Raw genomic sequence first — 436,577 nt, 5'->3', positions numbered from 1 at the left:
GCTCGAGCCGCTCCCACTCTGCGTTGGTTAAGTCACCTCGACCCATAGGCCCATCGTGACTGTCCAGGCACGATCAGTCAGCAGATCTAAGAAACAGCACCTAGTCGAGCGGCCCGGTGACCGACTCCGCCGCGGCCACGACGCCGCCCTCGGCCACCAGGCGCACGGCGGACTCGATCTCCGGCGCGAGGAAGCGGTCGGGGCCCGGCGCGGGCACGTTCTCGCGCAGCGCCCTGACCACGGCGGCGGTCGCCGGCGCGGGCTCCAGGGGGGCGCGCAGGTCGAGCGCGCGGGCCGCGGTGAGCACCTCGACGGCCAGCACCCGCGTCAGCCCGTCGACCGACCTGCGCAGCTTGCGCGCGGCCGACCAGCCCATGGACACGTGGTCCTCCTGCATGGCCGAGCTGGGGATCGAGTCGACGCTCGCGGGCACGGCCAGCCGCTTCAGCTCCGAGACGATCGCGGCCTGCGTGTACTGGGCGATCATGTGGCCGGAGTCCACGCCGGGGTCGTCGGCGAGGAACGCCGGCAGGCCGTGGTTGCGCGCCACGTCGAGGAAGCGGTCGGTACGGCGTTCGGACATCGAGGCCAGGTCGGCGGCCACGACGGCGAGGAAGTCGAGCACGTAGCCGACGGGCGCGCCGTGGAAGTTGCCGTTGGACTCCACCCGGCCGTCGTCGAGCACGGCCGGGTTGTCCACGGCGCTGGCCAGCTCCCACCCGGCCACGGTGGCGGCGTGCGCGATGGTGTCACGGGCGGCGCCGGCGACCTGCGGGGCGCAGCGCAGCGAGTACGCGTCCTGGACGCGGGTGCACGCCTGCGGGTCGCGGTGGCTGGCCATGACGCCGGAGCCGGCGAGGATTCTGGTCATGTTGGCGGCCGAACGGGCCAGGCCCGGGTGCGGGCGCAGGGCCTGGAGCTCCGGCATGAAGACGCGGTCGGTGCCGAGCAGCGCCTCCACGCTCATCGCCGCGCTGATGTCGGCGGTCCTGACCAGCCTGGTGAGGTCGGAGATGGCCAGGATGAGCATGCCGAGCATGCCGTCGGTGCCGTTGATCAGCGCCAGGCCCTCCTTGGCGGCCAGCTCGACGGGCTCGATGCCGGCCTGCTTGAGCGCCTCCCCGGCGGGCTGGAGCGCGCCCTCGGCGTCGCGTACGACGCCCTCGCCCATCAGCGTCAGCGCGACGTGGGCCAGCGGCGCCAGGTCGCCGGAGCAGCCGAGGCTGCCGTACTCGTGCACGACCGGGGTGATGCCGGCGCTGAGCAGGGCGGCCAAAGTCTTGGCGGTGGCCGGCCTGATGCCGGTGTGCCCGGTGGCCAGGGTGTGCAGGCGCAGCAGCATGAGCGCGCGCACCACCTCGGTCTCCACCTCCGGGCCGCTGCCCGCCGCGTGCGAGCGCACCAGCGAACGCTGGAGCTGGGCGCGCAGCGCGGGGTCGATGTGCCGGGTGGCGAGGGCGCCGAACCCGGTGGAGACGCCGTAGGCGGGAACGGGGCTCTCGGCCAGTTCGTCAACCCGCTGGCGGGCGGCCGCCATGGCGGCCACCGCGTCGTCGGTGAGCTGCACGGGTGCGCCCTGGCGGGCCACCCTGATGACGTCGTCGAAGCTCAGAGGCTCAGGGCCGACGTTCACGACTCCGCTGTCGCGCATGATCGTCTCTCTCGCTTAGGTAACCGGCGTACCCGATGTTAGCTCCTTACTCGGGAACGTCGCCGCCAGCCCTGCCCTGCCCTCCTCGGTGAGGACCACCGCGCGTGGCACCGACCCCCGCCGGTACCAGCCGCGTTCGAACAGGACGTCGGTGATCGCGGCGCCGAGCGCGCCGCCGAGATGCGACCGGCGCTCGGTCCAGTCGAGGCATTCCGGGGCGAAACGCCGCCTGGTCCCGCGGGCGCCCTCGACGTCCACGCCCAGGCCCGTCAGCAGGCGCTCCCCGGCCGGAGTGAGGTCCTGGCGGTCGTAGTAGCCGCCGTCCCTGAGCCGGTCGAGCAGGGCGACGCCGGCGCGGCCGGCCAGGTGGTCGTAGCAGGTGCGGGCTTCCTCCAGCAGGCGCGCCTGCCGGGACTGGCGCAGGGAGCGCACCGGCGGGCGGGCGCTCACCCTGGCCAGCGTCTCCAGGACCTCGGCGATCTCGTGCCCGGCCAGCCGGTAGTAGCGGTGGCGGCCCTGCCGGACGACGTCGACCAGGCCGCCGTCCAGCAGCCGGGCCAGGTGGGCGCTGGCGGTGGCGGCGCTCACCCCGGCGACACTGGCCAGCTCGCCGGCGGCCAGGGCGCGGCCGCCGAGCAGCGCCGTCAGCATGGCGGCCCTGGTGGCGTCCGCGATGAGCGCGGCCACGGGCGCGATGTCGGCGTCTCGGGCGATGTACTCCATGCTCACGACGCTAATACACCGACATTTCGCCCGGGGACGAAGTGTCAGCTCAGAGCCTTCCTGATGATCTCGCGGGCCCGGTCCATCAGCGCGAGGGGCGTGCCCAGCAGGACGTTCTTGGTCGCCGACTCCACGCCGGGACGCGGGCGCAGGGGCGCGACCGCCTCGGCCGCCCGTACCGCCGCCGCCATGGCCCGGCGTTCCAGGACGGACGTCCTGCCGCGGAGCTGGGCGAACTCGTAGCGCTCCTCGCTGCGGGCGTGCAGCGTCACGGCGGTACGCAACTCGGCCAGCTTGTCCCAGAAGTCCGGGTGGTCCACGCCCGCCTCGTCGATCTCGACGAGCAGGCGCTTGGCCCGGTTCTCCTCGGCCAGCCGGTCGGACACCACGCCCTGCCCGCCGTCCACCTTCATGCGGGCGTAGGGGTGGACGATCTCCTCCTCGGCGGTCTCGTGCACCGCCAGCAGGCGCGTCAGCCGTCCGAAGACCTCTTCCAGCCGTTCCGGCGGGGCCTGCTCGACCTCGTCGAACAGGTCTCTGATCTGGCCGTGCTGGGCCATCAGCACGTCGATGACATCGTGTTCAGCCACGTCCAGCGGCCTACCCGGGCACCGGCCGGACACGCGCCTCCTTACCGAACGCGGGCCGTTCGGCGACGCAACGCGGAGGTTGCCCGACCGGCCCGCGGGTAGGCGCAGCGACATGGCCTTCGACCCACTCCAGGAGCGGGGCATCCCGCTGGACGAGCAGCTGCGCGACTGGCGGGAGCTCAACGTCACGCCCATCGATCCCGACCACGCCGATCCCTACACCCGGTGCCGGATCATCACCATGAACGGCATCGAGTCCGAGGCGATCCAGTTCAGTCACCAGCTCGCCCGCCACTGCACCGACATGGAGCTCAAGCGGCAGCTCGCCCGCGTGCGCCACATCGAGGCGCAGCAGCAGAAGGCGGTCAACTGGCTGCTGCCCGGCGTCTCGTCGGTGCTGGAGACCACGATCGCCTACGAGCAGGTCGCCGTGGACCTGACGGCGTGGGTGGCCCGGATGGAGCCCGACCCGTACCTGACGAAGGCGTACGAGTTCGGCGTGCTGGAGGACTTCGACCACCTCTACCGGTACGCCAACCTGTACGAGATGATCGAGCACCGCAAGGCCGAGAAGATCGTCGACCAGCTCACCGAGGTCATGCCGGGGCGGCCGACGTACCTGCAGCACCGGGACCCGGTCGACAACGTGCGCGAGCCGTACGACCGGCACCACACCGAGCCGCTGTCCAAGCTGCACGCGCTGACCGTCATGGCCACCGAGCAGCAGACCATGAACTTCTACATGAACGTCGGGCCGCTGGCCATGGAGCCGATCGCGCGCCGCCTCTACCAGGAGATCGCCATGGTGGAGGAGGAGCACGTCACCCACTACGAGTCGCTGGTCGACCCGGGCGAGAGCTGGTGGGAGATGTTGCTCAACCACGAGTACAACGAGTGCTACCTGTACCACTCGTTCATGGAGACCGAGTCCGAGCCCAGGGTGAAGGCCGTCTGGGAGCTGCACCTGAACATGGAGATCGAGCACCTGCGGCTGGCCTCGGAGCTGTTCAAGCGGTTCGACGGGCGCGATCCCGACCAGGTGCTGGCTCCCGAGCTGCCGCCGCCGGTGACGTTCGAGCCGAACAAGGCGTACCTGCGCGACCTGCTCGCCACCCAGATCGACTGGACCACCCTCGGCACCGGGTACGTGCAGGAGGCGCACGAACGCTTCTCGCGGATGCAGGAGGCGGTCATGGGCGGGGACAAGCCCGCGTCGGAGCAGGTCATCGACGACAACCGGGCGGTGTCGGGCCGGGAGTACCGCCTGGAGACGGAGGGGCCGCATCCGGCGGGCCTGCAACTCGGCCGCTGACCTGAACGGCGATCTCGTGGCCACCCGCTCGCACGCGGCCCGCTCGGGGCGGGGTTCGAGCGCGCGGCATGGGCGTCGCCCTCGTCACCGGAGGGGTTAGAGTGCGCGGCATGAGTGTCGCCCTCGTCACCGGTGCCTCGCGCGGCCTGGGAGCCGTGATCGCACGCCGCCTGGCCGCCGACGGCCTGACCGTGGCCGTCAACTACCACTCCGAACGGACCGGCGCGGAGAAGGTGGTCGCCGAGATCCGGGCCGAGGGCGGCACGGCGGAGGCGTTCGGCGCCGACGTCACGGACGAGGGGCAGGTCGCCGCCCTGGCCGCCCGGGTCGCCGAGCGGCTCGGGCCGGTCGAGGTGCTGGTGGTCAACGCCACCGGGCCGCAGCCGTCGGTGCCGGTCGAGGAGCTGACCTGGCAGGACCACCTCGACCAGCTCCTGTTCTTCGTCAAGAGCCCCACGCTGCTGGTTCAGGCCGTACTGCCCGGCATGCGCGAACGGGGACGCGGCCGGGTGATCCAGATCGGCTCCGACGTCGTCGACCGCAGGCTGCCCGGCATGTCGGCCTACATCGCGGCCAAGGGCGCCCAGCACGCCCTGGCGCAGACGTGGGCCCGCGAGCTCGGCCCGTACGGGATCACCGTGAACGTCGTCGCGCCCGGCTGGATCCCGGTGGAGCGGCACGCGGGCGTCGACGAGGCCGATTACCTGGCCGAGGTGCCGCTCGGCCGTATGGGCACCCCGGCCGACGTGGCCGCCGCGGTGTCCTTCCTCGCCTCGGACGGCGGCGCGTTCGTGACCGGGCAGCGGGTGACGGTCAACGGCGGTCACACCTAGGGCGACCTGCGTGGAAGCGTTCCGGTTTGGGGACTCGCCGAGGATTCGCTAGAGTTCTCTCGTCGCCCGGCACGAGCGGGGCGCACGCGGAAGTGGCTCAGTGGTAGAGCATCACCTTGCCAAGGTGAGGGTCGCGGGTTCGAATCCCGTCTTCCGCTCGGAGCTCCCGGCTCGGTGGCGTGGCCGAGAGGCGAGGCAGCGGCCTGCAAAGCCGTCCACACGGGTTCAAATCCCGTCGCCACCTCTGCAAGGACGATTAGCTCAGCGGGAGAGCGCTTCCCTGACACGGAAGAGGTCACTGGTTCAATCCCAGTATCGTCCACCAGCTCCGACAGCCAGGCCCTCGGGCCTGGCTGTCGGCGTTTGCGGCGGTGCTGACGTTTCTGGCCGTTCGGGCGCAGCGGCCCGGTTGTTCGCGTTGCGGCGGTTCGCGCGGCGGGGCTGGTGTTTGTAGCAAGCGTTTGGTTCGATCAGGGCATGGACGCTCAGGAGATCGCCGACCGCCTGGAGATCGCCGACCTGCTGGCCCGCTACTCGCGGGCCATCGACTCCGGCGAATGGGACCTGCTCGACGAGGTGTTCAGCCCCGGCGCGATCATCGACTACCGGTCGGCGGGCGGCATCAGGGGCGGGCGGGCGGAGGTCAAGGCCTGGCTCGCCGAGGTGCTCCCGCACTGGCCGGGGCGCCTGCACCTGATCGGCGCCGCGCGGATCGTCCTCACCGGCGACCAGGCGCGGGTCAGCGCCCCCTTCACCGACACCCTCGCCCCCACCAGGGACATGGCCGCTGCCGACGCCAAGGGGTTCCTGCACGGCGGCGGCTGGTACCACCACCACATGCGGCGCACGCCGGACGGCTGGCGCAGCGACGAACTGGTGGAGGAACAGAGCTGGCGCACGGCCCACTGAGACAACGCGCCCAGAGGCCCGCCGAGGCGGCACGCCCAAAGGCCCCAGAGGCCCAGTGGAACGAGAACCTGCGGAAGCGAGCTCGTTCAGGGGGTGTGGGTGGTGGCGAAGGGCAGGAGTGCGGTGGCGGTGCGCTGAGGGTCCTCCAGGATGGGGGTGTGGCCGAGGCCGGGCAGCAGGACGACCTCCGCGCCCGGGACGACCCGGTAGTCGGCGGCGGACGAGGACCGCCATCTGCGGTCGTCCTCACCGAAGATCACCAGGAGCGGCTTGCCGAGGGGCGCCAGCCGGTCCGGGAGCGGCCGTTCCGCCAGGTACTCGCGGGTGCCCTGCATCGTGGCGGTGAGCGTGTGGACGGTCATGCAGCGCACCTCGTCCAGGAGCTCGTCCGGGATCCGGTAGCCGGCGCGGCTGAAGCCGGTGCTCGCGAACCCGCGGATCTGCTCGTCGGTCGGCGGCCACTGCGAAGGCGCGAACGAGCCCGAGGCCGGGGCGAGGAAGGCGTCCAGGGAGGGGCCGGTGTTGACGAGGACGAGCGCGCCCACCAGCTCGGGACGCTGTTCGGCGAGGGCGGTGGCGACCACGCCACCGCTGGAGTGGCCGGCGACCACCGCGCGGCCGACGCCGAGCCGGTCCAGCGCCTCGCCGACCCGGCGGGCCTGCTCAGGAGTGGAGTAGCCGCGGTCGTCCGGTTTGGCGGAGCGGCCGTGCCCGAGCAGGTCGATCCGTACGACGCGATGGGAGCCCGTGAGCAGCGGGACCAGCTGGTCCCAGGAACGGGTCGAGGAGGCCGACCCGTGGACGAGCAGGAGGACGGGGGCGTCGCGGGGGCCGTCCTGGCACACGTGGAGGTCGCCGTCGTCCAGGGACAGGATCGTGTCGTCGCTCAGCCGCGGTCCGCTGTTGGAAAGGGTCATGAGGCCACTGTCGCGGCCGGTCCGCGCCTCTGGATTGGACGAATGTTCCCTCGGCCGGCTCCCCGGAACGAAGGTCAGGGGGGTGGGAGGGGGCAGCGAGTGGTGTCCTCGGCGTAGGACAGCAGCAGGTCGCGGGCCGTTCCCGGGTCGAACGGCTGGACGGCGTCCAGCAGGTGCAGGCCCAGACCGTCCTCCAGCGCCACCAGGTTCCTGGCGATCGTCATGGCGTCCCTCGTCAGCGCGAAGACGCCGGTCGCCGAGCCCGCCTCCAGGATGGCCGCGTACAGGGCGACCTGGCGCTCGTAGAGCCTGATGTGCTGGGCCGCGTACGCGGGGTCGCGCCGGGCGTGCGCGCCCAGCTCGTACAGCAGCACGCACAGCTCGTCGCCGGGCCCGGCGGGCAGCCCGCTGCCGATGGTCGTGACCAGGCGGCGCCGCAGGTCGGGCTCGCGGGCGGCGGCGGCCTCGCGGGCGGCGCAGAATCGGTCGACCGCCTCGCGCTGCACCTCCTGGAGCAGGTCGGCCATGCTCGGGAAGTAGTACAGCACCGACCCGGCCGACATGCTGGCGAGCTCGGCGACGTCCCGCAGCCGCAGGTCGAGGATGCCGCGTTCGAGCACCGCCCGGCGGGCGGCGGTGACGAGTTCGGCCCGCTTCTCCCGGGCCCGGCTGGGTCGCGCCATGGCGGCGATTCTTCATAGGGGCTTCAAAAAACGCAAGCCCTCCTTGACGAACGCCCCCGATAGTTCTTTGATACTCGCTCAAGGAACCCCCCAAGGAGGCGTCGTGGCAACAACGGCCGCCCATCCACACCTGCACCGGGGACTCAAGCTCCTCGGCACCCTCCTCCTCACCCTGTCCGCCATCACCCCCGCGTCCTCGGTGTTCATCATCGCCCCCGGCGTGATCTCCCAGGCCGGCAGCGGCGCGATCCTCAGCTACCTGGCCGGCGCCGTCGTGGGCGTGTTCATGGCCTTCGTCTACGCCGAGCTGGGCTCGGCGTTCCCGCTGACCGGCGGCGAGTACGCCATCACCGCCCGCACGCTCGGCCGGCTGCCCGGGTTCGTGGTGCTCGGGCTGATCCTCATCACGCAGTTGCTCATCATCGCCGTGATCGCGCTCGGCGTGGGCGCGTACCTGTCGGTCGTCTTCCCCGGTCTGGACGGGCCGCTGGTGGCGGCGGTGACGTGCCTGCTCACCACGGTCGTCGCGGTCTTCGACATCAAGCTGAACGCCTGGGTGACCGGGGTGTTCCTGGCCATCGAGATGATCGCGCTGGTGGTCGTGTCCGCGCTCGGCCTGTTCCGGCCGCAGCGCTCGCCGGTCGAGCTGATCACCCATCCCGTGGTCGCCGGGGACGGCGGCGCGCTGGTGCCCGCCTCGCTCGGGCTGATCGGCGCCGCGACCGCCGTCGCGATCTTCTCCTACAACGGGTACGGCTCGGCCGTCTACTTCGGCGAAGAGGTGCACGACGCGCCGAAGAGCATCGCCAAGACCGTGTTGTGGGCGCTCGGCGTCACCGTCGCGGCCGAGCTGGTGCCGGTGACGGCGGTGCTGATGGGCGCGCCGTCGTTGCCCGGCCTGTTCGGCGCGGAGAACATGATGCAGTACTTCGTCACCGCCCGCGCCGGGTCGGCGGTCAACACGGTGATCTCCCTGGCCGTCGCGCTGGCCATCCTCAACGCCGTGCTGGCCATCATCCTCATCACCTCGCGCATGTTGTTCAGCACCGGCCGGGACCGTGCCTGGCCCGCGCCGGTCAGCCGCCTGCTGTCGTCGATCCACACCCGGTACGGCTCCCCGTGGGTGGCCACGGTGCTGACCGGCGTGGTCAGCGCGGCCTGCTGCTTCATCGACGAACGTTTCCTGCTGGTGGTGACCGGCACCTCGATCGTGGCGGTGTACGCGGCGCTGTGCCTGGGGGCGATCGCCGGGCGGCGCAACGGCTCGACGGGCCACGCGGCGTACCGGATGCCGTGGTTCCCGCTCGCGCCGGTGCTGGCGCTGGCCGCGCTGGCGTACGTGATCTACCTCAACGCCCTGGACCCGGTGATCGGCCGGCCGAGCCTGTACGTGACGGCCGGGATCGCTGTGGTGTCGGCGGCGTACTATCTGGGGGTGCTGCGGCGGCGCGGCGGGTGGGATCTGGCTGAACCATGAGAGTGATCATCTTCGGGGCGACCGGCATGGTCGGGCGCGGCGTGCTCAGGGAGTGTCTGCTCGACGAGCGCGTGACGGCCGTACTCACGGTCGGCCGGTCGCCCACGGGGACGGTCCACGGCAAGCTGCGCGAGATCACCCACGCCGACCTGTCGGACCTGTCCCCCGTCGAGGGCGAGCTGGCCGGCTACGACGCGTGCTTCTTCTGCCTCGGCGTGTCCGCGGCGGGCATGAGCGAGCAGGACTACCGGCGGGTCACCTACGACTACACGCTGGCGGCCGGCACCACGCTGGCCCGGCTCAACCCGTCCTCGACCTTCGTCTACGTCTCGGGCGCCGGCACCGACGAGCACGGCCGCGCGATGTGGGCGAGGGTGAAGGGCGCGACCGAGAACGCGTTGCTGGCGCTGCCGTTCCGGGCCTACATGTTCCGTCCCGGCTACATCCAGCCGATGCACGGCGTCACCTCGCGCACTCGCTGGTACCGGCTGGCCTACGTGGTGGCCGCGCCGCTCTACCCGCTGCTGCGGCGGCTGTTCCCGTCCTCGGTGACGACGACCGAGCGCATCGGACAGGCGATGATCAACGTGGCCGAGCGCGGCGCGCCCGAGCGGATCCTCGGCCCGGCGGCGATCAACGCCCTGTGAGGGCCTGCCTCGGCACCAGCGGCACGGCCAGCAGCGCGGCGAACGCGGCCAGCCCCCACACCGCCTCCCACGAGGCGACGGCGAGCACCACGGGGACGAGCAGCGGGGTCAGGAAGCCCGAGGCGAAGCAGGCGGTGCCCTCCAGTCCGAGCGCGGTGCCCGCCCTGGCCGCGCCCGCCAGGGCGGCGATCTCGGTGTAGGCGATGCCGTGCCAGGAGTTGGCCAGCAGGCCGCCGGCCGCCAGGGCGGCGACGGTGACCGGCGTGGGCGCGTGCGTGAGCACCGCGGCGGCGGCCATCACGACACCGGACAGTGCGCCGATGGCCCGGATCCAGGTGCGGCGCCCGCCGCGCCGGTCGGTGCGCCTGCCGGTCCAGATGCGCGCCGCGCCGCCGCCGAGCTGGGCGATCAGCACCGTGAGGCTGGCCAGGGCGGCGCCCGCCCCCTTGACGTCGTGCAGGAACACGGCGGTGAAGGACAACACGGCGAACTGCGGCACGGTGAGCAGCCCGCTGGCCAGGGCTACGCGCCACACGTCCCAGCGCCGCAGCGGCGAGGGGCCGGGCTCGGGCGCCGCGGTGGCGGCCTCCGGGCCCGGCCCGTGCAGCCAGCGCCAGGTGGCCGCCGCCGCCAGCAGGCAGAAGACCGCCGGTACGGCGTAGACGGCGCGGAAGCCGTACCGCTCGGCGAGCCAGGGCAGCAGGGCGACCCCGACCGCGCCGCCGATGGGGATCGCGGTCTGGCGCACGCTCATCGCCAGCCCCCGCTCGCCGTCGGCGAACCAGGTCATGACGGCCCGCCCGGAGGCGCCGTTCACGCTGCCGCCCAGCGCCCCGGCGGCCAGCAGGCACACCGCCAGCAGGGCCACGCCCGCGTGCTCGGACGGTGTGACCGCCACGGCCATCACCGCCAGCAGCGCGCCCGTGGCGGTCAGCCCGAGGAGCAGCACGCGGCGGTCGCCCCACCGGTCGGTCAGCACGCCCCAGGCGATGTCCGAGGCGGCCACGCCCAGCCCCAGGCAGGACAGGACCAGGCCGAGCGAGCCCAGGGACAGGTGGTAGCCCGAGCGCATGGAGACCGCGGTGACCGGGATGCCGGAGAACATGGCCGAGAAGGACGCCTGGGCGCCGACGCCCACGGACAACACGGTCCATCGGTGCCGTGCGCCGTACCGGCGGGTCCCGCCGCGAGTGGTGATGAGTGTCGTCACAACGCCCCCAAATAACCGGACTTAGTGGTTAGTCACTCTGAGGGCGCCGGAAGTAACTTGTCAATACGGTTACTATCGGAGTCGTGGACTTCACCTTCGTCAGCGGCAACCTCGGCCTCGACCTCGCCGGCACCATCGGCCACCGGCGCGGCGCGCGTATCGACCTGCTGCCCACCCCCGCCGACCTGGCCCGCTGGACGGTCCGCGCCGGTCTGCTCGACGGGCCGCCCGAGGTCGGCGCGGACGACCTGGCGCGCGCGGCGGCCCTGCGCGAGGCGATCTACCGGCTGGCCACGGCGGCCCGCGAGGGCGTCCCGTACGGGAAGGGCGACCGCGACGTGCTCAACGAGTTCGCCGGGCGCCCGCCCGCGGACGTCGCGCTCGCCGAGCGCGGCCTGCGGCGGGACGGCGGCCTGCCCGGCGCGCTGTCCACGACCGCGCGCGCGGCGATCGAGCTGCTCGGCGGCCCGCAGGCGGGGCTGATCCGCGAGTGCGAGGCCGCACCCTGCACCCGCCTGTACGTCGACGCCTCCCACCGCCGCACCCGCCGCTGGTGCGACATGCGCGGCTGCGGCAACCGCGCCAAGGCGGCCGCCTTCCGCGCCCGCACCGGCGCCTGACCCGGACGCCCAGGGACACCCCACAAGGGACGCCTCACCCGGGATGATGGAATAACCGCACGCGGCCGGACGCTACGGTACCTGTCAAAGATTCAACAGTCATGGATGGTGACTAAAGTGCAGTTCGGAATCTTCAGTGTGGGCGACGTGACCACCGACCCCACCACCGGCAGGACCCCGACCGAGCACGAGCGGATCAAGGCGATGGTGGCGATCGCGCTCAAGGCCGAGGAGGTCGGGCTCGACGTGTTCGCGACGGGCGAGCACCACAACCCGCCGTTCGTGCCGTCCTCGCCGACCACCATGCTCGGCTACATCGCGGCCAGGACCGAGCGGCTGATCCTGTCCACCGCCACGACGTTGATCACCACGAACGACCCGGTCAAGATCGCCGAGGACTTCGCCATGCTTCAGCACCTGGCCGACGGCCGGGTGGACCTGATGCTGGGCCGCGGCAACACCGGGCCGGTCTACCCGTGGTTCGGGCAGGACATCCGCCAGGGCATCCCGCTGGCCGTCGAGAACTACGCGCTGCTGCACCAGCTCTGGCGCGAGGACGTCGTCGACTGGGAGGGCCGCTTCCGTACCCCGCTGCAGGGGTTCACCAGCACGCCGCGCCCGCTCGACGGGGTGCCGCCGTTCGTGTGGCACGGCTCGATCCGCAGCCCAGAGATCGCCGAGCAGGCCGCCTACTACGGCGACGGCTTCTTCGCCAACAACATCTTCTGGCCCAAGGAGCACTTCATCCGCCTGATCAACCTCTACCGCCAGCGGTACGCCCACTACGGGCACGGCACGCCCGAGCAGGCGATCGTCGGCCTGGGCGGCCAGGTGTTCATGCGGAAGAACTCCCAGGACGCGGTACGCGAGTTCCGCCCCTACTTCGACAACGCCCCCGTGTACGGCCACGGGCCCTCGCTGGAGGAGTTCACCGCCGAGACCCCGCTCACCGTGGGCAGCCCGCAGCAGGTCATCGACCGGACGCTGGAGTTCCGCGAGTTCTTCGGCGACTACCAGCGGCAGCTGTTCCTCATGGACCACGCCGGTCTGCCGCTGAAGACCGTGCTGGAGCAGCTCGACATCCTCGGTGAGGAGGTCGTGCCGGTGCTGCGCAAGGAGCTCGCCAAGGACCGCCCGGCCGGCGTCCCTGACGCTCCGACGCACGCGTCGCTGCTGGAGGCCCGTACGTCCCAGGCCGTCGAGGTCTGACCCCTCCGAGAAAGGGAGATCCCCCATGAAGCTCGTCGTCGTCACGGCCGGTCTGACCCAGCCCTCCTCCACCCGCCTGCTCGCCGACCGCCTGGCCGAGGCCACGCGGCGGCGGCTGGACGAGGAGGCCGAGGGGACCGAGGTGCGCGTGGTCGAACTGCGCGACCTGGCCGTGGACATCGCCAACAACCTGGTGACCGGCTTCCCCGGCGCCCGGCTGCGCGAGGTGGTCGAGGCCGTGACGGAGGCCGACGGGCTCATCGCGGTCACGCCGACGTTCAGCGCGTCCTACAGCGGCCTGTTCAAGTCGTTCTTCGACGTGCTCGACAACACGGCGCTGACGGGCAAGCCGGTGCTGGTCGCCGCCACGGGCGGCACGCCGCGCCACTCGCTCGCGCTGGAGCACGCGCTGCGCCCGCTGTTCGCCTACCTGCGGGCCGTGGTCGTGCCGACGGCCGTCTACGCCGCCGCGGAGGACTGGGGCGGCGGCGGGGACGCCTTCACCGACGGTCTCGGCGAGCGCATCGACCGGGCCGCCGGCGAGCTGGCCGGACTGCTGCTGAACCGGGCTCCGCGGCAGGCCGCGGCCGAGGACGAGGTCGTCCCGTTCGCGGAGCAGCTCGCGGCTTTGCGCCCGCTGCGCTAGTTTGCAGCGGTGCTGACCGCTATGTTCCTCTCGCTGTCCCTCGTCCTCACACCCGCCTCCCCGGCCGGTCTCGACGAACCACACAAGAAGGACATCGCCATGCGGCTGGTGTCCAGCGCGGAGAACTCGTCACTGGACTGGAAGGCGCAGTACGGCTACATCGAGGACATCAAGGACGAGCGGGGCTACACCGCGGGCATCATCGGCTTCTGCTCCGGCACCGGCGACATGCTGAAGCTGGTCGAGCTGTACACCCGGCGCAGGCCCTCGAACGTGCTGGCCAAGTACCTGCCCGCGCTGCGCAGGGTCAACGGCAGCGACTCCCACAAGGGCCTCGGGAAGCCGTTCGTCAGGGACTGGAAGAAGGCCGCCGCCGACCCCGCCTTCCGGCGCGCGCAGGACGCCGAGCGCGACCGCGTCTACTTCGACCCGGCCGTCCGCCGCGCCAAGAAGGACGGCCTGCGGGCCCTGGGCCAGTTCGCCTACTACGACGCCATGGTCATGCACGGCCCCGGCGCCGACAAGCTGAGCTTCGGCGGCATCAGGAAGGCCGCCCTGGCCAAGGCCGCGCCGCCGGCCCGGGGCGGCGACGAGGTCGCCTACCTCAACGCGTTCCTCGACGCCAGGAAGGCGGCGATGAAGGCGGAGGACGCCCACGACGACACCACCCGGGTCGACACCATGCAGCGTGTCTTCCTCAGGAAGGGCAACCTCGACCTCACCCCGCCGCTGACCTGGAAGGTGTACGGGGACAAGTACACCATCAAGCGCTGATCAGGCGATCACGGTAGGTTGGTGAGCCAGCCAAACAAACGGGGTTAATCATGTCCAACGGTGCCCGTCATGGTCTGGGAGTGGTCGCGGGCCTGCTCCTTCCTCCCCTGATCGCCGCCTGCCTCATGTACGGCATCGGCGAGATCAGCCTCACAATGGCCACGCGCTTCACCGTCTCCTGGCTGGGGCTCGGCGTGGTCGCGGTCGCCGGGGCCGGGCTCGCGTTCCTGGCCGGCTCGCGCCTGTCGCCGATCGCCTCGCTCCTCGGCGGCCTCGCCTTCACCGCGCTCGGCGTGGTGCCCGCGGTGGAGATGAACGCCGGCTTCCGTGTGATCCCGGACGGGCTGGTCACCGGGAGCCTCTTCACCGGGTTGCAGACCGTCATGTACTCGGGCGTCCTGCTGTTCCTCGGCGTGGCCCTGCTGGTCGTGTCGTTCTTCCCGTCGCGCTGGCGCTCCCGGGAGCGGCCGTCGGTCTACACCTCCGACTACGGCGCGACGGGGTCGCCGTACCTGCCGCCGGGCATGTCCCAGGACGTCACAAGGCCGATGCACCGCGAGTGAGCCGTACCGGGCCTGGCAGAATGCGGCCATGCGCGACTCGAAGATCGTCGACTTCCTGGCCGAGCTGGCCGACAAGGTGCCCGCGCCCGGCGGCGGGGCCACCGCCGCGCTGCACGCGGCGCAGTCCGCCGCGCTGCTCGGCATGGTGGCCCGTTACACCACCGGCGAGCGGTACGCCGAACACGCCGAGACCGTCGTAGGAGTGATCGGCGAGACCGACGCCCTGCGGGCCCGGGCTCTGCGGCTGGCCGAGGAGGACGCGGCCGCGTTCACCGCGGTCTCCGACGCCTACCGGCTGCCCAAGGGCGAGGAGCGCAGCGCGTCCATCGCCCGCGCGCTGGCCGGCGCGGCCGAGCCGCCCGCCAGGGTGGTGGAGACCGCCACGCGGCTGGTCGAGCTGTGCGAGCTGCTGCTGCCGATCGGCAACCGCAACGTCGTCACCGACGTCGCCGCCGCCGCCGACGCGGCGCGCGCCGCGCTCACCACGGCCCGGCTGAACGTCGAGATCAACCTGCGCGGCATCAAGGACGAGCGGGTACGCGAGGAGCTGGACTCCCGCCTGGCCGACGTCGAGGCCGCCGTCGCCAGGGCGGACCGGGTCACCGCCGAGGTACGCGAGGAGATCACCCGTTGAAGACGCTGACCGGCCGCGACCTGGCCGCCGCCATCAGGGACCAGACCCAGACCGAGGCCGCCGCCGGGCCGCAGCCCAGGCTGGCCGTCGTGGTGGCCACGGCCGACGAGGCGAGCCTGTGGTACGTGCGTTCGATCGCCAAGGCCGCCGCGGGCGTCGGCGTCGCCTGCGACATCGTCGACCTCGGGCCCACCGCCGACCCCGGCAGGATCCAGGAGACGCTGGCCGGGCTCAGCGCCGACGACGCCGTCCACGGGGTCATGTTGCAGACCCCGCTGCCCGCCGGCGCCTCGGCCCAGGAGCTGGCCACCGCCATCGACCCGCGTAAGGACGTCGACGGCGCGAGCCCGCTCTCGCTCGGCCGCCTGGCCGCCGGGCTGCCCGCGTTCCCGCCGGCCACGGCCGCGGCCGTCATGGCCCTGCTCGACCACCACGAGGTGCCGCTCGAAGGGCGGCGGGCGGTGGTCGTCGGCCGCTCGACCGTGGTCGGCAAGCCGCTGGCCCACCTGCTGCTCGACCGGCACGCCACGGTCACCGTCTGCCACTCGCGCACCCGCGACCTGGCCGCGGTGACCTCGGCGGCCGACGTGCTCGTGGCCGCCGTCGGCCGGGCCGGGCTGATCGGCGCCGCGCACGTCGCGCCGGGCGCGGTGGTGATCGACGTGGGCACCAACCCGACCGACGACGGCGGGCTGACCGGCGACGTCGACTTCGCGGCGGTGTCGGAGGTGGCCGGCGCGCTGACCCCGGTGCCCGGCGGCGTCGGCCCGGTGACCACCGCGCTGCTGCTGCGCCACACCGCCCGCGCGGCGAACCTGCCCTGACCCCCGACGTCTGGAAAGTGGAGGCCCGTGATGGGTGACGTCCTGATCGTGCAGAACAGCAGGAGCGGCGGTCCGAGCCGGTTCGGCGGCTGGCTGGAGGAGGCCGGGCTGCGGCTCGACGTGGTGCTCGCGCACGACGGCGCCCCGCTGCCCGACCGGCTCGACCGGCACGACGCCATGATCATGCTCGGCGGCGGCTACCTGCCCTCCGAGGACGACCGGGCGCCGTGGCTGGCCGGCGCCCGGCGGCTGGTGGGCCAGGCCGTGGCCGAGGGCGTGCCGCTGTTCGGCATCTGCCTGGGCGGCCAGATGCTGGCCGAGGTGGCCGGGGGCGAGGTGACCGGCGACACCGGCGCGCCGGAGAACGGCAGCCTGCCGGTCACGATGCGTCCCGAGGCGGCCGGCGACCCGCTGTTCCACGGGCTGCCGCCGGTGGTGCCCGCGATCGAGCACCACAAGGACGCCGTCACCCGGCTGCCCGAGGGCGCGGTGTGGCTGGCCGAGACGCGTGCCTGCCCCTACCAGGCGTTCCGGGTGGGCGAGCTGGCGTGGGGGGTGCAGTTCCATCCCGAGGTGCTGCCCTCGCGGGTGCGCGAGTGGACGCCCGACGGCTTCGACCCCGAGGAGGTCTACGCCGGGGCGGTGGCCGACGAGCCGGTCTCCACGCCGGTCTGGCGGGAGGTGGCGCTGCGCTTCGCCAAGGTCGTCAGCGCCCGTACGCCTGCCAGCCGAGCGTGACGGCCACGGCCAGCCCGCAGGCGGCGGCCAGGTAGCGCAGGCTGTTGCCGGGCATCCGGCGAACGATCTTGGGCCCGAGCCAGCCCCCGATCAGGAACCCGGCCGCCAGCGGCGCGGCCGCGCCCCAGTCCACCGGCCCGAACAGCGCGAACCCGGTCGCCGCCACCGCGTTGGCCAGCCCGGACAACACGTTCTTCATGGCGTTCAGCTTGGCCGGGCCGTGGTCGATCATGGCCGACAACACGGCGAACATCAGGATGCCGCCGGCCGCGCCGAAGTAGCCCACGTAGACCGCCACGCAGAACAGCGCGACCCGGACCGCCGGGCCGCGCTCGCCGCGCGGGTGCGCCGACGGCGGGCGGACCAGCAGCAGCGAGGCCATCGCGATCAGCCAGGGCGCGATCAGCTCGAACGTGCTCGACGGCGTCACCAGCAGCAACAGCGCGCCCGTCGCGCCGCCGAGCGCGGACACCGGGCCGAGCCTGAGCACCCGGCCGCCCTGCCCGGCCAGCTCGGGGCGCGACCCGGCCGCCGCGCCGACGCCGGTGAAGACGAGGGCGACGGTGTTGGTGACGTTCGCGGTCAGCGGGGGCAGGCCGAAGGCCAGCAGCGCCGGGTAGGAGACGATCGACGCCAGGCTCACCACGGTGCTCACCACGCCGGCGGCCACACCCGCGCCGAGCAGGCCGAGGACATCTGCGACGATCACCCGGCCATGCTACGGCCCGTCCATTTTGTCCCCACATGTGCCCCTTCCTCGTACGGCGGCGCGGCGCCCTGTCCGACGCGGCCAGGGGCGAAAAGCCCTACCTTTGGGCAGGTGCGGGTAAACAGACTTCACCCCTGGCCGGACGACGCCGCCGAGGCCGAGGCGATCCAGGACCGGCTGCGCGGGCGCGTCGAGCTCACCGGGCCCACGGCGTTCTCCCTGGTGGCGGGCCTCGACGTGCACTACCACGGGGACGACGACGTGACGGCGGCGGTGGTCGTGCTCGACGCGGCGACCCTGGAACCGGTCGAGCGGGCGGTGGCCCACGGCAAGGCGGCCTTCCCGTACGTGCCCGGCCTGTTCGCCTTCCGCGAGCTGCCCACCCTCGTCGAGGCACTGGAACGCCTGGCCGTCACCCCCGACCTGCTGGTCTGCGACGGCCACGGCCTGGCGCACCCGCGCGGCTTCGGGCTGGCCTGCCACCTCGGCGTGCTGACCGGCCTGCCGGCGCTCGGCGTGGCCAAGACCCCGTTCGTGGGCGTGCACGAGACCCCCGGACCGGAGCGCGGGGCCTGGACGCCGATCGTCCACGAGGGCCTCACCGTGGGCAGGGCGCTGCGCACGCGGCGGGACACGAAGCCGGTCTACGTCTCGCCGGGCCATCGCATCAGCCTGGAGACGGCCACGTCCCAGGCCCTGCTGCTCACGCCCCGGTACCGGCTGCCGGAGCCGGTGCGCCAGGCCGACCACCTGGCCCGCCACCCGTCCGGCATGTGAGCACCCACCCGGACGGGCCGTGAGCGCCCGTCCGGGCGGGGTCAGCGCCGCCAGACCCAGACGACCAGCCACACGCTGAGCCCGAAGATCGTCATGCCGAGCGGCACGTGCGCGGCCACCGCCCCCGACCCGCCGAGCATCGACTGCAGGAACCCGAGCAGCAGCACCCCCAGGCTGACCAGCGCGGGCCAGCCGGCGCCGCGCCCCGGCCGCCACAGCAGCACGGCCGCCACGAGCTGGAGCAGCCCGAGCAGGTGGACGGCGCCGGCCCCCGCGCCGTGCAGTCCGGCGCCGGCCCCGCTCATGAGCTGACCCGCCGTGACGGCCTGCAGCAGCACCGACAACATGCTGAGCGTGGCGAGGGCCTTGAACGCGGTCAGGTACCCGCTCCCCTTGACGACCTGGGTGACCACTTGACTCTCCTTCGAGCTCGGACGAACGCCTCCAGGATCGCGCCGCCGCCCGGCCCGGGGCATCCGCCGCCCGTCGTCATCCTCGCTACACCCCACGTCGTACGCTCAGGACGGCAGGTGCGCCCCCGAGCCCGCCAGCGGGGGCAGGATCGCCTGGGCGTCCGCGCCGCCGAACCACAGTCCGATCACGAACGCGGCCGTCGCCTCCAGCTGCGCCGCCCAGTCGAGCCCGCCGCCGTCCAGCGGGGTGCAGCCGAGGTCGCGGACCAGCTCGCGGACCAGCCCGAGCGCCGTGGCGTCGTCGCCGCACAGGGGCACCGCCAGCGGGCGTCCGGCGAACACGGGCGGCCGCATCCGCCACACGTCCACGTGGCACAGGTTGAACGCCTTCACCACATGGCCGCCTGTGAGGTCGGCGATGAGCCGGGCGAGCGGACGCGCGGGGTCATGCCGGTCGGGGCCGGCGTTCGTGACATCGATGAGCGGCTTGCCGCGCAGCGCCGTACCGGTGGCGCCGAGCACGTCGGCCAGCCCCTCCGCCCGTACGCCCACCATCGCGACCTCGCCGAACCCGGCCGCCTCCGCCCAGCTCCCCGCCCGCGCCCCCCAGGACGCCGGCCTGGGCGTTCATGCTCTCGGCCCGGCTCCGGGCCCGTACGGGGTCGCGGCCGCTGACCATCACCTCGTGCCCGGCCCTGATCCACTGCGTGCCGAGCGCGTCGGCCATGCCGCCGGCCCCCAGGATCCCGATCTTCATGGTCGTCCTCCGTGTTGTGAACGGGCTTTACTAGTAGAAGGACTCTAGAAATCTCGTCACACACCATTTGGTGCCTAACGGAGGCGTTCAGTTGTTCATCGCCGACTGCCAGGCCAGGCTGGCCTTCGACCTGGTCGCCAACACCTGGAACGCGGTCGTCGTCTGGTCGCTGCGCCACGGCCCGCGCCGTCCCGGGCAGCTCCGCGCGGAGATCGGCGGGATCAGCGCCAAGGTGCTCACCGAGACGCTGCGCCGCCTGGAGTTCAACGGGCTGGTCGTCCGCCGCTCCTACGCCGAGGCCCCGCCCCGCGTCGAGTACGAGCTGACCGACCTGGGCCGCACCCTGCTGGGCCCGATCGAGGCGTTCGGCGAATGGGCCCACGCCCACGGCGAGGAGGTCATGGACGCCCAGGACAGGTGGACGGGCCGAGCCCCCGTTGACACCTCTCCATGAGGATTCTTTCACAATGCGTTACCGAATGATTACCCTGGGTAGCTAGACGGTGGTTGTCCGACACCGTTCCCAGGAGGTTTCCATGCCTGCCGTCCACCGCCGCGCCGCCGTCCTGACCGGCGGCCTGGTCCTGTCCGCGGCTCTGTCCGCCGTGCTGACCGGAGCCCTGTCCGGCGCACTGTCCACCACCCTGTTCACCCCGCCCGCGCACGCCGTCGTCGACCCCGCGCACGCGGTCCCCTGCGCCGCCGAGGCCGCCACCGGCCTGACCACCCTGATCGATCCGACGGCCCCGCAGGCGCCGAGCGAGATCCCGGCCGCGGGCTGCCTGCACCCCTGACCGGCCACCACGATCCACCGGCATCGGCGGTACGGCGGACCACGCCGTACCGCCGATCTCGGCCCTCCTCCGTCCGGCAGCGCGATTCCCATGCCCGAACAGCAGCAGTCGAGGAGTCCCCATTGAAATTCCGAATCCTGATCAGCGCAGCGGCCCTCGCTCTGGCGGCGGCGGCCGCCGTTCCCCCAATCGCCCTCGGGTCAGGGGGCCGAAACGAACCGGGGAACATCAATGTCCAGGCCATCGTCGACCGGGTCAACATCTTCACGTCGTAGTGAGGCCCCCACAGTTGACCGTGGCCGAGCCTGCTCCCCGGCCGCGGGGCACGCTGGAGCACATCGGCTACGTCATGTTCCTCAGCCGATGGATACAGGCGCCGCTCTACCTCGGGCTGATCGTCGCCCAGGTCGTCTACGTGTGGCGGTTCATGGTCGAACTCGCCCACCTGGTCCAACTCGGGTTCGGCGGCAACCCCCCGGAAACCACGATCATGTTGATCGTCCTCGGGCTCGTCGACGTCGTGATGGTCTCCAACCTGCTCATCATGGTCATCATCGGCGGCTACGAGACCTTCGTCTCGCGGCTGCGCATCGACGGGCATCCCGATCAGCCCGAGTGGTTGTCCCATGTCAACGCAAACGTCCTCAAAGTCAAGCTGGCCATGGCGATCATCGGGATCTCGGGGGTGCATCTCCTGCAGATCTTCATCAACGCCGCCCGGCCGGCCATCACCGACAGGGAACTCGTATGGAAGACACTGATCCATCTCACGTTCGTGGTCTCGGCGCTGGCGCTGGCCGTGATGGATCGGATCATGGCCGGTGGCCGGCACGGCCAGCAGGCGCACGCGCACCGGGAGCAGCAGCCCGGCGGCGTCACCCAGGAACGCGTCGCCGCCGCCTAGCAGCGGCGCCGCCGGTCGGCGCCCGGCTGATCGTCGGCGCGGCGCTGCTGGCCGGTGCGGCGTTGGTGGCGGTCGGGGCGCCCGCGTACGCCTCGACCGCCCCGACCCCGGCGGCGGCGGAGGCGGAGGCGCCGGAGGCGTCCGACGCGGGCCCTGCGCGGGGGCCGCGGCCGCTCATCGGTGACGTGATCGTCTTCAACGACGAGATCGTCGAGCCGGTGTCGCTTCCGGTGAGCACCTGCGGCGGCCTGCTGCCGGTGCTGAGCCGCGCGCCCGCCGGGTGCGAGGGCACGTCCCGGGTGTCGGACGACGACGCCTGAAGTTCCCGGCGCCCGCCCGCGGGGGCGGGCGGGCGCCGGATCCCGGCCGGTCAGCCGTAGAGGCGTTCCAGGACCTCGGCCACGCCGTCCTCGTCGTTGGAGGACGTACGGTGCCGGGCCGCGGCCAGCACCAGCGGGTGCGCGTTGGCCATCGCGTACCCGGCCCCGGCGAAGGCCAGCGCGGGCAGGTCGTTGGGCATGTCGCCGAACGCCACCACCTCGGCGGGCTCGACGCCCCGCTCCCGGCAGAGCTCCGCCAGCATGGCCGCCTTGGTCACGCCCGGCGCGCTGACCTCCAGGAGCCCCGGCACGCCGGAATGCGTGACCTCGGCCAGCCCTCCGATCGCCGCCGCCGCGACGGCGTTCATCTCGTCGGTGGTGTGCGCGGGCGAGAGCACCAGCAGCTTGACGATCGGCTCGCCCGCCTCGCACGCCGAGGCCACCTCGCGGTAGTTCTGCACGTCGTGCGCGACCCGCCTGGTGTAACCGGCCTCGGTGAGCACGCCCGTACCGGTCTCGACGGCGAAGGCCACCCCGGGCAGGGCCGCGGCCAGGCTGTCGGCGACCCGTCTGGCGGCCCGCGGCTCGATCGTGCGGCTGGCTACGGCCTTCTCGGTGGCCAGGTCGTACAGGACGGCGCCGTTGCTGCAGATCGCCAGGCCGGTCAGGCCCGTCCGGCCGGCGAGCAGGCGGACGGAGCGCGGCGGGCGGGCGGTGACGAAGACGATCTCCGCGCCCGCCGAGCGGGCCAGGCGCATGGCCTGGTCGGTACGGGGGGAGATGGCGCCGGATGAGGTCAGGAGGGTGCCGTCCAGGTCGGTGGCCACGATGCGGGGCGGGATGATGGAGGTCACGTCACATACCGTAGGTCCTGGTCCGGCGGTGTTCACGGAGTAGGGTGCCCTTCGTGGTTTCACCTTCCGGTCGTTTCGCCCGGTCCGGTCCTCGTCCGGACGATCGGGTCGCCTCTGTCTTCCGCTTCGCCTCGGAGCTGGCCGCCTGGGTCGCGGCGCCGTGGGCGCTCGCCCCGCGGTCGGTGCCGCTGGCCGTGTTGTCGGTGGTGGTGCTGATCGGGCTGCCGACGGTGTTCGCCACGCCCGGTGACAAGCGGGGCGTGCTGGTCGCCGCGCCGGGGTTCGTGACGGTCGCCCTGGTGGGCCTGCAACTGGTGGTCGCGGTGGCGGCGGCGTGGGTGGCCTGGCACGCGGTCGTGGCCGCGCTGGTCACGGTGCTGGCGGTGGTGACGGTGGTGCTGGAACTGCCGCGCTGGCGCTGGCTCCTGACGGGCTGACCCGGCGTCGGCGGCGCGTACTCGGAGGGAATCCGGGGGCGGAGGGTCAGAGGCGTAGTTCAGGGGGGAGGCGGGTGGCGGCGTTGAGGAGTTCCAGGCCGATCAGCTCGCCCGCGCTGCCGTAGTCGAGGACGACGTCCTCCGAGACGGTCTGCCGGACCGCCTCGCCGGGCACAATCTCATGCTTCATCGCGATATAAGCGATATCTCGTTCTTTGTCCCAGTTGACGTACACGGTCCGGGTGCGCTGGAGGTCCGGCGGGGTGTCGTCCCAGCTCAGCAGGCCCTCTTTGGCCTCGTGCGAGCCGGCCAGCGCCGCCCGTACCATGGCCAGCGCCAGCTCGACGGCCCGCAGCGAGTCGGGCCCGGTCGCCCTGCGCTCGTGCTCCCACCCGGCCAGCCCGTCGATCCGGTACGGGCACGACCACTCCCCCGTCGTCTCCTCGTACGGCACGCCGACGGTGACGGCCACCTCGCGCGGCGGCACGGTGTCGAGCGTCAGCACCCGCTGGGCGATCTCGTACATGTCCGGTGATCTACCCCCACGCCCGCGGCCGGACCCATATCTTCCGCGACCGATGCGTTCCTGCCCGGGCCGCGGCGAGTTAGTGTGCGTTAGGGTCGCAAGGGGGCCTACATGAACGACTCGTTCGGCACACGCCTGCGTGGCAGGCTCGACAAATTCGGCCCGCTCTGTGTGGGCATCGATCCGAGCCCGGCGCTGCTCGACGCCTGGGGCCTCGACGACTCACCGAGCGGCCTTGAGCACTTCAGCCGCACGGTGGTCGACACGATCTGCGACGTGGCCGCCGTGGTCAAGCCGCAGTCGGCCTTCTACGAGCGCTGGGGCAGCCGCGGCGTCGCCGTCCTGGAACGCACCATCGCCGATCTTCGCGAGGCCGGCACGCTGGTGCTGCTCGACGTCAAGCGTGGCGACGTCGACACCACGATGGCCGCCTACGCCGAGGCCTACCTCGACCGGGGCAGCCCGCTGGCCGCCGACGCGGTGACGTTGAGCCCCTACCTGGGGTTCGGCTCGCTGGAGGTGGCGATCACCTCGGCGGTGGCCAACGACGCCGGCGTGTTCGTGCTGGCCCGCACCTCCAACCCGGCGGCGGCCGGGCTGCAGCAGCGGGTGGCCGACCTGGTGATCGCCGGGGCCGCCGCGGCGAACGCGGGCCATCGGCCGTTCGGGCCGGTGGGAGTGGTCATGGGGGCCACGCTGCCCACGCTCGACCACTCCCTGGCCGGTCTCAACGGCCCGATCCTGGCTCCCGGGCTCGGCGCGCAGGGCGCCTCCCCCGCCGACCTGGCCCGGCTGTTCGCCCCGGTACGCGGCTCCGTCGTGCCGTCGGTCTCCCGGGCCGTCCTGGCCGACCCGAAGCGGCTGCGGTCGATGACCATGCGTTACCGGGACGAATGCGTCACGTACCTGACGGACTGAGGCGGTTGACGGCGGCCAGCACCGCGCGCACCGACGCGGTGAGCACAGAGGTGTCCTGACCCGCGCCCCAGCCGGTCACGCCGCCCACGTTCGCCTCCACGTACGCGACGGCGCTGCTGCCCGTGCCCTCGTCCATCGCGTGCTCGGCGTAGTGCAGGACGTCGACCTCGACGCCGTCCCCGGCGAGCGCGGCGGCCAGCGCGGACAGCGGCCCGTTGCCGGTGCCGCGCAGCACCCGCCCCGACTCCAGCACGCCCTCGAACTCGTGCGCCCCCGGCGCGGTCTCGGCCGTGCGCCACGAGGCGAACCCGCCGCGCTCGCCCGGTGCGATGTAGGTGGCGTGGAAGAGCTCCCACAGCGACTCGGCGGTGATCTCCGCGCCGCTGTCGTCCGTGGCCCGCTGGACCACCGCAGAGAAGTCGATCTGCAGGCGGCGCGGCAGGTCGAGGCCGTGGCGGGCCCCCAGCAGGTACGCGATGCCGCCCTTGCCCGACTGGCTGTTGACCCGGATGACCGCCTGGTAGTCGCGCCCCACGTCGGCCGGGTCGATGGGCAGGTACGGCACCTCCCACGGCGCCCGCTCCGGCGGCACGCCCAGCTCGGCGGCCCGCGCGGCGTGGTGGGCCAGGCCCTTGCCGATGGCGTCCTGGTGGGTGCCGGAGAAGGCGGTGTAGACCAGGTCGCCGGCGTAGGGGTGGCGGTCGGGCACGGGCAGGCGGTTGCAGTGCTCGACGACCCGCCTGATCCCGTCGATGTCGGACAGGTCGAGCATCGGGTCGACGCCCTGGGAGTGCAGGTTGAGCGCGAGCGTGACCAGGTCGACGTTGCCGGTGCGCTCCCCGTTGCCGAACAGGCAGCCCTCCACCCGCTGCGCCCCGGCGAGCACGGCCAGCTCGGCGCAGGCCACGCCGGTGCCGCGGTCGTTGTGCGGGTGCACCGACAGGATCACCGAGTCGCGGCGGTCGAGGTGGCGGTGCATGTACTCGATCTGGTCGGCGTACACGTTGGGGGTGGAGATCTCGACGGTCGCCGGGAGGTTGTGGATCACCGGGCGGTCCGGGGAGGCGTCCCAGAGGGCGGTCAGGTCGTTGCAGACCTCCAGCACGTAGTCGGGCTCGGTGAGGTTGAACACCTCGGGCGAGAACTCGAAGCGCACCGGCAGGCCCTCGGCCAGGCGGGCCACCTGGCCGGCCGCGTCCAGGATGAGCTTGCGCAGGTCGTCCCGGTCGTGGCCGAGGACCACGTTCCGCCAGGTGGGGGCGGTCGCGGTGTAGAGGTGCACGACGACGTCGGGCAGGCCCCTGATCGACTCGAAGGTGCGCTCGATCAGGTCGCTCCGGGCGGCGGTGAAGGCCACCACGGTCACGTCGCCGGGCACGACGCCGGGCTCGGCCAGCTCCCTGAGGAAGTCGAAGTCGAGCCTGCTGGCCGAGGGGTAGCCGACCTCGATCTCCTTGAAGCCCATCCGCACCTGGAGGTCGAACAGGCGGCGTTTGCGCGCCGGGTCCATCGGCTCGGCCAGCGCCTGGTTGCCGTCGCGCAGGTCCACGGGGACCCAGAGGGGGGCGCGGGTGATGCGGCGCGAGGGCCAGGCGCGTTCGCCGGTCCGCGGCACCTCGACCCGCTCGTGGGCGGGCCGGTAGCGGTGGTGGGGCATCACGCTCGGGCGTTGCCGGTTCCATGCGTACATGTCGGGTTCCTTCTCGGTGGTCGGGTCGACCGGCAGCACCTCGCACGCCGCGGCGGGGTGCCGGTCCGGTCAGGCCCCGCCGCGGCGGCCGAGAAGAAGGAGACCGTACGACGACATGGCGGCTACACTAACCACAACACAGGTCCTCAGACAACCTGAGAGGTACGCATGCCGCTCGGCGCCCTCCGCCCCAGCCCCCTGGTCGACCAGGCCGTCCAGCATCTGCGCGAGCAGATCACCGGGGGCCACTGGCCGGTCGGCACCCGCCTGCCGGGCGAGAACGCCCTGGCCAAGACGCTCGGGGTGGGCCGTTCCACGGTCCGCGAGGCGCTGCGGGCGCTGGCCGGGGCGGGGCTGGTGCAGGCGCGTCAGGGTTCGGGCGTGTTCGTGATCGCCAGTGAGCCGGTCCAGGACTGGGCCACGCGGCTGCGGCGGGCCGCGATCAGCGACGTCTACGAGGTGCGCATGATGGTCGAGACGCAGGCGGCCCGGCTGGCGGCGGCGCGGCGTACGGACGAGGACGTGGCGGCGATGGAGGCGGCGCTCCAGGCCCGCGAGCGGGCGGCGGACGCGGACGACGCCGCGTTCGTGGACGCCGACATCGCGCTGCACGCGGCGATCGTGGCGGCGGCGGGCAACCCGGTGCTCACGGACCTGTTCGCCGAGTTCGCTCCGGCGTTGCGGGAGAAGCTGATCGACATGGTGGAGCTGCTGGGGCTGCGCGAGCACGACCGCAACCCGGGGCACGACACGCACGCCGCGCTGGTGGCGGCGGTCCGCGACGGTGACGCGCGGGCGGCCAGCGACCTCCTTCAGGCCGAGCTGGACCAGACACTCGCCCACCTGCACGACGGCACCCCGGGCTCCCGCTGACGGCGGTGCTGCCCGGGGCCGGTGGGTCAGCCGGTGGGGCCGGCGTCGGGGCGGACGACGGTGCCGGGGGCCGTGTGCTCGTCGTCCGTCTCGGCGGGGTCGGGGTCCTGCTGCTTCTCCGGCCGGTCGGCGGAGACCGGGCGGCGGGCTCTGGGCGTGCCCGAGGCGGAGCGTTCGGCGACGACGTCGCTCTCCCCGTCCACGCCCCTCACCGCCTCGGGCAGCTCCTCGGGTTTGTCGCTCATGGCCCCCAGCCTGCCCGTCCCGGCCTCCCTTGACGCCCGTCCGGACGTCAAGGGACGGGCCTAGGGCAGCTCCCGCAGCGCGTCCTCGATCTCGCCCCGGAACGGCATCGACGTGCTGGCGCCCGCCCGCTGCACGGACAGCGCCGCCGCCATCGAGGCGAAGCGCAGCGCTTCCTCCGGCGGCGTCCCCTCGGCCCGCGCCACCGCCAGCGCGCCGACGAACGTGTCACCGGCGGCCGTGGTGTCCACCGCCTTCACGGTGATCGCGGGCACCCGCAGCCGCTCGCCCGAGCGCGCGCCGTAGAGCGCGCCGCGCGAGCCGAGCGTGATCACGGCCTCCTCGACCCGTTCGAGCAGCGCGTCGATCGCGGCGTCGGGGTCGTCGTGGCCGGTGATGTCGGCGGCCTCGTGCTCGTTCGGGACGATCATCGTGACCGCGTCGAGCAGTTCGTCGGGCAGCGGCTGGGCGGGCGCCGGCGTGAGGACGGCGGGCACCCCCGAGACGCGGGCCGCCTGGGCGGCGGCCACGACGGCCTCCATGGGCAGTTCGAGCTGGAGCAGCAGGGCCTGCGAGCCGGCGATCGTGGCCAGGTCGCCGCCGGACGGGCCGGTCACGGTGCCGTTCGCGCCGGGCACGACGATGATCGAGTTGCCGCCGGCGTCGTCGACCACGATGTGCGCGATGCCGCTCGGGCCGGGCACCTGGCGCAGGCCGTGCACGTCCACCCCGGCCTCGGCCAGGGTCGAACGCATCTCCGCCCCGAAGCCGTCGTCGCCGACCGCGCCGAGGAAGGCCACCTGCGCACCGGCGCGGGCCGCGGCGATGGCCTGGTTGGCGCCCTTGCCGCCGGGCACGGTACGGAACCGGTGACCGGTGACCGTCTCACCCCGTTTGGGGGCTTCAGATACGTACGCGACGAGGTCCATGTTCGCGCTGCCGAAAACCGAGATCATGACGCCATCATCTCCTGAGTACGCCGGGCCAGTTCGCCGAGCCCCACCCCGTCGAAGCCGGTCAGGCTGCTGGCCAGGCTGTCGCGCATGAGCCAGCGGTCCGGCATGCCGCCGTTCAGCGCGCCCGCGACGGACCCCGCCGTGGCTCCGGCCGAGTCGGTGTCCCAGCCGCCGGCGACCGCGCCCGCGATCGTGGCGGTGAAGTCGCCCCGGCCGTGGATCAGGGTGGCGGCGACGAGAGCGGCGTTGTTGATCGTGTGCACCCAGTGCAGCGTGCCATGACGCCGGTGCAGCAGGTCGATGACACGCTCGAAGTCCGGCTCGCGGGCGGCGTCGGCGGCGGCCAGGCGGACCGCCTCGTGCAGGCGCGAGGTGCTCGGCACGACCGACAGGCCCGCCTCGACGACCTCCTCCGGCGAGCCGGCGACCAGGGAGGCGGCGCACATGGCCGCGACGAACATCGCGCCGTAGATCCCGTTGGCCGTGTGGGTGAGCCGGGCGTCGCGCCAGGCCAGTTCGGCGGCCGTCGCCGGGTCGCCGGGGTTGGCCCAGCCGTAGACGTCGGTCCTGATCAGGGCGCCGATCCACTCGCGGAACGGGTTCCTGCGGGTGGCCGTCTGCGGGGGCTCGTACCCGTCGAGCAGGTTGCGGTAGGCGACCCGCTCGGCGGTGAACGTACGGCCGGCCGGGAGCTCGTCCAGCCACAGCTTGGCGACGTCCTCGGTGGTGAAGCCGCGGCCGTGGCGCTCCAGGACGGACAGGGCCAGCAGCGGGTAGTTGAGGTCGTCGTCCTCGGGGATGCCGTCGATGTTCTCGGCCAGGGAGTTGACGGCGCTGCGCCGGTTCCACGGCCAGCGGCGCGCGATGTCGTCCGGCAGGCCCTTCGCGGTGAACCAGCCGGTGACGGGCCAGTTGCCGGTGGCCTCGGCGATCTGCCTGATGCCCTCGCGCGGGATCTTCTCCACCGGCTTGCCCAGCACGCACCCGGCCGCCCGTCCCTGCCAGGCGCCCAGCAGGCGGGCCGGGTCCGCCTTCGCGGCCGTGCCTGCCGACGGCCAGCCGGGGCAGGCGGCGACGATGGCGTCCAGGTCGGAGGGCTCCGCCAGCGGCGAGGGGATCGCGGCCAGCTCGTCCAGCAGGCTCTCGGCCAGGGGCCGCAGCCGGGCGGCGGCGGCCTCCGAGGCGCCCGCGCGGGGCGGCGCGTCGTGGCCGCCCGCCGCGTGCCAGCGCGCGGTGATCTCGGCCACCTGCGGCAGGTCGCCCCTGCCGTCCTCGCCTGCCTGGCGCAGCTCGTGGCCCACCAGGTCCTCCGGCTGGACCCAGGTGAGCCTGATCATCGTGCGTCCAGCTCGGCGAAGGCGGCCTCGTGGGCGCGCCGCCGCGCCAGGTCGGCGGCGTGCACCCCGCGCGCCACCTCGGCGATGGCCAGGCCGGGCGCCACCAGGTCGGTACGGCTCGCCGCCCCCACCTGCTCGATCCACTCGGCGGGCACCGCGGACAGCCCCCCGAGGGCGCCCGCGATCGCTCCGCCCATGGAGGCGATCGAGTCGGCGTCGCGGCCGTAGTTCACGCCGCCGAGCACGGTGTCGCGGAAGTCGCCCTTGGCCGCCACCAGGAACCCCAGGGCGAGCGGCAGCTCCTCGATGCTGTGCACCCGGCTCGGCCGGCGAGCGCCGAGGCCCTGGTCGCGGTAGGTGTCGGCGACCGTGTCGAAGGGCCGTACGGCCGCGCGCAGCGTCTCGAACGAGCCCTCCCAGTGGCCGACCCCGGCGGCGGCCTCGCACACCGCCTCGATGGCGGCGCGGGTGCCGTCCTTGGCCAGGCGCAGGCAGGCGGCGACCACGGAGTCGACGGTGGCGCCCGGCCGCATGGCCTCGGCGACGGCGGCGGCCATCACCCCGGCGGCCTCGCGGCCGTAGCTGGACTGGTGAGCCCCGGTCAGGTCCACGGCCTCGGCGTAGGCGGCGTCGGGGTCGGCGGCGTTGACGATGCCGACGGGCGCGACGTACATGGCCGCGCCGCAGTTGACGATGTTGCCGACGCCGGCCTCGCGCGGGTCGACGTGCCCGTAGTGGAGGCGGGCCACGATCCACTTCTCGGCCAGGAAGATCCGCTGCAGCGGCAGCGCGTCCGCCTCCAGCTCGGGGATCCACTGCCGCTGCCCCATGAGCTCCGGCACGAAGTGGTCGGCCATCGCGTACGCGCCCAGGTGCCCCCCGGCCTTCTCGTACACGCGGATCAGGGCGTGCGTCATGAGGGTGTCGTCGGTGATGTGCCCGTCGCCCTTGTGGTACGGCGCGATCGGCCGGGCGTTGCGCCAGTCCTCGTTGTACGGCGGCACGATGCCCTCGACCCGGCCGCCGTACCGTTCCACGATCTGTTCAGGAGTCCAGCCCTCGGTGGCGCCGCCCAGCGCGTCCCCGACCGCCGCCCCCGCCACGCAGCCAGTGGCCCTGTCCTCAAGCGGCGTCATGCGATTCCTTTCGTCAGTTCGATGAGATCCTTGCCCGCCAGCGACGGCAGGCAGCAGCCCGCCAGCGCGCGGGCCGGCGCGAGCCACCCCTCCGGGATCGCGCCGTACCCACTGGCGGCCCCGGCCAGCGCGCCGGTCAGCGCGGGCGCCGAGTCGGCCAGCGCGGACAGGCAGGCGGCGGCCGGGACGGCGCGGGCCAGGTCGCCCTCCGCCGCCTCGGCCAGCGCCAGGGCGACGGGCACCGTCTGCGCGGCGCCCACGCCGTAGCTGTAGACGTGGTCGAGCAGCGCGGCGTCCAGCGCGGGCACCGCGCCGAACGCGTCTCCCGCCTGCCGCGCCGCCGCCAGGGCCACCCGGGCGTTGTGCCCGATGGCGGTGTCCTCGGGCAGGACGGCGAGCGCCGCCTCCACGGCCTCGCGCACCGACCCCGACGCGACCGCCGCGGCCACGGCGGCGGCCATGGCCTGGGCGCCGAGCACGCCGTCGCCCGCGTTGGTCACCTGGGCGTCGGCCGTGGGGTCCCTCCCCAGGGCCCCGAACGCGACCGCCCGTACGGCGGCGGCGTCGTCGAAGTGGTGCGGGTTGTCGTGCCCCGAGGCAGGCGGCTCGACGCCTTTGGCCAGGTTGTCCAGCGCCGTGGCCACCGAGATGCGGGCCCGGACGCCGGTCAGCTCACGGAACGCCTCGGCCCGCGGCCGGTCGATCGTCAGCAGCGTCCAGGCCAGCCATTCGGCGTCGTCGGACGGCCCGACGGCCAGCGGCGCGACCGGCTGGTTGAGCGCGAACGGCACCGGCAGCGTGGTGACGCGGTGCTCCTCGGCGAAGGCGTCCAGCTCGCGGTGCAGGCGCCGGCTCCAGGGCGCGTGCAGAGCGGCGCGGTGCCTGGCCGCGGGCCAGCCGGCGGCGTCGCCCACGGCGAGCCCGATGAAGGCCCCCCTGATTCTGTCCCCCGACATGATGATCTACAGTCCTTCCGCCAGTTCGTCGGCGACGTCCAGCACATGTCTTCCGGCCACGACGGGCAGGCACTTCCCGCTCACCGGGCCGATCCGGGCGGCCCAGCGCGCGGGCACGCCGTCCTCGCCCTGGACGGCTCCGGCGACCGAGCCGGCGATGGCGCCGATCGTGTCGGCGTCCCTGCCCAGGCTGACCCCGAACGTCACCGTCGTCTCCACGTCGCCGCCGCCCGCCAGGACGGCGGCCAGGGCCAGCGCGACGGCCTCGGGCGCGAGGTCGGTCCACGGGTAGTGCCGGACGACGACGGCCTCGTGCAGCGCCTCGACGAGGGCGAGCTCGTCGGCCGTTCCCTCGGCGACCACGTCGCGCGCCCGGACGACGGCGCGGGCCGTCCACGAGTCGGCGGGGATCACCGACAGCGCGGCCTCCACCGCCTCGCCGGGCGTCGCGCCCGCCATGGCGGCGGCCACGGCCCCGGCGACCGCCCGGCCGCCGAATATGCCCTCGCCCGACCCGCTGACCAGCCCGTCCTGCTCGATCAGGCGGGCCGCCTCGGCGGGGTCACCGGGGCAGAAGATCCCGTACGGCGCCGCCCGCATGGCCAGCCCGTCGGACCAGCCGTGCTGGTGCACCCGCCCGGTCAGCGGCGGTTCCAGCCCGCGGCGCAGCGCTTCGATGGTGCCCAGCTCGGAGAAGCCCGCGCCGCGCATGGGCCCGGTCACCGACGGGATGATCTCCCGCCGGTACGCCTCGGCCACGTCGGCCGAGGTCAGGGCGTGCCCGTGGCGTACCAGGAGCGAGGCGGCGAAGATGGCGTACTCGGTGTCGTCGGTGCCGCCGCCCTCGACCTCGGTGAGGCGGCCCCACCGCCGCCGGATCTCCGACGGCGACAGATTCTCGGCCGGGGCCCCGAGGGCGTCGCCGGCCGCGAGGCCGAGCAGGCTCCCTCGGGCCCTCATGCGATGAGTCACTGCTGGTACCGCTCCAAGACCTTGTTGCCGTCCTCGACGAGCCGCTTGGCCGCGTCGTCGATGGTGATCTTATTGGCGAAGTACTCCTGGAGGACCGGCGTGGCGACCTTGCTCTTCCACTCGTCGAAGCCGTTCACCTTGAGGAACGGGGCCACGACCAGGTTCTTGGCGGAGGCGGTCGCGACGTCCCAGCCGTTCTCCTGCGTGGTCATCGCCGGGTCGGCGGCGGCGGTCTGCGAGGTCGGCAGCAGCCAGTCGCCCTTGGCGAGCTTGGCCTGGTTGGCGCCGTTGAGGAAGAACGAGATGAACTTCATCGCCTCGTCGGCGTGCTTGCTGTCCTGGGCGATCGACAACGTCTGCGAGACCGCGCCCTGCTGGGCGCTGGTGCCCTTCGGCGCGGGCAGCGTCACCCACTCGAAGTCCTCGGGGGCCTGCTCGACGACCTGCTGGCGCAGGTAGACGCCGGCCGGGAGCAGCGCGAACTTGCCCTTGTAGAAGGCGGGCAGCGGGTCGGCGGTGCCCTGGCCGAGCGCGGCCGGGTCGGCGGACTTGTCCTTGTAGAGCTGGTCGTGGATGCGCTGCAGCACCTCACGCTCCTCCGGGCCGACCTTGACCGTGGTCTTGCCGTCGGTGGTCTGGAAGAACGTGCCGCCGAAGTTGAGCGCCAGGTTGAGCGTCTTGTTGACCGGCGACTTCATCGGCCAGGCCACGCCGTACGCGCCGCTCTTCTTGGCGGAGTCGGAGGACTCGTCCCAGGTCGACGGGTTGTCCGAGGTCATCTTCTTGGCGGCCTCGGAGAACTCGTCCCAGGTCCACGGGTTGTCCGCGGTCGGGATGCGCACCTTGGCGGCGTCCAGGAGCTTCTTGTTGGCGATGATGACCTGCGACTCCTGCAGGAACGGCACGCCGTAGATCCCCTGCTCGCCCTTGCCGCCGTTGAAGGTGACGGTGTCCCAGGCGGACTGCGGGATGTCGCTCTTGAGCTCGGCGGGCAGCTTGCTCGTCAGGTCGAGCAGGTAGCCGTCGGAGGCGAACCCGGCCAGGGCCGGCGAGTCGTTGTGGATCACGTCGGGCGCGGTGCCGCCGGCGAACTGGGTGACGAGCTGGTCGTTGACGTTGTCCCAGCTCCCCTGCACGTAGGTGACCTGGATCTTCGGGTTGGCCTTGTTCCACTCGTCGACGAGCTGGTTGTTGGCCGCGACGGACTCCTTCTGCCAGGCCAGGCTGAGGAAGTTGAGCTTCACCGGCTCGCCGGACGAGGCGGCCTCTCCACCGCCTCCTCCTCCGCTGCCACACGCGGCGGCGAACGCGACGACGGCCGCCGCCGCCAATGCGGACTTGATTCGCATATGAGCCTCCTACTAGCCCTTCACGGCGCCGGCCATCAGGCCGGACTTCAGTCGCCGCTGAATGATTGCGAAGAAGATCAGACTCGGGATCGTCGCCATGAGCGACGCCGCGGCCAGCGGGCCGAGCCTGGCCACCCCCTCGGGGCCGGTGAACCTCACCAGCGTGAGCGGGAGTGTCATCACGTCGGGGTCCTGGAGGATCACGAGCGCGAACAGGAACTCGTTCCACGACGAGATGAAAGAGAACAGCAGCGTGGCCACCACGCCGGGCGCGAGCAGCGGGGCCACCACGCTGGCGATCGAGCGCAGCCGGGTCGCGCCGTCCACGGCCGCGGCCTCCTCCAGCTCGCGCGGCACGGCCCGCACGTAGCCCTGGAGCATCCACAACGCGAACGGCAGCGTGAACGTCACGTGCACGACGACGAGCCCCGGCAGGGTGTTCACCAGCTCCAGGTCCCGCAGGATCATGAAGAGCGGGATGATGATCAGGATGAACGGGAACACCTGGCTGACCAGCACCCACCCGATCGCGACCTTGTTGAGCAGGCTGCGGTAGCGGGCCATCGCGTACGAGGCCGGCAACGAGATCAGCACCGTGATCACGCTGCTGAACAGCGCCACGACCAGGCTGCGGCCGGCCGCGCCGAGCAGGTCCTGCTCGCCGAAGGCGTCGGCGAAGTTGGCCAGGGTCGGCTCGCGCGGGATCCACGTCGGGTCCGCCAGGGCCATCTCCTGGGGCGTCTTCAGCGCGGTCGACAACAGCCAGAACAGCGGGAACGCCAGGAAGACGATGTACGCGGCCAGCGCGACGTACTGCGGGGCGCGTCTCATCGGGTCTCCCTCATCTGGCGCCACAGGTACAGGCCGAGCACCGTGAGCACGACGATCGCCATGGCCAGGCCGAGCATCGAGGCGTAACCGGCCATCCGGTAGCGGAACGCCTCCTCGTAGGCGAACAGCATCGGCAGCCGGGTCTGGCCGCCGGGCCCGCCCTGGGTGAGCACGTAGACCAGGCCGAACTGGTTGATGTTCCACACGAAGTCGAGCGAGGTGATCGACACGATGACCGGCCGCAGCTGCGGGAGCGTAATGCTCCAGAACCGCCGCCACCGGCTCGCGCCGTCGACCTCGCCGGCCTCGTACAGCTCCCTCGGGATGCCCTGGAGGCCGGCGAGCAGGACCACGGTGGTCTGCGGCATGCCGGTCCAGATGCCGACCACGATGATCGCGGGCAGCGCGAGCGAGAAGTCGGCCAGCCAGTTGATGTGCGTGCCGAGCAGGCTGTTCAGGATGCCGGCGTCGGGGTGGTAGACGAGCTTCCACATCAGGCCGACGACCACCGGCGGCATCGCCCACGGAACGACCGCGAGCACCCGGGCCACGGTCCTGAAACGCAGGTTCTGGTTGAGCAGCACGGCCAGGCCGAGCGCGGCCAGGAACTGCAGCACGGTCACCGAGACCGACCAGATCGCGCCGATCCTGAACGAGGCCCAGAAGTCGCCGTCGGTCAGCAGCCGGCCGAAGTTCTCCAGGCCGACGAAGCTGGTCTCGTGGTTGCGCGTGTTGCGGGCGTCGGTGAAGGCCAGGCCGATGCCGTACAGGAGCGGGCCGATGCTGAACAGCGCGACGGGAACCAGCGCGGGCAGCATGAGCAGCCACATCTCGCGGTTCCTGCGCGATTTCGGGCGCCGCCGGGAAGGCGGGCGCCGGGGCGGTGCCGTCGCCGTCACGGTCGCGGTCACGTCCTGCCTCCCTCATGTCCGTAGGTCTCGCCCGCCGTCGAGGCCCGCACCACCAGGCGCGGCGGCACGGTGATCACGCGCGGCGCGGCGTCGTCGCCGTTCAGCCGGTCGAGCAGCAGCTCGGCGGCGGCCTTGCCGCGCTCGGCCGAGCCGAGCGAGACGCTCGACAACGACGGCCAGGACGCGGCGGCCAGGTCGGTGTCGTCCATGCCGACCACCGCCACGTCGTCGGGCACCCGGCGGCCGGCCGCGCGCAGCACGTCCAGCGCGCCGAGCGCGATCAGGTCGTTGGCGCACATCAGCGCGTCCACGTCGGGTGCCCGTTCCAGCAGCTCGGCCACCGCGCGGCCCCCTTGCGCGCGGTAGAAGTCGCCTATCTGGACGAGGTCGTCGTCGTAGGGCAGTCCGAGCTGCTCCAGCGCCTCCCGGTAGGCGGCGCCCCGCGAGGCGCCGGGCCAGGTGTCGGGCGGGCCGTTGACCAGTGCGATGCGGCGGCGTCCGAGCGAGTGCAGGTGGTCGACGGCGAGCCTGACGCCGGTACGCGAGTCGGCCCGTACGTTGTCCACCGGCGTGCCCTCGGGCACCGTGCCGATGATCACGACGGGCGCCCTGGCCGCGGCCAGCATCTGCAGGTGGGCGTCGGTGACCCGCAGCGGGCTCATGATCAGCCCGTCCACGTACCGCTCGCCGAGGCTGTGCAGCACGTCGATCTCGTCGGCCACGACGGCGTCGGTCGAGTGCAGCACGAGCCGGTAGCCGGCCGCCTTGAGCACGGGCTGGATCTGGCGCAACATCGCCAGGTAGGCGGGGTTGCCGACGTCGGCCATGGCGAAGGCGACCTGGTGGGTGCGCCGCGACTTGAGCGACCTGGCCACGGCATTGCGCACGTAACCCAGCTCGTCGGCGGCGGCCATCACCTTGCGCACGGTCTCCTGCCTGGTCGGCAGGCCGTTGAGGACCCGCGAGACGGAGGCGATCGAGACACCGGCGCGCTCGGCGATCGTGGTGATCGTGGGTCCGTCGGCCAAGGCTGTCCTTCCAAGAACGTAAACGTTTACGGAAAGCGGCTGTAAACGTTTACCGTGTTTCGCACATGAAACCGGGCCGTAACTTCTGGGTCAAGTCACGATCCAATAACGCCAGGTCAGAGGGCATACGGGCAACGAGGGGCCGCTCGCCCGCGAGCCGCGTTCCACAGATCCGCGTCGAGAACGCGAGAAGGCGGGAGCCGCCGACACGGCTCCCGCCCTCCGGAACAGGTGATCGCTAGGCCGGGTTCTCGGCGGGAACCGGCGCCGGACGTCCCGTGAGCGAGCGGATCGCCGGGGCGCCGCTCAACGCGACGACGGCGGCCAGCACGGCCGGGATGATCAACGCCACGGGCAACGACTTCGTGGCCTCGGCCACGTACCCGAGGACCGCCGGGCCGAGCAGCAGCCCGCTGTAGCCGAACGCCGTCACCATGGCCAGGGCCCGGCCCACCGGCCCGCCCGCCGCGCCGACCGCGCTGAACAACACCGGCACGACGGTCGCCAGCCCCACGCCGGCCAGCGCCCAGCCGGTCCACGCGCACACCACGCTCAGTGGCCCGTCGAACACCGGGGCGGCGAGCACCAGGACGTACCCGAGGGTGGCGAAGCCGCCGGCGAGCTGGATCGTGCGCACCGAGCCGAGCCTGGCCCTGATCGGGTCGCCGAGCAGGCGGATCGTCGTCATCGCGACCGAGAAGATCGTGTACGCGAGCGGCGCGGCGGCCGGGTCGGTGTGCAGCACCCAGCGGGCGTGCAGCGCGGCCCAGTCGATGGCGGCGCCCTCGCTCAGGTGCCCGGCGAAGGCCGCCACCCCGAGCAGCGCGATCAGCGCCCACTTCAGCGAGCCGGTGCCCGTGCCGCCCTCGGCCTCCTCCTCGGCCTGCCGCAGCTCGTCGGGCAGCAGCACGCGTACGGCCGGGAAGTACAGGAACGGGACCACGAGCGCCCCCGCCACCAGCAGCGCCTGGGGGTCGAGCCCGGACCGCAGGACGAGGGACGTCAGCGCGCCCCCGGCGGCCCCGCCGAGGCTCCACGTGCCATGGAAGGCCGAGATGATCGGACGGCCGTAGACCCGCTCGACCTCGACGGAGTGGGCGTTGATGGCGACCTCGGTCACCCCCAGGCCCATCCCGAACAGCAGCGCCAGCGCCATCAGCGACGCGTACGAGGGGGCCAGCGCGGGCCCGAGCAGGGCCAGGCCCGACAGCGGCCCGCCGATCCAGCACACCCGCCGGCTCGACCACCTGTCCACCAGCCGCCCGGCCACCAGCATCGACACCAGCGCGCCGCTGGAGATCATCAGCAGGACGGTGCCCAGCCTGGCCGCGCCGAGGTCGAGCCGGTCGTTCAACGAGGGCAGCCCGGCCGCCCACAGGCCCATCACGAATCCACTGAGGGTGAAAAGTCCGAACACTCCAACACGTGCACGTTTGGCAGCAATGAGGGTTTTGTTCACGGCAAGAGCATAAACTGAGAGTTGTGAAGAGTGCTACGACCAGCGGCGAACTCCGCGCGCACAACCGGGTCCGGTTGCTGCGCGCCGTGCACGACTGCGCGGCGACCCGGACGAGATCGCAGCTCACCCGCGACCTGAACCTCGCCAGAGGCACGGCGTCGGTGCTCGTCGCGGGCCTGGCCGAGGACGCCCTGCTGCACGAGGAGCCCGCCTCCGGCCACGCCAGGGGACGTCCCACGCAGGTGCCCGGCCCCCATCCGCTGGGCCCGCTGGCCCTCGCCGCCGACGTGCGCGAGGACGCCTGGGAGCTGGCGGCGTGCGAGCTGGGCGGCCGAGTGACCGTGCTGGAGGTCCGGCCGCACGACGGCACCCCGGAAGGCGCCCTGGCCTCCCTGGGCCGGGCGGTGGCCGGCCACCTGTCGCGGCGGGTCGTGGGCGTCGGGGTGGCGCTCGCCGGCCCGGTACGGCACGACGGGCTGGTGGACATCGCCCACCTGGGCTGGCGTTCGGTGGACGTACCGCGGCTGCTCGGCCTGGGATCGGCGGACGTGCCGCACGGGCTCGGCCCGGACCAGGTCGCAGTGGGCAACGACACGGCCCTGGCCGCGCTGGCCGAGGCCCGGCGGGGACGGCTGCGCGGCGTACGGGTGGGCCTGCACCTGCACGTGGACTTCGACCTCGGCGGCGTCCTCGTCGTGGACGGCCGGCCGCTGGCCGGCGCGAGCGGTGTGGGGGCGGAGTTCGGCCACATGCCGCTGGGCGGCGGCGACCGGCCGTGCGCGTGCGGCGCGACCGGCTGCTGGGGCCAGGAGGTCGGCGCGAACGCGCTGCTGCGCCACGTGGGCCTGGCCTACGGGGGCGGGCGGGGCCGCCGTCAGGCCGAGGAGGTGCTGGCCACCAGCCGGGAGGCGGTCGAGGCCGGGGCCCGCGCGCTCGGCCTGGGCGTCGCCGCCCTCGTCAACGCCCACGATCCCGAGGTCGTCACGCTCTCGGGGCTCGGCGCCGAGTTCTGGGAGCGCGCGGGCGGGGCCCTGATGGAGTCCTGCGGGCCCGCGCTGATGGCCATCCGCCGTGAGCGTCCGCCCCGGATCGAGGCCGGCGCCCTGGGCTGGCGCGGCGCGCTGCTGGGCGCCATGGAGTCCGTCTTCGACGCCTTCCTCACCCCCGAAGGGCTGGAGAGATGGCGCGAAACCCGCCCCGACCAGGGCGCCGACACGCCCGAATCACGAAATGTGACGCATTACACGCTCTAGCGGAAAATCCTGCAACATCCACCGCCGTCCGAGCGCCGACCAGGCGATCTTGCACCCCCCGTCCCCGGCGCTGTACGCATGGAGGGGCCCGACACGCTCAAGATCATCAACGGGGGTGGGTACGCGTGGATCTCGAACTCGCGCTCCGCATGACCGAGGCCGCCCTGAAGCAGGCCGCCCGGGAGGGCGCGCTGGTCTCCGTGGCGGTCGTGGACGGAGGCGGCCATCTGGTGTCTTTCCAGCGTATGACGGGTGCGGAGATCGCGGGGCCGGTGCTCGCGCCGGGCAAGGCGTACACCTCGGTGGCCCATCGCATGGCCACTGCCGAGCTCGCCCCGCTGGTGGCGCCGGGCGGGGAACTGTTCGGTCTGGCAGGCGACCGGTACGTCTGTTTCGGAGGGGGTGTCCCCCTCTGGGCGGACTACGGCGAGGGAGAACGGGTGGTCGGCGGCGTAGGGGTCAGCGGAGGCACGGTCGCCCAGGACGTGGCGTGCGCCGAAGCGGCCGCACTGGTGTGGCGGACACGTTGAGCGGGCGCTTTCCGCAACACGAACCGCTGGTATCCGCCATGATTAGCCACTGCACCACGGGAAACACTTTCCCGAACCCAACTCCCCGAGGAGAAGACGAGATGGCACTTCCCACTCTCACCCCCGAGCAGCGTCAGGCGGCTCTGGCGAAGGCGGCCGAGGCCCGCGCGGCCCGTACGGCCCTGCTCGCCAAGGTCAAGGCGGGCGAGCTGACCTTCGCCCAGCTCCTTGAGCGTGACGACGACATCGCCAAGAAGATCAAGGTGTCCCAGGCCCTGCGCGCCGTCAAGGGCGTCGGCCCGGCCAAGGCCACCGCGCTGATGGAGGAGGCCGGCGTCGACGAGAAGCGCCGTCTCGGCGGCCTGGGCGCCCAGCAGCGCAAGAAGCTGGTCGACGCGCTCGGCTAGACACCCGGGCGGCCGGCTCCGCGCGCGACGCCGCGCGGACCGGCCGGCGACCCCTCGTGGGCCAGGAGGGACCGGAGAGCGGCGAGCGCCGCTCCGGCGGGCCCGGCCGAGGGGTCAGGACCTCAGGTACGTCAGCACGGCGAGCACGCGGCGGTGCTGGTCGCTGTCGTCGGCGTAGAGGCCGAGCTTGTTGAAGATGCTCCTGATGTGCTTCTCCACGGCGCCGTCACTGATCACGAGCTGCCGTCCGATGGCCGGGTTCGACCTGCCCTCGGCCATGAGCCCGAGCACCTCGCGCTCGCGCGGCGTGAGCTGCGCCAGCGGGTCGTCCTTGCGTCTGCGCACCATCAACTGGGACACCACCTGCGGATCGAAGACGGTGCCTCCCGCCGCCACCCGCCGCAGGCCCTCCAGGAACTCGTCGACGTCGACGACCCGGTCCTTCAGCAGGTAACCCACCGCGCCGCGGGCGTCGGCCAGCAGGTCGTCGGCGTAGGAGACCTCGACGTACTGCGACAGGATGAGCACCGGGGCGCCGGGCACCCTGTTCCGGGCCTCGACCGCCGCCCTGAGCCCCTCGTCGGTGAACGACGGCGGCATGCGCACGTCGACCACCGACACGTCCGGTCTGTGCTCGACGACCGCCTCGACGAGGGCGTCGCCGTCCCCCACGGTGGCGACCACCTCGCAGCCGAACTCCTCGAGCAGCCTGACCAGGCCCTCCCTGATCAGAACCGCGTCATCGGCCACGACTACGCGCACGGCACCTCCGCCACGATCACTGTCGGCCCGCCGTCCGGCGACCGTACGGTGAGCTCCCCGTCAACGGCGCGGAGCCGGTCGGCCAGACCGGCCAGGCCGTGTCCCTTGGCGACGTGTGCGCCGCCCACCCCATCATCCCCGATCGTGAGCATGAGGATGTCACCGATGCGGACGAGCTGAACGGTGCAGATCGTGGCGCGGCTGTGTTTGGCCACGTTCGTGAGGGTCTCGGCGCAGACGAAGTAGATCGCGTTCTCGACGGCGGCCTGGAAGCGGCCCACGGTCTGCACGTCGAGGTCGACCGGCACCGTGCAGCGGCCCGCCAGGGCGGCCAGGGCGGGCGCGAGGCCGCGGTCGGACAGGATGGGCGGCGCGATGCCGCGCGAGAGCGCGCGCAGCTCGTCGAGCGTCTCACGGGTGGCGCTGATCGCCGAGCTGATCGTGTCCGAGGCGGCCTGCGGGTCCTTGGCGAGCTGCCGCTGCGCCCTGGACAGCTCCATGGCCAGCGAGACCAGGCGCTGCTGCGGGCCGTCGTGGATGTCGCGCTCCAGCTTGCGCAGCGCGTTGGCCTCGGCCGAGACGGCCGCCGCGCGGCCCTCGGCCAGGTCGTCGATGCGCTCCTGGAGCTCGGCGACGCCGGTCAGCAGCGCCCGGCCCAGCCCGGCCCTGACCAGCGCGGCCCCGCGCACCATGAACGGCATCAGCAGCGCGAAGAGCAGGCCGAGCGAGACGTAGAAGATCGCGTTGACCGTGTAGCCGGTGCCGATCCCGAGCAGCTCGGGCAGCTCGACGTTGCCGGGGATGCGCGAGGTGATGATGCCGTAGAGCGGGTACGTCAGCCCGGCGATCGGGATCGCCCAGAACACCACGGTCAGCACGAACGCCAGGATCGCGAACGGGAAGTTCAGGATGCCGTGCAGCAGGTCGAGCCACGACTGACCGTTGGTCAGCGGGTTCACGATCCGGCGGAAGCGGCCCGCGCCCTCGGGCGCCGGACGGTACCGCGGCCGTACGGGCGGCCTCTTGAGCACGTCCGACAACCAGCCGCGCTCGGCGTCGGCGAAGCCCCGCGCGACGAGGAGCGTGCCGGCCAGCAGCGGCACGCCGATCCACACCACCGCGGTGCCGACCCCGGCGGCGAAACCGGCGATCATGAGCACGAAGCCGATGACGGCCGTCGGGAATCCGACCAGCGTGTAGCGGGTGTCGAGGAGGACACGCCTCATGAGGGAGCGCATGCAGCCAGGCTAAGTCCCCCGGCAGAGCGGGACGAGCAGGTACGCAGGCATGTGGAGGTAGGGCCAGCCCTACCCCCGGGGGTGGTGTGATCTCGACCTCAACAGGGTGGTCCGCGGCAATGTGCGCGGGCGGCCGGGACGGAAGCCTTGAGTCATCCGCTCCCCGCCGAAACGAGGCTCCCCATGACCGTCCTGCTCGACCGTCCCGCGCCGGTTGCGGCGCCGCGTACGACGGGAAGGGACCCGTTCATCGACCTGTTGCGGGTGCTGGGCATGGCGCTCATCGTGCTCCAGCACTGGACGATCCCCGTCCTGTCCTACGAGGGCGGGCGGCTGACCACGGGCAACGCGTTGTCCACCCCGGGGGTGTGGGTGGTGACGTGGCTCAGCCAGGTCATGCCGCTGGTGTTCTTCGCCGGCGGCGCGGCCAACGCGATCAGCCGGGGGCGGTCGGCGAAGAGCGACCAGGAGTGGCTGGCCGGGCGGTTGCGGAGGCTCGCCTGGCCGTTGCTCCCCCTTGCGGCGGTCTGGATCCCGCTCCCCCACGTGCTGCTCACGCTGGGGGTGCCGGACCAGCCGCTGGAGGTGGGCGCGAAGCTGACCGGGCAGTTGTTGTGGTTCCTGGCCGTGTACCTGATCGCGGTCACGGTCACGCCGTACGCGCTGCGCCTGCACCGCCGGTACGGCGTGCTCGTCCCGGTCGTGCTGGCGGCCGGGGCGGCGCTGACCGACCTGGCGCGCTTCTCGACCGGCGTGGAGGCGGCCGGTTACCTGAACATCGTCTTCGTGTGGCTGGCGGTGCACCAGATCGGCTTCTTCTACGCCGAGGGACGGGTGCGGCTGCCCGCGCTGATGGCGGCCGGCGGGTTCGGCGCGGCGGCGCTGCTGGTGGGGTTCGGCCCCTACCCCGGCAGCATGATCGGACTGCCCGGCGCCGAGATGTCGAACATGGCCCCGCCCACGCTGGCCATCCTGGCCGTCGGCATCGGCCAGATCGGCCTGGCCACGCTGCTGCGTCCCCGGCTGGTCCGGTTGCCGCTGCGCCGGGTGCTGGACTGGGCCGGGCCGCGCATCATGACGGTCTACCTGTGGCACATGCCCGCACTGTTCGCCGTGACCGGCGTGGTCGTGGTCCTGCTCGGCGTCGAGACGCCCGAGCCGGGCAGCCTGTTCTGGTTCGCCGGGTGGCCGGTCTGGTTCGGCATGTTGTGCCTGGTCATGTCGGGGCTGGTACGGCTGTTCGCCCGGTTCGAGACGCCGCCCTCGCTGCCGTACGGGAACGCCGGTCCGCGGGCCATGCTGGTGGCCGCCGGGCTGGTCGGGGCCGGGCTGCTGACGCTGACCGTGGGCGGGTTCGCCCCGGGCGGCGGCCCGTTCCTGGCGGTGCTGGCGCTGCTCGGCGGCCTGCTGATGACCGCGCCCAAGGCCCGCGTGTAACACCGGCGACATCTGCCCCGGGCCACAATCGGAGGCCATGACGATGATTCGCGCCCTCGCCGGGGACGACGTGCCCGCCGTGACCGCCATCTACGCCCATTACGTGACCGGCGGCGTGGCCACGTTCGACGAGACGCCGCCGGGGGACGCCGAGTGGCGGGCCAAGGCGGTGGCCGTCGCGGCGGCGGGGCTGCCGTTCCTGGTGGCCGAGGCGGACGGCGTGGTCGCCGGGTACGCCTACGTCAGCCAGTACCGGCCCAAGCCCGCCTACCGCCACAGCCTGGAGGACTCGATCTACCTCGCTCCCGGGCACACCGGCCGCGGGCTCGGCCGCCTGCTGCTGGGCGAGCTGATCCGGCGTACGTCGGCGACCGAGGCGCGCTCCCTGATCGCGGTGATCGCCGACGGCGGCGACCCGGCCTCGCGGCGGCTGCACGCCGCCTTCGGCTTCGAGGAGGCGGGACGGCTGAGGAACGTGGGGTTCAAACACGGCCGCTGGATCGACACCTTGCTGATGCAACTTGACCTGAGATGAGGGTGCCGGGTTCGACCACACGGCAAACTTCGGCAGGATAGACACCGTGAGCCTTCTCGTTGACCGCCTGCCCGAGGACATCGACGCCGACCCCGACGCCATCTTCGACGCGTTCGTCGCCTGGAACGCCGAACGGGGGCTCACGCTCTATCCCGCCCAGGAGGAGGCCCTCATCGAGGTCGTCTCCGGCAGCAACCTGATCCTCGCGACGCCGACCGGCTCGGGAAAGTCGCTGGTGGCCGCCGGGGCGCACTTCGCCGCGCTGACCCGTGACGTGCGCACGTTCTACACCGCGCCGATCAAGGCGCTGGTGTCGGAGAAGTTCTTCGACCTGTGCGCCGTCTTCGGCACCGCGAACGTCGGCATGATGACCGGCGACGCCAGCGTCAACCCGGGCGCGCCGATCATCTGCTGCACCGCCGAGATCCTGGCCAACGTGGCCCTGCGCGACGGCGCGGCGGCCGACATCGGCCAGGTCGTCATGGACGAGTTCCACTTCTACGCCGAGCCCGACCGCGGGTGGGCCTGGCAGGTGCCGCTGCTGGAGCTGCCCGACGTGCAGTTCGTGCTGATGTCGGCGACGCTCGGCGACGTGTCGATGTTCGAGCGCGACCTGACCAGGCGCACCGGCCGGCCGACGTCGGTGGTCAAGCACGCCGAGCGGCCGGTGCCGCTGGTGTACTCGTACCGGATGACGCCGCTGCACGAGTCGCTGGAGGAGATGCTCACCACCGGGCAGGCCCCCGTCTACGTCGTGCACTTCACGCAGGCCGCGGCCATGGAGCGGGCCCAGGCGCTGATGTCGATCAACATGGCGACCAAGGCCGAGAAGGAGGCCATCGCCGCGATGATCGGCGGCTTCCGGTTCACCACCCGGTTCGGCCGGGCGCTGTCGCGGCTGGTCAAGCACGGCATCGGCGTCCACCACGCGGGCATGCTGCCCAAATACCGGCGGCTGGTGGAGCGGCTGGCCCAGGCCGGGCTGCTGAAGGTCATCTGCGGCACCGACACGCTCGGCGTCGGCGTCAACGTGCCGATCCGCACGGTCCTGTTCACCGCCCTGTCCAAGTACGACGGCAACAAGGTGCGCCGGCTGCGCGCCCGCGAGTTCCACCAGATCGCCGGCCGGGCCGGCCGCGCGGGCTTCGACACCATCGGCTACGTCGCCTGCCAGGCCCCCGAGCACGACATCGAGAACGCCAAGGCCCTGGCCAAGATCGGCGACGATCCCAAGCGGCGGCGCGGCTACGCGCGCAAGAAGCCGCCGGAGGGGTTCGTCGGGTGGAGCGAGGAGACGTTCGAGAAGCTCCAGCAGGCCGAGCCCGAGCCGCTCAACTCGCGTTTCAAGGTGAGCAACGCGATGTTGCTGGCCGTGATCAACCGGCCGGGCGACTGCTTCCAGGCGATGAAACACCTGCTGACCGACAACCACGAAGACCGCAAGTGGCAGCGGCGGCACATCAGCCAGGCCATCGCGATCTACCGCTCGCTGCTGGCCGGCGGCATCGTCGAGCAGTTCGCCGAGCCCGACGAGCAGGGCCGCCGGGCCCGGCTGACGATCGAGCTGCAGGAGGACTTCGCGCTCAACCAGGCGCTGTCGACGTTCGCGCTGGCCGCCTTCGACCTGCTCGACCGCGAGTCGCCCTCCTACGCGCTCGACATGGTCTCCATCGTCGAGTCCATCCTCGACGACCCCCGCCAGATCCTGTCGGCCCAGCTGAAGAAGGCGCGCGGCGAGGCGGTCGCCCAGATGAAGGCCGACGGCCTCGAGTACGAAGAGCGTATGGAGGCGCTCGCCGAGGTCATGTACCCGATGCCGCTCGACGCCCTGCTGCTCGGCGCGTACGAGACCTACCGGCGCGGCCACCCGTGGGTCGGCGACTACACCGTCAGCCCGAAGTCGGTGGTGCGCGACATGTTCGAGCGGGCCATGACGTTCGGCGAGTACATCCAGTTCTACGAGCTGGCCCGCTCCGAGGGCACGGTGCTGCGCTACCTGGCCGACGCCTACCGCACGTTGTCGCGTACCGTGCCCGAGCACCTGAAGACCGAGGACCTGGTCGACCTCATCGAGTGGCTGGGCGAGCTGGTCCGGCAGGTCGACTCCTCGCTGATCGACGAGTGGGAGAAGCTCACCAACCCCGAGGAGGCGCTGGAGCGCCAGGCGCAGCTGGAGACCAAGGTGCGGCCGGTCACGGCCAACCCGCGGGCCTTCCGGGTGCTGGTGCGCAACGCCATGTTCCGGCTGGTCGAGCTGTGCGCCGTCGAGAAGGAGGACGAGCTGGAGGAGCTGGCCCCCGACGTCGACTGGGGCGCGGCGCTCGACGCCTACTACGCCGACCACGAGGAGATCTTCACCGACGCCGACGCGCGCGGGCCCGCGCTGCTGCGGATCGAGGAGGAGAGCGGCCTGTGGCGGGTACGCCAGACGATCAAGGATCCGGCCGGCGACGCCGACTGGGGCATCGACGCCCAGGTCGACCTGACCGCCTCCGACGAGGAGGGCCGGGCCGTGCTGCACGTGCTCGGGCTCAACCGGCTCTGACATGAGAACAAGCCGTGTGCCGGAACGGACTGGCAAGGGCGTTCCGGCACAGGCTTGTCGAATCATTCTCGGGTCGGGAAGTTAGGCGCTGGGTCATGACGATGTCTCAAGATCGAGACATTCAGCACTCCGCCAGTTCGCAGATCTTGGCGAGCATCGTGCCCGCGTCCTTGCGCTGCCGGCTGAAGTCGGCCTTGGCGGGTTTGCCCCACTCGCCGGCGACCGTGTAGAGGATCAGGGCGTTCGCCCGGCGGGCCACGACCGCCCGCTCGCCGCCGACCGCCGGCTTGCCGTGGTCGTAGGCCTGGCCGGTGACCAGCACGGCCTCGTCGCCGAGCGCGACCTTGGCCTGGCTGTAGCGGTAGCCCGCGGTGCCGCAGGTCCGTACGGCGGTCCGCAGCTCGCCGACCGCCTTGGCCGCGGCCTCCGGCGAGGAGTAGAGGATCACCTGCTCGGACTTCGAGTAGTCGGGCACGGCCGTGTAGACGATCGTCCTGGCCGCCGTCCGTCCGGCCAGGCCCAGCCTGGCCTTCTGGCACGGGTCCACGACGAGCTGGGCGGTCTTCTTGCCCGAGACGTTCCAGCTGTGCTCCGGGTTGGGGTCCTTCTTGGCGGCGGCCTTCTCGTAGAGCAGGAAGTTGCCCGGCACAGCGAGACTGGCGGCGACGAACAGTGCTGCGATCATGGGACAAAATGGTACGGGTGAGCGAAGAAGACCTCAGACGCGTGCTCGGGCTGCTCTACCAGGAGGACACGCTGCGCGTGTTCGCGTCCCTGGTGCTCGGCGACACCGGCGGCCTGTCCCCCAAGGCCCTCGACCGTCTGGCCAGCGGCGGCCTGGCCGAGCCCGGTGACGACGGCGAGTGGCGGGCGCGTCCGGAACGTTTCCGCGAGCTGCTGCGGCAGCGGGCCGAGCCCCCGGAGGAGCTGAGCGCCGAGGAGCGGGTGCTGCGCACGTTCCTGGTCGACGGCCGGTTGACGACCACGGTCATGCGCCGCGACAAGCGGCTGGTCGTGCTGCGCTACATCTCGCGGGTGTTCGAGCCGGGCGTGCGTTACCCGGAGAGCGACGTCAACGTGGCGCTGCGGGCCTTCCACGACGACTTCGCGGCGCTGCGGCGCTACCTGGTGGACGAGGGGATGTTGTCCAGGGAGGGCAACGTCTACTGGCGCAGCGGCGGCCCGGTCGAGGTGTGAGGCCGGTCAGGGGCGCAGGCGGGCGCGGTGGTCGCGGGGTGGGAGGCCGTACTCGCGCCTGAAGGCGCGGCTGAAGTGGAACGGGCTGACGAAGCCCGAGGCGGCGGCCACCTGGCCGACGTCCAGGTCGGTCACCTCCAGCAGGCTCGCGGCGTGCCGCACCCGTGCCCGGCGTACGGCGGCCATCGGGGTCTGGCCGGTGCCGGCCGCGAACAGGTGGGCGAACCTGGAGGGCGACAGGGCCACGGCGCGGGCCAGCGAGGCGACCGAGTGCGGCGCGCCCGGCTCGGCGGCGATGAGGTCGAGCGCGTGACGCACCCGCTCGTCGCCGCCCCCGGCCTCCCCTCCGGACCGGGCCGCCCCGGTGGAGGCCGTGGCCAGCACCAGCACCTCCTCCACCGCGCCCAGCACCAGCTCACGGGCCGGGCTCGACATCACCACCGCCGGCACGGGCGCGTTGCCGGGCGTCGGGGGGCCGGGGGTGGGGTGGCCGGGGAGCCGGCGGGCGTCCTGGAGCGCGCGTTCGAAGGCCCGGCCGACGCGCTCGCGTACCCCGGCCGGTACGTCCTCGACCAGGTGGCAGCCGGCGGCCGGCGCGTACGGGGCCAGCCAGGCCGTCCAGGCGGGACGCGGCTGGAAGTGCACCCACCAGAACCGCCACCGCCCCGCCCCCGGCGCCACCCGGTAACGCTGCGCCGCGCCCGGCCCGAGCACCGCCAGATCCCCCTCCCGTACGGCGAACGACACCCCCGCCTGCTCGACCCGCCCCTCCCCCGCCTGCGTCCACAGCAGGAGCCGGCTCGGCGACCCGTGGGGACGGCGCGTACCGTCGCACGAGCCTGGTGCCTACCGTGAAGGGCATGAGGCTGAACGACTTCCACGACCGCGGCTACGTGCTCGTCCCCGCGCTGCTGGCCCCCGAGGAGGTGGCCGAGCTGCGCGAGGAGTTCATGACCCTGCACGCCGGCGGCCCGGTCCCCGGCCATTTCACGCCCCGCCCCCAGGACCCGGACGCGCCGTACGACGTCCTGCGCGACTACCCGCGTGTCATGCACCCCCACCAGGTGAACGACGTCGCCCTGCGCTACCTGCTCGACGCCCGCTTCGCCGCGATCCTGCGCGAGCTGCTGGACGAGGAGCCGATAGCAGCCCAGAGCATGTTCTACTTCAAGCCGCCGGGCGCGCGCGGGCAGGCGTTGCACCAGGACAACTTCTATCTGCGCGTCGAACCGGGCACGTGCGTGGCGGCGTGGGTGGCGCTCGACCGCGTCGACCGCGCCAACGGCGGCCTCGAAGTGGTCCCCGGCACCCACCTGATGGACCTGTTCTGCCCCGAGGAGGCCGACCGCGACCTCTCCTTCACCCGCGAGTACGTCCCCCCGCCGCCCGGCCTGGAGCGGGTGGCCGTGGACATGGAACCCGGGGACGTGTTGTTCTTCAACGGCAGCCTGGTGCACGGATCGGAGCCCAACACCACGGCCGACCGGTTCAGGCGCAGCTTCATCTGCCACTACACCGGCCGCTCGGCCGAGCGCATCTCGGCGTACTACGAGACGCTGACCATGGACGGCGAGCGCGTGCGCCTGGACCCGGCCACCGGCGGCGGCCCCTGCGGCACCGAGGCCCCCGGCCCCCACTGACCAGCACCGGCCCCAACCGGCGCGCCCGAGTCCCGCACCGGGCCGCCCGCGCTGGCGACGCGGCGTCAGCCGCCCGACACGTCCGACTCCGCCTCGTGCGGGACCACGCAGTCCCACGGATCGTCGAGCCACCCGTCAGGCAGCTGCACCTTCTGACGTTCGCCCGACTTCCCCCGGGGCGTGTCGGTGTTCGGCGGCCAGGGCTGGTCGTGCTCCAGCTTGGCCAGCCCCTCCCGGAGCCCGTCGAGCGACTCGGCCGTGGCCAGCTCCCGCCGCAGCACGCTCCCGACCTCGAACCCCTTCAGATACCACCCGACGTGCTTGCGGAAGTCCGCGATCGCGTACCGCTCGATGTCGAAGCATTCGGTGAGGCCGGCCGCGTGGCGCTCCATCATCCCGGCCACCTCGCCGAGCGTCGGCCTGGCCCGCTCGGGGTTGCCGTTGAAGGCGTTCTCCAGGTCCCTGAACAACCACGGCCGCCCGAGGCACCCCCGCCCGACCACGACGCCGTCGCAGCCGGTGCGCGCCACCATCCGCAGCGCGTCGTCGGCGGACCAGATGTCGCCGTTGCCCAGCACCGGGATCTCCGGCACGGCCTCCTTCAGCCGCGCGATCGACTCCCAGTCGGCCACGCCGCCGTAGTGCTGCTTCGCGGTGCGCGCGTGCAGCGCGATCGCCGCGACGCCCTCCTCGGCCGCGATGCGGCCCGCGTCGAGGTAGGTCAGGTGGTCGTCGTCGATGCCCTTGCGCATCTTCATCGTCACCGGCAGCGCCCCCGCGTTCGCGACCGCCGCCTTCAGGATCCGCCGCAGCAGATTCCTCTTGTACGGCAGCGCCGACCCGCCCCCGCGCCTGGTCACTTTGGGCACCGGGCAGCCGAAGTTGAGATCGACGTGGTCGGCGAGGTCCTCCTCGGAGATCATCCTGACCGCCCGCCCGACCACGTCGGGATCGACCCCGTAGAGCTGAAGGCTCCTCGGCCGCTCGGACTCGGCGAACCTGATCATCCGCAACGTCTTGGGATTGCGCTCGACCAGCGCCCGCGTCGTGATCATCTCGCACACGAACAGCCCGGCGCCCTGTTCCCGGCACAACACCCTGAACGCCGCGTTCGTGATGCCTGCCATGGGCGCGAGCACCACGGGCGGCCACGCCTCAATCGGCCCAATCTTCACTCCGTCAGTTGTAGCGCAGCTCAGGCCGTGAGCGGTATTCGCCGATAGGCTGAGACGCCGTCCCAGGGGAGGGATCGATGCTTCTTCGCGTGCGTGTGGCGCTGCCCGATCGTCCGGGATCTCTGGCCCAGGTCACCAAGGCCCTGGGCACGGCGGGGGCCGACATCACCCAGGTCACCGTCCTCGACCGGGGCGCGGGCACGGCGATCGACGACATCACCGTCTTCTGCCCCGAGAGCACCCCCAGACAGCTGCTGGTCAAGAGCCTGGAGAGCGTCGAGGACGTACGCGTGGAAGGCGTCTGGCCCACCCGCGAGACCGCCGGCACCTACCCCGAGCTGGAGATCCTCAAGTACATCACCACGGCGGGCGACCGGGCGCTGACCACGCTCGTCGACTCCCTGCCCGTGTTGTTCAGCGCCGACTGGGCCGCCACCGCCTCCGAGCGAGGCGCGGTCTACGCGAGCTGGCGAGCCCCGCAGGGTCTGATCGTCCCCGTACCGGCCCCGCCGCGCCCGGCCGCGCTGACCCTGGAGGGCGGCGTGCACGCCATCCACGCCCCGCTGCCGCCGCTCGCGCTCACCCTCCTGCTGGCCCGGTCCGAGGGTCCGGCCTTCCACCGCATCGAGGTCCACCGGCTCACCCGGATCCTGGAGATCTTCCTGAGCCTGCCGGCCACCGAACACGGTGTCGCCCGCCAACTCCGCCGCCAGCGGTGAGCATCTGCTCCGAAAAGGCGCTAGAGTTAGGCAGGCGACAGCGCGGAAGTGGCTCAGTGGTAGAGCATCACCTTGCCAAGGTGAGGGTCGCGGGTTCGAATCCCGTCTTCCGCTCGGAATGGTTCGACTCGGTGGAGTGGCCGAGAGGCGAGGCAGCGGCCTGCAAAGCCGTCCACACGGGTTCAAATCCCGTCTCCACCTCCAAGGACGATTAGCTCAGCGGGAGAGCGCTTCCCTGACACGGAAGAGGTCACTGGTTCAATCCCAGTATCGTCCACCACATCGAAGGCCAGATCCCGGCTCACGGGGTCTGGCCTTTCGCTTGCCTTCTTCTCCTTGAGCGCCGGACGTTCACCCGTGAGCTGCGGGCCCGGCGCCTTTACATTGTAGATTTCGTTTTCGGCGGTCCCGTGGCGGGCGGAAGCGGACCGGGCGGCCCACCGCCGAGTTGCCGGAGGCGCCCTGCCCCGAGTCGCATTCCCTCCCCCCTGTGCAGCGTGCTCCTGGCCTGCGGCGGCTCCCCGCCACCCGCCTGTCGGTCTTGTACGTGGCGCACTGATGAGCTGACGGCGGCCTTGTAGTTGAAGCTTCAACTTGTTACCGTGAAACGGATGCGCATCGGTCAGAGCCCCACCCGTTCGGCTGGAAGGACTTGAGATGAGCGTCGCTCTCGTGCGCAACCCCGGCGACGGCCCGGTCTACCGCTACTACCAGGAGAAGATCGAACAGGTCGTCTCGACCGCCGAGACGGACGGAGTGGTCACCGTCTCGCGCCTGACCATGAGCCGCGCCGGCGCCCCGCCCCTGCACTCCCACAGCAGGGAGGACGAGAGCTGGATCGTCCTGTCGGGCCGCGTACGGTTCTGGGTCGGATCGACCTCGCTCGACACCTGCGACACGTACGACGCCGAAGCCGGCGCCTACGTCTACGGCCCCCGGCTGGTGCCCCACACGCTCCAGCCGATCACCTCCACCGCCGAGATCCTCGTCATCAACAACCCCGGAGCGGTCGAAGGCTACTTCCGGGCGGTCGGGGCCGCCGAAGCGCGGCACGACGCGGACAACCTCGACCTTCTGGCGGAGTACGGCGTGGCGATCCTCGACGGGCCGCCCGCGGCCTGACGTCCCCGCTCCCCCGGCCGGTGCCGCAACGGCCGGGGGAGCGTTCCGGTCATCGGCCGGGGGGCGTTCCGGTCATCGGGCCGCCTCGCGGGAAGGGCATCCCCATGGACATCGAACGTGCCCGTACCGCGCCGGCCGCCGCCTACCGCGAGTTCACCGCCACGGTGAACGGGACGGACCTGCTCAGGCCCACCAGATGCGCCGGTTGGGCCGGGGTCGACCTGCTGTTCCACGTGTTGTGCGACGTCCAGCGAGCCCTCGTCGCCCTCGCCACCCCCGTGGACGGCCCGCCCGACGTGGACCACGTCACCTACTGGAGCTCCGTCAAACCCGGCCCGGACGGCCCGGACGGCCCGGACGGCCCGGACGCGCACGCCTGGTGGGTGCGCAGGTCGGCCTCCGCCTTCACGCGGCCCTCCGGCGTCCTGCGGGTGTGGGAGGACACCGCGCCCGCGGCGGTGCGGGCGGCGTACGCGGCCGATCCGGCGGGGTTCGTCGCGACGCAGGGCCACGTGCTCGCCGTACCCGACTTCCTGGCCACCCTCGCCACCGAGGCCGCCGTCCACCACCTAGACCTCCGCTCCGAACGCCCACCGGCCCGGGAGGCGCTGGAACTGGCGGGCACGACCCTCGACGGCCTCCTCGGCACACCCCGCCCGCCCCGCCTGGACCTCCCGGCCTACGTCCTCGAAGCCACCGGCCGCATCCCCCCGTCCGACCCCCGCTTCCCCCTCCTGACCTGACGCGGGTATGTCGTGGCGAGCAGGTGGCGGCCGTAGGATCGGGCGGCCCAGCCGGCCGCCGCGCCGACGGCGATCCCGGCGATGACGTCGCCCGGGTAGTGCGCGCCCACGTACACGCGGGAGGCGGCCACCCCGGCGGCGAGGAGTGTGACCGGGGCGGCGACCGGGAGCGGCGCGTCCCTGGCGACCGCCACGGCGAAGGCGACCGCGGAGGCGCTGTGCCCCGAGGGCAGCGAGGAGGACGTCGGCACCCGGCGGCGCCGGATCACCGGGATGAGGTCGGTCAGCGGGCGCGGCCTGCGGAACGCCTGCTTGGCGACCATGCTGGTCAGCGGGCTGGCCAGCGAGATCGCCAGCAGCCCGCGCAGTCCGGCCCGCTGCAGCCGCGGCCGGCCCGTCATCATCAGGACGCCCGCGACCAGCCCCCACAGGACCGAGTTGTCGGCGGCCGACGACAGGTGCGGCAGCAGGGCGTCGAGCAGCGGCAGGTCGGCGCGGGCGATCCGGTCGAAGACCTGTTTGTCCCAGGCGTCGAAACGTTTGAGCAGCAACATCTAGCCGATCGCCTCCTCGATGTGCCCCGCCTCTGCCCGCCGGCGACGCCGGTCATGCTCAGGACGGCCTGGCGCCGGTGCTCTCCCTGACCACGAGCTCGGGCTCGACCAGCCGGCGCGGCTCGGGCTCGTGGCCGGCCATGAAGTCGAGCAGCAGGTGGAAGGCGTGCCTGCCGACCTCGCCGAAGTCCTGCCGCACGGTGGTCAGCGGCGGCCAGAAGTAGGCCGACTCGGGGATGTCGTCGAAGCCGGCCACGCTGACGTCCTCGGGGACGCGCCTGCCGGCCTCGCGCAGCGCGCGCAGCACGCCGAGCGCCATCTGGTCGTTGGCCACGAACACGGCCGTGACGTCGGGGTTGTCGCCCAGCCGGCGGCCGAGCCGGTAGCCCGAGCGGGCGCTCCAGTCGCCGCGCAGCACCTCGGGCACCTCCCGGCCGGCGGCCTCCAGCACACCGCGCCAGCCCTCGATGCGGCCGTTGGCGTCGAGCCAGTCGGCCGGGCCCGCGACGTGCCAGACCGTCTCGTGGCCGAGGCTGAGCAGGTGACGGGTGACCCGCCTGGCCCCCGCCTGCTGGTCGACCTTGGCCACCGGTACGGGGATGTCGTCGCCGGCGTCGACGGCCACCACCGGCATCTCCGGCGGCAGGTGGCGCAGGCCGTCGGCGGCCGACTCGTGCGGCGCGACGATGATCACGCCGTCGACCGCCTGGGCGCGCAGCCGCTGGATGCCTTCCTCCATCGACCGGCGGCTGAGCGAGGGCAGGCTGGCGATGCTGACGTTGAAGCCGGCCCGCCTGGCCGCCTGCTCGATGTAGTAGAGCGTGGAGGCCGGGCCGTAGAGGGTGGTGTCGATGCTGACCACGCCGAGCACGCCGGACCTGCCGGTGACGAGCTGGCGGGCGGCCTGGTTGGGCCGGTAGTCGAGCTCGCGCACCGCGGCCATGACACGCGCTCTGGTCTCCGCGCGGACCCGGTCGGGCGCGTTGAGCACACGCGAGACCGTCATGGCCGAGACGCCGGCGCGTACGGCCACGTCCATGAGCACCGCCGGCCTGTCGCCCTTCGCTTTCACCTCGGCTCACCTCCCTGTCAGCGGTAACGCTAACAGGCGTACGGGGAGATCGTGCGACGGCGAGGAGCGGCCGGAACGACCCGCCGGGAACGGCGGAGCGCTGGTCGGGGGCATGACGTTGCCAGGTAACTGCCAGGAACGCTAGGTAATGTCCCTCGCCATGAACTGGCAGCGGCACGTCAACAAGGCGCTGGTCAGGTTCACCGGATTCCAGATCGAACGGGCCGAGGGCCAGCCCTCTCCCCCGCCCGCTCCCGAGATCAGACCGCCCGCGGATCCGCTAACCGACCGGCTGCTCGAATCCCCCGTCTTCCTCCTGTCGCCGGTACGGTCCGGCTCCACGCTCCTGCGCGCGATCCTGAACGCCCACCCCGACCTGCACGCCCCGCACGAGCTGCACGTACGGCGGCTGCGGGTGCAGTTCGACACGGCGCTGGCGGCCAAGGCCATGGACGCGCTCGGGCACAACCAGGCCGACCTGGAACACCTGCTGTGGGACCGGGTGCTCCACCGGGAGCTGGTACGCAGCGGCAAGCGGTACATCGTGGACAAGACCCCCGCCAACGCCTTCGCCCACCAGCGCATCGCCACCTGCTGGCCGGACGCCCGGTTCGTCTTCCTGCTGCGCCACCCCGCCTCCATCGCCACCTCCTGGCACGAGGCCAGCCCCGACCGGCGTACCCCGGAGGAGGCCGCGCTCGACGCCCTGCGGTACATGAAGGCCGTGCAGAAGGCCAGGTCCGCGCTGCCCGGACTGACCGTCAGGTACGAGGAGCTGAGCGCCGAGCCCGAGCGCGTCACCCGCGAGATCTGCGCGTACCTGCGCCTGGACTGGGAACCCCGGATGCTCTCCTACGGCGAGCAGCGGGTGCTGGAGAAGGGGCTCGGCGACTGGCGGGACAAGATCAGGACGGGCACCGTCCAGCCGGCCCGCGAGCTGCCCGCCCCCGAGCAGATCCCCGACCCCCTCAAGCCCATCTCCCGGACCTGGGGGTATCTGACGTGAAGATCCGCTACCTGATGCTGCACGCGTACGGGATGGGCGGGACGATCCGCACGGTGGTCAACCAGGCGAACGCGATGGCCGCGGCCGGGCACGACGTCGAGCTGGTCAGCCTGGTACGGCGGCGGGACGCGCCGCAGTTCGCGATCGACCCGCGGATCACCCTCACGACGCTGGTGGACCAGCGCGAGGGCCGGCGCCCCGACTCCATCGGCCGCAGGGCGTGGCGGCGGGTACGCGGGAAGATCGTGCCGAGGGGCGAGTTCGCGGCCGACTACTTCACCGAGCGGGTCGAACGGGCCGCGATGGACTACGTCTCCGGCCTGAGCGGCGGCATCCTGGTGACGACCAGGCCCGCGCTGAACCTGATCTCCGCCCGCCGCACCCCCGCGGACGTGGTCAAGGTGGCCCAGGAGCACATGAACCTGTCCGCCTACCCCGACACGATCCGGCGGGAGATCGCCCGCCACTACGGCGGGTTCGCCGCGGTGACCGTGCTGACCAGGACCAACAAGCTCGAATACCAGCGCCTGCTGCCTAACACGCCGGTCGTGGTGATCCCGAACGCCGTCCACCGGGTGGACCAGGAGCGGTCCCGGCAGGCCGAGCCCGTCGTGGTGGCGGCCGGGCGGCTGGTGCCGCAGAAGGGGTTCGACCTGCTCATCGAGGCGTTCGCGCAGGTCGTACGGGTGCATCCGGAGTGGCGGCTGCGGGTCTTCGGCACGGGGCCGCGCCGGAGCCAGCTCACCGGGCTGGTCGCGCAGCACGGGCTGACCGAGCACGTGACGCTGCCCGGCCGTACCGAGCGGCTGGAGCGGGAGCTGGCCCAGGCGTCGGTGTACGCGCTCAGCTCCCGGTTCGAGGGCCTGCCCATGGTCATGATCGAGGCCATGACGCACGCGCTGCCCGTGGTGGCCTTCGACTGCCCGACCGGCCCGCGTGACGTGCTGACCGACGGCGTGGACGGCGTGCTGGTGCCGCCCAGGGACGTGGACGGGCTGGCCGAGGCGCTGATCCGGGTGATCGGCGACCGGAAGCTGCGGGTGCGGATGGGCGAGGCGGCGGCGGCTACGTCGCGGGCGTACGGGCCGGATCTGGTGATGCCGATGTGGGAGGACCTGTTCGCCGAGCTGGCACACGGGGAGCGGGTGGCGGACAACTTCTGGACCGGTCGCTGAGCGGGTGGCGGACAGCCTCTCGACGGGCCGCTGACCGGGTGGTGGACGACTTCCGAACGGGCCGCTGAGCGGTCCGGCCGGGAAAGATCTACCTCGCGGATACCCCGGCGGCGTCGGCGTTCTTAACGATTAGGTCACGAAATTTCGCCCATTTCGTTACAAGCACCCCAAAACGGACGGCAGCCTGGGATGCATGCGTAACCGGAAAGCTCGACTGACCGCGTTCGCAGGCGCCGTCGCCCTGGTCACAGGGCTGGGCGTGCCCGCGTACGCACAGGCCGCCGTGGCCCCGGCCCCCGCCGTGGTGGCCGACGCCGGCGCCCCCGCCGTGTACGGCCGCGCCGCCTACCTGATGGACGCCGCGTCCGGCGCCGCCCTGTACGGCAAGGACGCCACGACCCGCATGCCGATCGCCAGCCTGACCAAGACGATGACCGCGTACGTCGTGCTGGACTCCGCCAAGCCCACGGACATGGTGGAGATCACCGCGCAGGACGCCCGATACGCCGAGGACGGCGGCGGCACCACCGCCGACCTGCGGCCCGGCGACCGGCTCCCGGTCAGCGAGCTGCTGTACGCGCTCATGCTGCCCTCGGGCGCCGACGCCGCCCACGCGCTGGCCCGTACGTACGGGCCCGGTGTGCCCGGCTTCGTCGCCAAGATGAACGCCACCGCCCGCTCGCTCGGCATGAACGACACCCACTACGTCAACGCCGACGGCCTGCCCACCCCGGCGGGCGACGGCTGGTCCACGGCCCGCGACCAGGCCGTACTGGGCGCCAAGGCCCTTCAGGTGCCGCTGATCGAGCAGGTGGCCGGCACCCGCTACCACACGGTGGCCGCGACCGGCGAGCACGGCTCGTACGGCTGGCGCAACACCAACCGCCTGCTCAGCGAGCCGGGCGCGATCGGCCTGAAGACCGGGTTCACCCGGGCGGCCGGATACAGCCTGGCGTTCGCCGGCGAGCAGGAGGGACACCGGCTCGTGGGCGTCATCCTGGGCGAGTCGGTCTCCAGCCGCCGCTTCTCCACGGCCGAGTCCCTCCTCACCTGGGGCGCCGCCCGCACGACCCCCTGAGCCCGCGCCGCCCGTACCCCCGCCTGGGTGCCGCGCCTCCCCCCAGCCTCGCGCCGCCGCGGCCCTCACCCCCGCCCGAGGGCCGCGGCGTGCAGGGTCCGCGCGCTCATGGACGCTTGTGATCTGTTGGGTTAGTTTGCCCGACATGAACGTTCGCATCGCGATGAGCGTGATGTCCGCGGCGCTCGTGCTCGCCGCCCCCCTCCCCGCCCGCGCGGGCACCCCCGGGCTCGGCTGGGACCTCAAGGAGACCGGCGTGACCGCCCGCTTCCGCGGCCTCGCGCCCGTGAGCAGGGACGTCGTGTGGGCCGCCGGCACCGGCGGCACCGTCCTGCGCACCGTGAACGGCGGCCGGACCTGGCAGAACGTCTCCCCGCCCGGCACCGAGGCCCTCCAGTTCCGCGACGTGGAGGCGTTCGACGCGCGCCGCGCCCTCGTCCTGTCGATCGGCCAGGGCACGGACGGCCGCGTCTACCGCACCGAGGACGGCGGCCGCACCTGGACCGAGACCTTCAGGAACGACGAACCGGCCGCGTTCTACGACTGCATGGCCTTCTTCGACCAGCGGCACGGCCTGGCCATGAGCGACCCGGTGGACGGCAGGTTCCGCGTCCTGGCCACCGACGACGGCGGGCGGAGCTGGCGGGTGCGGCCCTCCGGCGGCATGCCGGACGCGCTGCCCGGCGAGGCGGGGTTCGCGGCCAGCGGGCAGTGCCTGGTGACCTCGGGCGGGCGCGACGCCTGGATCGCCACCGGCGGGGCCGAGCGGTCGCGGGTGTTCCACTCCGCCGACCGCGGACTCACATGGACCGTCGCCGAGACCCCCGTGCCGGCCGCCGACCCGGCCAAGGGCGTCTTCGCGCTGGCCTTCCGCGACCGGCACCGCGGGATCGCGGTCGGCGGCGACTACCAGGCCGGCAACCCCTCGCCCGACGCCGGCGCGGTCACCAGGGACGGCGGCGCCACCTGGCAGGCCGCCGCGACCCCGCCGCCGGCGTACCGGTCGGGGGTGACGTGGCTGCCGCACCTGCCGTTCGCGGCCGTGGCCGTCGGGCCCACGGGCAGCGACGTGACCTACTCGGCGGGGGCCCGCTGGGAGACGTTCGACGGCGGGTCGTTCGACACGGTCTCGTGCGCCCCGGACCTGTCCTGCTGGGCGTCGGGCGAGCAGGGCCGCATCGCCCGCCTCCGCCTGCGCTGACCGGACGGCGGACCTCAGGACCCTCGGGGCCGCAGGGCCGCAGGGGCCCTGAGGTCAGCGCACGCCGCGGGGCCGGAACTGCACGCTGATGCGCGGCCCCGCCGGCCGGGCGGTCTTCGGGATCGCGTGCTCCCATGTGCGCTGGCAACTTCCGCCCATCACGATCAGGTCGCCGTGGCCGAGGTCGCGGCGGATCGAGGGGCCGCCGCCGCGCGGACGCAGCAGGAGCGGGCGCGGGCTGCCCACCGAGACGATCGCGACCATGGTGTCCTCGGTGCCGCCGCGGCCGATCGTGTCGCCGTGCCAGGCCACGCTGTCGCGGCCGTCGCGGTAGAAGCACAGGCCCGCCGTGCGGAAGGACTCGCCCAGCTCCTCGCCGTAATGCTCGTCGAGCGCGGCCCTGGCCTCGTCGAGGACCGGGTCGGGCAGGGTCTCCCCCTCGTCGTAGAACTTCAGCAGGCGCGGGACCTCGACGACCCGGTCGTACATGCGGCGCCGCTCCGCGCGCCAGGGCACCGTCTCGGCCAGCCGCCCGAACAGGGTGTCGGCCCCGGTCAGCCAGCCCGGCCGCAGGTCGATCCAGGCGCCGTCGCCGAGATGGGTGCGCCGGACCGTGGCGCCGAGCCGCCCGAGGCCCAGCTCCTCGTCGAGACCCAGCAGAGATGCTTGGAACGCGGCTTTCATGGCAGCGATACTACGCCATCGTTCAAACACGTTTTCGATTGGGCCTGCGGCGCGACACGAAGACGCCCGGCCTGTACGGCACGCAGCCCGTACAGGCCGGGCGTATCGCCCAGGACGGACCCGCGGCCCGCCCAGGACGATCACCGGAGCTCCTTCCCGCCCACACGCCCCTCTAACACAGGGATCATGTAACGTCTCGCTCGTGTTGACACGTTACATGGCCGGGGTGGTCGCGGCCCGTACCGGCGACGAGATGTCCGGGCCCGCCCTCCTGGTCGCCGGGCTCGCCGCCACCGGGTCCCCGCTGCTGGGGGCGTCGCTGCTGGCCGGGCTGACCGTCTCGGCGGCCGTCGGCGGGCCGCTGCTCGGGGTGCTGCTGGACCGCGCGCGCCGCCCCGGCCGGTTGCTCGCGGGGTGCCTGCTCGGGTACGCGGGCGGCCTGCTGCTGGTGGCGTACGGGGTGGGCCGGGCGCCCGGGGCGGTCCTGGTGGCGCTGGCCGCGGTGACCGGGCTGGCCGGACCCGCGCTGACCGGCGGCTGGACGGGACAGCTCCCCCTGGTGTCGGGCCCGGACGCGCGGCGGCTGACCAGGGCCACCACCCTCGACGCGATGAGCTACAACGTGGCCGGGCTGGCCGGTCCGGCGGCGGTGGGCGTGGTGGCGGCCGTCGGCGGGGGGACGGCGGCCGTGCCGGTCTCCGTGGCCCTGCTCCTGATCGCCCTCCCCGCGGCCTGGACCCTGCCCGCCCACGACGTGCCCGCCACCGCCGCCGCGCCGCCGCCCGTGCTGGACGGTGTCCGGGTGGTGCTGCGGAACCGGGTGTTGCGGCGGGCGACCGCCGGGTCGATGGTCTCGTGCGCGGGGGCGGGCATGTTCGTGGTGTCGGCGCCGATGCTCGGGCTGGAGCTCGCCGGGGACAGCGGGCGCGGCACACTGCTGCTGGCCGTCACGGCGGCGGCCGGGCTGGCCGCGAACGGCCTCCTGGCCTGGCGCGGCGGCCCCCGGCGGTGGGACACGACCCTGGTACGGTCCACGGCGCTGATCGGCCTGGGCATGGCGGCGGCGGCCGGGGCGGGGGCGTTCGCCGGGGCGTACTGGATGGCCGTGGTCGCGGCGGCGATGGTGGGGGCGGGCGAGGGGCCGCAACTGACGGCGCTGTTCGCCGTACGGCAGCGCGAGGCGCCCGCCGGGCTGCGGAGCCAGGTGTTCACGACCGGGGCCAGCCTCAAGATCACGTCCTTCGCCGCCGGGTCGGCGCTGGCCGGGCCACTGAGCGCCCATGCGGCGGGCGCCGCGCTGCTGGCCGGCGCGGCGCTCCAGGCCGTGGCCGTCGCCGTGTTCTTCCACCGTGCCGGCCGATGAACGTGGCGACCGGTGAACGCGGCGGCCGACGACCATGGCGGCCGATGAACGCGGCGGGTCAGCGGGGGGTGCGGGAGCGGTGGGCGGCGACGCGCTCGCGGGTGGCGCAGCGGGCGCTGCAGTAGCGGCGCGGGCTGCCCCCGCCCAGGTCGAGGTACGGCCGCCCGCACCCCGCCGACGCGCACAACCCGCCCGGCACGCGCTGGTGGTCGGCGACCAGCACGGCCAGGGCCATCGCCGAGGAGGCCAGGAACCACTCGCCCCACGAGGCGTCGTCGCCGCTGTCGACGTGCAGGTGCCAGGACGTCGTGCCCCGGTGACTGGTCAGTCTGGGCGGCCGGGCCGCTTCGGACAGCAGCCCGTTGAGCAGGCCCGCCGCCGCCCCGGCGTCGCCGGCGCCCAGCACGTCGCGCAGCCGGGCCGCCGCCGCCCGCATCGCGGCCACGTCGGAGTCGTCGAGGCCCAGGTCGCCGTGTTCGCCGTGGCGGCGCAGGACCTCCGTCACCGAGGAGACCGTCGGCTGTTCGTGCAGCAGCGCCACGCACAGCTCGACGGCCCTGACGGCCATCGCCCTGGTCGAGTGAACCTCCACGACGGCAAGCGTATCCACGACGGGGCTCCCCCGGCCCCGCCGTGGACGCGACCCGGTCAGCCGCCGCAGGCGGCGAAGACGAAGGTGTCCTTGAGCAGGGTGTACCGGTCCCTGATCCGGACGGCGCCCGTTTCGGTGTCGATCTGGACGATGGTCATCCTGGACGACCCGGACACGAGATGCAGTGTCACCTGCGTGTCGCCGGTCCAGTCGATCATGCTGAGCTCGCCGGCCGGGAGCTTGATCTTCTTGCGGCCGGTGACCTCGTCCGTGGCGAGGTCGTAGGTGAGCAGCTCGGTCCTGCTCCCGCGGACGACGACGGCCACGGTGTGCGCGTCGGCGGCCAGCGCCTGCGGGCCGTTGGCGGCCACGACCTGCGGCGGCGTGGCCCGTGCGAGCTGCTCGCCGGTGTCGTCGCGGGAGACCAGGTCGATGACGGAGTCGTCGGACTCGATCGTGGACAGCACCTCGTCGCCGTCGCCGCTGAGGCCCACGACGGTCTCGTCCGCGGGCACGGTGCCGCGCAGGGCGCCGGTGGTGGTGTCGAAGATCCTGGTCCGGGCGGGCTTGTCGCTCTGGATGGCGACGGCCAGCCGGGCGCCGTCGTCCGAGAGGCGCAGGGTCACCTCGTACTGGGCGACGCGTGGCAGCGCGTCCTTGGGCAGCAGCCGTACGCCGCCGTCGAGGGTGCGCACGGCCAGCCGCCCGGCCCTGGTGAAGTACGCCACGCGCTGCCCGTCGCCGCTGACCGCGATCGGCGCGGGCGAGGTGAGGCTCGACCGGCCCTTGGCGTCGAGCGCGACGACCTGCGCGTCGGGCAGCGTCCGGCGGCCGCCGTCGTGCATGACCAGCCGCCACTGGCCGCACGGCCTGAGCGCGCCGTCCTTGTCCGGGCAGCCCTTGACGGAGGCGTACCGGATGCTGTCGTGGCCGTGGTGCGGCGCGGCCTGGGCGGCGGCGGGCACGGCGGTGAGGGTGAGCAGGGCTGCGGTCAGCAGAGGAACGATTCTCACGGTGGTCACTCCCCCGGGAACACGATGGTGTGGTGGCCGGCCCCCGCCTTGTACGTGTCCGTACGGCGGGCCTGGCCCGAAGAGGGGTCGACGGTGAGCACCCGTACCACCGGCGACTTCGTGGAGTCACTGTCATAGGCGTAGGCGAGCAGGCGCCCGTCAGGGGTCCAGCGCGCGTGGGAGGGCGGGGTCCGGCTGGTGAGCGGGAGGTCCACGCCGTCGGAGAGCCGCCCGGTCTCCAGGTCGTACGTGCGCAGCCGGGGCGGCCTGCGGTCCTGGTTGCCGTAGCTGAACGCGGCCACGGTGTGCCCGTCGGGGGACAGCGCCACGGTGTAGGCGTTGGCCACGAACTGGGGGGCCGACGCCTTCACCGTACGGCCGTCGAGGGCGTAGGCGTAGAGCCATTTGGTGCCGTCGCTCAGGCCGCGGGTGGTGAGGACCTCGTCCCCGTCGCCGCTGAAGCCCGCCGGGTCGCCCTTGACCGTCAGGCGGGCGATCCGGCCGGTGGCCAGGGTGAGCACGTCGGCGTGGCCCCGGCGGCCGACGAGGACCCGGTCGCCCGCCGCCGACAGGTGGAGGGTGGTGTCCTCGCCGCCGGCCGGCAGGGACGTGGGCAGTCGCCTGACCGGGCCGCCGGCCGCGGCCCGTACGACGAGGCGGTGGTCGCGGGCCCGCTGGTAGGCGATCGTGCGGCCGTCGCCGCTGAGGGCGAACAGGCCGGTCGCGCGGCCCTTGGCACGGGCGGCGGTGTCGCCAACGGTGATCGTGCGGCCGTCCCGCATGATCAGGCGCCAGGGACCGCACGGGGAGGTCCCGTCGTCGCAGGAGGAGACCCAGGCGGCGCGGGCCTGCGGCGGCCCGGTGGACGCGGGGGCGGCGGCGGCCGGGAGCGCCGGCCCGCCGATGACCGCCGGCGCGAGGAGCGCCGCGGCCACTGAGGATTGCCTCATGAGTGGTGATCCTTTCGCTCACCTGGTTAGACCCATGGGCACGGTGGCGAGTTGGTCACATGTGGGCCACGCTTCAGGGCAGCGGACGGCGCCCCGGGAAACCCAGATCCGTGCGGTGATACCAGGCGAGCTCGGGCTCCCCCTCGATCCAGCACAGCCGCACCGAGACGCCGTCGAGCTGGGCGGGGAAGTCGATCAGCAGCGGCGCGATGCCCTTGACCTCGATGCCCTGATCGCCCCACCGGCTCAGGGTCTCCTGGATGCGGGCCTCGATCGCCTTGATCTCGGGCAGCCCGCCGAGCCGCGACCCGCCGGCGGCCTCGCGGTCGAAGGCGATCTCGGCCAGGTCGGCGCGGCCCGCGACGATCTCCCGCGCCTCGGCGATGATGCCGGGCAGCAGTGCGCGCGCCTCGTCGAGGGTGAAGATCCGGTCCATGCGGAAACGCTACCCGTTCGGCTGGTAGGCGTGGATGAGAAGCCGCTCGGCCTCGTCGAAGTAGTCGTCGAGATACGCCGCCGCCTCCTCGGCGCGGCCGGCCGCCAGCAGGCCGAGCAGCGCCCGGTTGCGGTCGAGGAACGGCTCGTGGAAGGCGCGCGGGTTCTTCATCACGTGGAAGACCAGGCGCAGCTCGGCCAGCAGTTGCCGCATGGTCTCGTCGAGGCGTGGGCTGCCGTGCAGGCTGACCAGGGCCTGGTGGTAGCGGATGTTGGCGGTGCCGACGCCCTGCCAGTCGTCCAGGGCGGCGGCCCGCTCGGCGTCGCGCACGGCCTCCTCGATGAGCGCGAGCGCCCGCGGCGACGCCTCGCGCCGGACCGCGGCCCCTTCGAGGACCCGCCGCATCGTGTAGAGGTCGGAGACGTCCTCCACGGACGGCAGCCGGACGAAGACGCCCCTGTTGAGCCGGTGGTCGAGCAGGCGTTCGTGGCCGAGCAGGCGGAACGCCTCGCGCAGCGTGTTGCGCGAGACCCCGAGGCCCTCGGAGATGGCCTCCTCCGACAGCCGCTCACCCGGAGGGAAGGCACCCTCGATGATGTTGTCGCGGAGGATGTCGGCCACGCGCTCGGCCGTGCTGCTGCGGCTCAGTCTCGATCGGTGCCGGGCAAGGTCCGCGACCACGTCTTCCACGTTCGACAGCGAATCATGGAGCAAACCTCTTGTCGAATTGTTCAACAATCCTTACGTTGAATCTATCCCCTCGACAATCTGGGAGCATCCGATGTCAAGCTCCGCACAACAGACCCGCCGGGTGATCCTCGCCAGCCTCATCGGCACGTCCCTGGAGTGGTACGACTTCTTCCTCTACACCACGGCCGCGACGCTGGTCTTCGGCAAGCTGTTCTTCCCGACGCTCGACCCGCTCAACGCGACGCTGGCGGCCCTGACCACCAACGCCGTCGCGTTCGTCGCCCGGCCGCTCGGCGGGGTGGTGTTCGGCCACTTCGGCGACCGGGCGGGCCGCAAGACCGTGCTGGTGGTGACGCTGCTGGTGATGGGCGTCTCGACGTTCCTCATCGGCGTGCTCCCCGGCTACGCGAGCGTGGGGGTGGCCGCGCCGATCCTGCTGGCCGTGCTCCGCTTCGTCCAGGGCCTCGGGCTCGGGGGCGAGTGGGGCGGCGCGGTGATCATGTCGCTGGAGCACGGCGACAGCAGGCGGCGCGGCTTCAACGCGAGCTGGCCGCAGGTCGGCGTGCCCGCCGGATACGTGCTGGCCACCGGCCTGCTCGCGATCCTGTCCTTCACCCTGTCGGACGCGGCGTTCCAGTCGTGGGGGTGGCGGGTGCCGTTCCTGCTGTCGGGCGTGCTGGTGTTCGTGGGCCTGTGGGTACGGCTGCGGATCACCGAGTCGCCGCTGTTCTCCCAGGTCGAGCAGCACGGCGGCACGGCCAGGATGCCGCTGGTCGAGGTGCTGCGCACGCATCCGCGCGCCCTGCTGTCGGCCTTCACCGCGCGGATCGGGGTGGACGTGGCGTTCTACACCTTCACCGCGTACATCATCGTCTACCTCACCGGGCCGCTGAAGCTGGAGCGGTCGGTGGCGCTGAACGCGGTGCTCATCGGCTCGGCGCTGCAACTCGCGCTGATCCCTCTGTTCGGCGCACTGTCGGACCGGCTGGGCCGAAGGCCGGTCTACCTCGCGGGCGTACTGGGCGCGGCCGTGTGGGTGTTCGCGTTCTTCCCGCTGCTGGACACGCGGTCGTTCCCGCTGATCGTGCTGGCGGCCGTGGTCGCGCTGGTGACCCACGCCGCCATGTACGGCCCCCAGGCGGCCTTCATCGCCGAGCTGTTCAGCACCCGCCTGCGCTACAGCGGCGCCTCCATGGGCTACCAGGTCGCCGGGATCGTCGGCGGCGCGCTGGCCCCGATCATCGCGCTCAAGCTCTTCGACCTGTACGGCACCACTCTCGCCGTGTCCCTGTACGTGGTTGTCGCGCTGGCCGTCACCGCCGTAGGTTTGGCCATCGCCCCGGAAACCCGCGACCTGGACGTCGCCGCCGGCGAGAGCGGCACCCCCAGGAGGCTGCCCGGCCAGGTGGGCCCCTTCGCCTGAGGCGGGCGGAGGGCGGGATCGCCGCGAATGCGTGGGCGGCGGCTGCCACCGCCGCCCACGGGGGCCGTACAGGCGGTCCGGTCAGGCCACGGTCTCGGGGGCGGCCACCGTCCGGCGCCTGCGCCAGTCGCCCTTGAACGCCGCCATCGAGGCCAGGAACACGACCTGGCCGGCGAGCGCCACGCCGAGCCAGGTGCCCCAGCCGCCGGCGTCCACCACCATGGGCGAGACGACCAGGAGCACCACGATCATCACGCGGACGACCATGCCCCAGATGCCGAGTGCCGAGCCCTGCAGGCGGGACTCGACGTCCTCGGCGTTCTCGGAGAAGTTGGCCATCCACGGCACGTACGCGATGCCCATGAACAGGAACAGCAGCGCGTACACGGCGGTGACGTGGCCCGGCGCGACGCCCGGCCCGACCATGCTGATGAAGTAGGCCAGGGCGAGCACGGTCAGCACGGTGCCCACGGCCGTGAACGGCTTGCGCAGCCGCAGCCGGTCCGACATCCGTCCCACGACGACCACGGCCACCGCGTTGAGCACGATGCCGAGCGCCACGACCCGGTTGGCGGCGGCCGGCTCCAGGCCGAACGCCTCCACCAGGATGGTCTGCCCGAAGATCGCGAACGTCCAGTAGAGCACCTGCCAGCCGGTGTTGCCGAGGACGTGGGCCCACAGGTGGGGATGCCTGAACAGCTCGCGCACCCGGCCCGCGTCGACCTTCTCCTCGGCGGCGACGGCCTCCTCGGCGTCGAGGACCTGGGCCCGCAGCGCCGCGGACGGCTCGGCGATCTTCCAGACGATGACCGCGCACATGGCCAGCGAGACGACGCCCATGATGATCGCCTGCGACTGCCAGGCGTTGTCGAACAGCGGCAGCGTGAACCCGGCGATGAACGAGGCCAGGAAGGACGCCCCCACCGGCCCCCACGTCCAGAACGCGAACGCCTGGGCGCGGCCGAGACGCGGGGAGAAGTCGCGTACGAGCGAGGCGGTGATGGTGATCCCGGCGCCCTCGATGAACAACATCAGGCAGCGCACCCAGAACAGGCCCGCCACGGTGTCCACGGTGGCGAGCAGGAAGTTGCAGGCCGCGGTGACGGTGAGCGTGGGCACCAGGAGCGTGACCCGTCCCCACCGGTCGGACAGGATGCCGCCGACGCCGGCCGACAGGCCGCCGATCAGGACCGATCCCGCGGCGAGAAGGCCGTAGACCGTGAGCGACATGCCCAGGTCCTTCATCAGCAGCGGCAGGATCGTGGCGAGCGTGGTCTCGAAGTTGGCCACCAGGCTCGCCAGCACGGCTATCGCCAGCAGGAAGATCCGCCGGCGACCGACCGGGTAGACGCTCAGCTCGCGGACATAGAACGGCTTCATTCCCATCCTCCGGGGACGGTGTGTGACGGTCGCTCTAGAACGCGTTTCTAGTTGCCTCAGAGTTTCCCTTTTCAGGATGTTCGTCAACGGCGACAGCGGTCACGATGTGATCTCGATCACAGCCCTTCCCTGTTGTGACGGATTCGCTCCCGATTCACAGAACAACCTCCCCCGAATAGGCATAAAATGCGCGCCTGTGAGCCTGCCTGTACGTGAACGTTCCCCCCGGCCCGGCGGCGGCCGGCACCGCCGCCCCGTGCCCACGTCCCTGCCGCCGGACGCGCCCATGCTCGTGCTGGCCACCCCCGGCGGCACCGGCGGCGTGGCCGAAGAGATCACGGCCGTGGTCCGGGTCGACAACCCGCAGATCGAGGTGCGGCTGACCAGCGTCGCCGACCTGGCAGACTCGCTGCCCGCGGACCGCGAAGCCGTCGTGGTGCCCCTGCTCACCTGGGACGACCCGGTCGTCATGGCCGAGATCGGCAAGGCCATCGCGGCCGGCGGCTCCGGCGCGGTCGCCACCGAGGCGCTCGGCCCCCACCCCCTGCTCGCCGAGGCCCTGCACATCAGGCTGGCCGAGCGCGGCCTGGCCAGGGCCGACCGGGTGCGCCTGCTCAACGTCTCCAGCCCGGTCGACGCCGTCATCCTCGGCACGGTGGGCGGCGAGCGGGCGGTGCACGCCGTGCAGGCCACCGCCGTGCTGCTGGCCTCCAGGCTCACGCTGCCGGTCGTCGCCGCCTCGCTCGACAGCGAGCCCGGCGTGGACGTCGCCGCCCAGCGCCTGCGTGCCGCCGGGGCCGAGCGGCTGGCCATCGCGCCGTGCATGATCGGCCACGAGGCGCCCGTAGAGATCGTCGAGCGCGCCGCCGCCGCCGTCGGCGCCGGTCACGCCGACCCGCTCGGCGCCCACAGCGCCGTCGCCGAACTCGTCGCGCGGGCCTACGGCAGCCAACTGGCGACGTGACGCCCTTGTAGAGATCACCGCCGCCGCGTTACCTTCTGCGCATGCGGCGCGTGTCGGTCACCGGTGAGCGAATCGGCCTCCGCGACGTCACGCGGGCCGACGTCGAGGCGTTGCACACCATCTACGGCGATCCCGAGGCCACGCAGCACATGCCGTTCGCGCCGCGCAGCGTGGCGGAGGTGTGCGGCCTGGTCGACCAGGCCATGGAGGCGGCCGCCGCCGAGCCGCGCCGCCTCTACGCGCTGGCCGTCGTGGACGCCGACCGGCGGCACGTGATCGGCGTGGCCCGCCTGCGCGTCGACCCCGACCTGCCCCACAGCGCCGAGATCGGCTTCGGCCTCCATCCCGACCAGTGGGGCCGGGGCATCGGCACCGACCTCGTACGGCTGCTGCTGTCGTTCGGGTTCAAGCAGCTCGGGCTGCACCGCGTGTGGGGCGCCAGGTCCCCGGCCAACCTGCCCGCCCAGCTCGCCATGCTGACGGCCGGCATGGTCGAGGAGGGACGGATCCGGCACCACATGCACACCCCGCACGGATGGCGCGACTCCATCGTGCACGCCGCGATCCAGGACGAGTGGACCGAACGCTAGCCCGTACCGGCCGCCCTCAGCCGCCGGGCCGAGTGGCGGACGGCGGGATTGTCGGTGGCACGTCCTACGATGAGCCTCCTCACGGAGGGATAGCCGCATGCCTGACTCGCTGATCGTGCCCCTGTTCGTCACCACCGACCTGCCGCCGTGGGCGGACCTGGCCGAGTTCGGTGAGCTGCTGGCCCGCACGGCGCGGGTGCTCGGCGCCGGCGACGGCCACGAGGCGTCCCTGACCGGCAAGGTGTTCTGGCTCGACCGGCCCGTGCTGCCCGAGCAGCGGCCCGCCGCCGAGGGCGAGCTGCGCTTCGCCGGGATGCTCGGCCACCTCACCGTGTCCGGGGCGGACCACACCGTGCGCGACGTGGTGTCCGGCGTGCGGCGGGCGATCGGCGCGGCGGTGACCGAGCACTACGGCGACGTCGGCGTGGTCCCCGCCGTGTTCGCGATCCGCGACCGCGACGTGCGCGAGCGCACCCCCGACTCGGCGTTCTCCGTCGAGGTCCGGGAGGCTGCCGCCGAGCTGGTCGGCGCGGCGCCGCACGCGGGCCGGTGAGGCGACCCCGGTTGCGGGGTAGTCCGGAGGCATGCTCTATGGCAAGGAACACGTGCAGCGCTATCAGGCCACCGACGGGGCGGAGGGGCACGACTGGAACAACACCACCGTCCTCCTGCTGACCACCAAGGGCCGTAACTCCGGCAAGTCGTACACCACGCCGCTGATCTACCAGCGGTTCGGTGACGACTTCCTCGTGGTCGCCTCCAAGGGCGGCGACCCCGAACACCCGCAGTGGTACAAGAATCTGGTGGCCCACCCCGACGTCGAGGTGCAGGTCAAGGGCGACAGGTTCCGGGCCCGCGCCCGCACCGCCTCCGAGGAGGAGAAGCCCGAGATGTGGCGGACGATGGCCAGGACCTGGCCCGACTACGACGACTACCAGACGAAGACCGACCGCCCGATCCCGGTGGTCGTGCTCGAACGCGCCGGATAGGCGTCAGGCGCTCGCCAGGGCCTCGTCGGCCTCGGGAAGCCAGGAGCCCGGCGGGCGGCGCAGCCAGTCGCGGGCCCGGCCCAGCTCGGCCACGGCGGCGAGCAGCGCGGCGAGTCCCGGGTGACGCAGCCCCTTGGGGTGCACGAGGTTCTTCAGCCCCAGCGGCACGGGCTCGGTCAGCGGCCTGGTCACCGCGCCCGGGATGCCCCCGATCCCCTCGGTCGCCAGTACGGGCTCGCGGTGCCGCCGCAGGTAGTGCCCCATCTCCCCGGCCCCGACCGGCGGGGCGTGCGGCCGGGCCAGCCGCAGCCCGAACGCGGCGGCCAGCCGTTCCCCCAGGTCGGTCCACTCCCGCGTGCCGGGGTTCCCGGCCATGACGTCCAGCGGGAAGCCGGCCAGCGCGGCGAGCGGCACCTCGGCCGATCCGGCCAGCGGATGGTCGTCCGGCACCAGCACGGCCAGCGGGTGCAGGCGTACCGGGATCTGGGACAGCCGGGCGCGTACGTCGGCGGGCAGCCCGGCGAAGCGCCCGAACGACACATCGAGCCGCCCGTCCAGCATCGCCGCCGCGCCCGCGGCGAGCCCGCCGTGGAAGCGGGCCAGCATCTCGACCCCGGGGGCCAGTTCTCTGGCTCTGACCAGCGGCTCGGGCAGCTCGTGCCCCTGCATGTTGACGTCCACGAGCAGCGGGCGGTCATCGCCGAGCACGTCGGCGACGACCTCGTCGTGCAGCGCCAGCAGCCGCCGCGCGGCGGGCAGCAGCCGGGCACCGGCGGGGGTCAGCTCGACCCGGCGGGTGGAGCGCACGAACAGCGGCGTGCCGAGCCGGTTCTCCAGGCTGCGCACGTCCCGGCTGAGTGCCTGCTGGGCCAGGAAGAGCCGCGTGGCGGCCCGTCCGAAGTGCAGCTCCTCGGCGACGGCGACGAAGACGCGCAGCAGCCGGGGGTGCAGATCCACCCCGCAAGATTAACCACAAAAGCGGGTTAATCACGAAATTTCTGGTGTTGGACCCGGCGGTCGCGTCACCGCGACGCTGAGCAGCATGATCCGTACCTTCCTGACCCGCCTGCTGCGCCCCACGCCGCCCCCGCCGACGCAGGTCCGCGCCCTGTTCGGCCTGCCCCGGCCACCCGGCGCCTGCCGGTGCCTGCTCGACCTCCCGCACGACCCGGCCGCCCATCCGGCGGGCCGCCCCTGAACCGGGCATGGAACGCGGAAGGCCGTCCGGTTCGTTGACCGGACATGGCTGACATCCCCTACGACCGCAAAGAGCAGCTCAGGCAGATCGAGAGCGGCCTGCTCCCCGGGGAGCAGATCATCGCCGTCTACGACGCCATCGGCGCGGGCACCGGGTTCCTGGGGCTCACGGACCGGCGGGTGATCGTGCAGGACAAGTCCTTCGTGGGCAAGCGGATCGCGATCACCAGCATCCCGTACGCCAAGATCTCGGCGGTGAGCGTCGTGAGCAACAAGTCCCTGGCCGGGGGTTTCTTCTCCTCGGGCGCCATCGCGATCCACGTCGGCACGCACACCTACGAGGTGGACTTCCGGGGCGACAACAAGGCCCACCACGTGCACAACGTCATCCTCCACTACATCTCCCAGACCTGACCCGCGTCGCGCGCGGCCCTCTGGGCAGGGTGACCCGTATCCTGCGGGTGATCGTGAAGGAGGGCCGGGGTGAGGCGTTCCGTACGGGCCCGCGCGGCGGGCCTCGGCCTGCTGGCGGCGCTCTCGGCCTGCGCCGGGCCGCCGGGTGACGGTGTGCCGGCGAGCGCCACCGCGCGGGCGGGCCCGGCGCGCTGCCCGGCGCCCGGGGCCGACGACCTGCGCGCCGAGCCCGTACGGTCGCCCTTCCGGGCGCTCCGGGCGGGCGAGGGGCACGGCACGCTCGACCTGCTCGCGGTCTCCGGTGACGGAGTGGTGTGGGCGACGCGGTCCGTCCAGCGTGTGACGGCCGCCGGGATGGAGACGACGTCCGGCGGGCTGAGCCGGTGGGACGGTGACCGGCGGCAGGCGTACGCGCTGCCGTCCGGGATGCGGGTCGCCGCGATCGGGGCGCTCTCCGGCGCGCGGGCGTGGGCGTTCGGGAGCGGCGGCGACGGACGTCCCGGCCTGGTCGCCGGCGTCGCGGACGGCGCGGTGACCACCTCCGCCGTCCCTGAGGACGGCGCCGCCTCGATCGGCCTGTACGGGACCGCCGCGCGCGGGCCGTGGGCGGTGTCCGGACGCGACGCGCTGCGCTGGGACGGCTCGGGGTGGCGGGCGTACCGGCTGCCGGCCCCGGCGCGGGCGCTGGGCGGCGAGGGCGCGGACCTGTGGACGGTCGGCGCCACCCCGAGCGAGCCCGCCGCCCGCTGGGACGGAACCGCGTGGCAGGCGGTGCCGCTGCCCGAGCCGGGCGCGCCCGCGGGCGCGCGGTCCCCCAGGACGCGGCTCGGCGACGTGGCCGTGCTCGGCCCGGACGACGTGTGGGTGGTGGGCGGGCTGTCCTGGCTCCCGCCCGGCGAGTACGACGAGCAGGGCGAGCCGCTGGAACGCCGTCGCCCGCTGGCGCTGCACTGGGACGGCTCGTCCTGGCGCTGCCTCTGGGGCCCGGAGGGCGCGGCCTTCACCGAGGCCGAGCCCGACGGCCGGGCGGGCATGTGGGTGCTGGACTCGACCCGCTCGCGCCTGCACCACTACGCGGCCGGCCGCTGGACGACGACCAGCGTCGCCGACACGGTCACCGCGCTGGCCCACCGCCCGGGCTCGGCCGAGGTGTACGCGGCCGGCTGGACCGGCCGCGAGGGCGGCCCGACCACCCCCGCCCTCTGGCGCACCCCGTGACCTCGGGCGCACCCCGTTACCCCCTCGGTCCGCGAGGCCGGCGGCGCCTTCTACGCGCAGGTGAAGCCGTCGGGCGCCGCGCGGCAGAAGTCCTCCAGGAGCGCCAGGGCCGGGCGCCGGTTCCACGCGTTCACGTCGATGCGTCCGCCCTCGGGGGTCTCCAGTGTCCAGCCCATGAGCTCAGGGGCGGCCGAGCGAGGCGTACAGGTCGAGGGTGCGGCGGGCGATGCGCTCCCAGGAGAAGTGCTCGACGGCCCTGACCCGCCCCGCGCGGCCCATCGCGGCCGCCCGCGCCGGGTCGGCCAGCAGCGTGTTGACCCGTTCGGCCAGGTCGGCGGCGAACGCCTCGGGGTCGTGCGGGGTGCCGTCGGGGCCCTGGTCGATCGGCACCAGCAGGCCCGTCTCGCCGTCGGCCACGACCTCGGGGATGCCGCCGGTCGCGGTCGCCACCACCGCCGTCTCGCAGGCCATGGCCTCCAGGTTGACGATGCCCATCGGCTCGTAGACCGACGGGCACACGAACACCGAGGCGTGCGTGAGGAGCTGGATGACCTCGGGCTTGGGCAACATCTCCGAGATCCAGAACACGCCGTCGCGGTCGAGGCCGCGTACCAGCCCGGTCACCTCGGCGGCGATCTCCGGCGTGTCCGGCGCCCCGGCGCACAGGACGAGCTGGGCGTCCGGGTCGAAGGCGCGGGCGGCGTGCAGGAGGTGTACCAGGCCCTTCTGCCGGGTGATGCGGCCGACGAAGATCACGTAAGGCCGGTCGGGGTCGACGCCGTGCTTCTTCAGCACGTCGAGGCCGGGGTCGGGGGCGTACTCGGCGGTGTCGATGCCGTTGTGGATGACGGTGACCTTGCCGGGCGGGATCTCGGGATAGGCGGCCAGCACGTCGCGCCGCATGCCCTCGGAGACCGCGATCACCGCGTCGGCGGCGGCCAGGGCGGTGCGCTCGGCCCAGGAGGAGACCGTGTAGCCGCCGCCGAGCTGCTCGGCCTTCCACGGGCGCAGCGGCTCCAGGCTGTGCGTGGTGACGACGTGCGGCATGCCGTGGAGCATCTTGGCGACATGCCCGGCGAAGTTGGCGTACCAGGTGTGGGAGTGGACGACGTCCGCGCCCTCGCAGGCGGCGGCCATCTCCAGGTCGACGCCGAGCACCTGGAGGGCCGCGTTGGCCCGCTCCAGGCCGCCGGGCACCCGGTAGGCCGAAACACCTGGCTCCTCGCGGTCGGCCCCGAAGCAGCGCACCCGGACGTCGGCCAGCTCGCGCAGCTCCCTGGCCAGGTACTCCATGTGCACCCCGGCGCCCCCGTAGACGTCCGGCGGGTACTCCCTGCTGAGCAGATCAACACGCATGACCACGACCTTACGACGGGCCGGGCCCGGCGACCGCGCGCGAGCGGCAAGTTTTGCGCCGACGATCAACTCAGGCACCGCACTTGTGAACCGACGTAGGCATGGAGAACACATCGATACAACCCAATGTCGGTAAGTCCGCCCCGTCCTCTAGCAGGAAAAATCCGGACACAAGAGCACAGCACAGTGCGGGGTTTCGTCGATAGATCGGCCATTTGAGGGTAGCGTCCTGGACATGAGGTCCCGGAGGGTGCTTGCGGTTGTGCTGGCAGGTGGAGAGGGCAAGAGGCTCATGCCGCTCACGGCGGATCGGGCCAAACCGGCGGTGCCGTTCGGGGGGATGTATCGGCTGATCGACTTCGTGCTGTCGAACCTCGCGAACGGCGGCTTCCTGAAGATCGTCGTACTGACCCAGTACAAGAACCACAGCCTCGACAGGCACGTCTCCCGTACCTGGCGGTTGTCGGCGATGCTGGGCAACTACGTGACCCCCGTGCCCGCCCAGCAGCGGCTGGGGCCGCGCTGGTTCTCCGGTTCTGCGGACGCGCTGTTCCAGAACCTGAACCTGATCTACGACGAGATGCCCGAGCACGTGATCGTGTTCGGCGCCGACCACATCTACCGCATGGATCCGCGGCAGATGGTCGAGCAGCACGAGGACTCCGGCTCGGACGTGACGGTCGCGGCGATCCGCCAGCCGCTGTCGCTGGCCGACCAGTTCGGCGTGATCGAGACCGACCCCGAGGGCCGCCGCATCGTGGCCTTCCGGGAGAAGCCGAAGGACGCGGTGGGCCTGGCCGACTCCCCCGACGAGGTCTACGCCTCGATGGGCAACTACGTCTTCAAGACCCAGGCCATGATCGACGCCCTGCGCGAGGACGCCCTCGACCCGACCAGCAAGCACGACCTGGGCGGCAACATCATCCCAATGCTGGTCAAGTCCGGCGGCGCGGACGTCTACGACTTCAAGAACAACATCGTGCCCGGCTCCAGCGAGCGCGACCGCGGCTACTGGCGCGACGTGGGGACCCTCGACGCCTACTACGAGGCCCACATGGACCTCATCTCCGCCCACCCGATCTTCAACCTGTACAACGACAAGTGGCCGATCTTCACCGGCCACGACCCGCTGCCCCCGGCCAAGTTCGTGCACAACGACGGCGACCGGGTGGGCCGGGCGATCGACTCGCTGGTGTCCCCCGGCGTGATCGTCTCGGGCGGCATGGCGATGCGCTCGATCCTGTCGCCGAAGGTCGTGCTCCACTCGCACTCGCTGGTGGAGGACTCCGTGCTGATGGAGAACGTCAAGGTCGGCCGGGGCGCGATCGTGCGCAAGGCGATCATCGACAAGAACGTGGTGATCCCCGACGGCGCGCGCATCGGCTTCGACCTCGACTACGACCGCACCCGCTTCGCACTGACCCGCGGCGGCGTCGTGGTCATCGGCAAGAACGAGATCGTCGACCGCTAGGGCCGACCGGGCCGGGGCGGGTGCTCACCACGTTCGTGGGCGCGCGGGCGTCGTTGTCCTGGCGGGGATTCGCCCACCGGGGCGGTGGGCCGGCGCTCATGGGGGCATGGAGCGCCGGGTACAACGGGCGCGGCGAGCCCGCCGCCACCGGCTCCCGGCAACGCAGGATCCCGGGCCACGCGCGGCGCGGCCCGGGCTCAGGAGGCACGGCCTCAGACGCCGCCCCAGGCGCCCGCCCAGATGCCCGGCCAGTACGAGCGGCCCGGCCAGTAGCCGTAGTTGAAGCCGTGGTGGTAGGGACGCGCGTGCTCCCTGTGCTCACAGTCGTCGTCGTCGTGATGGGTGGCGGACACACCCCACGGCGTGATGTGGAGCCCGGTCGAGTCGTCGGACGCGCTCCACCCGCACTTCTCCGAGTGGTCCTCGACGTTGGCGTTGGCCGCCCCCGCCATCCCGAACAGCGCGGCTACGGCGAAGCCGCCGGCCACGATGAGGTTGGCTTTCATGATTCCCCCTGGATCACGAACTGACATCGCTGCTCACTGTACGTAATCGCCCTCGTATCGCCGTGTAGCGCCACGCCAGGAAACGTCTCACCGCTTTCCGGTGCTAGCCGCCGATGTCACGCCTTCTCATGGCACTCCGGTAACCATCACCCTCCAGGCGCCTACGCCGGCCGTCGGGGCCGTTCGACTAGTCTGCTCCGGACGGCCGCCCCGGCTCGGCGGGAGTCGCCGTGACCTGCCCGGAGAGGACCTCATGCCGCCCACGCCGCCCGGCCCGTTCACCGGCCGTTCCCTCACCGACCTGGCCCGGGACCTGCGTGCCGGCCGCACCACCGCCGCCGAGCTGGCCCGGCGGGCGCTCGACGCGATCGCCGGGCTGGATCCCGCGCTCGGCGCCTTCGTCACCGTGGACCCGGCGGGCGCGCGGGCCGCCGCGCGGCGCGCGGACGAGGAGCTGGCCTCGGGCGCCGACCGCGGCTCGCTGCACGGCGTGCCGGTCGCCGTGAAGGACCTCATCGACGTCGCCGGCCTGCCCTGCACCATGGGCTCGCGGCACTTCGCCGGCCACGTGGCCGAGGCCGACGCCGCGTGCGTGACGCTGCTGCGCGAGGCCGGGGCGGTGATCGTCGGCAAGACCACGACCCACGAGTTCGCGTACGGCCCCACCGGCGACCGCTCCGCCAACGGCCCCTCGCGCAACCCGCGTGACCCCGGGCGTATGTCGGGCGGGTCGAGCGGCGGCAGCGCGGCGGCGGTGGCGGCCGGCCTGGTGCCCCTCGCGCTCGGCACCGACACCGGCGGCTCGGTCCGCATCCCGGCCGCTTTGTGCGGGATCGCCGGGTTCAAGCCCGCCTACGACGCGATCCCCGCGGGCGGTGTCTTCCCGCTGTCCCGGAGCTTCGACCACGTCGGCGTGCTGGCCGCCGACCCGTACGACTGCCTCGTCGCCTACCGCCACCTGGCCGCCGGCGGACCGCCGCCCGCCGGGAGCGGCGGCGGGGAGGCGGAGGACGTGCGGGTGGCGTGGCTCGATCCCACCGCGCTGTCGGTCTGCGACCCGCGCGTCGTCCAGGTCGCGCGGGCGGCGGCCGGGGTCGTGACTGAGGAACTGCGGCTGCCCGGCGGGCTGGCCGAGGAACTGCGGGAGACGTACGCGGCGATCCAGCGCGCGGAGGCGGCCGCCGTGCACGCCGACCGGGTGGCCGAAGCGCCCGAGCTGTTCGACCCCGAGGTGCTCGACCGGCTGCGGGCGGCCATGCGGGTGCCGGCCTGGGCGTACGTCAGGGCCGTGGAGGGGCGGCCCGCGCTGGCCAAGACGGTGGAGGCGTTGTTCGACGGCCACGACGTACTGGCGCTGCCGACCGTGCCGCTCGTCGCGCCGCCGCTGGACCGGCGCGAGATCGAGCTGGACGGCCGGACCGTCGCCGTACGGGCCGCGCTGCTGGCCCTGACCAGCCCGTGGAACGTGCTCGGGCTGCCCGCGCTGACCGTGCCCGCGGGCTCGGTGGACGGCCTGCCGGTCGGGCTTCAGCTCGTCTGCCGTCCGGGCCGGGAGGACCTGCTGTTCCGCCTGGCCGCCCGGTGAGAGCGCGGACGGCGGGCTGCGGGAAAGGCTGATGAGCCCCGGGATGGGCTGGCGTGGGCCGTGCCCGGGGCGGGGTCTCGTGTCCGGCCGGGGGGCGCCATTCCCATCGGCCAGGCCGAAGCCCGCGGCCCTTTTCTTTCAGGGCCGCCGTCCGAGTGGCAGGATTCGAACCTGCGATGCTCCTGCTCCCAAGGCAGGTGGGCTGACCTGACTGCCCCACACCCGGTCGTGAAATCGAGGAAGCCGCCCCGGCGAAGGCTCGGGACGGCTTTCCAAAAGTTTCTCACTACATCATCTGGAAAGCCTTTGCCGCAGTTCAGGGCCACTGGCTGACGGCCTGACGCGCCGAGGTCCGCACATGGCCGCCGCCTTTCTCCTCGTTTTCCGAAATGTCGTCCTGACGAGCTCCACGATAAACCGGAATTATCCGCGGTCGCCACGGATTTATCGTCCGTCCCGATCGTGGTCGCCGGTCCAGGAGACGCCCACACGCGTTTCAGGGGTCTCGACGCGGAAGCGGGGCAGGGCGTCCGGGTAGTTGTCGCGGACGAAATTGACGAGGAATTCGCGTACGTCGCACTTGAGGTCCCAGGAGGAGGGCGAGTCGGCGGCGCTCATCAGGGCGCGCAGCTCGACGAGCCCGTTGGGCAGCACGTCGGTGACCTGGAGCGTCCAGTCCTTCTGGTCCCAGAGCGGGTTGCCCTGGAGGAACTCGTACAGCGCGTCGCGCAGTTTCGGCACCGGCACGGCCCAGTCGACACGCAGGAACACCACCGCGAGCACGCGGCTGCCGTGCCTGGTCCAGTTCTCGAACGGGTTCGTGGTGAAGTAGGAGACGGGCAGCACCAACCGCCGCTCGTCCCACAGGCGCAGCACCACGTACGTGAGCGTGAGCTCCTCGATCCGGCCCCACTCCTTCTCCACCACGACCACGTCGTCCAGCCGGAGCGCGTCGCTGAAGGCGAGTTGCAGTCCGGCCAGCATGTTGCCGATGGTCGGCTGGGCGGCGATGCCGACGACGGCGCCGGCGATGCCGGCCGAGGCCAGCAGCCCGGCGCCGAGCGCCCGTACCTGCGGGAAGGAGAACAGCATGGCGCCGAGCGCGATCACGATGATGACCGCGGCGGCGATGCGGCGCACCAGCGCGATCTGCGTCCTGATCCGCCGCGCGCGGCGGTTGCGCTCCCCCTCGACGAGCACCAGCCGGTCGAGCACGACGTCCGTCATCGCGTACGTCGCCTGGATGATCAGCCAGGTCACCGTGCCGATGGTGAGCAGCGCGATGACCCGGTCGACCGTCTGGGCCAGGCTGCGCTCGCCGGCGCTCTCGCCGAAGAACCCGGGCGCGAACACCAGGTTGCAGGCGACCGTGACGGCCACGAAGAACGCCGGCCATGTGCAGTGTTCGACCAGGTGACGGGCCAGGGCCCATTTTCGTCCGACCCGTGACAACACCCGGCGGACCACCTCCACCAGGAGCACCGCTCCGACCACCGAGATGACGAGGATCGGCCAGGCTTCCGGTGACTGCACGCTTCGCGCCCCCTATGTTCTAGAACGTTTCGTCAAAGGTCACATTTCCCTCAACCGCCACTTGATACGCAGAGACACGCCGCTCGAAGAAATTGGCCAGTTCCTGCACGTCCTGCAACTCCATGAACGCGAACGGGTTCGCCGTGCCGTACCGGCGGGGCAGGCCCAGCCTGGCCAGCCGCCGGTCGGCGACGTACTCCAGGTACTCGCGCATCGGCGCGGCGCCCATGCCGGGCATGCCGTCGCCGCACAGGTCGGCGGCGAAGGCCAGCTCGGCGGCCACGGCCTCCTCCAGCATGCGGGTGACCTGCGCGCCCAGCTCGTCGTCGAACAGCTCCGGCTCCTCGGCCCGTACGGTGTCCACGACGCTGAAGGCGAACTCCATGTGCATGGACTCGTCCCTGAACACCCAGTTCGTCCCGGTGGCCAGGCCGCCGAGCAGGCCGCGGGAACGGAACCAGTAGACGTAGGCGAACGCGCCGTGGAAGAACAGGCCCTCGACGCAGGCGGCGAAGCAGATGAGGTTGAGCAGGAACCGGCGGCGCTCGGCACCGGTCTCCAGCCGCCGCAGCTCGTTGATCGAGTCCATCCACCGGAAGCAGAACGCGGCCTTGTCCCTGATGGACGGGATGTGCTCGACCGCGGCGAACGCCGTGGCCCGCTCGCCCGGATCGGGCAGGTAGGTGTCCAGCAGCGTCAGGTAGAACTGCACGTGGACGGCCTCCTCGAAGAGCTGCCTGCTCAGGTACAGGCGGGCCTCGGGGGCGTTGACGTGCTGGTACAGGTTGAGCACGAGGTTGTTGGCCACGATCGAGTCGCCGGTGGCGAAGAAGGCGACCAGCCGGTTGATCAGGTGCCGTTCCTGCGGCGTCATCCTGGCCAGGTCCGCCAGGTCGGTGTGCAGGTCCACCTCCTCGACCGTCCAGGTGTTGCGGATGGCGGCGCGGTAGCGCTCGTAGAAGCCGGGGTAGCGCATGGGCCGCAGGGTCAGGTCCATGCCGGGGTCCAGCAACATCGGGGGGCTCCTCACTGGCAGGCTTCGCAGACGTCGGGGTTCTCCAGGGAGCAGGCGACCACCTCCGGGTCGGCCTGGACCGTGGTCTGGGTGATCCGGGTCGCCGGGCGCGAGCGCAGGTAGTACGTCGTCTTCAGGCCCCGCCGCCAGGCGTAGGCGTACATCGAGGAGAGCTTGCCGATCGTGGGGGCGGCCATGAACAGGTTGAGCGACTGCGACTGGTCCACGTACGGCTGGCGCGCGGCGGCCAGGTCGATCAGCGCCTTCTGCGGCAGCTCCCACGCCGTGCGGTAGAGCGCCTTGAGGTCGTCGGGCAGGCCGGGGAGCGCCTGGACCGAGCCGTCGGCCCGCTTGATCGCGTCGCGCGTCCGCGGCGTCCACAACCCGCGCGCCTGGAGGTCGGCCACCAGGTAGCGGTTGACCTGGAGGAACTCGCCCGACATGGTCTCCCGTTTGAACACGTTGGACACCTGCGGCTCGACGCACTCGTAGCAGCCGGCGATGGAGGCGATCGCGGCCGTCGGCGCGATCGCGACCAGGAGCGAGTTGCGCAGCCCGGTACACGCGATCCGGTCCCTGACCGCGTCCCAGCGCGGGGTGCTCGGGACGAAGTGGTCGGGGTGCAGCACTCCCCCGGCGGCCCGGGTGTCGGGGTAGGCGGGGTGCCGCCCGCGCTCGGCGGCCAGGTCGGCCGACGTCTCGTGGGCGGCCAGCGCGATCTCCTCGGCGATCCGCGTGGACAGCTCCAGCGCCCGCGGCGAGTCGAACGGCAGCCGCAGCACGAAGAACACGTCGGCCAGGCCCATCACGCCGAGCCCGATCGGCCGCCACCGCCGGTTGGCCGCCTCGGCCTGCGGCGTCGGGTAGAAGCCCAGGTCGATGCTGCGGTCGAGGAAGCGCACGGCCGTGCGCACGGTCGCGCGCAGCCGCTCCCAGTCCATGTCCCCGTCCATGTCCCCGCCATCGGAGGCCAGGTGGGCGGCCAGGTTGACCGAGCCCAGGTTGCACACGGCGGTCTCGGCGTCGCTGGTCACCTCCAGGATCTCGGTGCACAGGTTCGACAGGTGGATGACGTTGCCGGGGCGGCCGGTCTGGTTGGAGGCGCGGTTGGCGGCGTCCTTAAAGGTCATCCAGCCGTTGCCGGTCTGCGCGAGGGTGCGCATCATCCGGCCGTAGAGCGCGCGGGCCGGGACCTGGCGGGCGTACCGGCCCTGCTCCTCGTACGCGCGGTAGGCCCGGGTGAAGTCGTCGCCGTACAGGTCGGGCAGGTCGGGCACCTCGTCCGGGTCGAACAGCGACCACACGCCGTCGGCCTCGACGCGGCGCATGAACTCGTCGGGGATCCAGTTGGCCAGGTTGAGGTTGTGGGTGCGGCGGGCGTCCTCGCCGGTGTTGTCGCGCAGTTCGAGGAACTCCTCGATGTCGGCGTGCCACGTCTCCAGGTAGACGCAGGCCGCGCCCTTGCGCCGGCCACCCTGGTTGACCGCGGCGACCGAGGCGTCCAGGGTGCGCAACCACGGGACGATGCCGTCGGTGTGGCCGTTGGTGCCCCTGATCAGGCTGCCCCGCGACCGCACCCGGGTCCACGAGACGCCGATGCCGCCCGCGTACTTCGACAGGCGGGCCACCTGGCCGTACCGCTCGTAGATCGAGTCCAGGTCGTCGCGGGGCGAGTCCAGCAGGAAGCACGAGGACAGCTGCGGCCGGCGCGTGCCGGAGCTGAACAGCGTGGGCGTGCCGGGCAGGTACGACAGCGTGGACATCAGCGTGTACAACTCGGCGGCCTCGGCGACCGTCTCGGACAGGCCGCACGCCACGCGCAGGAAGAAGTGCTGGGGACGTTCCAGCACGGCCCGGGTGCGCGGGTGGCGCAGCAGGTAACGGTCGTGGACCGTACGCAGGCCGAAGTACTCGAACCGGTCGTCGGCCTCGTGCGTGACCAGCGCGTCCAGCTCGGCGGCGTGCGCGGCGACGAAGGCGGCCAGGCCGTCCTGGATCAGCCCGGCCGCGTGGCTCGCCGCGATCGACTCCGGGAACGTGCGCACCCCCTGACCGGCCGCCTCCTCGGCGATCTCCTCGGCCAGCAGCCGCGCGGCGACCCGGGAGCCGGTGGGATCGGCGATCACGCGGGCGGCGGCCTCCTCGATGGCCAGGCGGCGATCGGCCCTCCCGGGCCCACGGACGGACTCGGCGATCTGCGTCACGTGCGTCTCCTCGCGTTCGTCCCGGTGGGGGCGCGCGGGCGGGTGAGGGCCTGGTGCGGACCGCCGCTTTTCCCGGGTCTGTCCAGCGCACATGACGGCGGTCGTGCCCGATCACCGCTGCGGGGCGGCCCCTGAATGGCACCGGGTTCCCAGTTGCTCCGCCTCCGTGGAGGCGAACCAGCGACGACCTGGATCGTACATCTAGTGGCCGTTCCCGCAACTACCCCAGCATGTTGTGGCTCTGCTACTGGCGAGCAGCCCAAGATCACGCAGTACGGCCTGGGTGCGCTCGACCTCGGAGGTGAGCCACACCTTGAAGTCGTCCCCGCTGAGCGGGATCGAGATCCACCCCGCGGCCCGGCACGCCCGCCGCCACGAGGGCGAGGAGGTCACCTCGTCGCACATGCGCACGGCCGACTCGCGGCCGTCCTCCGTCATGTCCTCGGGCCCGACGGCCGCGGCCCAGTCCGCGAAGTCCACGCGTACGCCGGACTCCAGCAGGGTCGGCACGTCGAGCCCCGGCACCCGCCGGGCGCACGACACCGCCAGCGCCCTGACCCGGCCGGCGTCGATGGCCGCTCGCCAGTCGCCGAGCAGGCCCGCCGCGGCCGCCGCCTTGCCGCCGAGCAGCGCCGAGACGGCCTCGTCGCTGCTGGGGTAGCCGGTGTAGTCGATCTGCCTGGTGTCGGCGCCGAGCCCCTTGGCGATCAGGCCGAACAGCAGGTGGTCGGGCTCGCCCTGCGGGCCGCCGGCCAGCATCGTACGGCTCGGTTCGGCGCGCAGGTGGGCGCCGAAGTCGTCGAAGTCCTTGAAGAGGGAGTTGACCGGCACGACGACGACCTCGACGTCGCCGGTCAGCCTGGACAGCGGGGTCGCGGTGTCGAGCAGGGTCTGGCCGTTGTTCAGCTCCGAGGCCGCCAGCGCGGGCAGCCCGGTCACGGTGATCTTCGTACCGGTGGGGCTCGTGCCGACGCCGGAGGCGCGCGCGGCGGCGGCGAACGCCTGGCCGACCCGGGCCCAGCGGCTGCCGTCCGCGCGGATCGAGAACCGGGCCGTGCCGCCGGTGACATGCTCGCTCCCGCAGCCGGCGGCGCACGCCGCCGCGCCCAGGGTCCACGCCAGGAACCGCCGACGGCGCATCCGCCCTCCCCCGAGCTACGCGAGTACCGTCATTACCTAAAGTTATTGACACTTCACTCGCTGTTACACATCGGGGTACAGTTACCCGAAATTTCGGCGTATACCGGTGTCAGTCCGGCTTCTTGGCCACCCCGGCCATCAGGGACGACGGCAGCGACCAGTCACCCACCAGCTTGGGCCGGTCCGGCCGCCAGTCCACGGCCTGCACCAGACCGGGCGGATCGAGCACGAAGCCGCCGAAGAAGCCGCGGATCTCGGCGGGGCTGCGGTCGGCCCCGCCCGAGCGCGACGAGCCGCGGTAGACGCCCCGCGTCTCCTCCTCGTCGGACAGGCGGGCCATCGAGGTGGCGTGGGAGATCACGAGGTGGCTGCCGGGCGCGACCGCCTCGCGCAGCGCGGCCACCGCGTCCTGCGGGCCGGCCGCGTCGGGCAGGAAGTGCAGGATCGACACCAGCACGATCGCGACCGGCCGCGACAGGTCCAGGAACCGGCCCGCGTGGGCCAGCACCTCGCCGTGGTCGAGCAGGTCGGCTTCGAGGAAGGCGGCCCTGCCCGATCCGGCGAGCAGGGCCCTGGCGTGGGCGGCGACGACCGGGTCGTTGTCGACGTAGACGACCCGGGCCTCCGGCGCGACCTCGTGCACGCTGCCCTGCGTCGGCAGGCCGCTGCCGAGGTCGAGGAACTGGGTGACCCCGGCGGCGCTCACGTAACGCACGGCACGCTGCAGGAAGGCCCGGTTCGCCCGGGCCAGCGGGACCGCCTCCGGGACCAGCTCGGCGAGCTGCTCGATGGCCAGGCGGTCGACCGCGAAGTTGTCCTTCCCGCCGAGCATGTAGTCGTACATGCGTGCGAGATTGGGCGTGTGGGGGTCGGACTGCCGCACACTATCGAATTTATGTGGTGTGCAGCCGGATAACACTACCTTGAGGGAATTGTGGCTGAATTTATTCGACAGTAACGCTCTTGGCGAGATTGCGAGGCTTGTCCACGTCCCTGCCGAGGGCGACCGCCGCGTGGTAGGCCAGCAGTTGGAGCGGGATCGTCAGCAACATCGGGTCGAGCTCGATCTCGTTCTTCGGGATCACGATCACGTCGTCGGCCAGCTTGCCGCCGGGCTCGCGGTGGCCGACCATGAGCACCTGGCCGCCCCGCGCGCGGATCTCACCGAGCGTGGTGAGGTTCTTGTCGAGCAGCTCGTCGTCGGGGACGACCGCGACCGTCGGCATGTCGGGGCCGATCAGCGCGAGCGGCCCGTGCTTGAGCTCGCTGGCCGGGTACGCCTCGGCGTGCACGTACGAGATCTCCTTGAGCTTCTGCGCGCCCTCGCGGGCCACGGGGTAGCCCCTGACCCGGCCGACGAACATCATGCTCGGGTGCTTGGCGTACTTCTGCGCCAGCTCGGCGATCTTGTCGCCCTGGGCGAGGATCTCCTCGATCTGGCCGGGCAGCCGGCGCAGGCCCTCCACGATGCGCCGCCCGTCGGCCGGCGACAGGTCGCGCACCCGGCCCAGGTGCAGCGCGAGCAGCGCGAAGGCGACGGAGGTCGAGGTGAACGCCTTGGTCGAGGCGACCGACACCTCGGGCCCGGCGTGCAGGTAGATGCCGCCGTCGACCTCGCGGGCGATGGCGCTGCCCACGGCGTTGACGATGCCGATCACCCGGCCGCCCTTGCGCTTGAGCTCCTGGACGGCGGCGAGGGTGTCGTAGGTCTCGCCCGACTGGCTGATCGCGACGTAGAGGGTGTCGGGGTCGACGACGGGGTTGCGGTAGCGGAACTCGCTGGCCGGCTCGGCGTCGGCGGGGATGCGCGCCAGCTCCTCGATGAGCTGCGCGCCGATCTGCCCGGAGTAGTACGCCGACCCGCAGCCGATGATCTTCACCCGGCGGAACGAGCGGGTCTCGCGGGCGTCCATGTTCAGGCCGCCGAGGTGGGCGACGTGGAAACGCTCGTCGAGGCGGCCGCTCATCGTACGGGTGATCGTCTCGGGCTGCTCGGAGATCTCCTTGAGCAGGTAGTGCTCGTAGCCGCCGGTGTCGTAGTGGCCGGCGTCCCAGTCGACGGTCAGCGGCTCCTTGGCGGTCTCGCGGGCGTCGCCGGTGAAGGTGTGGAAGCCGTCGGCCTTGAGCACGGCCAGCTCGCCGTCCTCCAGGTGCACGACCTGGCGGGTGTAGCGGACCAGGGCGGCGACGTCGGAGGCGGCGAACATCTCCTTCTCGCCGATGCCGATCACGATCGGGCTGCCGTTGCGCGCCACGACCACCTCGCCCGGCCGCTCGGCGTCGATCACGGCGATCCCGTACGTGCCGACGATGGTCTTGAGCGTCTTCCTGACCGCCTCCTCCAGCGTGTCGTTCTCGTCGGCGGCGCGAGCGATCAGGTGGGCCAGGACCTCGGTGTCGGTCTCGGACAGGAACTCGACGCCGTCGGCCACGAGCTTGGCGCGCAGCTCGCCGGCGTTCTCGATGATGCCGTTGTGCACGACGGCGATGCGCTGGTCGGCCGACAGGTGCGGGTGGGCGTTCTCGTCGCTGGGGACGCCGTGGGTGGCCCAGCGGGTGTGGCCGATGCCGTGGTTGCCCTTGAACCGGACCGGCACGACCTTGGCCAGGTCGGCGACCCGGCCCTTGACCTTGCGTACCTTGAGCCCCTTGTTCGACACCACCACGCCGGCCGAGTCGTAGCCCCGGTATTCGAGCCGCTGCAGCCCTTCGAGCAGGATGGGCGCCGCGTCCTTGGGGCCCACGTAGGCCACGATTCCGCACATCGAGGTCTCCTCTTATCCGTAAACGATCCTGCGGAGCTGCCGCAGCGACAGCTCTGGTGCCGCTACCCGGCGTGCGGGTAACTCGGCGGCGATCCGGGGGAAGATCTCGTCGTTGGTGAGGCCGCGGGCCTTCAGCTCGCCGTGACGGCGGCGTACGAACTCCTCGACCGGCTCGGAGAAGTACGCCAGCACGTCGGCGACCACGCGGGCCGCCTCGCCCGGGTCGAGCGCGCTCGTCCGGGTGAGGTGGTCGATGAGGTCTTCGTAGGGATGCCGCGCCGTTGACACAAGCGAGGACACTACGCACATGGAGCGAGACACGCCAACATCCTGCCCGGAATCGGGCAGGATTTAACTCCAGAGCGGTTCTCCGGCTTCCCATTCCTTGCCGAACCCCATGGATCTCATCCGTATCATCCGGCCCGTCTGACACATCCCTTTCTGGGAATGGTTACGGTCGGTAGTCCTGTAACGCCGTTCCGTGGGGAGATGTCATGCAGCTCCGGCTCGCCGCCGTCCTGGCGGCCAGCGTGTTCACCACCGTCGGCGGCCCGGCGGCCACCGGCGTCACCGCCGTCACCGCCGTCCCCGGTGTCCGGGAGCAGGGGCGGCAGGCCGACTTCACGGCCGCGGCCGCGGAGTTCGGGGTGCCGGTGAGCGTGCTGCTCGGGGTGTCGTACCTGGAGTCGAGATGGGACGCCAACGGCGGCCGGCCCAGCACGGCCGGGGGCTACGGCCCGATGCACCTGGTGGACGCCGTACCGGCCGGGCAGGCGGACGGCGGCGAGGGCTTCGCGCCCGGCGACGCCAGGGGCGACGACGCCCGCCCGATGCCCCGGCGGGCGATCCGGCACGCGGCGGCGTACCGCAAGTCGGCGGTGCCGGAGTCCGAGGAGACCCTCGCGCCGGCCGGACGCCTGGCCGGGCTCGCGCCGCGCACGCTGCGCGCGGACCCGCGCGCCAACATCAGGGCCGGCGCCGCCCTGCTCGCCTCCTACCAGCGCCGCCCCAGCCCGGACCCGGCCGACTGGTACGAGGCGGTCGCCCGGTACTCGGGCACCCGCGACCCGCTCGCCGCGCGGGCCTTCGCCGACGAGGTGTTCGCGGTGATGGGCGAGGGGATGTCGCGGCGTACCGACGACGGCTTCGACGTGCGCCTGGAGGCGGTGCCCGGCCTGCGCCGGCCGCCACCGGCCAAGAGCGGCGCGGACGACGACTGGGACGGCGACGGGGAGGGAGGCTGGGACGGCGACGGCTACGACGACGATGACGACGCGTTCTTCTTCCCCGACATGGAGACCGAGGGCGATGACGACTCGGAGTCGGCCGCCGAGTCCGACTGGGACGTGCCCGCGCCGGAGGAGATGCCGCTGACCGCCGCGAACCCCCAGGCGGAGTGCCCGAACACGCTCAGGTGCGAGTGGATGCCCGCCGCCTACAAGCGGTACGGCAAGAAGAAGGACCACGACTACGGCAACCACGACCGGGTCGAGGGCCGCCGGCAGGTCGACTACATCGTCATCCACGACACCGAGGGCACCTTCCAGGGCATCCCGTCGATGGTGCGCAACCCGAGGTACGTGAGCTGGCACTACACGATCCGCTCCCGCGACGGCCACGTCGCCCAGCACGTGCCGACGAAGGACATCGCCTGGCACGCCGGCAACTGGGACGTCAACGCCCGCTCGATCGGCATCGAGCACGAGGGCTACCTGGCCAAGGGCGCCTGGTACACCGAGGCGATGTACCGCTCGTCGGCCAGGCTGGTGCGCTACCTCGCCGGCCGGTACGGCATCCCGCTCGATCGCGCCCACATCCTCGGCCACGACAACGTGCCGGGGGCCACGGCGGAGGCGGTCTCGGGCATGCACGAGGACCCCGGGCCGTACTGGGACTGGGCGCACTACTTCGAGCTGATGCGCCACCCGATCAAGGGCGACGGCTCGGGCTCGTCGGTGATCATCCGCCCCTCCTACGACGCCAACCAGGCGTACTTCACCGGCTGCGCCAGCACCAAGCCCGGCCGGCGGTGCCCCGCGCACGGCGCGGCCAGCGTGTGGCTGCGCAGCGCGCCGAGCCCGACCGCCCCGCTGGTCACCGACCTCGGCAAGCACCCCGGGCCCAAGCCCAGCACGTACAGCGTCTACGACCACAGCGCCCGCGCCTCGACCGGGCAGCGGTTCGCGGTGGCCGGGCGGGAGGGGGACTGGACGGCGATCTGGTACCTGGGCCAGCGGGCCTGGTTCTACAACCCGGCGTCGGCGCCGACGGCCGTGCCCGCCAAGGGCCCGCTGGTCACGCCGCTGGCCGCCGGCACCAGGGTGTACGGCCGCGCCTATCCGGAGAGGTCGGCGTACCAGGGGGCGGCGGTCCAGCCGCTGACGCCGCTCAAGTACCGGATCGGGCCGGAGCAGTCGTACTCGCTGGGCGGCACGGTCACCGGCTCCTACTACGCCGCCAACGCCTTCAACCCGGCCAGGCACGTACGGGTCACGGGGTCCGTCCGGTACCACCAGATCCAGCTCGGGCACCGGATCATGTTCGTCCAGGCCAAGGATGTGCGCGTCATCCGCTGAATTTCGCCCCACGGGGCTCAGGCTGCGCACGGGCACTCCGGGAAGACGATATGGTTTTCCCGTGGCCCCGCGAGTTCGCGGGGGATTCACGCGGAAGTGGCTCAGTGGTAGAGCATCACCTTGCCAAGGTGAGGGTCGCGGGTTCGAATCCCGTCTTCCGCTCGGAGTCATACTCCTGGTGGAGTGGCCGAGAGGCGAGGCAGCGGCCTGCAAAGCCGTCTACACGGGTTCAAATCCCGTCTCCACCTCGGTGGTACAACGGAGTCCTCGGGTTCCGGTAAAGTAAGTGCGCCATGCGGAAGTGGCTCAGTGGTAGAGCATCACCTTGCCAAGGTGAGGGTCGCGGGTTCGAATCCCGTCTTCCGCTCTGAGTGACAACTCAACAAGGACGATTAGCTCAGCGGGAGAGCGCTTCCCTGACACGGAAGAGGTCACTGGTTCAATCCCAGTATCGTCCACACACTCCCTTCGGGAGTCAGGCCGGGTTTCGGTCCGGTCCGGACGGCAGTCAAGCCCCAGCGCACGGCAGCAGCCGTACGACTGGGGCTTTTCGCTGTCCGGCCTCACAGCTCCTCACTGTCCGTCTTGCGGCTTTTCGCTGTCCGGCTCACAGCTTCTCGTGGCCGGCGGGTCACAGGAACTCGTGCGGGCCTGTGGGGACGGGCTCGCCGGGCCGGAGGTCGGCGCGGTCGTCGTCGGACAGGCCGGTGAGGATCACGGCGAGCTCGGCGCGGGTGTGGATGCCGAGCTTGCGGTAGATGCGGGCCAGGTGGGTGTCCACGGTGCGCTTGCTGATCGACAACGTCGTCGCCACCTCCAGGTTGCTCATCCCGCGCAGCACCAGGTCGGTGACCCGGCGTTCGCCGACGGTCAGCACGTGGTCGTCCTGGCCGGGCACGAGGACTGCGGCGCGCGCCGGGGCGGTGGCGGCGCGGTGCTTGTCGGCGAGGGCGGCCAGGCGGACCGCGCCGCAGTCGGCGGCCAGCCGCAGCGCCAGGGCCAGCGTCTCGTGCGCCTTCCCGTCGTCGCCGGCCTGCCGCTGGGCGATGCCGAGGCGCAGCAGGGCCCTGGCGTGTTCGAGCCGGGCGCCCCGGTTGGCCAGCAGGGCGACGGCCTCGTGCAGCATGTCGAGCCGGACCTCGCCCTCGTGGGCGATGCTGCCCGCGCTGAGCGCGCGGGCGACGACGGTCGGCGCGCCCCAGGCGCGGGCCAGCTCCAGTTCGCGTTCGGCCACCATGCGGGCCGCCGAGCGTTCCCCTGACAACACGTACGCCAGGATCGAGTTCGTGCCCCAGGGCACGCAGGCCGGGTTCGTGATGCCGGCGGCGGTCAGGCGGCGTCCGCACTCCAGCAGGGTCAGCAGGCCGTCGCGCGGGCGGCCCTGGGCGAGGCGGACGCGGCCCAGGGCGTCGAGGGCCTGCCCGGAGATCATCGGGTGCCAGTCGCCGTACGGGGCCACGGACTTCAGCGCGGACTCGGCCGCCTCCAGGTCGCCGAACTCCACCAGCACCCGCGCCGCGCAGGCGGCGGCGGCCACGTGGAAGCCCTCCGCCTGGCACTCGCGGGAACTGGCGACGGCGGCCTCGGCGTCGGCCAGCCCCGCCTCCAGGCTGCCGAGCTGGTAACGCACCTCGGCCCTGGTCAGCAGCGCCAGCGCCAGGCCGGTGCCGGAGCCGGCGTCCCGGGTCTCGCTGACCAGCCGTTCGGCCCAGTAGGAGGCCTCGTCGAGGCGGTCGCCCCACACCAGCGGCAACACGGCGGCCACCGGCACGGCGCCCTGGCCGTCGAGGCAGCGCCGGGTCTGGGCGAGCATGCGCGACATGCTGCGGCCCCGCGCGCCGGTGGCCAGGGCGAGCACGCTGAGGAACTCCCTGGCCGCCGGGCTGACCAGCGTGCCGAGGGAACGGCCGAGCTGGCGCAGGCCGAGCCGCCCGGCCGAGCGGCCCCACAACAGCGCCTGGGCGGCGAACACCAGCAGCAGGTCCGTGCCGGCGAGCGACGGGGTGGCCGCGGCGGTCTCGGCCGCGCCGGCGAAGACCTCGGCGGCCTCGGCGGAGTTCGCGGTGACCAGGATGTCGGCGAACGGCGCCAGCGACATGAGGGCGTGCGGGGCCAGCCGGACCCGGCCGTAGACGGTGCGCAGGTGCCGCAGGCAGGCGGGCAGGTCGCGGTGCTTCTCGACGGCGCCCAGCTCGGCGGTGACCTCCAGCACGGTGTCGGGGTCGTCGGTCTCGGCCAGCGCGCGGTGCAGGTAGCCGGTCGCGTCCTCCCACGAGTGCTTGGCGGCGGCCTCGCCGGCCGCCTCGCGCAGCACGGTGACGGTGAGCGGGTCGCCGGTCGGGCCGGCCGACATCAGGTGCCGGGCCGAACGCCTCAGCGGCGCGCCGAGCCGGTACAGCAGCGACGCGGTACGGCGGTGCAGCCGGTCGCGCTCGCCCGGGTCCATCCCGGCCAGCACGGCCTGCTGGATGCGCGGGTGGGCGAAGCGGTCGGGCGGCGTGCCCGTGACGAGCCCGGCGCGGCGCAGCGTCTCCCCCGCCGCCCTGGCGGTGTCCTGGCCGTGCCCGGCGATCATGGAGGCGACCTCCATGCCGTCCTCGGGCGCGACGATGGCCAGGCTGCGCAGCAGGTCCACGCCGGCCGCGTCCACGCCTGAGCCGCTGCCGGACAACCAGCCGAGCGCGGTCTCCGTCAGCGCCAGCGCGCCGATCTCCAGCACCCGGGGCAGCTCGGCGCTCACCGGGCGCACGCCGGACCTGGCCAGCCGCCCGGCCAGCTCCCGCAGCAGCAGCGGGTTTCCCTGGGTGAGCCGGTGGCAGGCGAGCGCGATCTCCTCGCCGACCGGCTCCTCCGTGCCGAGCACGGACTCCATGAGCAGTCCCGCGCAGGTGGCGCACAGAGGCGCGGGACGCAGCAGCCGCGTGTAGGGCAGGGCGGCCAGGTCTCTGGCCAGGTCGTCGGGGCCGCCGGTGTCGGCGGTGGTCAGGACCATCGCGATGGGCAGCCCGTCGAGCCGCCTGGCGATGTAGGAGCACCACTGGGAGGACTGCGGGTCGGTGTGGTGCACGTCGTCGACGGCGATGATCAGCGGCCGGTCGCCGGTGAAGGAGCGGGTGGCGCGGTAGAGACCGTGCAGCAGGTCGGGCGTGACGGGACGCCCCCGATCGAGCCCGCCGCCGAGCCCACCGCCCAGATCGGAGCCCAGGTCGGAGCCCAGGTCCGGGCCGGCGGCGGCGCCCCCTGGACCCGCGCCGGGCGGGACGGTCGGCGGCGCGCGGCCGGCGCTCATGAGCGGTTCGAAGAGCCGGCGGACCACGCCGAACGGGTGGTCGCGCTCGGTCGGGTGCCCCCGGGCCATCAGCAGCAGCGCCCCGGTCTCCACCCTGGCCGCCAGGGCGGCGTTGAGCAGGGTGGTCTTGCCCATGCCACGAGATCCCTGGATCAGGAGCACGGAGGGGCCGCCGGCACGGACCCTCGACAGCGCCTCTCGGATCGCCTCGGTCTCGACGTCACGGTGTAGCAGCGGCTGCCCCGAAGACATCGCTACTCCCCACAGTCTGGCCCCCCTGAAACTGTCCACCAGGATCATGCCGCCTCGGGCGGGCGGGCTGTCAATACCTACGCTCACAAATCCGACTAATCCGGACTATTGGCAGCTGGTGCAACTGGACCCGCCCGCGGCGGCCGCATGCGCATTCCCGACGGACCAATACGTATTTTCGCCCTCCGTACCGCTGAAATGCGTACGCCGGAATTACGTCTTTACACCGGATCCGGCCCGGTGCGACTCTGCGATCAACCGATATGGACCCGATACGGGGAGGGTCATGGACCGCCCACGTCTCAAGGCGCACTTCACGCCTCAGGTGATCGACGGGTCGAAGGTGTTTCTCCTGGCCGAGGGTCAGCACTACCTCGTCCAGGCGGCGGGGGCCGGGAAACTCCTTCCCTACCTGGACGGACGGCGTACCGTCGCCGAGATCGCGAGCGCGCTGAGCGAGGAGGTGCCGCTCCCGCAGACGCTCATCGCCATTCGTAAATTCGCCGCATTCGGCCATCTCGCCAATGGCCGTCCCGATTGGCCGGACGCCACGCTGGCATTCTGGGACGCGCAGGGAATTGACCCCGTGCACGCCCACGACGCGCTCTCGCGTACCGAATTCACGGTCGTGGCCTGCGAAGGGGCCGACGCCGCGCCGGTGGTACCGGTATTGCGTGAGCACGGATTGCGTATACGTACGAGGAGCGTGGAGGAGGAGGCGGCCGGGCCCGGGGGCACGCTGTCGGTCGTGGTGGCCGGGGACTACCTCGACCCGGCGCTCGACCGGCTCAACGCCGCCTACCTGGCCGCCGGGCACCCGTGGGCGCTGGTCAAGCCGGGCGGGATCACGCTCTGGGTGGGGCCGGTGTTCCAGCCCGGACGTACCGGCTGCTGGGCCTGCCTGGCGCAGCGGCTGGCCGGGAACCGGCAGGTCGAACGGTACCTGGCGGGCAAGCGCGGCGGCGGGGTGCCGTACCACCCGGCGCGCGAGTCGGCGCCGGCCGGACCGGCCGTGGCGGGCGGCCTGCTGGCCGTGGAGCTGGCGCGGATCGCCGCGGGGGCGGCCTCCTCGCGGCTCGAAGGCCGGATGACCACGATCGACCTGCGCACGCTCGGCGTGGCCGAGCACACCATGGTCCGGCTGCCGCAGTGCCCGGCCTGCGGCGACCCCACCCTGATCAGCGAGCGCAGTCCCAAGATCGCCCTGTCGGCGCGCAGCGCCCGGCACGTCACCGACGGCGGCTACCGCATCGAGCCGCCCGCGCGTACGTACGCCCGGCTGGAGAAGCACATCAGCCCGCTGATCGGGGCGGTCACGCGGCTGCACACCTTCGCCGACCAGGACAACGGCGTCACCTACAGCTTCACCGCCGGCCACAACTTCGCCATGATCGGCGACAACATGGACCTGCTGCGGCGCAACCTGCGCGGGCAGAGCGGCGGCAAGGGCCGTACCGAGGTGCAGGCCAGGGTGAGCGCGCTGTGCGAGGCCATCGAGCGTTACTCGGGCGTGTGGCGGGGCGAGGAGCCGGTCACCGAGGCCGCCTACGCCGACCTCGACCCCGAGGTGGCCGTGCATCCGGAGTCGCTGCTGCACTTCTCTCAGGCCCAGTACGCCGGCCGCGAGGAGTGGAACAAGGACCCCGCCCACCGGCTGCACCTGGTGCCCGAACGGTTCCGTACGGACCTGCCGATCGACTGGTCGCCCGCCTGGTCGCTGACCGAGGAGCGGGAGCGGCTGGTGCCCGCCGGGTACGCCTGGTACGGCCACCCCGACCTGGAACGCCACTTCTACTGCGTGGGCGACTCCAACGGCAACGCCTCGGGCAACTCCGTCGAGGAGGCCGTCCTCCAGGGCTTCTGCGAGCTGGTCGAGCGCGACGCGGTGGCCCTGTGGTGGTACAACCGGGCCCGGCGGCCGGCCTTCGACCTGGACTCGCTGCGCGACCCGTACGTCGACACCGTGCGCGAGTTCTACCGGGGCATGGACCGCGACCTGTGGCTGCTCGACATCACGACCGACCTCGGCATCCCGGCGTTCGTGGGGGTCTCGCACCGTACCGGGCATCCGGTCGAGGACGTCATCGTCGGGTTCGGCGCGCACCTCGACCCGCGGATCGCCGCCATCAGGACGCTGACCGAGGTCAACCAGTTCCTGCCCTCGGTGGAGCGGCGCGACGAGCGGGGCGAGACCCTCTACCTGGACGACGACGTCGCCACGCTGGCCTGGTGGAAGGAGACGAAGCTGGCCGAGCAGCCGTGGCTGGTGCCCGACCCGGCCCTGCCTGCCCGCACGCTGGGCGACTACGCGCGATCGGACGGCGGCGACCTGGCCGGTGACGTGCAGACCTGCGTGGCCAGGGCCGCCGCGGCCGGGATCGAGGTCATCGCGCTCGACCAGAGCCGTCCCGACCTGGAGCTGAGCGTGGTCCGGGTGATCGCGCCCGGCATGCGGCACTTCTGGCGGCGGCTCGGCCCCGGCCGGCTGTACGACGTGCCGGTCTCGCTCGGCTGGGTCCCCGAGCCCCGCGCCGAGGACGACCTCAACCCGACCAGCGTCTTCTTCTGACCGGTTCGCGGGTCCTTGGACGTACGGAGAGGAGCGGGCCATGGACGAGACCAAGCTGCGGCTGCGGCGGGACGCGGAGCTGAACGAGACGGACGGCGAGGTGCGGATCTCCGCGCCGGCCGGCTCGCTCGGGCTGCGCGGCCTCGACGCCGGGACCGCGGCCGCCCTGCGGGTCCTGGCCGCCGGCGACGCGGGCGAGACCGCGCTGGCCGCGACGGTGGGCGAGGCCGGGCTGCTGCGCTGGAACCTGCTGGTCCGCCGCCTGTCCGCGGCCGGCCTGCTGGAGTACGCGGCGGGCGGGGCCCGGCTGCGGCCGGTCGGGGCCGGCCGGGTGGAGCCCGCCCCCGCGCCGGCGGCGGGCACGCCGGTCCGGATGTCGCGTTTCGCGGTCGTCACCGCCGGGGACGGCGTGCTGACCGTACGCTCCCCGCGCAGCCCGGCGGTGGTGGAGCTGTCGCCCGCCGCCTGCGGGCTGCTCGGCGCGCTGGCCACCTGGACCACCCCTGAGGACCTGGCCGCGCACGCCCCCGCGCAGGCGCTGCGGTTCCTGGCGGCGGCGGGCGTGCTGGCCACCGGCCCCGAGGACGGCGACCTGTCCTCGGCGCAGTGGCACCCGCGCGACCTGTGGCTGCACGCCCACAGCCGCGGCCCCCGCTACACCGGCCGCTACGGCGGCACCTACGCCTTCTCCTCCCGCTTCGGCCCGATGCCCGCCGATCCCCCGCCGTTCGCCGGCGAGCGGATCGAGCTGCCGCGCCCCGACCTGGAACTGCTGGCCAAGACCGACCCGAGCCTGACCGACACGCTGGAGCGCCGCCGTTCCCTGCGCGAGCACGACCAGGACGCGCCCATCACGCTCGCCCAGCTCGGCGAGCTGCTCTACCGGTCGATGCGGCGGCGGGCGGTGTTCACCTCGCCCGACGGGCAGGAGCTGGCCGACCGGCCCTACCCCTCCGGCGGCTCGGTCCACGAGCTGGAGGTCTACCCCCTGATCGTGTCCTGCCGGGGCGTCGAGCCGGGTTTGTGGCACTACGACACCGCCGGGCACGCCCTGGAACTGGTCTCGCCACCCTCGCCCGCCGTACGGGCGCTGGTCGAACGGGCGAAGTCGGCGGCCCAGCTCACCCGGGATCCGCAGGTGGTGCTGACCGTCACCGCCCGCTTCGGCCGGGTGATGTGGAAGTACGAGACCATCGGCTACTCGCTGGTGCTCAAGCACGTGGGCGTCTTGTACCAGACGCTCTACCTGGCCGGAACGGCCATGGACCTGGCCGTGTGCGCGCTGGGCGGCGGGGACGCCGCCGACTTCGCGCTGGCCAGCGGACTGGACTACCTGACCGAGGGCAGCGTCGGCGAGCTGATCGTCGGCAGCCGGGGGTGAGGCGCACATGACGGCACGACGGCAGGCGGGGACGGCGCGATGAAGTTCCGGTTCAAGGCGTTGCAGCGGATGCGGGAGCCCGACGAGCTCGACTCGCCGACGTTGCTGGCCTCCCCGCGCGGGTGGATCGCCACGTTCGTGGTGCTGATCATCGTGGTGGCGGCGGGGGTGTGGTTCTTCGCCGGGCGGTTGCCGATCACCGTGCCCGCCGTGGGCCTGCTGACCCATCCGGGGGGCACGGCCCGGTTGCAGAGCCCGTACGGCGGGACCGTGCGTTCGATGTTGCTCCAGCCGGCCGACGCGGTGCGGGAGGGCCAGGCGGTGGCGGTCATCGCCGCCGACGGCGGCACGGACCGGGTGGTGCGCAGCCCGTTCACCGGGCGGGTGGTCGCCGGTTCCGCCGTGGCCGGGCACGTGGTGCGGGAGGGCGAGGAGTTGCTGCTCGTCGAGCGTACGGACGCGCCGGGCGACCGGCTGGTGGCCATGTTGTTCGTGCCGGTGGACCGGGCGATGGGCGTGGTGCCGGGCAAGCCGGTCGATCTGTCGGTCTCCTCGGCGCCGCCCGGCGCGTACGGGCTGCTGCGCGGCCGGGTCCAGTCGGTCAGCGCGTACCCGGTGATGACAGAGCAGGCGGCCGACCTGGTGGGCGGCGAGGACCCGGCGCGCGGCTACCTGCGGAACACGCCGTCCAGGCTGGTGATCGTCGATCTCGTACGGGATCCGGCGACGCCGTCCGGCTACGCCTGGTCGACCAGGAAGGGGCCGCCGGTGGGCCTGCAGTCGCAGGTCTCCGTCAGCGGCGCGATCGGGCTGGGCAGCCAGACGCTGTTCGACCTGCTGCTCGGGCGCTGAGGTGAGCCGCGTGACCGCCCCCGCTCCCCGGCCGAAGGAGGGATGCGTGACCACGACCAGCGCCCCCGGGAGGGACGTGTGACCACCACCGGCGTCCCCGAGCAGGGGCATGCGGACCCGGCCCCCGGGAAGACCCCGGGAAAGGGCCCAGGGAAGGGGGGCGCGTCCGCTTCCCCGGCGGCCCCCGTACGGCGGCGGTGGAGATGGCGGCGGCGCACGCCGACGGTGATCCAGATGGAGGCCGTGGAGTGCGGGGCCGCCTCGCTGGCGATGATCCTGGGCTACCACGGCAAGTTCGTGCCGCTGGAGGAGCTGCGCTCGGCCTGCGGCGTCTCCCGCGACGGCGCGAAGGCGTCCAGCGTGGTGGCCGCCGCCCGCCGCTACGGGCTGATCGCCCGGGGTTTCCAGATGGAGGCGGACGACCTGCGCTCGCTGAGCGAGCCGGCCATCGTGTTCTGGGCGTTCCAGCACTTCATGGTCCTGGAGGGGGTGCGCAGCCGGTTCGGCAGGAAGGCCGTCGCGGTCAACGACCCGGCGGGCGGACCCCGGATGATCGACTGGGACGACTTCGACTCCGGGTTCACCGGCGTGGTGCTGACGTTCGAGCCTGGCCCGGACTTCCGGCCGGGCGGGCGGCCCACCCGGGTCGGCCAGGCCCTGCTGGCGCGGCGCATGCCGTCGGGGCGCGCGCTGCCGCTGGTGCTGCTGGCCAGCCTGCTGCTGGTAGTGCCGGGCATCATCGGGCCGGCGTTCAGCCGGGTGTTCATCGATCGGATCCTGACCGGGCGCGATCCGGGTTACCTGGTGCCGCTGCTGTTCGCGATGGGGGTCACCGCGGTCGTGGTGTTCGTGCTGACCTCGGTGCAGCGGCACTACCTGCTGCGCCTGGAGATACGGCTCAGCCTGGTCAGCTCGGCCCGCTTCTTCCGCCATCTGCTGCGACTGCCCGTGGAGTTCTTCCTCCAGCGGCGTCCGGCCGAGGTGGCCAAGCGGGTGCAGGCCAACGACGGCGTCGCCGAGATCCTCTCCCGCGACCTGGCCGTCACCCTGGTGAACCTCGTCCTGGTGCTGTTCTACGCGGCCGTGCTCATCCGGTACGACCTGCTGCTCGGGCTCGTCGGGGTGTCGATGGCGCTGCTGAACATCCTGGTGTTGCGGCAGGTGTCGCGGGCGCGTACCGACGCGGTGGCGGCGTTGCGGGCCGACCTGGGGAACCTGACCTCGACGACGTTCAACACGTTGCAGCTCGTGGAGACGGTCAAGGCGACCGGGGCGGAGCCGACGGCGTTCCAGCGGTGGGCGGGGTTCCTGGCCAAGGCGGTCACCGCCAAGCAGCGGCTGGGCGTGGCCACGGCCACGCTGACCGTCGTGCCGCCGCTGCTGGCCGGGATCAACAGCGGGCTCATCCTGCTGATCGGCGGGCTGCGGGTGGTGGACGGCGTGATCAGCGTCGGCATGCTGGTGGCCTTCCAGACGTTGCTCAACGCCCTGTCCAGGCCCGTCACGCAGCTCACCAACCTCGGCGGCCAGCTCCAGGACATCTCGGCCGACATCTGCCGCCTGTACGACGTCGAGAAGTACCCCATGGCCAGGACGTTCGAGCGGCGCGAGACCGCCGGGGCCGCCGAGCCCGACCTGAACGGCCGCCTGGACGGACGGCTGGAGTTCGCGGCGGTGACCTTCGGCTACAACACGCTCGCCGCCCCCGTCATCAGGGACCTGTCGTTCACCGTGGTGCCCGGCCGCCGCGTCGCGATCGTCGGCAACTCGGGCAGCGGCAAGTCGACCGCGGGCAAGCTGGCCGCCGGCCTGTACGTGCCGACCGCCGGCCAGGTGCTGCTGGACGACCGGCCGCGCGACGACCTGCCGAGGGCCGTGGTCGCCGCCTCCGTCGCATACGTGGACCAGGACATCACTCTGTTCGAGGGCACCGTGCGGGACAACCTGACGTTGTGGAGCGACGACGTGCCCGACGAGGTGGCGGTCTCCGCGCTGCGGGACGCGGCACTGTTCGACCTGATCGCGGCCCGGCCCGGCGGCCTCAACAGCCGGGTGCTGGAGGGCGGCAGGAACCTCAGCGGCGGCCAGCGGCAGCGCCTGGAGCTGGCGCGGGCGTTGTCGGTCCGGCCCACGCTGCTGATCCTGGACGAGGCGACCAGCGCCCTGGACCCGGAGACCGAGCGGATCATCGCCGACAACCTGCGCAGGCGCGGCTGCGGCTGCCTGATCATCGCGCACCGGCTGTCCACGGTCCGCGACGCCGACGAGATCATCGTGCTCGACCGCGGCGAGGTGGTCGAGCGCGGCCGGCACGCCGAGTTGCTGGCGCTCGACGGCCACTACGCCGAGCTGCTCAGAAGCTCACGCAAGAACGGCGACGCGACATGAGGGCGCACGACGACGGCGCGGCGTCGTGCGCGTGGTCGTGCACGGGGTCGGCGCGATGACGACGGAGGATGACGCAGTGCTGAAGGTGGCCGGATTCTCCCCGTTCTTCACCGACGCCGCCACACCGGTGGACTACTCGGCGGAGAACCTGTTCGTGTTGTCGGGCGTGCGCGAGGTGCTGCTGGTGGAGGAGGGCGCGGTCGACCTGTTCGCGGTGCGCCTGGACGGCGGCCGCCCGGTCGGCCGCTGGCACTACCTGTGCCGGGTGCGGCAGGGCACACTGCTGCCCGGCTCGCCCAGGGGGCCGAAGCACGGCATCGTGGGCCGTCCGGTGCTCGGCACGCGGGTGTCGAGCATCCCGCTGGCCAGGCTGGGCGAGCTGTCGGGCACCAGCCGCTCGGCCACCATGTCGACCGCCGAGTACGGCCTGGCCGTGCGGCAGTTCGTCCGCGGGCTGGAGGCCGGGATGATCGCGCTGGCCACCGCCCTGCGGGACGCGCTGCCGCCGCGCGAGTTCGTCCCGCTGCTGCCCGACGCGGTCACCGGGCTGGCCGCCGGGCGCGCGGCCCGGTCGGTGGACGGCGTACGGTGGATCACGGTCGAGGAGGGCGCGGTCGAGATGCCCGACGGCGTGGCGGGCGTGCTGACCGCGGGCGCCGAGCTGGCCGTGACCGAGCGGGACTGGCTGGTCGCCGACGCCCCCGCCCGCGTGCGTGCCCGTTCCACCTGGCAGCTCCTGGCCGACGAGACGATCTGGGCCCGCTGGGTCGAGCACGCCATCCGGTTCCTCTACACGGTGGACCGCCGGGTCGAGCGGCGGCGCGCGCAGGAGCTGGAGGCTCTGCGGCGGCGCAAGGAACGCGAGTCCGGCGCCACGCGGGCGGCCCGCCGCAGCTTCGACACGCTGGTCCGCGACACCGAGGCCAAGGTGCGCCTGGCCGACGTCACCGCCGATCCGCCGGCGCTGGCCGCGGCCAGGCTGGTGGCCTCGCACGGCGGGTTCACCGTGACCGCGCCGCCGCCGGGCCAGGCGCGGGGCGCCGACCCGCTGCAGGCCGTCGCGCTGGCGTCGGGGGTGCGTACGCGCTCGGTCCGGCTGGACGACGGCTGGTGGAAACACGACATCGGGCCCATGGTGGGCTACCGGGCCGACGACGGGACGCCGGTGGCGCTGCTGCCGATCGGCTCGCGGTACGTGGTCGCCCAGCCCGGCCACAGCCGCGTCACGCCGGTCACCAAGGCGGTGGCCGCCACGCTGAGCGGCAAGGCCGAGGTGTTGTACCAGCCGCTGCCGCGCGAGGTGCGGACCGTGGCCGGGCTGCTGCGCTTCGGGCTGGCCCGCAACGGCCGCGACCTGTGGGTGCTGGCCTCCCTGGGCACGCTGGTGGCGGTCATCGGGCTGCTCGTGCCCGCGATGACGGGGCTGGTGCTGGGGACGTTCGTGCAGCGGGCCGAGCGCGACCTCATCGTGCAGGGCGCGGCGCTGGTGATCGGCGGCGCGCTGGTGGCGGGGGCGCTGTCGATCGTGCAGAACGTCGCCGCCCTGCGCATCGAGGGCCGTTCGTCGGCCCGCGTGCAGGCCGGGGCGTGGACGCGGCTGCTGTCGCTGCCCGTCACGTTCTTCGGCCGCTACTCCACCGGCGAGCTGGGCACGACCGTGCTGGGCGTGAGCACGGCCCAGGAGACGTTGTCGGGCGTGATGACCACCGCGACGCTGGGGCTGTTCGGCGGGCTGGCCAACCTGGCGCTGGTGTACGTCTACGACGTCGGCCTGGCGCTGCTGGCGACCCTGCTGGTGCTGGCCGGCGTGCTGGTGTGCGCGGTCGCCGGCTTCTTCGAGGTACGCCTGCAACGCCGCCTGTACGAGCAGGAGCAGCGGCTGTCCTCGCGGGTGTTCCAGCTCCTGTCGGCGGTGCCCAAGCTGCGCGTGGCCGCCGCGGAGGACCAGGCGTTCGGCGTGTGGACGCGGGACTTCATGGCGACCAGGACGACCTCGGCCTCGGCCCGGCGGCTGCAGAACGTGGTCACCACCTTCAACGCCGGGTTCCCGCTGGTCTGCTCGGTGGTGATCTTCGCCGTGGCGGCCGGGCCGCTGCGCGGGCAGCTCCCGATCAGCGCGTTCCTGGCCTTCTTCGCCGCGTTCAACCTGCTCATCGCCTCGGTGTTGCAGTTCACCGGCGCGGCGATCACGGCCATGGGCGTCGTGCCGATGCTGGAGAAGCTGGCCCCGGTGCTGGAGGCCGAGCCGGAGGACCACGCGGGCAAGGCCGACCCCGGCGACCTGTCGGGCCGCGTCAGCCTGTCCCGGGTCTCCTTCCGGTACGGCGAGGACGGCCCCGCGGTGCTCACCGACATCGACCTGTCGATCGAGCCCGGCGAGTTCGTCGCGATCGTGGGCCCGACCGGCAGCGGGAAGTCCACGGTCCTGCGCCTGCTGCTCGGCTTCGAGCAGCCCGACGTCGGCTCGGTCCTGTACGACGGCCAGGACCTGGGCGAGCTGGACCTCGGCGCGGTGCGCCGGCAGTGCGGCGTGGTGCTGCAGAACGGCGCGCTGCTGGCCGGCGACATCAGGCAGAACATCGTCGGCAGCACGAACCACACGATCGACGACGCCTGGGACGCCGCCGCGATGGCCGGCATCGCCGACGACATCACGGCCATGCCGATGGGCATGCACACCGTCCTGTCGGAGGGCACGAACACGCTCTCCGGCGGCCAGCGCCAGCGCATCATGATCGCCAGGGCGCTGGTCTCGCGCCCCCGCATCGTCTTCTTCGACGAGGCGACCAGCGCCCTGGACAACCCCGCCCAGAACGTCATCGCCGAGAGCACCCGCCGGCTCAACGCCACCCGCGTGGTCATCGCCCACCGGCTGTCCACCGTCCGGGACGCCGACAAGATCCTGGTGCTCGACGGCGGCCGCATCGTCCAGCAGGGGACGTACGACGAGCTGCTGACCGACGAGCAGGGGCTGTTCGCGCGGCTGGCGCGGCGGCAGATGTGAGCGCACGGGAGGAGCCGTCATGGAGTTCGCGCTGCTGATCCACGGGCCGGAACGGGCCTGGGCGGAGCTGTCGGAGCAGGACCGCACCGCGTTGTACTCCGCCTACCTCGACTTCGGGCGGGAGCTGCGGGAGGCCGGGGTCACGGTGGTGTTCGGCGCCCGGCTGGCCCGCCCGGACGCGGCGAAGGGCGATCCGCGCGAGGACGGCCGTCCCGAGCTGGGCGGCATGTGGATCCTGGACCTGCCGTCGGAGGAGGCGGCGCTGGAGTGGGCCGGGCGCCTGCCGGCCGGGCCGGGCGACCGGGTCGAGTTACGGCGCTGCGACCGTGGAAGGATGTCACGATAGTGCCAACCGGGGCTCTGCCCGCGCCCCACCACGCCTTTGGGGCAGAACCCACAGGGAGGTAGACGACTCATGGACTTCGTGCTGCTGATCCACGGCGACGAGATGCTCTGGGACGCCTTCAGCGAGAGCGAGCGGGAGCGGATGGCCGAGGCCCATCGCCAGTTCGGCCGGGCGATGGCGATGGCGGGGGTCAAGGTCAAGTACGGCGCCGGGCTGACCAGGTCGCGGGAGGGCAAGCTGGTCAGGCCCGACGGGCCCGCCGTCGCGGGGCCGTACGCGGTCGGGCGGGAGCAGATCGGCGGCATCTGGGTCATCGAGGTCCAGTCCGCCGAGGAGGCCGAGTCGTGGGCGCGCAAGATGCCGTACGCGCCCGGCGACATCGTCGAGGTGCGGCCCTGTGACCCGGCCTCCTGAGGCCGTCTCCCGTGGGTTCCTTCAGTAGCGGGCTCTGCGGCTGAGCAGCACGCCGACGGCCAGGAACAGCAGCCCGGCGGCGCCGTAGACGATGGCCAGCGAGGTCGCGGGGGGCTTCTCGCTGGCGTTCACGACGGCCAGGCCGAGGCCGACGATCGCGCTGATGTAGCTGAAGATCGCGATGAAGATCTTCCAGAACGGACTCATGACGTGCTTCCTTCCGGTGAGTGCTGAGCCGGGCCGTACGGTGCGGTCCCGGCGACGACGAAGCCGAGCAGCATGACCCAGGCGTCCGGGTCGGCCAGGAAACGCCGCCAGCGGTCGGCCGCCAGGGCGAGGCCCGACATCGGCAGCGCGCCCGAGGCGACGAGCGGCGCCAGGCGTTCGGGCCCCAGGTGCGGGGCGAAGGCCGCGGTGGGATGGGTGTCGTTGGTGGTGGCGAACGGGCGCAGCACCACGTCGTCGAACCCGCCGCCGCGCAGCAGCCGGGTGAGCTTCCTGCCGATCTGGCGGTCTCCCCCGGCGCCGCGCTGGGCCTGGGCCATGGTCGCGTGGACGGAGGCGAGCTCGGGGTACATCGGATCGGCCAGGCCCCAGAGCATGCTGTCGACCTCGACGACCACGATCCGGCCCCCGGGACGCAGCACGCGCAGCGCCTCGGCCAGGACGGGCGCCGGGTCGCGCACGTGCTGGAGTACGTACCGCAGCAGTACGCCGCCCACGCTGCCGGTACGCAACGGCAGCCGGGCACCGTCGGCGGTGACCAGCGGGGCGCCGCAGCCGCCCGCGTTGCGCAGCAGCCCGGCGTCCACGTCGAGGGCGATGACCGGCAGCCGCGGCTCGGCGGCGCGCAGCCTGCGGGTGACCGCGCCGGAGCCGGCGCCCAGCTCCAGCAGCGGGCCCTCGCGGGTCAGCCCGAGGTCGCGCATGATGCGCAGTTCCTCCTCGAAGGAGAGCGCCGCCTGGGCCTCCAGCCGGGCCAGCTCGCCGGCCACGCCGCCCCACGTGGTGTTCGCGACGTCGTAGGAGCCGGTGGCCGCCGCGCTCGTCGGGGCGCTCACCGGGGCCTCGGGATCATCATCAGGCCGTGCCTGGGCCGCAGCGTGACCAGCGCCTCGGGCTCGACGGGGAAGCCCGCCACCAGCTCCATACGCAGCCCGCGCAGGATGACGGCGAGCACGAGCGTGGCCTCCACCAGCGCGAAGTGCCGCCCGACGCAGATGCGCGGCCCGCCGCCGAAGGGCAGGTACTGGTGGCTGAGCAGCCGCGCGGCCCGGTCGGGGTCGAACCGTTCGGGCCGGTACGCATCCGGCTCCGCCCAATACCTCGGATCCCGGTGCAACACCCACGGGCTGACGCACACCAGCGACCCGGCCGGTACGTCGTACCCGTCCAGCACGTCGTCGGCCGTCCCGCGCCGCGAGATCAGCCAGACCGGCGGGTAGAGCCGCATGGCCTCCTGGACGGCCTGCCGGCACCGGCGCAACCTCGGCAGGTCGGCGGCGGTCGGCGACCGGCCCTCCAGCACCTCGTCGATCTCGGCGTGCACGGCCCGCGCCGCCTCCGGGTTCCGGTCGAGCAGGTAGAGCGTCCAGGTCAGCGACTTGGCGGTGGTCTCGTGCCCGGCCATGATGATCGTCAGCACCTGGTCGCGCAGGTCGGCGTCGGACATCGTGTGCCCCTCGGCCAGCATCGCGCCGAGCAGGTCGTCGCCCGCGCCGCCGGCCCGGCGGGCGGCGATGATGACCCTGGTGACCCGGTCGAGGAAGGTCCGCGCCCGGTGGAAGCCGGCGTAGCGCGCGGCCGTGTCCGCCGGGTCGGGGTCGTCGCTGGGTACGTAGTGGCCGATGAAGCGGTTGACCGCGTCCACGGCGCGGCCGAAGCCCTCGCCCGCGACGCCGATGTCGGTGCCCAGCATGGCCTTCACGATCACGGTCAGGGTGAGCGAGGTCAGGTCGTGGTCGACGCGTACGGGCCGGCCGCCGTCCCAGTGCGCCACCAGGTGCTCGGCCGCCTCCACGATGACCCGGTCGAACCGGTCCACCTCGGCCGGTCTGAACGCCGGGGCGCACATCCGCCGCTGGGCCGCCCATTCGGCGCCGTTGCTGGTCAGCAGGCCGTTGCCGAGCAGTGGGCGGAGCATGTCGTCGTCCGGTGTGCGGTCCTTGGTGTAGGCGGCGCCGTTCTCCTTCAGCACGTGCCTGGCCAGGTCGGGGCGGTGCAGCATGTAGACCGGCTCGCCGTCCGCGTCGTGGCGGGTGACGTCGCCGTGGGCGGCCATCGCGGTGACGAACTCCAGCGGAGCGTCGCGCATGGCCCTCAGGCTCTGGGTTCCGGCCGGTCCCGGCGGCACCCGGGGGGATACGTACGTCCCGGACATGGGTTCTCCCGATGGCTTACGCAAACGAATATTCCGATACGCATTTCCGGCCACCGAATACGTATATCGCTTCGTATTGTTCCGGTCGGCGTATTTGCAGAGTACCTTTTAAGCAGAGGGCTCTCAATACTTAATCCGGAGCCCCGGAAATTAAGTCTAGGCACTCCGAATTCGGCTGTGTAAGACTCCGTTCCGAGACGGCGCACCGCGCCGAAGGGGAAAAGCTCCAGGAGGACACAATGGCCCTGAACCCCAGAGAGCGGACCGAATTCGTCAACGCCTACACGCGAGTCCTGATCACCGCGTGGTCGAGCGAGGAATTCTCGGCGAAGCTCGACAGCAACCCGCGCGAGGCGCTGGCCGAGGCCGGCCTGGAGGTTCCCGCGGGCGCCCAGATCGCCCTCGTGCGCAACGTCCCCGACGGCCACCACGACACCAACCTCGACGTGCAGGTCTCGCTGTGGGAGCGCGGCCTGGAGACGGGCACGTTCGAGTTCCACATCCCCGAGACGCCGCAGATCGACATGGCGGAGCTGAGCGAGGGCGACCTCGACTCGATCGCGGCCGGCGACGTCAACTGCTGCTGCTGCCCCTGCTGCTGCTGCACCTGACGCCGGGAGCCACGCACGCCCAAGAGGAGGTAGAGGAGATCATGTCCGACGACCAGGCGAACCCCATCCACGTACGGGGGCTGCGCAAGCAGTACGGTCCCAGTCTCATCCTTCAGAGTGTGGACCTGGATGTTCGTCCCGGAGAGGTGTTCGCCTTACTCGGCCCCAACGGCGCGGGCAAGACGACCACGGTCGAGATCCTCGAAGGCGTGCGCAGGCGTTCGGGCGGCGACGTGCGGGTCCTCGGCCGTGACCCGGCCGAGGACGCCCCGCGATGGCGGGCGCGGCTCGGCATCGTGCCGCAGACGACGGGCGCCTACGCGGACCTGACCGTCCGCGAGGTCGTCGAGCACTTCGCCGCCTTCTACCCCGCGCCGCTGCCCGCGGCGCAGGTCATCGACATGGTGGGCCTCGGCGCGCAGGAGTGCAAGCAGGCCCAGACGCTCTCGGGCGGCCAGTTGCGCCGCCTGGACGTGGCCGTCGGCGTCGTCGGCGACCCCGACCTGATCTTTCTGGACGAGCCGACCACCGGGCTGGACCCGGAGGCCCGGATGGAGGCGTGGGACCTGGTCCGCTTCTTCGCCGACCAGGGCAAGACGACCGTGCTGACCACCCACTACCTGGACGAGGTGGAGGCCCTGGCGCAGCGGGCGGCGGTGATCGTGGCCGGCCGCATCGTCGAGACCGGGCCCGTGAGCGAGCTGGGCGGCCGGCGTGACACACCCGCCACGGTGAGCTTCACCCTGACCGCCGAGCTGAGCGCGGCCGAGCTGCCGGACCTGCCGCCGGGCACCGCGCTCGACCCGTCGGGCGTTCCCGGGGTGCCCGGCGGCACGCTGACGCTGCTGAGCCACACGCCGACGCGGGTCCTGGCCGCGCTGCTGCCGTGGGCGGCGGACGCGGGCGCGGGCGAGCTGCCCGACCTGCGCGTCCACCGGCCCACGCTGGAGGACGTCTATCTCAAGCTGATCCGCGAGAACCAGGGGGCCCAGTCATGACCAGCTCGAACGCGATCGTGGCCGGTCAGGGCCGTCCCGTACGTGCCTCCGGCGGCGGCTCGGGACTGTGGCGGGCCTCGGCGGCCCGCTCGTCGGTGGAGCTGAAGTCGTTCTTCCGCAACCGGCAGTCGCTGTTCTTCACGCTGCTGCTGCCGATCGTGTTGCTGCTGGTGCTCGGCTCGATCTTCTCCGGCACGGTCCCCGGCACGCACACCGACTTCAAGCAGATGTTCGTGGCCGGGATCATCGCCTGCGGCATCATGAGCGTCAGCTTCAACGGCCTGGCGATCAACATCGCGATCGAGCGGGACAACGGCATGATCCGCCGCCTGGCCTCCTCGCCGATGCCGAAGACGGCCTACTTCGTCGGCAAGATCGTCCGGGTGGTGGTGACCGGGATCCTGGAGGCGGCGATCCTGCTGGCCGTCGGCGTCGCGCTGTTCCGCCTGCCGCTGCCGCCGGACGCCGGCCACTGGCTCACGTTCGCGTGGGTGCTGCTGCTCGGGGCTACGTCCTGCTCGCTGCTGGCGGTGGCCTTCAGCGCGATCATCCCGAACGCCCGCTCGGCCGCGGCGATCGTCACGCTGCCGTTCCTGGTGCTGCAGTTCATCTCCGGGGTGTTCTTCCCCTACAGCGAGCTGCCGGCCTGGATGCAGAGCCTGGCGGCGTTCTTCCCGCTGAAGTGGATGACGCAGGGCCTGCGCTCGGTGTTCCTGCCGGCCGACTTCGCGGTGGTGGAGCCCGCGGGCACGTGGGAGCTGGGCCGTACCGCCGCGGTGCTGGGCGCCTGGTGCCTGGCGGCGCTGGTGCTGAGCCTGCTGACCTTCCGCTGGCGCGGCGCCAACGTCCGCTAGCCGGGGAGGGGCTCAGATGGCGAGGGTGAAGCCGGTCAGCCGCCTGGGCACCAGGCCCGGGGCCCACGTGGGCGGCTCGCCCGCCGGGCGCAGCCCGGGATACCGGCCGAGCAGCCCGCTCAGCAGCAGCCCGCCGGCCTGTCTGACCAGCGGCGCGCCCAGGCACAGGTGGGTGCCCGCGCCGAAGGCCAGATGGGGGTTGGGCGAGCGGGTGACCAGCAGCTCGTCGGGCCCGTCGAACACGGCGGGGTCGCGGTTGGCCGCCCCGACCAGGGCCAGCACCCTCGCGCCCGCCGGGATCACGCCGCCGTCCAGGGTGACCGCCTCGGTGGTCACCCTGGCCGTGAACGGGATCGGCGACTCCAGCCGCAACAGCTCGTCCACGGCCGATACGGCCACCTCCTGGCCGCCGTGCCTGATCAGGTCGGCGGCCTCCTTGCGCGGCAGCAGCCAGTGGAGCGCGTTTCCCACCATCTCGGCCAGCGGCTTCCATCCGCCGACGACCGTGAGCGCGGCGATGCCGAGCGTCTCGGCCCTGGTCAGCCGGTCGTCGGCGGCCAGCCGTCCGAAGGGCGAGCCGCCCGGCTCGTTCGCGGTGGCGGCGGCGGCGTCGGCACGCTCGCCGAGGAAGCGGGTGAGCTCGCCCATGGCGGCCCGCCCGGCCGCGGCGGCCTGCGCCCCGGCCAGCGGGTCGAGGTTGACCGAGACGCGGTCGGCCAGCGCGGCGAAGGCGGGCACGTCGGCGGGCGGCAACCCGAACAGCCTGGCCAGCACGCCGGTGGCCAGCGGCTCGCCGAGGTCGGCCGTGGCCTCGATCATGCCCCCGCCCGCGGACCCGCTCGCGTTCGCGGCGTCGCCCGCGGGCCCGTTCGCGGCGCGGGTGGCCAGGCCGTCGAGCACCGCGTCGATCTCGGCCTCGATGCCGGCGGCGATGCCGCGGATCGCGGCCGGGCCCATCAGCAGGGCGCCGGGCGAGCGCAGGCGCTGGTGCTCGGGGGGATCGGTGGTCAGCATCGAGGGCGGCAGCTCGTCGTCCCTGACCCGCTCGCGCTGCCCGAGGGCGGCCGAGAAGCGCGGGTCGCGCAGGGCGAGCGCGCAGTCGGCGTGCGCGGTCAGCAACCACATGCGCGAGGTGACGTCGAAGTGCACGGGGTCGTTCTCGCGCAGCCAGCGGTACGCCGGATACGGGTCGAGCCGCCCGCGAGGAGAGAACGGGTGTGCTAAGTGGCCGGGCAGCGTGCGGGGTGCCGTCATCGCGTCTCCTCATGATCAGGCCGAGGACAAACTACTACAGAGGATGTGCCGGTGGCAGAGCTTGATGTCGTCGTGATCGGCGCCGGGGTGAGCGGGCTGGCGGCGGCCGCGCGCCTGGCCGGGGCCGGGCTGGCGGTCACGGTGCTGGAGGCGAGGGAGCGGGTGGGCGGCCGGATCCGTACCCATCGGCCCTCCTTGCTGGAGCTGGGCGCGCAGGTGATCCACGGCGACCGCAACCCCGTCGCGGCGCTGCCCGGCCTGGGCGCGCCCGTGCCGGTGCCCCGGCGCGCGGCCCGGGTGTTGCTGGCGGACGGGCCGCGCCCGCTGAGCGCGCTGCGGCCCACACCGCCGCTGCTGGAGGAGCGGCTGGCGTCGGGCGCGGCCGCGCCGCTGCTGCGCCGCCTGGCCGGGGCGAACCCCTGGGACGTGCCGGTCGCGGCGTGGCTCAAGGAGGAGACCGTACGCTGCCCGGAGGTGCTGGAGCCGACGGCGGAGTGGTTCCGGCAGAACTGGGCGGGCGAGCCCGAGGCGCTGAGCGCGGCGGCGCTGGCCGCGCTGCGGCGGGCCGACCGCGCGGGACGGGGTGAGTTCGCGCTGCCCGGCGGCTTCGACCGGCTGCCCGCGCGGCTGGCCGAGGGCCTGCGGGTACGCCTCGGCGACGAGGTCGTCCGCCTGTCCTGGTCGCCGGGCCGGGTACGGGCGCACACCGCGTCGGGGCACGCCGAGAGCGCCGCCGCCGCCGTGGTCACCGTGCCGCCGCCGATGGTCGCCGAGGGCCGGCTCGTGATCGACGACCTGCCGGTACGCAAGCAGGCGGCGGCGTACGAGCTGCGGCCCGGCGACGCCTGGTGCGGGCTGGTCGGCTATCCGGAGCCGGCTCCGGAGTCCGTCGTGGTCTTCGACGCCGGGGGCCGGCTGGGGTTCGTCAGCACGACGGCCGGGCGGCCGGAGGTGCTGGTGATGGCCAAGTCCCGCGCCGCCGCCGCGGCCCGCGCCGCCTGGGCCGAGCCGGGCGCCCTGGCCGCGCTGCTGGCCAGGGCCCTGCCGTGGACGCGGGGGCTGGGCCCGGAGCGGGTGGTGGTGGCCGACTGGGGCGCCGACCCGTGGGCGGGCGGGGCGTACACGTACCCGGGAGTGGGGGCGCTGTGGGCGTCCCCGGCCTGGGCCGAGCCGCTGGGCGGGACGGTCTTCTTCGCCGGGGAGGCCACCGTGGGCCTGTCCGGCCCGCCCATGGCGCACATGGCGATGGCCAGCGGGGAGCGCGCGGCCACAGAGGTGATTGGGGCGCTGGAGAGATGACGGCTGGCAACGGGGAGCTCCACGGCGGGTGGTTCCTGCTCGCCCTCGACGACGAGATCGGCCAGGGCGTCACGCCGCTGCTGCTGGGCGGCGCGCGGCTGATGGCCGTACGCGACGGCGAACGTATCCGGGTGTTCGAGGCCACCTGCCCGCACCGCGGCGCCCACCTCGGGTACGGCGGCAAGCTGGACGGCGACCGCGTGATCTGCCCCTTCCACGGCAAACGCATCTCGCTGGGCGAGAGCGGGCGGCGCTGGTCGGTGGGCGAGCTGCGGACGCTGCGGGCCGGCGCCGCGCTGTTCGCCCGGCTGTCCGGCGATCCCGGCGACGACCGGGGCTTCGAGCAGGCGATCAAGCAGGCGGCGCAGGACCTGGTGATCGTGGCGGCGGTTCGGCGGCCGGTGACGGTCCCGGCCGAGTACGTCGTCGAGAACGCCTTCGACGCCCAGCACTTCAGCACCGTCCACCTGGTGCCCTCGGTGCGCGGCATGCGGGTCAGCATGGGCGAGCACGACGAGCTGGTCATCGAGGGCGAGTTCCGTACCAAGGCGCCGCCGTGGGAGAAGGAGCGGCGGCTGGACTTCGCCTCCCGCTTCGTGGCCCGCGCCTACAGCCCGCACCTCGTGGTCACCGAGCTGGGCGCCGGGGAGGCGCCGTACACGATCGTCACGGGCGCGGTGCCGGACGGGACGGGCTGCGTCGGGCGGGTCGCCATCGGCGTACGGCCGGACCGGACCGACTCGCTGCCCGCGCTCGTCCACGGCGCGCGCTACGCCTTCGACCAGGACTGCGTGGTCTGGGACCACCTGGACACCCGCGCCCCGCAGCGGCTGGACGCCGGCGACACGCCGGTGATCGCCTTCCGCCGCTTCTGCGAGGGTTTCGCCGCCGTCCCCTCCGCCCCGGGAGCCTGCTCATGAGCCTGTACGTGCGCTCGACCGGCGAGGGCCGGTCGGTGTTGTGGATCCACGGCTACACCATGGACGCCTCGGTGTGGGAACCGCTGTGGGGCATGTTGCCCGGCTGGCGGCACGTCGGCGTGGACTTGCCGGGCCACGGGCGTTCCGGGCCGCTGCGGCCGGGCACGTCGCTGCCCGCGCTGGCGGCCGAGCTGGCCGAGCTGGCCAGGGCCGAGTCGGCGACGCTGGTGGTGGCCGAGTCGATCGGCTCGATGATCGCCCTGCAACTGGCCATCGACCACGCCGGGGACGTGCGCGGCCTGATCGTCGGCTCGCCGACCGTCGCGGGCGCGCCCGCCGAGCCGGGGACCGCCGAGCGCTACCGGGCCCTGGCCGGGCTGGCCAGGATGGGCGCGGAGGGCGAGCAGCTCGCCGACCTGTGGATGTCCTCGCCGCCGGACATCTTCCTGGGCACCGAGGACCATCCCGAGCTGCGGGCCCGGCTGCGCGCGATCGTGGCCGGGCACTCGTGGCGGGAGCTGCGCGACGGCGCGATGCACGGGCTGAGCAGGCACGTCCACACGGTCGGGGACCTGCGCGGCATCCGGGCCCGCACGCTGGTCGTCGTGGGCGAGCGCGACATGCCGACGTTCCGTGCGAGCGCCGGGCTGCTGCGCGCGTCGGTCCCGCGGTGCCGTACGGTCACCGTCCCCGGCGCCGGGCACCTGTGCATGATCGAGCGGCCCGCGGCCGTGGCGCCGGTCATCGCCGAGCACCTGCGGTTGTCGGCCCTGGAAGCGGAGGAGGAGGCCGGTCGTGCCGATTCACGAGCAGTATGAGCCGGGCGAGCCGTGCTGGGTGGACTACGGGGCGCTCGACCCGGCCGGGGCGCGGGCGTTCTACGGGGAGCTGTTCGGCTGGACCTTCCGCGAGGAGGCCGGCTACTCCTTCGTCGAGCTGGGCGGCCAGGTCGTGGGCGGTTTCGGCCGGGTGCCGGCGGGCCTGCCCGCCTCGTGGAACACCTACCTGGCGGCCCAGGACGTGGACGCGGTGGCCGTACGGGTCAAGGAGCTGGGCGGCGGCGTCGTCTTCGGCCCGATGGCGGCCGGCGAGGACGGGCGGGTGCTGTTCGCGGCCGACTCGTCGGGAGCGGCCGTCGGCTTCTGGGAGGGGCACCGCCCGGCCGGGATCGTGCTGGCCGGCGAGCCGGGGACGTGGTGCGCGCACGAGTTGTGGTCCGCCGATGCCACGTTCTACCGCGACCTGTTCGGCGACCGGTTCGGCGAGCCGCCGGGTGGCGGGCTCGCGGTGCGGGACCGGACGGGCGCGCGTCCGCAGTGGGTGACGTTCTTCGCGGTCGCCGACCGCGCCGCGTCGGCCGCGACGGCGGTCCGGCTGGGCGCCACGATCGCCCCCGGGTATCCCCGGGCGACGATCGTGCGCGACCCGTGGGGCGCCCTATTCGCGCTGGCGTGACCGGCCGGACAGGACGAAGAACAGGGCCACGAGGACGGCGCCGGCGATGACGACCACCGAGCCGACCGCCTTGCCGATCAGGAAGGCCACGACCACCGCGGCGGCGTAGACCAGGGGAACGACCAGCCGGAGGTTCACTCCCATGCGCGCTCCTTGACAAAGACGGGAAACAGAACTCAACACGCATCATCGACCAGGCCGGGCCGGCGGTCCAGAATAACGCCGCAATATACGTATCGGCCTACGTATTGGGCCTGCGCATCCGGGCCCGCGACTGCGTATTACGTAACGATTATCGGAAGGGCTCGCGATGACCAAGGTATTAGTGATCGGCGGCGGCCCGGCGGGTTCGATCGCCGCGACACTGCTGGCCCGCAACGGAATGGACGTCCGCCTTCTGGAACGCGAACGTTTCCCGCGTTACCACATCGGCGAATCCGTCTCGCCGTCCTGCCGGACCATCATCGATTACGCCGGGGCGCACGAGAAGATCGAGGAACGCGGCTACCCGGTCAAGGAGGGCCTGCTGCTGCGCTGGGGGGCCGAACGCGACTGGACGGTGAACTGGGCGGCCACGTTCGGCCCGGAGGTGCGTTCCTGGCAGGTGGACCGCGACGACTTCGACCAGGTGCTGCTGGACCACGCCGCCTCCCAGGGCGTCGAGGTGATCCAGCGGGCCCGGGTCAGGCGCGTGCTGTTCGAGGACGGCCGGGCCTGCGCCGCCGAGTGGGACGGCGGCCTGGAGCGCTTCGACTACGTGGTCGACGCCTCCGGGCGGGCCGGAGTACTGTCGGCGCAGCACTTCCGTGATCGGCAACCGCACGACGTCTTCAGGAACGTCGCGATCTGGGGCTACTACCAGGGCGGCGACCTCCTTCCCGACACGCCGGGCGGCGGCATCAACGTCATCTCCTCGCCGGAAGGGTGGTATTGGGTGATCCCGCTGCGCGGCGAGGTGTTCAGCGTCGGTTTCGTCACCCACCAGACGCGCTTCCTTGAGCGGCGGCCCCACTACGGCTCGCCGGAGGAGATGTTCCACGCGGTGGTGGCCGAGTCGCCGACCGTGGCGGGGCTGGTCGGCAGGTTCACCGGCCCGGTGCGCATCGAGCAGGACTTCTCCTACGTCGCGGGCTCCTTCTGCGGCCCCGGCTACCGCATCGCCGGGGACGCCGCCTGCTTCCTCGACCCGCTGCTGTCGACCGGCGTGCACCTGGCCATGTACAGCGCCCTGCTGGCCGCCGCCTCGATCACCGCCGCCGAGCGCGGCGAGGTGAGCGAGCTGGAGGCCCAGGGTTTCTACGAGTCCCTCTACCGCAACGCCTACCAGCGGCTGCTGACCATGGTCTCCTCGGTCTACCGGCAGTACCGCGGCCGGGCCAGCTACTTCTGGCTGGCCCAGCACCTGGTCAGGGGCGAGCGTTCCGGCCACGCGTTCGCGGCGATCACGGCGGGGCTGTCCGACCTGACCGACGCGACCACCGCCGGCGGCACCGCGCCGATGAGCGAGCTGGTGACCGCCGCCCACGACGCGGGGCTGCGCGCGCTGCGCAACGTCACCCCCGCCGGCAACACCATGGCCCCCATGCGCATGGACGCCAACGACCTGTACGACGCCGCCACCGGTCTCTACCTGACCGCGCACCCCCGGCTCGGTATCAGCCGCACACTGACGAGGACGCCTCTATGAAGTCATTGGTCCGCCTGCTCCTGCCGCTCGCTTTACTCGCGGCCCTGCTCTCCCCCGGCCCGGCGACGGCCGCCCGAACCTCCTCCGCCCAGGCCGGGGCGCTCGACGGCCAGGCCGAGGCCATGCGGCGGCTCTCGTTCATGATCGGCACCTGGGCGGGGCCGGGCTGGACCGTCACGCCCTCGGGGACGCGGCAGGAGTTCCTGCAGACCGAACGGGTGCGCCGGCAGGCGGGCGACCTGGTGATCTCGGTCGAGGGGCAGGGCCGTGACAAGGCCGACCCGCGGACGATCGTGGACAGCGCCCTCGCGGTGATCAACTACAACGAGTCGACCGGCCAGTACCGCTGGGAGGCGTTCTCCCGCGGGTACGTCACCACGGTCGTGCCGGTGGTCGGCGACGGCACCTTCCAGTGGAGCCTGCAGACGCCCGCCTACACCAGCCGCTACACCCTGACGTTCACCCCCACGACCTGGCACGAGATCGGCGAGACCACCGTCGACGGCGGCCAGACCTGGCACCAGAACTTCCAGATGGACCTGCGCCGCCTCGCCTGATGCCCGCGGACCCGCCTTCAGACATATGTAGCAGTGTGCGAACTTTTGGTGTCCCTGAGTGCATGGTCCGTTTTTGGGCGGGTAGCGCGATTCCATTGGCTCCTCGTCCTGGAGGAAACCGTGGACATCAATATCGGCCAGGGTCTGACGGACGCCTGGCGGCAGGTCGCGACGTTCGTGCCCAGGTTCGTCGCGTTCGTGGTGATCCTGATCATCGGGTGGATCGTGGCGAAGGCGCTGCAGAAACTCGTGGACAAGATCCTTGAGCGGGTGGGGTTCGACCGCGCGGTGCAGCGCAGCGGCGTTCAGCGCTGGCTGGAACGCAGCCGGTACGACGCCAGCACCCTGCTGGCCAAGCTCGTCTACTACGCGATCCTGCTGATCACCCTGCAGATCGCCTTCAGCGTCTTCGGGCCCAACCCGATCTCGGCGCTGCTGACCGGAGTGGTGGCCTGGCTGCCCAGGGCCGTGGTCGCCATCGTGATCATCGTGATCGCCGGGGCGATCGCCCGGGCCGTCAGGGACCTGATCGACGGCGCGCTCGGCGGTCTGTCCTACGGCCGCTGGCTGAGCATCGCAGCCGCCGTGTTCATCTGGGCGCTCGGCATCATCGCCGCGCTCAACCAGATCGGCGTCGCCACGACCGTCACGACCCCGGTGCTCATCACCGTGCTCGCCACCATCGGCGCGATCCTCGCCATCGGACTCGGCGGCGGGCTCGTACGTCCGATGCAGCAGCGCTGGGAACGCTGGATCGGCCGGATCGAGGCGGAGGCGCCGCAGGCCAGGGCGCACGCCGAGGCGTACCAGCGGGGACGTGAGGACGCCCGCACGATGACCGGGCCGTCCGAGACCCGGCCGTCCGAGCCGACGCAGCCGGTGCGGACGACGCCCGGCGGCGCGACCCGTGCGGACAACCCGCCGGAGTCGACCTGAGCTCCGTGTGGCCGGGACGAGCGCCCGGTCACGCGGACCCCGCCACGGCCGGTCACGCGCCCGCAGAGCGCGTGGTCCGGCCGGGAGCGCGGGATCAGGCCGGTTCGGCCAGGAAGCCCTGTTCGCGGGCCAGCCAGCAGACCGCCGTCAGGCGCAGCGCGGGCGCGTCGTGGTCGCCGCTGAAGATCCAGCCGCGGTGGCGCAGCTCGTCGAGGAAACCCAGCAGGTAGTCGCCCAGGGACTCGCGGTCGAGCGGGATCGCGTCACGCAGCACGGCCGCGTGCTGATCCACGGCCGCGACCAGCGCGGGCTCGGCCTCCATCCTGGCGAGCTGGGCATGGCCCAGCGTGTCCATCAACCACCGCAGGGGCGAAAGCGCCCAGCCCTCCTCGAAAACCACTCGCCAACTTTAAGGCATCGTCCGAGGTCGGCGGCTCGGGGTCAGTCGGAGGGCAGCCCGACGTAGTTCTCGGCCAGCGTGGTCGCCGCCGCCTCCGAGGAGGTGACGTAGTCCAGGTAGGAGGTCTGGAGCCGGCGTCCGTACGGGTCGTCGTCGTCGAAGGTGTGCAGCAGCGTCGTCATCCACCACGAGAAGTGCTGCGCCCGCCAGACCCGCTTCAGGCACGCCCGCGAGTAGCCGTCGAGCAGCTCCGACGAGCCGTGCTCGAAGAAGGCCGCCAGCGCCTCGGTCAGCACGCGTACGTCGGCCACGGCCAGGTTGAGTCCCTTGGCGCCGGTCGGCGGCACGATGTGCGCGGCGTCCCCGGCGAGGTAGAGCCGGCCGTACTGCATGGGTTCCACGACGAAGGAGCGCATCGGGGTGACGCCCTTCTCGATGATCTCGCCCGTGGCCAGCTCGAAGCCCGGGACGGTCTCCAGGCGGGCCTTCAGCTCGGCCCATACGCGCTCGTCCGGCCAGTCCGCGACGTCGGTGTCGGCGGGGACCTGGAGGTAGAAGCGGCTGACCGTGGGCGAGCGCATGCTGTGCAGCGCGAAACCGCGCTCGGTCCTGGCGTAGATCAGCTCCTCCGACGACGGCGCCACCTCGGCCAGGACGCCGAGCCACGCGAACGGGTACTCCCGCTCGAACACCTCCAGCACCCCTTCCGGGACGCTCGGCCGGGAGACGCCGTGGAACCCGTCGCAGCCGGCGATCACGTCGCAGTCGAGCCGCTCGCCGCCGAAGGTGACGTACGGCTCGGACTCCAGCGAGTGCACCGCCACGTCCTCGACCTCGAACCGCAGGTCGCCGCCCGCCGCCAGCCGGGCCGCGATCAGGTCCTTGACGACCTCCTGCTGCCCGTACACGGTGATGGCGCGGCCGGGGACCAGCTTGTCGAAGGCGATGCGGTGGCCGGCGCCGCCGTACCGCAGCTCGATGCCGTGGTGGGGCAGGCCCTCGCGGCGCATCCGCGCGCCGACGCCCGCCTCGTCGAGCGTGTCCACCGTGCCCTGCTCCAGGACGCCCGCGCGGACGCGCCGCTCGACGTAGTCGCGGCTGCGCCGTTCCAGCACCACCGAGGAGATGCCGCGCAGGTGGAGCAGATGAGAAAGCAGCAGGCCCGCGGGCCCCGCGCCGATGATCCCGACCTGAGTTCGCATGAGGGAAGTCTGCTGCCTCGCGGTCCTGGGAGCCGAGTAACCTCTTCCACTGAGTGGAAGAACTGTGCAGGAGTGTGGTCATGTCGGGAGGAGCGCGCCGACCGGGGCAGACGGTGACGTCCAAGGTGCTGGCGATCCTGGGGGCGTTCGACGCGGCCCATCCGCGGCTCACGCTGACCGACCTGGCCAGGCGCAGCGGGGTGCCGCTGAGCACGGCCCACCGGCTGGTGGCCGAGCTGGAGGAGTGGCAGGCCCTCAGCCGTACCCCCGACGGGCGGCTGCGGGTGGGGCTGCGGCTGTGGGAGCTCGGCCAGCTCGCGCCCGGCAGCCTGCTCGGCCGCGCACACCCCTGGCTCCAGGAGCTGTTCGCCGCCACCGGCGAGAACGTGCACCTGGCCGTCCGCGACGGCCTGGAGGTCCTGTACGTGGACAAGGTGTACGGCAGGCGGGCCGTGCCCATCGTCTCGCGTACGGGCGGGCGGCTGCCGATGCATCCGACGGGGGTGGGCAAGGCGCTGCTGGCCTTCGAGCCGGAGTGGTTCGCGCAGGCGTACCTGGCCCGCAAGCTCGAACGTCCGACGCCGCACACCGTCACCGAGCCCGGCCGGCTGGCCAGGGAGCTGGCGGCGGTGCGGGAGCGGGGTTACGCGCTGACGCACGAGGAGATGACGCTCGGCTCGTGCTCGGCGGCGGCGCCGATCCTGGCGGGCGGCCGGGTGGTGGCGGCGCTCGGGATCGTGCTCGCCTCGCGGCGCTCCCGCGAGCTGCCCCGGCTGGTCGACCCGCTCCTGGAGACCGCCGCCCAGATCGCCCGCGCCTACGAGGGCCCCTGAAAGCTCGCCGGCTCCTATGAGACCCCGTGAACCCGCCTGTGGAAGCCGCCCGCGCCTCCGAGAGCCCCCTGAACCCGCTCGTGGAAGCCGCCCGCGCCTCCGAGAGCCCCCGAGACCGGCTGGTCAGTCGCCGAGTCTCTGGATGCGGTCCTTGAACAGGGTGGTCGCGATGGCCGCCTTGTGCGGCTGGCCCTTGAGGAAGGCCGTGGCGAAGCTCTTGGCCTGGTCGTAGGAGACCTTGCCGGGCATGGGCGGCTCGTTCGGGTTGACGTCCACGTCCACCAGGGCCGGGCCGTCGTGGGCCAGCGCCTGCCTGACGGCCGCGACCACGTCGCCGGCCTGGGTGACCTTGGCGCCGAACCCGCCGCACGCCCTGGCCCAGGTCGAGTAGTCGGCCTCGGGACGGCCGAAGCGCACGCCGTGCTCGGGGTAGCCGAGCACCATCTGCTCCCACAGGATCTGCCCGAGCGAGTTGTTGTTGTTGATGACGACCTTGACCGGCAGCTGGTGCTGCGCGGCGGTCAGGAACTCGGCCATCAGCATCGCGAACCCGCCGTCGCCGACGTAGGCGATGACCTGCCGGCCGGGGAAGGCGTGCTGCATGGCGATGGCGTACGGCAGGCCCGGGGCCATCGTGGCCAGCGTGCCCGACAGGTAGAACTCGCGTTCGCCGCGGATCGTCCAGTGGCGCGCGGCCCAGGTCGCGATCGTGCCGCTGTCGCAGGTGAGGATGGCGTCGTCGGCGGCCAGGTCGTCGATGACGGACATGACGTACTGGGGGGCGATGGGGTCTCTGTCCGGGTTCTCCAGGGCGTCCATGTCGGAGCGCCACTTGGCCATGAGCTTCTGGTACTTCGCCAGATGGCCGTCGCCGTTCCTGGGGGTCAGCAGCGGCAGCAGCTCCCGCAGGCCCTCCTTGGCGTCGCACACCACGGGCACGTCGGTCGGCACCCGCGTCCCCGCCCTGGCCGGGTCGGCCTCGAACTGCACCACCCGCGCGTTGCCCGGCTCCGGCAGGAACGTGGAGTAGGGGAAGTTCGTGCCCACCATGAACAACACGTCGGCGTCGTCCATCAGGTCCTCGCTCGGCCTCGTGCCGAGCAGCCCGATCCCGCCCGTCGTGTACGGCGACTCGTCCGGGACGACGGCCTTGCCGGGCAGCGTCTTGACCACCGGCGCCCCCAGCGCCTCGGCCACGGCCAGCACCTCCTGGCGGGCGTGCAGCGCGCCCTGCCCGACCAGGATGGCGGGCCGTTCGGCGCTGTTGAGCACCTCGGCGGCCCGCGCCAGGTCCGCCTGCCGCGGCAGCCCCGAGGGCCGCAGGTAGATCGGCGCGGTCTCCGGCGCCCGCACCGGCGCGACCGTCCTGTACGGGTCCGCCCCCGCGTCGGCCACCTGGATGTCGTTGGGCAGGGTGAGGTGGGCGACGCCGCGCCGCGCGTAGGCCGTCCGGACGGCCAGGTCCACCAGCGAGGGCAGCTGGGCCGGGTTGGTGATCATCATGTTGTACTCGGCCACGTCGGCGAACAGCTTGTCGAGGTGGACCTCCTGCTGGTAGCCGGTGCCGAGCACGGCGGTCTCCTGCATGCCGGTGATGGCCAGCACCGGGACGTGGTCGAGCTTGGCGTCGTAGAGGCCGTTGAGCAGGTGGATGCCGCCGGGGCCCGAGGTGGCCAGGCACACGCCGATCCGTCCCGTGGCCTTGGCGTAGCCGGTGGCCATGAAGGCGGCGGCCTCCTCGTGGTGCACCAGCACGAACCGCACCCGGTCACGGTGACGGCGCAGCCCCTCCATGATGCCGTTGATGCCGTCGCCCGGCATGCCGAAGACGGTGTCGACACCCCACTCGGCCAGCCGCTCTATCAGGGATTCGGATGCGATACGAGCCATATTGGCGGCTCTACCCCGCTCTGCCGCCGACAGACCTTGCCACGAAAATCATTGTCATCTCTGGGGATTCGCGGGTAGGAACCGGACATGCGCATTCTGGTCACAGGAGCCACCGGCACCCTCGGCAGGGCTTTGCTGCCCGTCCTGCTCAAGGCGGGACATCGGGTACGCGCGTTGAGCCGTACCCGGCACGAGAGCCGCGGGGGCGTCGAGTGGATGTGGGGCGACCTGGCCTCCGGGAAGGGCGTCGCGGAGGCCGTACGACAGGTCGAGGCGATCGCGCACCTGGCCACCGGCGGCCGCAAGGGGGGCGCGCAGGTGGACCTGGCCGGCACCCGCACGCTGGTCGCGGCGGCCCGCGCGACGGGGGTCGCGCACGTGCTGCTGACCTCGGTCGTCGGCGCGGACCGCGCGCCCGGCCAGCGGCACAAGCTGGAGGCCGAGCGGCTGGTCAAGGAGAGCGGCATGGCCTGGACGGTCGTCCGCGCCACCCCGTTCCACCAGCGGCTGGACGGGCTGCTGCGCGACTTCTCGGTGCTGCCCGTGCTGCCCGTGGACCGTTCCCTGCCCTGGCAGCCGGTGCACGTGAACGACGTCGCGCTGCGGCTGGCCGCGCTGCTCGCCGGCGGCCCCGCGTGCGCCGTCATCGAGTACGGCGGCCCGCAGGTCCTCGACACCGAGGAGCTGGCCAGGATCTGGCTCGAAGCCCGCCACCTGCGCCGCCCGTGCCTGCCGGTGCGATTCCCCGGCAGGCTGGCCGCCGCCCAGCGCGCGGGCGCGTTCACCACCGACGCCGAGCCCAGCGGCCGGATCACCTGGCACGACTACCTGTTCCCGCCGCCGCCGGCGCCGTCGGACGACTTCGCCGAGGAGCACACCGCCTCCCCGACCAGCCCGGCCAACCAGCCCGAGCACGACCCCTCGCGGCACGTGTACGGCGGCGACGAAGGCTACCAGCGGCCGACCCGCGGCTGAGACCGGTTACCGTTTCGTTAGGCACCCCCCTCTTGCTGGGCTTTCTCCGCCGTCGGTACCGTCACTGAACAACTTGTTCAGCCTGACCGATCGAGGGGTTCGATGAGCGACCTGGGCACCCGCATCCGGGTCTACCGCGGCATGCGCGGCATGACCGTGCGCGCCCTGGCCGGCGAGGCCAAGGCCAGCCCGAGCTTCATCAGCCAGCTCGAACGCGGGCAGACCAGCGCGAGCATCGGCATGCTGCGCAGGATCGCCTCGGCTCTCGGCATCACGGTGGCCGACCTGTTCAACGAGGACGACGAGCCCGCCCACCGCGTGGTGACCCGCGCCGAGCGTCCCGAGCTGGCCACCGGGCCGGGCACCCGCAAGTTCCTGATCTCCCAGCGCCCGCTGCGCACCCTGGAGATGTACGCCGGGGAGTTCGACCCGGGCTCCTCCACGGGCGACGAGCCGTACACGCACGGCGAGTCGCAGGAGATCTTCCTCGTGCTGCGCGGCAGTCTCACGCTCTGGCTGGGCCCCGCCGGGTCCGCCGCCGCCCACCCGCTCGGGCCCGGCGACAGCGTGGAGTACCGCACGTCGGTCCCGCACCGGGTGGTCAACGACGGCGACGAGACCGCCGAGGTGCTCTGGGTGATCAGCCCACCGACCCCGTCCGCCGGGGAAGCAGCGGCCGGGCAAGCAGCAGCCGTGGAGGCAGAACAGTCATGACAGGCATCCCGCTCACCGACGACTTCGCCAACGGGGGCGTCTCGTTCTGGTACCGGCAGATCGGCCTGCCCGCCAGGCGGCCGTCCCTGCCCGGGTCCCGCGAGTACGACGTGGCGATCGTCGGCGGCGGCTACACCGGCCTGTGGACCGCGTACTACCTGAAGAAGGCGCAGCCAGACCTGCGGATCGCGATCCTGGAGAAGGAGTTCGCCGGGTTCGGGGCCTCGGGGCGCAATGGCGGCTGGCTGTCGGCCGAGTTCGCCGGCTCGCGCGAGCGGCACGCCAAGGCGCGCGGCCGGCAGGCCATGATCGACCTCCAGCACGCCATGTTCCGCGCCGTGGACGAGGTCATCGACGTCACCCGCGCCGAGGGCATCGACGCCGACGTGCACAAGGGCGGCCTCGTGCATGTCGCGACCAATCCGGCCCAGCGGCGGCGGCTGCGCGAGGAGGTCGCCGACCTGCGCTCCTGGGGCTACGGCGAGGCCGACATGCGCCTGATGGACCGCGACGAGCAGCGCGAACGCCTCCAGGTGGCGGGCACGCTGGAGGCCGCGTACTCGCCGCACTGCGCCCGCGTGCAGCCGGCCAAGCTCGCCGTCGGGCTGGCCTCGGCGGTCGCCGCGCTGGGCGTGGACATCTTCGAGGGCACGACGGTGACCGAGATCCGGCCGCGCGAGGGCGGCAAGGCGTCGGCGCACACGCCGCTCGGCGTCGTCTCGGCCGAGTACGTCATCCGCGCCACCGAGGGCTTCACCGCCTCCCTGGCCGGGCAGCACCGGCAGTGGCTGCCGATGAACAGCTCCATGATCGTCACCGAGCCGCTGCCCGCAGAGGTGTGGAAGCACATCGGCTGGGCCGGGCACGAACTCCTCGGCGACCAGGCCCACGCCTACGTCTACGCCCAGCGTACGGCCGACGACCGGATCGCGATCGGCGGGCGGGGGGTGCCGTACCGGTTCGGGTCGCGTACCGACCGACGGGGGGCCACCCAGGCGCGGACCGTGGCGCTGTTGTGGCGGATGCTGGTCAAGCTCTTCCCGGCGGCGGCCGACGCGCGGGTGCAGCACTCGTGGTGCGGGGTGCTCGGCGTGCCGCGCGACTGGTGCTCGACCGTGCACCTGGACCACGCGACCGGGCTCGGCTGGGCCGGCGGGTACGTCGGCAGCGGCGTCACCACCACGAACCTGGCCGGGCGCACCTTGCGCGACCTGGTGCTGCGGCAGGACACCGAGCTGACGGCGCTGCCGTGGGTGGGCCGGCAGGTGCGGCAGTGGGAGCCGGAACCGCTGCGGTGGGCCGGCGTGCAGCTCATCTACACGCTGTTCAGGGCCGCCGACCGGCACGAGAACGACCGAGGCACGACCACGTCGCTCTACGCCCGCCTCGGCGACCTCGTCTCCGGCCGCTGACCCCCCAGGGGGCGTTGCCCTTCAGGGGCCGCCCGCGCCCTGCCAGGGGTCGTAGTCGACCTCCAGCGCCTCCTGCCCGGGCCGCTCGCCCTCCGGCACGTGCTGGAGGTTGACGCGGATCCGGTACCACACGCTGCTGCGCCCCCGCATGCCGTCGACCAGCACGTCGGCGGGCTCCAGCCGGGCCGCGACCTCCGGGTGGCGGGCCTTCCAGCGGTCGAGCCCCGCCATGGCCTCGTCCTTGTGCTGGGCCCTGGCGATCTCGATGACCGGCACGGTCTGCTGCCTGCGCCCGCTGCCCTTGGGCGGCTTGGGCGCCGGCCCGAGCTCCTCGGCCAGCGCCAGCAGCCCGTCGAGCGAGCCGGCGTGCAGGTCGATGTCCTCCCACGGGTCGCCGAGCTCGGCCAGCCGCCCGGGGACGGTGTCGATCGTGAACGTCTCGGGCCGGCAGCCGGGCACCTCGTCCCACGTGAGCGGCGTGGACACCCGGGCGTCGGGCACGGCGCGCACCGAGTACGCCGAGGCGACCGTGCGGTCGTAGGCGTTCTGGTTGAAGTCGACGAACACGCCGTGGCGTTCCTCCTTCCACCACCGGCTGGTCGCCAGGTCCGGAGCCCGTCGTTCGACCTCGCGCGCCACGGTCTCGGCCGCCTTGCGCACCTGGGCGAACGACCATCGCCGCTCGATACGGGCGTAGACGTGGAACCCGCGCGACCCGGACGTCTTCGGCCAGGCGACCAGCCCGTGGTCGGCCAGCACCTCCCGCGCCACCTGCGCCGTCGCCAGCACGTCGGCCCACCCGACGCCGGGGACGGGATCGAGGTCGATGCGCAGCTCGTCGGGCCTGGCCAGGTCGTCGGCGCGCACCGGATGGGGGTTGAGGTCGACGCACCCGAGGTTGACCACCCACAACAACTGCGCCAGATCGGTGCAGACCACCTCTTCCGCGCTCAGGCCGGACCGGTAGCGCAGCTCGGCCACCTCGATCCAGTCGGGCCGCTTGGCCGGCGCGCGCTTCTGGAAGAACGCCTCCTGCTCGATGCCGTGGACGAACCGTTTGAGCACCATCGGCCGCCCGTGGACGCCCCGCAGCGCCCCCTCGCCCACCGCCTCGTAGAAGCGGATCAGGTCGAGCTTGGTGTGGCCGGACTGCGGGAAGACCACCTTGTCGGGGCTGGTGATGTGCACGGCGCGCCCCGCGACCTCGATGTCAGGCATGCCGATCACGATACGCGGCGGCTCCGACAGTCAGCCGGGACGCCACTCCCGGCGGCGGGCGCCCCGGACGGCCCGGACGGCCCCGGCGCCACGGCCCCTCAAGTCAACCCCAATTCCCCCGCAAGTGCCCCAGGGCACGATCGACCACATGAACGAACTGAGGAACGTGACGACCGGCCCGGTGCTGCTCCCCGGCGACGACGGGTTCGACGCGGCCCGCCGGCCCTGGAACCTGTCGGTGGACCAGCCGGTACGCGCGGTCGTCGAGGCGGCCGACGCCGACGACGTGGCGGCCGTGATCGGCTACGCCCGCCGGCACGGCCTCGCGGTGACCGCGCAGCCGGGCGGCCACGGCGCGTCGGGCGACACCGAGGGGGCGATCCTGCTGCGCACCGGCCGGCTGGGCGGGGTGGAGATCGAGGACGGGGTGGCGCGCGTCGGCGCCGGTGTGAAGTGGGGCGAGGTGCTGGCCGCGGCGAGCCCGCTCGGGCTGACCGGCCTGGCGGGCAGCTCGCCGGTGGTGAGCGTGACCGGGTACACCCTTGGCGGCGGTCTGAGCTGGTTCAGCAGGAAGTACGGCTTCGCCGCCAACAGCGTACGCGCCTTCGACGCCGTGGACGCCGAGGGCGGCCGGATCAGGGTGACCGCCGAGCGCGATCCGGAGCTGTTCTGGGCCCTGCGCGGCGGCGGCGGCGACTTCGCGATCGTGACGGCGCTGGAGTTCGACCTGTACCCGGCGCCCTTCCTGTACGGCGGCCGGATGATCTGGCCGGCGGACCGGGCCGCCCAGGTCATGGCCGCCTTCCGCGAGGTCACCGAGTCCGCGCCGGAGGAGCTGACGGTGTGGTTCCAGCTCCTGACCCCGCCCGGGGCGCCCGGCTTCGTCATGATGGACTGCACCTACCTGGGGGCCGACCCCGGGGCGCTGCTGCGGCCGTTCGAGGCCGTCGGCGGGGCGATCGCCGACACCAGGCGGCTGCTGCCGGTGGCCGAGCTGGCCTCGATCTGCGACGAGCCGGTCGACCCGAGCCCCGGCGCGGGTCACACCGAGCTGCTGACCGGGCTGGACGACGAGGTCGCCGGCGTGCTGCTCGGCGAGCCGATCGAGCCGCTGGTCGCGGTGCAGGTCCGGCACCTGGGCGGGGCGGTGGCCAGGCCGGTCGAGGGCGGCGGGGCGGTGGAGCGGCTGCCGGAGCCGTACCTCGTGCACGCGCTCGGCATGGCCTCTGAGGAGGTGTCGGAGCGGCTGGAGCGGCTGGGCAAGGCGCTGGTGCCGTACGGCAGCGGGCGGCGGCCGTACACGATGTTGCACGGCGGCGAGCAGGCGGCGGCCGCGTTCTCGCCCGAGACTCTGACCCGGCTGCGCGCGCTCAAGCGCGCCCGCGACCCGCTCAGCGTGATCAGGGCCAACTACCCCGTGCTCGGCTGACCCTGCCCTACTGGGCGAAGTCCCCGTGGCGGCCGGCGCCGGCGGCGAACCTGGCGGCGCCCGCCGCGGCGTCGGGCAGTGAGACCAGGCCGTGGCGCAGCTCGTTGCGCATCGCCTCCTCCTCGGGGAGGCCGTGCTGCTCCAGCAGCGACATGCGGTCGCCGCGCAGGCACGCCTGCGGGAACGCCGCGATCGACGCGGCCAGCTCCTCGGCGTGCCGCCGGGCCGTGCCGGTGGGCACCAGGCGGTTGACCAGGCCGATGTCGCGGGCCTCGGGGGCGTGCACCGGGCGGCCGGTGAGGATCATGTCCATGGCGCGGGAGGCGCCGATGAGCCGGGGCAGCCGTACGGTGCCGCCGTCGATCAGCGGCACGCCCCAGCGGCGGCAGAAGACGCCGAACACCGCGTCCTCCTCGGCCACCCGCAGGTCACACCAGAGGGCGAGCTCCAGCCCGCCGGCCACGGCGTGCCCGGCGACGGCGGCGACGACCGGCTTGGACAGGCGCATCCTGGTGGGGCCCATGGGGCCGTCGCCGTCCTCGCCGACGTGGTTGTCCAGCGCCTTGAGGTCGGCGCCCGCGCAGAACGTGCCGCCCTCGCCCCACAACACCGCGACGGCCGCGTCGGAGCGCTCGAAGTCGGCGAACGCGTCCGTGAGCGCGTCGGCGGTCTTCCTGTCCACCGCGTTGCGCGCCTCCGGTCTGCTGATCACCACGGTCGTGACGGGGCCCTTGCGCTCGACGCGTACGGTCATGCCATCCTCCTCGCGGGAACGTGCTCGCCTCGGGGAAACCTGCCGAGCGTACCCCTGTCACGGCCTAGTCGAGGGCTCCCCCGGCCAGTTCGTCGAAGCGGTCGAGCGCCTCGGCCGGGCGGTCGAGGCCGCGCAGCGGGCCGTGGTCGCCCAGGTGCTCCTCGGCGTACAGGCGGGCCACCAGCGCCTTGCGGTCGCCGAAGCCCGCCCGCTGTTCCCAGCCGGCCTGCTCCAGCAGCAGCGCCGCGCCGTAGACGTCGGCCATGAACTGGGCCAGCGGGTACAGGCGGGCCTCGGCCGTCGCCGGGTCGAGCGCCGACCAGGCGGTGATCGCCTTGCGGAGGTCGTCGGCACGCGCGCGTACGAGGTCGGCGGTCGCCGCGTCGCCCTCGGGAGCCGCCGCGACGGCCTCCTCGACCCGGTCCAGGAACGGCTCGTGGGCGTGCTCGCGGACCATGGCCCGGCGTACGTCCAGGCACAGGATGTTGTCGCCGCCCTCCCAGATCGGGTTGACCTGGGCGTCGCGCAGCAGCCGGGCCACCGGCCACTGCTCGATGTAGCCGTTGCCGCCGTGGACCTCGACCGCGTCGCTGGCCGCCGTCACGCCGAGCCGGGCGGTACGCAGCTTGATCAGCGCGGGGCCGAGCCGCAACCGGCGCCCGGCCAGGCCGTCGAAGACCATGACCTGGGCGGCCTCGACCTCGACGATCAGCTCGGCGAGCTTGCGGCGCATCAGCGGCTGCTCGATGAGCGGGCGGCCGAACGCCTCGCGGGAACGCGCGTAGCAGATCGACTCGACCAGGGCCCGCCTGGCCACGCCGACGCCCATCATGGCCACGCCCAGGCGGGAGGCGTTGGTGAGCTTCATCATCGTGCCGAGCCCGGAGCCGGAGCCCTGGCCGGCCAGCAGGAACGCCTCCGCGCCGGTGAACTCGACCTCGGCCGACGCTACCGAGCGGGTGCCCAGTTTGTCCTTCAGCCGCCGGATGCGCACCGCGTTGCGCGAGCCGTCGCGCCGCTCCCACAACGCCAGGAACGGCGCCACCGCCCCGTCGGGCGTCCGCGCGAGCACCACGAACGCCGACCCGTTGGCGTTGGAGGCGAACCACTTGAACCCGGTCAGCCGCCACGCCTCGCCGTCGGGCTCGGCCGTCGCCTCCAGGGCGGCCAGGTCGGACCCGCCGGTGCGTTCGGTGAACATCTGAGCGGCCTCGCCCGAGTAGAACCCGTCGGCGAAGATCTCCCGCACCCGGTCGCGTACGTCCGGCGGCGCGTGCTTCTCGGCCAGCGAGACCACCATGTCCCCGCCGGTGCCGAGCGCGCAGCCCATCCCGATGTCGGCCTGATCGAGCAGGTACGTCCAGGCGGCCGCCAGCGCGGACGGGTCGGCCCCGTTCGACCGGGCCTCCTCGGCGAACGACGGCGAGGTGAAGTTGTCCTCCATGAGCGCCGCCCGCGCGGTCAGGAACGACGGCGGCATGACGACGCGGCTGACGTCCCTGCCCCACTTGTCGTACTTCTCCAGGCGGGGCGGGTTGCGGTCGGTCTCCTCGGCGCACTCGGCGACCAGGCCGCCCATGAGCGCGCCGAGCCGTTCCAGGCGGGGCTCGGCCCAGGCGTAGCCCTCGCCGAGGTGGCGCCGCATGAGCAGGCGCAGCGTGGGGTCGCAGGTCCACCAGTTGCGCCCGGCCGCCCCCTGGTAACGCTCGGTGGCGTAGCGGTCGCTGTGGTCGAAAGGTTCGATGAGATACCGGCCCATACTCGCGAGTGTTACATATAATCAACACGCGATGGAAGAGCGTAACACCACACTGAGCGCCCGGTCGGCGGTCCTGAGCGCACTGCTGGGCAGCCATCCGCCGCGCCTGCCGGCCCGCCACCTGGTGCGCATCGGCGCGCTGTTCGGCATCGCCGAAGGCACGGTCCGGGTGGCGCTGTCGCGCATGGTGGCCGCCGGCGACCTGACGCAGCACGACGGCCGCTACACGCTGTCCGCGCGGCTGGTCGAGCGCCAGGCCCGCCAGGACGAGAGCCGCGACCCGCACACCAGGCCGTGGGACGGCACGTGGGAGGTGGCCGTGGTGACCGCCGAGCGGCGTGCCCCGGCCGACCGGGCCGCCCTCCGCCACGCGATGTCCGCGCTGCGCATGGCCGAGCTGCGCGAGGGCACCTGGCTGCGCCCGGCGAACCTGGTGCGCGCCTGGCCCGAGACCGTCACCGCGCAGTGCACGCTGATCGACGGCCGCCCGCACGGCGACCCCACCCCGCTGCTGTGGGACCTCGACGGCTGGGCCGCCGAGGCGCACCGGCTGGAGGGCGCGCTCGACCGGGCCGACGGGCTGGCCGAGGGCTTCCTCGTCTCGGCCGCCGTGCTGCGCCACCTGCTGGCCGACCCGCTGCTGCCCGCCGACCTGCTGCCCGCCGGCTGGCCCGGGTCGGCCCTGCGCGCCCGCTACGACGACTTCGACCGCCGCTACCGCGAGGTGCTGCGCCGCCACATGGAGGCGTGAGCCCCGCGCGTCAGAGCGCGACGGCGAAGATGATGCGCTTGTTCCGGAACTCGGTGACGCTCCACAACTTGCCGCCGCGCACCGTCAGGTCCTCGGGACCGATCGGGTAGGACCTGGTCAGCATCTTGTCACCGCTGTGGACGAGCAGCCTGCCGTTGGTGTTGCCGTCGGCCGCCTGGCTCAGGTACCACTTGCCGCCCCACGAGACCGCCCCCTGGATCTTGGCCTGTCCCATCACGAACGCGTCCTTGGGCGTGCCGTCGGTCAGCGGCAGGTTCCAGCGGGCGACCCACCCGCCGGGGTCGTCCTGCCGGTACTCGCCCGAGACCAGCGCGGGCGTGCCGCCGCTGCGGTCGACCGACAGGAACGAGAAGTGCGGGCCACTGCGCACGACCTTCCAGCAGTCGGTCTGCGGCAGCAGGTAGCGGTAGCCGAAGGCGTGGAATCGGCCGCCGGACCGGCCGACGCGGGCCGGGTCGCCCAGGTCGTTCTGGGCGGTGCGCAGGTCGAGCAGCTTGCCCAGGTCGAAGACGCGCAGGCCCCTGACGGTGTCGGCGACGTAGAGCAGGTCGCCGTGGCAGGCGATGCCGCCCGCGTGGATGTCGATCGGCCCGTACGACCCGTCGGGCCTGGCCTCGACCAGCAGCGCGTGCTGGTACCTGAGCGTGCGGGGGCTGAGGAAGGAGACCCGGATCCCCCGCTCGCCCGCCTCCGGCTTGAAGTACCAGCTCACCAGCAGCACCGGCACGCCGATGTTGCCCGACTCCTCGCCGCAGGTCAGGCCCTGCGGGTACCAGTCGGTGGTGTCCTGGTCCTTGCCGTCGAAGGCGTACCACTCCGAGGGCCTGGGCTGCATCGAGCCGAGCGCGGCCGTGGCGCCCTTGTGGACGGCGGTCCTGTTGGCGTGGGCCAGCAGGGCCTCCACCCCGGTCGCGCCGATCTCCTCGGCCAGCTTCGCCGCTCCCTCGGCCAGGGTCCCCGTCGCTCGTGTTAACGCGTAGGCCGCCTTGTCGGCCGGAACCATCCCCGTCGCCGCCATATCTGCCTCACTCCGTCCGTCTCTCGGAGTAGTTTGACGGACGTGCGGCGGCATTTGTTGCCGTTCAGCCCCACAGACTCAGGCGTTCGGTCCCACAGATGCGGGTGTTCGGTCCCACAGGCTCGGGCGTTCAGTCCCACAGATGCACCGGCAACCCCGACAGGGCCAGCTCACGGTAGCGGCGCACGAGCCGGTCCCGGTCGCCGCCGAAGCGGGCCAGGGCCTCGCGCTGCCACACCGCGCCGGTGCGGCGCAGCCGGGTGCGCTGGGCGATGACGTCGAGCGCGGTGTCGGCGTCGTGCGGGGTCACCCCGGCCGCCAGCAGCGCGGCCCGCGCCTCGGGCAGCAGCCTGAGCACCAGGTCGGCGGCCTCGAACTCGCCGTCCAGCCCCGGCCAGGCCAGCTTGGCCTCCAGGCCGTCCTGGGCGGCGCGGTAGAAGTTCTGGTACGCCTCGGCGAACCGGTAGCCGGTCAGGTCCCGCTCGGCCTGCGAGAGCGTCAGCCCCAGCAGGAACGCGGTGTTCGCGGTCATGTCGGCGCAGGAGGGCCCGGCCGGCAGCGCGCGCATCTCCACCCGCAGGTGGCCGCCGTCCGCCGGGTCGTAGACGGGCCGGTTCCACTGCCAGATCGTGCCCTGGTGCAGCCGCAGCTCGGGCACCTCGTGCGGCTCGGCGTCGTCGGTCAGGTCGGGCACGATCGGCTCGTAGTCCCGTACGTACCGCTCGAACAGCTCGTGCGCGCCCTCCCGCACCCAGTCCGAGCCGAACGTGACCCGCCCGTCCCTGCGCCCGCGCCGTTCCACGTCGCGGTCGTCGGCCGCCTCCTCCATCAGCGCGATCCGCGTCTCCGCCCACAGGTCCCTGCCCAGGAAGAACGGCGAGTTGCCGCACGCGGCCAGCACCGGCCCGATGGCGAGCTGGGCGGCGTTGAACAGCCGGGCGAAACGGTCGGGCGGTGTGCGGATGTGCACCTGCCAGGAGGTGTTGGCGCTCTCCAGGATCACGTCCTCCACGGCCAGCTCCAGATCCTCGATCTTGACGAGGAACGGTTCCAGCCGCAGCCGCCTGATGCCCCTGCTCATGGCCCGGTAGCGGTTCTGGTCGCTCAAGGCGCCGATGGTGAAGTCCTCGGCGTCCAGCGTGGGCAGGATGCCGATGGGCAGCGCGCCGCCGCCCTCGACGGCGGCGTCCACCTTGGTCACCGTCTCCTGGATCTCGGCCCCCATCCGCTCGAAGGGGGCGCCCGCCAGGGGCAGCGGGGTGAGGTTGACCTCTATGTTGAAGCGGCCCAGTTCGAGCACGACGCGCGGGTCGCCGAGCGCGTCCCGCACCTCGTCGTTGCGCGGCAGGGGCCGTCCTTGCCCGTCCACGAGGAACAGCTCCAGTTCGGCCCCGATCGTGGCCGGGCCCTGGCCGAAGCCGGGGGTGTCGAGGAGCTCGCGGAGCGTGCCGAGCTGCTCGCGGATACGTTCTCCGAAGCGCGCGTACTCCGCCTCGGAGAACCGTTCCTTATCCAGATCTCGTCCCATCGCCCCCTTCTGTCCAGTACGCAGGGGTTGACACCTCACCAGCCGATCGGCCCGGCGTCCTCCAGATAGGCGCCGGTCGGGCCGTCGGCGTCCAGGGTGGCCAGCCGTACGGCGACGGCCGCACCCTGCTCGGCCGTACGGAAGCCGGTGTGCCCGTTGAGGTCGGTGGCGCAGTAGCCGGGGTTGGCGGCGTTCACCTTGACGGGGGTGTCCATCAGCTCCTTGGCGTAGCAGACGGTGATCATGTTGAGCGCGGTCTTGGAGGAGTTGTAGGCGGCGAAGTTCAGCTCCCAGAACGGGCTGTCCTGCGTGAGCGCCAGGCTGATCGAGCCCAGCTCGCTGGACAGGTTCACGATCCGGCCCGCCGGCGACCTGCGCAGCAGCGGCAGCATGGCGTTGGTCACGGTGACCACGCCGAACACGTTCGTCTCGTAGACGTCCCTGAACTGCCGCGCGGTCGCGGCGCTGGGGACGCCGGCGGTCATGGACCCGGCGACGCCGGCGTTGTTGACGAGGATGTCCAGCGAGCCGTGCTCGGTCTCGATCCACTTGGCGGCGGCGGCCACGCTCTCCTCGTCGGTCACGTCGATCCGCACGTACGGCAGGCCCAGCCGGGCGGCGGCGGCCCGCCCGCGCTCCTCGTCGCGCGCTCCCACGATCGCGGTGATCCCCCGCTCGGCCAGCAGCCGCGCGATCTCGTAACCGATTCCCTTGTTGGCGCCCGTGATGAGGGCAGTCGTCGTCATGACCCAACGTTCGCCCTGGCGGGAGGGGGCGCGGGAGAGACCTGGCGAGGCTGGGATCGGCGGTACCACCTTCGCGGGCCACCTCATCTCCGCTCAGGACGGAGGATGGAGGCATGAACCGCGACGAACTGGCCGAGTTCCTGCGCAGCAGGCGCGCCCGCGTCACCCCGTCCGACGTCGGCCTGCCCGGCGGCGGGCGGCGCCGTACCCCGGGGCTGCGCCGGCAGGAGGTGGCCCAGCTCGCCGGCATGTCGATCGACTACTACATCCGGCTGGAGCAGGGCAGGGGCCCGCACCCGTCGCGGCAGGTGCTCGGCGCGCTCGGCCGGGCGCTCATGCTGGACCAGGACGAGCGGGCCCACCTGTTCCGCCTGGCCGGACAGGTCCTGGAGACGCCCCGGATCAGAGAGGACGTGCCCGCGGGCATCCTGCACCTGCTCGCCTTCCTGGAGGACGTCCCCGCCTACGTCATGGACGCCCGCTACGACCTGCGCGCCTGGAACCCGCTCGCCAACCTGCTCATGGGCGACCTGGACTCCCTGCCGCCCGACCAGCGCAACGTGATCCGCTGGGTGTTCATGTCGCCCGGCATCGCCGAGCACCTCTCCGACGAGGAGAAGGGCCGCTTCGCCCGCGCCTCGGTCGCCGACCTGCGAGTGGCCGCCGGGCGCTACCCCGACGACCGGCCGCTCCAGGCGCTGGTGGCGGAGCTGCTGGCGCTCAGCCCCGAGTTCGCCGAGCTGTGGGCCCGGCACGAGGTGGAGGTGCGCAGGGAGCAGCGCAAGCGGGTCACCCACCCGGTCGTCGGCACGATCGACACCATCTGCCAGGTGCTCCGGGTGCCCGACCGCGACGACCTGCGGCTGGTGCTCTACACCACCGAACCCGGCTCGCCCTCCCACCGGGCCTTGCGCGACCTGCGGCGACTCACTCTAAGCTCATGAGATGCGAGCGGTTGCCTTTGACATCTTCGGCGGGGAGCTCGACCTGCGCGAGCTGCCCGATCCCACCCCTTCGCCCGGCGGGGCGGTGATCAGGGTCGAGGCGACCGGGTTGTGCCGCTCCGACTGGCACGGCTGGCAGGGGCACGACCCCGACATCAGGGTCCTGCCCCACGTGCCCGGCCACGAGCTGGCCGGGGTGGTCGAGGCCGTCGGCCCCGACGTGCGCGGGTGGCTGCCGGGCGCGCGGGTGACCGTGCCGTTCATCTGCGCCTGCGGCTCCTGCGCGGCCTGCGCCGGCGGCGACCAGCAGGTGTGCGAGCGCCAGACCCAGCCGGGCTTCACCCACTGGGGCTCCTTCGCCGAGTACGTCGCCGTCGACCACGCCGACGTCAACCTGATCCCGATCCCCGAGGAGATGTCCTACGTCACCGCCGCCGGGCTGGGCTGCCGGTTCGCCACCGCGTTCCGCGCGGTCGTCCAGGTGGGCGAGGTGCGTCCGGGCGAGTGGGTGGCGGTCCACGGCTGCGGCGGCGTCGGGCTGTCGGCCGTCATGATCGCCTCGGCGGCCGGGGCGCGGGTGGTGGCCGTGGACATCAGCACCGACGCGCTGCACCTGGCCGAGCTGGCCGGGGCCACCCACTTCGTCAACGGCTCGGCTGGCGACGCGGCGGCCCAGGTCAGGGAGCTGACCAGGGGCGGCGCGCACGTCTCGCTCGACGCGCTCGGCAGCCCCCGCACGTGCGCGGCCTCCGTCGAGAGCCTGCGCAGGCGGGGGCGGCACGTCCAGATCGGCCTGCTGCCGGGCGGGCCGACGCCGGTGCCGATGGACCGCGTGATCGGCCACGAGCTGCGGCTGCTCGGCAGCCACGGCATGGCCGCCCACTCCTACCCGCCCATGCTGGAGCTGATCAGGGCCGGGATCCTGCGTCCCGACCAGCTCGTCACCCGGACGATCGGCCTGGCCGACGCAGGCAAGGCGCTGGCCTCGATCGGCTCGGTCCCCGGCGTGACGATGATCGTGCCGCGTCCGGGCGCGTGAGCCGGGAGCGCCGCCCAGGTGGCGTCGGTGAGGTCGCCCGCGTAGTAGAGGTCGTCGGACACCTGTAACACCAGGCGGTCCTCGACCGGCCAGAGGGCGTCGATCCGGCGGATCGAGTCGATCTCCACGTCGGTCAGGCCCACCTCGCGGGCGATGCGGGCGTGGTGGACCCACTCGTACGCGCTGCCGTTGTGGAAGGCGGTGCGCAGGATGGCCAGCTCCCGGTCGCGGGCCGGCAGCACACAGGGCTCCACTCGAGGCTTCATGGCCATGACCGTTCCCCGAAAATGCGTACGGCAGTTTGCCCCACACAGAGAGGTACTTTCCACACTGCTGGCAATACGTCAGGATTGAGGCGCCCGCAGACGTTGCAAGCCTGGTCGACCGCAAGGACCCCATGGTGATTCGAACGTTGCTCGCTGAGGACATGAACCTGGTACGAGGGGCGCTCGTGGCGCTGCTGGCCTACGAGGAGGACATCGAGGTCGTCGCCGAGGTGGAGCGGGGCGACCGCATCCTGCCCGTGGCACAGTCGTGCCGTCCGGACGTCGCGGTGCTCGACATCGCGCTGCCGGGCATGGACGGCCTGGCCGCCGCCGGGGAGCTGCACGACAAGCTGCCCGGGTGCGGCGTGCTGATCCTGACCGGTGTCGGCACCCCCGGCCTGCTGAAGCGGGCCCTGGAGGTGCACGTACGAGGGTTCATGGCCAAGGACGCGCCCCCCGAGCGGCTGGCCGACGCGATCCGCAGGGTCGCCGACGGCGAGCGCGTCATCGACTCTGAGCTGGCCATCGCGGCCATGCGGCCGGAGGACCCGCCGCTCACCCCCCGCGAGCTGGACGTGATCGGCGCGGCGGCCGACGGTGCCTCGATCGGGGAGATCGCCGCGTCGCTGTTCCTGGCCGAGGGAACGGTCCGGAACTACCTGTGCCGGACCACGGCCAAGCTGGGCGCCCGCAGCCGCATCGACGCCATCCGCATCGCCCGCGAGTCCGGCTGGATCTGACCCTCCCGCCCGCACCCCACCGGTCAAGGACGGGTGTGGGCGGCGAGGAAGGCCAGGATGTCGGCGGCGAGCGCGATCGAACGGCTGACGGCGCGGGCACCGTGGCCGACGTCGCGCTCGTGGCGCAGCAGGACCGGCCGGGAGCCCTCGCAGCCCTGCCGGGCCTGCTGCCGGGCCTGCTGCTGGGGCTGCTGCTGGGCCCACTGCATGGCCGCGCACATCTTGCGGGCGTGCATCGGGTCGACCCGGGTGTCGGCGGCCGAGACCGTGAACAGGGTCGCCGGGTAGCCGGCGCCCTGGCGGACGTGGTGGTAGGGCGAGTAGTCCAGCAGCCAGGCCAGGTGGTCGGGGTCCTCGGGGTCGCCGTACTCGCCGGTCCAGGACGGGCCGAGGCCGCTGCGGTGGAAGCGGGCCATGTCCAGGAGCCCGGCCGAGCACACGGCGGCGGCGAACAGGTCGGGGCGCTGGGTGATGGCCGCGCCCACGAGCAGGCCGCCGTTCGACTCGCCCCAGATGCCGAGCTGGCGCGGGGTCGTCCAGCCGTCGGCGACCAGTTTCTCGGCCGCCGCCACGAAGTCGTCGAAGACGTTCTGCTTGCGTTCCAGCATGCCGTCGCGGTGCCAGGACTCGCCTTCCTCGCCGCCGCCCCGCAGGTTCGCGATGGCCAGCACGCCGCCCGACTCCACCCAGGCCAGCGAGTCGGCCGCGTAGCCGGGCATGAGGGGGATGCCGAAGCCGCCGTACCCGCTGAGGATCGCCGGGCGGGGGCCGGAGCCGGAGGCGAGCGCGACCACGACCATGCGCACCCGGGTGCCGTCGGCCGAGGTGTACTCGACGTGGTGGCTCTTGACGTCGGGCAGCGTCAGGCGGTCGGGAGGGGCCGCCCAGCGGCTGGTGGCGCCGGTGCGGGCGTCGTAGCGCCAGATCTCGGCGGGGGTGACGGCGTCGGTGTAGGTGAACCACGCCTCGTGGCCGCCCTCGGGGCGGGAGGTGAGCGAGGCGATCGAGCCGCTGCCGGGCAGCGGCACCTCGCCCAGCCGCTCCCCCGTCCTGGCGTGGTGCACGGCGATCTCGCCGACCGCGTGGCGGGTCCTGGAGACGAGCAGCCGGTCGCCGTCCAGCAGGGTGAACGCGCCCAGCACCGCCCGGGGGTCCTCGGGGACCAGCTCGCGCCACACCTCGGGCTCGGCCGGGTCGGCGACGCACAGGCGGCGCCGTGGGGCGTTGCGGTCGGTGAGCAGGTACAGGCGGCCGTCGCAGCCCACCGCCCCCGCCGTGCGCACGTGCGCCCCCTCCTGTACGGTCCGCAGCCGCGGCCTGGCCGGGTCCCCGCCGGCCAGGTCGGCCACCCAGAGCGAGTTGCCGCCCGTGCCGCCCGCGGAGATCGTCAGCCAGCGGCCGTCCGCGCTGATCTGCACCCCGTACGAGACCGGTCCCCCGGCCAGGACGGGCACGTCCTCGGGCACGCCGAGCCGGTGCAGGTGCACGCCCTCGTGGAAGCGCACGTAGTAGAAGCCCTCGCCGCCGGGCAGCCAGGCGACCGGCGAGTAGCGGCAGCCGCCGATCGGGCCGTCCACGAGCTTGCCGGTGTCGACCTCCTCGACGTACAGGTCGGCCTTCTCGTCGCCGCTGCGCGAGATCTGGTACGCGACCAGGCGGCCCGCCGGGTCCGGCTGCCAGTCGTCCAGCGTGGTCAGGCCGGTCGGGTCGCGGTCGGCCGGGTTCAGGAAGGGCCGGTCGTCGCAGTAGAGGACCGGGTGTTCCTGGCAGCCGGACTGCCGCAGGTGGAAGCGCCGGCCGCCGCGCCACACGGGCGGGGTGACCAGGCCGGTGACGCTCAGCTCGGTGAGCCTGGCCAGGAGGCGTTCCCGGTCCGGCAGCCGCGCGGCGGCGGCCTGCCAGAGCCGGTCCTGCCCGGCCAGCCACTCCTCGGTACGCGGGTCGAGCGGGTCCTCCAGCCAGCGGTACGGGTCGGGGATCTCGTGCCCGTGGCGGTGGTCGGTGACGGGCTGACGTTCGGCGGGCGGGTACGGATCTTCAGATGTCATGACACGGGCTCCGGTTGCCAGTGGCCGGCCAGGTCGGCGTACAGGGGCGAGACCCGGATCAGCTCGTCGTGCGTGCCGATGGTGATCCGGGGACCGTCCATGAGCAGGACGCGGCGGGCGCGCAGCGCGGAGGTGAGGCGGTGCGCGACCACGATGAGCGTGCCGTGCCTGGCGGCGAGGGCGTTCTCGGCCAGGGCCTCGGCGGCTGGGTCGAGGTGGCAGGTGGCCTCGTCCAGGATGAGCAGCGGGGCCGGGGTCAGGTGGGCGCGGACGAGCGCGAGGAGCTGGCGCTGCCCGGCCGACAGCGCCGCCGGGTCGAGCACGGCGTCGTAACCGCCCAGGCTCTCGACCAGGCCGGCGGCGCCCAGGGCGGCCACGGCGGCGTCCAGGCCGGTGGCCTCGGGCACGAGGTAGGCGAGGTTGTCGCGCAGCGTGCCGCGGAAGACGTACGCCTCCTGGGGGATCAGCACGCGGGCGGCGGGATCGGCCCGGTCGGCGGGGACGCCGCCGATCAGCGCCTCGCCCTCGCCGGGCCGCAGGATGCCGCTGAGCAGCGCGGCGAGCGTGGACTTGCCCGCGCCGCTCGGCCCGACGACGGCCAGGTGGTCGCCCTCGGGGACGGTGAGGTCGAGGCGGTCCAGGACGGGCGCCGAGTGCGGGCCGTAGGAGAAGGTGACCGACCGCAGCGTGAGGTCCGCGCCGGACGGCCGGATCGCGGGCGGGGACGGCGGTGGGGGCGGCGCGGCGGCGGCGATGCGGCGCAGCGTGGCCACCAGTCGCACGCCGCTCACCCCGAGGCCCTGGACGAGTCCGCCGAGCGCGGGGGCGAGCGACTGGGTGACGTAGGCGAGCGCGCCGACGATCACGCCGGGCCCGGCGCCGCCGTCGAGCAACCACGGGGTGCCGGCCAGCAGCAGCACGACGGGCAGCCAGCCGCCGACGGCGAGCGCGGCGGTACGTACCGCGGTGACCCTGGCCAAGGCGCGGGCGGCGTCGCGCTGCGCGCCCACCCGTCGGGCCAGCCGCGCGTCCTCGCGCTCGGCCAGGCCGCACGCCTCGATGTCGCGCAGCCCGGCGGCCGTGGCGGTCATGGACCGGGCCAGCTCCTCGTCGGCCAGCAGGAACGCCCGCTGCCGCCGGGCCAGCGCGGGCAGCGAGGCCAGGAAGAACGCCAGCCCGGCCGCGAACGGCGGCAGGACCAGCACGAGCGTCCCCGGCGCCAGCGTCAGCAGCCCCAGCACCACGCTGACCAGCGTGAACGCGAATCCCCTGACCGTCGTGACGACCGCGGCGAAGGCGTCCCTGGCCAGCTCGACCTGGAGGCCCGCCCGTGCCGTGGCCGCGCTGTCCGGCCGCTCGGCGAGCGGGCGGCGGAGCGCTCCCTCCACCACCCGCGTCAGCAGGTCGTCGCGGAACGGCTCGGCCACGGCGGCCACGGCCAGCACCACCTGGCGGGCGCCGACGGCGGAGACCAGCCACGCCAGCCCGAGCGCCGCCAGCCAGGCCAGCCCGGTCAGCGGCCGCGCGCGGGCGAAGCCGTCCTCGATGGCGCGGGCGACGGCGTGCCCGACGAGGAACGCGGGCGCGGCCTCCAGCACCGACCAGAGCAAAATCGCGACCAGCCGCCTCGGGTCGCGGACGAGCGCGCGCCGGAACCCGGCCGGGCCGCCGGACGCGGACGTGGTCATGAGCGCCCCTCCTGGAAGACGGCCCGGTAGTCGGGATCGCGCCAGAGGACGTCGTGGGGGCCCGTGCCGCGTACCCGGCCCTCCTCCAGCCACACGACCTGGTCGGCGCGGGCGGCGGTGGCCAGGCGGTGGGCGGCGATCAGGCGGGTACGGCCCCTCGGGTCGCCGGTGAGGGCCCGGCTCACCTCGCGTTCGGTGACGGTGTCCAGGCTGGAGGTGGCGTCGTCGAGCACGAGCAGCCGTTCCCCCTGCGCGAACGCCCTGGCCAGGCCGAGCCGCTGGCGTTCGCCGCCGGACATCGGGGTCTCGTCCAGCGGCGTGTCGTACCCGTCCGGCAGGCGGCGGACGAAGGCGTCGGCGCGGGCCGCCGTGGCGGCCTCCCGTACCGTCTGGGAGCCGGGGACGGCGGCGATCGCCTCGCCGACGGTGTCGCCGACCAGGACCGGGCGTTCGAAGGCGTAGCCGATGGCGCGACGCAGGCCGGCGTGGGTCAGCTCCCGTAACGGGACGCCGTCGAGCAGCACGTCGCCGCGCCCGGGGTCGGCCAGGCGGCCGGCGAGGGCGGCCAGCAGGGACTTGCCGGAGCCCGACCGGCCCACCACGGCGGTGACCGTGCCGCCGGGGATCGTCAGGTCGCCCACGGTGAGCCCGTCCACGGCGACGTCGCGGAACTCGACCGTGCCGGGGCCGGGCGGGAGTGCGCGCGTGCCGTGGCGGACCGGGGGCAGGGTGAGCACGTCGGCGACGCGGGCGGCGGCGGCCCTCGCCCTGGCCAGGCCCCCGATGTGGCCGAGCGAGGTGCTGAGCGCGGCGCCGAGCGCGGCGTAGCGGGCGGCGGCGTACAGGTCGCCGACGGAGAGCCGCCCGGCGGCCAGCATGAGCCCGCCGGCGGCCAGCACGGCCACCTCCACCAGCGGGATCACCAGCCCCGACTGGACGCCGGCGGTGGCGTTCGCCCGCCACAGGGCCATGCCGTGCGCGCGCAGGCGGGGCAGGGGCGCCAGTACGCGCCGCGCCTCCTGGCCCGCGGTCCCGGCCGCGGCGATGGTCCGGGCGCCGTCGAGGGCGTCCACGAGGCGGGCCGCGATCTCGCCCTGGACCTCCTGGTAGCCGCCGGAGATGACGGTCGTGGCGCGCAGGAAGGCCCGCAGGACGAACACGATCAGGACGATGCCGACCCCCAGCGTGAGGGTCAGCAGAGGATGGATGAGGGTCAGCGCGATCAGGGCGCCGACGGTCGGCACCAGCAGGGCCAGCGCGCCGGTCACCGTCTCGGGGGCCCGTCCGGCCTCCTCGGCGTTCAGCCCGGCCCGGGTGACGAGGTCGCCCTCGGGGAAACGGCGGGTGGCGGCCCGGCCCACGCCGAGCACGTGCCGCAGCACGCCGAGCCGCAGCCGGGCGGCCGCGTACGCGCTGCTCGCCCCCTTGGCCCAGCCGCCGAGGCTCTCGCAGAGCACCACCACGGCGAGCACGCCCGCGCACAGCGTCAGGGCGGAGGCGGCGCCGGGCGAGCGGTCGAGGAGCAGGTCGAGCGTACGGCCGACGAGGTACGGGACGGCCAGCTCACCGGCCGCGCCGGCGACCGCGGTGACCGCGAGCACGGCGGGCCACGGGCCGCAACGTCGTACGGCGTCCGTCACCAGGCGGTCTCCTGGTCCCACCGGCCGGCCTCCTTCGAACTCGGGAGGTCCCCGCGCCACCACGAAACGGCGCGGGGACCCCTGTCAGCTATCAGTGGCAGAGAGCGACACTGAGGTTGCTCGGGTGGCCCGAGTGACACGTAAGAGCCGTGAGCGTGCTGCCGCCGCTGGCCACGTCGCTGGCCGCGGGAGCCTCCAGACCCTGCAGGTCGAGAAGAACCATGTGCTTTACACCTCCTTCCGTGAATGATCAGGCGTAGGCCGCTCGGGTGCGGCCTCCAGGAACGGCAGGCGCGCCGGCTGGTCGCCCAGCACCGCGCCGAGCGCGAACAGCACGCCGGCCGTCCCTGTCGCGAAATCCATGGACAGGCGCAGGAGCCCGTCGCCGGGGAAGGCCAGCCCGCCGCCGTACGGCAGGGCGTGCCAGCTCAGCCCCTTGATCAGATCGCGGGCCGCCGGTTCGCCGGCGAGTGCCGCGATGAGGCCCGCGCGCCCGGTGAACAGCCCGGGCTGGACGAAGAACCCGGCGCGGGCGGCCAGCGTGAGCCGGTCCAGCGCGGCGGCCAGTTCCTCGTCGGGCCTGTGGGTGAGGTAGCGCCGCAGGACCATGGCGATGCCGGCGGAGCCCTCGTCCAGGTAGGGCAGCAGCCGCCAGCCCTGGTCGACCTGGAGCGAGCCGTCCTCCGAGGCGCGGCAGCGCCGCAGGTCCTGCCGGAGCGCGGTCCCGGCCAGGTCGAGCAGCGCCCGGTCGCCGGTGTGCTCGTAGGCGTGCAGGAAGAGCAGGGCGGGCCCGGACGAGCCGTACATGAGGCCGGCTCTGGGGTTGCTGCCGCCGCTGATCGTGGGCACGTCGTCCGGGCCGCCGAGGCGGTCGGCGCAGATGTCCACGGCGCGCATGGCGGGCCCGGTCAGGGAGGGCTCGGTGCGGCCGAGCCGCAGGAGGTTCAGGCCGATGCCGGACAGGCCGGAGAACAGGGCCGACTCCAGGCGCTCCCATTGCTCGCGCAGGGCGACCTCGACGACGTCGAGCGCGTCCTGGCGGTGGCCGAGGCGGTCGAGCACGTGGGCGATGCCGTGCAGGCCGTCGTACAGGCCGAGCCCGGAGCCCTGGGCCGGGCGCGGGGCGCGCTCGCGCAGCCAGTTCTCGTACTCCGGGAAGGGGCCGAGGCCGGTGGCCGACAGGGCGAGCAGCACGCCGGCCGCGCCGGTCGCGACGTTGAGACCGCCGCCGGGCTTGAACTGGGCGACGTCGCCGGGGAAGAGGCGGTCGTCGCGGGCGGGGGTCGCGGCGGCCCGGATGGCCCGGCACATCGCCTCCCGCAGTTCGGCCCAGGTGGCCGTCCCCGGCTGCGGCACGGGGGTCTCCACGGCCTGATCACCCGCGATGGTCGCGGCGGCGGTGTCCATGAAGGCGCCGGGGACGGGGAAGGTCTCCTTGACGATCCGCGCCAGCTGGACGATCTTCGGCCGGTGGATCGGCAACATGATCGTGCACTGCGGGGCGAACAGGGCGAAGCGCAGGCAGGCCAGCGCGTACCTGTCGACCTCGACGCCGTGGCGGTCGCGCGGCGCGGCGAAGGCGGGGTGGGCCAGCGCGGCCCTGGCCCGGTCCGCGGCGACGGTGGCGACCTCGTAGTCGATGAGCACGACCCGGTCGTCCTGGGTGAGCAGGATGTTGTCGGGGTGCAGGTCGCCGAAGACGACACCGCGTCCGTGCAGCGACTCGACGGCCCGCTCGACGCTCTCCAGGGTCGTCGTGGCCCAGGTGGTGTAGTCGGCGAGGTCCTGCTCGTCGCACGTGGCCCGGGTCAGCGGGAAGCGGCGCACCAGCCGCCGCTGGAGCGGGGTGCCGTCCACGAACTCCTGGACGAGGAAGTGGTGCCCGCCGAGGGTGAAGTAGTCGAGCAGCGCGGGGGCGGCGGGCAGGCCGGCCAGGCGGCGCAGCATGTCGCGCTCGTGTTCGAGCCTGGCGACCGCGTCGCGGCCGGCCGCGTCCAGCCCGGCGTGCGGCCTGGCCTCCTTGAGCACCACCCGCTCCTCCGTACGGGTGTCGCGGGCCAGGTAGACGCCGCCGCCGTTGGAGAAGTGCAGCACGCTCTCGATCCGGTACGGCAGCCCGTCCATGGTAACCGCGTTGCGCGCGGCCAGGTGGGGTTCGAGGAACCCGGGCAGCGTCGTCCAGGCCGGCACCGAGAACGTCGAGCCGCGCACGTCGGGGACCAGCGTGCCGTCGCCGTCCTCGACGGCCAGCACCCGCTCCCCGGACGGGGACAGGCAGTGCCGGTCGGCGAACCCGCCGTACCTGACGAACATCGGCCCCTCGCCGTAGCGCAGGTCGCTCAGGATGTACGGCCCCTCCACCCCGCGCAGCAGCTCGCCGAGTTCCTTGAGCACGAGTTCGAGCTGCCCCTCGTCCCGCGGGTAGACGGTGATGAGCTTGCCGCTCGACGCCCGTGAGGCGGCCTTGGAGTTGACCATGACGAGCACGGCCGGGCCGCGCAGGAACTTGAAGGCGACCCCGCGGGGCACGCAGTAGTCCCACACGGTCTGGACGGCCTTCTCGGCGTCCTCGATCCGGGCCGACACGTGGATCTTCCAGCCCTGGGGCGGCAGGGGCGCCTCCCGGGTGGGCATGTAGTAGGCCCAGGTGTCACTGAGCTCGTGCGCCCAGCCGTCGGGGGCGGGCCGGCGCACCAGGGCGAAGTCGGCGTCCGCCGCCGTGCTGTGGTCGGGAGTGTCGTAGAAACACTGGTCCACAAGGCAGTAGAGCTCGTACTTGTCCATTTGGCGCGGCCCTCCGAGGCGGTGTGGTTAGAGCCTGCCGCACCCGCCGCCGGTCGGACTAGTAACACTCAACATTAGCCATATATGGCTATGAAATGGGCCTTGATGTGTTTTTCACAAAACGTAATTACACACGTGGGGCATAAACACTGAAAGCGAATTCTCCGCCGCGTGACGTGGACGCCTCCAGCCAGCCACCCAGCGCCGACACCCGTTCGGCCAGGTTGAGCAGGCCGTGGCCGGCGTCCCCCGGGCGGCGCGGCGGACGTACGCCGTCGTTCCTGATCGACAGGCGGACCAGGTTGTCGCGTTCCATCAGCTGGATCCAGCACTGTCCGGCCTCGGCGTGCCGCAACACGTTCGTCACCCCCTCGCGCAGCGCGTGCGTGAGGGCCTCCTCCACATCGGGACGCAGGTCTCGACAGGACACCTTGATCTGGCAGCGCACCCGCGCCGACTCCAGCAGCGCCCGCGCCGAACTCAGCTCGGCGGCCAGCGAGGACGTGCGCGGGCGGCCGTGCGCGACCGCCCGGACGTCGGCCGACAGGGTACGCAGGAGCTCCAGCGTCTCGGTGACCTCCTGCCGGGCCTTCTCGTCCCCCTCCGCCACCAGCCGCTGGATGAGCTGCGCCTTCAGCGTCAGGACGGTCAGCCGGTGCCCGACCAGGTCGTGCAGGTCGCGGGTGAAGCGGCGGCGCTCCAGCGCCACCGCCTGCCGCATGACGTCGGTACGGGCCCCCGCCAGCCGGCGCACCCGGGTCAGCAGGCTCAGCAACGCGAACTCCACGACGCCGACCAGCGGGCTGACCACGGCCCACGCGGGCTCGACCTGCCACGACTGCGGCGCGGCCAGCAGAACCGGCCCGCACGACAAGGCCAGCACCACCAGCACGACCGACCTGATCCGCGCCGCGACCACGAGCAGGGCGCCCACCAGCAACCCGCACACCGGGGTCCAGGCAGGCCCGAAAACCGCCAGCGGCACGTACGTGAGCCACGCCTGGACGGCCACCAGCCACCACGAGCCGGCGCGGCGCGAGGGCGCCTCCATGACGAACTTGCCGTGCAGCGTGAGCAGGACGGCCAGCGCCACCGACCCCTCGATCACCAGCCCGGACCTGGCCAGCCCGGCCTGCACCGGCACGGCCAGCCCCACGCCCCCGGCCACCAGGCCGAGCCCCCCGGCCCAAAAGGGCGATGCCAGAACATGCATTTTGGAACGTAATCGAGGCGCAAGACCACGGTATGCGGCGTCCACCTCACCCCCGGTATGCGGTTGTCGTGACGGGATCCTACGCGTGGCAAGTGCGCTCACCGTTGTCTCGTTCCTCCAAATCGACCTGATGAGGCCGCCTCGTGTAAAGCCCGAGGCCGCTTCCGGACACGCTGACTGCCCGCCCCTACATCGGGTTAACCAGTGCATTCAAGTCATAAGGTTGCGGTATGGACTACATGCGACTTGGCACCACAGGACTGAAAGTTTCTCGCATCTGTTTGGGAATGATGAGCTACGGCGACCCGGCACGCCAGGAATGGGCCCTGCCGGAGGAACAGGCCGAGCCGATCGTCCGGCGGGCCGCCGACGCCGGGGTGACGTTCTTCGACACCGCCGACATCTACAGCCAGGGTCACAGCGAGGTCGTCACCGGCAGCGTGCTGCGCCGGATCTTCCCCCGCCGTGAGGACTACGTGCTGGCCACCAAGGTCTACTTCCCGATGGGCCGGGGAGCCAACGACCGGGGCCTGTCGCGCAAGCACATCCTCTCCGCGATCGACGCCTCGCTCGAACGGCTCGGCACCGACTATGTGGACTTGTACCAGATCCACCGGTGGGACGACGAGACCCCCATCGAGGAGACCATGGAGGCGCTGGACGAGGTCGTCAGGTCGGGCCGCGCCCGCTACATCGGCGCCTCCACCATGTGGGCCTGGCAGTTCTCCAAGGCCCAGTACGTCGCCGAGGCCAACGGCTGGACGAGGTTCGTCTCGATGCAGAACCACTACAACCTGATCTACCGCGAGGAGGAGCGCGAGATGTTGCCCCTCTGCGCCGACCAGGGCGTGGGCGTGCTCCCGTGGAGCCCGCTCGCGCGCGGTGTGCTGGCCAGGGCGGGCTCGGCGTCCGCGACGACCGCCAGGACCGGCTCCGACCAGCGCATCGACCACCTGTACGACCCCGACAACGACCGGCGGATCCTCGACCGGGTCGCGCAGCTCGCCGCCGACCGGGAGCTGCCGGCGGCCCAGGTCGCCCTGGCCTGGCTGCTCCACCAGCCGGGGGTGACGGCGCCGATCGTCGGGGCCACCAAGGACCGGCACGTGGACGACGCGGTGGCGGCCTTGGACGTGAGGTTGTCGGACAAGGAGCTGGAGTTCCTGGCGGAGCCGTACCGGCCGCGTGAGGTCAAGTCCTGATCACCGGGCGTGATCTCCGGGATTGTCGGCCGGAGATCCTAAGGTAGGGGGCATGCGGGCTAATGAGGAGGCGGCGGCGGCGCTGCAGGAATACGCGGAGCTGTTCGCGCTAAGCGGCGGCGACGCCTTCCGGGTGCGGAGCTACCAGAAGGCGGCCAAGGCGATCGCCGGGTTCCCCGAGGACATCTCGGAGGTCGACGTGCGCGGCGTCCCCGGGGTAGGCGAGGCCATCGCCAAGAAGATGGAGGAGTTCCTCCAGCGCGGCAGCTTCCGGCAGCTCGACGACCTGCGGGGCCGGGTGCCCGAGGGTGTCCGGCGGCTGACCCGGGTGCCCACGCTGGGGCCGAAGACGGCGATCATGTTGTTCGAGGACTACGGCATCGACTCCACGGTGGCGCTGGGCGAGGCCATCACCTCCGGCCGGCTCGACGGCGTCAAGGGTCTCGGCCCGAAGACCCTGGCCAACCTGCTCAAGGGCATCGAGCAGCTTGAGCAGGCGGGCCGGCGGGTGCACATCGGCGTCGCCATGTCCCTGGCCGAGCAGGTCATCGGCTCGCTCAAGGCCGAGCGCATCGCGTACGCGGGGTCGCTGCGGCGGATGAAGGACACGATCGGCGACATCGACATCCTGGCGGTGGCGCCCGAGTCGATCATGGCCGACTTCCGCGCCCAGCCCTACGTCGCCGACGTGATCGCCGCGGGCGACAAGAAGACCTCGATCCGCACGACCTCGGGCGTACAGGTCGACCTGCGCCTGATCCCCGCCGGGTCGTGGGGCGCGGCGATGCAGTACTTCACCGGCTCCAAGGAGCACAACGTGGCCATCAGGGAGATGGCGGTGAAGAAGGGCTGGAAGTTGTCCGAGTACGGCCTGTTCGAGGGCGAGCGGGTGATCGCCGCGGAGTCGGAAGAGGACATCTACGAGGCGCTCGGCATGCAGTTCGTGCCGCCGCCGATGCGCGAGGACGGCGGTGAGATCAAGGCGGCGCTGCGCGGGGAGCTGCCCGTGCTGGTGGAGCTGGCCGACCTCAAGGGCGACCTGCACACCCACACCGACCTGACCGACGGCATCGCCTCGCTGGAGGACATGGTGGCCGCCGGTCACGCGCGCGGCTACGCCTACTACGCGGTCACCGACCACGCACCCGACCTGGCCATGCAGCGCATGACGCTGGACAAGGCGCTGGAGCAGCGCGGGCGGGTGGCCGAGCTGCAGAAGAAGTACCCGACCATGCGCATCCTGCACGGGTCGGAGCTCAACATCGGGCCCGACGGCTCGGTCGACTGGCCGGGCGAGGTCCTGCGCGAGTTCGACGTGTGCGTGGCCTCGGTCCACTCCCATTTCGGGATGTCACGGGATGAGATGACCCGCCGGTTCATCGCCGCGTGCGACAACCCGTACGTCGACATTATCGGCCATCCGACGACCCGGAAGATCGGCAAGCGGCCGTCGGTCGACGCCGACTGGGACGCCGTCTTCCGCGCCGCCGCCCGTACCGGCACGGCGATGGAGATCGACTCCTACCCTGACCGCTCCGACCTGCCGGCCGACCTGGTGCGGCTGGCCAAGCACCACGGGGTGAAGTTCTCCATCGACAGCGACTCGCACGCGATCCCCCACCTGGCCAACCAGCGGTTCGGGGTCGGAATCGCCCAGCGGGCCTGGCTGACCGGCGACGACGTCATCAACACCTGGCCCCTGGACCGCCTGCTCACCTTCCTCGGCCGCTGACCGCACACGGGCTTGGGGTGTGAGTCGGGTGCGGCCCGCACCCAGCGCGGGCCGCACCCGAGCCTCGGCGGGGGATCCATCGTGCTCGACGCGGGAACGACGGCGAGCACCCAGGACAGGGTTCCCCTTCCGCGGGACGGGCGTCCACCGGAATCCCTACCCTTAAATCCGGACTTTTCATCACAAATCATCACATTTGCCGCATCGCTCAGAAGGCGCCCGCTTGCGCCCGCCCGTCCCCATTCCTCCATACATGCGCGGCCAGGTCGCGGCTTCGCTAGCTTGGACGGCGATGGACGAGATCACGCCCCCGCCCGCCGACCAGAACGCCGACTTCCCAGCGGGCGGAGACGGCACCCGTGCCACCGGATCCGCGCCACGGCGGAGGAGCGCCCGCAGAGGGCGCAGGTGGTGGAAGATCCTGCTCGTCGCCCTGGTCGCGGTGCTGGCCGCGACCGTCGGCGGGGTCGCCCTGGCCTATCCCTCGCTCGCCGCCACCACCTGCCCCGGCTGCTACGGCCTGACCGAGCTGCGACCCGGCCTGCACGTCGAGGACGGCCTGACCGAAGCCCAGCACGGACGGGCCCGCGAGGTGGCCGACCAGGCCGCCCGCCGCGTCACCGGCTTCTACGGCACCCGCCTCAGTTCCCCCGACCTGCTCGTCTGCCTGACCGAGAGCTGCTACCGGCGCATCGGCGGCGGCCGGGAACGCGGCGTCGCGGTGCTCAACCGGTCGGTGATGCTCTCGCCGCGCGGCCTCGACCCGGTGATCGCCTCCCATGAGATGTCCCATGTCGAGCTGCACGCCAGGCTGACGTCCGCCGCCGCCGTCCCGCAGTGGTTCGACGAGGGGCTGGCCGTGGTGGTCGCCGACGATCCGCGTTACCTGACCCCGCAGCCCGCTCCCGCGTCCGCGCCCGACCGTTGCCTGGTGGCGCCGTCCGGGCAGCCCTTGCCGGTGACGTTGGAGGAGTGGCTGCGGGCCGCGAGCGCCGACCCCGCCACGTACGCCCGATCCGCCTGCCAGGTGAGCCGCTGGCTGGACGGGCACGGCGGGCGCGCCGGCCTGCTCGACCTGATCACCCGCCTCAACGCTGGTGAGCCCTTCGCCACCCTTGTACGCATGTGACGGTTGCCGCACCCGTGCCACTGGGTAAGTCCCGGTATGGCTGGAACGGTCCCACGATCGGGACGGGATTCGGCAAGGACGCGCACGCGAAGACAGCGCGAGGAGATTAAATGGTTTCCAGGTAGGAAATACGTCTTGCGGAGGTGGCTCCCATGAAGCAAGTCACGGCGACGATCGTCAAGCCGCTGCCCGACCACCTGTTCCGGGTGCACGACGGCAACGCCGAGATGCGATGGGAGGCGATGTCCGGGGTCGGCTACCACACCCCGAACGACCGCTTCTTCGTCAGGAACCACACCGCCACCCCGCTGATCGACGCCGCCACCTGGCAGCTGCACCTGCACGGCGCCGGGCTGCTGCGGCCGCGTGCCTTCACCTACGACGAGCTGCTGTCGATGCCCTCGCGCACCCACGACGTGGCGATCGAGTGCGCGGGCAACGGCCGCGGCTTCTACGGCACCCAGCAGGGCGACCCCGCGCCCGGCGCCCAGTGGGGACTCGGAGCCGTCGGCGTGGCCAGGTGGCGCGGCGTGCCGCTGCGCCACCTGCTCAAGGAGGCCGGGCTGCGCCCCGAGGCCGTGGACGTGCTGCCGACCGGCCTCGACGCGCCCTTCGAGCACTACGGCCACGTCCGCCGCCCGCTGCCGGTCGCCAAGGCCGTGGACGACGTGCTCGTGGCCTACGGGATGAACGGCCGCCCGCTGCCGCCCGACCACGGGTTCCCGGTCCGGCTGGTGGTGCCGGGGTGGGTGGGGATCGCGTCCATCAAATGGCTGGGCGACATCGAGGTGTCGACCAGCAGGATGTTCACGCCGTGGAACACCGTCTTCTACCGGGACGTCGCGGCGCAGCCGGTCAAGAGCGCGTTCGAACTGCCCTGGGACGCCCGGCTGCCGATCCGCGGCCCGCACGCCTGGCGCGGCCGGCCGGGCCCGCACGTGTTGCGCGGCCGGTCGTGGTCGGGACGCGGCCGGATCGTCAAGGTCGAGGTCAGCTTCGACGGCGGGGCCACCTGGCACCTGGCCGAACACCACGGCCCGCACCTGGTCGGGGCCTGGTTGCCCTGGCACGTCCAATGGGCGCCGCGGCACACCGGGCCCGCCGTGCTGATGGCCAGGGCCACCGACGAGACCGGCGCCACACAGCCCCTTCGCACGCCCAAGCACCCCTTCGGCTACTCCTTCGACGCGGTCGTCCGGCATCCGGTCGAGGTGGTCAACGGATAGGTAACTGTCACCGATCCCGGCTGAGCTGGACATTCACCGAAACGTGGTCCGTAGCTGTGGATTTCATCTGAAAGACTTTCGCGGAAACGTTACGGAAATGACATCGTGCGAGGCTTGCCGCACGACGGAAAGGGGAGAGCACGATGCGCCAGCTGAGCCCGTTGGACGCCCAGTTCCTCCACCTGGAGTCCGAGACCACCGCGGCCCACGTGGCCGGGCTGGCGATCCTCGACTCCTCCGGCGGCACTGTGCACCGGGACGCGCTGGCCGAGCTGCTGCTCGACCGCGTCCACCTCTCCCCCGCGCTGAGCCTGCGCCTGACCGAGGTGCCGTTCGGGCTCGACCGTCCCTACTGGAGTGCCGATCCGGCCTTCGACCTCGCCAACCACCTGTTCGAGACGGCGCTGCCGGCGCCCGGCGACGACGAGGCGCTGGCCGGGGCGGTGGCCGCGATCCACGAGCGCAGGCTCGACCGGTCCCGCCCGCTGTGGGAGATGCACCTGATCACGGGGCTGGCCGGCGACCGGGTCGCGGTCTACACGAAGGTGCACCACGCGGCCATCGACGGCGTGTCGGGCGCGGAGACCCTGGCGACCCTGCTCGACCTGAGCCCAGAGGGGGCCCGGGAGCGGGGTCCGCGCCCGGCGCCGCCCGCGCAGGACGCGCCCGGCCTGGTGGAGATGCTGGCCGGCGCCGCCGTACGGTCGGTCGCCCATCCGGTGCTGGCCGCCCGGTCGGCGATCAGGGCCGCGGGCGACCTCGACGCGATCCCGCTGGCCGGCGCGCTGCCCGGCGCGAAGATGATCGCCAGGGCGGCCCGGCTCGTGACGGGCGACCAGCAGCGGCGGCCCGAGCTGCCGGAGCTGCCGGGGCTGACCGCGCCGCGTACGCCGTTCAACGGGCCGATCAGCGCGCGGCGGGATCTCTCGTTCGGGTCGGTGCCGCTGAAGGAGGTCAAGAAGATCTCCAAGGCCGGCGACGTCAGCGTCAACGACGTGGTGATGACGCTGTGCGCCTCGGCGCTGCGGTCCTGGCTGGAGGAACGGGACGCGCTGCCGGAGGAGCCGCTGGTGGTCGGGGTGCCCGTGGCGGTGCGTACGGGCCGGGCCAAGGACGTGGTCGGCAACCAGATCTCGGCCATGGTGGCGCCCGTACCGACGAACGTGGCCGACGCCAGGGAACGGCTGCGGGCGGTCGGCGAGACCATGAGCAGGGCCAAGCGGCGCTTCGCCGTCGCGCCGGCGAGCTGGCTCGGCGAGTTGTGCTCGCTGCTGCCCGCGCCGGTCACGAGCCTGGCCACCCCGGCGATCTTCCGGCTGGCCGGGTCGGTGTTCCCGCCGATCAACCTGATCATCAGCAACGTGCCGGGCCCGCAGTTCCCGCTGTACATGTGCGGCGCCAGGGTGCTGGCCTACTACCCGCTGTCGGTGCTGACCGACGTGTCCGGCGGGGTGAACATCACCTGTTTCTCCTACGACGGCATGCTCGACTTCGGCATCGTGGCCTGCCCCGAGCGGCTGGAGGACGTGTGGTCCCTGCTCGGGCACCTGCGCGACGCCCTCGACGAGCTGCTAGCCGAGGGCGTGGGCGATGAGTTCTGCGACGGCGTCGGGGTCGATCTGGTGACCGGTTAGCTGGCAGAGGTTCTCCTGGTAGAGCAGCACGGCGGCGAACGTGGCCGCGGCCACCTCCAGCCGGGCGGCGTCGCCGCGGGCGCCGGGCAGCGCCAGTTCCAGCGCGAACCTGGCCCGCCTGATCAGCTCGCCGTTGAGCCTGCCGAGCCGTTCCTTGACCGAGCCGTGCGTGTCGGCCTCGCGGAACAGGATGCGGCGCATCGCCGGTGAGGCCCGCAGCGGCAGCCCGCGCGCCAGCCGGGCGAGGGTGCCCGCCGGGTCGCCGGGCACGGCGTCGACCTCGCGCCCCTCCTCGACCAGGGTGCGTTCGTCGACCAGAGCGACCAGTACGTCGATCTTCCGCGGGAAGTAGTGGAAGATCAGCCCCTTGGGGACCTGCGCGAGCCTGGCGATCACCGCGGTCGGCGTGGCCTCGTAGCCACTGCCCGCGAACAGCTCCTCGGCCGCGTCCAGGATGCGCGTGCGCGCGTCACCGATCGACACAGCTCGCACCCTAGCGCCACCTGCGGCTTCGTCGCCATCCCATGCGGGCCAGAGCGTACTGCCCTCGGGCCGGGGTGTAACATTTGAGACGTAAATGTCGCAGAATAGACGGAGTTGTCTCATGACGGTGAGCCGGGAGCAGATCATGACCGCGGCGATCCAGCACCTCAACGAGCATCCGGCCGCCTCCATGGCCCAGCTCGCCGAGGCGGTGGGGATCAGCAGGGCCACGCTCCACCGGCAGTTCAGCAGCCGCGAGGAGCTGATGACGGCGCTCGGCCACCGCGCGCACGACCAGTGGCACCAGGTCCAGGTGCGCGCGGGCGTGACGGCCGCCGCCGCCTCGGCCGACCCGCGCGTGATCGGACGGGCCCTCGACACCCTGCTGGACGGGCTGGTCGACGTGGCCGACGAGTACGGCTTCGGCCTCACCGACTACGCGATGGCCGTTCACCCGGAGCTGCTGCGGCGTTCGGACGAGCTGGAGGAGCACGAGATCGCGCTGTACGCCGCCGCCCAGCGGGCCGGCCTGCTGCGCGCCGACCTGCCCGCGCGCTGGATCAACAACACGGTCTACGGCCTGCTCGTGGCCGTCAGGGAGAGCCTGCGACGCGGCGACGTCGCCCGCCGCGAGGTGCCCCGGCTGCTGCGCGAGACGTTCCTGACCGGGACCGGGACCGGTGTCAGCACCGGGGCCGGGGCCGGTGTCGAGGGCGGGGGGCGGTCGTGATGGCGGTCACCGGCGTCTCCGCGCGCAGGCGGTGGGCGGGCCTGGCCGTGTTGTCGGCCAGCGTGCTGCTCGTGGTCATGGACATGACCGTGCTCAACGTCGCCCTGCCCGCGATCTCCGAGGACCTGCGGCCGACCTCGGTCGAGCTGCTGTGGATGGTGGACGCGTACTCGCTGGTGTTGTCCGGGCTGCTGGTGACGGCGAGCGCGCTGGGCGACCGGTGGGGGCGCAAGCGCATGCTGCTGACCGGGTTCGGCGTGTTCGGGCTGGCCTCGACGGCGGTGTTGCTGGCCGACTCGGCGGCCGACGTGATCGCCGTACGGGCATTGCTGGGGGTGGGCGGGGCGATGATCATGCCGTCCACGCTGTCCATGATCCGGAACCTGTTCACCGATCCGGGCGAGCGGGCCAGGGCGCTCGGCGTCTGGTCGGCGATGGCGGCGATGGGCGCAGCGCTCGGCCCGATCCTGGCCGGATTCCTACTGGAGCACTTCCCCTGGCAGTCGGCGTTCCTGGTGAACGTGCCCGTCATGGTGGCGGCCGTCGCCGCCGGGCTGTTCCTGCTGCCGGAGTCGCGCAACCCCAAGCCGGGCCGCTGGGACGCGCTGGGGACCGTGTTGTCGATGGCGGGCATGACGGCGCTGCTCTACGCGGTCAAGACGTTCGGCAAGGACGGCCTGACCTCGCCCGCCGCGCTGGCCGCCGCCGTGGTCGCGGTGGTCGCGCTGAGCTGGTTCGTGGTGCGGTGCGCGCGGCGGCCCGATCCGCTGCTGGAGATCAAGCTGTTCCGCAGCCCGCCGTTCTCGGCGGGTGTGGTGACGGCGCTGAGCACGTCGATCGCGATGGCGGCCGTGCTGCTGCTGCTCGCGCAGTGGATGCAGCTCGTCCAGGGGTACGCGCCGCTGGAGACGGGGGTGCGGCTGCTGCCCGCCGCGCTGGCCGCGCTCGTCGCCTCGCCGCTCGCGCCCGTACTGGCCGAGCGCATCGGGGCCCGGGTGGTGCTGGCGGGCGGGCTCGTGGTGACGGGCCTGGGGTTCCTGGTGTTGTGGCTGGCGCCGCAGCCGCTGGGCTACTGGCCGGTCGCGGGCGCGCTGGCGCTGATCGGCGCGGGCAACGGCGCGCTGGCCATCGCCTCGGCCGTGATCATGGCAGGTTCTCCGCCGGAGAAGTCCGGGAGCGCGGCAGCCATCGAGGAGACCAGCTACGAGGTGGGCGCGGCGCTCGGCGTGGCCGTGCTGGGCAGCGTGGCGGCCGCGGTCTACCGGGGCGGGCTGGACTACGCGGGGCCGGGCGCGCAGGCGGCGCGCGAGTCGCTGGGCGGGGCCCTCGACGTGGCCGGCGAGCTGGGGGCGCAGGGGGCGCGGCTGGTGGAAATGGCCAGGGCGGCCTTCACCGACTCGCTGGCGCTGACCTCGGGGGCGGGGGCGGCGCTGATCCTGGTCGGCGCGGTGGCGGTCTGGCTGCTCACCCCGCGCGACCTCGACCTGAGGGCCGTCGAGCACTGACCGCCGCCGCCCGCCGCCCGCCGCCGGACCGCCGCCGGGGCTGGGCAGGCGCCGGTGCCGGGCAGGGCGGGGCCGGGTGGGCGCGGGGCCGGGTGGGCGCGGGGCCGGTGGCCTGCGCGTTCGCCGGGGCGCCGTCCGCGCCTCTTCGGGGGAGGCACGGATAATGGCCGCATGAGATCAATAGGCACCACGGACCTGTCCGTGTTCCCGATATCGCTCGGCACCAACGTCTTCGGCTGGACCGCCGACAAGGAGGCCTCGTTCGCGGTCCTCGACGCCTACGTCGAGGGCGGCGGCAACTTCATCGACACCGCCGACGTCTACCCCCACTGGGTGACCGGCGAGTCCACCTCCGAGCTGATCATCGGCGAGTGGATGGCCGACCGCGGCAACCGGGACTCCCTGGTGCTGTCCACCAAGGTCGGGATGCTGGAGGGGCTCGAAGGGCTGGCCCCGGCCACGATCCGCACGGCCGTCGAAGACTCACTGCGCCGGCTGCGCACCGACTACATCGACCTGTACTGGGCGCACGTGGACGACCACGACACGCCGCTGGTGGAGTCGCTGGCCGCCTTCGACGCGCTGGTCAAGGAGGGCAAGGTGCGCCACGTCGGCGCGTCCAACTACGGCGCGGCCCGGCTGGCCGAGGCTCTGCGGCTCTCCCGGGAGGAGGGGTTGGCCCCGTACGTGGCGTTGCAGCAGCCGTACAACCTGGTCGATCGGGCGTACGAGGGTGAGCTGCGGGACGTCGTGGCGGCGGAGGGGTTGTCGAGCACGCCGTACTTCGGGCTGGCCCGCGGGTTCCTGACCGGCAAGTACCAGCCGGGCGTCACGGTCGACAGCCCGCGCGCGGGAGGGGCGGCCCAGTACCTGGAGACCGAGCACGGGCGCAGGGCGCTCGAAGGGCTGCTGAAGGTGGCGGCCGAGCGCGGCACGGAACCGGCCTCGGTGGCACTGGCCTGGCTGGCCGCCCAGCCCACGGTCACCGCGCCGCTGGCCAGCGCGCGCGACCCGCACCAGCTCAAGCCGCTGCTGGCGGCGGCGGAGCTGGTGCTGGGCGAGGAGGAGCTGGCGCTGCTCGACGCGGCCTCCCGCCCCTGAACGCCGCCCGCCCCTGAACGACCGGCGCCCGGCCCCGCGCCCGGCCCCGCACGGGCAGCGGAACCAGCGGGGTCAGCGGGCGCGGCCGGCCAGCGAGACGCACAGTTCCCTGAGCGCGACGGCGCCGGGCAGGCATTCGTCCAGTACGTCCAGCGCCGCCCCCAGGTGCCGGGCGGCCAGGCGGTCCGCGATCGTCCGGCCGCCCGCCTCCTCGATCAGGCAGGCGGCCAGGGTCAGGGCCGCGTCGTCGGTCTCGCCCGAGGCCAGCGCGTCGGCCAGGCGGCGTGAGGCGGGCTCGCCCGATCCCAGCGCGGCCAGCACCGGTACGGTCTTCTTCCGCAGCCGCAGGTCCCCGTGCACGGGTTTCCCGGTGACCTGCGGATCCCCCCAGATCCCGAGCACGTCGTCGGCGATCTGGAAGGCCACGCCGAGCTCCACCCCCATGCGCCACATGCGCTCGGAGAGGTCGGGCCGGCCGCCGAGCGCGACCCCCGCCGCCGCGGCCGCCCCCAGCAGGGCCCCGGTCTTGCCCGCCGCCATCTGCGTGTACTCGGCCACGCTCACCTCGCCGGGCCCGCTCCACGGCCTGCTCTCGAAGGCCATGTCGGCGGTCTGGCCCTGGACCAGCTCGACGAGGGCCGCCGACAAGTAGCGCATCGCCTCGGGGCGGTCGGCGAGCCGGGCGACGGCCAGGGCCAGCAGCGCGTCCCCGGCCAGCAGGGCGGGCCCCACCCCGTACGCCTTCCACAGGGCGTCCCGGTGCCTGCGCAGCTCGTCCTGGTCGATGATGTCGTCGTGCACGAGCGAGAAGGCGTGCACGAGCTCGACCGCGACGGCTCCCGGCAGCGCCTGTTCGGCGGTGCCGCCGACGGCCTCGGCGCTGAGGATGGCGAGGGCCGGGCGCACGCTCTTGCCGCCGGCCCCCTCGTACGGCCGTCCGGTGGCGTCCGACCAGCCCAGGCTGTAGGAGACCATGGCGGCTCCCCAGGGATGCAGACCCGCGACCGCGGCGCGCATGGCGGGCTCCACCAGGCGACGACAGCGGGCGATCATGTCGGCGTCCGACAGCCAGGCGCCGGGGCGGCTGAGGTTCACGTGGTGCTCCTGCCAATGTTCGATCTTGAATCTACATGCACGGTCATGTGATACTCCAGCCTAGGTTTTACATTCGTCATCAAATGTCCGTTATGTAAGACGGGCGCAAGGGAGACACACTCGTGGCGGATATTGCCACTGCCACCAGGACTGTCCCTTTCCTCACCAGACTCACCAGACACCGGGTTCCGGTCCACGCGCTCGAAGCGGCCGGAGCCGAGGCCGCCGGCCGGGTCGTACGCCTGAACATGGGCCCCTTCCGCCCCTACCTCGTCACCCACCCCGACCACGTCGAGCAGGTGCTCACCGGCAACCAGGCCAACTACCTGCGCGAAGGCATGTTCTGGGACCCGCTGGCGCCGCTGCTCGGCGAGGGCATCCTGTCCGACGGCGAGAACTGGGCCGAGAGCCGCCGCATCCTCCAGCCGCTGTTCACCGCCCGGCACGTCAACGCCATGGCCGAGAACATGGCGCGGATCATGGACGAGCTGATCGACACGACCATCGTCCCCGGGCAGCCGTTCGACGTGGCCAAGGGCATGTCGGCCATCGTGCACCCGGTGATCGTGCGGCTGTTCTTCGGGGCGAAGATCTCGGTGGAGGACATCAACCGGCTGGTGCCCGCCTACGACGTCGCCGTCACCGCCAAGGCGCTGCGCGTGGTGTTGCCGTTCGTGCCGGAGCAGGTCCCGATGCCGGGCGACCGGGCGTTCAGGCGGGCGATCAAAGCCATCGACGAGGTCGTCTACCCCCGTATCGCCGAGGCCCGCGGGCAGGAGCAGGAAGGCGACGACGTCGTCTCGCGCCTGGTCAGAGCCCGGACGCAGGACGGCGGCGCCGACGGGGACCGCCTGATCAGGGACGACCTCGTCGCCATGCACGGCGCCTCGACCGAGACCTCGACCACCGCGCTGTCCTGGGTCTGGCCGGTGCTCCAGGCCCACCCGGAGATCGCCGCCAAGGTGTACGACGAGGTGGACCGCGTGGTCGGGGACGACCCCGTCGGCATCGACCACCTGCCGCGCATGCCGTACCTGAAGATGTTCGTCAGCGAGCTGATGCGGCTCTACCCCTCGGGCTGGATCCTGCCCCGTACGGCGATCGCGACCGACGTGATCGGCGGGGTCACCGTCGAGGCGGGTTCCACGGTGATCCTCAGCCCGTACCTGACGCACCGGCTGGCCGAGTTCTGGGACCGCCCCACCACGTTCGACCCCGAACGTTTCGCGCCGGGCGGCGACGCGCGGCGCCACCGCTACGCCTACTGGCCCTTCGCCGCCGGGCCGCACGTGTGCCTCGGACAACACCTGTTCGCGATGGAGGCGCCGCTGCTCATCGCCGGCATCCTGCGCAGGTACCGGCCCCACGTGCATCTCGACCAGCCGCCCGTACCGCGCCTGGCCGCCTCGCTGCGCCCGCCGCGCGGCCTGACCATGACGCTGGAGGCACGGCGGTGAACGCCTTCGACACCGGCCGCGCCTGCGCGCTGGCGGTGACCGGCGGCCGGGAGCTGGCCCGGCACGCCGCGCGCTTCGGCGAGCTGTTCCCGGCCGCCGCGTTCGACGCCGGGCTCTACACCTCGCTCGGGCTCGCCAGCGCGTTCGGCTCGCCCTGGGCGACGGCCGGGGAGCTGCGGGCGATCAACCGGGCCTCGCTGCTGGTGTTCGCCGCCGACCGGCTGATCGACCACGAGGCCGGCACCCGCGAGGAGGTCGCCGCGCTGGTCGCCGACTGCCTGTCGGACGCTCCCGGCGGCCCGGCCGGGGCCTTCGCCGCCGACCTGCGGACGACGCTGGACACCACGCCGGACCTCGGGTCCGCCTGGCACGACCAGCTCGGCCGCATGCTCACGGCCATGGCCCGCGAATGGGAGTGGAGCCGCGCCGGCCGGCCGCCCGCCGTCGAGGAGTACCTGGCGAACGCCGGCAGTTGCGGCGCGTACTTCGTCGCCGTCTCGCACTGGATCGCGACCGGCCAGGTGACCTCGCCCGCCGCCGTGGAACTGCTGCGCCCGGCCGGAGAGGCGGTGCAGCGGTACCTGCGCCTGCTCAACGACCTGGCCACGCACCACCGGGAGAAGGCGTACGGCGACCTCAACGCCTTCACCCTCGGCCTGACCCGGGACGAGGTGACCGGGCGGATGGCCGAGCTGGCCCGCGAGGCGCGCACGCTGATCGAACCTCTGCGCGACGGCCATCCGCGCCCGGCCGCGTACCTGACATGGCAGCTCGACTACAGCGCCGGCTTCTACGGCCTGTCCGACTTCTGGGCGACGACGTGAATCTCTCCGAACAGGCCGGCCTCCTGGTGGGCGAGCTGATGGCGAAACCGTGGGGCCAGGTGTCGCCGTCGGTCTATGAGACCGGGCGCCTGGTCACGCTCGCCCCCGATCTGGCCGGGCACCGCGAGCGGGTGGCGTACCTGCTGGCCGGGCAGCGCGGCGACGGCGCGTGGGGCGCTCCGGACGGCTACGCGCTGGTGCCCACGCTGAGCGCCACGGAGGCCCTGCTCACCGCGGTCGCGCGCGGCGAGGGCGACCCGGGCGCGCTGCTCCCGGCCGTCAAGGCGGGGCTGGAGGCGTTGCGTCCGATGCTGGCCGAGGCGTCGGACCTGCCGGACACGCCGGCCATCGAGCTGATCGTCCCGGCCCTCGTCCGGCTCGTGAACGACCACGTGGACGAGCCGCCCCTGCCCCTGCCGCCCGGCATGGACACCACGCGGCTCGGCCGGGTCAGGCGGCTGCTGGAGTCGGGCGGCGAGCCGCCGCAGAAGGTCCAGCACGTGCTGGAGGTCGTGGGCGCGACGGGCGCGGTGCGGCCCACGCCCATCGGCACCGTCGGCGCCTCGCCGGCCGCCACGGCGGCCTGGCTGTCCGCCCGGCCCGAGGACGAGGGCGCGGGGCCGGCCAGGCACCACCTGGAGGCCGTCGCCCTTCGGTACGGCGGCCCGGTGCCCGTGGGCCTGCCGATCACCGTCTTCGAACGGGCCTGGGTGCTGAGCTGGCTGCTCAGGGCGGGTGTGCCGGTGGACGTGCCGCCGGAGATGGCGGCCGACCTGAGGGCCGCCATCGGGCCCGAGGGCACCCCCGCGGGAGCCGGCCTGCCGGCCGACGCGGACACCACCAGCGTCGCGCTCTACGCCCTGGCCCTGCTCGGGGTGCCGTACGAGCCCTTGTCGCTGGCGGCGTTCGACACCGGCGCGCACTTCTGCACCTGGCAGGGCGAGGACGGCTCGTCCGTCAGCGTCAACGCCCACGTGCTCGACGCGCTGGGCCAGTACACGCGGGCCAGGCCCGCGGCGGCGCAGGCGTACCGGGCGCGGATCGAGCGCGTGGCGCGGTGGCTGGCCGAGCGGCAGCGTCCGGACGGGAGCTGGAGCGACAGGTGGCATGCCTCGCCGTACTACGCCACGCTGAGCTGCGTGCTGGCGCTGGGCGAGTTCGGCGGCCCCCGGTACGCCGAGGCCGTGCTCCGGGCGCGGGAGTGGATCCTGTCGACCCAGCGGGCCGACGGATCCTGGGGCCGGTGGGCCGGCCGGCCGGAGGAGACCGCGTACGGGATGCAGGCTCTGCTGCTGTCCGGTCCTGAGCCGGACGAACGATGCGAACGGGCCGCGCGACGCGGTTATGAGTACCTGATTCGGTCGGCCAATTTATCTGACTATCCACCACTGTGGCATGACAAGGAGCTTTACTCACCGACAGCCATCGTGCGGGCTGCGGTCATCGCCGCTCAGCATGTCACAAAATGTCACACCGAAGGAAATTCCAGGTACGAAAATAGGACATAATACTCCTTATGGTGCTCTAGCGTGTTGAGGCAGTATTCCGGCGTTGCTAGGGTGACCCGAGTGTCGGATTCCTGGAGTGCCCCTTTCTCCGTCTTGACATGGCCTGCTGACCGAGCGGATTTTTCTACCGGAGGGCTTCATGCGCTTCCGTAATGCCAGTGTCCGGGCCAAAGTCACGGCGCTAATCGTGTCGCTCACCTTGTTGTGGGCGTTCGCAGCGTGGGTCACGCTGCGAGAGGGCGTCAACCTGCTCTGGGCCGCGACCGTCGACAGCAGGATCGTCGAGCCGAGCGAGCCGCTGCTGGTCGAGCTCCAGCGCGAGCGCCGGCTGACCGTCGCCCACCTCGGCGCGGGCTCGCGGGCCGTCGACAGGGGCATGCGCGACCAGCGGGCCAAGACCGACTCGCTGCGCGCGGAGTTCACCTCCACGGCCGAGGGCAACGTGGTCGACCTCGCCTCCGACGAGCCGCTGCTCGAAAGTATCGCCGAGGTCAACACTGAGCTGGACAAGCTCGTGGCGGCGCGCAAGGCGATCGACTCCGGCAGGGCGGACCTGTCCCAGGCGACGCGGCAGTACAACAACGCCATCGACGCGATGTACCGCATGTACGACTCCGTGGCCGCCTTCGACGACAAGGAGATCGCCAAGATCGGCCGTACGCTGTCGGACATGTCCCGTTCGCGGGAGTTCCTGGCCCGTGAGGACGCGCTTTTGTCCGGCGTCTTCGCCAAGGGCTCGTTCACCGAGAACGAGCACGCCGAGTTCGTCAAGACGTCGGGCATCTTCCACTACACGCTGACCGAGGCGCTGGACAGGCTGCCCGACGAGGACAGGGCCGCCTTCGACGCGTGGCTCAAGACCGAGTCCGTCGTCCGGTTGCAGGCCATGGAGGCGCAGCTCGTCCAGCACGAGCCGGGCATGGGCCCGCTTCCGATGAGCGGCGAGAGCTGGCGCGTGGCGGCCGACGGGACGCTCGCCGGCATGCAGACCACGACCCTGGCGGGCGGCGACCGCCTGCTCGACCGGATCATCCCCGTCGCCATCGGCGTCATCGTGCGGCTGCTCCTGGCCGGCGGTCTCGGCCTGATCGCCGTCATCGCCTCGATCGTGTTGTCCATCACCACGACCAGGCAGTTGCTCGCCCAGCTCAAGAAGCTGCGCGACGCCGCCCACGAGCTGTCCGACGACCGCCTGCCCGGCATCGTCGAGCGCATCGGCCACGGCGAGGTGGTGGACGTCGCCAAGGAGGCTCCCGCGCTGGAGTTCGGCGACGACGAGATCGGCCAGGTGGGCCAGGCGTTCAACACCGTGCAGCGCACGGCGATCAGCGTCGCGGCCGAGCAGGCGGAGCTGCGCCGCAGCATCCGCGACATCCTGCTCAGCCTGGCCCGCCGCACGCAGGGCCTGGTGCACCGGCAGCTGACCGTCCTCGACGTGATGGAACGCCGGGAGACCGACCCCGAGGAGCTGAAGGAGCTCTTCCGGCTCGACCACCTGGCCATCCGCATGCGGCGCAACGCCGAGAACCTGATCGTCCTGTCCGGCTCCTCCCCCGCCCGTACGTGGCGCCGCTCGGTGCCCATGGTGGACGTGGTGCGCGGCGCGCTGGCCGAGGTCGAGGACTACACCCGCGTCACGCTCATGCCGATGGGCGACGTGGTGCTCGTCGGCCGGGCCGTCGGTGACGTCATCCACCTGCTGGCCGAGCTGATCGAGAACGCCGTGTCGTTCTCGCCGCCGTACACGAACGTGCAGGTCAGCGGGCAGCTCGTGGCCAACGGGTACGTCATCGAGATCGAGGACCGCGGGCTCGGCATGAAGACCGAGGACCTCGACGCGGCCAACGAGCGCATCGCCGACCCGCCCGAGTTCCGCATCTCCGGCACCGCCCGGCTGGGCCTCTACGTGGTCAGCCAGCTCGCCCGCCGGCACGAGATCCAGGTCGTGCTGAAGGCGTCCCCGTACGGCGGGACGACCGTCGTGGTGCTGCTGCCGCAGGAACTCGTCGAGCTCGACCCCGTGCCGCGGCACCCGGACGGCGACTCCCGGCCGAGCCTGCCGCGCCGGACGAGCACCGGGACCACGCTGGCCACGGTCGCGCGGCCCGCCGAGAACGTCCGCACCCTGACGCCGCCGCGTCCCATGGCGGTCGTCCCCAGTCCCGCCCCCAGTCCTGGCGCCAGGCCTGCCGCCAGTCCCGCCCCCGGGCCGGTCCCCGCCGGCCCCGGCCCCTCGCACGTCCCCGTAGTGGCAGCACCCTTCCCAGCACCGGCACCTTCGCCTTCACCTGAACCAGAACCGCCCGCGGAACCGGAGCAGCAGCCTGTGGCCGAGTTCACGCCGTCCGGCCTGCCCTTCCGAGTCCCCCAGGCCAACCTGGCGCCAGCGCTGCGTGACGACACGCCGACGCAGCCCGACTTCGAGGAGGACGATGACGAGCGCTCGCCCGAGGAGATCCGCGCCATGATGGGATCCCTGCAGTCAGGCACCCGTCTTGGCCGCACCGAGGCGGCCAGGATCATGGATGAGCAGCCGGGAGGCGAGGCATGAGCGCCGCGGCCCGGCTCCCGACGGGAGGCCCGACATGACGCCCAGCGCGGGCACTGACCTCAACTGGCTGCTCGACGACCTGATCGACCGGATCAAGGAGGCCGAGCACGCCATCGTGCTGTCCTCCGACGGTCTGCTCATGGCCTCGTCGGCCGGTCTGCAGCGCACCGACGGCGAGCACCTGTCCGCCGTCGCCTCCGGCCTGCAGAGCCTGGCCAAGGGCGTCGCGGACCACATCTCCGCGGGGCAGGTCCGGCAGACGGTCGTGGAGTGGAAGTCGCAGTTCCTGATCGTCACGACCGCCGGCGAGCGCGCCTGCCTGGCCGTGTTGTGCGCCCAGAACGCCGACATCGGGCTGGTGGCGTACGAGATGGCCATGCTGGTGGCGCGGGTCGGCCAGTACCTCACCTCAGGCGCGCGCAACGCCGAGGCCGCGGCCAGGAGCGACCGGTGAACACCACCGGAGAGCCCACGGACGAACACTGGATAGATCCGGAGATCATCCGGCCCTATGTCGTCACGCGCGGGCGGACCCAGCCCGCGCACGGCAAGTTCGACCTCATCTCCATGGCGCTGGCGGTGGGTCCGCCGCCGGGCCCCGACGCCGGGCTGGACCCCGAACACCTGCGCATCCTCCAGCTCTGCCGCGAACCCAAGTCAGTCGCCGAGATAGCCGCGCACCTGAACCTCCCGGCCGGCACGATCCGCGTGCTGCTCGGCGACCTGTTCGACCGCGAACTCGTCTCTGCCCAGGAACCGCAATCCGAGGTGGACATGCATGACATGAAGATGTACAGGGCGGTGCTCGATGGTCTTCGCTCGCTCTGAGCGCCCGCGCCTGCCGACGGCGATCAAGATTCTCATCGCCGGCGGATTCGGGGCGGGCAAGACGACGATGGTCGGAGCGGTGTCCGAGACCCGGCCGCTGCGCACCGAGGAGGTGCTGACCGACCGCGGCGTGGGCATCGACGACCTGACCTCCGTGGAGGCCAAGCGCACCACCACGGTCGCGATGGACTTCGGACGCATCACCCTGGGCACCGACTACGTCCTGTACCTGTTCGGGACCCCCGGCCAGGAACGCTTCTGGTTCGTGTGGGACGAACTGGCCGAGGGCTCCCTGGGGGCGGTCATCCTGGCCGACACCCGCCGCCTGGCCGACTGTTTCCCCTCGGTCGACTACTTCGAGCGGCGTGGGACGCCGTTCGTGGTGGCGGTGAACTGCTTCGAGGGGGCGCCGACGTTCGAGCTGGACGAGGTGCGGCTGGCGCTGCAGCTCAACCCGTCGATCCCGATCGTGTTGTGCGACGCGCGGAAGCGGGACTCCAGCCGTGAGGTACTGATCACCCTGGTCAAGCACTCGGCCCGGCTGCGCGCGGAGCCGGTCGGAAGCTGAGCGGGCGCCCGGCGGGCCCGTCCGTCCCCCGTGGGCGGGCGGGTCCGCCGGGCTCGTTCAGGGCGTCCACCAGCGGGCGGTGGAGCTGGTGTCGCGCAGGGCGTTGGTGGCGCAGTGCACCTCGCCGCCGAGCAGGTGGGCCCACGACAGGTCGGCCACCCACCGCACCCGTACGCCCTGGGCCGCCAGGGCGTCCCGCGCGGCCTGCCGGAACAGGTCGCGGCCGCCCACCACCGGCCCGTGGGGGTCGGGCGCGGCGAACTCGCGGTCCGTCAGCGACAACCCGTTGGGGATGCCCGGCGTGTACGCCTTCAGCAACGACGGCTCGATCTCGCTCGCGCCGAACAGCACGGGCACCCGGACGATCTCCGAAGGCCGCAGCCCCGTGGCCGTCAGCATGGTGTCGAGCTGGGCGTCGATGTGCCCGGCCGCCGCGTCGTTGGCCGCCAGGAACGCCCGGTCGCCGAGCAGCTCCCCGACGGTGCGGGAGCCGGGGAACAACCTGGTGGGCCCGGCTCCGGCGGCTCCGGCCCGGCGCAGCAGCCGGGCGGCCGTACGCGGGTCGGCGACCAGGAGGGTCCAGCCACGCGCGTTCCCGGCGCGTACGACGTGCATGGTCTCGTCCACGTGGCCGACCAGCAGCCAGTCGGTGTCGAGCGTCACGGGCGGCTGGAGTCCCTGGCCCATGCCGGTCAGGAGGCGGACGAACGCGGGGTCGGGGCGGCGGGTGCGGCCGGTGCCGTAGACCAGCCGTCCGTGGGGGTGGCCGGCGTAGGGCGGGAGCGACTCGACGTTGCCGGTGGAGTTGCGCAGGTCGGTGAGGTGGTCGCGGCGGGTGAGGGTGAGCTGCTGCACCACGGCGACCCCCGGCCCGCGCAGCTCGCGGAACAGCAGCCGGGCCATCGGCCGGGGTGTGGGGGCGGTGTCCGCGCCCAGGTCCAGGACGTTGCCCGACCGGACCAGGACGCGCATGACGCGCACGCCGCCGGGCGCGGGCATGGAGGCGGTGGTCGGCTCGAAGACGTCCTGCCACCAGGTGTCCTTCCACCAGCGGGACGTGCCGGTGACGAACCGGGGCGCGGGCGTCCCGGCGGCGCGGGCGGCGGCGCGCAGGTCGCGGGCGAACTCCGGCCAGCCGCCCGGCAGGCCGTCGGGGAAGGGCAGCTCGGGCGGCGCGCCCGGTCCGGCGCCCGGCCTGGCGGCCAGCACCTCGACGGCCGGTTGGAGGTCGTTCTGGAGCAGAAGGGGCGCCTCGCGCATGCGGACGCGGGCGGTGGCGCTCCTCGGGCCGTCGGTGACGGTGAGCGTGATCGTGACCCGGCCGTCCCAGCGGGCGGCGTCGCGGACGATGTCGCGTCCCTCGACGCCGAGTTCCAGGCCGGCGCGCAGGTCGGCGGCGGTGAGCAGGCCGCCGCCCTCGGGCAGCGCGGGGCGGAAGTCCGAGGCGCGGCGGTCGCCGGCGTGCCGGGCGAAGAGGCGTACCTTGCCGGGGGCGTCGACGCTCAGCCGGGCGGTGGCGGCCGGGCCGAGGCCGGGCATCGCGGGCAGCCGCAGCCGCGCCAGGTCGGCCGCGTCCCGCTCGCCGTTCACGCGGGCGTCGGCGGCGTCGTGGCAGGCGGCCAGCCGCACGTCGGCGGCGTCGCCGGGGGCGTCGAGGTCGGCCTCGGAGACCCGGCAGCGGCGCTCGCTGTCGTCGAGGTTGGGCAGGAAGATCGCCTCTCCCGTGCCCGGCGCGGCGTCGACCTCCCCGTCGTGGTCGGCGTCGGCGAGCAGCACCGGCCCGGCAGTGGGCCCGGCAGTGGGCCCGGCAGTGGGCCCGGCAGTGGGCCCGGCAGTGGGCCCGGCAGTGGGCGCGGTGGGGGGCGCGGGTGACGGGGCTCCGGTGAGCGTGACCAGCGCGGCGCAGAGCGTGGCGGTCGTCCTGATGGGCATCGTACGGCCTCCCGGGATTTATCACGGCTGGGATAAATCCAAGCTAGCACAGCCGTGATATAAAAAAGCGATGCCGAAACTGGTCGATCCCGTCGAACGCCGTCGCGCGGTGGTGGACGCCCTGTTCAGGGTCGTCGTCCGCGACGGGCTGCAACGTGCCTCCCTGCGCACCGTCGCCGCCGAGGCCCGGCTCAACATCGGCTCCCTGCGCCACTACTTCGCCACCCAGCAGGAGCTGATGCGCTTCGCGATGGCCTCGATGATCGAGCGGGTGGCCGGACGGCTGCAGGCGGCCGTCGAGGAGACGGGCGACCCGGCGGCGCTGTCCCCGGCCGAGCGGCTGGAGCTCGCCGCCCGGCTGCTGGGCGAGCTGCTGCCCCTCGACGCGCCGCGCCGGGCCGAGGTCACCGTGTTCCTCGACTTCGCCGCCGCCTCCCGGACCGATCCCGCGCTGCGCGACCTGGCCGGACGGGCGGCGGTGGGCACGCGCGAGTTCGTCGGCCTCGTGCTGGCCCGCCTGGGGTCCGGTGGCGTCCTGCGGCCGGGGCTGCGGCTCGACGTGGAGACCGAGCGGCTGTCGTCGCTGGTGGACGGGCTGGGCGTGAACGCCGTGCTCCGCCCCGAGCTGGTGAGCGGGGACGACTGCCTGGAGGTCGTCCGCGCCCACCTCGGCTCACTGGCCGCGTAGAGACCGCCGCCCGCGCTTGGCATACTTTCCGCGATGAACGTCTCACGGGCTTCCTGGCGGAACACGACGCACGACTGGGCGGGCGGCGTGGACGAAGAGCACCTCGCGGACATCCGCCGGCGTCCGGGCGAGTTCGCTCCCGGCGGCGTGGCGCACCTGGTCCTGGAGGTCGTCGCGTACGCCGCCGACGAGGCCGAGAGCCGGGGCGGCGGGCGCTGCGCCGTCGTCCTGCACCCGGACGGCTCCGTCGAGGTGACCGACGACGGCCGGGGCACCGACACCCGCCTCGACGAGCATGGGCGGCCCGTCAAGAAACCGATCATGGCGACGAGGGACCTGCGCTTCTTCGACCACCCCGGCGCGCGGACGCTGCCCGACGGCCATCCGCGCCGGGGCATGTCCGTGGTCGCGGCCCTCAGCGAGTGGCTCGTCCACACCAACCGCCGCCTGAACGGCTCCTGGACCCGCCGGTACGAGCACGGCCTGCCGCTGAGCGACCTCGAACCGATCGCCGGCGACGGCACGACCGGCACCGGCGTCCGCTTCCTCCCGCGGGCGGACCTGCGTGCCGCCGCGCCCGTGACGGTGGCGGACCCGGCGTCCCGGGCGTGGCCGCACCTGTCCGTCGAGGTGCACGACCGGCGAGGCTGACCTCACCGCGGGGCTTCCGCTCGACGGCGCGCACCCGCCCGCCGCTTGACGGCGCGGGCGTGCGGGCAGACCTTGGCAGGGGAGACGATCCGCCTGCGTGCGGGAGGCCGGGCCATGACCGACGACGAGCTGCTGTCCGAGCGGGTGGCGGGCGGGATCCTGCCCCGTGTGCTGACCACCTTCGACATGGTCGCGATCTTCGTGGCCATCGTCCTGTTCATCACGAACGCCGCAGTCATCCAGAGCGCCGGTCCGGCCGCCTTCGGCTGGTGGATCATCGCGTTCGCGCTCTTCCTCGTGCCGTGCGCGATCGTCACGGGGCAACTCGGCGTGATGTTCCCCGGCGAGGGGTCGATCTACCTGTGGACGAGCAAGGCGTTCGGGCCGTTCTGGGGGTTCTTCGCCGGGTTCTGCGCGTGGTGGCCGGGCGTGCTGGTCATGGTCGCCACGGGGACGCTGACGATGTCGTTCCTGGGGCTGGTGTTCCCGGCCCTGGGCGAGCTGCCGGTGCAGGCGCAGGGCGGGATCATCGTGCTGATCCTGGTGCTGGCCGCCGTCCTGGCCGTGTTGCGGTTCAGGCTCACGCAGAACGTGGTGAACGCGGTCTTCGTCGCCTACGGGCTGGCGATCGTGCTCATGTTCGCCGCCGGGGTCGTCCACCTGCTGCGCGGCAACCCGCCGGCGACCGACCCGTGGGACTTCGCCGCCTGGAGCCCGTCGGCCGAGCACGGCGTCAACTTCGCCAACTGGAGCTTCTTCGGCCTGGCGGTGCTGGCCCTGCTGGGGGTCGAGGTGCCGCTGAACATGGGCGTGGAGATCCGCCACGAGCGCGCGGTGACCCGCTACCTGCTGTGGGGCTCGCTCGCGGTCATGGTCGCCTACCTGGCGGCGACGTGGGGCGTGATGGTGTCGGTGCCGCCGGACCGGGCGGCCGGGGTCACTGCGGTCGCGCAGGCGGTGGGCGTCGGACTCGGCGAGTGGGCGGGCCGGCTGGTGGCGCTGCTGCTGGCGGCCATGTTCTTCGTCATCACGGTGGTCTACGACTACTCCTTCGCCCGGCTGATCTTCGTCTCCGGGCTGGACCGGCGGCTGCCCGCCGTGGTCAGCCACGTCAACGCCCACAAGGTGCCCGACGTGGCCGTCTGGATCCAGACCGTGCTGGCGGCGGTGTTCACGGTGGCGGCGTTCGTCGTGGTGCCGTTCGCGTCGGCGACGCCGGCGGACGCCCAGACCGAGGTCTACAACGTGTTGCAGGCCGCCGTCACGGTGATCTGGTGCCTGTCGATCGTGGTGCTGTTCGTGGACGTGCTGATCATCCTGCGGCGCTACCGGACGCAGTTCGAGGCGCGGCGGCTGGCCTCGCCCGCCGTGTTCTGGGCCGCCTCGATCGTCGGCGCGCTGGCCTCGCTGGTGGGCGTGGTGGCCACCCTGTCGGGCTCGTGGACGCCGCTGATCTCCAACGACGCCGGCACGGTCACCCTGCTCGGCGCCCGCGTCGCGTACGGCACCTGGTTCTGGCTGGTCGGCGGCATCGCCCTGGCCTCGCTCGCGGTCGGGGCGCTGTTGTACCTGGTCGGCCGGGCACACGCCCGTACCCGCTGACCGGGGCCCGGCCTGTGGCAGGCCGGGCCCCGGTGTACGTCGGGAAGTGGGAGGTCAGTGCTCGGTGGCCTTCTCCGCGCCGACGCCGGTGAGCGAACGCACCTCGATCTCGGCGTACTTGGCGGCGTTGAACTCCTTGCTGAGGACGGTGCCCAGCCAGCCGAACAGGAAGCCGAGCGGGATCGAGACGATGCCCGGGTTGCTCAGCGGGAACCAGTGGAAGTCCACGCCGTGGATCAGCGCGGTCACCGCGGTGCCCGCGGGCGGCGGCGGGGCCGAGACCACCGGCGAGAAGATCACCAGGATCAGCGCCGAGCCGAGGCCGCCGTAGATGGCCGCGACCGCGCCCGCCGTGTTGAACCGCTTCCAGAACAGGCTGTAGAGGATCGCCGGCAGGTTGCCCGAGGCCGCGATGGCGAAGGCCAGGGCGACCAGGAACGCCACGTTCTGGCCCTGGGCCAGGATGCCGAGGCCGATCGCGATGGCGCCGATGACCAGCGCCGAGACGCGGGCCACGACGACCTCCTGCCGCTCGCTGGCGTTGCCGCGCTTGAAGACGTGCGCGTACAGGTCGTGGGCGAAGCTGGAGGAGGAGGCCAGGGTCAGGCCCGCGACGACGGCCAGGATCGTGGCGAAGGCGACGGCGCCGATGAGCGCGAGCAGGATCGTGCCGCCGACGTCGCCGAAGATGTCGGCGCCGATCTTCTGGGCCAGCAGGGGGGCGGCGGTGTTGGCCGCCTTGTCGGCCTTGAGGATGTCGGTCTTGCCGACCAGGGCCGCCGCGCCGAAGCCGAGGACCAGGGTCAGCAGGTAGAACACGCCGATGATGCCGATGCCCCACAGGACGGACTTGCGGGCGTCCTTGGCGGTCGGGACGGTGTAGAAGCGGATGAGGATGTGCGGCAGGCCCGCCGTGCCGAGCACCAGCGCGAGACCGAGGCTGATCAGGTCGATCTTGCCCGCCAGGCCCTGGGCGTCGGTGCCGTACTTCAGGCCCGGGATGAGGAAGTTGCCGGGGTTGGCCTTCGGGCCGCTGGTGGTGGCGGCCTGGCCGAGCAGCGAGGAGAGGTTGAAGCCGAACTTGCCCAGCACCAGCAGCGTCACCAGCGCGGCGCCGGTCATCAGCAGCACGGCCTTGACGATCTGGACCCAGGTCGTGCCCTTCATGCCGCCGAACACCACGTAGACGATCATCAGGGCGCCGACGCCGATGATCGTCCAGACCTTGCCCGCCTCGCTGGTGATGCCGAGCAGCAGGCCGACCAGCGCGCCCGCGCCGACCATCTGGGCCAGCAGGTAGAAGATGCTGACGACGATCGTGGACACGCCGGCCGCCGTGCGCACCGGGCGCGGGCTCATCCGGAACGCCAGCACGTCGGCCATGGTGAACTTGCCGGAGTTCCGCATCAGCTCGGCCACCAGCAGCAGCGCCACCAGCCAGGCGACCAGGAACCCGATGGAGTACAGGAACCCGTCGTAGCCGGAGACCGCGATGATGCCGGCGATGCCGAGGAAGGAGGCGGCCGACATGTAGTCGCCGCCGATCGCCAGGCCGTTCTGGACGCCGCTGAAGGACCGGCCGCCCGCGTAGAAGTCGGCGGCCGTCTTGGTCTGGCGGCTGGCCCAGAACGTGATCGCCAGGGTGCCGGCGACGAAGGTGAGGAAGAGGATCATCCCCAGCGTCGTAGAGCTCACTGCGTCTTCTCCTCGACCTCGTGACGGAGCTTGTCGGCGATGGGGTCGAGCTTGCGCTCGGCGTGCCGCGCGTACGCCCAGGCGATGAGGAACGTCGACACGAACTGCAGCAAACCGAAGATCAGCCCGACGTTGATGTCGCCGAGCAGCTTGATGCCCATGAAGTCGCGGGCCCAGCCGGACAGCACCACGTACAGCAGGTACCACGCCAGGAAGGCCACGGTCATGGGGAAGGTCCAGCGGCGGAAACGCCGTTTCAACTCCTGGAACTCACTGCTCTCCTGTACCTGTTCATAAACCGACGCGTCATGTTCTTGGGTCGTCACGAGACCTCCACTGTGATGCGGATCACGCCCAACGTAAGAGCGCAACCTATCTGTCGTGGAGAGCCGTGGGGGCGCTGTTCGGCGAGCCGCTCACGTACCGCGATTAGTTGGGGATGGCCTGCGGTGAAAGGTCTGTTCGGCGCGATGAGCGGTCGGGTATTCCGTTCACCCCGCTATGCGGCCGACCCCTCCAATGCCTGGCCGAGGTCCCCGACGAGGGTCTCGGCGGGCTCCAGGCCGACCGACAGGCGGATCAGGCCGACGGGGATGCCCATGGTGGCCCGTACGCTCTCCTCGACGGTCAGGGCGGGCGCGTTGACCAGGCTCTCGAAACCACCCCAGGACACACCGATCCTGAAATGTCGCAATTTATCGAGGAAAAGCGCAGCTTGCTGGCGATCGTCCGTGGCGAGCTCGAAGCTGAACAGGCTGGAGAAGCCGGACATCTGGCGTACGGCGGTCGCGTGGCCCGGATGAGAGGGCAACCCGGGATGGTTCACCGCCCGCACGGCCGGATGCCCCTCCAGGAACGCCGCCACCGCGAGGCCCCGCTCCTGGTGCGCGGCCATCCGGACGGGCAGCGTACGCAGGCCCTTGATCACCTTGGCCGCGTCGTGCGGCGACATGGCCGCGCCGTAGAGCTGGTACTCCGTCAGCGCCAGCGGCCGGATCAGCCGCGACGGCCCGATCACCACGCCGCCGACCAGGTCGCTGTGCCCGCCGACGTACTTCGACAGCGAATGCACGACCACATCGACGCCGAGCGTCAGCGGTTTCTGGAACAGGGGCGTGGACCAGGTGTTGTCCATGACGGTGACGAGCCCGCGCCCGCGCGCCCAGGCGGTCACCTCCGCGATGTCGACGATCGCGTACGCCATGTAGGACGGCGACTCGAAGTAGAGTAGGCGCGTGCTCGCCCTGATAGCGCTGTCACATCCCGCGAGGTCGTCGACGTGCGTATGCGTGACGCCGAACTTCTCCAGGTAACGCAGGAACTGCGTGGTAGGTCCGTACACCGCGCCGAGCACCAGCACGTGGTCGCCGGCGGACACGAGCGAGGAGATCGTCGCCGAGATGGCGCCCATCCCCGAGCCGAAGCACTTGGCCCGCTCCCCGCGTTCCAGCGCGGCCAGCTTGCGCTGGGCCACGTCGACGGTCGGGTTGGTGCCGCGCCAGTAGACGTACCGCTCGTCCTCGTCCTTGATCGCCGCTCCCAGTTCGGCCGCGTTCCCGAAGGTGAACAACGAGTTCTCGAACACGGGCGGGTTGACCGCGCCCAGCGCCCAGGGCTCGTCCTCGCCCATCCGGCCACAGATCCACTCATCGTTCATGGGGGCAGACTATGACAATGCGGAAGCCCACCATGGCCGACGTCGCCAGGCACGCGGGCGTCAGCCTGAAGACCGTCTCCCGCGTGGTCAACCAGGAGCCGCACGTCCGGGCCTCGCTCCAGCAGCGTGTGCACGACTCGATCAACGTGCTCGGCTTCCGCCGCAACGAGGCCGCCGCCCGCCTGGCCAGGGGCGCGACCATGCTCACGCTCGGCCTGGTGATGGAGAACATCTCCAACGAGTTCTACGCCCGCCTCGCCGCGGCGGTGGAGGCCGCGGCGGCCGGGCACGAGGCGCTGGTGGTGTTCGGTTCGTACGAGGAGCGGCCGGACAAGGAACGCATGCTGATCGAGTCGATGCACGCCCGCGGCGTGGACGCGCTGATCGTCGTGCCCTCCCCCGCCGACCACGGCTGGCTGGCCGAGCACGGCGGCCTGCGCACGGTCTTCGTCGACCGCGTGCCGCGCGGCCTCGACCGGGCCGACGTGGTCATGCTGGACGACGAGCGCGGCGGCCGGGCCGCGACCGAGCACCTGCTGGCCCGCGGGCATCGCCGCGTCGCGCTGGTCTCCGACGACGAGGGGCTGAGCTCGGTGCACGACCGGGCCGTCGGCTACCGCGCGGCGCTGCGGGAGGCGGGCGTGGCGGTCGACGAAGGGCTGGTCGTACGGGGGGTGTTCGAGCCGGGGCGGGTGTCGTACGAGGTGGGGCGGCTCCTCGGGCTGCCCGACCCGCCGACGGCGTTCTTCGCGACCAACAACCGGGCGGCGATCGGCGTCCTGCGGGCGTTGCGGGAGCGGCCGGAGCGGCCGGCGTACGTGGGGTTCGACGACTTCGCGCTGGCGGACGTGTTCAGTCCCGGTGTGACGGTGGTGCGCTACGACATCGGCCGGCTGGCGCGGGCGGCCGTCGAGCTGCTGCTGTCGCCCGTACGCGAGCCGCGCCGGGTCAGGGTGCCCGTCGAGATCGTCGCGCGCGGTTCCGGAGAACTCCCGCCTCCCTGGCCTTCTGGTCAAACCTCCCTCAAGTCCCCTCATGTCGGAGCCTGAGCGGATACGTGGGTGGGTAATCGGAGGTCATGGCCGAGAGCAGCCCGTACCGTGACGACCGTACCGCCGACGAACGGGCGCTCGGCGCGTCCGGCGGGCGCGAGCTCTGCGTGGAGATCTCCGACGTACGGGTCGAGGACATCGACCTGGAGGCGCAGGTCCTGCGGGCCCAGCTGTCGGTACGGGTACGGCTGGACGACGTGGCCCGCGTCATCGACCGCGTCCTGGACGCCGACCCGCACCTCCTGCGACGCCTGCCCCACCATCTCGTCCCCACCGCCCGCCACGCCCGCGCCACCGGAACACACGACGGGACACACGACGGGACACGGAACGGGGTGCGGGACGGGGTGCGGGACGGGGCACTGCGGGGGTGGCCGAGGGGCGGCTCGCCCTCCTGGCGGCCGGACCTGCGACACGCGGGCGACCTGGGCGCGGCCACCGGCCGGACCATCCGCCCTGGAGGCCCTGGAGGCCCCGGCGGCCCCGGCGGCCCCGGCGGCCCCGGCGAGGAGGACGTGCACACCGTCCCCGGCCACGAGGTGCTCGACGTCGAGGCGCACGTGGGCACGGACGCCCGCCCCATGGCCGAGCAGGCGGCCCGGCACAGCGCCGCGCCCCACCCGGACACCCCCGCACACCCGTACCTGGCCCCCGACCAGGGAACCACCCCGGACCCCGACCCCGGACCCGGCCGTTCCACGGCCCCGCATCCCGGCGGCGGTCCCCGTCCCGGCCTGGACCCCCCACCTCAGGAGCCACCCCACTCCCCCCACCGGGCACGCCCGCGTCCCGCCACGCCGTCGCGACCGCCGGCCCACCACACACCACAGGGGCACGCCCAACCGCGGCCCGGCCGCGCTCCGGCCGAACCGGGAACCGAGACGCGGGAGGGGCCCCCGCCGTGGTCCAGCCAGGCGGCCCCACGGGAGCCGGGCCGGTACCGCCCCGGCCTGGACCCGCCCCCGGACACCGAGGACACCCAACCCCCGAGGCACGCCCGCAACGCCCACGAGACGCCGCCCGAGCGCCGACGTACGAACGGATCCGGAACCGACGGCGGACGCGGCACGGGCGCCGGACGCCTGGCCGAGAACAAGGCCGCGAGCGGGAACGGGGTGTCGTCGCGGCGCCTGGGCGGCATCGCCGCGGGCTGGTCCTGAGCGAGGCGAACAGCCAGGGACACCCGTGACAGTGAGCGCCCCCCCTGAACAGGCCCGCCCGCAGTAGCGGCGGTCAGGGAGAGCGGACGGTCAGGGAGAGCGGGGGTGCCAGTCGCCGCGGTCGAGGTCGAGGTTCTCCGGGGTGTGCAGGCGCACCATCGTCCTGGCCACCCCCGGCGGCACCCGGTGCGGGGTCAGGAACGACACCGACACCATCACCGTGAACGCGATCGGCACCGTCCAAGCCGCCGGCTGGGCCAGCAACGCCCCGGGCAGCCCCTCGTATGGCCCCCCGGTGATCGTGACGAGCACGGCCGCGCAGGCCAGCCCGCCCCCCACGAACAGCCCCGCCAGCGCCCCGGTCGTGGTGAGCCGCCGCCACCAGATGCCCAGCACCAGCAGCGGGCAGAACGACGAGGCCGCCACCGCGAACGCCAGCCCCACCACGTCCGCCACCGGCAGCGCCCGCGCCCACAACGCCAGCCCCAGCGGCACCGCGACCGCCATGAGCGTGGCGATCCTGAACGAACGCACCCCGCCCTTCAGCAGGTCCTGCGCGATCACCCCGGCGACGGACACGGTCAGCCCGGACGAGGTGGACAGGAACGCCGCGAACGCCCCCGCCGTGACCAGCGCGGTCAGCAGGTCGCCGAGCGTGCCGCCGATCATGCGGGAGGGCAGCGTGAGCACGACCGCGTCGGTACGCACCAGGTCGGGGGCGTAGAGGCGGCCGAGCCAGCCGTACAGGGCGGGCAGCAGGTAGAACGCGCCGAGCAGGGTGAGCACGACCAGCGTCGTACGGCGCGCGGCCCGGCCGTCGGGGTTGGTGTAGAAGCGCACGAGCACGTGCGGCAACCCCATCGTGCCGAGGAAGGTGGCCATGATCAGCGAGTACGTCGAGTACAGCCCGTACTCCTTGGCCCCGGCCAGCGGGGTCTGCCAGGTGGCCGCGTCCTCGGCGCTGAGCGCGGGCGCGCCGTCGCCCTTCCAGGCCAGCAGCAGGAACACCAGCGGCACGGCCAGCGCGGTCAGCTTGAGCCAGTACTGGAACGCCTGCACGAACGTGATCGACCGCATGCCGCCGGACAGCACGTTGATCGCCACGACCCCGGCGACCAGCAGCCCGCCCGCCCACACCGGCGCGCCGGTGATCGTCCGCAGCACCAGCCCGGCGCTCTGGAACTGCGGCATCAGGTACAACCAGCCGATCAGCACGACCAGCACGCTGGCGGTCCGGCGGACGGTCATCGACTCCAGCCTGGCCTCGGCGAAGTCCGGCAGCGTGTACGCCCCCGACCGGCGCAACGGGGCCGACACCAGCACCAGCAGCACCAGGTAGCCGCCGGTCCAGCCGACGGGCAACCACAACATGTCCACGCCGTAGGACAGGATCAGCCCGGCGACGCCGAGGAAGGAGGCCGCCGACAGGTATTCGCCGCCGATGGCCGAGGCGTTCCACAGCGGGCTGACGGTGCGGGAGGCGACGTAGAAGTCGGAGGTGGTGCGGGAGAACCTGATGCCGTACCCGCCGATGAGCACGGCCGCGGCCATCACGACGACCACCGCGGTCAGGCTCACGACCGGCCCTTCGCGCCGGTCACCGGCGTTCCACCAGCTCGGCGAAGTGGCGTTCGTTGCGTTCGGCCTGGCGGACGTACAACCAGGCGCCGATGACGAAGGCGGGGTAGATGAGCCCGGCCAGCACCGCCCACGGCAGGGACACGCCGAGCACGTCCACCTCGCGCAGCTCGGGGATGAGCAGGAACAGCAGCGGCAGCCCGCCGACCACGCAGGCCAGCACGGTGCAGACGAACAGCGCGAGCCGGAACTGGGTGCGCAGCAGGGAACGCATGTAGACCTCGCCGAGCCGGGTCTGCTCGTCGATCTCCCTGGTGGCCGGGTAGCGGGGGCGGCGGGCGGCGGCGGTGCGCGGGCTGGTGACGCTGACCCGCCGCGGCGTCTCGGAGCGCCGGAAGGCGTCCATACGGCGGGCGGCGTCGGTGCGCGGGGACGGCGACGGGCGTCCCGGGCGGGGATCCGGGCTCATTCCGCCCTGCCCTTCCTGGCCCTGCGGACCAGCAGGTCGCGCAGCTCGCGGGTGTGCCGCCGGCTCACCGGGATCTCGGTGTCCCCCACCCGTACGCTGCACCGGCCCGAGTCGATGTGCAGTTCCTCGATGTGCTTGACGGCGACCAGGTGGCTGCGGTGCACCCGCAGGAACCCGGCCGGGGCCCAGCGTTCCTCCAGCGTGGCCAGCGGGATGCGGACGAGGTGGCTGCCGGTCGCGGTGTGCAGCCGGGCGTAGTCGCCGTGGGCCTCCACGTAGACGACGTCGGCGCTGGAGACGAACCGGGTCACACCGCCCAGTTCGACGGGGATCGTGTCGCTCTCGCCGGACTCGGCGGGCACGTCGGACGAGACCGCCACGCGCCTGATGGCCTCGGCCAGCCGTTCGGGGCGTACCGGTTTGAGCAGGTAGTCCTCGGCCTTGATCTCGAACGCGTCCACCGCGTGCTCCTCGTACGCGGTGACGAACACGACCCGCGGCGGGTTGGCGAACTGCGACAGCAGCCGTCCGAGCACGACGCCGTCCAGGCCGCGCATGCGGATGTCGAGGAAGACGGCGTCGATCGGGCGGCCCTCGGCGATGCCCCGGTCCAGCAGGCGCAGCGCGGCCGCCCCGTCGCGCGCCGTCATCACCTCACCGATACGGGCGTCGGCACGGAGCAGGTAGGACAGGTCCTCCAGCGCGGGTAGCTCGTCGTCCACCGCCAGGACGCGCAGCCCGGTCACACGTGACTCCTCACACGTCGAATGCATTAGACAGTGATGAAACCGGCACCAAACGTCAAGGCCGTCACGGCGGGGTCACAGGTGGGGGCAGGTCAGCGGGCCGAGACGCCGGGGTGGTACTTGGGCAGGCGCACGTCAGCGGGCCGAGACACCGGGGTGGTACTTGGGCAGGCGCACGGTGACCTTGGTGCCGGCGCCCTCGCCGGTCTCCACGACCAGGCCGTACTCGTCGCCGTAGACCTGGCGCAGGCGTTCGTCCACGTTGGCCAGGCCGACGCCGCCGGTGGGGGCGATCTCGCCGGCCAGGATGCGGCGCAGCCGTTCGGGGTCCATGCCGAGCCCGTCGTCCTCGACGGTGATGCGGCATTCGGCACCGGCGTCCTCGGCGATGATCGTGATGCGGCCGACGCCGTTGCGGCTCTCCAGGCCGTGCCGTACGGCGTTCTCGACGAGCGGCTGCAGGCACAGGAACGGCACCGCCACCGGCAGCACCTCGGGGGCGATGCGCAGGGTGACCTGCAACTGGTCGCCGAACCTGGCGTGCTCAAGAGTGAGGTAACGCTCGATCGAGTGCAGCTCCTCGGCCAGCGTGGTGAACTCGCCGTGCCGCCGGAAGGAGTAGCGGGTGAAGTCGGCGAACTCCAGCAGCAGCTCGCGGGCGCGTTCGGGGTCGGTGCGGACGAAGGAGGCGATCGTGGTGAGGGAGTTGTAGATGAAGTGCGGCGAGATCTGCGCGCGCAGGGCCCGGACCTCGGCTTCCATGAGCAGCGTGCGCGAGCGGTCGAGCTCGGCCAGTTCGAGCTGGGAGTCGACCCAGCCGGCCACCTCCTGCGCGGCCCTGACCAGCCCGGCCGAGGCGTCCTGCCCGTAGGCGGCCAGCGCGCCGACGACGCGGTCGTCGGTGGTGAGCGGTACGACGACGGCGTGCCGGATCGGGCATTCGAGCAGCTCGCAGTCGATGGTGAGCACCTGGGTGCGGCCGTCCTCCAGGGTGGCGGCGGCGTGCTCGAACGCCTGGCCGGCGTGGTGGTCGCCGGCGCCGTCGTAGACGAGCAGGCGCTCGCGGTCGGTGATCGCGAGCGCGGCGGAGCCGAGCAGCGCGCGCAGGTGGCGCGAGGCGCGCTCGGCGCCCTCGGCGGTCAGCCCGGCCCGCAGCGGCGGACCGGCCATGGAGGCGGTGTGCAGGGTCTCGAACGTGGCCCGCTCGGCCGGGCTCGTGCCCAGCTCGCGGCGGCCCCGCATGACGCGCCAGAGCACGATCGCGGGCACGCCCACGAGCACGGCCACGACGGCGACGCCGACCACATACTCCACGCGCCCCGAGCCTAGCGGGCGCCCGCGGCGCTCACTCCGCGGGCAGCGCCTTCGCGACGGCCGCCGCGTACGACTCCGCCTCCTGCGCGGACTCGTACGTGGTGCGTGGCCAGAAGAAGCCGCGCAGGCCGTCCTTGCGGTTGCGGGGCACGACGTGCACGTGCAGGTGGGGCACGCTCTGGCTGATGCGGTTGTTCATGGCCACGAACGTGCCGGCCGCCTCCAGCCCGTCCTCCACGGCCCTCGCCACGGCCTGGACCCGCGCGAAGAACGGCCCGACGTCGGCGAGGTCGGCCAGCGTCTCGACGTGAGCTCGGGGCACGACGAGCACGTGCCCCTTGAAGACCGGCCGGGTGTCGAGGAAGGAGACGGCCACCTCGTCGGAGCTGACGACGTACGCGGGCCGCGCGCCGGCGATGATCTCGCAGAACAGGTCGGTGCTCACCGCCCGACCTTATCGGCGAAGGCCGTCCAGCTCGTCATGTTGGGCGCCGTCCACTCGGTGGGGGCGTGCAGGAAGCGCTCGCCGACACGCTCGCGCAGCCGCTGCGGGACGTCGGCGACCTTGGCGCCCCGGCAGTGGTAGACGAGCCCGCCGGGCCGCTGTCCCATGGCCATCCAGGGCAGCCAGGGCGAGACGCGGCACCAGGAGAACACGGCCGGCACGTCGGGCATCCCGGACTCGACGTCCGCGGCCGAGGCGAAGAACTGGAACAGTTCCAACGCCCGATACGTGTCATGCGCCGAGTTTTCCGGATATTTCGCGACAGGCAGCGGCGAAGGGTAAGAAAGGCGGATGTCGGCGTTGAACACCACCTGCGCCCCCAACCGCGTCACCGGCACCGGGTACGCCCCGAGCCGCTGGTTGACCGGATCGTTGAAGACGTGCTGCACCTCGACCGGCCGCCCGGTGAGCGGGTTGTCCCACACGTCGACCGGCTCTCTGGTCCGCGGGTCGAGGTAGAGCGCCGCCTCCCTGGTCAGCAGCTCCCAGCCGCCGTCCGCCGGGCGGGCCCGCGCCACGTTCAGCCCTTCGAAGCCGAACAGGTGGTGGGGGCCGCCGTCGTCCTGCCAGCCGTAGACGTCGCCGGTCCAGTACGAGATCGTCTCGGCGCCGTCGGCCGAGGCACGCACCCGGATGAAGTCCATGATCCGGAGCCTACCCCTTGTTTCGAGACAGCATGTTGCTATCTTTAGAGACATGGTGTCGCTAAACGAGCGGACCCGGCAGAGCTGGCTCCCGCTGATCGTGCTGGGCGTCGGGATGTCGATGATCATCATCGACGCGACGATCGTGAACGTCGCCGTCCCCGCGATCATGGGCGATCTCGGCCTGTCGGCCACGGACGTCGAATGGGTGAACTCGATCTACTCCCTGGCGTTCGCCGCCCTGCTCATCCCCCTCGGCCGGACCGGCGACGTGCACGGCAGGCGCCGCATGTTCGCGATCGGCCTGGTGGTGTTCCTGGCCGCGAGCATGCTGGCCGCCTCCGCGCCGACCGGCGCGCTGCTCATCGCCGCCCGCGTGGTCCAGGGCGTCGGCGCGTCCATGGTCGTCCCGATGACGCTGGCCATCATCAACTCCCTCTACACGGGCCCGCGCCGGACGGTCGCCTTCGCCGTCTGGGGGTCGATCATCGGCGGCATGGCCGCGCTCGGCCCGCTGCTCGGCGGCTGGGTCGTGACCGACTTCGGGTGGCGCTGGGCGTTCTGGGTGAACCTGCCGATCGGCCTGCTCGTGCTGCTCGGCACGGCCAGGGTGCCCGAGTCGAAGGACCCGGCCGCGCGCGGCTCGGACGTCCCCGGCGTGCTGCTGTCGGTGATCGGCCCGGCGGCGCTGGTGTTCGGCCTGATCGAGGGCCAGCGCTACGGCTGGTTCACGCCGACCGGCGAGGCCACCCTGTTCGGCTGGACCTGGCCGCTCGGCGGCGTCTCGCCGATCCCGTTCGCCTTCGCGCTCGCCGTGCTCGCGCTGGTCGCGCTGCTGCTGGTCGAGCGCTCCCGGGCGCGCGCCGGGCGGCCCGTCGTCCTGGACCTGTCGCTGTTCGCGATCCCCTCCTTCAGGTACGGCGGCGCCGCCGCGATGATCATCACCCTCGGCGAGTTCGGCCTGATCCTGGTGTTGCCGCTGTTCCTCCAGGCGGCCATGGGGTTCACGGCGTTCACGACCGGCCTGATCATCGCCTCGCTGGCGGGCGGCACGTTCCTGGCGGGCGGCGTCGTCCCCCGGCTCAACCTGGCTCCCCGGCTGATCGTGCGGCTGGGGCTCGTGCTGGAGGCCGCAGGAGCCGTCGCCATCGGCCTGGCCGTCTCCCCCTCGCTCGGCCCCTGGACGCTGGTCCCCTGGCTCGTCCTGTACGGCGTCGGCGTCGGCTTCGCCTCGGCCCAGCTCCCGAACGTGATGCTGGCCGACGTACCCGCCCGCCGGTCAGGGGTGGCCTCCGGGCTGCAGAGCACGATCCGCCAGCTCGGCGCCGCCGTCGGCATCGCGGTGCTGGGCGCCGTCCTGGTCACCGGCCTGGACGCGGCCATGGCCGAACGCCTGCCGGACAAGCCCGCGCTCGGGCACGCCGTACGCGAGAGCGGCGGCGCGGCCATCGCGGCCGTCAGGGACCCCGCCGACCACGCCGCGGCGGTGGCCGCGGGCGCCGACGCCACCCGCCGGGTCACGATCGTGACCGGCATCGTGCTGTTCGGCGGCGTCGGGGCGACGTTCCTGCTGCCCGATACTGAGAGGAGACGACGCGAGGAGGAATGAGTCCGGTGCCGAGGATCAGCGCGGCCACGGTGGCCGACCATCGGGCCAGCCAGCACGCGGCCCTGCTGGCGGCCGCGATGGAGATCCTGGTGGCCGAGGGCACGGCCGGGCTCACGCCCGCGGCCGTGGGGGCGCGGGTCGGGCTGGCCCGCTCCAGCGTCTACCGCTACTTCTCCTCCACCGCCGACATCCTGGCCCAGCTCGTGGAGGACGCGATCCCCCGGTGGGCGGGCCGGCTCGTCGAAGCCACCCGCGAGGGCGGCCTGGAGGAACGGGTGCGCGCCTTCGGCGCCGTGGCGCTGGCGTTCGTGTCCAGTCCCGACTACGCGCTGCTGCGCGCGGTGGCCTCGGCCGACCTGCCCGGCGAGTGCCGCCATCGGCTCGACCAGCTCCACGAGACGATGATCGAGCCGCTGCGCGGCCTGCTCGCCGAGGCCGGGCAGCCCCACCCCGACCTGGTGGCCCACCTCGGGTGGAGCATCCTGGGCGAGGGCCAGCGCCGCCTGGCCACGGACACGGGCGACGCCGAGGTGGTCACCGCGACCACGCTCGACGTGTTGTGCCGCGCCGTGCTCAGCGCACGGTGATCTCGAAGATCGCCTCGCCCGACTGCCGCCTGCTCTCCTCATCGGGCGGGGTCGTGCCCTGCCCGCAGCGCCAGCAGTCGCGCAGCGTGATCTCGGCGCTGCCCGGGTTCTTGGTGTTGAAGACGAAATAGGCCGTGCCACCACTGCCGGGGCCCTCGCCCGTGCCCTGGCGCTCCTCGCTGATGTACGAGGCCACCTTCGCGTCGGGCACCGCCACCAGCCGCCAGTCGTCGCCCACGGACGGGTTGTCCGGCACGGCCAGCGAGAACCGCTGCCCCGGACGCAGCTCGGCCCGCACGGTCGTGCCCTTGGCGCCCTTGACGACCGTGCCGAGGTCGCTCACCGCCGACCCGCTGCCGCAGCCCGCCGCCAGACCGGAGGTCAGCAGGACGAATGCGGCGACGACGGCCCTTCCACGCTTCACTCCGGAAGGCTATCCTCCCGCGGCGGATCCCGGGGCTCCACGTACGGCTCCCGCTCGACGGGTTCGCTTCGGCGATCCGGCGTTCCCTGATCAGCTCGGCGCCCAGCAGCAGCGCCATGTTTCGACAACCACAGCCAGATCAGGAAGACCACGACGCCGGCCAGCGTGCCGTAGGTCTTGCCGTACGAGCCGAAGTGGGCCACGTACAGGGCGAAGCCGCCGGAGACCACGACCCAGAGCACCACCGCGAGCAGCCGACCGGAGCGCGACCAGCAGGCCGACGATCGCGACCAGGCCGGCCGAGGCTGCGTTCTCCTGGACCGACCGCACGCCCGTCACGATCAGCGAACGCACCTCGTCGGGCGCCGGCACCACGAGGTCGCCGACCAGGACGGCGGTGTCACGCCTGCCGAGCAGGCCGAACACCGACACCAGCACGATCAGCCACGGTCCGCTTGAGCACGCTCCACCAGGCCCTTCGCGGCAGTTCCGCGGGGCGTTCGGGGAGACGCCCGCCTACTTCGCCCTGTTGCGCTTCCTGAGCCGCCGTACGACGACGGCGATCACGGCTCCCGCGACGGCCAGCAGCAGCACGGGACGCTTCCTCGCCTCGGTGGCGGCGTCCTTGACCTGGTCGGGGGTGGCCTCTCGGACCTTGCCCGCGACCTCGCTCGCCATGCCCTTGGCCGTGCCCGCGGCCTCGGCCGCCTTGCCCTTGGCCACGCCGGTCGCCTCGGCGACCTTGCCCTTGGCCACGCCCGCCGCCTCGGCGGCCCGGCTCTTGATGTCGGTCTTGGCGGCCAGCGCGCTGACCGTGTCGCCCAGTTCGTTACGGGTTTCCTTGATGTTTCTTCGCACCTCGTCCTCTTCCTCGTGGTCCTTGTGGCCCTTGTGGCCCTTGTGGCCCTTGTGGCCCTTCCCGTGGCGTCCGGACGCCGCTCGTTCCTCGGCCGCGCGTTCCGCGAACGCCCGTTCCTCGGCCGCGCGGTCCTCGACCATCTCTGTCCGGTCGTCGGGCGCGGGCACCTCGGGGATGAAGGTCTCGTGTGCCTGCCGGGCCAGCTCGGCCTTCCTGGCGTTCTCGGCCGCTCCTGGCCTCGTGGGGGGCACGTTGATCGACTCGCGTTCGGTCGGGGTGCCCACGGTCGCCCGGCGGGCGCCCACGTCACCGGCGTGCTGCTCGCTGTATCCCGGGTCCGTCTCGCTCATCGGTGCGCCCTCTCCTTGACCATGTCGATATCGGCCTTGACGCTCGCGATGGTCTCGACGGGAATGGGCGGCGTGGCCTGTTTCACCTGGCTCTTGCCGGTCAGGCCGAGCAGCGCGGCGGCGACGAACAGGACTGCGCCCACGATCGCGGCGGCCGCCCACCCGGGCAGGACCAGGGCGAGGAGCAGGATGACGGCGGTCACCAGCGCGGCTCCGCCGAAGAACGCGGCCATCCCGGCCGCGCCGAACAGGCCCGCGCCGAAGCCGGCCCGCTTGCCCTTCTCCGCGAGCTCCAGCCTGGCCAGGCGCAGCTCGTCCTTGACGAGCCTGGAGACCTGGTCGGACAGATCACTGACGAGCTTGTGGGTATCGTTCACGACGTCGCCTCCTCCGCTGAGGAATGCGACTACCCAGCTGACCGCCTGTTATTACCGCTTGGCGGCCTTCAGCAGGAAGCCGAGCACGGACACCACCGGCGACTTGGGCACGTCACACCAGTTGTCGGGCTGCTCCGGCTTGCTCCACGGAGAGGGGAGCTCGCAGGACGGAGCCTGCGGCTTGGGTCGCTCACACCACGATCCGGGAGGATTCATACCTCGATGGTACAACTTCAGGTGTCGCTTATATAAGCCGCCGGTGTAGGCCATCGCAGGGGTTCTGCGTGAACGGCTCGGGGGCCGTGGGTCGGGCGGGCCGAGCGGCGTGGGGCGACGGTAACCTGCCGGGGTGCTGGTACACGGGGTTTGGGCAGGCGACGGGCTCGCCTTCTGGGGAGAGGACCCCACCCACGCCACATCCCCGGAAACCCCCGGCCCAACAGGCGCACGCCCCCGGCCATCCGCCGCTGAGGACCCCGGACTGTCGGACGTACACGCTCAGCCGTCCCCCGCTGAAGGCCCCGGGCCGTCGGGCGGGCGGCTCCGGTCGGCTGCTGCCGGAGGGGGCGGTCGGGCCGGGGTGCGGGTTCATCCGTTCGCTGCTTCGCCGGCGGGAATCGCGGGGGCGCTGGGGATGGCTGAGGCGGCCCCCAAGGGGACAGGAGGGCTCGGGGTGGCCGTGGTGCCCTCCGGGGCCGATGAGGGGCCGGAGGTGGCTGAGCGGCCGTTCAGGGGCGCGCTCGGGGTGGCTGAGCCGGCGTTCAGGGTGTTGGAGTTGTTGTTGCCGGGGGCGGTCAGGGGACCGCTGCCCTCGCCCGAGACGGGGTTGCTGCCGGACGTCGTCCGGCCGCGGTTGTTGTCGTGGGAGGTGCCCGCCGTCGTCCTGCCGGCCGCCGAGGCCCTTCGGGTGCTGGAGGACCACCCGGGCGACGGCACCGCCACCGTACGCCACTGGGCCGCCGTCGCCGCCCTCGCCCGCGACCTGGTACGCCGCGGCCGGGTCCTCCCCCAGCTCGTCCCCACCGCGCAGGACCCCACCCCACAGGAGCCCGGCGGGGCGTGGGCGGTGTGGCGGCCGGTGTTGGGCGGGGCCGACGCGCGGTACTTCAGGGAGCTGGCCCTGGCCATGCCGCCCGCCTGCCGCACCTGGGCCGTCGAGCGTCCCGCCGCCGAGGTCCAGCTGCGGGCGCTGGAGGCGTTCACCGACGCGCTCGTCCGGCAGGCCGTGACCGGGCCGCTGGTCGCCACGCCCAGGACGCCGCACGAACGCTGGCTGGCCGCGCTGACCGGCGACCCGGCCTGCGCCGACGTCCCCGGGCTGCGCGAGGAGCTGGAAGGCTGGCGGTCGGCGGTCACGGCGGCCGAAGGCGCCACCCGCGTGTGTTTCCGCCTGCTCGAACCGGCCACCGGCGACGACTGGCGGGTGGAGCTGGCGTTGCAGGCCGCCGACGACCCCAGCCTGTACGTCCCCGCCGCCCGCGTGTGGAGCGGTGAGAAGGGCCTGCCCGGCCGGCCGGAACGCGAGCTGCTGGCCGGCCTGGGCCGGGCCGTACGCCTCTACCCGGAGCTGGACCGGGCCCTGCGCGTGCCGGAGCCGAGCGAGCTGGCCCTCGACACGGCGGGCGCGTTCGGCTTCCTGCGCCAGGCCGCGCCGCTGCTCCAGGCGGCCGGGTTCGGGGTGCAGCTGCCGCGCTGGGCGGGCCGTACGCGGCTCGGGCTCAAGCTCACCACCAGGACCAAGACGCAGACGGCGGCCGTGAGCCAGGGCTTCGGGCTGCGCGAGCTGGTGGACTTCCGCGTCGACCTGGCCGTGGGCGAGGAGACGATCAGCGAGGCGGAGCTGGCCGAGCTGGCCAGGCTCAAGGTGCCGCTGGTGCGCGTCCGGGGCCAGTGGGTCGAGCTGGACGACCGCCAGCTCAAGGCGGCGCTGCGGGCCGTGGAGGGCGTACGCGCGGGCGAGGCGTACGCGGCCGACCTGCTGCGCCACGTCGTACGCGGGGACGACGAGCTGCCGCTGCTGGAGGTGGACGCCGACGGGGTGCTCGGCGACCTGCTGTCCGGCCGGGCCGATCGGCGGCTCGTCCCGATCGCGACGCCGCCGGGCCTCGACGCCGTGCTCAGGCCGTACCAGGAACGCGGGCTGGCGTGGCTGAGCTTCCTGTCGGAGCTGGGGCTCGGCGGGGTGCTGGCCGACGACATGGGGCTGGGCAAGACGATCACCACGCTGGCGCTGCTCGTCCACGAGCGGGCCGCCACGCCCACGCTGCTGGTCTGCCCGATGTCGCTGGTGGGCAACTGGCAGCGGGAGGCGGCCAGGTTCGCGCCGGGGCTGCGCGTGCACGTCCACCACGGCGCCGGCCGCGACCCGGCCCGCTTCGCGGACGCCGACCTGGTGATCACCACGTACGGCACCGCCCACCGCGACCTCGCGGCCCTGCGGGAGCACGAGTGGCGCAGGGTGGTGTGCGACGAGGCCCAGGCGATCAAGAACAGCGGCACCCTCCAGGCCCGGGCCGTACGGTCGATCCCCACGGACACCCGGCTGGCCCTGACCGGCACCCCGGTCGAGAACCACCTCGCCGAGCTCTGGTCGATCATGGAGTTCGCCAACCCCGGGCTGCTCGGCCCGCGTTCCCGGTTCCGCACCCGCTTCCAGGAGCCCATCGAGGCCCACCAGGACGAGCAGGCCGCCGAGGCGCTGAAGCGGGCGACGGGCCCGTTCATCCTGCGCCGCGTCAAGACCGACAAGTCCGTCATCTCCGACCTGCCGGAGAAGATGGAGGTCAAGGAGTGGGTCCCGCTCACCCCCGAGCAGGCCACGCTCTACCAGGCCGTCGTGGACGACATGCTGGCCAGGATCGACGACAGCGAGGGCATCGAGCGGCGCGGCCTGGTGTTGTCGGCCATGGCCAGGCTCAAGCAGGTCTGCAACCACCCGGCCCACCTGCTCAAGGACGGCTCCCGCCTGGCGGGCCGGTCGGGCAAGCTGGCCCGCCTGGAGCAACTGGCCGAGGAGATCCTGGCCGAGGGCGAGAAGGCGCTGCTCTTCACGCAGTACGCCGAGTTCGGCACCATGCTCCAGCCCTACCTCGCCCAGCGCCTCGGCCGCCCGGTCCTGTGGCTGCACGGCGGCCTGCCGAAGAAGACCAGGGACCGCCTGGTGGACCGCTTCCAGCAGGACCCGGAGCCGATGTTGTTCCTGCTGTCGCTCAAGGCGGCCGGCGTCGGGCTCAACCTGACGGCCGCCAGCCATGTGATCCACGTCGACCGCTGGTGGAACCCGGCCGTCGAGGACCAGGCCACCGACCGCGCCTTCCGCATCGGCCAGCGCAGGAACGTCCAAGTGCGCAAGCTCATCTGCGCGGGCACGCTGGAGGAGCGGGTGGACGAGATGATCGAGCGTAAGAAGGCCCTGGCCGAACGGGTGGTGGGCACCGGCGAGGACTGGCTGACCGACCTGTCCACCGACGAACTGCGCGAGGTGTTCCGCCTCACGGGAGGGTCCTGAGCATGTCCGGCTGGTACGACGGCGACGGCCCGATCGAGGTCGAGGGCGGCCTGCGGGCCCGCTCGCGGCGCGGCAGCATCGGCTCGGCCTGGTGGTCCAGGCGCTTCATCGACATCCTGGAGCGCGTCTGCGACAAGGGCCGCCTGTCCCGCGGCCGCGCCTACGCCCGCAAGGGCCAGGTCCGCTCGATCGACCTGTCGGCCGGGCTGGTACGGGCGGCCGTCCAGGGCTCGCGGCCGGTCCCGTACGACGTCGTGATCAGGATCGAGGCCTACGGCGAGGACGTGTGGGCGCGGCTGGAGGAGGCCGTCGCGGCGCAGGCCGTCCACCGGGCCAGGCTGCTGGCCGGGGAGATGCCGGCCGAGATCGAGGAGCTGTTCGCGGCGCAGGGCGTCGACCTGTTCCCGCGTGACCTCGACATGGAGTGCTCGTGCCCCGACTGGGGGTTCCCGTGCAAGCACCTGTCGGCGGTGCTCTACCTGCTGGCCGAGTCGTTCGACGACGACCCGTTCCTGGTGCTGGCCTGGCGCGGGCGTACCCGTGAGCAGTTGCTCGGGTCACTGGCCGGCGACCCGCCCGCGCCCGATCCGCTGGAGGTGGCCGACGTGCCGTTCGCCGACCGGCTGGCCGACTTCTACGCCCCGGGCGCGACCGCGCACCACCCGGAACGCCGTACCGCGGCCCAGGCCCCCGACCTGCTCCTGCGGGTCTTCCCGCCGCCGGGCGACCTGGCGCGGGTGCTCGCCCCGGCCTACCGCGCGCTCGGCGAAAGCTGAGTCAGCGGTCCTCGAAGGAGTCGGGCACCATCACGCGCACGCCGTTGGGCACCACACGCAGCGTGATCGGGGTGCGCAGGCGTACCTCGCCGTCGACGTCGGCGGCCATAGGCGGGTCGGTCTCCAGCAACATCTCGCGGCCGACCACGAACGGGCCGCCCGCCAGGCTGCGCCAGCGGCCGGTGGTCGCGCGCAGCAGCGTCTCGCCGAGCAGCCGCAACTTCTTGCCGGAGCCGAGCTGGTAGGCCACCAGCATGCCGTTGTCGATGCTGATGTCCCTGGCCACCTGCCAGCCGCCGTGGAAACGGCCGTTGGCGATGTTGAGCTGGTGGGTGAGCAGCTCGTGGCGCTGCCCCTCGACGGTGATGAAGGCCCGGAAGGGCCGGTGGCCGGGCAGGACGGTCAGCGCGGTCATCGGGTAGGCGGGACGGCCCACGATGCGCTTGAGCCACGGCTTGACCTTGCCCGCCACCTCGACCGAGACCCCGAAGCTGGCCAGGTTGGCGAAGGGCCGGTCGCCGGCCATGCCGAGGTCGATGTCGGCGACCTTGCCGGTGGAGAACACCTTGATGGCCCCGGCCAGGTCGAGCGGCAGGCCGAGGCTCCTGGCGAAGTTGTTGGTGGTGCCGAGCGGCAACACGCCGAGCGCCACGTCGCGGTGGGCGACGTGGCGTACGGCGGAGGAGAGGGTGCCGTCGCCGCCGCCCACGATCAGCAGGTCGGGGTCGGTGGCGAGGGCCGTGTCGAGCAGGTCGCGCAGCCGCTTGGGGTTGTAGACCGACAGCTCGGCCAGCGGCTCGAACCCCAGGTTGTGCAGCTGCTCGATGACCTCGAAGTAGTGGCGGCGGCCGCGGCGCGAGCGAGTGTTCACCACCACCGCCACCCGGCGATCCCGCCGGATCGCCTCAGTGTGCTCGATCTTGGTGCGCAGTTCGCTCATGGTCATCAATCGTAGGTGCTGGAACCGCCGCCCTGTGCTGGAACGGGGGCCGCCGGAACACCCCGGCGGCCCCCGTCACGCTACTTCTTCGGCGGGACGACCTGGACGATGGCGCCCAGGTTGCCCGGCAGCGGAGTGATCAGCTTGAACTGCACGCCGAGGGCCTTGCCCTCGTCGCCCGGGTTGCCGGAGCCGGCGACGTTGCCGTCGCCGAGGTCGGTCCCGTACAGCTCGGTGGCGGGGGTGCCGTCCAGGTGCACCACGCGGGTGCTGTACGGCTGGTCGCCCTTGCTCGGCACCACCGTGGAGGCGTCGAAGTCACGGTAGTAGAGCGAGCCGTTCTGCAACTCGAAGCCCGGGACCCAGGTCTTCGCGTCGGTGAAGGCGGGCACGCCCTTGAGCGCGGGGACGTTGGTGCAGTACTCGCTGAACGGCTCGTCCGGCGCCTCCAGGCACTCCTTCAACGGGTAGGTCTTGTTGAAGGAGAAGGCGGCGTTCGACGACTGCGTACGGCCTTCCAGGTTCTTGTGCCTGCTCGGGTCCTTCTGGGCGGCGGTGCCGGTGCGGCGCAGCGGGTCGTAGTGCGAGTCCACGACCAGCAGGCTGCCCTTGGAGCCGATGCTCGGCGGCAGGGTCAGGTTGTTGACCACCGAGTTGTTGGTGAAGGTCGAGTCGCGGTACCAGACCAGCAGGCCAGGCGCGTTGTACTTGACCTTCTCCACCTTCCACGCCCCGTCGCGGGAGTAGTTGGTGTCGTAGGCGTACTGGAGGCCCTTGTCGAAGCCGTCGAAGTTGCGCCACTCGGCGAGGTAGAAGCGGGAGATCTCGCGCGAGCCGTTGTTGGTGGTCCAGCCCTGGCCGCTGGTGTTGGTGAACGTGCCGCCGGTGGCCTTCCAGCCGTTGTCGCCGTTCTCGACGTCGTCGCTCCAGACGGCGGTGCCGCCGTTGGTGAGCGAGAAGTCGTCGGCGTGCCAGCCGCGCGGCTCGAAGGCGGCGTCGGTGTTGTAGGTGAGGCGCAGCTTGATCGACTGGCCGGCGTACGGCGTCAGGTTGACGTAGTCGTGCCGCCACTGGCCGCCGGTGTCGCCGGTGAGCCCGTACTTCTTGTTGCCGAACGTCTTGAGGTTCTTGTTCGGGTCGGGGTAGCCGTCGGGCGTGCTGACCTCGGTGCCGGCCTCGTCGTAGACCTTGAGCTGGGTCCAGGTCTGGCCGTTGTCGGCCGAGACCTCCACAAAGCCGAAGTCCCAGTCCTGCTCGATCTCGTAGTTGTTCCACATCCAGAACCGCACGTCGGAGCCGGCGGGCACCGGTACGTCGCGGTTCAGGGTCTGGTTGGCCCAGTCCTGGTCCAGGTTGGACCACCAGGCCTTCGTGCCGCTGTGCGGTTCGATCATCTTCAGCGGTGTGGAGGCCAGGTTCACCCGGACGCCGTCCTCGGTGAGCTTGGGTGTGCGCGAGGACTGTCCGACCGTGACGAGCCTGGAGGCGTCACCCGGGTTGAACGTCTTCGGGTTGGCCCAGCCGAGCACCCACTTGTCCCACAGGCCCATGTGGGTCGGCATGGACTGGAAGATGGGGCCGGAGTGGGAGCCGCTGGACATCAGGTCCCAGAAGTCCACCGCGGAGCTGGCCTGGCCGCTGGTGTCGTACAGGTCGGGCAGGCCCAGGTCGTGGCCGTACTCGTGGGCGAAGACGCCGACGCCGGAGTCCTCGGGCTGCACGATGTAGTTGGAGATCTTCTTGTCGCTGCCGGGGATCTTGTAGCCGCCCGCGACCGCGCTGGAGTGCGCCCAGATGGCGTACGTGCCCTCGGCGCCGCCGTCGGAGGACTTGTCCTTGCCGGCGTGGACCATCACCAGGTGGTCGATGACGCCGTCGGGCTCGTCGAAGTTGCCGTCACCGTCGGAGTCGGACACGTCCTCCTGGTCGTAGTCGGCCCAGGGGAAGTTCGGCTGCGTCGCGGCGAGGGCGTCGACCGTGTCGATGGCGAGCTGGCCCGCGCCGGTCGGGTTGCTGGGGTGACCCGACATGTCCTGCGGCTGGCCGCCGCAGGCCGCGGCGCCGTAGTACGCCTCGGAGTGGGGGGCCTTGATCCAGCCGACGGCCGAGCCGGTGACGGAGTAGGCGCCCTTCGACAGCTCCTCGTACATCTTCTTCATGGTGTAGCCGGAGATGTCGATGCCGGGCTTGTTGTCGCGGGGGTCCTTCAGGTCCTTGCGCACGCGCTCGGTGATGCCCTTGTCGCTGTAGAGCATCTTGTTGAAGTGGTCGGTGCTGAAGTCCTTGACCCAGAAGGAGTTGTTGTCCTTCTTCGGGAGCGTCGCCGGGTCGGGGATGTTGTTGTGCAGCGGACCGTTCTTGAGCGTGCCGGCCGGCTCGACCACGCAGTCGTCGGGGGCGCTGTCGACCGTGCGCAGCCGGTTGAAGCCGGAGAAGTCGTCGTTCGCCTGCTCGTTGAACTCGACCAGGACGGTCAGGAGCTTGGCGGTCTTGACCTGCTTGGAGTTCTTGAAGATCCATTCAGCCGGGTTGCGGCCGGTCCTGATCGCCTGGTTCTCGCGGGCGGCGAGAACGCGGGCCGCGGCGGGGTTGCCGGTGACGAACTTCCTGTCGAGCTTTTCCGCCGGCGAGAGCGAGCGGGCCTTGCCCTTGCTCAGACTGGGCTCCTGCGGCTCCTTCTCGACCCGCGGGGGAGCGTAGTTGATGTAGTAGTCCGCCGCCGTGGGCTGGTAGCTGGCCACTGACGTGGCCTGGGCCGCCGGGACGGTCAGGACGGCGCCGAGGAGGGCGACCGCCGGGAACGCGACTAACAGGCGCTTTGAGCTTGGCACCAGGTACCCTCTCTGCCCGGGGTCGCCGGGCGCATGGCCATAGGGTGTGCAATGCCGGACGCTAGAGGGTGAATAAACGGGTCGTAAAGTACGTTGTTGAAACGTGATCAAACTACGACATTTCGACTAGCTGAATTGCGGCGAACACGCCGCCCGCAATGGCCGCGGCGTAACAGAACAGTGCGATCACGCTGTCGAAACGGGCGACGCCGAACAACCACCACAGGCACTGCTCCGGCGTACGTCTCATTGGGCCCCGCAGGACGGCGAAGGCGACCACGGCCGAGACCTCGGGCCGCTCTCGCGAGGGCCGGCCGCCGCCGCACGACCGCCACCTTCGGGGACCGCGCCGCGCCTTCCGTAAGGTCAGTCGGAGGTGACCGCCGGCGGCGTCTCCGGCTCGGCGGCCGCCACGGTCGCGGGCGCCGCGTCCTCGCGCGGGTAGTGCAGGTCGAACGCGGGCCGCTCGGAGCGGATCGGCGGCATGCTGGTGAAGTTGTGCCGCGGCGGCGGGCAGGAGGTGGCCCATTCGAGCGAGCCGCCGTAACCCCAGGGGTCGTCGAGCGTGACCTTGGGCGCGTGCCTGGCCGTCTTGTACACGTTGTAGAGGAACGGCAGCGTCGAGGCGCCGAGCAGGAACGCCCCGACCGAGGAGATCTCGTTGAGCGTGGTGAAGCCGTCGGCCGCGCTGTAGTCGGCGTAGCGGCGCGGCATGCCCAGCTGGCCGAGCCAGTGCTGGACGAGGAACGTGGTGTGGAAGCCGACGAACAACGTCCAGAAGTGCAGCTTGCCGAGCCGGTCGTCGAGCATCCTGCCGGTCATCTTCGGCCACCAGAAGTAGAAGCCGGAGAACATGGCGAACACGACCGTGCCGAAGACCACGTAGTGGAAGTGGGCGACGACGAAGTAGGTGTCGCTGATGTGGAAGTCGAGCGGCGGCGAGGCCAGGATGACCCCGGTCAGCCCGCCGATCAGGAACGTCACCAGGAACCCGACCGCGAACAACATCGGCGTCTCGAACGATAGGTGCCCGCGCCACATCGTGCCGATCCAGTTGAAGAACTTCACCCCGGTCGGCACCGCGATGAGGAACGTCATGAACGAGAAGAACGGCAACAACACCTGCCCGGTCGCGAACATGTGGTGCGCCCACACGGTCATCGACAGGCCGCCGATGGCGATGGTGGCCCCGATCAGGCTCATGTAGCCGAAGATCGGCTTGCGGCTGAACACCGGGATCACCTCGGTGATGATCCCGAAGAACGGCAGCGCGATGATGTAGACCTCGGGATGGCCGAAGAACCAGAACAGGTGCTGCCACAACAGCGGCCCGCCGTTGGCGCCGTCGAACACGTGCGTGCCGAGCTTGCGGTCCGACTCCAGCACGAGCAGCGCCGCGGCCAGCACGGGGAAGGCCATCAGCACGAGCATGCTGGTCAGCAGGACGTTCCAGGTGAAGATCGGCAGGCGGAACATGGTCATGCCCGGGGCGCGCATGCCGATGATCGTGGAGATGAAGTTGACCGCGCCGAGGATCGTGCCGAGGCCGGACATCACCAGGCCCATGACCCACAGGTCGCCGCCGACCTGCGGCGAGTGCAGGGCCGACGACAGCGGCGTGTAGGCGAACCAGCCGAAGTCGGCCGCGCCGCCCGGGGTGAGGAAGCCGGCCAGCACCATCAGCCCGCCGAACAGGAACAACCAGTACGCCACCGCGTTCAGCCGGGGGAAGGCCACGTCCGGCGCGCCGATCTGCAGCGGCATGACCACGTTGGCGAACCCGGCGAACAGCGGCGTGGCGAACAGCAGCAACATCACCGTGCCGTGGATGGTGAACAGCTCGTTGTACTGCTGCTGGCTGACCACCTGCATGCCGGGACGCACCAGCTCGGCCCTGATGAGCATCGCCATGACGCCCGCGACGAGGAAGAACCCGAAGGAGGTGATCAGGTAGAGGTACCCGATGACCTTGTGATCGGTCGTCGACAGCCAGGAGGCGATGACGGTGCCGGTGCGGCGGCGTCTGACCTGCTCGATCGAGGATTGCCGAACAGTCGTCACGGCTGCTCCCTCCTTCGCGGAGTTGTGCCTGCCCCGATGCATCCCATTCCACGCCAACCATCGCCGGACGGGAAGCGCTTCTTTAGCACGTCTTTGATCCGATGTCCCACATGCCGGTCGATTACCGGCTCTTCCCTGGATTTCTTCTATCCTTTGCACCGAACCGACTCGGAGGAGAGATCTCGTGACCGCACAGAGTGACTACGCCGCCCTCGTCCAACGGGGGCTCTCGCTCGACCTCACCAGGGGCAAGCCGTCACCGCGCCAGCTCGACCTCTCCGACGCCCTGCTCGGGCTGCCCACCTCCCACAAGGCGGCCGACGGCACCGACGGCCGCAACTACGGCAACCTCCAGGGCCTGCCCGAGCTGCGCGAGATCTTCGCGCCGCTGGTGCAGGTGCCCGCCGGGCAGCTCGTCGTGGGCGGCAACTCCAGCCTGACGCTGATGCACGACACCATCGTGCACGCGCTGCTGTCGAAGGTGCCGGGGGCCGAGCGCCGCTGGGTCGAGGAGCCGGAGATCACGTTCCTGTGCCCGGTGCCCGGCTATGACCGGCATTTCACCATCTGTGAGCGGCTCGGCATCAAGATGACGGCCGTCCCGATGGACGCCGGCGGCCCCGACATGGACGTCGTCGAGCGCCTGGTCGCCGCCGACCCGACCATCAAGGGCATCTGGTGCGTGCCGAAGTACAGCAACCCGTCGGGCGTCACCTACAGCGACGAGACCGTGCGCAGGCTGGCCGCGATGCCGACGGCGGCCCCCGACTTCCGGATCATGTGGGACAACGCCTACGCCGTCCACCACCTCACCGACACGCCTGACGAGCTGGCCGACCTGCTCGCGCTGGCGGCCGAGCACGGCAACGCCGACCGCGTGTTCGTCTACGCCTCCACCTCGAAGGTGACGTACGCGGGTTCGGGGGTGTCGTTCTTCGGCTCCTCGCCGGCCAACGTCGAGTGGTTCCTCGCCAACACCGCCAAGCAGTCGATCGGCCCCGACAAGCTCAACCAGCTCCGCCACGTCGAGTTCCTGCGCGACGCGGCCGGCGTGACCGCGCACATGCGGCGGCACGCCGCGCTGATCGGGCCGAAGTTCGAGCTGGTCGACAAGGTGCTGACCGAGCGGCTCGGCGGCCTGGCCACCTGGACCAGCCCGAAGGGCGGCTACTTCATCAGCCTGGAGGTGCCGCACGCCGCCGAGGTCGTGGCCAGGGCCAAGGCCGCCGGCATCGCGCTCACCCCGGCCGGGGCCACCCACCCCTACGGCCAGGACCCGGGCGACGACACGATCCGGATCGCCCCCACCTTCCCCGAGCTGGACGAGCTGGAGCAGGCCATCGAGGGCCTGGCCGTCTGCGTCCGCGTGGTGGCCGACGAACGCGGCTAGATCGCCCGGCCCCTGAAGCCGAAGATGTACTCGCGGGTCTCGCCCGGATGGAACGAGACACCGACCCCCGGCTCGAACGCGACGTTGTCGCGGGCGCAGTAGTACAGCCGTTCCCACACGGCCAGCGCCTTGTCCCGGGCCGGGGCCTCGGCGTGGTCGCGCCTGCGGGCGCCGCGCGCGCCGAGCACGAACAGCAGCCCGAGCCCCCAGAACAGCCCCGTGAGGCAGAAGGGCGCGAGCAGCACCTCGCTCCACTGCGAGTCCTTGCCCATCGCGATCACCAGCGACACGACGAGATGCACCAGGGCCGCCACGCCGAGCAGGATCCACCCCTGGTTCCTGGCCCAGGGCGTGTAGTGGCGGCTGGGGAACGACATCCACACCGCGAGCTGCGTACGGCTCATGACGTGCTTCGACGCGCCCAGCGACGGCGCGGTCGGCAGGTCGGCGATCTCGCGCTGACCGGGCAGCTTCACCCGTCCGATCCGGTATGTGGTCCCTGCGGCGACCGCCCCCGGAACCGCGACGAGCTGGTCAGCCTGCGTACACACCGGACACCTGACTTCCACCCGGGCAGTCTGGCCTTAAGGAACGGTCCGCGCAAACCGTAAGGTTCTAGTGTGAGACCGATTGATGCCCTGGTGAACTCGCTGTCCGAAGCTCGCGTGCTGACCGACCCGGATGTGATCGACTCCTACGCCCGCGACCGCACGTTCGTGGCGCCGGGCAAGCCGCTCGGCGTGGTGCTGGCCGCCTCCCGCGAGGACGTGGTGACGACCATGCGATGGGCCACCGAGCACCGGGTGCCGGTCGTCCCGCGCGGCGCGGGGACGGGGCTCGCGGGCGCGGCCACGGCCGGCGACGGCTCGATCGTGTTGTCGCTGGCCAGGATGACGGCCATCAGGGAGCTCTCCCCCGCCGACGAGATCGCCGTGGTGGAGCCCGGCGTCATCACCGCCGACCTCGACCGGGCCGCCCGCGAGCACGGGCTGATGTACGCGCCGGACCCGTCGTCGTACGAGATCTCCACGATCGGCGGGAACCTGGCCACCAACGCGGGCGGCCTGCGCTGCGTGAAGTACGGCGTCACCAGGGACGCCACGCTCGGCCTGGAGGTCGTGCTGGCCGACGGGCGGATCCTGAACACCGGGCGGCGCACGATGAAGGGCGTCACCGGCTACGACCTGACCGGGCTGTTCGTCGGCTCGGAGGGCACGCTGGGCGTGATCACCGCGGCCACCGTACGGCTGCGGCGGGCGCCCGCGGCGCCGCCCGCGACGTTCGCCGCCGAGTTCGGCTCGCTGCGCGAGGCGGGCGCGGCCGTGTCGGCGATCATGGCCGCGGGCTGCCAGCCCTCGCTGATGGAGCTGCTGGACCGGGCCACGCTGGAGGCCATCGACGACTGGCGCAACATCGGGCTGGAACCGGCCACGCAGGCCATGCTGATCGGCCAGTCCGACGCGGCCGACGGCCAGGCGGTGGCCGCGCGCATGGAACGGCTGTGCCTGGACAACGGCGCCTCGTTCGTGGCGGTCTCCTCCAGCCCGCAGGAGACCGAGGAACTGGTCGGGCTGCGCAGGATGGCCTACCAGGCCAAGGAGCGGCTGGGTGCGTGCCTGGTCGAGGACGTGTGCGTGCCGCGCTCGGCGCTGCCCGAGATGATCACGGCGATCGAGGCGGCGGCGGCCCGGCACGGGGTGCGGATCTGCACGGTCGCGCACGCCGGTGACGGCAACCTGCACCCGGTCTTCATCTTCGAGCACGGCACCGCCGAGCCGCCCGCCGAGGTGTGGGCCGCGGCCGACGAGGTGTTCCGGCACGCGTTGTCGCTCGGCGGCACGCTCACCGGGGAGCACGGCGTAGGTGTGCTGAAGCGGCGCTGGCTGGAACTGGAGTCGGGGCCGGTGGCGGCCGAGGTGCAGCGGGGCATCAAGGCGGTCTTCGACCCGCTGGGGATCATGAATCCGGGCAAGGCCATCTGAATTGTCCAAGCCGTGACCTTGGGCCCCGGCGTGGACACGACCTGCGACGAAACGCTGACATGTCCCGTCAAAGCATGGCACTTACTTTCAGGTCCGGCAGACGTCCCACATGTCACGCTGGTAGCGTTTTGCCCCATCTGCTGGTTGTAATGGGGGTCCGACGTGAATCAGTTCCAGCCGTTGGCGGCGGACGACCCGCGGCGGCTGGGGGCGTACGACATCGTCGCCCGGCTCGGCGAGGGTGGTCAAGGCGTTGTCTACCTCGGCAAGAGCGACTCGGGGGAACAGGTCGCCGTCAAGCTGCTGCACCACGCCCTCGTGGCCGACGCCGACGCGCGGACGAGGTTCCTGCGCGAGGTGGCGGTGGCCCAGCGGGTCGCCCGCTTCTGCACCGCGCCCGTCCTGCACGCCGACCTGGACGGGAGCCGGCCGTACATCGTGAGCGAGTACGTGCCGGGGCCCTCCCTGCGCGAACTCGTCATCAACGAGGGCCCGCGCCGGGGCGCGGCGCTGGAACGGCTCGCGATCAGCACGGCCACCGCGCTGGCGGCCATCCACCGCGCCGGGATCCTGCACCGCGACTTCAAGCCCGCGAACGTGCTCATGGGCCCCGAGGGCCCGGTCGTGATCGACTTCGGCATCGCCCGCGCCCTTGATTCGCCCGGGGCCACGGCCACGGGGATGGCGATGGGCACGCCGTCGTACCTGGCGCCCGAGCAGCTCAGCGGTTCCGCCGTGTCGGAGGCCGCCGACGTCTTCGCGTGGGGCGTCACGATGGTGTACGCCGCCACCGGGAAGCCCGCGTTCGGGGCCGACTCGATCCCCGTGGTGATGAACCGCATCCTGAACGAGGAGCCGCAGCTCGGCGGGATGGAAGGGGAGCTCGCCGAACTGGTCGGCCTGTGCCTGTCGAAGGACCCGGGGCGGCGGCCCGGCGCCGACGAGCTGATCGTCCGCCTCACCGGCCAGCCCGCTCCCAAGGCCGCCATCGAGCCGGTCACGGGGGCCACGGTCACCCGCGTCGCGCAGCCGGGGGCGGCCTCCCCGGCGGGGGCGCCCGTACCGGGACAGGAGGCCTACCCCGGCCCCTGGACCCAGCCCACCGGCCCCAACGCCGTCCCCCCGCAGACCGGCCCCAACGGCCACCCGGCCGCGGCCCAGGCCCCGGGCGGCGCACCCCAGGGCACACCGCACGGCCCGCACACCGGCGCCCCGGCCGGCCCCCACACGGCTGTCCTGCCGGGCGGCGCCCCACAGCCCGGAACCCCCCAAAGCGGCATGCCGAACGCCCCCCACCCGGGCGCACCGGGCGGGCCGCACGCCGGTGTCCCGCACGCGGCCGCGCAGGGCGGCCCCCAAGGCGCACCCCAGGGCGGCGTTCCCGGCGGGCCGGGCGGCCCCCAGGGCGGCGCGCCGCACGGTCACCCGCACGGCCCGCACGGCGGCATGCCGGGCGGCCCCCAGGCGGGACACCCCTCCGCCGCCCAGCCCGGAACCCCGGGCGGGACGCCGGGCAAGCGGCCGGGCAAGGCGCCTGACCGGCAGCGGCGGACGTTGACGTTCGCCCTGTCCGGCGCCGCCGCCGCCGCGCTGCTCGTGGTGGGCGGGGCCGTCGTGGTGCAGGCCAACAGCGGCAAGGTCCCCGTGACCGCCACCGGCAACTCCTCGCAGAACCCGCCGGAGGACGGCCAGGGCGCCGGGCAGCCGGGCGAGCCGCCGGCCGCCGAGGTGACCCCCGACCCGACGACGCTCCCGGCGGAGACCGGCCGGCCCGTGCCCACGCTGGACATCGGCCAGGCCGACCCGCCCAAGAAGGCCAAGCACACCAAGGAACCGGTCATCCAGGTCCCGAACCACCCGGTGACCAGCGTGCCCTCGGCCCAACCGACCACCAAGAATCCCGAGCCCAAGGTCACCCCGACCAAGAAGAAGAAGCCCACGGGCCTGATCGACGGCGAGGACGAGCCCACGGCTCAGCCGACCCCCGGCCCCACGTCGACCGTCCAGCAGCCGGCCAAGAAGCCCACGACGACCAAGACGACCCCCAAGCCCACGGCGAAGCCCACGCTGAAGCCGAACACGTACAGCGTGGTGACCGCGTGCGGCTCGGGCTTCAAGGTGATCGACCAGCACGCGCTGGGCAGCTCGGCCACGATCTACCTGCTCTACAACACCGGCGCGGGCAAGAACTGCGTGGTCACGATGTCGAAGCTGGTGTATCCGAACAAGGTCTCCATGAACGCCACCCTCCAGGTCCAGGGCGGCGCGAGCGGCAGCAACCCGGGCAAGTTCACCGCGTACGCGGGGCCGGTCCGGCTGGCGGCCGTGAAGAAGTGCGTGATCTGGGGCGGTTCGTGGAACTCGCTGAGCTGGAAGTCCGGCTGGAGCCACTGCACCTGACGGGGCCGCGCGGCGGGAGCCCTTCCGTCCGCGCGCGCCGGTCGCTACCGTGGCTGACGTGATCGTCAGGTCCCTGACCCTGCGCGGCAAACGCACCCGGGCCACGCTGCTCGCGGCCGGGCGTGAGGCGTTCGAGGAGCACGGGTACGACGCCGTGCGGATCGACGACGTGTGCGCGCGGGCCGGGGTCTCCCACGGCACCTTCTACACCTACTTCGACTCCAAGGAGGCGTTGTTCGGGGAGGTGGCGCAGGCGGTGGTCGGCGAGATGTTCGCGGCGAGCGCGGTCGGCCCGGCCGCCTCCGGCGACCCCTACGCCCGCATCGAGGCCGCCAACCGCCTCTACCTGCGCGCCTGGGCGGCGAACTCGCGACTGGTCCGCATGGTCGAACACGCCGCCGACGCCGATCCCCGCTTCGGGCGGCTGCTGCTGGAGCTGCGCGAGGCGTTCGTCCGGCGCGGCGCGGACGGGCTGCGCCGCCTCCAGGAGCAGGGCCTGGCCGACCCGTCGCTCGACCCGAGGCTGACGGCCGTCATGCTGGGCGGCATGGTCGAGCACTTCGCGCACGTGTGGCTGGACCTCGGGGAGCGGGCCGGCGAGCAGGACGCCGTCGACCACCTGACCCGGTTGTGGGCGCGGGCCATCGGGTTGACGCCCACGTCGACTTCGTCCCAGGAGGGCCCGTGATCAGGAGCCGGCTCGATCCGCGCGGCGCCGAACATCTCGCCCGGCGCGCGGCCATGCTCGCCAAGCTGGCCGAGCTGGACGCCGAGCACGCCAAGGCGGTGGCCGGCGGCGGCGAGAAGTACGTCGAGCGCCACCGCGGGCGCGGCAAGCTGCCGGCGCGGGAACGCGTCGAGCTGCTGGTCGACCCCGACTCCCCGTTCCTGGAGTTGTCGACGCTGGCCGCGTGGGGCAGCGAGTTCCAGGTGGGCGCGGGCATGGTCACCGGCATCGGGGTGATCGAGGGCGTCGAGTGCCTGATCACCGCGAACGACCCCACGGTCCGGGGCGGCGCGTCCAACCCGTGGACGCTGCGCAAGTCGCTGCGCGCGGCCGAGATCGCGCTGGCCAACCGGCTGCCGTACGTGAACCTGGTCGAGAGCGGCGGCGCGGACCTGCCGTCGCAGAAGGAGATCTTCATCCCGGGCGGCCGGATCTTCCGCGACCTGACGCGGCTGTCGGCGGCCGGCGTCCCGACGGTCGCGCTGGTCTTCGGCAACTCCACGGCCGGCGGCGCGTACGTGCCCGGCATGAGCGACTACGTGGTGATGGTCCGCGACCGCGCCAAGGTGTTCCTCGGCGGGCCGCCGCTGGTGAAGATGGCGACCGGCGAGGAGTCCGACGACGAGTCGCTGGGCGGCGCCGAGATGCACGCCAGGACCAGCGGCCTGGCCGACTACCTGGCCGAGGACGAGCACGACGCGCTGCGCGTCGGCCGCGCGATCGTGCGCTCGCTCAACTGGCGCAAGCAGGGCGTCGCGCCGCTGCCCGCGCGCGAGCCCGCCTACCCGGCCGAGGAGCTGCTGGGGATCGTCCCGGAGGACCTGAAGGTGCCCTTCGACCCGCGCGAGGTGATCGCCCGGGTGGTGGACGGCAGCGAGTTCGAGGAGTTCAAGCCCCTGTACGGCCCCTCGCTGGTGACCGGCTGGGCGCGGGTCCACGGCTACCCGGTCGGGGTGCTGGCCAACGCGCGCGGCGTGCTGTTCAGCCAGGAGTCGCAGAAGGCCACCCAGTTCATCCAGCTCGCGAACCAGTCGCGCACGCCACTGCTGTTCCTGCAGAACACGACCGGCTACATGGTGGGCAAGGACTACGAGCAGGGCGGCATCATCAAGCACGGCGCCATGATGATCAACGCCGTGTCGAACTCGACCGTGCCCCACCTGACCGTGGTCATGGGCGCCTCCTACGGCGCGGGCAACTACGGCATGTGCGGGCGCGCCTACGATCCCCGGTTCCTGTTCAGCTGGCCGAGCGCCAAGTCGGCGGTGATGGGCCCGGCCCAGCTCGCCGGGGTGCTGTCGATCGTCGGGCGGGCCGCGGCGCAGGCCAGGGGGCAGGTCTACGACGAGGAGGCCGACGCGGCGATGCGTGCCATGGTGGAGTCCCAGATCGAGGCGGAGTCGTTGCCGTTCTTCCTGTCGGGACGGCTCTACGACGACGGGGTGATCGATCCGCGCGACACCCGTACGGTGCTGGGCATGTGCCTGTCGGCGGTCAACAGCGCGCCGGTGCCGCCGGCGGCGGGGTTCGGGGTGTTCCGACCGTGATCACCCGTCTGCTCGTGGCGAACCGCGGCGAGATCGCCCGCCGCGTCTTCCGTACCTGCCGCTCGCTCGGCATCTCCACGGTCGCCGTCTTCTCCGACGCCGACGCGCGGGCGCCGCACGCCCGCGAGGCCGACCTCGCCGTACGGCTCCCCGGGGTGCGTCCGGCCGAGACGTACCTGGACGTGGAGCGGATCATCGAGGCGTGCCGGGCCTCCGGCGCCGACGCGGTGCACCCCGGCTACGGCTTCCTGTCGGAGAGCGCGGTGTTCGCGCGGGCGGTGCTGGACGCCGGGCTCACCTGGGTCGGGCCGCCGCCCGAGGCGATCGCGGCGATGGGCTCGAAGATCGCGGCGAAGCGGCTGATGGCCGAGGCCGGGGTCCCGGTGCTGCCCTCGCTCGACCTGGCCGCGCCGGGCGAGTTCCCGCTGCTGGTGAAGGCGTCCGCCGGCGGGGGCGGGCGCGGCATGCGCGTCGTCAGGGACGCGGACGCCCTCGCCGCCGAGGTGGAGTCGGCCCGCCGTGAGGCCGAGGCGGCCTTCGGGGACGGCGCCGTCTTCGCCGAGCCGCTGCTGGAGGCCGCCCGGCACGTCGAGGTGCAGGTGCTGGCCGACTGGCACGGCACGGTGTGGGCGCTCGGCGAACGCGAGTGCAGCATCCAGCGCCGGCATCAGAAGGTCGTCGAGGAGTGCCCGTCGCCGGGTGTCTCGGAGGCGACCCGCGAGCTGCTGTGCGCGGCGGCCGTCCGCGCGGCCCGCAGGATCGGCTACGTCGGGGCGGGCACGGTCGAGTTCCTGGTCAAGGGCGACCGGGTGGCGTTCCTGGAGATGAACACCCGGCTCCAGGTCGAGCACCCGGTCACCGAGCTGGTCTTCGGCGTCGACCTCGTACGGCTGCAACTGGAGGTGGCCGAGGGCGCGGCCCTGCCGCCCGGGCCGCCCGAGCCGCGCGGCCACGCGATCGAGGTACGGCTGTACGCCGAGGACGCCGCCTACCTGCCGCAGACGGGCGTGTTGCGGCGGTTCGAGGTGCCGGGGGACGTACGGGTGGACTCCGGGGTCGAGTCCGGGTCGGAGGTGTCGCCGCACTACGACGCGATGCTGGCCAAGGTGGTCGCGTTCGGGGCGACAAGGACGGAGGCGGCGCGGAAGCTGGCCGCGTCCCTGCGCCGGGCCCGGCTGCACGGCGTCACGACCAACCGCGGCCTGCTGGTGGACATCCTGACCAGCCGGGCCTTCCTCGAAGGCGACACCGACACCGCCTTCCTCTCCCCCGGCGGCCCCCTGAGCGCACCCTCGCCCCTCGCGGCCGGTTCGCCGGTGTCGCGGGCGGGCGGGGACCTGCCGGCCGGTCCGCCGGTGGCGCGCGGGGAGTTGCCGGCGTTGGCCGCCGCGCTGGCCATGGCCGCCGGACGCCGCCGCGACGCCGCCGTCCTGGCCGGGCTGCCCGCCGGCTGGCGCAACGTACGCTCCCAGCCCGTACGCGCCCGCTTCGAGGAGGCCGAGGTCGTCTACGACCCGCTGCCCCCGGGCGTCACGGCGGTCTCCGCGCGGCCCGAGGAGGTGGTCCTGGAACACGACGGCGTACGGCAGACCTTCCAGGTCGCCCGGTACGACGGCGACGAACGGGTCTACGTCGACTTCCCCGCGGGCTCGGCGGTGCTGACCCCGGTGCCGCGCCTGCCCGAACCGGTCGAGCACGTGGCCCCGGGCTCGCTGCTCGCCCCCATGCCGGGCAGCGTGCTGCGGGTCGAGGTGGCCGAGGGCGACACGGTGGCCGAGGGGCAGGCGGTCCTGGTGCTGGAGGCGATGAAGATGGAGCATCGCATCGCGGCACCGGCGGCCGGCGTGGTCTCGGACGTGTACGTCGAGAAGGGACAGCAGGTCGAGGCGGGGGCCGTGCTGGCGATCATCCAGAAGGAGAGCTCATGACGAGCCTGGTGCACAAGGAGCTGGCGGACGGCGTGGCCACCGTCACGCTCGACTCGCCGGCCAACCGCAACGCGTTGTCCAGGCGGCTGCTGGCCGAGCTGGCCGGGCATCTGCGGTGGGCGCTGGACGAGCCGGCCGCGCGGGTGATCGTGCTGACCGGCACCGGCCGGGTGTTCTGCTCGGGCGCCGACCTGAAGGAGCAGCGCGGCGACCCGGACGCGCCGGTGACGGCGTCGTTCCCGGAGATCATGACGCTGCTCTGGGAGAGCCCGAAGCCGGTGATCTGCCGCCTGAACGGCACGGCCCGCGCCGGCGGCCTCGGCCTGGTCGCCGCGTGCGACTTCGCGATCGCGCCGGACACGGCGTCGTTCGCGTTCACCGAGGTGCGTCTCGGGGTCGTGCCCGCGATGATCTCGGTGCCCGTGCTGCGCAGGCTGGACCCGCGGGCGGCGGCCGAGTACTTCCTGACCGGCGAGGTGTTCGACGCGGCCACGGCGGCCAGGATCGGCCTGCTGACCAGGGCCGTGCCCGAGGAGGAGCTGGACGCCGCCGTACGCCACTACGCCGGCCTGCTGGCCAGGGGCGGCCCCGAGGCGCTGGCCATCACCAAGCGGCTGGTCAGGGAGGTCCCCGCGGTGTCGTTCGAGGAGGGGCTGCGGCGGATGAGCGAGTTGTCGGCCGAGCGGTTCACCTCGGCCGAGGGGCAGGAGGGCATCGCGGCGTTCATGGACAAGCGGCCGCCCAAGTGGGTGCCGTGAGCGCGCTGCGCGTCGCGAACTGCAGCGGCTTCTACGGCGACCGGCTCTCGGCGGCCAGGGAGATGGTCGAGGGCGGCCCGATCGACGTGCTCACGGGCGACTGGCTGGCCGAGCTGACCATGCTCATCCTCGCCGGGAACCGCCTCAAGGGCCGCCCCGGTTACGCGCCCACGTTCCTGCGCCAGCTTGAGGACGTCCTCGGCCCCTGCCTCGACCGCGGCATCAGGATCGTGACGAACGCGGGCGGCCTCGACCCGGCGGGCTGCGCGGAGGCCGTGCACGAGCTGGCCGCCCGGCTGGGCCTGTCGCCCAAGGTCGCCCACGTCACCGGCGACGACCTCATGGGCCGCCCGCTCGACCTGGTCAACGCCGACACCGGCGAGCGCGCCCCGGCCGCTCCCCTGACCGCCAACGCCTACCTCGGCGGCCGTCCCGTCGCCGCCGCGCTGTCGGCGGGCGCCGACGTCGTGGTGACCGGCCGCGTGACGGACGCCGCCCTGGTCACCGGCCCCGGCATCTGGCGGTACGGATGGGGTCCCGGCGACCTCGACGCGCTGGCCGGGTCGGTGGTCGCGGGCCACGTCATCGAGTGCGGCTGCCAGGCCACGGGCGGCAACTACGCCTTCTTCCAGGACGTGCCCGACCTGGCCCACTGCGGCTTCCCGATCGCCGAGCTGCGCGCCGACGGCTCGTCCGTGATCACCAAGCATCCGGGCACGGGCGGCCTGGTCTCGGTCGGCACGGTCACCGCGCAACTCGTCTACGAGCTGGGCGGCCCGCGCTACCAGGGCCCCGACGTCGTCGCCAGGTTCGACACGATCACCCTGTCGGACGACGGGCCCGACCGGGTGCTGATCTCCGGTGTGCGCGGCGAGCCGCCGCCGGACACGCTCAAGGTCGCCGTCAACTTCCCGGCCGGCTACCGCAACACGATGACGCTGGTCCTGACCGGCCTGGACGTCGAGGCCAAGGCGCGGGCCGCCGAGGAGGCGATCTGGGCGCGGGTGCCGCGTGAGTCCTTCGACCAGGTGGACGTGACGCTGACGGACGCGGGCCTGCTGCGGATCACCGTCATGGACGCCGACCGGCGCAAGGCGGGCCGGGCCTTCTCCTCCGCCGTGGTGGAGACCGGCCTGTCCAGCTACCCGGGCTTCTACGGCCTCACCCCGCCCGGCGACGCCTCCCCGTACGGGGTGTACTGGCCGGTGCTGGTGCCCGCGTCGGAGGTGCGCCCGCGGGTCTTCCTGGACGGCGAGGAGCTGCCCCCGGTCGTCCAGGGCGAACCGGTCCCCGGGCCGATTCCCGCGCCGATTCCCGGGCCCGCGCTTCCTGAGCCGCCCGGCGGGCCCGTCGTACGCGCGCCTCTGGGCCGGGTCGCGGGGGCGCGCTCCGGCGACAAGGGCGGCAACGCCAACCTCGGCGTGTGGGCCGCGACCGCCGAGCGGTACGCCTGGCTCGCGGCCACCCTCACCACCGACCGGCTGAAGTCCCTGCTCCCGGACCTGGCCCCCCATCGGATCGACCGCCACGAGCTGCCCAACATCAGGGCGCTCAACTTCGTCGTCCACGGCCTGCTGGGCCGGGGCGTCGCGGCCAGTCCGCGCATGGACCCACAGGCCAAGGCCCTGGGCGAGGAGCTACGCGCCCAGGTCGTCGACGTCCCCGCCGCCCTGCTGCCCCAGGGCGCGGCGGGCGAGGAGCCCGGCGCCTAGCAGCCCGGCGTCCACGCCGAGCGCCGAGACCCGTACCTCGGGCGCGGGGCGGAAGGTGAGCCGGGCGGCCAGCCGGGCCCGCAGCGGGGCCACGAGGGCGTCCCCCGCCAGCGACAGGCCGCCGCCGATGACGATCATCGCGGGGTCCAGCACCAGCGTGTACGTGGCCAGCGCCAGGGCGAGCGCCTCGACCGCCTCCGCCCACACCCGCGCCGCCGGCTCGTCCCCCGCCGCGGCCCGGCGGACGACGTCCTCGGCGGTGGTCTCGCCGGCGCGGGCGGCGATCGAGGCGGCCGAGGCGTAGGCGGCCAGGCAGCCGCGCTGGCCGCACGGGCAGGGCAGCCCGCCGGGACGCACCGGGATGTGCCCGATCTGCCCGGCCCAGCCGGCGGCGCCGCCGTACAGGGAGACGGACAGGACGACGGCTCCGGCGATGCCGGTGCCGATCGGCAGGTAGAGCGCGTCGGCGGCGCCGGGGCCGTGGGCCAGCTCCGCCTCGCCCGCCGAGCGCACGTCGTGGCCGAGGGCGAGCGGGAGGCGTCCGTCGGAGAACGCCGCGGCGGGTACGTCCCGCCAGCCGAACGCGGCCGAGAAGACCGCCTTCTCGGAGGTGACCAGGCCGGGGACGGCCAGCCCGACGGCCGCCGGTCGCAGGAGGGTCCCGGCGACCGTGCGCGGCCGGCTCAGGTCGGCGACGAAGGCGGAGATCGCGGCGATCACGCGGTCCGGTCCCTCGGTGCGGGGGGTGGGACGGCGTTCCCGGTGGAGGATGGCGCCGTCCGGGGCGATCAATCCGCCCTTCAGTGTCGTACCGCCCACATCTATCGCCACAACACACGTCATCCCCCCATAATCTCCCAATACGGGAGGATGTCCTCCATGACGCTGCGTCGGCTGACATTTGATGATCTAGAGGACTGCTCCCGGCTGGCCGAGGACCGTAACTGGGGGGCCGAGCGGCACAAGTGGCGGCTGCTGTTCGAGGTCGGGGAGCCGTACGGCATCGAGGCCCCCGACGGCGACGGCCTGGCCGCCACGAACGTCCTGACCCCCTACGGCGACGACCACGCGGTGATCAGCATGGTCCTGACCGCCTCCAGGTACGCCCGGCGCGGCCTGGGCCGCCAGCTGATGAACCACGTGCTGGAACGCGCGGACGGACGCGCGGTCTCGTTGTACGCCACCGAGCACGGCCGCCCGCTCTACGAGGAGTTCGGCTTCCGCGTCGCGGGCATGACCGCGACGCGGACCGGCGTCTTCCACGGCGAGCCGTCGGGCCGCACCCGCCCGGCGACGCCGGCCGACCTGGAGGCCATCCTCGCCCTTGACGCCGAGGTGTTCGGCACCGACAGGTCGCCGGTGCTGCGCCGGATGTCCGGCTTCGGCGAGGGCGTCAGGATCGCCGACGGCGGCTACGCCCACCGCTGGGACAACGACGGCACCACCGCCATCGGCCCGGTCGTGGCGCGGGACGAGCGGACCGCGCGGGACCTGATCGGCGACCTGGCCCTGGACGCCGGTCGCAAGATCAGGATCGACCTCGACCTGGACCGGGAGGACCTGACGCGCTGGACCGAGGAGCACGGCCTGACCCGGGCGTTCACGTGCGCGCACATGGTGTGGCACGGCGACCTGCCGGGAGACCGGTCGCGGCAGTTCCTGCCGTTCATGCTGGCACTGGGTTGACCGGTCGCCCGGGGCTCTCGTAGGTTGGGGCCTCCAGAATATCGTTCTGTCGAAGGACGGCCATGACCTCCACCCACATCGACGTCACCGCCATCGACCTCGGCGAACTCGGCGCGTGGATGGACGCCGAGGGCCTGCCGGGCGGGGAGATCACGGAGGTCGCGCCGGTCCCGGGCGGCACGCAGAACGTCATGGTCCACTTCGAGCGCGGCGGGCGGCCGTACATCCTGCGCAGGCCGCCCGCGCACGCCCGGCGCAAGAGCAACGAGGTGCTGCGGCGCGAGGCGCGACTGCTGGCGGCGCTGCGCGGCACGGCGGTGCCGGCGCCGCGGCTGGTGGCCGCGCAGACCGCACGGGAGCCGGTGTTCTACCTGATGGAGCCGGTGGCGGGCGTCAACCCCTCGACCGGGCTGCCCGAGCCGCACGCCTCCGACCCCGCGATCAGGCACCGGATGGGCCTGGAGGCCGCCGCCGCGCTGGCCGAGCTGGGGCGGGTCGATCCGGAGGTGCTGCCGGGGTTCGGCCGTCCCGAGGGCTTCCTCGAACGGCAGGTGCCGCGCTGGCTGAAGGAGCTCGACTCCTACGGCGAGCTCGACGGCTACCCCGGCCCCGACATCCCCGGCCTCGACGCCACCGCCGCCTGGCTCACCCGCCACCGGCCCGCCGCGTTCGTCCCGGGGGTCATGCACGGCGACTACCACTTCGCCAACCTCATGTTCGCCCTCGACGGGCCGCGGGTGGCCGCGATCGTGGACTGGGAGATGTGCACGATCGGCGACCCGCTGCTCGACCTGGGCTGGCTGCTGGCCACCTGGCCGGCGAACAACGGGCACGTGCCGGGGTTGCCGCCGGAGCGGGAGCTGGTCGCGTACTACGCGGCGCTGTCGGAGCGCGACCTGTCGGCGATCGACTGGTACGCGGTGATGGCCTGTTTCAAGCTCGGCATCGTGCTGGAGGGCACGCACGCGCGGGCGTACGCCGGGAAGGCGCCCCGGGACATCGGCGACCTGCTGCACGCCACCACCCTCGGCCTGTTCGCCCGTGCCCGCGACATCATGGACGGCTCGCTGCACTGAACTCGATCCGGAAAAAGGATCACACCACACCCCCAAATGCGTACAATTGCGCGCAATTGCATCTGGTATTCGGGGAAGGATCGTCATGCGCATGCGGTTCCTCGGCTCCACCTCGGAGGCGGGCGCCTGTCCCACCCTGTACGAAACCGATCGCGGCACCATCGTCGTCCAGGGACTTCAAGTCACCGACCCCGAGGCGCTCGCGGACCTGCGCGACGTGCTCGAGGGGGAGGGCGCCGTCGAGGTGCCCCGCGAGCTCCTCACCGAGATCGCCCGCCGGGTGCTGCCCGGCGGATCAGCCGACGCCGTGCCCACCAGCGACGGAACACCGTCGGCCACCGCTTGATCACAATTGCGCGACTGGGCCTGGCATGATCGGCGCCCGCGGGGCTAGCCTCTTGCCGCGTGACGTCCTTTCAGCAGGCGCGCATCGACCTCGGCAGCCAACTGCGTCAGCTGCGCGAGGCCGCCCATCTGTCGGGCAAGGACCTGGCAGAGCGGCTGCGCTGGCAGCCGTCCAAGGTCTCCCGCCTGGAGAACGCCAGGCAGACGGCGACCGAGGATGACGTGGTCGTGTGGGCGCAGGCCGTCGGGGCCGCGCCCGACACGACCGACGAGCTGATCAGGCAGGCGATCGCGCTGCTGGAGCGGCACGACGACTGGAAGCAGCGTCACCGCAGCGGCCTGGCCGCCCTCCAGGAGGACATCCGCGACCTGGAGGCGCGCACGAAGCTGTTCCGCGTCTTCGAACCGGGCATCGTGGTCGGCCTGCTCCAGACCTCCGAGTACGCCCGGCACGTGTTCCGCAAGGTCAGACGCCTCTACAGCGCCGACGACCAGATCGACGCGGCGGTCCGCGTGCGCATGCAGCGCCAGGAGATCCTCTACGACCGCACGCGCACGTTCAGGTTCGTGGTGCCGGAGTCGGCGCTGCGCAGCACGCTGGCCCCGGCCGGCGTCATGCGCGGCCAGCTCGACCGGTTGCTGGCCGTCAGCACGCTGCCCAACGTGGAGTTCGGCGTGATCCCCTTCGGCACGGAACTGCCGTCCGCGCCGATCAACGGGTTCTGGATCTACAACGAGGCCATGGTCGGGGTCGCCACGATGACCAAGGACCTGGTGCTGCGCGACCCCGACGACATCGCCTTCTACGTACGGGCTTTCGACGACTACGCCAAGGTGGCGGAGTTCGGGGAGCCGGGGCGCGATGTCATCATCCGTATTCTTAACGAATACCGGCAACAAACCCCACATTAACCTCAGCAATTGCTTGCCACCCGCCGCAAGATCGTGCAATTCTGTCGCGAGACGTTGCGGAGGTGACGCATGATGCTTGATACCGCGTTCTGCCTTGAGCGGTTCGCGTGGCACGCGGGCCGTCACGCCGACCTTTCGGTGCAGAGTGTCGCGCTGGCCAGCGACCCGGCGTACGTGTCGGTGCGCAACCGTTTCTCCACGACCCTCGCCGAGACCGTGACGTGCTCCGACGACGGCGCCTTCATCACCTCATGGGGCTACCGCCTCGGCACCACCGAGGACGTCGAGTCGGCGGCGGCCCGCCTGGCCTTCCTGCTGGCCGCCCTCCCCGCCTGACCTGACCATCGCCCGGCCCTGGCCCCCGGGCGCGTGTGATCAGCCGAAGTCCGCCACCGCGATGCCCGCCTCCCTGGCCGCCGCCGTACGCGCGTGGGCCAGCAGCCGCGCCTTGTCCAGCACGTTGGGATGCAGCGTGTAGCGGATGATCAGACCGTCGAGCATGGCGTCGATGCGCTCGGCCGCGCCCGCCGGGTCGGCGCAGGCGAACTCCCCCGCGTCGGTGCCCGCCGAGAGCACCTGGGCCAGCGCGTCGAGCCAGGCCGTCTCCAGCTCCAGCATGATCGCGTTGACGGCGGGCTCGCGCAGCGCGGTGTTCCAGGCGTCGATCCACAGCAGCCAGCTCTGGTCGGAACGCGACTCGGGGATGTAGTAGCGCAGCACCCGGTCGAGCCGCTCGACCGCCGTGCCGGGGCCGTCGGCCAGCTCCTTGAGCCGGGCGCTCTCGATGTCGAGCGTGGCCCGCAGCATGGCGGTGATCAGCTCGTCCTTGGTCGCGAAATGGTAGTGGATCAGGCCGCCGCTGACATTGATGGACTTGGCGATGTCGGCGATGCGCGTGTGGGCCAAACCACGTTCGAGCACCACCTTGCGGGTGGCCTCCAGAAGCTCGGCTCTACGCTGATCAGCCTGCTCGGCCCGGGTCGTACTCGCCACCCGATCAGCCTATAGCGCGCCGGTCGGCACGCCGCGTCGTGGAGCGGCTTTCGTCACCCGGGCCGGCGGTTCTCGTGGTCAGGCGGCGCAGTCGTAGAGGCCGGTGTGGCCGTCCACCGCCGTGCAGTTGGCGGTGACCCAGGTGGTGACCTCGGTGTCGCCGCGGCCTGGGCCTGGGCCGCCGCCGGTGAGCACGTACCTGAGCCGTCCCGAGGAGAGGAGCTCCCGCAGGCGGGGCACGGTCATGGCGGGGTCGGAGCCGGTGAAGCCGCCCATGGCGATCACCGGGCGGCCGGTCGACAGGATGATCGAGGACGCCTGCCGGGCGCTGCTCACGGCCGCCAGCCAGGTGGCCTCGCCCTGGTTGGCGACCAGGTACTTCACCGTCGCGTCGGCCACGCCGCCGCCCATGGAGCCGCCCCGGGGCTCGCCGCGTGGGAGGCCGTCAGGGAACGCGCCGCCGGGGCCGCCTGTCCGGCCCGTGGACGGGCCCGCCGTGGGGTTGGTGCCGTTCACCCGCGACCCCAGGGGTGAGACGGCGTAGGCCGCCGGACCGGCGAGCCCCGCGACCAGGGTGGCCGCCAGCGCCGCCGCGGTCACCCTGCCCGCCGTCCGGGCCCTGGCCAGGACGAGCAGCGCCACGGCCGCCGTGGTCGCCCCGAGCACGACCCAGGCCAGCCACGGCAGCCACTCGGGCGTACGGCGCAACACCGCGAACGACCACCCGCCCGTCACGGCGACCGCCGTCGGGAGCACCCACGCCCATCCCCGCGACCTGCGGTACGCCTGCCACATCACGGTCACCCCCATGCCGGTGAGCGCGGCCACGGCGGGCGCCATCGCGGTCGTGTAGTAGGGATGGAACGTGCCACTGGAGAAGCTGAACACCACGTAGTGCACGACCAGCCAGCCGCCCCACACCAGCCACGCCGCCCCGTCGAAGGGCAGGCCGCGCACCCGTAGGAGCACGGCGAAGGCCAGCGCCACGACGCAGAACGGCAACAACCAGGAGATCTGCCCGGCCATGACGTCGTTGAACAGCCGCCCGGCCCCGGCCTCCCCGCCGAAGCTCACGCCTGCGAGCCTGAGCCCGCCCCCGCCCTGGCCGAAGACGCGGCCGAGCCCGTTGTAGCCGATCACCAGGTCCCGGACGGTGTTGTCGGTCGAGCCGCCGACGTACGGCCGCGACGCGGCGGGCCACAGGTCGACGACCACCATCCACCAGGCGCTCGACACCGCCAGCACGACCCCGGCAGCCAGCAGGTGCCCCACCCGCCTGACCGCCCGGTGGCGGGCGCACACCAGGTACGCCACCCCGAACGCCGGCACCACCAGGTACGCCTGCAACATCTTGGTGTTGAACCCCAGCCCGACGAAGAGCGCGGCGAGGAGCAACGTCCGCGCCCGGCCCGTACGCAGCGACTCCAGGCAGAACCAGGCCGCCAGCACCAGCAGCAGCACGAGCACGGTGTCGGGGTTGTTGTCCCGGTTGATGGCCACGGTGATCGGGGTGAGCGTCATGACCACGGCCGCGACCAGCGCCGCGACGTGCCCCTGGCGGGCCTGCCCGAAGGACCTGCGGACCGCGGAGTACACCACGCCGACGGCCGCCACGCCGACGAGGACCTGCGGCAACAGCATGCTGTACGTGCTGTGACCGAAGATCCGCGCCGACAACCCCATGACCCACAGGGCGAGCGGCGGCTTGTCCACCGTGATGAAGGACCCGGCGTCGATCGCGCCGAAGAAGAACGCCTTCCAGCTCTGCGTGCCCGACAGGACGGCGGCGGCGTAGTACTCGTTGGCGTTCCCGTCCAGCGCCCAGGCGTACAGGACGAAGGCGGCGGCGAGCACGGTCCACATCGCGGGCCGCGACCAGCGCGGGTCGCCGTCGGCCCCGGTGAGCACGCGGACGCGGGCGGGCGCGGCGAGGGCGGTCATCGGGCGTTCCTGCGGCGCTCGGGGTTGAACACCCACACGCGCAGCAGCAGGAACCGCACGAGGGTGGCCGCCGCGTTGGCCGCGATGACCGCCACCAGCTCCACGCCGTGCGAGACGCCGTCGGGCAGCAGCGCGAGGCTCCCCGACGTCAGCGCCAGCCCCACCAGGAACGCGATCATGCCCTCGACCTGGTCGCGCAGCGCGCCGCCCGCGCCCCTGACGCCGAAGGTGAAGCGGCGGTTGGCGGCGGTGTTGGCCACGGCTGTGACGAGCAGCGCGACCGCGTTGGCGGCCTGGGCGGGGACGACCTGCCGCGACATCGTGAACAGCGCCAGGTAGGCCAGCGTGCTCACCACGCCCACGATCGCGAACCTGGGGAGCTGCCTGGCCATCCCCCTCGGCAGCTCGGCCCGCCGCACCTGGGCGGGCATCGGGATGCGCGCCGCGCCCGACAGGGTCTTGCGGGCCACCCTGGCCAGCCCGCGCAGGTCGTCGAGGGCGGTACGCAGGATGTCCACGCGACTGTCGGGGTCGTCCACCCAGTCGACCGGCACCTCGTGGATGCGCAGGCCGTGCCGCTCGGCCAGCAGCAGCAGCTCGGTGTCGAAGAACCACTGCTCGTCCTCGACGGCGGGCAGCAGCGCCTGCGCGATCTCCGTACGCACGGCCTTGAACCCGCACTGCGCGTCGGAGAACCCGGCGCCCATCACCGAGCGCAGCAGCAGGTTGTACGAGCGCGAGATGAACTCCCGCTTGGGCCCGCGCTCCACCCGCGACGCCCTGGCCAGGCGGGTGCCGATGGCCAGGTCGCTGTGCCCGGACAGCAGGGGCGCGACCAGCGGCAGGAAGGCGTCCAGGTCGGTGGACAGGTCGACGTCCATGTAGCTGACGACGTCGGCCTCGCTCTCGGACCAGACCCGGCGCAGCGCCCGGCCGCGGCCCTTCTCGTCGAGGTGCACGGCTCGTACCCGGGGCAGCTCACGGGCCAGTTCGGTGGCCAGCCCCCACGTGTCGTCGGTGCTGGCGTTGTCGGCGATGGTGATGCGGAAGCCGTACGGGAACGTCGTGGCGAGGTAGGCGTGCAGGCGGGCGATGCTCTCCCGCAGCGCCCGCTGCTCGTTGTGGACCGGGACGACCACCTCGACCAGGCGCGTCCCTACTGCTGTTGTCTCCATGCAGCCAGCTCACGGTTTAGGTCTTTAAGAGGACTTATCCGATTCTGAGTGACGGATGAGACTTCCGGGAAGGTCGATTGTCGCGATCGCTCCGCCACCCGGCGCGTTCGACAGGCCCACCTTGCCGCCGGTCTCGGACACGGCCTGCGCCACGATCGCCAGGCCCAGCCCGGATCCGGGCAGGCCACGGGCCGACGGCGAGCGCCAGAAGCGTTCGAAGACGTGCGGCAGCTCCTCCTCGGGGATGCCGGGGCCGTGGTCGCGCACGGTCAGCCGGCCGTCCTTGAGCGAGACCTCGACCTGGCCCTCGGGGCTGAACTTGCGGGCGTTGTCGATGAGGTTGAGCACGGCGCGTTCCAGCGAGGTGGCGCTGCCGACGACGTACCAGGGGCTCAGCTCGGTGATCACGTCGGCGCCGCGCAGGCGGACGCGTTCGGCGGCGGCCGTGACGATCTCGTGCAGGGCCAGCTCGACGTGCGGCTCGTGGTCGGTGTCGCCGCGGGCGAGCTGCAACAGGTCCCCGACCAGCGTGGACAGCTCGGCGAACTGGGCCTTGACGTTGACCAGCAGGCGTTCCTTGGCGCCCGGGTCGAGCTGCCGGCCGGTCTGCTCGCTGCGCAGCAGCAGGTCGATGTTGGTGCGCAGGGTGGTGAGCGGGGTGCGCAGCTCGTGGCCGGCGTCGGCGACGAGCTGCTGCTGGCGTTCGCGGGAGCCGGCCAGGGCCGCGGTCATGGCGTTGAAGGAGGAGCTGAGCCGGGCGATCTCGTCCTTGCCCTGGACGGGGATGCGGGTGTTGAGGTCCTCGGTCTCGGCGATGTGCTCGGCCGCCTTGGTCAGCCGGGCCACGGGACGCAGCGCGGCGCGCGCGATGAGCAGCCCGGCCGAGGCCGCCAGCAGGACGCCGAACAGCGCCACGGCGCCCAGCAGCAGCGCCACCACCTTCAGCGTGTTGCGCAGCTCGCGCAGGGGGGCGGCGTCCATCACCGCCACGCCGGGCGCGAGCTGCTCGGTGAGGACGCGCATCTCGGTGCCGTCGGCGGTGACGCCGTTGTGGAAGTGCTTGGGCTCGGGCCACTCGCCCTTGGCCACCGCCAGGTCCTCGGGCGTGACCACCAGCGCGGGCCCCACGTAGCAGGGCGGGGTTCCGTCACTGAAGATGAGCTGGGTGGAGTGCGCCGGGCCGTAGTGGTCCTTCGGCGCGGGGGTGGGGCGGCAGGACTTCCTGACCCAGTCGAGGTCGTCGCGAGGGTCCTTGCCGGGCTGGCGGCCGAGCTGCCGGTCGGCCTGCTCGTACAGCTGGTGCCGGACGATCATGAAGCAGGCGCCCGCGCTGATCGCGACCGCCAGCGCCACGGCGAACGTGATGAGCAGCGTCAGCCGGGCGCGCAGGCTGTTCCTGATCACGGCGCGGCCCGCAGGACGTACCCCACCCCGCGGACCGTGTGGATCACGCGGGGCTCGCCGCCGGCCTCGGTCTTGCGGCGCAGGTACATCACGTACACGTCGAGGGAGTTGGACGTCGGCTCGAAGTCGAAGCCCCACACCTCGTTGAGTATCTGGTCGCGGGTCAGGACCTGGCGGGGATGGGCCAGGAACAGCTCCATCAGCAGGTACTCGGTCCTGGTCAGGTCGAGCCCGCGCGCCCCGCGGGTGACCTCCCTGGTCGCGGGGTCCATGCGCAGGTCGCCGTAGGTGAGCGCGCCGCCGTCGGCGGCTCCCGTGCTGAGCGCGCCGCGGCGCAGCAGCGCGCGCACCCGCGCCAGCAGCTCGTCCAGCTCGAACGGCTTGACCAGGTAGTCGTCGGCCCCCGCGTCGAGCCCGGACACCCGGTCGCCGACGGCGTCGCGGGCGGTGAGCATGAGGACGGGGATGTGGTTGCCCTGAGCCCGCAGCCGCCGGCAGGCGGTGAGCCCGTCGAGCCGCGGCATCATCACGTCGAGCAGCACCGCGTCGTACGGCTCCCCCGTCAGCGCGTCCAGCGCCGCCTGGCCGTCGTTGGCGGTGCCGACCCGGTAGCCCTCGAACTCAAGGCTCGACTGAAGCGCCTCGCGCAACGCGGGCTCGTCGTCCACCACCAGCAACCGTGCGGGCTCACTCATGTCTCACAAGATATGAGCCCACTATGAGAACACGATGAACGGGTTGATCGATGTTCCCTGAGGATCACCACGCCACCGGCAGGGCCTTGAGGCCGAAGATGACGCCCTCGTACTTGGCGGGCACGTCCTCGTCGGCGACCGTGACCCGCAGGTCCGGTACGCGTTCGAAGAGCGTGCGCAGGGCGATCTCCAGCTCGGCCCTGGCCAGGTTCTGGCCGAGGCACTGGTGGACGCCGTACCCGAAGGCGACGTGGTGGCGGGCGCCGCGGGCGACGTCGAACTCGTCCGGGCGCTCGAACACCCGCTCGTCCCAGTTGGCCGAGGCGCCGAGCACGAAGATGCCCTCGCCCTCCCTGACCTCCTGGCCGCCGATCTCCTGGTCGCGTACGGAGACCCGGTCGAAGGCCACCCAGTCGACGATCGAGTGGTAGCGCAGCAGCTCCTCCACGGCCATCGGCCAGCCCGCGGGGTCCGCGCGCAGGGCGGCGAGCTGGGCGGGGTGGCGCAGCAGCGTGAGCACGCCGAGCGGGATCATGTTGGCCGTGGTCTCGTGGCCGGCGACGAGCAGCAGGAAGATCACGCCGACGAGTTCCCGGTGGGTGAGCTGCCCGCCGTCGATCAGCCGTCCGAGCAGGTCGTCCTGGGGGTCGCGTTCGGCGGCGGTGACCAGGTCGTCGAGGAAGGTCCTGATCTCCGTCATCGCGGTGTAGGCCGCCGCCGGGTCCTCGGTGGCCGAGACGATCGTACGGGTGCGCGACTGGAAGAACTCGCGCTCGGCGTACGGGACGCCGAGCAGCCGGCAGATCACCAGGGACGGCAGCGCCAGCCCGAAGTCCTCGACCAGCTCCGCCTCCCGGCCCTTGGCCAGCATCTCGTCGATGAGTTCGTCCACCAGCCGCTGGATGGACGGGCGCAGCTCCTTGACCCGCCGGACGGTGAACTCGGGGATGAGCAGCTTGCGGAAGCGGGTGTGCTCGGGCGGGTCGAGGTCGATGAAGTGCCCGACCGCGGACTCCTGGAGCGCCGCCGTCTGCTCCGGCGTGGGCGGCTCGGGGGTGAGCAGGGTGTTGGGGTGGCCGGGCGTGGCGGGGTTGGTGCTGATGCCCTCGCCCGAGAGCACCCGCTGGGCCTCGGCGTGCCTGGTGACGAGCCACACCTCGCCGCCGGGGAGCGCGGCCCGGACGAGCGGGGCCTGCTCGCGCAGGCGGGCGTACTCAGGGGGCGGGGCGAACGGGCACGTACGCTGGACAGGGAAGTGCTGAGCCATAGTCTGCTCCCTACAAGCCGATCCGCATTGCTTACTTACGCGAAAGTAAGCAATGCGAGGGCCGGTCGTCAAGGGATGGGAGCACGATGGCAGGGCGGCGGACGGACACCCGCGAGCGGATCCAGCGGGTGGCGCTGGAGTTGTTCGCCGAGCGCGGATACGACAAGACGACCCTCCAGGAGGTCGCCGAACGGCTGGAGATCACCAGGCCCGCGCTGTACTACCACTTCCGTACCAAGGAGGCGATCCTCTCCAGCGTCGTCGACCGTCTCGTGGTCTCGATCGACGAGCTGGTGGAGTGGGCCCGCGAGCAGCCCCGGACGCTGGAGGCCCGGCAGGAGATCCTGCGGCGCATCTCCGGCCTGCTGGAGGACAAGTGGCGGCCCCTGTTCAGGTTCGCCCAGGTGAACCAGGGGGTGGTGCAGGAGCTGCCGGACGGGTCGCGGATGCAGGAGGGCGTCATCTCCATGTTGTCGGTGCTGAGCGCGCCGGAGGACGACCCCGTTCAGCAGTTCGAGGCCAGGCTCGCGGTGTTCGCGGTGATCCTGGGCAGCGTTCCCTTCCTGTTCGACATGCGGTTGCCCGACGCCGACCGCGCGGCGGTGGCGCTCAAGGTGGCCACCAAGCTGATCTCCCAGTGAGCCGCGGCACGGCCTGACGGGCGGTTCACGGGCGGTTCGGGCGGTTCGGGCGGTTCACGGGCGCAGCAGGGCCATCGCCGCGTTGTGGCCGCCGATCCCGCTCACGCCGCCGCCCCTTCGGGCCGCGGCGCCGCACAGCAGGATGCGCTCGTGCCCGGTCTCGACGCCCCAGCCCCCTTCCTGCGCGTACGGCCAGCTCAGGTCCTCGTGGAAGATGTGGCCGCCCGGCAGGCCGGCGTCCCGTTCCAGGTCGACGGGGGTCTTGGCCTCGACGCACGGGGTTCCGTCGGGGGCGCGGAGCAGGCAGTCCTCGATGGGCTCGGCAAGGACGGAGTTCATGGAGGCGAACGTGGCGCGAAGCGCATCTTCGCCCGCCTTTTCCGGATTTTTCCGGAAAAGGCGGGCGGGCATGTGGAGGCCGAACAACGTCATCGTCTCGGCCTTCCCCCTGAGCTCCGGGCCGAGGATGGACGGATCGGTCAGGGAATGGCAGTAGACCTCCGCGGGCGGCAGCTCCGGGATCTCCCCCCGCGCCGCCTGCTCGTACGCCCTGGCGAGCTGGTCGTGTCCCTCGTTGATGTGGAACGTGCCGCTGAATGCGGCCCTGGGGTCGGCCGACGGGTCCTTGAGCCGGGGCAGCCGGGCGAGCACCATGTTGACCTTGAGCTGCGCCCCCTCGGGCGCGGACGCGGCCCCGCCGAGCCCCTGGTCCACCACCGGGTCCAGCCCTTGGTCCAGCACCCGGTCCAGCACCGCCGGGGGCAGGTTGACCAGCACGTGGCGGCCGTTCACGGTGTGCTCGCCGTCCTCGGCGACGTAGGTGACCTCGCCCGACGGTGAGATGCCGACGATCTCGGCGCCGGTCCTGATCTCGGCCCCCGCCCGCCTGGCCGCCCGCTCCAGCGCGCCGGAGACCGCGCCCATGCCGCCCACCGGGACGTTCCACTCGCCCGTGCCGTCGCCGATCACGTGGTAGAGGAAACATCTGTTGGCCAGCAGGTCGGCGGCCGGGTCGGCGAACGTGCCGATCAGCGCGTCGGTGAGCACGACGCCGCGCACGGTGTCGTCGGCGAACCGCTCCTCCACGGTCTGGCCGACGGGCCGCTGGAACAGGTCGCGCCAGGCCCGCGGGCCGACCAGGCGTTCGATCTCGGCGGGGGTGCGCAGCGGTTCGAGCAGCGTGGGGGCGAGGACGCGGGCGACGTCCGCCGTCATGGCGTAGAAGTCGCGCCAGGCCCGGTGGTCGTGCTCGCCGCCGGTGACGGCGCGGAAGGAGGCCGCGGTACGGGTCTCGTCCTCGTTGTCGACGAGCAGGCCGGTGTCGCCCTTGGGGGTGTAGGAGGCGTACCGGCGGCGGCGCAGGTCGAGGTCGAGACCGAGGTCCCGGACGATCCGCGCGGGCAGCAGGCTGACCAGGTAGGAGTAGCGGGACAGGCGTACGTCCACGCCGGGGAAGGCCCGCGTGGAGATCGCCAGCCCGCCGACGTGGCCGAGGCGTTCCAGCACCAGGACCCGGCGGCCCGCTCCGGCGAGGTAGGCGGCCGCGACCAGCCCGTTGTGCCCGCCACCTGCCACGACGACGTCATACGCACCCATCCCCGCACCTTACGACCCGACCCGTGCCATTCGTCAACGGTCCACCCGAAGGCGGGCACGAGTGACGGCCCGGGGAGGGCGCCGGTGACCGCCCGGGGGCGGGGGGCCGTGACGGCCCGCTGCGGTGGGTTTCGCGAGCCCGGCCGGAGGGGTTGCACCGCCCGGCCGGGCCGGTGACGGGTCAGCCTCGCCTGTTCACCCAGATGCGCTTGACCGGCCACGGCATGAGCCGCACCGAGGAGACCCCGCCGACGGTCGTCCAGCCGCCGGTCAGGAGGATGGGGTTGGCGAGCGGGTGCGACTGCTCCACCCCGACGCTGTGCTCGCCGGTGCCGGAGGTGCATGTGCTGTAGGCGTAGTCACCGCTGATCCAGGCGGTGCAGCCGGTGGGCGCGGCCAGGGCGGGCGACGGCGCGAGGCCCGCGGCGGCCAGGCACAACACCGCCGATCCGGCGACGGCGGCGAGATGACGACGAAGGCTCATACGGAGTCTCCTGTGGTTCGGGGGGTGAACGCAGGCTTACTTTTAGGAAACTTTCCTAAGGGAAAGCTAGATCGTGCTCCCGGCAGCGTCAACAGCCGCTTTCACGGACGTTCTCCGGCCCGTCGCGGACGTCCTCACGGGCGGCTGGCGATGGCGAGGAGGGTCGCCGCCGGGGCGGTGAGCGACCGGCCGCGCCGCCAGACCGCGCGCAGGTTCCTGACCAGGTTGAGCCCGGCGAGGGGCACCTCGACCAGGCGTCCGGTCGCGATGTCGGCCTCGACCGCGTAGCCGCTGAGCACCGCGGGCGCGGCGCCGGCCTGCGCCGCGCCCTTGACCGCCGAGTTCGACCCCAGCTCCAGGCGCGGGCTGGCCCGGTGGAGCCGCTTGAAGGCCACGTCCAGGGTCTCGCGGGTGCCGGAGCCCGGCTCGCGGACCACGAGCGGCGTGGCGGCCAGCTCGGCGCCCCTGAGGGCCGTACGGCGGCGGGCCCACGGATGGCCGGGGGCCACCACGACGACCAGCCTGTCGGTGCCCACGACGCGGCTGTCCAGCCCCTCGGGCACGCTCGGCCCCTCGACGAACCCCAGCTCCACCTCCTCGGCCAGCACCCTGGCCGCGACGTCGGTGGAGTTGACCACGTCCAGCCCGACCTGGACCTCGGGCTCCCGGTTCTGCAGCTCGCCGAGCCAGCGCGGCACCAGGTACTCGGCCACCGTCATGCTGGCGGCCACCCGCAGATGGGCCGCCTCGCTGTGGCGTACGGCCTCGACGGCCCGCATCAGCTCCTCGGCCGCGGCCAGCACCTGGGCGGCCCAGTCGGCCACCATCCTGCCCTCGGCGGTGAGCGTGGACCCGCGCGGCGTGCGTTCCAGCAGGGGTACGCCGAGGCGGCGTTCCAGCAGGGCCACCCGCTTGCTGGCCGACGGCTGGGCCATGCCCGCCGCCTTCGCCGCCTGGCCCAGGCTGCCCAGCTCGCCCACGTCCACCAGCAGCTTCAGCGAGTCGAGGTCCGGCAGCGCACTCATAGCCACAGGCTATGGCCTCCCAGGCAACGCGTGTCTACCGACCGGTACGAAAGCCACGAAAACTGGCATCATGCCTCTCCCCGACCAACGACTCTCGCCCTCCGTCCCCGTACCCGTCCCAGGTGAACCGCCCGTCCGGCAGGCGTCGGTGTGGCCCGGGATCGGGCTCGCGGCCGTCGCGGTGGTGGTCGCCATGGTGGTGAACCGGTTCGTACCGGCGTTCAGCCCGGCGGTGATCGCGGTCCTGTCGGGCGCGGTCCTGGCCAACCTGGTCGCGGTCGCCGCGTCGTCGTCCGGGCCGGCGGGCGCGGACAACACGGGCGCGGGCCGGGCGGGCGTGGTCTGGGAGCGGTTCAGGCCCGGGCTCGCGTTCGTCTCCAGGCGGGTGCTGCGGGTGGCGATCGCCCTGCTCGGGTTGCAGATCGCGATGCCGCAGGTGCTCGCGCTCGGCTGGCAGACGCTGGTGATCGTGGTGGCGGCGACCGGGGTCACGTTCGCGGTGACGCCGCTGATCGGCCGCCGCCTGGGCCTGTCGCCCGGTACGTCGCTGCTGGTGGCGACCGGCGTGTCCATCTGCGGGGCGGCGGCGGTCGCGGCCATGCGCGAGAGCGCCGACGGCACCGACGACGACGACGCGGCCGCCGCGCTGAGTGTGGTCGTCCTCTACGGCAGCGCCGCCATCGTGGCCGTACCGGCGCTGGCGGGGCTGCTCGGGTTGTCACCGGCCCAGCTCGGGGTCTGGACCGGGGCCGCCGTGCACGAGGTCGCCCAGGTGGCCGCGATCGGCGCCGCGTCGGGCGTCCTGGCCGCGGCCGTGACGGTCAAGCTGGCCCGCGTCATCCTCCTGGCCCCGCTCGTCGCCCTGACCGCCGTCCGCGCCCGCCGCCCGGACACGGCCCCGCAAACCCGGCGGGAAGGGCGCAGGCCGCCGGTCATGCCGCTGTTCGTGGCCGCGTTCCTGGTGATGGTGGCGGTACGCAGCACCGGCTGGGTCCCCGAGCCGGTCACCGAGGCCGTCCCACAGGTCACCAACGTGCTCATGGCCGCCGCGCTGTTCGGCCTGGGCACCGGGATCGACGTACGGAAGCTGATCAAGGGCGGCCGGGCCGTGCTGCTCGGCGCGATCGCCACAGGGCTCATCGCCGCCGTCTCCCTCACGGGGGTCGCCGTCCTGCTGTGAGAGCCCTCTGAGTGGACGTCCTGGCCGGGCCCCCGTACGCTGCTCGGTTCGGAACAAATTCCGTCAGGCATGCCGTTCTCCCTGAACCGGCCAGGACCACTCAAGGAGCTTGAAACCCACCATGCGCAGCGTCACCGACTCCCTTCTCCAGCCGTCCGACGAAGTCGCCGAGGCCCTGGCCGGCGGCGCCCCCGTCGTGGCCCTGGAGTCCACGATCATCTCCCACGGCCTGCCGCAGCCGCGCAACCTTGAGGTGGCCCGCGAGCTTGAGGGAGTGGTCCGCGCGGCGGGCGCCGTCCCGGCGACGATCGCCGTCCTGGACGGCGTGGCCAGGATCGGGCTGAACGAGGTGGAGCTGGAGCGCATCGCCACCGAGTCCGGGCTGCGCAAGCTGGGCCAGCGTGACCTGCCGGTGGCCGCGGCGATGAAGGCGAGCGGGGCGACGACCGTGTCGGCCACGTCGTTCCTGGCCGCCCGCGCCGGCATCCGCGTCTTCGCGACCGGCGGTCTCGGCGGCGTCCACCGCGGCTGGACCGAGGACCAGGACGAGTCGGCCGACCTCGACACGCTCGCCCGTACCCGCATCACGGTCGTCTGCGCGGGCGTGAAGTCGATCCTCGACGTGCCCGCCACGCTCCAGCGGCTGGAGACGCGCGGCGTGACCGTGGCCGGCTACCGTACCGACACCTTCCCCGGCTTCTACCTGAACTCCTCCGGCCTGCCGATCGAGTGGCGCATCGAGACGCCCGAGGACGCCGCCGCCGTGATGCGCGGCCAGGACGCGCTGGCCGGCGGCCCGGAGACCGCGCTCATCGTCGCCAACCCCGTGCCCGAGGACCAGCAGCTCGACCCGGCGCTGCACGACCGCGTGCTGGCCGAGGCGCTGGCCGCCGCCGAGCGCGAGGGCGTCAAGGGGCAGGCGATCACCCCGTTCCTGCTCAGCTACCTCGTCAAGGGCACCGGCGGCGCCTCCCTGGAGGCCAACCTGGCCGCCGTACGCGGCAACACCGCCCTGGCCGCCCGGATCGCCGTGGCCTGGTCGCGGGCGTGAGCGAGTCGGGCCTCCTGGTCATCGGTGACGTGGTCACCGATGTGGTGGCGCTGCACGGCTCGCCGGTCATGGCGGGCACCGACACGGCCGCGGAGATCGTGTTGCGGCCCGGCGGCTCCGGCGCGAACACCGCGGCCTGGGCGGCCCACCTGGGGGCCGACTCGCGGCTGCTGGCCAAGCTCGGCTACGACAGCAGCGAGTGGCACACGACGGAACTGGTCAAGACCGGCGTCCGGCCGCACGTGGCCGTGGACCCGGAGCATCCCACGGCGGTCGTCATCGCCATGGTGGACAAGACCGGCGAGCGTTCCATGCTCACCAACCGCGGCGCGGGCGGCCTGATCTCCGACGCCGACTGGGACCCGGCGCTGCTCGGCGGCGTCGGGCGGCTGCACCTGTCGGGCTACACGCTGTTCGCGCCGCCCGGTCTGCGCCTGGTCAGGGCCGCCGTCCGGGACGCCGTCGCCGCCGGGGTGCCGATCAGCGTCGACCCGGCCTCGACGGGCCCGCTCCGGGACTTCGGCGTCGAACGTTTCATGGCCGAGACCGCCGCGGCCGATCTGATCATCCCGAACTTGGACGAGGCCCTGGTCCTCACCGGCGCCACGACGCCGGAACAGGCCGCGGTCCTGCTGAGTGAGACGTACGGCACAGCCGTGGTCAAGCTGGGCGCCGAGGGCGCGATGGTGGCGGTGGACGGCGTGGTCACGGCGACGTGCGCGGGGATGTCCGCCGAGGTGGTGGACTCCACGGGCGCGGGTGACGCCTTCGCCGCCGGGTATCTCGCGGCCACCCTTCAGGGGGCGGCCGCCCGGCTCGCGCTGGAGGCGGGATGCCGTGCCGGGGCGGAATGTGTGGCCCAGGTGGGCGGCCGTCCACGATACGGTTTGGATCTGAACCGTCTTTACCCTATTAACACTGATTGATAGCTTGCCGCGTAGGCTGCACCATTAGCCACATGCGTACCGGGTTGCCCACACGGCCCACTGGGGAGGATAAGGTCCGCCGATGGAAGTCGAGTCATCGATCTGCCTGAGCGACCTCGTCCCAGCTCTGCGCTGGAGCCGCCCACAACAGGTGGCCGAAGTGCTGGGTGATCCGCGGCTGCCGGCCGGGTGGTGGTCCTCGCTCGCGGTGTCGCGGGCGTTCGGCACGGCGGGGCTCGACTGGGTCTGCGAACGGCTCGCCCGGCTGATCTCCTCCCGCTGGGACCATCTGCCGCTGGTGGACCTGCTCCCGGCGCTCGCCGTCCATCAGGTCGATCCGGCGCTGCCCGGCTGGCCCGACGCCACCCGTACGGCGGTCGCGGGGCTCGGCGGCTGGCAGCGGCTGCGCCGCCTGTCCCCCGGCGACCTCGGCACCCCGTCGGCGACGCCCGAGGTCGTGGTCGGCTCGGTCCTGCGCGAGGTGCTCGGGCGCATCCCGGCGCAGCGGGAGGCCGTACCGGCCCAGCAGTCCGGCTCGCCGGACGTCACCCGGCCGCTCCAGCGCGGCGCGGGCGACCGCCAGACCGGCTCCTTCCCGGCCGTATCGGGTCCCCAGACCGGGTCCTTTCCGGCCGTACCAGGTCCCCAGACCGGCTCTTTCCCTGCCGTACCGACGGCCGAGGCCGGTTCGTACGCGGCCCAGCCCGGCAGCGGCCCCCAGCGGCGGCCCGGCGCCTTCACCCCGCACAGCGACGCCTTCCCGGCCCAGCCCGAGGGCGCCCCGCGCGCGCCCGGCGAGGGCGGCCTGCCGCAACGTCCGGCCGCCGCCCGCCCCGCGGCCCAGCAGCAGCCCGGCCCGTTCACCCCGCCGCCGGACAACGCCCCGCAGCGCCCCACGGCGCCGGAGGGCGCCCCCCAGCACCAGACCGGCGCCTTCGCCGCCCAGCCGTCCGACACCACCCAGCAGCGCCAGACCGGCTCGTTCCCCGCACAGCCCGACACCACCCAGCAGCGCCAGACCGGCTCGTTCCCGGCCCAGCCCGAGGGCGGGCCGCGGCAGACCGGCTCGTTCCCGGCGCAGGGGGGCGCGCGGCTCCCGCAGCGGCCCACCGCCGGGCGTCCGGATGCCGGCCCGCAGGCCGGCGGCGACGGCCCCCCGTACGCCGCCCCCGTCCCCGCCGCCGGGACGCCCGCGCCCGGCCAGGCCCCCACCGAGGCCGACCACGCGATGGTGCGCGTCGTGGACGGCCTGTTCCGCGGCCTGGACAAGCTGGAACTGGCCGTGGCCGTGCACCGGCTGTTCGCCGAGGACCCGGTCAGCCTCCGCACGCTCGCCCACAAACTGCTCGTGGACCGCGACGTGCTCTCCCAGGCCCAGCGCACCGCCGAGGAGCGCGTCCTGCACTGGTTGCGCTCGTCGGAGTCCGCGCCGGTGACCGGCCACATGTTCCGCCTGACCGAATGGCTCGGCGCGGCGGCCACCGAGGAGCAGCTGATCGGCGCCGACCCGGCCCACCCGGCGATGGTCCCGTCACTGCGCACGCCCCTGTGGCGGGTCCTGGTGACGCTCATGCCCGACCGCCGCCTCCAGGACGGCTGGCTGGTCGTCGGCGACATCCATGGCCTCCAGGGCCGTACGCGGCAGCTCCTGGCCGCCGCCCCGCCGGACACCGACGTCGTGGAGCTCCTCGGCGAACTGGGCATCCGCGCCCACTCCGCCAAGGCGTGGCTCGACGCCCTGCCCTCGGAGTCGGCCCCCGGCCCGATGGACGCCTCGCCGCAGCCCGCCCAGCCGCTCCCCCGCCGTACGCCGGGCGCCAACGGCCACCACCACCGGGGCGGCCAGCCCATCCCGTCGGCGAACGCCGGCTCGATCGACCCTTCGGCGGCCCTGGCCACCTTGTCGGCGCTGTCGGGCGGCCGGTCCGGCATGCTGCCCGGCGGCCTGGCCGGAACGCCGTCCACGCCGCCTCCGCCGCTGCCGAGCCCGTCGTCGGACCCGCGCCGCTGGCAGCGCATCGAGGTCACCCCGGAACACCTCAGGGGCGGCCCGGTGCCGGTGCCGGAGGGCTATGCGGCCCAGCTCGGCATGCGCCCGGGAACCCTGCTGTCGGTGACCGGCCCCGGCGACAACGCGATCGTCCTGGTCTGGCAGGGTCACCAGCCGGTCTTCGACTCCCTCCAGCCGGTGCTCATGCGCCTGAACGCCCGCCCCGGCGACCAGGTCTACGTCACGGTGGACGGTTACCGCCTGGAGGCCCAGCTCACCGGCTGAGGCCGGCGGCCTCCCAGGCGGTCACTCGTACAGGCCCAGCCGGTGGGCCGTCGCCGCCGCCTCGCCGCGCGTGGCGACGCCGAGCTTGGCCAGGATGTTGGAGACGTGCACGCTGACCGTCTTGACCGAGATGAACAGCACTTCGGCGATCTCCCGGTTGCTCCGCCCGTTCGTCACCTCGCGCAGCACCTCCAGCTCACGCGCCGTCAGCCCCATCGGCGGCCCCTCGGGTTCGTCGCCGCCGCCGATGCGGGCCCGCCGCCCGAACACGTCGAGCTGTTCGAGCAGCGGCGTGGCCCCCAGCTCCGCGGCCAGCTCCCGCGCCCGCGCGACCATCGAGGCCGTGCCCCGCCGGTCGCCCCCGGCCAGCGCCGCGTGCGCGGCCCCCACCAGGCACTGCGCCTCCGCGTACGGCTGCCGCAACGCCGCCCAGGCCGCCACCACCGACTCCCACGCCTCGCGCGAGGCCGCCCCGGCCCCCTTCTCCGGCCCCTTCTCCGGCCCGGCCAGCACCCCGAACGTCAGCCGCTGCGCCTCCTGGAGATCGCCGACGGCCCGCAACTCTTGCGCCGTCTCCCTCAGCCGCGTGAGGAGGGCCGCCGCGACCCCGGCGTACGGCGAGCCGCCCTCACCGAGCACCGCCCGGCAGAGCTGCGCGAACGTCACCAGCACCGGCCAGGAGTAACGCGAGGACGACAGCGGGGACTGCGCCTCCAGCCCGCGGGCGGCGGCGGCCAGCGCCTCACCCGGCTGCCCCTGCGCCCGCAGCAGCAGGACCTGCCTGACCAGGTGCGGCAGCACGGTCTGCTCCCGGTACGTGCCGCGCGCCAGCACGCTGCCCGACGACGACAGCAGCTTGTCGGCCCGGTCGAGCTGCCCCCGCGCGAGCGCGATGTCCATCGCGAACCCCTGGAGACTGGCCCGGTAGGGCGCCGGCGGCGCGAGGTCGAGGGCCTGCTCGACGACCTGGAGGGCTTCGTCCCAGCGGCCCAGCGAGACCAGCGGCTCGGTCAGGTTGATCGCCAGGAACGTGCCGGACGTGCGGGCCAGGCCGTAGTGACCGGCCTCCTGGACGCCCTCGCGGGCGACCTGCGCGGCCCGCTCGTGCCAGCCGGCGCCCTCCAGCGCGTCGGACTCGGAGATGGCGCAGCGCATGAGCGCGTTGTAGGCGCCCTGGGCGCGGGCCACGCGGCGCGCCTCGGCGAACTCCTTGAGCTGGGCCTCGACCTCGGAGAAGCTCCACCGCGCCCAGGCGAGGCTGATGCGCGCGTGCGCCTCGACGTTGGCGTCGCCGGTCTCGTGGCCGATCTCCATGGCGAGCTGGGCCGTCGCCAGCTTCTCCGGCCAGTCCTCGGGTCGGTGGAGCATGCGCGCCAGCGTCTCCAGGACCTGGCCGCGCAGCTTGCTCGGCGGGTCGGCGGGCACCAGCTCGGCCGCCTTGCGCAGGTCGTCGAGGTGGCCGGCGCGGCCCAGGTCGTAGCGGGTCAGGCCGCGCTGGCGCAGCAGGGTGGCCGCCCTGATCGGGTCGGCGTCGAGGTCGACCTCGGCGAGCGCGGCGCCGGCCAGGGCGAGGCTGCGTTCGTACTCGCCGGCCAGGTGGGCGACCGTGGCGGTCTGCCGGAGCACGTCGAGCCGGTCGCAGCCGATGCGCTCGGCGGCGTCGGGCACCTGGTCCCACAACTCCAGCACCCGCGAGAGCATCCTGAGCTGCTCGTCGTAGGCGGTGGACTTGCGGGCCGCGGCGGCCGCGTGCCAGGCGCTGACCAGCGCCCAGGTGGAGTCGTGGGCGGCGTGCCAGTGGTGGGCCAGCTCGATCGCGCCGCGCGGGGCGGGCAGGATCGACAGGTCGCGTTCGAGGGCCTCGGCGTAGCGGGTGTGGAGCCTGGTGTGCTCGCCGGGCAGCAGGTCGTCGTGCAGGGCCTCGCGGATGAGCGCGTGCCGGAAGCCGTAGCCCTCGCCGTCGACCACCAGCACGTTGCCCGCCACGGCGGGCCGCAGCGCCCGCGACAGCGCGTTGTCGTCGAGCCCGGCCACGGCGGTGAGCAGGTCGTGCTCGATGCGCTGGCCGCCCGCGCTGGCCACGCGCAGCAGCTCCTGGGTCTCGTCGGGCAGCCGCTCGACGCTGGCCAGCAGCAGGTCGCGCAGCGACTCGGGCAGCACGTCGCCGCCCTCGGCCTCGCTGAGCAGGGCCTCGACGAACAGCGGGTTGCCCTCGCTGCGGGCGTAGATCAGGTCCATCGCGGCGGGGGACGGCTCGCGTTCCAGGATGCTGGCCGCCTGCGCCACGGCCTCCCTGCGGGTGAGCCGGCGCAGCTCGACGCGGCTCACCCACTCGATGCGGCCCAGCTCGGCCAGCATCGGCCGCAGCGGGTGGGTGCGGTGGAGCTCGTCGGTACGGTACGTGACCACGATCAGCAGCCGGGCCGCCGTGCGCTGGTAGCGGACGAGGAAGGACAGCAGGTCACGGGTGGAGCGGTCGGCCCAGTGGGCGTCCTCCACCACCAGCAGCACCGGGCGTTCCTCGGCCAGCCGTTCCAGCAGTCCGAGCACCTGCTCGAACAGCCGGGCCCGCGCCTCGGCGCCGTCCTTGTCCGGCTCGCCGAACTCGGGCAGCAGCCGGGCCAGCCCGCGCGTCGTGCCGCCGGGCACCAGCGCCGCCACGCCGTCGCGCCCGAGCTCGCGTACGAGCCCGCGCAGCACGGCCGTGAACGGCGCGAACGGCAGGCCCTCGGTGCCCAGCTCCAGGCAGCCGCCGACGAGCACCCGCGCGTCGCCCGCCCGGTCGACGAACTCGTTGAGCAGGCGGGTCTTGCCGACGCCGGCCTCGCCGCCGACGAGCACGGTGGACGAGGCGCCCGCGCGCGCCCTGGTCAAGGCGTCTCCCAGGGCGTGCAGCTCGCGGGCACGCCCGACGAACAGCGGGCTGACGGCGTGGATGCTCACGCCCCAAGGATGCCATCAGACACCGACAAATCGGACCGCCACCCCCGGCAGTCGTCTGTCAGCGCAAAACCTTGCCGCCCGTCAGCGCGGAACCGTGTCGTGCGTCAGCGCAGAACCTTGCGGAAGAAGGTGGCCGACGCCTCGTAGCCGAGGGCGTGGTAGAACTCCGGGGCCCGCCGCGTGGCCATCGCCACGTAGCCCGCCCGCCGCGTACGGGCCCACGCCTCGAACTCCTCCAGCAGCCGGCGCCCGATGCCCTGACGGCGCGAGCCCGACTGGACCATCGCCTCCTCGACCCAGGCGACCGGCCCGTTGGCGAACAGCGTCAGGTGCACGAACCCCAGCAGGTATCCGTGGACCCGGCCGCCCACGACGGCCGTGAGCAGCAGGGCGTCCTTGTTGCGCAGGAGTTGCGGGAGCGCGGCGTCGAAGGCCTCACGCTCCGGCCTGAACGTCAGCCCGAACTCGCGCGCCAACGCGAACACCGCGTCCGCGTCCGCCTCCTCCGCCCTCCTGATGACAAGATCGTCCGCCGTCATGAGGTACGACACTAGAACCTCTGTGCCCTTTCGTCCATCGTGTCGCAGGTGTGTCCCGCGGCGTCCGGTATCGGTCAGAGGTCGCCGAGGCCGAGCTGGCGGGCGATGAGCATACGCTGCACCTCGCTGGTGCCCTCCCCGATCTCCAGGATCTTGGCGTCGCGGTAGAAGCGGCCGACCGGGAACTCGTTCATGAACCCGTACCCGCCGAACACCTGCGTGGCGTCGCGCGAGTTGTCCATGGCCGCGTTCGAGGACACCAGCTTGGCGATCGCCGCCTCCTTCTTGAACGGCACCCCGGCCAGCATCTTCTCGGCCGCGTGGTAGTAGGCCAGGCGGGCGGTGTGGGCGCGCACCTCCATGTCGGCGATCTTGAACTGGATCGCCTGGTAGTGGCCGATCGGGTGGCCGAACGCCTTGCGGTCCCTGACGTACTTGAGGCATTCGTCCACACAGCCCTGGGCCAGGCCCACGCTGAGCCCGGCGATGGCGATGCGGCCCTCGTCGAGGGTCTGCAGGAACTGCGCGTAGCCGCGGCCGCGCTCGCCGAGCAGGTTCGCGGCGGGCACCCGGCAGTCGGTGAAGGACAGCTCGCGGGTGTCGGAGGCGTTCCAGCCGACCTTGGAGTACTTCTTGGAGACGGTGAACCCCGGCGTGCCGCTCGGCACGAGGATCGTGGAGATCTCCCGCTCGCCGGTGAGCGCGGCCACGCCGATCACGCCGGTGATGTCGGTGCCGGAGTTCGTGATGAACGCCTTCGTCCCGTTGATCACCCATTCACCGCCGTCGAGCACGGCGGTCGTACGCATGCCGCCGGGCACGTCGGAGCCACCGCCCGGCTCGGTCAGCCCGAACGCGCCCAGCATCTCGCCCGAGGCCAGCCGGGGCAGCCACTCGCGGCGCTGCTCGTCGGTGCCGAACCGGTAGATCGGCATCGCGCCCAGCGACACCGCGGCCTCCAAGGTGATGGCGACGCTGGAGTCGACCCGGGCCAGCTCCTCCAGCGCCAGGCACAACGCGAAGTAGTCGCCGCCCATGCCGCCGTACTCCTCCGGGAACGGCAGGCCGAACAGTCCCATCTCAGCCATCTTGCGCACGATGTCGTACGGGAACTCCTCGCGCTCGTAGAAGTCGCCGATCACAGGCGCCACCACGTCACGGGCGAACGCCTCTACGGTCTTGCGCAGCTCTTGGTATTCGTCGTTCAACATGATCAGCCTTTCGCGAGGGCCTGGACGACGCGCGAGGGGCTGGGCCGGCCCAGCCGCTCGGCCAGCCAGGTGCTGGTGGACACGAGTTTGTCCAGGTCGAGCCCGGTCTCGATGCCGAGCCCGCGCAACATCCACACGAGGTCCTCGGTGGCCAGGTTGCCGGTGGCGGACTCGGCGTAGGGGCAGCCGCCGATGCCGCCCGTGGAGGCGTCCACGGTGGTCACGCCCGCCTTCAGGGCGGCGAGCGTGTTGCCGAGCGCCTGCCCGTAGGTGTCGTGGAAGTGCACGGCGAGCCGGTCGGGGCCACCGAACGCGCCGATCAGCGCGGTGACGTGGCCCGGCGTGCCGACGCCGATCGTGTCGCCGAGCGACAGCTGGTAGCAGCCGAGCCCGAGCAGCCGCTCGCCGACCGCGACGACCTGCTCGATCGGCGTGGGCCCCTCCCAGGGGTCGCCGAAGCACATCGACACGTACGCGCGCACGTCGAGGCCGTGCTCCAGGGCCCTCGCCACGACCGGCTCGAACATGTCGAACTGGCTCTCCAGCGTGCGGTTGAGGTTCTTGGCGGCGAAGGTCTCGGTGGCGCTGGCGAAGATCGCGATCTCGGTCACGCCCAGCTCCAGCGCCCGGTCCAGGCCGCGTTCGTTGGGCACCAGCACCGGGTAGCGCACGCCGGGCCTGCGGTCGAGGCGGCCGAGCAGCTCAGCGGCGTCGGCGAGCTGCGGCACCCACTTGGGGTGCACGAAGCTGGTCGCCTCGACGACCGTGTGCCCGGCGTCGGCCAGCCGGTCGACGAACTCGGCCTTCACCTCCACGGGCACGATCGCCGACTCGTTCTGCAGGCCGTCGCGCGGGCCCACCTCGTAGACGGTGACCCGCTCGGGAAGCCCTTCCATGCGGTACGCCATCACGCCTCCTCACCGGTGACCACGGCCAGCACGGCGTCCATGTCGACCGGCCTGCCCGGCTGAACGGGCAGCTCGGCGACCACGCCGTCGCGCGGGGCGGTGACCGTGTGCTCCATCTTCATGGCCTCGACGACGACCAGCGGCTGCCCCTCGCTCACCCGGTCGCCCGTCTGGACCTTGACCAGCAGGACGGTGCCGGGCATGGGGCTCCTGACCACGCCGTCGCCCGCCGCCGCGGCGCCGGGCCGGTCGCCCGGGTCGCCGATGAGGTGGCGGGTGAACGCCCAGGACTCGCCGTCCCTGCCGAGCCAGAGCGTGTCGCCGTGGCGGGCGGTCAGGTAGCGCGTGGTCCGGCCGCCGATCGTGACCGCCAGCTCGCCGCCGCCGGTCGTGACGCGCGCGGGGACCGCCTCGCCGTCCAGCAGGACCTCGGCCGAACGGTCCGGCAGGCCGCGTACGGGCACCGCGTGCACTCCGTCGCGCGACTCCAGCCGCCAGGTCGTCCAGGCGCGCTCGCCGATCCGCCAGCCGTCGGTGACCTGCCAGGGGTCGGGGCCCTGAGGCAGCGTGTGGAAGGCCAGCGCCGCCGCGGCCGCCACCTCGCCCGGCACGCCGGCCCGGGGCAGCAGCTCGGGCAGCGCCCGTTCGACCAGGCCGGTGTCCAGCTCGCCCGCCTCGACCGCCGGATGACGGACGAGCGCGCGCAGGAACGGCACGTTGGTGACCACGCCCAGGACCGCCGTACGGGCCAGCGCCCGGTCGAGCGACCTGAGCGCCGAGGCGCGGTCCGGCGCCCAGGCGATCACCTTGGAGAGCATGGGGTCGTAGTCGCTGCCGACGGTCCCGCCCTCGGCCAGGCCGGAGTCCACCCGGACGCGGCCGGGCCCGTCGCCGCCGGCCGGCTCGCGCAGGGCCAGCACACGTCCGCCGCTGGGCAGGAAGCCGCGCGCCGGGTCCTCGGCGTAGACGCGGGCCTCGACGGCGTGGCCGTCCAGCCGCACGTCCTCCTGGGCGAACGGCAGCGGCTCGCCGGCCGCGACCCGGAGCTGCAGCTCCACCAGGTCGAGGCCGGTGACCAGCTCGGTGACCGGGTGCTCGACCTGGAGGCGGGTGTTCATCTCCATGAAGTGGTAGGCGCCGGTGGTGCCGTCGACGATGAACTCGACCGTGCCCGCGCCGACGTACCCGACCGCGCGGGCGGCCTCGACGGCGGCGGTTCCCATGCTCGCGCGCGTCTCGGGCGTCACGAAGGGCGACGGCGCCTCCTCGATGATCTTCTGGTGCCTGCGTTGCAGGCTGCACTCGCGCTCGCCCAGGTGCACGACGTTGCCGTGGGTGTCGGCCAGCACCTGGATCTCGATGTGCCGGGGGTTCTCGACGTAGCGCTCGATGAGCAGGGTGCCGTCGCCGAACGCCGCCCGCGCCGTACGGCGGGCCGACTCCAGCGCGTCGGGCAGCTCGGCGGCCGAGCGCACCAGCACCATGCCCTTGCCGCCGCCACCCGCCGACGGCTTGATCAGCGCCGGGAAGTCGGCCCATTCGGTCAGGGCGTCGCCGGGCTCGGCCCCGCCGGGGACGACGGGCACGCCGGCCGCCGACACGGTGGCCTTGGCGCGGATCTTGTCGCCCATGGCGTCGATGGCCTCGGGGGACGGGCCGACGAAGGCGAGCCCGGCCTCGGCGCAGCGCCGCGCGAAGCCGGCGTTCTCGGCCAGGAAGCCGTAGCCCGGGTGGACGGCCTGCGCGCCGGAGGCCAGCGCCGCCGCCACAATCGCCTCGATATCCAGATATTTCGAGACTTCGAGGGCGATGTCGGCTTCGCGGACGTGCCTGGCGCCCGCGTCGGGCGGCGTGAACACCGCCACCGACTCGACGCCGAGCGCGCGCAGCGTACGGGCGACCCGGACGGCGATCTCGCCCCGGTTGGCGATGAGAACACGGTCGAAGAACATGATCACATCCGGAAGACGCCGTAGCCGGCGGGTTCGAGCGGCGCGTTGGCCGCCGCGGACAGGGCCAGCCCGAGGACGGTACGGGTGTCGAGCGGGTCGATCACGCCGTCGTCCCAGAGCCGGGCGGTGGAGTAGTAGGGGTTTCCTTGGTGCTCGTACTGGGCGCGGATGGCGTCGGCGTCGGCGTTGCCGACCGTGGTGAGCACGTTCGCCGCCTGCTCGCCGCCCATGACCGAGATGCGGGCGTTCGGCCACATCCACAGGAACCTGGGCGAGTACGCCCGCCCGGCCATGGCGTAGTTGCCCGCACCGAACGAGCCCCCGATCACCACCGTGAACTTGGGCACCCGCGCGCACGACACGGCGGTCACCATCTTGGCGCCGTGCTTGGCGATGCCGCCCGCCTCGTACGCCTTGCCGACCATGAACCCGCTGATGTTCTGCAGGAACACCAGCGGGATGCGGCGCTGGTCGCACAGCTCGATGAAGTGCGCGCCCTTCATGGCCGACTCGCTGAACAGGATGCCGTTGTTGGCCACGATGCCCACCGGGTGGCCGTGCAGATGGGCGAAGCCGGTCACGAGCGTGGAGCCGTACTCGGCCTTGAACTCCAGGAAACGCGAGCCGTCCACGAGGCGGGCGATCACCTCGCGCACGTCGTAGGGCTGGCGGGTGTCGGCGGGGACGAGCCCGTGGAGGTCGCGCGGGTCGTGCAGCGGCTCCTCGGGGGCGACGGTGTCCCAGGGACGGGCGGCTCTGGGGGCCAGCGTCGAGACGATGTCGCGGACGATGGCCAGGGCGTGGGCGTCGTCCTCGGCCAGGTGGTCGGTGACGCCGCTGACCCGGGAGTGCAGGTCGCCGCCGCCCAGCTCCTCGGCGCTGACCTCCTCACCGGTGGCCGCCTTCACGAGGGGCGGGCCGCCCAGGAAGATCGTGCCCTGGCCGCGGACGATGACGGCCTCGTCGCTCATGGCCGGCACGTACGCGCCGCCGGCGGTGCACGAGCCGAGCACCGCGGCGATCTGCGGGATGCCCCGGGCCGACATCGTGGCCTGGTTGTAGAAGATGCGCCCGAAGTGTTCCCGGTCGGGGAAGACCTCGTCCTGCTTGGGCAGGAACGCGCCGCCGGAGTCGACCAGGTAGACGCAGGGCAGGTGGTTGTGCAGCGCCACCTCCTGGGCCCGCAGGTGCTTCTTGACGGTCATCGGGTAGTACGTGCCGCCCTTGACGGTCGCGTCGTTGGCCACGACCACGCACTCGCGCCCGGCCACCCTGCCGACCCCGGTGATGATCCCGGCGGCGGGCGCCTGGTCGTCGTAGAGGCCGCCGGCCGCCAGCGGCGACAGCTCCAGGAAGCGGGACCCCGGGTCGAGCAGCCCGTCGACGCGGTCGCGCGGCAGCAGCTTGCCCCGCTCGACATGACGCAGCCGCGACCGCTCGGGACCGCCGAGCGCCGCGACCGCCAGCCGTTCGAGCAGCTCGGCGGACAGCCGCTCGTTGAGCTCGGCGTTGCGCTTGTACGCCTCGCTCCCGGGCTCCACGGCCGACTTCAGCACCGGCCAGTCGCTCATGAGTCCCCTCTCGTCATGGCCGAGATGTTAGTCATCATTAACGTAATCGTCTAGCATGTGAGACGTGACCACTGCCTCCACATCTACCCGCGGGCGCGGCGGAAGGCGCATGGAAATCCTCACGGCGGCCGCCCGCCTGTTCGCCGCGCGCGGCTTCCACGGGGTCTCCATCGAGGACATCGGCGGCGCGGTCGGCGTCTCGGGCCCCGCGCTCTACCGCCACTTCAGCGGCAAGGAGGCCCTGCTCGCCGAGATGCTGCTCGACGTCAGCTCCCGGCTGCGGGAGTCGGCGGTGGCGGTGGCGACCTCGTCCCACGGGCCGGCCGAGACGCTCGACGCGCTGCTCGACGCGCAGATCGCGTTCGCGCTCGACCAGCCCGCGCTGATCACCGTGCACGACCGCGAGCTGGGCAACGTGCCCGAGCCCGAGCGCCGCCGGATCAGGCGGCTGCAGCGCCTCTACGTCGAGGAGTGGGTCACCGTGCTGGCCGAGCTGCACCCGGCCTGCCCGGCCGCCCGGCTGCGCGCGGCCACCCACGCGGTCTTCGGGCTGCTCAACTCGACGCCGCACAGCGCGGGCGAGCTGCCCGACCACGACATGCGCCCGCTGCTGCACGCGATGGCCCGCGCCGCGATCGAGGCCAGTGTTAACGATCGCTAACTGATCGGCGACAACTCTGACAATCGGTTACAGAACGGGGTTAAACGGTCCGGTCCACAACCTGTCATGGACTCCGGCAGACGGCGGCGGCGATGACATACATAATCGTGGGTGTGGCGCGCGACACTGTTGAGACTCATTTCATCCAAGCCGTTGCGGCGCTGAAGGCAGGCCCCGCCCGAGATCCCGGCGGGCCGGTGCGCGAGGGCACCTCGCTGACCGGCGACCGGTGCCGGACCCTGTTCCAGCGCCAGCTCGACAGCCGCCTGCTCGACATCGCCGCCCGCTGGCTCCGCGAACAGGACGAAGGCTTCTACACGATCGGCTCGGCCGGCCACGAGGGCAACGCGGCGGTCGCCGCCGCGGCCAGGGCGAGCGACCCGGCGCTGCTCCACTACCGGTCCGGCGCCTTCTACCTGACCAGGTCCGAGCAGGCCGGCCGGCTGCCCGAGCAGGGCATCCGCGACGTGCTGATGGGGCTCACGGCGGCCGCCGACGAGCCGATCGCGGGCGGCCGGCACAAGGTGTTCGGCCATCCCCACCTGGCCGTCATCCCGCAGACCTCGACGATCGCCAGCCACCTGCCGCGTGCCGTGGGCGTGGCCTTCGCCATCGAGCGGGCCGCCGCGCTCGGCGACCGGTCGGCCTGGCCGCCCGACGCCATCTCCGTGTGCAGCTTCGGCGACGCCTCGATCAACCACGCCAGCGCCCTGTCGGGCTTCAACACCGCCTCCTACGCCACCTTCCAGGGGCAGCCGCTGCCGATCCTGTTCGTGTGCGAGGACAACGGCATCGGCATCAGCGTGCGCACCCCCAAGGGCTGGGTGGAGGCGGCGGCCCGGCGGCCCGGCATCGCGTACTTCGCCGCCGACGGCTGCGACCTGGCCGACGCCTACGACGCCGCCACGCTCGCGGTCCAGCACGTCCGGGCCAACCGCTCCCCCGCGTTCCTGCACCTGTCCACCGTGCGGCTGATGGGCCACGCCGGGTCCGACGTCGAGTCGGCCTACCGTACCCAGCGGGAGATGCGCGGCGACATGGAGCGCGACCCGCTCCTGCGCACCGCGCGGCTGCTGGTCGAGGCGGGCCTGGAGACGCCGGAGGAGCTGCTCAAGACGTACGAGTCGGCGCGCGAGCACGTCCTGCGCATCGCGCTGGAGACCACCCGCGCCCCGCGGCTCGGCTCGGCCGAGGAGGTCATGGAGCCGATCGCGCCGCGCCGCCCCGACCTGATCGCCAACATCAGCCCGACGGCCGGCGAGAGCCCCGTCAGGGAGAAGGCGTTCGCGGGCACGCTGCCCGAGCTGGAGAAGCCGCTGACGTTGTCGCAGACCATCAACCGCACGCTCGCCGACGCGCTGGTGGTCTACCCCGAGATGACGGTCTTCGGCGAGGACGTCGCCAAGAAGGGCGGCGTCTACGGCGTCACCCGGGGGCTGCAGAAGCGGTTCGGGGCCTCGCGGGTGTTCGACACCCTCCTCGACGAGCAGGCCGTCCTCGGGCTCGCGCTCGGCTCGGCGGTGTCCAACCAGCTCCCGGTGCCGGAGATCCAATACCTGGCCTACCTGCACAACGCGCTCGACCAGATCCGCGGCGAGGGCGCCACGCTGTCGTTCTTCTCGCGCGGCGCCTACACCAACGGCATGGTCGTACGGGTGGCCGGCTACGCCTACCAGAAGGGCTTCGGCGGCCACTTCCACAACGACAACGCGGTGGCCGCGCTGCGCGACATCCCGGGCCTCGTCCTCGCCTCGCCCGCGCGTCCCGACGACGCCGCCGCCATGTTGCGCACGTGCCTGGCCGCCGCCCGCACCGCCGGGTCGGTGTGCGTGTTCCTGGAGCCGATCGCGCTCTACCACACGCGCGACCTGTTCGAGGAGGGCGACGGCGGCTGGCTGGCGTCGTACACCGCGCCGGCGCGCTGGCGGGAGACGCACGTGCCCATCGGACGGGCGCGCTCGTACGGCGAGGGCCGCGACCTGACGATCGTGACGTTCGGCAACGGGCTGCGGATGAGCCTGCGCGCCGCGGTCCGGCTCACCCAGGAGGGCTACGGCTGCCGCGTCCTCGACCTGCGCTGGCTCGCGCCGCTCCCGGTGGACGACCTGCTGCGGGCGGCCGAATTGACCGGCAAGGTGCTGATCGCCGACGAGACCCGCCACTCCGGGGGCGTGTCCGAGGGCGTCGTGGCCGAGCTGCTCGACGCCGGGTTCACCGGGCAGGTGGCGCGGGTGACCTCGGCCGACAGCTTCATCCCGCTGGGCGACGCGGCCAACCTCGTGCTGCTGTCGGAGGAGGAGATCGAACAGGCGGCGCGCAAGCTACTGGGCTGAGCGCGCGCCTCGGATGCAGGCCGGTTTCGACCAGGCGACCGTGGAGTCCCGCGAGATGCGCAGCGGCACGCCCACCAGGAAGCAGTAGCCGGTGTCCGGGTCGAGGCCGGCGACACGGGTGGTGGTGGCGCCCTGGCTCAGGGCCGTGACGGCCTGCCCGGTCGCGCCCGCCGGCGAGCGTTGCAGGACGACCGGATAGCGGCGGGCGTCGGCCGGCAACACCCAGCTCAGCTCGACCAGGGCGCCGCGGTCGGCGGTGACCTTGAGCTTGCGGGGGGCGAGCGCGGCGACGTCCCGCTTGCTGATCGGCGGATCGGCGGTGGCGGTCGCGCCCGCCTCGGGCCGCCGGCCGACGGTGGGGGTGGGGGTGGGGCCGGGGCCGGCGGTGCGCTGGAGCGACAGATAGACGGCCAGGCCCGTGCCGCCGATCGCCACGACCGCGACCGCGCCGCCGACCAGCAGGCGTCTTCCGAGGTTGCCCGCGCCGGAGGGCGGCGCGGTGGTGGCCTCCCGGTGTCCGTGCCCGTGGGGGCCGCCGGGCTGCTGCGGGACCTGCCGGCGTACGGGCTCGGCGGGCAACCGGCTCCCGGTGGCGGGCAGGGAGAGCTCGCCAGGCTGCCACGGCCCCTCGGAGTACGGCGGAGTGGCGGTGTGGGGAGGGGGGTCGTGGGGGCGGCGGGGGACGGTGGTCATCGTGGGGCCGGGGCCCGGGTCCTGGCCGACCAGGTCGGTGACCGACAACCCCAGCTCGGCCTGCACCTCCTGCAACCGCCGCGCCAGCTCCCTGGCCGAGCCGGGACGCAGCTCGGGCTGCTTGGACATCGCCCCCAGGATCGTCCCGAGCACCGCCGGCGGCACGTCCGCCCGGTTGATCGGCGGCGGATCGAGGCTCAGCACCCGGTACATCAGCGGCGCGATCGACGGGTCGGCCGGGTTGTGGAAGGCGGGCTGCCCGGCCAGCAGGTGGTAGAGCGTCGAACCGAGCGAGTAGATGTCGGTGGAGGCCGAGTGCGGCTGCCCGGTCAGCACCTCGGGGGCCGCGTGCAGGGGGGTGAAGGCCTGCGAGGTGGCCGAGATCTCCGCGGAGTCGACGACCCTGGCCACGCCGAAGTCGGCGATGGCGAGCTCGCCGTAGCGGGAGATGAGGATGTTCTGCGGCTTGATGTCGCCGTGCAGCACCCCGGCCTCGTGCACGGCGGCCAGCGCGCCGGCGAGCTTGACGCCCGCGCGCAGCACGTCGGGCACCCCGAGCGGCCCCTCCTTGCGGATACGGTCGCGCAGCGAGCCGTTCTCGAAGAAGTCCATCGCGATGTACGGTTTGCCCGAGCTCGTCACGCCGGTGTCGAAGACGGTCACGACGTTGGGGTGGCCCGTGAGGCGGCCGGTGAGCTGGAGCTCGCGCTGGAAGCGGCGCATCGTACGCTGGTCGACGCGGTCCACCGACAACACCTTCAGCGCCACGACCCGGTCGAGGCGTTCCTGGTAGGCGCGGTAGACGACGGCGAACCCGCCCTGGCCCGCCTGATCGAGTACCCGGTAGCCGGGCGCGTCCTCGACTGGCAACACGGCACTCCCCCCTGTTGCCGGTGAGCTTAATGTGAAATTTCGGCTTTCAGGGGGCCAACGGATTCATCAGGTACGCGCCGAACACCACCGACACGGCGGCCACGAGCAGGAAGAAGAACACGTAGAAGCCGCCGGGCAGGAACGTCAGCCGGGCGAGCTGGTCGGCGTCGGAGTCTCTGGCCTGCCGGCGACGTCGTTTGCGCTGCAGCTCGACGATCGGCCGGACGCCGCCGAACAGCAGGAACCACGTCGCGACCATGGCCACGATCTGCTGGACCTCGGCGGGGGCGTACATGGACAGGGCGAACACCGCGCCGCCGGTGACCAGCAGGATCAGCGCGCCGTAGAGGTTGCGGATCAGCAGCAGCATGCACACCAGGAAGAGCAGCACACCCCAGATCAGCAACGTGATGCGGCCCTGCTCGGTCAGCCACGCGGCGGCCAGCCCCAGCAGCGAGGGCGCGAGGTAGCCGGCGAGCGCGGTCAGCACCATGCCTGGGCCGTTGGGGCGGCCCCTGGTCAGCGTGACGCCGGAGGTGTCGGAGTGGAGCCGGATGCCTTCGAGCTTGCGCCGGGTGAGCAGCGCCATCACCGCGTGACCACCCTCGTGGGCGATCGTGATCAGCCCCCTCGACACCTGCCAGGGTGTGCGGAACGCGACGACCGCGAGCGCGGCCAGAGCCGAGACCAGCACGACCCAGGGGTCGGGGTCAGGCTGAACCTTGATCAGGTGGGCCCAGAGCATGTCCATCGAGGAGAAACACTAGCCGGGTAAAGTCCCGGTTGTGGCCGCAGAACGACATTCTGACGCGGACGTCCCGGCGTGGTGGCGCGGGCTCGGGCTACCGGGCCTGATCGACCTACATGTGCACTTCCTGCCCGAACGGATGGAACGCCGGGTCTGGCATCACTTCAACCACGGCGGGCCGTTGATGGGCGCCGGCTGGAAGATCGAGTACGAATGGCCGGTCGAGGAGCGGCTGACGAGGCTGCGCGAGATGGGCGTACGGCACTTCCCCGCGCTGGCGTACGCGCACCGCCCGGACATGGCGCGCGACCTCAACGCCTGGACGCTCGCCTTCGCCCGCCGCAACCCCGACTGCCTGCCGTCGGCGACGTTCTATCCCGAACCCGGCGCGGCCGGCTACGTACGGGCGGCGCTCGCGGACGGCGTCAAGATCTTCAAGGTGCACCTCCAGGTCGGCGGCTTCGACCCGGCCGTCCCCGAGCTGACGGAGGTCTGGGGGCTGCTGGCGGAGGCCGGCGTGCCCGTGGTCGTGCACGCCAGCTCGGTGCCCGTACCCGGCGGCCACGTGGGACCCGGCCCGATCGGCGCGGTGCTGGCCGCCCACCCCCGGCTGCGGGTGGTGATCGCGCACCTGGGCATGCCCGAGTACGAGCCGTTCTTCGACCTGGCCCGCCGTTACGAACGGGTCGCGCTGGACACCACCATGGCCTTCACGGACTTCTCCGAGCGCGGCATGCCCTTTCCCCGCCGATTGCGCCCGGTTCTGCGTGATCTCGGACTGGCGGGGAAGGTGGTGCTCGGCAGCGATTTCCCGACGATTCCGTACCCCTACGTACATCAGCTCGACGCGCTCGCCCGCCTGGACTTCGGCGAGGCGTGGCTGCGGGCGGTGTGCTGGGACAACGGTGCGGCCATGATCTGATGGCAAGGTGAACGATCGGCACGTGGCGCTCATCGGCGCCTTCTACGACGCTCTGGGCCGCGCGGACTTCGCGGCCATGGAGCGCTGCTACCACCCCGAGGTCAGCTTCGGCGATCCCATCTTCCAGGAGGTCGAGGGACGCGACCGGGTGATGGCGATGTGGCGGCTGCAGCTCGGTGTGCGGGACGGCCTGAAGTCCGAGTACCAGGACGTCCAGGCCGACGAGTTCAGCGGCTCGGCCCACTGGACCGCCCAGTACACCTTCTCCAGCACCGGCCGCCCGGTCGTCAACGAGATCGACGCGCTGTTCAGGTTCGAGGACGACCTCATCGTCCGCCACCACGACGAGTTCGACTTCAGACGCTGGTCCAGAATGGCTCTCGGCAGACCGAACGGGCTGCTGTTCGGCTGGACGCCGATGTGGCGCAAGACCATCAGGGACCGGGCGACCCAGGAGCTCAACGGCTTCGCGTCGTCCCAGTAGCCGGATCGGAGGGGCATGGCCAGGGTGAAGGGGTTCAGGCGCAGCGGCGACTCCCGCGAGGAGGCACCGGAGCACTCGATGGACCCGCGCGCCGGCGAGGAGCCCCCCTACCGGCCCACCGTCATCGACAACGCGATCTACCAGCACGGTGAGCGGGTCGACAACCCCGGCTCGCTCGCCGACGCCTTCGAACGCCTCAAGCAGATGCCCGGCAGCATGGCCTGGATCGGCCTCTACCGGCCCAAGGAGTGGGAGCTGGTCAAGCTCGCCGAGGAGTTCGAGCTGCACGAGCTGGCGCTGGAGGACGCGATCGTCGGCTCCCAGCGCGCCAAGGCCGACCGCTACGGCGACACGCTGTTCGTCGTGCTGCGCGCCGCCCGCTACCTCGACGACGTCGAGGAGGTGGCCTTCGGCGAGCTGCACGTCTTCGTCGGCCCCAACTTCGTGATCACCGTACGCCACGCCGAGGCGCCCGACCTCCAGGGCGTGCGCAAGCGCATGGAGTCCGACCCCGACCTGCTGCGCCAGGGCCCGCAGGCCGTCCTGTACGCCATCCTCGACGCCGTGGTCGACGGCTACGCGCCGGTGGTGGCCGGGCTGCAGAAGGACATCGAGGAGATCGAGGTCGAGGTCTTCAGCGGCGACCCCTCGGTGTCGCGGCGCGTCTACGAGCTGTCCGGCGAGGTGATCGAGTTCCAGCGGGCCACCGCGCCGCTGGTCGGCATGATCAACGGCTTCATCGCCGGCGCGGCCAAGTACGGCGTCAACGACGAACTGCAGAGCTACCTGCGCGACGTCGCCGACCACGCGATCACGGTGACCGAGCGCATCTCGGCCTTCCGCCTGATGTTGCAGAACATCCTGGTGGTGAACTCGACGCTGGTGACTCAGGCCCAGAACGCGGAGATGGCCCGTATGACGGAGGCCAGCATCCAGCAGGGCGAGGAGGTCAAGAAGATCTCCGCCTGGGCGGCCATCCTGTTCGCGCCGACCCTGGTCGGCACCATCTACGGGATGAACTTCGACTTCATGCCCGAGACCCACTGGTTGTTCGGGTATCCGTTCGCGATCATGCTGATGGCGGCGGTGTGCCTGGTGCTCTACATGGTCTTCAAACGCCGCAACTGGCTCTGACCGGGCGCCCGTTCATCCGCCGAGCAGCGAGACGGACACGCGCCCCACCCCCTGACCGACGGCCGGACGCGGCCCCCGAAGACCAAGGGCCGGCCCCCTACCCGGCCCCGCCCTGCTCGACCACGTTCACCATCACGTCGGGCTCGTTGACTGCGCAAGGGACGCCTCCAGGATCAGCGCCACCGGCCACGTACCGGCAGAGGCGCGCCACCTTCTCCTCCGACGCCCAGCCGGAACCACAGGGGGCTGATGAAGTGGTGCAGAGTCACGACGTAGGCCAGACCTCGGTCCAACCAGCCTTCGGTCCTCCGAGGAGTCCGCGAACTGCGCGCCCGCACCCCCCGTCCCTCGACCGGCTCCACGCTTGCCACGCCCACTCCCCGCTCCCCTGGGCTCACCCCCCTCAGCGATCCGCCCCGCTCACGCCCGCCCCTCAGAGACCCTCCCCTCAGGCCCCGCCCCTCCGACCACAACGGCGCAAACGGAAGCATCACCACATTCTCCCCGAATTCATTCCCGCAATTCACCACCCTCCCGTGCCCGATTCACCCGATACCGCAATTCCCATTTCTCCTCCAGCGGCCCGCCGGTTAATATGCCATCGACCCCGGCCCTCCCCTCCACAAAGCGCAACGAAATCGGGTGATGATGGCGACGCAGCACGAAATAACCGCCGCCCGGCGTCACATCGAACGACTGCGCGACGAACACGCCAACGACGTGATCACACTCATCCGCCTGGTGGACGGCGGCGCGCTCAAGGGCCCCGCCGGCGACAACCTCGCCGCCGACCTACGCACCTGGGACCGAGGCTTCAAAGACCTCTTCACCCGCGCACTGGGACTTCTCGACACCCTCCACCCCTCTGAGCCCACCCCATGACCCCGTCCGTCGGCATCGACCCCGCCCTGATGACCCAGCTCATCAACGGCATGAAGCGGGCGAGCCACACCCTCCCGGACGTCGGCCGCCAAGTGGAACAGACCCTCACCACCCTCGGCGTACCCCTCTGGGGACCGGGCCACCTGTCGTCCATCGGCCGCCAGATGAACGACCGGATCCCCTCCCTCCAGGGCCGCCTCGACCTCATCCTCGCCACCCCCGACCGCCGATCGGGAACAGGCGGCGGCGTCCTCTGGGCCGACGAATCCGGCTGGCTCTCGAAATCCCCCGCTGAAGGCATGGCGTCCGCCACCGCGCTGGCCGCCGAAATCCGTACGAAAATCACGTCCCATTCGCTGGACGCGCAAACCGTGGCCGAACTCGAACGGCACAAGAACGACCCGTTCTTCGCCGTGGCCTTCCTCACCATGATCCCGCCGCGCGAACTCACATCTCTCATTTCACGCGCCTACTCCGCGGATCTCCCGCCGTCCAGCCGCCCGCTCCTCTACGACACCGCGATCCAGGACAGGTTCCTCACCATGCTCAGTACGCTGCTCGGCACCGCCTCCCACGGTGTGGGCCGGACGCGGCTGGCCGCCGACTACGCCGACCGGCTGATCGAGGACATCGACCACCCCCAGACCGCGTACGCCGTGAAGAGGCTCCTCCAGGACGGCGACTTCGACCACGCCTTCCTGCTCGCCCTTGTCCGCAAACTCCACGACGAGGACCTGGCCCATCCCCCCGACCTGACCCTCCCCCGAGACCCCTGGACGCTGCCCGGCCCACGAGACGTCTCCCCCGGCGACCTCAGCCCCCTGGGCATCGCCCTGATCGCACTGGCCCACCACCCCGCCGTCGCCCAGGACTTCTTCACCGACCCCGCCCGCAGGCCCCTCGCGTACCTGATGCGCGACCACCCCTGGCTCGGCGGCGCCGACGCCGAGCTCGGCTGGGCCATCCAGGCCGCCACCACCGAGTTCCGCGACCACGACCTGCCGCCTGGTGGGTCACGCGGCTACAAGTCCGCCCTGATCGCCTCCTGGGCGCTCCACTTCTGGAGCGCCCCCAAAACCCAGACCAACCTCCCCACCACCCGCCCCCACCTCGCCGCAATCCTCACCCAATACATCAGCGACGTACACCGCTCCACACAGCTCTTCGGCAAGGAGGTACCAGGTGTCATGGCCAACCTTGATCCGGACAAGGACCTGAGTGGCCGGGAGCCTTATGGTGCGAGGTTCAACGCGGATGAGACCAAGAGGGCCATGACGTGGCTCTTTGAGGACGACGACGCGTTCCGGACCGTCAGTGCCGCACACGGTCTCTACGCCGCCCGAATGCTGGACGAACTCGCGGCCAAGATCTCCGCCGAGGTCGAACGCGACTTCACGGCATGGCGGGAGTCTCATCCGGCGGCCACCTGGAAGCAACTCGACAAGATGCGCCAGGACATTCTCGAGGAGCACATGGTTCGCAGCGGAGGCGCGGAATTCGCCGCAGCGGTCGGTGATCTCGGCATGACAACCTGGGTAATCGCCGATGCGGCCAACATCTCCTCGATCGAGAAGGCCAAAGCGGATGACGTCCGCACGAGGACCTTCAAGCAGTTGACCGAACAGGTCGTCGGGCTGGTCCCGACACCACCGGGGAAGTTCGTCGGACTAGTGGTCGACACGGCCGAGAGCCTGGTCTTCGACAAAGTTACGCCGAGTCACGAGGAGCAGGCTCGCCAGGACGCGGACACCGCGCTTGGAGCGGCCAAGCACATGTTCACTGATCTGACGGCATCTGTGATGATGCGCCATGGCCTGTTCGGAGAGGTCTCTGCCCAGACGCACCCGTATTACTACGAGGACTTCTCCCCTGGAGCGACAGGTCACTTCCTCACAGACAAGGGCATCAGACCTTGGGCCGAGATGAGCGCCGACCAACGCTCCGCCTACGAGGAGTGGCTGTCGTTGAACACGACGGGCCGCGTCTTCAACCAGCCGGATGACGCCCTCGCACTCAGTTTCAAAGAGGCGGAGAAGCACTATGTGGGGCGTACCTCATGAGAAGGCAACCATTACTCGCCCCCATCGTTGCCTTGCTCACCCTCGTGACGGCATGCTCCTCGCCAAGTGTCCCAGCGGCGGACGCCCGCCCCTTGGGCAATGTGACCGCCACTCCGCGAGAATGCGGCCTGATCTCGACGAACGCCATCCAGATTGCCACCGGCTTCAAGGACTACAGAGCCATCGGAACGAAAATGAGCGAAGGACGGTTCGCATCCTGCTCGGTCGCCGACGATCTCGACTCGAAAGGCAAGCTGGGGTTGGTGATCAGGATCCATGAACCGTCTCCGCTCAGCCCTGAGGGGTTGAAGAACACCAAGGCGACCACCGGAGGACGTGATCTGCCTGGAGGACTGGGACCGGGATTCGCTTCACGGCGCGAGGACGCCGGCGACCAGACGGTCGCCTTCGTCTACGGCTGGACGTCTGACTATGAACACCTTCTCAGCATTGAGGTGACGGAAGGGGCGCCGGGCCGCGATTCATTGGCGGATGCGGTTGAGTTCTTCCGGCAACTCAAGCCGCTCCTGCTCACCGCGTCCAAATGACGTGTGGTCGCGATCACCGTCGGCGGCCGGCGCCGTGGTGGTTGCGCCTGAGGCGGGGACGTCGGTCAGGGTTGGTTTGGTCTGGGTGATGGTGCGGTGGCGTGAATCGCCCCGAGTTCGGTTTGAGAGGTGGGCTGGAGCGCCGCGAGTCTGTCTCCTCTGGGTTGGAAGGAGAGCAGGACCTTGCTCCCGAGGTTTTGTGGCGGGCAGTATCGTGCTGCGGCTGTCGCCTTCGTGCAGGATTTGCCGGGGGCTCGATCCTGGTCAGGGGGCGTACTTCGGGGTCTGTCCTGACCGTGGGTGCGCAGTTCGTGTAGGGCGAGCCGGCGCGGTTGTCTGCCGCTGCTGAGGTGAGGAACGGGCGGGTCGGTACGTGTGGGCTCGTGGCGGGTGATGGGGGTGCCAGGTTCCTTGCGGGGGTGGGGGCCTTGAGGCGTTTCTTGTTGCGTGGCGTGTGGAGGAGGGGGGCACGTTGTCGACCGAGTCCAGGGGTTATGAGGGTTTGTTCCTCATAGCAGAACGCTGATGCTGGGTACGGAAGCCTTCCTCTAGCTTGGGCACCGTGAACCCCGAGGAGGCTGTGCGCGGGTTTGGCGGACGGTGATCAGGTTCGGCTCAGGTGCCCAAGGCGGAGGCCTGTGCGTCCCAAGCCCTGTACGGACGCGACCTGTTCGCGGTAGGTGGTGGGGTCTCGAGGCCGGGGTTCGGGGCTCGTCGGGGTGAGTGGGTGGTGGGCATGAGGGTCCGGGTGTAGGGCTGGTTGTTGCTTTGGCGTGTCCTGTTTGAGGGGCTGCGTCAGTATTGAGAGGAGCTCGTGTGAGGCTCGCGACGTTGCGGCTGCCGCGCCGTACGGCTGCTGTGCGGATCGACGGGGAGCTTGCCGTGGAGGTCGGGGCACCCGATGTCGGGATGTTGCTGGCTGATCCGCGGTGGCGGGAGGTGGCGGCGGCGGCGGACGGTGCGCGGCATCCGCTGTCGACGGCCGATCTGGCGCCCGTCGTGCCGGTGCCGGGGAAGATCATCTGTGTCGGGCTCAACTATCGCAGCCACATCCTGGAGATGGGGCGGGAGTTGCCGGAGTATCCGACGGTGTTCGCGAAGTTCGCGGAGGCGTTGATCGGGCCGTACGACGACATCGAGCTTCCGGCCGTGTCGCGGGCGATGGACTGGGAGGCCGAGCTGGCGGTGATCGTCGGGGCGGAGGTGCGTAACGCCTCCAGGGAGGAGGCCGAGGCGGCCATCGCGGGGTACTCGGTGCTGAATGATGTGACGGCTCGGGATTATCAGAGCCGTACGCTGCAGTGGTTGCAGGGCAAGACGTTCGAGGGGACGACGCCGTTCGGGCCGTTTCTTGTCACGCCGGATGAGATCAGCGGGGCGATGACCATGCAGTGTGAGGTGGACGGTGAGGTGGTGCAGCAGGCGGACACGGCTGATCTGGTGTTCTCGCCGGGTGAGCTGATCGCGTACCTGTCGGAGATCCTCACGTTGCGGCCGGGGGATGTGATCGCGACCGGTACGCCTGGGGGTGTCGGGCATGCCAGGAAGCCGCCTCGGTATCTGGGGGACGGCAGCAAGGTTGTCACTCGGATCGCCGGGGTTGGTGAGTTGGTGAACACGGCGCGCCGTCGCGCCTGAGGTGTCCGTGCCTGAGACATTCCGCACCTGTGGCATTCCGTGTCTGAGGCATTCCGCGCCTGCCCCGGCGCGAATGAGCTGCCTGACCGGGAGATGCCTGGCTCGGCCGGGGCTACGCCATGCCAGCCGCTTCCGCGGCAGGGGACGGCCCTCCGCGGGTACGCCCCCGCTGCCGCGACGGACGAAGACCTTCCGTACCGACGCCGACCAGCTTCGCGGTAGGTGCGACACCGGCCGCACCTACGCGGGCCAGGGCCACGGTAGGTGGAGGGAGGCCAGGTCGGGAGGGGTGGGGCCGGGGATCAGGGCGGTCAGGACGGTGGGGGCTGCTCCAGATGTGATGGTTACGGCCTGTTCGGTGCGTAGGTAGCTGGTGGCGATTGTGGTGGTTCCTAGTTCCATGCCTGCCGAGGGCCATTGCAGGAGGGTGACACGCCGGTCGCCGTCGCCGAGCACCACCGCGTCCGCGCGTCGTTCGACCACCCGCAGCGCCGGGTCGAAGTGCCACAGGCTGCGGAGGGTTCCCGAGGGCACCGAGTCGCGTACGGCCAGCAGGTCGTCGCCGTGCCGGACCAGGACGTGGCGGGTTCTGGTGACGCCGTAGGCGTCGTCGGCCAGTTCGAAGGACTGCTGGTCGGGGCCGAGGTCGGCGTTCAGCAGCTGGGTGGCGGTGCCGGGCCGGAAGGTCCCGGACGTCGGGACGGGCACGTTGTGCGCCTGCGGGGTACGGGTCCAGGCGGCGTACTCGGTCCGTTCGTAGGAGTGGAAGCCGGCTTCGGTCAGGATGCGGCGGCCCTGGGCGCAGTAGGTGACGCCGAGGTGGTCCTCGTGGCCGTGCAGGCGGCGGCCGGGTCCGAATCTGATCGAGTAGTGGGCCGAGCGCGGGTCGTCCCAGGCGGTCCGGCCGAAGACGTAGCCGGCGTCGAAGACGCGTACGGGCGGGCCGTCGTGGGGGAAGCCGGGGGCGCGGGTGTCGGCCGGGCTGTCGCCGATGGGGGTCAGGCGGCCGTCGGGCTGGGTGGCGTGGGCGATGTAGCCCTCCAGCGCGGTCCTGCGGGCGGCGAGCCGGGCCGGGACCGGGGCGCCGCTCTCGGCGACGGCGCGCAGGGCCACGCCGAGGCGGCGGTGCACGTACAGGCCGTAGCGGGGGGCCTGCTCGTGCAGGACGCCCTGGGCGTCGACGGCCAGTTCGGCCGAGGCGGTCATCCTGCGTACGGCCAGGTCGCGCCACTTCGCCCGGCCCAGCCGGCAGCCGACGACCAGCAGCGCGATGTCCTGGTCCAGGCCGTGGTTGTGGCCCGCCCGGTAGAGCGCCGGGTCGGCCAGGACCTCGCCGTGCGCGGCCAGGCTCTCCCAAAGCAGCGGGGTGCGTACGTGCTCGCTCAGGCAGACCAGGACGGGGGCGCGCAGCGCGACGGCGTGCTCGGCCCACGCCCAGGAGCTCACCCCGTGCCCGCCGCGCGGGTTGCCGCGGATCCACTGCTCGGCCACGTCGGCCGCGCGGTCCAGGCAGGCCCGCTCGCCCGTGCGTTCGTACGCGGCGACCAGCCGGCCCGCCCAGCGCAGCGTGTGCAGGTTCAGCGCCCAGGAACGGTTGCCGTACGGGTCGGCGGTCCAGTCGATCTCCGTACCGAGGTCGGCGGGCGGCAGGCCGGCGAACCTGACCTGGCCGCGCATCACCTCCGCCACGTCGGCGGCGGGGAACTGGTCGCTCAGGCAGATGGCCCTGCCGGTGGTCGTGCGGGCACGCCAGAACACGTCGCGGCTCCTGTTTCCGGGCACGCGGAACTCGCCGCGCGGCGGTCACGCGTCCGATGGGTGAGGGTGGGTCAGTGCAGGTCGGGGGCCTGGTCGGTCCAGCCTGCCGACAGGACGACCTGGGATGCGCCCGTACCGCCCGCGTCGGTGCCGGCGAGGACCTGCGAGGTGGCCGGGTCGATGATCAGCGTCCGGCGGACGCCGGTGGGCAGCGGGTAGCTGAACGCCTCGCCGGGACGGCCGCGAGGGTCGGCGCGTCCGCCCAGGTAGCGGACGTCGGGCAGGTCGGCGAGCGCCCGGTAGGCGGCGGCGCGTACGGCGGGGGGCGACGGCTTGCTCCACAGCAGGCCGCTGAGCGCGTCGGCCAGCAGTCCCGCCGAGCCCGCGGGCAACATCGCGGCCACGCGCTCCCTGAGCGCCGCCGGGTCGGCGGGCAGCTCCTGGATCTGCCGGAACGTCAGGTCGCGGCCCGCCATGCTGAACGGCGACCGGCCCGTCACGGGGACGATCCGGGCGCGTCCGACGCAGCCGTCGCCCGAGGCGGGGGTGCCCGGGGCGGGGGTGCCCGGGGCGGAGGTGCCCGGGGCGGAGGTGCCCGGGGCGGGGGTGAGGGTGCAGGTCCAGGCCTGGCCGTCTCTGGTGGCCCACAACTCGGTCAGGCGGTCGCCGTCGTGGAGCCTGGCGATGTGCCAGTAGGCGGCCTGCCGGCCGGAGGCCGCCGTGGTGGCCGCCGCGAGCAGGATCGAACGGCCGGGCACGGCGGGCGGCGTGCCGGGGAGCAGTACGAGGGCCACGGCGATCGCGGCGGTCGCGGCCAGGGAGAACGCCGACAGCCGGGACAGGCGCCGGCGGCGGCGCGCGGCCACGACCCGCCGCCACACCCGGGTCTGCGCGTGGGGCGCGGGCTCCGGCTCGCCGTACAGGTCGCGGATGGAGCGCAGCTCGTCGGAGGTGAAGGGGGCGTCGGAGGTACGGGGGTCAGGCATGGGTGGCCTCCTCCAGGACGTGCGCGCCGAGCAGGCCGCGCAGCTTCCTGCGTGCCCGGCTGAGCCGCGACCCCACGGTCCCGTACGGGATGCCGAGCGCGGTGGCGATCTCGTCGTGGCTCAGCCCCGCGAGCGCGACGAGCAGCAGTACGTCGCGGTCGCGCCGGTCGAGTTCGGCCAGGGCGGCGGCCAGGTTCGGGCGCAGGCTCTGGGCGCTGACGCGCAGGGCGACGGCGTCCTCGTGGCCGGGGGCGTCGGCGTCGGGCCCGAAGCGGCCGAGCGCGCGCAGGGTACGGGCCTCCAGCCGGCGCTGTTTGCCGATGAGGTTGGTGGCGATGCCGTAGAGCCAGGCGCGTACGCCGGCGCGCGAGGGGTCGTAGTGCGCGCGCTTGCGGAAGGCGGTCAGGAAGGTCTCGGCGACGATGTCCTCGGCGTGGTCGGGACCGAGGCGCTGGGCGACGTAGTTGTGGATCTCGCCGAAGTACCGGTCGAACACCTCCTCGAAGTGTTCGTCGAGCGTGCGTTCGCCGGGCGCGCGGGCGGCCCACGGCACCGCCGTCGCGATGGTCTCCCCCGTCATTGTCCAGCCTTCCGGTGCATCGAGTGGTCTGTCTTGTATCACCCGATGCGCCGGATCGCTTTCACGGCGGGCAACCGTCCCGTCCGAGAAGGTACGTTCAGCGCCCGGTGAGGAAGCGGCGGACGTCCTCGATCTCCTCCTGGACCGGGCCTTCGGGCAGCTCGTCGAACGGCAGCACGCTCACCTGCGCGCCCTTCCTGGACCACACGCCCCTGATCGTCCCGCCGGCCAGGACGACCGGGCGCAGGATGCCGCCTCCGGGGAACACCTTGGCGCCGTGCTCGGGGGCGAGGATGGCGTCCCTGCCGCGCCAGCCCATCAGGTACTCGTCGAAGGCGGGGGCGAGGCGTACGACGGGCTCGCCCGGCTCGGGCGGGTCCTGGACGGCGCTCGCCCGCCAGGCCGCGCGGGCCTCGCCGAGCGGCAGGCCCGACCAGGCGGCCAGGTCCTCGGGGCCGGCCGGGTGGTGGGCGCGCCGGTAGCGTACGGCCAGCTCCTTCAGCGCGCGCCCGCGGTCGGGCTCGGGCACGACGGGCGCGCCGAGCCAGTCCCCCGTGTGCACGTACGTGGGCTTGCCCGCCCGGGACGGGCCGAGCACCGCCAGGCCGTGATGGGCGGCCAGCGCCACCAGGTGCACGACGCCCTGGCCGCGGGCCCGTCCGGCCAGGCGTTCCTCCAGCTCGGCCTTGGTCAGCGGGCCCTGGCCGGCGAGGGCGTCCGTGATGAGCGGGAGCAGGTCGTCGCCCGTGACGCCCTCCTGGCGCAGGCGGCGCAGGGCTGCGGTGTCGCTGCTGGTGAGGGTGTGCATCCAGGGCAGGTCGCCGACGTGCACGAAGTGCAGCGTGCCGCGCGGGCCCCACGTCCGGACGATCTCGCGGGCCTGCCAGGCGGCCTCGACGGCGGCCGGGGTGAGCGTGGCCGAGCGGGCGCGGAAGGCCAGCAGGGCGGACGGCACGTCCTGGGCCTGGATCGCGGTCAGGTGCCGGACGACGTCGCCCGCGGTGAGGCCGGGCGGGCGGTGCAGGAGCTGGGCCTCGACGCTTCTCATGGCCTGGATCATCGCAGGAGGAGGCGGTCGCGCAGGCGGGTGGGGAGGGGGGTGCGCGATCGTACGGCGCGGCGGACGGCGTCGCTGCGTTCCCATGCGCGGACGGCGTCGGCGTCGGTGACGTCGTCAGGGGCGTACCGCACGAAGTTTGATATTTCGGCCAATGGCCTGAGATACGTGGTGATGTCGGGTGGCTGGCCGGTCAGGACGTCCTCGGCGGTCAGCGTGTGCCGGCCGCCGAGCCGCAGGTCGTGACAGCTCTGCCGCCAGGCGCCGAGCACGCGTTCGCCGGGCTCCCGGCCGTTCCTCCTGGAGCGCCTCCGCCACCAGGGCAGCACGGCGGCGGTCAGCGCGTACGCACCCAGCAGGCCCCCGCCCGCGACGGCCGCGAGCAGCCAGGGGGACGGGCCGTCGCCGGGCCGCTCGCCCTCGCCCCGGGACCGCGGCCGGGCCGTGCCGGACCGGTCGCCCCCGCCGCGCGTGAACTCGTCCTCCAGCTGCTCGCTCTCCTCGATCGCCGAGGAGACGACGTCGTGGTCGTCCTTGGCGCCGCTGCGGCCCGGCGTCGGATAGAACGGCCGCCAGCCCAGCTTCTCGAACTTGATCTCTGCCCAGGCCATGACGTGACCTGATTTAACGTGATAAATCCCGCCGACCGGCTGTCCGGGCCGGAACCCCACCACCACCCGCGACGGCAGCCCGAGCGTCCTGGCCATGAGCGCGAACGTCGCCGCGAACTGCTCCGACGTGCCCCGGTGCGTGGTCTGCAGGAAGAACTCCAGGCCCTTGAGCGAGTGGCCGGGCGGCGCGGTGACGTCGTAGGAGGCGTTGGTACGCAGGTAGCTCTGCAACCGGTACGCCTGCTTGATCGGCGCGTCCGCGCCCTTGGTGGCCTGCTGGGCGAGCCCCCGGAACAGCTCCTCCTGCGGTCCACGCGGGAACGCGGTCAGCGCGGGGTCGTCGTGCGCCGGGGTGGCGGCCAGCAAGTCCTCCTTGGACGGCTCGGCCACCTTCGAGGTCACCTCGTACGCGAACCCCTTCCCGGGCATTTTCCCAGGGCCACTGCCCGCGCCGGGGTCGGCGAGCAGGGCGCCGCTCCGCGGGTCGGCGGCCAGCCCCCGTACCCCGGCGACCTCGACCGGCCGTTCGGCGGCGGGCAACCACGTGCCGGGCAGCCCGGTGAGGGTCACCCGCTGCCGTACGAGCCGTGCGGGGCCGGTCCACTCCCCCTCCGGGATCCGGCCGCCCGTGGGCTGGAAGCGGGCCCCGGAGCTCCAGCGCACGCCGTCGTAGCGGTCGAGCACGGCCAGCCGCCAGTTGAGCGGTTTGTCGGCCTTGACGGTGAACAGTTCCCTGTCAGGGATCTGCAGCCAGCCCGATACGCGGTCGAGCGGGCTCACGCTGTCCACCCTGCGGGGCGGGGGCAGGTCGGCGTCCTGCCTCGGGTCGTACGGCTGCGCCGCCACGGGCAGCAGCGGCGCGGCCAGCAGCGCCAGGCCCGCCAGCGCGGCGGCGGCGGGCACGCCCGCGAGCAACCAGACCGGTGACCGGTCGTCGCGGATCTGGGCGAGGGCCGCGACGAGCACGAACAGGGCGGCGGCGACCGGCAGGTTCGAGCCCTCGCCGTCCACGCCGAGCAGCAGCGCGGCGGCGTACACGGCCAGGGCGGGCACGGCGGCCGCGATCCTCGTGCGGGTACGGGTGAGGGTCTCGGCGCCGATGACGGCGGCGGCCCAGACGAGCGTGTGCACGAGGACGAGCAGGCGCGGCTCGGGCTGGGCGGGCAGCAGCGTGGTGAGCAGCGCCTGCCAGGCGTTGGCGACGTCGGCGAACACGCCGGGGGCCAGGCCGCGGTAGAGCGGGATCGTCCCGGCGAACCAGGCGGCGAGGTCGAGCACGAGCGCCGGCCACAGGGGACGCCGCGCGGTCAGCGCCGCCACCACGGCGGGCGCCACGGCGGCGGGGACGACCGCGAGCACGAGGTCGCCCCCGGGGAAGACCCGGTGGAACCCCCACCCGGCGACCCCGGCCCCGGCCGCCACCACCCCCAGCCCGGCCCACTTACGCCACCCCGCGCCCCCGGCCCACGCCCCGCCAATGCGAACCCCAGGAGCGCGGGTGGTGGAGGTGGTCATCGGGGGCTCCAGGACAGGGGGAGGGCGTCGAGGTCGGTGAGCGGGATGACCGTGACGCCGGGCGCGCCCGCCGGTCCCGTCCCGGTGTGTACGCAGATGACCCGGTCGAAGCGCCGCCGTACCCCGGCCGCCCGCACCACCTCCGCCGCGTCCCCCGTGACCAGCACCAGCGACCCGCCGCCGCGCGCCATCCGCAGGGTCTCCGCGACCCCGGACGTACCGGGCCGGACCAGGGCGAGCCGGTCGAGGATCGCGTCGGGATCGGCCTTGCCGTCCGGGACGCCCGCGTCGCCCGCGAGCACCCGTACCGGGAACCCGGCCCGCGCCGCCGCCACCGCCACGGACGCCGCCGCGTCGACCGCCAGTTCGGTCAGCTCCCGCGGGTCCAGGACGACGGTCGTGGTGGGCAGGCTCGCGTCGATGAGCTGGCGCACCATGAGCGTGCCGGTCCTGGCGCTGGACCGCCAGTGGACGTGCCGCAGGTCGTCGCCCACGACGTACTCGCGCAGGGTGTGGAAGGTGACGGTGCCGCTGGGCGCGTTGTCGCTGGTCGGGCCCTCCAGGTGGTGGGCCTTGCCGGACGGCGGCACGGGGAGCGCGACCGTGCGCGGGCGGACCAGGAGGGTGCGGCTGTCGCCGTACCGTCTGACGCGGCGCGTGAGGCCGAACGGGTCGGCGCGGACCAGCAGCAGCGGCCCGACCGGGATCTCGCCGCGCACGTCGGTGGGCAGCGGGTACGACACCGTGCGCGCGGCGTTCCGCGGCAACCGCGGCAGGCCGATCAGGTGCTCGGAGTGCCCGATGCGGTCCTGGACGCGCAGCCCCGACAGGCCGCGCCGGCCGCGGTTGACCACGTTCAGCACGGCGACCGCCGCCTCGCCGCGCGGCACCTTGAGCGGCGTCACCTCGCGCCGCACCTCCAGGTCCGGCGCGGAGGCCGTCCAGGCGAGCGCGGCGGCCAGCGCGAGGACGCCGCCGGTGGCCAGCACGACGGGCTCGGGGTAGCCGAGCGCGAACCCCGCCGCGTAGAGCGCCGCCGAACCCGCGAGCGTGGCCCACCCGAGCGGGGTGAACAGCTCCGTGAGCCGCATCTACGCCGCCTGCGGCACCGGCATCCCGGCGAGGATCTCGCCGAGCGCGGACGCGGCGCCGACCTCGCGCAGTTCGGCCTCGGGCGTGAGGATCAGCCGGTGGGCGAGCACCGGCACGGCCAGCGCCTTGACGTCCTCGGGCACGACGTAGTGCCGTCCGGCGGCGGCGGCCTTGACCCGGGCGGCGCGCAGCAGCGCGAGGCTCCCCCGGGGGCTGGCGCCCAGCCGCAGGTGCGGACTGGTACGGGTGGCCCCGCACAACCCGACGATGTAGTCGTAGACCGGGTCGGCCACGTGGATCCGGGAGGCGAAGTCGATCATCCCGGCCACGTCCGTCGCCCGTGCCACCACCGGCAGCCGCTCGACCTGCGGCCCGGTCGGCCCGCCCTTGAGCACCTCGACCTCCGACGCGTGATCGGGGTATCCGACGGAGATCTTCATCAGGAACCGGTCGAGCTGCGCCTCCGGCAGCGGGTACGTGCCGTCCATGTCCACCGGGTTCTGCGTGGCCACCACCAGGAACGGCCGCGGCACCGGGTGCGGCTCGGCGTCGACCGTGACCCGGCGCTCCTCCATGACCTCCAGCAGGGCCGCCTGCGTCTTGGGCGAGGCCCGGTTGATCTCGTCGGCGAGCACGATGTTGGCGAACACCGGCCCCTGGTGGAACTCGAACTTCTGGTGCGCCTGGTTGAAGATCGACACGCCGGTGATGTCGCTGGGCAGCAGGTCGGGGGTGAACTGGATGCGCCGCCACTCGGCGTCCACGCTGGCGGCGAGGGAGCGGGCGAGGGTGGTCTTGCCGGTGCCGGGCACGTCCTCGATGAGCAGGTGGCCCTCGGCGAACAGGCAGATCAGGGCCAGCTCGATGGCCTCGTGCTTGCCGCGGATGACCCGTTCGATGTTGCCGGCGAGCAGTTGGAAACGCTGCGCGAACTGGCCGGCCAGGGCGGCGGACTGCTGCGGCTGTTGCGGCTGCTGGTGCTGCGGCTGTTGCGGGTAGGCGTGGGCGGTCTGCTCGTACTGGTCCTGGTAGTTGTACTGGGTCAACCGAGTTCCCCCTGCTCAGTCGGTGCACTCGAAGAGCGGTAACGCCGGGAACGAGCCGCGGGGCGTGGTCATGAGCGTCTCGCTCAGGTAGGCCACGCCGCCGTTCCACTCGATCCGGTTCCAGACGTCGCTGGTCTCCTTGCTCTCGTCCTCGGTCACGCTCTGGCCCTTGACCTGGCAGATGACGGTGATCGAGAGGTACTGCCCCTTGGGGATGCGGCCCGCCTCGCCGGACTTCGCCGCGGCCGGGCGGACCAGCGTGTCCACCACGTTGTTGTTGGCGTTCTTGTACTTCTGCCTCGGGTAGGCGAGGTCCACTTCGGTCGTGGCCACGTCCGGGCCGGCCCCCGCCGCGTTCCTGGCCTTGAGCGTGAAGGAGTGCTTCACGTTGTTCTTCAGCCCGTCCGCCTTGAACGACGTGCCGTTGATCGCGTCGTTCGCGGCCGCGCCGCCGAGCTGGTACGTCACCCCGTCGTCGCCGTTCTGCGGGGCGTCCCAGGTCAGCTCGGCGCCCCGGTTCACCGCCTTGGCGGCGAAGTTCGACGGCGCGCCCGGCGCCACGCACGGCCTGGCCCCCGGGCTCTGCTCCGACTCCACCTCGCCGCCCGCCCAGTGGGCGACCACGACGAAGGTGTACTCCCGCGCGCAGTCCCCACCGGTGAACTCGAACTGGAAGGGCCCGTCGCCGTCCACCGACTCCGGCTCGGGCCGGCCCTCGCCGGACGCCTTGAGGGTGTAGCGCTCGACCTCGCCGCCGGTGGACGGGCTGAAGGTGACGATCACCCGGCCGGGCCCCGACCTGGCGGTCACGGCGCCGGGCGCGTTCGGCGCGGCGCTGGGGGTCGGCGTCGGGGTGGACGTGGGTGTGGAAGTGGGGGTCGGCGTGGGCGTGGGGGTGGGCTTCCTGCCGTGGCGCCGGGGCGGCTCGGCCTCCCTCGTCCGCGTCGGGTCGGGGTCGCTGGTCTGGGGAGGTTCCTCCGGCTGGGTGTCGGTCTGCCTGGGGTCGTGGCGGGGGGTCTGCTTGGGCTTGGGGGTGTTGGTCGGCCCCGGTACGTCGGAGTCGTCCTTGTCCACGTCGTGCTTGCGGCCCTCGGGGTCGATGACCACGGCCTTGTCGCCGTTCTCGTCGTTGGCCCAGAGCAGGCCGTCCTTGACGAACACGTCCACCGGGCCCGGCCGGCCCGCCACCTGGAGGGTGGTGGGCTGCCCGCCGGCGGCGCTGTCCCAGACGATCAGCGCACCGCTGCTTCTGTCCGGTACGTACACCTTCGACCCCAGCACCTGCGGCACGCCGAGGCCCGTGGGGTCGTCGACGGCGAACCTGGTGCTGAGCACGGCGTTCGAGGAGGTGTCGAGCACGACGAGCAGCCCCGAGTCGCCCGCCGTCAGCACCGGGACGAGCGGGCCCTCGGTCATGGCCGGGGTGAGCACGCCGCCTTTGGCCGCCCGCGCGACGTCCTTGGGCAGGGTGATCTCGCCGACGCCGCCGTCCGCGCCGATGGTGACGGCGGTGGCGGCCCGCGTGTTGACCACGACGGGCAGGCCGCCGGCGATCGTCACGGCCAGCTCCTCGCCCGGTTCGCCCACCTTGACGGGGGTGGCGGCCACGCCGCCGGACACCGGGACGACCTCGCCCCTGGCCGTCACGGGCACCCACAGCCTGCCGCCGCCGTCGATGCGGGCCGCGCCCAGGGGGCCGGGCAGGGTGATCGGCGCGCCCAGGGCGTTCAGCGTGACCGGGTCGATGCGCTGGACGCGGCCGGCCCCCGGGTCGACGGCGTAGCCGGTGCCGCCGGAGACGGCGAGCTGCAGCCCGGCCGCGCCGAGGTCGCGGGTCTGGGTGACGCTGAGCTGGCTGGGCTCGACCCGGCTGACGAAGCCGGTGCGGTCGTCGACGAGCAGCACGTTCGAGCCGTCCTGGACGACGCGCAACTGTTTGCCGGCCTTGTCGTCGAGGTAGCCGTCCACCTCGCCCGACAGGCCGTTCACGTGCACAACCTTGCCCCGGGCCTTGGTCCACAGCCAGGCGCCGACGTCGGCCAGCTTCGGATTGGCACTGGAGACGCCCACGCCGAACCACGCGGCGGCGGCCACCAGGATCACAGCCGCCATGCCGGCGATCACGGCCGTGGCCCGATCCCCCCGGACCCCACGGATACGCAACCGTCACTCACCCCGTATGTGCGATAACAGAGCGTTTACCCCACTTTTATCGGGCATCACCCTAGCGGGCAGGAGTCCCATGTGGGCTCGTACTGAGTGGTAGGCGTGCTGAGTTCCGAGTCTGTCGGTGTGAAGCCGTACCTTAGTGCGCGTGTCCGAACAGCCCCTGACCCTCGACGCCGCCCTCTCCGAGGAGGCGGTGTTGTCGACCTACCGCCGCATGTTCGCCGCGCTGGCCCGCGACAGCGGCGCGGTGGTCGACGACCCCGCCCTGGTCGACATCGCCGAGACGTTGTTCGCGGCCTTCGCCGAGGCGGGCGAGGAGTGGCTGACGCACGACCAGATGCGCTTCGCCTGCCGCGCCCATCCCGGCGACCGCTTCGACAACCGGCTGCGGGTGCTCAAGGGGCTCGGCGCGATCCGCGAGGTGTTCCCCAAGCCCAACCAGCTCCGCTACCGCGCCTCGTTCACCAGCGTGGTCGGCCTGATGTTCATCCGCCGCATGATGGACGACGGCGGCCAGTCCGAGATGCACCGCCTGCTCGCCCTGGAAGACCTCAACGTCGCCGACCCCCGCACCACGATGGAGGAGGCCAGGCAGAGCGCGGTCAACCTGGCGCGGGCGTTCCGGCTGTGGGCCCTGGAGCTGATCACGCTGACCACGGGCACGATCGAGGAGCTGCGCGAGCAGGCCCCCAAGTTGTGGGGCACCGAGGAGATCGCCCGGCGCGCCCAGAGCCTTCACGGCACGATCCTGACCCGCTGGCCCGAGCTCGACCGGGTCTGCACCGACCTGCGCGCCTCGATCTACTCCTACAGCGACGCCTCGCGCCGCGCCGCCGGCCGCCTGGCCGACTCGGCCGGCACCACCCGCAACCTGACGCTGCTGCCCACCGAGACGTGGCGCACGTTCGCCCAGACGGCCTCCAAGGAACGGCTGGCCGCGGTGCTCGGCGGGTTCGTCTTCGACGCGCCCGCGCCGTGGCACGATCCGGCCGCCGTCGCGCGGGCGGTCGACGAGGCGCCGCGGCCGGCTCCCGTCCAGCCCACTCCCCCGCGCTCGGCGCTGCCCGACCCCGGGCCCGAGGGCTCGCTCGACTCCTCGCCGGGCGCCGCCGTCGAACGCCTCACGCGGGTGGCCGAGTCGCTGCTCGGCGACGCCTCGCGGGTCGCGCTGGCCGACGTGATCGGCTCCGACTGGCCCTCGGCCCGGCGCCTGCTCGCCGACCTGACCACGGCCGACCTGCGTCCCGAGCTCCCCTACCGGCTGACCTGGTCCGACGGGCTGACCGTCGATCCCGGCGGCGAGCCCGCCTGGCTCTCCCACGGCTACCTGGAGCGCACCTCATGACGTCCACCGCTTCTTCCGGGCGTGACCGGTCGGCCGAACGGGCGCTCGCCCACGCGCGGGCGCGTTCCGGCGGGCCGCTGCGGCTCGGGGCCGGCGTGCCCGCGCCCGCCGGGATGACCCGGCTGACCCGTCCCGACTCGACCGGGCAGGCGCTGCCGGTGTGGCCCGACGGGGTCACGCCGTCGCTGCTGGAGGAGTACCAGGTCGCCGCCGTGCCGGTCGAGCGGGCCGGGGAGACGCGCCGGGTGCTGGCGGCCACGCTCAAGTGTTGCTGGCGCGATCTGTCCGTCGATCCGTGGCCCGGCGACCCGGCGCCCGTCGAGCTGGTGCTCGACACGTACCGGGCGCTGATCGGGCGTACCGACGATCTGATGCGCAACTGGGCGAGGGGGGCGCTGCGGCGGCTGCACGACTCGGCGTGGATCGTCCTCGACGACGGGGTGGTGACGCTCGGCCCGCGCTGCGCGCTGTGGCCGGTGGAGTCGCACGCCCAGTTGCAGGAGCTGGTCCGCCGCCTGCCCGAGCCCGAACGGCCGGAGCTGACGGTGGTGGGCGACGCCGACATCGTGGCCGCGGCCGTCCTGCCGCTGCCCGGGGCCGGGGGGCGGGCCGAGCTCGGCGTGGCGGAGTTCGACGACCTGCTGGGGGCCTACGACGAGCGGCGGCGGGCCGAGCTGGTGGCGGCGTACATGGTGGTCGAGCACGCCGCGGAGCCGGTCGCGGAGGGGCGCTTCGCCGCGCTGCGCGATCCGGCGCTGCGCCACACCCTCGGCGAGATGCTGGCCCGCCGCGGCCGCGTCCTCATCCAGCTCCGCGAACGCTGGACCTCCGGCTACGACGACGCCCACACCCTCGACCTGACCCGGCCGCCGGTCCCCGCGCCGGCCGTCGTGAGCGTCCCCGAGGAGGAAGCCGTTCCCGCCGCCGTCGAGGAGCCCGCGGTCGCAGAGAGGGCGGCGGGGTCCGGGGTCGTGGAGAGGGCGGGGCTCGGGGTCAGTGAGCGCGCGGTGCTGACGCTGGTGCTGGTGCACTCGGTGGCGATCCCCAGGGCCGAGGGGCTGCTGCCCGAGGACTCCTGGTTGTCGCCCCACCCCGCCCCGGTCGAGGAGCTGCGCCGCCACACCCAGGTCCCGATCGGCGAGCTGGAGTCGGCCCTGCGCACGCTGCGCCACGCGGGCCTGCTGGCCCAAGTGAAGGCCGGCGAGGAGGCGGGCGGCTACGTCCCGGGCCCGCAGTTCCACCGGCTCACGCCGGCGGCCAGACGGCGGTTGCAGGAGGAGCTGATCCTCGCCGCCGGGCCGCACACCCCGCTCGCGGCGGCCGTACGCGCGCGCAGGTCAGCTCAGTGAACGTCATGACAGATGGAAGGGTAACGGGGGTTCGAGGTGTCGCAGATGGAGAACGTCGTCGGGGACCGGGTGCTGATCGCCGTGCAGGCGGTCAACATTTCGCGGCTCTCGACCCATCCGGTGCCCACGGTCCCCGGCACACTCATCGTCGTCGCGGGCGCGGGCCCCAAAGACTCCAACGGCGCGGGTAAGTCGTCGTTCATCGCCTCGATCACGGCGCTGCTCGGCGACGAGCAGTGGCGGTTCGCCTCGGGCGCGAAGGCGGTCTCCGAGCTGCTGTTCAACGCCGAGCTGGCCAGCGGCGCGGGCGCCCGCCAGTGGGCGAGCGCCGACCACGGCTACATCGTGGGCGTCTTCGGCCCGCCCGGCCTCGACTCCTTCGCCCCGCCCCCGGCCCCGCCCGAGCCCACCGCCGAGTCCGCCACCGAGCACGTCGCCGAGCTCACCCTCACGGAGGACGGCGACGACGAGAGCGGGGAGCTGTTCGAGGTGCCCGACACCTCGGGCGGCGCGGTCACCGTGTGGCTCAAGGTCAACCAGGAGGCCCCTCACCTGGAGATCCGCTGGCGCGAAGGCGTCCACCTGGCCGCCTCGCCCTCCGAGGCCGAACGGGTGGCGCGCGCCGACGAGATCTGGGCGTCGTTGCCGAGGTCGGCGGGCAAGCGTGACGTGGTGGCCCGCGACCTGACCAAGGTGCTCTACGGCGACCGGGTCAGGTGCGTGTCGTTCCTGTCCACGTCCGTACGCAGCAAGGTCGCCACCAACCTGCTCTCCCAGCCGCTCAACGAGATCTCCCCCGAACGTGTCTTCGAGGCCATCGCGGCGCTCACCGGCCTCGACGCCGAGCTGGAGCAGGAGCGCGAGGCCCGGCGCGACGAGCACGCCAAGCGGGTGCGGGCGGCGCAGGCGGCCGACCGGCTGGCCGAGTTCGAGGTGGAGTCGAAGGCGCTGGTAGGCACGTTCGACCGCCGCGACCAGGCCCGCGTGCGCCTGGCCGAGGCGTTGCGCTGCTGGCGTGGCAGGCAGGCGCGCAAGCTCGCCGACGCCGCCGCCAAGGACGAGCTGCTGGCTGCCGACCTCACTCGTCATCGCGCGGCGGGCGAGTCGGCGGCCGAGGCCGTCGCGCTGGTCAAGGCCGAGATCACCACGCTGCGCGAGGACACCCTCGACCGCCAGGTGTCGCAGGCCCGCAAGGAGCTGGCCGCCCTCCAGTCCCGCGCCACCAAGCTCGACGCCGACCGCGCGGTGGCCGAGAACTCCGCCGACGAGCTGCGGGCCGCGATCCCGGCGCTGGAGGAGACACGCAGGTTCGCCGACGGGCGTGACGTGCCCGCCGCCGAGAGCGAGCTGCGGGAGACCAGGCTCCGGCTCAACCAGGCGCTCAAGGCGCTCGGCGTGGCCGACCAGGAGGTGTCCTCCGCGCAGGCGGCGCTCGACGACGCCGAGGGCGGCCCGGCCGCGGCCCAGCTCGACGCGCTGTCGGCGGCGGGCGTCGGCGCGACCGGCCTGCTCGACGCCCTCGACGTGGCCGAGCAGGCCCGCGACGCCGCCCACCCGGCCGGCCTGCGCGGCTGGCCCCACGAGCACGCCGTCATCGTCGACGCCGGCCGGCTCGGCGAGGCGGCCCGCGCGCTGGCCGAGCTGCCCGGATCCGTGCTGGTCAGCGCGGCCGGGGTGAGCGTGGTGGGGGCGTTCGAGGGGGTGGCCACGGGGCGGGAGGCCCGGATCAAGGCCGCCGGCCAGCGGCTCAACCGGGCCGAGGACGCCCAGGAGAGCGCCGCCGAGGTGGTCCGCGAGGCCGAGGAGGCGGTCGCGGAGGCGCAGCGGCGGCTGGAGGGCGCGCGGGCCGGGGTGCGGCTGGCCGAGCTGGAGACCAAGCTGGCCGAACGGCGTGAGCGGCTCGTCGGGCTCAACGCGGCGATCGAGGAGCTGGCGCCGAAGGTCGCCGAGGGCGAGCGGCAGGCGGGGGCGCTCGACTTCCGGGCCCGTACCCGGGACATGGAGATCGAGCGGCTCGACGGGCGGCGGCAGCGGCACGAGGCCGAGCGGGCGCAGGCCCGCGAGCAGGAGGCCAAGGTCACGGCCGAACGCGAGGCGCTCAGGCTCGACGCGCTGGCCGCCGACTGGGGCGGCACGGTCGAGACCGCCCGCGAATGGATCCAGGCGCTGCCCGAGGAGGAACGCCCGCGCGCGGCCGAGGAGTGGTGGCGCATCGCCGAGCGCCACTTCGACCAGGCACTGCGCGACACCTTCCCCGAGGAGGACGCCGAGATCCCCGAGGAGCTGGCGTTCCTGCTGTCCGAGCGGGGTGGCAGCACGGCCCGCGAGCAGGCGACGTTCGCGGCCCTGTGCGGGGCGCTGGCCTCCTACCTGCGGGGCCAGGAGGAGTACGAGAAGCACCAGCGGCGGCAGATCGAGGCGCAGATCGTCTCCCGGCAGCGCGACCTGTCGGCGGCGGCCCGCGGCGCGGAGGAGGCGGCGCAGTCGACGGCCGTCCACCGGGCGGCGCTGACGGCGGCGATCAAGGCGCGGCTGACCCGGGTGGCCGAGGAGTTCGAGAAGCTCGACACCTCCTACGGCGGCTACGGCGCGACGCTGGAGTTCCCGGTGCCGCCCGCGCCCGCCGACCCCGAGCAGCGCTGGCAGTGGCGGGTGACGCCGAAGTGGCGGCGCGGCGAGGGGCAGGGGTTCGTGCCGTACAACCGGCGGGCCAACACCGCGCTCATGGACGAGAAGGCCGTCAAGCTGGTGTGCGCGGCGGCCATCGCCTCCTCCGGCGGCGGCCATCTGTGCCTGGTGCTCGACGAGCTGGGCCGCAACCTGGGCAAGGAGCACCGCAGGGAGGCGGTCGCGCTGTTCAGGAGGATCGGCGAGACGTACGGGATCACGGTGATCGGGGCGTTGCAGGACGACATGGAGCCGTACGCGATCGACGCCTGCGGCCAGTACGTCAAGCTGCGGCGGTCGTCGGACGCGATGCCGTACAACGAGCCGCCGGTGATCGTCGGCCATGACCAGCACGCCGAGCGTGTACGCGCGCTGGCCGCGTACGTCGACCGGGGTCAGGCGGGCGAGGGGCCGGTGTAGGAGGCGCGCAGGCGCAGCAGGGAGCCGCGTTCGTACTCCTCCATGGCGTGGGCCAGCCAGCCGGCCGCCCGGGAGACGGCGAAGATCGCCTCACCGGCGCCGCTCACCATCCCGGCCACGGCGGTGAGCGTGGCCAGGGCGAAGTCGATGTTGCCCGCGGGCAGCCGCCGCCGCTGGGCCTCGGCCTGCACGGCCTGCGCCGCCGCCACCCGGTCGTGGCCGGGGGCGGCTGCCTTGACCAGGTCGGACAGCAGCGTGCCGCGGGCGTCGCCGTTCTTGTAGACGCTGTGGCCGAAGCCGGGGATGCGTTCGCCCCTGCGTACGCGGTCGGCGATGACGCGGGCCGCCTGGCCGGGCTCGGCGATCTCCCGCAGCAGGCGTTCGGCCCCGTACGACGCGCCGCCGTGCAGCGGGCCGCCGAGGACGCCGAGGCCGGTGAGCACCACCGCGTACGGGTCGGCCTTGGCCGAGGCGGCCACCCGGGCGGCCAGCGTCGAGGCGGCCAGCTCGTGGTCGGCGAGCAGCACGAGGGCGGCCCCGAGCGCGCCGAGCAGCGCGGGCTCGGCGGGACGCGGGCACAGGCGGGCCCACAGCCGTTCGGCGATCGACTCCCCGGCGGGCTCGCCGAGCGGCGGCAGCGCGTCGACCAGCCCAGCGATCAGGCGGCGGCCGGTGGCGGCCACGGAGGCGGGGTCGAGCTGGTGGCGCAGCGAGTCGGACGCGCCGAGGACCGTGGTGATCACCTGGAGGCGGTCGAGCGGCAGGAGATCGCGCGGCAGGCCGCCCTGCGCCGCCACCGCCGCCCGCAACGCCTCCTCCTCGCACCGCCACGCCTCCTGCCCCTCGGTCCCGCGGCGGGGTGGGGCCTGGGGCGCCGGGGCGGGGTTCCAGAGGTGGGCGGCTACGGACTCGTAGTCGCTGGTCAGGGCGAGGTTCAGGGCGTCGGCGCCCCGGTAGTAGGGACGGTCGGCGCCCAGGGCCGTGATCGCCGACTCGATGACCAGCTCCGGCGGCTGCCCGCGCGGACGCCCCCGCCTGGCCAGCCGCTCGACCTCCTCGGCCGAGAACAGGCTGCGCCGTCCGTCGTCACCGTGCCGCCGCTGAAGCACCCCCCGGCTCACGTACGCGTAGAGCGTGGCGGGTTTGACGCCGAGCCGTTCGGCGGCCGTGGCCGCGTCGATCCACTCCATCACCCGCACCCACCTCTCCATATTGACGAAAATCAATATTGATACACATTGAGCAAGCGTGTCAACGTGAAGTCATGCCACAAGTTCATTTCCTCGACGTGACGAACCGGGACGGCGTGCAGACCGCGCGCACCGGCCTGTCCAAGTTCGGCAAGACCATGGTCAACTTCTACCTGGGCAAACTCGGCGTGGCCCAGTCCGAGATCGGGTTCCCGTTCCTGTTCCACGAGGTCCCGTACGTGCGGGCGCAGGTCGCGCTGGCCGAGGCGGGGGCGTTCGGGGAGCTGCGGCTGTCCGGTTGGTGCCGGGGCGTGCCGCAGGACGTGGAGAAGGCGGCGCCGCTCGGCCTGCGGCACTACAACCTGTCCATCTCCACGTCCGACTACATGATCCAGAACAAGTTCCGCGGCCGCCTCGACCGGAACGCGATCATCAGGGAGATGACGGCCGCGGTCCGCGCCGCCAAGGCCGCCGGGGCCGAGACGGTGGGGGTGAACGCCGAGGACGGGTCGCGTACCGACGACGGGTTCCTGCTGGAGTTCGCGCTGGCGGCCAAGGAGGCGGGGGCCGGACGGGTGCGCTACTGCGACACGATCGGCGGCGACACCCCCGGCCGGATCCGCGAGCGCTTCGCCCGGCTGGCCTCGGGCGCGGCGCTGCCGGTCGAGACCCACTGCCACAACGACCTGGGCATGGCCGTGGCGAACTCGCTCTCCGGCGCCCTCGGCGACCTCGACGCCGGTCAGGACGCCTGGATCAACACGTGCGTGAACGGCGTCGGCGAACGTTCCGGCAACGCCGACCTGCTCTCCACGATCCTGGCCTGCTCGCACGGGTTCGGGGAGAAGGTGGAGATCGGCGACCCGCTCGACCTGTCGTGGGCGCGCCGGTTCGGGTTGTGGGCGTCGTACGCGCTGGGGCAGCCGCTGCCGTACAACCAGGTGGGGGTGGGACGCAACGCGTTCGCGCACGAGTCGGGCATCCACGCCGACGGCGCCCTGAAGGACCACGGCAACTACGAGTTGTACGACGAGGCCACGCTCGGCCCGTTCCCCCAGGACCGGCACGCCCGCGACGGACGGGTGGTGCTGACCGGCGAGTACGGCGGCAAGGCCGGCTTCCGCCACGTCATGGACGGCCTGGGCGTGGAGGTGGCGGACGAGGAGGCGGCCTTCCGCCTGGTCCAGCTCTGCAACGCGATGACCGGCCGCCCCCTCGCGGACGACGAACTACGCCTGATCGGGACCTACCCTCGCGAGCTGTCCCTCCTCTTCCCCGGCTACACCGCCACCTGAAACCCCCGAGGCAGGGGCAGGGGGCAGCCCGGGGGAAGGAAGGCCCGAGAGGGGTGGGGTCAGGCGGCGCGGTCCAGGTCGTCCGCCGCCAGGGCCCGGCGGAAGTCCTCGTCGGCGTGCTCGATCGCCGCGAGCTGCACCGCCTCCCGCCGGAACACCATCGACAACGCCCAGTCCGCCAGCACCCGCGCCTTGTGGTTGACCGTCGGCACCCACGCCAGGTGGTACATCCGGTGCGCCAGCCACCCCAGGAACCCGGTCAGCCTGATCGAGTACACCTGGGCCACCCCCTGGTGATGGGCCAGCCCGGCCACCGACCCCAGGTACGCGTGCCGGTACGCCTTCAGCCCGCGCCCCCTGACGTACGCCTTCAGGTTGCGGGCGAGCAGCTTGGCCTGGCGCACCGCGTGCTGGGCGTTGGGCGCCGTGAACTGCCCAGGACGGGTCAGGTCGGGCACCGCCGCGCCGTCACCGGCCGTGAAGACGTCCTCCAGGCCCGCCACGGTCAGGTACTCGGTGGCCAGCAGCCGCCCGGCGCCGTCCACGGGCAGCCCGCTGTCGGCGGCGAGCGGGCTGGGCCGGCCGCCGGCCGCCCACACCAGCGTCCCGGCGTCGAGCGCGGTGCCGTCCGACAACGTCGCCACGCCGCCGGCCGCCGAGGTCAGCCGGGTCTCCAGCCGCACGTCCACGCCCCGGGCGCGCAGCGCGCCGACGGTCCAGCGGCCGAGGTCGGGGTGGAGTTCGGGCAGGATGCCGCCGGTCGCCTCGACCAGGGTCCAGGTCAGGTCGGCGGGGGTGATCCCGTCGTGGTAGCGCAGCGCGTCGTCGGCCAGCCCCTGCATCTCGGCCAGCGCCTCGACGCCCGAGAACCCGCCGCCGACCACCACGAACGTCAGCGCCCTGCGCCGCACCTGCGGATCGTCCGTCGAGGCGGCGGCCGCGAGCTGGGCCAGGACGTGGTTGCGCAGGTGCACGGCCTCCCCCACGGTCTTGAACCCGACCGCGTGCTCGGCCAGCCCCGGGATCGGCAGCGTGCGGGTGATCGACCCGGCCGCCATCACGAGGATGTCGTAGGTGAGGGTCCTGGCCGGGCCCTGGACCGGCTGGAACAGCGCGGTGCGGTCGTCGTGCGAGATCCGGGTGACGCGGCCGGTGAGCACCCGGGCGCCCTTCAGCACCCGGTGCAGCGGGGCGACGACGTGGCGGGGCTCGATCGTCCCGCCGGCCGCCTCGGCCAGGAACGGCTGGTACGTCATGTACCCCCGCGGATCGACCACGGTGACCGTCACCTCGCCCGACCGGATCATCCGGCGCAGCCCCAGCCCCGTGTACAGCCCGACATATCCGCCGCCGACGATCAGGATGTGCTTGCTCATCGTCCGCTCCTCCTCCATCAGGTTCTTCACTGCGAAGACGGGACAGCCCCGGTGGATGTGACAGGATTCGGGCGATATATTAGAGATTTTCGTCGCGGGTCTCCGGCAGGGCGAGCAGGCAGAGCAGGCTCAGCAGGGCCATCGCGGAGACGTACAGGCCGACGCCCATGACGCCGACGCCGCTCGACTGCAGCGCGGTGGCGACCAGCGGCGGCACCGCGCCGCCCAGGACGCCGCCGAGGCTGTAGGCGACCGAGGCGCCGCTGTAGCGGAACTCGGTCCTGAACAGCTCGGGCAGGTACGCCCCCATCGGCCCGAAGACCAGCCCCATCAGCCCGAGCGCGCCGGCCAGCGCCAGCCCGGCCAGGAACACCGACCGGGTCTCCATCAGCGGGAACATCACCAGGCCCCACGCGACGGCGGCCGCGGTGCCGGCGAGCAGGGTACGGCGGCGGCCCAGCCGGTCGCTGACCACGGCCGAGACCACGGTGCCGGCGCCCATGAACAGCACGCCGATCATGGTCAGGGTCAGCATGGTGGTCTTCGGGATGGCGAGGGTGGCGGTGCCGTAGGACAGGCAGTAGGTGGTGGCGGTGTAGAAGAGCGTGTAGGCGATGGTCATCGCGCCGGCGCCGAGCAGCACGCGCCGCCACTGGTGGCGGATCAGGCCGGCGAACGGCACCTTGGCGATGCGGCGCTGGTCCATCGCCGCCCGGAAGACCGGCGTCTCGGAGATCTTCAGCCGCACGTACAGGCCGACGATCACGAGGAGCAGGCTGGCCAGGAACGGCAAGCGCCATCCCCAGCCGCCGAACTGCTCGTCGGTCAGCGTCGCGCCGAGGATCAGGAAGAGCCCGTTGGCGACGATGAACCCGGCCGACGGGCCGAGTTGCGGGAACATCGCATACAGGCCGCGTTTGCCGGGCGGGGCGTGCTCGGTGGCCAGCAGCGCCGCGCCGCCCCACTCGCCGCCGAGCCCGATGCCCTGGGTGAAGCGCAGCAGCACCAGCAGCACGGGCGCGGCCATGCCGATGGCCGCGTAGCCGGGCAGCAGGCCGATCGCCACCGTGGACAGGCCCATCACCAGCAGCGAGACGACCAGCATCGACTTGCGCCCGACGCGGTCGCCCCAGTGGCCGAACAGCGCCGACCCGAGCGGACGCGAGACGAACGCCACCGCGAACGTCGAGAACGCGGCCAGCCGCCCGGCCACGGGGTCCATACCGGGGAAGAACGCGGTGTTCAGCACCAGCGCCGCGGCGGTGCCGTAGATGTAGAAGTCGTAGAACTCGATCGCGGTGCCCATGAGGCTGGCCATGGCGATCCTGGTCCTGCTCGGCGCCACGACCTCGGGGGAACTCGTCACTGTCATCTCGCCATTCGGACATGCGTCTTGTCAGGTGATACAACGACGCTACCACCTGCGTGACGTCACCAGGCCGCCCGATAGATTCGACCGCAAACGACACTTTTGGGAGGACCGCACCTTGGCCGTCGAACTGGTCATCTTCGACTGTGACGGGGTACTCGTCGACAGCGAGCGCATCTCCGTACGCGTGGGCACCGCCGCGCTTCGCCGCCTGGGCTGGACGATCGACGAAACCGAGTACGCCGAACGCTTCGTCGGCTGCAGCAACGAATACTGGGACGAACAGGTCGGCCAGACCCCACCCGGCTGGTACGAGCAGATCTCGCAGGAGTACACGGCCGCGATCAAGGCCGAGCTGTGCGCGATCGAGGGCATCGAGTCGGCCCTCGACCGGCTGGACATCCCCTACTGCGTGGCCTCCAACGGCCGGCACGCCGCCATCCGCGACAGCCTGGAGGTGACCGGTCTCGCACCCCGCTTCGACGGCCGCGTGTTCAGCGCCGAGGACGTGACCCGCGGCAAGCCCGCCCCCGACCTGTTCCTGCACGCGGCGGCCACGATGGGCGCGCCGCCCGAGAGCTGCGTGGTGATCGAGGACAGCCCGTTCGGCGTGACGGCGGCGATGAGCGCGGGGATGCGCTGCCTGGCCTTCGCCGGCGGCCTCACCCCGCCCTCGCGCCTGACCGGCCTCGGCGCCACCCTCTTCCACGACCCCGCCACGATCCCCGACCTGATCGCCGACCTCATCTGACCACTCTCCGAGCCGACCTCACCTGACCGTCGCCGGAGCCGACCTCACCCGACCACCCCCGTGGCCTCTCTCACGAGGGGGGTGGTCACGCCTCGCGGTACCGGGCCGGGCGGCAGGCGGGGTCGAGCCGGTCGGCGGTGCGGCGCAGCGAGGACGCCAGCCGCGCCCGCACGGCGACGCGCTCCGGGAGGCGCCTGCGCGGCGCCCCCGGCAGCGCCGCGTGGAGCGACCCCCGGAACCCCATCGCCGTCCGGTGCGCGAGGACCTGCATGCCATCCATCTCTCTCCTCCTTAATCAATTAAGACCTTAATCGATTAAGATCGCACGGGCAAGGCCGTTCGATACGGTTGGACGATGGCAAGGGTCACCCTGCAGACGATCGCCGACAGGCTGGGCGTGTCCCGCGCCACCGTGTCGTACGCCTTCTCCCGGCCCGACCAGCTCAGCGACGGGCTGCGGCGGCGCATCCTGGAGGTGGCCGACGAGCTCGGCTACGCGGGGCCCAACCCGACGGCGCGCTCGCTCCGGCTCGGCCGGGCCGGCGCGCTCGGGCTGCTGTTCAGCGAGACGCTGGCCTACGCCTTCGCCGACCCGTACGCGATCGGGTTCTTCCAGGGGCTGGCCACGGCGGCCGAGGAGGCGGGCGTCGGGCTGCTCATCCTGCCCCTCCCCCATGGCGACCGGCGCAGCGACACCGTGCGTGACGCGGTGGTCGACGCGTTCTGCCTGGTCTCGCTGCCCGACGGCCATCCGGCGCTGGCCGAGGTGCTGGCCAGGAAGCTGCCCGTCGTGGTGGTGGACGAGCCGTACGTGCCGGGCCACCCGTTCGTCGGCATCGACGAGCCCGCCGCCGGGGCCGCCGCCGCCGCGCACGTGCTCGGCCTCGGCCACCGGCGGGTCGCGGTGGCGATGGTCGGCCTGCACGACGACGGCCACACCGGCTGGGCCGACCGCGACCGCCAGGAGGACGCGGTGTTCGAGGCGATGCGCGCCCGGCGCGGCGGCTACCAGACCGCCTGCGAGCAGGCCGGCCTCGACTGGGACGACGTGCCCTTCTACGAGGTCGCCAGGAACTCGCGGGAGGCGGGCAGGAAGGCCGGCCACGCGCTGCTGCGGCGCGAACCGCGGCCCACGGCGATCCTGACCAACACCGACGTGCTCGCCCTCGGCATCCTCGACGCCGCCGCCGACCTGGGCATCGACGTGCCGGGCGAGTTGTCGGTCGTCGGGTTCTCCGACAGCGCGGCCGAGGAGGCTGGGCTCACCACGATCCGGCAGGCCAAGCAGGAGATCGGGGAGGCGGCCGGACGGCTGCTGCTGTCGGGGGCCGCGGCCCGGCCGGAGCGGCGGCTGTTCCCGCACGAGCTGATCGTGCGCGCCTCGACCGCGCCCCCGCCTAGCTGACCAGCGTCGAGCCCCTGCGGCTCTTGCCCACCTTGAGCTGCACCGGGATGCGCGTACGCAACTCGCCCACGTGGCTCACGATGCCGACCGCGCGGCCGCCGTCGCGCAGCCCGTCGAGGATGTCGAGCACGCCGTCGAGGGTGTCCTCGTCGAGGGTGCCGAAGCCCTCGTCCACGAACAGCGTGCCGACCTCCGCGCCGCCCGCCTCGGCCGTGACCACGTCGGCCAGGCCCAGGGCGAGCGCGAGCGAGGTGATGAAGCTCTCGCCGCCCGACAGGGTCGCCGGGTCGCGGTCGACGCCGGTCCAGGCGTCGGCCACCTTCAGGCCCAGGCCGCCGCCCGAGCGCGCCCGCGACCCGGCGGTCCTGCGCAGGTCGTGCCGCAGCAGGTAGCGGCCGGATGACATGTGGTCGAGGCGTTCGTTGGCGGCGTCGACGACCTGCCGGAGCCGTTCGCCCAGCACGAACGAGGTCAGGCTCATGTTCCACTGGTTGTCGCCGGAGACGCCGGAGGCCAGCGCCGCCATGCGTTCGGCCAGGCGGTGGCGTTCGGCGGCCGGCCGCCAGCGCTGGATGCGCGCGGCCAGCTCATCGCGCAGCTCGGCCAGGCGTCCGGCCCTGGCCACGGCCCGGTCGCGCTCGCTGGCCAGCCGCGTGTGCGTCTCCTCCGCGCTGTCCCGCTCCGCCTCGGCCGCCGCCAGGTCGGGCGCGGGCTCGGCGGCCGCGGCGACCAGCTCGGGGTCGGCGAGCAGGCCGGTGACGGCGGCGTGCTGGTCGTCCAGCCGGCGCAGCAGCTCCGCCTTGCCCTCCCGTTCGGCCGGGCTCCGGTAGGCCTCCTCGGCCTCCCGCGCGTCGGCGAACCCCGCCTCGCCCGCCGCCCGCCCGGCCTCCCTGACGGCGGCGTCGAGCTCGACGGCCGCCGCGACCGCCGCCCGGGTGGCCTCCAGCGCCTCCCGCAGCAGCTCGGCCTCGTCGTTGAGCCTGGACAGGCGGGCGGTCAGGGTCGGGTCGCCGCCCCTGGCCGCGTCGAGCCGCGCGCTCAGCCGCCCGGCGTCGCCGCTCAGCTCCTCGTGCCTGGTGCGGCCGGCCGCCAGGCGGGCGGCTCCGCGCCGGCCGCGTTCCTCCAGGTCGGCGCGTTCGCGGGCGAGCGCGGCCAGCTCGGCGGCGAGCACCGGCTCCCGCGCGGCGGCCCCGGCCAGGCGGCGCAGCTCAGCTTCGGCCCCGGCCAGCACCACGGCGCCGTCCAGCCCGTCTCCGGCCTCCGCCCCGGCTTCTGACGGGGTGAGGGTCTGGGCGAGGCGGGTGTGGAGGCGGGCGCGTTCGGCGGTGAGGCGGCTGCTGTGGGCGTGGTGGGCGGCCAGCGTCTCGGCCAGCTCCCTGGCCTGGTCCCGGACGTGGTCGCGTTCGCCTTCGAGACGGTCGAGGGCGTCGGCGAGGCCGGGCTCGCGGTCGGCGACCGACCGCAGGCGGGCGAGCTCCCCCTCTGCGGCCAGCACGCGGTCGGCGGCGGTGCCGGCGTCGAGCCCCTCGGTGGCCGCCGAGGCGTCGGCGAGCCGGGACTCGATCGAGGCCAGGGCGCGTTCGGCCGCCTCGCGGTCGGCGGCGGCCGATTCGTGGGCGCTCTCGGCGGCGTGCTCGTCGTCGGGGGAAGGGGCGCTGGGTGCCGGGGAGGCGGGCATGGGGTGGTGTTCGGAGCCGCAGACCGCGCACGGCCGCCCGTCGGCCAGGTCGCGGGCCAGCTCCGCGGCCATGCCGTCGATCCTGGCCTGGCGCAGGTCGAGCCAGCGTTCGCGGGTCTCCTGGGCGCGGTCGACCAGGGCCTGGTGGGCGGCGGCGGCCGACTCCAGCTCCGCGGCGAGGGCGTCGCGGCGGTGGGCCGCCTCCAGCGCGGAGCGGGCGGCGTCGAGGTGGGCCGCGGCGGCGGGCACGGCCGCCGTCTCGGCGCGTACGCCGGCCAGGGCCGCGCCCGCCTCGGCCAGCCGGGCCGGGAGCTCGGCCTCGGCGGCGGCCACCTGCGCCTCACGCTGGGCGAGCACGTCGAGCTCCCCGGCCAGGACGGCGAGCTCCCGGTCGATGTCGATGAGATCGGCGGCGGCGTCGCGTACGGCCTGGGCCGCCGGGATGCGCGCCGCGGCCACCCGCGCGTCGGCGAGCCTGCCCTCGGCCTGCTCGATCAGGCCCGGCAGGAGGCCGAGCCGGGCGGCGACTGCCTCGTCGGCGCCGATCAGGTCGGCCAGCTCCTGCTCCACCCGCAACAGGTCGCGCCGGACGACCGACAGCCGGGCCTCCTCGGTGAGCAGCTCGGACAGCCGCGCGAGCTCGGCCCGCCGCTCGCGCTCCAGCCTCTCCAGCTCCGTCACCGACGCCAGGCCCCCGGACGACGGCTGACCGGCGCCGGGAGCGGCGGCGAGCAGGGGGCGGGCGCGGGCCAGGGCGTCGGCGGCCATCGCGCGGGCCTTGTCGGCGGCCTCCGCGCGTTGCCGGGCGGCCGTGATCAGCGGGAGCACGCGGTCGGCGCGGGTGGCGTCGTCGATGAGGGCCTGGAGGTCGGCGCGTTCGTCGGCGCGTTCGTCGAGGGTGCGGCGCAGGGTGAGCGCCTCGGCGTGGCGGCGCTGACGCTCGGCGAGGGCGGCGGCCCGCTCGAACCGGGACCGCGCCAAGTGCAGGGTCTCGCCCGCGGCGGCGTGGCGCTCCCCGCACCGGTCGACGGCGGCCCGCGCCGCGGCCAGCAGCGCTCCGGCCCGGCCCAGCGGGTCGTCCTCGGCCGACGGCTGCCCGCCGTCGGCGCCCGGGGTCGCGGGCACGTCGGAGAGGGAGTCGGGGGGCGGGGTGAGGGTGGGGCCGGCGGCCTCCTGAAGGCGTTCGACGGCGAAGGCCACCTCCCGCCCGAGCTCCTGCTCCGCCCGCCCGGTCACCCGCCGCCGCTCGGCCAGCCACGACTCGGCCTGCGTGAACACCTTGACGGTGAACAGCCGCTCCAGCAACCGGGCGCGGTCGTCGCCGTCGGCGCGCAGGAACTTCGCGAAGTCCCCCTGCGGCAACATCACCACCTGGCAGAACTGCTCGGCGTTCATCCCCAGCAGCCCGCCCACCAGGTCGCCGGCCTCGTCGAGCCGGGTGGTCAGCCCCTGCCAGGCGGCTCCCCGGCGCTCCTCTACGACGACCTTGGCCTTCTCCTCGGTGAACCCGGCGCCGCGCAGCTTGGGACGCTGCCAGGACGGCGACCGCCGGACACGTAGTAACCGCCCCCGGATCGTGACCTCCAGCGTCACCGACGGCCCGGTGCCGGCGGGCGCGTGGTCGCAGCGCAGGCTGCGGGCGCTGTTGCGCTGGCCGGGCACGACGCCGTAGAGGGCGAAGCAGAGCGCGTCGAGGATCGTGGTCTTGCCCGCCCCGGTGGGCCCGTGGATGAGGAACAGGCCCGCCTCGGTGAGGGCGTCGAAGTCGACCGTCTCCGTGCCGGGGAAGGACCCGAAGGCCGTGAGCGAGAGCCGGTGGGGCCGCATCTACGCCATCGTCTCCTTCACCCTGGACGCCTCGATCGCCTGTCTTAGCAGGTCTTCCTCCTCGGGCGCGGCAGGCTCGCCGCGCACCTCGCGGACGAAGTCGAGGGCGACCTCCGCCTCGGGCCGCCCGCTGAGCCTGACGGGCTGGGCGGCGGGCGCGGCGCCCACCGGCTCGAAGGCGAGGGCGAGGGCGTGGGGGAAACGGGCGCGCAGCCGGTCCATCGCCTGCTTGGGACGGACGGCGTCGGTCAGGGTGATCTGCAGCCAATGGTCCTCGTAGGAGGCGAAACCGGAGAGGGTCAGCAGGTCGTCGAGGTCGCCGCGCAGCCGCCCGACCGGCCGGGGCACGGGCGCGGGCACGAACTCCGCGCCCGAGCCGAGGGTGACCAGCCAGCAGCCCTTGACGTGGCCGGTCTCGGAGAAGGAGTAGGCGAGGGGGGAGCCGGAGTAGCGCACGGTCTCGGACATGCGCTGCCGCCCATGGAGGTGGCCGAGCGCGACGTAGTCGACGCCGTCGAAGGCCGGCAGCGGCACGTGGGACACCCCGCCCACGCTGATGTCGCGCTCGCTGTCGCTGGCCTGGCCGCCGGTCACGAAGCAGTGGGCCAGCACGACGGCGGCCCGGTGGCGCGCGGCGTCGGCGCGTACGCGGTCCATCGCGTGGGAGATCGCGGCGGTGTGGCCGCGGTCGGGGAGCTGCCAGGGGGTGCGGACCAGCTCCGGCTCCAGGTAGGGGATGCCGTAGAAGGCGACGTCGTCGATCAGCACCGGCTGCCACGACTGGTCGGGCTCGGTGCGGACGTGCACCCCCGAGGAGTCGAACAGCGCCGAGCCGAACCCCAGCCGCAGCGCCGAGTCGTGGTTGCCGCTGATCAGCACCACCCGCGCCCCGGCGGCGCGCAGGCGGGCGAGCGCGTCGGAGAGCAGGGCCACCGCGTCGACCGGCGGCAGGGCACGGTCGTAGACGTCGCCGGAGACGGCCACGACGTCGACGCGCTCGGCGCGCACGGTCTCGACCAGGTGGTCGACGAACGCGGCCTGCGCCCCGAGCAGGCTCTCCCGATGGAAGGAGCGCCCGAGGTGCCAGTCGGAGGTGTGCAGGATCCGCATGTCGCAGGAAGCTAACATCTCCCACCGACAAATGCGGTCTCTGCTGTCACAGAAGCCGGGAGTAGGCTGACTGATCGGCGGGCAAACCAACGCACATGGGGAGGCCGATGCGCACTGGCCGTGGCACCTTGAGCGTCGCCGCCGGCCTGGTGCTGGTGGCTCTCGCGTCGGTCGGTTACGTGTTGCCGCCCGCGTTCGACCCGCCGCCGCTGAAGGCGGATCCGGCGTTCGAGGCCCTTCCCGCGCAACCGGCCGGCGAGCTGCGCCCGGTGGTGGCCGCCGCCCCCGTACGGCAGGAGGAGATCTCGTTGCCGGCCGAGGGGCAGCGGCTGGAGGGCACCTTACGCGTGCCGCTCACGCCCGGGCCGCACCCGGCGATGGTGTTCGTGTCGGGGTCGGGCAACGGCTCGCGGACGGAGTTCACGCCGCAGGCGGAGTTCCTGGCCAGGGCGGGCGTGGCGACGATCGCGTTCGACAAGCGGACGGTCGGCTACGACTTCCGCGAACGCGACTTCGGGCTGCTCGCCGACGACGCCCTGCGCATGGTGGAGTACCTGCGCCGCCGTCCGGAGGTCGACGCCTCGCGCGTCGGGCTGTGGGGGGTCAGCGAGGGCGGCTGGGTGGTGCCGATCGCGGCGGCCAAGAGCGCGGCGGTGGGCTTCACGGTGCTGGTCTCCTCGCCGAACGTCTCGCCGCTCCGGCAGGTCGCCTGGGCCCTGAACGAGCAGTTGCTCAGGCTGCACGCCCCCATCGGCGCCCGTGACCTGCTGACCAGGGCGATGGGCGGCGTCGGCTTCACCTTCCTGCGTTACGACGCGATGCCCGCCTTACGCCGGATCAAGCAGCCGGTCCTGGCGTTCTACGGCACCACCGACCCCTCGATCCCCTTCGTCGAGTCCACCAAGGCGCTGGTCACCGCGCTCACCGAGGCGGGCAACGACCGGTACACGATCCGCTTCATGGACAAGGGCGACCACGCGATGCGGGTCAACGGCGGCCCGTTCACCAGCGGCTACCTGGAGACCCTGGCCAACTGGATCAGCGGCCTGCCCGCCACCGCGACGCCGTCGGCGCATCTGGCGGGCAGCACGCCGGTCCAGCGGTTCGAGGCCAGCGACGTGCCGGCGGCCCCCTGGTACGCGGGCGGCACGATGCTCGGGCTGACCATCTGCCTGGCCGCCGTCGGGTACGTGGCCGGCCCGGTCGCGGCCATGGTCGTACGGCTGCGCGGCCACGGCCGGCCGCCCGTCGAGACCAACGCCCGGCTGTGGCCGCCGATCAGGCGCAGGCTGCGCAGGATGGCGTGGGCGGGTCTCGGCCTGCTGGCCTCGGTCGTGGCGTTCATCACGCTGCTGGTGTTGTTCTCGGTGAACCAGGCGGGCGCCTGGCCGGCCGTGCTGGCGGGCTGGCTGGTGGTCCGCGCGCTGGCCGTGCTCATGCTGATCCAGGAGGTCACGGCGGTGGCCGCGTACGTGTCGGCGCTGCGCGAGGGCATGCGGCCCACCCGGTGGCAGTACGTCGCGATCGGCGGCGTGCTCGGCGGCACCGGGCTGCTCCTGGTGGCGGCGGCCTACTACGGCCTGTTCGCGTTCCCCTGGTAGGCGTTCATCCAGCGGTCGAGCTCGGCGAAGACCTGCTTGCGCGCGGGCTCGGCGGACAACACCAGGTCGTGCACGCCGTCCTGGATGCGTACGCAGGTGACGTGGGGGCCGATCGCGGTGGACCAGCGGGCGATGTGCTCGGGGTCGAGCACGATGTCGGCCGAGCGCGCCTCGGGCACGAAGTCGCGTACCCGCAGGCCCGTGGAGGAGGCGAGGACGAGGACCGGCACGTCCACCGCGAGCCCCCGGTGCAGCCGGCGCTGGGCGCGGCGGACGGCGGCCAGCCACATCGCGTGCACGGAGAACCCGACCAGCGGCTTGAGCGTCAGGTCGTAGTCCCATTCGCCCTGCTCGGTGCGGTGCAGGCTCTGGCCGTAGGCGGTGCTGATGCCCAGGGGCAGCGCGCGGCGGGAGTAGGACAGCGGGGTCCTGAGCAGGTCGGCGGCCAGGCGGAGCGGCGCGGGCACGTTCAGGTCGAGGAACGGGCTGTTGAGCACGAGCCCCTGCATCAGGCCCCGGCCGCGGACGCGGTCGGCCCACAGCGCGGTGATCAGGCCGCCGGTGGAGTGGGCGTTGACGGTCAGCTCGTCGTGGTCGCGCCTGATGAGGCGGACGGCCTCGTCGATCTCGGGGAAGTAGTCGGTGATGCTCCTGATCAGGCCCCTGGTCTGGTGCGGGAGCAGCGAGCGGCCGTACTTGCGCAGGTCGAGGGCGTAGAAGTCGATGCCGCGCTGGACGTAGTAGTCGGCCAGGTGGTCCTGGAAGAAGTAGTCGGTGAATCCGTGGACGTAGAGCACCGCCCTGCGCGAACCGGTCCTCCTGGAGATCAGGGTCGCGACGACCTCGCCCTCGAAGTCGGGCGGCATAGGCAGAACGGTGATGTCGTACATATCAGACACCATATGGATTGTCTGGCCATGATGGGACGCCGGGCGGCAGGTCCTCGCTCACCTTCATCGGGAAGTCGGCCCGCCGCTTCTCCAGGAACGCGTTCACCCCCTCGACCGTGTCGGCCGCGCCGCCGAGCTCGGCCATGAGCCGGGAGTCGGCCGCGTGCGCCTCCCAGGGTGAGGCCGCCGACAGGCCCGACCACATCAGCCTGCGCACGGCGGCGACGGAGACGGCCGAGGTGTTGTCCGCGATCTCGCGGCCCAGCGCGTACGCGGCGGGCAGCAGCTCCTCGTCCGGCAGCACCCGCGACACCAGGCGGCCCTCCAGGGCCTCGGCGGCGGGGAAGACCCGGCCGGTCACGGCCCACTCCATGGCCCGGGAGATGCCGACGACCCTGGGCAGGAACCAGCTCGACGCGGCCTCGGGGACGATCCCGCGCCGGGCGAACACGAACCCGAACCGGGCGCTCTCCGCGGCCAGCCGGACGTCCATGGGCAGCGTCATCGTGACGCCGACGCCGACCGCGGGGCCGTTGATCGCGGCGATGACGGGCTTGAGCGAGGCGGCGATCCTGAGCGCGACCGTGCCGCCGCCGTCGCGCGGCGCGCCGTCCACCAGCTCGCCCTCCCCCCGACGGCCGAACGTGCCACCGCCGCCGCCCAGGTCGGCCCCCGCGCAGAAGGCCCGCCCGGCCCCCGTGACCACCACCGCGCGCACGTCGTCGTCGGCGTCGGCGAGGTCGAAGGCGTCGATCAGCTCGGCGCGCATGGTCAGCGTGAACGCGTTGAGCCGCTCGGGGCGAGACAGGGTGATGGTGGCGACGCGGTCGGCCACGCGGTACTCGATCTCGGAGAAGGCCATGACCCGAATGTTATTCGGTTACTGATGTTCATCCTCCGATAAAGACATATTTCGTATCCAATGCGTAGGCTGCCCGCGCTGTCCGTGGCTGCGGGTTACGGTGGACTACGGGGAAACGGGGATGGCGTGCGACAGGGTAGGAAACCGGTGGGCGCGGCAGCGGTCCTCGGCTGGCTGGCACTCACGACGCTGGCGCCCGGGGCCGCCCATCTGCGTGCCGGATGGCGCAAGACCGGCCTGACCTTGCTGTCGTCCCACGTCGCGGGGCTGGCGGCGCTCCTGGCCGTCGCGCTGACCACCGACAACCTGCTGGGCTCGCTGACCCAGGACTCGTGGCTGATCCCGATCACCGTCGGCGCGGTCGCCCTCGGGGTCGTGTGGCTCGCGGTGATCGTGCACTCGTTCATGGTGCTGCGTCCGGGACGGCTGCGGCGGCGCGAGCAGATCGTCACCGGCACGCTCGCCGGGCTGCTCGCCGTCGCGGCGGTGGTGCCGTTCGGGGCGGTCGCGAACTACGTGTGGACCTCCCAGAGGACCCTCAGCGGCATCTTCACCGGGCCCGACCCCGCCGACTCCCCCACGCGGGAGGGCGAGGAGCCGCCGCAGGACCCGTGGGCCGGGCGCGAACGGGTCAACCTGCTGCTCCTCGGCGGCGACGCCGACGACAACCGCACCGGCGTACGCACCGACAGCATGAACGTGGCCAGCATCGACGTGAAGTCCGGCAACACCGTGCTGGTCAGCCTGCCCCGCAACCTGGAGAACGTGCGCTTCCGCCCCGGCACGCCGATGGCCCAGCGTTTCCCCGGCGGCTTCCGCCTGCCGGCCGACCCCGGCGGCGGCCGCAGCGACCTGCTCAACAGCGTCTGGGAGTACGCCGACGCGCACCCGGAGATCTTCGGCGGCCGCCAGCACCAGGGCCCGAAGGTGCTCATGGACACCATCGGCTACACCCTCGGCCTGGACATCGACTGGTACGCCCTGGTCAACATGTGGGGCTTCGCCCGTCTCATCGACGCCATCGGCGGCATCACGATCACCGTCGAGCAGGACGTCGTGTTCGGCAAGTACAACGAGGGTCTGGTCAAGGCCGGCACCAGGAAGCTCAAGGGCGCCGACGCGATGTGGTACGCCCGCTCGCGCACGTTCAGCGACGACTACACCCGGATGCGGCGGCAGCGCTGCGTGCTCGGCGCGCTGCTGGGTCAGGCGGACCCGGCGACCGTCCTGGCCCGGTTCAACCGGATCGCGCTGGCGGCCAAGGAGCTGATCAGGACCGACATCCCGCGCTCGATGCTGAAGAATCTGGTGCCGCTGGCGCTCACGGTCAAGAACGCGAAGGTGACGAGCCTGCAGTTCGTGCCGCCGCTGATCCGCACCGGCTACCCCGACTGGGACAAGATCCGCGAGCTGACCGCCAAGGCCGTCCGCGACTCGACCGCCGCGACGTCCGCCGTCGCCGCCTCGGCCACCCCGTCCGCCTCGCAGGGCACGTCCCCGAAGAAGTCCCCCAAACCGTCCGCGCCGCCGACGAAGGGGCTCACCGAGGGGTGCGGGGCGGCCTGAGTCCGCGGGAAGGGCCCTGGGGTCCGGTTGCCGGTGGCATCCTGGGGTGACCGGCAAATCTGGAGGAGATTCGCGATGTCCCACCCTCTCGGCACGTCCCCCGCCCCCCGGCGCACCCCGCTCGACGCCGAGGAGAGAGTCCGGGCCGAGGCCGGTTTCGTCCCCCTGGTCGCCCAGCAGCTCGCCGAGAACGGGCGGTTCAGGGTGAGCGCCGACAGCCCGGAGCTGGTGGAGGTGTTCCAGGGGGTGGCCCGCAAGGTGGGCGAGCTGCTCGGGCGGCCCGTGGTCAGCTACTCCAACGGCCGGTACATGGTGATCACCTTCGCGCAGGGCTCAGCGCTGGGGTGAGGCCGCGAGGCGGTCCAGGAGGGTGCGGAGGATCCGGTGGGGCTCCGTCCACAGCAGGGCGCCGCCGATGCCGGGCACGACGTGCCGCACGGCTCCCGGGATGCGGGCGGTCAGGCCCTCGCCCAGGTCGGGTGAGTGGCCGCCGTCGAGCTCGCCGTACCAGACGTCGACCGGGACCCTGACCGCGGCCAGGTCGATCCGCCAACGGCCCATCGCCAGCACGGTGTCGCGGGCGTAACCGGCGGGCCCCTGGGCGAACGCCTCCCGCAGCGCCTCGCGGTACGCGGCGGCGAAATCCGCCCTCTCGTACACGGCCAGGTCGCAGGCGGGGCTGCCGCCCGTCACCAGGTCCCACATCGCCTGCGGGGTGAACCCGGAGAAGATCTTCTCGGCGGCCTCCGGGTCGTGCTCGGACAGCTCCGTCAGCCGCCGCAGCTCGCCGGGCAGCACGTCGGCGAAGCGCGGGTCGGCCACCTCGTCGGCGGCCGAGACCAGGGCCAGCGCGCCGACCACGCCGGCCGCGGCGCAGGCCAGCGCGAACGGCGCCCCCTGCGAGTTGCCGACCATGGCGGGACGGCCGAATCCGGCGGCGAAGGCGCGTACGTCGGCGGCGAAGTCCGCGAACGTACGGCCCGGCGCGGGAGTGGAGGCGCCCAGCCCGGGACGGTCCAGGGAGATCAGCCGCACACCGAGCTCGTCGGCCGCCGCCGCGCCGAAGCCGAGCCGGCGGCTCGTGGCGGCCCCCGGCGACAGCAGGACCGGCGTCCCGTCCGGCGGCCCCCACTCGGCCCAGCCGAGGAGCCTGCCGTCGGGCAGCCGTTCGGCGCCCGTACGGGCGGGAGGTGCGACCAGGATGTTCATGCGCCCATCATCCCGTGAACACCTCGGGGGGTTTCCACCGGTTTTCCGGTCGCGCAGGTGGGCCGGTCCGGCGCGTGAATGATCACATTTCCGCAGGTCGTCCGGCACACTGGGCTTGTGCTCATCGATCTGGTCCCGCCCTTCGAAGGGCGCCACAGCGAGACGACCACCGCCGGCACCCTGCTGCGGCACGCGGGCGTGGAACTGTCGGAGGCGATGTTGTTCGGGCTGGGCGAGGGGCTGAGCTTCATCTACTGGGACAGCGGCTCGCTGGACGTCCCGCTCGTCGGCGGCCGGGTCAAGCCGCACGCGCTCACCGAGAAGCTGGCCGCCGCGCTCGGCTTCACGCTGGACACGCAGGAGACCTCCTCCCCCATCACGGCCTGGTCGAACGTCCGCCGCCACCTCGACGAGGGCACCCCCGTCGGGATCCGGCTCGACTGCTACCACCTCGACTACATCAGGACCCCCTACCACTTCGGCGGCCACTACGTCGCGATGGTCGGCTACGACGAGGGCCACGCCCACCTCGTGGACACCGCCCAGCAGGGCACGCGCAACCGCGTCCCGCTCGAATCGCTCGAACGGGCCCGCGCGGCGACCGGGCCGATGACGGCGCACAACCTGTCGTACACGCTCGGGCCGTGCGCCGAGGCCGACCTGCCGTCCGCGATCAGGGCCGCCGTCCGGTCCACCGCCGCCGGGTTCCTCAACCCGGCCATGCGCAACGTCGGATACCGAGGCATCGAGCAGGCCGCCGCGCTCATCCCGACCTGGCTGGAACGCGGGCCGACCGAGCAGCTCACGCGGACGGCCAACCTCATGGAGGGGGGCGGCACCGGGGGCGCGTTCTTCCGGAACCTCTACGCCGAGTTCCTGGGCGAGGCCCGGACGATCGCGCCGGGCAAGGCCCTGGAGGCGGCCTGCCAGGCGTACACGGCGCTGGCGCCCAAGTGGAGCGAGGTGGCCGACCTGCTCGCCCAGGCCGGGGAGACGGGCCGGCAGGCGCCCCTCGACCAGGCGGGATCGCTGCTGTACGACCTGGCCGCACGCGAACGCCTGGCCATGGAGACCCTGCACGAGGCGGCGTAGGAACGCGGCCCTACCGGGCGCGGGCCTACGGGGGACGGGCCTACCGGGCGCGGTCCTACCCGGGGGCGGGACTACAGGGGGCGGTGGAAGGTGGCGCGCCAGCGGTGGCGTCCGTCGTCGCGCAGGTCCTCGATCGTCTCCGCCGTCAGCCCGCCGGTCGCGAACGCCGCGATCTCCGCGGCCGTCAGCGGCCACGGCGGGGCGCCCGCGGGCCCGCCCTCCTCGCGGCCCGACGCGATCACCAGCAGCGTGCCGCCGGGCCGTACGAACGCGGCGACGCCCGCGGTGGCGCGGGCGTGCAGTTCCTCGGGGAGGGCCTGGACGGTCATGATCTCCACGACCAGGTCGAAGGCGTGCCGCCAGCCGGCGGGCGGGTCGAACAGGTCGGCGGCGCGGTAGTCGACGGCGCTGCCGGGGAAACGTTCGCGGGCCAGGCGCACGGCCGACTCGCTCACGTCGAAGGCGACGGTGTCATAGCCGAGGCCCGCCACGTACTCGGCGTCGTCGCCCAATCCGGCGCCCACCACGAGCGCCCGGCCGCCGCCGGGGCCGCCGGGGCCGCGTCCGGCGGCCCACTCCACGAGCAGGACGTGAGGCGTACGCGAGTCCCAGGGGACGATCGCCTCGCCGGTCGCCGACTCGGCGTAGAGGTGCTCGAACCAGCCGGTCGGGTCGTCGGCCGCCAGCGACCGGGCGGCCAGCCGCCTGGCGTCGGCGTCGGGGTCGGCCTTGGGGTCGGCGTCGGGAGCGGGAGCGGCGTCGGTGCCGCGGTCGCGCCCGCTCGTCGGTCCGGTCATCGATCCCCCAGATCGGTCAGGCGTGGAAGGATTCCTTGGCCAGGCGGGCCAGGCGCGTCTCGTCGATCGTATGGCCCAGGCCGGGCTGGGTGAGCGGGACGGCGACGACGCCCGCGTTCGCGCCGACCAGCGGCGTGACGATCTGGTTCTGCTTCGGCGGCTGCGTGACGTCGCACGGCAGCGTGCAGCCCGGCAGGCTCGCGACCGCCACCGTGGCCGCCCTGGCCAGACCCGCTCCCTGGCCGCCCGCGCACTGGATGTCCCAGCCCGCGGCGGCGGCCCGGTCGTGCGCCCGCCGGGCCTCCGACAACGACGGGAACGCGGTGGGGCGCAGCAGCAGGACCTTGGCGGCGCGCAGGGTCAGGTAGTCGTCCAGCTCGGCGGTCGAGCGCACCTCGACGGCGACCGAGGCGGTCACCTCGTCCTGCAGCGCGGCGTGGGCGTGGACGTCGCCGAGCGGGAAGGGCCGCTCGATGACCTCCAGGCCGTAGGAGTCGAGCGCGACGAGCTGGCCGCGGTCGGTGTAGGCGTTGCCGCCGTCGACGGCCAGGGTCAGCGCGGGGTACGCCTGCCGCACCGCGCGTACGGGCTCGACGTCCCAGCCGGGCCTGATGTCGAGGGTGACGTGCCCGTAGCCGGCGCAGACCTGCTGGTTGACGCGGGCGACCAGGCTCTCGACGGACGGGTCGGGCGCCAGGCGCACGGTGGCCATCACCGAGGTGCGGGTGCCGCCGATGGCGTGCGCGAGCGGCACTCCCCGCATCCTGGTCCACAGGTCCCAGCAGGCCATGTCCACGGCCCGGTCTCCGCTCGGCACGGCGTCGGGATGTTCCCAGTCGACGCCGATCAGCAGCGCGGCCAGCGACTCCTCCAGCCGGGACCAGGCCTTCGGCTCGGGTGAGACGGCCTCGCCCCAGCCGGTCATGCCGCCGTGGTCGGTGAGCTTCACGAGCAGGCTCTCCGACCTCGCGCCGTACGGCAGGACCAGCCGGAAGACCTCCAGCTCCCGCACTCGCGGCATGAACCCCCCTTAAGTCATGACGAGAGAGTCGTCGCGCCAGGTGAAGGCCGTCCACGGCGGTGCGTTTGGCAGCGTTCTCAGCACTTTGACGTTCTCATCACTATGACGCGGTCCCTTCCATAGTGCCTGCCTTGCTGGACTGCACAAAACGCGGGGCCAGCACGACGGCCAGGACGGCGAGCACGACGGTGAAGCCGAGCCCGACGGCGTAGTTCTCGCCCGTGGCGGTGAACAGGGCGCCGCTGACCGCGACGGCCACCACGGTGAACACCGACTCGCCGACGCCCACGGCCGCGCTGTTCTGCCCTTCCTCGCCCTCCTTGGACATCTCCAGCACCAGCACGGACACCGTGGGGTGCAGCGCGCCGATGCCGAGGCCCGAGATGGCCATGGCCACGTACGCGACCGCGATGGGCAGCGAGTCGATCAGCACGAGCGACACCAGCGCGATGCCGACGGCGACCATCGCCGCGCCGCCGCGGATGGCGGTCATGTTGCTGATCGTGCCGCGGCCCTTGATCCACGAGCCGGTGGACCAGCCGAGCGCGCCGACCGTGAGGACGACGCCGGCGCCGGTGGGGGTCAGGCCGCGCTCGTTCATCAGCATGAGCGGGATGAGCACCTCGGCGGCCATGAGCGAGCCGTAGGCCAGGCCGCGCAGCACGGGGGCGGTCGGCAGGCCGCGGGCCGCGCGCAGCGAGCCGGGCAGCAGCAGCTTGGGCAGGGCCACGACCAGCAGGACGACGCCGGCCACGAGCAGCGGCAGGCCGTCCTTCAGGGCGCTGCCGTACTGGATCAGGGCGGCGGCGACGGCGGTCAGCGTGGCCCAGACGAGCTTGCGGCCGAGGCCGGGGGCGGGGTCGGCGGAGCCTTGCTCGGCCGAGCGGCCGGCGGTGCCGCGCCACAACAACAGGGCCGCGGGGATGACCAGGGCGGAGACGCCGAGGAAGATCCAGCGCCAGCTCACGTTCTCCACGACGAAACCGGCGATGGCCGGGCCGATCATGGAGGGCACCACCCAGGCGGCCGAGAACAGCGCGAACACCTTGGGATGCATGGCCCCCGGGAAGACCCGGGCGACGAGCACGTACAGGGAGACCTGGATCAAACCGGCGCCGATCCCCTGGACGAAACGCCCGGTGACCAGCACCTCCATCGTGGGCGCGAACCCGGCGACCAGCAATCCGGCCACGAACGCGACCACGCCGACGGCGATCGGCTGCACCGGCCCCCGCACGTCGCTCCACCTGCCGCCGAGCACGGTCGCGATCACGCTGGCCGCGAGGGTGGCGCTGAAGGCCAGGTTGTACAGGGCCATGCCGCCGAGGTCGCGGGCCACGACGGGCATCGCGGTCGCCACCGCCATCGCCTCGAAGGCCACCAGCATCACGAGCGCGACCAGGCCGACGCTGAGCGCCCGGTACCGCGCGGACAACACGCCGGCCGGGGCCGGGGCGGAGTCCTCGATCGATTCAACAGTCGTAGTCATGACCGCAAAACTATGAGGAAGCCCCAGGTCAGCACATCGGGCGCGGGGCCTAGGCAATTGGGCCTAAGGCATGCGGGACTCGATGCCGTCCAGCATCAGTTCGAGGCCGAAGCGGAAACGTTCCTCGCCGTCGGCGGCGATCAGGTCGTCGATGTGCCCCACCAGGTACGGGAACCGCTCCCGCGGCAGCGTGCGGTAGTAGCCGGCGATCTGTGTGGCGAAGGCGGTGAAGTACTCCTCCGGCGAGGTCATCTCCGAGGCGCGCAGCCGGCTGACGTGCACCGAGCCCTCGTAGGCGTCGCCGATGAGGTAGAGGGACAGGCGGTCGAGGCACAGGGCGGCGTTGCCGGGCGGCATGCCGGCCTCCAGCAGCAGCCCGTAGACGAACTCGCCGGCGCGCAGGGAGTTCTCCCCCGTGGGGATGTTCGCGAGAGCCGCCCTGGCGACGTCGGCGTGCCGGTTGAGGACCCGGTAGACCTCCAGCGAGTACGCCCTGAGCTGGTCCTTCCACCGGCTCGGATCGCGCTCGGGCAGCCGGATCTCGCCGAGCACCCGGTCGTAGACGAGTTCGAGCAGCTCTTCCTTGTTGGCGACGTGCGCGTACAGCGAGGCGGGGCCGGTGTCGAGCTCCTGGGCGACCCGTCTCATGCTGAGCGCGTCGAGCCCTTCGGCGTCGAGCACCCGCAGCCCGGTCTCGACGATGAGGTCCTGGCTGAGCTGCCGCCTGATCTGCGCGGGCTTGCGGGTCTTGCGCCACGGCGGCACCGGCACGGCTTCTTCCTTGCTCCCCATGGCGAACACTGTACTTGACACGAACACTGTTCGCCACTAAAACGGTGTTCGTCAACGAACAGTGTTCGTAGCAAGAACAGCGTTCTAAGGAGTTCCCGATGACAGTGACCAACCAGGCGCGGACGGACCCGGAGGCCGTCGCGCCCTACCGGTGGCGTTGGGCCGCCCTTTTCGTGATCCTGGCCGCCGAGGTCATGGACCTGCTCGACGCCCTGATCACCACGATCGCCGCCCCCACCATCCGCGCCGACCTGGGCGGCAGCGACAGCCTCGTGCAGTGGCTCGGCGCCGGCTACACGCTGGCCATGGCCGTCGGCCTGATCACCGGCGGGCGGCTCGGCGACCTGTTCGGCCGCAAGCGCATGTTCCTGATCGGCGCCTTCGGGTTCACCGCCGCCTCGTTGTTGTGCGGAGTGGCGACCGGCCCCGAGATGCTTGTCGCCAGCCGCGTGTTGCAGGGCCTGTTCGGCGCGGTGATGTTGCCGCAGGGGCTTGGGTTGATCAAGGAGATGTTCCCGCCGCAGGAGATCGGCAAGGCGTTCGGCATGTTCGGGCCGGTCATGACGATCTCGTCGGTCGGCGGCCCGGTGCTGGCCGGCTGGCTGGTCGACGCCGACTTCTTCGGCACCGGCTGGCGCATGATCTTCCTGATCAACCTGCCGCTCGGCCTGGCCGCCGCGCTGGCCGGCATCCGCTTCCTGCCCGAGTACCGCCTCTCGAACGCCACCAAGCTCGACCTGGTCGGCGTCGGCCTGGTCTCGGTCGCCGGATTCCTGCTGATCTACCCGCTGATCCAGGGCCGCGAGCTGGGCTGGCCCGCCTGGACGTTCGTCTCGATGGCCGCCTCGCTGGTGGTCTTCGCCCTGTTCGGCCGGTACGAGTCGCGCCGCGCCGCCTCCGGCAAGGACCCGCTGGTCACCCCCAGCCTGTTCCGCAAGCGGGCCTTCTCCGGCGGCCTGGTCGCCGGTCTGGCGTTCTTCTCCGGCATGATCGGCCTCAGCCTGGTCTTCAGCATCTACATGCAGGCCGGCCTGCACTTCAGCCCGCTCAAGGCCGGCCTGGCCAGCCTTCCCCAGGCGGTCGGCGGCGTGATCGGCTTCGGCCTGGCCATGTCCGGGCTCCAGGAGAAGCTGGGCCGCGGCCTGCTGCAGATCGGCGTGGTCGTCATGGCCGCCGGCGCGGCCGTGCTCGGGGTGACCATCCACCTGGCCGGCACCGACGTCGGCGTCTGGCAGCTCGCCCCCGGGCTGGCGCTGGTCGGCATCGGCATGGGCCTGACCATGGCGCCGTTCTTCGACATCGTGCTGGCCGGGGTCGAGCCGCACGAGTCGGGGTCGGCCTCGGGCACGATGACCGCCGTCCAGCAGCTCGGCGGCGCGCTCGGCACCGCCGTGCTCGGCACGCTCTTCTTCAACCTGCTCAAGGATCAGTGGAGCTTCGGCTCGGCCATGCAGGTGACCGTCTGGGTCGAGATCGGGCTGCTGGCGATCACCTTCGCCCTGTCGTTCCTCATGCCGCACAAGGCCCGCCCCGAACAGGCCGGCCACTGAACGCTGACCCGGCCGCGGCTCCCCCACGGGGGAGGAGCCGCGGCCTCGGCCTTTCTCAGGCACCGGTGTGGCGTTCGGCCCACCGGGCGAGATCGCGCCGCTCGATCGCGGCGGCCATCAGGTCGGGGAAGGCGTCGGGGGTGCAGGCGAACGCCGGCACGCCCATCGCGGCCAGCGCGGCGGCGTTGTCGTGGTCGTAGAAGGGCGCGCCCTCGTCGGAGAGCGCGAGCAGCACGATCACCTGTACGCCGGCCTGGGTCATCGCGGCCACCCGGCGCAACATCTCCGCGCGTACGCCGCCCTCGTACAGGTCGCTGATCAGGATGAAGATCGAGTCGGCCGGGCGGGTGATGAGGCCCTGTGAGTAGGCGATGGCCCTGTTGATGTCGGTGCCGCCGCCGAGCTGGGTGCCGAACAGCAGCTCGACCGGGTCGTGCAACTGCTCGGTCAGGTCGACCACCGCCGTGTCGAACACCACCAGCGACGTCTTCAGTGACCGCATCGAGGCCAGGACCGCCCCGAACACGCTCGAATACACCACCGAGGCCGCCATCGAGCCGCTCTGGTCGATGCAGAGCACCACCTCGCGCTGCACCGACCGCTGCCGGCGCGCGTAGCCGACGAGCCGCGACGGGACGACCGTGTTCCGCTCCGGCAGGTAGTTCTTGAGGTTGGCCCGGATCGTCCGGTCCCAGTCGATGTCGGACACCCTCCTCGGCCGATGCGTACGCGCCGAGCGGTCGAGCGCGCCCGTCACGGCCGCCCGGGTGCGCTGGGCGAGGCGGCGTTCGAGCTCGGCGACGACCTTGCGCACCACGGCCCTGGCCGACTCGCGGGCCTGCTCGGGCATCACCCGGTTGAGGGCGAGCAACGTGCCGACCAGGTGCACGTCGGGCTCCACGGCCTCCAGCATCTCCGGTTCGAGCAGCAGCCTGGTGAGGTTGAGCCGCTCGATCGCGTCCTTCTGCATCACCTGGACGACCGTGGACGGGAAATATGTCCTGATGTCGCCCAGCCAGCGGGCCACCCGCGGCGCGGACGCGCCGAGGCCGCCCTCGCGCCGGCTCTGCCCCTCGCGGCCGTCCTGGTCGTAGACGGCGGCGAGGGCCGCGTCCATCTGCGCGTCGGCGCCCTCCAGGGCGCAGCCGGTGCCGTCGGCGTCGCCGCCTCCGAGCACCAGCCGCCACCTGCGCATGCGCTCATCCACGGTCTCTCCCGATGATCGACAACACGGTGGCCACGGCTCCCGCCGCGCGCCGTTCGTCCACGTCCGGCTCGGTCGCGGCGCCGGTGTCACCCGTGCCGCCCGCCGCGCTCACGCGCTCGCCGATGGCCCGCCGCTCCGGCCCGGCGAAGCCGCCGAACGTACGGCGCAGCAGCGGCAGCACGTCGGTGAACTGGTCGGCCGGCAGCGCGGTCAGCCAGGTGTCGACCAGGCCCAGCAGGCGGGGGTCGTGCACCAGGAGCAGGCCGCCGCCGGACAGGAACCCCTCGACCCAGGCCGCCGCCCTGACCGGGGTCTGGCCTCTGGACATGGCCCTGGACATGCGGTCATCGGCGTCGGCCAGCTCGCCGGCGTCGAGCAGGAGGCGGGTGAGCCGGCCCTCGACGAGGCCGTGCAGGTCCTGCCGGTCCGCCATGCCACGCAACGTCCCCAGCCACCGCCCCCGCACCACCCCCTCCCCCTCCGCGCCTGCCGAGGCGCTTCCTGAGGCGGCGGGGGGTTCCGTGAGGAGGGCGACGGCGGCGTGGACGGCGTCGACGTGTTTGAGCAGGCCGGCCGCCGCGTCGTCGTCGAGCCCGGTGACGGCCACCGGCAGCCCGACGCAGATCCGGTCGAGCATCGAGCGCACGATCACCGCCAGCCCCTCGGCCGACGTGCCGCGTACGTCGCCGTAGCGGTGGGCGCGCACCATCGCGGGCAGCGCAGCCATCAGGTGGGTGACGTCGGTGTCCAGCGCCGCCTTGGCCGACAGCGCCGCGAGCACGCCGGGCAGCGCCTCCGGCAGGTCGGCCAGCAGGCACGCCTCAACCAGCGCGGTCAGGTCGGCGAGCGCCGACGACGGCGCCCCGGCCAGGTCGCGGCAGCGCCGCGCCGCCGCGGCGGCGACCGTGGTGCCGAGGGCGGCGTGCTCGATGAGCGCGAGGTCGTGCTCGGGCAGCCAGCGCAGCGTCCACGACTCCCTGAACGTGCCCTTCCCGCGCGCCTGCCCCGGCGTGCCCCAGCCCACCTCCAGCAGCCGCAGCCGGTGGAGCAGGTGACTGCGTTCCAGGTCGAGCGGCCTGCGCAGGTCGAGGTCGAGCTCACGGTCGAGCGCCTCGGGCCGAATTCTCAGCCGCCGCTGCTGCTCGCGCAGGTCACGCTGGAGCGGGACCATCGGGGTGCCGTCGGAGACGTGGCCGAGCCGGTCGCCGACGACCATCCGCCGCTGGATCAGCTCCACCGCCAGGTCGTCGCCCTCGCACAACACCGCCCTGGCCGCCTCGGTCACCTCGCCGAGCCCGGCCAGCGGCCTGCCACGCAGCCCGGCCAGGGTCGCGGCCAGGCGTACGGACTCGATGACGTGCGCGGACGACACCGGCAGCCCCTCCTCGCGCAGCACGGCGGCGGCCTCGGTGAGCCATCGCTCGACCGGCCGGTCGGGGACGGTGAACAGGTGGTGGTACCAGCCGGGCGAGGCGATGCCCGCGCCGTAGCCGCTCCACGAGGCCAGCCGCCCGTAGGTCCACGGCACCCACGTCAGCTCGGCCTTCACCTTCGGCATGCCGCGCAGGAGCGCGTTGTCGGCCGCGGCCGGGGGCAGCGGCCCGGCCAGCGCGGGCACGTGCCAGGCGCCGCAGACCACCGCGACGACGCCGAACCCCTCCTTGATCGCGGCACGCAGGGTCCTGCGCATGTACGCCTCGCGCCTGGCCTCCCGGCCGACCGGCACGTGGCCCTCGCGCACCGCGGCCATGGCCTCGGCGATCACCTCGAACGGGGTGTCGCCGCGGTGCTCGACGACGTCCTCCCACCAGCGTTCGGGGTCGTCGTGGCCGGCGGCGGCGGCCAGCGCGCCGATGGGGTCGGCACGCAGGCCGTCACCCGCCTCCCCGCCCTCCGACTCGTCCGTCTCCTCGTCGGCCAGGGAGTGGGCGGCGGGCAGGTCGCAGAAGCGCACCGGTACGCCGGCGGCGGCGCCGTACAGGATCGCCTGCCATTCGGGCGAGAACTGCGCGAACGGCCAGAACGCGGCCTTGGCCGGAGCGCCCGGCACGTGCGCGAGCAGCGCGACCGGCGGCTCCAGGCCGGGCGCGAGGGCGACGAGCGCGTCGGCCTCCGGCGGCCCCTCGACGAGGATCACGTCGGGGCGCAGGCGTTCGAGCTCGCGGCGCAGGGAACGGGCCGAGCCGGGGCCGTGGTGGCGTACGCCGAGGACGGAGACGGCGCTCATGACACCTCGCGGCAGGCGCGGTAGAAGTCGCGCCAGTCGGACCGCTCACGCACCACGGTCTCCAGGTACTCGCGCCACACCACCCGGTCCGACACCGGCTCCTGCACCACCGCGCCGACGATCCCCGCCGCCACGTCGGACGGGCGCAGCACGCCGTCGCCGAAGTGGGCGGCCAGCGCGATGCCGCTGGTGAGCACCGAGATCGCCTCGGCCGTGGACAGGGTGCCGCTGGGCGACTTGACCTTGGTGCGGCCGTCCTCGGTGACGCCCGCGCGCAGCTCGCGGAAGACCGTCACCACGCGCCGGATCTCGGCCAGCCCGGTGGTGGTCTCCGGCAGCTCCAGGGCCCGGCCGAGCTGGGTGACGCGGCGCGCGACGATGTGCACCTCCTCCTCGGCGCTGGCGGGCACCGGGAGCACGACGGTGTTGAAGCGGCGGCGCAGGGCGCTGGACAGCTCGTTGACGCCGCGGTCGCGGTCGTTGGCGGTGGCGATGACGTTGAAGCCGCGCTCGGCCTGGACCTCGCGGTTGAGCTCGGGGATCGGCAACGTCTTCTCCGACAGGACGGTGATCAGCGCGTCCTGGACGTCGGAGGGCATGCGGGTCAGCTCCTCGACCCGGGCGATCCGCCCCTCGGCCATGGCGCGCATCACCGGGGACGGCGTCAGGGCCTCGAACGAGGGCCCCTCGGCCAGCAGCCTGGCGTAGTTCCAGCCGTAGCGGACGGCCTCCTCGGCGGTGCCGGCGGTGCCCTGGACGAGCAGCGTGGAGTCGCCGCTGACGGCCGCGGCCAGGTGTTCGGACAACCAGGTCTTGGCCGTGCCGGGCACGCCGAGCAGCAGCAGCGCGCGGTCGGTCGCGAGCGTGGCCACGGCGACCTCGACGATGCGGCGGGCGCCGACGTACTTGGGGGTGACGCGGTCGCCGTCGCCCAGGATGTACCGGGTCACCGCCCAGGGCGACAGCCGCCAGCCGGGCGGGCGGGGCCGGTCGTCGTCCTTGGCCAGGTAGGCCAGTTCCTCGGCGTACTGGTCTTCGGCGTGGGGACGCAGGACGGTCATGCAAGCTCCTTGTACATGTCGGCACGGAAACGCAGGAAGGCGGCGACCCGCTGGACCGGCTCCACCGGCGAGTAGCTCTCGGCCAGCGGGAACAGGGCGGGGTCGATGTGCTCTCCGGCCAGCTTGACCAGCTCGCCGAGGTTCCACGGCTGGACGGCGGCCACCTTGACGATCTTGTGGAGGACGGCCGTCGCCAGCCCCTCCCCCCAATGGGACGAGACGCCGCCGAGCACCATGATCAACTGGCTGTCGAGGTCGTGCTCGCGCACGAACCCGGCGGCCAGCTCCTGCTGCTCGGCGGGTGGCAACGCTTCGAGCAGGTCGGCGATCGGGTCCCAGCCGAACATCGCGCGTGCCCACTCCGGGTCCTTCTGCAGCACCGCGGCCCGGACCCAGGCGGCCTTCACCTCGGCGTCCCAGTCGGGGATCCGCATCTTGAGCAGCCTGGAGGGCGGACGGTCCCAGACGCCCAGCGGGGCGCGGGCCAGGATCTGCTGCAACCACCAGGCCCGCTCGCCGATGCCGCGCGGCGGCTTGGGACGCACGCCGTCGCGTTCCATCGCCCTGTCGCACTCCAGGGGCGCCTCGACGGCGATGGTCGAGCCGGAGACCGACACGCAGGCGCGGGCCCGTTGGGCCATGCGGCCGGACAGGCGGGAGCCGGGCAGCCGGGTCAGCAGGTTGGCGGCGGCCTGCCGGACCTCCCTGCGGCGGTCGTCGAGCGCCGACTCGAGGAACGGCTCGTCGGCCATGCCCAGCCCGTCGGCCAGCAGCTCGACGAACTCGGCCCGGTCGTCGGGCGTCTCCCGCTCCCAGGTGCTCTCCAGCAGCTCCCTGGCCGCGGCGGGGTCGGCGGCGCGCAGGGCCCGCAGGTGGGCGCGGCGGTCGGCCGGGCCGCCGAGCTCCCACGTCTCGCCGGTGGGCTCCTCCAGCAGGTAGCCCCACTCCTGGTTGAGGTCGGCCAGCCATCTGCCGCGCCGCCCGGCCAGGACGCCGAGGTGCGCCCGGATCGAGCGGTCGCGCCTGCCCCGTTCGAGCAGGTCGGGCAGCACGTCGCAGGGCACCCTGCGGCCGGTCGCGGCGGCCGCGGCCAGCCATTCGGGCAGCAGGCGGTCGTGCTCGCCGCCCATGATGCGGACCAGCCGCTCGGCGGCGCGCCTGCCCACGGCGGGCAGCTCCTCGGCGGGGGCGGGCGCCGGGGGCGCGGGCTCGGCCGGTCTGCGGCCCGCGCGCCGCCGCGCCGTCTCGACGGCCGCGACCGTCAGCAGGTCTCCCGCGAAGGGCCTGCGGTCGGTGCCCACGAGGGCGGTGGAGGCCAGGTCGTCCCAGGTCACAGGAGCACCGCCGTTCCTTCGTCGTCGTAGGTGGTGAGGGGGCGCAGGCCCTGCGGGGTCCATTCGGCGGCCACCGTGACGGGGTGGCCGCCCGAGACGGCGATCAGCCGCCAGGGGTCGCGGGCCCGGGGGTGCAGCGGCAGGCCGCCGATCGACGCGCGATCGGGGACGACGCCGCCCAGCACGAGCGGCCACGACTCGGTCCAGGGGTCTTCGGCCAGCACCCGCGCCACCTCGTCGAGCGCCTCCTCGACCGGGACCCCGGCCGGCGGGCCGGGCCGGGTCTCGGGGCCGGTGGCGTGGCGTACGGCGACCAGGGCGCGGAGGGGGGCGGCACCCGGGTAGAAGGCGAGGTCGGCGTCGATCGTGGCCCCCGTGACCAGCGAGGCGTCGAGGGGCTGGCCGACCGGGGCGAAGGACAGGACGAGCGCGGCCCGGCCGGTCGCCCGGCCCTTGAGCCAGACGCGGCGGGCGGTCAGCCGGTCCTGAACGTCGTCGCGCCGGCCCAGCACGGCCCACTCGTCACGGACCGCAGGCCCGGCCAGCACCTCTTCCCGGGTGACGGGGAAACCGGTGCGGATGCGTACGGTCTGCGCCAGCGGGTCGGGCAGCTCGGCGCGGCGGCGGTGGGCGACGGCGAGGAGGTTGATCAGCGCGTATTCCTCCAGGAGGCGGCCCGGCCAGTCGTCCTCGGCGCGCACCTGGGTCAGCCGGGACACCAGGCCCGCGACGCCGGGCGCCTGGGCGTCGACGAGGCGCTTGGCCAGGCCGTCCCAGTCGTGCTCGGCGGAGGACGCCAGGCCCTGCCGGAGCTGGTCGGCCAGCCAGCGCTCCAGCTCCGCCAGCCCGGCCCCCACCCGCGAGTGCCGCACCGACTCCGCCCCGCCGGTCGCGGGCGTGGGCTCGGCAGGGCCGGCGGCGCGGGCGGCCTCGACGCGGGCCGCGGACCTGGCGGCGCGGTCGGCGCGGCCGTCGAGCCATTCGGTCACCCACTGCGGCGCCGTCTCCTCGGCCGGCACGCCGTCGGCCGACCACAGCAGCAGCAGGCCGAGGGCGTGCTTGCAGGGGAACTTGCGGCTCGGGCAGCTGCACCGGTAGGCGGGCTCGGTCAGGTCGACGCACGCCAGGTAGGGCTTGGAACCGCTGCCCTTGCACTCGCCGTAGAGGACGCTGCCCGTCGTGCCGCGTGAGGACCATTTGCCCGCCGCGGCCACGCCCTGGGCCGCCTTCTGGGACGGCGCGTCGGGGGCGAGGGCGAGCACCTGATCACGGCTCCACCGTTCGATCACCTGCCGCAGACTAGCCAGCCCGACCGACATTTCACCAAGGCCGCCCGGGAGACCCCGGGCGGCCTTGGTGAAGGGATCGGCGGGCCGGTCAAGGGGTCAGCGGGCCGTCACCTCCGCGGCCGACAGGTAGGAGCCACCGCTCGCGCGGGTGCCTTCGAGGCGTACGTAGCGGGCGTCCACGGCGGGGAACGCGGCCGTCTTGAGCCGCGCGTCGCCCGCCCACGTCCCGGCGGCGACCTGGGTGAAGGTCTGGCCGTCGGTGCTGACGTACACCTTGTGGTCGAGGATCGTGCCGTTGAGGTTGCCGTCGAAGCGCAGCGACTGCGGGAGCGGGGTGGGGGGCGAGTACTCGGAGTGCCAGAAGGTGGCGATGTCGCCGTCCACGGCGCGTTCGGCCCAGCGCCACGAGGCCGGCCACGCCGGCGGCGTATCCGAACATCTGCCGCCGGGTGGCGGGGCTGTCGGCGAGCCGACGCCATTGATCGGGTTTCACCTGGTCTTGCCTCATTCGTATCGGCATTAATATTAAAATATGAGGAATCGAATCGCACGTCAGGTGATCCCGCATGACCAGATGCTCGTAAGATCGGTGACGTGGAGCTGAGGATCTATCCCGACGGCGCCCCCACGGAGGTCGCCGACGAGGCGGCCGCCCTGGCGCTGGCCGCCACGTCCGACGGCCAGGCCGTCCTCGACGGCACCCGTTTCCTGCGGCGCGACGTCACCGGCAAGCCCATCGGCTTCGACGAACGGCCGCCCGTGGCCGCCGCGCTCGACCTGCTCCCCCACCCGGAGGGCGGCTGGTACCGCGAGACCTGGCGCTCGCCCGTCACCGTCCGGCCCTACGGCTACCCGGGCCCGCGCGCCAGCGCGACCGGGATCTACTTCCTGCTCCAGCCGGGCGAGGAGTCCGTCCCGCACATGGTCAGGTCCGACGAGGTGTGGTTGTGGCACCGGGGCGGCCCGCTGACCCTGACCGTCGGCGACGCCGACGTCACCCTCGGGCCGCTGGTGGAGCAGGGGCAGGTGCCGCAGGCGGTGGTGCCCGGCGGCGTGTGGCAGTCGGCCCGGCCGGCCGGGGACGAGGCCGTGCTGGTGAGCTGCGTCGTGTCTCCGGGGTTCGACTTCGCCGATTTCACCGCGTGATCGGGAAGATCGACTTATACAGGAGACATGCCAGGCATCGAGGCGGCCCTGACCGCCGCTGGGAAGAGCGTCGCGGAACGCGCCATGCGCGAGTGGCTGGCCACCAGGGCCGCGCGCAAGGACCGTACGAGTGAGCTGAAGGACCTCCTCCAGAGCGGCTTCCGTGACCGGCTCGCGCCGCGGAAGATCGACAACCAGCTCCAGGGCATCGCGCTGGCCGTCGAGGCCCGGCTGTCACGGCTCGTCGAGCAGGAGTTCCGGGGACTGGACGAGGCCGCGCGGGCCGCCGTGCTGCTGGAGGTCGTGGACGCGCTGCGGGCGGCCGACCTGTCGGACGAGGCCCTGTTCGACTCCGACGCCGACCCGGCCAGGCTCGCCGGGCGCGTCCTGGCCGCCCTGCCCGCCCCCAAGCTCGGGGAGGCCGAGGACCGCCTGTACGCCGTCCTGCTCGCCGAGTCCGTCGACTGCCTGGTCGGCCTCATGCGGCAACTTCCCCAGTACCTGCCGCGCGCCGCCACCGAAACCCTGGGCAGGCTCAGCGGCCTGGCCGAGGGCATGGAACGCCTGCTCGCCCGGATGCCGCAGCGCACCCTGGAGGCCCCGGAGGGCAGCCAGGACGACGCCGCGTTCGAACGCCTCTACCTCGGCTTCGCCAGCCGCACCCTCGACGAGGTCGAGCTGTTCGGCGTCCGGGTGGAGACCTACCGCCCGCGCACGTCGCTGAGCGTCGCCTACATCAGCCTCAACGTCTCCACCGGCGAACGCGGCCCCCGCGCGCCGGAGCGGCTGTCGATCGCCGCGCTCACCGGCGACCATCCCGCCGAACGGGGCACCGAGCGCATCGAGTCGGCGCTCGGCCGTTCCAGGCTCACGCTGCTGCGCGGCGACGCCGGTTCGGGCAAGAGCACGCTGCTGCGCTGGCTTGCGGTCACCGCCGCGCGCGGCGGCTTCTCCGGCGACCTGGCCGCCTGGAACGGCTGCGTGCCGTTGATGATCAAGTTGCGGAGTCATTCGTCGGGCCGCCTGCCCGCGCCGGCGGCGTTCCTGGACGACGTCGCCCAGGAGGTGGCCGGGCGCGTGCCGCGCGGCTGGGTGGAGCGCGTGCTGGACTCCGGGCGCGGGCTGTTGCTGGTCGACGGCGTGGACGAACTGCTCGTACGGCACCGCCCGGCCGTACGGGAGTGGTTGTCGCGGCTGCTGGCGGCCTACCCGGCGCTGCGCGTCGTGGTCACCTCCCGCCCGACGGCCGCCGACGCCCGCTGGCTGGCCGACGAGGGGTTCGCGGCGGTGACGTTGGACCCGATGACCCCCGACGACCAGCGGGAGCTGATCCGCCAGTGGCACGTGGCGATCCGCGACTGCCCCAGCCTGCCGTGCGACCCCGGCGAGCTGGAGGGCTACGAGGTCGCCCTGCTGGCCCGTATGGAGTCCAACCCGCACCTCGGCGTGGTCGCCTCGACGCCGCTGCTGGCCGCCATGTTGTGCGCGCTCAACCTCGACCGCCGCACCCAGCTCCCGCGCAGCCGGATGGGTTTCTACGACGCCGTGCTCAGCCTGCTGCTAGAACGGCGCGACGCCGAGCGGCGGATCGACGACGACGTGTCGCTGGACCCCGGCCAGAAGGTGTGGATCCTGCGCGACCTGGCCTGGCGGCTGGTGTCCATGGGCCGTTCGGAGTTGTCGAAGGCGACCGCGCTGCGGCGTGTCGAGCAGAAGCTCGCCTCGATGACCCGCGTCTCCCACACCGCCTCCGACGTGCTCGAACACCTGCTGCGCAGGAGCGGCGTGCTGCGCGAGCCGGTGCCCGGCCGCATCGACTTCGCGCACCGGACCGTGCAGGAGTACCTGGCCGCCGGGCAGCTCGTGGAGGACGAGGACGTCGAGGCGGCCGTCGAGCGGGCGCACCTGGACCAGTGGCGCGAGGTCGTCGTGATGGCGGCCGGGCACGCCAACGCCCGGCTGCGCGGGGAGTTGCTGAGCGGCCTGCTGGACCGCGCCGACCAGGGCGGCAAGCACGCCCGCAGGCTGCGGCTGCTGGTGGCCGCGTGCCTGGAGACCATCCAGGAGATCCCGGCCGGGCTGCGCGACCGGTTCGAGGCGTGCCTGGCGCAGGTGATCCCGCCGCGTACCGAGGAGGAGGCGAACCTGCTGGCGGCGGCGGGCGAGGAGATCCTGCGCCGGCTGCCCCGCGACCTGTCGGGCCTGCCGGACGTCCGCGCCGCCTGGGTGGTGCGCACGACGTTCCTGATCAACGGCCCGGAGGCCCTGGACCGGCTCGCCGGATACGCCTCCGACGAACGCTGGCAGGTACGGGAGCAGCTCCAGCAGGGCTGGCAGTACTTCGACGCCGGCGTCTACGCCCGGCGCGTGCTCGCCGGGATGGAGAGCGTCACCTTCGCCGGCGCCCGGCTGCTGCGCAGCGCCGCCCTCCTGAAGGCGACCGACGTGACCGTCAGCGTGCCCACTCCCCTTCCCGACGTGCGCTTCCTCCGCGACATGCCGCAGGTGCGGGCGCTGAGCCTGTACGACGTCCCGGTCGACTCCCTGGACGGGGTGGAGCTCCTGCCCCACCTGGAGCGCCTCCAGGTACGTTTCTTCACCCCGCACGCGCTCGACCTCGGCGCCGTGGCGAAACTGCCGCGGCTGCGGCACCTGTGGCTGCACGAGGCCCGGTTCGGCGATCCGGCCGTCCTCGGCCGGCTGCCGCGCCTGAAGGAGCTCGGCCTCGACCTGCTCGACGACGGCCGGGACGCCTGGCACGAACCGCTCTCCCGGCAGAGCGAGCTGGAGTTCCTCTACCTCAAGCGGGAGGGCCTGCCGCTGCCCGGTTCGGTGTTCGCCGGGATGCGGGAGCTGCGGAAGTTGTGGCTGGAGGCGATCACGGAGTCCGGCGCCTGCCTGGAGGCCGCCTCCCGGAACTGCCCGTCCGTCACCGACGTGTACCTCGACGGGGTGCGCGACCTCGACCTCGCGGCGCTCGACCGCTTCTCCCTGGTCCATCTCCGCCTGCGCGGCTGCGGCGTCCTGACGGATCTCACCCCGCTGCGCGGGCAGAGCGAGCTCACCTACCTGACGCTGTCCGGCTGCGGCGTGACGGACCTGTCGCCGCTCGCCTCACTCCCGCGGCTGCGCAGCCTGAGCCTGTTCCTCATGGACGACCTCGACGTCAGCCCGCTGGCCGGGATGCCCGGACTCACCGTGCGGCTCGGCCGCGGGCAGCGGGTCGTCAACGGCCACACCGTCAGGATCAAGAAGTTGTGACTCGGCCATCCGCGCCTCCACACGCGCCCAGAACCGCTCGGGGTCGTTCAGGTGCGGGTACGGCTCGTCCGGCGCCGGCACGCCCAGGAACGCGCAGAGCGGCTCCCAGCCCGCCCCCGGCTCGACCACCAGCAGCCGGTCGGCCGGCACCTCCCGCCGTACGGCGTCGTTGTGCTCCCGGTACACCGTGATCGCGTGCTCGCGGTCGGCGAAGCGGCCGGTGAAGAAGCCGTCCCAGATCATCTGGCGGTGGAAGGCGGTGAAGACGCCGAGGCCGGGGACGACGCGGCGGGCCCGCGCGACCCGGGCGTCGGCCGGGCCGTCGCCGAACATGCGGTAGACGGTCCGGCTGACGCTGTCGTACCAGCTCTCGGGGTCGCGGACGGTGAGGATCACCTTGGCCGCCGGGAAGGCGGCGGTCAGGTCGCGCCAGAACGCGGCCCCCGGCCAGTCGACCGTGGAGGCGTAGCCCTCGAAGACCGCCGCCCACGGGACGGGACGGCCGGCCGCGGCGGCCCGCCAGAGCCCGAGCCGGTCGGGGTGGTCGAGGACGTGCCTGCCGTGGAAGCAGGGGCCGAGGCCGAGGCGTTCCAGGGCGGCCTTGAGCGACAGGGTTCCGGTGCGGCCGACGCCGGCGCCGATGACCTTCATGGTGTCACCTGGTCTCTGGTCAGGGCGGCGGGGGTGGCGGCGCCGCAGAGGGTGAGGGCGTTGGCCAGTTCGGTGCGCAGGAGGGACAGGACCCGGGCGACGCCCTCGGACCCGGAGGCCGCCAGGCCCCAGAGCACCGGCCGTCCGACGGCCACGGCCGTCGCGCCGAGCGCGAGGGCCTTGAGCACGTCGGTGCCGCGGCGCACGCCGCCGTCGAGGAGCACGGGCACCCGCCCGCGGACGGCCTCGGCGATCAGCGGGAGGCGGTCCACGGCGGCCGGGGCGGTGTCGAGCTGGCGGCCGCCGTGGTTGGAGACGATCACGCCGGCCGCGCCGTGCTCGACCGCCAGGACGGCGTCGGCGGGGTGCAGGACGCCCTTGACGAGGACGGGCAGGTCGGTGATCTCGCGCAGCCAGTCCAGGTGCCGCCAGGACAGGGCGGGTGAGAGCTCGACCTGGCGGACGCTGCCGTTGCCGCCCATGTTGGCGCAGACGATGCCGGGCGGCAGGTCGTGGAAGCCGTTGCGGTCGCCGCGTTCGTTGCGGCCGAGGGCGGGCGAGTCGGCCGTCACCACCAGGGCGCGGCAGCCGGCCGCCGCGGCCCGGCGTACCAGCGACTCGGTGAAGGCCAGGTCGGGCTGGAGGTAGAGCTGGAACCAGAGCTTGGCGCCGGTCGCGGCGATCTCCTCGACGGTGACCGTCGAGAGCATGGCGGCGATCATGACGACGTCGGCGTCCCTGGCCGCCCTGGCGGTGGCGACCTCGCCCTCGTCCCAGGCCAGGCGGTGGAAGGCGGTGGGGGCGAGCAGCACGGGCATGGCGGACGGCTGGCCGAACAGGGTCAGGTCGAGCCGGGGCGGCCCGGCGCCGCGCAGGATCCTCGGGACCAGCGACAAGCGCCGGAAGGCGGCCTCGTTGGCGCGTACGGTGATCTCGTCCTGGGCGCCGCCGGCGAAGTAGTCGTAGAGGACCGGGTCCAGTTTGTCCTTGGCCACGGTCTCGAAGTCGCGCAGGTTGACCGGGTTCACACCGCCTCCTCGACGTCGTCCCCTTGCCTGTACTACGCGGGGGACCTCTCTCAGAGATTCGGATGAATCCAGAAATGTGTTCAATTTCGTACTAACTGATGTGGTTTACATTTTGTCATTGCTGGTCCTGTTGAGCCTGCCGTACTGGCTGCCCAGGGCCGTGACCGCGCTGCGTGTGTGGCTGTTCGCCCGGATCAACGGGACGGAGGGCGTGCCCGTACCGGGCGACCTGGTGGACGTCTCGCGATTCCTGGAGGTGTACGGGCATCCGGCCGCGCGCGGGCGCAGCCGCGGGGCCGCGCTGTCGGACCTGTTCTGGTACTGGCTCTCCCCCGGCGCCGACGTGCACCAGGAGCACCTGGAGCCGGGGCCGCGTCACGCCGAGGTCGCCGCGTGCACCCGCCGGGTGCTGACCCTGCCGAGCCGGCGCGCCGCGTCGATGGCCGTGGAGAGCCTGCGCGCCGCCCCGCCGCCCGCCGACCGCCGCCTGGTACGCCTGCGCGACCTCGCCATGCCGGTCTGGGCCGAGTTCTACCACCGGCTGGTGTTCGGCGAGCCCTGCCCGCCGGGCGTGCGCGAGCTGATCGTGGCGCACGCCGACGACGTGGTGACCTCGCTGAAGTGCTGCGGCCTGCGTCACATGGACAGGCGGCTGCGGCTGACCGCCTACCTGGAGTCGTCCCTCGACCGTGTCCCGCACCTCCTGCCCGCCTCGCTCAGCCGCCGCGAGCAGGCGTACTACCTTCAGGGCACGTTCTTCAACACGGCCGTCGTGCAGAGCTCGGAGGCCACCGCGCACGCGCTCATGGTCGCGGCGACCGAGGGGCGCGGGGAGGGCGACGGGCCGGCGGTCGGCGAGCTCATCGAGGAGACGCTGCGCAGGTTCCCGCTGTTCGGGGTGGCCCACCGGGTCACGTACGAGGACATCGGGCTGGGCCGGGACAGCGTGATCCCGGCGGGATCGGTCCTCTGCTTTAACTACCCGGAATTTCATGCTAAAGGTGGCAATATCCCGTTCGGCGTTCCCACCAACCGGCCTTGTCCGGCCTGGCACCTGGCCCCGCTCACCGTCCAGGCCGTCGTCGCAGAACTGCTCGGCGCGTACACGTTCACCACCTGGGCCGCGCACACCCGCTCGCTCCCCAACCGCGGCCCCTGCCTGATGACGCCCCACGGCCAGGCCGCCCGCCTGCGCCTTCCGCTGCTGGCGTACCTGCGGGTGCGCGACCGCTGGGAGGAGGTGACCCGGAGCATCGCGCAACTCGTCCTCGGCACGTACATGGTCTGGGACGCCCGGCGCCTGCGTCTGTGCGAACGCCACTTCCTTCTGGACGAGAAAGGGAACCACCATGACCCTGCCCCTCGCCGCGGCCCCCGCCGCTGAGCCCGTGGCCGCCCGCCGCCGCGGGCTCGTGCTGCTGCTCAGCGCGCTGGCCGGATTCCTGCTGACCGTCGTGTGGTCGGCCGAGTTCGTCGACCAGACGATCGGCTCGACGGTCGCCGACACGATGCTCGGCCGCGACGCCGACGCCACCCCCATCGCCGGGACCGTCTCCGGCATCCTGTTCGCCTTCGCCTCCGGCCTGGCCGGCTCGTTCACCGCGTGCAACATCGCCGCGCTCGGCGCGGTCGCGCCCCTGGTCGGGGCCAGGCCGTCGGTCGGGGCCCGGATCCGCGGGACGTTACGCCCGCTCGGCTGGCTGGCGGCCGGCGCGCTGACCGTGTCCGGCGCGTACGGCGTCGTGGTGGGCATCGTCGGCACCTCCATGCCGCAGTTCGCCACCGCCAGGCCCGCCCCCGGCACCCTGTCCCCCGGCCTGATCCAGGCGATGATCACGTTCGGGCTGATCGGGCTGGCCTTCCTCTACCTGGGCCTGGCCGCGCTCGGCTACCTGCCCGACCCGCTGGCCCGCCACCCGAGGGCCCGCATGGTCGTCATGGGCGCGCTGATCGGCGGCTTCCTGATCGGCCGCCCGTTCCCCCTGTTCCGCCAGCTCTTCAGGGACGCGGCCGAGAGCCACAACCCCCTGTACGGCGCGCTGGCCTTCATGCTCCAGTCGGCCGGCAACATCGTCGTCATGGCGGTCCTGTTCATGCTGCTCGCCCTCGCCACGGGAGGCCGCGCGCACCGCTGGCTGACCGCCACCCCGGGCCGCCTGGCTCTGATCACCGGCGCGGCGCTCGTCGTGGCCGGCGTCTTCACCCTCCTGTACTGGGACGTCCGGATCCTGGCCCGCCGCGACCTCATCTGGTACCCGACGGCGCCCTGGAGCTGAGCGGCGCACGCGGGCTACCCGCCCGTTCTGCGGGAAGGAGGAAGGTGACCGTGGGAGGTGCGCGATGAGGGCCGTCATGAACGCCACGATGTTGCGGATCCGCCGGCACCGGCCGGACCGCAACCCGTTGCGCCGCCGCTCCGACCGGCTGGAGAGCGCCGGGCTGGTGGTGGCGGTGCTCCTCGTCCTGATCAGCGTCTGGCCGGCCGTGCTGGCCGGCCGGATCACCTACGAGGGCGGCCTGCGCAACGCCCGGATCGGCCCGGGGTTCCGCCAGCAGGTGACCGCGACGCTGCTGCGGGAGCCCCGGTCCGTACGGGCCGCGTTCGGCGAGTCGGCGGCCTCGACCGTGCCGGCGCGGTGGACGACCCCGGCGGGCGTCGTCCGTACCGGCCGGATCTCGGTCCCGGCCGGTACGCGGGCGGGCCAGAGCGTGCCCCTGTGGATCGACCATGAGGGCGATCCCACCACGCCGCCGCCGAGCCGTACCGATGTCGTCCTGCGCGGGGTGGGCATGGCGCTGTTCACGCTGGTCCTGGCGGTGCTGCTGGTCGCCGGGCTGCTCGCGGCGCTGCTCCGGCTGCTGGACCGGCGCAGGTACGCCGAGTGGGACGCGGCCTGGATCCGGGCCGACGACCGCTGGCGCCGCCCGCGCCGCCCGTAGCCGGGTCACCGCGCGGTGCGCCCCGGTTTACCCATGTCTGTCCGGGCAGCCGTACGCCGGAGGAGGCGAGCCATGGAAGCCAAGCAGTGGACCGTACGGATCCACCTCGCCGAGGACGGCGACGACACCTCGGCGCGGGCGGTCCTGACCACCCCGGACGGCACCCGGGTCGAGGGCGCCGGCCACGCCCGCCGCAACCCCGCCGACCCGTCCCTGCCGGAGGTCGGCGACGAGCTGGCGGTCTCGCGGGCGCTGGCCGACCTGGCCGGACGGCTCGGCGCCGACGCCCGGCACGACCTCGGCGACGGGCCGGTGCCCACCCGTTCGTGGTGAACGCGGGCGCCCGCCCGACTTGACGCACCCCGTCCCGATCCGCTGACATGTGTCCCGCGGATCGTACGGACCAGGGGGAGCGCATGGGCGGCAGGATGCACGCGGACGAGGCCGACATCGACGAGGCCCTGGTGCGGCGGCTGCTGGCCGCGCAGTTCCCGCGATGGGCCGGGCTCCCGCTGCGCCGCTTCCCCTCCGCCGGCACCGTCAACGCGGTCTACCGGCTCGGCGACGACCTGGCCGTCCGCCTGCCGCGCATCCCGCAGGGGGTCGGGGACGTCGCCAAGGAGCAGAGGTGGTTGCCCGTGCTGGCCCCCGTGTTGCCCGTACCGATCCCCGCGGTGCTCGGCTCGGGCTCGCCCGGCGAGGGCTTCCCCTGGGCGTGGTCGGTCTGCCGCTGGCTCGACGGCGACAACCCGGACGCCGGCGCACTGTCGGGCGGCCCGCTGTCCGGCGGCGCCGCGGCCCCCGCCGCCGGGCAGGCCGCGGAATCGGCCGTCGATCTGGCCGCGGACCTGGCCGCGTTCGTCGGCGCGCTGCGTGAGGTGGACCCGGCGGGCGCGCCCGACGCCTACCGGGGCGGGCCGCTGGCCCGCCTCGACACCGCGACCAGGGCCGCGATCGGCGAGCTGGACGGCCTGATCGACACCGGCGCGGCCACCGCCGCCTGGGAGGAGGCGCTGAGCGCGCCCGAGTGGCTGGGCGGGCCGGTCTGGGTGCACGCCGACCTGATGCCGGGCAACCTGCTGGTCCGCGACGGGCGGCTGAGCGGGGTCATCGACTGGGGCACCCTCGGCGCCGGCGACCCGGCCTGCGACCTGATCCCGGCCTGGAACCTGTTGCCGCCGGCCGCCCGCGACGTCTTCAGGGCCGAGCTCGGGGCCGACGACGCCATGTGGGCGCGCGGACGCGGCCGGGCGCTGTCCATGGCGCTCATCCAGCTCCCCTACTACAAGGACACCAACCCGGCCATGGCCGCCAACGCCCGGCACGTGATCGGCGAGGTGCTCGGCGGTCCCGCACGCTGACGGGTGTCTTGGGTTTTTTCCGGCAGGATGATTGTCTGTCCGGAGGAACTACGAGGAGGCCACCGGTGAGCCGTCAGATCGTTTCAATCGTGGGTGGGAAGGACACCGCCGGCGAGAGCGTGTACGAGTCGACCAACCCCGCCCGCCCCGGCGAGGTCGTGGCCCGGGTCGGACTGGCCGACGCCGCCGCGTTCGCCGCCGCCTGCCGCACCGCGAAGGAGGCCCAGCGCGAGTGGGCCAAGGTGCCGGCGCCGGTGCGCGGCCGGGTGATCGCCTCCATCGGACGGCTGGTGGAGGCCAACGCCGAGAGCCTGGCCCGCCTGGTCACCCGGGAGATCGGCAAGCCGTACGCCGAGGCGCTGGGCGAGGTGCGGGAGATCGTCGACACCTGCGACTTCTTCCTCGGCGAGGGCCGCAGGCTCTACGGGCAGACGGTTCCCTCGGAGATGCCGGACAAGAACCTGTTCACCTTCCGTAACCCGGTGGGGGTGGCCGCGGTGATCACGGCGGGCAACTTCCCCGTGGCCGTGCCCTCCTGGTACCTCGTGCCCGCGCTGCTGTGCGGCAACGCCGTGGTGTGGAAGCCCGCCGAGTACGCCGCCGCCTCCGCCGAGGCCATGTACCGGCTGTTCGCCGCCTCCGGGCTGCCCGACGGGGTGCTCAACGTCGTCTTCGCCGACGGCGCGCAGACGTTCGCCGGGCTGGAGCTGGCCCTGGAGGAGGGCAGCGTGCACAAGGTCGGCTTCACCGGGTCGAGCGAGGTCGGCAGGAAGGTCGGCGAGCTGGCCGGGCGCCACCTGCAGTCGGCGTGCCTGGAGCTCGGCGGCAAGAACCCGATGGTGATCATGCCGGATGCCGAGCTCGACCTGGCCGTCGAGGGTGCGCTGTTCTCCGGTTTCGGCACCGCCGGCCAGCGCTGCACCAGCCTCGGCACGGTCATCGTGCACGAGAGCGTGCACGACGAGTTCGTCGAGCGGTTCGCGCGGGCGGCCCGCGAGGCCAGGATCGGCGACCCGGAGCAGGACGTGCTGGCCGGGCCGCTGCTCGACCAGAAGTTCGCCGACCGGTACGAGGAGTACCTGACCTGGATCCAGCCCCACCACCAGGTCGTGTCGGGGAGCACCGGGAAGATCACCAAGGACAACCCGCGCGGCGACTTCGACGGCGACGGCGGCCTCTACTACCACCCGGTCATCGTCGACGGCGTCCGGCCCGGCGACCGGCTGTTCCTGGAGGAGACGTTCGGCCCGATCGTCGGCGTGACCACGTTCACCAGCCTCGACGAGGCCGTCGACCTGGCCAACCGCCCCGGCTACGGCCTGTCGAGCTCCATCTACACGACCGACCCCAAGCACGCCTTCCGTTTCCGCGAGGGCATCTCGGCGGGCATGGTCAGCGTCAACAACTCCACCTCCGGCGCCGAGGCCCACCTGCCCTTCGGCGGCAACGGCAAGTCCGGCAACGGCAGCCGCCAGTCGGGGGTGTGGGTGCTCGACCAGTTCACCCGCTGGCAGGCGATGAACTGGGACTTCTCGGGCCGCCTGCAGAAGGCGCAGATGGACGTGGCGGAGATCGTCCCGGATCTGGAGTTCCGGCTCTGAGAGTTCGGCTCTGAGAACGGCGGAGCCGCCCCCGGGCCGGGGGCGGCTCTCACGCGTACAGGCGGATCAACCCTGGCGGATCAGACCTGGCCGGCCTTCTCCAGGGCGGCGCAGCAGGTGTTCACCAGCAGGCGGGTGACCACGTACGGGTCGACGTTGGCGTTCGGGCGGCGGTCCTCGATGTAGCCCTTCTTGTCCACCTCGACCTGCCACGGGATGCGCACCGACGCGCCGCGGTTGGACACGCCGTAGGTGTACTTGTTCCACGGGGCGGTCTCGTGGTGGCCGGTCAGGCGCAGCTCGATGTCGGCGCCGTACTGGGAGACGTGCTCCATGGGCTTGTCGCCCTCGCCGAGCGACTCGCAGGCGGTGATGATGGCGTCGTAGCTCTCGCGCATGGCCTTGGTGGAGAAGTTGGTGTGCGCGCCGGCGCCGTTCCAGTCGCCGCGGGCGGGCTTGGCGTCGAGGGTGGCCTCGACGCCGAACTCCTCGGCCGTCCGGTAGAGCAGGTAGCGGGCGACCCACATGTGGTCGGAGACCTCAAGGGGACCGGCCGGGCCGATCTGGAACTCCCACTGGCCGGGCATGACCTCGGCGTTGATGCCGGAGACGGCCAGGCCGGCGGCGAGGCAGCGGTCCAGGTGCAGCTCGACGATGTCGCGGCCGAACACGGCCTCGGCGCCCACGCCGCAGTAGTAGTGGCCCTGCGGGGCGGGGAAGCCGCCCTCGGGGAAGCCGAGCGGGCGGCTGCCCTTGAAGAAGGTGTACTCCTGCTCGATGCCGAACCAGGAGTCCTGTTCGGCGTACCGCTCGGCGATCGGGCGCAGCAGGGCGCGGGTGTTGCTGGAGTGGGCCTGGCCGTCGATCTCCTCGACCTCGCACAGGACGAGCACGTTGTCGCCGCCGCGGATCGGGTCGGGGCAGGTGAACACCGGGCGCAGCACGCGGTCGGAGGCGTGGCCCTTGGCCTGGTTGGTGCTGGAGCCGTCGAAGCCCCAGACCGGGGGCTCGGCACCGTCGGCCAGGATCTTCGTCTTCGAGCGCAGCAGAGCGGTGGGCTCGGTGCCGTCGATCCAGATGTACTCAGCCTTGTAGCTCACGGTGATCCTTTCAGGATTTCTTCCAGCCACGCCGAGTCTTATGGATGGCCATTTCCCGGTTTTTGCCCGAATGTGAACGCCGTGTTAATCGTGCCGCCATCGGCCACCGCCGCCCGCCGCCCGTCCCGCTGCCTGTCCCGCTGCCCGTCCCGCTATTAGGGGATAAATCCAATAAAGGTGGTTAGCTGGGCCAGGGCAAGCGCTCGCGGGTCGGCCCTCCGGGGAACGGCGGTCGCGCGACGATCGAAGCCGGGGGGATGATCATCATGGCGGATGTGTGGTTCGGCGCGTTCCTCGCGCCCGAGGCGGCGGGCAGCGACCGGGTCCTGCGCCACGCCGAGCTGGCCGACCGGCTCGGGCTCGACCTGATCGGCGTCCAGGACCACCCGTACCAGGCGGGTTTCCTCGACTGCTGGACCCTGCTGTCGTCGATCGCCCAGCGCACCGAACGCGTCCGGCTGGTGCCCGACGTGGCCAACCTGCCGCTGCGCCCGCCCGCCGTACTGGCCAGGGCCGCCGCCTCGCTGGACATCCTCAGCGGCGGCCGGGTGGAGCTGGGGCTCGGCGCGGGCGCGTTCTGGCACGCCATCGCCGCCATGGGCGGTCGCCGGCTCTCCCCCGGCGCCTCGATCGACGCGCTGGCCGAGGCGATCACGGTCATCCGCGCGCTGTGGACGCCGGGCGACCCGGTGACCTTCCACGGCGAACACCACCGGCTGGAGGGGGCGCGGCCCGGCCCGTTCCCGCCGCACCCGATCGGCATCTGGGTCGGCGCGAGCAAGCGCCGGATGCTGGAGCTGACCGGGCGCATGGGCGACGGCTGGCTGCCCTCCTCCTTCCACAGCCCGCCCGAGGCCGTCGCCGCGCAGGCCAGGATCCTCGACGCGGCCGCCGCCGACGCCGGACGCGACCCGGCCGCGATCCGCAAGGTCTACAACATCGGCGGCAGCCTGTCGCCGCTGCCCGGCGACGGCTTCCTCGACGGGCCCGCGGCCCTGTGGGCCGAGCAGCTCACGGAGCTGGTGTTCGAGGTGGGCATGAGCGGGTTCGTGCTGGCCCCGGGGGTGGAGGCCGAACGGGACCTGCGGGTGTTCGCCGAGGAGGTCGCGCCCGCCGTACGGGAGGCCGTGGCCAGGGAACGCGGCCGCCCGGCGCCCGAGCCGGCCCGGCGGCCGGTCCTGATCCCCGACCTGGACGAGGCCGGCCGCCCCAGGACGGCGGGACGGGACCCCGGCGCGCTCGCCTCCGGGCAGGCCCGGCCCGGCCGCCGCCTGGTGGACGTGCACGACGGCTACCGCACCCAGCTCCGCCAGGTCAGGGACGCGGTCGAGCAGGTGGCGGCCGAGACGGCGGACCGGCACGGCGACCGCCTCGCGCTGCGCCAGAACCACTGGACGCTCGGCGTGTTCTGCGCGACCTTCCGCCGCCTGCTGACCGTGCACTTCGAGGTCGAGGACGGCCGCACCTTCCCCGCCCTGACCGAGCGCGACCCTGCGCTGGAGCCGGTGGTCAAGAAGCTGGAGCAGGAGCACGAGGTCATCGCCGAGCTGCTGGCCCGCCTGGACGAGGCGTGCGCGCGGATGATCGCCGACCCGGCCGCGATCAACCGGGTGCGGACCGGCCTCGAACGCCTGTCGCAGGCCATGTCATCGCACTTCGCCTACGAGGAGGAGGAGCTGGCCGGGCCGATCGGCCGACTGGAGATCCACCTCTAGCCCGAGGAGCCCGCCCGTGGACGTGCCCGCGCTCGTGTGGTGGCTGACGATCCTGGGGATCGCCGGTCTGCTGCTGTTCGACTTCTTCTTCCACGTACGGCAGGCGCACGTCCCCACGCTGCGCGAGGCGGCCGTCTGGTCCGCCCTGTACGTGGGGATCGCCCTGCTGTTCGGCGTGGGCGTGTGGGTGTTCGGCGGCGCCGAGCCGGGCGCGGAGTACTTCGCCGGGTACGTGACCGAGAAGGCGCTGTCGGTCGACAACCTGTTCGTCTTCCTCGTCATCATGGGGAGCTTCCGGGTGCCGCGTGCCGACCAGCAGAAGGCCCTGCTGTTCGGCATCGTGTTCTCGCTGGTGGCCAGGACCGGGTTCATCTTCCTCGGGGCCGCGCTGATCGAACGGTTCGCGTGGGTGTTCTACGTCTTCGGCCTCATCCTGCTGCTCACGGCGGGCAACCTGCTCAGGCCCGAGGGCGGCGAGGACCACCCCGACAACCTCATGGTCCGCCTGGCCCGCAAGCTGTTCCGCGCCTCCGACACCTACGACGGTGACAGGCTGTTCACGATGCGGGACGGCAGGCGGGTGATGACGCCGATGTTGCTGGTCATGATCGCCCTGGCCGGCACCGACGTGCTGTTCGCGCTTGACTCCATCCCGGCCATCTTCGGCCTCACCCAGAACGTCTACCTGGTCTTCACCGCCACCGCCTTCTCCCTGCTCGGGCTGCGGCAGCTCTACTTCCTCATCGACGGCCTGCTGGACCGGCTCATCTACCTCGCCTACGGCCTGGCGGTCATCCTGGCCTTCATCGGCGTCAAGCTCATCCTGCACGCGCTGCACGAGAACAACGTGCCGTTCATCAACGACGGCGAGCCGGTGAACGTGACCGAGATCAGCACCGGCCTGTCCCTGTCGGTGATCGTCGTCGTGCTGCTCGTCACCGTGGCCGCCTCGCTGGCCAGCCCCCGAGGCCGGGCGCAGAACGCGGTGTCGGCCGTACGCAGGCACGCCCAGGAGTACCTGGAGGTGGAGAAGGAGCCGGCGCGGCGCGAGGAGGTCTTCCGCGAGCTGGCCGCCGCCGAGGCGCGGCTGCGGGAGCTGCCGGACCGCCAGCGCGCCCGCGTCGCCGAGGACGACCGCCTGGCCGCCCTGGTACGCCGGGCGCACGCCGAGCACGAGGCGTCCGAGCAGGGGCCCGGCTAGGTAGGGGCCCGGCGCGTGGTCAGCGGCGCCGCGATGTGCTCCAGCGGCGTACGTTCGGCCTTCACCCCGAACACGATCTCCACCAGCCCGGCCAGGATCATCATGCCCGCGCCGAAGCAGTAGCCGTAGAACAGCCTGGTCGGGTCGGGACGGCTCTGGTCGCCGATGAGCGAGGCGAAGACCGTCGGCCCGAACGCCCCGGCGACCTGCCCGAGTGCGAAGAAGAGCGCGATGGCCTGGGCCCGCAGCTCGATGGGGAAGATCTCGCTGACGGTCAGGTACGCCGAGCTGGCCGCCGCCGAGGCGATGAAGAAGATCACCGACCACAACACGGTCTGCGTGACCGCCGTCAGCGCCCCCTCCTTGAACAGCCACCCGGTCACCGCCAGCAGCAGCCCCGAGGCGATGTACGTGGCCGAGATCATCTGCCGGCGCCCGACCGTGTCGAACAGCTTGCCCAGCAGCAGCGGCCCGAGCAGGTTCCCGGCCGCGAACGCGAACATGTACTGCGGCACCGAACCCGCCGGAACCCCGTAGAAGTGGGTCAGCACCAGCGCGTACGTGAAGAAGATCGCGTTGTACAGGAACGACTGGCAGATCATCAGCGTCGCGCTCAGCACCGAACGCTCGGGGTAGGTGCGGAACAGCGTCCTTGCGACCTGCGACAGCGGCGCGTGGTGCTCGGGCACGACCTCCAGCGCCTGTTCCTGCGGCACCGGCTCCAGCGTGACCCGGTCCTCCCGCTCGACCTCCCGCTCGATGCGGCCGACGACCTGCTCGGCCTCCTCCTCGCGGCCGTGCGTCATCAGCCAGCGCGGGCTCTCCGGCAGGTGCCTGCGCAGCCGCCAGATGGCCAGGCCGATCACCGGCCCGACCACGAACCCCAGCCGCCAGGCCCAGTCGGGATCCAGCGGCCCGCCCGGGTGCAGCAGCAGGAACGTGACCGTGGTGGCCAGCAGCGACCCCAGCCAGTACGTGCCGTTGACGGCCAGGTCGACGCGCCCCCGGTAATGGGAGGGGATCATCTCGTCGATGGCGGAGTTGACGGCCGCGTACTCGCCGCCGATGCCGGCCCCGGCCACGAAACGCAGCAGCAGGAAGCTCCACAGGTCCCACGACAGCGCGGTCAGGCCGCTGGCGACCAGGTAGACGCCGAGCGTGAGGATGAACAGCCTCCTGCGGCCGAGCCGGTCCGACAGCCAGCCGAAGTAGAGCGCGCCGGCCACCTCGCCGATCAGGTAGACGGTCGCCGCCAGGCCCACCTGCGTGGAGGTGAAGCCGAGCGTGTCGGGACGCTGCAGGAACGCCCCGACGTTGCTGGCGATGGTGATCTCCAGCCCGTCGAGCACCCAGGCCACGCCGAGCGCGATCACCAGCCGGGTGTGGAACGGCGCCCACGGCAGGCGGTCCATGCGGGCGGGGACCAGGCTGCGTACGACGCCGTCCGTGCTCATGCCTCCTCACTCTATGTGTCCATAAAGTGACTCATCGGCTCAGACCCGCCCATCAACCCCGTTCCCGTTCCCGTTCCCGTCGTAGCCGAGCAGGCGCATGGCGGTGTCCGGGTCCATGGCCGCGGCCAGGAGCTGGGCCCGCCGGTGGGCCTCGTCGCGCTCGCGTTCGGCCTTGGCCTGCGCCGCCCGTACGCTCCTGACCGCCACGAACGCGAGCCCGGCGCCCACGATCACCGCGACGACCACGACGAACAGCAGGAGCAGCAGCCCCGGCGAGGCGACCGCGGGGGCCGCCGCGACGTTCGCGCCCACGCCCGGCACGCCGCCGGTCACCGCCAGTGCCGCGAGGAGGGCCAGCGCGATCAGCCCGAGCACGCTGAGCAGCAGCAACCAGGCCCGCCCGGCGCCCCGGCGCCGGGGCTCGGGCACCACCCCGGCGACCGCCACCGGAGCCGCCGGAGGGAGCGGGGCGAGCCGGGTTCCGGGCGCCCACGGCACGAACTCGGGCCGGTCCACGCCCTGATCCGTCCCCTGTTCCACGTGGGTGACCCCGGCCGTGAGCACCTGCGCCACGGCCGTGCCCGCGCCCGGGGCGGCGAAGGCGACCGCCTGGAGCTCGGCCTCCCGCTCCGCCGGGCCGGGCAGCTCGCGCTCGATGCGGCTGTGCTCCTTGTGCGCCCTGGCCGCGTCGTGGTGGTACTCCTCAAGCTGCCCGTAGAGCTCGTCGGAGGCGTAGATCGTGCCGTCGACGAGCGGTCCCGGCTCCCCGCGGATGATGGCCACCACGTCGTCGCCGTTGAGCGTCTTGTGCGTCTCCAGCGCGTGCGCCAGGCACAGGACCTCCCTGCGGTGCTCCTCCAGCAGCCGCTCGGTCTTCTCCAGCAGGCGCACCAGGTTGAACTCGATGCGCTCGCCCAGCACGTCGGGCGTCAGGTCGGGCTGGGCGCGGACCGGCTCCCGCTCGGTGATGCCGATGCCCCCGCCCGCGCCGCGGGCGCGCATGGCCTTCCCGCCGTGGATCTCCAGCTCCTGGAGCGCGGGCAGCGAGGTGACACCGGACCCCATCCCCCAGTACGACTCCATCAGCGCGGTGAGGAACGTGGCCGCGTGCAGGTCGCCGGAGACGCCGGAGGAGTTGTCCTCGCCGAAGAACATGCGCTCACCGGCCAGCGAGGCCAGGGAGACCATGATGTCGGCCTCGTACTCGGACTTCCAGCGGGTGAACTGGTCCTCGGGCTTGATCGAGGCGACCATGCCCAGGTAGTCGGCGCCCTTCTCGATCGTGGCGATGTCGATCTCCAGGTGGAAGCGGGTCACGTACGCCACGACGGCGTGGCACGCCTCGTGCACGGCCACGGCGTGCCGCTCGCGTTCGATGTACTCGACGTCCTCGGGCGGGCCGAGCTGCTTGAGCCGCTTGGCGCGCAGCACGTCCGACCAGGTGATGATCTCCCGCCCGTCGCGGATCGCGGTGATCAGCGACTCGTTGACCAGGTCCTTGATCGTCGCCCCGGTCGCGTACGGCGTGATCGTGGCCAGCTTGTCGATCTGGTGCCCGGTGAGCTCGTGCTCGACCTTGTCGAAATAGCCCTGGTACGTGCGGACCCGTCCGGCCTTGGACGGGTAGCCGACCTTGTAGATGCGGTCGATGCGGCCCGGCCGCAGCAGCGCCTCGTCCAGCGCGTCGGGCCGGTTGGTGGCCATCATGACGAGGATGCGATATTTGGGCGGCGGCTTGGGGCGCATCCCGAGCAGCCGCCTGACCAGCCGGTTGAAGAAGCCGCGCGGTTTCTTGAGCCCGGACAGCTCGGTGAGCAGCGCCTGGAGCGTGCCGGGGTCGCCGCTGTTCATCATGCCGCCGCCGGCGAAGAAGCGTTCGCGCCAGGTGCCCGGCGCGTCGTCGGCCTCGCGCCGCCCCTTGAAGGCCAGCACCGAGCGGGTCTCCTCCGACAGGTACGTCATGCCGTGGCAGCCGGAGTGCGCCGAGAAGCCGCCCTGGCCGGGCGGGCCCTGCTGGGCCAGCTTGCCGCGCTTGCCGAGCGAGTCGGCCTCGTCGAAGAAGACGATCACGCCGCCGTACCGCAGCGCCAGCTTGCGCAGCTTCCTGAACAGGCCCTTGACCTTCAGGATGCCGACGCCCATGAACATGTTCGTGAAGGCTCCCGGATCCACGAACACGTACGGCTTGCCGGTCTCCCCCGCCACGGCCTCGGCCATCAGCGTCTTGCCGGTGCCGGGCGGGCCCCACAGCAGCAGGCCGCTGGGCACGTACCCGCCGCGCCGCTCGATCTCGTCCGGCCGCTCCAGGAAGACGATGTTCTCCTGCACCCGCTCGACCACGTGGTCCTGGCCCCAGACGTCGGCGAAGCGGGTCTTGATGTCGTCGGGGAAGTACGTCTCCACGCCGCCCCTGGACAGGAACCAGAACAGGCCGACGAACTGGATGATGACGAAGAAGAACAGGAAGACGATCTGCATCAGGAACGGCAGCGCCTGCCAGATCAGCGTCGGCGCCTGCAACAGGGCGACGAACGGGCTGACGTCCAGCACCGCGCCCGCCACGAGCGCGGTCAGCGTGACGAAGAAGGCGATCTTGAGTGCCCGGGAGACGCGGTACCTGGTCCAGTCGTCGAAGCGCCGGTGCGTCCAGCGTTCGAAGCCGCCGAAGACCTTCTGGCTCCAGAACCGGTGGTAGCCCGACCAGTGCTCGCTGACGAAGAAGTGCAGTTGCCGCGCGACCTCGGCGCCGAGCAGCCAGAAGATCCACTGGTACTCGTAGCCGATCTTCTGGGCGGCCTCGGGGAAGGTGACGACCCCGGTCCAGTCGGCCATCACCTTCCAGGTGAGGATCAGGTAGGCCAGGACCAGCGCGACGAGGAACTTGCTCCGGTCCCAGAACTGCATCTTCTTCCTGGTCACGGAGTCCGGGTCGGAGGGCCCGCTGCCGGGGGCGCGCAGCCCTTCGTGCTGAACGGTGGTGGTCACTGACGCTCCCTCATCCGGGCATCCGGAGCAGCTTGAACGAACCGGCGATCTTGTCGAACTCGGCGCCGCGCTTGCGGTAGCAGATCGCCTGGCAGCCGATGAGCATGACCGAGACCGTCGCGCCCTTCTCGTCGAGGATCGCGGTCTGGTCGAACGTCTGGACGTCGGTGCCGATCTGGTAGTTGAAGCGGACCCGTACGCCTCTGGCGCCGTCGTCCAGGGTGAGGACCTCGTCGTCGAGAAGCTCGAACTCGCCGAACATGGGTGGCCGGCCGCTCGCCATGGCCTGTTGCTCGTAGAGCTGGCGCATCTGGTCCGTCACCGGCAGGACGAAGTCGCGCAGCCGGTTCAGCGAGACCGCGTCGCGCTGCTGCTCGGTGAGCTTGTGCACGGTGGCGTACACGAAGGGGTCGGACGAGCCCAGCAGATGGTTGACGGTCGGCTCGGCCGACTGGTCGAAGGCGGTGGACCAGACCCGCTGCGCCCGCATGACGGCGGCCTGGGAGTCCGGCTGGTCACCGGTCAGGTACAACTCGATCGGAGTGGCGTTGAGCTGGGTGAACGAGGCGGGCACCTTGAAGTAGGTGGTGCCTTCCCTGTCCCGTACGTAGGTGAAATCCGGCTGCCCGCAGGCCGACAGCATGGAGATCGCGACCATGAGCGCGACCCAAGCCCGTGTCTTTTTCACCAGGGCTTACCTCCGCTTTACGGACCGACGGAGTTGTTGTGCCCGCTTTCCCGCAGAATGAGGCCGGACGCACGGTGAGAAATCTTGACCAAATCTTGGCCATTGATTGGCTTTACTTGTTACAGACCAATCCAGGCCCCCACCAGCGGGGCCGTCACACTCCACGGTCGCCCGGGATACAACGTTCCTGCAACCCCCATTGGCCCACCACAGGAAGTAGCAAAGGATATGAGGACCCCATCCCGAGCACCGGAGCACGCCATGAAAGAACCCGCGATCGAGACCGTCGACTCCTTCGGCATGATGGCCGAGCGGCAGTTCGCCGACCTCTGGTCGAGGACCGCCCTGTCGGACAGGGAGCGCCGCCTGCTCCTTCTCGGACTGCTCGTCGGACAGGGGCTCGACGAGATGACCGGCGTGCAGCTCGACGTCGCGCTGCGTGCGGGCGACCTCACCGAGAGCGAGCTGCGGGAGGTGGTGGTGTTCCTGACCCACTACGCCGGCTGGACCCGCGGATCGCGCCTCAACGACCAGGTGGAGGAGCTGATCGAGCGGGTCAGGCAGGCTCGATCCGGTAGAGCGGACCCCGCAGGCTGAGCGCGTACAGCTCGCCGTCGAGCCCTTCGCCGAACGACGAGAGTTGTTCGACCGTGCCCAGCTCGTCCGCCTTGCCCGGTTCCGCCGCCCTGCCTCGCTTGCCCGGTCCGGCCGCCGGCACGGCCCTGACCCAGCCCGCGCAGAAGTCCCCGTACAGGAAGCTGCCCCGCAACCAGGGCAGCTCGGCGCCGCGATAGACGTAACCGGCGATGACCGAGCAGTTGCCGTCCTTGTGCAGCGGGTAGGTGATGACCGGATCGGTCAGCCCGCGGCCCTTGCCGCCGCGGAAGGGCCGCTCGCCCTCGCGCAGGTTCCAGCCGTAGTTCTCGCCGCCTCCGGAGGCCGCGGGCTGGTGGTCGACCTCCTCCTGCTCGTCCTGGCCGACGTCGCCGATCCACAGGTCGCCGCTCTCCCGGTCGAAGCCGAACCGCCAGGGGTTGCGCAGGCCGTAGGCCCAGATCTCGGTACGCGCGCCGCGCTCGCCCACGAACGGGTTGTCCCGCGGCACCTCGTACGGCTTGCCGCGCGGGTCGATGCGCAGGATCTTGCCGAGCAGCGTGCCGAGGTCCTGGCCGTTGCCCTGGGGGTCGCCCGCGCTGCCGCCGTCGCCGAGCCCGACGTAGAGGTGGCCGTCGGGACCGAAGGCGAGCTGGCCGCCGTTGTGGTTGGCGTAGGGCTGCTCCTGGGTGAGCACGTCGCGCCGGCCGGTGGCGCGGTGGCCGTCGTAGGCCCATTCGGTGACGTGGGTGGTGCCGCCGGCGTCGGTCCAGTCGAGGTAGAGCCAGCGGCCCGAGGGGTGGAAGGCCACGCCGAGCAGGCCCTGCTCGTTGCCGCCGCTCACCTCCCGCGACAGGTCCACGACGACGTCCCCGCCCGCGCGCCCGTTCGAGCCGGTGTTCGCGCCGTTGTTCGAGCCGTCGCCGGTGGTGCGCAGCCGGCCGCCCTGCTCGGCGACGTAGAGCCGTTTGTCGCCCTTGCGCACGGCGAAGGCGACGGGCCGTTCGAACCTGCCGATCTCGCGGAAGCGCACCTGCCCGCGCGTGGCCTTCCCACCGGGGCTCGCCGACGTGGCGGCAGGCGCGGGAGTGGAGGCGGGGGCGGACTTGGGGGCCGGGCCGGGTGGGGGCGTGGGGGCCGAGCAGGCGGTGAGGGCCAGGAGGAGCACGGCCGCGAGGGGGCGCACGCCGTCCATACTCGCACGCCCGACCGGGGACGTTAAGGTTCAGTGCATGCCTACCGCATTGATCACCGGCGCCACCGCCGGCATCGGCGCCGCCTTCGCCCGGCGCCTGGCCGCCGACGCCTGCTCGCTCGTCCTGGTCGCGCGCGACGAGCACCGGCTCGCCCAGACCGCCGACCAGCTCAAGCTCAGGTACGGCGTGAGCGTCGAGGTGCTGCCCGCCGACCTGGCCACCGAGGAGGGCCTGGCCAAGGTCGAGTCGAGGCTTCGCGACGGCGTCGACCTGCTGGTGAACAACGCCGGCTTCGGCCACCCCGGCGACTTCCTGAAGGTGCCGGTCGAGGACGAGCTGCGCATGCTCAAGGTCCACTGCGAGGCCGTGCTGCGGCTCACGCTGGCGGCGCTGCCGGCGATGCGGAAGCGCGACAGGGGCGCGGTGATCAACGTGGCGTCCGTCGCGGCGTTCTTCTCGCGCGGTACCTACAGCGCGTCCAAGGCGTGGGTGGTCAACTTCAGCGAGTCCGCCGCCGCGGACGTACGCAACCCGCGCATCCGGATCATGGCGCTCTGCCCGGGTTTCGTGCGAACGGAGTTCCACCAGCGGGCGTCCATGGACACCTCGGGCATCCCTGGGTTCCTGTGGCTGAAGGCCGACAACGTGGTCAGGGAGGCCATGCGCGACCTGGCGCTCGGCAAGCGGGTCTCGGTGCCCGACCTGCGCTACAAGGCCATCGTGGCGATCGGCAAGCTGGTGCCGCACAACCTGGCCGGGCGCGTCTCGGCCCGGATCGGCCGCCGCTGATCCGGGCGACGCCGCCGTACGGACCGATGCGAACGAAGTGGGCCCCCGCCGCGGGAGGGGGTCGCGGTGGGGGCCCGGGACGGCCGTGAGGAACTCACGGCCGGGAACCGGCAGTTCCGGCGGGTCCGGCTAGCGGTTGGCCTCGTGGCCGATGGCCAGGCCGCTCGTCGGGTCGAAGAAGTGCAGGTTGTGCGTGTCCAGCACCAGGTCGATGCGCTGGCCGGGACGCGCGTGGCTGCGGGCGTTGACGCGAGCGGTCCACAGGGACTTGTCGCCCACGAGCGGCAGCGCCGCCTCCTCGTCGTCGCCCGTGTCGGCGGCGGCGACGGTGTCCTTGTGCTCGACCGGCGGGGCGTCGATCAGGAACAGCACGTTGATCTCGGAGCCCAGCTCCTCGGTGACCTCCGCCTTGACCGGCAGGGTGGCCCAGCCGTTGGCGTGGTTGCCGGCCGAGGCCGCGTCCTCGAAGTCGGACGGGCGGATGCCGAGGATGACCTTCTTGCCGACGTACTGGTCGAGGCCCGGCTTGTCGGCGAAGGCCGAGTCGGGGATCGGCAGCGTGATGTCGGCGAAGCGCACGGACACGCCGTTGTCGCGGACCAGTTCGGCGGTGACGAAGTTCATCGAGGGCGAGCCCATGAAGCCGGCGACGAACAGGTTGACCGGCTTGTCGAACAGGTTCTGCGGGGTGTCGACCTGCTGGAGCAGACCGTCGCGCAGCACGCAGACGCGGTCGCCCAGGGTCATGGCCTCGACCTGGTCGTGGGTGACGTACACGGTGGTGACGCCGAGGCGCTCGTGCAGGGTGTTGAGCGAGGCGCGCATCGAGACGCGGAGCTTGGCGTCGAGGTTCGACAGCGGCTCGTCCATGAGGAAGGCCTGCGGCTCGCGGACGATGGCGCGGCCCATGGCGACACGCTGGCGCTGACCACCGGACAGGGCGGCCGGCTTGCGCTTGAGGTAGGTCTCCAGGCCGAGCATCTTGGCGGCCTCGTTGACCCGCTTCTGGATCTCCGGCTTGGGCATCTTGCGAAGCTTGAGGCCGAAGGCGAGGTTCTCCTCGACCGTCATGTGCGGGTAGAGGGCGTAGTTCTGGAAGACCATCGCGATGTCGCGGTCCTTGGGCGGCAGGTGGTTGACCACCTTGTCGCCGATGGCGATCTCGCCGCCGCTGATGTCCTCAAGGCCGGCGATCATCCGGAGCGCGGTCGACTTGCCGCAACCGGATGGGCCGACCAGCACCATGAACTCGCCATCCTTGATCTCAAGGTTGAGCCCGTTCACGGCCTTCACGCCACCGGCGTAGATCTTGTCGACGTTCGTCAGAACGATGGATGCCATGACATTCCTTCGCGCTCCAGGGCGATCGGCCCGGACGTTGGTTCTCGGTTCCCGTGGATACGTTTTCACGTATCTCACCCGAAACGGACATCCGTGTCAAGGGGTACCGCGTGACCAGCCCTTGTGAGCCCGGCACTCTTCCGGCGGGACGGAATCCATGATGGAATCGTTTCCATGGAGAAGCGGGCGACGATCAAGGATGTGGCCGAGGCGGCGGGCGTGGGCGTCGCGACCGTGTCCCGGGTGTTGTCCGGCGGCTCGGCCAGCGCGAGCACCAGGGAGCGGGTCCTGGCCGTCGCCGCCCAGCTCGACTACCGGCCCAGCGCGCTCGGCCGCAACCTGCGCCAGCGCCGTACGGGCGGCCTGGGCCTGCTGGTGCCCGACCTGACCGACACCTTCTACGGCCAGCTCTCCGAAGGCGTGCTCGCCTGCGCCCGGTCCTCCGGCGAGCCGGTCGTGATGGGCTCGACGGGCGGCGATCCCGAGCAGGAGGCCGAGCTGATCGGCATGCTCCTGGAACAGAGCGTCGACCGGGTCATCGCGGTGCCCTCCGGCGACGCCGAGACGTGGGCCCCGGCGGTCAGGGCGGGCATGACGGTGGTCTTCGCCGACCGCCTGCCCCCCGAGGCCGTACGCGAGGAGGAGCACGACCGAGACCCGGCCGAGCACGCCCTCGACGACCTCCTGCTCCTCGACGGCCTGGCCGCCCGCCCGCGCGTGCCGGAGAGCGCCGCCCGCCCGCTGGACGTGCCCGCCGTCCTGGCCGACGACCGCGCCGGCATCCGTACGGCCGTGCGCTACCTCAGGGGCCTCGGCCACCGGCGCATCGCCTTCCTCGGCGGCCCGGGGCACGACCGGCGCGCGGCCGCCTTCCGCGAGGCCGTGGGCGCGCCGGTGGACGAGGAACTGGTCGTGTTCGGCACCGGCAGCCGCGACTCGGCCTACGCCGCCGCCTCCGGCCTGTTCCAGAGCCGTCCCGACCTGTCGGCCGTCGTCGCGGGCGGCAACGTCCTGGGCGAGGCGGCCGTGCTGGCGGCCCGCGAGCTGGACCTGCGGGTGCCGAAGGACGTGTCGCTGGTGATGTACGACGACGTGCCGTGGGCCGAGCTGTGCGCCCCGCCGCTGACCGTGATCGCCCAGCCGGGACGGGACATGGGCTACCGGGCCTGCGAGCTGGTGTTGCGCGAGGGCACCCGGCGGGCCCGCAGCGTGGTCCTGCCCACGGAGCTGATCATCCGGGGAAGCTGCGGCCCCCGCCGCTGACCACCGCCCGCCCCGGGCCTCACGACCGCTGACGTCCGAGGACGGCGTCGGCGTGGGCCTCGATCACGTCGGCCACCGCCCGCGACGCCCTGAGGTGCGCGCCGTGCCCCTCCCGGCGCAGCGTGACCCGCCGCGCGCCGGGGATCGCCTCCCGCAGGGCGTCGAGCCGCGCGCCGAGGTGCGCCGGGCTGCGCTCGCCGCCGAGCAGCACCACCGGCACGCGGATCCCCGCGTACGCCGCCATGCGGTCGCCCAGGGCGTCGATCGCCAGCAGGTCGTCGACCTGGTGGGGCACCAGCGCCCGCGACGGCCGGTGGCAGGCCACCGCCAGGGCGGCCAGCAGGGCCACGGGCGGCGACAGGCCCACGACGTCCCTGAACAGGACGCGCATCGCCCGCCCCGGCCGTCCGTCGGCCAGGGCCGCCTCGACCACGGCGCTCGCCGCCCCGCCGAGCGAGGGGCCGAGGGGGACGGGCGGCTCGTACAGGACCGCGCCCGCGAAGGCGTCCGGGGCGGCGAGCAGGGACTCCAGGGCGGCCACCCCGCCCGAGGAGTGGCCGACGAGCAGCGCGGGACCGCCGAGCGCCGCCGCCACCGCCACCACGTCGGCGGCCTCCTGCGCCATGGTGGCGGGCGGGACGAGGTCCTGCCGGTACTGGCGGCGTCGTACGCGCACGACCCGGAACCGCGGTGCGAGCAGCCGCGCGACCCGGCCCCACTGGGTGCCGTCGTCGAGCCCCGCGTGCAGGACGACGATCGCCGGCCCGCGTCCTTCGTCGATCGCCCGGACCTCGGTCCCGTCGGCGGATGTCACGGTGAGCATGGCGCCTCCTTAGCACCGCTAATGTAACACTGCTAAGGAGTGTCAGCCAGGTAGTACCTCAGAGCTACGCGAAAGGTGCATCCTCCAGCGGGAAGCCGACTACGACCCGCGATCCCTACCTTCGGTGCCGACAAGGACAACCGGCACGGAAGGACCGCGATGGCATCGCTCAGGAACCGTCTGCTCGCCGTGCTCGTCACCGCCTCGGTGGCGCTGCCGGCGTCCGGCGCCTCCGGGTCCGCGGCGGTGCCCGCGCCCGTACCCGCCGCCGTGGCGCCGCTGAGCGCCGCGACCCCCGCCGCGCTCGCCGGGCGGTACGCCGCGAGCCGCGCCGCCGTCCTGGCCGCCGAGCGCGCCGCCGCCGCCCACGGCCACCGATCGCGCGCGGCGGCGTTGCGCGCGATGGCCGACGACTCCCGCACGTTCCTGTCCTTCGACGGGCGTGACGGCGGGCGGACCGCGGAGGTCTTCGGCGACCTCGCGACGGCCCGGCGGATCGCCGTCCTCGTGCCCGGCTCCGACACGAACCTCGACCGGTACGACCGCCTGCGTGCCGGCGCGACCCGGCTGCGCGAGGCGCTCGGGGACGGTTCGGTGGTCATCGCCTGGGCCGGTTACCGCACGCCCGCCATGCTCAGCCTCGACGTGCTGACACCCTCGCGGGCCGACGAGGCCGTGCCTGGACTGCGCGCGGCCGTACGGGAGTTGCGCGCGCTCAGGCCCGGCGCCCGCCTGTCACTCGTGTGCCACTCCTACGGCTCGGTCGTGTGCGGCCGGGCCGCCCCGGGCCTGGACGTGTCCGACATCGTGCTGACCGGCAGCCCAGGCGCGGGCGTCCCGGACGTCGCCGCGATGCGCACCCGCGCGACGGTGTGGGCCGCGCGCGGCGGCGGCGACTGGATCGGCGGTGTGCCCCACGCGCTGGTCGAGCTGCCGTTCGTGACGATCGGGCTGGGGGACGACCCGGTCTCGCCCGGGTTCGGCGCGCGGGTCTTCGCGGCGGGCGGCGGCGGCCACAGCGACTACCTGGGCCCCGGCTCCCCCGCGCTGGCGGCCATCGCCCGCATCGTCTCGGGAGAGGCCGGCCAGGATGTCTGACTCCGCGCTCCGCACTTCCCCCTCGCCCTCCGGCCTGCGCGCGTTCGTCGCCCGGATCGAGGACCGGACGCCACAGGGGCGCGACCGGGCCCTCGACGCCCTGCGGGCGCTGGCCATCCTCGGCGTGGTGGCCGGGCACTGGCTGGTGACCGCCGTGGTCACCGACAGCGGCAGCCTGCGGGTGACCAGCCCGCTGCGGAGCCTGCCGCAACTCGCCCCGGTGTCGTGGGCGTTCCAGATGCTGGCGATCTTCTTCCTGGTGGGCGGCCTGGTCGGGGCGAAGGGCTACCGTTCGGCGCGGGCCGCGGGCATCGGGTACGGCCCGTGGCTGCTCGGACGGCTGGGCCGGCTGTTCCGGCCGGTGGCGGTCGTGTCGGCGGTGTGGGCCGTGGCGGCGGTCGTGATGCTCGCCTCCGGCGTGGCGCTGGAGGACGTGCGGGCGCTGGTCAGGCTGGTGGTCGCGCCGATGTGGTTCCTGCTGGTGTTCGCCGGGCTGACGGCGGCCACCCCGCTGGTGGCCCGGCTGCATCCGGCCTGGCCGCTCGCCGCGGTCGTGGCCGCCGACCTGGTGCGGTTCGGGCCGGGCGGGCCGGGGTGGTTGTGGTGGGTGAACGTCGCGGCGGGGTGGCTGGTGCCGTACTGCCTGGGGGCGGCGTGGGCCAGGGGGGCGCTGCGGAGCCGGGCCACCGGCTGGACGCTGCTGGCCGGCGGCGGCGCCGGGGCCGTGGCGCTGGTGGTGTGGGGCGGGTATCCGGCGACCATGGTCGGGGTGCCGGGCGCGCCGGTCTCCAACCTCGACCCGCCCTCGCTCGCGGCCGTGGCGTTCGGGCTCGCCCAGTGTGGCGCGGCGCTGCTGCTGCTCGGCCCGCTGCGCCGGCTGCTGCGCCGGCCGGCCGCGTGGGCTGCGGTGGCCGTGGCGAACCTGGCCGCGATGACGATCTTCCTCTGGCACCAGACCGCGATGATCGCGGTGACCGAGCTCGGCCTGCTGGCGAGCCGGGCGCTGCCCGGCTCGCTGCGCGGCGACGCGCTGCCCGGCCTGCACACGGCGCCCGACGGGCTCGGCTGGGTGGCGGCCCGGCTGGCCTGGCTGCCGGTGTTCGCGCTGGCGCTGCTGGTGTGCTGCGCCGCCTTCCATACCTACGAACGCCGGCGCGCCCGCTAGAGCAGCTTCTCGATGGCCGCGACGACGGCCGGGTCGTCGGGAGCGGTACGGGGCCGGAAACGGGCCACGACGTTGCCCTCGCGGTCGAGCAGGAACTTCTCGAAGTTCCACTGGACGTCGCCCGCCGCGCCCTCCTCGTCGGCGGCCTGGGTGAGCCCGTCGTAGAGCGGGTGGCGGCCGGGGCCGTTGACGTCGGCCTTGGCCAGCAGCGGGAAGTCGACGCCGTAGGTCGCCGAGCAGAACGCCTGGATCTCCTCCGCCGTGCCGGGCTCCTGGCCGGCGAACTGGTTGCAGGGCATGCCGATCACGCTGAAGCCGCGTGTGCCGTAGTCCTGCTGGAGCTTGACCAGGGCGGCGTACTGGGGGGTCAGGCCGCAGCGGGAGGCCACGTTGACCAGGAGCACGGCCTTGTCGCCGGCGAGGTCGCCGAGCGTGGTGGGGTCGTCCGCGAGGGTGCGGACCGGGATGTCGCGAAGACTCATGATCTGAAGCTTACAGAACGACGCCCGCCGCAGAATGTGACCTATTCCTCATTTTTCCCCTAAACCCCCTGAATAGCATTATGTCGCGATCTTGGAATTCGGCATGATTTTTCATGGTCAATTAGCAAAGAAGGGTGTTTGTCAGGCAGGGTGACGCGGTCCCCGTCCCCTTCGAAAGGGAATCCGCATGCCCATGCTCCGCCGTACCGGTGTCCTGGTCGTGACCGCCACGCTCGTGGCGGCGACCGGCGCCACGGCCGCACAGGCGCAGAGCTCCCAGAGCAGTGGCAGGAACAAGGCCATCGCCAGATCCCTGGTCGCGCAGCACGGCTGGGGCGCGGCGAACTTCGGCTGCCTGGTCAGACTCTGGGCCAGAGAGAGCGGCTGGAACCACAGGGCCGGCAACCGGTCGGGTGCCTACGGCATCCCGCAGGCCCTCCCGGGCCACAAGATGGCCTCCTCCGGCGCCGACTGGCGCACGAACCCGCGTACCCAGATCAGGTGGGGCCTGGGCTACATCAAGCAGCGGTACGGCTCGCCGTGTCGCGCGTGGGGGCACTTCCAATCCCACCGTTGGTACTGAGTCAAACCCCAGGTGTGTCCGCGTTTTCCGTCAAGGACATGTCATATAGGCGACGGGCCGGGCAATCCTGGCCCAGCGAGATCGCCCATTATCCGAATTGAGCACGCAAACACCTGTCCTTCGCATGTCGAGATCACGGCTGCGCGGTGTCGGCCGTAATAGGAATCGAGCAAGAGGACACGTCGCGGCGCCCTCCGGGCCGTCCAGCACGATCGGGCGGTACAGGATCCCGGAAGGCCGCGCGGACCCTCCTCGTCCGAGCCACGGACGCAGGACCGGCAGGGCGCCCCGAGCGGGCGCCCGTCCGCACGCGACCCGAAAGCAAGGATCGCCTTGGACAGCAAACGCGTGCTCAGCGGCACTATTCTCACCATCAGCGCGTTCGGCGTCACGACCGGTCCGGCCTGGGCGGAGTCCCAGCCTCCGGTGATCAAGACCCGGACCTGGACAACGTCAGCGCAGCCGAAGATCGCGGCCGTACGGCCCGCCGGGAGAAACAAGAAGATCGCCTTGGGGCAGGTCGTCCAGCGAGCCTGGAGTTACCAGGAGTTCCGCTGCCTGGACAACCTGTGGACCAGGGAAAGCAATTGGAACCATCACGCGCTCAACCGGTCCTCGGGCGCCTACGGGATCCCGCAGGCGCTGCCCGCGGGCAAGATGCGTGGCGCGGGCAAGGACTGGAGATCCAACCCCGAGACGCAGATCCGCTGGGGCCTGGCCTACATCAAGGGGAGGTACGGCAGGCCGTGCGGCGCCTGGGGGCACTGGAGATCACACAACTGGTACTGATCTCCCGCCCGGAGGGCATCCGGGAGCTCCGGATGCCCTCCCACTACTGCTTCGCGTGCACCGCCATGGCCTGGATCAGCAGCTCGACCCCGAACTCGAACTCCGCCTCGTGGTCGCACTCGCCCAGCAGCGACGCCAGCGCGCTCACCTCGGGGAACAGCGCGGGATCGACCTCGGCGGGCTCGACCGTACGGGTGTGGACCGGCGCGAACGTGGGCGTCACCCCGACCTCGCGCAGCAGCGAGCCCACGATGAAGGCGATGAACATGCGCAACATCCGGACCGCGTCGGGCCCGTCGAAGCCCGCGCCGCGCAGCGTGGCCAGCGCCCGCTCGACCGGCAGCAGCCCGGCGTTGGAGCGGAGCTGACGGCTGACCACCACCATGGTCGAGCGCGGATGGTGATGGGCGATCTGCCGGAAGGCCCGCGCCTGCGCACGTACCCGGTCGGTCCAGTGGGCGTCGGGGTCGTCGGTGAACCCGATCCCGCTCAGCACGCTCTCGGCCACGCCGTTGAGCAGGTCGTCCTTGTTCGGCACGTGGTTGTAGAGGGACATCACGCCGACGCCGAGCTCGGCGGCGATGCGGCGCATGGAGACCGCGTCGGCTCCCTCGCGCTCGATGAGGTCGATGGCCGCGGCCACGATGCGCGGCCTGGACAAGGGCTCCGAGGTCATAGCTCATCCTATTGACGGACGTACACCGTACGTGCGAGGGTCGAGGCGTGGACGTACAGCGTACGTCATCCCCCTCGCGGAGGTCCTATGTCGACGCATGATCTCTACACCATCCCCTCCGAGCTCTCCACCTGGGACGTCGATATGGCCGGCGCCAGCCGGTTCACCTGGGAGTACGACGAGGGCAGGGACCGCATGCTGGCCTTGTACCAGAAGGGCAAGGACAAGCAGTGGGACTCGACCAAGCGCATCGACTGGGACCTTGAGGTCGACCCGTACAACGTGCTCGGCATCCCCGACACCACGATCGCCATCTACGACACCCCGCTGTGGCACCGGCTCGGCCCCCAGCAGCGCCAGGACGTACGGCTGCACGGCGCGGCCTGGCAGTTCTCCCAGTTCCTGCACGGCGAGCAGGGCGCGATGATCTGCTCGGCCCGGATCGTGGAGTCGGTGCCCGACCTGGACTCCAAGTTCTACGCCGCCACCCAGACCATGGACGAGGCCCGCCACGCCGAGACCTACGCCCGTTTCCTCCAGGAGAAGGTGGGCCTGGCGTACCCGATCAACGAGCACCTCAAGTCGCTGCTGGACAGCACGCTCGGCGACTCGCGCTGGGACATGCCCTACCTCGGCATGCAGGTGCTCATCGAGGGCCTGGCCCTGGCCGCGTTCGGCGTCATGCGCGACATCACCACCAAGCCGCTGCCCAAGCAGATCCTCGCGTACGTGATGCAGGACGAGGCCCGGCACGTCGCCTTCGGCCGGATGGCGCTGCGCGACTACTACAAGAACCTGTCGGAGCAGGAGCTGCGCGAGCGCGAGGACTTCGTCATCGAGGGCTGCTACCTGATGCGCGACCGGCTGCGCGGCGCGGAGTCCTGGGAGCACCTGGGCCTGTCGAAGGCCGAGACCGACGAGGTCATGCGGGCCACCGACCAGTCGGACTACCTGCGGCTGTTCCGCTCGCTGCTGTTCAGCAGGATCGTCCCGTGCGTCAAGGACATCGGGTTGTGGAGCCCGCGGCTGCAGCAGGCGTACGCGGACATGGGCGTGCTGGAGATGGCCGGCCAGTCGCTCGACGCCCTCATGAAGCAGGACGAGGACATCGCCGACAAACTGGACGAGGCCCGCTTCGCCGAGGAGGAGGCCGAACGGCACGCCGAGGTCGCCGACACGATCGCCCTCGGCTCCGCCTGACCCCCTGACCATCCGACCGCCGGGCTCACCGTCCGTTGCAGGAGCGGCGGTGCAGCTCGCGTACCCTGCCGGCGAGCTCGGGGACGGGCCCGTCCACCGCGACGCCCGGCGCGACGGCGTTGACCGGCAGCATGCTCACCGGCGGCGCCGGGACGCCCAGCTCGCCCAGCCACTCCGCCAGTTGCTCCGACGACGCCACGTAGACGATGCGTCCCAGCCCCACCCAGGCGTGGGCGGCCGAGCACATCGGGCAGTGCTCGCCGGAGGTGTAGACGGTGGCGGCCGCCCGCTCGGACGGCGTCATGTTGGCCGCCGCCCAGCGCGCCAGCGCGAACTCCGGGTGCTGCGTACGATCGCCCCCGGCCACCCGGTTGTGGTCCTCGGCCAGCACCGTGCCGTCCGCGGCGACCAGCACCGACCCGAAGGGCTCGTCCCCCGACTCCAGCGCCTCGGCGGCCAGCTCGACACAGCGGCTCAGGTACGGCAGTTCTCTCTCGTCGATCATCCAGGCATCCGTTCCGGTGAGACAGGTGAGCAGCGCGTCAATCGTCGAGCCCTGCTGCAGAAAATCATGACGTTACCCGTTTCCGCACGTCACCTGCGGAAACCCCCGTCTTCACAGCCGAAAATGGGTTGATCCCACGTATTAACCTGGTTGGGATGCCTCCCGATACTGACACACCTCGCCGTCCCCTGCTCTCCTCCAACTCCCTGTGGCGGATGAAGTCCTACCTCCGCCCGTACGCCGCCAGACTGGTGCTCATCTGGCTGGCCGCGATACTCAGCATCGCCGCGAGCATCGCGCTCCCCCTGATCAGCGAGAAGGTCATCGACGGCCCGGTCACGCGGGGCGACTCCGACGGGCTGCTCCCGCTCGGTCTCATCGCCCTCGGCGTGGGCGTCGTGGAAGCCGGGCTGATCTTCCTGCGGCGCTGGACCCAGGTCAAGCCCGTGCTCGGCCTGGAGACCGCGATCCGCGACGACCTCTACGAGCACCTCCAGCGCCTGCCCATGGGCTTCCACGGCGACTGGCAGTCGGGCCAGTTACTGTCGCGGGCCACGACGGACCTGTCCACGATCCGCCGTTTCCTCGGCTTCGGCATGCTCTTCCTGGTGATGAACGTCCTCCAGCTCATCACGGTGACCGTGCTGCTGCTGAACAAGTACTGGCCGCTCGGGCTGCTGGTGCTGGCCTCGGCCGTACCGATCGTGTGGACCTCGCTGCGGTTCGAGAAGCGCTACATCAAGATCTCCCGCCAGGTCCAGGACGAGCAGGGCGACCTCGCCACGCTCGTCGAGGAGTCGGCGATCGGCATCCGTACGATCAAGGCCTTCGGCCGCCGCCACCACGTCTTCGACCGCTACGACGAGGCGGCCCGCAAGGTGTACGGCACCTCGGTCGACAAGGCCACCCTGTCGGCCAGGTTCTTCGCCTTCCTCGAAGTGATCCCCAACGTCACCCTCGCCCTGGTGCTGCTGCTCGGCGCCCTCGCGGTGGGCTCCGGCTCGATGACGCTGGGCACGCTGGTCGCCTTCACCACCCTGATGCTCCAGCTCGTGTGGCCGATCGCCAGCCTCGGCTACATCCTGGCCATGGCGCAGGAGGCGATGACCTCCGCCGACCGGGTCATGGAGGTCATGGACACCGTCCCGGCCATCGAGGGCGGCAGCCGCACGATCGAGCTGCCCCGCGGCCACCTGCGGTTCGAGGGCGTCGGGTTCACCTTCCCCGGCGCGGACGAGCCGGTGCTTAACGACGTCTGGCTGGACGTACGGCCGGGCGAGACGGTGGCCGTCGTGGGCGCGACGGGCGCGGGCAAGACCACCCTGACCGCGCTGGTGCCCCGGCTGATCGACCCCACCTCCGGCCGCGTGACGATCGACGGCGAGGACGTGCGCGACCTCGACCTGACCACGCTGCGCTCGCTGGTGGCCACCGCGTTCGAGGAACCGACGCTGTTCTCGATGAGCGTGCGCGAGAACCTCATGCTCGGCCGCCTCGACGCCACCGACGAGGAACTGGCCGACGCGATCGCCACCGCCCAGGCCGGCTTCGTGTACGACCTGCCCTGGGGCCTCGACACCCGCATCGGCGAGCAGGGCCTGTCGCTGTCCGGCGGGCAGCGGCAACGGCTCGCCCTGGCACGGGCGGTGCTGAGCAAGCCGAGGGTCCTGGTCCTCGACGACACCCTGTCCGCGCTCGACGTGGAGACCGAGGCGCTGGTGGAGGAGGCGCTGCGGCACGTGCTGCGCGAGGCGACCGGCATCGTCGTCGCCCACCGGGCCTCGACCGTGCTGCTGGCCGACAAGGTGGCCCTGCTGCGCGGCGGCACCATCACCCACGTCGGACGCCACCACGAACTGCTGGCCGACGTGCCCGAGTACCGCGAGCTGCTGGCCCAGGACGCCGACTTCGACCCCTCGGAAGGAGCGCTGCGATGACCACCACCCCCGTGTCCTCCTGGCGCGGCGTCGCCTCCGAGGAGCAGGACGAACTACCCGAGAGGGTGTCGGTGCTCCTGCGGGAGCGCTCCCGCAAACTGCTCGGCGACCTGCTGCGCCCCTACCGCCGGCCCATCGCGCTGCTCACCGCGATCATCGTCGTCTCGAACGCGGCGGGGCTGGCGATCCCGTACCTGGTCAAGGTGGGGATCGACGACGGCATCCCGCCGATGACCCGCGGGGCCGGGACCGGGGTCCTGCTGACCGTGGTCGGGGTCATCCTGGCCGCGGCCGTCACGCAGGCGCTCACCCGGCAGGCGTTCCTGCGGTTGTCGGGGAAGATCGGCCAGAGCGTGCTGCTGGAGCTGCGCAGGCGGGTGTTCGACCACTTCCAGCGGCTGTCGCTGAACTTCCACGAGAAGTACACCTCGGGCCGGGTCATCTCCCGGCTGACCTCCGACATCGAGGCCATCTCCGAACTGCTCCAGTCGGGCTTCGACGGGCTGGTCAAGGCGGTGCTGACGATGTTCGGCACCGCCGCGCTGCTGCTGATCCTCGACGTACACCTCGGCCTGGTGGCGCTGGTCCCGCTGCCGCTGCTGCTGCTGTTCACACGGTGGTTCCGGCGGCAGTCGGTGATCGTCTACCGGCGGACGCGCGAGACGGTCGCGCTGGTGATCGTGCACTTCGTGGAGTCGATGACCGGCATCCGAGCCGTACAGGCCTTCCGCAGGGAACCGCGCAACCAGGAGATCTTCGCCCAGCTCAACGACGACTACCGGGACGCCAACGCGCGCAGCATGTTGCTGGGCGCGGAGTTCATGTTCGGCATCAAGCTGATCGGCAACCTGACCGTGGGCGGGGTGCTGCTCTACGGCGGCTACCTGGCGATCCACGAGGAGGTCACGATCGGCGTGCTGGCCGCGTTCCTGCTCTACCTTCGGCAGTTCTACGAGCCGATGCAGGAGCTCAGCCAGTTCTACAACACCCTGCAGTCGGCGGGCGCGGCCCTGGAGAAGTTGTCGGGCGTGCTGGAGGAGGAGCCGGGCGTGCCGGAGCCGCGGCGGCCCGAGCCGCTGCCGCAGCCGGTGCGCGGCGCCGTGCGCTTCGAGGGCGTCAGGTTCGCCTACGTCGAGGAGATGCCGATCCTGCCGGGCCTCGACCTGTCGATCCCGGGTGGCCAGAGCGTGGCGCTGGTCGGCGCGACCGGCGCGGGCAAGACGACGCTGGCCAAGCTGATCTCCCGCTTCTACGACCCGACCGCGGGCCGCGTCCTGCTCGACGGCGTCGACCTGCGCGACCTGGACGAGGCGACGCTGCGCCAGGCCGTGGTCATGGTCACGCAGGAGAACTTCCTGTTCAGCGGCACGGTCGCGGACAACATCAGGTTCGGCATGCCGGACGCCACCGACCGTCAGATACGCGAGGCGGCCAAGGCGATCGGCGCGCACGAGTTCGTCGCCGGCCTGCCCGACGGCTACGACACCGAGGTCGGCAAGCGCGGCGGCCGGATGTCGGCCGGTCAGCGGCAGCTCATCGCGTTCGCCAGGGCGTTCCTCGCCGATCCGGCGGTGCTCATCCTCGACGAGGCCACCTCCAGCCTCGACGTGCCGAGCGAGCGGCTGGTGCAGCGGGCGCTGCGCACGATCCTGGCCGACCGCACCGCACTGATCATCGCCCACCGGCTCTCGACCGTGGAGATCGCCGACCGGGTGCTGGTGATGGAGGCCGGCCAGGTCGTCGAGGACGGGCCGCCCGACCGGCTCATCGCCGCCTCGGGCCGCTTCGCCGGGCTGCACCGGGCCTGGCTGGAGAGCCTGAGCCAGTAGCCGGGACACCATCGGCCCGCCGCGCGGGCGGCGGGCTAATGGTGGACGTGCGTCACGACCACGAGGTTCCGGTACAGCTCGTACCCGACGAACAGGGCGACGGGCACCCCGATCGCGACGAGCAGCCGGCCGGCCACGGGCGCCCCGCGCAGGGGCGTCCGTGGTTCCTCCAGCGCCGGCCCCGACGCGGCAGCGGCGCCGAACTCGGGCACCGGCACCAGCTCAGGCACCAGCTCGGCCTCGGGCCGCAGCTCAGGGTGCCTGGCCAGGTAGCCGCTGGGGAACGAGGTCACGTGATAGGCGCCGCATCCCGGGCAGCACGTGCCCGACCAGGGGGGCTGCACGGCCACGCCGGAGCTCAGCCAGATCTCGACCTCATTACCGTGGTCGTCCGCGAAGTGCCGGACGACGAATTCCTCCTCCCAGACCCGCAGGCAGCGCAGGCACTCGAAGGGCCAGGTCTCGCGGGTCTCGAACCCGTCGCGCACGAGGATCACCCCTGACAGGGGAGTCAATGGTCTAGACCTGAGTCTGCTCCTGCCCGCACGCCGCCGCAAGGCGCCCCTTATGACACTTCAAGCTACGAAACGCTCACCAAGTGTCATGGTTTAGGCCCGCTTTTCGGCACTTGTCGGCACGGCCCGCGCAACCCGCGTCAGTACGGACGCCGCGGCGGAACCGGGCTGAGCAGCGGCGTCGCGTCCGGGACGACGGGCTCGGCCGCCCGGAACAACTCCGGATGGCGGGCGAGGTAGCCGGCCGGGAACGTGGTGGTCGCCTGACAGCCGCAATGCGGGCAGATCACTCCCGACGACGGCGGCGGCACCGACAACCCGTCCCGCAACCAGATCTCGGCGGCGTTCCCGTGTTCGTCGTCGATGTGCCTGACGAGGTAGTCCTCTTCCCAGACGTGCCAGCAACCGCGGCACTCGAAAGGCAGGGTCCTGCGTTCTTCTTCCACTGAGGTCACCCCCTCACTACGAGTGTCCGCCTCCCCTCGGGCACATCGCAACCCGGGGGTCAGCGGACCGTGAGCACGAAGGTGACGGCGCCGATCACGACGCTGAGGGTGCCGAGCCAGGCGAACAGCGCGTCGAGGCCGGCGTCGATGGGCCGCCCGCCGTGCAGCGCCTCCTGGACCCGGCGGAACCGTACGCCGGTCCTGATCAGCAGGACGGCGCCGCAGAGCGCGGCCAGCGCGAACCCCGCGACGGCCAGGACCGGCAGGCCGTGCCGCACCGCGAGCCCGGCGGCGCCGAGCCCTCCCGTGGCCAGCGCCACGGCGGTACGCACCCAGGCGAGCCGGGTGCGCTCGCTCTGCAGGCCCTGGTCCCAGATCTCCTGCGACATCTACACCGACAGGATGATGAGGACGAGGGCGACGATCGCCACCGTGGCGATGCCGTAGCCGAAGACCGCGGCGAGGGCGGGCGGCGGCAGCGGCGCCTGGTTGCGCAGCGCGCGCTGGATGTTGCGCCAGCGCGGGTAGGCCATACCGGCCGCCAGCGCGGACAGCGACACCAGCATGACGGCCAGGACCGTGCGTACCCATGGGACGAACACGTCGGCGGGCACCGCCGCCATGGCCACTCCGCCCGCGCTGAGTGCCAGCGCCGTGCTCAGCCACGTGAGGAAGGTGCGTTCGTTGGCCAAGGTGAAACGCGGGTCGGGCTCCATGCCTTATATGGTAATTCGTCCCCTTTTCCCCTAGAGAAGCCAGGTTTTCAGCTGCACGCCTTGGCGACCTGCTGGGCGTAGTCGACCGCCTCGGAGCCCACCTTCTGGGCCGCGTCGACGGCGTCGTTGACGTTCTGGACGTTGATCCCGCCCAAAGTCTTGGCAAGGTCTTCGCTGGCCTGCTTGAGGGTGGTGTTGGCGGCCTTGTCGGCCACGTCGTTGAGCTTGCCGGCGGCGTCGTCGAGCGCCTTCTCCATGGCCTTGGGGTCGTCGGTCAGGTCCTTGACCTTGGCCGCCAGCTCAGTGACGATCTTGGGTGCCTCCAGGCACGCCTGGGCCTTGTCGATCGTGTCGTTGACCTCGCCGCACCCGGCAGCCAGGACGCAGACGGCGAAGAGCGCCAGGGGCACGAACCGGCTCTTGATGAGTCGCATACCTCGACCTTACCCAGCGTCCTCCGCGCGCGGCGGCGTCCGCTCGGGCGTGGACGGCAGGAGACCCAGTCGGCGGCCCGCCGCGGCGAACGCCGACGCGATGCGGTCGATCTGGGCGTCGGTGTGGGTGGCGGTGAGGCTGACCCGGATGAGCGCCTGCCCCGGCGGGACCCCCGGCGAGATCATGGCCGTGGTGAACACCCCCTCGTCGAACAGCTCGCGCCACAACCGGAAACACCGCAGGTCCTCCCCCACCGGCACGGCCACGACCGGGCGGTCCGACGGCGTCACGGCGTAGCCCAGCCCGGCCAGTTCGCCGCTCAGCCGCCGGGCCGCCGCCCGCAGGCGGCGCCGCCGTTCGGGCTCGGCGGCGACGATCTCCAGGGCCGCCAGCGCGGCGGCGGCGCAGGCGGGTGACAGCGCGGCGGTGAACACCATGGACCGCGCGTGGTGGCGCAGGTAGAGGATGATCTCCTCGGGCCCCGCGACGGCGCCGCCGATGGTCCCGAGCGCCTTGGAGAAGGTGACGGTCTGCACGTCGACCGCCTCCTCCAGGCCGTGCGCCTCGGCGGCGCCGCGTCCGGCCGTCCCGAGCAGGCCGACGTCGTGCGCGCTGTCCAGCACGACCCGGGCGCCGTACGCGCGGGCGAGTTTGGCGATGCCCGGCAGGTCGCACACGCTGCCGGAGGTGGAGAACATCCCCTCGGTCACGATCATCCGGCCGGCGTCGGGGTCGCAGGCGCCGAGCAGCCGTTCCAGATGCTCCAGGTCGTTGTGCCGGTAACGCCGTAAACGAGCCCCGCCCAGGCGTACGGCGTCGATGAGGCAGGCGTGCACCAGCCGGTCGCCGAGCACCACGTCCCCCGGCCCCAGCAGCGCACCCAGGGCGAGGTTGGCCAGGTAGCCCGCGCTGGTCACCATGACCGCCGGACGCCGGAGGAAGGCCGCGAGCCGCGCCTCCAGCTCCTCGTGCAGCGCGAGCGAGCCGTTCGTCAGCCGCGATCCGCCGCTGCCGGTGCCGAGCCGCCGGGTCGCCGCGACGGCGGCCTCCTTGACCCGCGGATCCCCCGACAGGCCGAGGTAGTCGTTGGACCCGGCCTGCACCAGCACCCTTCCGCCGACCACCACCTCCCCGTCGCCGGCCCGCTCCTCGACGGCGTGATAGTACGGATAGATCCCCAGATCCTTGACCGGTTGGTACTCGGGCAGCCGGCACTTCGCGAACACATCGGCCATGACTTCTCGCTCCCCCCGGACGCGGGCCCCTTCGAGGACGAGTCTGCGCGACCGACCCGCCCGCCGCGCACTCTTCGTCCACCGGCAGACCGGTACGGCACGGACCGGGGAGGTCTGGGCGAAAGAGGACGACGGCCGGGTTCTAGGATTTGACCCATGGCAATGTGCGAGCATCTTTCCAAGGCCGACGACCCGGCGGCGAAGACCCCCGAGGGCTGCGAGGAGTGCCTGGCCGCCGGCAGCCGGTGGGTGCACCTGCGGCGCTGCCTGGAGTGCGGCCACATCGGGTGCTGCGACTCCTCGCCCAACAAGCACGCGACCAAGCACTTCCACGAGACCCGGCACCCGGTGATCCAGTCGTACGAGCCGGGCGAGAACTGGCGCTGGTGCTACGAGGACAGCCAGATGGGCTGACCCGGGCGACCGCCCGCGACCACACGCGGGCGGCCGTCAGCGTTGTCGGCGTGCTCACCGTCGTCGGCGTTGTCGGCGTGGTCAGGGTGCTCGGCGTTGTCGGCGTGGTCAGCGTTCGAGGATGGCCTCCTCGAAGTCGAGCTGGGCCATCACCTCGCGCAGCACCTCGTCGTCGAGCCGCCGCTCGTCGCGCAGGCGGACGAACACCTCGCGCTCGGCCGTGAGCATGTCACGGCGCAGCCGCCGGTAGAGGCTGCTGGGCGTCTCGGCGCCACCCTGGGCGGTGCCGCCGCCCAGCCGTTCCCAGGCGGTCAGCGAACGCCGCCACGACTTCTCCCTGAGCTGGTCGATGACCTGCTTCTTGATCTCGTCGGGCTCGCCCTCATGCTCCACGAGCCGGTTGAGCTCGGCCAGGCCCGCCTCCAGCGCCGCCTGCTGGGCCGCGGCCTCGGCCAGCGTGTCCTCGTAACGCTCCTGGTCGCTCGACACGCGCAGCTTCCTGATCAGCGCGGGGAACGTCATGCCCTGGATCAGCAGCGTGCCGATCACCGTGGTGAACGTCAGGAACAACAACATCGCCCGGTCGCGGGCCGGGATGTCCGGCGGGATCGAGAACGCCGCCGCGAGCGACACCACCCCGCGCATGCCCGCCCAGCTGAGGATCACCCGCTGCTGCGGGCTGGGCGCGTCGCCGCCTCGCCGTACGAGCTTGACCAGGGGGGTGAACGCGAACACCCACACGAACCTGGACACGATCGTCACCGCGAGCACCGCCAGCGCGTAACCGGCCACCTGCCAGGGGCTGTAGCCGGTGATGCCCTGTACGACGGTGACGAGTTGCAGGCCGATCAGCGCGAAGACGATCGACTCCAGGAAGAAGTCGGTGACCTTCCACACCGCGTCCGACACCAGCCGGGTGCCGAACCCCCGCTGGTGCATGCGGTTGCCCAGGTAGAGGCCGACCACCACCACGGAGATCACGCCCGAGGCGTGCACCGGCTCGGGACCGAGCCCCGAGACGTGCACGGACTCGGCCGCGAGATAGGCGGCGAACGGGATCAGCAACATGAGCGTGTTCTCGACCAGCGAGTCGCGGGTGTGCTGGAACACCCACGCGAACACGAACGCCAGCGCCAGCCCGATCGCCACCCCGCCGAGCGCCGCGAACAGGAACTGCGCCACGCCCTGGAACAGGTCGATGCTGCCGCCCACGGCCGCCCCGATGGCCACCCGGTAGGCGGTCAGCGCCGTGGCGTCGTTGAACAGGCTCTCGCCGATGAGGATCGTCAGTGACCTGCGCGGCAGCCCGAGCCGCCGGCCCACGGCGACGGCGGCCACGGCGTCGGGCGGCGCGATGATGGCGCCGAGGGCGAAGGCGGCGGCGAGCGGGAGCTGCGGCAGCAGCAGGTGGACGACCAGCCCCACCACGGCCGTGGTGAACAGCACCAGGCCGATCGACAACAGCGCCACGGCCCCCTTGACGTCACGCAGGCGCAGGTAGGAGCTGTCGAGCGCGGCCGAGTAGAGCAGCGGCGGCAGGAACACGAACAACACCAGCTCCGGCTGTAGCGGCACGGCCGGCACCAGCGGCGAGACCAGCAACCCGGCCGCGACCAGCAACAGCGGGGCCGGCCAGCCCCGCCGTCGCGCCACGGCCGCCACCCCGACCGCGCCACCGGCCATCAGCAGCAGTTGCAGGCCCATGGTCGGATTCAACGACGCTCCTCTACCTCACCCGGGCGGTTGCCGTGAGCGTACCCGGCGGGCGGGAGGGGGGTGTCACCACTCCCGGCGGTCGCGCCCGTCGCCGTAGTCCTGCTGCTGGTCGGGGCGCAGGCGTTCGCCGGTCGAGAACAGGGGGTCGGCGACGTAGGGGCGGCCCATGTTCGGGTCGGACGACTGCGGCGGGTACTGCTCCTGGCGGCCGAGCGCCAGCAGCGGGTCCACCGGGTTGGCCGGCGGGGTCTGCTGGTAGCCCTGCTGGTAGGCGTCGGAGGAGCCGTAGGAGTCGTAGGAGTCGTAGGAGTCCTGGGCGGGCGCGGGGTTGTGCCTGCGGCCCGCGCCGGGGATGCCGTGCATGGGCGTGCCGAGTCCGGCGGTGCTCTGCGGCGGGGACTGGGGCTGCGCCTGCGGCTGGGGCTGGGGCTGCTGGTAGGACCCGTACGGGTCGGCGGGGTACTGCTGCTGGGCCGGCGGGAAGGGCTCGGCCGCCTGGGACGGGAAGCCGAGCGGGTCCGTGCTCAGCGGCGGGGTCGAGCGGCGCTGGTCGCCGGGGAGCTGGTAGACCGGCTCGTTCTCGACGTACTGGGGGCCGGTGAAGGGGTCGCCGGTGTACTGCGGGCCACTGAAGGCGTCACCCGTGTACTGCGGACCGCTGAAGGGGTCGCCGGTGTACTGCGGGCCGCTGAGCGGGTCGCCGCTGTAGTGGGGGCCGCTGAGCGGGTCGCCCGGGTACGGGGGCTGCTCGACGTACTGGGGGCCGGTGAAGGGGGTGCCGCCGTACGGCGGGGTCTCCCTGGGGCCCGTGGTCTCACTGTAGGAGGCCACCAGCTTGTCCTGCGGCGCCGGGCCGCGCGCCACCAGCACGTCGTTGGGCCCCAGCGACGCGGTGGGCCGCTCGTCGGGCGCGGGCTGCGGGGGCTGCTGCTGGCCGTGCTGGGACGGCCGGTGGTAGGTCCCCGTGCCCGGCATGACCTCGATGCCCGGATCGACCGCGGGCACCGCCGGCTGCTCGCCCGTGGCCTCGGCGTAGCCATCGTCGAGCGTGTCGAGCAGCCTGCCGACGTCGTCCATCGGCATGCGGAAGCTCGCTGTGCACATCTCCCCTCGCCACAGGCTGAGGACGAGTGTGCCCTCATGCCACGTGACCCGGAGGCACCGCTCCTGACCTCGTGCATCGAAGAAGACTTCGCCGAACGACGGCAACGGGACAACTTCCGACATGGCAGACATACTGCTTTAACCAGCCTTTATTCGTCCACTCAACCCCGGAAAACCCTACCTAAACGGTCTCACCACTCAGACCGTAAACCCCACTGACCACACCAGCAAGATCGTCCTGACCAGTTGGAGTTCCGATCGACAGTGTGCCACGCGCGTCCGGCGAGGGGTCCGGGAACGCCGGGATGCGCATGGCCGAACACGCCGCGTCCGGCGCGGCGGCCCGGGAGAGCGGGTACCGTTGACGACCGTGCCGGACTCCCATCTCCCGTCAGTGGACGAACTGCTCAGCATCGCTGTCGGCGCTCTCGGAGGGAGCGAACGGCAGGGCCAGATCACCATGGTCGAGGCCGTGCAGAAGGCGATCGACGACGAGGAGCATCTGGCCGTCCAGGCGGGCACGGGCACCGGCAAGTCCCTGGCGTACCTCGTGCCCTCGATCCGGCACGCGATGGACAGCGACACGCCCGTCGTGATCTCCACCGCCACCATCGCGCTGCAGCGCCAGCTCGTCGACCGCGACCTGCCCCGGCTGTCCGAGGCGCTGGGCAAGGAGCTGCCGCACGAGCCGACGTTCGCCATCCTGAAGGGCCGGCGCAACTACCTGTGCCGCTACAAGGCGACGGCGGGCTGGCCCGAGGATGACGAGCAGGACCAGCTCTTCGACCCGCGCGAGGTGAGCGCGACCGGCCGCATGGTGCAGCGCATCCAGGAGTGGGCCGAGGAGACCGAGACCGGCGACCGCGACGAGCTGGTGCCCGGCGTGAGCGAGCAGGCCTGGCGGCAGTTCTCCGTGAGCTCGATGGAGTGCCTGGGCGCCTCCCGCTGCCCGAGCGGCCCCGAGTGCTTCGCCGAGCTGGCCAGGGCGCGCGCGGGCGAGGTCGACGTCGTCGTGACCAACCACGCGCTGCTGGCCATCGACGCCATGGGCGACCTGCCGGTGCTGCCCGAGCACGAGGTCGTGGTCGTCGACGAGGCCCACGAGCTGGTCGACCGGGTGACCTCGGTGGTGACCGGCGAGCTGTCGGAGGCGTCGGTGATGCTGGCCGTACGCCGGGTCGGCCGCCTGATCGAGCAGCCGCTCGCCGACCAGCTCATGGAGGCGGGCGAGGACCTCAAGGCGCTGCTGGCCGCCGCGCCTCCCGGGCGCATCGACGACCTGCCGCAGGTGCTGGGGCTCACGCTCCAGCTCATCCGCGACACCGCCTGGCGCTGCGTCACCGCCATGGGCCCGCGCAACGCCGACAAGGACGACCCCGACAAGGCAGGCCAGCGCAAGGCCGCCTTCACCGCGCTCGACGAGGTCCACGACACCGCCGTACGTATGCTCGACGCCTACGGGCACGCCTCGGAGGCCGACCGGGCCGAGGTGGTCTGGCTCGACGGCGCCACCGACCGGCGTCCGCCCGCGCTGCGCGTGGCGCCGCTGAGCGTCAGCGGCATGCTGCGCGACAAGCTGTTCGGCGAGCGCACGGTGGTGCTCACCTCCGCCACGCTCGCCCTCGGCGGCACGTTCGAGGGGCTGGCCGCGCAGTGGGGGCTGGGCGACAGCAAGCGCTGGCAGGGCATCGACGTGGGCTCGCCGTTCGACCACCCGCGCGCCGGCATCCTCTACGTCGCCAAACACCTCCCCCAGCCGGGCCGCGACGGGCTGCCGCAGCAATATCTCGACGAGATCACCGAGCTCATCGAGGCGGCCGGCGGGCGCACACTGGGGCTGTTCTCCTCGATGCGCGCCGCCAAGGCCGCCACCGAGGCGCTGCGCGAACGGCTCGACGTGCCGCTGTTGTGCCAGGGCGACGACTCGACCATGCAACTGGTCAAGCAGTTCGCCGAGGACGAGCCCACCTGCCTGTTCGGCACGCTGTCGTTGTGGCAGGGCGTCGACGTCCCCGGGCCGTCGCTGCGGCTGGTCATCATCGACCGCGTGCCGTTCCCGCGTCCGGACGACCCGCTCACCTCGGCCCGTCAGCGGCACGTCGCGGCCCGGGGCGGCAACGGCTTCATGGCGGTGGCCGCCAACCACGCGGCCCTGCTGCTGGCCCAGGGCACGGGCCGGCTGCTGCGCGCCCAGAACGACAAGGGTGTCATCGCCGTCCTCGACCCGCGGCTGGCCACGGCCCGCTACAGCGGCTTCCTGCTGGGGTCGCTGCCGCCCTTCTGGCGTACGACCGATCCCGCCGTGCCCCGCGCCGCGCTCAAGCGCCTGTCCACCGAGTCCTGACCAGGCCGCCGGTCACCTGCGGCGGGGAGGATCAGAACGGGGTGAGGTCGGGGCGCTTGGGCGTGAGGCCGTCACCGGAGGACGTGCCGCGCATGCGGCGCGACATCCACGGGACCAGGTGCTCGCGGATCCACTGGGCGTCCTCGCGGCGCCGCGCCCGCGGGTCGACCGACCGCTCCGGCCACTCCTTGCGCCAGTCGTCGAACGGCACCCCCAGCACGTCGAGCACGCGGGCGGCCACCAGCCGGTGACCGTCCTCGTTCATGTGCAACCGGTCGGCGCTCCAGGCCCGCCAGTCGCGCAGCCCCTGCATCGACCACTGGTCGACCAGGCGGCACCCGTAGAGGTCGGCGATCGAGCGTACGTGCAGGTAGAAGATGGCGAAACGGCCGCGCAGCCGCCGCATCAGCGGCGTGTCGCGCGGGTCGACCCCGGTGAACAGCAACACGTCCGCGCCCCCGGCGCGCAGGTCGCGCACGGCGCGGGCCAGGCGCTTGGCCATGACGTCGGGGTCGCTGCCCGGCCGCAGCAGGTCGTTGCCGCCCGCGCAGAAGCTGACCAGGTCGGGGCCCATGTCGATGGCCAGCGGCACCTGCTCGGTGACGATCTGGTCGAGCAGCTTGCCGCGGACCGCCAGGTTGGCGTAGCGGAACGCCGGGTCGTCGGCGGCGAGCCGTTCGGCGACCCGGTCGGCCCAGCCGCGGTAGTGCCCGTCGGGACCTGGATCGTTCAGTCCTTCCGTGAAACTGTCCCCAAGGGCGACGAAGGACCTGTATTGCCTCATGAGCTGCTGTTCATCTCCGCGATAGCGTGTAGCGCCAGGACGTAGGACTGTAGTCCGAACCCGGCGATGGTGCCCGTCGCCACCCCGGCGACGACCGAGGTGTGGCGAAACTCTTCCCTTGCCGCGGGGTTGCTGATGTGCACCTCGACGAGCGGGGCGGTGCGCTGGGCGATGGCGTCGCGCACGGCGTAGGAGTAGTGGGTGAAGGCGGCCGGGTTGAGCACGACGGGGATGCGGCCGTCGGCGGCCTCGTGCAGCCAGCCGATCAGCTCGGCCTCGTCGTCGGTCTGGCGCACCTCGACGTGCTCGCCGAGCTTCCTGCCGGTGTCGCGGCACAACTCGGCGAGGTCCTCGAACGTCTCGGCCCCGTAGACGTCGGGCTCGCGGGTGCCGAGCCTGCGCAGGTTGGGCCCGTTGAGCACGAGGATCATCGCGTGATCTCCTTGTAGGCGGCTTCGAGCAGCTCTTCGGCGGGGTCTTCGAGGCGCGCGGGCCTGGCCAGGTCGTCGAGGACGACGAAGCGCTGCTTGGCGCCCCTGTTCTTCTTGTCCAGCCGCATGTGCTCGCGCAGCCGTGGCCAGGCCGCGGCGTGGTAGGAGACGGGCAGGCCGACGGAGGTGAGGACGGCGCGGGTGCGGCCGGTCAGGTCGGCGCGGCCGGACAGCCGGGACAGCTCGGCGGCGTAGACCATGCCGATGGCGACGGCCTCGCCGTGGCGGATCGTGTAGTGCTCGTCGCGCTCGATGGCGTGGGCGAGCGTGTGACCGTAGTTGAGGATCTCGCGCAGGCCCTGTTCGCGCAGGTCGGCGCCCACGACGTCGGCCTTGACGCGGATCTTGCGCTCGATCAGCTCGCGGGTGTGGGGGCCGTCGGGCCTCGTTGCGCCCTCGGGGTCGGACTCGATCAGCGTGAGGATCCGCGGGTCGGCGATGAACCCGCCCTTGATGACCTCGGCGAGCCCCGCCACGTAGTCGGCCTTCGTCAGACCGGGCAGCACGGCCAGGTCGCACAGCACCCCGGCGGGCGGCAGGAACGTGCCCACGAGGTTCTTGCCCTCGGGGGTGTCGATGCCGTTCTTGCCGCCGACGGCCGCGTCGACCATGGCCAGCAGCGTCGTCGGCACGAGCACGACCTGCACGCCGCGCAGCCAGGTGCCGGCCACGAACCCGGCCAGGTCGGTCGTCGCGCCCCCGCCCACGCCCACGACGGCGTCGGAGCGGGTCAGGCCGTGGCGGCCGAGCGCGGACCACAGGCCGGCCGCCACCTCGGGCGTCTTGCACGCCTCACCGTCGGGGACGGGCAGGTCGGCCACCTCGTAGCCGGCGTCGGCCAGGGCCGCGAGGACCGGGCGGGACAGCTCGGGCAGGCCCTGCGGGCGGACGACGGCGACCGTGCGCACGCCGGGCCGCAGCAGGCCCGGCAGCTCGGCCTGCACGCCGCTGCCGATCACCACGTCGTAGGGGCTGTCGCCGGATACGGTGATCCGCGTCGCGGTCATGCCGGCAGGCCCTCCACGATCTCGTCGGCTAGCTCGGCCGGGTCGCGCTTGTCGGTGGCCACCGTGACGACGGCCAGGCGCTCGTAGACCGGGCGCCGCTCCTCCATCAGCTTCTTGAGCTGGCTGCGCGGGCTGAGCACGAGCAGCGGCCGGGCCGAGGCGAGCCCGACCCGCTGGACCGCGTCGGACAGGCCCACCTGGAGGTAGACCACGTGGTGACCGGCGAGCAGGGCCTGGGTGTCCTCGTTGAGCACGGCGCCGCCGCCGAGCGACAACACGCCGTCGTGCTCGGCCAGGGCGCGGCGCACGGCCTCGTGCTCCAGCTCGCGGAAGCGGGCCTCGCCGTCCTCGACGAAGATGTCGGAGACCGGCTTGCCGGCCACGCTCTCGACGTCGGCGTCGGTGTCGCGGAAGGCGACGCCGAGTCGCTCGGCCAGCAGCCGCCCGATGGTGGTCTTGCCGGATCCGGGCGGGCCGATGAGCACGGCTCTGGTCATTGGTCGTTCACCCCTTCTCGTTCGCTGCGCGCGGCCGTCACTTGATCACCATCGAGGAGAGGTAGCCGGACAGGTTGCGGGCGACCTCCTCCACCGAGTCGCCGCCGAACTTCTCCAGGGCCGCGTCGGCCAGCACCAGGGCGACCATGGCCTCGGCCACGATGCCGGCGGCCGGGACGGCGCAGACGTCGGAGCGCTCGTGGTGGGCCTTGGCGGCCTCGCCGGTCTTGACGTCGATCGTGGCCAGGGCCCTCGGGACGGTGGAGATGGGCTTCATGGCGGCGCTGACGCGCAGGATCTCGCCGTTGGTCATGCCGCCCTCGACGCCGCCCGCGCGATTGGTGACGCGCTTGACGCCGTTCGCGGCGGTGTACTCGATCTCGTCGTGGGCGCGCGAGCCGGGCCGCCTGGCCGTCTCGAAGCCGTCGCCGACCGCGACGCCCTTGATCGCCTGGATGCCCATGAGCGCGGCGGCGAGCCGGGAGTCGAGCCTGCGGTCCCAGTGGGTGTAGCTGCCCAGGCCGGGCGGCAGGCCGTAGGCGAGCACCTCGACGACGCCGCCGAGCGTGTCGCCGTCCTTGTGGGCCTGGTCGATCACGGCGACCATGGCGGCGCTGCCCTCGGGGTCGGCGCAGCGGACCGGGTCGTCGTCGATGCGGGCCAGGTCGCCGGGACCGGGCAGGACCTCGGTCGGAGTCTGGGCGCCGCCGATGGAGGTGACGTGGCTGATGAGGTCGACGCCGAGCGCCTGCTTCAGGAAGCGCCTGGCGACCTCGCCGAGCGCGACGCGGGCGGCGGTCTCGCGGGCGCTGGCCCGGTCGAGCACCTGGCGGGCGTCGTCGAAGCCATACTTCTGCATGCCGGCCAGGTCGGCGTGGCCGGGGCGGGGACGGGACCTCGGCGCGTTGCGGGCCAGGCCCTCCAGCTCGGCCGGGTCGACCGGGTCGGCCGACATGACCTTCTCCCACTTGGGCCACTCGGTGTTGCCGACGCGGACGGCGATCGGGCTGCCCATGGTGCGGCCGTGGCGGACGCCGCCGACGATCGTCACCTGGTCCTGCTCGAACTTCATCCGGGCGCCGCGGCCGTAGCCGAGCCTGCGGCGGCGCAGGGCCTCGTCGATCGCGGCCGTGGTCACCTCGACCCCGGCGGGCAGTCCTTCGAGGATGGCAACGAGTTCGGGGCCGTGGGACTCTCCGGCGGTCAACCAGCGCAACATGTCTCCAAGTCTTCCACGTGCGGCCGGGTGGGATGTCCGTCGTTCACCAGCCGAGACAAAGCGCCAAAAACGCACCTAGCAGCATGAACGGCCCGAAAGGGAACTGGGTGTGCCGGTCGCCGCGCCCGGTGAGCAGCAGCGCGACCGCGTAGAGCGCGCCGAGCACCTGTCCCGCGAACGCCGCCGCCACCCACGCCTGCCAGCTCATGGCCGCCGCCGCCATGCCGATGAGCCCGGCCAGCTTGACGTCACCGAGGCCCATCGCGTCCGGGCGGGCCAGCCACAGCAGGCCGTAGACGGCCGCCAGCGCCGCCGCGCCGAGCGACGCGCGCGGCAGCTCCCCGGTCGGGAGCAGGGTCAGTGCGATGATCGGGTACGCGGGCAGCGTGATCGCGTCGGGCAGCAGGGTGGTACGCCAGTCGATGACCGCCAGCGCCGTGCCGGCCAGGGCGAACCCCGCGTACGGCGGCCCGGCGAGCCAGGCGGTCACGGCCGTCACGGCGGCGGTCAGCAGTTCCACGCCGGGCGGCCAGGGCGGCGGGGGCGCGAGGTCGTCGTAGGCGTCGGCCAGGGCCCTGACCTGACGTCCGGCGAGCAGACCGAGCAGCGCCATCAGTGCGACCACGACCAGACCCTAGTGCGGCGGCCCCGCGGCCGTCCCGGGATCGCGGGACCGGGGCCGTGCGGGCCTTGGTATGGCGTACGCCAAGGGCGGGAGCCGCGCTCCGGCGGGCCGGGGCCCTTGGCACCGGGGGTCACGACGTCCGCCGGTGGTCATGGGTTCGGGGGTGATCTGCCAAGGAACTTTGATCGTCCGGGACGGGGTGGCACGCGGGCCGGAGGGTGGTCAGGAACTTACTTTCTGTCGTGGCCCCCCCGGAAATTGACAGAGAGGAAGACCCATGTTCCGTGGCATCCTGGCCGGCGGCGTCGCGTTGAGCGCCGCAGGTCTCATCCTGACCGGCCCCGCGGCGTACGCCGACCTGAAGGCCCCGTACGCGCGGGCCGCGGCGATCGTCGACGCGGACGGCGAGCTGAACAACGGCAAGAACGTCGTCAAGTCGTGGCGGGCCTCGATCGGCCGGTACTGCGTGCAGATCGATCGGCAGGTGGCCGCGTCCGGCGCGCTGGTCCAGCTCACCTCGCGCGCGCCGCGCCGCCTGCCGTTCGTCGCCTACCGGAATCCGTCGGCGATCTGCAACGAGCCCAACACCATCACCATCGGCGTCTACGACGTCGACGGCCGCCTCGCCGACGGCGGCTTCGACCTGTCCATCGCCTGACCCGGAATCCGAAGGAGCACCCACTATGAACAGCATCCGGCGCATCGCGGCAGGCGCGCTCGCCGCCGCCGCCGTCCTGACGCCCGCCGCCGCCGCGAAGGCGGACACGCCGTACGCCCAGGCTTCGGCCACCGTCCGGGATGACGGCGTGGTCCTGCACAGCGAGAACATCGACGAGGTCCGGCGTATGTTCCGGGGGACGTACTGCGTCATCCTCGGCGAGAAGGTCGACCTCATCGGTGACGTGGCGATCCACGTCACGCCCACGGGCCGGTCCGTCTTCCCGCGCACGCTGTCGGTGCAGCGTCAAGCACCCGTGTGCAGCGGCCACATCCGCTCGGTGGCCGTCTTCAGCCAGGTCGCCAACGGTCTCGCGGCCGACACCGGGTTCTACCTGACCGTCTCCTGAGGACGTCCCGCGGGCGCCCCCGGCCGGTGGAAGGCACCGGCCGGGGGCGTCGGCGTGTTCAGGCGTTCCTGCGGGAGAACCAGCGGCGGCGCGGCGGGGCGGGCTCCATCCTGGCGACGGTGACGTCGGCGAGCCGGTCGAGCGTGCCGGACTCGACCGCGGCCAGCGCCCTGAGCACCTCGCCCTCGATCACGAACTGCACCGGCCCTGCCACGTCCACCACGACCGCCGCCGCCTCCTCGTGCACGGCCGCCTGGCAGACCTGGAGCGTGCCGGCCTGGATGGGCCTGGCGTCCTTGCGCCACCTGGTCAGCGCGTCGGTGCCGGTGAAGGCGAGCACGGCGTGCCGGCCGTCGTGGCCGACGAGCTTGGGCAGCGCCATCTCGCTCTCCTTCTCCTGGCGCAGCCCGTGCGCGCCGACCTCGGACTCGGTCAGCATGGCGACCACCGGCACCAGCAGCCGCGCGCCGCTCAGGGCGGCCAGCACGTCGGCGGGGCCGGACGTGCCCGCCTCGTAGGCGGCCAGGGCGGCGGCCACGGCGGGGGCGGCGCTGCCGTCGTCGTCGGGGTCGAGAGGTTGCGGGATGCTCGGCACAGCGAACGAGACTACCCGCGGAGGTGACCGCCCCGGCCCCCGGCGTGCTCCCCGGCGCGGTTCTGTCGGGGGCGGCTGGTACACAGGTCGGGTGCGGATCTCGCGGCTTCCTCTCGACGAGCAGCCCGCCGCGGTGCGGGCCGTGCTGGAGACCAACCCGTCGCTCGTCCGGGTGCTCGGGCTGGCCCGCGGGCTCGACCTGCCCGGCTGGTGGCTGGCCGCGGGCGCGGTCGTCCAGACGATCTGGAACCACGTGACCGGCCGCCCGCCCGGTTACGGCCTCAAAGACTACGACCTGATCTACTACGACCCGTCCGACCTGTCGTGGGAGGCCGAGGACCGCGCGATCAGGGCCGGGCGGGAGATGTTCGGCGACCTGCCGGTGGAGATCCGCAACGAGGCCCGGGTGCATCTGTGGTACGAGAGCCGCTTCGGCGTGCCGTGCCCGCCCTACGAGGGCTCTGAGGACGCGATCGACTCCTTCCCCAGCACGACCGGCGCCGTCGGCGTACGGCTCACCCCGTCGGGCGCGTGGCGGATCTACGCCCCTTACGGCGTGGCCGACGCCTTCAACCTCGTGCTGCGGCCCAACCCCAGGCTGGCGACCCGGGAGGTCTACGAGGCCAAGGCGGCGCGGTGGAGCGCGGCCTGGCCCGAGCTGACCGTGCTCCCGTGGCCCTAGCGGGCCTGACCGCCCTGGCCGAGGTCGGCGATGGCCGCGACCGGTCCGCCGCCCGACGGTCCCTGGTGCACGGCGGCCACCGAGACGAACACCGCGGGGTCGCCGGTGACCGAGGCCGCCACCCCGCCGACGGCCGCCTTGATCTGCCGGTGCCAGTGCACGTCGGAGTCGTCCAGCATGATGTTGCGCCGGCCGCGCACCTGCCCCGAGGGGTCGGCCTCGCACTTCATGAAGACGTTGACCAGGCGTCCGCCGAGGTCCGACGGGTGCGGGCGCTCGGGCAGCGGCAGCCCGGCGTCCCTGATGGCCTCCCAGATGCCGTCGGCGTCGAGGGCGTCCTTCATCACGCTGTGGCCGATGCGGTAGCGCCCGCCGATCCCGCGTACGTTCCCCACCAGCACGATCTGCGCCCGGTCCAGCTCCACCCCCGACGAGCACGAGGCCACCGACGAGTACAACGACAGGTCCTTGTGGATCTGCGCGGCGTCCGGCATGTCGATCTCGCCGAGCGCGACGGCGATGCCGAGCGCGGTGGTGGAGTTGGACAGGTCCATGGAGGGGCCGGTCTCCTCGATGGCGGTGTCCTTGCCGCGGCTCTTGGCCTCGGTGATGGTGGCCAGCGTGAGCAGCGGCGTCTTGGTCTGCACGTAGTGCACGTCGCGCGGGTCGTCGATGCCGGCGACCTTCATGGCCTCGCGCACCCCGGCGGCGACCTTCTCCACCATCGCCGGGCGGCCGATGTCCTCGGGCAGGATGACCTCGCTCATCGCGACGCCCACCGACAGGCGCGGCTCGTCGCTCGGGGTCGCGTCCGCCGTGGTGGCGAAGACCGTGGCGTGCGGGCTGAGCACGCCGTCGGTGCCGCCCGACCACACCAGCGGCACGCTCTCGGGGGACGGGTGGCCGTGCTCGGCCAGGACCTCGCGGAAGGCGCGGTCGGCCAGGATGCGCGTGTAGTCGTTGACGCCGCCGTTGCCCTCGGTCTTGCCGATCACCGCGAGCACCCGGCGCGCCTCGATCACCCCGTCCGCGATGAGCCGTGACAGCCCGGAGGCGTCGGTCACGCTCTCGATCGGCACCTTTCGCACTTCAATCGGGTCCGGCATGCGTTGCCCCTTCTCCAGTACCGGCTTCCCCACCGTGGCGACGCTAGCCGAGCCCGTCGGCGGGGTTCATGGGCAATGTCTGCCCATGAACGGCCGCCGCGATGTCAAGGTGCGCCCGCCGGTCAAGCTCTCGGCGGAACGACGAAGTTCGCGAAAGCACCGAAGGTAGTGTTCCCGGATGTGATTCACGAAGCCCATGTCAACGGCATCAAGCTCGTCTATCGCGAGGAGGGTGACCCCGCCGCTCCCCCGCTGGTCCTCCTCCACGGCAGGACCGCGAACCACAACGACTGGAACGGCATCACCCAGCACTTCGCGGCCCGCCACCACGTATTCGCCCCCGACCTGCGCGGGCACGGCGCCAGCGACCGCCCCGGCGAGTACGCGGTCGGCACGATGGCCGAGGACGTCGTGGCGCTGCTCGACCACCTGGGCCTCGACCGCGTCCGGCTGGTCGGCCACTCGCTGGGCGGCATGGTGGCCTACCACGTGGCCATGCGCCACCCGGGGCGCGTCGAACGGCTGGTGCTGGAGGACGTCACGCCGCCGTACCCGGTCGAGGGGCGTGCGCCCCTGGTGGAGGACGGTTCCACGGAGTTCGACTGGCGGATGATGCACCAGACCGAGCCGTTCATCGTCGATCCCGATCCGGCGCTGGCCGCCGAGCTGGGGAGGATCACGGCTCCTTCGCTGGTGTTGTCGGGCGGGGAACGCAGCCCGTTCGACGCGCCCGCGCTGGCCCGCCTGATCCCCGGGGCCGAGCTGGTCACGATCGAGGCCGGGCACCTCATCCACGCCGCCGAACGGGCCGCGTTCCTGCACGCGGTGGACGCCTTCCTGGACCGGTGAGCCCGAGGGTGCCCGGCGCTCTATGCTGGGCTCCCCCCACGATTCTCGGAGATCCGCTGTGTCCAGCCCCCCACCGGCCCCCCGTCCCGGCATGACCCCGGAGCGGGTCGGGATGTTCAGCGACGCGGTCTTCGCGATCGCGATCACGCTGCTCGTCCTGGAGATCCCCCGCCCGGAGGAGGCGCAGTTCGGCGACCTCGCGGGCTTCCTGGCCGAGCGCCAGGGGTCGTTCATGGCGTTCGCGCTGGCCTTCCTCATGCTCTGGTTCAGCTGGCGGGCCCATCACACGCTCTTCGACCAGCTCCACCGGGTCACCCAGCCCGTCCTGCTGCTGCACGTGCCGCTGCTGCTGTTCGCGGCGTTCCTGCCGTACACGATGAATCTGTGGAGCGAGATGTCCTCCTTCCACGGCGACGGCGAGGCGTCCAAGGGCCTGGCGCTGGCGCTGTTCGCGGGCACCGAGGCGATCCTGATGTTCTGCCAGGGCGCGCTGTTCACGCTGGCGCTCGTGCAGGGGCTGCTCAACGGCAACGCCAGCAGGCGGCGCATGGGCACCTCGGCCTGGGTCTACTGGGGTTGCGGCGTGTTGTGGGCGGTCAGCGCGGTGCTGGCCTTCTCGGTCGGCGAGGACTCCACGTACCTGTGGATGGCCACGCCGGTGGTGGTCGCGGTCATCGTGTTCGTCCGCCGGCGGTTCGCGCCCGGCCTGGTTCAGCCGGAGCTTCCGGGGCAAACGTGACCCCAATGTCACAAAGATCCGTCAAGGTGGAAAGGTGCGAACGAGGCTCAGCGACCATGTAAGGGAACGACTGGGCACGTTCGGCCTCATGGCGCCCTCGATCGTGCAGTGCGCGGTGGGCTCGGCGCTGGCCTGGATCGTCGCGATCGAGCTGCTCGGCCACGCCCATCCGTTCTTCGCGCCGATCTCCGTGCTGATCTGCGTCGGCGTGGGGCTCGGCCAGCGGCTGCGGCGCGTCGCCGAGCTGGTGATCGGCGTGAGCCTCGGCGTCGGCGTCGGCGACCTGCTGGTGTCGTGGATCGGCTCGGGGCCCTGGCAGCTCGCGCTGGTCGTCGGGCTGGCCATGGCGATCGCGCTGCTGCTGAACGGCGGGGCGCTGTTCGTCGCGCAGGCGGGCTCCTCGGCGGTGCTGGTGGCCACCCTGCTGCCCGGTGAGAACGCCGGAGGGCTCGACCGTATGGCCGACGCCCTCACCGGGGGCGTCATCGGCGTCGCGGCGGTCGCGCTGATGCCGGCCAGCCCGTTCACGATCGCGGCCAAACATCTGTCGGGCGTGCTGGACGCGCTGTCCACCGTCCTGGAGCAGGCGGCCGAGTCGATCGAGAAGCGGGACGTCGATCTCGCCGCCGAGGCGCTGGAGGAGGCCCGGACGACGCAGACGGCCGTCGAGGAGTTCACGATGGCGCTGGAGACCAGCAAGGAGATCACCATGATCTCGCCGCTGCACTGGCACCGGCGCGCGGCCCTGGCCCGGTACGAGACCGCCGCCGTACCCGTCGACCTGGCCCTGCGCAACGCCAGAGTGCTCGTCCGCCGCACGCTGGCGGCGCTGGGCGAGGCGAGCCCGCCGCCCACGGCGCTGGCCGAGGCCATGCGGGAGGTCTCGGAGGCGGCGCTGCTGCTGCAACTGGAGCTGGCGGCCGGGCGCGATCCCGTACTGGCGCGGCAGGCGCTGCTCGCGGTGGCGGCCCGGGAGCGGCCCGAGCGGCTGGGGTTCTCGGCGCACGTCATCATCGCGCAGCTCCGGTCGATCGCGGTGGACCTGCTGCAGGCCACGGGCATGGAGCACGAGGAGGCCAGCCGCTCGCTCACCCCGCTCGACGAACCCCAGGCGAGCTGAACCCCCGCGCACAGTTCCCTGACGCTTCGGAGAGGGCGCGTACCGTCTGCTGACGCGCGAAGGCGGGCGCCCGGGTGGGCGCCCGCCTTCGCAGGGTGGGGTCAGACCGCCGTCAGGGCGGCCTCAGCCTCCAGCGTCGCGGCGGTGGCGTTGATCACGGCGGCCACGCGCAGCGCCTCCTGGACGTGCTCACGCGGCATGCCCGCGCCCCGCAGCACCTGCTCGTGCGACTCCAGGCAACGACCGCAGCCGTTGATCGCGGAGACCGCCAGGCACCACAGCTCGAAGTCCGTCTTGTCCACGCCCGGGTTGCCGATCACGGTCATCCGGAGCCTGGCCGGCAGCGTCGCGTACGTCTCGTCGCCGATCAGGTGGGTGGCGCGGTAGTAGACGTTGTTCATCGCCATGATCGACGCGGCCGCCTTGGCGGCGGTGAACGCCTCGGCCGACAGGTGGCCGGCGGCGTCCTGCGAGACCTCGGCGATGACCCGCGCCGACCTGGTGGCCAGGGCGCACGCCAGGACCGCCCCCCAGAGCTGCTGGTCGGTCAGCGACGAGGTGGTCGTGACCGAGCCCAGGTTGAGCCTGGTGTCCTTGGCGTAGTCGGGCAGGAGTGACTTCAGGTTGTCGATGCTCACTGAGCAAGCAGCTTCTGCGCGTCGAGGCCGGCCTCGCCCTTCTTCCAGTTGCACGGGCACAGCTCGTCGGACTGCAGGGCGTCGAGGACCCGCAGGACCTCCTTGACGTTGCGGCCCACGGAACCGGCGGTCACCATCGAGAACTGGATCTCGTTGTTCTGGTCGACGATGAACGTGGCGCGCTGGGCGACGCCGTCCTGGCCGAGCACGCCACAGGACTCCGACAGCTCGCGCTTGATGTCGCTCAGCATCGGGAAGGGCAGGTCGCGCAGGTCGTCGTGGTTCTTGCGCCAGGCGTGGTGCACGAACTCGGAGTCGACGGAGACGCCGAGGACCTGGGCGTCACGGTCGGCGAACTCGCCGTTCAGCCGGCCGAACTCGGCGATCTCGGTCGGACAGACGAACGTGAAGTCCTTCGGCCAGAAGAACACCACGCGCCACTTGCCCTCGTAGGTCTTGTGGTTGATCTCAGCGAACGCCTTGTCGGGGTCGAGGTCGACGCAGGCAGTGAGTTCGTACTCGGGAAAGCGGTCACCGACGGTGAGCAAGTCCTTCTCCTTTGGAGGAAGTGCGGGTCAGGGCACCTACGTTGCCCCACCTACCATTGATTCGAGAAATCGAGCAGTCTCACCAATCTGAGAGGTGATTCCTATCAGTGAACCCATGCCCACCCTCGCTCAGCTGCGTTCTTTCCTGGCCGTGGCCGAGCATTTGCACTTCAGGGAGGCGGCGACCGCACTGAAGATGAGCCAACCCACCCTCTCCGGAAATATCGCCTCATTGGAGGAGATATTGGACACACAACTCCTCGAACGCACCACCCGGAAGGTGCTGCTCACCGCGACGGGCGAGCGCGTCGCCGAGCACGCCTGGCGGGTGCTGGCCGCGGTCGAGGACCTGATGGGCGAGGCCGCCCAGAACCGCGAGCCGTTCAGCGGCCCGGCCCACCTCGGCGTGATCCCCACCGTGGCGCCGTACGTGCTGCCCGCGCTGCTGCCCATGTTCGCCCAGCGGTTCCCGCACCTGAAGCTGACCGTGCACGAGGCCAAGACGGACACGATCCTTGAGGAGGTCCGCGAGGGGCGGCTCGACCTGGTGCTGCTCGCCCTGCCGACGGAGGTGGGCGGCCTGGTGGAGGCGCCGCTGTACGACGAGGACTTCCTGTTGGCCCTCCCCCACGACCATCCCCTGGCCGCCGACCCCGCGCCGCTGGACCGCGACGTGCTCAAGGGCCTGGACATCGTGCTCCTCAACCAGGGCCACTGCCTGCGCGAGCAGGCCATCGACGTGTGCCGCGAGGTGGGCGCGCGGGCGACCGCGACCACGTACGCGACCAGCCTGCCGACGCTGGTGCAGCTCGTGGCCGGGGGCCTCGGGGTGACGCTGCTGCCGGAGTCGGCGGTGCCGGTGGAGACGGGCAAGCGCGTACGCCTGGCGCTGCGCCGCTTCGCAGCCCCGGCCCCGGGCCGTACGATCGGCCTGGCCTACCGCGCCTCCTCGGCCCGCACCCCCGAGTACGCCCAGCTCGCCGAGGCCATCCGCACCGCCATTCGCCAGCGCAGGCTCCCGGTCAAACTCATCTCGTGAACGGGATCAACGGGGGACGAGGTGGAAGAAGGAGCCGTCGGCGGGAGTGAGGGCGGGGTCGGAGAGCTCGTCCAGGCGGGCGGTCGCCTCCGGCGGGAGGGTGAGGTCGAAGGCGGCCAGGTTCTCCCGCAGTTGCCCCACCGAACGCGGCCCGAGCAACACCGACGTGACACCCGTACGGCTCGCGACCCAGGCCAGCGCGACCGCGGCGGGGTCGGCCCCCAGACCGGACGCGACCTCGGCCAGCCCCTCGGCGACGGCCAGGTTGCGGTCGTTGAGCAGCGACTCGGCCCAGCGGGTCGCGCCGGGCATCGCGGCGCCGAGCAGGCGGCCCATGCGGCTGTCGGGGTCGGGGAGCTCGCCGCGCCGGTAGCGGCCGGTCAGGACGCCGCCGCCGAGCGCGCCGTACACGACCGCGCCGAGGCCCAGGCGGCGGCAGGCGGGCAGGATCTCGGCCTCGACGACCCGCTGGATCAGCGAGTACTGCGGTTGCAGGCTCACGAACGGCGTGCCGCCCACGCGCTCGGCGGCCCACTGCGACTCGACGAGCTGGGCGGCGGTGAAGTTGGAGCAGCCGAGGTAGCGCACCTTGCCCGAGCGTACGAAGCCGTCGAGGGTGGCCATCGTCTCCTCGATCGGCGTGTCCGGGTCCCACTGGTGGCACTGGTAGAGGTCGATGTAGTCGGTGCCGAGGCGGCGCAGGCTCGCCTCCAGGGCGCGGGTGAGATGCCGCCTGGACAGGCCGCGCCCCTCGGGGCCGACCGGCATGGCCCCCTTGGTGGCCAGCACCACCCACTCGCGCCTGCCGCGCAGCGCCCGGCCGACGATCTCCTCGGTCTCGCCGCGGTGGTAGAGGTCGGCGGTGTCGATGAAGTTGCCGCCCGCGTCGAGGTAGGCGTCGATGACGCGGCCCGCCTCGGTCTCGTCGCCGGCGGCCAGGCCGTACCCGGTGCCGAAGTTCATGGTGCCGAGGCACGCGCGGGAGACGCGCAACCCGGAACGGCCCATGGTCTGGAAGTGCACGAAAGCCCCTAGAATCGGAATGATTGTTCCGCTTGAATGCCACGAACGATACGGAACCGATGTTCCGGATGTCAACGCGAGGATGTCGACGTGCGGGATGTCGACGTGAGGGATGTCGACGTGAGGAGGGGCCCATGCGTGCCGACGCCGCGCGCAACCGCGTCCGCGTGCTGGAGGCGGCCGAGGTCGTGCTGGCCCGCGACGGACTGGACGCGTCGATGCGCGAGATCGCCGCGCTGGCGGGAGTGGGCGTGGGGACGATCTACCGCCAGTTCCCCACCAAGGAGGCGCTCTACCAGGCGATCGTGGCGGCCCGGCAGGAACGGCTGGCCGAGATGGCCGAGGAGCTGGCCGGCGCGTACGACGCCGGAGCCGCCCTCTTCGGGTTCTTCGACCGCATCGTGGCCGACTCGACGGTCAAGAAGATGCTCGTGGACGCCCTGGCCAGCGCCGGCATCGACGCCAAGGCGGGCGCGCCCGACATCAGGGGCGCGATCGGCACCCTGCTGGTACGCGCCCAGGAGTCCGGAGCGGTGCGGGCGGACGTGGGCATGGCGGAGCTGGTGGCCCTGCTCAGCGCCGCCTGTCTGGCGGCCCAGCACCACAACTGGAGCGACGACCTGCGGGTCAGGACCCTCGCCGTGATGTTCGACGGCCTGCGCCGGGCTACCCCTGCGACAGGCGCTTGAGCCGGGTCACCGCCTCGTCGATGACCTCGTCCTTCTTGCAGAACGCGAACCGGACGAAGTGGCTCCCGCGTTCGGGATGGTCGTAGAAGACCTGCGTCGGGATGGCCACCACTCCGGCCAGCTCGGGCAGGCGCCGGGTGAACTCCAGGCCGTCCTCGAAGCCGAGCGGCCGGATGTCGGTCTGCACGAAGTACGTGCCCGAGGGCCTGAGCACCTCGAAGCCCGCCGCGGCCAGGCCGTCCATCAGCCGGTCGCGCTTGTCCTGAAGCCCGGCGCGCAGCGCGGCCACCCACTCCAGCTCGGTGCGCAGCCCGTAGGCCACGGCGAGCTGCCAGGGCGCGCTCGCGGTGAAGGTGAGGAACTGCTTGACCGTCGAGACCGCCCGGACCAGCTCGGGCGGCGCGCACACCCAGCCGGTCTTCCAGCCCGTGACCGAGAACGTCTTGCCCGCCGAGGAGATCATGACCGTGCGCTCGCGCATGCCGGGCAGCGTGGCCAGCGGGACGTGCTCGACGCCGTCGAAGGTGAGGTGCTCGTAGACCTCGTCGGTGATCGCGATCAGGCCGTGCTCCTGGCACAGCTCGGCGATGACCGTCAGCTCGTCCCTGGTGAAGACCGTGCCCGTCGGGTTGTGCGGCGAGTTGACCAGGATCGCCCGGGTACGCGGCGTGACGGCCGCGCGCAGCTCGTCGGGATCGAAGGTGAAACGGCCGTTCACCGGTCGCAGCGTCACCGCCGCCAGCCGGGCCTGGGCCAGCGCGATCGAGGCCGCGTAGGAGTCGTAGTACGGCTCGAACGCGATCACCTCGTCCCCCGGCTCGCACAACGCCAGGACGCTCGCCGCGATGGCCTCGGTGGCGCCCACGGTGACCAGCACCTCGCCCGCCGGGTCGTAGTCGAGCCGGTACTGGGCCATCCGGTGCTCCGAGACCGCCTGCCGGAGCTCCAGCACCCCCGGCCCCGGCGGGTACTGGTTGGCGCCCGAGGTGATCGCCTGCACCGCGCGGTCGAGCATGGCGGCCGGCCCGTCGGTGTCGGGGAAGCCCTGTCCGAGGTTGATGGCCCCGGTCTGCACGGCGAGCGCGCTCATCTCGGCGAAAATCGTGGTGCCGAAGGCGCGCATCCTGCTAACAAGTGGTTCGGTCACGTCCCCACACTATTAGTCTCGTCCCGTGATCATCCGGGTCGTGCTAGCCCTCGCCCTGAGTGTGCCCCTCGTCATGCGGGACGCGCCCCCCTCCGTCGAGGCCGGGACCTGTCCCGTCGCCGTGCCGGAGCACACGGTCTGCGGGTTCCTGCGGGTTCCCGAGCGCCGCGACGCGCCGGACAGGACGGTCGAGGTCGGCTACGCCGTCCACACCTCGACGGCGCCCGGCCGCCGGCCCGACCCGATCGTCTACATGGGCGGCGGGCCCGCGTCCTCGTCGCTCCAGCTCACCGGGTTCCTGAGCCAGATGTTCCCCGACCGCGACGTGGTGGCGATCGAGCAGCGCGGCGCGAAGTACTCCCGTCCGGTGCTGGGCTGCCCCGAGACGGCCGAGGCGATGCTCGGACGGCTGCGCAGGCCGCCCGCCGACGTCGCCGCGGCGGCCCGGCGCTGCCGCGCCCGTCTCCAGGAGCAGGGCATCGACCTGCGGGGCTACAACACCAAGGAGATCGCGGCCGACGTGGTCGCCTTACGCCGGGCGCTCGGCTACCCGTCCTGGAACCTGTTCGGCGTCAGCTACTCCACCCGCGTCATGGCGGACGTCGCCGCCGCCGACCCCGGCGGCGTGCGGTCGGTGGTGCTGGACTCGTTCCTGCCCGAGTCCGTGGCCTGGTACGACGACGCCGACCGGAACCTGCGCGACACCCTGGCCGCGCTCGGCGCGGGTGACGCCTTCGAGCGGATGGTGTCCAGGCTCAACCGCTCCCCCGCCCGGGTGCCGACCACCGATCCGCTGCTCGGCAGGCCGTTCACGGCGACGATGTCCGGCGACGACGTCGCCACGGTCCTCGCCGAGGCGCTGCACGAGGCCGACGTGTCGGCCGTGGCGCCCGCGCTGGTCGGCGGCCTGGCCGAGGGGCACGACGAGCTGCTGCGGCCGCCGGCCGACGCGGTGGGGCAGGCGCTGGTGTCGCACGAGTTCGGGCTGTACCACGCGGTGCAGTGCCAGGATGAGGTGCCGTTCAACAGCTACGCCACCAGGTCCCGGCTTTTCACCGTAAATGCGGATAAAGCGGTGTGTGATACCTGGCAGCTCCCCCGGTCCACCCCTGTGAACGCCGTACCCAAGGCCCCCGTCTACGTCGTCGGCGGCGAGCAGGACCCCACCACGCCCGCGCGGACCGCCGGCCCCGCCGCCAGGGCCATCCCCGGCGCCCGCTTCGAGACCTTCCGCGGCAGCCACGCCGTCTTCCTCACCAGCGCCTGCGCCAGGAAGCGCATCGCCGAGTTCGTCGAGGCCCCCGCCCGCCTCTGGCCGAAGCCCTGCGAGCCCGACCCGGCCCAGCCCCCGACGCTCCGGCTCGCCGACACGCACGTCACCGGGGCGCCGTACCAGATCTCGCTCGCGCCCTGGCTGGCCGCGCCCTTCGCGCTGTTCCTGCTCGTCTCGCTGGTCCAGTTCGCCGCCGGCGCGCTGCGCGGCCGGACGGTCAGCGCGTACGCCGGGCTGGCCGGCGTGGCGTTCGCCGGGCTGACCGGCCAGGCCGTCTACGGTATGGCCAGCAGGAACGAGACGGCCCTGGCCGTCGGCGTCCCCGGCACGGTCGGCCTGTACACATGGCTCGCGGCGGCCTCGGCCGTGCTGAGTGTCGCGGCCCTGTTCCACGCACGGCGGTGGCCGCAGATCGCGGCGGCGGTCACCGGCGCCGGTTTCCTCGTATGGTGGTGCACCTGGTTCCTGTGACGCGCATCCGTGAGCTGGACGCCCTCCGCGGCTTCGCGGTGGGCGGCATCATGCTGGTCAACACCTGGCAACACGCGAGCCACGAGCCCTACACCGGCATCGACCGGGCCGTCGAGGCGCTGTTCCAGAGCCGCTTCTACCCGATCTTCTCGCTGCTGTTCGGCATCAGCTTCGTGTTGTTCCTCGACCGCTCCGGCAGCCGCTGGGCTCTGGTGCGCCGGCTGGCCTGGCTGATGTGCTTCGGCCTGCTCCAGCACACCTTCTACGAGGGCGAGGTGCTGACCGACTACGCCCTGTACGGCCTGGTGGTCCTGCTGCCCGCCTCCTTCCTGCCGGGCGGCCTGCCGGTGCTCGTCCTGGGGATCGTGGCGACCGGCTGGGCGACCTGGCACGGCGCGGGCCCCTCGCTCATCCCCGGCCTGTTCCTGGTCGGCATGGGGCTGATGCGGCTGCGTCCGCCGCGCAGCCTGCTGCCGCCCGTGTTCGCGGTCTCGGCGCTGGCCTCCGCGGCGCTGACCGCCGTCTGGGCCGGCCTCGGCGACACGCCGGGGGCGGGCGACTGGACGGTCTACAGCGTGGCCGCGCTGACCGGGGCGGCGGCGTACACGAGCGGGCTGCTGCTGGTCCTGCGGCCGTGGTTGTCGGCGCTGCTGGAGCCGCTGGGCCGGATGGCGCTGACCAACTACGTCACGGGCACGGCGGTGATCGCGCTGTGCACGACGCCGCTGAAGAGCGATCCCACCCGCTGGGCGGTGCTCGCGGTGGCGCTGACGACGGTGGTGGCGCAGACGTTGTTCAGCGGGTGGTGGCTGACCAGATTCCGTTACGGACCACTTGAATGGATCTGGCGATGCCTGACCTGGTTTCGACTGGTGCCCAACCGGTTAGAGTCGCCCCGTGACCACAATCGCCCTCTGCCAGATTCCGGTCTCTCCTGACCCGTCCACCAACCTCAAGAGGGCCCGGGAGGCGCTGGCCCGCGCCGAGGGCGCCGACCTGGCGATCTTCCCCGAGGCCACGCTCACCCGTTACGGCAGGCGCGTCACCGACCTGGCCGAGCCGCTGGACGGGCCGTTCGTGTCCGGGCTGGCGGAGGCGGCCCGCGCCCACGGCCTGGCGGTGATCGCCGGCGTGTTCGAGCCGGGTGAGGGCCCGGCCGGCGCCAAGGTGCACAACACGGCCGTGGCGATCGACGCGGAGGGCACGGTCAGGGCCGCGTACCGGAAGATCCACCTGTTCGACTCCTTCGGCTCGAAGGAGTCCGAGATCGTCGCGCCGGGCGCCGAGCCGACTGTCGTGGAGCTGGCCGGGCTGCGCGTCGGGCTGATCACCTGCTACGACATCCGCTTCCCTGAGCTGGCCAGGGCCCTGGTCGACAAGGGCGCCGAGCTGTTCGCGGTGATCGCCGCCTGGGGGTCCGGCCCGCTGAAGGAGGACCACTGGGTCACGCTGGTCCGCGCGCGGGCCCTGGAGAACACGATGTGGACCGCGGCCGTCGGCCAGGCGCCCAACCCGGAGGAGTCGAAGGACGGGTTCGGCGTGGGCCGCAGCATGCTGGTCGACCCCCTCGGCGTGGTACGGGCCGACCTCGGCACCGGACCCGGCGTCCAGCTCGTCCACCTCGACGCCGAATGGACGGCCACCGCCAGGTCCATGCTCCCGTGCCTGGATCACCGGGTGCTCAAGGGTCAACCGACCGTAAAGTAGAGGCATGAGTGGAACGCAGATGCAGAAGGTCGTCCCACCGCGTCTGCTCGTGCCATATCTGTCGGGCAAGCGCACGGTGATCTCCGGTTACGTCTACCGGGTCCAGGACTGCGTCCGGCTGACCACGCCGGCGACCCTCTACCACGGTCTCGACCTGTCCTACGACGGCTCCGAGCTGTTCCCCGAGGTCCCCGAGCTCTACGTCATGCGCTGGCACGCCCGCGACGTCGACACCTACGCCGTGCCCTACGGCCCGCACATGGGAGGTGACTGGAGCGACGTGCCACCGTTCGCCGGCAACGGGTTCACCACCTCGCCCGACCACGTGGTGCCGCAGTTCCACACCGTTCCGATGCCGATCCCGGCGGGCGCGGAGATCGTCCACGTCACCGACGAGGGCGAACGGCCCTTCGCCGGCTACGACGGCCTGACCTGGCGGCCCGCCGCATGAGCGAGGAGATCACGCCGGTCGCCTCCGGCTTCGTGGCCCGCTTCGGCGAGCGTACGCTGCCGGCCGCGCTCGGCCCCGACAACGACCAGGTGGTGCTGTTCAGCGAGGTGGAGCTCGACGGCTTCGAGGCCGCCTCGGGCTACTGGCGGCGGGTGGTGGCCAGGTCGCAGGTGGAGTGGCTGGTGCTGATCCGCACCGTCGGCGCCTTCGGCGGCGAGCCGTGCATCGTGCTCGACGAGGACGACGACGGCCTGCACATCGCCTACACCGGCCACAGCGGGATGAAGGCCGAGGCGCTCGGCTACTGGATGGTCGACCACGGCGCGTACGAGGTCGTCGTGCCGCGCGAGGAGGTCTTCTCCATCCGCGTCGAGCGCATCCCCGTGCCGTAGCCGCCCGAGGCCGTCGCCGCTATCCCAGGTTCCGGTAGCGGGCCAGGCGGGCGGTCAGGCGGTCGGCCGGGCTCTCCTCCAGCAGCTTGGCGATCTCGTACTCCAGCGCCCGCCCCACCCGCTCGCAGAACTGCCTGGGCTCGTACGCGGCGTCGGGCAGCTCGGGGATCACCCGGTCGACGATGCCGTCGCGGCGCAGGTCGGTGGCCCGGATGCGCTGCGCCTGGGCGATCTCGGGGGCGAAGTCGACCGACCGGTACAGGATGGCCGAGGCGCCCTCCGGCGGCAGCGGCGACAACCAGGCGTGCTGCGCGCACAACACCCGGTCGGCCGGCAGCAGCGCCAGCGCCGCCCCGCCCGCGCCCTCGCCGAGCAGCAGGCAGACGGTCGGGGCGTCGAGGGTGACCAGCTCGGCCAGGCAGCGGGCGATCTCGGCGGCCAGCCCGCCCTCCTCGGCCGACTTCGACAGGTCGGCGCCCGCGGTGTCGACCACGGTGACCAGCGGCAACCCCAGCTCGGCCGCCAGGCGCATGCCGCGCCTGGCCACCCTGAGCCCGGCCGGGCCGAGCGGCGAACGCTGACGCTGCCTGCGCCGGTCCTGGCCGAGCACCACGGCGGGCGCGGCCCCGAACCTGGCCAGGGCCAGCACGAGGCCGGGCTCGTTCTCGCCGGCGCCGCTGCCGCTGAGCGGCGTCACGTCGGTGGCGGCGAGCTTGAGCAGCGTACGCACGCCCGGACGGTCGTCGCGACGCGAGCGGGTGATCGCCTCCCACGGCTCGACGGGCCGCAGGTCCTCCACGGGCGGCTCGCCCGCCTCGACGCCGGTGTGGCCGCCGCACAACACCGCGAGGGCCCTGATCGCCACCCTGCGGGCGTCGTCGGCCGACACGACGGCGTCGACCAGGCCGTGGTCGTAGAAGTTCTCGGCCACCTGGACGCCCTCGGGAAAGGGGTAGCCGTGCAGCGCCTCGAACACCCGCGGCCCGAGGAAGCCGATCAGCGCCCCCGGCTCGGCCGCCGTGACGTGCCCGAGCGACCCCCAGGAGGCCAGCACCCCGCCCGTCGTCGGGTGGCGCAGGTACACGACGTACGGCAGCCCGGCGGCGCGGTGTTCCTGGACCGCGACGGTGATCCGGACCATCTGGACGAACGCCAGCGCGCCCTCCTGCATCCGCGTGCCGCCCGAGGCGGGCGCGGCCAGCAGCGGCAGCCGCTCGCGGGTGGCGCGCTCGATCGCGGCGGCGATGCGGGTGGCCGCGGCGACCCCGACCGATCCGGCCATGAAGGAGAACTCGCAGACCACGACGGCGACCCTGCGGCCGTCGAGCAGCCCCTCACCGGTGATCACCGACTCGTCGTAGCCGGACTTCACGCGGGCCGCCGCCAGCTCCTCGGCATAGGGGGAGCCGGGCTCCGCCGGATCGGCGGGCGGCGCGTCCCACGATTTCCACGACCCCCTGTCGAGGACCGCTTCGATCAGTGTGCGCGCGTCCGGACGGCTCACTATCGCTCCTAACGATCAACCGATGATGCCATGGTGACGCACGAGGGTACAGGCCGGGGCCGGGAATTGCCGATCATCGCTCGCGCTCTTCGAGCCAGGCGAGCACGGCCTCGCCGTCCTGGCCGAGCGCGGGGGGCGCGGTGTGCTCGGGCGCGGGCAGGCCGTCGAAGCGCAACGGCGGCCCCGGCAGCTCGATCCTGCCGAGTACGGGATGGTCCACCTCGACCAGCAGGCCCTGGGAACGGGTCTGGTCCCAGGCGTAGACCTCGTCGATCGACCTGATCGCGCCCGCGGGCACGCCGGCCTCGCCCAGCCTGGCCAGCCAGTGGGCGCGGTCGTGGTCGGCCAGGGCCTTCTCCATGTCGGCGATCAGCTCGTCCCGGTGTGCGAATCTCTGCCTGTTGGTCGCATATTTCGCCACATCAGGGTCAATGTCGAGTAGCTTGGCGACCTTCTTCCACTGGCCCTCGTTCGCCACGGCGATCTGCAGCATGCCGTCGGCGCAGTGGAAGGCGCCGTAGGGGGCGATGGAGGCGTGGTGGTTGCCGTTGGCGCCGGGCACCTGGCCGCCGACCGTCCAGGCGGTGCCGTGGTAGGAGTGGACGCCGGTGACCGCGGCCAGCAGGGACGTGCGCACCACCCGGCCGCGGCCGGTGCGCTCGCGCTCGTACAGGGCCGCCGCCACGCCGTACGCGCCGTGGATGCCGGCCAGCAGGTCGGCGATCGAGGCCCCCACCCGGTACGGCTCCTCGCGCGAGGGCCCGGTCAGCGACATCAGCCCCGCCTCGCCCTGGGCGATCTGGTCGTAGCCCGGCCGACCGCCCTCGGGCCCGTCGTGGCCGAACCCGGTGATCGACAGGACGACCAGGCGCGGGTTGAGCTCGTGGAGGCGTTCGACGGGGAAGCCGAGCCGGTCGAGCACGCCGGTGCGGAAGTTCTCGATCAGCACGTCGCTCCGGCGGACGAGGCGTTCGATGAGCCGCTTGCCCTCGGCGGACTTGAGGTCGACCGCGATGGACTGCTTGTTGCGGTTTGCCGCAAGGAAATAGGTCGAAATATCGTGATCAGGCCCGACGAAGGGCGGGCCCCAGCCGCGCGACTCGTCACCCCCGTCCGGATGCTCCACCTTGATCACCCGTGCGCCCAGGTCGCCGAGCATCTGCGCGGCGTGCGGCCCCGCGAGGGCCCTGGACAGATCGAGGACGACGACGTCGCCGAGGGGTCCGAGCAAGATCAACCTCCAGCTTGCGTTGGGCCGGAAGAATATTCTCTCAGGCGGCCTTCCCCCATCACCTACCCTGGTCCGATGAATTCCCTGGCCCGCCGCATCCAGGCCCTGCCGCCCTCCTGCGGGCCCGTCCGCCTGGTGGCCGTGGACGGGCCGGCGGGTTCGGGCAAGACCACCTTCGCGGGCCGGCTCGGCGCGGCGCTGCGCTGCCAGGTGATCCACAGCGACGACTTCCCCGTCCACTGGGACGACGGCCCCGGCACCTGGTTCCACCTGCTGGACGAGCAGGTCCTGCAACCGCTCCGGCACGGCCGTCCCGCCGGTTTCCGCAGGTACGACTGGGTGCGCGAGCGCTACACCGACCACGTCGAGGTGCGGGCGGCGCCCGTCCTGATCGTGGAGGGCGTCGGCACCGCCCGCCGCTCGGCCGCCCACCTGCTGGCCTTCACCGTCTGGGTTGAGGCGCCCGAGTCCGTACGGCTGCGGCGCGTCCTCGACCGCGACGGCCCGGAGCTCGAACCCCGCTGGCGGCAGTGGTTCGCCGCCGAACGGGCCTGGTTCGCCGCCGACCGCACCCGCGAACGCGCGGATCTCGTCGTCGGAACGTGAACCTGGCCGCCCTCCCGCCCGACTGAGCACGGTGACGGAAGGACGACATGACCGATGAGCTGCTCGTCGTACGCGCCCAACTGGGCGAGCGCGCGGCGATCGCCGAACTCGTACACCGCTGGCACACCCCTGTCCGGACCTACGCGCGGCGCATGCTGGACGCCGAACGCGCCGACGACGTCACCCAGGAGATCTGGGTGGCCGTCGTACGCGGACTGCCCCGGCTGCGCACCCCCGGCCGGTTCGCGCCCTGGCTGTTCACCATCGCCCGCCGGGCGGTCACCGACCGCCTGCGCGGCGAGTACGCGCGGGCGGAGAGCGCGGGCGGCCCCGAGCCGGTCACGGACGACCCGGTCGAGGCCGTCGTGGACCGCGCCGGCCTGATCTCCGCCCTGTCCGCCCTGCCCCTTCCCGAACGGGAGATCCTCGTCCTGCACTACCTGGAAGACCTTCCGGTCGAGGAGTGCGCCCAGATCTGCGGCATCCCGGCGGGCACCGTCAAGTCCCGGCTGAGCCGTGCCCGCCGCCTCCTGCGCGACCACCTGAAGGAGATCGACCATGACCGATGAGCCGCGTCTCACCGCCGACGAGATCATCCAGCGCCTCGAAGCGACGTTGTCGCCGTGGCGGCGCGTACGCGCCCTCACCGCCCTGCTCGCGGGCGCCGCCGGGGCGGTCTTCGTGTCCGCCCTGTGGTGGACCGAGCCCGGCCCGCTGCCCGGCCGCACCCAGCTCGCCTTCGCCGCCTTCACCGCGTTCTGCCTGGCCTGGGCCTGCTACGGGGCCTGGCTGAGCACCCGCGGGACGCCGCTGTTCGCCCGCGACCGGGTGATCGCCGGCTGGATCGCCCTGGCCGCCGCCCTGCTCACCACCGCGCTCGTCGCCACCGTGGCCGCGGGCGCGCTGGTGTTCGGGCTCGCCTTCGTCGTGGTGGCCGCCGTCCTGACCGTACGGGCGCACACGACGCGGGCGCGGCTGCTGCGGCTCAAGCGGGATCTAGGTGGGTGACGTCGTTGAACGCCACCACCTCGAACCCCCCGCCGGCCGCCCGCCAGACCGACACCGACGCGTTGAGCACCGGCGCGAACCGCAGGACGTCGGCCAGGTCGGCGTCGTCCCGCCCGGCCACGACGTGCCGTAGCCCCAGCACCACCGAGTCGTGGGCGACGATCAGCACCCGCCGCCCGTCGGCCGGCTCGCGCAGCCCGGCCAGGAAGTCCTTGAGCCGGACCACCACGTCGCCCAGCGACTCCCCGCCGGGCGGCCGGTAGGCGTAGGGCCCCTCGGCCCGCATCCGCGCCACCTCGCCGGGGAATCGTTCGCCGATCGCGGCCAGGTTGTAGGGCGCGAACGCGCCCGACTCCTGGTCCCTGAGCCGCTCGTCCACGGTCACCGGCAGCGGCCCGCCGCCCCAGGTCTCCTGGGCGGTCCGCCAGGTCTCCAGCGCCCGCAGGTACGGCGAGCACCACACCACCTCGGGCGTCTCGTGGGCGGGCAGCCCGGCCAGCAACCGGCCGAGCGCCCGCGCCTGGAGCAGGCCGAGACCGGTCAGCGACACCTCGTGGTCGCCCCGCTCGTAGACCAGCGGCCGGTCACCCGCCTCCGCGTGGGCGAGGTTGGCCTGGCTCTCCCCGTGGCGTACCGCCATGATCCGCGTCGGTCCCATGCCTGCCATCCTGACATCGGGAACGTGCGGACGGGACGGCGTACCGCACGGACGGTCTCCCTTCACCGCGCACGGCATACAGGGTGCCGTCGCGGGCCGGTGAGAAGGCCCGTCGTAGGGTGAGATCATGACTGAAGTCGCAGTACTCGGGGCCGGGCTCATGGGCGCCCCCATGGCCCGCAACCTGCTCAAGGCCGGCCTGCCGGTCAGGATCTGGAACCGTACGCGGGACAAGGCCGAGGCGCTGGCGGCCGACGGCGCGGTGGTCGCCGCCACCCCGGCCGAGGCGGTCGAGGGCGCCGACGTGATCGTCACGATGCTCAGCGACGGCGACGCCGTGCACCACGCGATGACCGCCGCCGTGCCCGCGCTGCGCCCCGGCCAGGTGTGGGCGCAGATGAGCACGGTCGGCGTGGCGGCCGTGGAGCGCCTCGCCGCGCTGGCCGCCGAACACGGGCTGATCTTCGCCGACGCGCCCGTCCAGGGCACCAGGCAGCCGGCCGAGCAGGGCAAGCTGGTCATCCTGGCGGCCGCCCCCGAACCGGCCAGGCCGGCGCTCACCCCGGTCTTCGACGCCGTCGGCGCGCGTACGCTCTGGCTGGGCGACGACGGCGCGCTGGCCACGGGCTCCAAGCTCAAGATGGCCGCCGTCAGCTACGGCATCTCGATGACCGGCATCGTCGCCGAGGCCCTGGCCCTGGCCAAGGGGCTCGGCCTCGACCCCGGCCTGGTCCGCGAGGTGGTGAGCGGCGGCCCGATGGACAACGTCTACTTCCAGGCCAAGTCGAAGGCCATCCTGGAGGGCGACTTCGAGCCCTCCTTCACCGTGCACAACGCCGAGAAGGACACCCGTCTGATCACCCAGGCGGGCGAGGCGGCGGGCGTTCGGCTGGACATGGTGGCGGCGGCGGGCGAACGGCTGCGCCGGGCCGAGGCCCAGGGGCACGGCGGGCAGGACATGGCGGCCACGTACTTCGCGAGCTTCGAGGAGAAGTGAGCCTCAGGCCGGGAAGCGGCCCCCGGCCGCCTTCAGCCGGTCGCGGCCTGCTCTCGCGCTGAGACCAGGACCTCCAGGATCGCCAGCGTCTGCTCCCACGGCACCGGGCTCGGCCCGCCGCGCACCATGCCGAGGAACGCCTCCATCGTCCCCGCGTACCCGAGCCCCTGGACCGGGTCCGGGCCGCTCTCGATCACGACCGACTCGCTGCCGTGCCGCCCGTGCAGCGTCACCGTGTACGAGTTGCCCTCGGAGACCCCCAGGATCTCGACCGTCCCGACGATCCCGCTCCCCCACCGCAGCGCCAGCACGCCGGTGTCCTCCGACCTCAGCGTCCGGTAGTGCCGCCTGGCCCCGGCCGCCCCCACCAGGCGCACGTCCGGGCCCAGAAGGGCGACCAGCAGCTCCACGCCGTGGATGCCCATGGTCACCATCGTCCCGCCGCCCTCGCCGGGGGTGTCCTGCCAGGCGTTGTAGCCGTCGGCCCACATGCCCACGTCATGCCGTACGGTCGCCCGTACCGACGACACGTCCTCCAGGTCGGCCCGCACCCCGGCGAAGGCCGGCGCGAAACGCAACACGGACGCCGACAACACCCGCTCGTGCACCGGCAACCGGCGCAGGGCGTCGAGCTGCGCCCGGGTGGCGGCGGCGGGCTTGTTCACGAAACACGGCACGCCGGTCTCCAGCACCCGTCCGAGCGCTTCTGGCACCTCCGGGTTGGGCACGGTCAGCACGACACCGTCGAGCTCCCCCGCCAGCACCTCGTCAAGACCGGTCGCCACCTTCGCCGTGGGATGTTCCTCCGCGAACCGCCGCAACCGCTCGGGATCCGGCTCCCACACGACCAGCTCGGCGTGGCGGGCCAGGGTGCGGGCGTCGGTGTAGGGATGGCTGGTGGCGAGCCCGGCAAGCGCGATACGCACAGCGCCTCCTCCAAAGGGGGATGACATTTCAGGAAATGATCCCCATCATGTCAGGACCGAGATCGAGGGTGACACTGCGTGCACATCCGGGTACAGTAGGAGCACGCCGCCTTCCTACGGGGGGGTGGAAGTGAACCGGGTGTACTGCCGGAATTGACAGGAGCCCGGACCTCGCGACAGCAAGACAATGCCGACCTCCTGCGGGGGGATCGGAAGTGAGCCCGGGTGGACCGCCGGACGACGGAAGCCCGGGCTCGCGCATGTCAACGGGCGTCGATGGCCCTCACGAGCATTCCGCCCTCCACCTGGCTCCAGAACCGGTGATCGCCGCGCTCGGCCAGAGACTTCGCCCCCGCGATGATGTCCGGCAACCACAACAAGGGCTCGGCCATGGGGTCGCACCACGACACGACCAACTTCGACGGCATGGCGTGGCGACCTTGGAGCACGGCGACCAGTTCGTGATCCCGCCGATCAAGCTGGCCCCGACGCTCGAAGACCACGTCATTCACGTGGTGGTCGCCCAGCTCCCAGAGCAGGCACTCCATGCACTTGCGCCGGGCCCGCTCCTGTCGCTTGGCGTCCAGGCCGGTGGACGCCACGAGAATGCCCGCGGGCCGCAGCGCAGCCACCGCCTCGATGAGCTGCATCCGCCGCTTGTCGTTCTCGTCGCGCCAGTGCAGCCGCGGCTGTCTCCGGAACAGCAGCGCGCGCAGCTCGGTCCGATAGTGGTCCGTCTGATGGGGAGCCACGAACATCGCGGCCATCAGATACACACCATGCGTGAGCAGCATGGACTCATCGACGTACGCCGAGGACGGGGGGTTCACGAGGGGCCATGGTAGCCCTGCCCGTCACGAAGGGTGATGAAGTCCTTACAATTCGTCTACCTCCGCGAACGTCCTCCCCCCGGACAACTTCGGGTAGCCCGGGCCGCGGTCGAAGAAGCGGTCCGTGGGCGGGCGGAGGCGGGCGCGGAGTTCGGCGGTGCCGCGTTCGTCGATGCGGTCGCCGTCCAGGACCACGCCGTAGTCCCCCAGCGCGCCGGCGATCGAGACCTTGCCGTCGCGTACGTCGGCGGCCACCGCCCTCGGGTCGCGGTCGTAGGGGGAGCCCCAGCCGCCGCCGCCCGTCGTACGGATGCGGATCAGGTCGCCGGCCTGGACGGGATGGTCGTCCACCAGGCCGTCCATCTCCTTGCCCGCGATCTCCACCCGGAACGGGCGCCCGGCCAGGCCGCCGTTGACGCCCCAGCACGACAGGATCGACCGGTCGGCGATCGACATGTACGAGGCGTCCCGGAGCATCCTGATGTGCTTGTCGTAGCCCAGGCCGCCCCGGAACATGCCGGGCCCGCCCGAGTCGCAGGCCAGTCCCAGCCGCTCCACCCGGAACGGCCAGCGCGCCTCGGCGAACTCGACCGGGATGTTGCGCGAGTCGGGGACGATGTGGATGGTGTCCTCGCCGTCGGCGTACCAGCGGCCGCCCGAGCCGCCGCCCAGGACCTCGCGCATCAGGTACGGCACCCCGTCGGCGTCGCTGCCGTAGACGCCGGTGTAGCGGATGGTCTCCTGGTCGGCGGGCATGCGTCCGCCCGTGGCCTTGGCCAGTACGCCGGCCAGCACGCCGAGCAGGCGCAGGATGACGAACGTGCGGGCGTTGGTGGGCGCCGGGAAGACCGGGGTGAGCAGGGTGCCCTTCTCCGGGAAGACCATCTTGATCAGCGGGACGACGCCCTCGTTGACGTCGAGCTCGGCCATGCGCTCGGGCGTGTCGGCCAGGTTGCGCAGCACCGGCGCGAGCCACTTCTTCAGGAACACGCCGTCGGAGTAGTCGCCGGCGTGGTTGATCGGGCCCTTGGCCTGGGGTGAGGTGCCGGTGAAGTCGATCGTGAGGGGCGCGTCGGCCGCTTGGTCGACCGTGAGCGTGATGCGCTGGGCGTGCAGGCGGGGTTCGTCGACGCCGTCGTGCTCGGCGTAGTCCTCCCAGACGTACGTGCCTTCGGGGATCTTGGCGAGGAGTTCCCTGCGGAAGGTCTCGGTGGTATTGGAGATGATCGCGTCGAAGCACTCCTCGACGGCCTGCCTGCCGTACCGGTCGAACAGTTCGCCGAGGCGGCGGGCGCCCATGAGGCAGGCCGAGCACTCGGCGTCGAGGTCGCCGGCCAGGGAGTCGGGCATGCGGGAGTTGCGGGTCATGATGCGCAGCGCGGTCTCGTTCGGCGTGCCCTGGTCCCACAACTTGATCGGCGGGATCATCAGGCCCTCTTCGTAGACCGAGCGGGCGTGCGAGGGCATCGAGCCGGGGACCGCGCCGCCGATGTCGTCGTGGTGGCCGAACGCCTGCACGAACGCCACCACCGCGTCCTCGTGGAAGACCGGCACGGTGACGCAGAGGTCGGGCAGGTGGCCGATGCCGCCCTCGGACAGGTAGACGTCGTTGTGGAAGTAGACGTCGCCGGGCTTCATCGTCTCGATCGGGAAGTCGCGCACGATCGGCTGGACGAGCGCGCTGTAGGAGCGGCCGGTGAGCTTGCGCAGGCGGACGTCGTGGATGCCGGCGCGGAAGTCGTGCGCGTCGCGGATCATCGGGGATCGGGCCGTACGGGCGATGGCCGTCTCGACCTCCTGCTCGACGGAGGCCAGGGTGCCCTCGACGATCTCCACCAGGATCGGATCAATCACGTCGGATCTCCACATTTCCGTATTCGTCCACCGTGGCGGTGAAACCGGGATGGACGGGGATCGTCGATCCGTACTCCTCGATGATCGCCGGGCCCTGGACGGTGGCGCCGGGGCCGAGAGCGACGCGCTGGTGGACCGGGGTGTCGCGGGTCTCGTCGAAATGCACGGGACGGACCGAGGTGGCGCCCTCGCCCGGCTTGTCGAGCCGCCGGACGGCCGGCCGGGTGATGGGACCGATGCCGGAGACGCGAAGGTTGACCCATTCGACGCCGTGCCGGGGGTCGTCGCGGTAGGCGTAGCCGTACAACTTCTCGTGGGCGTCGTGGAAGCCGTCGATCACCGCCCGCTTCCAGTCGTCGTCCAGCGGGCCCGCGGGGGCGGGGACCCGGACCTCGAACGCCTGGCCGTAGTAGCGCAGGTCGGCGGTGCGAAGGTAGACGGGGTCGTCGAAGCCCTCGCGGTCAAGCGCCTCGGCGGCCTGGCCCTCCAGCTCCTGAAAGATCTGCGCGGCCGTCTTGAGCGCGAGGTCGCGGGTGACGTACGTGCGCACGTAGTCGTTCTTGACGTCCACGGTGAGCAGGCCGAACGCCGAGACGTTGCCCGGATCGCGCGGGACGACGACGGCGGGCAGCCCGAGGATGTCGATCAGGCGGCAGGCCAGCAGCGGCCCCGACCCGCCGAACGTCACCAGCGGGAAGTCGCGTACGTCGAGACCGCGCTTGACGGTGAGCTGCCGGATCGCGTTGCTCTGGTTGAACGCGCTGATCTCCAGGATGCCGGTCGCGGTGCGCTCGGGGGTGAGCCCGAGCTTGTCGGCCAGGGCCTGGACGCCGTGCCGGGCGGCGTCCACGTCGAGCGGGATCTCGCCGCCGAGCAGGTGCGGCGGGATGCGGCCGAGGAACACGTGCGCGTCGGTGACCGTGACCTCCGCGCCGCCCTTGCCGTAGCAGAGCGGGCCGGGGTCGGCTCCGGCGGACCGGGGGCCGACCTTCAGCGTGCCCTCGGGCGAGATCCAGGCCACCGAGCCGCCGCCCGCGCCGACCGTGACGATGTCGATCATCGGGATCTTGCACGGGTAGCGGCCGACCGAGCCCTCGGTGGTCAGGGACGGCTCGCCGTCGATCACCACGGCCACGTCGGTCGAGGTGCCGCCGCCGTCGAGCGTGATCACCGACGGGTGCCCGGCGGTGGAGGCGATCAGCGCGGCGCCGAGCGCACCCGCCGCCGGGCCCGACAACACGGTGGTGATCGGCTGGTTGACGACCTCGCGGGCCGACAGCACGCCGCCGTTGGACTTCATGACCGAGAACGGCATGCCGAGCCGGTTGGACAGGCCGGCGATGTAGCCGCGCATCGCGGGCTTGACCGCGGCGTCCACGAGGGTGGTGACCGAGCGCTCGTACTCGCGGTACTCGCGCAGCACGTCGCTGGAGAGCGAGATCACCGCCTCCGGGTGCTCCCGCCAGAGCACCTCGCGCATGCGGCGTTCGTGCTCGGGGTTGGCGTAGGAGTGCAGGAAGCACACGCCGATGGCGTTGATCCCCTTCGACCTGAACCAGCGCGCCGCCTCGGCGGCCTGCTCCTCGGAGAACGGCCGCACCTCGTTGCCGAGGTGGTCGAGCCGCCCGCCGACCGTCCTGACGAGGTGCACGGGGACGATCCGCGGCGGCTTGACCCAGAAGTAGGAGTTGCCGTAGCCGTCCGGCACGCTCTGCCTGGCGATCTCCAGGATGGACTCGAAGCCCTCGGTCGTGATGAACCCGAGGTTGGCGATGCGGTCTTCGAGCAGCTGGTTCGTGGCCACGGTGGTGCCGTGGACGATGGAGGCGACGTCGAGCTCGCCCAGCTTCCCGATGCCCGCGACGAACCCGTCGGCCGGGTTCGCGGGCGTCGAGGGGGTCTTGGTGGTGACGATCTCACCGGTCTCCTCGTCCACCGCCACGACGTCGGTGAACGTGCCCCCGGTGTCCACTCCGATACGGACGCTACGCATGGCTCCTCAGCTTCGGCGACGGCCGAGCACTTCGTCGATGACCCGGGGCGCGTTCTGAGTGCCGACGTAGGCCGCCAGGCGCACCACCAGCTCTTGGGATTTTGCCAGTTCGGCCTCGACTCTGGCCTTACCCGACTGGCCCGCCTGCACGCCGAAATAGGCACCGATGATCGTGCCGACCACCCCGGCCACGCCCGCGAAGAGCGCGGCGAACTCCCGGGTGGCGAACACGGCGGCGCCGAAGGCGATCAGGATAGCGACGATGCCCGTCACGACGACCAGGAAACCGTAACGCCAACGGGCGGCGTCGGCCTGGGCGGCCGTCACGTCGTCCTGCGTCATCATCGCGTCGAGCGTCGGTGGATTGTCGGTGACCACAGTTCCTCCTGATAGTCCAGGGGAGAAATGTCCCACGAGGTCATGGGACAAGCCAAGCCGCTAAGCTGGCCACCTGTGACCGAACTGTCTGCCTTGTCTGCCGTGCCGTCCGGGGCCCGGAACGCCGTACTGAAGTTCTACTTCGGCCCCATGGACTGCGGGAAGTCCACTCTGGCGCTCCAGATGAACTACAACCACGGCCGCCAGGGGAGGCGCGGGCTGGTCCTGACCAAGCACGACCGCTCCGGCGGGCCGAAGGTCACCAGCCGGATCGGGCTCGGCCTGGAGGCGATCGAGGTGGAGGACTCCCTCGACCTCGTCCGCCTGGTCACCTCGCACGAGCGCATCGACTACCTGATCTGCGACGAGGCGTGCTTCTACACGGTCGAGCAGATCGAGCAACTGGCCGACCTGGTGGACGAGCACGGCATCGACGTCTACGCCTTCGGCCTGGCCTCCGACTTCCGGTCGGTCATGTTCCCCGGCGCGCAGCGGCTGTTCGAGCTGGCCGACGAGGTGTGCCGGTTGCAGGTCGAGGTGCTGTGCTGGTGCGGGCGGCCGGGGCAGCTCAACGCGCGTGTGGTGGGCGGGGTGCTGGCGCGTACGGGCGAGCAGGTCGTGATCGGCGACACCGACGCCTCCCCGGTGCGCTACCAGGTGCTCTGCCGCCGCCACCACCGCTCCGGCCAGCTCGGCGAGGGCGGCGACCCGGCCTGAGCCCCCGCGCGGGCGGCCGTCACACCAGGCGGTGCAGGACGTCCCTGAACAGGTGTTGCTCTTCCTCGGACAGGGAGGCGAGGAAGGCGCGCTCGGCGTCCTCCACGGCCGGCACCGCGAGGCGCATGGTCTCGCGGCCGCGCTCGGTCAGCTCCACCGCGTTCTTGCGGCGGTCGCCCGGATGCGGCCGGCGCGCCACCAGGTTCTTGCCCTCCAGCGCGTCGACCATGGCGACCATCGTCGTCCGGTCGATGCCGAGCCGCTGGGCCGCCTCCTGCTGCGACAGCGGCTCGGGGGCGTCGATCACCGACAACACCCCGAGCTCCCGCCCGTCGATCCCGTACGGCTCCAGCGCCGGGCCGGTGAACCCGGCCAGGCGTAGCGCGGCGTGCTTGAGCAGGTAACCAAGGCGGCGGCTGGACACTCCTCGATTCTCGCACCGGGCGGGCGCGGTCAGACCGCGCAGTAGCCGTCGTCGTCGCACCCGTCGGCGGGCGCGGCGAGCTGGGTGATCGGCGTCTGGCCGGTACGCGCGGCCACCTCGTCGATCGCCGCCGCGAACACGTCCTCGGGCTGTGCGCCCGACACCGCGAACTGCCCTTCGAACAGGAAGAACGGCACCCCGCTGATGCCGAGCGAGCCGGCCCGGCCGAGGTGCTCGCGTACCTGCCCGGCGCCCTCGCCGGTGTCCTCGACGCCCGCCTCGGCGGCCAGGCGGCTCAGCACGCCGGCGTCGGCCACGTTCGCGCCCTCGGTGAAGTACGCGCGGAACAGCCGTTCGGCCATCTCCTTGCCCAGCCCCTGGCCGGTGGCGACCTCGATGAGCCGGTGGGCCTCGAACGTGTTGGCGCTGACGGCCCTGTCGTAGTCCATCTCCAGGCCCTCGCCCTCGGCGGCGGCCTTCACGCGCTCGGTCATCTGCCGCGCGCCGGGGCCGAACTTGCGCTCAAGGGCCGGGATCAGCGGCTCGCCCTCGGCGGACGCGCCGGGATCGAGCTGGTACGGGCGCATGGTCACCTCGATCGTGCCGCCCTTGGCACGGAAGCTCTCGGCGGCGCGGGCGAAGCGGACATGCCCGATGTAACACCATGGGCACACGACATCAGAGAAAATCTCAACCTTCACGCCAGACCACAACCACGCCACCCACGCCACGATTCCACCGGGCGAAGCGGGGGGCCCGGATCAGCCCGCGCCGCGATTCCACCAGGCGATACGGGGGCCGGTTCAGCCTGCGGCCAGTTCCTCCAGGCGGTAAGGGAGGTAGGCCGAGTCGTCCACCAGGGCGGAGGCGCCGCGCCACCAGCCGAACCACTCGCCGCTGCGCCACATCCAGTCGGCCCGTTCGATGGCGGCCACCACGTCGCCGACGGTCGCCCAGCGTTCGCCCAGTTCCTCGCGGGTCACGCCGTGGCGGACGGCCCAGGCCCGCAGGATGCCGGCGGCGGCGGCCGGGATCTCGCGGGCGTACGGATCGGGCCGCTCGCCGGGGAGCCGGTGCGGTCCGAGGCCGGCGGCGACCCCCCAGCTCCACTGCGCCTCGGCGGGCCGGGAGTAGCGCAGCGACTGGAAGTCGAGGTTGGAGCCGAGCGCCTCGTCGGGGCGGCGGGCGACGACCGCGTCGAGCCGGCCGCCCGCGTCGAAGTGCACCACGAGCCGCTGTCCCGGCTTGACGTCGGGCGGCAGGTCGAAGCGGTCCTCGGCCTGCCAGGAGTTGAGGTCGACCTGGGCGGCGGGCCGGCCCCAGAGCTGATCGGCGGCGTCATCGGCGCTCCACGCGGCCAGCATCTCCAGGGCGGTCAGGTCGGTCCACGGCTCGATGGCGACGGCCGTGCGCAGCACCTCGTCGGGCGGCGGCAGCTTGCCGCCTCTGGGCCGCGTCCACCAGTCGGCGCCCAGTTCGCGGGTGCCGACCAGGAGCGCGGCGATGGCGGCCAGTTCGGCCGATCGGCGGGTGAGGGAGGCGCCGAGCGCGAGCCCGAGCGCGCGGTCGGTGCGCTCGTCGCCCAGCACCGGGCGTACGTCGCCGATCAGGGTCTCGGCGGTCGGGCGCTCATCCCCCAGCAGGTTGCGTACGATGCGCCTGGCTTCGGTCCGTGCGTCTTCAGCGTGTGCCTGCCGCATACCGCCACGCTACGCCGGGAGATCCTTTTCCGCGAGAGCCCTCGTCCCGGTCGTCAGCCGTGTCGGCCGCGCCGGGTCCGGCCGAGCAGCCAGCCCACGGCGACGCCGGTGAGCGCGACGCCCGCGCCCATGCCGAAGGAGGCAAGCAGCACCCACGGCCGGGCCTCGGTGTGCGGCTTCGGCGGCCGTTCGTACACGCCGGGGACGGCCACGACGGGCGCGATCGCGGGCGCGTCCGGCGTAGAAGACACGGAAGGCGCGGAAGGCGCGGAAGGCGCGGAAGGCGCGGGGGCCGGGGACGGGGGGACGGACAGGTGGTCCTCGACGGCGGAGAAGAACTCGCCCGCCGTACGCCTGGCCACCGAGCCGAGCATGCGCTGCCCGACGCCGCCGATCATGCCGCCGATCACCGCGTCGGCGTCGTAGTCCACGCGGGTGCCGCCGTCGATCTCGCTCAGCCGTACCTGGACGGTGGCCTCGACCGTCCCAGGCGCGCCCTGGCCACGCGCCCGCAGCGTGAAGCTCTCGGGCGCGTGCGGCTCGCCCAGCGCCACCTCCCCCTGGTAGACGCCCTTGATGGACGCCACCCCCGCGTTGACCGTCATCCTGTAGGTGTCCGGCCCGGTCTCCTCAAGGCGCTCGCAGCCCGGGATGGTGCGTACGAGCACCGCCGGGTCCTGGAGCGCGGCCCACACTCGATCTCGCTGAACGCCGATCACGGCGCTGCCCGCCACCTTCATGCGGCCACTCTAGGCACGGGTGACCGGGTGGTTAAGGGCAAGACCTGCCAGTCGCGCGACGCGTGTTGTGGATCAGGGCTGGCAAGATGGTGCTCCATGTGCTGGGGGCGTGGAACGGTCAAGGACGGGGCCGGGCGTGGCGGGCCGCGGCCCGGGGTGCTCACGAAGGTGATCGCCGGGCTGCTGGTGCTGGCCCCGGTCGCCGGCTGCGGGTCCGGCGGGACCACGGGCGCCGGCCCGGGTCCGGGGCCGTCGGGCGAGCCGTCCGCGAGCGCCGTACGCACGCCGCGTCCCACCCCGCAGGGCCCGCCCGGAGCGCTGCCACGCGCGGGAGAGGTGGGCGCGATCAAGGGCGAGAACGGCCTGCCGCCGGTGATCAGCTCGATCCCCACCAAGCGCAAGGTCGTCTTCCTGACCATCGACGACGGCTGGGAGCAGGACCCCGGCTTCGTCAAGCAGGTACGCGACCGGCGCATCCCGATCACGGCCTTCGCCATGCGCGACGCGGTCGAGGCCAAGGGCGACCCGGACCCGGCGGGCGGCCCCGGCCATTACGTGGGCGCCGGCAAGTGGGGATATTTCCGGCAGCTCCGCGACGTGCACGTGCCCGTCGAGAACCACACCCTCACCCATCCCGACCTCCGCCGCCTGCCCTTCGACGCCCAGCGCCGCGAGATCTGCGGCTCGTCCCAGGTCATCGCCAAGGAGATCGGCACGCGGCCGGCCCTGTTCCGGCCGCCGTTCGGCAGCTACAACAGCGACACGCTGAGGGCCGCCAAACGCTGCGGCATGAAGGCCGTGTTGTTGTGGACCGCCACCGTCCAGCCGGGCGGCAAGATCGCCTACCAGGTGCCCGACAAGCAGCTGCGCCCTGGCGACATCCTGCTGCTGCACTTCCGTCCCAACCTGGCGGCGGACTTCCGCGTCCTGGTGAACAAGATCAAGCGGCGTGGCTTCGAGCTGGGCGATCTTCAGGCGTACCTGGACGCCGCCACCGGGGTCCGCCGGGCGAGGTAGTCGGCAGTCCGCCCGGCGGGTGACGCGCCGGGCCCCGTCCGTACGGGATTCTCTACATACAGCCAGTACAGGGGGATGTGACCAAGGTCGCATCGCAATGCTCTACGGCCTGTAGTACTACTACAGGTAGAAGTACTACAGCTTGTAGAGCGATGAGCGGGTGGGGAAAGATGGACGCGCTTGACCTGGCACGGTGGCAGTTCGGGGTCACCACCGTGTACCACTTCTTGTTCGTACCCCTGACCATCGGTTTGGGCATCTTCGTCGCGGGCCTGCAGACGGCCTGGCACCGTACGGGCAAGGAGCAGTACCTCAAGCTGACGAAGTTCTTCGGGAAGCTGTTCCTGATCAATTTCGCCATGGGCGTGGTGACCGGCATCGTGCAGGAGTTCCAGTTCGGCATGAACTGGAGTGAGTACTCCACGTTCGTCGGGGACGTCTTCGGCGCGCCGCTGGCCATGGAGGCGTTGCTGGCCTTCTTCATGGAGTCCACGTTCCTCGGCCTGTGGATCTTCGGGTGGGACCGGCTGCCGAAGAAGGTGCATCTGGCGTGCATCTGGGCCGCCGCCATCGGGTCCAACCTGTCGGCCTACTTCATCCTCGCGGCGAACGCCTGGATGAAGCACCCGGTCGGCTACGAGGTCGTGGACGGCAAGGCCAGGATGACCGACCTGTGGGCCGTGCTGACCAACTCCACGGCGGTCGCGCAGGTGCCCCACGTCATCGCGGCGGCGTTCATCGTGGCGGGCGGGTTCGTGCTGGCCGTCAGCGGCTACTGGCTGCTGAAGACGCGCGCGCCGATGTGGCGCAGCGCCGCGCGCGGCGCGCTGATCATGACGGCGATCGCGGGGGCGGTCGTCGCGGGCACCGGCGACATGTCCGCCAAGCTGATGTACGAGCAGCAGCCCATGAAGCTGGCCTCGGCCGAGGGCCTGGAGCGCGACACCGCCGGGGCGCCCTTCTCCGTCGCCCCCGGCATCGAGATCCCGAACGTCCTCAGCTTCCTCGCCACCAATGACTTCAACGCCACCATCCAGGGCACCGAGGACCTGCAGAAGCGCTTCGAGCAGCAGTTCGGCCCCGGCGACTACCGGCCCGACCAGACGATCGTGTTCTGGTCGTTCCGCGTGATGATCGTGTTCGGCATGGCCACAGCGGGGCTGGCGCTGCTCGGACTCTGGCTGACCCGGCGCAGGCGCGAGGTGCCGTCCTGGCTGGCACGGGCGCTGCTGTTCGCGCTGCCGCTGCCGTTCGCCGCGGTGATCGCGGGCTGGCTGCTGAGCGAGATCGGCCGGCAGCCGTGGACGGTCGCCGGCGAACTGCTGACCGCCTCCAGCGTCTCGCCCGGCGTGACCCTGGCCGAGGTCGCCATCTCGCTGACCGTCTTCACGCTCCTGTACGGCGGCCTCGCCATCGCCGAGGTCGTCCTGCTGGCCAGGCACGTACGCAAGGGCGTCGAGGAACGGCAGCCCACGCCCGAGGCCCAGCCGCTCGAACCGTCGCTGATGTACTAGAGGGACCAGACCCATGATCAACCTGTGGTTCGTCATCATCGCCTTCCTCTGGACCGGCTACTTCGTCCTCGAAGGCTTCGACTTCGGCGTCGGCCTGCTGGCGCCGCTCCTCAGCAGGAACGCCGCCGAGCAGCGCCAGAGCCTGCAGACCATCGGCCCGGTGTGGGACGGCAACGAGGTGTGGCTGATCACCGCGGTCGGCGCGATGTTCGCCGCGTTCCCCGCCTGGTACTCCGGCCTGTTCAGCGCGTTCTACCTGCCCGTCACACTCATCCTGGTCGGACTGATCGTGCGCGGCGTCGGGCTCGAATGGCGCGGCAAGGTCGCCAACCCGATCTGGTGCGACCTCGGCATCCTGGTCGGCAGCGGCCTGCCGGCGTTCCTTTGGGGCGCGATCTTCGCCGACGTGCTGTTCGACAGCGGCCCGGCGGCCCTGATCGGCGGGGCGTTCACGCTGACGCTCTGCGTGCTGCACGGCGCGGTCTTCCTCGCGCTCAAAACCACCGGCCCGGTGCGCCGGCGGGCCAGGACCGCCGCCCTGGCCGCGGCTGCGGTGACCATCCCGGTCGCCGTACTGGCCCTGTCGAACCTGGGCTCGCCGCCGGCCCTGGCCGCCATGGCCGCGCTGGCCGCCGCGGCGGCGCTGATCTGGCGGCGCAGGGAGGGGTGGGCGTTCGGGGCGACGGCCGCGGGCATCGTGCTGGCCACGCTGGCGGTGTTCATCGAGCTGCGCCTCTCGCCGCTGCCGGGGCTGACGCTGGCACAGGCGGCCTCGGGGCCGTACACGCTGACGATGCTGAGCTGGATCGGGCTGATCACGCTGCCGTTCGTGCTGGTCTACCAGGGCTGGACGTACTGGGTGTTCCGCAAGCGGGTCATCCTCGCGGCGTCGTAGGGCGGCGGGGCGCGCGGGCGCCCTTAGCCGACCGTACGCATCTGGTTCGTACGGTGGTCCTTCAGGTGGAGGTCGCCGCCGAGCCGCTCCTTCAGCAGCTCCAGCACCTTGCGGCTGGACAGCACGGTCCACAGGCTGCCGACGAGGTGGGGGTTGTACTCGGGGGCGGCGTCCATCCAGGCGTCCTTTCCGGACTGGCTGGCGAACGTCGTCACGAAGAACTGGCCGTCGGCGGTCCTGCAGTAGCCCGTACGGATCTCGGCGGCGTCGACCTGCATGCGCGGCTTGCAGCCGACCTTGGCGGCGAGCTGTTCGACGGTCTGGGGCGCCGCCGCGGGCGCGGCCTTCTGACCGGCCGCGGCATAGCCTCCCCCGCCTCCGGAGGAGCAGGCGGCGGCCAGCCCGGCCAGCAGCACGAGGGCGGCCAGACGTGGATGTGTCGTCATGTGCGGAGGTACGCACGGCCGCCCGCGCCGGTTCAGCGCAGGACGACACAACCCCGGGCGCGCAGCCGGTCGAGCACCGGCGGGTCGTCGTAGAGCTTGTTCCAGCGCAGGTCGAGCTTGCGCAGGCCGGGCAGCTCGGCATGGAGGTCGGCGGGCAGCTCGCGCAGCCGGTTGTTGCGCAGGTCGAGATGGGTGAGGCCGGGCGGCAGCGGCGGCAGCTCGCCCAGGTGGTTGTTCCGCAGGTCGAGCACCCGCAACTCGCCCAGCGCCGCGAGCGAGGCGGGCAGCCGGGTCAGCCGGTTGCCCTGGACGTGCAGCTCGCGCAGGGCGGCGAGCCCGCCGAAGGTCTCGGGCAACGTCTCCAGCCGGTTGTTGTACAACCGCAGCTCCACCAGCGACCTCATCGAGCCGAGCGCGTCCGGGAGCGTGGTGAGCCGGTTGTCGGTCAGGTTGAGGTAGGCCAGCCGGTCGAGGCGGCCGAGCGCGGCCGGGACGTCGGTGAAGCCGTTGTCGCTCAGGTAGAGGTAGTCGGTGAGCGGCAGGTCGCCCAGCTCGGGCGGTATCGAGGCGAGCCGGTTGTGGCCGAGGTCGAGCATGCGCAGCCGGGTCAGGCCGCCGACGGCCGCGGGAACGTCGGTGAGGGCGTTCTCGGCGAGGTTGAGGGATTCGAGCGCGGTCAGCTTCCACAGGGCCGGGGGGACCGAGGTCAGCCGGTTGCCACCGAGCGCGAGGTGGCGCAGGTGCTCGCCGAGGCGGCCGGGAAGGTGCTCGATCCGGTTGCCGTAGAGGAAGAGGCTCTCCAGGCCGGGCGGGCAGGCCGGGACCTCGCTCAGCTCGTTGCCGTCGAGGTGCAGGGCGCGCAGCGCGGTCAGGCCGGACAAATCGGGCAGCTCGCGCAGCCGGTTGCCGTCGAGCCGCAGCTCCTCCAGCCGGGCCAGCCCGGCCACCCGGGCGGGCACCTGGGTCAGCTCGTTCCACGCCAGGTCGATCAGCCGTACGTCGTCGGGGACGTCGGGGAAAAGGGTCAGTCCGGCTCCGGGGGCACGCATGGCGCCGATCCTCGCACACGCAGCTCGTACAGGTCGGACGGGGAGATGGGCATGCGGTCGATCTCGATGCCCTCGGCGTCCTCGATGGCCGAGGCGATGACCGCCGACACCGGGATCACGCCGGCCTCGCCCGCGCCCTTGATGCCGAGCGGGTTGAGCGGCGAGGGCGTCTCCAGGTGGGCGGTCTCGATCGGGGGGATCTCGGTGGCGTACGGCATGAGGAAGTCCATGAACGAGGCGTTGACGAGCTGGCCGTGGACGTCGTACTCCATGCGCTCGTACAGGGCGCCGCCGATGCCCTGGGCCACTCCCCCGTGGATCTGCCCCTCCACGATCATCGGGTTGATCAGCCGCCCGCAGTCGTGGACGACGGCGTACCTGACGACCTTGATCTCGGCGGTGTCCGGGTCGGTCTCGACGACGGCCGCGTGCATGCCCGAGGCGAACGTGGACCTGATGGGCGAGTAGAAGTCACGTCCTTCGAGGCCCGGCTCGTCGCCCTCGGCCACGGGCGGGCGGTCCGGGGAGGCGGTGCCGGAGAACTGGGTCGCCCTGGCGGTCTCCTCGTCGAAGGCGTACCGCAGCGGGTTGGCCAGCACCGCCACCGTCGAGAGCGGGATCGCGGCGGACGGCGCGCCGACGACGTGCACCATGCCGTCGGCGATCTCCAGGTCGGCCGGGTCGGCCTCCAGCGCCTCCGCCGCGATGCGCAGCGCCTTGTCCCTGACCTTCCGGCAGGCCAGCGCGATGGCGTTGCCGCTGACGACGGCGGCGCGGGAGGCGAAGGTGCCCACCGCGTACCCGAACCTGCGGGTGTCGCCGGTGACCACGCTGACCCGCTCGATGGGCACGCCCAGCTCGGAGGCGGCGATCTGGGCGAAGGCGGTCTCGTGGCCCTGGCCCTGGGAGGTGAGGCCGGTCGAGACGTGCACCCGGCCGTCGGAGGTGATCTGCACGTGCCCGCCCTCGTACGGGCCGACTCCCGTGCCCTCGACGTAGCAGCCGATGCCGATCCCCCGGCCGGGACGGCGTTCGAAGGAGTCCCAGCCGATCAGCTCCTTGATCATGCGGAGCATCTCCGGGTAGTTCCCGCTGTCGTAGATGAGCGGGCGGCCGTCCTGGAACGTCATCCCCTGGTCGTACGGGAACTCCTCGGGCCGGATGAAGTTGGCCGCGCGCACCTCGGTACGGTCCTTGCCCAGGTAGTGGGCGATCTTGTCCATGGTCCGCTCCATGCAGAACACGCCCTGCGGCCGGCCGGCCCCTCGGTACGGCGTGACCTGCACGGTGTTGGTGTAGAGCGCGGTGAACTCGACCCGGTAGGCCCCCGGCTTGTACGGCCCGAGAAGCTGCGTGGAGGTGACGATGGGCACGATGATCCCGTACGGCGTGTAGGCGCCGTGGTCGTGCCTGATCGTCACGTCCAGGCCCAGGACGCGGCCGTCGTCGTCGAAGCCGACGCGTACGTGGTGGATCTGGGCGCGTTCGTGGGCGGAGGAGATGAAATGTTCTCTGCGGTCCTCGGTCCACTTGATCTCGCGGCCGAGCGTCATCGCGGCCCACGGCACCAGGATCTCCTCCGGCCACGGGTGCACGATCTTGACGCCGAAGCCGCCGCCGACGTCCGGCGCGATCACCTCGACCTGTGGCAGCGGCAGCCCGAGCGTGGCGGCCACGGCCATGCGCACGCTGGTGGAGGTCTGGGTGCTGGAGTAGACGCGCAGGTCGCGGCCGTCCCAGCGGGCGTAGACGCCGCGTCCCTCCAGCGGCATGCTGGCGCTGCGCTCGATGTCGAGCCGGAAGGCCAGCGTGTGCGGCGCGCTCGCGACGGCCTCGCGGGCGCCTCTGCCATCGGCTCCCGGCACCTCCTGGACGAGATGCGCGCCCACGTTCCCCGGCACGTCCTCGTGCACGAGCTGGGCGCCCTGCGCCGCCTCGGCCAGGCCGACGACCGGTTTGAGCGGCTCGTAGGCGACCTCGATGAGCGCGCAGGCGTCCTCGGCGACGTACCTGTCGGCGGCCACGACCATGACCACGGGCTCGCCCACGTGCCGGACGACCTCCCTGGCCAGCGGGTACGCCGTACGCCCGTGCGTCAGCGCCGGATGCGGGATCAGCAACGGCAGCGGCCGGCCGACCCGCTCGGGCAGGTCCTCCCACGTGTAGATCGCGACCAGGCCCGGCACGTCGAGCGCGGCGGACACGTCGACGTCCCGGACGCGGGCGTGGGCGTGCGGGGACCTGACGAACGCGGCGGCGAGCGCGTCGGGGCCGAGGTCGTCCAGGTAACGCCCCTGGCCGGTGAGCAGCCTGGGGTCCTCGCGCCGCTGCACCGGCTCGCCGAACAGCTTGGTCGTCATGACTCCTCCACGAGCGGGTCGCCGGGCGGCACCGGGCTCACGACTCCTCCGCCAGCAGCTCGGCGGCCCGGTGGACGGCCTTGACGATGTTCTGGTAGCCGGTGCACCGGCACAGGTTGCCGGAGATGCCCTCCAGCACCTCCTCGTGGGTGGGCGCCGGGTTGTCGGCCAGCAGGGCGGTCACCGTGCACAGGAAGCCCGGCGTGCAGAAGCCGCACTGCAGGCCGTGGCACTCGGCGAAGGCCCGCTGCACGGGCGAGAGCCCGCCGGGGCCGGCCAGGCCCTCCACGGTGGTGATCTCGCGCCCGTCCACGGTGACCGCGAACGTCAGGCACGACCGCACCGGCTCGCCGTCGAGCAGGACCGTGCAGCAGCCGCAGACGCCGTGCTCGCAGCCGACGTGCGTGCCGGTCAGGCCGAGGTCGTGGCGCAGGCAGTCGGACAGCAGGCGGCGTCCGGGGACGCTGACCCGCCGGGTGGTGCCGTTCACGGTCAGCGTGATCTCATGTTCCACCGCTCGCCGTCCCCTCCCGTGCCGCGTTCCGCAGTGCCCGTTCGGCCAGCACGCCCACCAGGTGCCGCCGGTAGGCGGCGGTGGCGTGGATGTCCCCGTCGGGGTCGGTCGCCTCCCGTACGGTTTGCGCGGCGGCGGCCCAGTCGGCGCTCGCGGCGGGCCGGTGGCCGCACTCGCGGGTCACGTCCAGCAGGACGGGGACCGGGCCCACGCCGACGCAGGCGACCCTGGCCGCGGCGATCCGCAGGTCGTCGTCCAGCGTGACCACGGCGCAGACGCCGGCCAGGGCGTAGTCGCCGTGCCGCCTGGACACCTCCTCGAACGCCGTACCGGCCCGCCCGCCGAGCGCCGGGAAGTACGCCGAGACGGCCAGCTCGTCGGGCCGGACGGCGGACTCCATGGGGCCGACGAAGAACTCCCGCGCCGGGACGTCCCGCGTGGCGGTCCCGCCGCCGGGCGCGCGGCCGGCCAGGCGTACCGAGCCGCCGAGGACCGCGAGCACCGCGGGCAGCTCGGCGGCCGGGTCGGCGTGGACCAGGCTGCCGACGACCGTGCCGCGGTTGCGGATCACCGGGTGGGCGACCAGCCGCAGCGCCTTCGTCAGCAGCGGGTGCGCGCCGGAGCGCGCCACCCGCGAGTGCCGGGCCAGCGCGCCCACGCGCACCCCGTCGCCGCCGGCCTCCACCGTGTCCAGGGTGGTCACGCGGTTGATGTCGACGACGTGCTCGGGGGCGGCCAGCCGCATGTTGAGCAGGGGGATCAGGCTCTGGCCGCCGGCCAGCACCTTGCCGGGCACCTCCGCGAGCGTGCTCAGAGCCTCGCCGAGGTCGCGCGGCGCGTGGTAGGTGAACGGCGGCGGCTTCACCCGGCCTCGCCGGGGACCGGCCGCGGCGAACGTCCGGCGATGGCGCGGAGCAGGTGGTATCCGCCCACCACCACGACGGTGCCGAGCGCGATGCCCTCAAGGGAGAAGTCTCCGCCGATCATGTGAGTCACCGGTCCGATCGCCAGGATGATGCCCGCGCCGATCGGGACCATGTTGACCGGGTCGGCGAAATCCACCCGGTTCTCGATCCAGATCTTGGCGCCGAGTAGTCCGATCATGCCGTACAGGATGACGGTGACGCCGCCGAGCACGCCGCCCGGCGTGGCGGCGACCAGCGCGCCGAACTTCGGGCACAGGCCGAACAGGATCGCGATCAGACCGGCGATGTAGTACGCGGCCGTGGAGTAGACCTTGGTGGCGGCCATGACGCCGATGTTCTCGGCGTAGGTGGTGGTGGGCGAGCCGCCGACGGCGCTGGTGACGACGGTGGCGGCGCCGTCGGCGATGATCGCCCGGCCGATGTACGGGTCGACGTCCGTGCCGGTCATCTCGCCCACGGCCTTGACGTGGCCGACGTTCTCGGCGATGAGCGCGATCACCGCGGGCAGTACGAGCAGCACGGCGGAGAACTTGAAGTCGGGCGCGTGGAAGTCCGGCAGCCCGAACCAGTCGGCCTTGGCCACGGCGTCGAAGCTGACCCGGTCGTGCGGGAAGGCGGTGGCCACGCAGTACGGGCCCTCGGCCGGGCAGGCCGCGCCGGCCGCGTCGCGCAGGTTCTGACCGGGCAGGACGGAGGTGACCTGGCCGACCGTCCGGTCCAGCACCCAGGACAGGACGAACCCGGTGACCAGCCCGATCAGCACCCCGATGCGCCCGGCGAACCCCTTGAACGCCACGATCACCACGAACGTCACCAGCATCGTGACCAGCGCGACCCACTGGTCCTGCCCCCAGTAGACGTCGGCGACCACGTACGCCAGCCCGAACCCGATGAGCATCACCACCGCGCCGGTGACGACGGGCGGGAAGATCCGGTGGATGATCTGCACCCCGAGCACGTGCACGGCCACGCCCGCCAGCGCCAGGACGAGCCCGGCGACCAGGATCGAGCCGGTCACGAGGGCGTCGGCGATCGGCTGGTCGCTCCCGGCGGCGGCCCTGATGGCGAACACGCCGCCGACGAACGACGCGCTGGTGCCCAGGTAGCTGGGCACCTTGCCCTTGACGATCAGCAGGAACATGATCGTCGCGACGCCGGACATCATCACGGCGACGTTCGGGTCCAGCCCCATGACCAGCGGGAACACGAACGTCGCGCCGAACATCGCGATCACGTGCTGGGCGCCGAAGCCGACCATGCGCGGCCAGCTCAGCCGCTCGTCGGGCTTGACCACCTCGCCGGGCGCCAGATGCCTTCCGTCACCGTGTCTGGTCCATCCGAAAACCATCTGCGCCCTCTCTTCCGGGCCGGCGGCACGTGCCTTTGCGGGCACATTAGGACCGCTGGAACGCGGCTACACGGGCATGATCTGCCAAATATCCCGTGGCCACCAGAGCGAACCTCTCGTACGGGAGGGCCGCCGGCCTTTCGAGGGGGGTTATCGGCCGGTTTCGGGCACCGGTTCGCGGCGCGTGACGCGCAGGAGGTGGTAGCCGAGGAGCAACACGATCGTGCCGAGCGCGATGCCGCTCAGGGCGAAGGTGTCGGTGATCGGGAACACGACCGGCCCGATCGCGCAGATGATGCCCGCGCCCACCGGCACCAGGTTGACCGGGTCGGACAGGTTCACCTTGTTCTCGACCCAGATCTTGGCGCCGAGCAGGCCGATCATGCCGTACAGGATGGTCGTGACGCCGCCGAGCACGCCGTCGGGGGTCGCGGCGACGAGGGCGCCGAACTTGGGGCACAGGCCGAACAGGATCGCGATGACCGCCGCGACGTAGTAGGCGGCCGTGGAGTAGACGCGGGTGGCCGCCATGACGCCGATGTTCTCCGCGTACGTGGTGGTGGCCGGGCCGCCGACCGAGGTGGCGACCACGGTGCCGACGCCGTCGGCGATGATGGCGCGGCCCATGGAGCCGTCGACGTCCGCGCCGGTCATCTCGCCCACGGCCTTGACGTGGCCGACGTTCTCGGCGATGAGCGCGATCACGACGGGCAGCACCAGCACGATCGCCGACACCTCGAACACGGGCCCGTGCAGCGACGGCAGGCCGATCCAGTCGGCGTCGGCCACGCCCTGGAGGTTGACGCGGAAGTGCTCGGTCACCTTGCCGGTGGCGTCGGGGGACAGGATCTGGCCGCCCACCCGGTCCCAGACCCACGACAACACGAACCCGAAGACCAGGCCGAGCAGCACGCCGATCCGGCCGAGGAAGCCCTTGAAGACCCCGATGAACACGAACGTGGCCGCCATCGTCAGCAGCGCCACCCACGGGTCCTTGGGCCAGTAGACGTCGGCCGCCACGTACGCCATGCCGAACCCGATCAGCATCACCACGCCGCCGGTGACGATCGGCGGGAAGACCCGGTGGATGATCTGCACGCCCAGCAGATGGATGGCCAGGCCGCACAGGCCCAGCACGACGCCGACGACGAGCAGCGCGCCGGTGACGGTCGCGTCGCCGCCCCCGGCCGCCCTGATCGCCACCACGGCGCCCACGAAGGACGCGCTGGACCCCACGTAGCTGGGGATCCGGCCCTTGACGATGAGCAGGAACAGGATCGTCGCGACGCCGGACATCATCACGGCCAGGTTGGCGTCGAGGCCCATGACCAGCGGGAACACGAACGTCGCGCCGAACATGGCGATCACGTGCTGCGCGCCGATGCCGATCGTCCTGGGCCAGGAGAGCCGCTCGTCAGGCTTGACGACCTCTCCCGGCGCCAGATGTTTCCCGTCGCCGTGCAGCTTCCACCCGAACACCGCGAACCCACCTCAATCTTCCGCCTGACCAGCGGCGACGTCTTCCGAATATGTCGGAGAGCACAATAAGGGGTGTCACGGCCTTCCCGATACGGCGGCCCGTTATTCCACGTGGATCGTGAACCCGTCGCCGCTGACCACCTGGCCGGTGCGGATCTTCGCCGTCTTCCTCAGCTCGACCTCGCCGTCCACCTCGACCAGGCCCTCGGCGATGAGGTGTTTGGCCATGCCGCCGGTCTCCGTGACCCCGCAGTACTTCAGCAGGTCGCACAGCGGGATGTACTCGGAGCGCAGTTCGAAATCCAGATCCACGAGCCCCAAGCCTAGATGCCGCGCATGCGCAGCACGTGCAGGGCCAGGGTCAGGTTGAGCCGCAGGTGGGGGTCGTCGGTGAAGTTGCCGAGCAGGCGCTCCAGCTTCCCGATCCGGTAGCGGAGGGTGTTGTAGTGGAAGTGCAGCCTGCGGGCGGTCTCGGCGACGTTGAGGTTGGTCTCCAGGAGCACCTGGAGGGTGCGCCGCAGGTCGGCGTTCTCGGCGTCCTCGTCCCAGGCCAGCGGGCCCAGCGTCTCGCGGACGAACGCGTGCAGCTCGCCGGTGTCGTTGACCAGCGACAGCAGCCGGTAGACGCCGAGCTGGTCGAAGTGCGCGACCGCGCCGGGCCCGTGGAGCTGCCGGCCCACCCGGGCCGCCTTCATCGCCTGCGAGTACGCCTCGGGCAGCGTCCCGGCCCCCGGGCTCGGCCGCGAGGTCCCGGTCGAGAACGTCGCGGGCGGCACGTCGGCGAACGCCGAGGCCGCGTCCTTGGCCACCCTGGCGGCGTCGAGCGAGGCGTCCACCACGGCGACGACCTCGTGCGAGAACCCGGCCACCGCGCCGCGCGGGTCGTGCCGCCGGACGGCCGCCGTCCAGCAGGACACCAGCCGGTCCTGGGCGCTGCGCTCGTCGCCGTCGGGGTCGAGCTCGGCGACCAGCACGGTCACCGGCCGCGCCAGGTCCCAGCCGAACGCCCTGGCCCTGGCGTCGACCCGCTCGGCCGTGCCGGCCCGGCCGGTGAGCACGTCGCGCAGGAAGTCGGCCCGGTACTTGCTCTCGACGGCGTTGACCGCCTCCTGCCGGGTCACGACCAGCGCGGCGACGGTGGCGGCGCGTTCGAGGATGCCGATGTCGCTGTCCCTGATCGCGCCGGCGGCGCTGTAGGCGACGATCCGGCCGTGGTGGTGCCCGCCGGCCAGCACGGGCGCCGAGGCGAACGACCTGCCGCGCCCCGGCGCGTCGGCGGCCCGCGCGGGCGCCGGGCCCTCGCGGGAGATCGACTCGCGCAGCACGACGACGTGCTCGGCGGGCCCGGCGGTGGCCAGGACGCGGCCGGAGCCGTCCACGGCGGCCACGGCCACGTCGAGGAGCTGGGCCACCTCGGCGGCCACCTCGTTCAGGCCGCCGCCGGCCAGCACGACGTGCACCAGCGCCCGGTGCGCCTCCTCGGCGCGGGCGAGGACGGCGGCCTGGCGGTTGAGTATGTCGGTGAGGACCTGGTTGAGGATGTCGTCGAAGCCGACGTCGTTGGGCAGCAGGATGAGCGGGAAGCCGAGCCGGTCGGCCTGTTCGGTCATGTCGGCGGGCAACTCGTCCACGTACCGGCCGAGTTTGATCGCCAGGGCGGCCAGGCCGCGCTCGTCGAGGTCGGCGACCAGGCGGCCGAGCGACTGCGGGGTGTTGCGCAGCGGGTAACCGGTGGTCAGCAGCAGCTCGTGCGGCTTGACCCAGGCCAGGATGTCGGGCACCTCCATGACGTTGAGCCGTTGCACGATGCGTCCGAGCCCGCTCTCCCCCGCGATCAGCCTGGCGTCGGCCAGTGTCGAGACGCCGAGCACCTCTCCGACGGAGACGCCGTGGATGATCGTTCCGGTGCTGGCCAGACGAACGGGGGGCTCCATGTGGTGATTGTGACTCCACAGGTGGTCTGTCAGGAAGAGCCAACCTTCCCGCTGACTGTTGGCAAATTTCTCCGTACGGAGGGTTCTCCCGCCGTTCTACGGTCAGGACCAAGGTCCGATGGGAGGTTCGGTGACCGTCAGTACTCATGCGCGGCGTGCCCGGGTCCGCGTGACGGGCGCGGCGAGCACGGCCGTGCGTCCCGTGCTGGAGGCCCCGCGCAGCCCGGCCCGGGTGCTCGCGGCGTTCTCCGCGGGGATATATCTGGAGGTCAGGACCGACTGCGAGCCTTCGGTGATCGCGCTCATCACCGGGGAGGCGGCCCGGCTGCCCAATTCGGTGCTGCTCGCCACGCCGCTGCCGCGGGTGACCGTCGGTGACGACGCCACCGTGGGCGACCGCGGGATCGAGCTGGGCTCGCTGAGCCTCGGCGTACGCCGCTGGTGGGACCCGGCCCCCGCGCTCGGCCCGGTCGATCCGCTGAGCCTGGCGGACGTCGTGCTCGACGGTCCAGGGCGTCCCGGGCTGGCCGGGAACGAGGCCGTCGAGCTGCTGGCGCGAAGCTGCGCGGAGGGCCGGCTGCTGGGCGCGGTGACGGCGGCCGAACGGCTCGTCGGGCTCGGCCCCGGGCTCACGCCGAGCGGCGACGACGTGCTGGCCGGGCTGCTGGTGACGCTCAGGCACCTCGGTACGGCGACCGGCGTGGACCGGGCGGTCTGGCTGGCCGGCTGGCTGGGGGCCACGGTCACCTACGACGCGCGCACCCGTACGACGCCGATCTCGGCGACGTTGCTGCACTGCGCGGCGAGGGGCGAGTCCAGCCCGGAGGTGACCGGCGTGCTGCGCGGGATCGCGGGCCGGCAGGCGCTCCAACCGGCGCTGCGGCGGCTGCACCGCCTCGGCCACACCTCGGGGGCCGACCTCACCCAGGGCATCTCGATCGGGCTGGCCTCGGTCCGGGCGTTGGGCGGGCTCCGGTGAGCGACGACCTGATCCAGCTCCGAAAAGGTACGTACCACGACTCAGTCACGCTGATGCGGATAAGTCGGGCGCTGAGCGAAATGCCGGGTGTGGAGGTGGCGATGGTGGCCATGGCCACCGAGCTCAACCTCGCCATCGTCCGCGACCTCGGGTTCACGCCGCCGCCCGCCGGGCCCGGCGACCTCCTCATCGCCCTCCGGGGCGCCGACCCCCACCGGGCCGTCGAGGAGCTGGACGCCCGCCTGACCGAACGCGCCGCCACCGCCGCCACGTCCACGGCCGCCGGGCAGCCGCCGCTGACCACCTGGTCGGCCGCCAGGACGCCGGCCGACCTGGTCCTGGTGTCCGTGCCCGGCGAGCACGCCTTCTGCGAGGCGTACGACGCCGTCGAGGCCGGGCTGCCGGTGATGATCTTCAGTGACGGCGTGCCCCCGGCCCAGGAGCGGTGGCTCAAGGAGCTGGCCGAGGAGCGCGGCGTCCTGGTCATGGGGCCCGACTGCGGGACGGCCTCGATCGCGGGCGCCGGGCTCGGCTTCGCCAACGTGCTGCGGCCCGGTCCCGTCGGCCTGGTCGCGGCCTCGGGCACCGGCGCGCAGCAGGTGTCCTGCCTGCTCGACTGGGCGGAGGCGGGCGTCAGCCACATCCTCGGCGTGGGCGGCAGGGACCTGTCGGCCGAGGTGGGCGGGCTGGCCACGATGCGCGCCCTGCGCCTGCTCGACGACGACCCGGCCACCGAGCTCGTCGTGCTGATCTCCAAGCCGCCGGACCCGGAGGTGGCGCGGGCCGTACGGGAGGTGGCCGCGGGGCTGCGCACGCCGGTGGTGGAGGCGTTCCTGCCGGAGACCGACCTCACCGAGGCGGCCGGGCGGGCGCTGCGGGCGCTGGGCCGCGGCGTGCCGGAGTGGCCGTCGTGGCCGGGCGCGCGGCGCGGCACGCCGCGGAGCGTCAGGGGCCTGTACGCGGGCGGCACGCTCTGCGCCGAGGCCGCCGCACTCGCCGGGCCCGGCGAGTTCACCGACTTCGGGGACGACGCCTACACGCGGGGCCGGGCCCATCCGATGATCGACCCGACGTTGCGCCTGGAGGCGATGTCGCGCGTCGGGCCGGACGAGGTGGTGCTCATGGACGTCGTCCTCGGCCACGCCGCCGACCCCGATCCCGCGGCCTGGCTGGCCCCGGCCGTGGCCCGTACGCCGGCCACCGTCGTGATCGCCCTGGTCGGCGCCGCCGGCGACCCCCAGGACCTGCATCGCCAGGCCGCCGCGCTGCGCGAGGCCGGGGCGGCCGTGCACGTCTCCAACGCCGAGGCCGCCCGCCACGCCAGGAGCCTGCTGTGACCCGGGCCACCGTCCGTGGGGCCGTTGTTCGTGGGGCCGCCGCCCGTGGGCCCGTCGCCCGTGGGCCCGTCGTCTTTCGGGCCGTTGTTCCTTGTTGTGCCGGGAGGGTGTCGTGAGCCTGTTGTCCGGGGTGCCGCGGGTGATCACCGTGGGCGCGGGGCTGCTCGACGAGGCGCTGGCAGCCCAGGCCGTGCCCACGACGCCGGTGGACTGGCGGCCGCCGCTGCCCGGCACCGCCGGCGCGCTGGCCGAGGTGTTGTCCGACCCGCGCAGGCCGGCCGCGAACGAGCTGGCCGTGCGCAGGCTCACCGGCGCGCGGCCGTACCTGGTGGGCCTGCGGCGGGCCGCGGAGGTGCTGCCCGCGAACACGTTCCTGCACGCGGGGCCGCCGATCGAGTGGGAGCGGGCCTCGGGCCCGATGCGCGGCGCGCTGATCGGCGCGATGTTGCTGGAGGGCCGGGCGGTCGACGAGGAGGAGGCCGCGGCCGCGCTGGCGGCGGGCGCGGTCGCCCTGCGGCCCTGCCACGAGCACGGCGCGGTGGGGCCGATGGCGGGCGTGGTGAGCCCGTCCATGTGGCTGTTGGAGGTACGCGACGAGGAGCACGGCGGCACCGCCTACTGCTCGCTCAACGAGGGCCTGGGCAAGGTGCTCAGGTACGGCGCGTACGGGCCCGAGGTGCTCGACCGGCTGCGCTGGATGGACGAGGTGCTCGGCCCGGTGCTCGCGGCGACGCTGGCCCGTACCGGACCGGTCGACCTGCGCTCGCTGATCGCGCAGGCCCTGCAGATGGGCGACGAGCTGCACAACCGCAACCGCGCGGCCACCTCGCTGCTGCTGCGCGAGCTGGCCCCGGCCGTGGTCGAGGCCGCGCCCGCGCAGGCGGCGCAGGTGTTGCGCTTCATCAACGGCAACGACCACTTCTTCCTCAACGCGGGCATGGCGGCGGGCAAGGTGAGCACGGACGCGGCCCGCGACATCCCGGGCTCGTCGCTGGTCGTGGCCATGGCCAGGAACGGCACCGACTTCGGCGTGCAGGTCTCCGGGCTCGGCGGACGCTGGTTCACCGGCCCGGCCGGGGTGCCGGACGGCCTCTACCTCGGCGCGTACGGCCCCCAGGACGCCAACCCCGACATCGGCGACTCCACGATCACCGAGACCTCTGGGCTGGGCGGCTTCGCGATGGCCGCCGCACCCGCGATCGTGCGTTTCGTGGGCGGCGAGGTGGCCGACGCGGTACGGGCCACCCGGTCGATGTACGAGATCACGCTCGCCGAGCATCCCGCCTACCAGATTCCCGGGCTCGGATTCCGCGGCACGCCGGTCGGCATCGACGTGACGCTCGTCGCGAGGACCGGGATTCTGCCGGTCGTCAACACCGGAATCGCCGGGCGTGTGGCGGGCACCGGGCAGGTCGGCGCGGGCCTGGTGGAGCCGCCCGCGCAGGCGTTCACCAGCGCCTTGATCGCTCTCGCCGCCGAGTAAGTGATCCATTTGAAAAGCCGTGTTTCAGCACGTCAGCGTGCCTGTAAAGGATCATCTGCTTCCATTACCGATTAACCGCCGATATCGTGGCCAACCTCATAATCTGCAAGTAGCGCAAAGCGCACGGGGACGCCTAAGGCGCTCTAATGTGACAGATGAGGCTGAATGGGGGCGGGAAGATGGCAGCCGACCGCTTGCTCAGCGGGCCCGGCCCGGACAAGGGCGCATCGGGGGGTGCCCCGCTGAGCCAGGGACGTCTGATCGGCAGGCGTTACCGGTTGATGTCGCCGGTCGGCAGGGGCGGCATGGGCATGGTGTGGCACGCCCACGACGTGCTGCTCGACCGGGACGTGGCGGTCAAGGAGCTGATCCTGCCGTACGGGCTGGACCAGGCCGGCACGCAGATGGCGCATCGCCGCATGCTGCGCGAGGCCAGGTCGGCCGCACGGCTGACGCATCCGGGCATCGTGACCGTCCACGACGTGGTCGAGGAGGACGGCCGCCCGTGGATCGTGATGGAGCTGGTCCGCGCCTGGTCGCTGGAGCAGGCCGTACGGCAGAGCGGCCCGCTGCCGGTGATCCAGGCCGCCGAGATCGGCATCCGCGTGCTCGACGCGCTGCGGCACGCGCACGCGGCCGGGATCCTGCACCGCGACATCAAGCCGGGCAACGTGCTGCTGACCTCGGACCGGGTGGTGCTGACCGACTTCGGCATCGCCGCCATCGAGGGCGACGTGACGATCACGCAGACCGGGCTGCTCATGGGCTCCCCCGCGTACGTGCCGCCGGAGCGGCTGTCCGGGCAGTCGATCGGGCAGGCGGCCGATCTGTGGTCGTTCGGCGCGACGCTGTACGCGGCCGTGGAGGGGCGGCCGCCGTACGAGGGGCCGGACGCCATCGCGGTGCTGGGCGCGGTCCTCACCCAGGAGCCGATCAGGCCGCAGCGGGCCGGGGCACTGCTGCCGGTGATCGAGGGCCTGCTGCGCAAGAACCCGGCCGAGCGGCTCGCCTCCGAGCAGGTCGCCGAGATGCTGGAAGCGGTGCTGCGCGCCCACGGCTCGACCCGGCCGCGCCCGCCCGAGACGCTGCCGGCCCAGACGGACCCGACGCCGGCCGGTCTGCTGCCGCCGCTCGAATCCCCGTCCGGGCCGATGCCCTCGCGCATCGTGGAGACCCCTTCGGGGCCGGTGCGCGTGCCGTACGACCCGCTGGCCGGCCCGGCGGGCGGGTACGCGATGCCGCCGTACGACGGCCTGTCGAGCCCGTCCGGCAGCCACCGGACCGACCAGCTCCCGTCCCCGGCCGGCGGCTTCGACGCGTTCGGCGGGCCCTCCGGCCCGCACCGCATGGAGCGGCCCGCCGAGGACCTCGACGACCTCAACGCGCCCTCCCCGCCCGCGCCGCAGCCGATCCTGCCGCTGACCAGCGACAGCAGGGCCGCGACCGGCTCGGCTCCCTGGCCGCTGGCCTCGGCCGACGACCTGCGCGAGCAGTCGCGCGACCTGTCGGACGACTTCAGCCACAGCCGCCTGGCCACCCTGCCCGGCTCCGCGCCGCGCGCGGGCTCGCGTACCGGCTCCACGCGTACCGGCTCCACGCGTATGGGCTCCGCCCGTACCGGCTCCCCGCGTACGGGACCCGCGCGGACCGGCACGAGCCGCCGCAGGGCCGAGCCGGGTGGCGGCCCGTGGACGCGCAACGGCAGGCCCACGCCGTTGCTGCTGGCCGGCGCGGTCGCGGGCGTGGCCCTGGTGATCGGCGCGATCGTGGTCGTCCTGTCCGGCGGCTCACCCCAGGCCGGACCCGGTACGACGCCGCCCGCCGCCACGAGCGCCGAGGTGAAGAAGGCCGGGCCGTCGCCCGTGCCCGAGGGGTACAAGGAGCACACCCCGCCCGGTTTCGCCGCCGCGGCGCCGGACGGCTGGAAGCTGGCGACCTCGGGAGACGCGGCCACGTTCACCGGCCCCAAGGACTCCGGGACGCGCATCACGGTCGAGCAGGCCAGTCCGCAGGCCGACGGGCTCGCCGAGCTGAGCAGGCGCGAGGCCGACGGCGGTGTGGAGGGCTACATCCAGGTGCAGCTCCAGGCCACGGACTACCGCGGCTGGAAGGCGGCCGACTGGGAGTACACCTACACCACCGCGAATGGCGTCCCGATGCACGCCTTGACCAGGTACGTCACGATCGACGACAGGACCGCCTTCACGATCTCGTTCGACATGCCCGAGCTGAAGTGGGACGACCAGGCCGGGACCCGCAAGACGTTCCTGGACACGTTCCGCCAGACCACCTGAACCGCCGTACTGTAACAATCAGTCCAAAACGTGCTAGCGTGCTCGCCATGGCACGACCACGGACGTTCGAGGAGGACCGCGCCGTCGAGGCCGCGATGCGGGCGTTCTGGGACGCCGGCTACGAAGGCACGTCGACACAGGACCTGTGCGCGGCCACCGGGCTCGGGCGCAGCAGCATCTACAACACCTTCGACAGCAAGCGCGACCTCTACGAGCGGGCCCTGCGCCGCTACCACGAGGAGCGCACGTCCGCGCTGATCGAGCTCATGGACTCCGACCTGCCGGCGCCGGAGAAGATCCGGACCGTGTTGTGGCAGGCGGTCGATCCGCAGGCCGACTCCCCGGCCGGATGCCTGGCGGTCAACTCCCTGGTCGAGCTGGCTCCGCACGACCCGGGGATCGCCGCCCTGCTGCGCCGCGACGGCGACCGGCGGGTGGCGGCGCTGCGGGGCGCGATCGAGCTCGGGCAGGCCCGCGGCGAGATCGGCGCGGACAAGGACGCGCAGGCGCTCGCGCACTTCGTGGTGGCCACGGTCAGCGGCATATCCGTCGCGGCCAGAGGCGGGACCGGCCGGGCGACCCTGGAGTCCATCGCAAAAACGGCAATGACCGCCTTCTGACCCCCGCACTCCCTGCCCTCACGACCCACTCCTCGGCCTCCCACCCTCCTTGACCTCTCGCCCCCCGAGGCCCGACCTCCCGCCCTGCCGCCCTACTGCCTCCCGAGGCTGCCTCCCGAGGCTTGACCTCACCCTCGTCCCGTCCTTTTTTGTGCCGTAATTCTGTACTAAGCGTTCCAAAACTAAGGAGTTCCTCATGCCATTGGCGGTTTTCATCCTGGGGTTGGCGATCTTCGCCCAGGGCACCTCGGAGTTGATGCTGGCCGGACTGCTGCCGGAGATGGCCGCCGACCTCGGCGTGTCGGTCCCCGACGCGGGGCTGCTGATCTCGGCGTTCGCCATCGGGATGCTGGTGGGGGCGCCCGTGCTGGCCGTGGTCACGTTGCGATGGCCGCGCCGTACGGCGTTGCTGACGTTCATGCTGGTCTTCGCGCTGACGCACGTGGCAGGGGCCCTGACGTCGAGCTACGGCCTGCTGTTCGCCACCCGCGTGGCGGGCGCGGTCGTCTACGCCGGGTTCTGGGCGGTCGCGGCCTCCACGGCGATCGGCCTGGTGCCGCCGAACGCCAGGGGCAGGGCCATGAGCATCCTGGTGGGCGGGCTGACCGTGGCCACCCTCCTCGGCTTGTCCCTGGGCACGGTCATCGGCCAGCACCTCGGCTGGCGCGCCGCGTTCTGGGCCGTGGCCGCGCTGTCGACGCTGGCGGCCGTGGGCGTGCTGGCCACGATCCCCGGCGGCCGGCCGGAGCGGGAGAACGCGCCGCGCATCACCGACGAGCTGCGCTCGCTGCTGAACCCGCGCCTGTGGCTCGCCCTCGCCACCACCTCGCTGGCGACCGGCGCGCTGCTGGTCTCCTTCAGCTACCTGAGCGCGATGCTGGTGGAGACCACGGGCATGGAGGCGGCCTGGGTGCCCGCGATCCTGGCCCTGTACGGCGTCGGCGCGACGATCGGCATCACCATCGGCGGCCGCACCGCCGACACCCGCCCGTTCCCGACCCTGTACGCGGGGATCGCCGGCCTGGTCGTGACCTCGGCGCTGCTGGCCCTGGCCGCGCCGGTCGCGCTGCTGGCCGTCCCGCTGATCGTGCTGCTCGGGGCGTTCGGCTTCTTCACCAACCCGACGCTGAACACCCGCGCGTTCGCCCTGGCCAAGGACGCCCCCACGATGGCCGCCGCGATGAGCGTCTCCGCCTTCAACGTCGGCATCACCGTCGGCCCGTGGCTCGGCGGGCTGGCCATCGCGGCGGGCGCCGGTTACCCGTCCGTCGGCTGGATCGGGGCCGTGCTCGGCGTCGCGGCCCTGGGGACGGTGGCCCTGTCCGCCCGTACGCGCCGGGAGCCGGTCGCCGCGGCCCACCGGGCCGAGGCCGTCCCGAGGGCGTGAGATACGGTCCTGGCCATGGAACTGGCGAGCATCCACTTCTATCCCGTCAAGTCCACCGCCGGGCACGACGTCCACGAGGCCGAGGTGCAGCCCTGGGGGCTGGCCGGTGACCGGCGCTACCTGGTGACCGACGGCGAGGGCGGCCTGCTGACCGCCCGTGAGCACCCCATGCTGCTGGCCTGCGTGGCGGTGCTCGACGGCGACGCCCTCACCCTGACCGGCCCGCACGCGCCGCCGCTGCGGGTCACCCCCACCGCCACCATGAGCACCGTCGCCGTCTGGCGTACACCGGTCGAGCTCACCGACTGCGGAGACGACGCGGCGCGCTGGTTGTCGGAGCTGATCGGCCGCCCGGCCAGGCTGGCCTGGCTCGACGACCCGACCCGCCGTCCGGTCAACCCCGAGTACGCCCTTCCCGGCGACCGCGTGAGCCTGGCCGACGGCTATCCCCTGCTGCTGACCACGACCGCGTCCCTGTCCCGGCTCGACGAGTGGATCGCCGAGACGGCGGCCGAGCGCGGCGAGGAGGCGCCCGCGCCCCTGCCCATGCATCGTTTCCGGCCGAGCGTGGTGATCGGGGGCGTGGAACGTCCCTTCGCCGAGGACGAGTGGAAGCGGCTGCGCATCGGCGAGGTCGCCTTCCGGGTGGCCAAGGGCTGCGACCGCTGCGTGCTGACCACGATCGACACCGCGACGTACAGCAAGGGCAAGGAGCCCATCAGGACGCTGTCCCGGCACCGCAAGCGCGACGGCAAGGTCTGGTTCGGCATCAACCTGATCCCGGACGGCACCGGCACGATCACCGTGGGGGATTCCGTCACCATCCTCTGAAAAACGCACCTTTCCTAATAGAAATGGATGCCTGTCCTCTTTGGGGGGATGTCGGGGGCTATGCGAGACTTCACAGGTGACCAGCACCCCCACGAAACCCCCCATCTCCCTGCCTGATCGCGCCAGCGTTCAACGCCGGACCCTGGCCGTCCTGTCCGCCGCGCAGATCGTGGGCGGCGTGGGAGTGGCCGTCGGGCTGGCACTCAGCTCGGTGGTCGTCGATGAGTTGTCCGGTTCGACGGTGATCAGCGGCTTCGCCGGGACCGCCACCGTGCTCGGCGCGGCGCTGCTGGCACTGCCGACGGCGCGGCTGTCCAGCCTCGGGGGCCGCCGGGCGGGCCTGTCGCTGGCGTACGTGGCGGCGCTGGCGGGCTGCGCGATCTCGGTCGCCGCGATCAGCCTGGGGAACTGGCCGCTGCTGCTGGCCGGTCTCGTACTGGTCGGCGGCGGCAGCGCGGGCAGCCTGGCCGCCCGGTACTCCGCGACCGACCTGTCGCCGCAGGGCCACTCGGCCCGGCACCTGTCGCTGGTCGTGTGGGCCTCGACCGTCGGCTCGGTCGCCGGGCCGAACCTGGCCGAGCCCGCCGACCGGATGGGGATCCAGGCGGGGCTGGCGGCCAAGGCCGGGCCGTTCGCGTTCGCGGCGCTGGCCTTCGCCGTGGCGCTGGCCGTGATCATCGGCGGCCTGCGTCCCGACCCGCTCAAGCTGGCCCGCGAGCTGGACGGCGCCCCGGAGCCCGGCCCGGGCCGCCACCGTACGATCAGGACGGGCCTGCGCACGCTGCGCGAGACCCCCATGGCCCGCCGCGCGCTGGTCATGATCGCGGTCGCCCACACCGCGATGGTCTCGATCATGTCGATGACCCCCGTGAAGCTCCACCACGACGGCTCGAACCTGAACGTCATCGGCCTGGTGATCAGCCTGCACATCGCCGGGATGTACATGTTCTCGCCGGTCGTGGGCTGGCTGGCCGACCGGGCGGGCAAGGTGCCGGTCCTGCTGCTCGGCTCGGGGCTGCTGCTCGGCGCGGCCGTCCTGGCGGCCACGGCGGGGCACCGGGTCTGGCAGGTGACGGCGGCCCTGATCGTGCTCGGCCTCGGCTGGTCGTGCGGGCTGGTGGCCGGGTCGGCGCTGGTCACCGAGTCGGTGCCGATCGACGGCCGTCCCGCCGTACAGGGCCTGTCCGACCTGCTCATGAACGTCTGCGGCGCCACCGGGACGATCATCGCGGGCGCCATCGTGGGCATGGTGTCCTACGGCGCGCTCGGCCTGGTCGTCGGCGTCATGGTCACGGCCACCGGCCTCTGGCTGGCCTCGGCCTGGTACCGCGACCGCCCCTGACCCGGCCGGTCGGCCGCTTCGCGTCGGCGTGGCGGCTGACCCGGGCGTCGATCACTTCGCGTCGGCGTAGCAGCCGACCGCGACGGCCTCCATCGGGAAGCGCACCGGGGTCGAGCCGAACAGCAGCCTGCTCGCCTCGGCCGCCGCCGTCGTCACCGCCCCGATGACCTGCTCCGCCTGGTCCAGCGGGCAGTGCACCATGACCTCGTCGTGCTGGAAGAACACCAGCCGGGCGGGCTCGGGCAACAGCCCGCGCAGCACCGCCAGCAGCGCCAGCGCCCATTCGGCCGCCGTGCCCTGCACCACGAAGTTCCTGGTGAAGCGGCCCCGGTCGCGGGCCGCGCGCCCACCCTCGGGCCCGGACACGAGCTCCTTCCACCGCCCGGACGGCGGCGGGCTGGTACGCCCGAGCCAGGACCGCACCAGCCGCCCCTCCTCCCCCGCCTTGGCCGCGTCCTCCACGAACTGGTACGCCTGGGGGAAGCGCTGCCGCATCACGGCCAGCAGCTTGGAGGCGTCGCCGCTGGTGCCGCCGTACATGGCGGACAGCATCGCGATCTTGGCGTTCTCGCGCTCGCCCCCGAACGACTGGGCCAGCGCCGAGTAGAGGTCGATCTCCCCCGCGGCCCTGGCCAGCCCCCGGTCACCGGCCATCGCGGCCAGCACCCTCGGCTCCAGCTGGGCGGCGTCGGCGACCACCAGCGTCCATCCCTCGTCGGCCACCACGACCCGGCGCATCACCTTGGGGATCTGCAGCGCCCCGCCGCCGCTGGTCGCCCACCGCCCGGACACCACGCCGCCGACCACGTACTCGGGGCGGAAGCGCCCGCCGCGCACCCACTGGTCGGCCCACACCCAGCCGTGGAAGGAGTACAGCCGGGCCAGCTCCTTGTAAGCCAGCAGCGGCGCGACGGCGGGATGGTCGACCTTCTTCAGCTCCCACGAGCGGGTCGACTTCAGCGCCACCCCCGCCCCCTTGAACGCCTTGACGAGCTGCTGCACCGAGTCGGGGTTGACCTGGTGGCCGAAAGCCGCCGTCACCTCGTCGGCCAGCGCCTGCAGCTTGGCCGGGCGCATGCCGTGCACCGGCCTTGGACCGAGCAGGTCGGTCAGCAGCGCGTCGTGCACGTCCCGGCTCCAGGGCATGCCGTCGTACGACATCTCGGCCGCGACCAGCGCGCCCGCGGACTCGGCGGCGACCAGCAGCCGGAAGCGGCCGGGCTCGGGCAGCGCCTCGATCCGGCGGAGCTGGTCGGCCAGTACCTCGGCCACCGCCTCCGCCCCCAGCGGCTCGGGCGCGAACAGCGTGCCGGTCACGTTCGGCTGGTCGTCGGGCACGGGCAGCCCGTGCAGCCGGGCGTGCGCGGCCCGCGCCGAGCGCGGCTCACCGTAACGGCCCTCGTGGGCGAGCAGCAGCCCCTCGGTGAGCGCGAGGTCGTGGCAGCGCGCGACCCGTACGCCCTGCTCCAGCAGCGGCGGGTACGTCTCGCGCGTGTCGGCCCAGACCCACCGCGGCCCGCCACCGGCCTCCAGCTCCCGCACCGCGGACGCCGGATCGGCCGCGTGCCGGGCCGATCCTCCGATGGGGAGCACCGTCTCCCCCGTTACCACGACATACACGCACATAAGGGTGCCAAATACCTACGACAAATCGATGTGCACCTCGTCCTCCAGCGGCGGCCTGAGCTCCTGCTCCAGGCATCCGGTGGCGGCGAAACAGCGCAGGGTCAGCCGGTCGGGCGTGACCGACACGTGCAGGAACTGCTTGAAGAACGGCGGGGAGTCCCAGTCCGACAACTCCGACAGGAAGCGGTGGAACACCTTGTCCACCGGCAACCTGAACGGCCACGGCCAGGCCCCGAGCAGCCGCGCGGCCCACCGCATCCGCCGGGTCATCGTGACCGCGCCCTCGATCGGCCGGACGGGCCGGTTGCCGATGTGCTGGGACATGACGCACAACGCCTCGTCGGGGGTGAGCCGGAGCCACTTCATCCGCAGCCGCCGGGCGTAGAGCTGGCTGTAGAAGGACAGCGAGTCGCCGCGCAGCGGGTAGCACCTGAAGTCGTCCTCGGCGACGCCTGCGACGTCCACCCGGTCGATGATGTGGGTGGCGTGCATGAACGCGCCGCCGCCGCCCGTCACGATGTACTGGATCACCCGGTCGCCCACCTTGACCGGATATCGCTGGTAGTTGTGCACGTCTCCGCCGATGGCCGCGACGTACCGGTGGGCCGGGTCGCGCACGATGTCATCGATCGTGCCGCCTTCCTCCAGCAGTGACGGCTTGTGGACGTTGCCGGTGTAGATGGGCTTCCCGGTCACCAGGATCTTCGGCCGCGGGTCGAGCGAGACGCGGCGCAGCCATGCCGTCTGCCTCTTGTCGAGCACGTTCTTGATGCCGGTGTCCACGCCCACGATCAGCAGTCTGTCGCTCTCGATCGCCCAGTACGACGCCGGCTGCGCGGCCTGCTGGGCCGGCCGCCCCCGCAGCTCGCGCGCCTCGGCCAGCCGGGCCTCGTCGATCGTCTCCGGCTTGCGCCACAGCAGGCCGCGCAGCCCGCGGTCCGGCTTCGGCTTGAGCGGCGGGGCGTCGCAGAACACCCGCATGAACCCGCCGAGCCCGTCGTACCAGTCGTGGTTGCCGGGGATCGCGTAGATCGGCGCCTCGTAGTCCTTGTACGGCCGGAAGAACTTGTCCCCGTACTCGTTGCCCGATCCCGTCGGGTAGATCACGTCGCTGGCGATGACGGCGAACGACGTGTCCTGTCCCGTTTTCAGCATTCCGGGGACGACGGCGTATTGGGAGGCGTCGCCCTCGCCGGTGTCGCCGAGAATCAGGAAATTGAAATTTCCCCCGACGCCGGGCTTGATGCGAAATTCCGGATCTATCCCGCGGGCTTCCTGAGCCGCGATCCACCGTTCCCGCACCTCCCCGGAAGGGTCACCGAACAGACCGGCGAGGATCTCGTTCCGCGACAACCAAAGGGTGCGTAAATTCAGCCAGGTAAATCCACCTTTGTCCGGCCTGAGCTGGGCAAACGCCCCCGGTTGCGCACAGGACCACCCGGCCCCCGCCTCCGACACCCGTGACGAATGCTGCTTCCCGCGCTCGGCCGCGACTTCCACCATGAACACATCTTTACCGGCATCCTCCATTCGCGCATACTGAACGCTCCGTACTGCGGGGGACACAGATGGTGCGGCATGGTGTAACCTCACGTCCCCAAGCAAGCCCTTGGGATCGCGGAGGTGGGCTCCTTTGAACCGGAACGGCCCGGACGACGCGACCCAGAAGGGCAGCGTCGACGCGGCGGCCGTGCAGGCCATGCTGGCCTACGCGCTGCGCCGTCCCCGGTGGGGCGGCGTCGAACGGGCCCGCGAGGCCATCGCCCAGAGCCGGGCGCTGGCCGCCCGCGACCCGGAGGAGTACACCGGCCTGCTGGCCCACTCCCTGCGCACCACGGCCGGGATGCTGCTCGACCGCTCACGCGCCACCGAGGCGCTGCCCATGGCCCAGGAGGCCGTGGCGCTCAGCCGCGGGCTCGGCGGCGGCCACCTGGCGGTCTCCCTGTACCGCCTGGCCGAGGCGTACGAGGCGCTCCACCACTACAGCGACGCCGCCGAGGCGCTGGCCGAGGCCGATCAGATCCCGCCCGGCGACTGAGGGACGAGCACCCCCGGGTTGAGGATCCCGGCCGGGTCGAGCCGGTTCTTGACCGCCTGGAGCACGCCCACCCCCAGCGGGCCCAGCTCGGCGGCGTAGGCGTCCCGGTGGTCACGGCCCACGCCGTGGTGGTGCGAGATCGTGCCGCCGGCCTCGACGATGGCCGCGTTCACCGCCTCCTTGGCCCGCTCCCACTGCGCGACGGGGTCGCCCTCCTGCGGGGTCACGACGGTGAAGTACAGCGAGGCGCCGGTCTCGTACACGTGGGAGACGTGGCACATGACCAGCGGGGAGCCGAGCGCGCCGAGCAGGGCCAGCCGGACCGCGTCGTATAGGCGCGGCAGGTTGGACCAGAAACCGGCGGTCTCCAGCGTCTCCACGGTGGCCCCCGCGCCCAGCAGCGAGTCACGCAGGTACGGCGCCGAGAAGCGGCCGTGCTCCCACGCCTGGCCGGGCCCGGGCCCCAGCGGCTCGCCGCCGTGCCGGGACAGGACCGCAGCGGCCGCGGCGTGGCGGTGGCCGATCCAGTCGCCCTCGACGCCGAGGATCACCAGGCAGCCGGAGTCGCCGCCGCCGATCGCGTCCGGCCGGGCCAGGCCGATCATGGTCTCGGTCTCGTCGGAGAGCCGCAGCACGGTGGGAAGCGGACCTTCCTGGGCGAGCGCCCGCACGGCGGCCGTCCCCGCTCGGAACGACTCGAACCGCCAGCCCTCGTAGCGGCGTTCGGCCGGCTGCCTGCGCACCCGCAGCCGCAGCGAGGTGATCACGCCGAACGCGCCCTCCGAGCCGAGGACGAGCTGACGCAGGTCGGGCCCGGCCGCGGACTTGGGCGCGCGGCCCAGTTCCAGCGTGCCGGAGGGGGTGGCGAGGGTGAGGCCGACGACCATGTCGTCGAAGCGGCCGTACCCGGCCGAGGCCTGGCCGCTGGAGCGGGCCGCGGCGAAGCCGCCGAGCGTGGCGTACTCGAAGGACTGGGGGAAGTGGCCGAGCGTGAGGCCGTGCGCGGCGAGCAGCCGCTCGGCCTCGGGGGCGCGCACGCCCGGCTCGAAGTCGGCCACCATCGACTCGGCGTCGACCGAGCGCAGCCGGTCGAGCCTGCCCAGGTCGAGCGCGATCACGCCGGTGAAGCCGGCCCGCGCGGCCACGAGCCCGCCGACGACGGAGGTGCCGCCGCCGAACGGCACGACCGCGACCCGCTCGGCCGCGCACACCCGCAGCAGCTCGGCGACCTCGTCGTGGGAGCCGGGCAGCACCACCGCGTCGGGGGCGTCGGAGCCGTCCCCGGCGCGCATCCGCAGCAGGTCGGGCGTGGACTTGCCGCGCGTGTGCCGCAGCCTGGCCTCGTGCGAGGTCAGCACGTGCTCGGGGCCGGTGGCGGCCACGAGGGCGGCGAGCACCCGCTCGGGCAGCGCGACCGGCGGCAGCCGCACCTCGTCCATGGCGGCGGCCGGGGTGTCGGGCGCGCGCACGCCGAGAAGGTCGTGCAGCAGCGTACGGATCTGTTCGGGCAGCTCGCGGGCCTTGGCGGGGTCGCCCCAGCCACACCACAGCATGGGTTCACCGGTCACGCATACACTGTGACACATGACGTCGAATCGTCACAATGAGGGTGTGCTGGACGCCGCACGCGCCTGCGTGCTGGCCTACGGCGTGCGCAGGACGACGCTCACGGACGTCGCCCGGCGGGCCGGCGTGTCGCGGATGACGATCTACCGCCGCTGGCCGGACGTGCGCTCGCTGGTCGCCGACCTGATGACGCGGGAGTGGGTCGAGGTCGTGTCGGGACTCGACCTGTCCGACCCGGTACGCGCGATCGTGGCCGGGGTGCGCGGGCTGCGGGCGCATCCGCTGTGGCGGAAGATCGTGGAGGCGGATCCGGAGTTGCTGCTGCCGTATCTGCTGGACCGGCGGGGCGCGAGCCACGAGGCGGTGCTCGCCCTGCTGGAGCCGGCCGTCGGCGGGCCCGCCAGGGCGCGGGCCGTGTTGCTGGTCGCCCAGTCGTTCCTGCTGTCGGCCCCCACGATGCTCGACCCCGTGACGCTCGACGATCTGGACGCCGAACTCGCCGCGCTGCTGGAGGCCTACCTTGGATAGCTCGCTGAACGCCCGCAGAAGGTCGTACGAACTCGGGGTGGTGGCCGCGGAGCGGCTGGACGTGCTGGTGGTCGGGCTCGGGGCGACGGGAGCCGGCTCGGCCCTGGACGCCGCGTCCCGGGGGCTGAGCGTAGCGGCGATCGACGCGCACGACCTGGCTTTCGGCACGTCGAGGTGGAGCTCCAAGATGGTCCACGGCGGGCTGCGCTACCTGGCCAAGGGCCAGGTGGACGTGGCCTACGAGAGCGCGGTCGAGCGCGGCATCCTGCTGCGGAAGACGGCTCCGCACCTGGTCAAGGCCCATCCGTACCTGCTGCCGCTGACGCCCGCCGTCTCCCGGCGGCAGGCCGCGCTGGTGATGTCCGGCTACCGGCTCGGCGACGGGCTGCGGACCGCCGCGCGCACCCCGCGCCGCCTGCTGCCCGGCCCCACGCGGCTCGGCGCGGCGCGCGCCCACACGCTCGCGCCGGTGCTGGAGCGGGAGGGCCTGCGCGGCGGGCTGCTGTCGTGGGACGGCCGGCTGCTCGACGACGCCCGCCTGGTCGTGGCCCTGGCCAGGACCGCCGCCGGGCACGGCGCCCGCGTCCTGACCCGCTGCCGGGCCCTGCGGCTCACCGGCGAGGGCGCCGAGGTGCGCGACGAGCTGACCGGCGAGGAGTTCACGATCCGCGCGAGGGTGGTGATCAACGCGACGGGGGTGTGGGCCGGCGGGCTCGACCCGGCGGTACGGCTGCGCCCGTCCCGGGGCAGCCATCTCGTGCTCGCCGCCGGGACGCTGCCGGGGCTGATCGCCGGCATGCACGTGCCCATTCCCGGAGAGACCAACCGGTTCGCGCTCGTACTCCCCCAGCACGACGGCCGCGTCTACGTCGGGCTGACCGACGAACCGGTGGACGGGCCGGTGCCCGACGTTCCCGAGGTCCCCGCGGAGGACGTCAGAACGCTCCTGGAGGTGCTGAACGGCATTCTGGAGACTCAGGTGACCCCTGAGGCGGTTGCGGGCGCGTACGCGGGCCTGAGGCCGCTTCTGGCCGCCGACGGCCGTACGGCGGACCTCTCGCGCCGGCACACGGTCGTGTCGGACGGCGACGCGATCACGGTCGTCGGGGGCAAGCTGACGACGTACCGGCGGATGGCCGAGGACGCCGTGGACCGGACGATCACGGTCGGAGGGCTCGACGCGGGATCGAGCCGGACGAACAGGATCCCGCTCGTGGGGGCCGGTCCGCAGCCGGGCGGGTTGCCCGCACGCGTGGCCGAGCGGTACGGCAGCGAGGCTGCGGAGGCGTACGAGCTGGTCAAGGCGCATCCGGAGGAGGTCGGACTGGGCCTGACCAAGGGCGACCTGCTCTGGTCGGTCCGGCACGAAGGCGCGCTCGACGAGGCCGACCTGCTGGACCGCCGGACCAGGATCGGCCTGGTCGCCGCCGACCGCGACCACGCCCTGCCGGCGACACGCGACGTGCTGGCCGAGGGGTGACCCCGGCCCCAAACCCACCAATGCGTTAGGTTAGTCTTACCTAATTCGTTGGAGAGGGGGAGGCGTTGGCGAGGGGTTGCGAACATCCGGCGGGCTGCCACACCGGCCGGCTGCCGACCCTGGCCAGCGCCACCGTGGGAGCCCGCCTCTGGCTGCTCATCGAGTACGCCGGCCCCTGGCCCTCCCACCTGGAAAGCTTTCAACTTCCTGAAGAAATCTCCGAACTCGTGCGCAGAGCGCTCGAACGCGGTATCAGACCCCAGCTCATCAGGCGGCCGGGCAAGCGGACCCGCCCGCAGGAGCAGGGCATCCCTGTGCTACTGGCCTACGCCGCGGGCGAGCGCCCCTGGCTGGCCAGGGGTGTCGTCGCAGGTCCGGACGATCTTGACCTGGACGCGTTCGTGGCCGGAGCGCTCCCGGAGTCCTGCATACTTGATGACGAGCCGGTATTTCTGGTCTGCACGCACGCCAAGCGCAATGCGTGTTGCGCCCGCATTGGACTACCCCTCGCTCGTTCGCTGGCGGAATCTTTGCCGGGCAGAGTGTGGGAAACGTCACACGTAGGCGGCGATCGCTACGCCGCCAACCTCGTGTGCTTGCCACACGGAATTTTCTACGGCAGCATGTCTCAGGCTGCTGCACTGGCAGCGGCTAACGCGTACCGGTCGGGCGAGGTCATCCTCGACCGTCTCCGGGGGCGCGCAGGCATCCCTGAGCCATTGCAAGCCGTCGAGCATTTTGCCCGAGCCCATACGGGAGAGTGCTCCGTCGGCGCAGTGGCCGTGGAATCCTCCAGGTCGGACGGCGACGTCACCGAAGCAGTCGTGCGCTGCGGAGACGTCCGGTTCCAGGTTGTGGTTGAGCCATCGGCGTTCACAGCGCCGTGTGGTACGGCTTGCGCCGAGACGATCACCACCTACCGGCTGGTTTCGCTGGACAGGCTCACGCCTGTGCGGTACGCCACGCCCGCCCTCGCCTGAACAGGGAACATCACGGCCCGTCCTTGCGTTGGAACAGTGACGCCAAAAGCGTCCAATGCGGCTCAATTACCGAAATACCTCTCACGAAGGTGGTTTTCTCATGTCTCAGGTACGTCGGCAGCTCGCCCGCCCGCGCCCCAGCTGGGGTTGGCAGGATGATGCCGCGTGCCGGGGTGAGGATCTCGTGCTCTTCTTCGGCCCCGACGGAGAGCGGCAGCCCGAGCGTGACGTACGTGAGCGGAAGGCCAAGGCGATCTGCGCCGGGTGCCCTGTCCGCAACGAGTGCCTAGACTACGCGCTGTCCCGGCCGGAGAAGTACGGCACGTGGGGCGGTCTCAACGAGGACGAGCGCGCCAGCGAGCGTCGCCGTCGCATGCGCCGCGCCGCCAGCGCCGGCATCTCCGCCGCCTGAAACACCTCGGCAGCATCAACGATCATCGCGTGATCACTCAGTTGTCCCGATGAACCGGAGCCTGGCCTTCCATGCCCAGGCTCTGGCGAACCCGGTCGGGGCAACTGCCTGATCAGGCCCGAGATCGTCATCCCGGACAAAAGCATCGCGCCGGCCACCCCCGCCCACTCCGGGCAGGGGTGGCCGCCCGCGTTTCCCGGCCGCACTCCACGCAGGGGTGGGCACCGGGTTTCTCAGCCGTACTCCGTTTCTCCGGATGTGCGGGGAATCGTCCGTGAATGGTGGGGTCCGTCCTGAAAGGTCGCCCGCTGTTCGGAATGCCGTCATGTGGCCCCTCTAGCGTGCCCGCCATGAGACGCATCACCACCCTGACGTGCACGGCGGCCCTGGCGCTCACCCTCGCCGCCCCCGCCACGGCCGACTCACTCCGGCCCGAGGACAAGGGCCAGGCCGGCTTCGGCCGCGCCACGCTGACCGGCTTCGCCGCGCTGCCCGCGCAGACCTACGTCCCCGGCAGCGAGCCGTCGGGCTCGCTCCTCGGCACCGCGCCGGTCAACGGCGTCACCCCGCCCTTCCCCGGCCAGCCCGTCCAGGGCTTCAGCGGCATCGCCCGCCGCCACGACGGCACCTTCGACGTGCTCTCCGACAACGGCTTCGGCAACAAGGCCAACAGCGCCGACTTCCTCCTGCGCGTGCACCACGTCAAGCCGGACTTCGCCGCCAAGTCGGTCGAGGTGCTCGGCGGCGTCAACCTGACCGACCCGCGCGGGCTCGTCCCGTTCGCCCTGACCCGCCCGGACCGTACGCTGACCGGCGCCGACTTCGACGTCGAGTCGATCGTGCGCGCGACGGACGGCACGTACTGGATCGGCGACGAGTTCGGCCCCTTCCTGCTGCACTTCGACCGCAAGGGCCGGCTGCTCGAAGCCCCGATCGAGCTGCCCGGCGTCAAGGCCCCCGAGAACCCCTACCTGAACGGCGGCCGGCCCAACCTGGGCAGCAGCAAGGGCTTCGAGGGCATGGCCAGGTCCGTGGACGGCCGCAGGCTCTACCCGCTGCTCGAAGGCACGGTGGACGGCGACCCGGCGGGCACTCTGCGGATGAACGAGTTCGACCTGCGCAAGCGCGCATACACCGGGCGCACGTGGACGTACCGGCTGGAGGACCCCTCCCACTCCATCGGCGACGCCATCGCCGTGGACGCGAACCGCTTCCTGATCATCGAGCGGGACAACCTCCAGGGCGACGCGGCCAAGGTCAAGCGCATCTACCTGGCCGACACCCGCGACAGGGACCACGACGGCGCGCTGGACAAGACCCAGGTGGCGGACCTGCTCGACCTGGCCGACCCGCGCGGTCTCGGCGGCGCTCCGGGCACGTTCAGGTTCCCGTTCCAGACCATCGAGGACGTGGTCGTCCTCGACGACCGCACCCTGGCCGTGCTGGACGACAACAACTTCCCCTTCTCCAACGGCCGCACGCCGGGCCGTCCGGACGACAACGAGTTCATCACCGTCCGCCTGTCGCGCGGCCTTCAGGCCGATTCGCGAATTTATCGGTAGAAGCATGTAGAGAAGCGTGGGCCAGCTCCGACCTCCCGGTGACAAGAGCCCGTAGAAGGAGTTCGACATGCAGCCCACGCTTCAGACCGTCACCTCGGCCGACGGCACCCGCATCGCGTTCGAGAGCAGCGGCGACGGCCACCCGGTGATCCTCCTGGGCGGCGCGTTCAACGACCGCACCACGGTCGCCCCCCTCGCCGCCGCCCTCGCGCCCGCCTTCCGCGCGATCACCTACGACCGCCGGGGCCGGGGCGGCAGCGGCGACGCGCCCGCCTACGCCGTGGAGCGCGAGGTCGAGGACCTGGCGGCGCTGATCGAGCAGGCCGGCGGCTCGGCGAGCGTCTTCGGCCACTCCTCCGGCGCGATCCTCGCGCTCGAAGCCGCCGCGCGGGGGCTGCCGATCGCCCGCCTGGCCGTCTACGAGCCGCCGTACGTCGTGAGCGACGCCCGTTCCCGCCCCGGGGACGACTTCGCCGGTCGCCTGCGCGCCCTGGTCGAGCAGGACCGGCGCGACGACGCCGTGGCGATGTTCCTGACCGAGGGCGTCGACGTGCCGGAGCAGGTGGTGGCGGGGATGCGATCCGAGCCTGTGTGGAACTGGTTCACCGGCCTGGCGCACACGCTCCCCTACGACGCCGCCGTGTCGGGTCCGGGGCAGTCGCTGCCGGCCGGACGGCTGGCCGGCATCACCGTGCCCACTCTGGCGATCGGCGGCGACCGGTCCCCGGCGTGGATGCTCGACGCCGTACGGGCGGTCGCGGAGGCCGTGCCGGGCGCCCGGCACCTGGTCCTCCCCGGACAGGACCACGGCGTGCTGGGCGAGCCCGAGGCGCTGCGCCCGGCGCTGGAGGATTTCCTGGCCTGAGCGGGATCATCCGCTTTCGTGGCTCTTGGCGAGGGCGTCCCGCATCTCCGCCGCCGCCTCCGGGCTCAGCACGGGGTGGGAGTAGAGGTCGAGCAGGGTGAGCGCGAGCAGGTGAGCGCCCTCGGGGCTGAACACGTCCACACCGAGGCCGCGGGAGACGTGCTTGTGCAGCACGCCGACCGACAGCGACATGGCCGTGGACACGGTCGCGCGCGCCTTGCGCCCGGCGAACGGCTCGTCCGCGCGGGTCTCGTCGAGCTCTTCGAGCCACTGCTCGCTCAGCTCGGCGATGCCGTCGAACAGCGGGGCCGCCCAGCCCTCGGCCAGCGCCCGCGCCACGTACAGCCGGTACGGGCCCAGCGCGCCGAGGGCGGCGGCCACGGGGTTGTGCCCGGCGGGAAGGCCGCCGTCGCGGAGGTCGCCGGCGATCCGCCGGACGATCCTGATCAGGTGCTCGTCGCACGCCTCGCGCAGCGCCTGCTTGGAGCCGTAGTGGTGGCGCAGCAGCCCGGAGGACACGCCCGCGGCCTCGGCGATGGCCCGGATCGTGGCCCCCTCGAACCCGTGCTCGCCGAAGTGCAGCAGCGCCGCCTCCCTGATGCGGGCGCGCGCGGTGAGGTCTTCGGGCTCGGTCATGCGGTACGGCTCCCGTGGCGGACGTGCGGATCGTGACGACCCTACACGGGTGTGCAGGAAGCGGACGGGCGATAGGGTGCCCCTCATGCCGGAACCAGCCCATGTGACCGCCGACGACCTCGACGAGGCCGTCGCCCTGGCCGTCGACACGCTGCGGGGCGCGCCGCCGCAGGCGTGGGAGCAGAGGGCGGGCTCGCTGGAGTGGACCTGCTGGGAGACCGTCGAGCACCTCGCCGACGACCTGTTCTCCTACGCCGCCCAGCTCGGGCTCAGGGTGCCGCCGCTGGACACGTACGTGCCCTTCGCGCTGGAGCGGCGCCGGCCCGGCGGCCCGAACAACTCGATCCACGCCGACCGCGCGGCCGGCCCCGGCGGGCTGCTGCAGGTGCTCCAGGCCAGCGGCGCGCTGCTGTCGTCCGTGGTGCGCACCGCGCCGCCGCGGGCGCGCGGACATCACATCTTCGGCATGGGGGACGCGACGGCGTTCGCGGCCATGGGCCTGGTGGAGACGCTCGTGCACATGCACGACCTGGCCGAGGGGCTGGGCCTGCCCTGGGAACCGCCCGCGGAGGTGTGCGCGCGGGTGCTGGCCCGGCTGTTCCCCGACGCGCCCGTGGACACCGCCCCCTGGTCCACGCTGCTGTGGGCCACCGGCCGCGGTGAGCTTCCCGGACGGCCGCGCCTGACCCGGTGGCGCTGGTACAACGAACCCCGCTGATCAGACGATCAGGTCGTCGAACTCCCCGTCCTTGGCCCCCAGGACGAACGCGGTGATCTCGGCCTGCGTGTAGACCAGCGCGGGGCCGTCGGGGAACCGGGAGTTGCGCATGGCGATCTCACCCGTGGGCAGGTCCGCGACCTCGACGCAGTTGCCGTTGGGGTTGCTCCGCCTGCTCTTGCGCCAGACGACGGGGAGGCGACCGGCGGGGGTTCCGTTCCGGAACTCATGCATGGGGGCAGCTCCTAGCGATCTTACGGATGCACGTGCATCCGCGTTTGCGCTGACCATACGGCAGCACGACGAACTCCATATACCGGATGACCAAAAATCCGACTATGGAGTGGATCACAGGAGTTTTAGCAGCTCATCCGGAAAGGAGCTGTTCCAGAAAGTGCCGCGTCTGCTTGGGCTCGAGGGCCTGAATGCTGAGCCGGTCCATGACCTCCATGTAGTGGTCGGAATCGACCGGCTTGTCCAGATAGAGGGCGCTGGTGAGCTGTTCCATGTAGACCACGTCGGGCAGGTCGCGCTCGGGGAAGCGCAGGATGCTGAACGCGCCGCCGGCCGCCGCGTGGCCGCCGCTCTCGAACGGCACCACCTGGACGGTGACGTTGGGCCTCTCCGTGGCGTCGAGCAGGTGGCGGACCTGCTCGCGCATGACCTCGGCCCCGCCGAGCACGCGGCGCAGGACCGCCTCGTCGATCACGGCCCACAGCTTGAGCCCGCTCTCCAGGCGCCGCTGCCTGGTGACCCGCAGCGCGACGCGGCGGTCGAGCTCGGGGTCGAGCGCCTTCTCGTTGCCGAGCCTGATCACGGCCTTGGCGTAGGCGGGCGTCTGCAGCAGCCCGGGGACGAACTGGTTCTCGAACGTGCGGATGGCGGAGGCGGCGCCCTCAAGGCCGATGTAGACCTCGAACCAGCCGGGGAGCAGGTCGCCGTACTTGTGCCACCAGCCGGGGGCGTTGGCCTGCCTGGCCAGGGCGAGCAGCGGCTCACGCTCCTCGGCGGCGGTGACGCCGTAGAGGGTGAGCAGGTCTGCGACGTCCCGCTGCTTGAAGCTGACCTGCCCCAGCTCAAGCCGGCTGATCTTCGCGTGGGACGCGCGGATGGAGTATCCGGCGTCCTCGCGGGAGATGCCCTTGTCGGTACGCAGTCTGCGTAGTTGCGTACCCAGCAGGATGCGCAGCACTGTCGGGCTTCCCGGCGAGTAGCTGAGAAGCTTTCCCTCCGCGCTCTGTGCGCTCACTCGACCGCTCCTAGATCATCTGCACGTGCAGATGGTATTCGCATCGGTAAAACACGAAAAGTCTTGCATCAATAACCACACCCCGTAAAGATGGGCACTGGATCACCAAACCGCGCTTCGGGGGCCAGAATGACGACTTTCGACGCTCGGCCGCAAGCCGCCATCGGTTCCCGGCCACCAGGGTGGCTCGCGTCCATTCTGGTGGATGGGCGTGCCGGGGAGTGCGAGGCGGTGCTCCCTTTTCATGAACGCACCGCGTTCGAGCCCGCGTGCGTGGCAACGGCCCGGCGTTTCGTGGACCGGACGCTCACCTCGTGGACGGCCTCCGACCTGGCCTTCGACGTCCAGTTGGTGGTCTCCGAGCTGGTCACGAACGCCATGCGGCACGGCGGCGGCGCGGTGCAGCTCCGGCTGCTGTTCCACCGTCCCGAGCTGGCCTGCGTGGTGACCGACCACAGCGAGACCGTGCCGGTGGCGGCGCCGGCGGACGTGTTCGCCGAGTACGGGCGTGGGCTGCGGCTGGTCGACGCGCTCTGCACCGCGTGGGGCTGGTTCGCCCCCGGCGGCTCCCGCAAGCTGGTGTGGGCGGTGCTCTCCGGCTAGCCGCCCGTACGGGCGAGGTCACCGCCGGTCCAGCAGGTCCAGCACGTCCTCGTCGGTGAGCTGGTCGAAGTGCGCGTACCACTGGCCGACCGCCCTGAAGTCGGCCGGGGTCAGCAGCACCACCACCTCGTCGGCCTCCGAGCGCATCATCCTGACCGTGTCCTGCGCGCCGACCGGAACGGCCAGCGTCACCCTGGCGGGCCGGGCCGCGGCCACCGCCCGCAGGGCCGCCCTGGCGGTGACACCCGTCGCGAGGCCGTCGTCCACGACGATCACCTCGCGCCCGGCCAGCGGCGGCAGCGGCCGGCCGCCCCGGTACGTCTCCACCCGGCGCGCCAGCTCACGGCGTTCCCGCTCGACCACGTCCGCCACGGCCTCGGGCGTCAGGCCCAGCCGGTCGAGCATCGTCAGGTCGAACACCGGCTCCCCGCCCTCGGCGATCGCCCCCACCCCCAGCTCGGGGGCCGGTGGGTAGCCGATCTTCCGGGTGACCAGCACCTCCAGCTCGCCGCCGATCCGGCGTACGACGGGGACGGCCACGGCGACCCCGCCGCGCGGCAACGCCAGCACGACCGGGTCACGCACCTCCGGCAGCCGCTCGGCCAGCAACGCCCCGGCCTCGGCCCGATCCGCGAACAACTCCATGACCTGTGCCTACCCTTCTCCCCCGCGCCTCACCGCACGTGGCGGCGGGGCGTGGGGGAGATCGCGGGTCAGGGGCGGTTACGCGGGGAGCGGCGCATCTCCTTGTGGATGATCTTCCACTTGTTCTGCTGCTCCTTGCGCAACCGCGCGTCCGTACGGGAGGCCATCCACGCGGCCTCCCGCTGCAGCTTGCGCCAGCTCTGGAGGCGGCGCTCCGGCAGCTCGCCGTTCTCCAGGGAGGCCAGCACCGCGCAGCCGGGCTCGCTCACGTGCCCGCAGTCGGCGAACCGGCAGCGCCTGGCCAGCTCCTCGATGTCGGCGAAGACGAGATCGACGCCTTCCCCGATGTCGTAGAGGCCGATCCGGCGGATGCCCGGCGTGTCGATGATCAGCCCGCCGCCGGCCAGCGGGATCAGCTCCCGGTGCACGGTGGTGTGCCGCCCGCGCCCGTCGGCCGCCCTGACCTGCTGGGTCTCCATCACCCCGAGCCCGGCCAGCGCGTTGACCAGTGTGGACTTGCCGGCGCCGGACGGGCCGAGCACGACGGCCGTACGGGAGCCGTGGAGGTAGCCCGCGGCCAGCGTGACCCCCTCCCCGCGCAGCGAGGAGACGGCGTGCACGTCGACGCCCGGCGCGGCGGCGCGTACGTCGGCCAACAGCTCCTCGAGCCCCGACTCGAACAGGTCGGCCTTGGTGACGAGCACGACGGGCGTGCCGCCGGACTCCCAGGCCAGCGCCACCAGCCGCTCGATGCGGCCGAGGTCGGCGAAGTCGGTCGAGTGCATGGACGGCTCGGCCACGAAGACGACGTCGACGTTGGCCGCGAGCACCTGGCCCTGGCCGTCGCCGGACAGGCCGCCCACGGAGTCGCGGCTCACGCCGCCCCGGACGAACGCGGTGGTGCGTGGCAGCACCTCGTCGAGCTCGTACCGGCCTTCGGGCAGCCATCTGAGCGCGACCCAGTCGCCGACGCACGGAAGCGCCACCGGATCGCCGACGGACGAACGGCGCACGCGGGCGCCGTACTTGACGTGGTGCTGACCGTCGGCGGCGATCACCTCGGCGGCGCCGCGGTCGACGCGGGCCACCCGCGCCGGGACGGTGTCAGCAGGAAGCTCGGCGGCGCGCAGGTCGGTCCAGCCGAGCAGGAAAAGATCGAAAGACAAGACGGTGAAACCTTTGATCGAGAAGGAAACGGGCAGCTCAGACGAGCTCCCGGAGGTAGACGGACGGCAGGCGGAACAGAATGACCCGCATAGTCCTCACCTCCTCGATCGGTTGCGCAAGTGACTCTAACCACCCTGGCGCTGGGGATGCAATCCGATTTTCTTCGGCTTTGTGTTGAACCGTGCCAGGGCGGCCGAGCGTACTTCCTCCCGACGGACGCGAGAAAGGGGAATGATGCGGATCAGCACGTATCCCCCGCCCTCGGCCGAGGGGGCAGCCCCGGCGGGCAAGCAGCGCCTGCGCCACCTGATCCGGCGGGTGCGACCGGACGACGAGGTCGTCGTGTCCGCGCTCTACCGGGAGTACCACCGGCCGTTGCTGGCCTTCGTGGTACGGCTGACGGCGGGCGACCGGCAGTGGGCGGAAGACGTGGTGCAGGAGACGATGATCCGGGCCTGGCGCAGCGCCGAGCGGCTGGATCCCGATACGCCCTCGCTCATGCCCTGGCTCGCCACGGTGGCCAGACGTATCGTGATCGATGACCGGCGGCGCAAGGAGGCGCGCCCGCACGAGTCGGGCGACGGGGCGCTGGAGAGCATGCCGGTGCCGGACGAGATGGAGGGGCTGCTGCACCAGGTGGTCGTGTCAGAGGCGCTGAAGGCGTTGTCACCGGCGCACCGCGAGATCCTGAACGAGACGATCCTGCGGGACCGGTCGGTCAACGACGCCGCCGAGGCGCTCGGCATCCCGGTGGGCACCGTGAAGTCCCGCGTCTACTACGCGGTCCGCGCGCTGCGCGTCGCTCTGGAGGAGAGGGGGGTGACGGCGTGACCTCGCAGGTCGAGCACACCGATGTGGGCGCCTACGCCCTCGGGCTGCTGGAGGAGGACGACCGGCTGGCCTTCGAGTCCCACCTGCGTACCTGCTCGTCCTGCCGGTTCGAGTTGTCGGACCTGGCGGGGGTGGCCGGCGTGCTGCAGGGCATCGGCCCGGTGGAGGACGCCGGCCCTCCTCCTGAGGGGCAGGCCGGCGTGGCCGACCTGCTCCGCCGCAAGAAGGCGGCCGACCGGCGGGCGCGCAGGGGCACGTTCCTGCTCGGGATGGCGGCGGCGGTCGCGCTGGTGGCCGGGGGGCTGACGCTCGGCACGCAACTCTCCGGGGGCGACCCGCCGCCGGCGATGGCGGGCCGTACCGACCACATGGGCCCGGCCGAGCAGTTCTACGCCGACGGCACGCCGATCGCGGGCAAGGGCGTGAACGGGGTGTCGGGCGGGCTGGTGGTGGAGTCGAAGGGCTGGGGCACGCACGCGGCGCTGAAGTTGTCGGGGGTGAAGGGCCCGCTGGAGTGCGAGCTGGTGTCGGTGGGCAAGTCGGGCGAACGGCGCGTGATGACCGGCTGGTCGGTGCCCGCGCCGGGTTACGGCGTCCCCGGCTCGCCGGCCCCGCTCTACATGCACGGCGGCAGCGCGATGCCGCTGAAGGAGATCGACCGCTTCGAGGTGGTCACCAGGACGGGCACGACCCTGCTCACCGTCAAGGTCTGAGCCCGGCGCCGACGACGGCGTCGAGCAGCCCGGGGAACGCCTCGTCGAACTCGGCCCGGCGCAGCGTGTTGAGGCGCGCGGTGCCGACGTAGTACTGCCGGATCAGGCCGGCCTCGCGCAGCACGCGGAAGTGGTGGGTGGCCGTGGACTTGCTGACGGAGATGTCGAACCCGCCGCAGCTGATGTCGTCGGCGGCGTCGCTGAGCTGACCGACGATCCTGCGCCGGACCGGGTCGACGAGGGCTTCGAGAACCTTCTGGAGGGTGACCCCCCGCAGGTCCGGGTGGTCCGGGGTGCGGTCGGTTTCCATGACCCCATAGTACGACACCCATCAAAGTTTGACGACGGTCGTACTTAGGGGTTGAATGGCGCCCACTGAAGACGAAAGGACCATATTGATGACCAGGACGGTGTTGTTCCGCGAGCTCGGCGGCCCCGAGGTGTTGAGGCTGGAGGACGCCCCGGCCGGCGAGCCGGGGCCGGGCGAGGTGCTGATCCGGGTGGAGGCGATCGGACTCAACAGGTCCGAGGCGCTGTTCCGCAGCGGCCACTACATCGAGCCGGTACGCCGTTTCCCCTCCAGGCTCGGCACCGAGGCCGCCGGCGTGGTCGAGGCGCTCGGCGCGGGTGTGACCGGGTTGCGGGTGGGCCAGCCGGTCAGCACGGTACCGGCGTTCTCGCAGAACGACTACGGGGTCTACGCCGAGCGGGCGGTCGTCCCGGCGGCGGCGGTGCTGGCCCGTCCCGAGGGGGTGGGCCCGGTCGACGGCGCGGCGGTGTGGATGCCGTACGTGACGGCCTACGGCGCGCTGGTCGAGGTGGGCGGGATGCGTCCCGGGGACACGGTCGTGCTGAACGCCGCCTCCAGCAGCGTCGGCCTGGCCGCGATCCGGGTGGCCGACCGGATGGGCGCCACGCCGATCGCCCTCACCCGTACCGCGGCCAAGAGGGAGGCGCTGCTGAAGGAGGGCGCGGCCGAGGTGATCGTGACCGAGTCGGAGGACGTGACCGAGCGGGTGCTGGCGGCGACGGGCGGGCGCGGGGCCGAGTACGTGTTCGACGCGGTGGCCGGTCCCGGGGTGACGCAACTGGCCGGGCTCGTCGCGCCCGAGGGCCTGCACCTGGTGTACGGGGCCCTGAGCGGCCTGCCGACGCCCTATCCGGGGATCGACCTCGGCATGCCGGCGCTGAACATGCGCACGTACACGATGCACGAGACGACGCGGGTGCCCGAACGGCTGCGGCGGGCGGCCGCGTTCGTGGCCTCCGGGTTGCGGTCGGGGGCCTTCCGGCCGGTGGTGGACCGGACGTTCGAGCTGGCGGAGATCGTCGAGGCCCACCGTCACATGGAGGGCAACGCCCAGTTCGGCAAGATCGTGGTGACGGTCCAGCACTGACCGTTTTGTGGAAATTTACCGGTTTTCCGGATGAACCCCGGCGGGGCCGGGCCGCGTACTGCCTGCCGTACGACGAACAGCACGCTCAAGCCCTCCGAGGCCGGTCAGGGGCGGCTCGGTCCCGCCCCCGCCGGTCCTACCGGCGACCCGGGGAACTCCGGCCCCGGTCGCGACCGGCGCCCCGCCGCACACGGGAGCCCGTGCGGCGGGGCGTCCGGCCGTCCGCCCGGCAAGCGGGCGGCGCGGGCCGGGTCAGGCCAGGCCGGGCGCGGGGAACTGCGCGGTCAGCTCGCTGACCTCGTGGTGCACGCGGGTGATGACGTCCTCGGCGTCGCCCTTGGCCAGGGCCGTGACGACCTCGTCCATCCAGGCGCCGATCTGCCGCATCTCGGCCTCGCCCATGCCGCGCGAGGTGACCGACGGGGTGCCGATGCGGATGCCGGACGGGTCGAACGGCTTGCGGGTGTCGAACGGCACCGCGTTGTAGTTGGTCTCCAGCCCGGCCCGGTCGAGCGCCTGGGCGGCCGGCTTGCCGCCGATGCCCTTGGGCGTCAGGTCGAGCAGGATCAGGTGGTTGTCGGTGCCGCCGGAGACCAGGTCGAAGCCCCGGTTGGACAGCTCCTCGGCCAGGGCCTTGGCGTTGGCGACGACCTGGTGGGCGTAGTCGCGGAAGGACGGCTGGGCGGCCTCGTGCAGCGCGACGGCGATGGCGGCGGTGGTGTGGTTGTGGGGGCCGCCCTGAAGGCCGGGGAAGACGGCCTTGTTGAGCGCGGTGGCGTGCTCGTCGGCGGTGGCCATGAGCATGGCGCCGCGTGGGCCGCGCAGCGTCTTGTGGGTGGTCGTGGAGATCACGTCGGCGTGCCCCACCGGGGACGGGTGGGCGCCACCCGCGACCAGGCCAGCGATGTGCGCGATGTCGGCCGCGAGCACGGCGCCGACCTCGCGGGCGATGGAGGCGAAGCCCTCGAAGTCGATCGTGCGCGGGATCGCGGTGCCGCCGCAGAAGATCAGCTTCGGCCGGTGCTCCAGGGCCAGCTCGCGCACCTCGTCGAGGTCGACGCGGCCGGTGTCCCTGCGCACGCCGTAGCGGACCGGGTTGAACCACTTGCCGGTGGCCGAGACCGACCAGCCGTGGGTCAGGTGGCCGCCGAACGGCAGGCCCATGCCGAGCACGGTGTCGCCGGGCTGCAGGAAGGCCAGGTAGATGGCGAGGTTGGCGGGCGAGCCCGAGTACGGCTGGACGTTGGCGTGGTTGACGCCGAACACCGCCTTGGCCCGCTCGATCGCCAGCGTCTCGATCTGGTCGATGACCTGCTGGCCCTCGTAGTAGCGCTTGCCCGCGTAGCCCTCGGAGTACTTGTTGGTCAGGACGGTGCCGGTCGCTTCCAGCACGGCCTTGGACACGTAGTTCTCGGACGCGATCAGCTTGACGGTGTCGGCCTGGCGGCTCTCCTCCGCCTTGATGAGCTCGGCGAGCTGCGGGTCGGCGCTAGCAAGAGAACTCATGACTCCCCTGTCATCATTGACAATTGGCGAAGACCCAGGCGCTCGGCCTCCGCTCCGGTTAAACCGCTCCCAGGTGGTCGATCCCACCGAATGCGCCAGTCGCGTCGCCCTAGACGATAGCGGATGCGCAACCGGCCGCTTCCCGCTACTTGGTCCGGCTCTCTCCCGGCCAGAGCCGGTCGACCTCGGCGTTCAGGATGGCCCCGATGAGCACGGCCAGGGCGGTGATGTAGAGCCACAGCAGCAGCGCGATCGGGGCGGCGAGTGAGCCGTAGACGGAGACGGGCGAGAACCAGGCCGCCAGCACCGCCCGCAGCACGGCCGCGCACAGGATCCACAGGAACAGGGCCAGGATCGCGCCGGGCAGCTCCCGGTACCACTTGGTCCGCACCGGCACGCTGACGTGGTAGAGCACGGTGAGGAAGAGCACCGAGCCGCTGATCACGACCGGCCAGTAGAGGATGTCGATGAGGATGCCGTACTCGCCGGGGAGGGCGTCCTTGAGCAGGGTGGGGCCGATGACGAGGATCGGCATGACGATGATGCCGATGATCAGGCCGACGACGTAGAGGCCGAAGGACATCAGCCGGGTGCGGATGATGCCGCGTTCCTCCCCCAGCCCGTACGCGACCGAGATCAGGTCGACGTAGACGTAGAGCGCCCGCGAGCCCGACCACAGCGACAGCAGGAAGCCGAGGGAGATGATCGAGACCTTGTTGGCGTCGTCCCTGAGCACGTCGGTGATGAGCGGACTGATCACCTTCTTGACGGCCTCGTCGGTGAACAGCAGCCCGGCCTGCTCGATCACCCAGGTCTTGACCTCGGTGACGACGCCGCCGCCGAGCCAGGTGCCGAGCTTGCCGAGCACGCCGATCAGGCCCAGCACGAACGGCGGCAGCGACAGCAGTGCGAAGAACGCCGCCTCGCCGGCCAGGCCGGTGACGCGGTAGTTGACACCCGCGTTGGTGGCCGCGCGCACGATCGCCCACGCGTTGGTGTCGAGCACCCAGTTCAGCCTGGCCCGGGCGTTGGAGGCGAGCCGCCTCTTCGGCCGGGAACGCGCATCGGTGGACGTCATGGCACCCAAAGGTATTCGCAGTTACTCTCCGGGACAGCTTACGTCCCGGCTCCTGCCCTAGTCGTTGTCCACGATGCGCGCGCCCAGCGGGAGGAGCGAGACGGGGATCAGCTTGAGGTTCGCGATGCCCATGGGGATGCCGATGATGGAGATGAACAGCGGGATCGAGGTGACCACGTGCCCGATCGCCAGCCAGACGCCCGCGACCACGCACCAGATGATGTTGCCGATCAGGGAGAAGACGCCGGCGTCCGGATCGCGTACGACCGTCCGGCCGAACGGCCACAGGGCGTAGGCGGCGATCCTGAACGAGGCGATGCCGAACGGGATCGTGACGATGAGGACGCAGCAGATGACCCCGGCCACGGCGTAGCCGATCGCCAGCCAGATTCCGGCGAACACCAGCCAGATGACGTTCAGAATGGTGCGCATGCTCACAGCATGTCACCGGGCGTGCGGTCCACGTCATCCGGTAGGACCCTGAACTTACCCTGACCGGGGCGGCCGTCCCTTCCCGGGCGGCCCGGCGAACGCCTGGGCGATCTCCATCCAGGCGCGGGCGGGCTCCCCCGCCGTCTCCAGGGCCGTGTCCGACAGGTGGACGCGCTGGGTGGCCAGCAGGCAGAAGTCGAGCATCGGGCCGCGTACGACGGCTCGGGCGTCCGGGGGCCCGGCGGTCCACGGGTCGCCGGCCGGGGTCGTGAGCTCGACCCGTACGGGTTCGGCGGGCTGGGGCAGGCCGCGGGCGGCGAAGCTGTAGGGCCGGGCGCGGAAGCCGAGCAGGGCCACGTGCCGCAGCCGGTCGGTGGGCTCCCTGGCGACGCCGAGCGCGTCGGCGACGTCCTGGCCGTGGGCCCAGGTCTCCATCAGGCGCGCGGTGACGAACGACGCGCCCGACATCGCCGGGCCGAACCAGGGCACCCGGGTACGGGCGCCGAGCGCGGCGAACGCCTCCAGGGAACGGGCCCGCGCCGTACGGAACCAGGCGTGCAGCTCCCCCGGCGGCAGGCCGCGGGACGCCTCGGCCAGGTCGTCCACCGAGCCGGTCCGGGCGACCAGGGCCAGGAAGGCGTCCGGGTCGGTGACCGCGAGCGCGGCGGCGTCGTCGAACCAGGCCAGGTGGCTCACCTGGTCGCGTACGGCCCACCCCTCGGCGGGCGTGGGCGTCTCCCAGCCCGCGGGCCGCAGAGGCGCGAGCAGCGCCTCCAGCGAATCGGTCTCGGCTTGGAGGTCGGTGAGCAGTCCGGCCATGAGATCCACGGGCGCCAGCCTAACCCGAACAAGGTTCTAGGAGAATAATGCAGACGTGATCTGCGAGAGCTGCAAGGACAAGCGTCACGACGACTGCCGCGGCGGCTCCTGGTGCGACTGCCAGCACCAGAGCGAGGAGCGGCCCCAGGAGTCGGCGCTCGACTGGCCGCGCCAGGGATAGGGCCCCGGAAGTCCAGACTCTGGACCCCATCTTGGACATCCGGGGTCACCGGAGTATCTTCGGAGGTATGCCAGCGGACCCCATGCTCGTCGGTCGACGCCACGTCGACCTTCAGCGTGTCCGCAGTGCCATCTGTTGCGACGCCCGCTAACTCATCTTCTCCACCGCAGAGCGCGTCGCACCCACCCTGAACCCCTGCACTCGACGACGAGGCAGGAGGAACGCTGCGCGCGCCCACGAACCGAAGGACGCGCAATGAGCACCCCTGCCAGCCGGCATCACAAGCGCCCGCGCGGCGAAGGCCAGTGGGCTCTCGGTTACCGGGAGCCGCTGAACAAGAACGAAGAGAACAAGAAGAACGACGACGGCCTTAACGTCCGCCAGCGCATCATCGACATCTACTCCAAGCGGGGCTTCGACTCGATCGACCCCGCCGACCTGCGCGGACGCATGCGCTGGTACGGCCTCTACACCCAGCGCAAGCCCGGCATCGACGGCGGCAAGACCGCGATCCTGGAGCCGGAGGAGCTCGACGACCGCTACTTCATGCTCCGCGTACGCATCGACGGCGGCCAGCTCGACCTGCGCCAGCTGCGCACGATCGCCGACATCGCCAACGAGTACGCCCGCGGCACCGCCGACCTGACCGACCGCCAGAACATCCAGCTCCACTGGATCGAGATCGAGTCGGTGCCCGACATCTGGGAGCGCCTGGAGGCCGTGGGCCTGTCCACCACCGAGGCGTGCGGCGACACCCCGCGCGTCATCCTGGGCTGCCCGCTGGCCGGGATCGACGCCGAGGAGGTGCTCGACGCCACCGACGACATCCACTCGATCAACCGGGAGTTCATCGGCAACCCCGCGTACTCCAACCTGCCGCGCAAGTTCAAGAGCGCGCTGAGCGGCTGCCCGGCCCACTGCACCGTGCACGAGATCAACGACGTGGCGTTCGTCGGCGTGGTCAACGAGCACGGCGAGGCCGGCTACGACCTGTGGGTCGGCGGCGGCCTGTCCACCAACCCGATGCTGGCCAAGCGCCTCGGCGTCTTCGTCAGCCCCGAGCGCGTCAACGACGTCTACGCGGGCGTGATCGGCATCTTCCGCGACTACGGCTACCGGCGGCTGCGCCACAGGGCCCGGCTGAAGTTCCTGGTCAACGACTGGGGCGTGGAGAAGTTCCGCGAGGTGCTGGAGACCGAGTACGTCAAGGAGAGCCTGCCCGACGGCCCCGCGCCCACCCTGCCGCGCGGCAGCCGCCGCGACCACGTGGGCGTCTACCCGCAGAACGACGGCAACTTCTACGTGGGCTTCGCGCCCAAGGTGGGCCGCCTCGACGGCGACAAGCTGCACGCGATCGCCGACATCGCCGAGCGGCACGGCTCTGACCGGGTGCGCACCACCGTCGAGCAGAAGATGGTCGTCCTCGACGTCGCCCCCGACCGGGTGGAATCCCTCGTGGCCGAGCTGGAGGCCAACGACCTCCAGGTCAACCCCTCCACGTTCCGCCGCCAGACGATGGCCTGCACCGGCATCGAGTACTGCAAGCTCGCCATCGTCGAGACCAAGGCCACCGCGGCGCACCTGATCGACGAGCTGGAGCGGCGGCTGCCCGACTTCGAGCAGCCGCTCACCATCAACGTCAACGGCTGCCCCAACTCCTGCGCCCGCATCCAGGTCGCCGACATCGGCCTGAAGGGCCAGCTCGTCGTGGACGAGAACGGCGAGCAGGTCGAGGGCTACCAGATCCACCTGGGCGGCTCGCTCGGCGTCGGGTCGGGCTTCGGCCGCAAGGTGCGCGGCCTGAAGACCACCGCCAAGGCCCTGCCCGACTACGTCGAGCGCGTGGTGGGCAACTACGACACCCAGAAGAAGGAAGGCGAGTCCTTCGCCGACTGGGTGCAGCGCGCCGACGAGGCGGACCTGAAATGACCACGCGAGCGGTTCCCTTCCACTGCCCGTACTGCGGCGACGAGGATCTGGAGCCCTACGAGGGAGACGGCGGCTGGTACTGCCGCGCCTGCGCCCGCGCGTTCAAGCTGAAGTTTCTCGGGATCGGAGTGAAGATATGACGCTGGTCGACATCGAGGTCGGTTTAAGAGATCAACGTGGCACGCTCGACCTTCAGGACATCGTCGAGTCCGCCGCCACGTTCCTTGAGGGCGCCCCGGCCAGGGAGATCATCCGGTGGGCCGCGGCGACGTTCGGCGACCGGTTGTGCCTGACGTCCTCCATGAGCGACGCGTTGCTCATCGATCTGGTGAGCCGCGTCAAACCCGGTGTGGACGTGCTGTTCATCGACACCGGCTACCACTTCGCCGAGACGATCGGCACCCGTGACGCGGTGCGGCAGGTCTATGACGTCAACGTGATCGACATCAAGCCGTCCAGGACGGTCCAGGAGCAGGATCGCGACCTCGGGCCGCGCCTGTTCGGCCGCAACCCGGACCTGTGCTGCTACCTGCGCAAGGTGGAGCCGCTGAACCGGGCGCTGGAGCCGTACCTGGCGTGGATCTCCGGCATCCGGCGGGACGAGGCGTCCAGCCGTACGAGCACCAAGGTCGTCGAGTGGGACGCCAAGCGCCAGATGGTGAAGGTCAACCCGATCGCCGCCTGGACGCAGGAGGACGTCGACAACTACATCGCAGACAACGGCGTGCTGATCAACCCGTTGCACTACGACAACTACCCCTCGATCGGCTGCGCGCCGTGCACCCGCCAGGTCGCCGAGGGCGAGGACCCGCGCAGCGGCCGCTGGGCGGGGCTGGGGAAGGTCGAATGCGGCATTCACCTGTGATCCCCGGCAGGGGCCGCGTCCCGTTGGCAGACGGGCCGGCCCCCGGCCGCGTGCCACTGGTGGCGGTCGCGCACGGGTCGCGCGACCCGCGTGCGGCCGCCACCGTGGCCGCGCTGCTGGAGCGCGTGCGCCTGGCGCGTCCCGACGTGCCGGTGCGGGTGGCCTACCTCGACCACTGCGCGCCCTCGCTCGGGCAGGCGCTCGACGGGCTGTGCGAGGCCGTGGTGCTGCCGCTGCTGCTCACCGAGGCGTACCACAGCCGGGTCGACCTGCCCGCCGCGCTCAACGAGGCCCGCGCGCGCGACCCGCGCCTGCGGGTGCGCTACGGCACGACGCTCGGGCCGCACCCGCTGCTGCTGCCGGCGCTGGAACGGCGGCTGGCCGAGGCGGGCGTGCCGCCCGGCGACCCCGGCACGGCGGTGGTCCTGGTCTCGGCCGGGTCGAGCGACGCCAGGGCCAACACGGTGATCGCCGACCTGGCCCGTACGTGGCGGCGCGCCGGCTGGTGGACGGTGACCGCGGCCTACGCCTCGGCCGCCGGCCCCACGCCGGAGGAGGCCGTCGCACGGCTGCGGGCGGCGGGAGCGCCCCGCGTGGCCGTCGCCCCCTACCTGCTGGCGCCCGGCTTCTTCGCCGACAAGATCCGCCGGGTCACCGCGCCGGCCGTCTGCGCCGACGTGCTCGGCCCGGCGCCCGAGCTGGTGGACGTGCTGCTGGAGCGGTACGAGTCGGCCCTGCGCGACCGCGTGCCGATGGCCGGCTGAACACTCAGCACCGAGCCGTGATCTCGCCGGACCTCGGATCGACCCTGACCACCTCGGGCCGGCACGAGCGGGTACGGGCGTCCACCAGCGTCAGCCGCCACTCGGCGGGGTAGGTCGCGGTCCTGGCCAGCAGCAGGTCGGCGCCCGCGGCGGTCACCGTGCCGGTGCCCGCGTCGGCGGCGCGCACGACGGCGGCGCTCACCTCGTTCACGCCGTCGCGGGCCGTGGCGTCGCCGAACCATCCGGGAGCCTGCCGGACCGTGGGCCCGCACGCGCCGGTGGCGACCAGGTCGCCGTTGAGCCAGACCAGCCCGTAGCCGCCGGTCGGGCAGGTGAGGGCGAAGGACAGTTTCTCCGCCTTCGCCCTGAAGGTGAACGTCTCCCGCCTGCCTCCCTGGGAGTAGCCGTGGAAGAGCGGCAGTCCGGGCTGGGCCCGGTCGGGCGCCGGCTGGGCCAGGGCGCCGGCCCACACGCCCCCGGCCGCGGGGGCGGGCCGCGTCACGGGCCGGGTGTCCACGGTGAGCACCGTGACGGCCGTGACCGCCAGGGCCGCCGCCGCCACCGAGCCCGCCAGGCGGCCCCTGCGCCGCCGGATGCCGCGGACGCGGGCGTCCACGTCGGCCAGGCGTACCCCGCCCGGGGGCGCGTCGGCGCTGTCGTGGTCGAGCAGGTCGCGCAATCGTTGTTCTGTCATGGTCAGCTTCCCGTCTCCGCCGCGGCCCTGGCCGCTGGATCGAGCCGCAGCTTGGCCAGCGCGCGGCTGGCCTGGCTGCGTACGGTGGCCACCGAACAGCCCACGATCCCGGCGATCGCCTCGTCGGGCAGGTCCTCGAAGTACCGCAGCACGATCACGGCCCGCTGCTTGGCCGGGAGCGCGGCGAGGGCGGCGCGGAGCGCGTCCCTGGTGCCGAACCCGGCCGTGTCGTCCTGGTCGTGCGGGCGGTCCGGGAGGTCGCCCGTGGCCACCTCGCCCCGCCAGCGCCGCCGCCACCAGGAGGCGTGCGTGTTGGTGAGGATGCGGTAGACGTACGGGTCGGGGTTCGCGCCGACGCGCCGCCAGGCCAGCCAGGCCCTGGCCAGCGCGGTCTGCGTCAGGTCCTCCGCCGTGGCCCAGTCGTGGCACAGCAGGTAGGCCGTCCTGAGCAGGCGGGCCGAGCGCTGCTCGACGTAGCGCTCGAAGTCGGCACGATCCCGCATCGAGGGGTCCTCACTGTCCGGTGATGTTCACCGATCACTACGCCGAAGACCCCCGCGTACGTTGCACGGTCTCAGTAATCCCGGTAGTCGCGGCGGCGGCCGCGGCGGTCGCGTTCCAGGGCGCGGTGCTCGTCGCGGATCTGCCGGCCGACCTCGCGGGCGTCGTCGCGCATCTGGCGGCCGATCGCACGCCAGTCGTCGCCGTGCAGCGCCCGCCAGTGCTCGCGCCAGGCGGTGAGGCCGCGCTTGAGCGGCTGGGCGCGCGAGTCGCCGAGCACCTTGACGTCGCCCATCACGGCGTAGGCGCGCACCCTGATCACCGGGACGTTCATGCCGGGCGCGGCCTCCAGCACGTCGACCCGCTTGTCGCCCATCACGGCGACGCCGTCGAGGTCCACGTTCACGCCGTCCGGCACGATGATCTTGACGTCGCCCATCACGGACACCGCCGTCACGTCCACCACGTCCGTACGCACCTCGGCCTCGCGCAGGTCGAGCAGCACGTCGCCCATCACGGCGACCGCGCCGAGCTCCTGGTCGATGCGCCAGGTGCCGCGCCGCTTGGTGTCGCCCATGATGCCGACGAACCAGCGCCGCTTGCCGCCCGAGCGGGCCGGGGCGGTGGGCATGGGCGTGCCGCCCGTGGGGAGGTCCTGGGTGAGCAGGGCCAGTTCGGCGTGCGTGGTCGCGGTGTAGGCGGCCTCGGTGCGGTCGGTGAGCTCGGCGAGCGTGAGCCTGCCCTCGACCGAGGCGACGCGGAGCTGTTCCACGACGGCCTCGCGCTCGGCGTCCGACGCTCGCACCTCACCCGGTTCTGTCATAGACGCAACATATCGCGTCTTGCCCCGATTCGGACTCCTCCCGGGGGAGGAACATCTCTACATCGTTGGGATGGGCGCCCGGAGATGGGCGCGTGCCCCGGCGGGCCTCGTACGGCGAAGACGCTAGGGTCCTGTCATGCATGAGGAACAGCTCTACCGCGCGGCGTTGAACGGCGAGACCGAAACCGTGGGCAAGCTGCTCGCCGCCGGCGCCGACCCCAACCGGCCCAGCGAGGGCGAGGAGGCCGGGCTGCCGCTCTGCGCCGCCGCCGCCTGGGACCGGGTCGAGGTCGCCGAGGCGCTGCTCGCGGCCGGGGCCGAGGCCAACGGCCGCGAGGCCGGCGGCTGGTCCGCGCTGCTGTGGGCCGCCGCCAACGGCCACGCCGCCACCGCGAGCGTGCTGATCGAGGCCGGGGCCGAGGTCGACGCGGCCAACGAGGACGGCGACACGCCCCTCACACTGGCCGCCAGGCGCGGGGCGCTGGGCGTGGTGCAGACGCTGCTGGAGGCGGGCGCCGACCACGAGAAGTTCGACGGCGACGGCGACAGCCCGCTCGACATCGCGGCCGACTGGGTGGGCGTGCACCTGGAGTCCGCGCTTCTCGACCAGATCGCCCAGGAGGGCTGGGAGTACGTCGTCGGCCGCCAGTACGCCAAGGACGGCACCGAGCTGGTCACCGTGGCCGGCCGCTCCCCCGACGGCTCGCAGACCGAGCAGGTGCAGGCCCAGCGCGGCCACGCCGCCGTCGCGACCCTCCTGGAGGACGCGGCGGGCGTCTACACGCCGGTCGAGCAGCTCGTCGCCAGGGCCGTGTCCCACCGCGACGTCGACGAGGACGCCGAGACCTGGTGGATCGTGGCCGACTCGCTGGGCCGCCGGGCCGACGACGAGACGTACGAGGCCCTGGCCCGGCTGTGCGTGAGCGAGGACGCCCGGGAGCGGGAGTTCGGGGTGGACGCGATCGCCCAGTTCGGCTTCGCCGACGGCGCGAAGCCCTACCTGGACCGGACCCTGGCGCTGCTGCAGAAGATGGTGACCACCGAGGGCAACCCGCAGGTCCTGCGCTCGGTGCTGGCCGCGCTCGGCCACCAGGGCGACCCGCGCGCGCTGCCCGCCGTGCTCGACATCATCGGCCGGCCTGGACACAACCGCACGATGACGGACGCCATCGCGCTGGCCGACGTCCTGCCGCCCGGCCACGAGGAGGGCCTGTCCCTGCTGGTCGAGATGTCCCGGGACGAGGAGGCCGAGATCCGCGACTGGGCCACGGCCGGGCTGGCCGGGTTGTCGGAGGACACACCCCGCATCCGCGAGGCGCTGGCCGACCGGCTCGGCGACGCCGACCTGCGTACGGTGGCCGAGGCGGCCCGGGGGCTCGCGGCGCGCGGCGACGAGCGGGCCGAGCGGGGGATCAGGCGGGTGCTGGAGGAGAGCGACGACGACTACGCCCGGGACCTCGTCACGCAGATCGGCGCGGAGTGAGCCAGGCGCCCCCGTCTCAGTCCGGCGGGGGCGCGGCTTCCCGGCCGGAGCCGGGCCCGCCCGCCCGGCCGGTCAGTCCGACAGGGCGGTGCGGAACTGCGTGAGCACGGAACGCAGGATGCGGGAGACGTGCATCTGCGAGATGCCGAACTCGGCGGCGATCTCCGACTGGGTCATGTTGCCGTAGAAGCGCATCAGCAGGATGTTGCGCTCCCGCGACGGGAGGGCGTCGATGAGCGGCTTGACGGCGTGCCTGCCGAGCAGCGTGTCCAGCCCGTCGTCCTGCGCGGGCAGGAAGTCGCCCAGGTCGGCGCCGTCGTTGTCGCCGCCGACGGGCGCGTCCAGCGACAGGGCGCTGTAGGCGGTCGAGGCGTCCATGGTGAGCAGGACGTCCTCGTCCGTGATGCCCATGTGCGCGGCGAGCTCGGCGACGGTCGGTGAGTGGCCGAGCGTCTGGGTGAGCTCGGAGGTGGCCTTGTTGAGCTCCAGGCGGCGCTCCTGGTAGACGCGCGGCACCTTGACGGCCCAGGTGCGGTCGCGGAAGTGCCGCTTGACCTCGCCCACCATGGTGATCATGGCGTAGCCGCGGAACTCGTGGCCGAGCTCGGGGTCGAAGCCGTTGATGGCCTTCATCAGGCCGACGTACGCGGCCTGGCGCAGGTCCTCCATCGGCTCGCGCTGGTGGCGGTAGCGGCGCGTGACCTCGATGACGAGGGAGTCGTACATGGTGACGACGCGCTCGCGGATGCGGGCCTTGTGCTCGTCGGAGGCTTCCGGCCTGTTCATCTCAGCCAGAAGCTGTTCGGCGGTCATTTCGTCGAGTGCGATATCCAGGACGGCCATCTGAGTAGCTCCATATGCCCGATGGCGGGCCCCGTCCCATGAAAAAAAGCCCAGGCAGAGGCACGCCACGTTTGAACGTGAGTCGAAGCCCTCTGCTGGACTTCCGGATCAAGGATTCCCCATGGATCCCGATTTATCACCTTATATTAGGTCACGAATAGATCACAGTGTCTTTGCTCACGGCCCCGACAGAGCGGGTGCCGAGGTCAGGACGTCGCGGGCCAGCGCCAGGTCGCCCGACAACTCGGCGGGGAAGCCGTCCGGCTCCCCCCTGCCGCCCAGCAGGAAGCAGAACGCCACCACGTCCGCCGTGACATGGGCGTCCGGCGTGCCGGGGCCGGTGTCGGCGACGCCGAGCGGGAGCAGCCACTCGCCGCCGCCCGCGCCGGTCAGCGTGAGGCGGAGGGTGCGGCCCGAGCCGTCCAGGCCGGAGAAGAGC

At 72.5% G+C, this 436,577-nt stretch carries 412 protein-coding genes, 11 tRNA genes, 3 pseudogenes and 1 riboswitch (1 of these 427 cut by a window edge); of the genes and pseudogenes, 215 read left to right on the top strand and 211 right to left on the bottom strand.

What is annotated here, in order from left to right; all coding sequences use genetic code 11:
- Positions 1 to 100: 100 nt before the first annotated feature.
- Genes hutH through IEZ27_RS07290 form a run of 3 tightly spaced genes read right to left on the bottom strand, consistent with a single transcriptional unit; the run spans position 101 to position 2,964 of the window.
- On the bottom strand, positions 101 to 1,651 hold the full coding sequence (hutH, locus tag IEZ27_RS07300) for a histidine ammonia-lyase (protein ID WP_189646467.1): 1,551 nt from the start codon (positions 1,649 to 1,651) through the stop codon (positions 101 to 103).
- 15 nt (positions 1,652 to 1,666) lie between these two features.
- Positions 1,667 to 2,374: an ArsR/SmtB family transcription factor gene (locus tag IEZ27_RS07295; RefSeq protein WP_189646466.1), complete on the bottom strand. Its 708-nt coding sequence runs from the start codon at positions 2,372 to 2,374 to the stop codon at positions 1,667 to 1,669.
- Between the two features lie 44 nt (positions 2,375 to 2,418).
- Positions 2,419 to 2,964 (bottom strand): hemerythrin domain-containing protein, encoded by a 546-nt coding sequence (locus IEZ27_RS07290; protein WP_229823540.1) that lies wholly within the window; start codon positions 2,962 to 2,964, stop codon positions 2,419 to 2,421.
- Positions 2,965 to 3,076: 112 nt separating this feature from the next.
- On the opposite strand from IEZ27_RS07290, the gene IEZ27_RS07285 reads away from it, so the two are divergent.
- The 6 genes from IEZ27_RS07285 (at position 3,077) to IEZ27_RS07260 (ending at position 6,018) form a co-directional block, all read left to right on the top strand.
- On the top strand, positions 3,077 to 4,276 hold the full coding sequence (locus IEZ27_RS07285; protein WP_189646464.1) for a hypothetical protein: 1,200 nt from the start codon (positions 3,077 to 3,079) through the stop codon (positions 4,274 to 4,276).
- A 110-nt stretch (positions 4,277 to 4,386) separates the two neighbouring features.
- Complete coding sequence (locus IEZ27_RS07280; protein WP_189646463.1) at positions 4,387 to 5,109, top strand: SDR family NAD(P)-dependent oxidoreductase; 723 nt, start codon at positions 4,387 to 4,389, stop codon at positions 5,107 to 5,109.
- Positions 5,110 to 5,195: 86 nt separating this feature from the next.
- Positions 5,196 to 5,267 (top strand) — tRNA-Gly (locus IEZ27_RS07275).
- A gap of 15 nt (positions 5,268 to 5,282) precedes the next feature.
- A tRNA-Cys gene (locus tag IEZ27_RS07270) sits at positions 5,283 to 5,353 on the top strand.
- A 6-nt stretch (positions 5,354 to 5,359) separates the two neighbouring features.
- Positions 5,360 to 5,434 (top strand) — tRNA-Val (locus IEZ27_RS07265).
- 152 nt (positions 5,435 to 5,586) lie between these two features.
- Positions 5,587 to 6,018, top strand: a complete 432-nt coding sequence (locus IEZ27_RS07260; protein WP_189646462.1) for a nuclear transport factor 2 family protein — start codon at positions 5,587 to 5,589, stop codon at positions 6,016 to 6,018.
- Between the two features lie 86 nt (positions 6,019 to 6,104).
- Here IEZ27_RS07260 and IEZ27_RS07255 read toward each other — a convergent pair whose 3' ends face one another.
- Positions 6,105 to 6,935 (bottom strand): alpha/beta fold hydrolase, encoded by an 831-nt coding sequence (locus IEZ27_RS07255; protein ID WP_189646461.1) that lies wholly within the window; start codon positions 6,933 to 6,935, stop codon positions 6,105 to 6,107.
- Positions 6,936 to 7,009: 74 nt separating this feature from the next.
- Positions 7,010 to 7,618: a TetR/AcrR family transcriptional regulator gene (locus IEZ27_RS07250; RefSeq protein WP_189646460.1), complete on the bottom strand. Its 609-nt coding sequence runs from the start codon at positions 7,616 to 7,618 to the stop codon at positions 7,010 to 7,012.
- A gap of 103 nt (positions 7,619 to 7,721) precedes the next feature.
- On the opposite strand from IEZ27_RS07250, the gene IEZ27_RS07245 reads away from it, so the two are divergent.
- Both IEZ27_RS07245 and IEZ27_RS07240 read left to right on the top strand, forming a co-directional pair.
- The gene (locus IEZ27_RS07245) at positions 7,722 to 9,095 is read left to right on the top strand and encodes an APC family permease (protein WP_229823538.1); all 1,374 of its coding nucleotides are present in this window, start codon (positions 7,722 to 7,724) and stop codon (positions 9,093 to 9,095) included.
- Positions 9,092 to 9,742: an NAD-dependent epimerase/dehydratase family protein gene (locus IEZ27_RS07240; RefSeq protein ID WP_189646458.1), complete on the top strand. Its 651-nt coding sequence runs from the start codon at positions 9,092 to 9,094 to the stop codon at positions 9,740 to 9,742. Before IEZ27_RS07245 ends, IEZ27_RS07240 begins: the two co-directional genes overlap by 4 nt.
- Here IEZ27_RS07240 and IEZ27_RS07235 read toward each other — a convergent pair.
- A complete protein-coding gene (locus tag IEZ27_RS07235) occupies positions 9,729 to 10,952 on the bottom strand; it encodes an MFS transporter (RefSeq protein ID WP_229823535.1) in 1,224 nt (407 codons plus the stop codon). The two genes, IEZ27_RS07240 and IEZ27_RS07235, sit on opposite strands and share 14 nt — an antisense overlap.
- An 83-nt stretch (positions 10,953 to 11,035) precedes the next feature.
- Here IEZ27_RS07235 and IEZ27_RS07230 point away from each other — a divergent pair, with 83 nt between their 5' ends.
- The 8 genes from IEZ27_RS07230 to IEZ27_RS07195 all read left to right on the top strand — a co-directional run bounded on the left by IEZ27_RS07230 (position 11,036) and on the right by IEZ27_RS07195 (position 16,960).
- A complete protein-coding gene (locus tag IEZ27_RS07230; RefSeq protein ID WP_189646457.1) occupies positions 11,036 to 11,572 on the top strand; it encodes a CGNR zinc finger domain-containing protein in 537 nt (178 codons plus the stop codon).
- Between the two features lie 117 nt (positions 11,573 to 11,689).
- On the top strand, positions 11,690 to 12,781 hold the full coding sequence (locus IEZ27_RS07225; RefSeq protein WP_189646456.1) for an LLM class flavin-dependent oxidoreductase: 1,092 nt from the start codon (positions 11,690 to 11,692) through the stop codon (positions 12,779 to 12,781).
- Between the two features lie 25 nt (positions 12,782 to 12,806).
- A complete protein-coding gene (locus tag IEZ27_RS07220) occupies positions 12,807 to 13,427 on the top strand; it encodes an FMN reductase (RefSeq protein WP_189646455.1) in 621 nt (206 codons plus the stop codon).
- Positions 13,428 to 13,436: 9 nt separating this feature from the next.
- On the top strand, positions 13,437 to 14,201 hold the full coding sequence (locus IEZ27_RS07215) for a chitosanase (protein ID WP_308427261.1): 765 nt from the start codon (positions 13,437 to 13,439) through the stop codon (positions 14,199 to 14,201).
- A 50-nt stretch (positions 14,202 to 14,251) separates the two neighbouring features.
- Entirely contained in the window at positions 14,252 to 14,764 is a 513-nt protein-coding gene (locus tag IEZ27_RS07210; protein ID WP_189646454.1) for a hypothetical protein, read from the top strand.
- Positions 14,765 to 14,792: 28 nt separating this feature from the next.
- Entirely contained in the window at positions 14,793 to 15,398 is a 606-nt protein-coding gene (locus tag IEZ27_RS07205) for a cyclodeaminase/cyclohydrolase family protein (protein WP_189646453.1), read from the top strand.
- Positions 15,395 to 16,222, top strand: coding sequence for a bifunctional 5,10-methylenetetrahydrofolate dehydrogenase/5,10-methenyltetrahydrofolate cyclohydrolase (locus tag IEZ27_RS07200; protein WP_189646452.1), 828 nt, complete (start codon positions 15,395 to 15,397; stop codon positions 16,220 to 16,222). Before IEZ27_RS07205 ends, IEZ27_RS07200 begins: the two co-directional genes overlap by 4 nt.
- A gap of 30 nt (positions 16,223 to 16,252) precedes the next feature.
- Entirely contained in the window at positions 16,253 to 16,960 is a 708-nt protein-coding gene (locus tag IEZ27_RS07195; RefSeq protein ID WP_125635492.1) for a type 1 glutamine amidotransferase, read from the top strand.
- Here IEZ27_RS07195 and IEZ27_RS07190 read toward each other — a convergent pair.
- A complete protein-coding gene (locus IEZ27_RS07190; protein WP_125635490.1) occupies positions 16,929 to 17,669 on the bottom strand; it encodes a sulfite exporter TauE/SafE family protein in 741 nt (246 codons plus the stop codon). The two genes, IEZ27_RS07195 and IEZ27_RS07190, sit on opposite strands and share 32 nt — an antisense overlap.
- A 111-nt stretch (positions 17,670 to 17,780) precedes the next feature.
- Between IEZ27_RS07190 and IEZ27_RS07185 the strand changes: the two genes are divergently transcribed.
- Positions 17,781 to 18,446, top strand: a complete 666-nt coding sequence (locus IEZ27_RS07185) for an endonuclease V (RefSeq protein ID WP_229823532.1) — start codon at positions 17,781 to 17,783, stop codon at positions 18,444 to 18,446.
- Positions 18,447 to 18,487: 41 nt separating this feature from the next.
- Here IEZ27_RS07185 and IEZ27_RS07180 read toward each other — a convergent pair whose 3' ends face one another.
- The 3 genes from IEZ27_RS07180 to IEZ27_RS55260 form a co-directional block, all read right to left on the bottom strand.
- Positions 18,488 to 18,859 carry a hypothetical protein gene (locus IEZ27_RS07180; protein ID WP_189646450.1) on the bottom strand — a complete coding sequence of 124 codons (372 nt, stop codon included), beginning with the start codon at positions 18,857 to 18,859 and terminating at the stop codon, positions 18,488 to 18,490.
- A gap of 105 nt (positions 18,860 to 18,964) precedes the next feature.
- Complete coding sequence (locus IEZ27_RS07175; RefSeq protein ID WP_229823530.1) at positions 18,965 to 19,414, bottom strand: NADPH-dependent F420 reductase; 450 nt, start codon at positions 19,412 to 19,414, stop codon at positions 18,965 to 18,967.
- A complete protein-coding gene (locus IEZ27_RS55260) occupies positions 19,305 to 19,586 on the bottom strand; it encodes a hypothetical protein (RefSeq protein WP_308427263.1) in 282 nt (93 codons plus the stop codon). Before IEZ27_RS55260 ends, IEZ27_RS07175 begins: the two co-directional genes overlap by 110 nt.
- A gap of 121 nt (positions 19,587 to 19,707) precedes the next feature.
- On the opposite strand from IEZ27_RS55260, the gene IEZ27_RS07170 reads away from it, so the two are divergent.
- The 4 genes from IEZ27_RS07170 (at position 19,708) to IEZ27_RS07155 (ending at position 21,634) form a co-directional block, all read left to right on the top strand.
- Positions 19,708 to 20,070 (top strand): winged helix-turn-helix transcriptional regulator, encoded by a 363-nt coding sequence (locus IEZ27_RS07170; protein WP_221762186.1) that lies wholly within the window; start codon positions 19,708 to 19,710, stop codon positions 20,068 to 20,070.
- An 82-nt stretch (positions 20,071 to 20,152) separates the two neighbouring features.
- Positions 20,153 to 20,410, top strand: coding sequence for a hypothetical protein (locus IEZ27_RS07165; protein WP_189646449.1), 258 nt, complete (start codon positions 20,153 to 20,155; stop codon positions 20,408 to 20,410).
- A gap of 295 nt (positions 20,411 to 20,705) precedes the next feature.
- On the top strand, positions 20,706 to 21,314 hold the full coding sequence (locus tag IEZ27_RS07160) for a TIGR00645 family protein (RefSeq protein ID WP_229823580.1): 609 nt from the start codon (positions 20,706 to 20,708) through the stop codon (positions 21,312 to 21,314).
- Positions 21,315 to 21,376: 62 nt separating this feature from the next.
- Complete coding sequence (locus tag IEZ27_RS07155; protein ID WP_189646448.1) at positions 21,377 to 21,634, top strand: hypothetical protein; 258 nt, start codon at positions 21,377 to 21,379, stop codon at positions 21,632 to 21,634.
- 50 nt (positions 21,635 to 21,684) lie between these two features.
- On the opposite strand, the gene IEZ27_RS07150 is transcribed toward IEZ27_RS07155, so the two are convergent.
- Positions 21,685 to 22,488: an HAD family hydrolase gene (locus IEZ27_RS07150; RefSeq protein ID WP_229823529.1), complete on the bottom strand. Its 804-nt coding sequence runs from the start codon at positions 22,486 to 22,488 to the stop codon at positions 21,685 to 21,687.
- A gap of 53 nt (positions 22,489 to 22,541) precedes the next feature.
- Between IEZ27_RS07150 and IEZ27_RS07145 the strand changes: the two genes are divergently transcribed.
- On the top strand, positions 22,542 to 22,925 hold the full coding sequence (locus IEZ27_RS07145; protein ID WP_189646447.1) for a hypothetical protein: 384 nt from the start codon (positions 22,542 to 22,544) through the stop codon (positions 22,923 to 22,925).
- Between the two features lie 46 nt (positions 22,926 to 22,971).
- Here the strand turns inward: IEZ27_RS07145 and IEZ27_RS53710 are convergent, their stop codons facing one another.
- Positions 22,972 to 23,451 (bottom strand): DUF2283 domain-containing protein, encoded by a 480-nt coding sequence (locus IEZ27_RS53710; RefSeq protein WP_229823528.1) that lies wholly within the window; start codon positions 23,449 to 23,451, stop codon positions 22,972 to 22,974.
- Positions 23,452 to 23,562: 111 nt separating this feature from the next.
- Between IEZ27_RS53710 and pyrF the strand changes: the two genes are divergently transcribed.
- Positions 23,563 to 24,369 (top strand): orotidine-5'-phosphate decarboxylase, encoded by an 807-nt coding sequence (gene pyrF / locus IEZ27_RS07135; protein ID WP_125635474.1) that lies wholly within the window; start codon positions 23,563 to 23,565, stop codon positions 24,367 to 24,369.
- Here pyrF and IEZ27_RS07130 read toward each other — a convergent pair.
- A complete protein-coding gene (locus tag IEZ27_RS07130) occupies positions 24,350 to 26,059 on the bottom strand; it encodes a 2-isopropylmalate synthase (RefSeq protein ID WP_229823527.1) in 1,710 nt (569 codons plus the stop codon). The two genes, pyrF and IEZ27_RS07130, sit on opposite strands and share 20 nt — an antisense overlap.
- A 168-nt stretch (positions 26,060 to 26,227) precedes the next feature.
- Between IEZ27_RS07130 and IEZ27_RS07125 the strand changes: the two genes are divergently transcribed.
- Positions 26,228 to 26,932, top strand: coding sequence for a FadR/GntR family transcriptional regulator (locus IEZ27_RS07125; RefSeq protein WP_189646446.1), 705 nt, complete (start codon positions 26,228 to 26,230; stop codon positions 26,930 to 26,932).
- Positions 26,933 to 26,958: 26 nt separating this feature from the next.
- Here the strand turns inward: IEZ27_RS07125 and IEZ27_RS07120 are convergent, their stop codons facing one another.
- The 11 genes from IEZ27_RS07120 to IEZ27_RS07070 form a co-directional block, all read right to left on the bottom strand.
- Positions 26,959 to 27,177, bottom strand: a complete 219-nt coding sequence (locus IEZ27_RS07120; RefSeq protein ID WP_189646445.1) for a hypothetical protein — start codon at positions 27,175 to 27,177, stop codon at positions 26,959 to 26,961.
- A 60-nt stretch (positions 27,178 to 27,237) separates the two neighbouring features.
- A complete protein-coding gene (rbsK, locus tag IEZ27_RS07115; RefSeq protein ID WP_189646444.1) occupies positions 27,238 to 28,131 on the bottom strand; it encodes a ribokinase in 894 nt (297 codons plus the stop codon).
- Complete coding sequence (locus tag IEZ27_RS07110; RefSeq protein ID WP_189646443.1) at positions 28,128 to 29,468, bottom strand: ADP-ribosylglycohydrolase family protein; 1,341 nt, start codon at positions 29,466 to 29,468, stop codon at positions 28,128 to 28,130. The genes rbsK and IEZ27_RS07110 overlap by 4 nt, the downstream gene beginning before the upstream one ends.
- A complete protein-coding gene (locus IEZ27_RS07105; protein WP_189646442.1) occupies positions 29,465 to 30,604 on the bottom strand; it encodes an ADP-ribosylglycohydrolase family protein in 1,140 nt (379 codons plus the stop codon). The genes IEZ27_RS07110 and IEZ27_RS07105 overlap by 4 nt, the downstream gene beginning before the upstream one ends.
- On the bottom strand, positions 30,601 to 31,560 hold the full coding sequence (locus tag IEZ27_RS07100) for an ADP-ribosylglycohydrolase family protein (RefSeq protein WP_189646441.1): 960 nt from the start codon (positions 31,558 to 31,560) through the stop codon (positions 30,601 to 30,603). The genes IEZ27_RS07105 and IEZ27_RS07100 overlap by 4 nt, the downstream gene beginning before the upstream one ends.
- A gap of 6 nt (positions 31,561 to 31,566) precedes the next feature.
- Positions 31,567 to 32,520 (bottom strand): ADP-ribosylglycohydrolase family protein, encoded by a 954-nt coding sequence (locus IEZ27_RS07095; protein WP_189646440.1) that lies wholly within the window; start codon positions 32,518 to 32,520, stop codon positions 31,567 to 31,569.
- A gap of 8 nt (positions 32,521 to 32,528) precedes the next feature.
- Positions 32,529 to 33,881 (bottom strand): ABC transporter substrate-binding protein, encoded by a 1,353-nt coding sequence (locus IEZ27_RS07090; protein ID WP_189646439.1) that lies wholly within the window; start codon positions 33,879 to 33,881, stop codon positions 32,529 to 32,531.
- Between the two features lie 12 nt (positions 33,882 to 33,893).
- Complete coding sequence (locus IEZ27_RS07085; protein ID WP_189646438.1) at positions 33,894 to 34,712, bottom strand: carbohydrate ABC transporter permease; 819 nt, start codon at positions 34,710 to 34,712, stop codon at positions 33,894 to 33,896.
- Positions 34,709 to 35,623, bottom strand: coding sequence for a carbohydrate ABC transporter permease (locus tag IEZ27_RS07080; protein ID WP_229823526.1), 915 nt, complete (start codon positions 35,621 to 35,623; stop codon positions 34,709 to 34,711). The genes IEZ27_RS07085 and IEZ27_RS07080 overlap by 4 nt, the downstream gene beginning before the upstream one ends.
- Entirely contained in the window at positions 35,620 to 36,651 is a 1,032-nt protein-coding gene (locus IEZ27_RS07075; RefSeq protein ID WP_189646437.1) for a LacI family DNA-binding transcriptional regulator, read from the bottom strand. Before IEZ27_RS07075 ends, IEZ27_RS07080 begins: the two co-directional genes overlap by 4 nt.
- Positions 36,652 to 36,889: 238 nt before the next feature.
- A complete protein-coding gene (locus tag IEZ27_RS07070; RefSeq protein ID WP_268246043.1) occupies positions 36,890 to 38,068 on the bottom strand; it encodes an MFS transporter in 1,179 nt (392 codons plus the stop codon).
- 65 nt (positions 38,069 to 38,133) lie between these two features.
- Between IEZ27_RS07070 and IEZ27_RS07065 the strand changes: the two genes are divergently transcribed.
- The 3 genes from IEZ27_RS07065 (at position 38,134) to mihF (ending at position 40,300) form a co-directional block, all read left to right on the top strand.
- The gene (locus tag IEZ27_RS07065; RefSeq protein ID WP_189646435.1) at positions 38,134 to 39,363 is read left to right on the top strand and encodes an ROK family protein; all 1,230 of its coding nucleotides are present in this window, start codon (positions 38,134 to 38,136) and stop codon (positions 39,361 to 39,363) included.
- A 125-nt stretch (positions 39,364 to 39,488) separates the two neighbouring features.
- Positions 39,489 to 39,893: a GlcG/HbpS family heme-binding protein gene (locus tag IEZ27_RS07060; RefSeq protein WP_189646434.1), complete on the top strand. Its 405-nt coding sequence runs from the start codon at positions 39,489 to 39,491 to the stop codon at positions 39,891 to 39,893.
- Between the two features lie 101 nt (positions 39,894 to 39,994).
- Complete coding sequence (mihF, locus tag IEZ27_RS07055) at positions 39,995 to 40,300, top strand: integration host factor, actinobacterial type (protein ID WP_043641121.1); 306 nt, start codon at positions 39,995 to 39,997, stop codon at positions 40,298 to 40,300.
- Between the two features lie 114 nt (positions 40,301 to 40,414).
- Here the strand turns inward: mihF and IEZ27_RS07050 are convergent, their stop codons facing one another.
- Positions 40,415 to 41,062, bottom strand: a complete 648-nt coding sequence (locus tag IEZ27_RS07050) for a response regulator transcription factor (RefSeq protein WP_189646433.1) — start codon at positions 41,060 to 41,062, stop codon at positions 40,415 to 40,417.
- Entirely contained in the window at positions 41,053 to 42,300 is a 1,248-nt protein-coding gene (locus tag IEZ27_RS07045) for a sensor histidine kinase (protein ID WP_189646432.1), read from the bottom strand. The genes IEZ27_RS07050 and IEZ27_RS07045 overlap by 10 nt, the downstream gene beginning before the upstream one ends.
- A gap of 183 nt (positions 42,301 to 42,483) precedes the next feature.
- Between IEZ27_RS07045 and IEZ27_RS07040 the strand changes: the two genes are divergently transcribed.
- From IEZ27_RS07040 to IEZ27_RS07030, 3 genes are read left to right on the top strand one after another with little or no spacing between them, the layout of a single operon-like run.
- A complete protein-coding gene (locus IEZ27_RS07040) occupies positions 42,484 to 43,737 on the top strand; it encodes an acyltransferase family protein (RefSeq protein WP_189646431.1) in 1,254 nt (417 codons plus the stop codon).
- Positions 43,738 to 43,774: 37 nt separating this feature from the next.
- Positions 43,775 to 44,272, top strand: coding sequence for a GNAT family N-acetyltransferase (locus tag IEZ27_RS07035; RefSeq protein WP_189646430.1), 498 nt, complete (start codon positions 43,775 to 43,777; stop codon positions 44,270 to 44,272).
- 37 nt (positions 44,273 to 44,309) lie between these two features.
- Positions 44,310 to 46,817, top strand: coding sequence for a DEAD/DEAH box helicase (locus IEZ27_RS07030; protein WP_189646531.1), 2,508 nt, complete (start codon positions 44,310 to 44,312; stop codon positions 46,815 to 46,817).
- Positions 46,818 to 46,938: 121 nt separating this feature from the next.
- On the opposite strand, the gene IEZ27_RS07025 is transcribed toward IEZ27_RS07030, so the two are convergent.
- The gene (locus IEZ27_RS07025; RefSeq protein WP_189646429.1) at positions 46,939 to 47,502 is read right to left on the bottom strand and encodes a hypothetical protein; all 564 of its coding nucleotides are present in this window, start codon (positions 47,500 to 47,502) and stop codon (positions 46,939 to 46,941) included.
- A gap of 17 nt (positions 47,503 to 47,519) precedes the next feature.
- Between IEZ27_RS07025 and IEZ27_RS07020 the strand changes: the two genes are divergently transcribed.
- Positions 47,520 to 48,014, top strand: a complete 495-nt coding sequence (locus IEZ27_RS07020; protein ID WP_407672813.1) for a DUF2087 domain-containing protein — start codon at positions 47,520 to 47,522, stop codon at positions 48,012 to 48,014.
- A gap of 6 nt (positions 48,015 to 48,020) precedes the next feature.
- Here the strand turns inward: IEZ27_RS07020 and IEZ27_RS54900 are convergent, their stop codons facing one another.
- Entirely contained in the window at positions 48,021 to 48,590 is a 570-nt protein-coding gene (locus IEZ27_RS54900; RefSeq protein ID WP_379478601.1) for a helix-turn-helix domain-containing protein, read from the bottom strand.
- A gap of 33 nt (positions 48,591 to 48,623) precedes the next feature.
- Positions 48,624 to 48,821 (bottom strand): annotated as a pseudogene (locus IEZ27_RS54895) (AraC family ligand binding domain-containing protein); the annotation flags it as partial.
- 53 nt (positions 48,822 to 48,874) lie between these two features.
- Here IEZ27_RS54895 and IEZ27_RS07010 point away from each other — a divergent pair.
- A complete protein-coding gene (locus IEZ27_RS07010; protein ID WP_189646427.1) occupies positions 48,875 to 49,654 on the top strand; it encodes a phytanoyl-CoA dioxygenase family protein in 780 nt (259 codons plus the stop codon).
- A 65-nt stretch (positions 49,655 to 49,719) separates the two neighbouring features.
- Here the strand turns inward: IEZ27_RS07010 and dusB are convergent, their stop codons facing one another.
- Positions 49,720 to 50,829 carry a tRNA dihydrouridine synthase DusB gene (gene dusB / locus IEZ27_RS07005; protein WP_268246039.1) on the bottom strand — a complete coding sequence of 370 codons (1,110 nt, stop codon included), beginning with the start codon at positions 50,827 to 50,829 and terminating at the stop codon, positions 49,720 to 49,722.
- 77 nt (positions 50,830 to 50,906) lie between these two features.
- Here dusB and IEZ27_RS07000 point away from each other — a divergent pair, with 77 nt between their 5' ends.
- The 6 genes from IEZ27_RS07000 to IEZ27_RS06975 all read left to right on the top strand — a co-directional run bounded on the left by IEZ27_RS07000 (position 50,907) and on the right by IEZ27_RS06975 (position 53,413).
- A complete protein-coding gene (locus tag IEZ27_RS07000; RefSeq protein ID WP_189646425.1) occupies positions 50,907 to 51,548 on the top strand; it encodes an ACT domain-containing protein in 642 nt (213 codons plus the stop codon).
- Between the two features lie 42 nt (positions 51,549 to 51,590).
- A tRNA-Gly gene (locus IEZ27_RS06995) sits at positions 51,591 to 51,662 on the top strand.
- Positions 51,663 to 51,678: 16 nt separating this feature from the next.
- A tRNA-Cys gene (locus IEZ27_RS06990) sits at positions 51,679 to 51,752 on the top strand.
- Position 51,753: 1 nt separating this feature from the next.
- Positions 51,754 to 51,828: transfer RNA gene (locus IEZ27_RS06985), tRNA-Val, on the top strand.
- Between the two features lie 377 nt (positions 51,829 to 52,205).
- Positions 52,206 to 52,670 (top strand): cupin domain-containing protein, encoded by a 465-nt coding sequence (locus tag IEZ27_RS06980; protein ID WP_189646424.1) that lies wholly within the window; start codon positions 52,206 to 52,208, stop codon positions 52,668 to 52,670.
- A 104-nt stretch (positions 52,671 to 52,774) separates the two neighbouring features.
- Entirely contained in the window at positions 52,775 to 53,413 is a 639-nt protein-coding gene (locus IEZ27_RS06975; protein ID WP_189646423.1) for a maleylpyruvate isomerase N-terminal domain-containing protein, read from the top strand.
- On the opposite strand, the gene IEZ27_RS06970 is transcribed toward IEZ27_RS06975, so the two are convergent.
- Together IEZ27_RS06970 and IEZ27_RS06965 are read right to left on the bottom strand one after the other, a co-directional pair.
- Complete coding sequence (locus IEZ27_RS06970; RefSeq protein ID WP_189646422.1) at positions 53,350 to 53,967, bottom strand: phosphatase PAP2 family protein; 618 nt, start codon at positions 53,965 to 53,967, stop codon at positions 53,350 to 53,352. The two genes, IEZ27_RS06975 and IEZ27_RS06970, sit on opposite strands and share 64 nt — an antisense overlap.
- A gap of 58 nt (positions 53,968 to 54,025) precedes the next feature.
- Positions 54,026 to 55,039 (bottom strand): LacI family DNA-binding transcriptional regulator, encoded by a 1,014-nt coding sequence (locus tag IEZ27_RS06965; RefSeq protein WP_446686156.1) that lies wholly within the window; start codon positions 55,037 to 55,039, stop codon positions 54,026 to 54,028.
- A gap of 160 nt (positions 55,040 to 55,199) precedes the next feature.
- Between IEZ27_RS06965 and IEZ27_RS06960 the strand changes: the two genes are divergently transcribed.
- The 4 genes from IEZ27_RS06960 to IEZ27_RS06945 all read left to right on the top strand — a co-directional run bounded on the left by IEZ27_RS06960 (position 55,200) and on the right by IEZ27_RS06945 (position 59,499).
- The gene (locus IEZ27_RS06960) at positions 55,200 to 56,045 is read left to right on the top strand and encodes a sulfotransferase family protein (RefSeq protein ID WP_189646421.1); all 846 of its coding nucleotides are present in this window, start codon (positions 55,200 to 55,202) and stop codon (positions 56,043 to 56,045) included.
- Positions 56,042 to 57,220 (top strand): glycosyltransferase family 4 protein, encoded by a 1,179-nt coding sequence (locus tag IEZ27_RS06955; RefSeq protein ID WP_189646420.1) that lies wholly within the window; start codon positions 56,042 to 56,044, stop codon positions 57,218 to 57,220. The genes IEZ27_RS06960 and IEZ27_RS06955 overlap by 4 nt, the downstream gene beginning before the upstream one ends.
- A 193-nt stretch (positions 57,221 to 57,413) precedes the next feature.
- Positions 57,414 to 58,298: a D-alanyl-D-alanine carboxypeptidase family protein gene (locus IEZ27_RS06950; RefSeq protein ID WP_189646419.1), complete on the top strand. Its 885-nt coding sequence runs from the start codon at positions 57,414 to 57,416 to the stop codon at positions 58,296 to 58,298.
- Positions 58,299 to 58,443: 145 nt separating this feature from the next.
- On the top strand, positions 58,444 to 59,499 hold the full coding sequence (locus IEZ27_RS06945; protein WP_189646418.1) for a WD40/YVTN/BNR-like repeat-containing protein: 1,056 nt from the start codon (positions 58,444 to 58,446) through the stop codon (positions 59,497 to 59,499).
- A 54-nt stretch (positions 59,500 to 59,553) separates the two neighbouring features.
- On the opposite strand, the gene IEZ27_RS06940 is transcribed toward IEZ27_RS06945, so the two are convergent.
- Positions 59,554 to 60,183 (bottom strand): alpha-ketoglutarate-dependent dioxygenase AlkB, encoded by a 630-nt coding sequence (locus IEZ27_RS06940; protein WP_189646417.1) that lies wholly within the window; start codon positions 60,181 to 60,183, stop codon positions 59,554 to 59,556.
- Between the two features lie 202 nt (positions 60,184 to 60,385).
- Between IEZ27_RS06940 and IEZ27_RS06935 the strand changes: the two genes are divergently transcribed.
- Complete coding sequence (locus IEZ27_RS06935; protein WP_229823524.1) at positions 60,386 to 61,546, top strand: MFS transporter; 1,161 nt, start codon at positions 60,386 to 60,388, stop codon at positions 61,544 to 61,546.
- 58 nt (positions 61,547 to 61,604) lie between these two features.
- On the opposite strand, the gene IEZ27_RS06930 is transcribed toward IEZ27_RS06935, so the two are convergent.
- From IEZ27_RS06930 to IEZ27_RS06910, 5 genes are all read right to left on the bottom strand, one after another.
- Positions 61,605 to 62,138: a CGNR zinc finger domain-containing protein gene (locus IEZ27_RS06930; protein WP_229823522.1), complete on the bottom strand. Its 534-nt coding sequence runs from the start codon at positions 62,136 to 62,138 to the stop codon at positions 61,605 to 61,607.
- Between the two features lie 56 nt (positions 62,139 to 62,194).
- Positions 62,195 to 63,151: a WD40 repeat domain-containing protein gene (locus IEZ27_RS06925; protein ID WP_189646416.1), complete on the bottom strand. Its 957-nt coding sequence runs from the start codon at positions 63,149 to 63,151 to the stop codon at positions 62,195 to 62,197.
- A 5-nt stretch (positions 63,152 to 63,156) separates the two neighbouring features.
- A complete protein-coding gene (locus tag IEZ27_RS06920) occupies positions 63,157 to 64,101 on the bottom strand; it encodes a hypothetical protein (RefSeq protein WP_189646415.1) in 945 nt (314 codons plus the stop codon).
- 73 nt (positions 64,102 to 64,174) lie between these two features.
- Positions 64,175 to 64,537 (bottom strand): DUF2203 domain-containing protein, encoded by a 363-nt coding sequence (locus tag IEZ27_RS06915; protein ID WP_125635407.1) that lies wholly within the window; start codon positions 64,535 to 64,537, stop codon positions 64,175 to 64,177.
- Positions 64,538 to 64,546: 9 nt separating this feature from the next.
- Positions 64,547 to 65,227 carry a GntR family transcriptional regulator gene (locus tag IEZ27_RS06910; protein WP_189646414.1) on the bottom strand — a complete coding sequence of 227 codons (681 nt, stop codon included), beginning with the start codon at positions 65,225 to 65,227 and terminating at the stop codon, positions 64,547 to 64,549.
- A 91-nt stretch (positions 65,228 to 65,318) separates the two neighbouring features.
- Between IEZ27_RS06910 and IEZ27_RS06905 the strand changes: the two genes are divergently transcribed.
- A complete protein-coding gene (locus IEZ27_RS06905; RefSeq protein ID WP_189646413.1) occupies positions 65,319 to 66,650 on the top strand; it encodes an MFS transporter in 1,332 nt (443 codons plus the stop codon).
- A gap of 81 nt (positions 66,651 to 66,731) precedes the next feature.
- On the opposite strand, the gene IEZ27_RS06900 is transcribed toward IEZ27_RS06905, so the two are convergent.
- Positions 66,732 to 68,030 carry an MFS transporter gene (locus IEZ27_RS06900; RefSeq protein WP_189646412.1) on the bottom strand — a complete coding sequence of 433 codons (1,299 nt, stop codon included), beginning with the start codon at positions 68,028 to 68,030 and terminating at the stop codon, positions 66,732 to 66,734.
- A gap of 196 nt (positions 68,031 to 68,226) precedes the next feature.
- On the opposite strand from IEZ27_RS06900, the gene IEZ27_RS06895 reads away from it, so the two are divergent.
- From IEZ27_RS06895 to IEZ27_RS06880, 4 genes are all read left to right on the top strand, one after another.
- Positions 68,227 to 68,994, top strand: coding sequence for a sirohydrochlorin chelatase (locus tag IEZ27_RS06895; RefSeq protein WP_229823520.1), 768 nt, complete (start codon positions 68,227 to 68,229; stop codon positions 68,992 to 68,994).
- 41 nt (positions 68,995 to 69,035) lie between these two features.
- A complete protein-coding gene (locus IEZ27_RS06890) occupies positions 69,036 to 69,584 on the top strand; it encodes a GNAT family N-acetyltransferase (protein WP_189646411.1) in 549 nt (182 codons plus the stop codon).
- A 97-nt stretch (positions 69,585 to 69,681) separates the two neighbouring features.
- The gene (locus IEZ27_RS06885) at positions 69,682 to 70,137 is read left to right on the top strand and encodes a hypothetical protein (RefSeq protein ID WP_189646410.1); all 456 of its coding nucleotides are present in this window, start codon (positions 69,682 to 69,684) and stop codon (positions 70,135 to 70,137) included.
- Positions 70,138 to 70,168: 31 nt separating this feature from the next.
- A complete protein-coding gene (locus tag IEZ27_RS06880; RefSeq protein WP_189646409.1) occupies positions 70,169 to 70,573 on the top strand; it encodes a nitroreductase family deazaflavin-dependent oxidoreductase in 405 nt (134 codons plus the stop codon).
- A 3-nt stretch (positions 70,574 to 70,576) separates the two neighbouring features.
- Here IEZ27_RS06880 and IEZ27_RS06875 read toward each other — a convergent pair whose 3' ends face one another.
- Positions 70,577 to 71,530, bottom strand: a complete 954-nt coding sequence (locus tag IEZ27_RS06875) for a LysR family transcriptional regulator (protein ID WP_189646408.1) — start codon at positions 71,528 to 71,530, stop codon at positions 70,577 to 70,579.
- An 85-nt stretch (positions 71,531 to 71,615) separates the two neighbouring features.
- On the opposite strand from IEZ27_RS06875, the gene IEZ27_RS06870 reads away from it, so the two are divergent.
- From IEZ27_RS06870 to IEZ27_RS06860, 3 genes are all read left to right on the top strand, one after another.
- Positions 71,616 to 71,771, top strand: a complete 156-nt coding sequence (locus IEZ27_RS06870) for a hypothetical protein (protein ID WP_185844688.1) — start codon at positions 71,616 to 71,618, stop codon at positions 71,769 to 71,771.
- Positions 71,772 to 71,815: 44 nt separating this feature from the next.
- The gene (locus IEZ27_RS06865) at positions 71,816 to 72,184 is read left to right on the top strand and encodes a PH domain-containing protein (RefSeq protein ID WP_125635393.1); all 369 of its coding nucleotides are present in this window, start codon (positions 71,816 to 71,818) and stop codon (positions 72,182 to 72,184) included.
- Positions 72,185 to 72,253: 69 nt separating this feature from the next.
- Positions 72,254 to 73,402: a hypothetical protein gene (locus tag IEZ27_RS06860; protein ID WP_189646407.1), complete on the top strand. Its 1,149-nt coding sequence runs from the start codon at positions 72,254 to 72,256 to the stop codon at positions 73,400 to 73,402.
- 50 nt (positions 73,403 to 73,452) lie between these two features.
- Here the strand turns inward: IEZ27_RS06860 and IEZ27_RS54890 are convergent, their stop codons facing one another.
- Entirely contained in the window at positions 73,453 to 73,578 is a 126-nt protein-coding gene (locus tag IEZ27_RS54890) for a hypothetical protein (RefSeq protein WP_268246038.1), read from the bottom strand.
- 4 nt (positions 73,579 to 73,582) lie between these two features.
- On the bottom strand, positions 73,583 to 74,758 hold the full coding sequence (gene glgA / locus IEZ27_RS06855) for a glycogen synthase (protein ID WP_189646406.1): 1,176 nt from the start codon (positions 74,756 to 74,758) through the stop codon (positions 73,583 to 73,585).
- Between the two features lie 235 nt (positions 74,759 to 74,993).
- Between glgA and glgC the strand changes: the two genes are divergently transcribed.
- Positions 74,994 to 76,229, top strand: a complete 1,236-nt coding sequence (glgC, locus tag IEZ27_RS06850) for a glucose-1-phosphate adenylyltransferase (protein WP_189646405.1) — start codon at positions 74,994 to 74,996, stop codon at positions 76,227 to 76,229.
- 212 nt (positions 76,230 to 76,441) lie between these two features.
- Here glgC and IEZ27_RS06845 read toward each other — a convergent pair whose 3' ends face one another.
- A complete protein-coding gene (locus IEZ27_RS06845) occupies positions 76,442 to 76,735 on the bottom strand; it encodes a hypothetical protein (protein ID WP_125635383.1) in 294 nt (97 codons plus the stop codon).
- 253 nt (positions 76,736 to 76,988) lie between these two features.
- On the opposite strand from IEZ27_RS06845, the gene IEZ27_RS06840 reads away from it, so the two are divergent.
- Positions 76,989 to 78,320 carry an amidase gene (locus tag IEZ27_RS06840; protein ID WP_189646404.1) on the top strand — a complete coding sequence of 444 codons (1,332 nt, stop codon included), beginning with the start codon at positions 76,989 to 76,991 and terminating at the stop codon, positions 78,318 to 78,320.
- Between the two features lie 150 nt (positions 78,321 to 78,470).
- Here IEZ27_RS06840 and IEZ27_RS06835 read toward each other — a convergent pair.
- The 8 genes from IEZ27_RS06835 to IEZ27_RS06800 all read right to left on the bottom strand — a co-directional run bounded on the left by IEZ27_RS06835 (position 78,471) and on the right by IEZ27_RS06800 (position 87,265).
- Positions 78,471 to 78,546: transfer RNA gene (locus IEZ27_RS06835), tRNA-Pro, on the bottom strand.
- Positions 78,547 to 78,764: 218 nt separating this feature from the next.
- The gene (locus IEZ27_RS06830) at positions 78,765 to 79,853 is read right to left on the bottom strand and encodes a mechanosensitive ion channel family protein (RefSeq protein WP_189646403.1); all 1,089 of its coding nucleotides are present in this window, start codon (positions 79,851 to 79,853) and stop codon (positions 78,765 to 78,767) included.
- 19 nt (positions 79,854 to 79,872) lie between these two features.
- Positions 79,873 to 80,868, bottom strand: coding sequence for a ribonucleotide-diphosphate reductase subunit beta (locus tag IEZ27_RS06825; protein ID WP_189646402.1), 996 nt, complete (start codon positions 80,866 to 80,868; stop codon positions 79,873 to 79,875).
- 11 nt (positions 80,869 to 80,879) lie between these two features.
- Entirely contained in the window at positions 80,880 to 83,072 is a 2,193-nt protein-coding gene (locus IEZ27_RS06820; protein ID WP_229823515.1) for a ribonucleoside-diphosphate reductase subunit alpha, read from the bottom strand.
- Between the two features lie 201 nt (positions 83,073 to 83,273).
- The gene (locus IEZ27_RS06815) at positions 83,274 to 84,212 is read right to left on the bottom strand and encodes a Bug family tripartite tricarboxylate transporter substrate binding protein (RefSeq protein ID WP_189646400.1); all 939 of its coding nucleotides are present in this window, start codon (positions 84,210 to 84,212) and stop codon (positions 83,274 to 83,276) included.
- A 109-nt stretch (positions 84,213 to 84,321) separates the two neighbouring features.
- Positions 84,322 to 85,095 (bottom strand): SAM-dependent methyltransferase, encoded by a 774-nt coding sequence (locus IEZ27_RS06810; RefSeq protein WP_229823501.1) that lies wholly within the window; start codon positions 85,093 to 85,095, stop codon positions 84,322 to 84,324.
- A gap of 61 nt (positions 85,096 to 85,156) precedes the next feature.
- Positions 85,157 to 86,977, bottom strand: a complete 1,821-nt coding sequence (glmS, locus tag IEZ27_RS06805) for a glutamine--fructose-6-phosphate transaminase (isomerizing) (RefSeq protein WP_189646399.1) — start codon at positions 86,975 to 86,977, stop codon at positions 85,157 to 85,159.
- Between the two features lie 12 nt (positions 86,978 to 86,989).
- Positions 86,990 to 87,265 carry a hypothetical protein gene (locus IEZ27_RS06800; protein ID WP_125635369.1) on the bottom strand — a complete coding sequence of 92 codons (276 nt, stop codon included), beginning with the start codon at positions 87,263 to 87,265 and terminating at the stop codon, positions 86,990 to 86,992.
- Between the two features lie 206 nt (positions 87,266 to 87,471).
- Between IEZ27_RS06800 and IEZ27_RS06795 the strand changes: the two genes are divergently transcribed.
- From IEZ27_RS06795 to IEZ27_RS06775, 5 genes are all read left to right on the top strand, one after another.
- On the top strand, positions 87,472 to 89,553 hold the full coding sequence (locus IEZ27_RS06795; protein ID WP_189646398.1) for an N-acetylmuramoyl-L-alanine amidase: 2,082 nt from the start codon (positions 87,472 to 87,474) through the stop codon (positions 89,551 to 89,553).
- Positions 89,554 to 89,643: 90 nt separating this feature from the next.
- A tRNA-Gly gene (locus IEZ27_RS06790) sits at positions 89,644 to 89,715 on the top strand.
- Positions 89,716 to 89,730: 15 nt separating this feature from the next.
- Positions 89,731 to 89,801: transfer RNA gene (locus tag IEZ27_RS06785), tRNA-Cys, on the top strand.
- 47 nt (positions 89,802 to 89,848) lie between these two features.
- Positions 89,849 to 89,920, top strand: a tRNA-Gly gene (locus IEZ27_RS06780).
- Positions 89,921 to 89,939: 19 nt separating this feature from the next.
- A tRNA-Val gene (locus tag IEZ27_RS06775) sits at positions 89,940 to 90,011 on the top strand.
- 173 nt (positions 90,012 to 90,184) lie between these two features.
- Here IEZ27_RS06775 and IEZ27_RS06770 read toward each other — a convergent pair.
- Positions 90,185 to 93,094 carry an ATP-binding protein gene (locus IEZ27_RS06770; protein ID WP_189646397.1) on the bottom strand — a complete coding sequence of 970 codons (2,910 nt, stop codon included), beginning with the start codon at positions 93,092 to 93,094 and terminating at the stop codon, positions 90,185 to 90,187.
- A 286-nt stretch (positions 93,095 to 93,380) separates the two neighbouring features.
- Between IEZ27_RS06770 and IEZ27_RS06765 the strand changes: the two genes are divergently transcribed.
- The 7 genes from IEZ27_RS06765 to IEZ27_RS06735 all read left to right on the top strand — a co-directional run bounded on the left by IEZ27_RS06765 (position 93,381) and on the right by IEZ27_RS06735 (position 104,048).
- On the top strand, positions 93,381 to 95,663 hold the full coding sequence (locus tag IEZ27_RS06765; RefSeq protein WP_189646396.1) for a TOMM precursor leader peptide-binding protein: 2,283 nt from the start codon (positions 93,381 to 93,383) through the stop codon (positions 95,661 to 95,663).
- A gap of 40 nt (positions 95,664 to 95,703) precedes the next feature.
- Positions 95,704 to 97,044, top strand: coding sequence for a SagB family peptide dehydrogenase (locus IEZ27_RS06760; protein WP_189646395.1), 1,341 nt, complete (start codon positions 95,704 to 95,706; stop codon positions 97,042 to 97,044).
- Positions 97,045 to 97,083: 39 nt separating this feature from the next.
- Entirely contained in the window at positions 97,084 to 97,896 is an 813-nt protein-coding gene (locus IEZ27_RS06755; protein WP_125635357.1) for an HlyD family efflux transporter periplasmic adaptor subunit, read from the top strand.
- Between the two features lie 42 nt (positions 97,897 to 97,938).
- The gene (locus IEZ27_RS06750) at positions 97,939 to 100,284 is read left to right on the top strand and encodes an NHLP family bacteriocin export ABC transporter peptidase/permease/ATPase subunit (RefSeq protein ID WP_189646394.1); all 2,346 of its coding nucleotides are present in this window, start codon (positions 97,939 to 97,941) and stop codon (positions 100,282 to 100,284) included.
- Positions 100,285 to 100,339: 55 nt separating this feature from the next.
- Positions 100,340 to 103,288 carry an NHLP bacteriocin export ABC transporter permease/ATPase subunit gene (locus tag IEZ27_RS06745; RefSeq protein ID WP_189646393.1) on the top strand — a complete coding sequence of 983 codons (2,949 nt, stop codon included), beginning with the start codon at positions 100,340 to 100,342 and terminating at the stop codon, positions 103,286 to 103,288.
- 19 nt (positions 103,289 to 103,307) lie between these two features.
- Positions 103,308 to 103,634 (top strand): YciI family protein, encoded by a 327-nt coding sequence (locus tag IEZ27_RS06740; protein ID WP_189646392.1) that lies wholly within the window; start codon positions 103,308 to 103,310, stop codon positions 103,632 to 103,634.
- Positions 103,635 to 103,703: 69 nt separating this feature from the next.
- On the top strand, positions 103,704 to 104,048 hold the full coding sequence (locus tag IEZ27_RS06735) for a YciI family protein (RefSeq protein ID WP_125635349.1): 345 nt from the start codon (positions 103,704 to 103,706) through the stop codon (positions 104,046 to 104,048).
- A gap of 21 nt (positions 104,049 to 104,069) precedes the next feature.
- On the opposite strand, the gene IEZ27_RS06730 is transcribed toward IEZ27_RS06735, so the two are convergent.
- From IEZ27_RS06730 to IEZ27_RS06720, 3 genes are read right to left on the bottom strand one after another with little or no spacing between them, the layout of a single operon-like run.
- Positions 104,070 to 104,255, bottom strand: coding sequence for a hypothetical protein (locus IEZ27_RS06730; RefSeq protein WP_189646391.1), 186 nt, complete (start codon positions 104,253 to 104,255; stop codon positions 104,070 to 104,072).
- The gene (locus tag IEZ27_RS06725; RefSeq protein WP_189646390.1) at positions 104,252 to 105,109 is read right to left on the bottom strand and encodes a class I SAM-dependent methyltransferase; all 858 of its coding nucleotides are present in this window, start codon (positions 105,107 to 105,109) and stop codon (positions 104,252 to 104,254) included. The genes IEZ27_RS06730 and IEZ27_RS06725 overlap by 4 nt, the downstream gene beginning before the upstream one ends.
- Positions 105,106 to 106,362, bottom strand: a complete 1,257-nt coding sequence (locus IEZ27_RS06720; protein ID WP_189646389.1) for a cytochrome P450 — start codon at positions 106,360 to 106,362, stop codon at positions 105,106 to 105,108. The genes IEZ27_RS06725 and IEZ27_RS06720 overlap by 4 nt, the downstream gene beginning before the upstream one ends.
- A 305-nt stretch (positions 106,363 to 106,667) precedes the next feature.
- Here IEZ27_RS06720 and IEZ27_RS06715 point away from each other — a divergent pair, with 305 nt between their 5' ends.
- The 3 genes from IEZ27_RS06715 to IEZ27_RS06705 are packed head-to-tail and all read left to right on the top strand — an operon-like array spanning position 106,668 to position 108,891.
- Complete coding sequence (locus tag IEZ27_RS06715; protein ID WP_221762182.1) at positions 106,668 to 107,039, top strand: hypothetical protein; 372 nt, start codon at positions 106,668 to 106,670, stop codon at positions 107,037 to 107,039.
- 41 nt (positions 107,040 to 107,080) lie between these two features.
- On the top strand, positions 107,081 to 108,037 hold the full coding sequence (locus IEZ27_RS06710) for an ABC transporter ATP-binding protein (RefSeq protein ID WP_189646388.1): 957 nt from the start codon (positions 107,081 to 107,083) through the stop codon (positions 108,035 to 108,037).
- A complete protein-coding gene (locus tag IEZ27_RS06705) occupies positions 108,034 to 108,891 on the top strand; it encodes an ABC transporter permease (RefSeq protein WP_125635339.1) in 858 nt (285 codons plus the stop codon). Before IEZ27_RS06710 ends, IEZ27_RS06705 begins: the two co-directional genes overlap by 4 nt.
- 12 nt (positions 108,892 to 108,903) lie before the next feature.
- Here the strand turns inward: IEZ27_RS06705 and IEZ27_RS06700 are convergent, their stop codons facing one another.
- Positions 108,904 to 110,145 carry a cytochrome P450 gene (locus tag IEZ27_RS06700; protein ID WP_189646387.1) on the bottom strand — a complete coding sequence of 414 codons (1,242 nt, stop codon included), beginning with the start codon at positions 110,143 to 110,145 and terminating at the stop codon, positions 108,904 to 108,906.
- 51 nt (positions 110,146 to 110,196) lie between these two features.
- Between IEZ27_RS06700 and IEZ27_RS06695 the strand changes: the two genes are divergently transcribed.
- Genes IEZ27_RS06695 through IEZ27_RS06680 form a run of 4 tightly spaced genes read left to right on the top strand, consistent with a single transcriptional unit; the run spans position 110,197 to position 113,819 of the window.
- On the top strand, positions 110,197 to 111,444 hold the full coding sequence (locus IEZ27_RS06695; protein ID WP_189646386.1) for a flavin monoamine oxidase family protein: 1,248 nt from the start codon (positions 110,197 to 110,199) through the stop codon (positions 111,442 to 111,444).
- Complete coding sequence (locus IEZ27_RS06690) at positions 111,441 to 112,364, top strand: Rieske 2Fe-2S domain-containing protein (RefSeq protein ID WP_189646385.1); 924 nt, start codon at positions 111,441 to 111,443, stop codon at positions 112,362 to 112,364. The genes IEZ27_RS06695 and IEZ27_RS06690 overlap by 4 nt, the downstream gene beginning before the upstream one ends.
- Positions 112,361 to 113,182, top strand: a complete 822-nt coding sequence (locus IEZ27_RS06685; RefSeq protein WP_189646384.1) for an alpha/beta fold hydrolase — start codon at positions 112,361 to 112,363, stop codon at positions 113,180 to 113,182. Before IEZ27_RS06690 ends, IEZ27_RS06685 begins: the two co-directional genes overlap by 4 nt.
- On the top strand, positions 113,160 to 113,819 hold the full coding sequence (locus tag IEZ27_RS06680; protein WP_189646383.1) for a VOC family protein: 660 nt from the start codon (positions 113,160 to 113,162) through the stop codon (positions 113,817 to 113,819). The genes IEZ27_RS06685 and IEZ27_RS06680 overlap by 23 nt, the downstream gene beginning before the upstream one ends.
- On the opposite strand, the gene IEZ27_RS06675 is transcribed toward IEZ27_RS06680, so the two are convergent.
- Positions 113,802 to 113,963, bottom strand: a complete 162-nt coding sequence (locus IEZ27_RS06675) for a hypothetical protein (protein ID WP_189646382.1) — start codon at positions 113,961 to 113,963, stop codon at positions 113,802 to 113,804. The two genes, IEZ27_RS06680 and IEZ27_RS06675, sit on opposite strands and share 18 nt — an antisense overlap.
- 166 nt (positions 113,964 to 114,129) lie before the next feature.
- Here IEZ27_RS06675 and IEZ27_RS06670 point away from each other — a divergent pair, with 166 nt between their 5' ends.
- The 3 genes from IEZ27_RS06670 (at position 114,130) to IEZ27_RS06660 (ending at position 116,999) form a co-directional block, all read left to right on the top strand.
- Positions 114,130 to 115,506, top strand: a complete 1,377-nt coding sequence (locus IEZ27_RS06670) for an NAD(P)/FAD-dependent oxidoreductase (protein WP_125635327.1) — start codon at positions 114,130 to 114,132, stop codon at positions 115,504 to 115,506.
- Positions 115,503 to 116,063, top strand: coding sequence for a hypothetical protein (locus IEZ27_RS06665; protein WP_189646381.1), 561 nt, complete (start codon positions 115,503 to 115,505; stop codon positions 116,061 to 116,063). Before IEZ27_RS06670 ends, IEZ27_RS06665 begins: the two co-directional genes overlap by 4 nt.
- Before the next feature lie 126 nt (positions 116,064 to 116,189).
- Entirely contained in the window at positions 116,190 to 116,999 is an 810-nt protein-coding gene (locus tag IEZ27_RS06660) for a mechanosensitive ion channel family protein (protein ID WP_189646524.1), read from the top strand.
- Positions 117,000 to 117,093: 94 nt separating this feature from the next.
- On the opposite strand, the gene IEZ27_RS06655 is transcribed toward IEZ27_RS06660, so the two are convergent.
- Positions 117,094 to 117,399 carry a DUF6401 family natural product biosynthesis protein gene (locus IEZ27_RS06655; RefSeq protein ID WP_221762181.1) on the bottom strand — a complete coding sequence of 102 codons (306 nt, stop codon included), beginning with the start codon at positions 117,397 to 117,399 and terminating at the stop codon, positions 117,094 to 117,096.
- A 41-nt stretch (positions 117,400 to 117,440) separates the two neighbouring features.
- The gene (pobA, locus tag IEZ27_RS06650; protein ID WP_189646380.1) at positions 117,441 to 118,601 is read right to left on the bottom strand and encodes a 4-hydroxybenzoate 3-monooxygenase; all 1,161 of its coding nucleotides are present in this window, start codon (positions 118,599 to 118,601) and stop codon (positions 117,441 to 117,443) included.
- Positions 118,602 to 118,681: 80 nt separating this feature from the next.
- Between pobA and IEZ27_RS06645 the strand changes: the two genes are divergently transcribed.
- On the top strand, positions 118,682 to 119,434 hold the full coding sequence (locus IEZ27_RS06645) for an IclR family transcriptional regulator (protein ID WP_125635321.1): 753 nt from the start codon (positions 118,682 to 118,684) through the stop codon (positions 119,432 to 119,434).
- A gap of 123 nt (positions 119,435 to 119,557) precedes the next feature.
- On the opposite strand, the gene IEZ27_RS06640 is transcribed toward IEZ27_RS06645, so the two are convergent.
- Entirely contained in the window at positions 119,558 to 121,324 is a 1,767-nt protein-coding gene (locus IEZ27_RS06640; protein ID WP_189646379.1) for a thiamine pyrophosphate-dependent enzyme, read from the bottom strand.
- Positions 121,325 to 121,411: 87 nt separating this feature from the next.
- On the opposite strand from IEZ27_RS06640, the gene IEZ27_RS06635 reads away from it, so the two are divergent.
- The 3 genes from IEZ27_RS06635 (at position 121,412) to IEZ27_RS06625 (ending at position 124,425) form a co-directional block, all read left to right on the top strand.
- Positions 121,412 to 122,299: an SDR family oxidoreductase gene (locus IEZ27_RS06635; protein ID WP_229823498.1), complete on the top strand. Its 888-nt coding sequence runs from the start codon at positions 121,412 to 121,414 to the stop codon at positions 122,297 to 122,299.
- A gap of 102 nt (positions 122,300 to 122,401) precedes the next feature.
- Positions 122,402 to 123,013, top strand: a complete 612-nt coding sequence (locus tag IEZ27_RS06630) for a helix-turn-helix domain-containing protein (RefSeq protein WP_189646378.1) — start codon at positions 122,402 to 122,404, stop codon at positions 123,011 to 123,013.
- Positions 123,010 to 124,425, top strand: a complete 1,416-nt coding sequence (locus IEZ27_RS06625; RefSeq protein ID WP_189646377.1) for an NAD(P)/FAD-dependent oxidoreductase — start codon at positions 123,010 to 123,012, stop codon at positions 124,423 to 124,425. The genes IEZ27_RS06630 and IEZ27_RS06625 overlap by 4 nt, the downstream gene beginning before the upstream one ends.
- Positions 124,426 to 124,446: 21 nt before the next feature.
- Here IEZ27_RS06625 and ligD read toward each other — a convergent pair whose 3' ends face one another.
- Positions 124,447 to 125,643, bottom strand: a complete 1,197-nt coding sequence (gene ligD / locus IEZ27_RS06620) for a non-homologous end-joining DNA ligase (RefSeq protein ID WP_189646376.1) — start codon at positions 125,641 to 125,643, stop codon at positions 124,447 to 124,449.
- A gap of 148 nt (positions 125,644 to 125,791) precedes the next feature.
- Here ligD and IEZ27_RS06615 point away from each other — a divergent pair, with 148 nt between their 5' ends.
- Positions 125,792 to 127,072 carry an FAD-binding oxidoreductase gene (locus IEZ27_RS06615; RefSeq protein ID WP_229823495.1) on the top strand — a complete coding sequence of 427 codons (1,281 nt, stop codon included), beginning with the start codon at positions 125,792 to 125,794 and terminating at the stop codon, positions 127,070 to 127,072.
- Positions 127,073 to 127,079: 7 nt separating this feature from the next.
- On the opposite strand, the gene IEZ27_RS06610 is transcribed toward IEZ27_RS06615, so the two are convergent.
- Positions 127,080 to 127,826 carry a crotonase/enoyl-CoA hydratase family protein gene (locus IEZ27_RS06610; RefSeq protein WP_189646375.1) on the bottom strand — a complete coding sequence of 249 codons (747 nt, stop codon included), beginning with the start codon at positions 127,824 to 127,826 and terminating at the stop codon, positions 127,080 to 127,082.
- Positions 127,827 to 127,890: 64 nt separating this feature from the next.
- Positions 127,891 to 129,585, bottom strand: coding sequence for an acyl-CoA dehydrogenase family protein (locus IEZ27_RS06605; RefSeq protein WP_189646374.1), 1,695 nt, complete (start codon positions 129,583 to 129,585; stop codon positions 127,891 to 127,893).
- A gap of 31 nt (positions 129,586 to 129,616) precedes the next feature.
- On the opposite strand from IEZ27_RS06605, the gene IEZ27_RS06600 reads away from it, so the two are divergent.
- Positions 129,617 to 130,336 (top strand): PaaX family transcriptional regulator C-terminal domain-containing protein, encoded by a 720-nt coding sequence (locus IEZ27_RS06600; protein ID WP_189646373.1) that lies wholly within the window; start codon positions 129,617 to 129,619, stop codon positions 130,334 to 130,336.
- A 10-nt stretch (positions 130,337 to 130,346) separates the two neighbouring features.
- Here the strand turns inward: IEZ27_RS06600 and IEZ27_RS06595 are convergent, their stop codons facing one another.
- The 3 genes from IEZ27_RS06595 to IEZ27_RS06585 all read right to left on the bottom strand — a co-directional run bounded on the left by IEZ27_RS06595 (position 130,347) and on the right by IEZ27_RS06585 (position 133,649).
- Positions 130,347 to 131,375: a hypothetical protein gene (locus IEZ27_RS06595; RefSeq protein WP_189646372.1), complete on the bottom strand. Its 1,029-nt coding sequence runs from the start codon at positions 131,373 to 131,375 to the stop codon at positions 130,347 to 130,349.
- Between the two features lie 130 nt (positions 131,376 to 131,505).
- Complete coding sequence (locus IEZ27_RS06590; protein ID WP_189646371.1) at positions 131,506 to 132,903, bottom strand: glutamate--cysteine ligase; 1,398 nt, start codon at positions 132,901 to 132,903, stop codon at positions 131,506 to 131,508.
- Positions 132,904 to 132,938: 35 nt separating this feature from the next.
- Positions 132,939 to 133,649, bottom strand: a complete 711-nt coding sequence (locus IEZ27_RS06585) for an SDR family oxidoreductase (protein WP_189646370.1) — start codon at positions 133,647 to 133,649, stop codon at positions 132,939 to 132,941.
- A gap of 113 nt (positions 133,650 to 133,762) precedes the next feature.
- Between IEZ27_RS06585 and IEZ27_RS06580 the strand changes: the two genes are divergently transcribed.
- Both IEZ27_RS06580 and IEZ27_RS06575 read left to right on the top strand, forming a co-directional pair.
- Positions 133,763 to 134,593, top strand: coding sequence for a helix-turn-helix transcriptional regulator (locus tag IEZ27_RS06580; protein WP_189646369.1), 831 nt, complete (start codon positions 133,763 to 133,765; stop codon positions 134,591 to 134,593).
- A gap of 1 nt (position 134,594) precedes the next feature.
- Positions 134,595 to 135,632, top strand: a complete 1,038-nt coding sequence (locus IEZ27_RS06575; RefSeq protein WP_189646368.1) for a zinc-dependent alcohol dehydrogenase family protein — start codon at positions 134,595 to 134,597, stop codon at positions 135,630 to 135,632.
- 107 nt (positions 135,633 to 135,739) lie between these two features.
- Here the strand turns inward: IEZ27_RS06575 and IEZ27_RS53705 are convergent.
- Positions 135,740 to 135,898, bottom strand: a pseudogene (locus tag IEZ27_RS53705) (carboxymuconolactone decarboxylase family protein); the annotation flags it as partial.
- A 134-nt stretch (positions 135,899 to 136,032) separates the two neighbouring features.
- On the opposite strand from IEZ27_RS53705, the gene IEZ27_RS06565 reads away from it, so the two are divergent.
- Complete coding sequence (locus tag IEZ27_RS06565; RefSeq protein WP_189646522.1) at positions 136,033 to 136,638, top strand: response regulator transcription factor; 606 nt, start codon at positions 136,033 to 136,035, stop codon at positions 136,636 to 136,638.
- Positions 136,639 to 136,661: 23 nt separating this feature from the next.
- On the opposite strand, the gene IEZ27_RS06560 is transcribed toward IEZ27_RS06565, so the two are convergent.
- The 6 genes from IEZ27_RS06560 to IEZ27_RS06535 all read right to left on the bottom strand — a co-directional run bounded on the left by IEZ27_RS06560 (position 136,662) and on the right by IEZ27_RS06535 (position 146,011).
- The gene (locus IEZ27_RS06560; RefSeq protein WP_189646367.1) at positions 136,662 to 138,686 is read right to left on the bottom strand and encodes a prolyl oligopeptidase family serine peptidase; all 2,025 of its coding nucleotides are present in this window, start codon (positions 138,684 to 138,686) and stop codon (positions 136,662 to 136,664) included.
- Positions 138,683 to 140,374, bottom strand: a complete 1,692-nt coding sequence (locus IEZ27_RS06555; RefSeq protein ID WP_189646366.1) for an ATP-binding cassette domain-containing protein — start codon at positions 140,372 to 140,374, stop codon at positions 138,683 to 138,685. Before IEZ27_RS06555 ends, IEZ27_RS06560 begins: the two co-directional genes overlap by 4 nt.
- Positions 140,371 to 142,035, bottom strand: coding sequence for an ABC transporter ATP-binding protein (locus tag IEZ27_RS06550; protein ID WP_189646365.1), 1,665 nt, complete (start codon positions 142,033 to 142,035; stop codon positions 140,371 to 140,373). The genes IEZ27_RS06555 and IEZ27_RS06550 overlap by 4 nt, the downstream gene beginning before the upstream one ends.
- Before the next feature lie 70 nt (positions 142,036 to 142,105).
- Entirely contained in the window at positions 142,106 to 142,237 is a 132-nt protein-coding gene (locus IEZ27_RS06545; protein ID WP_125635288.1) for a SapB/AmfS family lanthipeptide, read from the bottom strand.
- A 5-nt stretch (positions 142,238 to 142,242) separates the two neighbouring features.
- Positions 142,243 to 144,798, bottom strand: a complete 2,556-nt coding sequence (gene lanKC / locus IEZ27_RS06540) for a class III lanthionine synthetase LanKC (protein ID WP_189646364.1) — start codon at positions 144,796 to 144,798, stop codon at positions 142,243 to 142,245.
- 127 nt (positions 144,799 to 144,925) lie between these two features.
- Positions 144,926 to 146,011 (bottom strand): sensor histidine kinase, encoded by a 1,086-nt coding sequence (locus IEZ27_RS06535; RefSeq protein ID WP_189646363.1) that lies wholly within the window; start codon positions 146,009 to 146,011, stop codon positions 144,926 to 144,928.
- 230 nt (positions 146,012 to 146,241) lie between these two features.
- Here IEZ27_RS06535 and IEZ27_RS06530 point away from each other — a divergent pair, with 230 nt between their 5' ends.
- From IEZ27_RS06530 to IEZ27_RS06510, 5 genes are all read left to right on the top strand, one after another.
- Positions 146,242 to 147,213 carry an aldo/keto reductase gene (locus tag IEZ27_RS06530; protein WP_189646362.1) on the top strand — a complete coding sequence of 324 codons (972 nt, stop codon included), beginning with the start codon at positions 146,242 to 146,244 and terminating at the stop codon, positions 147,211 to 147,213.
- Positions 147,214 to 147,265: 52 nt separating this feature from the next.
- Positions 147,266 to 148,945 carry a DNA polymerase/3'-5' exonuclease PolX gene (gene polX / locus IEZ27_RS06525; RefSeq protein ID WP_189646361.1) on the top strand — a complete coding sequence of 560 codons (1,680 nt, stop codon included), beginning with the start codon at positions 147,266 to 147,268 and terminating at the stop codon, positions 148,943 to 148,945.
- Between the two features lie 292 nt (positions 148,946 to 149,237).
- Complete coding sequence (locus tag IEZ27_RS06520) at positions 149,238 to 150,074, top strand: hypothetical protein (RefSeq protein ID WP_189646360.1); 837 nt, start codon at positions 149,238 to 149,240, stop codon at positions 150,072 to 150,074.
- A gap of 152 nt (positions 150,075 to 150,226) precedes the next feature.
- The gene (locus IEZ27_RS06515; RefSeq protein ID WP_189646359.1) at positions 150,227 to 151,300 is read left to right on the top strand and encodes a sulfite oxidase; all 1,074 of its coding nucleotides are present in this window, start codon (positions 150,227 to 150,229) and stop codon (positions 151,298 to 151,300) included.
- A 143-nt stretch (positions 151,301 to 151,443) separates the two neighbouring features.
- On the top strand, positions 151,444 to 152,934 hold the full coding sequence (locus tag IEZ27_RS06510; protein WP_189646358.1) for a WS/DGAT/MGAT family O-acyltransferase: 1,491 nt from the start codon (positions 151,444 to 151,446) through the stop codon (positions 152,932 to 152,934).
- Here the strand turns inward: IEZ27_RS06510 and IEZ27_RS06505 are convergent.
- On the bottom strand, positions 152,872 to 153,417 hold the full coding sequence (locus IEZ27_RS06505; protein WP_229823483.1) for a TetR/AcrR family transcriptional regulator: 546 nt from the start codon (positions 153,415 to 153,417) through the stop codon (positions 152,872 to 152,874). The genes IEZ27_RS06510 and IEZ27_RS06505 overlap by 63 nt on opposite strands.
- A gap of 121 nt (positions 153,418 to 153,538) precedes the next feature.
- Between IEZ27_RS06505 and IEZ27_RS06500 the strand changes: the two genes are divergently transcribed.
- The 3 genes from IEZ27_RS06500 to IEZ27_RS06490 all read left to right on the top strand — a co-directional run bounded on the left by IEZ27_RS06500 (position 153,539) and on the right by IEZ27_RS06490 (position 156,753).
- Positions 153,539 to 154,147, top strand: a complete 609-nt coding sequence (locus IEZ27_RS06500) for a TetR/AcrR family transcriptional regulator (RefSeq protein WP_189646356.1) — start codon at positions 153,539 to 153,541, stop codon at positions 154,145 to 154,147.
- Positions 154,147 to 155,652, top strand: coding sequence for an MFS transporter (locus tag IEZ27_RS06495; protein WP_189646521.1), 1,506 nt, complete (start codon positions 154,147 to 154,149; stop codon positions 155,650 to 155,652). Before IEZ27_RS06500 ends, IEZ27_RS06495 begins: the two co-directional genes overlap by 1 nt.
- A gap of 171 nt (positions 155,653 to 155,823) precedes the next feature.
- Positions 155,824 to 156,753: an aldo/keto reductase gene (locus IEZ27_RS06490; RefSeq protein ID WP_189646355.1), complete on the top strand. Its 930-nt coding sequence runs from the start codon at positions 155,824 to 155,826 to the stop codon at positions 156,751 to 156,753.
- A gap of 72 nt (positions 156,754 to 156,825) precedes the next feature.
- On the opposite strand, the gene IEZ27_RS06485 is transcribed toward IEZ27_RS06490, so the two are convergent.
- A complete protein-coding gene (locus IEZ27_RS06485; RefSeq protein WP_229823482.1) occupies positions 156,826 to 157,848 on the bottom strand; it encodes a polyprenyl synthetase family protein in 1,023 nt (340 codons plus the stop codon).
- A gap of 122 nt (positions 157,849 to 157,970) precedes the next feature.
- Between IEZ27_RS06485 and IEZ27_RS06480 the strand changes: the two genes are divergently transcribed.
- The 7 genes from IEZ27_RS06480 to IEZ27_RS06450 all read left to right on the top strand — a co-directional run bounded on the left by IEZ27_RS06480 (position 157,971) and on the right by IEZ27_RS06450 (position 165,584).
- Positions 157,971 to 159,305, top strand: a complete 1,335-nt coding sequence (locus tag IEZ27_RS06480) for a cytochrome P450 (protein WP_189646354.1) — start codon at positions 157,971 to 157,973, stop codon at positions 159,303 to 159,305.
- Positions 159,302 to 160,129, top strand: a complete 828-nt coding sequence (locus tag IEZ27_RS06475; RefSeq protein ID WP_189646353.1) for a terpene synthase family protein — start codon at positions 159,302 to 159,304, stop codon at positions 160,127 to 160,129. The genes IEZ27_RS06480 and IEZ27_RS06475 overlap by 4 nt, the downstream gene beginning before the upstream one ends.
- Positions 160,126 to 161,637 carry a prenyltransferase/squalene oxidase repeat-containing protein gene (locus tag IEZ27_RS06470; protein ID WP_229823480.1) on the top strand — a complete coding sequence of 504 codons (1,512 nt, stop codon included), beginning with the start codon at positions 160,126 to 160,128 and terminating at the stop codon, positions 161,635 to 161,637. The genes IEZ27_RS06475 and IEZ27_RS06470 overlap by 4 nt, the downstream gene beginning before the upstream one ends.
- 187 nt (positions 161,638 to 161,824) lie before the next feature.
- The gene (locus IEZ27_RS06465) at positions 161,825 to 164,188 is read left to right on the top strand and encodes a sensor histidine kinase (protein ID WP_229823477.1); all 2,364 of its coding nucleotides are present in this window, start codon (positions 161,825 to 161,827) and stop codon (positions 164,186 to 164,188) included.
- Positions 164,189 to 164,222: 34 nt separating this feature from the next.
- Positions 164,223 to 164,642 (top strand): roadblock/LC7 domain-containing protein, encoded by a 420-nt coding sequence (locus IEZ27_RS06460; protein WP_189646350.1) that lies wholly within the window; start codon positions 164,223 to 164,225, stop codon positions 164,640 to 164,642.
- Positions 164,639 to 165,016, top strand: coding sequence for a DUF742 domain-containing protein (locus IEZ27_RS06455; RefSeq protein WP_125635257.1), 378 nt, complete (start codon positions 164,639 to 164,641; stop codon positions 165,014 to 165,016). Before IEZ27_RS06460 ends, IEZ27_RS06455 begins: the two co-directional genes overlap by 4 nt.
- Positions 164,997 to 165,584, top strand: a complete 588-nt coding sequence (locus IEZ27_RS06450; RefSeq protein ID WP_189646349.1) for a GTP-binding protein — start codon at positions 164,997 to 164,999, stop codon at positions 165,582 to 165,584. Before IEZ27_RS06455 ends, IEZ27_RS06450 begins: the two co-directional genes overlap by 20 nt.
- Positions 165,585 to 165,641: 57 nt before the next feature.
- Here IEZ27_RS06450 and IEZ27_RS06445 read toward each other — a convergent pair whose 3' ends face one another.
- Positions 165,642 to 167,516 (bottom strand): protein-arginine deiminase family protein, encoded by a 1,875-nt coding sequence (locus IEZ27_RS06445; protein ID WP_189646348.1) that lies wholly within the window; start codon positions 167,514 to 167,516, stop codon positions 165,642 to 165,644.
- Between the two features lie 70 nt (positions 167,517 to 167,586).
- On the opposite strand from IEZ27_RS06445, the gene IEZ27_RS06440 reads away from it, so the two are divergent.
- The 3 genes from IEZ27_RS06440 to IEZ27_RS06430 all read left to right on the top strand — a co-directional run bounded on the left by IEZ27_RS06440 (position 167,587) and on the right by IEZ27_RS06430 (position 170,457).
- Positions 167,587 to 168,204 carry a TetR/AcrR family transcriptional regulator gene (locus tag IEZ27_RS06440; RefSeq protein ID WP_189646347.1) on the top strand — a complete coding sequence of 206 codons (618 nt, stop codon included), beginning with the start codon at positions 167,587 to 167,589 and terminating at the stop codon, positions 168,202 to 168,204.
- A 33-nt stretch (positions 168,205 to 168,237) separates the two neighbouring features.
- Positions 168,238 to 168,855, top strand: coding sequence for a DNA topoisomerase subunit B (locus IEZ27_RS06435; protein WP_189646346.1), 618 nt, complete (start codon positions 168,238 to 168,240; stop codon positions 168,853 to 168,855).
- Between the two features lie 114 nt (positions 168,856 to 168,969).
- Positions 168,970 to 170,457, top strand: a complete 1,488-nt coding sequence (locus tag IEZ27_RS06430) for an APC family permease (protein WP_189646345.1) — start codon at positions 168,970 to 168,972, stop codon at positions 170,455 to 170,457.
- A 54-nt stretch (positions 170,458 to 170,511) separates the two neighbouring features.
- Here IEZ27_RS06430 and IEZ27_RS06425 read toward each other — a convergent pair whose 3' ends face one another.
- The 3 genes from IEZ27_RS06425 to IEZ27_RS06415 form a co-directional block, all read right to left on the bottom strand.
- Positions 170,512 to 172,131 (bottom strand): solute symporter family protein, encoded by a 1,620-nt coding sequence (locus tag IEZ27_RS06425; RefSeq protein WP_189646519.1) that lies wholly within the window; start codon positions 172,129 to 172,131, stop codon positions 170,512 to 170,514.
- A gap of 17 nt (positions 172,132 to 172,148) precedes the next feature.
- Complete coding sequence (locus IEZ27_RS06420; RefSeq protein ID WP_125635245.1) at positions 172,149 to 172,478, bottom strand: DUF485 domain-containing protein; 330 nt, start codon at positions 172,476 to 172,478, stop codon at positions 172,149 to 172,151.
- A 173-nt stretch (positions 172,479 to 172,651) separates the two neighbouring features.
- A complete protein-coding gene (locus IEZ27_RS06415; protein WP_189646344.1) occupies positions 172,652 to 173,809 on the bottom strand; it encodes a trans-sulfuration enzyme family protein in 1,158 nt (385 codons plus the stop codon).
- 17 nt (positions 173,810 to 173,826) lie between these two features.
- Between IEZ27_RS06415 and IEZ27_RS06410 the strand changes: the two genes are divergently transcribed.
- Both IEZ27_RS06410 and IEZ27_RS06405 read left to right on the top strand, forming a co-directional pair.
- Positions 173,827 to 174,858: a LacI family DNA-binding transcriptional regulator gene (locus IEZ27_RS06410; protein WP_189646343.1), complete on the top strand. Its 1,032-nt coding sequence runs from the start codon at positions 173,827 to 173,829 to the stop codon at positions 174,856 to 174,858.
- Between the two features lie 29 nt (positions 174,859 to 174,887).
- Entirely contained in the window at positions 174,888 to 176,021 is a 1,134-nt protein-coding gene (locus IEZ27_RS06405) for a hypothetical protein (RefSeq protein ID WP_189646342.1), read from the top strand.
- 90 nt (positions 176,022 to 176,111) lie between these two features.
- On the opposite strand, the gene IEZ27_RS06400 is transcribed toward IEZ27_RS06405, so the two are convergent.
- The 6 genes from IEZ27_RS06400 to IEZ27_RS06375 all read right to left on the bottom strand — a co-directional run bounded on the left by IEZ27_RS06400 (position 176,112) and on the right by IEZ27_RS06375 (position 181,277).
- Positions 176,112 to 177,599: a sodium/solute symporter gene (locus IEZ27_RS06400; RefSeq protein WP_229823474.1), complete on the bottom strand. Its 1,488-nt coding sequence runs from the start codon at positions 177,597 to 177,599 to the stop codon at positions 176,112 to 176,114.
- A gap of 19 nt (positions 177,600 to 177,618) precedes the next feature.
- On the bottom strand, positions 177,619 to 178,068 hold the full coding sequence (locus IEZ27_RS06395) for a hypothetical protein (protein ID WP_229823472.1): 450 nt from the start codon (positions 178,066 to 178,068) through the stop codon (positions 177,619 to 177,621).
- Entirely contained in the window at positions 178,065 to 178,814 is a 750-nt protein-coding gene (locus IEZ27_RS06390) for a LytR/AlgR family response regulator transcription factor (RefSeq protein ID WP_221762176.1), read from the bottom strand. Before IEZ27_RS06390 ends, IEZ27_RS06395 begins: the two co-directional genes overlap by 4 nt.
- A 135-nt stretch (positions 178,815 to 178,949) precedes the next feature.
- Complete coding sequence (locus tag IEZ27_RS06385; protein WP_189646341.1) at positions 178,950 to 180,128, bottom strand: sensor histidine kinase; 1,179 nt, start codon at positions 180,126 to 180,128, stop codon at positions 178,950 to 178,952.
- Between the two features lie 31 nt (positions 180,129 to 180,159).
- Positions 180,160 to 180,573, bottom strand: a complete 414-nt coding sequence (locus IEZ27_RS06380; protein ID WP_125635233.1) for an HIT family protein — start codon at positions 180,571 to 180,573, stop codon at positions 180,160 to 180,162.
- Complete coding sequence (locus IEZ27_RS06375; RefSeq protein ID WP_189646340.1) at positions 180,570 to 181,277, bottom strand: DUF1838 family protein; 708 nt, start codon at positions 181,275 to 181,277, stop codon at positions 180,570 to 180,572. The genes IEZ27_RS06380 and IEZ27_RS06375 overlap by 4 nt, the downstream gene beginning before the upstream one ends.
- A 52-nt stretch (positions 181,278 to 181,329) precedes the next feature.
- On the opposite strand from IEZ27_RS06375, the gene IEZ27_RS06370 reads away from it, so the two are divergent.
- Both IEZ27_RS06370 and IEZ27_RS06365 read left to right on the top strand, forming a co-directional pair.
- The gene (locus IEZ27_RS06370; RefSeq protein ID WP_189646339.1) at positions 181,330 to 182,886 is read left to right on the top strand and encodes an MFS transporter; all 1,557 of its coding nucleotides are present in this window, start codon (positions 181,330 to 181,332) and stop codon (positions 182,884 to 182,886) included.
- A 5-nt stretch (positions 182,887 to 182,891) separates the two neighbouring features.
- Positions 182,892 to 183,473, top strand: coding sequence for a TetR/AcrR family transcriptional regulator (locus tag IEZ27_RS06365; protein WP_194521933.1), 582 nt, complete (start codon positions 182,892 to 182,894; stop codon positions 183,471 to 183,473).
- On the opposite strand, the gene IEZ27_RS06360 is transcribed toward IEZ27_RS06365, so the two are convergent.
- The 5 genes from IEZ27_RS06360 to IEZ27_RS06340 all read right to left on the bottom strand — a co-directional run bounded on the left by IEZ27_RS06360 (position 183,460) and on the right by IEZ27_RS06340 (position 185,699).
- Entirely contained in the window at positions 183,460 to 183,897 is a 438-nt protein-coding gene (locus IEZ27_RS06360) for a protease inhibitor I42 family protein (protein WP_189646337.1), read from the bottom strand. The genes IEZ27_RS06365 and IEZ27_RS06360 overlap by 14 nt on opposite strands.
- The gene (locus IEZ27_RS06355; RefSeq protein WP_229823469.1) at positions 183,894 to 184,142 is read right to left on the bottom strand and encodes a YhjD/YihY/BrkB family envelope integrity protein; all 249 of its coding nucleotides are present in this window, start codon (positions 184,140 to 184,142) and stop codon (positions 183,894 to 183,896) included. Before IEZ27_RS06355 ends, IEZ27_RS06360 begins: the two co-directional genes overlap by 4 nt.
- A 271-nt stretch (positions 184,143 to 184,413) precedes the next feature.
- Positions 184,414 to 185,106, bottom strand: coding sequence for a DUF3618 domain-containing protein (locus IEZ27_RS53700; protein WP_229823467.1), 693 nt, complete (start codon positions 185,104 to 185,106; stop codon positions 184,414 to 184,416).
- On the bottom strand, positions 185,103 to 185,483 hold the full coding sequence (locus IEZ27_RS06345) for a phage holin family protein (RefSeq protein ID WP_189646336.1): 381 nt from the start codon (positions 185,481 to 185,483) through the stop codon (positions 185,103 to 185,105). The genes IEZ27_RS53700 and IEZ27_RS06345 overlap by 4 nt, the downstream gene beginning before the upstream one ends.
- 51 nt (positions 185,484 to 185,534) lie before the next feature.
- Complete coding sequence (locus tag IEZ27_RS06340) at positions 185,535 to 185,699, bottom strand: hypothetical protein (RefSeq protein WP_185844679.1); 165 nt, start codon at positions 185,697 to 185,699, stop codon at positions 185,535 to 185,537.
- A gap of 418 nt (positions 185,700 to 186,117) precedes the next feature.
- On the opposite strand from IEZ27_RS06340, the gene IEZ27_RS06335 reads away from it, so the two are divergent.
- Complete coding sequence (locus IEZ27_RS06335) at positions 186,118 to 188,991, top strand: DEAD/DEAH box helicase (RefSeq protein WP_189646335.1); 2,874 nt, start codon at positions 186,118 to 186,120, stop codon at positions 188,989 to 188,991.
- 2 nt (positions 188,992 to 188,993) lie between these two features.
- Positions 188,994 to 189,767, top strand: a complete 774-nt coding sequence (locus tag IEZ27_RS06330) for an SWIM zinc finger family protein (RefSeq protein ID WP_189646334.1) — start codon at positions 188,994 to 188,996, stop codon at positions 189,765 to 189,767.
- Between the two features lies 1 nt (position 189,768).
- Here IEZ27_RS06330 and IEZ27_RS06325 read toward each other — a convergent pair whose 3' ends face one another.
- From IEZ27_RS06325 to ctaD, 3 genes are all read right to left on the bottom strand, one after another.
- The gene (locus IEZ27_RS06325) at positions 189,769 to 190,707 is read right to left on the bottom strand and encodes a diacylglycerol/lipid kinase family protein (RefSeq protein WP_189646333.1); all 939 of its coding nucleotides are present in this window, start codon (positions 190,705 to 190,707) and stop codon (positions 189,769 to 189,771) included.
- An 80-nt stretch (positions 190,708 to 190,787) separates the two neighbouring features.
- Positions 190,788 to 193,538, bottom strand: coding sequence for an immune inhibitor A domain-containing protein (locus tag IEZ27_RS06320; protein ID WP_229823462.1), 2,751 nt, complete (start codon positions 193,536 to 193,538; stop codon positions 190,788 to 190,790).
- Positions 193,539 to 193,904: 366 nt separating this feature from the next.
- Complete coding sequence (gene ctaD / locus IEZ27_RS06315; protein ID WP_379478600.1) at positions 193,905 to 195,641, bottom strand: aa3-type cytochrome oxidase subunit I; 1,737 nt, start codon at positions 195,639 to 195,641, stop codon at positions 193,905 to 193,907.
- A 142-nt stretch (positions 195,642 to 195,783) separates the two neighbouring features.
- Between ctaD and IEZ27_RS06310 the strand changes: the two genes are divergently transcribed.
- Positions 195,784 to 196,989 carry an aminotransferase class I/II-fold pyridoxal phosphate-dependent enzyme gene (locus IEZ27_RS06310; RefSeq protein ID WP_189646331.1) on the top strand — a complete coding sequence of 402 codons (1,206 nt, stop codon included), beginning with the start codon at positions 195,784 to 195,786 and terminating at the stop codon, positions 196,987 to 196,989.
- Here the strand turns inward: IEZ27_RS06310 and IEZ27_RS06305 are convergent.
- Positions 196,986 to 197,540, bottom strand: coding sequence for a hypothetical protein (locus tag IEZ27_RS06305; RefSeq protein ID WP_189646330.1), 555 nt, complete (start codon positions 197,538 to 197,540; stop codon positions 196,986 to 196,988). The two genes, IEZ27_RS06310 and IEZ27_RS06305, sit on opposite strands and share 4 nt — an antisense overlap.
- A gap of 69 nt (positions 197,541 to 197,609) precedes the next feature.
- Between IEZ27_RS06305 and IEZ27_RS06300 the strand changes: the two genes are divergently transcribed.
- The 7 genes from IEZ27_RS06300 (at position 197,610) to IEZ27_RS06270 (ending at position 208,043) form a co-directional block, all read left to right on the top strand.
- The gene (locus IEZ27_RS06300; protein ID WP_229823459.1) at positions 197,610 to 198,971 is read left to right on the top strand and encodes an FAD-binding oxidoreductase; all 1,362 of its coding nucleotides are present in this window, start codon (positions 197,610 to 197,612) and stop codon (positions 198,969 to 198,971) included.
- Between the two features lie 162 nt (positions 198,972 to 199,133).
- Positions 199,134 to 201,371, top strand: a complete 2,238-nt coding sequence (locus IEZ27_RS53695) for a serine/threonine protein kinase (protein WP_229823454.1) — start codon at positions 199,134 to 199,136, stop codon at positions 201,369 to 201,371.
- Positions 201,372 to 201,429: 58 nt separating this feature from the next.
- Complete coding sequence (locus IEZ27_RS06290) at positions 201,430 to 202,059, top strand: TetR/AcrR family transcriptional regulator (RefSeq protein ID WP_229823442.1); 630 nt, start codon at positions 201,430 to 201,432, stop codon at positions 202,057 to 202,059.
- Positions 202,060 to 202,112: 53 nt separating this feature from the next.
- Positions 202,113 to 203,645, top strand: coding sequence for an acyl-CoA carboxylase subunit beta (locus tag IEZ27_RS06285; RefSeq protein WP_125635796.1), 1,533 nt, complete (start codon positions 202,113 to 202,115; stop codon positions 203,643 to 203,645).
- Positions 203,642 to 205,573 (top strand): ATP-binding protein, encoded by a 1,932-nt coding sequence (locus IEZ27_RS06280; protein WP_189646329.1) that lies wholly within the window; start codon positions 203,642 to 203,644, stop codon positions 205,571 to 205,573. Before IEZ27_RS06285 ends, IEZ27_RS06280 begins: the two co-directional genes overlap by 4 nt.
- The gene (locus tag IEZ27_RS06275) at positions 205,570 to 206,331 is read left to right on the top strand and encodes an enoyl-CoA hydratase-related protein (protein ID WP_189646328.1); all 762 of its coding nucleotides are present in this window, start codon (positions 205,570 to 205,572) and stop codon (positions 206,329 to 206,331) included. Before IEZ27_RS06280 ends, IEZ27_RS06275 begins: the two co-directional genes overlap by 4 nt.
- Positions 206,328 to 208,043 (top strand): acyclic terpene utilization AtuA family protein, encoded by a 1,716-nt coding sequence (locus IEZ27_RS06270; RefSeq protein WP_189646327.1) that lies wholly within the window; start codon positions 206,328 to 206,330, stop codon positions 208,041 to 208,043. Before IEZ27_RS06275 ends, IEZ27_RS06270 begins: the two co-directional genes overlap by 4 nt.
- Here the strand turns inward: IEZ27_RS06270 and IEZ27_RS06265 are convergent.
- A complete protein-coding gene (locus IEZ27_RS06265) occupies positions 207,969 to 208,874 on the bottom strand; it encodes an ROK family protein (protein ID WP_229823440.1) in 906 nt (301 codons plus the stop codon). The genes IEZ27_RS06270 and IEZ27_RS06265 overlap by 75 nt on opposite strands.
- A gap of 48 nt (positions 208,875 to 208,922) precedes the next feature.
- Here IEZ27_RS06265 and IEZ27_RS06260 point away from each other — a divergent pair, with 48 nt between their 5' ends.
- The 5 genes from IEZ27_RS06260 to IEZ27_RS06240 all read left to right on the top strand — a co-directional run bounded on the left by IEZ27_RS06260 (position 208,923) and on the right by IEZ27_RS06240 (position 212,398).
- Positions 208,923 to 209,729, top strand: coding sequence for a GNAT family N-acetyltransferase (locus IEZ27_RS06260; RefSeq protein WP_189646325.1), 807 nt, complete (start codon positions 208,923 to 208,925; stop codon positions 209,727 to 209,729).
- A gap of 62 nt (positions 209,730 to 209,791) precedes the next feature.
- Positions 209,792 to 210,805, top strand: coding sequence for a phosphotransferase family protein (locus tag IEZ27_RS06255; protein WP_189646324.1), 1,014 nt, complete (start codon positions 209,792 to 209,794; stop codon positions 210,803 to 210,805).
- 85 nt (positions 210,806 to 210,890) lie between these two features.
- Positions 210,891 to 211,151, top strand: a complete 261-nt coding sequence (locus IEZ27_RS06250; protein ID WP_189646323.1) for a hypothetical protein — start codon at positions 210,891 to 210,893, stop codon at positions 211,149 to 211,151.
- Between the two features lie 59 nt (positions 211,152 to 211,210).
- Positions 211,211 to 212,062 (top strand): helix-turn-helix domain-containing protein, encoded by an 852-nt coding sequence (locus tag IEZ27_RS06245; RefSeq protein ID WP_189646322.1) that lies wholly within the window; start codon positions 211,211 to 211,213, stop codon positions 212,060 to 212,062.
- Between the two features lie 69 nt (positions 212,063 to 212,131).
- The gene (locus tag IEZ27_RS06240) at positions 212,132 to 212,398 is read left to right on the top strand and encodes a hypothetical protein (RefSeq protein WP_189646321.1); all 267 of its coding nucleotides are present in this window, start codon (positions 212,132 to 212,134) and stop codon (positions 212,396 to 212,398) included.
- 39 nt (positions 212,399 to 212,437) lie between these two features.
- Here IEZ27_RS06240 and IEZ27_RS06235 read toward each other — a convergent pair whose 3' ends face one another.
- From IEZ27_RS06235 to IEZ27_RS06210, 6 genes are all read right to left on the bottom strand, one after another.
- Positions 212,438 to 213,055: a TetR/AcrR family transcriptional regulator gene (locus IEZ27_RS06235; protein WP_125635194.1), complete on the bottom strand. Its 618-nt coding sequence runs from the start codon at positions 213,053 to 213,055 to the stop codon at positions 212,438 to 212,440.
- Positions 213,056 to 213,133: 78 nt separating this feature from the next.
- Entirely contained in the window at positions 213,134 to 214,996 is a 1,863-nt protein-coding gene (locus IEZ27_RS06230) for an ArnT family glycosyltransferase (RefSeq protein WP_189646320.1), read from the bottom strand.
- Positions 214,993 to 216,171, bottom strand: coding sequence for a bifunctional glycosyltransferase family 2/GtrA family protein (locus IEZ27_RS06225; RefSeq protein ID WP_189646319.1), 1,179 nt, complete (start codon positions 216,169 to 216,171; stop codon positions 214,993 to 214,995). Before IEZ27_RS06225 ends, IEZ27_RS06230 begins: the two co-directional genes overlap by 4 nt.
- A gap of 24 nt (positions 216,172 to 216,195) precedes the next feature.
- On the bottom strand, positions 216,196 to 217,575 hold the full coding sequence (locus IEZ27_RS06220) for a sensor histidine kinase (RefSeq protein WP_229823438.1): 1,380 nt from the start codon (positions 217,573 to 217,575) through the stop codon (positions 216,196 to 216,198).
- Positions 217,572 to 218,270 carry a response regulator transcription factor gene (locus IEZ27_RS06215; protein ID WP_189646318.1) on the bottom strand — a complete coding sequence of 233 codons (699 nt, stop codon included), beginning with the start codon at positions 218,268 to 218,270 and terminating at the stop codon, positions 217,572 to 217,574. Before IEZ27_RS06215 ends, IEZ27_RS06220 begins: the two co-directional genes overlap by 4 nt.
- A gap of 64 nt (positions 218,271 to 218,334) precedes the next feature.
- Complete coding sequence (locus tag IEZ27_RS06210; protein ID WP_189646317.1) at positions 218,335 to 219,537, bottom strand: cytochrome P450; 1,203 nt, start codon at positions 219,535 to 219,537, stop codon at positions 218,335 to 218,337.
- 86 nt (positions 219,538 to 219,623) lie between these two features.
- On the opposite strand from IEZ27_RS06210, the gene IEZ27_RS06205 reads away from it, so the two are divergent.
- Positions 219,624 to 220,178: a TetR/AcrR family transcriptional regulator gene (locus IEZ27_RS06205; protein WP_189646316.1), complete on the top strand. Its 555-nt coding sequence runs from the start codon at positions 219,624 to 219,626 to the stop codon at positions 220,176 to 220,178.
- 54 nt (positions 220,179 to 220,232) lie between these two features.
- Here the strand turns inward: IEZ27_RS06205 and IEZ27_RS06200 are convergent, their stop codons facing one another.
- From IEZ27_RS06200 to IEZ27_RS06190, 3 genes are all read right to left on the bottom strand, one after another.
- A complete protein-coding gene (locus IEZ27_RS06200; RefSeq protein WP_189646315.1) occupies positions 220,233 to 221,774 on the bottom strand; it encodes a phytoene desaturase family protein in 1,542 nt (513 codons plus the stop codon).
- A 181-nt stretch (positions 221,775 to 221,955) separates the two neighbouring features.
- Positions 221,956 to 222,258: a hypothetical protein gene (locus IEZ27_RS06195; RefSeq protein WP_189646314.1), complete on the bottom strand. Its 303-nt coding sequence runs from the start codon at positions 222,256 to 222,258 to the stop codon at positions 221,956 to 221,958.
- Positions 222,259 to 222,392: 134 nt separating this feature from the next.
- Complete coding sequence (locus tag IEZ27_RS06190) at positions 222,393 to 223,283, bottom strand: LysR substrate-binding domain-containing protein (protein WP_189646313.1); 891 nt, start codon at positions 223,281 to 223,283, stop codon at positions 222,393 to 222,395.
- Between the two features lie 70 nt (positions 223,284 to 223,353).
- Between IEZ27_RS06190 and IEZ27_RS06185 the strand changes: the two genes are divergently transcribed.
- The 4 genes from IEZ27_RS06185 (at position 223,354) to IEZ27_RS06170 (ending at position 228,715) form a co-directional block, all read left to right on the top strand.
- A complete protein-coding gene (locus IEZ27_RS06185) occupies positions 223,354 to 224,463 on the top strand; it encodes a YeiH family protein (protein ID WP_189646312.1) in 1,110 nt (369 codons plus the stop codon).
- 121 nt (positions 224,464 to 224,584) lie between these two features.
- On the top strand, positions 224,585 to 225,514 hold the full coding sequence (locus tag IEZ27_RS06180; protein WP_189646311.1) for a pseudouridine-5'-phosphate glycosidase: 930 nt from the start codon (positions 224,585 to 224,587) through the stop codon (positions 225,512 to 225,514).
- The gene (locus IEZ27_RS06175) at positions 225,511 to 226,440 is read left to right on the top strand and encodes a carbohydrate kinase family protein (protein WP_189646310.1); all 930 of its coding nucleotides are present in this window, start codon (positions 225,511 to 225,513) and stop codon (positions 226,438 to 226,440) included. Before IEZ27_RS06180 ends, IEZ27_RS06175 begins: the two co-directional genes overlap by 4 nt.
- Positions 226,441 to 226,522: 82 nt before the next feature.
- Positions 226,523 to 228,715: a hypothetical protein gene (locus tag IEZ27_RS06170; RefSeq protein WP_189646309.1), complete on the top strand. Its 2,193-nt coding sequence runs from the start codon at positions 226,523 to 226,525 to the stop codon at positions 228,713 to 228,715.
- Between the two features lie 21 nt (positions 228,716 to 228,736).
- Here IEZ27_RS06170 and IEZ27_RS06165 read toward each other — a convergent pair whose 3' ends face one another.
- From IEZ27_RS06165 to IEZ27_RS06140, 6 genes are all read right to left on the bottom strand, one after another.
- The gene (locus IEZ27_RS06165) at positions 228,737 to 231,658 is read right to left on the bottom strand and encodes a helix-turn-helix transcriptional regulator (RefSeq protein WP_189646308.1); all 2,922 of its coding nucleotides are present in this window, start codon (positions 231,656 to 231,658) and stop codon (positions 228,737 to 228,739) included.
- Positions 231,659 to 231,762: 104 nt separating this feature from the next.
- A complete protein-coding gene (locus IEZ27_RS06160) occupies positions 231,763 to 232,197 on the bottom strand; it encodes a GNAT family N-acetyltransferase (RefSeq protein ID WP_189646307.1) in 435 nt (144 codons plus the stop codon).
- A 74-nt stretch (positions 232,198 to 232,271) separates the two neighbouring features.
- Positions 232,272 to 233,408 carry an acyl-CoA dehydrogenase family protein gene (locus IEZ27_RS06155; protein ID WP_189646306.1) on the bottom strand — a complete coding sequence of 379 codons (1,137 nt, stop codon included), beginning with the start codon at positions 233,406 to 233,408 and terminating at the stop codon, positions 232,272 to 232,274.
- Between the two features lie 2 nt (positions 233,409 to 233,410).
- On the bottom strand, positions 233,411 to 234,316 hold the full coding sequence (locus IEZ27_RS06150) for a hydroxymethylglutaryl-CoA lyase (protein WP_189646305.1): 906 nt from the start codon (positions 234,314 to 234,316) through the stop codon (positions 233,411 to 233,413).
- Entirely contained in the window at positions 234,316 to 236,268 is a 1,953-nt protein-coding gene (locus IEZ27_RS06145) for an acetyl/propionyl/methylcrotonyl-CoA carboxylase subunit alpha (protein WP_189646304.1), read from the bottom strand. The genes IEZ27_RS06150 and IEZ27_RS06145 overlap by 1 nt, the downstream gene beginning before the upstream one ends.
- Before the next feature lie 2 nt (positions 236,269 to 236,270).
- Positions 236,271 to 237,839 carry a carboxyl transferase domain-containing protein gene (locus tag IEZ27_RS06140; protein WP_189646303.1) on the bottom strand — a complete coding sequence of 523 codons (1,569 nt, stop codon included), beginning with the start codon at positions 237,837 to 237,839 and terminating at the stop codon, positions 236,271 to 236,273.
- A gap of 109 nt (positions 237,840 to 237,948) precedes the next feature.
- Between IEZ27_RS06140 and IEZ27_RS06135 the strand changes: the two genes are divergently transcribed.
- Positions 237,949 to 238,500: an SACE_7040 family transcriptional regulator gene (locus tag IEZ27_RS06135; protein ID WP_189646302.1), complete on the top strand. Its 552-nt coding sequence runs from the start codon at positions 237,949 to 237,951 to the stop codon at positions 238,498 to 238,500.
- A gap of 113 nt (positions 238,501 to 238,613) precedes the next feature.
- Positions 238,614 to 240,833, top strand: coding sequence for a thiamine pyrophosphate-dependent enzyme (locus IEZ27_RS06130; RefSeq protein WP_229823435.1), 2,220 nt, complete (start codon positions 238,614 to 238,616; stop codon positions 240,831 to 240,833).
- Here the strand turns inward: IEZ27_RS06130 and IEZ27_RS06125 are convergent.
- Both IEZ27_RS06125 and IEZ27_RS06120 read right to left on the bottom strand, forming a co-directional pair.
- Positions 240,822 to 242,399, bottom strand: coding sequence for a serine/threonine-protein kinase (locus IEZ27_RS06125; RefSeq protein WP_189646300.1), 1,578 nt, complete (start codon positions 242,397 to 242,399; stop codon positions 240,822 to 240,824). The genes IEZ27_RS06130 and IEZ27_RS06125 overlap by 12 nt on opposite strands.
- A gap of 46 nt (positions 242,400 to 242,445) precedes the next feature.
- The gene (locus IEZ27_RS06120) at positions 242,446 to 243,150 is read right to left on the bottom strand and encodes a M50 family metallopeptidase (protein WP_125635150.1); all 705 of its coding nucleotides are present in this window, start codon (positions 243,148 to 243,150) and stop codon (positions 242,446 to 242,448) included.
- 34 nt (positions 243,151 to 243,184) lie between these two features.
- Here IEZ27_RS06120 and IEZ27_RS06115 point away from each other — a divergent pair, with 34 nt between their 5' ends.
- From IEZ27_RS06115 to IEZ27_RS06105, 3 genes are read left to right on the top strand one after another with little or no spacing between them, the layout of a single operon-like run.
- Entirely contained in the window at positions 243,185 to 244,069 is an 885-nt protein-coding gene (locus IEZ27_RS06115; protein WP_189646299.1) for an amidohydrolase family protein, read from the top strand.
- A gap of 7 nt (positions 244,070 to 244,076) precedes the next feature.
- Positions 244,077 to 244,553, top strand: a complete 477-nt coding sequence (locus IEZ27_RS06110; RefSeq protein WP_125635146.1) for a nuclear transport factor 2 family protein — start codon at positions 244,077 to 244,079, stop codon at positions 244,551 to 244,553.
- A 15-nt stretch (positions 244,554 to 244,568) separates the two neighbouring features.
- Positions 244,569 to 245,687 (top strand): magnesium and cobalt transport protein CorA, encoded by a 1,119-nt coding sequence (locus IEZ27_RS06105; RefSeq protein ID WP_189646298.1) that lies wholly within the window; start codon positions 244,569 to 244,571, stop codon positions 245,685 to 245,687.
- Positions 245,688 to 246,197: 510 nt separating this feature from the next.
- Here IEZ27_RS06105 and IEZ27_RS06100 read toward each other — a convergent pair.
- Positions 246,198 to 246,398, bottom strand: coding sequence for a hypothetical protein (locus IEZ27_RS06100; protein WP_189646297.1), 201 nt, complete (start codon positions 246,396 to 246,398; stop codon positions 246,198 to 246,200).
- 9 nt (positions 246,399 to 246,407) lie between these two features.
- On the opposite strand from IEZ27_RS06100, the gene IEZ27_RS06095 reads away from it, so the two are divergent.
- The 4 genes from IEZ27_RS06095 (at position 246,408) to IEZ27_RS06080 (ending at position 250,815) form a co-directional block, all read left to right on the top strand.
- Positions 246,408 to 246,569, top strand: a complete 162-nt coding sequence (locus IEZ27_RS06095) for a hypothetical protein (RefSeq protein ID WP_185844676.1) — start codon at positions 246,408 to 246,410, stop codon at positions 246,567 to 246,569.
- Positions 246,566 to 248,629 (top strand): hypothetical protein, encoded by a 2,064-nt coding sequence (locus tag IEZ27_RS06090; protein ID WP_189646296.1) that lies wholly within the window; start codon positions 246,566 to 246,568, stop codon positions 248,627 to 248,629. The genes IEZ27_RS06095 and IEZ27_RS06090 overlap by 4 nt, the downstream gene beginning before the upstream one ends.
- 101 nt (positions 248,630 to 248,730) lie before the next feature.
- Positions 248,731 to 249,177, top strand: a complete 447-nt coding sequence (locus IEZ27_RS06085) for a hypothetical protein (protein WP_229823427.1) — start codon at positions 248,731 to 248,733, stop codon at positions 249,175 to 249,177.
- An 816-nt stretch (positions 249,178 to 249,993) separates the two neighbouring features.
- Positions 249,994 to 250,815 carry a fumarylacetoacetate hydrolase family protein gene (locus IEZ27_RS06080; protein ID WP_189646294.1) on the top strand — a complete coding sequence of 274 codons (822 nt, stop codon included), beginning with the start codon at positions 249,994 to 249,996 and terminating at the stop codon, positions 250,813 to 250,815.
- 240 nt (positions 250,816 to 251,055) lie between these two features.
- Here the strand turns inward: IEZ27_RS06080 and IEZ27_RS06075 are convergent, their stop codons facing one another.
- The 8 genes from IEZ27_RS06075 to IEZ27_RS06040 form a co-directional block, all read right to left on the bottom strand.
- Positions 251,056 to 252,573, bottom strand: a complete 1,518-nt coding sequence (locus IEZ27_RS06075) for a heparinase II/III domain-containing protein (RefSeq protein WP_189646293.1) — start codon at positions 252,571 to 252,573, stop codon at positions 251,056 to 251,058.
- A 71-nt stretch (positions 252,574 to 252,644) separates the two neighbouring features.
- The gene (locus IEZ27_RS06070; protein WP_189646292.1) at positions 252,645 to 253,559 is read right to left on the bottom strand and encodes a hypothetical protein; all 915 of its coding nucleotides are present in this window, start codon (positions 253,557 to 253,559) and stop codon (positions 252,645 to 252,647) included.
- The gene (locus IEZ27_RS06065) at positions 253,552 to 254,139 is read right to left on the bottom strand and encodes an RNA polymerase sigma factor (protein ID WP_189646291.1); all 588 of its coding nucleotides are present in this window, start codon (positions 254,137 to 254,139) and stop codon (positions 253,552 to 253,554) included. Before IEZ27_RS06065 ends, IEZ27_RS06070 begins: the two co-directional genes overlap by 8 nt.
- 97 nt (positions 254,140 to 254,236) lie before the next feature.
- On the bottom strand, positions 254,237 to 255,187 hold the full coding sequence (locus IEZ27_RS06060; RefSeq protein ID WP_189646290.1) for a winged helix DNA-binding domain-containing protein: 951 nt from the start codon (positions 255,185 to 255,187) through the stop codon (positions 254,237 to 254,239).
- An 8-nt stretch (positions 255,188 to 255,195) separates the two neighbouring features.
- Positions 255,196 to 257,322, bottom strand: a complete 2,127-nt coding sequence (locus tag IEZ27_RS06055; protein ID WP_189646289.1) for a DUF3488 and transglutaminase-like domain-containing protein — start codon at positions 257,320 to 257,322, stop codon at positions 255,196 to 255,198.
- Complete coding sequence (locus tag IEZ27_RS06050) at positions 257,319 to 258,413, bottom strand: DUF58 domain-containing protein (protein WP_229823425.1); 1,095 nt, start codon at positions 258,411 to 258,413, stop codon at positions 257,319 to 257,321. The genes IEZ27_RS06055 and IEZ27_RS06050 overlap by 4 nt, the downstream gene beginning before the upstream one ends.
- The gene (locus IEZ27_RS06045; protein ID WP_229823423.1) at positions 258,414 to 259,460 is read right to left on the bottom strand and encodes an AAA family ATPase; all 1,047 of its coding nucleotides are present in this window, start codon (positions 259,458 to 259,460) and stop codon (positions 258,414 to 258,416) included. It abuts the gene before it with no gap.
- 15 nt (positions 259,461 to 259,475) lie between these two features.
- Entirely contained in the window at positions 259,476 to 261,572 is a 2,097-nt protein-coding gene (locus tag IEZ27_RS06040) for a hypothetical protein (protein ID WP_189646288.1), read from the bottom strand.
- 202 nt (positions 261,573 to 261,774) lie between these two features.
- On the opposite strand from IEZ27_RS06040, the gene IEZ27_RS06035 reads away from it, so the two are divergent.
- The 3 genes from IEZ27_RS06035 to IEZ27_RS06025 are packed head-to-tail and all read left to right on the top strand — an operon-like array spanning position 261,775 to position 267,410.
- On the top strand, positions 261,775 to 262,974 hold the full coding sequence (locus IEZ27_RS06035) for a hypothetical protein (RefSeq protein ID WP_189646287.1): 1,200 nt from the start codon (positions 261,775 to 261,777) through the stop codon (positions 262,972 to 262,974).
- The gene (locus IEZ27_RS53685) at positions 262,971 to 264,323 is read left to right on the top strand and encodes a hypothetical protein (RefSeq protein WP_229823418.1); all 1,353 of its coding nucleotides are present in this window, start codon (positions 262,971 to 262,973) and stop codon (positions 264,321 to 264,323) included. Before IEZ27_RS06035 ends, IEZ27_RS53685 begins: the two co-directional genes overlap by 4 nt.
- 45 nt (positions 264,324 to 264,368) lie before the next feature.
- Positions 264,369 to 267,410 (top strand): coiled-coil domain-containing protein, encoded by a 3,042-nt coding sequence (locus tag IEZ27_RS06025; RefSeq protein WP_229823414.1) that lies wholly within the window; start codon positions 264,369 to 264,371, stop codon positions 267,408 to 267,410.
- Here IEZ27_RS06025 and IEZ27_RS06020 read toward each other — a convergent pair.
- Positions 267,386 to 268,621 carry a citrate synthase gene (locus tag IEZ27_RS06020; RefSeq protein ID WP_229823412.1) on the bottom strand — a complete coding sequence of 412 codons (1,236 nt, stop codon included), beginning with the start codon at positions 268,619 to 268,621 and terminating at the stop codon, positions 267,386 to 267,388. The genes IEZ27_RS06025 and IEZ27_RS06020 overlap by 25 nt on opposite strands.
- Positions 268,622 to 268,674: 53 nt before the next feature.
- On the opposite strand from IEZ27_RS06020, the gene IEZ27_RS06015 reads away from it, so the two are divergent.
- Positions 268,675 to 269,895, top strand: a complete 1,221-nt coding sequence (locus IEZ27_RS06015; protein ID WP_189646285.1) for a LeuA family protein — start codon at positions 268,675 to 268,677, stop codon at positions 269,893 to 269,895.
- 59 nt (positions 269,896 to 269,954) lie between these two features.
- Here IEZ27_RS06015 and IEZ27_RS06010 read toward each other — a convergent pair whose 3' ends face one another.
- Positions 269,955 to 271,271 (bottom strand): NAD(P)/FAD-dependent oxidoreductase, encoded by a 1,317-nt coding sequence (locus IEZ27_RS06010; RefSeq protein WP_189646284.1) that lies wholly within the window; start codon positions 271,269 to 271,271, stop codon positions 269,955 to 269,957.
- Between the two features lie 79 nt (positions 271,272 to 271,350).
- Complete coding sequence (locus tag IEZ27_RS06005) at positions 271,351 to 272,643, bottom strand: MFS transporter (RefSeq protein ID WP_189646283.1); 1,293 nt, start codon at positions 272,641 to 272,643, stop codon at positions 271,351 to 271,353.
- A gap of 115 nt (positions 272,644 to 272,758) precedes the next feature.
- Here IEZ27_RS06005 and IEZ27_RS06000 point away from each other — a divergent pair, with 115 nt between their 5' ends.
- Positions 272,759 to 273,391 carry an HAD family hydrolase gene (locus tag IEZ27_RS06000; RefSeq protein WP_229823408.1) on the top strand — a complete coding sequence of 211 codons (633 nt, stop codon included), beginning with the start codon at positions 272,759 to 272,761 and terminating at the stop codon, positions 273,389 to 273,391.
- An 85-nt stretch (positions 273,392 to 273,476) separates the two neighbouring features.
- On the opposite strand, the gene IEZ27_RS05995 is transcribed toward IEZ27_RS06000, so the two are convergent.
- The gene (locus tag IEZ27_RS05995) at positions 273,477 to 273,671 is read right to left on the bottom strand and encodes a hypothetical protein (protein ID WP_189646281.1); all 195 of its coding nucleotides are present in this window, start codon (positions 273,669 to 273,671) and stop codon (positions 273,477 to 273,479) included.
- 75 nt (positions 273,672 to 273,746) lie between these two features.
- Between IEZ27_RS05995 and IEZ27_RS05990 the strand changes: the two genes are divergently transcribed.
- Positions 273,747 to 274,796, top strand: coding sequence for a LacI family DNA-binding transcriptional regulator (locus IEZ27_RS05990; protein ID WP_189646280.1), 1,050 nt, complete (start codon positions 273,747 to 273,749; stop codon positions 274,794 to 274,796).
- On the opposite strand, the gene IEZ27_RS05985 is transcribed toward IEZ27_RS05990, so the two are convergent.
- Complete coding sequence (locus IEZ27_RS05985; RefSeq protein WP_189646279.1) at positions 274,789 to 278,301, bottom strand: AAA family ATPase; 3,513 nt, start codon at positions 278,299 to 278,301, stop codon at positions 274,789 to 274,791. The genes IEZ27_RS05990 and IEZ27_RS05985 overlap by 8 nt on opposite strands.
- Positions 278,302 to 279,411 (bottom strand): exonuclease SbcCD subunit D, encoded by a 1,110-nt coding sequence (locus tag IEZ27_RS05980; RefSeq protein WP_189646278.1) that lies wholly within the window; start codon positions 279,409 to 279,411, stop codon positions 278,302 to 278,304. It abuts the gene before it with no gap.
- 107 nt (positions 279,412 to 279,518) lie between these two features.
- Here IEZ27_RS05980 and IEZ27_RS05975 point away from each other — a divergent pair, with 107 nt between their 5' ends.
- Positions 279,519 to 281,012: an alpha/beta hydrolase family protein gene (locus tag IEZ27_RS05975; RefSeq protein WP_189646277.1), complete on the top strand. Its 1,494-nt coding sequence runs from the start codon at positions 279,519 to 279,521 to the stop codon at positions 281,010 to 281,012.
- Here the strand turns inward: IEZ27_RS05975 and IEZ27_RS05970 are convergent.
- On the bottom strand, positions 280,985 to 281,902 hold the full coding sequence (locus IEZ27_RS05970; RefSeq protein WP_229823407.1) for an alpha/beta hydrolase: 918 nt from the start codon (positions 281,900 to 281,902) through the stop codon (positions 280,985 to 280,987). The two genes, IEZ27_RS05975 and IEZ27_RS05970, sit on opposite strands and share 28 nt — an antisense overlap.
- A 1-nt stretch (position 281,903) precedes the next feature.
- On the bottom strand, positions 281,904 to 282,764 hold the full coding sequence (locus tag IEZ27_RS05965; RefSeq protein ID WP_189646275.1) for an enoyl-CoA hydratase-related protein: 861 nt from the start codon (positions 282,762 to 282,764) through the stop codon (positions 281,904 to 281,906).
- Between the two features lie 147 nt (positions 282,765 to 282,911).
- Here IEZ27_RS05965 and IEZ27_RS54885 point away from each other — a divergent pair, with 147 nt between their 5' ends.
- Positions 282,912 to 284,330, top strand: coding sequence for an LCP family protein (locus tag IEZ27_RS54885; protein WP_189646274.1), 1,419 nt, complete (start codon positions 282,912 to 282,914; stop codon positions 284,328 to 284,330).
- Between the two features lie 75 nt (positions 284,331 to 284,405).
- Positions 284,406 to 284,678: a hypothetical protein gene (locus IEZ27_RS05955; protein ID WP_189646273.1), complete on the top strand. Its 273-nt coding sequence runs from the start codon at positions 284,406 to 284,408 to the stop codon at positions 284,676 to 284,678.
- Here IEZ27_RS05955 and IEZ27_RS05950 read toward each other — a convergent pair.
- On the bottom strand, positions 284,664 to 285,539 hold the full coding sequence (locus tag IEZ27_RS05950; protein ID WP_189646272.1) for an alpha/beta fold hydrolase: 876 nt from the start codon (positions 285,537 to 285,539) through the stop codon (positions 284,664 to 284,666). The genes IEZ27_RS05955 and IEZ27_RS05950 overlap by 15 nt on opposite strands.
- Before the next feature lie 117 nt (positions 285,540 to 285,656).
- Between IEZ27_RS05950 and IEZ27_RS05945 the strand changes: the two genes are divergently transcribed.
- Positions 285,657 to 286,631: a BtrH N-terminal domain-containing protein gene (locus IEZ27_RS05945; protein ID WP_189646271.1), complete on the top strand. Its 975-nt coding sequence runs from the start codon at positions 285,657 to 285,659 to the stop codon at positions 286,629 to 286,631.
- Positions 286,632 to 286,702: 71 nt separating this feature from the next.
- Here IEZ27_RS05945 and IEZ27_RS05940 read toward each other — a convergent pair whose 3' ends face one another.
- From IEZ27_RS05940 to IEZ27_RS05925, 4 genes are all read right to left on the bottom strand, one after another.
- Complete coding sequence (locus IEZ27_RS05940; RefSeq protein ID WP_189646270.1) at positions 286,703 to 287,428, bottom strand: class I SAM-dependent methyltransferase; 726 nt, start codon at positions 287,426 to 287,428, stop codon at positions 286,703 to 286,705.
- A gap of 16 nt (positions 287,429 to 287,444) precedes the next feature.
- On the bottom strand, positions 287,445 to 288,449 hold the full coding sequence (locus tag IEZ27_RS05935; protein WP_189646269.1) for an enolase C-terminal domain-like protein: 1,005 nt from the start codon (positions 288,447 to 288,449) through the stop codon (positions 287,445 to 287,447).
- A gap of 100 nt (positions 288,450 to 288,549) precedes the next feature.
- Positions 288,550 to 289,938, bottom strand: coding sequence for an MFS transporter (locus IEZ27_RS05930; protein ID WP_229823404.1), 1,389 nt, complete (start codon positions 289,936 to 289,938; stop codon positions 288,550 to 288,552).
- A 63-nt stretch (positions 289,939 to 290,001) separates the two neighbouring features.
- The gene (locus IEZ27_RS05925) at positions 290,002 to 290,730 is read right to left on the bottom strand and encodes a TetR/AcrR family transcriptional regulator C-terminal domain-containing protein (RefSeq protein ID WP_189646268.1); all 729 of its coding nucleotides are present in this window, start codon (positions 290,728 to 290,730) and stop codon (positions 290,002 to 290,004) included.
- Between the two features lie 98 nt (positions 290,731 to 290,828).
- On the opposite strand from IEZ27_RS05925, the gene IEZ27_RS05920 reads away from it, so the two are divergent.
- Complete coding sequence (locus IEZ27_RS05920) at positions 290,829 to 292,280, top strand: MFS transporter (RefSeq protein ID WP_189646267.1); 1,452 nt, start codon at positions 290,829 to 290,831, stop codon at positions 292,278 to 292,280.
- Positions 292,281 to 292,335: 55 nt separating this feature from the next.
- Here the strand turns inward: IEZ27_RS05920 and IEZ27_RS05915 are convergent, their stop codons facing one another.
- From IEZ27_RS05915 to IEZ27_RS05890, 6 genes are all read right to left on the bottom strand, one after another.
- Positions 292,336 to 293,475, bottom strand: coding sequence for a VWA domain-containing protein (locus tag IEZ27_RS05915; RefSeq protein ID WP_189646507.1), 1,140 nt, complete (start codon positions 293,473 to 293,475; stop codon positions 292,336 to 292,338).
- Between the two features lie 4 nt (positions 293,476 to 293,479).
- A complete protein-coding gene (locus IEZ27_RS05910) occupies positions 293,480 to 295,714 on the bottom strand; it encodes a DUF5682 family protein (RefSeq protein ID WP_189646266.1) in 2,235 nt (744 codons plus the stop codon).
- Positions 295,711 to 296,775 carry an ATP-binding protein gene (locus IEZ27_RS05905; RefSeq protein WP_189646265.1) on the bottom strand — a complete coding sequence of 355 codons (1,065 nt, stop codon included), beginning with the start codon at positions 296,773 to 296,775 and terminating at the stop codon, positions 295,711 to 295,713. The genes IEZ27_RS05910 and IEZ27_RS05905 overlap by 4 nt, the downstream gene beginning before the upstream one ends.
- Positions 296,772 to 298,109, bottom strand: coding sequence for a DUF5691 domain-containing protein (locus IEZ27_RS05900; protein ID WP_229823401.1), 1,338 nt, complete (start codon positions 298,107 to 298,109; stop codon positions 296,772 to 296,774). Before IEZ27_RS05900 ends, IEZ27_RS05905 begins: the two co-directional genes overlap by 4 nt.
- Positions 298,106 to 299,398 carry an SWIM zinc finger family protein gene (locus IEZ27_RS05895; protein WP_229823399.1) on the bottom strand — a complete coding sequence of 431 codons (1,293 nt, stop codon included), beginning with the start codon at positions 299,396 to 299,398 and terminating at the stop codon, positions 298,106 to 298,108. Before IEZ27_RS05895 ends, IEZ27_RS05900 begins: the two co-directional genes overlap by 4 nt.
- Positions 299,399 to 299,494: 96 nt before the next feature.
- Positions 299,495 to 299,782 carry a discoidin domain-containing protein gene (locus tag IEZ27_RS05890; protein ID WP_229823398.1) on the bottom strand — a complete coding sequence of 96 codons (288 nt, stop codon included), beginning with the start codon at positions 299,780 to 299,782 and terminating at the stop codon, positions 299,495 to 299,497.
- 210 nt (positions 299,783 to 299,992) lie between these two features.
- Between IEZ27_RS05890 and IEZ27_RS05885 the strand changes: the two genes are divergently transcribed.
- The gene (locus tag IEZ27_RS05885) at positions 299,993 to 300,544 is read left to right on the top strand and encodes a cupin domain-containing protein (protein WP_229823396.1); all 552 of its coding nucleotides are present in this window, start codon (positions 299,993 to 299,995) and stop codon (positions 300,542 to 300,544) included.
- A 27-nt stretch (positions 300,545 to 300,571) separates the two neighbouring features.
- Positions 300,572 to 301,876, top strand: a pseudogene (locus tag IEZ27_RS55255) (NACHT domain-containing protein); the annotation flags it as partial.
- Between the two features lie 1,782 nt (positions 301,877 to 303,658).
- Here IEZ27_RS55255 and IEZ27_RS05880 read toward each other — a convergent pair.
- Both IEZ27_RS05880 and IEZ27_RS05875 read right to left on the bottom strand, forming a co-directional pair.
- Positions 303,659 to 304,456, bottom strand: a complete 798-nt coding sequence (locus IEZ27_RS05880) for a sulfotransferase family protein (RefSeq protein WP_189646263.1) — start codon at positions 304,454 to 304,456, stop codon at positions 303,659 to 303,661.
- Complete coding sequence (locus IEZ27_RS05875; protein ID WP_189646262.1) at positions 304,453 to 305,484, bottom strand: alpha-hydroxy acid oxidase; 1,032 nt, start codon at positions 305,482 to 305,484, stop codon at positions 304,453 to 304,455. Before IEZ27_RS05875 ends, IEZ27_RS05880 begins: the two co-directional genes overlap by 4 nt.
- A 118-nt stretch (positions 305,485 to 305,602) precedes the next feature.
- Between IEZ27_RS05875 and IEZ27_RS05870 the strand changes: the two genes are divergently transcribed.
- From IEZ27_RS05870 to IEZ27_RS05845, 6 genes are all read left to right on the top strand, one after another.
- Positions 305,603 to 306,868 (top strand): cytochrome P450, encoded by a 1,266-nt coding sequence (locus IEZ27_RS05870; RefSeq protein WP_229823389.1) that lies wholly within the window; start codon positions 305,603 to 305,605, stop codon positions 306,866 to 306,868.
- Positions 306,834 to 307,760 carry a hypothetical protein gene (locus IEZ27_RS05865; protein WP_189646260.1) on the top strand — a complete coding sequence of 309 codons (927 nt, stop codon included), beginning with the start codon at positions 306,834 to 306,836 and terminating at the stop codon, positions 307,758 to 307,760. The genes IEZ27_RS05870 and IEZ27_RS05865 overlap by 35 nt, the downstream gene beginning before the upstream one ends.
- Positions 307,761 to 307,824: 64 nt before the next feature.
- The gene (locus IEZ27_RS05860; protein ID WP_189646259.1) at positions 307,825 to 308,424 is read left to right on the top strand and encodes an Rv1733c family protein; all 600 of its coding nucleotides are present in this window, start codon (positions 307,825 to 307,827) and stop codon (positions 308,422 to 308,424) included.
- A 72-nt stretch (positions 308,425 to 308,496) separates the two neighbouring features.
- The gene (locus IEZ27_RS05855) at positions 308,497 to 308,757 is read left to right on the top strand and encodes a DUF1876 domain-containing protein (RefSeq protein WP_189646258.1); all 261 of its coding nucleotides are present in this window, start codon (positions 308,497 to 308,499) and stop codon (positions 308,755 to 308,757) included.
- 83 nt (positions 308,758 to 308,840) lie between these two features.
- Positions 308,841 to 309,785: an aminoglycoside phosphotransferase family protein gene (locus IEZ27_RS05850; RefSeq protein ID WP_229823386.1), complete on the top strand. Its 945-nt coding sequence runs from the start codon at positions 308,841 to 308,843 to the stop codon at positions 309,783 to 309,785.
- A gap of 89 nt (positions 309,786 to 309,874) precedes the next feature.
- The gene (locus tag IEZ27_RS05845; RefSeq protein ID WP_229823384.1) at positions 309,875 to 311,386 is read left to right on the top strand and encodes an aldehyde dehydrogenase family protein; all 1,512 of its coding nucleotides are present in this window, start codon (positions 309,875 to 309,877) and stop codon (positions 311,384 to 311,386) included.
- Positions 311,387 to 311,466: 80 nt separating this feature from the next.
- Here the strand turns inward: IEZ27_RS05845 and glnII are convergent, their stop codons facing one another.
- Positions 311,467 to 312,486 carry a glutamine synthetase gene (gene glnII, locus IEZ27_RS05840; RefSeq protein WP_189646256.1) on the bottom strand — a complete coding sequence of 340 codons (1,020 nt, stop codon included), beginning with the start codon at positions 312,484 to 312,486 and terminating at the stop codon, positions 311,467 to 311,469.
- Between the two features lie 266 nt (positions 312,487 to 312,752).
- Between glnII and IEZ27_RS05835 the strand changes: the two genes are divergently transcribed.
- Together IEZ27_RS05835 and IEZ27_RS05830 are read left to right on the top strand one after the other, a co-directional pair.
- A complete protein-coding gene (locus IEZ27_RS05835) occupies positions 312,753 to 314,201 on the top strand; it encodes an LLM class flavin-dependent oxidoreductase (RefSeq protein ID WP_189646255.1) in 1,449 nt (482 codons plus the stop codon).
- Positions 314,202 to 314,217: 16 nt separating this feature from the next.
- Positions 314,218 to 315,402, top strand: coding sequence for a TerC family protein (locus IEZ27_RS05830; protein WP_189646254.1), 1,185 nt, complete (start codon positions 314,218 to 314,220; stop codon positions 315,400 to 315,402).
- On the opposite strand, the gene IEZ27_RS05825 is transcribed toward IEZ27_RS05830, so the two are convergent.
- The 3 genes from IEZ27_RS05825 to IEZ27_RS05815 are packed head-to-tail and all read right to left on the bottom strand — an operon-like array spanning position 315,399 to position 320,529.
- Positions 315,399 to 316,856, bottom strand: coding sequence for an MFS transporter (locus tag IEZ27_RS05825; RefSeq protein ID WP_189646253.1), 1,458 nt, complete (start codon positions 316,854 to 316,856; stop codon positions 315,399 to 315,401). The genes IEZ27_RS05830 and IEZ27_RS05825 overlap by 4 nt on opposite strands.
- A 39-nt stretch (positions 316,857 to 316,895) precedes the next feature.
- On the bottom strand, positions 316,896 to 319,841 hold the full coding sequence (locus IEZ27_RS05820; protein WP_229823382.1) for an AAA family ATPase: 2,946 nt from the start codon (positions 319,839 to 319,841) through the stop codon (positions 316,896 to 316,898).
- Positions 319,842 to 319,851: 10 nt separating this feature from the next.
- Complete coding sequence (locus IEZ27_RS05815) at positions 319,852 to 320,529, bottom strand: LptM family lipoprotein (RefSeq protein ID WP_189646252.1); 678 nt, start codon at positions 320,527 to 320,529, stop codon at positions 319,852 to 319,854.
- Positions 320,530 to 320,790: 261 nt separating this feature from the next.
- Here IEZ27_RS05815 and IEZ27_RS05810 point away from each other — a divergent pair, with 261 nt between their 5' ends.
- Positions 320,791 to 321,126 carry a carboxymuconolactone decarboxylase family protein gene (locus tag IEZ27_RS05810; protein WP_125635054.1) on the top strand — a complete coding sequence of 112 codons (336 nt, stop codon included), beginning with the start codon at positions 320,791 to 320,793 and terminating at the stop codon, positions 321,124 to 321,126.
- On the opposite strand, the gene IEZ27_RS05805 is transcribed toward IEZ27_RS05810, so the two are convergent.
- On the bottom strand, positions 321,086 to 322,309 hold the full coding sequence (locus tag IEZ27_RS05805; protein WP_229823372.1) for a PQQ-dependent sugar dehydrogenase: 1,224 nt from the start codon (positions 322,307 to 322,309) through the stop codon (positions 321,086 to 321,088). The two genes, IEZ27_RS05810 and IEZ27_RS05805, sit on opposite strands and share 41 nt — an antisense overlap.
- 46 nt (positions 322,310 to 322,355) lie before the next feature.
- On the opposite strand from IEZ27_RS05805, the gene IEZ27_RS05800 reads away from it, so the two are divergent.
- On the top strand, positions 322,356 to 323,108 hold the full coding sequence (locus IEZ27_RS05800) for an SDR family NAD(P)-dependent oxidoreductase (RefSeq protein ID WP_125635050.1): 753 nt from the start codon (positions 322,356 to 322,358) through the stop codon (positions 323,106 to 323,108).
- A 129-nt stretch (positions 323,109 to 323,237) separates the two neighbouring features.
- On the opposite strand, the gene IEZ27_RS05795 is transcribed toward IEZ27_RS05800, so the two are convergent.
- The gene (locus tag IEZ27_RS05795) at positions 323,238 to 324,449 is read right to left on the bottom strand and encodes an ABC transporter ATP-binding protein (protein ID WP_189646249.1); all 1,212 of its coding nucleotides are present in this window, start codon (positions 324,447 to 324,449) and stop codon (positions 323,238 to 323,240) included.
- 174 nt (positions 324,450 to 324,623) lie between these two features.
- On the opposite strand from IEZ27_RS05795, the gene IEZ27_RS05790 reads away from it, so the two are divergent.
- On the top strand, positions 324,624 to 325,712 hold the full coding sequence (locus tag IEZ27_RS05790; RefSeq protein WP_189646248.1) for a LacI family DNA-binding transcriptional regulator: 1,089 nt from the start codon (positions 324,624 to 324,626) through the stop codon (positions 325,710 to 325,712).
- 19 nt (positions 325,713 to 325,731) lie between these two features.
- Here IEZ27_RS05790 and IEZ27_RS05785 read toward each other — a convergent pair whose 3' ends face one another.
- Complete coding sequence (locus IEZ27_RS05785) at positions 325,732 to 326,535, bottom strand: alpha/beta fold hydrolase (protein ID WP_189646247.1); 804 nt, start codon at positions 326,533 to 326,535, stop codon at positions 325,732 to 325,734.
- Between the two features lie 159 nt (positions 326,536 to 326,694).
- Between IEZ27_RS05785 and IEZ27_RS05780 the strand changes: the two genes are divergently transcribed.
- Both IEZ27_RS05780 and IEZ27_RS05775 read left to right on the top strand, forming a co-directional pair.
- Positions 326,695 to 327,633, top strand: a complete 939-nt coding sequence (locus tag IEZ27_RS05780) for an alpha/beta hydrolase (protein ID WP_189646246.1) — start codon at positions 326,695 to 326,697, stop codon at positions 327,631 to 327,633.
- Complete coding sequence (locus tag IEZ27_RS05775; protein ID WP_189646245.1) at positions 327,626 to 328,798, top strand: acyltransferase family protein; 1,173 nt, start codon at positions 327,626 to 327,628, stop codon at positions 328,796 to 328,798. The genes IEZ27_RS05780 and IEZ27_RS05775 overlap by 8 nt, the downstream gene beginning before the upstream one ends.
- On the opposite strand, the gene IEZ27_RS05770 is transcribed toward IEZ27_RS05775, so the two are convergent.
- Positions 328,795 to 329,280 carry a glutathione peroxidase gene (locus IEZ27_RS05770; protein WP_189646244.1) on the bottom strand — a complete coding sequence of 162 codons (486 nt, stop codon included), beginning with the start codon at positions 329,278 to 329,280 and terminating at the stop codon, positions 328,795 to 328,797. The two genes, IEZ27_RS05775 and IEZ27_RS05770, sit on opposite strands and share 4 nt — an antisense overlap.
- Before the next feature lie 187 nt (positions 329,281 to 329,467).
- Here IEZ27_RS05770 and IEZ27_RS05765 point away from each other — a divergent pair, with 187 nt between their 5' ends.
- Complete coding sequence (locus IEZ27_RS05765; protein ID WP_308427259.1) at positions 329,468 to 329,863, top strand: aggregation-promoting factor C-terminal-like domain-containing protein; 396 nt, start codon at positions 329,468 to 329,470, stop codon at positions 329,861 to 329,863.
- Positions 329,864 to 330,196: 333 nt separating this feature from the next.
- Positions 330,197 to 330,652 (top strand): aggregation-promoting factor C-terminal-like domain-containing protein, encoded by a 456-nt coding sequence (locus IEZ27_RS53670; RefSeq protein ID WP_229823371.1) that lies wholly within the window; start codon positions 330,197 to 330,199, stop codon positions 330,650 to 330,652.
- A gap of 43 nt (positions 330,653 to 330,695) precedes the next feature.
- On the opposite strand, the gene IEZ27_RS05755 is transcribed toward IEZ27_RS53670, so the two are convergent.
- Positions 330,696 to 331,328 (bottom strand): TetR/AcrR family transcriptional regulator, encoded by a 633-nt coding sequence (locus tag IEZ27_RS05755; RefSeq protein WP_125635038.1) that lies wholly within the window; start codon positions 331,326 to 331,328, stop codon positions 330,696 to 330,698.
- Positions 331,329 to 331,415: 87 nt separating this feature from the next.
- On the opposite strand from IEZ27_RS05755, the gene IEZ27_RS05750 reads away from it, so the two are divergent.
- Positions 331,416 to 332,528, top strand: a complete 1,113-nt coding sequence (locus IEZ27_RS05750; protein ID WP_189646243.1) for a ferritin-like domain-containing protein — start codon at positions 331,416 to 331,418, stop codon at positions 332,526 to 332,528.
- 25 nt (positions 332,529 to 332,553) lie between these two features.
- Here IEZ27_RS05750 and IEZ27_RS05745 read toward each other — a convergent pair whose 3' ends face one another.
- The gene (locus IEZ27_RS05745) at positions 332,554 to 333,033 is read right to left on the bottom strand and encodes a nucleoside deaminase (RefSeq protein WP_189646242.1); all 480 of its coding nucleotides are present in this window, start codon (positions 333,031 to 333,033) and stop codon (positions 332,554 to 332,556) included.
- 155 nt (positions 333,034 to 333,188) lie between these two features.
- On the opposite strand from IEZ27_RS05745, the gene IEZ27_RS05740 reads away from it, so the two are divergent.
- On the top strand, positions 333,189 to 334,970 hold the full coding sequence (locus tag IEZ27_RS05740) for an ABC transporter ATP-binding protein (RefSeq protein WP_229823365.1): 1,782 nt from the start codon (positions 333,189 to 333,191) through the stop codon (positions 334,968 to 334,970).
- Positions 334,967 to 336,799, top strand: coding sequence for an ABC transporter ATP-binding protein (locus IEZ27_RS05735; RefSeq protein ID WP_189646241.1), 1,833 nt, complete (start codon positions 334,967 to 334,969; stop codon positions 336,797 to 336,799). Before IEZ27_RS05740 ends, IEZ27_RS05735 begins: the two co-directional genes overlap by 4 nt.
- 35 nt (positions 336,800 to 336,834) lie before the next feature.
- Here IEZ27_RS05735 and IEZ27_RS05730 read toward each other — a convergent pair whose 3' ends face one another.
- The 6 genes from IEZ27_RS05730 to IEZ27_RS05705 all read right to left on the bottom strand — a co-directional run bounded on the left by IEZ27_RS05730 (position 336,835) and on the right by IEZ27_RS05705 (position 340,146).
- Entirely contained in the window at positions 336,835 to 337,296 is a 462-nt protein-coding gene (locus tag IEZ27_RS05730) for a hypothetical protein (protein ID WP_189646240.1), read from the bottom strand.
- A 158-nt stretch (positions 337,297 to 337,454) separates the two neighbouring features.
- Positions 337,455 to 337,760, bottom strand: coding sequence for a hypothetical protein (locus IEZ27_RS05725; RefSeq protein WP_125635029.1), 306 nt, complete (start codon positions 337,758 to 337,760; stop codon positions 337,455 to 337,457).
- A gap of 59 nt (positions 337,761 to 337,819) precedes the next feature.
- Complete coding sequence (locus tag IEZ27_RS05720; RefSeq protein ID WP_189646239.1) at positions 337,820 to 338,149, bottom strand: DUF202 domain-containing protein; 330 nt, start codon at positions 338,147 to 338,149, stop codon at positions 337,820 to 337,822.
- Positions 338,150 to 338,476 carry a YidH family protein gene (locus IEZ27_RS05715; protein WP_125635025.1) on the bottom strand — a complete coding sequence of 109 codons (327 nt, stop codon included), beginning with the start codon at positions 338,474 to 338,476 and terminating at the stop codon, positions 338,150 to 338,152.
- 47 nt (positions 338,477 to 338,523) lie between these two features.
- On the bottom strand, positions 338,524 to 338,910 hold the full coding sequence (locus IEZ27_RS05710) for a hypothetical protein (protein ID WP_125635023.1): 387 nt from the start codon (positions 338,908 to 338,910) through the stop codon (positions 338,524 to 338,526).
- A gap of 9 nt (positions 338,911 to 338,919) precedes the next feature.
- Positions 338,920 to 340,146 (bottom strand): aminotransferase class I/II-fold pyridoxal phosphate-dependent enzyme, encoded by a 1,227-nt coding sequence (locus IEZ27_RS05705; RefSeq protein WP_189646238.1) that lies wholly within the window; start codon positions 340,144 to 340,146, stop codon positions 338,920 to 338,922.
- Positions 340,147 to 340,302: 156 nt separating this feature from the next.
- Between IEZ27_RS05705 and IEZ27_RS05700 the strand changes: the two genes are divergently transcribed.
- Positions 340,303 to 340,560 (top strand): UBP-type zinc finger domain-containing protein, encoded by a 258-nt coding sequence (locus IEZ27_RS05700; RefSeq protein WP_229823362.1) that lies wholly within the window; start codon positions 340,303 to 340,305, stop codon positions 340,558 to 340,560.
- A 108-nt stretch (positions 340,561 to 340,668) separates the two neighbouring features.
- Here IEZ27_RS05700 and IEZ27_RS05695 read toward each other — a convergent pair whose 3' ends face one another.
- Complete coding sequence (locus tag IEZ27_RS05695; protein WP_229823360.1) at positions 340,669 to 342,276, bottom strand: Na+/H+ antiporter; 1,608 nt, start codon at positions 342,274 to 342,276, stop codon at positions 340,669 to 340,671.
- Positions 342,277 to 342,339: 63 nt separating this feature from the next.
- The gene (locus tag IEZ27_RS05690) at positions 342,340 to 343,359 is read right to left on the bottom strand and encodes a hypothetical protein (protein WP_189646237.1); all 1,020 of its coding nucleotides are present in this window, start codon (positions 343,357 to 343,359) and stop codon (positions 342,340 to 342,342) included.
- Between the two features lie 391 nt (positions 343,360 to 343,750).
- Between IEZ27_RS05690 and IEZ27_RS05685 the strand changes: the two genes are divergently transcribed.
- Positions 343,751 to 345,724: an ATP-dependent DNA helicase gene (locus tag IEZ27_RS05685; protein WP_189646236.1), complete on the top strand. Its 1,974-nt coding sequence runs from the start codon at positions 343,751 to 343,753 to the stop codon at positions 345,722 to 345,724.
- Between the two features lie 31 nt (positions 345,725 to 345,755).
- On the opposite strand, the gene IEZ27_RS05680 is transcribed toward IEZ27_RS05685, so the two are convergent.
- Genes IEZ27_RS05680 through IEZ27_RS05655 form a run of 6 tightly spaced genes read right to left on the bottom strand, consistent with a single transcriptional unit; the run spans position 345,756 to position 350,347 of the window.
- Complete coding sequence (locus IEZ27_RS05680) at positions 345,756 to 346,508, bottom strand: SGNH/GDSL hydrolase family protein (protein WP_125635013.1); 753 nt, start codon at positions 346,506 to 346,508, stop codon at positions 345,756 to 345,758.
- Positions 346,505 to 346,939 carry a type II 3-dehydroquinate dehydratase gene (aroQ, locus tag IEZ27_RS05675; protein WP_125635011.1) on the bottom strand — a complete coding sequence of 145 codons (435 nt, stop codon included), beginning with the start codon at positions 346,937 to 346,939 and terminating at the stop codon, positions 346,505 to 346,507. Before aroQ ends, IEZ27_RS05680 begins: the two co-directional genes overlap by 4 nt.
- Positions 346,936 to 348,006, bottom strand: a complete 1,071-nt coding sequence (aroB, locus tag IEZ27_RS05670) for a 3-dehydroquinate synthase (RefSeq protein WP_189646235.1) — start codon at positions 348,004 to 348,006, stop codon at positions 346,936 to 346,938. The genes aroQ and aroB overlap by 4 nt, the downstream gene beginning before the upstream one ends.
- Entirely contained in the window at positions 348,003 to 348,503 is a 501-nt protein-coding gene (locus IEZ27_RS05665; protein WP_189646234.1) for a shikimate kinase, read from the bottom strand. The genes aroB and IEZ27_RS05665 overlap by 4 nt, the downstream gene beginning before the upstream one ends.
- Before the next feature lie 37 nt (positions 348,504 to 348,540).
- Entirely contained in the window at positions 348,541 to 349,722 is a 1,182-nt protein-coding gene (gene aroC / locus IEZ27_RS05660; RefSeq protein WP_229823357.1) for a chorismate synthase, read from the bottom strand.
- Positions 349,723 to 349,765: 43 nt separating this feature from the next.
- Positions 349,766 to 350,347 (bottom strand): prepilin peptidase, encoded by a 582-nt coding sequence (locus tag IEZ27_RS05655; protein ID WP_189646233.1) that lies wholly within the window; start codon positions 350,345 to 350,347, stop codon positions 349,766 to 349,768.
- Positions 350,348 to 350,624: 277 nt separating this feature from the next.
- Here IEZ27_RS05655 and IEZ27_RS05650 point away from each other — a divergent pair, with 277 nt between their 5' ends.
- Together IEZ27_RS05650 and IEZ27_RS05645 are read left to right on the top strand one after the other, a co-directional pair.
- Positions 350,625 to 351,005 (top strand): hypothetical protein, encoded by a 381-nt coding sequence (locus tag IEZ27_RS05650; RefSeq protein ID WP_189646232.1) that lies wholly within the window; start codon positions 350,625 to 350,627, stop codon positions 351,003 to 351,005.
- A 25-nt stretch (positions 351,006 to 351,030) separates the two neighbouring features.
- Positions 351,031 to 351,414 (top strand): hypothetical protein, encoded by a 384-nt coding sequence (locus IEZ27_RS05645; protein ID WP_189646231.1) that lies wholly within the window; start codon positions 351,031 to 351,033, stop codon positions 351,412 to 351,414.
- 58 nt (positions 351,415 to 351,472) lie between these two features.
- Here IEZ27_RS05645 and IEZ27_RS05640 read toward each other — a convergent pair whose 3' ends face one another.
- The gene (locus IEZ27_RS05640) at positions 351,473 to 352,009 is read right to left on the bottom strand and encodes an SseB family protein (protein ID WP_125634997.1); all 537 of its coding nucleotides are present in this window, start codon (positions 352,007 to 352,009) and stop codon (positions 351,473 to 351,475) included.
- A gap of 91 nt (positions 352,010 to 352,100) precedes the next feature.
- Here IEZ27_RS05640 and IEZ27_RS05635 point away from each other — a divergent pair, with 91 nt between their 5' ends.
- On the top strand, positions 352,101 to 352,691 hold the full coding sequence (locus IEZ27_RS05635) for a nucleotidyltransferase family protein (RefSeq protein ID WP_229823346.1): 591 nt from the start codon (positions 352,101 to 352,103) through the stop codon (positions 352,689 to 352,691).
- Here the strand turns inward: IEZ27_RS05635 and bar are convergent.
- Complete coding sequence (gene bar, locus IEZ27_RS05630) at positions 352,688 to 353,797, bottom strand: barbiturase (protein ID WP_189646229.1); 1,110 nt, start codon at positions 353,795 to 353,797, stop codon at positions 352,688 to 352,690. The two genes, IEZ27_RS05635 and bar, sit on opposite strands and share 4 nt — an antisense overlap.
- A 180-nt stretch (positions 353,798 to 353,977) precedes the next feature.
- Between bar and IEZ27_RS05625 the strand changes: the two genes are divergently transcribed.
- The 3 genes from IEZ27_RS05625 (at position 353,978) to IEZ27_RS05615 (ending at position 356,505) form a co-directional block, all read left to right on the top strand.
- On the top strand, positions 353,978 to 354,646 hold the full coding sequence (locus tag IEZ27_RS05625; protein ID WP_229823345.1) for an alpha/beta fold hydrolase: 669 nt from the start codon (positions 353,978 to 353,980) through the stop codon (positions 354,644 to 354,646).
- A gap of 91 nt (positions 354,647 to 354,737) precedes the next feature.
- Entirely contained in the window at positions 354,738 to 355,385 is a 648-nt protein-coding gene (locus tag IEZ27_RS05620; RefSeq protein WP_189646227.1) for a TMEM175 family protein, read from the top strand.
- 34 nt (positions 355,386 to 355,419) lie between these two features.
- Positions 355,420 to 356,505 carry an FUSC family protein gene (locus tag IEZ27_RS05615; RefSeq protein WP_189646226.1) on the top strand — a complete coding sequence of 362 codons (1,086 nt, stop codon included), beginning with the start codon at positions 355,420 to 355,422 and terminating at the stop codon, positions 356,503 to 356,505.
- Between the two features lie 101 nt (positions 356,506 to 356,606).
- On the opposite strand, the gene IEZ27_RS05610 is transcribed toward IEZ27_RS05615, so the two are convergent.
- Positions 356,607 to 357,143 (bottom strand): carboxymuconolactone decarboxylase family protein, encoded by a 537-nt coding sequence (locus IEZ27_RS05610; protein ID WP_189646225.1) that lies wholly within the window; start codon positions 357,141 to 357,143, stop codon positions 356,607 to 356,609.
- Complete coding sequence (locus tag IEZ27_RS05605; protein WP_189646224.1) at positions 357,140 to 357,691, bottom strand: peroxiredoxin; 552 nt, start codon at positions 357,689 to 357,691, stop codon at positions 357,140 to 357,142. The genes IEZ27_RS05610 and IEZ27_RS05605 overlap by 4 nt, the downstream gene beginning before the upstream one ends.
- A 115-nt stretch (positions 357,692 to 357,806) precedes the next feature.
- Here IEZ27_RS05605 and IEZ27_RS05600 point away from each other — a divergent pair, with 115 nt between their 5' ends.
- Positions 357,807 to 358,730 (top strand): LysR substrate-binding domain-containing protein, encoded by a 924-nt coding sequence (locus IEZ27_RS05600; protein ID WP_229823343.1) that lies wholly within the window; start codon positions 357,807 to 357,809, stop codon positions 358,728 to 358,730.
- 6 nt (positions 358,731 to 358,736) lie between these two features.
- On the opposite strand, the gene IEZ27_RS05595 is transcribed toward IEZ27_RS05600, so the two are convergent.
- The gene (locus tag IEZ27_RS05595; RefSeq protein ID WP_189646222.1) at positions 358,737 to 359,753 is read right to left on the bottom strand and encodes an aldo/keto reductase; all 1,017 of its coding nucleotides are present in this window, start codon (positions 359,751 to 359,753) and stop codon (positions 358,737 to 358,739) included.
- A 134-nt stretch (positions 359,754 to 359,887) separates the two neighbouring features.
- Between IEZ27_RS05595 and IEZ27_RS05590 the strand changes: the two genes are divergently transcribed.
- Positions 359,888 to 360,442, top strand: a complete 555-nt coding sequence (locus IEZ27_RS05590) for a TetR/AcrR family transcriptional regulator (RefSeq protein ID WP_229823342.1) — start codon at positions 359,888 to 359,890, stop codon at positions 360,440 to 360,442.
- Here IEZ27_RS05590 and IEZ27_RS05585 read toward each other — a convergent pair.
- Positions 360,420 to 361,589 carry a pyridoxal phosphate-dependent aminotransferase gene (locus tag IEZ27_RS05585; protein WP_189646220.1) on the bottom strand — a complete coding sequence of 390 codons (1,170 nt, stop codon included), beginning with the start codon at positions 361,587 to 361,589 and terminating at the stop codon, positions 360,420 to 360,422. The genes IEZ27_RS05590 and IEZ27_RS05585 overlap by 23 nt on opposite strands.
- 40 nt (positions 361,590 to 361,629) lie before the next feature.
- On the opposite strand from IEZ27_RS05585, the gene IEZ27_RS05580 reads away from it, so the two are divergent.
- The 5 genes from IEZ27_RS05580 to IEZ27_RS05560 are packed head-to-tail and all read left to right on the top strand — an operon-like array spanning position 361,630 to position 365,883.
- The gene (locus IEZ27_RS05580) at positions 361,630 to 363,333 is read left to right on the top strand and encodes an alpha/beta hydrolase (RefSeq protein WP_189646219.1); all 1,704 of its coding nucleotides are present in this window, start codon (positions 361,630 to 361,632) and stop codon (positions 363,331 to 363,333) included.
- A complete protein-coding gene (locus IEZ27_RS05575; RefSeq protein WP_189646218.1) occupies positions 363,330 to 364,271 on the top strand; it encodes a DUF418 domain-containing protein in 942 nt (313 codons plus the stop codon). The genes IEZ27_RS05580 and IEZ27_RS05575 overlap by 4 nt, the downstream gene beginning before the upstream one ends.
- Positions 364,231 to 365,040: a carbon-nitrogen hydrolase family protein gene (locus IEZ27_RS05570; protein ID WP_189646217.1), complete on the top strand. Its 810-nt coding sequence runs from the start codon at positions 364,231 to 364,233 to the stop codon at positions 365,038 to 365,040. The genes IEZ27_RS05575 and IEZ27_RS05570 overlap by 41 nt, the downstream gene beginning before the upstream one ends.
- A gap of 4 nt (positions 365,041 to 365,044) precedes the next feature.
- Positions 365,045 to 365,491, top strand: a complete 447-nt coding sequence (locus IEZ27_RS05565; RefSeq protein WP_229823340.1) for a hypothetical protein — start codon at positions 365,045 to 365,047, stop codon at positions 365,489 to 365,491.
- Positions 365,488 to 365,883, top strand: a complete 396-nt coding sequence (locus IEZ27_RS05560; protein ID WP_125634966.1) for a hypothetical protein — start codon at positions 365,488 to 365,490, stop codon at positions 365,881 to 365,883. The genes IEZ27_RS05565 and IEZ27_RS05560 overlap by 4 nt, the downstream gene beginning before the upstream one ends.
- A gap of 19 nt (positions 365,884 to 365,902) precedes the next feature.
- Here the strand turns inward: IEZ27_RS05560 and IEZ27_RS05555 are convergent, their stop codons facing one another.
- Positions 365,903 to 367,387 (bottom strand): carboxyl transferase domain-containing protein, encoded by a 1,485-nt coding sequence (locus IEZ27_RS05555; RefSeq protein WP_189646216.1) that lies wholly within the window; start codon positions 367,385 to 367,387, stop codon positions 365,903 to 365,905.
- Between the two features lie 73 nt (positions 367,388 to 367,460).
- Positions 367,461 to 368,618, bottom strand: coding sequence for a CaiB/BaiF CoA transferase family protein (locus IEZ27_RS05550; RefSeq protein ID WP_189646215.1), 1,158 nt, complete (start codon positions 368,616 to 368,618; stop codon positions 367,461 to 367,463).
- Positions 368,619 to 368,693: 75 nt separating this feature from the next.
- On the opposite strand from IEZ27_RS05550, the gene IEZ27_RS05545 reads away from it, so the two are divergent.
- From IEZ27_RS05545 to IEZ27_RS05535, 3 genes are read left to right on the top strand one after another with little or no spacing between them, the layout of a single operon-like run.
- Positions 368,694 to 369,224: a uridine kinase family protein gene (locus IEZ27_RS05545; protein ID WP_189646214.1), complete on the top strand. Its 531-nt coding sequence runs from the start codon at positions 368,694 to 368,696 to the stop codon at positions 369,222 to 369,224.
- Between the two features lie 47 nt (positions 369,225 to 369,271).
- Positions 369,272 to 369,793 carry an RNA polymerase sigma factor gene (locus tag IEZ27_RS05540; protein WP_189646213.1) on the top strand — a complete coding sequence of 174 codons (522 nt, stop codon included), beginning with the start codon at positions 369,272 to 369,274 and terminating at the stop codon, positions 369,791 to 369,793.
- Positions 369,783 to 370,232: a hypothetical protein gene (locus IEZ27_RS05535; RefSeq protein WP_189646212.1), complete on the top strand. Its 450-nt coding sequence runs from the start codon at positions 369,783 to 369,785 to the stop codon at positions 370,230 to 370,232. Before IEZ27_RS05540 ends, IEZ27_RS05535 begins: the two co-directional genes overlap by 11 nt.
- On the opposite strand, the gene IEZ27_RS05530 is transcribed toward IEZ27_RS05535, so the two are convergent.
- Positions 370,210 to 370,890: a histidine phosphatase family protein gene (locus tag IEZ27_RS05530; RefSeq protein WP_189646211.1), complete on the bottom strand. Its 681-nt coding sequence runs from the start codon at positions 370,888 to 370,890 to the stop codon at positions 370,210 to 370,212. The genes IEZ27_RS05535 and IEZ27_RS05530 overlap by 23 nt on opposite strands.
- A 127-nt stretch (positions 370,891 to 371,017) precedes the next feature.
- Here IEZ27_RS05530 and IEZ27_RS05525 point away from each other — a divergent pair, with 127 nt between their 5' ends.
- Entirely contained in the window at positions 371,018 to 371,887 is an 870-nt protein-coding gene (locus IEZ27_RS05525) for an NAD(P)-dependent oxidoreductase (protein WP_189646210.1), read from the top strand.
- 32 nt (positions 371,888 to 371,919) lie between these two features.
- Here the strand turns inward: IEZ27_RS05525 and IEZ27_RS05520 are convergent, their stop codons facing one another.
- The 5 genes from IEZ27_RS05520 to IEZ27_RS05500 form a co-directional block, all read right to left on the bottom strand.
- On the bottom strand, positions 371,920 to 372,813 hold the full coding sequence (locus IEZ27_RS05520) for a Gfo/Idh/MocA family protein (RefSeq protein WP_189646209.1): 894 nt from the start codon (positions 372,811 to 372,813) through the stop codon (positions 371,920 to 371,922).
- 263 nt (positions 372,814 to 373,076) lie between these two features.
- The gene (locus IEZ27_RS05515) at positions 373,077 to 373,643 is read right to left on the bottom strand and encodes a hypothetical protein (protein ID WP_189646208.1); all 567 of its coding nucleotides are present in this window, start codon (positions 373,641 to 373,643) and stop codon (positions 373,077 to 373,079) included.
- A gap of 45 nt (positions 373,644 to 373,688) precedes the next feature.
- Positions 373,689 to 375,497 (bottom strand): hydantoinase B/oxoprolinase family protein, encoded by a 1,809-nt coding sequence (locus tag IEZ27_RS05510; RefSeq protein WP_229823338.1) that lies wholly within the window; start codon positions 375,495 to 375,497, stop codon positions 373,689 to 373,691.
- Entirely contained in the window at positions 375,490 to 377,490 is a 2,001-nt protein-coding gene (locus IEZ27_RS05505; RefSeq protein WP_189646206.1) for a hydantoinase/oxoprolinase family protein, read from the bottom strand. Before IEZ27_RS05505 ends, IEZ27_RS05510 begins: the two co-directional genes overlap by 8 nt.
- Positions 377,491 to 377,496: 6 nt before the next feature.
- A complete protein-coding gene (locus IEZ27_RS05500) occupies positions 377,497 to 377,868 on the bottom strand; it encodes a hypothetical protein (protein ID WP_125634943.1) in 372 nt (123 codons plus the stop codon).
- Between the two features lie 75 nt (positions 377,869 to 377,943).
- Here IEZ27_RS05500 and IEZ27_RS05495 point away from each other — a divergent pair, with 75 nt between their 5' ends.
- Complete coding sequence (locus IEZ27_RS05495; protein WP_189646205.1) at positions 377,944 to 378,585, top strand: thymidine kinase; 642 nt, start codon at positions 377,944 to 377,946, stop codon at positions 378,583 to 378,585.
- Between the two features lie 19 nt (positions 378,586 to 378,604).
- On the opposite strand, the gene IEZ27_RS05490 is transcribed toward IEZ27_RS05495, so the two are convergent.
- The 4 genes from IEZ27_RS05490 to IEZ27_RS05475 form a co-directional block, all read right to left on the bottom strand.
- Entirely contained in the window at positions 378,605 to 379,009 is a 405-nt protein-coding gene (locus IEZ27_RS05490) for a MarR family winged helix-turn-helix transcriptional regulator (RefSeq protein ID WP_189646204.1), read from the bottom strand.
- 29 nt (positions 379,010 to 379,038) lie between these two features.
- Positions 379,039 to 379,710 (bottom strand): DsbA family oxidoreductase, encoded by a 672-nt coding sequence (locus IEZ27_RS05485; RefSeq protein WP_189646203.1) that lies wholly within the window; start codon positions 379,708 to 379,710, stop codon positions 379,039 to 379,041.
- Positions 379,711 to 379,812: 102 nt separating this feature from the next.
- Positions 379,813 to 380,709, bottom strand: coding sequence for a hypothetical protein (locus tag IEZ27_RS05480; RefSeq protein ID WP_125634935.1), 897 nt, complete (start codon positions 380,707 to 380,709; stop codon positions 379,813 to 379,815).
- A 53-nt stretch (positions 380,710 to 380,762) separates the two neighbouring features.
- Complete coding sequence (locus tag IEZ27_RS05475) at positions 380,763 to 381,449, bottom strand: SRPBCC family protein (protein ID WP_189646202.1); 687 nt, start codon at positions 381,447 to 381,449, stop codon at positions 380,763 to 380,765.
- Positions 381,450 to 381,545: 96 nt separating this feature from the next.
- Here IEZ27_RS05475 and IEZ27_RS05470 point away from each other — a divergent pair, with 96 nt between their 5' ends.
- The 3 genes from IEZ27_RS05470 (at position 381,546) to cydB (ending at position 384,875) form a co-directional block, all read left to right on the top strand.
- On the top strand, positions 381,546 to 382,466 hold the full coding sequence (locus IEZ27_RS05470; protein ID WP_229823334.1) for a polysaccharide deacetylase family protein: 921 nt from the start codon (positions 381,546 to 381,548) through the stop codon (positions 382,464 to 382,466).
- A gap of 170 nt (positions 382,467 to 382,636) precedes the next feature.
- Positions 382,637 to 383,980, top strand: coding sequence for a cytochrome ubiquinol oxidase subunit I (locus tag IEZ27_RS05465; protein WP_189646201.1), 1,344 nt, complete (start codon positions 382,637 to 382,639; stop codon positions 383,978 to 383,980).
- Between the two features lie 13 nt (positions 383,981 to 383,993).
- On the top strand, positions 383,994 to 384,875 hold the full coding sequence (gene cydB / locus IEZ27_RS05460) for a cytochrome d ubiquinol oxidase subunit II (RefSeq protein WP_189646200.1): 882 nt from the start codon (positions 383,994 to 383,996) through the stop codon (positions 384,873 to 384,875).
- Positions 384,876 to 384,898: 23 nt separating this feature from the next.
- On the opposite strand, the gene IEZ27_RS05455 is transcribed toward cydB, so the two are convergent.
- The 9 genes from IEZ27_RS05455 to IEZ27_RS05415 form a co-directional block, all read right to left on the bottom strand.
- Complete coding sequence (locus IEZ27_RS05455) at positions 384,899 to 385,321, bottom strand: hypothetical protein (protein WP_125634927.1); 423 nt, start codon at positions 385,319 to 385,321, stop codon at positions 384,899 to 384,901.
- Between the two features lie 32 nt (positions 385,322 to 385,353).
- Positions 385,354 to 386,370 carry a leucine-rich repeat domain-containing protein gene (locus IEZ27_RS05450; RefSeq protein WP_189646199.1) on the bottom strand — a complete coding sequence of 339 codons (1,017 nt, stop codon included), beginning with the start codon at positions 386,368 to 386,370 and terminating at the stop codon, positions 385,354 to 385,356.
- Positions 386,346 to 388,730 carry an aerobic carbon-monoxide dehydrogenase large subunit gene (gene cutA, locus IEZ27_RS05445; protein WP_189646198.1) on the bottom strand — a complete coding sequence of 795 codons (2,385 nt, stop codon included), beginning with the start codon at positions 388,728 to 388,730 and terminating at the stop codon, positions 386,346 to 386,348. The genes IEZ27_RS05450 and cutA overlap by 25 nt, the downstream gene beginning before the upstream one ends.
- 37 nt (positions 388,731 to 388,767) lie before the next feature.
- Positions 388,768 to 389,244, bottom strand: a complete 477-nt coding sequence (locus tag IEZ27_RS05440; protein ID WP_189646197.1) for a (2Fe-2S)-binding protein — start codon at positions 389,242 to 389,244, stop codon at positions 388,768 to 388,770.
- Positions 389,234 to 390,109, bottom strand: a complete 876-nt coding sequence (locus IEZ27_RS05435) for an FAD binding domain-containing protein (protein WP_189646196.1) — start codon at positions 390,107 to 390,109, stop codon at positions 389,234 to 389,236. The genes IEZ27_RS05440 and IEZ27_RS05435 overlap by 11 nt, the downstream gene beginning before the upstream one ends.
- Entirely contained in the window at positions 390,106 to 391,518 is a 1,413-nt protein-coding gene (locus IEZ27_RS05430) for a uracil-xanthine permease family protein (RefSeq protein WP_189646195.1), read from the bottom strand. The genes IEZ27_RS05435 and IEZ27_RS05430 overlap by 4 nt, the downstream gene beginning before the upstream one ends.
- 150 nt (positions 391,519 to 391,668) lie before the next feature.
- Complete coding sequence (locus IEZ27_RS05425; RefSeq protein ID WP_189646194.1) at positions 391,669 to 392,997, bottom strand: uracil-xanthine permease family protein; 1,329 nt, start codon at positions 392,995 to 392,997, stop codon at positions 391,669 to 391,671.
- A 102-nt stretch (positions 392,998 to 393,099) separates the two neighbouring features.
- Complete coding sequence (locus IEZ27_RS05420; protein WP_125634913.1) at positions 393,100 to 393,309, bottom strand: RNA-binding S4 domain-containing protein; 210 nt, start codon at positions 393,307 to 393,309, stop codon at positions 393,100 to 393,102.
- A gap of 11 nt (positions 393,310 to 393,320) precedes the next feature.
- Entirely contained in the window at positions 393,321 to 394,931 is a 1,611-nt protein-coding gene (locus tag IEZ27_RS05415) for a PucR family transcriptional regulator (RefSeq protein WP_189646193.1), read from the bottom strand.
- 130 nt (positions 394,932 to 395,061) lie between these two features.
- Here IEZ27_RS05415 and IEZ27_RS05410 point away from each other — a divergent pair, with 130 nt between their 5' ends.
- The 8 genes from IEZ27_RS05410 to IEZ27_RS05375 all read left to right on the top strand — a co-directional run bounded on the left by IEZ27_RS05410 (position 395,062) and on the right by IEZ27_RS05375 (position 405,204).
- Positions 395,062 to 395,910, top strand: a complete 849-nt coding sequence (locus IEZ27_RS05410; protein ID WP_229823332.1) for a DUF2877 domain-containing protein — start codon at positions 395,062 to 395,064, stop codon at positions 395,908 to 395,910.
- A gap of 80 nt (positions 395,911 to 395,990) precedes the next feature.
- Complete coding sequence (locus IEZ27_RS05405; protein ID WP_229823330.1) at positions 395,991 to 397,247, top strand: FdrA family protein; 1,257 nt, start codon at positions 395,991 to 395,993, stop codon at positions 397,245 to 397,247.
- A gap of 112 nt (positions 397,248 to 397,359) precedes the next feature.
- Positions 397,360 to 398,730: a YlbE family protein gene (locus tag IEZ27_RS05400; protein WP_189646190.1), complete on the top strand. Its 1,371-nt coding sequence runs from the start codon at positions 397,360 to 397,362 to the stop codon at positions 398,728 to 398,730.
- A gap of 179 nt (positions 398,731 to 398,909) precedes the next feature.
- Positions 398,910 to 401,024 carry a serine/threonine-protein kinase gene (locus IEZ27_RS05395; RefSeq protein WP_189646189.1) on the top strand — a complete coding sequence of 705 codons (2,115 nt, stop codon included), beginning with the start codon at positions 398,910 to 398,912 and terminating at the stop codon, positions 401,022 to 401,024.
- A 47-nt stretch (positions 401,025 to 401,071) separates the two neighbouring features.
- Entirely contained in the window at positions 401,072 to 401,644 is a 573-nt protein-coding gene (locus tag IEZ27_RS05390; protein WP_189646188.1) for a TetR/AcrR family transcriptional regulator, read from the top strand.
- A 196-nt stretch (positions 401,645 to 401,840) separates the two neighbouring features.
- Positions 401,841 to 403,031 (top strand): Cmx/CmrA family chloramphenicol efflux MFS transporter, encoded by a 1,191-nt coding sequence (locus IEZ27_RS05385; protein ID WP_189646187.1) that lies wholly within the window; start codon positions 401,841 to 401,843, stop codon positions 403,029 to 403,031.
- 15 nt (positions 403,032 to 403,046) lie between these two features.
- Positions 403,047 to 403,862 (top strand): MOSC domain-containing protein, encoded by an 816-nt coding sequence (locus IEZ27_RS05380; protein WP_189646186.1) that lies wholly within the window; start codon positions 403,047 to 403,049, stop codon positions 403,860 to 403,862.
- 76 nt (positions 403,863 to 403,938) lie between these two features.
- Entirely contained in the window at positions 403,939 to 405,204 is a 1,266-nt protein-coding gene (locus IEZ27_RS05375) for an MFS transporter (protein WP_229823323.1), read from the top strand.
- 51 nt (positions 405,205 to 405,255) lie between these two features.
- Here the strand turns inward: IEZ27_RS05375 and IEZ27_RS05370 are convergent, their stop codons facing one another.
- Both IEZ27_RS05370 and IEZ27_RS05365 read right to left on the bottom strand, forming a co-directional pair.
- Positions 405,256 to 406,830 carry a bifunctional 3'-5' exonuclease/DNA polymerase gene (locus IEZ27_RS05370; protein ID WP_189646185.1) on the bottom strand — a complete coding sequence of 525 codons (1,575 nt, stop codon included), beginning with the start codon at positions 406,828 to 406,830 and terminating at the stop codon, positions 405,256 to 405,258.
- Positions 406,831 to 406,845: 15 nt separating this feature from the next.
- Positions 406,846 to 408,132, bottom strand: a complete 1,287-nt coding sequence (locus IEZ27_RS05365) for a metallophosphoesterase family protein (RefSeq protein ID WP_229823573.1) — start codon at positions 408,130 to 408,132, stop codon at positions 406,846 to 406,848.
- A gap of 331 nt (positions 408,133 to 408,463) precedes the next feature.
- Between IEZ27_RS05365 and IEZ27_RS05360 the strand changes: the two genes are divergently transcribed.
- Entirely contained in the window at positions 408,464 to 408,868 is a 405-nt protein-coding gene (locus IEZ27_RS05360) for a hypothetical protein (protein ID WP_189646183.1), read from the top strand.
- Here the strand turns inward: IEZ27_RS05360 and IEZ27_RS05355 are convergent.
- Entirely contained in the window at positions 408,847 to 410,421 is a 1,575-nt protein-coding gene (locus IEZ27_RS05355) for an FAD-binding oxidoreductase (protein ID WP_189646494.1), read from the bottom strand. The two genes, IEZ27_RS05360 and IEZ27_RS05355, sit on opposite strands and share 22 nt — an antisense overlap.
- 31 nt (positions 410,422 to 410,452) lie before the next feature.
- Between IEZ27_RS05355 and IEZ27_RS05350 the strand changes: the two genes are divergently transcribed.
- The 6 genes from IEZ27_RS05350 (at position 410,453) to IEZ27_RS05325 (ending at position 416,261) form a co-directional block, all read left to right on the top strand.
- Positions 410,453 to 410,962, top strand: coding sequence for a TetR/AcrR family transcriptional regulator (locus IEZ27_RS05350; protein WP_125634891.1), 510 nt, complete (start codon positions 410,453 to 410,455; stop codon positions 410,960 to 410,962).
- On the top strand, positions 410,955 to 412,442 hold the full coding sequence (locus tag IEZ27_RS05345) for a glycerol-3-phosphate dehydrogenase/oxidase (RefSeq protein WP_189646182.1): 1,488 nt from the start codon (positions 410,955 to 410,957) through the stop codon (positions 412,440 to 412,442). The genes IEZ27_RS05350 and IEZ27_RS05345 overlap by 8 nt, the downstream gene beginning before the upstream one ends.
- Positions 412,443 to 412,507: 65 nt before the next feature.
- Positions 412,508 to 413,422: a sucrase ferredoxin gene (locus IEZ27_RS05340; protein WP_189646181.1), complete on the top strand. Its 915-nt coding sequence runs from the start codon at positions 412,508 to 412,510 to the stop codon at positions 413,420 to 413,422.
- A 100-nt stretch (positions 413,423 to 413,522) separates the two neighbouring features.
- On the top strand, positions 413,523 to 413,834 hold the full coding sequence (locus IEZ27_RS05335; protein WP_125634885.1) for a WhiB family transcriptional regulator: 312 nt from the start codon (positions 413,523 to 413,525) through the stop codon (positions 413,832 to 413,834).
- 350 nt (positions 413,835 to 414,184) lie between these two features.
- On the top strand, positions 414,185 to 415,396 hold the full coding sequence (locus IEZ27_RS05330) for an esterase-like activity of phytase family protein (protein ID WP_189646180.1): 1,212 nt from the start codon (positions 414,185 to 414,187) through the stop codon (positions 415,394 to 415,396).
- A 67-nt stretch (positions 415,397 to 415,463) separates the two neighbouring features.
- Positions 415,464 to 416,261: an alpha/beta fold hydrolase gene (locus tag IEZ27_RS05325; protein ID WP_189646179.1), complete on the top strand. Its 798-nt coding sequence runs from the start codon at positions 415,464 to 415,466 to the stop codon at positions 416,259 to 416,261.
- A gap of 6 nt (positions 416,262 to 416,267) precedes the next feature.
- On the opposite strand, the gene IEZ27_RS05320 is transcribed toward IEZ27_RS05325, so the two are convergent.
- Positions 416,268 to 416,897: a TetR/AcrR family transcriptional regulator gene (locus tag IEZ27_RS05320; protein WP_189646178.1), complete on the bottom strand. Its 630-nt coding sequence runs from the start codon at positions 416,895 to 416,897 to the stop codon at positions 416,268 to 416,270.
- An 85-nt stretch (positions 416,898 to 416,982) separates the two neighbouring features.
- Between IEZ27_RS05320 and IEZ27_RS05315 the strand changes: the two genes are divergently transcribed.
- Positions 416,983 to 417,615, top strand: a complete 633-nt coding sequence (locus IEZ27_RS05315) for a maleylpyruvate isomerase N-terminal domain-containing protein (RefSeq protein WP_189646177.1) — start codon at positions 416,983 to 416,985, stop codon at positions 417,613 to 417,615.
- Here the strand turns inward: IEZ27_RS05315 and IEZ27_RS05310 are convergent, their stop codons facing one another.
- Together IEZ27_RS05310 and IEZ27_RS05305 are read right to left on the bottom strand one after the other, a co-directional pair.
- Positions 417,616 to 417,849: a DUF397 domain-containing protein gene (locus IEZ27_RS05310; RefSeq protein WP_125646185.1), complete on the bottom strand. Its 234-nt coding sequence runs from the start codon at positions 417,847 to 417,849 to the stop codon at positions 417,616 to 417,618.
- 133 nt (positions 417,850 to 417,982) lie between these two features.
- Complete coding sequence (locus IEZ27_RS05305) at positions 417,983 to 418,864, bottom strand: helix-turn-helix domain-containing protein (RefSeq protein ID WP_229823321.1); 882 nt, start codon at positions 418,862 to 418,864, stop codon at positions 417,983 to 417,985.
- 231 nt (positions 418,865 to 419,095) lie between these two features.
- Between IEZ27_RS05305 and IEZ27_RS05300 the strand changes: the two genes are divergently transcribed.
- Positions 419,096 to 419,467: an ATP-binding protein gene (locus IEZ27_RS05300; protein WP_229823318.1), complete on the top strand. Its 372-nt coding sequence runs from the start codon at positions 419,096 to 419,098 to the stop codon at positions 419,465 to 419,467.
- A gap of 18 nt (positions 419,468 to 419,485) precedes the next feature.
- On the opposite strand, the gene IEZ27_RS05295 is transcribed toward IEZ27_RS05300, so the two are convergent.
- On the bottom strand, positions 419,486 to 420,112 hold the full coding sequence (locus tag IEZ27_RS05295) for a phosphoribosyltransferase (protein ID WP_189646176.1): 627 nt from the start codon (positions 420,110 to 420,112) through the stop codon (positions 419,486 to 419,488).
- Positions 420,113 to 420,180: 68 nt separating this feature from the next.
- The gene (rsgA, locus tag IEZ27_RS05290; RefSeq protein WP_189646175.1) at positions 420,181 to 421,278 is read right to left on the bottom strand and encodes a ribosome small subunit-dependent GTPase A; all 1,098 of its coding nucleotides are present in this window, start codon (positions 421,276 to 421,278) and stop codon (positions 420,181 to 420,183) included.
- 235 nt (positions 421,279 to 421,513) lie between these two features.
- Here rsgA and IEZ27_RS05285 point away from each other — a divergent pair, with 235 nt between their 5' ends.
- Complete coding sequence (locus tag IEZ27_RS05285; RefSeq protein WP_125646470.1) at positions 421,514 to 422,110, top strand: sigma-70 family RNA polymerase sigma factor; 597 nt, start codon at positions 421,514 to 421,516, stop codon at positions 422,108 to 422,110.
- Positions 422,107 to 422,823 (top strand): anti-sigma factor family protein, encoded by a 717-nt coding sequence (locus IEZ27_RS05280; RefSeq protein WP_189646174.1) that lies wholly within the window; start codon positions 422,107 to 422,109, stop codon positions 422,821 to 422,823. The genes IEZ27_RS05285 and IEZ27_RS05280 overlap by 4 nt, the downstream gene beginning before the upstream one ends.
- Here IEZ27_RS05280 and IEZ27_RS05275 read toward each other — a convergent pair.
- Positions 422,813 to 423,133, bottom strand: a complete 321-nt coding sequence (locus tag IEZ27_RS05275; protein WP_189646173.1) for an ArsR/SmtB family transcription factor — start codon at positions 423,131 to 423,133, stop codon at positions 422,813 to 422,815. The genes IEZ27_RS05280 and IEZ27_RS05275 overlap by 11 nt on opposite strands.
- Before the next feature lie 88 nt (positions 423,134 to 423,221).
- Between IEZ27_RS05275 and IEZ27_RS05270 the strand changes: the two genes are divergently transcribed.
- Positions 423,222 to 424,220, top strand: a complete 999-nt coding sequence (locus IEZ27_RS05270; protein WP_189646172.1) for a zinc-dependent alcohol dehydrogenase family protein — start codon at positions 423,222 to 423,224, stop codon at positions 424,218 to 424,220.
- Positions 424,221 to 424,472: 252 nt separating this feature from the next.
- Here the strand turns inward: IEZ27_RS05270 and glyA are convergent, their stop codons facing one another.
- From glyA to IEZ27_RS05250, 4 genes are all read right to left on the bottom strand, one after another.
- On the bottom strand, positions 424,473 to 425,750 hold the full coding sequence (glyA, locus tag IEZ27_RS05265; protein ID WP_446686158.1) for a serine hydroxymethyltransferase: 1,278 nt from the start codon (positions 425,748 to 425,750) through the stop codon (positions 424,473 to 424,475).
- Position 425,751: 1 nt separating this feature from the next.
- A riboswitch (ZMP/ZTP riboswitch) is annotated at positions 425,752 to 425,839 on the bottom strand.
- A 32-nt stretch (positions 425,840 to 425,871) separates the two neighbouring features.
- Positions 425,872 to 426,804, bottom strand: a complete 933-nt coding sequence (locus IEZ27_RS05260) for a YihY/virulence factor BrkB family protein (RefSeq protein WP_229823316.1) — start codon at positions 426,802 to 426,804, stop codon at positions 425,872 to 425,874.
- A 57-nt stretch (positions 426,805 to 426,861) separates the two neighbouring features.
- Positions 426,862 to 427,236 (bottom strand): YccF domain-containing protein, encoded by a 375-nt coding sequence (locus IEZ27_RS05255; protein WP_189646170.1) that lies wholly within the window; start codon positions 427,234 to 427,236, stop codon positions 426,862 to 426,864.
- Positions 427,237 to 427,290: 54 nt separating this feature from the next.
- Positions 427,291 to 428,055 (bottom strand): TIGR03084 family metal-binding protein, encoded by a 765-nt coding sequence (locus IEZ27_RS05250; protein WP_189646492.1) that lies wholly within the window; start codon positions 428,053 to 428,055, stop codon positions 427,291 to 427,293.
- Positions 428,056 to 428,110: 55 nt separating this feature from the next.
- On the opposite strand from IEZ27_RS05250, the gene IEZ27_RS54880 reads away from it, so the two are divergent.
- The 5 genes from IEZ27_RS54880 (at position 428,111) to IEZ27_RS05235 (ending at position 431,794) form a co-directional block, all read left to right on the top strand.
- Positions 428,111 to 428,236 (top strand): hypothetical protein, encoded by a 126-nt coding sequence (locus IEZ27_RS54880; protein ID WP_260478325.1) that lies wholly within the window; start codon positions 428,111 to 428,113, stop codon positions 428,234 to 428,236.
- A gap of 67 nt (positions 428,237 to 428,303) precedes the next feature.
- Positions 428,304 to 428,387, top strand: coding sequence for a putative leader peptide (locus IEZ27_RS55455; protein ID WP_311132608.1), 84 nt, complete (start codon positions 428,304 to 428,306; stop codon positions 428,385 to 428,387).
- Between the two features lie 104 nt (positions 428,388 to 428,491).
- Positions 428,492 to 430,165: a nitrite/sulfite reductase gene (locus IEZ27_RS05245; protein ID WP_189646169.1), complete on the top strand. Its 1,674-nt coding sequence runs from the start codon at positions 428,492 to 428,494 to the stop codon at positions 430,163 to 430,165.
- A gap of 136 nt (positions 430,166 to 430,301) precedes the next feature.
- Positions 430,302 to 431,030 carry a phosphoadenylyl-sulfate reductase gene (locus IEZ27_RS05240; RefSeq protein WP_189646168.1) on the top strand — a complete coding sequence of 243 codons (729 nt, stop codon included), beginning with the start codon at positions 430,302 to 430,304 and terminating at the stop codon, positions 431,028 to 431,030.
- Between the two features lie 23 nt (positions 431,031 to 431,053).
- On the top strand, positions 431,054 to 431,794 hold the full coding sequence (locus IEZ27_RS05235) for a sirohydrochlorin chelatase (protein WP_229823311.1): 741 nt from the start codon (positions 431,054 to 431,056) through the stop codon (positions 431,792 to 431,794).
- Between the two features lie 4 nt (positions 431,795 to 431,798).
- Here IEZ27_RS05235 and IEZ27_RS05230 read toward each other — a convergent pair whose 3' ends face one another.
- The 3 genes from IEZ27_RS05230 to IEZ27_RS05220 all read right to left on the bottom strand — a co-directional run bounded on the left by IEZ27_RS05230 (position 431,799) and on the right by IEZ27_RS05220 (position 433,812).
- On the bottom strand, positions 431,799 to 432,488 hold the full coding sequence (locus IEZ27_RS05230; RefSeq protein ID WP_189646166.1) for a hypothetical protein: 690 nt from the start codon (positions 432,486 to 432,488) through the stop codon (positions 431,799 to 431,801).
- Positions 432,489 to 432,490: 2 nt separating this feature from the next.
- Positions 432,491 to 432,991: a SigE family RNA polymerase sigma factor gene (locus IEZ27_RS05225; RefSeq protein ID WP_189646165.1), complete on the bottom strand. Its 501-nt coding sequence runs from the start codon at positions 432,989 to 432,991 to the stop codon at positions 432,491 to 432,493.
- Positions 432,992 to 433,062: 71 nt separating this feature from the next.
- Positions 433,063 to 433,812, bottom strand: coding sequence for a DUF1707 SHOCT-like domain-containing protein (locus IEZ27_RS05220; RefSeq protein ID WP_189646164.1), 750 nt, complete (start codon positions 433,810 to 433,812; stop codon positions 433,063 to 433,065).
- Positions 433,813 to 433,948: 136 nt separating this feature from the next.
- Here IEZ27_RS05220 and IEZ27_RS05215 point away from each other — a divergent pair, with 136 nt between their 5' ends.
- The gene (locus tag IEZ27_RS05215; RefSeq protein ID WP_229823304.1) at positions 433,949 to 435,295 is read left to right on the top strand and encodes an ankyrin repeat domain-containing protein; all 1,347 of its coding nucleotides are present in this window, start codon (positions 433,949 to 433,951) and stop codon (positions 435,293 to 435,295) included.
- A gap of 72 nt (positions 435,296 to 435,367) precedes the next feature.
- Here the strand turns inward: IEZ27_RS05215 and IEZ27_RS05210 are convergent, their stop codons facing one another.
- Together IEZ27_RS05210 and IEZ27_RS05205 are read right to left on the bottom strand one after the other, a co-directional pair.
- On the bottom strand, positions 435,368 to 436,138 hold the full coding sequence (locus IEZ27_RS05210) for a SigB/SigF/SigG family RNA polymerase sigma factor (RefSeq protein WP_189646163.1): 771 nt from the start codon (positions 436,136 to 436,138) through the stop codon (positions 435,368 to 435,370).
- Between the two features lie 177 nt (positions 436,139 to 436,315).
- Positions 436,316 to 436,577, bottom strand: partial view of a maleylpyruvate isomerase family mycothiol-dependent enzyme gene (locus IEZ27_RS05205; RefSeq protein WP_189646162.1) — the final stretch only. It continues 629 nt past the right edge of the window; the window shows 262 of its 891 coding nt (coding positions 630-891); the start codon falls outside the window, past its right edge; the stop codon is at positions 436,316 to 436,318.

The organism is Nonomuraea spiralis, from assembly GCF_014648435.1.
GTDB classification, from domain to species: Bacteria; Actinomycetota; Actinomycetes; order Streptosporangiales; family Streptosporangiaceae; genus Nonomuraea; species Nonomuraea spiralis.
The sequence above is the reverse complement of the archived record's forward strand: the minus strand, read 5'-3'. Positions and strand labels throughout refer to the sequence as shown.

What these genes read in the sequence shown, in the direction of transcription:
- hutH (WP_189646467.1), bottom strand. Translation starts at nt 1,651, where the DNA reads ATGCGCGACAGCGGAGTCGTGAACGTCGGCCCTGAGCCTCTGAGCTTC.
- IEZ27_RS07295 (WP_189646466.1), bottom strand. Translation starts at nt 2,374, where the DNA reads ATGGAGTACATCGCCCGAGACGCCGACATCGCGCCCGTGGCCGCGCTC.
- IEZ27_RS07285 (WP_189646464.1), top strand. Translation starts at nt 3,077, where the DNA reads ATGGCCTTCGACCCACTCCAGGAGCGGGGCATCCCGCTGGACGAGCAG.
- IEZ27_RS07280 (WP_189646463.1), top strand. Translation starts at nt 4,387, where the DNA reads ATGAGTGTCGCCCTCGTCACCGGTGCCTCGCGCGGCCTGGGAGCCGTG.
- IEZ27_RS07260 (WP_189646462.1), top strand. Translation starts at nt 5,587, where the DNA reads ATGGACGCTCAGGAGATCGCCGACCGCCTGGAGATCGCCGACCTGCTG.
- IEZ27_RS07255 (WP_189646461.1), bottom strand. Translation starts at nt 6,935, where the DNA reads ATGACCCTTTCCAACAGCGGACCGCGGCTGAGCGACGACACGATCCTG.
- IEZ27_RS07250 (WP_189646460.1), bottom strand. Translation starts at nt 7,618, where the DNA reads ATGGCGCGACCCAGCCGGGCCCGGGAGAAGCGGGCCGAACTCGTCACC.
- IEZ27_RS07240 (WP_189646458.1), top strand. Translation starts at nt 9,092, where the DNA reads ATGAGAGTGATCATCTTCGGGGCGACCGGCATGGTCGGGCGCGGCGTG.
- IEZ27_RS07220 (WP_189646455.1), top strand. Translation starts at nt 12,807, where the DNA reads ATGAAGCTCGTCGTCGTCACGGCCGGTCTGACCCAGCCCTCCTCCACC.
- IEZ27_RS07210 (WP_189646454.1), top strand. Translation starts at nt 14,252, where the DNA reads ATGTCCAACGGTGCCCGTCATGGTCTGGGAGTGGTCGCGGGCCTGCTC.
- IEZ27_RS07205 (WP_189646453.1), top strand. Translation starts at nt 14,793, where the DNA reads ATGCGCGACTCGAAGATCGTCGACTTCCTGGCCGAGCTGGCCGACAAG.
- IEZ27_RS07195 (WP_125635492.1), top strand. Translation starts at nt 16,253, where the DNA reads ATGGGTGACGTCCTGATCGTGCAGAACAGCAGGAGCGGCGGTCCGAGC.
- IEZ27_RS07175 (WP_229823530.1), bottom strand. Translation starts at nt 19,414, where the DNA reads ATGGTGGGCGTACGGGCGGAGGGGCTGGCCGACGTGCTCGGCGCCACC.
- IEZ27_RS55260 (WP_308427263.1), bottom strand. Translation starts at nt 19,586, where the DNA reads ATGGCCGACGCGCTCGGCACGCAGTGGATCAGGGCCGGGCACGAGGTG.
- IEZ27_RS07165 (WP_189646449.1), top strand. Translation starts at nt 20,153, where the DNA reads ATGCCTGCCGTCCACCGCCGCGCCGCCGTCCTGACCGGCGGCCTGGTC.
- IEZ27_RS53710 (WP_229823528.1), bottom strand. Translation starts at nt 23,451, where the DNA reads ATGTACGAGATCGCCCAGCGGGTGCTGACGCTCGACACCGTGCCGCCG.
- pyrF (WP_125635474.1), top strand. Translation starts at nt 23,563, where the DNA reads ATGAACGACTCGTTCGGCACACGCCTGCGTGGCAGGCTCGACAAATTC.
- IEZ27_RS07130 (WP_229823527.1), bottom strand. Translation starts at nt 26,059, where the DNA reads ATGTACGCATGGAACCGGCAACGCCCGAGCGTGATGCCCCACCACCGC.
- IEZ27_RS07125 (WP_189646446.1), top strand. Translation starts at nt 26,228, where the DNA reads ATGCCGCTCGGCGCCCTCCGCCCCAGCCCCCTGGTCGACCAGGCCGTC.
- IEZ27_RS07120 (WP_189646445.1), bottom strand. Translation starts at nt 27,177, where the DNA reads ATGAGCGACAAACCCGAGGAGCTGCCCGAGGCGGTGAGGGGCGTGGAC.
- rbsK (WP_189646444.1), bottom strand. Translation starts at nt 28,131, where the DNA reads ATGATCTCGGTTTTCGGCAGCGCGAACATGGACCTCGTCGCGTACGTA.
- IEZ27_RS07110 (WP_189646443.1), bottom strand. Translation starts at nt 29,468, where the DNA reads ATGATCAGGCTCACCTGGGTCCAGCCGGAGGACCTGGTGGGCCACGAG.
- IEZ27_RS07105 (WP_189646442.1), bottom strand. Translation starts at nt 30,604, where the DNA reads ATGACGCCGCTTGAGGACAGGGCCACTGGCTGCGTGGCGGGGGCGGCG.
- IEZ27_RS07100 (WP_189646441.1), bottom strand. Translation starts at nt 31,560, where the DNA reads ATGTCGGGGGACAGAATCAGGGGGGCCTTCATCGGGCTCGCCGTGGGC.
- IEZ27_RS07095 (WP_189646440.1), bottom strand. Translation starts at nt 32,520, where the DNA reads ATGAGGGCCCGAGGGAGCCTGCTCGGCCTCGCGGCCGGCGACGCCCTC.
- IEZ27_RS07090 (WP_189646439.1), bottom strand. Translation starts at nt 33,881, where the DNA reads ATGCGAATCAAGTCCGCATTGGCGGCGGCGGCCGTCGTCGCGTTCGCC.
- IEZ27_RS07085 (WP_189646438.1), bottom strand. Translation starts at nt 34,712, where the DNA reads ATGAGACGCGCCCCGCAGTACGTCGCGCTGGCCGCGTACATCGTCTTC.
- mihF (WP_043641121.1), top strand. Translation starts at nt 39,995, where the DNA reads ATGGCACTTCCCACTCTCACCCCCGAGCAGCGTCAGGCGGCTCTGGCG.
- IEZ27_RS07045 (WP_189646432.1), bottom strand. Translation starts at nt 42,300, where the DNA reads ATGCGCTCCCTCATGAGGCGTGTCCTCCTCGACACCCGCTACACGCTG.
- IEZ27_RS07040 (WP_189646431.1), top strand. Translation starts at nt 42,484, where the DNA reads ATGACCGTCCTGCTCGACCGTCCCGCGCCGGTTGCGGCGCCGCGTACG.
- IEZ27_RS07035 (WP_189646430.1), top strand. Translation starts at nt 43,775, where the DNA reads ATGACGATGATTCGCGCCCTCGCCGGGGACGACGTGCCCGCCGTGACC.
- IEZ27_RS07025 (WP_189646429.1), bottom strand. Translation starts at nt 47,502, where the DNA reads ATGATCGCAGCACTGTTCGTCGCCGCCAGTCTCGCTGTGCCGGGCAAC.
- IEZ27_RS07010 (WP_189646427.1), top strand. Translation starts at nt 48,875, where the DNA reads ATGAGGCTGAACGACTTCCACGACCGCGGCTACGTGCTCGTCCCCGCG.
- IEZ27_RS07000 (WP_189646425.1), top strand. Translation starts at nt 50,907, where the DNA reads ATGCTTCTTCGCGTGCGTGTGGCGCTGCCCGATCGTCCGGGATCTCTG.
- IEZ27_RS06980 (WP_189646424.1), top strand. Translation starts at nt 52,206, where the DNA reads ATGAGCGTCGCTCTCGTGCGCAACCCCGGCGACGGCCCGGTCTACCGC.
- IEZ27_RS06975 (WP_189646423.1), top strand. Translation starts at nt 52,775, where the DNA reads ATGGACATCGAACGTGCCCGTACCGCGCCGGCCGCCGCCTACCGCGAG.
- IEZ27_RS06970 (WP_189646422.1), bottom strand. Translation starts at nt 53,967, where the DNA reads ATGTTGCTGCTCAAACGTTTCGACGCCTGGGACAAACAGGTCTTCGAC.
- IEZ27_RS06960 (WP_189646421.1), top strand. Translation starts at nt 55,200, where the DNA reads ATGAACTGGCAGCGGCACGTCAACAAGGCGCTGGTCAGGTTCACCGGA.
- IEZ27_RS06950 (WP_189646419.1), top strand. Translation starts at nt 57,414, where the DNA reads ATGCGTAACCGGAAAGCTCGACTGACCGCGTTCGCAGGCGCCGTCGCC.
- IEZ27_RS06945 (WP_189646418.1), top strand. Translation starts at nt 58,444, where the DNA reads ATGAACGTTCGCATCGCGATGAGCGTGATGTCCGCGGCGCTCGTGCTC.
- IEZ27_RS06940 (WP_189646417.1), bottom strand. Translation starts at nt 60,183, where the DNA reads ATGAAAGCCGCGTTCCAAGCATCTCTGCTGGGTCTCGACGAGGAGCTG.
- IEZ27_RS06920 (WP_189646415.1), bottom strand. Translation starts at nt 64,101, where the DNA reads ATGAGGCAATCCTCAGTGGCCGCGGCGCTCCTCGCGCCGGCGGTCATC.
- IEZ27_RS06915 (WP_125635407.1), bottom strand. Translation starts at nt 64,537, where the DNA reads ATGGACCGGATCTTCACCCTCGACGAGGCGCGCGCACTGCTGCCCGGC.
- IEZ27_RS06905 (WP_189646413.1), top strand. Translation starts at nt 65,319, where the DNA reads ATGTCAAGCTCCGCACAACAGACCCGCCGGGTGATCCTCGCCAGCCTC.
- IEZ27_RS06900 (WP_189646412.1), bottom strand. Translation starts at nt 68,030, where the DNA reads ATGAAGCCGTTCTATGTCCGCGAGCTGAGCGTCTACCCGGTCGGTCGC.
- IEZ27_RS06890 (WP_189646411.1), top strand. Translation starts at nt 69,036, where the DNA reads ATGCGGCGCGTGTCGGTCACCGGTGAGCGAATCGGCCTCCGCGACGTC.
- IEZ27_RS06885 (WP_189646410.1), top strand. Translation starts at nt 69,682, where the DNA reads ATGCCTGACTCGCTGATCGTGCCCCTGTTCGTCACCACCGACCTGCCG.
- IEZ27_RS06880 (WP_189646409.1), top strand. Translation starts at nt 70,169, where the DNA reads ATGCTCTATGGCAAGGAACACGTGCAGCGCTATCAGGCCACCGACGGG.
- IEZ27_RS06870 (WP_185844688.1), top strand. Translation starts at nt 71,616, where the DNA reads ATGATCCGTACCTTCCTGACCCGCCTGCTGCGCCCCACGCCGCCCCCG.
- IEZ27_RS06865 (WP_125635393.1), top strand. Translation starts at nt 71,816, where the DNA reads ATGGCTGACATCCCCTACGACCGCAAAGAGCAGCTCAGGCAGATCGAG.
- IEZ27_RS54890 (WP_268246038.1), bottom strand. Translation starts at nt 73,578, where the DNA reads ATGGGCTGGACACTGGAGACCCCCGAGGGCGGACGCATCGACGTGAAC.
- glgA (WP_189646406.1), bottom strand. Translation starts at nt 74,758, where the DNA reads ATGCGTGTTGATCTGCTCAGCAGGGAGTACCCGCCGGACGTCTACGGG.
- glgC (WP_189646405.1), top strand. Translation starts at nt 74,994, where the DNA reads ATGAGGTCCCGGAGGGTGCTTGCGGTTGTGCTGGCAGGTGGAGAGGGC.
- IEZ27_RS06845 (WP_125635383.1), bottom strand. Translation starts at nt 76,735, where the DNA reads ATGAAAGCCAACCTCATCGTGGCCGGCGGCTTCGCCGTAGCCGCGCTG.
- IEZ27_RS06840 (WP_189646404.1), top strand. Translation starts at nt 76,989, where the DNA reads ATGCCGCCCACGCCGCCCGGCCCGTTCACCGGCCGTTCCCTCACCGAC.
- IEZ27_RS06825 (WP_189646402.1), bottom strand. Translation starts at nt 80,868, where the DNA reads ATGTTGCTGGACCCCGGCATGGACCTGACCCTGCGGCCCATGCGCTAC.
- IEZ27_RS06815 (WP_189646400.1), bottom strand. Translation starts at nt 84,212, where the DNA reads ATGCGCCGTCGGCGGTTCCTGGCGTGGACCCTGGGCGCGGCGGCGTGC.
- glmS (WP_189646399.1), bottom strand. Translation starts at nt 86,977, where the DNA reads ATGTGCGGAATCGTGGCCTACGTGGGCCCCAAGGACGCGGCGCCCATC.
- IEZ27_RS06795 (WP_189646398.1), top strand. Translation starts at nt 87,472, where the DNA reads ATGCAGCTCCGGCTCGCCGCCGTCCTGGCGGCCAGCGTGTTCACCACC.
- IEZ27_RS06770 (WP_189646397.1), bottom strand. Translation starts at nt 93,094, where the DNA reads ATGTCTTCGGGGCAGCCGCTGCTACACCGTGACGTCGAGACCGAGGCG.
- IEZ27_RS06765 (WP_189646396.1), top strand. Translation starts at nt 93,381, where the DNA reads ATGGACCGCCCACGTCTCAAGGCGCACTTCACGCCTCAGGTGATCGAC.
- IEZ27_RS06760 (WP_189646395.1), top strand. Translation starts at nt 95,704, where the DNA reads ATGGACGAGACCAAGCTGCGGCTGCGGCGGGACGCGGAGCTGAACGAG.
- IEZ27_RS06755 (WP_125635357.1), top strand. Translation starts at nt 97,084, where the DNA reads ATGAAGTTCCGGTTCAAGGCGTTGCAGCGGATGCGGGAGCCCGACGAG.
- IEZ27_RS06750 (WP_189646394.1), top strand. Translation starts at nt 97,939, where the DNA reads ATGCGTGACCACGACCAGCGCCCCCGGGAGGGACGTGTGACCACCACC.
- IEZ27_RS06745 (WP_189646393.1), top strand. Translation starts at nt 100,340, where the DNA reads ATGACGACGGAGGATGACGCAGTGCTGAAGGTGGCCGGATTCTCCCCG.
- IEZ27_RS06740 (WP_189646392.1), top strand. Translation starts at nt 103,308, where the DNA reads ATGGAGTTCGCGCTGCTGATCCACGGGCCGGAACGGGCCTGGGCGGAG.
- IEZ27_RS06735 (WP_125635349.1), top strand. Translation starts at nt 103,704, where the DNA reads ATGGACTTCGTGCTGCTGATCCACGGCGACGAGATGCTCTGGGACGCC.
- IEZ27_RS06730 (WP_189646391.1), bottom strand. Translation starts at nt 104,255, where the DNA reads ATGAGTCCGTTCTGGAAGATCTTCATCGCGATCTTCAGCTACATCAGC.
- IEZ27_RS06720 (WP_189646389.1), bottom strand. Translation starts at nt 106,362, where the DNA reads ATGCGCGACGCTCCGCTGGAGTTCGTCACCGCGATGGCCGCCCACGGC.
- IEZ27_RS06715 (WP_221762182.1), top strand. Translation starts at nt 106,668, where the DNA reads ATGGCCCTGAACCCCAGAGAGCGGACCGAATTCGTCAACGCCTACACG.
- IEZ27_RS06710 (WP_189646388.1), top strand. Translation starts at nt 107,081, where the DNA reads ATGTCCGACGACCAGGCGAACCCCATCCACGTACGGGGGCTGCGCAAG.
- IEZ27_RS06705 (WP_125635339.1), top strand. Translation starts at nt 108,034, where the DNA reads ATGACCAGCTCGAACGCGATCGTGGCCGGTCAGGGCCGTCCCGTACGT.
- IEZ27_RS06700 (WP_189646387.1), bottom strand. Translation starts at nt 110,145, where the DNA reads ATGACGGCACCCCGCACGCTGCCCGGCCACTTAGCACACCCGTTCTCT.
- IEZ27_RS06690 (WP_189646385.1), top strand. Translation starts at nt 111,441, where the DNA reads ATGACGGCTGGCAACGGGGAGCTCCACGGCGGGTGGTTCCTGCTCGCC.
- IEZ27_RS06685 (WP_189646384.1), top strand. Translation starts at nt 112,361, where the DNA reads ATGAGCCTGTACGTGCGCTCGACCGGCGAGGGCCGGTCGGTGTTGTGG.
- IEZ27_RS06675 (WP_189646382.1), bottom strand. Translation starts at nt 113,963, where the DNA reads ATGGGAGTGAACCTCCGGCTGGTCGTTCCCCTGGTCTACGCCGCCGCG.
- IEZ27_RS06670 (WP_125635327.1), top strand. Translation starts at nt 114,130, where the DNA reads ATGACCAAGGTATTAGTGATCGGCGGCGGCCCGGCGGGTTCGATCGCC.
- IEZ27_RS06665 (WP_189646381.1), top strand. Translation starts at nt 115,503, where the DNA reads ATGAAGTCATTGGTCCGCCTGCTCCTGCCGCTCGCTTTACTCGCGGCC.
- pobA (WP_189646380.1), bottom strand. Translation starts at nt 118,601, where the DNA reads ATGCGAACTCAGGTCGGGATCATCGGCGCGGGGCCCGCGGGCCTGCTG.
- IEZ27_RS06645 (WP_125635321.1), top strand. Translation starts at nt 118,682, where the DNA reads ATGTCGGGAGGAGCGCGCCGACCGGGGCAGACGGTGACGTCCAAGGTG.
- IEZ27_RS06640 (WP_189646379.1), bottom strand. Translation starts at nt 121,324, where the DNA reads ATGGCTCGTATCGCATCCGAATCCCTGATAGAGCGGCTGGCCGAGTGG.
- IEZ27_RS06635 (WP_229823498.1), top strand. Translation starts at nt 121,412, where the DNA reads ATGCGCATTCTGGTCACAGGAGCCACCGGCACCCTCGGCAGGGCTTTG.
- IEZ27_RS06630 (WP_189646378.1), top strand. Translation starts at nt 122,402, where the DNA reads ATGAGCGACCTGGGCACCCGCATCCGGGTCTACCGCGGCATGCGCGGC.
- IEZ27_RS06625 (WP_189646377.1), top strand. Translation starts at nt 123,010, where the DNA reads ATGACAGGCATCCCGCTCACCGACGACTTCGCCAACGGGGGCGTCTCG.
- ligD (WP_189646376.1), bottom strand. Translation starts at nt 125,643, where the DNA reads ATGCCTGACATCGAGGTCGCGGGGCGCGCCGTGCACATCACCAGCCCC.
- IEZ27_RS06615 (WP_229823495.1), top strand. Translation starts at nt 125,792, where the DNA reads ATGAACGAACTGAGGAACGTGACGACCGGCCCGGTGCTGCTCCCCGGC.
- IEZ27_RS06610 (WP_189646375.1), bottom strand. Translation starts at nt 127,826, where the DNA reads ATGACCGTACGCGTCGAGCGCAAGGGCCCCGTCACGACCGTGGTGATC.
- IEZ27_RS06605 (WP_189646374.1), bottom strand. Translation starts at nt 129,585, where the DNA reads ATGGGCCGGTATCTCATCGAACCTTTCGACCACAGCGACCGCTACGCC.
- IEZ27_RS06600 (WP_189646373.1), top strand. Translation starts at nt 129,617, where the DNA reads ATGGAAGAGCGTAACACCACACTGAGCGCCCGGTCGGCGGTCCTGAGC.
- IEZ27_RS06595 (WP_189646372.1), bottom strand. Translation starts at nt 131,375, where the DNA reads ATGGCGGCGACGGGGATGGTTCCGGCCGACAAGGCGGCCTACGCGTTA.
- IEZ27_RS06590 (WP_189646371.1), bottom strand. Translation starts at nt 132,903, where the DNA reads ATGGGACGAGATCTGGATAAGGAACGGTTCTCCGAGGCGGAGTACGCG.
- IEZ27_RS06585 (WP_189646370.1), bottom strand. Translation starts at nt 133,649, where the DNA reads ATGACGACGACTGCCCTCATCACGGGCGCCAACAAGGGAATCGGTTAC.
- IEZ27_RS06580 (WP_189646369.1), top strand. Translation starts at nt 133,763, where the DNA reads ATGAACCGCGACGAACTGGCCGAGTTCCTGCGCAGCAGGCGCGCCCGC.
- IEZ27_RS06575 (WP_189646368.1), top strand. Translation starts at nt 134,595, where the DNA reads ATGCGAGCGGTTGCCTTTGACATCTTCGGCGGGGAGCTCGACCTGCGC.
- IEZ27_RS06560 (WP_189646367.1), bottom strand. Translation starts at nt 138,686, where the DNA reads ATGACATCTGAAGATCCGTACCCGCCCGCCGAACGTCAGCCCGTCACC.
- IEZ27_RS06555 (WP_189646366.1), bottom strand. Translation starts at nt 140,374, where the DNA reads ATGACCACGTCCGCGTCCGGCGGCCCGGCCGGGTTCCGGCGCGCGCTC.
- IEZ27_RS06545 (WP_125635288.1), bottom strand. Translation starts at nt 142,237, where the DNA reads ATGGTTCTTCTCGACCTGCAGGGTCTGGAGGCTCCCGCGGCCAGCGAC.
- lanKC (WP_189646364.1), bottom strand. Translation starts at nt 144,798, where the DNA reads ATGGACAAGTACGAGCTCTACTGCCTTGTGGACCAGTGTTTCTACGAC.
- IEZ27_RS06535 (WP_189646363.1), bottom strand. Translation starts at nt 146,011, where the DNA reads ATGCATGTTCTGGCATCGCCCTTTTGGGCCGGGGGGCTCGGCCTGGTG.
- IEZ27_RS06530 (WP_189646362.1), top strand. Translation starts at nt 146,242, where the DNA reads ATGGACTACATGCGACTTGGCACCACAGGACTGAAAGTTTCTCGCATC.
- polX (WP_189646361.1), top strand. Translation starts at nt 147,266, where the DNA reads ATGCGGGCTAATGAGGAGGCGGCGGCGGCGCTGCAGGAATACGCGGAG.
- IEZ27_RS06520 (WP_189646360.1), top strand. Translation starts at nt 149,238, where the DNA reads ATGGACGAGATCACGCCCCCGCCCGCCGACCAGAACGCCGACTTCCCA.
- IEZ27_RS06515 (WP_189646359.1), top strand. Translation starts at nt 150,227, where the DNA reads ATGAAGCAAGTCACGGCGACGATCGTCAAGCCGCTGCCCGACCACCTG.
- IEZ27_RS06510 (WP_189646358.1), top strand. Translation starts at nt 151,444, where the DNA reads ATGCGCCAGCTGAGCCCGTTGGACGCCCAGTTCCTCCACCTGGAGTCC.
- IEZ27_RS06500 (WP_189646356.1), top strand. Translation starts at nt 153,539, where the DNA reads ATGACGGTGAGCCGGGAGCAGATCATGACCGCGGCGATCCAGCACCTC.
- IEZ27_RS06495 (WP_189646521.1), top strand. Translation starts at nt 154,147, where the DNA reads ATGGCGGTCACCGGCGTCTCCGCGCGCAGGCGGTGGGCGGGCCTGGCC.
- IEZ27_RS06490 (WP_189646355.1), top strand. Translation starts at nt 155,824, where the DNA reads ATGAGATCAATAGGCACCACGGACCTGTCCGTGTTCCCGATATCGCTC.
- IEZ27_RS06460 (WP_189646350.1), top strand. Translation starts at nt 164,223, where the DNA reads ATGACGCCCAGCGCGGGCACTGACCTCAACTGGCTGCTCGACGACCTG.
- IEZ27_RS06450 (WP_189646349.1), top strand. Translation starts at nt 164,997, where the DNA reads ATGGTCTTCGCTCGCTCTGAGCGCCCGCGCCTGCCGACGGCGATCAAG.
- IEZ27_RS06445 (WP_189646348.1), bottom strand. Translation starts at nt 167,516, where the DNA reads ATGCCCATCAGGACGACCGCCACGCTCTGCGCCGCGCTGGTCACGCTC.
- IEZ27_RS06440 (WP_189646347.1), top strand. Translation starts at nt 167,587, where the DNA reads ATGCCGAAACTGGTCGATCCCGTCGAACGCCGTCGCGCGGTGGTGGAC.
- IEZ27_RS06435 (WP_189646346.1), top strand. Translation starts at nt 168,238, where the DNA reads ATGAACGTCTCACGGGCTTCCTGGCGGAACACGACGCACGACTGGGCG.
- IEZ27_RS06430 (WP_189646345.1), top strand. Translation starts at nt 168,970, where the DNA reads ATGACCGACGACGAGCTGCTGTCCGAGCGGGTGGCGGGCGGGATCCTG.
- IEZ27_RS06425 (WP_189646519.1), bottom strand. Translation starts at nt 172,131, where the DNA reads ATGATCCTCTTCCTCACCTTCGTCGCCGGCACCCTGGCGATCACGTTC.
- IEZ27_RS06415 (WP_189646344.1), bottom strand. Translation starts at nt 173,809, where the DNA reads ATGAACGATGAGTGGATCTGTGGCCGGATGGGCGAGGACGAGCCCTGG.
- IEZ27_RS06410 (WP_189646343.1), top strand. Translation starts at nt 173,827, where the DNA reads ATGCGGAAGCCCACCATGGCCGACGTCGCCAGGCACGCGGGCGTCAGC.
- IEZ27_RS06405 (WP_189646342.1), top strand. Translation starts at nt 174,888, where the DNA reads ATGGCCGAGAGCAGCCCGTACCGTGACGACCGTACCGCCGACGAACGG.
- IEZ27_RS06395 (WP_229823472.1), bottom strand. Translation starts at nt 178,068, where the DNA reads ATGAGCCCGGATCCCCGCCCGGGACGCCCGTCGCCGTCCCCGCGCACC.
- IEZ27_RS06375 (WP_189646340.1), bottom strand. Translation starts at nt 181,277, where the DNA reads ATGGACTTCATCCGGGTGCGTGCCTCGGCCGACGGCGCCGAGACGATC.
- IEZ27_RS06370 (WP_189646339.1), top strand. Translation starts at nt 181,330, where the DNA reads ATGGTGTCGCTAAACGAGCGGACCCGGCAGAGCTGGCTCCCGCTGATC.
- IEZ27_RS53700 (WP_229823467.1), bottom strand. Translation starts at nt 185,106, where the DNA reads ATGAGCGAGACGGACCCGGGATACAGCGAGCAGCACGCCGGTGACGTG.
- IEZ27_RS06340 (WP_185844679.1), bottom strand. Translation starts at nt 185,699, where the DNA reads ATGAATCCTCCCGGATCGTGGTGTGAGCGACCCAAGCCGCAGGCTCCG.
- IEZ27_RS06335 (WP_189646335.1), top strand. Translation starts at nt 186,118, where the DNA reads ATGGCTGAGGCGGCCCCCAAGGGGACAGGAGGGCTCGGGGTGGCCGTG.
- IEZ27_RS06330 (WP_189646334.1), top strand. Translation starts at nt 188,994, where the DNA reads ATGTCCGGCTGGTACGACGGCGACGGCCCGATCGAGGTCGAGGGCGGC.
- IEZ27_RS06325 (WP_189646333.1), bottom strand. Translation starts at nt 190,707, where the DNA reads ATGAGCGAACTGCGCACCAAGATCGAGCACACTGAGGCGATCCGGCGG.
- ctaD (WP_379478600.1), bottom strand. Translation starts at nt 195,641, where the DNA reads ATGCATCGGGGCAGGCACAACTCCGCGAAGGAGGGAGCAGCCGTGACG.
- IEZ27_RS06285 (WP_125635796.1), top strand. Translation starts at nt 202,113, where the DNA reads ATGCTCGCCAAGCTGGCCGAGCTGGACGCCGAGCACGCCAAGGCGGTG.
- IEZ27_RS06275 (WP_189646328.1), top strand. Translation starts at nt 205,570, where the DNA reads ATGACGAGCCTGGTGCACAAGGAGCTGGCGGACGGCGTGGCCACCGTC.
- IEZ27_RS06260 (WP_189646325.1), top strand. Translation starts at nt 208,923, where the DNA reads ATGACGCTGCGTCGGCTGACATTTGATGATCTAGAGGACTGCTCCCGG.
- IEZ27_RS06255 (WP_189646324.1), top strand. Translation starts at nt 209,792, where the DNA reads ATGACCTCCACCCACATCGACGTCACCGCCATCGACCTCGGCGAACTC.
- IEZ27_RS06250 (WP_189646323.1), top strand. Translation starts at nt 210,891, where the DNA reads ATGCGCATGCGGTTCCTCGGCTCCACCTCGGAGGCGGGCGCCTGTCCC.
- IEZ27_RS06240 (WP_189646321.1), top strand. Translation starts at nt 212,132, where the DNA reads ATGATGCTTGATACCGCGTTCTGCCTTGAGCGGTTCGCGTGGCACGCG.
- IEZ27_RS06230 (WP_189646320.1), bottom strand. Translation starts at nt 214,996, where the DNA reads ATGACCGCCCTCGCCGCGCCCGCCCGCGTCCGCGTGCTCACCGGGGCC.
- IEZ27_RS06225 (WP_189646319.1), bottom strand. Translation starts at nt 216,171, where the DNA reads ATGGAGACAACAGCAGTAGGGACGCGCCTGGTCGAGGTGGTCGTCCCG.
- IEZ27_RS06215 (WP_189646318.1), bottom strand. Translation starts at nt 218,270, where the DNA reads ATGAGTGAGCCCGCACGGTTGCTGGTGGTGGACGACGAGCCCGCGTTG.
- IEZ27_RS06210 (WP_189646317.1), bottom strand. Translation starts at nt 219,537, where the DNA reads ATGGCTCAGCACTTCCCTGTCCAGCGTACGTGCCCGTTCGCCCCGCCC.
- IEZ27_RS06205 (WP_189646316.1), top strand. Translation starts at nt 219,624, where the DNA reads ATGGCAGGGCGGCGGACGGACACCCGCGAGCGGATCCAGCGGGTGGCG.
- IEZ27_RS06200 (WP_189646315.1), bottom strand. Translation starts at nt 221,774, where the DNA reads ATGGGTGCGTATGACGTCGTCGTGGCAGGTGGCGGGCACAACGGGCTG.
- IEZ27_RS06195 (WP_189646314.1), bottom strand. Translation starts at nt 222,258, where the DNA reads ATGAGCCTTCGTCGTCATCTCGCCGCCGTCGCCGGATCGGCGGTGTTG.
- IEZ27_RS06190 (WP_189646313.1), bottom strand. Translation starts at nt 223,283, where the DNA reads ATGAGTGCGCTGCCGGACCTCGACTCGCTGAAGCTGCTGGTGGACGTG.
- IEZ27_RS06185 (WP_189646312.1), top strand. Translation starts at nt 223,354, where the DNA reads ATGCCTCTCCCCGACCAACGACTCTCGCCCTCCGTCCCCGTACCCGTC.
- IEZ27_RS06180 (WP_189646311.1), top strand. Translation starts at nt 224,585, where the DNA reads ATGCGCAGCGTCACCGACTCCCTTCTCCAGCCGTCCGACGAAGTCGCC.
- IEZ27_RS06170 (WP_189646309.1), top strand. Translation starts at nt 226,523, where the DNA reads ATGGAAGTCGAGTCATCGATCTGCCTGAGCGACCTCGTCCCAGCTCTG.
- IEZ27_RS06160 (WP_189646307.1), bottom strand. Translation starts at nt 232,197, where the DNA reads ATGACGGCGGACGATCTTGTCATCAGGAGGGCGGAGGAGGCGGACGCG.
- IEZ27_RS06155 (WP_189646306.1), bottom strand. Translation starts at nt 233,408, where the DNA reads ATGTTGAACGACGAATACCAAGAGCTGCGCAAGACCGTAGAGGCGTTC.
- IEZ27_RS06150 (WP_189646305.1), bottom strand. Translation starts at nt 234,316, where the DNA reads ATGGCGTACCGCATGGAAGGGCTTCCCGAGCGGGTCACCGTCTACGAG.
- IEZ27_RS06145 (WP_189646304.1), bottom strand. Translation starts at nt 236,268, where the DNA reads ATGTTCTTCGACCGTGTTCTCATCGCCAACCGGGGCGAGATCGCCGTC.
- IEZ27_RS06140 (WP_189646303.1), bottom strand. Translation starts at nt 237,839, where the DNA reads ATGAGCGACTGGCCGGTGCTGAAGTCGGCCGTGGAGCCCGGGAGCGAG.
- IEZ27_RS06135 (WP_189646302.1), top strand. Translation starts at nt 237,949, where the DNA reads ATGGAAATCCTCACGGCGGCCGCCCGCCTGTTCGCCGCGCGCGGCTTC.
- IEZ27_RS06120 (WP_125635150.1), bottom strand. Translation starts at nt 243,150, where the DNA reads ATGGACATGCTCTGGGCCCACCTGATCAAGGTTCAGCCTGACCCCGAC.
- IEZ27_RS06105 (WP_189646298.1), top strand. Translation starts at nt 244,569, where the DNA reads ATGGCCAGGGTGAAGGGGTTCAGGCGCAGCGGCGACTCCCGCGAGGAG.
- IEZ27_RS06090 (WP_189646296.1), top strand. Translation starts at nt 246,566, where the DNA reads ATGACCCCGTCCGTCGGCATCGACCCCGCCCTGATGACCCAGCTCATC.
- IEZ27_RS06070 (WP_189646292.1), bottom strand. Translation starts at nt 253,559, where the DNA reads ATGCCTGACCCCCGTACCTCCGACGCCCCCTTCACCTCCGACGAGCTG.
- IEZ27_RS06065 (WP_189646291.1), bottom strand. Translation starts at nt 254,139, where the DNA reads ATGACGGGGGAGACCATCGCGACGGCGGTGCCGTGGGCCGCCCGCGCG.
- IEZ27_RS06060 (WP_189646290.1), bottom strand. Translation starts at nt 255,187, where the DNA reads ATGAGAAGCGTCGAGGCCCAGCTCCTGCACCGCCCGCCCGGCCTCACC.
- IEZ27_RS06055 (WP_189646289.1), bottom strand. Translation starts at nt 257,322, where the DNA reads ATGACCACCTCCACCACCCGCGCTCCTGGGGTTCGCATTGGCGGGGCG.
- IEZ27_RS06050 (WP_229823425.1), bottom strand. Translation starts at nt 258,413, where the DNA reads ATGCGGCTCACGGAGCTGTTCACCCCGCTCGGGTGGGCCACGCTCGCG.
- IEZ27_RS06040 (WP_189646288.1), bottom strand. Translation starts at nt 261,572, where the DNA reads ATGGCGGCTGTGATCCTGGTGGCCGCCGCCGCGTGGTTCGGCGTGGGC.
- IEZ27_RS53685 (WP_229823418.1), top strand. Translation starts at nt 262,971, where the DNA reads ATGACGTCCACCGCTTCTTCCGGGCGTGACCGGTCGGCCGAACGGGCG.
- IEZ27_RS06025 (WP_229823414.1), top strand. Translation starts at nt 264,369, where the DNA reads ATGGAGAACGTCGTCGGGGACCGGGTGCTGATCGCCGTGCAGGCGGTC.
- IEZ27_RS06020 (WP_229823412.1), bottom strand. Translation starts at nt 268,621, where the DNA reads ATGGAGAGGTGGGTGCGGGTGATGGAGTGGATCGACGCGGCCACGGCC.
- IEZ27_RS06015 (WP_189646285.1), top strand. Translation starts at nt 268,675, where the DNA reads ATGCCACAAGTTCATTTCCTCGACGTGACGAACCGGGACGGCGTGCAG.
- IEZ27_RS06010 (WP_189646284.1), bottom strand. Translation starts at nt 271,271, where the DNA reads ATGAGCAAGCACATCCTGATCGTCGGCGGCGGATATGTCGGGCTGTAC.
- IEZ27_RS06005 (WP_189646283.1), bottom strand. Translation starts at nt 272,643, where the DNA reads ATGACAGTGACGAGTTCCCCCGAGGTCGTGGCGCCGAGCAGGACCAGG.
- IEZ27_RS05995 (WP_189646281.1), bottom strand. Translation starts at nt 273,671, where the DNA reads ATGGATGGCATGCAGGTCCTCGCGCACCGGACGGCGATGGGGTTCCGG.
- IEZ27_RS05990 (WP_189646280.1), top strand. Translation starts at nt 273,747, where the DNA reads ATGGCAAGGGTCACCCTGCAGACGATCGCCGACAGGCTGGGCGTGTCC.
- IEZ27_RS05985 (WP_189646279.1), bottom strand. Translation starts at nt 278,301, where the DNA reads ATGCGGCCCCACCGGCTCTCGCTCACGGCCTTCGGGTCCTTCCCCGGC.
- IEZ27_RS05980 (WP_189646278.1), bottom strand. Translation starts at nt 279,411, where the DNA reads ATGCGGATCCTGCACACCTCCGACTGGCACCTCGGGCGCTCCTTCCAT.
- IEZ27_RS05975 (WP_189646277.1), top strand. Translation starts at nt 279,519, where the DNA reads ATGCGCACTGGCCGTGGCACCTTGAGCGTCGCCGCCGGCCTGGTGCTG.
- IEZ27_RS05970 (WP_229823407.1), bottom strand. Translation starts at nt 281,902, where the DNA reads ATGTACGACATCACCGTTCTGCCTATGCCGCCCGACTTCGAGGGCGAG.
- IEZ27_RS05965 (WP_189646275.1), bottom strand. Translation starts at nt 282,764, where the DNA reads ATGGCCTTCTCCGAGATCGAGTACCGCGTGGCCGACCGCGTCGCCACC.
- IEZ27_RS05955 (WP_189646273.1), top strand. Translation starts at nt 284,406, where the DNA reads ATGTCCCACCCTCTCGGCACGTCCCCCGCCCCCCGGCGCACCCCGCTC.
- IEZ27_RS05950 (WP_189646272.1), bottom strand. Translation starts at nt 285,539, where the DNA reads ATGAACATCCTGGTCGCACCTCCCGCCCGTACGGGCGCCGAACGGCTG.
- IEZ27_RS05940 (WP_189646270.1), bottom strand. Translation starts at nt 287,428, where the DNA reads ATGACCGGACCGACGAGCGGGCGCGACCGCGGCACCGACGCCGCTCCC.
- IEZ27_RS05935 (WP_189646269.1), bottom strand. Translation starts at nt 288,449, where the DNA reads ATGCCGCGAGTGCGGGAGCTGGAGGTCTTCCGGCTGGTCCTGCCGTAC.
- IEZ27_RS05930 (WP_229823404.1), bottom strand. Translation starts at nt 289,938, where the DNA reads ATGACTACGACTGTTGAATCGATCGAGGACTCCGCCCCGGCCCCGGCC.
- IEZ27_RS05925 (WP_189646268.1), bottom strand. Translation starts at nt 290,730, where the DNA reads ATGGGGAGCAAGGAAGAAGCCGTGCCGGTGCCGCCGTGGCGCAAGACC.
- IEZ27_RS05920 (WP_189646267.1), top strand. Translation starts at nt 290,829, where the DNA reads ATGACAGTGACCAACCAGGCGCGGACGGACCCGGAGGCCGTCGCGCCC.
- IEZ27_RS05915 (WP_189646507.1), bottom strand. Translation starts at nt 293,475, where the DNA reads ATGCGCAGGTGGCGGCTGGTGCTCGGAGGCGGCGACGCCGACGGCACC.
- IEZ27_RS05910 (WP_189646266.1), bottom strand. Translation starts at nt 295,714, where the DNA reads ATGAGCGCCGTCTCCGTCCTCGGCGTACGCCACCACGGCCCCGGCTCG.
- IEZ27_RS05905 (WP_189646265.1), bottom strand. Translation starts at nt 296,775, where the DNA reads ATGACCGTCCTGCGTCCCCACGCCGAAGACCAGTACGCCGAGGAACTG.
- IEZ27_RS05880 (WP_189646263.1), bottom strand. Translation starts at nt 304,456, where the DNA reads ATGAAGGTCATCGGCGCCGGCGTCGGCCGCACCGGAACCCTGTCGCTC.
- IEZ27_RS05865 (WP_189646260.1), top strand. Translation starts at nt 306,834, where the DNA reads ATGACCCTGCCCCTCGCCGCGGCCCCCGCCGCTGAGCCCGTGGCCGCC.
- IEZ27_RS05860 (WP_189646259.1), top strand. Translation starts at nt 307,825, where the DNA reads ATGAGGGCCGTCATGAACGCCACGATGTTGCGGATCCGCCGGCACCGG.
- IEZ27_RS05855 (WP_189646258.1), top strand. Translation starts at nt 308,497, where the DNA reads ATGGAAGCCAAGCAGTGGACCGTACGGATCCACCTCGCCGAGGACGGC.
- IEZ27_RS05850 (WP_229823386.1), top strand. Translation starts at nt 308,841, where the DNA reads ATGGGCGGCAGGATGCACGCGGACGAGGCCGACATCGACGAGGCCCTG.
- IEZ27_RS05835 (WP_189646255.1), top strand. Translation starts at nt 312,753, where the DNA reads ATGGCGGATGTGTGGTTCGGCGCGTTCCTCGCGCCCGAGGCGGCGGGC.
- IEZ27_RS05825 (WP_189646253.1), bottom strand. Translation starts at nt 316,856, where the DNA reads ATGAGCACGGACGGCGTCGTACGCAGCCTGGTCCCCGCCCGCATGGAC.
- IEZ27_RS05810 (WP_125635054.1), top strand. Translation starts at nt 320,791, where the DNA reads ATGAAAGAACCCGCGATCGAGACCGTCGACTCCTTCGGCATGATGGCC.
- IEZ27_RS05800 (WP_125635050.1), top strand. Translation starts at nt 322,356, where the DNA reads ATGCCTACCGCATTGATCACCGGCGCCACCGCCGGCATCGGCGCCGCC.
- IEZ27_RS05795 (WP_189646249.1), bottom strand. Translation starts at nt 324,449, where the DNA reads ATGGCATCCATCGTTCTGACGAACGTCGACAAGATCTACGCCGGTGGC.
- IEZ27_RS05790 (WP_189646248.1), top strand. Translation starts at nt 324,624, where the DNA reads ATGGAGAAGCGGGCGACGATCAAGGATGTGGCCGAGGCGGCGGGCGTG.
- IEZ27_RS05785 (WP_189646247.1), bottom strand. Translation starts at nt 326,535, where the DNA reads ATGCTCACCGTGACATCCGCCGACGGGACCGAGGTCCGGGCGATCGAC.
- IEZ27_RS05780 (WP_189646246.1), top strand. Translation starts at nt 326,695, where the DNA reads ATGGCATCGCTCAGGAACCGTCTGCTCGCCGTGCTCGTCACCGCCTCG.
- IEZ27_RS05775 (WP_189646245.1), top strand. Translation starts at nt 327,626, where the DNA reads ATGTCTGACTCCGCGCTCCGCACTTCCCCCTCGCCCTCCGGCCTGCGC.
- IEZ27_RS05770 (WP_189646244.1), bottom strand. Translation starts at nt 329,280, where the DNA reads ATGAGTCTTCGCGACATCCCGGTCCGCACCCTCGCGGACGACCCCACC.
- IEZ27_RS05765 (WP_308427259.1), top strand. Translation starts at nt 329,468, where the DNA reads ATGCCCATGCTCCGCCGTACCGGTGTCCTGGTCGTGACCGCCACGCTC.
- IEZ27_RS05755 (WP_125635038.1), bottom strand. Translation starts at nt 331,328, where the DNA reads ATGACCTCGGAGCCCTTGTCCAGGCCGCGCATCGTGGCCGCGGCCATC.
- IEZ27_RS05750 (WP_189646243.1), top strand. Translation starts at nt 331,416, where the DNA reads ATGTCGACGCATGATCTCTACACCATCCCCTCCGAGCTCTCCACCTGG.
- IEZ27_RS05745 (WP_189646242.1), bottom strand. Translation starts at nt 333,033, where the DNA reads ATGATCGACGAGAGAGAACTGCCGTACCTGAGCCGCTGTGTCGAGCTG.
- IEZ27_RS05740 (WP_229823365.1), top strand. Translation starts at nt 333,189, where the DNA reads ATGCCTCCCGATACTGACACACCTCGCCGTCCCCTGCTCTCCTCCAAC.
- IEZ27_RS05735 (WP_189646241.1), top strand. Translation starts at nt 334,967, where the DNA reads ATGACCACCACCCCCGTGTCCTCCTGGCGCGGCGTCGCCTCCGAGGAG.
- IEZ27_RS05720 (WP_189646239.1), bottom strand. Translation starts at nt 338,149, where the DNA reads ATGTCGCAGGAGATCTGGGACCAGGGCCTGCAGAGCGAGCGCACCCGG.
- IEZ27_RS05715 (WP_125635025.1), bottom strand. Translation starts at nt 338,476, where the DNA reads ATGGAGCCCGACCCGCGTTTCACCTTGGCCAACGAACGCACCTTCCTC.
- IEZ27_RS05710 (WP_125635023.1), bottom strand. Translation starts at nt 338,910, where the DNA reads ATGCGACTCATCAAGAGCCGGTTCGTGCCCCTGGCGCTCTTCGCCGTC.
- IEZ27_RS05705 (WP_189646238.1), bottom strand. Translation starts at nt 340,146, where the DNA reads ATGGCCGATGTGTTCGCGAAGTGCCGGCTGCCCGAGTACCAACCGGTC.
- IEZ27_RS05700 (WP_229823362.1), top strand. Translation starts at nt 340,303, where the DNA reads ATGGCAATGTGCGAGCATCTTTCCAAGGCCGACGACCCGGCGGCGAAG.
- IEZ27_RS05690 (WP_189646237.1), bottom strand. Translation starts at nt 343,359, where the DNA reads ATGCCGATGGACGACGTCGGCAGGCTGCTCGACACGCTCGACGATGGC.
- IEZ27_RS05680 (WP_125635013.1), bottom strand. Translation starts at nt 346,508, where the DNA reads ATGAGGCAATACAGGTCCTTCGTCGCCCTTGGGGACAGTTTCACGGAA.
- aroQ (WP_125635011.1), bottom strand. Translation starts at nt 346,939, where the DNA reads ATGATCCTCGTGCTCAACGGGCCCAACCTGCGCAGGCTCGGCACCCGC.
- aroB (WP_189646235.1), bottom strand. Translation starts at nt 348,006, where the DNA reads ATGACCGCGACGCGGATCACCGTATCCGGCGACAGCCCCTACGACGTG.
- IEZ27_RS05665 (WP_189646234.1), bottom strand. Translation starts at nt 348,503, where the DNA reads ATGACCAGAGCCGTGCTCATCGGCCCGCCCGGATCCGGCAAGACCACC.
- aroC (WP_229823357.1), bottom strand. Translation starts at nt 349,722, where the DNA reads ATGTTGCGCTGGTTGACCGCCGGAGAGTCCCACGGCCCCGAACTCGTT.
- IEZ27_RS05650 (WP_189646232.1), top strand. Translation starts at nt 350,625, where the DNA reads ATGTTCCGTGGCATCCTGGCCGGCGGCGTCGCGTTGAGCGCCGCAGGT.
- IEZ27_RS05645 (WP_189646231.1), top strand. Translation starts at nt 351,031, where the DNA reads ATGAACAGCATCCGGCGCATCGCGGCAGGCGCGCTCGCCGCCGCCGCC.
- bar (WP_189646229.1), bottom strand. Translation starts at nt 353,797, where the DNA reads ATGCCGGACCCGATTGAAGTGCGAAAGGTGCCGATCGAGAGCGTGACC.
- IEZ27_RS05620 (WP_189646227.1), top strand. Translation starts at nt 354,738, where the DNA reads ATGACCCCGGAGCGGGTCGGGATGTTCAGCGACGCGGTCTTCGCGATC.
- IEZ27_RS05600 (WP_229823343.1), top strand. Translation starts at nt 357,807, where the DNA reads ATGCCCACCCTCGCTCAGCTGCGTTCTTTCCTGGCCGTGGCCGAGCAT.
- IEZ27_RS05590 (WP_229823342.1), top strand. Translation starts at nt 359,888, where the DNA reads ATGCGTGCCGACGCCGCGCGCAACCGCGTCCGCGTGCTGGAGGCGGCC.
- IEZ27_RS05565 (WP_229823340.1), top strand. Translation starts at nt 365,045, where the DNA reads ATGAGTGGAACGCAGATGCAGAAGGTCGTCCCACCGCGTCTGCTCGTG.
- IEZ27_RS05560 (WP_125634966.1), top strand. Translation starts at nt 365,488, where the DNA reads ATGAGCGAGGAGATCACGCCGGTCGCCTCCGGCTTCGTGGCCCGCTTC.
- IEZ27_RS05545 (WP_189646214.1), top strand. Translation starts at nt 368,694, where the DNA reads ATGAATTCCCTGGCCCGCCGCATCCAGGCCCTGCCGCCCTCCTGCGGG.
- IEZ27_RS05540 (WP_189646213.1), top strand. Translation starts at nt 369,272, where the DNA reads ATGACCGATGAGCTGCTCGTCGTACGCGCCCAACTGGGCGAGCGCGCG.
- IEZ27_RS05535 (WP_189646212.1), top strand. Translation starts at nt 369,783, where the DNA reads ATGACCGATGAGCCGCGTCTCACCGCCGACGAGATCATCCAGCGCCTC.
- IEZ27_RS05530 (WP_189646211.1), bottom strand. Translation starts at nt 370,890, where the DNA reads ATGGGACCGACGCGGATCATGGCGGTACGCCACGGGGAGAGCCAGGCC.
- IEZ27_RS05525 (WP_189646210.1), top strand. Translation starts at nt 371,018, where the DNA reads ATGACTGAAGTCGCAGTACTCGGGGCCGGGCTCATGGGCGCCCCCATG.
- IEZ27_RS05505 (WP_189646206.1), bottom strand. Translation starts at nt 377,490, where the DNA reads ATGCGTAGCGTCCGTATCGGAGTGGACACCGGGGGCACGTTCACCGAC.
- IEZ27_RS05480 (WP_125634935.1), bottom strand. Translation starts at nt 380,709, where the DNA reads ATGCGGCAGGCACACGCTGAAGACGCACGGACCGAAGCCAGGCGCATC.
- IEZ27_RS05475 (WP_189646202.1), bottom strand. Translation starts at nt 381,449, where the DNA reads ATGAAGGTGGCGGGCAGCGCCGTGATCGGCGTTCAGCGAGATCGAGTG.
- IEZ27_RS05470 (WP_229823334.1), top strand. Translation starts at nt 381,546, where the DNA reads ATGTGCTGGGGGCGTGGAACGGTCAAGGACGGGGCCGGGCGTGGCGGG.
- IEZ27_RS05465 (WP_189646201.1), top strand. Translation starts at nt 382,637, where the DNA reads ATGGACGCGCTTGACCTGGCACGGTGGCAGTTCGGGGTCACCACCGTG.
- cydB (WP_189646200.1), top strand. Translation starts at nt 383,994, where the DNA reads ATGATCAACCTGTGGTTCGTCATCATCGCCTTCCTCTGGACCGGCTAC.
- IEZ27_RS05455 (WP_125634927.1), bottom strand. Translation starts at nt 385,321, where the DNA reads ATGACGACACATCCACGTCTGGCCGCCCTCGTGCTGCTGGCCGGGCTG.
- IEZ27_RS05450 (WP_189646199.1), bottom strand. Translation starts at nt 386,370, where the DNA reads ATGCGTGCCCCCGGAGCCGGACTGACCCTTTTCCCCGACGTCCCCGAC.
- cutA (WP_189646198.1), bottom strand. Translation starts at nt 388,730, where the DNA reads ATGACGACCAAGCTGTTCGGCGAGCCGGTGCAGCGGCGCGAGGACCCC.
- IEZ27_RS05430 (WP_189646195.1), bottom strand. Translation starts at nt 391,518, where the DNA reads ATGGTTTTCGGATGGACCAGACACGGTGACGGAAGGCATCTGGCGCCC.
- IEZ27_RS05415 (WP_189646193.1), bottom strand. Translation starts at nt 394,931, where the DNA reads ATGGAGCCCCCCGTTCGTCTGGCCAGCACCGGAACGATCATCCACGGC.
- IEZ27_RS05405 (WP_229823330.1), top strand. Translation starts at nt 395,991, where the DNA reads ATGCCGGGTGTGGAGGTGGCGATGGTGGCCATGGCCACCGAGCTCAAC.
- IEZ27_RS05395 (WP_189646189.1), top strand. Translation starts at nt 398,910, where the DNA reads ATGGCAGCCGACCGCTTGCTCAGCGGGCCCGGCCCGGACAAGGGCGCA.
- IEZ27_RS05390 (WP_189646188.1), top strand. Translation starts at nt 401,072, where the DNA reads ATGGCACGACCACGGACGTTCGAGGAGGACCGCGCCGTCGAGGCCGCG.
- IEZ27_RS05385 (WP_189646187.1), top strand. Translation starts at nt 401,841, where the DNA reads ATGCCATTGGCGGTTTTCATCCTGGGGTTGGCGATCTTCGCCCAGGGC.
- IEZ27_RS05380 (WP_189646186.1), top strand. Translation starts at nt 403,047, where the DNA reads ATGGAACTGGCGAGCATCCACTTCTATCCCGTCAAGTCCACCGCCGGG.
- IEZ27_RS05370 (WP_189646185.1), bottom strand. Translation starts at nt 406,830, where the DNA reads ATGTGCGTGTATGTCGTGGTAACGGGGGAGACGGTGCTCCCCATCGGA.
- IEZ27_RS05355 (WP_189646494.1), bottom strand. Translation starts at nt 410,421, where the DNA reads ATGCTGTGGTGTGGCTGGGGCGACCCCGCCAAGGCCCGCGAGCTGCCC.
- IEZ27_RS05350 (WP_125634891.1), top strand. Translation starts at nt 410,453, where the DNA reads ATGACGTCGAATCGTCACAATGAGGGTGTGCTGGACGCCGCACGCGCC.
- IEZ27_RS05335 (WP_125634885.1), top strand. Translation starts at nt 413,523, where the DNA reads ATGTCTCAGGTACGTCGGCAGCTCGCCCGCCCGCGCCCCAGCTGGGGT.
- IEZ27_RS05330 (WP_189646180.1), top strand. Translation starts at nt 414,185, where the DNA reads ATGAGACGCATCACCACCCTGACGTGCACGGCGGCCCTGGCGCTCACC.
- IEZ27_RS05325 (WP_189646179.1), top strand. Translation starts at nt 415,464, where the DNA reads ATGCAGCCCACGCTTCAGACCGTCACCTCGGCCGACGGCACCCGCATC.
- IEZ27_RS05320 (WP_189646178.1), bottom strand. Translation starts at nt 416,897, where the DNA reads ATGACCGAGCCCGAAGACCTCACCGCGCGCGCCCGCATCAGGGAGGCG.
- IEZ27_RS05315 (WP_189646177.1), top strand. Translation starts at nt 416,983, where the DNA reads ATGCCGGAACCAGCCCATGTGACCGCCGACGACCTCGACGAGGCCGTC.
- IEZ27_RS05310 (WP_125646185.1), bottom strand. Translation starts at nt 417,849, where the DNA reads ATGCATGAGTTCCGGAACGGAACCCCCGCCGGTCGCCTCCCCGTCGTC.
- IEZ27_RS05295 (WP_189646176.1), bottom strand. Translation starts at nt 420,112, where the DNA reads ATGGAGTTGTTCGCGGATCGGGCCGAGGCCGGGGCGTTGCTGGCCGAG.
- IEZ27_RS05285 (WP_125646470.1), top strand. Translation starts at nt 421,514, where the DNA reads ATGCGGATCAGCACGTATCCCCCGCCCTCGGCCGAGGGGGCAGCCCCG.
- IEZ27_RS05275 (WP_189646173.1), bottom strand. Translation starts at nt 423,133, where the DNA reads ATGGAAACCGACCGCACCCCGGACCACCCGGACCTGCGGGGGGTCACC.
- IEZ27_RS05270 (WP_189646172.1), top strand. Translation starts at nt 423,222, where the DNA reads ATGACCAGGACGGTGTTGTTCCGCGAGCTCGGCGGCCCCGAGGTGTTG.
- IEZ27_RS05260 (WP_229823316.1), bottom strand. Translation starts at nt 426,804, where the DNA reads ATGACGTCCACCGATGCGCGTTCCCGGCCGAAGAGGCGGCTCGCCTCC.
- IEZ27_RS05255 (WP_189646170.1), bottom strand. Translation starts at nt 427,236, where the DNA reads ATGCGCACCATTCTGAACGTCATCTGGCTGGTGTTCGCCGGAATCTGG.
- IEZ27_RS05250 (WP_189646492.1), bottom strand. Translation starts at nt 428,055, where the DNA reads ATGGCCGGACTGCTCACCGACCTCCAAGCCGAGACCGATTCGCTGGAG.
- IEZ27_RS55455 (WP_311132608.1), top strand. Translation starts at nt 428,304, where the DNA reads ATGCCAGCGGACCCCATGCTCGTCGGTCGACGCCACGTCGACCTTCAG.
- IEZ27_RS05245 (WP_189646169.1), top strand. Translation starts at nt 428,492, where the DNA reads ATGAGCACCCCTGCCAGCCGGCATCACAAGCGCCCGCGCGGCGAAGGC.
- IEZ27_RS05240 (WP_189646168.1), top strand. Translation starts at nt 430,302, where the DNA reads ATGACGCTGGTCGACATCGAGGTCGGTTTAAGAGATCAACGTGGCACG.
- IEZ27_RS05230 (WP_189646166.1), bottom strand. Translation starts at nt 432,488, where the DNA reads ATGACAGAACAACGATTGCGCGACCTGCTCGACCACGACAGCGCCGAC.
- IEZ27_RS05225 (WP_189646165.1), bottom strand. Translation starts at nt 432,991, where the DNA reads ATGCGGGATCGTGCCGACTTCGAGCGCTACGTCGAGCAGCGCTCGGCC.
- IEZ27_RS05220 (WP_189646164.1), bottom strand. Translation starts at nt 433,812, where the DNA reads ATGACAGAACCGGGTGAGGTGCGAGCGTCGGACGCCGAGCGCGAGGCC.
- IEZ27_RS05215 (WP_229823304.1), top strand. Translation starts at nt 433,949, where the DNA reads ATGCATGAGGAACAGCTCTACCGCGCGGCGTTGAACGGCGAGACCGAA.
- IEZ27_RS05210 (WP_189646163.1), bottom strand. Translation starts at nt 436,138, where the DNA reads ATGGCCGTCCTGGATATCGCACTCGACGAAATGACCGCCGAACAGCTT.